This is a genomic window from Nocardia sp. NPDC051832 (genome assembly GCF_040681285.1).
Lineage (GTDB): Bacteria > Actinomycetota > Actinomycetes > Mycobacteriales > Mycobacteriaceae > Nocardia.
This window is the reverse complement of the sequence record NZ_JBFAYL010000001.1, coordinates 976,253-1,430,490: the sequence shown is the minus strand read 5'-3', so window position 1 is coordinate 1,430,490 and position 454,238 is coordinate 976,253. Positions and strand designations below refer to the sequence as shown.

Here is a 454,238-nt window from a genome sequence, read left to right as displayed (position 1 = left end):
CGAGCACGGCCTGCCGGACGCGTCCGCGCTGCTGCCCGGCATCAGCACCGACACCGCGGTGTACTGCTGCGGGCCGGTCCCGATGATCACCACGATCGCCGACGCGGTCCGCGAAATGTCCGGGGTGGAACTGCATTCCGAGCGTTTCTCGCCGCCGCCGATCGTGAACGGCCGGCCCTTCGAGATCGAATTCGCCTCCACCGGAGAGGTTGTCGAGGTTCCCGCGGACCAATCCGCGCTCGACGCCGTCCTGGCGCAGCGACCGGATCGTCCGTATTCCTGCCGCCAAGGCTTCTGCCGCACCTGCAAGGTACGGGTGCTGGCGGGCGAACCGGAGCATCGCGAGACCGTGCTCACCCCCGCCGAACACGACGCCGGAGCCATGCTGATCTGCGTATCACGCTGTGCCGGCGGCCGTTTGGTGCTCGACCTCTGAACCCCTGAGCTAGGAGAACTGTCGATGACGACGACCGATATCGACTCGATCGCGACGGAGCGGACTGTCCGCAGCGGCGAGTTCGACCTCGCTGTCTACGAATACGGCGACCCGGCCCACGAGACCATCGTGCTGGTGCACGGCTGGCCCGATACGCACCACCTGTGGGACTCCGTGGTTCCGTTGCTGGCCGGGCGTTTTCACGTGGTCGCCTACGACACCCGCGGGCACGGCGCCTCCACCCGCACCCAGCGCACCGCGGACTACCGCCTGGACGCGCTGGCGGCCGACTTCTACGCCGTCGCCGACGCGATCAGCCCGGACCGCCCGGTGCACGTGCTGGCCCACGACTGGGGTTCGGTGCAGGTCTGGGAAGCCGTCTGCGAACCGCAGGCCAAGGCCCGGGTCGCCTCGTTCACCTCGGTGTCCGGCCCGAACCTCGATCACATCGGAAAGTGGATGCGGGACCGGCTGTCCCGGCCCACCCCGCGCAATGTGTGGCAGCCGTTCACCCAGCTGATGTCCTCGGCGTACACCTTCTTCTTCATGACCCCGGGGCTGCCGCGCGCCGCGTTCAACCTGCTGGGCACCGAGCAGCGGTGGCAGCGGGTGGTGTCGCTGATGAACGAGACCGCGCCGTCGAATGTGAAGCTGGGCCCGACATTCCGGCGCGACAGCGTGGACGGTCTGCTCATCTACCGCGCGAACATCGTGCAGCGCATGCTCTCGCCGCGGGAACGCCACACCGAGGTGCCGGTGCAGCTGATCGTCGCCGGCCGCGACGTCGCGGTGCGTCCCGCCGGCTACGACGACGAACGTAAGTGGACCCAGCGACTATGGCGTCGTGACGTGCCTGCCGGGCACTGGATGCCGTTCTCGCACCCCGAACTGCTGGCCACCGCGACCACGGAACTGATCGACAGCCTCAACGGCGGATCCATCCCGCGCGGCTTGCGCCGGGCCGAAATCGGGCGCACCAGAAAGCCGTTCGAGGATCAGCTGCTGGTGATCACCGGCGGCGGCAGCGGCATCGGCCGGGAGACCGCGCTGGCCTTCGCCGGTCTCGGCGCCGAAATCGTGCTGTCGGACATCAATCTGGATGCCGCGAAGGAGACCGCCGAGCTGATCGCCGCTCAGCACGGTGTGGCGCACGCCTATCAGCTCGACGTCGGTGACGAGGCCGCGGTGCAGGCGCACGCGCAGGAGGTCATCGCCGCGCACGGCGTGCCCGACATCCTGATCAACAACGCCGGTATCGGCCAGGCGGGCGGATTCTTCGACACCCCGTCGGCGGAGTTCGACCGGGTCATGCGGATCAACCTCGGCGGAGTCGTCAACGGCTGCCGGGCATTCGGCGCCGCGATGGCCGAGCGCGGGCTCGGCGGGCACATCGTGAACCTGTCCAGCATGGCGGCCTACAGCCCGCAGCAGGGCTTCAGCGCGTACTCCACCAGCAAGTCGGCGGTCTATATGTTCTCCGACTGCCTGCGGGCCGAACTGAGCGGCCGCGGCATCTCCGTGCACACCGTCTGCCCCGGCATCGTGCACACCAATATCGTTGCCACCACCAAGTTCTCGGGTGTCAGCGCCGAGGAGGAGAAGCGCAAGCAGGAGCAGTACGACAAGCTCTACCGCGCGCGCCGCTACACCCCGGACAAGGTCGCCGCGCAGATCGTGCGGGCCGTCGAGAACAATCGCGACATCGTGCCGGTCACCCCCGAAGCGCGATTGCAGTTGCAGTTGAACCGATTCGCGCCTGCGGCGGTGCGGTTCTTCGCCGCCCGGGTCAAGTTGACCTAGGACTTCGCCCGGGCGAGTTCGGCCTCGATGGCCGCTACTCGCCCGGCGCCGATGCCCCACGGATGCTCGACTCCGACGTGGGAATCGAGATCCCACAGCACGCAGGTCTCCTCCGGTCGCGCCACCAGGGACCAGGCGACCACCGTGCGGCCCAGCTGTTCGGCCATCGAACCGGGCGAATTGCCTTGCCGCGCGGTCTTGACCGCGAAATTATCCCCGTCGGGAAAGTGGTGCAGGAACCGCCCGTAGGCGGCGTCGCAGAACGCCGCGTACCGCTGGGTGCACAGGATCAGCCCGTGCCATGCCTCGTCCACCGCGTGCGAGGGCATCCCGATCACCTGATCGTCGCGCATCGCCGCACCGCAGCACCGCAACCATTGCCGGAGCCCGGTTTCCACCAGTTCCCGCGGCTGCCACGGGCAGGTCTTGAAGATCGCCTCCGGCAGTTCCAGCGCGGCGACGGCCCGGTCGACCTCACGCAGATCGACACGGCGGGAGCGGTTTCGGTAACGGAGAATCACCACGATTCACTGTAAGCGGTTTGGGGAACACTCTGGGGAACAGAGATCGTTCGGCAGGTTGGGGAGGCCGTCATGGATCACGAGTGGGGATTCGCGTGGACCGTTAGCATTTCGCCATGACCATTATCGTGCTGCTGTTCATGCTGTTCGCCTTCCTCGCGATAATCGGCATTGTCACCGCGGTGATCGTCGCCATCGTCAAGTCGGCCAACCGGGCCAGTCAGCGGCCGCCGTACGGCCGTCGCCACGGTCACTCGCCGTGGGCGGCGGGCGGGGGCGGCGACTCGTACGACTGGGGCTCGGGCAGTGGCTGCAGTGGTGGGTCGAGCTGTTCGGGCGGAAGCAGCGGTTGTTCCGGCGGGAGCGGCAGTAGCTGCTCCGGGGGCAGCAGCAGCAGTTGCTCGGGCGGGAGCAGTAGCAGCTGTGGCGGGGGTAGCAGCAGTAGCTGTGGCGGGGGAAGTTCCTGAGTTAGCGAACGGCGTCGCACCGGCGGTGGCGCCGTAGAACGGGGGAAGTTCGATGAACGCTGTAGAGATCGTTTTGATGGTTGCCGTCAGCGTGGGATTCGGCGCCATGTTTTTGCTCGGCATGAAGTCCTTCGCGGAGTCCGTCTTCCCAGCACTGCGCAAGGGCCGGCCCAGAGAACGTGGCGGCTGGCGCAGCGGCCGTTTCGGATCCGGCGACGAAGGCGGTTCCGACAGCGGATCGGACTCCGGTGCCAGTGACGGTGGGGGTGCGGGCTCCAGTGGCTGCGGCGGCGGAGGCGGGGATGGTGGTGGCGGCAGCAGCTGAGACCCGGCGTCAGATCTGACCAACGGCTGCGAGGCCGCTGAACACGGTCTCCGCGGTGTCGTAGAGCGCTTGCATCGAGAGCTCGGCCGGGCCCGCGGTGATCGGGTCGGTCATCGCGATGCCCGAGGCCAGACTGGTGCCGCGGATGCCCTGGAACAAGACGTAGGTGGTTTGGTGCTCGCCGATCACCAGGTCGGCGGCGCTGCCCACGAAGTAGAGGTGGAAGAACTCGGCCAGCTTCGCGCCGTAGATGGTGCGCAGTTCGTCGGTGATACGGCTGGTGGTGCCGATCAGGGAGTCGCCGATGGCGAAGAAGTCGCGGGTATTGGCGACCGTGGTGTGCGTCTCGGCGATCGCGGCCGGGAAATCGATGAGCAGGTGCGCGTCGAGGCCGGTGCCGGCGACGCGGCCCGCCGAGACGGCGGGGTCGGCGGCCATGGCGTAGTAGCGCTGCCACTGCGGGGTGACCGGGCCGCCGGTGAGGTGGGCGTGCAGGTTCTCCAGATAGCGGTGGAAGAACGCGGCGCTGACGTCGCGGGCCCAGGCCGGGTCGTCGAAGTCGCCGGCGTCGAGCAGGGGGTTCGCATCGCGCAGAATGTTGCGGTAGAAAACCGCGAAGATACCGGCGCGGTCGTTGTGGTCTACGAAGATTTGCGTGATGCGCTCCATGCGCTGTTGACCGTCGTGCAGGTCCCGCAGGGTGGCGGGGTCGGAAAGCCGAATCAGCTCGGCCTGTTCCGCGCTGCTCGGCGGGGTGACGTCCGTCACTGCCGCGGGGGCTGCGGAGGCGAGGCCGGCGGTGCCGAGGGAGGCGGTGGTCAGTGCGGCGACAGCGGTCAGGGCAATGGCAAAGCGGGAAAGCTTACGCAAGAGTTCACTCCAGGAAAGTCTGCAAGATGTTTGCTAGAAGTATGCCGAACTATCGACATGAGATGGAAATCCGTTAGCAGAGTGACTTAATCCGTGGTGGCCGTCACTTGTTGGCCGAATTCTGAAATTGCTTAGAGTTTGCTTAATGAATTCGCGGAGGCTTCGGCCCGATCTGCCGATTTCGCTGTGAGCGCACATCGCGTCCAGCATTTGACCTCAACAATGGTTTGGGTTGAAGAGTGGGTGCTGTTCAAGACGCGAGACATGGCAGGAGAAGGCGATGCGGGTAGTGCAGGCAACGAAATTCGGCGGTCCCGAGGTGCTCGAGGTGCTCGAGACGCCGGATCCGGTTCCCGGGCCTGGCGAGGTGCTCGTCGATGTGGCCGCGGCCGACGTGATGTTCCTCGACACCCGGCTCCGAAGCGGTTGGGGCAAAGAGTTTTTCAAGGTCGAGCCGCCGTATGTGCCGGGCGGGGCGATCGCCGGCGTGGTCTCGGCGGTCGGGCCCGACGTCGACCGGTCCTGGCTCGGCAAGCGCGTCGGTACCCGGACCGTGGCCAGCGGCATCGGTGGCGGGCTCCCCATCGGCGGGTACGCCGAAAAGGCGTTGGCCGAAGCCGAAGCGCTGGTCGAGGTACCCGAGAAGGTAACCCTGACCCAGGCCGTCGCCCTGACCCACGACGGGCGGACCGGGCTAGCCGTCCTGGATCGGGTCGCCTTGCGGCCGGGGGAGTGGGTGCTGATCACCGCTGCCGCCGGCGGCTTGGGCACGCTGCTGACCCAATTCGCCCACGCCGCCGGAGCACGCGTCGTCGCCGCGGCCCGTGGTCGCGCCAAGCTGGACCTCGCCACCCGCCTCGGCGCCGACGCCGTCGTGGACTACTCCGAACCGGACTGGGCCGAGCAGGTGCGCGCCGCCACCGGTGGATCGGGAGTCGACGCCGTATTGGACGGCGCCGGAGGCGAATTGGGCGTGGCAGCCGCCTCGGCGCTGGCCGCGGGCGGCCGATTCCTCGGATATGGTTCCGCCGCAGGCGATTTCCCGGATCTCGACCGCGAAGCGCTCGCGCAGCGGGATATCGAAGTGATCGGCCTGTTCGACCTCACCGGGCCCGACACCGACTGGCAGGCGCTGGCCGAACGAGCCCTCGCCGCCGTGGCCGCGGGTGACGTGGAAGTCGTTATCGGACAAACATTTCCGCTCGAGCGAGCGGCCGACGCGCACGCCGCCATCGCCGATCGCACGGCCCTGGGACGCACCCTGCTGACCATCTGATGTGATCCATGTTTCACACTCTGCAGGCACCCTGGTTGAACGCTAGGGTGCCTGCGTGCAAACTCTGATCGTCGTGGGGGTCGTAGTCGGCGTCCTCGTACTCGTATTCGCAGTCGTCCAATTCGCCAGCAGACCCCCCAAGGTCCGAAGCTACTGGGACAGTAAAGAACCCGTGAACAGCAGGGACTGGGGCGACGACGACTGAAGCTCAGCTCACCGGAGTGAGCACAACCACGGCAATAGGCCGCTTCGTCCTCTTCTGATAATCGCTGTACCGACCCTGATTGACTTTGTCGACTATCGCCCACCGTCGTGCGTAGTCGGCATCATCGGGATAGGTGGCCCGCGCCACCGCCGCCACCCGCTTACGCCCCACCTGAATCTCGCACTCCGCCTTGGCTTTCACATTCGCCAGCCACCCCGGCGGCCGCGGCGAACCACCATTGGACGCCGTCACCAGATACTCCGCCCCATCCCGCCCATACGTCAGCGCCGAAGTCCGCACCTGCCCCGTCTTCCGCCCCGTCGTCCGCAGCAACAACGTCGGATTCCCGAACAGCACCCGATGCCCCACCATCCCACCACTGTTCTCGTAAACCCACTGATGCGCCCGCAGCACCTTCGCGAACAAATTCGCCATCCCGACCTCCACCTCGGCTCCGGTCTACCGCCCCACCCTAACGGCGCGCCCACCGCAAACTGGTGCTCGACGCGACTCGCCCGGTAACATGCCCACCGCTGTGGGTTGACCCCACAACTGGGGCGGTAGCTCAGTCGGTTAGAGCCGTGGACTCATAATCCATTGGTCGTGGGTTCGAGCCCCACCCGCCCCACAAACACCCTTCTACCAGCAGAAACCGGTGTATCGACAGCCGAGTTTGTCCAGAACAACGCTCGGTCAGTCGCATCCGATACCTGGCCGACTTCCTTGAACGCAAAGGGCTGTCGACCTCCGCGCCGGACATCACCCGTGACAACCTTGGCAGGGTCCGAGTCGGAGACTGCCGGTGACTGATCGCCCTGAGCCAACCGCGCTTCGCTAGCTGTGGCGTCTCATGCGATGCCACATTTAGAGCACAATCGCGCGATGCTCGGTGGATAAGTGCTGTTGGTGTACAGGTGCATACGAAGTCGACCGCGCATGTGGCTCGGCATGCCCACCGCATCAGCTGTCCCCGGGGCCGCAGCCGCCGGGACGTGTACTCGTTCGTCCACCAGAAGTCCTGCGCGGCAGAGGGCTCCGGTCGCCGACAGGCGACTGAAGCCGATGGTCGGCCAATCAAGGTACACAGGACGCAACCGCCGAAGGCCGAGAAAAGTTCAAAGAAAGTTCAAAAGTTTTCTCGGCAACACTGATAGCTTTTAGCTATGAATGTCAATGTGATAGCTTGATAGCGTTCTGGGATGAAAAGCTTCTGACCAGCCATTATGTCCCAACATTACGACCTTCAAGTGTGTATCGTTCGATACACACTTGAGTGACATGCATCACAATCACTGCTCGTGGCTAGTGGTGCGGTTGATTGTTACCGGATACCGTGGAGACGCGACATTCGTGTCACAAACCAGAAAGCCCGGGGGATCGCGAGTCCACACCGGGCTTCTGGCCTCAGCGAGCGGTTAGGTTGTGAGACTCCAGGCCGCCCGCGCAACTGCCGAAGCCAGTCGGGCGATCATCATTGCCCGGCTGGCTTCGTCGGCGTGTTCCTCGAAGAGAAACTTGCCGAGCTCCAGTCCGAACAGTCCGACCACGCTGCTGTCGACGACTGTGCTCCTCTGATCGGTCCACCACCGGTGGAACTTTCCGATCATCGAAGCGCTGTCCGACTCGTGATTGCTCACGCGTCCTCCTAGTTGCTTGCCGCCAAGCCGACGGCGGGCGAGGTCCCTTTCCGGACCCCCGGGGGATCCAGAAGAGCCGAGCCAGAACCAGGATTCGAGGGTGCGCGAAGTGATCGAACCGGACGTCTGAAGTTTAGTGCACGGTCCCGCACATAAGGACTTCTGTGTCGAACGCATGCCGGACATAGCGCAGGTCCGATTCGGTAAATGACCAGGTAGGCCAACAGGTTTGGGCTCGACAACCTCCAGAAGATTGTCGCGGGCGCACTTGTCAAGTAACTATCGGAAATTAGCCTAGGCGGCCGTGTAGTCGGAATCCGCAGATTACGCCACCCTGATCCAGGCCTGGGATTTCGTGCCTGGTACCGACTTCATCGACTTCATGGACCAGCGGCGTACGGGGAGTGTGGTGATGAGGGCGCCAAGCTTCGCCAGCTGCGTAACCACTCACTCGACTGGCCAAAACCCCTGACCCACACCGGGTCGGGGGTTTCGGCGGGTCGAGTGCGCCGTAGGTGACTCGCCCTATGCAAAATGATTGGCCACGGCTTGGCGACAAGCGAGAGCCCGGCCCAGATCGATCGACGGTGCAGTATCCCGCCCGAGCGCTCGGAGCAGCTCGATGCAGAGCTCGACCGACGGCTTGCCGAAACTCCTGACGATGAGAACCTCCGGCGGTACGCGGCGTTCCGCGAAGAATGTGGTGGGCGATTGCCCTGCGAGCCGATCCGACAGGAAAAGGCCGACCAGCAAGGCCTGGCAGCGCTGTACGAGGCTGCGGAGGTTCTGCAATTCCAAGTATTGAAGGAGGGGTAGAGCTAGTCGGCGACGCCGACTAGCTCTGGTGGGATTGCAGACCTGCGCTATCTCATGAGGCTGTTGCTGCCAGGCCGCTCGGCGACTCGTCGGTATCATGCATGAGACTGCGCGGCCGTTCAGGTTCGAGTCGACCTGAGCAGGATCCTGATGCGGTAATCAACTTCCTAGCCCTTGCGGAGTAGTCCGGTGACGCCGGCGAGGAGAATCGCGGTGAAGATCCAGGCGAGGATACGTAAGCCGGGGATGCTGAGGGTGAGGGCGGTAGGGGCGGTGGAGCTGATGGTCCAATCGGCCTTCGTCACTCCGGTCGCGGCGGGGACGACGCCGGCGAGGGCATAGTTGAACGCGTTGAAGCAGGGATAGTCGGGGTATCGGGTACAGGAATCGGCGGCTGTGATCGATTTCGGTGCGGGCGTGTGGGTTTCGTCGGCGTAAGTGGTTGCGGCCCTGTTGGCGGTGACCCGGTCGGTGGGGGTGAAGTGTTCGGTGTTGCCAGCGGTGATGAGGACCCCGAGCAGCAGTGCTCCCGCGAGCCACACGGCAGCCAGGAGGGGGTAATAGCCGTGTCCGGCGACAGCCATGTACACCCAGCGCAGCAGTTTCGTCGCGTAAGGAGCGTGTTTGGTGGTTTGGTTTGCGGCGGCGAATCGGAGTCGTCGAGCGTCGGCGGGTTGTCCATTGCGGTCGTAGACCGTCGCGAGTGCGTGCCAGGGTTGGGCGGTGAACCCGTGCTCGGCTGGAGTGGACTTCAGCCACTGCGCCGCGGCACGGCGGTCGCTTCGGATCAGTCCATGAATGTCGGTGACTTGCCAACCTGTGGCGATCAGCCGCCCGGGTGGCAAAGCCTCGGATGGTGCCCGCAGATCAGTGATCGTGGCCCGGGTCAGATCTATCGACCCGTCAACGTGGGCTGGCTGCAACCTCAGCGTTGTCAAGACGCTGGACTCAAGATCCAGGGCGGCACCGTTGAGGTTGATAAGTCTGGAACCAATCAGTGATAGCTCTCCCCCAATCTTCGCGCCAATTGCGTTGACTCTCCCGGTGGCGGTGAACCCATCATCGGCGAACAGGTCGCCGGAGATCGTCGCGGCGCTGAGGTTCAAGGCGTCGTCGGCAGGATTGGTGAATGTGGCACCGGTCAGTGAGACCATGCCACCGATCTTCGCGCCAGTGGCGTGGACTTTCCCGGTGGCGGTTAACCCATCATCGGCGAACAGGTCGCCGGAGATCGTCGCGGCGCTGAGGTTCAAGGCGTCGCCGTCGGGGTTGGTGAATGTGGCACCGGTCAGTGAGACCATGCCACCGATCTTCGCGGCAACGGCACGGACTTTCCCGGTAGCGGTGAATGCGCTCTCGGCGAACAGATTGCCGGTTATCGTCGTACTGTCGAGGCACAAGGCGTCGCCGTCGGGGTTGGTGAACGTGGCGCCGGTCAGCGAGACATCCCCTCCGATCTTCGCGCCAGTGGCGGTGACTTCACCGGTAGCGGTGAACCCATTGTTGGCGAGGAGGTCGCCGGTTATCGTCGCGCCGTCCAGGCTCAAAGCGTCGCTGTCGGGGTTGGTGAACGTGGCGCCAATCAGCGAGACATCCCCTCCGATCTTCGCGCCGATGGCATTGACTTCACCGGTGGCGGTGAAGCCATTGTTGGCGACTAGGTTGTGTCTCGAAGTGAGTGTTGGGGTGGGACCGCGTAGCGGTCCCACCCCAACAGCGTGTTCGACCGAAGTTGTTGCCCGCGTTGGCATATAGGTGAGGTCTCCGGTATTCGGATTAGCGACGAAGCATAATCTGAACAGCCGGAGACCTCGTGACCAGCGTAGCGGTGGCGGGGCGAGCGGACCTGACCGATGCCCAATGGGCTCGGTTGGAGCCGCTGTTGCCCTGCGCGAAAAAGGCGGGACGCCCGCCGAAATGGACGAAACGCCAGCTCATAGACGGGATCCGATGGCGCACCCGGGCAGGGGTGCCGTGGCGTGACGTTCCCGCCGAGTACGGGTCCTGGCAAGCGGCCTATGGACTGTTCCGACGCTGGCAGCGAGCCGGATCGTGGGCGGCGATCCTGACCTCGCTGCAGGCCCAAGCCGACGCCGCCGGGGTGATCGACTGGCAAGTCAGTGTCGACTCGACAACGGCGCGGGCCCACCCCCATGCCGCCGGGGCCCGCCGCGAGAGCGAACGCCAAACCGAACCCCCGGCCGGGCCGGGTCAATACGAGCCGGCCGATCACGGGTTGGGGCGTTCCCGGGGCGGATGGACCAGCAAGCTGCACTTGTCATGCGAGCAGGGCTGTCGGGTGTTGTCGGTGCTGGTCACCGCAGGCCAGGCCGGTGACAGTCCCCAGTTCCGGGCGGTATTGGAGGCCATCTCGGTGCCGAAACTCGGTGGCGGTCGGCCGCGGGCGCGACCGGAACGAGTGCTGGCGGACAAGGCATACTCCAGTCGCGTCAATCGGGAGTGGTTGCGGTGTCACGGGATTCGGGCAACGATCCCGGTTCCTGCCGATCAGGCCGCGCACCGGCGCCGTCGAGGCAAGGCCGGTGGCCGTCCACCGGCGTTCGATCCTGTCCTCTACCGTGACCGCAACGCTGTCGAGCGGGGGATCAACCAGCTCAAACAGCATCGGGCGGTCGCGACCAGGTTCGACAAACTCGCTGTCCGCTACCAGGCCACGATCCACATCGCGGTGATCAATCAATGGCTACGACACAGTTGATGGCGGGCCACCGGCCCGCCATCAACACTTCGAGACAGAGCCTAGTTGCCGGGCTTCGGCTCGCCGCTGGGGGCGGGGGCCGGGGTGTTCGCCTGCGGCGCCGGGTTGGTGGTGCCCGGGAGCGCGGAGCCCGCGCCCTTGAGCATCGGCGAATCCAGCTTGTTCACCTTCCACTTGCCGTCCGTGTGGACCAGATCGGCGACGATCGCGACGTACTGTCGATCGGGGTTGGCCTGGGTGAAGTTGGTGCGGTAGTTGGCCAGCGTGACCAGAACCTTGGCCTGGCTGGTGTCACCGGACTGGTAGCCGCACTCGACGTTGTCGGTCCAGGACTTCACCTGGGCCTGCACCATGGCATCGTTGAGCGCCTTGCTGGCGTCGTCGAATTCCTTGAGGAACTCGCCGGTGGCGCCCTCCTTGACCTTGTTGAAGTAGGCCGGCAGGTCCTTGGAGTAGTCGTAGGTCGACACGTCGCGGCCGAAGGCGCAGGCGGTCTTGGTGGCGGAATCGATGGCCGCCAGCTCGTCGCTCTTCTTGTTCGCCTGCATGTAGAACAGGGTCACCGCGGTGGCCGCCGCGACGAGCAGGATGCCCGCGGCGAAGGCCGCGATGATCGGCACGAGGTTCGACGAGCGAGCCCCGGAGCCGGCGGTGGACTCCGCGGCCGCCGCAACGGCGGCCTTGGGCTCGTCGGCGGCCTTCTTCTCGTCGGCGGCCTTCTTCGACAGCTCCGGCTTCGCCGGCACCGCGGCGGTCTCGGCCTTGACCGTCTGCTCGGCCTCGTCCTTGTCCGTGGCCTCGATCTTCGCGGTGACCTCGGCGTCTTTATTGGTGTCGGCGTCGTCCTTGGACATCGATACAACCTGCACTTTCCCGGCGCCCGAGGGCGCCGATCGGCTAGCGGCTCACCTGGGCGAACCGTACGCGTAGCTGCGAGTATGCCCCGTCCGGTGGGAGTGCCCTCGGACGGGGTTCGCTCACCGCACCGGCGGCAACGTCCGTTCGTTCGGATCGGCGTTCGGCGGTCGCTGCGCACCGTTGTTCGGCACGTCTGGACGCGGTGCGTTGGCCGCGCCCCGGACCTGCTGGCCCGGAGGCGGGTTCACGCAGTAGTTCCACTTGGGCATGGTGTTGTCCGACACGACCTCGTTACGGATCATCGGGGTGTCGTAGTAGCAGGTCGGCTGGAGCGGGAAGACCGCGAGGATGGTGTGGAATTCACCGTCGTGGGCGGGTACGCCGAGCGCGTCCAGACCCAACGCCAGGGACGGGAACAGCGCCCGCAGCGCCGGCGTGCGCAGCTGCGCGGCCTTGGTGATCGCCACGAAGTTGGCGGCCAGGCTGGTGATCGGATCGGCGGTCTTGTCCAGCACCGCGCCCAGGCTGGCGAACTGGCCGGGCGCCTGGTCCAGGATCGCCTGCAGTTCCGCGTTCGCGTTGTTGAACTGGTTGAACAGCACGCCGGAATTCGCGGTCAGGGTCGCCAGATCGGGCTGCGCGTGCGAGGTGGTCTCGCTGATGGTGCGCAGGTTCGAGATCAGGTTGGTGGTCTGCGGCAGCAGGTTGTCCAAGCCGTAGGAGGCCAGGCTGATGCCGTTGACCAGGCCGCGCAGCTGATCCGGGCCGCCGCTGAGCGCGATATCCAGCTCCGACAGGATGACCGCGAACTTGTCCGGGTCGACCTGCGAGATCAGGGCGGTGGTGTTGTCCAGCACCGACCAGACCGGGGTCGGGGTCTTGATCTTCTCGGCGTCGAAGTCGACCACCGAGCCGTCGCGCAGATACGGACCCGAGGCTCCGGCCGGCCGGAAATCGATGTACTGCTCACCCACGCCGGACAGCGCCTGCACCGAGATCTGCGTATCCTGCGGGATCCGGAAATCGGCGTCGATCTGAGCGGTCGCGGCGATGGCCTGACCACGGTTGGTCAACTCGATGGCGGTGACCTTGCCGACCCGGTAGCCACGCAGGGTGACGTCGTTGCCCGGCTGCAGACCGCCCGAGCGGTCCAGATTGACCGTGACCGAATAGGTCTCCTGCAACGGGTTGACCCGCATGATGCTGACCAGTAGGTAGGTGGCCCCGACAATCAGCACCAGAATCAATCCGGCGTTGGACAGAAACAGCTTGCTACGCAGCACGTTTCCGACTCTGCTCATCGCTGGCCCCCCTCGACCCGGCTCTGAATCACCTGCAGCACCTGAAGGAAGCTGCCGGTGAAGTCCGACAGATCGTTCAGGTCGAACATCCGGCTGTTGGCCGGATCGGTCAGCAGGCCGACGTCGAGGTTGGTCAGGGTGGCGTAGGTGGCCAGGCCCTTGCCCTTGAAGCTGGCGTCGGCCTTGGGCCGGATGGTGTGCAGCTGGTCGAGCGCGTAGCCGAACTTGTCGCCGGTCGCGCCCAGCGCGTCCATCAGGCTGCGCAGGTTCACCAGCAGATCGCCGAGCTGGTCGCCGGTGGTGTTGGAGAAGTCCCCGAGCGCGGCGCTGGTGGTCGCCACCTTGCTGAGCAGATCCCCGAGCGCCCGGTTGTTCTCCGCGACCGCGCCGATCATCTGCGGCAGGGTGTCGGCGACCTGGCCGAGCTCGTTGTGCCGGGTCTCGATGGTGGTGGCCAGGGTGCTGAAGTTCGCCAGCACGTTGTCGATGTGCTGGGTATTGGCGTTCAGGCTGCCGACGACACCGGTCATTTCCTTGATCAGGTGCGCGAGCTGATCGCCGCGGCCGCCGACGATGGAGTCCAGCTCCGAGGTCAGCCGGCTCAGGCTGGCGATGCCGCCGCCGTTGAACAGCATGGAGACCGAGATCAGCAGCTCTTCCACGGTGGCGCCGGCCGAGGTGGCATCCAGCGGCAGCGTGTCGCCGTCCCGCAGCATCTGCGCGCCGGGTTCGGTCTTCGGCTTGGAGACCGCGACGAACACGTCGCCGAGCGGCGTGGCCTGCCGCAGTTCCGCCGTACTGCCCTTGGGCAATTCGATGTCCTTGCGGATGGTCAGGTCGACGACGGCCTGGAAGTTCTTGGTCTTGATGTTGGAGACCACGCCGACATCGGAGCCGCCGATCTTCACCTTGGCCTGGTCGGGCAGGTTCAGCGCGTTCTCGAACACCGCTTGCACGGTGTAGGTGTCGTCGCCGGGACCCGGCTTCGGCAGCGGCAATTCCTCGACGGTGAATCCGCAGCCGGAGCTGACCCCGATCGCGGCCACCCCCGCCAGCGCCACAATCGCTTTACGAGCCTTAGTCATTCGGTTCGTCATTTCGTCAGTCCGAGCAGTGCGGCGGTCAGACCGTAGTCCGGCCCGAAATCCTGCATGTTGCCGGTGCGGCAGCCGTCGGCCCGCATCTGGATGCGCTCACAGAACACGCTCACGATCTCGCCGCTGAGCGCGGTGCCGATGACGCCGTGCAGCCGGATGAAGCCCTTCTCGCGATTCACCACGCGATCCATGTTCTGCAGCAGCATCGGTGCGGTGTCGACGATCTCGGTGAGGCCGTAGGCGTTGTCGCGCAGCTGCTGGGTGACCGTGGTCAAGCCGGTGAGCGTGCCCGACAGCTTGTCCTGGTACTGCACGAACACCGAGCTGGTGTTGGCCAGGAAGTCGTTGATCTGCTCCAGCGTCGCCTGCAGACCGGGCGCCTGCTCGGCGAGCAGCCCGGTCATCTGGGTCATCCGGTTGCTGAAATCCCGCACCGACTGGTCGTTCTCGGCGAGCATGGTGGTCAGCTCGTTGAGCTTGATGATGATGTTGGAGACCGCGTCCTTGTTGTCGACGCCGACCTTCAGCGCGCCGGACAGCGCGTTGAGGGTGTCCCGCATCTTCTCGCCGTTGCCGTTCACCATCGGGTAGAGCACGCGGCCGGACAACGCGCCGATGCCCTCCTGGCCCTCCTGCGGCTTGAGCGCCGCCGCGAACTGGTCGATGGTCTTGATCATCGTGTCCAGCTCGACCGGCGTCCGGGTGCGCTGCAACGGCAGATGCTCGCCGTCCTTCAGCGTGTCCCCGCCGGTGTAGACCGGGGTCAGCTCGATATGCCGGTCGGTGACGATCGACGGCGAGATGATCGCGGCGATCGCTTCTTTCGGGATCTTGGTGTCGTTGTCGATGGACATGTGCACCTCGACGAAGGTGCCCTTGGGGACGATCTTGTCGACCTTGCCCACCTGCAGTCCGAGCACGGTGATCGGGTTGCCCTCGTACATGCCGGCGATGTTCTCGAAGTCGGCGGTGATCGTCGTGGTGGTGCCGAGCGCGTCGTTCACCGAACTCGGCACCAGCGAGCAACTGCCGATGGCCAGGGCGGTCGCGCCCAGCACGGCCGCGCGGCTGATTTTCTGCTTGTTCAACCGGGTCCTCACGTTCATCACTGGCACCCTTCGATCACGGCGGCACGGCACAGCCAGTTGTCCGGGAACAGCCACGGCAAGCCGACTTCGGCGTAGTTGCCGTTGCTGCCCCAGGCATTGGCCAGGTAGCGCACCGAGGTCGGCGCGATGGACAGCAGGCGGTCCAAGTTGTCCTTGTTCTTCTGCAGGCCCTCGGCCACGGTGTTGAGCTGGTCCAGCGTCGGCCCGAGCTGGCCGTCATTCTCGGCGCCGAGCTCTTGCAGCTGCCGGGTCAGCATGGCCACGTTGTCGAGCAGCTGGCGCAGCAGACCCTGGCGTTCCATCACCCGGTTGGCGATCGCCTCACCCTGGGTGATGATCAGCAGCACGCTGTTCCGGTTGTCGGCGAGCAGCTGAGTGACCTTGTTCAGATCCTTCAGCAGGCCGTCGACCTCGGTCTTGCGGGCGTCCATGACCTTGGCCAGCGCACCCACCGAGTCCAGCGCCTGCGCCATCAGCTCCGGGTTGCTGAGTTCCTGGTTGATCAGGTTCAGCGACTCGTTGAGCTTGCGGGTGTCGAGCGCCTCGAACTTCGGCGTGCCGATCTGCACCACGTCCGCCAGGTTGTACGGAACGTCGGTGTTGGACTTCGGGATCCGCTTGCCGGGCAGCCCGGAGCCGTCGCCGGGTTCCAGGTCGACATAGCGGGCGCCGAGCAGCGTGGCCATCTTGATGGACGCGCGGGCGTCCGGGCCCAGCTTCAGATCGCTGTTGACGTTGAGCTCCAGCAGGACGTGATCGCCCTCGATCTTCGCCCCAGCCACGGTGCCGACCGGCACGCCGGCCACGTCCACCTTGTCGCCGACGCGGATGCCGGCGGCCTGGGCGAACTCCGCCTTCACCGTCTGGTCACCGACGCCGAGCAGCCGGAACACGCTGGACACCACCAGCATCACCACGACCACCCCGGCGCCGATGAGGCCGAGCCAGAAGTAGCGGTTGTTGTCGAACCTGCGCTTGAGTTTGGTCATCATGGCCTGCACACCGCCGAGTGAGTTTTGCCGCCGAGTCCGGTTCGCTCCAGGAAGCCGCGCGGGAACAGCACCCCGTACAGCGAGATATCCAGATGGCAGAGATAGGCATTGGCGAAGGTGCCTTCGGAGGTGAAGACACCCGCGTTGGCGAGGATGGCGGGGAGGTCGATCGCCGCCTGATCCAGCTGCGCGCCGGTGTTGATCAACAGGGTCAGCGTCGCGTGCGTGGAGTTCTGCGCCGCTTGGATCTTCGGCTGCACCTTGCCGATCATGTCGACCAGCGAGCTGGTCGCGTCCGCGATCGCCACCGTCGAGCCCTGCAGCGACTGGCCCTGTTCGTACAGCCCGCCGATCAGCGACCGGGTCTGGGTCACCAGGGTCTCCAGTTCGTCACCGCGCTTGGCCAGGCCCTGCATCACGCCGGACAGGTTCACGATCACGTCGGTGAGGATGGCGTCGCGGCGCTGGAAGTCCGAGGCCAAGGCCGCGGCCTGGGTGACGAACGCGCTCAACGAGACTCCGTCGCCCTGCAATGCCTGGATGAAGGTCTCCGAGAGCCGGTTGACCTGCTCGGGCTGCAGCACCTGGAACAGCGGCTGGAAACCGTTGAGCAGCGCCGACACGTCGAACGACGGTTCGGTGCGCTCCATCGGAATGGTCGCCTTGTTCTTCAGCGGCTGCGGCGACGAAGACTGACCCGGAGCCAGCGCGACGTAGCGCTGGCCGATCAAGTTCTGGTACCGGACCAGCGCTTTGGTGTCGTCGTAGACCGTCTGGTCGGCCTGCACGATGAAGGTCACCTTGGCGTTGTTCTTGGTGTCCAGCTCGATCTTCTCGATCTTGCCGACGCGCACGCCCGCCATCCGGACGTCGTCGCCCTCGCGCAGACCGAGCACGTCGGTGAAGATCGCCGAGTAGGTCCTGGTGTCGCCGGGCACGATGCGCGCCAGGGTGTTCCAGACGACCACGGTCACCAGGATCGAGACGATCGCGAAGAGACTGAAGCCGATCAGGGGTTTTTTAATACTCACCGGCTACCGCCACCTGGAGTCACTTGCAGGGTTCCGTTCCTCATGATCGTGCTGAGCAGCAACACTTCCGACGCCGTCGGCTTGCGGCCGAGCAGCTGCGTCATCGCGTCCTCGCCCTGGTAGGCGATCGGCGCCGCGGCCGGCTTGACCTCCGGCTGTTCGGCCGGAGCGGCCGGCGCCGCGGGCTGGCCGCCGCCGAGCAGACCCGGCAGCCACGGGAACAGGCCCTCCAGGGGCGTGCCCGAGAACGGCTGGGCCGGATCCACGGCGGTCGGCGCGGGCGCGCCCTCGGTGGTCAGGCCCGGGATCATCGGCAGGCCCGGCATCGGCAGCAGCGGCGGCAGGCCGATGGACGAATCCAGCCGGCGCGGCTTCATGTTCTCCGGCACCGGCGGCAGGATCGCCTCCGCCGGCGCGGTGGCGCAACTCGGTCCGGCCAGTTCGCCGTAGCGCGGGCAGTCCGCGACGGTCCACGGCTTGTACGGGGTGAGGGTGATCCCCAGGTTCCACACCATCTGCTGCTGGGTGCCCCAGTGGAAGACGGTGTTCAGCTTGGCCGTCGAGTTGCCCAGGTTCAGGATCGCCTGGGTGACGGCCTGCGGATCCGCGGCGAGTGCGCCGAACATGTCGCTGGTCCCGGCCGTGAGCTGCTTGCCCACATCGGGATTGCGTGCGAACAGATCGTTCACCTTGTCCACGGTGGTGCTGGTGCCGGTGATCAGCTCGACCAGCTGGGCGCGGCGATCAGCGATGGTGCGCGCGGTTTCCACCGAGCTGTTCACCACGTCGAGCAGTTCCGGCGCGGACTGGTTCAGGGCGCGGAACGAGGCCGCGAAATCACCCAGCATCACACCGAGATCCGGGATGGACTCGTCCACCGAGAGCAGCCAGCGATCCAGCCGCTCGACGGTGGAGCCGGGCATCCGGCCGCTGCCGTCCAGCGCCTGCGACAGCGTGCCGAGCACGCGGCCGAACTGCACCGGGTCGATCTTGTCGAGCACCTTCTCGACCGAGGTCAGCGTGTCCTGCAGTGCGATGGTGCCCTGGCTGCGGTCCTCCTGGATGACCGCGCCCTCGGCCAGGAACTGGTCGGAGGGACCGTTGAAGACCAGCTCGACCGAGGTGACGGCGAACAGGTTGGAGGGCACCACCCGGGCGGTGACATTGGCGGGAACGCCCTTGGCCAGATCGGGTTTCATCTCGATCTGGACTTTCTGCATTTCGCCCCGGGCCGCCACGTCGACGGCCTTGACCGCGCCCACCAGCACGCCGCGGAACTTCACGTCCGCCTTGGCCGGGAGTCCGTCACCGGTGGTGGTCAGCTCCGCGACCACGTTCACCTTCGGCACGAAATAGCCGCGATACCGGGCCATCAGGAAGCCCAGGATCAGTGCGAAGACGATGAGTCCCGCCACGCCCGCTACGAGCAACTGCCGCATCGTGGGCCCGCGCCCACTCGGATCAATGATCATCTCGCCCTACCCCGATATCCGGATTCCAGCGTCGGTACCCCAGATCGCCAGCGTCATGAACAGGTCCGCGAAGACGACCAGGATGATGCACATCTTGATCGCCCGGCCGGCCGCGACACCGACGCCTTCCGGGCCACCGGAGGCGAAGAAGCCGTAGTAGCACTGGATGAACGTGGTGATCGCGACGAAGAGAATCGCTTTCGCCAACGAGTAGATCACGTCGGTGGGTATCAGGAACTGATAGAAGTAGTGCGAGTACGTTCCGCTCGCGGTACCGCCGATCAGCTGCACGGTCAGCGAGCAGGAGATGTAGGCGACGGCCAGCCCCAGGCAGTACAGCGGGATGATCGCCACGATCGCGGCGAAGATCCGAGTACTCACCAGGTACGGCAGCGGCCGGATCGCGATGGATTCCAGCGCGTCGATCTCCTCGGAGATCCGCATGGCGCCCAGCTGCGCGGTGAACCGGCAGCCGGCCTGTGCGGCGAACGCCAGCGACGCCAGCAGCGGACCGAGTTCGCGAGTGGTCGCGAAGGCGGAGATGGCGCCGGTGATCGGGCTCAGACCGAGCAGGTTGAGCGAGGTATAGCCCTGGATCGCGACGGTCATACCGCCGAATCCGCTCAGGATCACCACGACGCCGATGGTGCCGCCACCGACGACGAGATTGCCGTTGCCCCAGGTGACGTCGGAGAGCAGCCGCCACACTTCCTTGGGGTAGTGCTTGAGCGCCAACGGGATCGAGCCGAGCGAGCGCAGGAAGAAGAAGACCTGGTGACCCAGGCGGGCGAGCAGGTCGACCGGGGCATTCCCGGCGCGCCTGAGTTGCTGAAGGGGCCGCAGCAGCGGCGGCACATAAGTTGAGGACACCGGCTCAGACCACCTGTGGGGGGAAGAGAACGCTATAGATCTGGGTGATGATGAGGTTCACTCCGAACAACATGATGGCGGACGAAACCACCGCCGAGTTCACCGAGTTGGCGACGCCGCCGGGGCCGCCGCGGGTGTTGAGCCCGGTGTCGCAGGCGATGATCGCCGCGAGCAGGCCGAAGATCAGCGACTTCAACAGGGCGACGAACAGGTCGATGGTGACCGCGAAGGAGGAGAAGGTGCCGATGTAGGAACCGGGAGTGCCGTTCTGGGCGAAGATGTTGAAGATGTAGCCGGTCAGGAAGCCGACGAAAACCACGAAGCCACACAGCAGAACGCTGACCAGCATGGCGGCGCCGAGCCGAGGGGCGACTAGGCGGCGCATCGGATCGACGCCCATGACCTTCATGGCGTCGATCTCTTCACGAATGGTGCGCGAGCCGAGGTCGGCGCAGATGGCCGATCCGACCGCGCCGGCGATCATGATCGAAGTGACCAGTGGCGCGCCCTGCTGGATGATGCCGAGGCCGTTGGCCGCGCCGATGAACGAGGTGGCGCCGACCTGACCTGCGACCGCGCCGACCTGGATCGAGACGATCACGCCGATCGGCACCGCTACCAACAGGGTTGGCGCCGCGGCGACATTCGCCATGAAGGCGCACTGGCGCACGAATTCGTTGAAGGGGAAGCGGCGCCGGAAGATCGCGATGAAAAGCTCCGCGACAGCGGCGATTCCCATGGTGATCTGGCGACCGAAGGTCTCCAGCGACTTCTTCGGATGGTCTTCCCAGTAACCCCTCGTCCAATCGACCGCATCACTGAACCGTGACCTCGGTGGGCTCTTGGTCGATTGCACTCGCTATCCCCTCTCGACGCCAGGTTGGACAACCCCGACGACTGTTTGCTTGACGCACCTTACTACGGAGTAGTGCAGAACACACCATGGTCATGTGATTGCAGTCATAGATTGATGTCACTGCGCGGACAAATGCCAGGGACACGCGTCCAGCATTTGGGAAGTACCCCAAAAAGCCCGAGCAAGTTCTAGAACCCGTTACAGTTCACCTGCGGCGTTACCGCCTGGTGGGGAGTATCTCCGGGCAATTACAAGGAAAACATTCATCTAAAAAAGCACTGTTTTCCAATGCCAATTGCACAATCCGATGTCGTACCCGAAATACAAAACTCGGGCCCGTTCAAACGGTTTCAATAGGGCCTCGCTATCAGCGACACCACCGCGCAGATGACGCGCCCGAGCCCGAATACTGACACGATGGGTGCGACAGATTGATATCGTGCGGGCTTCCGACGTCTGGAGGGACATGTTCAGCAAACTCGCCAAGGTGGCCAACGCCGCCTTCGCCGTAGCCCTGGGTGCGGCGCTGCTCGGGACGGGCGCTGGAGCCGCGCAAGCCGCGCCCGCCCCACCGGTCCTGGGTGGCGGCTCCGGGATCATCATCGACAATCAATTCGAATGCACTGTCACCACAGTCGGTTACGACAACGCGGGCCGGCTCGTCGGTCTCACCGCCGGTCACTGCGGCGACGCGGGTGCGCAGGTCTACGCCGAGTCCGATCGGGACGCGGGCGTGATCGGCAGATTTGTCTACTCCAACCACGATCTCGACTACGCGGTCATCCAGTTCACGCCGGGCAGCATCGTGCCGGTGAACCGGATCGGCGGCGTCACCATCACCAACATCGGTGCGCCTGCTCAGTTTCCGCAGATCGTCTGCAAGGAAGGCCGCACCACCGGCAACACCTGTGGCCTGGTCTGGGGCGACGTGTTCGACAGCAAGATCGAGACCTGGACCCAGATGTGCGTAGTGGAAGGCGATTCCGGCGCGCCGGTGGTCGTCGGTTCCACGCTGGTCGGCATGGTGAACGCCTATCTCGCGGTGGCCTGCTTCGGACCCGAGGTCGGCACCAATATGAACGTGATCATGGACGACATCAACGCCCGCGGCGGCGTCGGAGCTGGTTTCCGGCCTATCTAGGCTGATACCTCGACGATGGGCGGGCGCTCCGGCGCCCGCCCATCGTCGTTTCCGGGCAACGGATCTCAGGCTTGGGACAGCGATCGGCGCGGGGCGAGGGCCGGGCCCGCGATCGCGCACTGCGGGACACAGTCGATGCGATCCGGCTCCGGGGCCTTGCGCAGCGGCACCGGCGGTTTGCGTTCCGGACGCAGCAGCACCGCCGCGAGCAGCGCCCCGGTCACCAGTAGCCCCACGCAGATCCACATCGCGGTGGCGAAGCCGCGGTCGAACTCGGCTGGGTCGGCGAGGGATCCGGAGATGCCCGCCAGGCCGGGCAGCGCGGCCACCGCGAGCAGCTGCGCCGTCCGGGCGACGGCGTTGTTGACGCCGGAGGCCACCCCGGCCTCGCTGGCCGGTACCGCGCCCAGCACCGCGCCGGTGAGCGGCGCGACCAGGACCGCGAGCCCGAGCCCGAAGACGAGCACGCCGGGCAGCACATCGAGGAGATAGCCGGTGTCGGGACCGATGCGCAGCAACAGGATCAGGCCCGCGGCCGCCAGCAGCGGACCGAGCGTCATCGGGACGCGGGCGCCGTGCACCTGCGCCCAGCGCCCCGCCGGCGCCGACAGCACCAGCATGATCAGCGTGATCGGGACCGTCGCCACCCCCGACATCAGCGGCGAATAGCCCGCCACCAGTTGCAGTTCCAGTACCAGCAGGAAGAACACGCCGCCGAGCGCCGCGTACACCGCCAGGGTGACCAGGTTCGCCACAGTGAAGACCCGGGAGCGGAACAGCGCGGGCGGCACCAGCGGATGATCGCTGCGCAGCTCGATCACCACGAAGGCGGCGAGCAACAGCAGACCGCCGGCGATGAGCAGCGGGTTGACCTCGATCAGGCCGAAGGTGAGCGCGCCGAGCGCGAGCGCGACCACCACCGCCCCCGGAACATCCAGGCGCGCAACGGCGCTTGGGTCCCGGCTCTCGGGCACATGGCGCAGCGTCACCAGCACGACGACCAGCACCAGCGGCACATTGAGGAAGAAGATGGACCGCCAGCCCACCAGGTCGATCAGCCAGCCGCCCAGGAACGGGCCGAGCGCGCCCGCGACGCCGCCGAACCCGGACCACAATCCGATCGCGGCGCCCTGGTCCCGGTTGTCGATGGAGGAGGAGATCAGGGCCAGGCTGCCCGGGGTGAGCAGCGCGCCCGCGACGCCCTGCAGGACGCGCGCGGCGACGAGCATCTCGATGTTCACCGCCGCGCCGCACAGCACCGAGGCGAGCGCGAAACCGACGGCGCCCCAGAGGAAGACCTTGCGGCGGCCGAGCCGGTCGCCGAGCGAACCGCCGAGCAGGATGAACGCGGCCAGCGTCAGCGTGTACCCGTTCAAGGTCCACTGCAGGCCCGCCAGGCCGGAGTTCAGCTCCTCACCGATGCGCGGCAGTGCGATATTGACGACGGTCGCGTCCAGCGAGGCCACCGACGAACCGAGGATGGTGGCGAGCAGGATCCACCGGCCGGTGGCCGAGTGCAGACGGGGCAACTGCGCGAGGGTGCTCACCGGTCCACGGTAATCACCCGCACCCGTGCCAGGCTGCTACATGTCCGAGACACAGACCACGAATTTGCGTTCCTTGTAGGTGAATCCGGAGCCGGTGCCGCAGGCGGCCACCTCGGTGGTGTTCTGCTTGATGCTGACCACCTTCACGCCCTCGGCGGCGGTGGTGTCGGTGCAGTCGACGCGCTTGGGGTCCTCGCCGCCGACGTCCATGCAGTCGCCGACCACCCAGTCGATGTCCAGGCACAGGGCACCGGTCTGCACGCCGTTGCGCTTCTCGGCGTAGTAGCTGTCCCGATCGCTGACGCACTGCGAGGTGTTGGGCACCTTGCCGATGATCTTGTAATTAGAGTTCTTGCTGCCGCAGGCGACCTTCTCGATCTTCGGATCGTTGCTGGCGCCGCCGAGGCTGACGCAGTCGCCGACGGCCGCGTCGAAGTCGATGCTGCCGCCCTGGTCCGCGGTGGTCGGGCTGCCGGACTTGCTGGTGCTCGACCGGGGGCTCGAACTCGGTTTCGCGGTAGTGGTTTTCGCGGTGCTGGTCTCGACCGCGTCGATGGTGCCGTCGCCGGCCGGACGCGCCTGACCCGCGATGGTTTCCCCGCACGCGACCAGGGCGAACACGGCCACCACCGCGCCGATGCCCAGCGCGAGCCGCTCAAGTTGACCAGACACGTACAGTCCTCCCGAGCTGCCCGCCGAAATAACACGCCATGCTTACATAATCGCCGCCCGCGCGTCGACTCGTAACAAGCGCCCGGCGGCGCCGCCACGCCGGGCCGCGAGACCAGTAGAAACACGATTCTTTCAACTTTGCCCGCTAGGGTGGGGCGACCGGTGGGAAAGGGGCAGTCCGTGAAGCTGATCAGCGCGCTCGGCGTGGCGTCCGCTATGGTCGGCGGCTCATTCCTGCTGCCCGGTCCGGCCGCCACGGCCGCCGGGGTGCACTGCGCGTCCGAGAGCGGCATCGACATCACCGTCGTCGACGGGCGCACGGCCTGCCGGGCGGTCACCGACACCATCGGCCAGGCGCGCGCCGCCGGATTCGACGGTGTCGGCTACGCCAACGCGACCCTCGGCGCGATCGCGCTGGGGATCGGCGCGGCCGGCGGCGTGGGGGCAAGCGAAGGCGTGGGCGGGATACCGATCGCCATCGGGCTGGGCCCGGACGCCATCGCGCTCACCACACTCTCCGGCGAGAATCTGACCGGCGACACCTTCGGCGTCTCGATCGCGGTGAACGGATCGCGGGCTCAGGTCAGCACCGCCGAGAACACCGTGGTGTGCCTCGGGTCGGGCGCCTTCGCCTGGAACTCGGCCACCGGGGCGAGCTGCCTGGCTACGCCGTTCGGGCTGCGCGTCTAGATCACTGCCGCCATGACGTGATCTTCGTCACGAACCGGTTTGGTGTGCGGCAAAACCGTACGGACGGACGTGATTCGGCCCCATCCGGGACTCGCCGGGGTGACCGGCACCTTTACCGAATACCGGTGACGCCCAACAACTTCTGTGTCACAGGACACACCGGCCGGTCGGCCCGCATCAATCCCGGAAGGCGCTGGATTCCGGTCGCGCCCGGAAGGTAGGAAGGACGGACGGGGTCGGGTCGAGTTCTACCTATTTACTTGGAATGGATGAGGTACCTATGCATGCCGGTTCGCACAACAGGTCGCTGCCGAGATCACAATCCCGGCTCTCCCGTCGGCTCCGGCAGGGCGTCCTATTGTCTGCGGCCATCGCGGCGGCCGGCGCCCTGATCGTCGCCCCGGCTCAGGCCGAGCCGCTGATTCCCGGATTCCCCGGGCTGGGCTCCTCGGCCACCGATCCGGCCCCGAAGGTCACCTTCGCGCCGCCGAGCATCAATATCGCCGATGGCGAGACGGTGGGCGTGGCGCAGCCGATCATCATCACCTTCAAGGACCCGATCGCCGAGGGCGACCGCGCGGCCGTGGAGAAGGCCGTCAAGGTCACTTCGTCCAAGCCCGCGCCGGGCCACTTCACTTGGTGGAGCGACAAGCAGGTGCGTTTCCGGCCGAACGACTTCTGGCCGGACAACACCGACGTGACCGTGGCGGCGGGCGAGACCCACAGCGCGTTCCGGATCGGCGACGCGCTCGTCGCCACCGCCGACGACGCCACCCACACCATGACCATCACCCGCAACGGCGAGGTCGTGCAGACCATGCCGATCTCGATGGGCAAGCCCAAGCACGAGACCCCCAACGGCATCTACATCGTCGGCGAGCAGCTGCGGAAGATGACGATGGACTCCTCCACCTACGGTGTGCCGATCACCGATCCCGAGGGCTACAAGGTCGAGGTCGAGTACGCCACCCGGATCTCCAACAGCGGCATCTTCGTCCACGCCGCACCGTGGTCGGTGGCGCAGCAAGGCGTGTCGAACGCCAGCCACGGCTGCCTGAACGTGAGCACCGAGAACGGCCGCTGGTTCTTCGAGAACGCGAAGCGGGGCGACCCGGTGATCGTGCAGAACACCACCGGCGGAACCCTCAACGCGCGTGACGGTTTGGGCGACTGGAACTGACCGCGTCCTGACGCAACGCAAGGGCCACCGGCATCCGGTGGCCCTTCGTCGTTCCCGGGAACTAAACGATCAATTACTCGAATTCACTGACCGGTTTGTCTGGTCCTTGGTTCACTTGCGCGCATGCGCGGAGTGTTCAGCTCGACGCCCGATGGCGTTAACTCTTTATTTGCTGTGCGCCGCAAAGCTTCCGCGGTGCGATCCAGACCCGAGCGAGTTCTCCCGCAGCCCCGAGGTAAGGGGTGGCGCGGGCGGCCGTGGCAGGACTACGCGCTGTTCTTCGTCCTGGTAGCTCCGAACCTGGCGCTGCTCACGCTGTTCGTCTACCGGCCGCTGATCGACAACATCCGGCTCTCCTTCACCGACTTCAACATCTCCGATCAGTTCGTCACCTACATCGGCTTCGAGAACTACACCGAGTGGTTCGGCCGCGACGACTCCTGGCAGATCGTCTCCAACACCCTGATCTTCACCGTGGCCGCCGTGGTCGGCTCCATGGTGCTCGGCCTGGCGCTGGCGCTGCTGCTGGACCGGAAGCTGTTCGGCCGCAATGTGGTCCGCTCGGCGGTGTTCGCGCCGTTCGTCATCTCCGGCGCCGCCATCGGCGTCGCCTTCCAGTTCGTCTTCGATCCCAGCTTCGGGTTGATCCAGGACGTGCTGCACAAGCTGGGCGTGGACCAGGTGCCCGACTTCTACCAGGACCCAAGCTGGGCGCTGTTCATGGTGACGGTCACCTATATCTGGAAGAACCTGGGTTACGCCTTCGTCATCTATCTGGCCGCGCTGCAAGGGGTTCGGGCCGAGCTGATGGAGGCCGCCGAGATCGACGGGGCGAGCCGGTGGACGACCTTCACCAAAGTGCTGCTGCCGCAGCTGCGCCCGACGACCTTCTTCCTGTCCATCACGGTGCTGCTGAACTCGCTGCAGGTCTTCGACATCATCAACGTGATGACGCGCGGCGGGCCGCTCGGCACCAGCACCTCCACCATGGTCTACCAGGTGTATCAGGAGACGTTCGTGAACTTCCGCGCCGGCTACGGCGCCACCGTCGCCACCATCATGTTCCTGGTACTACTGCTGGTCACCCTCTTTCAGGTGCGCATCATGGATCGGGGTGAGCGGTGAAGACGACTGCCGTCGAAACGATGTCCTACCGTCGCAGGCAGCGGCTGGCGACGCTGCTCGGCTACGCCGCCATGGTGTGCGTGCTGATCATCGTCGGGGTGCCGCTGTTCTGGATCTTCATCACCTCGTTCAAGGAACGCCCGGACATCTACACCCAGCCCGCCGTCTATTGGCCGAGCACCTGGCGTCCGCAGAACTACAGCGACGCGACCACGACGCTGCCGTACTGGACCTTCCTCCGGAACTCGCTGATCGTCACCGGAATCATCGCGGCGGTGAAGTTCGTACTCGGGGTGCTCAGCGCGTACGGCCTGGTCTTCCTGCGCTTCCCCGGCAAGACGCTGGTCTTCCTGATCATCATCGCCGCGCTCATGGTGCCGAATCAGATCACCGTCATCTCCAACTACGCGCTGATCGCCCAGCTCGGCTGGCGAAACACCTTCCAGGGCATCATCGTTCCGCTCTGCGGCGTCGCCTTCGGCACCTTTCTCATGCGCAACCACTTCCTGTCGCTGCCCTCGGAAGTGATCGAGGCGGCGCGGATGGACGGCGCGGGCTGGTGGCGGCTGCTGACCCGGGTGGTGCTGCCCATGTCGGGTCCGACCATGGTGGCGTTCGCGGTGGTCACGCTCGTCAACGAATGGAACGAATACCTCTGGCCGTTCCTCATGGCCGACAGCACCGAGGTCGCCACGCTGCCGGTGGGTCTGACGCTGCTGCAGAACACCGAGAACACCTCCGTCACCAACTGGGGACCGGTCATGTCGGGGACGCTGCTGACCATGCTGCCGATTCTCATCGTGTTCCTGCTACTGCAACGCCACATGATCAAGGGCCTCACCTCTGGTGCGGTCAAGGGCTGAAATACAGGAGATCGCAATGCCCCCTTCACAATTCCCGAATCTGTCCAGACGTGGCTTCATCGGCCTGGCCGGCGCGGCCGCCGCCGGCCTGGCCCTGACCGCGTGCGCGGGCGGCGGTGGCGGCAAGCAGGGCGGGGACGGCAAGACCATCAACTGGTGGTCGAATCACCCGGGCACCTCGAAGGATTACGAGCTCGAGCTGATCAACCGCTTCCAGGCCAAGTTCCCGGATCTGAAGGTGAACCTGGTCGACGCGGGCAAGAACTACGAGGAGGTGTCGCAGAAGTTCAACGCGGCCCTGTCCGGCGGTGAACTGCCCGATGTCGTGGTGCTGTCGGATGTCTGGTGGTTCAACTACGCGCTCAACGGCACCATCGAGCCGCTGGACGGGCACTTCGGCGACGCCGGGGTGCAGCTGGACGACTACGTCGACGCGCTCGCGGCGGACTACCTGTTCAACGGCAAGCACTACGCGCTGCCCTACGCGCGCTCGACTCCGCTGTTCTATTACAACAAGGACGTCTGGTCGAAAGCCGGTCTGCCCGACCGCGGCCCGGACAGCTGGCAGGAATTCGACGAGTGGGGCCCCCGCATCCAGGCCATCGTCGGCGACGGCAAGCTGGCGCACGGCTGGGGTGACGCGAAGAACTACTTCGCCTGGACCTTCCAGGGCCCGAACTGGACTTTCGGCGGCGCGTACTCCGACAAGTGGACGTTGAAGTTCACCGATCCCAGCACCATCAAGGCCGGACAGTTCCTGCGAGACATGGTGCACACCAAGAAGTACGCGGGCGTGAAGCCGGCGATCGCGACAGACTTCGGCGCGGGCGTCATCGCCTCCACCATCGCCTCGACCGGCGACCTGCGGGGCATCGCGAAGAACTCCGAAGGCAAGCTGGAGTTCGGCACCGCGTTCCTGCCGCATCCCAACGGGCCCGGCGTGACGACCGGCGGCGCCGGCCTGGCGATTCCGGCGCGCATCTCCGATGAGCGAAAGGTGAACGCGCTCAAGTTCATCGAGTTCATCACCAACCCCGCGAACACGGCGTACTTCTCGCAGAACACCGGGTACATGCCGGTGCGGAAGTCGGCGGTCAACGATCCCAGCGAGCAGGAGTTCTTGACGAAGAACCCCAAGGCCAAGGTCGCCATCGACCAGCTGGCCCTGACCAAGTCACAGGACTACGCCCGCGTCTTCGTCCCCGGCGGCGACCAGATCATCGGCACCGGCCTGGAGCAGATCGCACTGCAGAACGCCGACCCGGCGACCGCGTTCGCCGGGGTGCAGAGCCAGCTGCAAGCGATCATCGACCGGCAGATCACCCCGAAACTGCCCAAGTAACAACGCGTTAGGAGACAGACAGCATGGCTACAGTGCACTTCGACGGGGTGACGCACCAATATCCCGGTGCGCCGAGCCTTGCTGTCGACAATCTCGAACTCGATATCGCCGACGGGGAGTTCATCGTCCTCGTCGGCCCCTCGGGGTGTGGCAAGTCCACCAGCCTGCGCATGCTCGCGGGGCTGGAATCGGTGGAGCAGGGACGTATCCTGATCGGCGGCAAAGACGTCACGGGTTTGCCCCCGCGGGCCCGTGACGTCGCCATGGTCTTCCAGTCCTACGCGCTCTACCCGAACATGACGGTCGCGGAGAACATGGGCTTCGCGCTGCGCAATATGGGAATGAGCAAGTCCGACACCAAGGTCCGGGTGCTGGAGGCCGCGAAGATGCTGGAGCTGGAACCGCTGCTGGAGCGCAAGCCCGCGAAGCTCTCCGGCGGCCAGCGGCAGCGCGTGGCGATGGGGCGCGCCATCGTGCGCCGGCCCCAGGTCTTCTGCATGGACGAGCCGCTGTCCAACCTGGACGCCAAACTCCGGGTCAGCACCCGCTCACAGATCGCAGCCCTGCAGAAGCGGCTGGGCACCACCACCGTCTATGTCACCCACGACCAGGTCGAGGCGATGACGATGGGGCATCGCGTCGCCGTGCTGCTCGACGGCAAACTCCAGCAGATCGCCGCGCCGCGCGAGCTCTACGACAATCCGCTGAACACCTTCGTCGCCGGATTCATCGGCTCCCCGGGCATGAACTTGCTCGAGGCGCCGGTCGAGGACGGCCGCGCCGTCCTCAACGACCTGCGGATCCCGGTGCCCAACAACAGTTCCCGGTCCCGCGTCATCGTCGGTATCCGCCCGGAATCCTGGGAGGTCACCACCGACCCCGACAACAGCCTGGCCGTCGACGCCGAGCTGCTCGAGGAGCTCGGCGCCGAATCCTTCGTCTACAGCCATCCGATCACCGCGGAGTGGTCCAGCCGCTCCGGCAAGGTGGTGGCCCGGGTCGACCGGCACTTCCAGATCGCCCTGGGCGATCGCCTGCGGCTGCGCCCCAAGCTGAACGAGATCTTCTTCTTCGACGCCGACACCGAGCAGCGCCTGCGCTGACTCAGTCCGCGGGCTTCAGCTTCGCGTGCATCAGGTAGACGTTGTAGCTGTCCCACGCCGAAACCGTGAAGTACAGGTCCTCGGTGGTGGACCAGGGATGGATGAAGCCGCCGTAGGTCTTCGGATAGTCGGCGGTCGAGACCAGCTGTGCCGCGTCGGTCCAAATACCCTGAGGCGTAGCGGAATTCCGGACGACGATCGAGCCCTTCCCCGGATCCAGATAGACCATCTGCCACTGCTTCGCGGCCGCGTCGTAACGCACCGAGATCTCGCTCGCCAGGCCGAGCACCACGGGAGAGGCGTCGTTCTCGGCGGCCGGCGCCCAGTTGCCGTCGACCCAGTACTGGTAGGCCGATTTGTTCAGGACGTCGGCCTTGGGCACCCGCGCCAGCGCGATCATGCCGACCCGCCCGTTGGGCGTGCCGAACATGTAGACGTAGTCGCCCTCCGGGACCATGGCCGCGACCTGGAACCGGCCGCGTCCGAACACGTTGTCCCACTTGGCGTGCTGGTCCTTGACCCAGGTGTTGCCGCCGTCGTCGGAGTAGGCGATGCCGCCGTAGTTGGTGGACCACAGGCCGGGGATGCGGCTCCAGCGGTTCACCGACATGTAGCTCATGTACTGGCGGTTGCCCAGGGCGAAGCCCGAGGTCGGGATGACCGTGGTCTCCCAGTTCTTGACCTTGCGGCTGGCCAGGAACTCCGCCGCGTGGCAGCGGCTGTCCTGCACGAAGGTGTCGATCTTCAGGCCGTCGGCGAGATCGCGGTCGGTGCTGAAGCCGAGCACGTTGCTGCGCCAGTCCGGGCCGCCCGCGCCGCCCGTGACCCAGCCGTCGCCGAAGGTGTCGCCGAAGACCACGGCGACCTCGCCCGGCTTGGTCTCCCACATCAGGCCGAGGTCGGTGCCGTCGACCTGCCAGCGCATGTCGGTGCGGTTGATCGAACCGCGGCCGGTCACCTGGTTGACCAGCTCCACCCGCTCGACCTGCGGCGCGGCGACGGCTTCGGCGACCGGGCCGGGTTCGATGGGATGCACCACCCGCGGCGGGACGGGTTGCGGGGCCGCGCCCGGCTCCTCGCGCTCGTACGGGATCGGGATCGGCTCGATCTCCGGTTTGATCTCCAGCCGGGGCAGCTCGAACTTGCCCGCACCGGAACCCGAGTTCGACCCGGTGTCCGGAGCCTCCGGTTCGGTCGATTCCTCCGGCTCGGGCGTGTCCCGGAGGTCCGGGCAGGGATTGCGGCACGGATCGGCGGGCAGCGGCGCCTGCCCGACCCGGGTGTTGTCCTGCGGCGGATCGGGCACCGGCACCGGGGTGAACTCGGGGACCGGCACCGGGATCTCGATCTTCGGCGGAATCTGGATTACCGGCGGTGGCGGCAGATTCGGATCCGGCTGGCGCAGCAGCGGATCGAAGCCGACCTCACCGCACAGGTTCACCGGTGGGGGCGCCCACGGATGGGAATTGGCCTGAGCGGGCAACGGCACGCAGAGCAGTCCGGTGAGAACGGCTCCGAAGACTACTGGAGCATCCAGCTTCTCCGGCAGCAAGCCCATATCTGTTGACTCCCTGTCGATTCGGATCGAACGCGGGAAGATCAACTTACCGGAGCGTGCGCCGACGCGCGGGAAGCCGGGCGGTCGGAATACATTCGATATGGAACCGAATTCCGCGAGGCTGCGTCCAACTGGATATGAGCGATATCGAATACGTCTTCGGGACGGGTGACGGCGAGGTCCATGTCTGGTCCTCACCGGCCGATCTGGAATTGGCCCGCACCGGCACGGTCGACGCGGTGCAGTTGGATTTCGACGGCGACGGCCTGCTCGACGACGCGCTGTGGGACACCCGCGGCACCGGTGTCGCCGACGTCGCCGCGCTCGACCTGAACGACGACGGCGTGCTCGACCACTTCTATACCGACCCCTCCGCCCTGGGCACCTGGGATCACCTGGTCACCGGCTTCGACTCGGCCAACGAGCCGCTGGAGTGGACCATCCGGCCCGAACCGGAGCCCGGCCCGAGCCCGGCGCCGGACAATATCGTGACCGCCGATCTCGCCCAGGTGCTCGCGGAATATCCGGCGCTGCCCCATGATTCGCCGCGCTCGCCGCGCGATTTCGAACTTCTGGATCAGGCCGAGGCCGCCTGGCGGAATGATTGACGAGCGCGCCGCGCATTGACGGCAATTGCCACAATTCCGGCGAAATACACAGCCGCACCGGCGAGTACGACCGGCAGCGATCGGCCGTCGGCCGGAATAACCAGCGCCGCAACGGCAATCGCCAGCACGAAGGCGATGTTGAAGACGGTGTCCTGTAGCGCGAAAACCTGCCCGCGCCGGGCGTCATCGATATCGATCTGCATCGTCGCGTCACCGGTCAGCTTGATCGTCTGCCCGGCCAGACCGAAGAGGAACGCACCCGCCAGCAGCAGGTGATGCGCGTGCTCGGCGATGGGCCCGCCCTGCGCCACCGCGATCGGCGTCACCAGCGTCAACTGCACCAGCGTCGCGGTCAGCAACCCGGCCACCACGGTGCGCGGCCGGCCGAGCCGCGGAATCACCAGGGGCGCCACGACCGCCGCCACCAGCATGCCCGCCGCGGCCGCCGCGATCGCGACGCCGAACCCGAGCAGCCCACTGTCCAATCCGGAACCGCCGGCCGCCGGCGCCTCACGCAAGACCAGCACCATGATCAAGGTGTTGGTGCCGAACACGATTCGATGCGCGCCGATCCCGATCATCGCGGTCGTCACCTGCGCCGACTGCCAGACCGCGACCGCCCCAGTCTTCAGCCCCGTCGCGATCGCGTGCAGCGCGCTCCTCCCGTGGCCCGCGGCCCCGTCCTCGGGGCCGAGCACCCGCGCCCGGAACCCGGTGGCGAGCACCGCGCCCAGCACCGACCCGGCGGCGCTCACCCCGACCGCCACCGCGGACGCGAAATCGCCCGCGCCGAGCAGGCCGATGATCGCCACCGATGCCGCCGCACCGATCCCGGCGCACGCCGAAGCCACCGTCGCCAGCACCGAGTTCATCGGCACCAGCCACTGCTGGGCCAGCACCCGCGGCAGCGCCGCCGACACCCCGGCCAGCACGAACCGGCTGATCCCGACCACGGCCAGCGCGCCGAGCAGCAAGGGCAGCTCGCCGACCCCGGCGAGCAGCCCGAGCGCGACCGCGCCGATCAGCACGGCCCGGAAGACATTGGCCACCAGCAGCACCGCGCGCCGGTCCCACCGGTCCAGCAGCGCGCCCGCATAGGGCCCGATCAGGGAATACGGCAGCAGCAGCACCGCGAAACCCGCGGCGATCGCGAGCGGATCGGTCTCCCGTTCCGGATTGAACAGAATCGCCCCCGACAGCGCCGCCTGGAACATCCCGTCCCCGAACTGCCCGGCGAACCGCACTATCGCCAGGCGCAGCACGCCCGGACTGTCGCGCAGCGCGGTACGCAACGGCACCGACTCGGACGGGGCGGGTGCGGTCGACATCGTGCTGATTGTGCCGGGTGGCCCAGCGGCGCGGCCGGTCAGGCCGGATGCGGCTGGTCCAGCGAATCGACCAGGGCACGGATGGTCTCGCGGGTATCGGGCGTAAAGGGCAGCACCTCGAGGGCGCCCGCGTCGATCCACGCGTGTGCGTCGTGTTCGCCGGGGGCGAGCTCGACCCGGCCGGGCTCCGTTTCGACGATGAAGGAGAACTTGCGGACCTTGGCCTTGGTGCGGGTGGCGTAGTCGACGGCGCCGAGGAACTCCAGGAAGCCGCGCACCCGCAGGCCGGTTTCCTCGTGTAACTCCCGTTCGACGCACTCGGTGAAGCTCTCCCCGGACTCGACGCCGCCGCCGGGTAGTTCGTACATCCCGCCGTAATAGGAGTCCGGCACCCGGCGCACGACCAGCAGTTTGCGGTCCCGGAAGACCGCGACTCCGACCACGAAGTCGGTGATGCCCTCGGCCCGCGCGGTGGCGCGGAGATCTCGCTCGATGCGCTCGAGCGCCTCTGGTCGCATCCTGGATCACCTCCGGTTCCATTGCCGCGCAGATATTTTGCGTACCCTACTGGGCTCGTTGCCGCGTTCCACAGCTCGGCCGTTACTCCTCACCTGGCGTTCACCCGAAAGTCGCTAGGTAAAATGCCGAGTGCAGGACAATTTACTCGGAATCCGGGGTACCCCGTCGGAGGTGCTCCCACCCTGAAACGCAGGTCGGAGAAGGAGGGACCAGTTCACATGTCCACGCTCACGACTCCCCATATCGACATCCACCGCGGCGGCGACCGCATGAAGACCCGGATCCCGTGGCTGGACTCGAAGCACTCCTTCTCCTTCGGCGAGCACTACGACCCGGACAACACACATCACGGGTTGCTGCTGGTCAACAATGACGATGTGGTGCTGCCCGGTCAGGGCTTCGAGACCCATCCGCACCGGGACATGGAGATCGTGACCTGGGTGCTCGACGGCAGCCTGGTGCACCAGGATTCGCTGGGCCACAGCGGCGTCATCTATCCGGGTCTGGCGCAGCGCATGAGCGCGGGCGCGGGGATCCTGCATTCGGAGAAGAACGACTCCTGGCGCCTCTCGGACGCTGCCGCGGCGCACGAGGACCCGGTGCATTTCGTGCAGATGTGGGTGGTGCCGGACGAACCCGGCCTGACTCCCGGGTATCAGCAGCTCGAGATCGACGACGAACTAGCCGGCGGCGGTCTGGTGACGGTGGCCTCCGGGCTGCCGCGGTATCGCGATCGCACCGCCATCGCCATCAACAGCAGCCATTCGGCGTTCCACGTGGCGCGGATGCCGGGCGCGGACGGCGCACCCCAGGTCATCGACCTACCCGACGCTCCCTATCTGCATGTGTTCCTCGCGCGCGGCGAGGTCGAGATGGAAGGCGTGGGCCCGCTCTACGAAGGCGACGCCGTGCGGCTCACCAGATCCGGCGGGCAGCGCCTCACCGCGCACGGGCCCGCGGAAGTGCTGATCTGGGAGATGCACGCGCGCCTCGGCGGGCAGTAGCCGCTCACTCCGTCGCGGGTTCCTTGATCCGGGCCGAGCAGGCGCGCGTCGCCGCGACCACGTCACCGAGCAGCGGGCGGAAGTCGCGCTGCGGCGGATCGATCCACAGCCGGTAACCGCCTTGCTCGTCAGCGGGGGAGGGCAGCACCAATCTGGTACCCGGCAGCGCGACCGACGCGCACACCCGGAACAGATCCGAGAACAGCGCCATATCCAGGTACGAACTGTCGGTCGGACCGGTCAGGAACGTCCACCGGCCTGAACGCGGATGCGCGATCACCGGTCCGGTGCTCGCCTGCCCGGGGGCCAGCAGCGTCCGCACCCGTTCGCCGAGCGTGGCCGGCATGACGACCGCGCCGACCGCGCCCACTTCCAACATGATTCGGCCCAGCGCCGGATCGACCACGCCGTATAGCCCGTGGTCCTTGCGATATCGGCGGCACCGGGCGAGGGCATCCTGGGTCGCCGCGAAAGCTTCAGGACTGCCGGGATCTTTGCGGGACGTACTCATACGAACCTCGCCTCGATGCATCGATGGATCGATATGACGGGGAGAGCTGACCAGCTTGGATGCGACAGTAGCCCGGCCAAACTGGGTTGACAATAGTCACACGCAGAGGAATCGCGCGGGCGTAGCATCGCCAGTCATGGCACCCGTTTCGCCTACCGTCGCGCGTTGGGAATTGGTGTTGCGGCTGCGGGAGTTGCGGGAGCAGCGCGGCTTCGATTCCGCGACCTTCGCCAAACGCGTCGGCTTCACCGCCGCCAACTGGTCGCACGTGGAGAAGGGCCGCCGCGTCCTCACCGTCAACACCATCGGCCCCGTGCTCGAGCTGCTCGAAGTCGACGCCGAGGAACGGGCCGAACTGCTCGCGCTGCTGGACGCCAGCAAGCAGCGCGGCTGGTGGGCCAAGGCGGCCGCGCTGCTCGGCCCGGAATTGCAACGCCTGTACGGCATGGAGTTCGGCGCGCAGTCCATCCGCAGCTACGACAGCCTCATCGTGCCCGGCCTGCTCCAGACCGAGGACTATGCCCGCGCCCTGATCAGCGCCGATGTGATGATCCGGCCGGTGCAGGTGGAGCAGTTGGTGGGGATCCGGATGCAGCGCCAGGAACGACTATTCGGGCCGGAGCCGGTCGAGCTGACCGCGGTGATCGGCGAAGCCGCCCTGCGCCAGCAGACCGGCGGGCAGCAGGTGCTGCGCGGGCAGTTGAGTCATCTGTCCGACCTGCTGGAGAAACACGAGCACATCGAGGTGCGGGTGATTCCGTTCGCCGCCACCGCCGGGGCGATCCTCGGCGGCTCCAGTTTCCACCTGATCGACTTCGCCGGCCAGCAGCTGCCGACCTTCGGCTGGGCCGAGAGCGCGGTCTTCGGCGGGGCCGTGGAAGATCCGGACCTGGTGCGCGATATCGGCTTCGCCTACGTCCGCGCGCTCGGCCAATCCCTTTCCCGTGACGAATCATTGGCGCTGATCAGAGCTTATGACAAAGTGTAAAATCCTGCGCATGGCCACCACCGCTAGCCCTCGGCCGCCCCACACCGGCTGGTTCACATCGTCTCGATCCAACAACGGCAATCAATGCGTCGAGGTTCGGTTCGATGGTGATGCGGTGCTCATCCGGGACAGCAAATACCGCCGCAACCCGGCCAACCGCCGTGCCGAAGAGCCCATCATCACTGTCACCGCGCGCCAATGGAATTCGTTCCTGCGGCTCCTCACCAGTGGGCGAGCACACGATCAGTTGCTCGTGCACATCTCCTCCGACGGCAGCGCGACGATGCGCTACCGCGACATCAGCCTCAGCTACACCCCGGACGAATGGACCGCCTTCCTCGCGGGCGCCCGCGCCGGGGAATTCGACCGCATCCTCCAGTCCAGTTAGATCCCTTACCCGGCCGCGCCCCGCGGCCGGGGTCTGACCTCGCCCGCCGCGCTACCGCCGCGGCGGCATACTGGAGACCGTGACTTCCGAACTGACGAGCCCCTCCGGTATCGATCTGTCTCACCTGAATGACGCCGTGCGGGTGCAGGACGACCTGTTCGCGCATGTCAACGGCAAATGGCTGGACACCTACGAGATTCCCGCCGACCGGTCGGTCGACGGCGCCTTCCGCGCGCTCTACGACCAGGCCGAGCTGGACGTGCAGGCAATCATCCAGAATGCCGCCGCGGAACAGGCCGAGGCGGGAACCGACGCCCGCAAGATCGGCGATCTGTACTCCAGCTTCATGGACACCGAGACCGTCACCGCGGCCGGGCTGGCCCCGATCGCCGACGAACTCGCCGCGGTCCAAGCGGCGGGCGAGCGCTCCGGCTTCGCGGCGCTGCTGGGTCGCCTGCAGCGCACCGGCGTCGGCGGCGCGGTCTCCTGCTACGTCGACACCGACGACAAGAACTCCAACCGCTATCTCGCGCACACCACCCAGGCCGGCATCGGCCTGCCCGACGAGTCCTACTACCGCCAGGACGACTTCGCCGAGATCCGCGCCAAGTACATCGCGCACATCGGGCGGATGTTCGCGCTCGCGGCCACCGACCCGCGGATCGGCGCGCTGCTGCCGCAAGATCTGGACGGCGTCGGCCAGCGGGTCTTCGAGCTGGAGCAGAAGCTCGCGGCCGGGCACTGGGACGTGGTGAAGCGCCGCGACGCCGAACTGAGCTACAACCTCACCACCTTCGCCGAGCTCACCGCGGCGAACCCCGAGTTCGACTGGGCGGCGTGGACTTCCGCGCTCGCCGACGGGGTGGACAAGTCCGGGCCCGAATTGTTCGCCGAGGTCGTGGTGCGCCAGCCCGAGTTCCTGCGGACCTTCGCCCAGACCTGGGAGTCGGAATCCCTGGACGACTGGAAAGCCTGGACCGCGTGGCGGATCATCCGCTCCCGCGCCGCCTACCTGACCGACGAGCTGGTCGAGGAGAGCTTCGACTTCAACGGCCGCACCCTGAGCGGCCAGCCGGAGAACCGGGAACGCTGGAAGCGCGGCGTGTCCCTGGTCGAGGCGCTGCTCGGCGAGGCGGTCGGCAAACTGTATGTGGCCCAGCACTTCCCGCCGGAAGCCAAGGCCCGGATGGTGGAGCTGGTGGCCAACCTGCAGGAGGCCTACCGGCGCAATATCTCGCAGCTGGACTGGATGGGCGCCGACACCCGGCAGGCCGCGCTGACCAAGCTGGAGAAGTTCACCCCGAAGATCGGCTACCCCGACAACTGGCGCGATTACTCCGCGGTCGAGATCGATCCGGCCGACCTGGTCGGCAACTATCGGCGCGGCTACGCCGCCGACCACGACCGTGATCTGAACAAGCTCGGCGGGCCGGTGGACCGTAGCGAGTGGTTCATGACCCCGCAGACGGTGAACGCCTACTACAACCCGGGCATGAACGAGATCGTCTTCCCGGCCGCCATCCTGCAGCCGCCGTTCTTCGATATGAACGCCGACGACGCCGCCAACTACGGCGGCATCGGCGCGGTCATCGGCCACGAGATCGGGCACGGATTCGACGATCAGGGCGCGAAGTACGACGGCGACGGCAACATGGTCGACTGGTGGACCGATGCCGACCGGGCCGAATTCGGTAAGCGGACAAAGGCGTTGATCGAGCAGTACAACGCCCTGTCGCCGCAGGAACTCACCAACGACCACACGGTCAACGGCGCGTTCACCGTCGGCGAGAACATCGGCGACCTGGGCGGCCTGTCGATCGCCCTGGAGGCCTACCGGATCTCGCTGGACGGCGCCGAGCCCCCGGTGCTCGACGGCCTCACCGGCCTGCAGCGCGTCTTCTACGGCTGGGCGCAGGTGTGGCGCACCAAGGCGCGCACTGAGGAGGCCATCCGCCGGCTCTCCATCGACCCGCACTCGCCGCCGGAGTTCCGCTGCAACGCGGTAGTCCGCAATGTGGACAGCTTCTACGAGGCTTTCGACGTCAAGCCGGGCGACGCTCTGTATATGGAACCCGCTCAACGGGTGCATATCTGGTAATCGCCGTAGGGTCGGCGGGGTATCGGAGGTACAGCGGACTCTCCGCTCTACCCGGTCGACCCTAGGGAGAGAAGCACATGGCGAGCGGATTGTTCTACAGCGGACCGGATCTCGGCACACTGCACCGCGAATACGCCGCCAACGGACGCCTGGACGACTCCGCTCAGCTCAACAGCTCGCACAGCATCGTCGTCGCGGCGCCCGTCGCCAAGGTCTGGCAACTTCTCGTGGACGTCGCCAACTGGTCCAGCTGGTACCCCGGCTTCCAGTTGAAGACGCTGACCGAGGTCACCCCCGGCGGTACCTTCGAGTGGACCCTCGGCAACGGCACCATCCAGTCCACCTTCGCCGTGGTCGCTCCCGGGCGCGAACTCACTTGGTCCGGAAAGGCCATGTGGCTCAAGGCTGTCGACCGCCATGTCCTCGAACCGGTCGATGCGAACACCACGCGCGTCACCGTCGCCGAATCCATGAGCGGCGTTCTCATCCCGCTGATCTACAGCACCGCCAAGATCCAGAAAGTCCAGGAGACCCGTCTGCAAGCGCTGAAGGCCGTCGCCGAAGGTTCCTGACCTCCTGGTCAGTGGGCCGGGCGGAAGCGAATGACTCGCCCCGGGCGGGCCTGCGCGAACGCGTCGACGTCGGCGGACACGACGACCGCGAGCACGGGGTAACCGCCGGTGATCGGGTGGTCGGCCAGGAAGACGACCGGCTGGCCACTCGGCGGCACCTGGATCGAGCCGAGCGCCATGCCCTCGGTCGGTAGCTCGCCGGCGGCCTTGCGGGCCAGAGGTGGACCGGTACGGCGATCGAGCCGGGCTCCCACGCGGTCGGTATCGGCGGAGACCGTCCATTCGCCGCGGAACAGGGCAGCCGGGTCGGTGAACCAGTCGTCGCGCGGCCCGAGCACGACGCGGACGTCGAGGGGGTCGGCCGTGGGCTGGGCCACCGGCGCCACGTCGACGATCGGCAGGGTGTCCGGCGCCGGGCCGATCGGCAGGCGGTCGCCGGGGCGCAGTGGTTCCGGGCCGATGCCGGACAGGGTGTCGCGGCTACGGGATCCGAGCACCGGGGCGAGGTCGATGCCGCCGCGGATCGCGATATAGCTGCGCAGGCCGGTGCCGGCGAGGCCGAGCCGAAGTGTCTGTCCCGCGCGCAGTTCCAGCACGCTGGCCGGGCCGACCGGGGTGCCGTCGACGGTGGCGGGAGCGGGGGCGCCGGTGACCGCCAGGGTGTGCTGGCGGTCGACCCGCAGCGTCAGCCCGCCGAGCAGCGCTTCGATCGCCGCGAAGTGCTCCGGGTTGCCGACGAGGCGGTTGGCCAGACGGATGGAGCCGCGGTCGGCCGCACCCGCCACGCCGACGCCGGAGCCGAACCAACCCGGCCGGCCCAGGTCTTGCACGGTGGCGAGGGGACCTACAGCGTCGAGGAGAATCATGTGTCCGCCTCGACGAAGCGCACGGTGGACCCGGGCTGGATCAGGGCCGGCGGATCGCGATCGACGTCCCACATGCGTAAGTCGGTGCGGCCGATGAGTTGCCAGCCGCCGGGCGTACTGCGCGGATATACGGCCGTGTAGCCGCCCGCGAGCGCTACCGCGCCGGCCGGGATGGCAGTCCGCGCCTGGTCCCGGCGGGGGACGGTGAGGCGATGCCCGGCGGATTCGAGGTAGCCGAAGCCTGGGGCGAAACCGACGAACCCGCAGCGCCAGGTCGTCCCGGTGTGGGCGGCCACCACTTCCGCGGTGCTCAGGTTCAGCAGGCGCGCGACATCGTCCAGGTCGGCCCCGTCATAGCGAACCGGAATCAGCAATGGCTCGGGAAAGTCGTTGTGCGACAGTGTTCCACGGGAAACATCTCGGGCGGCCTGCTGGAGCAGCTCGTCCAGGGCGTGGCGGACCGGCTCCGCCACGCTCGGCGAATTCAGGGTCACCAGAATGGTTTCCGCGGCGGGCAGGACGTCCTCCACGCCCGGCACCGCCCGGTTCCGCAGGGCAGCAGCCAGATCGGCGACCCCGCCCGCCGGCGTCACCAGCAAGGCGCGATCACCGGCGGCACGGATCACCTCGGTCATGCGAACGACTCCAGCGGCAGGCCCAGTTCCGTCAGCCGGGTACGGATCCGGCGCGCCATCTCGACAGCGGCGGGCGAGTCGCCGTGCACACAGATACTCGCGGAGTCGACGGCCACCGGGTCGCCGTCCACCGTGCTTGTCGCGCCGCTGGTGGCGATCGAAACCGCCTGCGCGACAGCCGCGTCCGCGGACAGCACCGCCCCGGCGAGCGTGCGGGGGGCCAGCGTGCCGTCGGGAAGATAGGCCCGGTCGGCGAACCCTTCGCCGACGAACCGCACCTTCGCCTCCGCCGCCGCCTGCTCCAGCAGCGTGCCCGCCGGACCGAGCAGCACCAGCTCCGGATCGTAGGTCGTCATCGCGGCTACGACAGCGTCGGCCAGCTCGCGGTCCTGGGCCGCCGAATGGTAGAGCGCACCATGCGGTTTCACGTATCGCACCCGGTCACCGGCGGCGCGCGCGAAAGCGTCCAGCGCACCGATTTGATAGAGCACCTCGTCGCTCAGTTCGGCGGGGGGCACCGCGATCGCACGCCTGCCGAAACCCGCCAGATCCCGATAGCCGACATGGGCGCCGATCCGCACCCCTTTGCCGACGGCCAGCGCACAGGTGCGGCGCATGATCGACGGGTCACCCGCATGGAACCCGCAGGCGATATTCGCGCTGGTGACGATGTCGAGCATGGCCGCGTCGTCACCCATCGCCCACGGCCCGAAGCCTTCGCCGAGGTCGCTGTTGAGGTCGAGGGGCTGGCGCATGACCCAATTTTCCCACGCCGCACCCCGCTACCGGAGAGCAACGCATCGACCTGGGCAGACGTCCGGAACATTCGCGCGGTCTGGGCGTTTCCGGGCCCCGCCGGTACGCTCGGTTCAATCATGGCCGCGTATTTCGATCCGAAGTCATGGTCACCACTCCGGGCGGTCGAAGCGGGCAGACGCCTGTTCGACCAGTCGTGGATCGACCAGTGGGTTTCGGTCACCACCTCCTGGGTCGACCCGGTGGCCGACCTGGGCGCGGGCACCGTCACCGCGCTCCTGCCCGACGTCCTGATGACCATGCTCAGCGAAGGCATCCTGAGCCGCTTCGGCGGCCAGGAGATCAGCGCCACCCTGCTCGGCCACGAGTTGCACGCCACCCTCCAGGTCCTCAAGGTGCGCCGCCGTGGCGCGCACTTCCAAACCAAAACCGTGCTGTCCCGGGTGCTCTGGGACAAACACTCGATCGAATCGGTCACCCTGATCGCGCACGGCGTCCGGCTGATCCCCGGCGTACCGACCAAGGTCCGGGCCCAGCACTTCGACCTGGACGGCACCGTCACCACCGAGGCGCTGGTCGGCTGGCTCAACGAGCGCGAGTTCGACTGGGAACTGAGCGTGCACGAAAGCGGCCTCATCCAGGCCAGACACCGGAAGAACAAACTCACCGCGCTGGTCGACGCCGCCGTCGAGAACAACCTGCTGACCGTGCGGATCGAGAAGGCCGCCTGGTGGGGCCTGCGACTACCGCGCAACCTGATCACCGCGCCCGCGGTCCTGATGGACGGCCTGCCGAATCACGCCCGCATCGTGCACGCCGCCCGGGACGGCGACCTGGTCCGCTTCCGCGTTGACCTACCGGAGCTGACCGGCTCGTTCGACCTCGCGCAGATCCGCTCGGCCATCGTCACCGGCACCACCCTGATCATCTTCTGACCCGGTTCAGCTCTGCGTCTTCCACCACTCCAGCAGCGCGGCCTCGGCCTCGTCCCGGCTCATCGGCCCGCGATCCAGGCGCAGTTCCTTCAGGTACGACCACGCCTTGCCGACCTGTGGCCCCGGGCGCAGCCCGAGCAGCTCCATGATCGCGTTGCCGTCCAGATCGGGCCGGACCTTGGCCAGGTCCTCCTCCTGCTGCAACCGCTCGATCCGGGTCTCCAGATCGTCGTAGGTCGCGCGCAGCGCGGCGGCCCGCCGCTTGTTCCGCGTGGTGCAGTCCGCGCGCACCAGCTTGTGCAGCCTGGGCAGCAGTTCGTCGGCGTCGGTGACGTAGCGGCGCACCGCCGAATCCGTCCACTGCCCCTTGCCGTAGCCGTGGAAGCGCAGATGCAGGAACACCAGCCGCGCCACGTCCTCGGTGAACTGCTTCGGATACTTCAACGCGCGCAACCGCTTGCGCACCATCTTCGCCCCAACCACCTCGTGGTGATGGAAGCTCACCCCGCCGCCGGGCTCGTTGCGCTTGGTGTCGGGCTTGCCGATGTCGTGCAACAGCGCCGCCCACCGCAGCACCAGGTCCGGGTCGCCCTCTTCCAGGTCGATCGCCTGCTGCAACACCGTCAGCGAATGCCAGTACACGTCCTTGTGCTGGTGGTGCTCGTCGATCTCCAGCTTCATCGCCGGCACTTCCGGCAGCACGCGCTGCGCCAGCCCGGTCTCGCACATGATGTTGATGCCGTCGATCGGATGCGCGCCCCCGATCAGCTTGTCCAGCTCGGTCCGCACCCGTTCGGCGGTGATCCGCTCGATCTGCTCGGCCATCGCGGTGATCGCGGTCCGCACCCGCGGGTGCAGTTCGAACCCGAGTTGCGCGACGAACCGCGCCCCGCGCAGCATCCGCAGCGGGTCGTCGTTGAACGAATCCTCGGGCGCCGCAGGCGTATCCAGCATTCCCGCGAGCAGCGCGTCCAGGCCGCCGAGCGGATCGACGAAGTCCAGCGACCCGTCGGCGCCGATCCGCACCGCCATCGCGTTCACGGTGAAATCCCGCCGCACCAGGTCGGCCTCGAGCGTGTCGCCGAAGGTCACCGCGGGATTGCGCGAAACCCGGTCGTAGCTGTCACTGCGGAACGTGGTGATCTCGAGTTGCTGTCCGGATTTGGACGCGCTCACCGTCCCGAACGCCAAGCCGCCGGTGTCCCACAGATGGTCGGCCCACCCGCGCATCAGCTCCTGCACCACATCGGGGCGCGCGTCGGTGGTGAAATCCAGATCGGTGCCGAGCCGTCCGAGCACCGCGTCCCGCACGCTGCCGCCGACCAGGTACAGCTGGTGGCCCCGCGCCGCGAACAGCTCTCCGAGCGGGGTCAGCACCTCCGACAAGCCCCCGAGTGTGACCGCGGCCGCGGCCAGTAATCGGGTACGTCGCTCTACTGCTGCATCCTCGGACTTGGGCGAAACCACGAAACGGCAGCTTACCGACCTTCCGCACCAGCTCCTAAGCGCGAGGATCACCGCCGCTGACTCAGGCTTTCCGGACCCCACAGTCTAAGCTTGCTGAGTGTCTCCGGCCGATCGTGCGAACAGTCGACGCCGCCAGCCTCGGCGCCGCGGTTCGGCCCCCAACGCTGCGCCGAAGCCGCGCATGCGCACCGTGCGGGAAACCTCCGCCGGTGGCCTGGTCGTCGACGGGCTCGACGGCCCGGGCGAAAAGCGCAGCGCCGCACTGATCGGGCGCACCGATCGCCGGGGCCGTTTGCTGTGGTCGCTACCCAAGGGCCATATCGAGGAGGGCGAAACGCCCGAGCAAACCGCGATTCGCGAAGTGGCCGAGGAGACCGGAATCAATGGTGTCGTGGTTGCCGAGCTGGGCAGTATTGATTACTGGTTCGTGACCGAGGGGCGCCGGGTACACAAGACCGTGCATCATTATCTGCTGCGGTCGGTCGGCGGTGAGCTGTCCGACGCCGATGTGGAAGTCACCCAGGTCGCCTGGGTTCCGTTGAGCGAGCTGCATTCCCGGCTCGCCTACGCGGACGAACGGCGACTGGCCGAGGTGGCGAACAAGCTGATCGACCGGATGGAGACCGGCAAGCGATGACGCAAGGACTGTGCCGGATCATTGTGGCGGTCCTGACCCTGATCGGTTCGATGCTCGCGGTGCCGGTGCTGGCCGGCGCGCAGCCCTCAGGGTCGAACAACGCGTCCACTCCGAAATTCCTGAAACTATCGCTGGATTCGGTGTCACCGTCGACGGTGACCACCTCCAGCGATCCGCGGCTGACGGTGTCGGGCACGGTCACCAATATCGGTGACCGGGTGGTCGACGACATCAGCGTGCGAATCCAGCGGGCCGCGGCGGTGACCACACCCAGCGACCTGCGGTACGCGCTGCGCCTGGACCAGATCAACTACGAGGTGACCGGCCCGTTCGAGGACGTGGCCGAGCGGCTCAGTCCTGGTCAGCGCAAACAGTTCACGCTGAGCATCGACCTGCGCGGCAGCGGCGCGGCGTCGCTCGGGCTGACGCAGGCCGGTGTCTATCCGCTGCTGCTGAATGTCAACGGGGAGCCGGCTTACGGCAGCCAGGCGCGGCTGGACGACGCCCGCTTCCTGCTGCCGGTGCTCGGCCTGCCGGCGACGCCCGAGGAGCCCGCCGCGCCGGCCCCGGCCGACGTGCCGGTGGCGACCACCCTGATCTGGCCGCTGGCCGACCGCCCGCGCCTGGTCGCGGGCATCCCCGGCGCGGTCGATGCCAAGGCCGAACTGACCGACGACGAACTCGCGGCCTCGCTCGCCAAAGGCGGACGGCTGGAACAACTGCTGGCCGCCTTGGAGACCGCGATCGGCAACAGCGGCAAGAACAATCCGGCCGCCGCGATCTGCGTCGCGATCGATCCCGATCTGCTGCTCACGGCGCAGGCCATGACCAAGGGCTACCGCGTGCTGGCCAGCCCGTCGGACCCGGACGGCCAGACCCGCGCGGGCGCCGGCAGCGAGGCCGCGCAGGCCTGGCTGGACCGGTTGCGCACGGTCGCGGCCTCGACCTGCACGGTGGCGCTGCCGTTCGCGCAGGTCGACGTGTCCGCACTGGCGGCGGTGAACGACCCGGACCTGTCCGCGCGCGCGTTGAACGCACCCGCCGAAATCGTCGATTCCGTACTCACCACCAAATCCGTGCGCGGCGTCAGCCTGCCCGATTCCGGCAGCATCGATACCGGTGCCGGAATGCTGTTGCGCAGCCACGGTTTCGGGACCGCGGTGCTGGCCGATACGGCGGCGGTCCCGGTCGGCACGGCCGGCGCGAGCGATCTGCCGCAGACCACCGCCACCTCGCGGACGGCGTTGCCGGAGCCCGCCGCACCCGAAATCGTCCGGGTGCCCGGCATCACCGCACCCCAGGACGACCGGGTGGCGGCCGAATCCAGCACGCCCGCAACACCGTCGAGCACGCCGGCCACCAGTACCCCGGCGGCCCCGGGAACCACCGCGGCGCCCACCCCGGCGACGCCGTCGGCCCCGCCCGCTGACCCCGCGCTGCACGTCGCGCCCTTCGACATCTGGTCGGCGACGGCGCTGGCCGCAGTCGGCTCCAATCCGCCGACTCCGTCCTATACCCCCAGCCGGGTCCGCTACGACGTCACCATCGATTCCCGTGCCGCCCGGCTACAGGACGCGCTCGGCGCGGTCTCCTGGACCGCGCTCAATCCCCTGGCGGGCCGCCCGCGTTCGCAGCTGCTGATGCCGCCGCAGCAGTGGGGCGCCAACAAGGACGAGGCGTCGGCGCTGCTCAAGCAGCTGGATCTGCTGATGCGCAACAACCTCGCGACCCCGCGCCCGTTCACCGAACTGCTGGCCGAACAGCCCGACCCGCAGCCATACGAACTGGACTATCTGGGCCAGGCCGCGCGCGACGCGGTGCCGAACCGTTTCGTGCCTCCGGTCCGGGACCAGGCCGCCCGCGTCACCGACCTGCTCGACGCGCTGGTCGAGATACCCGAATCCGAGCCGACGCCACGGGAATTCCTCACCCCGCTGCGCGACGACCTGATCCGGGTGCTCACGCTGTCGGATCGCCGCACCGGAAACTCGGCCCAGCCGGACACGTTCGCGCAGCGCCGCCAGGACCAGACCACCCGTGAGCTGGACAGTCTGTACAACTCGGTGACCGTGCTGCCGCCCGGCGGCGTCTACACCCTGGCCTCCGAACAGAGCCCGCTGCTGCTGGTGGCCCGCAACAACCTGCCGGTCACCATCCGCATCCGGTTCCGGATCGAAGCGCCCGCCGAGACGAATATCACCGATATCGGCGAACAGCAGCTGCCGCCCAACGGAACCCGCTCATTCCAGGTCCCGACCGAGATCGACGACAGCCGTAACCTGGTCGTTCCCATTTCCATTACCACACCCGACGGCATCCCCCTGGGTCATCCGACCTCGGTCTCCGTTCGCTCGAACGCCTACGGCCAAGCGTTGGCGATAATTACCGGATGCGCTGGATTGCTGTTGTTCCTCCTTGCCGGGCGCCGGTTGTGGCACCGGTTCCGGGGACAGCCCGATCCGGCCGACGAAGGGTTCGATCCGAGTACCCGGCGCCGCGTCAACCGCTACCTGCGGGCACGGAAACGGGTACTGCGTGAAGAGAGTTGAGCCGACCCTTCCACAGGTGTGCACAATGGGGGAGAGCTCGAGGGGTGTTTTGGTGAGTGCTGGCGAAACGCCGAAGCTCGAGCAAGCCGGATGCACAGGTCCGGCGCGGTACAGGAGGCATGATGAGCGACGATGATTTGTCCGCTCATCCCGCTCGACCAGAGGAAAGACCTGACGGGCCGCCCGCCCGCCGGGCCCCGGCCGCACCCTGGGAACGGCGACTACAGCCGCCCGAGCCGCGAGAAGAGCCGGGCATGACCCATCGCGATCCGTACGGTGCGCCGCGTCCGCAGCTGAACCGTCCCGTTCCGCCGCCGCCGGGCAGACCGGTGCCGCCGCCGCCCAATCGCCCCGGGCCCGATCCGCGTCAACCGGCGCCGCGACCGCATCCTGGGCAGCAGTCCTACCCGCCGCCGCCCGCCCCGCGGGACCGGCAGCAGCCGCCGCCCGGCCGGCCCAGACCACCGATGCCGCCCGGCCGCCCCCAACCCCCGCCTGGTCCGCCGCCTTCCGAGCAGCCCACCAGGCGGCTCGCCGCACCCCCGAACTACCCACCGCCACAGCCGAACCCCGCGCCCGCACGCCCGGCGCCGCAGCAGCAGCGCCGACCGGAACGACCGGACCAGGTGCGGCGCCCGCGTACCCAGGAGTGGCCGGTCGCCACCAAGGAGCCCGAACCCGAGGCCAAGGAGAGCGCCGGCGGGCGGCTGCTCCGCAATTCCGGTTCGATGGCGGTCGCGACGCTGGTCAGCCGCATCACCGGCTTCGGCAAGGTGCTGATGCTGGCGGCCGTGCTCGGCCCGGAGATCGCCTCCGCGTTCACCTCCGCGAGCCTGATCCCGAACATGATCGCCGAGCTGGTGCTCGGCGCGGTGCTCGGCGCGATCGTGGTCCCGACGCTGGTGCGCGCCGAACAAGAGGACGCCGACCGCGGCGCCGCCTTCACCCGGCGACTGATCACCGCCGCGTTCGCCGTGCTGCTGGCGGCCACCGTGCTGACCACGGCGCTCGCCCCGATTCTGGCGACCCATGTCTTCGTCGACGCCGACGGCAAGGTCGACACCGCGCTCACCACCGCGCTGACCTTCCTGCTGCTGCCGGCGATCCTGTTCTACGGCATGTCCGCGCTGCTCACGGCGATCCTCAATACCCGGGAGAACTTCAAGCCCGGAGCCTGGGCGCCGGTGCTGAACAACGTGGTGGTGCTCGCCGTGCTCGCGGCTTACGCGCTGACGCCCGGCGAGATCACGCTGAACCCGGTGCGGATGAGCGATCCGAAACTGTTGCTGCTGGGCGTCGGCGTCACCCTCGGCGTGGTCGTGCAGGCGATGAGCCTGCTGCCCGCGATCCGCCGCGAGGGCATCGATCTGCGCCCGCTGTGGGGGCTGGACGATCGGCTCCGCCAGTTCGGCACCATGGGCGCGGCGATCATCCTGTACGTGGCGATCAGCCAGGTCGGCATGATCTTCGCCAACCACGTGTCCTCCGAGGCGGACGCGGCCGGTCCGGCCATCTACTCCTACACCTGGCTGCTGCTGCAATTGCCCTACGGCGTCCTGGTCGTCACGCTGCTGACCGCGATCATGCCGCGGCTGAGCCGCAACGCCGCCGCCGACGACACCCCGGCCGTGGTCGACGATCTGTCCGTCGCCACTCGCCTGAGCATGATCGCGCTGCTGCCGGTGGTCACCTTCTTCACCTTGGCGGGCCCGCAGATCGGCGAGGCGCTGTTCGGGTACGCGCGCTTCTCCGGCGACGCCCAGCGGCTCGGCACGGCGCTGGCCTGGTCGGCGTTCACGCTGATCCCGTACTCGCTGGTGCTGATTCATCTGCGGGTGTTCTACGCCCGGCATCAAGCCTGGACCCCGACCTGGATCATCCTCGGCATCACCGGTGTGAAGATCGTGCTCTCGGCAGTGGCGCCGATGATCGCGCGCACCCCGGATCAGGTCGTGATCGTGCTCGGCGCGGTGAACGGCATCAGCTTCGCGGTCGGCGCCGGCATCGGCGGCTACCTGCTGCACCGCAGTCTCGGCGATCTGCGCATGGCCAATGTCGGGCGCACCATCACCCGCGTGGTGCTGGCCTCGATCGCGGGCGGCGCGGTCATGCTCATCGTCGACACCGTGCTCGGACTGGACCGCCTGTCGAACTCCTTCGGCGGACCGGGTTCGCTGATCCGGGTGGCGATCGACGGCATCGTGCTGCTCGCCGTGGCGTTCGGCCTGATGCGACTCGCCGGTGTTCCTGAAATCGTTGCAATTACGGTCGCGGTGTCCCGACGGCTCGGAATCACGCCGCCCGCACCGGATCTGGATCTGGACTCCCCGGTCGACGACGAATACGCCACCCAGGTGTTCCGCAGGCCGGATCCCTACGGCTACTCCGGATTCGACCCGTACATGGACGCACAAACCATGGTGCTACCCGTCATTCGGGACGTTGCGGTTGACCGCACCGGCAGGGGTGAGTTCCCGTACCCTGTTCGGCAGAGAAGCACAAGTGGCGAATTCGCCGGCACCTCGATAAATCAGGGCGAAGGAGGACCGAGGGTGAGCGACGACGCGTCGGTGGGCGGCGTCCCGTCCGCCGATCCATCTGCGACCACAGCCGGCGGTTTGGAGACCGACATCGAACACCCCACTCCGGATCCCGCGCCCGGGCGGCGCGACAGCGAAGGCCCCGCGCCTCGCGATCCGATGTATGACACCGGGATGATCCCGATCCCGCCGTTCCAGGCGCCGCCCCCCGGCGTCGATCCGGGTGCGCGCCGGGGACCACGCGGCCCCAAGCTGCTGGCGGGCGCCTCGGTGGCCGGCGGCCGCTACCGGCTGCTCGCCCCGCACGGCGGCTCCCGCGGGCTGAAGTTCTGGCAGGCCCTGGACATCAAGCTCGATCGCGAGGTCGCGCTGACCTTCGTCGACGCCGACCAGAAGGCCGGCGAGAACTCCGGGCACGACGGCCCGCAGGCCATCCTGTCCCGCACGCTGCGCCTGGGCCGCATCAGTTCGCCTGGCTTGGCCCGCGTGCTCGACGTGGTGCGCGGCAGCTCCGGCGGCATCGTGGTGGCGGAGTGGACGCCGGGTCGTTCGCTGCGCGAGATGGCCGAAACCGTGCCGTCCCCGATCGGCGCGGCTCGCGCCATCCGCGCGCTCGCCTCGGCCGCCGAACTGGCGCACCGCGGCGGCGGCTCGCTGTCCATCGATCACCCGGATCGGGTGCGCATCAGCGCCTCCGGTGACGCCGTGCTCGCCTTCCCCGGCACCCTGTCCGATTCCGACGCGCAATCCGACGTGCGCGGTCTCGGCGCCATGCTCTACGCGCTGATCACCGCGCGCTGGCCGATCCGGGCCGGCGGCATGACCGGCGCCGCGGCCACCGTCGGCGGTCTGCGCCTGGCCGATTTCGGGCCGGACGGCACCCCGGTGGAGCCGCGCCAGATCCGGCCCGAGGTGCCCTTCGAGATCTCCGCGGTCGCCGTGCGATCGCTGGAATCGAACAAGGGCGTGCGCACCGCCGCCACCGTCCAGCACGTGCTGGAGCAGGCGTCGGTCGTCGATCAGAAGACCGATTTCATCCCGGTGCTGAGATTGGGTCAGCGACAGAACGCGCAGGCCGCGGCCGTCGTCGACGAATCGCTGGCCGATCCGGAACTGCTTGCCCAGGAACGGGAACGCTCGCAGCGCATGATGTGGATCATGGTCGGCCTGGGCATCCTGGCCGCGCTGGTGGTCGGCATCGTCATCTGGTGGATGGTCAGCCTGTTCGCGCCGACCGCCTCCGACCAGCCGCTCAACGAGCAGCGCAATATCGGCCTGACCACCGAGGCAGCGCCCGCACCGACCTCGGGCAGTCCGGTGGCGCCGAGCGCCGTCGCGCCCGCCGGCGTGCCGGTGCCGGTCGCCAAGGTCGAGGTGTTCTCCCCGGAGGGCACCCCGGACAACGCGGGGACCGTGAGCGCGGTGCTGGACCACAATCCCGGCACCGTCTGGAAGACCGATCAGTACTTCCAGCAGTTCCCCGCCCTGAAGAAGGGCATCGGGCTGCTGGCCACGCTACCGAGCCCGGCGAAACTGACCAGCGTGTCGATCAATTCGCCGAGCCCGGGCACCTCGGTGGAGATCAGAACCTCGCCCACCGACTCGCCGACGCTGGATCAGACCCAGCTGATCGGCTCGGCCCGACTAGGGGACGGCGTCACCGAGATTCCGGTGCGCGCCGATCAACCCGCCCGCTATGTGCTCGTCTGGATCACCGGCCTCGGCAATTCCGGTGGTCAGTTCCAAACCGCGATCGCCGATCTCCGCTTCGACGCCGCCAGGTAAGAAGCGCCGCACGTGTCCATTCCGTGCCACCTCTGCGCGCACGTGTCCGATCCGTGCCGATTTCCGCGCCTGCCAAATCCGTAGTGCGCCAGCCCGTCCCAAGTACGCGACGTGGCCGTTCACCCGGTTATGATCACTACGCGCTCTCTGTGGGGAGCTTTTCCCGGGAGCGTCACGAGTCCTGGATGCCGCGGGAAATTGATGGTGACGGCCGGCCCGGCCGTCGCTGGTGAGCGCCGTCGGAGGGGTTTGGCTTTTGTCCGAAATGAGCGGGGGTTCCCACGGGGGATCTTCAGGTCCGGTCGCGTTCCGCGCCCGGCCGTTCGCACCGGACGAACTCTCCGATATCGAACTGCTGCGAGCCCATGCCCGCGGCGAGCGCCTCGCCTTCTCCGAACTCGTCCGCCGGCACAACGACCATCTCTGGCAGACCGCCCAGCGCACCTCCTACACCCGGGAAGATGCCGCCGACTCGCTCCAGGACGCGCTGCTGGCCGCGCATCGCACCGCGGGCTCGTTCCGCGGGGAATCCGAGGTACGCAGCTGGCTGCACCGCATCGTGGTCAACGCCTGCCTGGACCGCATCCGGCGCAACAAGGCCCGGCGCGCGCTCTCGCTGAGCCCCGAGAACATCCCGGAACCCCTCGACGACCGGGACGCCTTCGCCGAGATGGAGATGTCGATGGTGGTCGAACGAGCCCTGTTCGCACTGCCGCCGGACCAGCGCACGGCCCTGGTCGCGGTGGAAATGGAGGGGTATAGCGTGGCCGACGCGGCCGCGCTGCTGGGCGTTCCGGAGGGGACGATCAAGAGCCGCTGCGCCCGCGGTCGGCAACGTTTGCAAGAACGCCTGGAATTTCTGCGAGATCCACGGAACCGGAAGTAGCCGGGATGCGTCATTAATAGTGACGACCAACCCGGCGATGTAATTGACGGCAGTATTACGAGACCACTGGAGGTGCGATGGCGACTCGGTCCGATCCGCAGCCTCCGTTCTCGCCGGAGCTGCTCGCCGACCTGCACGCGGACAATCTGGCGCCCGAAGAGAGCGCCGCGCTGTGGCCGGTGGTCCGCGCCGATCCGGCCGCCCGCACCTACCTGAACTCGCTCGACGAGGTGAACGCCGCACTGCGCGCCCTGGCCGGCAGCGATCGGCCCGCCGAGCCCATGCCCGCCGACGTGGCCACCCGGATGGCGTCGTTCGTCGCCGATCTCGAACCCGCCGAGCTCGCCGAAGCGGAACGTCCCGATGCGCCGATCTCGCTGGCCGAGCGGCGTGGCAGGCGCCTGCGCTGGATCGCCGCGGCGGCCGCGAGTGTCGTGCTGCTCACCGGAGCGGGTTTCGCGATCCAGCTTTTCCGGGACGCCGGCACCACCCCGGGCACTCCGATCGCCCAGCCGCCGACTCCGACACCCGTCGAGGACGATGTGTTCCCCGCCTCGGTCGCCCTGGCCGCCCTGGGTCGCTTCGATGTGACCGGCGCGCTCGCCGGGCGGGACACCCTCGCGGCCTGCGTCGCCGCCAACGGCCTGGGCGAGCGCAAGATCCTCGGCTCGACGGACATGCAGTACAAGGGCGCCGAGGCCGTGCTGATCCTGCTGAGCGGCCCGGATGGCCGCAAGATCACCGCCCTGGTCGTCGGCACCGGCTGCTCGGCGGGCGATCCGCAGCTGAAGAACGTCACCGACATCGGCTAGGGCCGCGGGACGGGTAAATTCCCCCGGGAACAACGGACATTAGGCTGTTGTTGACCGAACCGTCCCACCTTTGTCTTCTCGGAAGGGCCCCATGACAACGCCAGTTCGCGACTTGATCATTGTCGGCTCCGGACCGGCCGGTTACACGGCCGCCGTGTACGCGGCCCGCGCCGAACTCCAGCCGCTGCTCTTCGAGGGCACCCAGTTCGGTGGCGCCCTGATGACCACCACCGAGGTGGAAAACTTCCCCGGCTTCCGCGAGGGCATCATGGGCCCCGACCTGATGGACGAAATGCGGGAGCAGGCAAAGCGTTTCGGCGCCGACGTGCGCTCCGAGGACGTGGACGCGATCGACCTGTCCGGCCCGATCAAGACCGTCACGGTCGGCGACGAGACCTACCAGGCCTACGCGATCATCCTTGCCATGGGTTCGGCGGCCCGCTACCTCGGCGTGCCGGGGGAGCAGGACCTGCTCGGCCGCGGCGTCAGCGCCTGCGCCACCTGCGACGGCTTCTTCTTCCGCGGCCAGGACATCGTGGTGGTCGGCGGCGGCGACTCGGCGATGGAGGAAGCGACCTTCCTCACCAAGTTCGCCAGCAAGGTCACCATCGTGCACCGCCGCGAGGAGTTCCGCGCCTCGCGGATCATGCTGGAGCGCGCCAAGGCCAACGAGAAGATCGAGTTCCGGCTCAACGCCGAGGTGGTTCAGGTCAACGGCACCGACAAGGTCACCTCGCTGACCCTGCGCGACACCAAGACCGGTGAAACCTCCGAGTTGGACGCGACCGGCCTGTTCGTGGCGATCGGCCACGACCCGCGCAGCGAGCTGGTCAAGGGCCAGGTGGAGCTGGACGCCGAGGGCTATGTGCAGGTGCAGCACCCCGGCACCGCCACCGCCGTGCCCGGTGTGTTCGCCGCGGGAGACCTGGTCGACCACACCTACCGCCAGGCCATCACCGCGGCCGGCACCGGCTGCCGCGCGGCCATCGACGCCGAGCGGTGGCTGGCCGAGCAGGGTGACATCACCAGCAACACGCTCGATCACGCCGGCAAGCCCGTCGCGGCCAACTGACCTCCTCTTTTACCCGATTCAAGGAGATACCCATGTCCGCTAACACGGTCACCGTGACCGACAAGGACTTTGCCGATACGGTGCTGCTCAGCGAGAAGCCCGTCCTGGTGGACTTCTGGGCCACCTGGTGCGGCCCCTGCAAGATGGTCGCCCCGGTGCTGGAGGAGATCGCCGGCTCGCACGGTGACAAGCTGACCGTCGCCAAGCTGGACGTGGACGCGAACCCGGAAGCCGCCCGCGACTACCAGGTGGTGTCGATCCCCACCATGCTGCTCTTCGAGAAGGGCAAGCCGGTCAAGCGGATCGTCGGCGCCAAGGGCAAGGCCGCGCTGCTGCGCGAGCTCGAAGGCGTCATCTGACGCTGGGCACCCCCTAACGAACCCCGCAGTCCGACTGCGGGGTTCGATCAGGTAATCTCCCCGTTTAATCCCCCAGGGCCCGGTGCTGTAATTCGCGGTGTCATTAGGACATCGCGGCCCCACGACGCGCCGTAGGATGCCCTGGACCCCGCGAATTGCTGAATTCCGGGTCAGGTCTGAGACAATCGACGCGAGCACAGCTCCGGTCGTGCGAAGGGTGTAGACCCTCGCATGAGTGGGTACCCGGGTTGACGGAAGGAAAGGGCTCTCACGCATGCACCGACTTCGTCACGGCGATACCGGTCCAGCCGTCGCAGAGGTTCGGAGCACACTGGCAAGTCTCGGATTCCTCCATGCGCACACGGCAGGCACCGATCCCGCCGACGCACGCGAGTACTGGAAAGACACCGAGGCCTCCTTCGATCACCAGCTCGATTCCGCGGTCCGTGCGTTCCAGCAGCATCGCGGTCTGCTCGTCGACGGAGTCGTAGGCCCCGCGACCTATCGCGCGCTCAAGGAAGCTTCGTACCGCCTCGGCGCCCGCACGCTCATCTATCAGCTGTCCGCGCCGCTGTACGGCGACGATGTCGCGACCCTGCAGCGTCGCCTGCAAGATCTCGGCTTCTATGTGCACCGCGTCGACGGCTATTTCGGCCCGCACACGCACGAGGGGCTCACCGCGTTCCAGCGCGAGATCGGGCTCTCCGCGGACGGCATCTGCGGTCCGGAGACCCTGCGTTCGCTGGAACTGCTCGGCGCGCGCGTCACCGGCGGCAATCCGCACCGGATCGCCGAGGAAGAGGTCGTGCACCGGGCCGGTCCACAGCTGACGGGCAAGCGGATCGTCATCGATCCGGGCCTGGGCGGTCCCGACAAGGGTCACCCCGTACCCACCGAGTACGGCGACGTGTACGAATCGGAGATCCTCTGGGATCTCGCCAGCCGGCTGGAAGGCCGGATGGCCGCCACCGGCATGGAGACCTTCCTGTCCCGGCCCTGGGGCGCCAATCCCACCGACGCCGAGCGCGCGGACACCTCCAACGCCTTCGACGCCGACCTGATGATCTCGCTGCGCTGCGCGACCAACCCGAGCCCCGCAGCCAACGGCGTGGCCGGCTTCCACTTCGGTAATTCGCACGGCTCGGTGTCGATGATCGGCCAGGTGCTGGCCGGCTTCATCCAGCGTGAGGTGGTGGCCCGAACCTCGTTGCAGGACTGCCGGACCCACTCGCGCACCTGGGATCTGCTGCGGCTCACCAAGATGCCGACGGTGCAGATCGATATCGGCTATCTGACAAACGATTACGACGCGTCGGTGCTGACCAACCCGCGCATGCGTGATGTCATCGCCGAGGCCATCCTGATCTCGGTGAAGCGGCTGTACCTGCTCGGCCAGGACGACCAGCCGACCGGCACGTACACCTTCGCCGAATTGCTCGCCGAAGAACTGGCCGCCGCCGAGCGGGGCTGATCGCCCCGAACTAGGCGGCGCCGATGCGGAACGGCACGGTGAGCTCCGCGGCCGCCAGCAGCTGATCCAGCGCGCGTTCCACGTCCTCTTTCCAGCCGTGATCGGAGTTCAACTCCAGGCGCAGGCGCGGGAACTTGTGGTGCGCCGCGACCACCTCGAAACCGGCGTCCTCCAGGAAGTCGGCGTCGATCATGCAGGTCTCCGGCGAGCAGTCGGCGGCCGGGTTCTCCCGCACGGGGGCGCCGATCCGCTCCATCAGCATCATCGAACCGACCGAACGATCGGACATGGCCTGGGTCGCCGGACCGTTGCGGATTCCGAACGCCTCCAGCGCCCGCACACCGCGGCGCACCAGATCGGCCACCACCGCCTGCAACATCCGGTGGGGTACATCGGAGTCGGTATAGCGGAATTCGGTCCGCAGCGTGGTCAGCAGGACCGCGTCCGGGCTGACGGGGGAGGTGGGGAACAGTGCGGCGCGCGGCACCACGCTCGGCGGCGAGTACAGCGCGCACCCGGCGACCTTCCCGTCCACCGCGGCGACTTGACCGCACGAGCCCCACTCCAGCAGGACCGTGGACAGCCACGCTTCCTTTTCGAAGACGGGGTCGCTGAAGGCCCGGGAGTCCGCGGCGACGGCGGGATCCATCTCCCAGAAAACACAGCGCCTGGCATGTGCCGGGAGCTTGTCGAGTTCTCCGAGGGAAAGTGCTGTGACGCTGGTCGACACCGCTCTGCTCAGCCTCCAGCCGTCCGATTCATCCATGCGTTCGCGCACGCCGCTTTGTTGCTATTGCTCGCCAGCAAGAATAAGCGATCAAAGAGAACCCGCCTCACTCCACACTCGCTGTGCTGTTGTCAGTGGCCCGGTCGGACCGATGAACCGCGCTCTGAATTACACCGTCACAGTGACGTTTCGGCGCTAGACACGGGTCTACCGGGTTTCCGGGGCGATTTTCGTCACTAATCGAGCTGTTGGGTCTGCATCATCCCGACGATGCGCTCGAGGTCTTCGACGGAACCGAACTCGACGACGATCTTGCCCTTGCGCTTGCCTAGGCTCACCGTGACCCGGGTGTCGAAGGATTCCGACAACCGCTCGGCGACATCCTGCAGACCCGGCATATGGATCGGCTTACGACGCGGCGCCGGGGGAGTGGCGCCGTTGTCCGGATCGCGATTCGCCAGTGTCACCGCTTCTTCGGTGGCACGCACCGATAGACCCTCGGCGACGATGCGCGCGGCCAGTACCTCCTGCGCGTCGGCGCCGGCCTCGAGCCCGAGCAGAGCGCGCGCGTGCCCGGCGGAGAGCACGCCCGCGGCGACCCGGCGTTGCACCGGGATCGGCAGCTTCAGCAATCGGATCATGTTGGTGACGACCGGCCGGGACCGGCCGATGCGCGACGCCAGTTCCTCATGGGTGACGTCGAATTCCTCCAGCAGCTGCTGATAGGCGGCCGCCTCTTCCAACGGATTCAGCTGCACCCGGTGGATGTTCTCCAGCAGCGCGTCACGCAGCATCGCCTCGTCGGCGGTCTCGCGGACGATCGCCGGGATGGTCTCCAGCCCCGCTTCCTGGCACGCCCGCCAGCGGCGCTCGCCCATGACGAGCTGGAAGCGATCGACGCCCGGCTCCAGGCGGCGCACCACGATCGGCTGCATGAGGCCGAACTCGCGAATGGAGTGCACCAGCTCCGCGAGCGCCTCCTCCTCGAAGACGTGGCGCGGCTGCTTCGGGTTCGGCTCGATCTGCGCCGGCGGGATCTCGCGATAGGTCGCGCCCGCCAGGTTCGGATCGGCGTCGTCCTCGGTGGGATCGGGCACCCGGTGCAGGTAGGCCGAAGCGGGCTGCGGGCCAATGGGATCGAGGCCGATCACCACATTGGCCGCGGCGCTGCCCATCCCCGGCGCGAGGCCGTGCGTGGCCCCCATACTCGCCGTATCGACCGCCGGTCCCGTGGGGATCAATGCGGCCAGGCCGCGTCCCAGCCCACCCTTCTTAGCCTGACTCATCGGCTTACCGATCCCTTCTCGTCCGCCACCACACTGCGCTTACCCACCCCGCCGGCTCCGCTGGCCGCCATCCCCGTTGGAGCATCTACGCTGCGCCGCCGGTGGCGGCCTTCGCCATCGCCCGCTGCGCCATCTCCCGACCCGCGTCGAGGTAACTCATCGCACCCCGGGAGCCTGGATCATAATCGAGCACCGTCATGCCGTATCCCGGTGCCTCCGAAACCTTTACGCTCCGGGGAATCACCGATCGCAATACCGCGTCACCGAAGTGGGCGCGAACCTCGTCGGCGACCTGGTCGGCCAGCTTGGTGCGGCCGTCGTACATCGTGAGAATCACGGTGGACACGTGCAGTTGCGGGTTCAGATGCGCCTGCACCAAACCGATATTGCGGAGCAGCTGCCCGACTCCCTCCAGCGCGTAGTACTCGCACTGGATCGGAATCAGCACCTCCTTCGCGGCGACGAGCGCGTTGACGGTGAGCAGACCGAGCGAGGGCGGGCAGTCGATCATCACGTAATCGATGTCGTAGCCGGCGATATTCGCCTGCTCGATGGCCGCCTTGAGCCGACCTTCGCGGGCCACCATGGAGACCAGCTCGATCTCGGCGCCGGCCAGATCGATGGTGGCGGGGATGCACAGCAGGCGCTCGTTGTGCGGGCTCTGCTGAATCGCTTCTTTCACCGAGACCTCGCCGATGAGGAGCTCGTAACTGGAGGGCACACCCGAGTGGTGCTCGATCCCGAGGGCGGTACTGGCATTGCCCTGTGGATCGAGATCGATCACGAGAACTGTCATCCCCTGATGCGCCAGGGCCGCGGCGAGATTCACCGTCGTTGTCGTCTTACCGACACCGCCCTTCTGATTGGCGATGGTGATGATGCGTTGCTCGTGCGGTTTCGGCACAGTCACCTTTCCTGGATGCAATATCTGGCTGGCGCGCTGGGCTTCGGCCGCGATCGGGGTCTCGCTAGGGGAGATATGCCCGAACGGTGTGCTCCCGAAGGCTTCTTGGTCGAGGTTGCTGGAGTCCAGCATCCCCGGCACGCGCGACGTTGTTTCCCGTGAAACATTTTTCGCCGGACCGCTCGACATAACAGCTCCTAACCGAGAACTTCAGATCACGCACCATCGGCCGAACGCCGACGCATGTGACTTCAAAAACAGCTGAGTCGGATCGAACATCGAGCGGAGTCATCCCGCATACCAATATTCCTCCGTGGCAACAACGCTCACGCCCGACGTGACATAGCTTGCCAGCACAGCGCGGGATTAGAAAGCTGAATCGCGGTACGGCGCAGAGGACAAGCGAATTGACCGGTGCCGCCGGTGCCGTTGAGCGAGAAATTGCGCATGTTTCACATGAAACAGCGCACTCCGGCGGTCGACATGGAGTGACGATGTTTCATGTGAAACATGCGGCGGGGGAGCGGATCCGCTCAGTCGCGAGATTTGTTGGCGCGCGCGGCCCGGCGACGCGGCGACCGCTCGGCCCGGGGGAGGAGTTCCGCACTGATCACCAGAGTCGGCGTGGAGACCAGTCCGGCGCCGCACTCGAGCACCTGGGCGTTGCTCGCGCCGGCATCCGCCAGCGCCGCACCGTCGCGCTCCAATTCCGCTGCGGCGCTGACGCCTTTCAGCGCGAGCATCCGCCCGTGGTCGCGGAGCAGGGGGAGGGACCACTGCGCTAGCTTCGCCAGCGGCGCCACCGCACGCGAGGTGACGATGTCCGCGCCGCCCGCTTCCTTCAGTACGCCGGACTGCTCGGCGCGCCCGCGCACCACGGTGATGTCGAGCCCGGCGGATTCGATGAACTCGCTCAGAAAGATGGTGCGCCGCAACAGCGGCTCCACCAATGTGATCCGGAGATCCGGACGCGCGATGCCGAGCGGAATGCCGGGCAGCCCAGCGCCGCTGCCGATGTCGACCACGGTGGCGCCCTCGGGGATCAACTCGCCGAGCACGGCACAGTTGAGGATGTGCCGGTCCCAAAGCCGCGGCACTTCACGTGGACCGATCAGCCCTCGCTCCACCCCGGCGCCGGCAAGCGCCGCACAGTACATCCGCGCGATATCCAACCTGTCGCCGAAAACCTTGACGGCTTCGGCGGGCGGCTCCAGTTCCACGTGAAACATCCTTCCGCGTTCGATAGGTCAACAGTATTGAACCGGCCACTGGCTACTGCATCCGGGACATGGAGAAGGCCCCTGGTCCGATGACCAGAGGCCCTGTCCAATACGTCAGGGTGACGAAACGTCCCGTCCCCCAAGCTCGCCCTGCACTCAGGCGGGAACGACCACCACATGGCGATTCGGCTCCACGCCCTCGCTCTCGCTCTCGACACCGTCGACGGCGGCGACCGCGTCATGCACAATCTTCCGCTCGAACGGAGTCATTGCCGCCAGCGCTTCGGGCGCACCGGATTCCAGCACCCGCTTCGCCGCGGCGGTGCCGAGCGCGCTCAGTTCCTCACGACGCTTGGCCCGCCAGCCGGCCACGTCCAGCATCAGCCGGCTACGCACACCAGTCGCCTGCTGCACCGCGAGCCGAGTCAGCTCCTGCAGCGCATCGAGCACCTCGCCGTTCCGGCCGACCAGCTTGGAAAGATCCCGGCCGCCGTCAATGCTCACCACAGCGCGATCGCCTTCGACGTCCAGGTCGATATCGCCGTCGAAATCCAGCACGTCGAGCAGCTGCTCGAGGTAGTCACCCGCGATTTCGCCCTCTTCGATCAGAGCTTCCTCGGAGTCACTCGCGACTTCAGCTGGTTCCGTCTCGGCGCTCACCATCGTCGTCGCCACTGTGGCGTCCCCTCCGTCGGTCTCAACAGTCATTTGGTTTTCCTTCATCTGCTCGCCGCGACCGCCTGGCCATCGCCGCCGGGTGGTACGCGATCAAGGGGTTGCTGCTCAGTGCTCAGCGCAAGCAGGCGATCAACGCCGCCGCTTCTGATTGGCCCGGCCGCGGTTCGGCCGCTTCTGCCCGCCACCGGAGCGGCGCTGCGCCGAACTCTTGGGCTTGGCGGCGCTGGTGCCGTTCGTCGAGACCGTGTCCACCACATCCTCGACCGCGTCCACCGCGTCGGCGTCGACCTTCTTCTTGACGTTCACCGGCTTCGCGCCCGGCTTCGGCGCGTTCTGCGCACGCTGCTCGAGCTTCTGCTGCTTCTTCGCTTCTTCTTCCTTCTCCATGCGGCCGAAGACGAGATGCTGCTGCCCGTAGGTCCAGATGTTGTTGGCCACCCAGTACAGCAGGATGGCGATCGGCAGGAACGGACCACCGACGAGCACGCCGAGCGGGAAGACCCACAGCGCGAGCTTGTTCATCATCGCGGCCTGCGGGTTGGCCGCGGCCTCCGCGCTCTGGCGGGCGACCGAGGCACGCGCGTTGAAATGCGTCGCCAGGCCGGCGATGACCATGAGCGGGATCGCGACGGCGGCGATGGCCACCCGGGACGGCAGCTGGCCGTCGATGGCGAACGCCTGCAGCTCGCTCACCGGGGTGGTGATGAACGCCGAGATGGGCGCGCCGAAGAGTCGGGCACTCAGGAAGGACTGCACGTCGGCGGCGTTGAAGACGTAGTTCGGGGTGTTCGCGTTGTCCTGGATGCTCATGCCGAGCTGACCGAAGCCGTGGCCGGTCCGGTTGAAGGACCGCAGCACGTGGAACAGACCGAGGAATACCGGCACCTGCGCCAGGATGGGCAGGCAGCCCATCAGCGGGTTGAAGCCGTGATCCTTCTGGAGCTTCTGCATCTCCAGTGCCATCTTCTGGCGGTCGTTCTTGTACTTCTTCTGCAGCTCCTTGATCTGGGGCTGCAACTCCTGCATCTGCTTGGTCGTCCGGACCTGCTTCACGAACGGCTTATAGAGCACGATGCGGAGCGTGAAGACGAGGAACACCACCGCCAGAGCCCAGGCGATGCCGCTGTCCTTACCAAGGCCGGGGATGGCCGCGAAGACTCGATGCCAGAACCAGAGGATCCAGGACACCGGGTAATAAATGAAGTCGAGCACGGCTCTATGCACTCCCGTCGTTCGGTTCGCCGATCACCGCGGACGGTGATCCTGTACAAGCGTGTGGCGCCGCTGTGGCAGTGTCGGCGGCGGCTGCCCCACCCCGGGCGCGTGTGCGGCGCTCCGGAACGGGGTCCCACCCACCAGGGTGCCAGGGCGCGCATTTGAGCAGTCGCACGACCGTCAGTCCGAGTCCGACGAACAGACCTCGGGTGCGCAAAGCGGTCACGGCGTACTCGCTGCAGGTTGGGGTGAAGCGGCACACCGGCATTCGGGTGGGGGAGACGTAGGTCCGGTACAGCTCGATCAAGAAGATCAACAAGCGAGCCGGCAGCCGCACGAGGCTTCTCACGACGACCGGGCCCCATCGAGTTTGCGCAACGCGCCCCGGAGCTGACGGAGAAGATCGTCCGAACTCGCGTCGGCGGCGCCGGGCAGCGCACGGATCACGATATCGGCCTCGGCGGGTAGATCGTGGATCACCTTGCCGCACATATGACGCAGGCGGCGGGCCACACGGTGTCGAATCACCGCGGAGCCCACCGCCTTGCTGACAATCAATCCGAATCGCGGACCGCCCACGCGGACCAGCGCATCCTCCGGAACTTTCGGTTCCGGTGATGCGGTGCCGTCTGGTGAACTTGTGCCCACGATTCCGTCATACCCGCGAACGTGCACGTGTACGACCAGATCTCGCCTCCCGATTCGCTGGCCGCGGCGCACCGTCCGGGAGAAGTCGGCACGATGATGCAACCGATACGGCTCAGGCAACACCCGAGCGTCCGAATGCGAGGATCAGGCAGTCAGGGTCTTGCGGCCCTTGCCGCGACGCGCGGAAACGATGGCGCGGCCCGCACGGGTCCGCATCCGGAGACGGAAGCCGTGGACGCGCGCCCGACGACGGTTGTTCGGCTGGAACGTCCGCTTGCCCTTGGCCACGGTCAACACTCCTCGAGTTGGTGGGCGCCAGGTGACGCCCGATAGCTGGTCGGTAATACGTATCTGCGCAATGCTGAGCCATACCAAGCAATGCAAGTCTGGTCATCATCGATGCGCGTCGGTCCTGGCGCACAGGGTCGGTTACGACCTCAACGCGGTCAGCACAGGACCGCCACCGCACCAAGGGGTGACTGTACGAGGGTACTTATCCGCCAGATGCGGGTCAAACTCAGCCCCCATGAAGCCGGTCATCGGACCAGCTCAGCCGCTGAACACAGGCTGTGGACTGCGGTGACGTTATCAACACCCCTAGGCGCAGGCATGTGCGCAGCGACCTGGCGATAGCTAGTCGATAGCTGAAGAACCGCAGGTGAGAGCGACACACCGGCCGAGCTGAAGCACATTTCACATGTCCCCAGGGTTTTCCACATCTGTGGATAATTGTGTGGAAACACCCCTCCGGTGGCATATTCGTAGGCCGACGGCTGCCGTTCGCCACTGCTCGGAACCGGAGGATCCTAACAGCGCTCGAGAGCTTGCGGGATCGCTGTATCGAAGATTCACGGTGGATAACTACTGGGGAGGACACTGCATGGACGACGAGCAGAACGTGTTGGCCACTGTGTGGCCCGAGGTGATCGCCGAGCTCACCACCGGCTCGCCCGACGGCGCCATCCCCCCGGTAACCAGAGCACAGCAGGCCTGGCTCAAGCTGGTCAAGCCGATCACCGTGGCGCAGGGCTTCGCCTTGCTCTCGGTGCCCTCGTCGCTGGCCCAGGAAGCCATCGAACGCGATCTGCGCGAACCGATCCTGCGCTCACTCGGCCGCCGCCTCGGCCCCCAGGTCGAAGGACTCGGCGTCCGGATCGCCGCGCCGCCCCAGTCGCCCAGTGACCGGTCCGCTGCCAATCCGCGGCACGCGCGGATGACCAGCCGGCCCGAACGCCGGGAACCGCGCCGGGCTCCGACGCCGGACTATCCGGCGCGCGGCGAGTACGGCCAGCCGCAGCGCTACGGTCCGGCCACCGACTATGCCGCCGCCACCGACTACGAACCGGCGCCCGAGTACCAGCAGGGCGGGGTCGACTACGCGCCGGCCGCGGAGTACCAGCCCGCACCGGGCTACGAACCCGACTACCAGCCACAACCGGAATACGAACCGGCGCCGGAGTACGGCCAGGTCGACGACTACTACTCGGGACAGGACTATCAGAGTCCGGTCCCGGCGAGCGTGCCCGCGCCCGAACCGCCCACCCGCCCGAACGGGCAGTCCGATCTTTTCGAGCGATCTGACAAGCAGCCGCAAGCCGGGCGCCGGGAGTCCGGCCCGCCCGGACAGGAGTCGTTGTTCACGCCCGAGCCCGCGCCGATGCGCGGGCCCGGCCGCGAGCAGCCCGGCCGGCCGGCACCGCACGACGAGCCTGAGCCCGCGCTCGCCGCGGCCCATCAACCGGTCCGGGAACATCCGGGGCGGGAGCACCAGGGACGCGAGCATCCGGGGCGGGAACATCAAGCCCGGGGACAACAGCCGGTGCGCGACAGCCGGCCCGCACACCCGGATCACGAGGACGACGACGAGCCCATCGTCAGCGCCCGCAACTCCTGGCCGACCTACTTCACCAAGACCCAGGAGACGCCGGCGCCGAGTTCCTCGGCCAGCCTGAACGCCAAGTACACCTTCGAGACCTTCGTCATCGGCGCGTCCAACCGGTTCGCGCACGCCGCCGCGGTCGCCATCGCGGAGGCGCCCGCGCGCGCCTACAACCCGCTGTTCGTCTGGGGCGCTTCGGGTTTGGGCAAGACGCATCTGCTGCACGCGGCCGGCCACTATGCCCAGCGGCTGTTTCCGGGCATGCGGGTGAAGTACGTCTCGACCGAGGAATTCACCAACGACTTCATCAACTCGCTGCGTGACGATCGGAAGGTGGCGTTCAAGCGGCGCTATCGCGAGACCGACATCCTGCTGGTCGACGACATCCAGTTCATCGAGGGCAAGGAAGGCATCCAGGAGGAGTTCTTCCACACCTTCAACACCTTGCACAACGCGAACAAGCAGATCGTGGTGTCCTCGGACCGCCCGCCCAAACAGCTTGCGACGCTGGAGGAGCGGCTGCGGACCAGGTTCGAGTGGGGCCTGATCACCGATGTGCAGCCGCCGGAGCTGGAGACCCGGATCGCGATCCTGCGCAAGAAGGCGCGCATGGACCGGCTCGATGTGCCGCACGACGTGATGGAGCTGATCGCCAGCCGGGTGGAGCGCAATATCCGGGAGCTGGAGGGCGCGCTGATCCGGGTCACCGCGTTCGCCTCGCTGAACGGCCAGCCACTGGATCTGCCGCTGGCCGAGGTGGTGTTGCGTGACCTGATGCCGGAGACCGCGGCGCTGGAGATCAACGCGGCCACGATCATGGCGGTGACCGCGGAGTACTTCAACACCACGCTGGAGGAGCTGACCGGTCCCGGCAAGGCCCGGCCGCTCGCCCAGGCCCGGCAGATCGCGATGTACCTATGCCGTGAGCTCACCGACCTGTCGCTGCCCAAGATCGGCCAAGCCTTCGGCCGGGACCACACCACGGTCATGTACGCGGAGAAGAAGGTGCGCAAGGAGATGACCGAACGCCGCCGCGTGTACGACCAGGTTCAAGAACTCACAGCCCGGATCAAACAACGCTCCCGATAGCTTTATCCACACCTGTGCACCGCCCTGACCAGGGGCGGTGCATTTTTTTGCCTGTGGATTCCTCGAGGAATTCCTGTTGAGTCCTCGAGGAATCCTCGAGGTTGTGCACCGGTTCGCACACAGCCTGTGGAGGCCGCCTGGGAGCCGCCGCTCACAGGCAGTTGTCCCCATTGCTAACACCCACAGCTACCCACAGGCACTGACCAGGCAGACCCTCGGTTAACCCCTGTGGATTCCTCGAGGAGTCCTTGGGGAGTCCTCGAGGAATCCTCGAGTTGTGCACCTGTTCCTGCACACGTGTGCACAAACGCCGAATTACGGTGGAACAACTCGAGGAGCACTCGAGGATGAATGCGGGACAACTTTCCGACGTCCACAGACACCCTCGGTTCATCCTCGAGTCATCCGCCGGCCATCCCCACGGCACCGCGGGCCACTACCTGCGAAAACAGGCGCAGTCCACAGATTCCACAGTGCCTACTACTACTTCAGTTCTTTCAATTAGAGAGATCTCTTCAAAACAGGGTGTGTGGAAAGTCGGTCGGGGAGAGTCACGCGCCGAGCCACTCGCCGAAGAGCGCATTGACAGCAGGAGCCAAGCATCAGGTACCGACAAGTTCGGCCGAGTCGCTGATCGCGTTACCCGGAACTCGGCGGCGCACACACATCCACAGCACTCACTGGTGGATGCACCGGAGGGTCGGACTAGGTGTACGCGGACTTCCCGAGTACGGTTTGTTGTCGGTCGCCTATGCCAGACTTTCGTAGGGCGGCCGATCCAGTACCCTCTGACGACGTTCGGCCGCGCACACGGCAGTATCGATTCCAAGACTGGGAGAGGACAGATCGGGCGATGGAAAGCATGAAGTTTCGGGTCGCCCGTGAGGATTTCGCGGAATCCGTTGCCTGGGTCGCACGCAGCCTCCCTTCCCGGCCTCCGGTGCCCGTCCTGGGCGGCGTGCTGCTGGTAGCCAACGAGGACGGCCTCACGGTCTCCGGCTTCGACTACGAGGTGTCCGCGCAGATGCGCGTCGCCGCCGAGGTCGCCGGTCCCGGTGAGGTTCTCGTTTCCGGCCGCCTGCTGGCCGACATCACCAAGGCGTTGTCCAACAAGCCGGTCGATGTCTCCGTGGACGGCACCCGCGTGCTGATCAGCTGCGGCAGCGCCAAGTTCTCGCTGCCCACCATGCCGGTCGAGGACTATCCCCAGCTTCCCGAAGTTCCGCAGCAGACCGGTGAACTCGGTGTGGATGTCTTCGCCGAGGCGGTCGGCCAGGTCGCCGTCGCCGCCGGCCGGGACGACACGCTGCCCATGCTCACCGGTATCCGGGTCGAGATCGAAGGCGCCAACGTGGTTCTCGCGGCCACCGACCGGTTCCGCCTCGCGGTGCGCCACATCGAGTGGAAGCCGGAGAAGTCCGATATCGAGACCTCGGTGCTGATTCCGGCCAAGACGCTCTCCGAAGCCGCCAAGACCCTCGGCGCCACCGACGCCCCCGTGCAGCTGTCCCTGGGCACAGGAGCGGGCTCGGATGGCCTGCTGGGCATCGTGAACGCGGGCCGCCGCACCACCACGCGCCTGCTCGACGCCGAATTCCCCAAGTTCCGCCAGTTGCTCCCCAAAGAGCACACTTCCATTGCCACGCTGTCGGTCTCGGCGCTGTCCGAAGCGATCAAGCGCGTCGCCCTGGTGGCCGAGCGCGGCGCCCAGGTGCGCCTGGAGTTCTCCACCGAGGGCCTGCTGCTGTCGGCGGGCGGCGACGACGCCGGCCGCGCCGAGGAGTGGCTGGACGCCGATTTCCGGGGCGAACCGCTGACCATCGCGTTCAACCCCGGGTACCTCGTCGACGGTCTCTCCGCGCTGCACTCGGATCGGGTCACCTTCGGGTTCACCACCCCGAGCCGTCCCGCGGTGCTGCTGCCCGCCAGCGAGGAGGAGCCCGAGATGCTCGATTCGGGTGCCTTCGTCGCGCTGGCCAGTCCCTACATCTACCTGTTGATGCCGGTCCGGCTGCCGGGCTGATCCCCAGGGGTGCAAACGTCTGTGCATAACCGGGTCGAACCCGGTCCACTCGCCGTGGGCCGGGTTCTTCCGCAGGTCAGAGTGGGATAACCGATGTTCATCCGGGCACTGTCGCTGCGTGATTTCCGGTCCTGGGAACAGGCCGAGCTGGAATTATCCCCAGGCCGCACGGTCTTCTTGGGATCCAATGGCAATGGCAAAACCAACCTGGTCGAGGCGATCGGCTACCTGGCCACCCTCGCCTCACATCGGGTCGCCGCCGACGCGCCGATGATCCGGATGGGCGCGACCAGGGCCCGGGTCGGGGCCACAGTGGTCAACACCGGCCGGGAATTGCGCATCGACGTCGAACTGAACGCGGGGGCGGCCAACAAGGCCCAGATCAACCGTTCGCCGGTGCGCCGGCCGCGCGAGATCCTCGGCATTCTGCAGACCGTCCTGTTCGCACCGGAGGATCTGTCGCTGGTGCGCGGCGATCCAGGGGAGCGGCGGCGCTTCCTCGACGAGTTGTGCACAGCCCGGCTGCCACGGCTGGCGGCCGTCCGCGCCGACTATGACCGGGTGCTGCGCCAGCGCTCGGCCTTGCTGAAAACCGCTGGACGGCAAGCGCGTTCGAAGTCCGACCTGAGCACTCTCGACGTCTGGGACGGCCACCTGGCGACCCATGCCGCGGTGTTGCTGGCCCAGCGCCTGCGTCTGGTGCACGATCTTTATCCCCATCTCGCACAGGCCTATTCATCGATCGCTCCCGAATCCCGGCCCGCGACAATCGGATACCGCAGCGGCTACCTGCCCCCGGAGTTGCTGGACCCGGCGCGGGCGCCGCAGCCGGGCGATGAGCTGGAGTTGGAAGCAATCATGCTGCGCGAGTTGGGGATTGCCCGGCCGAAAGAGCTGGACCGCGGCGTCTGCCTGGTCGGCCCGCACCGCGACGACCTGGAACTGCTGCTGGGCAGCGCACCGGCGAAAGGCTTTGCCAGCCACGGCGAATCCTGGTCCTTCGCGCTGGCCTTGCGGCTGGGCGCGTTCGAGCTGCTGCGTTCCGCCGGTACCGAGCCGGTCCTGCTCCTGGACGACGTCTTCGCCGAACTCGACCGCCGCCGTCGCACCGCGCTGGCCGCTGTCGCGGCCGGCGCCGAGCAGGTCCTGATCACCGCCGCGGTCCCCGAGGACGTCCCGGCCGAACTCGAGGCGATGCCGTTGCGGGTGGAAACCGCGGGGGAGGCGGATCGGCGTACCTCCCGAATCGTCACACCTGACGAATCGGGACAGCGCGATGTCGGTGATCTCCCGTAGAGTTCCGGGCGCGGATCAACGGTTTCACCAGCGCGAAGGAGTTATCCACAGCTTCTGTGGACAACTCGGTACGAATCGCCACCGCCTCGTTCCGGGGAGTTGGCGGCACGCACTGTGGATGTTGTGCAGAACACCCACCTGACCGGGGCGAACAGACGTTCGATCTTGTGCGCTCGAGCCGCTGACCACGGGATTTCCGCCCCCGGCGGGCTACCGCAGCGCCTGGGGACAACTCGACAAAACTGGGGACAAACCCGGAGCGGGAACGGAGCAGGTGATGACCGATCAGTCGGAACAACCCGGCGCCGGTGCACAACCACCCGGCGAACCGGAACTGCGCGGCGTCGACCTGGCCCGGCGCGCCCTGGAGGAAGCCCGGGCCGCGGCGCGGGCCAGCGGCAAATCGGTCGGCCAGGGCCGGGCCTCCCCGAAGCGGGCGCTGCGGCCCGGCGCGCGCCGGGGTCGTTCGGGGTGGTCCGGCCCGGGTCCGGACGCCCGTGATCCACAGCCCCTGTTCAAACTCGCGGGCTCGCTCGCGAAGAGCCGTGGCTGGTCGGCGAAGGTGGCCGAGGGCATGGTCTTCGGCCAGTGGTCGACGGTGGTGGGCGAGGACATCGCCGCGCACGCGAATCCGGTGGCGCTCAAGGACGGCGTGCTGTCCATCGCCGCCGAATCCACCGCCTGGGCAACTCAACTGCGCATGCTGCAGAGCCAGATCCTGGCCAAGATCGCGGCCGCGGTCGGGAACGGCATCGTCACCCAGCTGAAGATCACCGGCCCGGCGGCGCCGAGCTGGCGCAAGGGCGAACGCCACATCCGCGGTCGCGGCCCGCGCGACACCTATGGGTAGAGCACGCTATTTCTGGGCAAGTAACTAGTGCGCCCTAGGCGGTCGGAGAGGCGGATCAAACCGCCGGATGGCCGACGGGACACGTGTGGAGTCGATTTCTTTGAGCCACGGAGCCGTTAGGGGTGTGTTAGGTGCACTGTGGCTTGGGTCTACCAGTAGGATGGTGACGTAACTAGCGGCGAACCTTCGGCGCGTTCGGATCGGCACGCTCTCGGACCCCAGATTTCGACCAGTCCAGACTACGGGGTCTCATGTGGCCGGTCCGGCCGCTGTCCCGAGGATCAGCAAGTAAGGAGAGCTACCGACAAGTGGCTGCCAACGAATCGGGCTCGACCAAAGCAACATCCGGTGATTACGACGCTTCCTCCATTACGGTCCTCGAAGGGCTCGAGGCGGTTCGCAAGCGCCCCGGCATGTACATCGGCTCCACGGGTGAGCGCGGTCTACACCATCTGATCTGGGAAGTCGTCGACAACTCCGTCGACGAGGCGATGGCTGGTTACGCCTCGCGTGTCGATGTGAAGATCCTGGCCGACGGCGGCGTCGAGGTCGTCGACGACGGCCGCGGTATCCCCACCGGCATGCACGCGCAGGGCATCCCCACCATCGAGGTGGTCATGACCCAGCTGCACGCCGGCGGCAAGTTCGACTCCGACTCCTACGCGGTGTCCGGTGGTCTGCACGGCGTCGGTATCTCCGTGGTCAACGCCCTGTCGAGCCGGCTCGAGGCCGAGATCGACAATGCCGGTTTCCACTGGAGCCAGACCTACAAGGACGCCAAGCCCGGTCAGCTGATCAAGGGCGAGCCGACCAAGCGCACCGGTACCACCATCCGCTTCTGGGCGGATCCGGAGATCTTCGAGACCACCACCTACAACTTCGAGACGGTCTCGCGCCGGCTGCAGGAGATGGCGTTCCTGAACAAGGGACTCACCATCACCCTCACCGACGAGCGGGTCACCGACAACGATGTCACCGACGAGGTGGTCAGCGAGACGGCCGACGCTCCGAAGCACGCCGACGAGGCCGCCGAGGCCGCCGCCGCGCCGAAGGTGAAGACGCGTACCTACCACTACCCGGGCGGGCTCGAGGATTTCGTCAAGCACATCAACCGGACCAAGCAGGCCATCCACAACTCGATCGTCGCGTTCACCGGCAAGGGCACCGGCCACGAACTCGAGGTCGCGATGCAGTGGAACTCGGGCTACTCCGAGTCTGTGCACACCTTCGCCAACACCATCAACACGCACGAGGGCGGCACCCACGAAGAGGGCTTCCGCGCGGCGCTGACCACGGTGGTCAACAAGTACGCCAAGGACAAGAAGCTCATCAAGGACAAGGACGGCAACCTCACGGGTGACGACATCCGCGAGGGCCTGGCCGCCATCGTTAGCGTCAAGGTCGGCGAGCCGCAGTTCGAGGGCCAGACCAAGACCAAGCTCGGCAACACCGAGGTCAAGTCGTTCGTGCAGAAGGCCTGCAACGAGCACCTCACGCACTGGTTCGAGGCCAACCCGGCCGACGCGAAGACCATTGTGAACAAGGCGGTTTCGTCCGCTCAGGCCCGCGTCGCCGCGCGTAAGGCGCGCGAGCTGGTGCGCCGCAAGTCGGCCACCGATCTGGGCGGCCTGCCGGGCAAGCTTGCCGACTGCCGGTCCAAGGATCCGATCAAGTCCGAGATCTACATCGTGGAGGGCGACTCCGCCGGCGGCTCGGCCAAGTCCGGCCGAGACTCCATGTACCAGGCCATTCTCCCGCTGCGCGGCAAGATCATCAACGTCGAGAAGGCGCGCATCGACCGGGTTCTCAAGAACAACGAGGTCCAGTCGATCATCACCGCGTTCGGCACCGGCATCCACGACGAATTCGATATCGCCAAGCTGCGGTATCACAAGATCGTGCTGATGGCCGACGCCGACATCGACGGCCAGCACATCTCGACGCTGCTGCTCACGCTGCTGTTCCGCTTCATGCGCCCGCTGGTCGAGCACGGTCACGTCTACCTCGCGCAGCCGCCGCTGTACAAGCTCAAGTGGCAGCGCAGCGATCCCGAGTTCGCCTACTCCGACCGCGAGCGCGACGTGCTGCTCGAGGCCGGCCTGTCCGCCGGCAAGAAGATCAACAAGGACGACGGCGTGCAGCGCTACAAGGGTCTGGGCGAGATGAACGCCAAGGAGCTGTGGGAGACCACCATGGACCCCTCGGTCCGGGTGCTGCGCCAGGTCACCCTCGACGACGCCGCCGCGGCCGACGAACTGTTCTCCATCCTGATGGGTGAGGACGTCGAGGCGCGCCGCAGCTTCATCACCCGCAATGCCAAGGACGTTCGCTTCCTCGACGTTTAAGCCGTCCTGAAACAGCAGCTACCCAGCGCTTTCAGGCCTGGCTTGCAAAGGAGACCATCGCATGACTGAGACCACCTTGCCTCCGAACGGCGGGGCCGGTGACCGGATCGAACCGGTCGACATCCAGAACGAGATGCAGAACAGCTACATCGATTACGCGATGAGCGTGATCGTGGGCCGCGCGCTGCCGGAGGTGCGCGACGGCCTCAAGCCGGTGCACCGGCGCGTGCTGTATGCGATGTACGACAACGGCTACCGTCCCGATCGCGGCTACGTGAAGTCCGCCCGTCCGGTCGCCGAGACCATGGGTAACTACCACCCGCACGGCGACTCGTCGATCTACGACACCCTCGTGCGGATGGCGCAGCCCTGGTCGCTGCGCTACCCGCTGGTCGACGGCCAGGGCAACTTCGGTTCCCGCGGCAACGACGGCGCGGCCGCCATGCGATACACCGAGTGCCGCCTGACGCCGCTCGCCATGGAGATGCTGCGCGAAATCGACCACGAGACGGTCGATTTCCAGCCGAACTACGACGGCCGCTCCCAGGAACCGACGGTTCTCCCCAGCCGGGTGCCGAACCTGTTGATGAACGGCTCCAACGGCATCGCGGTCGGCATGGCCACCAACATTCCGCCGCACAATCTGAACGAGCTCGCCGAAGCCGTCTACTGGGCGCTGGAGAACTACGAGGCCGACGAGGAAACCACCCTCGAGGCCTGCATGGAGCGGGTCAAGGGCCCGGACTTCCCGACCTACGGCCTGATCGTCGGCGGCCAGGGCATCCAGGACGCCTACCGCACCGGTCGCGGCTCCATCCGCATGCGCGGCGTGGTCGAGATCGAAGAGGACAACCGCGGCCGCACCACCATCGTCATCACCGAGCTGCCGTTCCAGGTCAACACCGACAACTTCATCAACTCGATCGCCGAGCAGGTGAAAGACGGCAAGATCGCCGGCATTTCGGATATCCACGACGAGTCCTCCGACCGCGCGGGCATGCGCATCGTGGTGACGGTCAAGCGGGACGCCGTGGCCAAGGTGGTGCTGAACAACCTCTACAAGCACACCCAGCTGCAAACCAGCTTCGGTGCGAACATGCTGTCCATCGTCGACGGAGTGCCGCGCACGCTGCGCCTGGATCAGATGATCCGGCTCTACGTCGATCATCAGTTGGAAGTCATCGTCCGGCGCACCCGGTACCTGCTGCGCAAGGCCGAGGAGCGGGCCCACATCCTGCGCGGCCTGGTCAAGGCCCTGGACGCGCTCGACGAGGTCATCGCGCTGATCCGGCGCTCGGCCAACACCGACACCGCGCGCGTCGGCCTGATGCAGCTGCTGGACATCGACGAGATCCAGGCCACGGCCATTCTCGATATGCAGCTGCGCCGGCTGTCCGCCCTGGAGCGGCAGAAGATCGTCGACGAGTTGGAGAAGATCGAAGCCGAGATCGCCGATCTGAAGGACATTCTCGACAAGCCGGAACGCCAGCGCGCGATCGTGCGCGACGAGCTGCGCGAGATCGTCGAGAAGTTCGGCGACGAGCGGCGCACCCGGATCGTCGCGGCCGACGGCGACGTCGCCGACGAGGATCTGATCGCCCGCGAGGACGTGGTCGTCACCGTCACCGAGACCGGTTACGCCAAGCGCACCAAGACCGACCTCTACCGTTCGCAGAAGCGCGGCGGCAAGGGCGTGCAGGGCGCGGGTCTCAAGCAGGACGACATCGTCAAGCACTTCTTCATCACCAGCACGCACGACTGGCTGCTGTTCTTCACCAACAAGGGCCGGGTCTACCGGGCCAAGGCCTACGAGCTGCCCGAGGCGAGCCGGACCGCGCGCGGTCAGCACGTGGCGAACCTGCTGGCCTTCCAGCCGGATGAGAAGATCGCCCAGATCATCCGCATCCAGGGCTACGAGGACGCGCCGTACCTGGTGCTGGCCACGAAGAACGGCCTGGTCAAGAAGTCCAAGCTGACCGATTTCGACTCCAACCGCAGCGGCGGCATCGTCGCGGTGAACCTGCGCGACGAGGACGAATTGGTCGGCGCGGTGCTGTGTGCCGCCGAGGACGATCTGCTGCTCGTCTCGGCGCACGGCCAGTCGATTCGCTTCTCCGCCACCGACGAAGCGCTGCGCCCGATGGGCCGCGCCACCTCCGGTGTGCAGGGCATGCGCTTCAATGCCGACGATGAACTGTTGTCGCTCAATGTGGTTCGGCCCGATACCTACCTGCTGGTCGCGACCTCCGGCGGCTACTCCAAGCGCACCGCGATCGAGGAATACACCGCACAGGGCCGGGGCGGTAAAGGCGTATTGACTATCCAGTTCGACGCCAAGCGTGGCACTCTGGTCGGTGCGCTCATCGTCGACGACGAAGATGAGCTTTACGCGATCACCTCGGGCGGCGGCGTGATCCGCACGGCGGCGAAGCAGGTTCGTAAGGCTGGACGACAGACCAAGGGCGTGCGATTGATGAACCTCGCGGATGGGGATACGTTGCTTGCTATCGCGCGCAACGCCGACGAGCCCGATCAGGTCGCCGGCGATGACAGCACCGGTTCCGAGTAAATCCACCAGCGGCGGCAACGAACGGATCTAAGGATTCCCATTGACCACTCCGAATCAGCCGAATGACGAGCGGCAGCACACGAACGGTGTGACCGAACGGATCTCACCGTCCCCGATTCCGCCGCGGCCGATTTCCCGGCCGGTCACCTCGGGCGAAGGCGGGCAGTCGAACGAAAATCCGGATCAGCAAGGCGAATTCGCGTCCAAGGCGCCGGACCACAACCCCGGCGCCGAAGGGCGGGAACAGCATTCCGAGCCGGTCGAGCAGACCAGTGGCGGCCAATCGCCGTATCAGGAAGGCTGGTCGCAACTTCCGCAGCGGGAGCCGCAGTCCAATATTCCGCAGCGGGAACCGCAGTCCAACCTGTACCGCCCCGGCCAGGCGCCGGTCACCGGCCGGCCGGCCGGCGGCCTGAACGGCGGCGTCACCAACGCCCGCACCACCGCCGACCTCGCCGCCAAAGCCGCGCGCAAGGAAGCGGCGATGGTGAAATCCGTTGGTATCGACGGGCCTACGCGCAGCATCGCGCGCCCGGAACTCATCAAGGACATGCCCGACCTGTCCGAGATCCGGCATCCGCTGCCGCCGCAGGACACCCCCTCGATGCCGCAGTACCACCCGGTGTCGCCGGCGGCGCCCGTGGCGGTCGCGGCGGCGGCCGCCGGCGAACCGCTGCGCGCCACCGTCCAGGTCCGCCGCATCGACCCCTGGTCGACGCTGAAGATCTCGCTGGTGATCAGCGTGGCGCTGTTCTTCGTGTGGATGCTGGCGGTCGGCCTGCTCTACATCGTGCTCGAGGGCATGGGCGTCTGGGAACGGCTCAACAACACCTTCACCGACATGGTGTCCCAGGACAGCGGTTCGGTGGGCCTGATCGACGCGGGCACGGTCTTCGGCTATGCCGGCGTCATCGGGCTGATCAACGTGGTGCTGTTCACCGCGCTCGGCACGGTCGGCACCTTCATCTACAACCAGTGCTGCGACCTCGTCGGCGGTATCCAGGTCACCCTGGCCGACCCCGACTAGAAACGGTCTCGAACGGCCGGTGCCCGCCCTGTCCAAGGGCGCCGCACCGGCCGTTCGGCGTTTCCCGCCACGCCGACGAATAGCGCCTTGACCAGCCGTTTTGGTTGTACTGGGTGGTGTCGGGTAATCTTTGTCCTCGGCTCGGGTGCTACACCACAGAGTCGGTACGGGCCTATAGCTCAGGCGGTTAGAGCGCTTCGCTGATAACGAAGAGGTCGGAGGTTCAAGTCCTCCTAGGCCCACCCATTTCCTCCGATTCACGGCTCATACTCATCGCAGTGTGGGCCGTTTCTCGTTTCCCAGTACGCTGGGGTCATGAAACTTCTTCTCACCGTTGGTATTGCGGTCGCCGTCCTCATCGGAATCAGCAAGCTGCGCAAGCGTGACGACGCCGACCTGTGGCACGAAGTGACCAGCCGCTAACCGCTGCCCGCTACCTGGCAGTTCGCTCGCAATGGGCTTGTTTGACTAGGCAAACGCTCGACAGGTACCGTTTCGGGCGGTAAGGGGCCTTAGCTCAATTGGCAGAGCACTGCCTTTGCAAGGCAGGGGTTAGGGGTTCGATTCCCCTAGGCTCCACTCGATCGAATGGCTCGCGCTCGTTATGAGCGTGGGCCATTTTCTCGTTTCAGCGGGGGACGCGGCGGCCGTGCACTCGCTCCCAGGCGTCGATGGCGGCGTCCCACTGCTCGCCGGACAGGGTGGTGAGCGACAGGGGGAACAAGCCGTCCTCTTCCTTCTCGATATGGGGCCACAGCGTCGCCAGCGACGCTCGCACCTGTTCCCGGCCCTCCGGAGCCGTTAGATCCGCGGTGGTCAGTGCGACAGTCATATCGCGGTGTTCGGCCTCCAGCGCCTCGATATAGCTGGTGCATTCGGGGTCGTCGCGCATCACCGCGAACAGCCCCTGTTCCTCACCGGCCCAGTGTTCGCGCAGTTTTCGCTCGATCTCCACCAGATCCCTGCCGGCGGAGGCGATATCGCCGCGTTCGAGCGCACGCTCGATCTCGCCCGAGAGGTTGTAGACCGCCTCGTGCTCGGCGATGAACTCCTTGATCAACGGGATGTCGCGGCAGCCGCAGTACTGGCACACCTGGGTCAGGCCTCCTCGAGCGGACCGTGCCGGTCCAGGTGCAAGTAGGTGTAGCCGGTGACCACCAGGCAGACGATCGTCGCGGCGATCAGCATCGCCCAGCCGGGAACCACCAGGGCGATCAGACCGCCGAGCAGGGCGCCCAGCGCGAAACTGGCGTAGAGCAGGAAGTAGTCGAGCCATTCGGCGTATGTGCCGCCGGAGAGGTGGCGTTCGATGCCCTGGCCGAGTTTCACCACGGTGCCGGTGACGTAGCTGAGCGGGATGGAGACCTCGCCGTTCTTGACGAACGAGGTGTTCAGCGCCCCGACGCCGAAGGCGACGAACAGGATGGGGATGAAACCGATACGGCTGGTGTCGGACTCGTTCGAGAACAGGAACGCGTCCACGACCGAGGCGATGCCGAGACTGACGGTGGTGAGCAGCGTCGGGCCGTGCGGATGGTCGTGCCAGAAGTGCCGCCGGCACCAGGAGGCGACGACGACCCCGGACAGGAACGCCAGCAGCAGGGCGGTCGCCGCGACGGCCGCGTCGCGTTCGTCGTGGAAGTAGCCGAGCACGGCGCGCTCGGTGTTGCCGGTCATGAACGTGACGAAGTAGCCGGCGGTGTGCATGAAGGCGGCCGCGCCGATCAGACCGGCCAGCGCGGCCAGCACCCAGGAGATGCGGGCCTCGGAGTCGAACAGTTCCCGTTTACGCGCCGGATCCGGCTGCTTCACAGGTCGGGCTCCTCCCAGGGCATTGGACGATGTCCAAGTCTGGCCTACGGGAGGCGCGAACCCCGGCAGGGAACGCCGAGGGTTTCCAGCTATTTGCTCGAGCTCAGACCGTCGCCGCCTCGGCGAGATCGTAGGCGGTGCGGGCCGCCGAGATCTCGCGCTGATGGGTTTCGGTCCAACTGACCAGGGCCTGAATGGTTTCGTGCAGGCCGGCGCCGAGCGGCGTGAGTTCGTAGTCGACGCGCGGCGGCACCACCGGGAACACGGTGCGGCGCACCAATCCGTCCCGTTCCAGGTGCCGCAGCGTGCGGGTGAGCATGCGCTGACTGATGCCGTCGATCTCGCGGCGCAGTTCGGTGAAGCGCATGGTCCGCCCAGCGAGCAGGGCGATTGCGAGCAGCGACCACTTGTCGGCGATGCGGTCCAGGATCTGGCGGACCTCGCAGTCGGCGCGGGTGTCCCACTGCCGGGCCGTGAAGTCGTCGGTATCCCCGCAGTAACCAAGGGACTCGAAAGTGCCTTCTTCCATGGTTATAGATAGTGACGCATGATTGCCTCAGTTACAAGAAGTAACCGACATGCTATGGAAGAACCGTCTCGGGAGGCAGGCCATGAGTGGCAAAGTCGCGGAATTCGCGGAGCTGGAATCGGAGTTCGACGCTTACGTGGGACGCATCGTCTACTCCACGATGGTGACGGTGGACAGCAAGAACCGGCCGCGGACGCGCGTGCTGATCCCCATCTGGGAGAACGTGGATGGGAATCCGGTGGGGTGGCTGGCCACCTACAAGACACCGGTGAAGGCGGCGCATATCGCCCGGAATCCGCATGTCAGCTTCTCCTATTGGGATCGGCGCAACGACTCGGTGGCGATCGACGCCACCGCGGCCTGGGATGACGATATGGCGGTGCGGCAACGGGTTTGGGACCTGTACTCGCGGACCAGCCCGCCCGGCGCTGGGTATCCGCTGGGGCAGTTCTGGAGCTCGCCCGCGGACCCCAAGCTGCACATCATGCGTTTGGAGCCGTTCCGGATCCAAGTGATCCGGGGCCGGGATCTGCGCAGCCGTATCTGGCAGCAGGAGCGGGTCCGGGTGTAGCCGGCGGGATACCGTGCAGGAGTGAACGATGTGCTCGAGTACCTGCTGACCGCCCCGATCGACGCGGCCGCGCCCGCCGATCTCGAACAGGCGTGGGCTCGGCACGCGGCGGTCGCGGCGGCGTTCCGCTCGCCGGTGGACTGCGCCGTCGCGGGCGGTTTCGCCGCCGATCGGCTGGGTTTCGCGTTCCTGTCCGGATATCAGGAAGCGTTGCGCAAGCTGGTGCCGGAGCTGGTGGGCCCGGAGCTGATCGCGGTGTCGGCGACCGAGGAGGGCGGCGCGCATCCCGCGGCGATCCGGACCGAGGTCGTGCCCGCCGGGAATGGCTGGGTGGTCCGCGGTACCAAGACCTTTACGACGATGGGGGACCAGGCCCGGCAACTGGTGGTGATCGCCGGCACCGGGGAAGTGGTGGACGGCAGGCCGCGGCTGCGGGCCGCGCTGGTCGCGGCCGGACAGCCCGGAGTCACCGTGACGAATCGGCCGCCACTGCCGATGGCCCCGGAAATCCCGCACGCGACAGTGGTTTTCGAGGACGCTGCGGCGCGGCTGCTGCCGGGGGACGGGTACGCGGATTTCCTGAAGCCGTTCCGGACCGTCGAGGACGTGCACGTGCTCGCGGCGACGCTGGGGTGGCTGGTGCGCGTCGGCCGGGCGGCCGGCTGGCCGCGGCCGGTGCTACAGCGCTTGCTCGCGACGGTGGCGATGGTGCGCGGCTTGGACATGGACGCGCCCACGTCGCCGGGCGTGCACATCGCGCTCGGCGGGATCTTCGCGGAGTTCGATCGCCTGCTCGCGGAAGCGGAGCCGCTGTGGGAGCAGGTCGACGCGGTGACCAGGGAGCGCTGGGAACGGGATCGTCCGCTGCTGGCGACGGCGGGGCGGGTGCGGGCGCAGCGGCTGGCCACGGCCTGGCGGCGCGTCGGCTTCGGGGAGGAGATCGCCGGTTGAGGCCGGCATGAACCTGCCCTAGAAATGGGGAGCGGGCCTCGGCGAAGGGGGGGAGTTAGCCGAGGCCCGCGTAGGGTCGGCCCGGGGGGGAGGGGCCGACGAGAATGATCCTACGCGATGATTTGTGTTTGTGTGTGCGTGGGGAACGCCACTTTCGTAGATTTTTTGGGGTCGGGTTACCTGGTATCCAGAGGCGCGCGCCGCGGCGGGGCGGCCGGGTTGCGCGGCGCCGGTACGGTATCGGCTGATTGTTTGCCAAAACCGTTGTCTTTCAGGAAATTACAGGGCTGGAACCAGTGGTCAGCTGGAAGTCTGACGGTTTCAGCGAAACATGCAGACCGGTCGCTGCCTGTCCCGCACCGGGATTGGACCTGGCGTGTTCGTCCCGATTCTGTCGTATTTGTCGCGTGTCATCGGCGCTTCGGGCATGTCGACGGCGCGAACTTGTCGGACCCCGGTGCGAGGATCGCCACATGATTCGCTCGGTACCCGAGTACCGGCTCCCGCGGAAACGGGTAGCCGCCTACGCACGACCCCGGGGGGTGGCGCGCGCGAGGATCGAATCGGTCGCATCCCGTTCCGGTACCCCCGAGCACCGCCTGGACCGGGATGCGACCTTCGACATCTCCGGCCCGACCGGCGCACCAGACAAAACGGATGAAATTGTCGGTGCGCAGGGCAATACTGACTCCGGTATCGATCGGCCCACTTCGCGAAACTCACGAACCCCAGGAGAGTCATGCCCGACGCAATAGTCGCCGAGGGTCTGGTCAAGCGTTACGGCCAGTTGGTCGCCCTCGATGGACTCGATCTTTCGGTGCCGGAAGGCACCGTCACCGCACTGCTCGGCCCCAACGGCGCGGGCAAGACCACTTCGGTCCGCGTGTTCACCACCCTGCTCATCCCGGATGAAGGCAGCGCCACCGTCGCCGGCATCGATGTCCTGCGCAATCCGCAGGCGCTGCGCTCCCGGATCGGGGCGTCGGGCCAGTACGCCGCGGTGGATGAGTACCTCACCGGTTTCGAGAATCTCGAGATGGTCGGCCGGCTGTATCACATGGGCGTGCAGCCCAGTAAGGATCGGGCCCGCGAACTGCTGGACCGATTCCGGCTCAGTGACGCCGCCGATCGCCCGGTCAAGGGGTACTCCGGCGGTATGCGCCGCCGGCTCGACCTGGCCGGCGCCCTGGTCGCCAATCCGCCGGTGCTGTTTCTGGACGAGCCCACCACGGGACTAGATCCCCGGGCCCGGCTCGACCTGTGGGACGTCATCGAGGAACTGGTGGCGGGCGGCACCACGCTCCTGCTCACCACGCAGTACATGGACGAGGCCGATCGGCTGGCCGACTCCATCGCGGTCATCGACCACGGCAAGGTGATCGCGCGTGGCACCGCCGACGAACTCAAGACCCTGGTCGGCGGCGACCGCATCGAGCTCACCGTGGCCGATCCCGCGAAGCTGGGGATCGCCGAGCAGGTGCTGAAAGGCTTGGCGGACGGTGAGATTCACATCGAGCCCGGTCTCCGGCGGGTCACCGTGCCGGTCAGCAACGGGTCCCAGGCGCTGGTCGACGCGATCGGGCTGCTGGGGACCAACGAGGTCCAGATCAACGATGTCGGGCTACGGCGGCCGTCGCTCGACGATGTGTTCCTCACGCTGACCGGGCACGAGGCGGAGGACTACGTCAACGGCAGTGAACTCGGCGCCCAGCTCGAGTCGGCGGAAGGAACTGTCCGATGACCGACCTCCGCAAAGACGTCCCCGCCGCCCGCTCCGCCTTCGCCGCGCCGGAGCGGCTGAGTCCGGGGCAGCGCCTGTCGTATCTGATCCACGACAGCCTGACCATCGCCAAGCGCAATGTCATCAAGATCAAGCGCGTCCCCGACGTGCTGATCTTCTCGACCGCGTCGCCCATCATGTTCGTCCTGCTGTTCGCCTATGTCTTCGGCAATGCGATCGCGGTGCCGGGGATGGAGGGCGGTTATCGCGAGTTCCTGATCGCCGGTATCTTCGCCCAGACCGTGGTGTTCGGCGCTTCCTTCACCGGCGCGGGCTTGGCCGACGATATGCAGAAGGGCATCATCGACAGGTTCCGTTCGCTGCCGATGGCTCCGGCCGCGGTGCTGTTCGGGCGCACGATCAGCGATGTCGTCATCAATGTGGTGAGCCTGACGGTGATGTCGCTGACCGGCTACCTGGTCGGCTGGCGAATTCGCGGATCGATCATGGACGCGGTGCTCGCCTACATCCTGCTGCTGCTGTTCGCTTACGCGATCTCCTGGATCATGGCCGTGGTCGGCCTGCTGGTGCGCACGCCCGAGGTGTTCAACAACGCCAGCTTCATGGTCATGTTCCCGCTCACCTTCCTGGCCAACACCTTTGTGCCGCTGGAGAACCTGCCGAAGGTGCTGCGGATCTTCGCCGAATGGAACCCGGTCTCGGCGCTCACTCAGGCCACCCGCAATCTCTTCGGCAACACCGATCCGATGATGCCGCCGCCGTCCGACGCCTGGGCCATCCAGCACCCGGTCGTGACCTCACTGATCTGGGTGGTGGTCATTCTGCTGATCTTCGTGCCGCTGGCGCTGCGCCAGTACAAGCGGACTGTGAGCCGCTGAGCGCGGTGCTACGCCTCGCCGCGGCCGTCGACACTGACCGGCTGCGGAGAACCGTTGCGTGAGTAGCCGATCCGCGGTGGCTCCGGAGCCACCGCGGGCGGCTGCGGCCGCCGGCTGCGCAACAACCAGGCGACGGCTCCGGCCAGCGCCACGACAACCGCGGCAACGAGCCGGTTACGAGAACGTGCGGATACAAGCTGGCGCCCCAAGGTCATTCGACCACTCTGGCACAACCAGCGAAATCCCGCAGTAAGCCCAGGTCGTCCAATTGTGTGATGCGACGCGTCGGTAACCCACTTCGGTCGCCGACGGTCCGCCCGCGACTAGCATGGCGACGTGACCTCACCGATTCAGACTGCGAGCGCGACGCTGCATACCAACCACGGCGACATCAAGATCGCGCTATTCGGCAACCACGCGCCGAAGACAGTGCGGAACTTTCTCGGCCTCGCGGATGGTTCGGCGCAGTACACCACGCAGAACGCGAGTGGCGGCAGCACCGGACCGTTCTACGACGGCGCGGTCTTCCACCGGGTGATGGACGGATTCATGATTCAGGGTGGCGACCCGACCGGTACCGGTCGCGGCGGCCCGGGTTACGAATTCGGCGACGAGTTCCACCCGGAGCTGCGCTTCGACCGCGGCTACCTGCTGGCGATGGCGAACGCGGGGCCCGGCACCAACGGCTCGCAGTTCTTCGTCACCGTGAGCCCGCAGCCGCATCTGAATCGCAAGCACACCATCTTCGGTGAGGTCATCGATCCGGACTCCCGCAAGGTCGTCGACGCCATTGCGACCACACCGACCGATCGCAACGACCGCCCGAAGGAGCCGGTCGTGATTTCCAAGATCACGATCGAGTGATGCTATGAATCCGCAGCCGCCCGCACCGACGTGCGTCCGCCACCCTGATCGCCCTACCGGATTGGCGTGCACGCGCTGCGGGCGGCCGGCTTGTCCCGAATGTCTGCGCTCCGCCTCAGTCGGACAGCACTGTGTCGACTGTGTGCGCGAGGGGCAGCGCGGCACCCGTCAGGTCCGGACCGTCGCGGGCGCTGTCGCGGGCAAGAGCGCGGTGCCATATGTGACCTATGCGCTGATCGTGCTGAACGTGGCGATCTACGCCGTCACCGCGTGGCAGTCCCGGAATCTGGTGGACAACGCGCAGGGCGGGACGAACTTCTTCACCTCGCGACTGTTCTACGACTGGGTGCTGGTCCCCGCGCTGGTGTCGAACGGCGACTGGATCCGGGTGATCGGCTCGGGCTTCCTGCACTACGGACCGATCCACTTGGCGCTGAACATGTTCGCGCTGTGGATCATCGGCCGCAGCCTGGAGCCGCCGCTGGGCCGGCTGCGCTACCTCGCGATCTACCTGGTCTCGATGATCGCCGGCGCGGCGGCCTGCATGGTCTTCCAGGGCCCGCTGGAGGCGACGGCCGGCGCGTCGGGCGCCGTGTACGGCCTGTTCGGCGCGATCACGGTGCTGCTGCTCCGCCTGCGGCAGAACGCGAATCAGATGTTCATCCTGATCGGCATCAACCTGTTCATCAGCTTCTCGATCCCGCATCTGTCGATCGCGGGGCACCTCGGCGGGCTGGTCGCGGGCACGCTGGCCGCGTTCGGCCTGCTGTACTTGCCCGAGCGGCTGGGCGCGAAAACGCAGGAGGCGGCGCGCAGCATCGGGTGGGCGAGCATTGCCGCGATCGGATTGATCGCGCTGACGATCATCGCGGTCCGGGCGATCACGCTGACCTGAGGTCGCGAATCGCGTCGTCTTGCTTCACGTGAAACGTTGGCGACGCACCGGCGCGGGTGTCAGTCGAGGCTGGCGAGCCCGTGTTCGACGAGCGCGTCGAACACGTCCTCCGGGCCGGCGCCGAGATCCCAGCGACCGAAGATGAGCAGGCGTTCGGTGCCATTGTCGTCGACATCGATCTCGAGCATCGGATTCTTGCGGCCGAGGCGGCGGTAGCCCACGATGCGGACCCGGGTGATCTGGTCGCGGGTGTACTCGGCGGGGCCGATCAGGGAGCGCACCACCAGGCGAGGTTCGGGCCCGGGCATGATCGTGAGCCGCGGCCGCTGCCGGTAGCCGAGCAAGGCAAGCCCCAGCAGGCCGGTGGCGGCGAGTCCGATCAGCAGGCGACTGGCGCCGTCATTGCTGAGGACGGCCGCCCCGGTCAGGATGACGCCGCCGACCGTCACCGCGACCAGCATCGGGGTCGGTGTGGACCAGGTCAGGGTGGATTCGGTGGGCTGGGAAACCGAAGACTCCTCGAGTTGTCCCCACCTTTATCCACAGGTGGGGATGAATGACATGTCTGTTATCCGGTTAATTCCGGCAGACGCGCGCTCGAGCGGTCAGCGCCAGCGCATGGTCATGATCAGGCCGACCACCATGAGGCCGAAACCGATCAGGAAGTTCCAGGCGTTGAGGTCGTTCATCCAGGTGATCTTTTCGGCCGCCAGGTAGTACACCAGCAGCCAGATCAGGCCGGCCACCATGAAGCCCAGCATGATCGCCACGTACCAGACCGGCGACGGGCCGCCCTTGACCTTGACCGGGGTCCGGCTGGCGGGGTTGATCGTGTAGTCGGTCTTCTTACGGACCTTCGACTTCGGCATGACGTCCTCGTGTTCGGCGTGCAGGTCGGTACCGGGGGATTCGAACCGGGCGCAGCCAGGACCGATCGGGGCGCGGCTCAGACGCCCTCCGGTGTGCTTCTAGGCTATCCCACGTAACCTCGTCTCCATGCGCGTACTCGTCGTCGACAACTACGACAGCTTTGTCTTCAACCTGGTGCAGTACCTGGGCCAGCTCGGGGCCGAGGCTGTGGTGTGGCGCAACGACGACCCGCAACTCGCCGACCTGGCCGCCGTAGTCGCCGATTTCGACGGCATTCTGATCAGCCCCGGGCCCGGTTCGCCGGACCGCGCGGGGGCCAGCATCCCGCTGGTGCACGCCTGCGCGAAGTCCGTCACACCGCTGCTCGGCGTGTGTCTCGGCCATCAGGCGATCGGCGAGGCGTTCGGCGCCACCGTCAACCGCGCGCCGGAGCTGCTGCACGGTAAGACCTCGCTGGTGTTCCACAGCGGCAACGGCGTGTTGTCCGGCCTGCCCGACCCCTTCACCGCCACCCGCTACCACTCGCTGACGGTCCCCGAGGAAACCCTCCCGGCCGAGATCGAGGTCACCGGCCGCACCGAATCCGGCATCGTGATGGCCATGCGCCACCGCGACCTCCCCATCCACGGCGTCCAGTTCCACCCCGAATCCGTGCTCACCCAGGGCGGCCACCGCATGCTCGCGAACTGGCTCGAGGTGTGCGGCGAGCGTCCCGCCGAGGGCTTGGTCGAAATGCTCGAAGCGGAGGTCGCCGCGCTGGTGACGCAGTGACGCCGCACCCAACCACCCCACCGCCTGCCGCCCCGGTGCGCCCGCATGTGGTGCTCTCGGTAGCGGTCAGTCTCGACGGCTACATCGACGACGCGAGCCCGGACCGCCTGACGCTGTCGGGCACCGCGGATCTCGACCGCGTCGATCAGGTACGGGCCGAGTCCGACGCGATCCTGGTCGGCGCGGAAACCCTGCGCCGCGACAACCCCCGCCTCCTGGTGAACAGCGCGGAACGCCGCGCTGCCCGGATCGCCGCCGGCAAGCCGGAGTACCCGCTGAAGCTAACCGTCACGGCGAGCGGCGAATTGGATCCGGCCTGGCGCTTCTGGCACCACGGCGGCGGCAAGCTCGTCTACACGACGGATTCCGGCGCCGCGCGACTCGGCGATCGGCTGTCCGGCCTGGCCGAAGTCGTCAGCCTCGGCGCGGTAGTCGACTTCACCGCCCTGCTGGCCGATCTCGGCGGGCGCGGGGTCACCCAGCTGATGGTCGAGGGCGGCACCCGCGTCCACACCGAGTTCCTCGCCGCCGACCTGGCCGACGAACTGCACCTCGCCGTCGCTCCCATCCTGGTCGGTGACCCGAACGCACCGCGCTTCCTCGGCCCCGCCGCCTATCCCGGTGGGCCGCACCGCCGTTTGCGTCTTTCCGGTATGACGCAAGTGGGAGACGTCGCAGTCCTGCGCTATACCCGCTGAACCGCAGAGGACCGTACCAACGACGAGGAGAACCGCCGAGCATGAGCGCTGCACAGTCCGATCACCAGTTCATGCGCAGAGCGATCGAGCTCGCGCGGAAGTGTCCGCCGAGTGCGACGGCGTTCTCGGTCGGGGCGGTGGTCGTGGCGGACGGGGTGGAGATCGCAACAGGTTTCTCGCGGGAGACCGACGACAAAGTGCATGCTGAGGAATCGGCGTTGAACAAGCTTGGCGATGCCGACTCGCGGCTCGCGCGCGCGACGATCTACAGCACGCTGGAACCGTGTTCGCAGCGGGCGAGCGCCGGCCGCGCGCCGTGCACGGAACGGATTCTGCGCGCGGGGATTCCGCGGGTGGTCATCGCGTGGCGGGAGCCGACGACGTTTGTGACGAACTGTGTGGGGGTGGAGCACCTCCGGCAGCATGGCGTCGAGGTGATCGAGTTGCCCGAACTCGCGGACGAGGCGATGGCGATGAACCGGCACCTCGACCTGTCCTAGCTACGGGCGCCCGTAGATGGAGTTGACCCACTCGCCGAGCTGATTGTCGTCCAGGTGCTTGGCCAGGTCGGCTTCGCTGATCATGCCGACGAGCTTCTTGTCCTCGTCGATGACCGGCACGCGCTTGACGCGGTGGCCTTCCATTTCGTCGAGCACCGCTTCGACGTCGGCGTCGGCGGCGACCCAGCGCGGGGTGGCCTCGCAGAGGTCGGCGGCCTTGGTGGCGCCGGGGGACTTGCCCTGGGCGACGCATTTCACGACGATGTCGCGGTCGGTGATGATGCCGCGCATGCGTTCGTTGTCATCGGAGACGATCAGGCACCCGACGCCGAGTTCGGACATCAGCCGCGCGGCTTTGCCGACGGTGTCGTCCATGGAGATCCAGTGCGCGCCGGGACGCATGATGTCGCGGGCAGTGGTCATGGGGCTACCTCCTGGTTGCGGTGGACGCATTCGGATGAGCAGCCCCATTCTCCAGCTGATCACTGCGTGGAGTCTGAGTTTTCCAGAAAGTAGCTGTAAGCCGTGATCGGGAGCGTCACGGTGGGCCGAGAACGCCGACGGAGATGGTGATCGTGGCGGTCTTGGACAACGGAGCACCGGTTGCCGGAGATTGTCCCAGGATCCGTCCGACGCTGCCGGCGTCGAAGGTGCCCTGCGGCTGCTGGACGATCTGGCTGGTGCTGCCGGTCCAGCCCTTCGACCGCAGCACCTCCACGGCCTGGGACGGCGTCATGCCGACCACGCTGGGCATGGTGATCTCGCCGCTGGAGACCTGGACGGTCACCTTGGAGCCCTTGTCGGCCTGGGTGCCGCCGGCCGGGCTGGTCGAGAGCACCTCGCCCTTCGGCTTGGACGACGGCACCTCCTCGATGCTGACCGCGAAACCGGCGCTACCCTCGAGGTTCGGCTGGGCGACGCTGATGTCCTGGCCGACGACCGAGGGCACGCGCACCTTCTCCGGGCCGTCGCCGAGGATGACGATGATGGCCTTGTCCAAGTCGACCTTGGCGCCCTCGGCGGGCTCGGTCCCGATGACCTTGTCCTTCTCCTGCTGGCTGGACGCCTTGCGCTGCACGTTCGGATCCATGCGCAGGCCCTGGGAATTGAGGAACTGCTCGGCCTGCTCCTGGGTCATCCCGTTCAGCCGGGGCACCTGCACCTGCTGCGGTCCGGTGGAGACCACCAGGGTGACGGTGCTGCCCTTGTCGATGCGGGAACCACCCAGCGGCTGGGTGGCGATCACATTGCCCTGGGCGATCTTGCCGTCCGCCTTCTGCTCCACGGCGACATTGAAGCCGAGCTTCTGTAGCGAATCCTTGGCCTGGGACTGCGATTTGTTCGAAAGATCCGGTATCGCCACCTGATCCGGCCGACTGCCCGGCCCGATCAGCACCCAGAACAGGGCGAACGCGACGGCCAGCGCGGCCGCGGCGCCGACCGCGATCCAGGTGCGCCGGGGGCCGCCGGGATCGGTGGCCTCCTGCTCGGCGGTGTCGTCGCGGCGCTCGACCATGCGGTAGCCGCGCGAGGACGATTCGTCGGAGCCGAAGACGGTGGTGCGGTCTTCGTCGGTCATCACCATCGGCGCGCTGGGCTTCTGCCCGCCCAGCACCCGGATCAGGTCGGCGCGCATCTCGGCCGCGGTCTGATACCGGTTGGCGGGGTTCTTGCTCATCGCCTTGAGGATCACCGAGTCCAGCTCGCGCGGGACGCCGGCGTGCACGTGTGAGGGCAGCCGCGGATCTTCGCGGACATGCTGATAGGCCACCGCGACCGGCGAGTCACCGGTGAAAGGCGGTTCGCCGGTGAGGATTTCGAAGAGCACGCAGCCGACGGAGTACACGTCCGAGCGCGCGTCGACCGTCTCGCCGCGCGCCTGCTCGGGCGAAAGATACTGCGCGGTACCGATTACGGCCGCGGTCTGCGTCATCGGATTCGAACTGTCGGCGAGGGCGCGCGCGATGCCGAAGTCCATCACCTTCACCGCGCCCGCGCGGTTGATCATGATGTTGGCGGGCTTCATGTCGCGGTGCACGATCCCGGCCTTGTGGCTGAAATCCAGTGCCGCACAGACGTCGGCGACGACCTCCATCGCGCGGCGCGGCGGTAGCGGGCCCTTGCCGCGCACGATGTCGCGCAGGGTGTCGCCGTCGACGTACTCCATCACGATGTAGGGCAGCGGGCCGCCGTCCACCTCGGCCTCGCCGGTGTCGTACACCGCGACGATGGCCGGATGGTTCAGCGCGGCGGCGTTCTGCGCCTCGCGCTTGAAACGCAGATAGAACGTGGGGTCACGCGCGAGGTCCGCACGCAAGACCTTGATCGCGACATCGCGGCTCAGCCGCAGGTCCCGGGCCTTGTGCACCTCGGACATACCGCCGAATCCGATGATCTCGCCGAGCTCGTAGCGAGAACCGAGATTCTTCGGGGTCGTCATGGTTGTCCTTGTGAAGGAGTAGGCACGCTACGAGTGGACGAGGGGCCTCGAGCACCGGGACTATCCGGAAATGGTAAGTCGAGGGTGGGGAAGTACGGGGGCCGGGTAGTCGTCGTCTTGCCGGTCTTGGTGGTGCTCGGGACCGGTGTCGTCGTCGGCGGCTTGCTGGTCGTGGTCGGCGGTTCCGTGGTGGTCGTCGGCGGTTCCGTCGTCGTGGTCGGCGGCACCGTGGTGGTGATCGGCGGCTGGGTCGTGGTGACCGGCGGCGGGGGCGGCGCCGGCCGCGTGGTCGTGGTGACCGGCGGCTTGGTCGTGGTCGGCGGGACCAGCGTGGTGGTCACGACCGGACGATCCGGCTGCGGATTGGTATCGCCGCCGAACGCCAGCCAGGTGGCGGCGCCGCCGAGCAGCACCGCGCCGATGCCGAGGCCGATCAGCCACTTCTGGGTGTTGGTGAGACCGTCGGGCTTGGGCGGCGGGATGGCCGTGCTGCCCGGATTCATCGCCGTCTCCGGCGCGCCGTAAGTGCTTGCGGCGGCGCCCTTGTAGGGCACGGTCGGGCCGTCCTGCTGCGCCGACGGCAGGATCACCGTCGGGCCGGGCGGCAGCACCCGGGTGGCGCCCTCGGTGAACGGACCGGTTCCGGTTCCGGTGGCGGCGGCGCCCTTCGGCTCCGGCGCGCGATGACCCGCCCGCACCGCGGCCACCGCGTCGGCGAACTCGCCGCCGCTGGCGTAGCGCTGGTTCGGGTCCTTGCGCATGGTGATCTCGATGAGCTCATGCACGTTCGGCGGCAGATCCGCCGGCATCGGCGGCGGGTTCTCCCGCACATGCTTCATCGCGACGGTGATCGCGCCGTCGCCGCTGAACGGACGCTGGCCCGCCAGCGCCTCGTAGCCGACCACGCCGAGCGAGTACACGTCGCTGGCGGCGGTCGCGTCCTCGCCGACGGCCTGCTCGGGCGCGATGTACTGGGCGGTGCCCATCACCATGCCGGTCTTGGTGACCGGCGAGGCGTCCACGGCCTTGGCGATGCCGAAGTCGGTGATCTTCACCTGACCGGTCGGCGTCACGAGGATGTTGCCCGGCTTCACGTCCCGGTGCACCACGCCGGCGGCATGCGCCACCTCGAGCGCGCGCCCGGTCTGCTCCAGCATGTCCAGGCCCTGCATGACCGAGAGCCGGCCGAGCCGGTTCAGCACCGTGTTCAGCGGCTCGCCCTGCACCAATTCCATGACCAGGTAGGCGGTTTCACCCGCGGACGGGTCGTAGGTCTCGCCGTAGTCGTAGATCCCGGCGATGCCCGGGTGATTGAGCTGCGCGGTGGTTTTGGCTTCGGTGCGGAAGCGGTGCCGGAAGGTGGGATCGGCGGAGAACTCCGCCTTGAGCACCTTGACCGCCACCCGGCGATCCAGCCGGGTGTCGAGAGCCTCCCAGACCTGACCCATTCCGCCGGTGGCGATGAGCCGCTGCAGGCGGTAGCGGTCGGCGATCAGTGCGCCGTTGTTCAGCATCGGGGACTCCGTACATTCACTCGCACAGTCATATCGTTCAGCCCCCTCGCAGACCGGCGTCCAGCACGGCCCTCGCGATCGGCGCCGCCACGGAACCGCCGGTGGCGGCCAGCGCCCGGTCGCCACCGCTCTCCACGATCACCGCGATGGCGATGGTCGGGTTCTGCGCGGGGGCGAAGGCGATGTACCAGGCGTGGGGCGGCGTGTTGCGCGGATTCTCGCCGTGCTCGGCGGTTCCGGTCTTGGACGCGATGGTGTATCCGCGGTTCTGCTGACCGCCCGCGGTGTTCTGTTCCGAGGCGATCATCATGCTGGTCAGCTGGGAGGCGACCGGAGCGCTCACGGCCTGGCCGACCGAGACCGGCTTGGTCTTGGACAGCTCGCTCAGATCCGGCGCTTGCAGCGAATCGACCAGGTAGGGCTCCATCCGGACGCCGCCGTTGGCGACGGTGGCCGCGATGACGGCGTTCTCCAGCGGCGTCAAGGCCACGTCGCGCTGCCCGATGCTGCTCTGCGCCAGCGCCGCGTTGTCGGGAATGGAACCCACGGTGGACTCGGCGACCGGGATCGGGATGCCGCGGCTCGGGCCGACGCCGAACGCGGCGGCCGCGTCCTTGAGGTTGGACGCGCCGATCTTCTGGCTGAGCTCGGCGAAGGCGGTGTTGCAGGACAACCGGAACGCGTCGTACAGCGAGGCGGTGCTGCCGCTGCCGCAGTGCGAGCCGTTGTAGTTCTCCAGCGTGGTCCTGGTGCCGGGCAGTTCGATCTGGCTGGCGGCGGTGAACTGGTCGTCCGGAGTCGCGATGCCGTCCTGCAGCGCCGCCGCGGTGGTCACCACCTTGAACGTGGACCCGGGCGGATAGGTCTGGGAGACCGCGCGATTGAGCATCGGCTTGGACTTGTCCCGGCTCAGCTCCTCCCAGGACTGGGTGCCGCGCGCGCCGTCGTGCCCGGACAACAGGTTCGGGTCGTAGCTGGGCGTGGAGACCATGGTGAGGATCTTGCCGGTGCTGGGCTCGATCGCGACCACGGAGCCGGTGTAGCCCTTGGCGGTCAGCTGGTCGTAGGCCACTTTCTGCATCACCGGATTGAGCGTGGTGAGCACGTTCGCGCCGCGCGGGTCGCGACCGGAGACCATGTCGATGAGCCGGCGCCCGAACAGCTGGCTGTCGGAGCCGTTGAGCACCGAATCCTCGGCCTTCTCCAGGCCGTTGCTGCCGTACTGCATCGAGTAGAAGCCGGTGACCGGGGCGTAGGCGTCCGGGTCGGTCGGGTAGGTGCGCAGGTACTTGTAGCGGTCGTCGGTGGCGACCGAACTGGCCAGCACGGTGCCGCTGGCCGAGATCTGGCCGCGCTGACGCGAGTACTCGTCCAGCAGCACCCGCGAGTTGCGCGGATCGTGGCGCAGGCTGTCGGCCTTCCCGAACGGGCCGATGGACACCTGCACGTAGGTGGCGTTGATGATCAGCGCGACGATCATCAGCATTACCGCGACGGCGACCCGCCGTAGTGGAGTGTTCATTCCTGCGGCCTCGCATCCTTGCGGAACAGCTCGGTCGGGGCATCGGCGAGAGGGGCCGCGGGTTCCTTCTTCCGGGCCGGCGCCGGAGCGCGGGCCGCGTCGGAGATCTTGATCAGCAGGGCCAGCAGCAGATAGTTCGCCAGCAGCGAGGAACCGCCGTAGGACATGAACGGGGTGGTGAGGCCGGTCAGCGGAATCAGTTTGGTGACGCCGCCGACCACCACGAACAGCTGGATCGCCATGGTGAAGGCCAGCCCGGCGGCGAGCAGCTTGCCGAAGCTGTCCCGCACGGCCAGGGCGGTGCGCAGACCGCGCACGATGAACACCAGGAACAGCAGCAGCACGGCGGTGAGCCCGATCAGGCCGAGTTCCTCGCCGATGGTGGTGACGATGAAGTCGGTCTTGGCGAAGGGCACCTGGTTGGGCCGGCCGTTGCCCAGGCCGGTGCCGGCCAGCCCGCCGGTGGCCAGGCCGAACATCGACTGGGAGATCTGGTAGCCGGTGTTGTTGTAGTCCGAGAACGGATCCAGCCAGGTGTGCCCGCGCACCCGGACGTGACCGAAGGCGTTGTAGGCGAAGACGAATCCGATGGCGAGCAGACCGCCGCCGATGATCAGCCAGCCCACCCGCTCGGTCGCGATGTAGAGCATCACCAGCACGGTGGAGAAGATCAACAGCGAGGTGCCGAGATCCTTTTCCAGGACCAGTACGCCGATGCAGACGATCCACACCGCGAGGATCGGGCCCAGGTCGCGGGCCCGCGGGAACTCCATGCCCAGCATGTGCCGCCCGGCGGTGGTGAACAGATCGCGCTTGGCCACCAGCACCGAGGCGAAGAAGATGATCAGCAGGATCTTGGAGAACTCACCGGGCTGAACGCTGAAGCCGGGCAACCGGATCCAGATCTTGGCGCCGTTGGTCTCCGAGTACGCGCTGGGCAGCAGCGCCGGAATCATCAGGGCGACCAGGCCGATCAGGCCGAGGGTGTAGCTGTAGCGGGCCAGCGTGCGGTAATCGCGCAGGATTGCGAGCACCGCGATGAACCCGATGGTGCCGAGCGCGGTCCACATGATCTGGGGGCTGGCGTCAGGGGAGGGGATCGTCCACGAGTTGTAGCGGGCGTTCTCTGCCGCACCGAGATCCAGCCGATGGATCAGCACCAGCCCGATCCCGTTGAGCACCGCGACAATCGGCAGCAGCAGCGGGTCGGCGAACGGCGCGAACCGGCGCACCGCCAGGTGGGCCACCCCGAACAGGCCGAGGTAGGCCGCGCCGTACTTGGCGATGTCCCAGGTGATCGACTGCTCCTGGCTGGCTTCCACCAGGAACAGCGACACCGTCGTCAGCAGGGCCGCGAACGCCAGCAGCAGCAGTTCCACATTCCGCCGGGTGGACGGCGGCGGCGCGGGCGCGAAGCCGCCAGGCGGACTGGGGTAGGCCCCAGCGGACGGCGGTGCCGGTGCGGACATCAGTCCGTCACCCGGCAGTTCTCCCCCGGCGTCTGGGGGGTCGCCGACGTGGACGTCGGCGCGGTGGGTTCCACCTTCGTCGGTGTCTTGAGGTCGGTACCCCGGGTGTCCCCAGGAGGCGCTTCGGTCGTCGGCGGCGCCGGCGCGGTAGTGGTCGCGACCGGGTTCGGCGTGGTGGTCGGGGCGCCGGGCGGGACCGGCTCGTTCGAGGTGGACGGCACGACGCCGGGCTGCTGCACCGATTCCTTGGGCGCGCACACCGGCAGCAGCTGCTGGGAGGCCAGGCGCCGCATCTGGCTCTCGGCGTCGTTGAGCGAACCCGGCGGCAGACCCTGATTGACCTGGTTGCGTCCGGTCTGGGTGAGGTCCTCGACCTCGAGCGCCCGGCAGCCGGCGGGCAGCGTGGTGCCGGTCTTCAGGATGGTGAGCTCACCGGTCTTGCTCACGCAGCCGATGGTGTCGACCTCGTGAATCGAATAGCCGAGTATCGAACCCGGAAGTCCGCGCAGGATCACCACATTGCCGCCTTCAGCGGCCACGTAGTAGTTGTTGCGCACCATCTTGTAGCCGACCAGCAGGCCGACGCCGATCGCGAGCACCAGGCCCAGCGACAGCAGAATCCAGCGCAGCTTGTGCGATTTCCCCGGCGGCTCGGGTTCCGGACTGGCGGACGCCCGGCGGGGCGGGGCGGCCCGCGGGGGGCGCATCGCGGCGGCGCGGCCGGCCGCGGTATTCGGCGGGGGAGTGTCCTCGTCCTGACCGGAGGCGGCGCCCGCCACGATCGGATGACTCTGCCCGTAATCGAGATCGATGACATCGGCGACGACCACGGTGACGTTGTCCGGACCGCCGCTGCGCAACGCCAATTCGATGAGCCGGTCGGCGCATTCGTCGGTGCTGCCCTCGCGCAGGGTGTTCGCGATCGTCTCGTCGCTCACCACGTCGGAGAGACCGTCGGAGCAGAGCAGATAGCGGTCGCCCGCGCGGGCCTCCCGCATGATCAGCGTCGGCTCGATCTCGTTGCCGGTGAGCGCGCGCATGATCAGGGAGCGCTGTGGATGAGTGTGCGCCTGCTCCGGGGTGATCCGGCCCTCGTCCACCAGCGACTGGACGAACGTGTCATCTCTGGTGATCTGGGCCAGCTCGCCACCGCGCAGCAGATACGCGCGGGAGTCGCCGATATGGGCGAGGCCGAGTTTGCTGCCCGCGAACAGGATCGCGGTCAGGGTGGTGCCCATGCCGTCGAGCTCGGGCTCCTCCTCGACCTGATCGGCGATCGCGGCGTTGCCTTCGTGGATCGCGTGGTCGAGTTTGCCGAGCAGGTCGGTGCCGGGCTCGTCGTCGTCGAGATGGGCCAGTGCGGCGATCATCAACTGGGAGGCGACTTCACCGGCGGCATGGCCGCCCATGCCGTCGGCCAACGCGAGCAGACGGGCGCCCGCGTAGACGGAATCCTCGTTGTTGCCTCGCACGAGGCCGCGGTCGCTGCGCGCTGCGTAGCGGAGAACAAGTGTCACGATCGGAGCTCGATCACTGTCTTGCCGACACGAACCGGAGTGCCGAGCGGAACACGGACGGCGGTGGTGACTTTCCCGCGGTCGAGATAGGTGCCATTGGTGGAGCCGAGGTCTTCGACGTACCAGTCGTCACCGCGTGGAGAAAGTCGCGCATGCCTGGTGGAGGCGTAATCATCGGTGAGTACCAGCGTGGAATCATCCGCGCGCCCGATCAGCACCGGTTGGGTGCCGAGCGTGATGCGCGTGCCGGCGAGTGAACCTTGAGTCACCACAAGATATTTGGCGCCCTTCTGGCCGCGGCTGAAGGACGGCAGCACCGCGGAACCGCGTGCGGCCCTGGGCTGGATCCGAATGCCGGAGGCCGCGTAGATGTCGCTGCGCAAGGTCCGCAGAACCGCCCAGACGAACAACCACAACAGCAAGAGGAACCCCGCTCGGGTCAACTGCAGGATCAATCCCTGCACGGCGTTCCACCTCCTGTTCGACCGTGTATCTGTCGGTGCCGCCGCGTAGGTGCTGGTTCGCCCCCACCCGGCCTGCTGGTCTTGCCCGGCCCCATGACGGTGCCGCGCGTTGGCAGCATCATAGGGCCGTCAGTCGATTTCGATCACGATACGACCGCAGAACCGCTGTTGGCGATGTCGTGCACACGTCATGTCGTGACCTGGACGCGAGCTTACGGGATCAGACGATTCGGATCAGGATCTCGGAATGCCCGGCGCGGATGACATCACCGTCGGCCAGCTGCCAATCCTGCACCGGCGAGCCGTTGACCAGGGTTCCGTTGGTGGAGCCCAGATCCGAGAGCATCGCGGTCTGGCCGTCCCAGCGCACCTCGATGTGGCGGCGCGAGACGCCGGTGTCGGGCAGGCGGAAATGCGCGTCCTGGCCGCGGCCGATGATGTTGCTGCCCTCCCGTAGCTGGTAGGTGCGGCCGCTGCCGTCATCCAGCTGCAGAGTGGCCGAGTAACCCGAACCGGCCGGGGCCGCACCGGCATACGGCGCGGGGGCGGAGTAGCCGGGCTGGGCGCCGTAGCCGGCCTGTTGCGAGTAGGCCTGGCCGTAGCCGCCCTGCTCCTCGGCGTAACCCTGTTCGCCGTAACCGGGTTCGGCGTATCCCTGCTGGCCATAGCCCTGCTGCTGGCCGTATCCGGGCTGGCCGTAGCCCTGCTCCGCGTACCCCGGTTCGCCGTAGCCGGGCGCCTGCCCGTAGCCCTGCTGGCCGTAGCCAGGCTGCTGGTAACCGGCGCCGCCCTGGCCGTAGCCCGGCTCCTGGTACCCGGCCGGCGCCTGGCCGTAACCCTGTTCGCCATAACCTTGCTGGCCGTACCCGGCAGCGCCCTGGCCGTAGCCGGGTTCCTCGTAACCGCCGGGCGCCTGGTACCCACCGGGCGCCTGATAGCCGGCCTGGCCGCCCTGCTGCTGCTGGTAGTCGTAGCCGTTCTGGTAATCGCCGTAACCCTGCTGGCCCTCGGGCGCGCGGTAGTTGTCGGCGCCACCCTCGTAGGGTGCGCGGTACTCCTCGCGGTAGGCGCCGTTGGGCGGGTTGGGCCGCCCCGCCGGCGGCGGTGCGTACCCGCGATTGCGTGGATCGGACTCCGCGGGCTCACGGCTCGGGTCGTAGCCAGAGTTCTGCGTCATGGGGCCAGCTCCTGGTTGCGGGTTTGCAGGTCGTTGTGGCGAGGGTTCCGGGCGGTGAGCTGGTGTAGCTCCGCTGCCGGCGTCGGGATCAACCCGGCCGCGTGCCCTGAACTGTCCGGTGTGCAGCGTAGGTGATGCCTCGAACGCTACGTGTACTTCGCCGTAGGTCTGCCACCCCTGATCGCGGATGTAGTCCTGGAGATGTTTGGCGAACGCACGGGTCGTGAGTGTGTGGTCGGCGTCGAGTTTGCCGTGATCGGAGGAGTTGATGGTGATCACATAACTGTTCGGCGCCAGCAGATGTCCGCCGCCCACGTCCTCGATGTGCTCGGAGGCTTCGCGCTGCAGCGCCGCCTCCACCTCCTTGGGTACGACATTGCCACCGAAGGCGCGAGCGAAGACATCGTCGACGGTGCCGCGCAGGCGAGCTTCGAATCGCGAAACGATGCCCATCCCGGCCTCCCTTCGTCGAACGTCTTCCCCGAGTCATAGCCCATTTCATAACAACGACACGCGCGTATGGCGTGTCGTGTGTCGACCACGTTCATTGCATGATATCCACGATCGTCCACACCTGTAACTCCTGGAAGCCGTCGCGGGTTCCCATCGCCCCCAGGAGTCACCAACGGTATCGCTGAACAGGCGATTTCGTTTCCGAGACGCACCCGTGATAACTTCTTCTAGTCGCTCGGGCGAGTGGCGGAATGGCAGACGCGCTGGCTTCAGGTGCCAGTGTCCTTCGGGACGTGGGGGTTCAAGTCCCCCTTCGCCCACTTCACTCGATAAGAGGCCCATGCTCACACAGAGCGTGGGCCTTTTCTCGTTTCGTCATTGTTGTGGGGGCGGAGCCCCCACAACCCGCCCCGGAGGGGCTGCGCCCCCCGGACCCCCCTTCCTCGGGGCGCGGGTCTCGAAAGTGGCTCAGTTGGTCGTCGATTTGGGGGTTGGGGGGCCTGTCGGGCGTGGCGGCGGAGGTGGGAGGGTGATTTCGGTCTCTATTGCTTCCGTGCGAGAACCTGTTCTAGTTTGGGGCATGCGCAGATATGAGGGCCGTCGAGTGCTGGTGACCGGAGCGGGATCGGGTATCGGACAGGGCATCGCCCTGCGCCTGCTCGACGAGGGGGCGCAGCTGATCGCCGCCGATATCGACGAGGCCGGCTTGCAGACCACCGCGGACAAAGCCGGCGACGGCGCCGAGCGGCTGCGGACCGTTCAGGTGAACATCGCGGACCCGGCCTCGGCCGCCGCGGGCGTCGCGGCCGGACTCGAATTCCTCGGCGGGCTGGACGTTCTGGTGAACGCGGCTGGCATCCTCAAGCCCGCCCGCACGCACGAGATGCCGCTGGACGCCTGGAATCAGATCATCACCATCAACCTGACCGGCACCTTCCTGATGACCCAGGCCGCGCTGCCCGCGCTGCTGGATTCCGGGCACGGCGTCGTCGTCAACCTGTCCTCCACCGCGGCCACCAACGCCGCCCCGTATCTCGCGGCGTACGCGGCGTCCAAGGGCGGCGTCAACGCCTTCACCCACGCCATCGCGCTGGAATACGCCAAGCAGGGTCTGCGCGCGGTGAACATCCTGCCCGCCGGCATCACCTCCGGCATCACCACCAAGTCGATCCTGGATCAGCCCGAGGGCGCCGATTGGAAGCTCTTCGCCCGCTTGACCGGCTGGCTCAACGAGGGCGCGCTCGGCAGCCCCGACGACATCGCGGGCGTGGTCGCCATGGTCGCCTCCGACGACGGCCGCTACATGACCGGGTGCGAGATCCGCGTCGACGGCGGAGCGGCTATGTAGCTCACTTCGGTGTGGCGATCAGCAGATGCGAGGGAACAGGGCGGCCCGGGAGCTGCCGGTGTTCGACGGTGCAGCCCGCGCGTTCCAGCGCGGCGCTCACCTCGGCGACCGGGCGCAGCGTGAATCCGTAGGGGGTGAACGGCATTTTCGCCATCGCGTCCGGGTCGCCGATGCCGATCACCAGCTTGCCCCCGGAGCGCACGGCGCGGGCCAGTTCCTGGCAGGCGGCGTCCAGATCCGGCACGAAATAGATGGTGTTGACGGTGATGGCGGCGTCCAGGCTGTCGTCGTCGAACGGCAGCGCGGTCAGCGATCCTTCGCTGAGCCGCAGGCGGTCCGCGCCGATGTCGCGCGCGAATGCCGAACGCGCCCGGGCCAGCATGTCCGGGGAGATCTCGACGCCGTGCACGGTCGCGCCGTCGCGGGCGAGCAGGAGTTCCAGGCCGACCCCGCCGCCGAAACCGATGTCGGCGACGGTAGTGCCGGTGGCCGCGTCGGCCGCGGCTTCGATCAGGCCTTTGTTGCCGCGGTTCAGGATGAAGGCCACACCCTTACCCAGCACACCGTGCGGGTTGCCGAGTTGACCGGCAAGGGTGGACAGGACTTTCGCGCGCACACCAGGCATGTGGTCCATCGTAGGGAGCCGGGGACGTGAACGGCTTGGACGAATTGAACGGTGCCGGTTCAAATACTGTTGCCGCAGGCGCCGATCCGCTTGGATCGGCACGGACGTGCTCGACTCGACTTCGAAAGCTGACCCGTATGCGTTCGCCGATTGTTCTCCTCGCCGCCTGTGCGCTGGCGCTCGCGCCGGCCGGTTCGGCGCAGGCCGCCGAGTGGGGGCCGCTGGCGCCGCCGAACCCGCATCTCGGGCCGGTGGGTACGTCGACGATGCACGGCGACGCGGGCTCGTCGGACGCGACTCCGCTGGCCGGGCCGGGAGCGGGCCAGGTTTCGGTGGGCGCGTATCCGCTGGCTTCGGCCTGCCCGACGCTGCTGCAAGGGGCCGATGGCTTGGTGGTGGCGCTGTGCACCGCGATCGTCGGACAGAAACCGACGGTGCATCTGCTCGATCCCGCGAGCAACAGTCCGATCGGCACTTCGCTGGCCGCGCTCGAATTGGCGAAAGGCAGTCTGCTCGGCGGGGTTTACGCGTACCTGGACAACAGCGATCGTCTGGTGGCCGTGGACGGCGACCGAAAACTGCTGCGCATAGGACATTCCCGGGAATCCGGGCGCTGGCGCCTGACCGTGGACAATTCCACGGATCTCGCCGGCGTGATTCCGGTGGGCGACAACGTGACCGGTCTGGTGCCCGATTGGTCGGGGAATGTCTGGTTCGCGACCGGTAAAGGTGTAGTCGGTCTGGTGACTCCCACGGGTGTGGCAGCAACCCTCGGGCTGCCCGCGGGTGAGCAAGTGGCAAACAGTATTTCGGCCGCGCCGAGCGGGCGGATCGCGGTGGCGACCACGCACGCGCTCTACGAGTTGCGCACCGACCCGAGCGGGCGGCCCGAAATCCTTTGGCGCGCCGCTTATGCGCGCGGCTCGGCGCGCAAGCCGGGCCAGCTCAGCTGGGGGACCGGTTCGACGCCTACCTATTTCGGGCCCGAAACCGGTGCGGAGTATCTGACGATCGTCGACAACGCCGACGATCAGGTGCGCGCACTGGTGTACCGCTCCGGCGGCGGCGAGCTGGTGTGCTCGCAGCCGGTTCTCACCAAGGGCGGTGCGGGTAGCGAGAATTCGCCGATCGGGATCGGGCGGTCGCTGTTCGTGGCGAGCACCTACGGCTACCCGTATCCCGCGGTGCCGGCGGACGCGGGGCCGGCGGTGCCCGCGAGCGCGCCGTTCACCGGCGGGATGACCCGGGTCGACGTGGACGAAAACGGTTGCCGCACGGTCTGGGAGAACACGGTGCGCAGCGCCGCGGTTCCCCACCTGTCCACAGCCGACGGCAATCTCTACACAGTGAGCCGGGTGGGGCTGAATATCACCACGCCCCTGGACGGTTACGCCTTCACGGTGCTGGATCCCGAGACCGGCGCGGTGCGGTCGAATCGGCCGCTGCCGGGCACGATCGTCGACGATCCGCTGCAGATGTCACCGCTGATCAGCACCGGCGGCCGCGTGCTGCAAGGCACGATCACCGGAATCCTGCGTATCAGCTGAGCTTTCGCGCGCGGCCTGTGGATATCTGCGGCTGCCCTGTGGAATTCGGCTCTCCGAAGCGGGAAAGCGCTGGTAGAGCGCCGGTACCGGGTTCGGCGTACGGACCGCCGGTGAGATGCCGGATTTCCCGGCCGCATAAGCGCTGTGGCGGGTCCGGTTTGCGCCGTTCGCCGGGTGTACGCGAGCCTGTGGATAGCTGGGGTCAAATTGTGGATAACCGTCGGCCGTGACCCGCGTTTGTGCTGGCTGTGGCGGCGCGGTTCAGGCCGGGGCAGGAAAACCGCTGTGCCGCACAGGCTGTGTACACGGTGTTGGCGCAACTGCGCCGCGCTCCCGTTAGCGCGCTGGTCGCGGCCGGTTTCGGCGCTCGGTCGGTAGATCAGCGCAACTGTGCACAGTGCGGGCCCGGTCTGTGGATCGCGGGTCGTCCGGTGTCATATTCGGCATGGCTTATGGGTTGTCCACAGGTGAGTTGTCTCGGTGCTGGCCATGGTGTTCACGGAGCTGCTCACCGGCCCGAATCCGGCCGCTGACCGAACTCTGGGTTATGGCCACTGGCTCGCCCCGGAAACTCGGCTGAGGCGAAGATCACACCGGCTGCCGGAGTTGCGGCTGTGCTGCTGTTCGCCGTGGATCGCGCCGCACCGGCCGCTAGGTTTCTGTAACTGGTTATCGGTGGGATGAGCATGTCTGGAGTATGTCCAGGGGTCAAACCCTAGGCGCGCATGTTGCAAATTGCCCAATAAACAAACCTTAAGTCGCTTTCTCATCTTGCTAAATCCAGCAATCCGAACGGCAACCCGGAAGTCGCAGGTAGACAGCCTTCGCGTGAAGGCCGAGCCCTCCTGGCAGGTGGATGGCAAATCGATCTAGCAACGGCTGTCGCGTTTGGATGTACTGGCGTTATCGATATTCGTAACCAGTAAAGCGACCTGCTCAGGGCCCTTCCGGGCGTTGTGCGCGGGGCAGCCACGGGATAGCTGGAGGTGTGAAAAACGCTGCCGTCAACGGGGTTTGCTGGAGAGCTGCTAAATACGCTTGACATCCGTGCGGGGGGTTGCGTAGGGGTAACGATTGTGTAGAGTTAACGCCAACGCTGACCGCAGCTGAGCTGGACTCGCTGCGGTCAGCGGAACTCAAATGGGGGGTTCCGAGACTACGCCGTGATCCGGCGTTGCTGCCGCGCTTTCGTCCCCGTATCGCTCAGCGTGTGCTCGGCGTTGTCTGCCAAGGGTTGTCGAGGCTCTCCGGCACCGGGTTGCTGTCCTCCGCGAGCGCGGCGCGCCGGCCCAGGCCGAACACATACACCAGAAACAGGGCCTCCGCGAGGAACCCGATGCCGATTCGCATCGAGCCCGGCAGCCCGCTCGGCGTCACGAAACCTTCCAGCAGACCGGACACGAACAGCACCGCCACCAGGCCCAGCGCGATCGTCGCCGTCGCCCGGCCCTGCCTGGCCACCGCCTCCAACCGGCTCAGCCGGCCCGGATCGATCAACGTCCAGCCCAGCTTCAGCCCCGCGCCGCCGGCCACGAAAACCGCGGTCAGCTCCAGCATCCCGTGCGGCAGGATGTAGCCGAAGAACGCGTCCAGCCGCCCCGCCTCGGCCATCAGGCCCGCGGTGACACCGACATTCACCGCGTTCATCACGAGCATGTAGACCACGGGCAGGATCAGCACGCCGGTGAACAGGCAGATGGCGCTCACCCACGCGTTGTTCGTCCAGACCTGCGCGGCGAACGCGTCATTCGGATGCTCGGTGTAATAGGTCTCGAACTTGCCGCCGGGCGCGGTGATCGCGGTGTTGTCCGCCGGGATGCCGAACAGCTCGCGCGCCGCGCCCGACCCGCGCACCCATTCCGCGATCCCGGCGGTCAGCAGGACGAACAGCGCGCCCGCGGTCGCCCACCAGACCCAGGTCCGGTAGACCGCGGCCGGGAACACGTGCGTCCAGAACCGGCCGAACTCGGACCACGGATCGGACTTGGTGCTCAGCACTTTGCCGCGCGCGCGAGTCAGCACCGCGCTGAGCCCGGCGATCAGCTCCGGCTCCGGACTGTGCGACTGGAGCCGGGCCAGCTGCTGTGAGGTGCGCCGGTACAGCGCGACCAGTTCCTCCGCTTCCGCGCCGGTGAGCTTCCCCCGCCGGGATAGCTGATCCAGGCGGTCCCAGGACCGCCGGTGCATGACGCTGTAGGCGTCCACGTCCATTTCGGTTGCCTCCCATACCGCCGATGGGAAGAATGCTAGTCACATGGCTGAATTCACCACCGGGGAAGCGGTCTCGCTAGAGCTACCGATCGCCCGGATCCCCACCAGGGCCACCGCGTTCCTCGTCGACGTGCTGGTTCAGTTGATGCTGGGCTTCGTCGCGCTGATCATCGTCGCCCTCACCCTCGAGGCGCTGGACCCCGGCGACGCCTGGGAAGCCGCGATCCTGCTGCTCACGGTCGTCGCGATACTGGTCGGCTACCCGGTCGCCTGCGAAACCCTCAGCCGCGGCCGGTCGCTCGGCAAGCTTGCGGTCGGTCTGCGCGTGGTCCGCACCGACGGCGGTCCCATCGATTTCCGGCACGCCCTCACCCGCGGTCTGGCCGGCGCCATCGTCGACTTCTGGATCTTCGGCGGGTTCGGCGCGATCGCGGTCATCACCTCGATCTGCTCGCCGAACGCGCGCCGCGTCGGCGATGTCCTCGCGGGCACCGTGGTCGTCCACGCCCAGCAGCCGCTGCCCCGCCCGGCGCTGGCCCTGCCCCCGCCGTGGCTGGCGGGCTGGGTCGGTCAGCTCGACCTCACCGGTATCCCCGAGGACCTCGCCCTCGCGATCCGGCAATATCTGACCCGCCTGCGCACCCTCACCCCCGCGGCGCAATCCGGCCTCGGCCAGCAGCTCGTGTCTGCCGTCTGCACCCGTCTCCAGGTCACCGCGCCCGCGAACTATCCGCCGGTCCAGATTCTCGGCGCGATCATCGCCGAACGTCAGCGTCGGGCCCTCACCCCGGCAGGCCCCAGCCTGGTGCGCACCGGCTAGCTCGCGACATAGAACTCGAGCTGCCAGGACTGCGATCGCCGAGCCTGATCGCTTGTCGCCGAGACCCACGGCGGGTAGAGGCGGAATCCGCGCTTTCCCCCAATGCCATTGCGCGACACAATGTCTCGCTGCACCAGCGCGGCCAGCGGGAATACGAAGTACCCATGATTCGCGCTGTCGCCGACGCTGATGACGAAGTATCGAACCTGATCCTCGACGTCGAACGGCCGAATCGGACCGTCAGTCGAGCGCTGCCAGATCGTGACGAACTGTCCCGGCTTCTTGGGCGTCGTTTTCGCGATCCGAAACCGAATCGGCGCGCCGTCGACGGAGAACGCAAATCCGCCGTACTGCGCACTCTCGGGTTCCGCAGTCGGAGCGGTGCAGATTCGCCCGTCCCACAGCAGTTCCCGAGCCAGCAAGAGTTCTTCCGGGAGCTCGGTAGACCAGCCCGTCACGACGACATTCTATCGGCCACCCGGCCTGAGCCGATCCGGCTAGCCGGTGAACGGCGGGATGAACTCGCAGGGGACCGGGCGTGGGTGGGCTGGGTCGAGGGCGTTGAGGGCGAAGGCGGCGGCGCGGGGGCTGCCGGCGATGCCCGCGTGCTCGGAGAAGTCGGATTCGCAGCCGTCCTGGACGGTGATGTTGGTGGCGTTCGGGCCCGGAACGAGGCCGACGGTGTACGGCATGACGGCTTCGTCGTAGCGGGTGGCGATATTGGTGTAGGTGACGGTCGAGTCGTAGACGCCGTCGGCGTTCAAGGCGGCCAGGAAGGCGGAGCCGCCGAGCATGGCGGGGCAGGCTTGGCACACGCCCAGGGTGAGCATGGAGTCGACGGCGACGGCGGGTGCGCCCAGGGCGCGGCCGAAGGCGCGGATGAGGTCGGTGCCGTCTTCCCAGATGCCGAGCCAGGGCGGGGCGATGCCGACGAACTTGTCGACCTTGCCGGAGCCGCCCAGGCGCTTGATGTAGTAATTGCCGACGAAGTTGCCCTGGGAGTGGGCGACGATGTCGACCCGTTCGGCACCCGTGGCGGCCCGGACGCGATCGATGAAAGCGCCGACCTGGGCGGCGCTTTCGGGGATCGGGCTCATGCCGCCGAGCTGGTTGAGCGGCCAGGGCACGGCGAGCGCGCCGTAGGTGAGGGAGTAGACGCAGTAGCCCTCGTTGGCGAGCAGCGGCGCGTAGGCGCCCCAGTTGGTCTGGCCGCCCCCGGCCGTACCGTGCACCAGCACAACGGGATTGGGGTGCGCGGCGGAGGGACGGCAGGACCAGTCGTTGGCCCCGGGCAGTGACCCGTTCGGATTGGTCAGCTCGTGCGGGATGCCGGCGAAGAAGTTGTAATCCACCGGCAGTTCGGCCTGGGCGGGTGCGCTCGCCGCGGTCCACAGCGCGGCCAGCGCCGCGATGATCAGCAGTGATTTCGGTGAGCGTCGGAACAGCGCGCGCATCAGGGGGCCTCCAGTCAGGTCTGCCCCGAGAATCTAACTGGAACCGGTTCTAAATATGCGGGAAATCGCCAACTGGGACAGTGGGGTTCACAGGGAGCCGGACTGCTTCAGTTCGAGGTACTCGTCGGCGAGCGCTTCGGGCAGCCGGTCCGGGGGAGCGGACACCACGGCGATACCCATGCGCCGCAGGGATTCCTGCACCAGCGCACGCTCGGCCAGGATGGATTCGGCTGCCGCCGCGGTGTAGAGGTCGTCGAGACGGTCGCGCCGGACGGCGGCCGCGGCGATGTCCGGGTCGGTGACCGAGACAATCAGGACCCGATGCCGTACGGCCAGTACCGGCAGCACCGGAAGCAGGTTCTCCTCGACCGCCGCGCCGTCCAGCGTGGTGAACCAGACGACCAGGCTGCGCCGGCGCGCCCGCTGGATCACGGCGCGCACCAGACCGGGGGCATCGGTGTCGACCAGGGCGGGCGTCACACCGGCCAGCGCGTGCATCAGCTTGAGCTGCAAGCGATTTCCGCCGATGCCGCGCACCTCGGCGCGGACCTGCCGGTCGTAGGCGAGCAGATCGACCGAATCACCGGCGGCTCCGGCGATCCCGCCGAGCAGCAGGGCGGCCTCGATGCTCGCGTCCAGCCTGGTGCCCTCGCCGACCCGGCCCGCGCTGATCCGGCCGGTGTCCAGCAACATCATGACGTGCCGGTTGCGTTCCGGCCGCCAGGTCCGCACCAGCACGTCGGTCGCGCGCGCGGTCACCCGCCAATCGATGGACCGCACGTCGTCACCGGCGACATACTCACGGAAGGAATCGAATTCGGTGCCCTGCCCGCGGGTGTTGGCGACATTGCGGCCCTCCAGATGCTGCAACCGCTTCACCTTCGAGCGCATCAGCCGTTCACTGCGGAACGGCGGCAGCGCCCGCACCCGCGCGGGTACCGTGCGGCGAGTCTGCCGGCCCGCCAACCCGAGTGGACCGAGCAGCCGCAGCGTCACCGGGCCCGCGACGCGGTCACCGCGATAGGTGGGCGTGAGGGTGGTGCGCAGCCGCACCATCGTGTTGGGCGCCAAGTGGATTCGGTGCGCGCGGTTGCGGGTGCGGGCGCTGTCGGGCCAGTCGTCCCACAGATAGCCACGCACGGTGCGGTTCCCGGTGTTGGTGACCACGAGTTCCACCTCGGCGCTGCGATCCAAGCGCACCACGGTGAGCGGTTCGCGCGTCAGCGTCACCTCGCGCGCTCGCGCCACCCACCCCATATCGATCAACAGCAGCCAGCCCAGGATCGAGGTCACGAAGATGATCCCGCCCCAGCCGTGCAATAGGGCGGCGACCAGCACCGCACCCAGCGCCGCGACGGCCGCCAGCCGTCCGGTGACGACCACGGCTACACCGGAACCGGGACCGACAGCAGCAGCGACGAGAGCACGCCCTCGGTCGTCACGCCGTCCAGTTCGGCTTCCGGCTTCAGCTGCAGCCGGTGCCGGAGTACCGCGGTAGCCACGTATTTCACGTCGTCCGGGGTGGTGAACGCGCGGCCGTTCAACCAGGCGAAGGCGCGCGCGGCCGCCATCAGCGCGGTCGCGCCGCGGGTGGAGGCGCCGTGCTGCACGGCGGGGGAGTTGCGGGTGGCCCGGCACAGATCCACCGTGTACGCCAGCACTTCGGGGCTGATCGTCACCTGCGCGACCGCCGCCCGCCCGGCGCTGATGTGCGCGGGCCCGGCCACCGGGCGCAGCCCGGCCGCGGTCAGGTCGCGCGGATCGAAGCCGGCGGCGTGGCGCTGCAGAATGCGGAATTCGTCGTCCCGGCCGGGCAATTGGATGTCGACCTTGAACAGGAACCGGTCCAGCTGCGCCTCCGGCAGCGGATAGGTGCCCTCCTGCTCGATCGGGTTCTGGGTGGCGATCACCACGAACGGGTCGGGCAGCAGCCGCGGCTTGCCGTCCACCGAAACCTGGCGCTCCTCCATCGATTCCAGCAGCGCCGACTGCGTTTTCGGGGGCGTGCGGTTGATCTCGTCGGCGAGCAGCAGATTGGTGAAGACCGGACCGTGCCGGAAGGTGAACTCGGCCGAATGCGGGTCGTAGATCTGGGAACCGGTGACATCGCCCGGCATCAGGTCGGGGGTGAACTGCACCCGGGAGTGCTCCAGATCCAAGGCCGTCGCCAGCGCCCGCACCAGCAGGGTCTTCGCGACACCGGGCACACCCTCGAGCAGCACGTGCCCGCGGCACAGCAGCGCGAGCACCAGATACATGACGGCCTGATCGTTGCCGACGACCGCCTTGCCGATCTCGGTCCGCAGCGCGGCGAAGGCCTGCACGGCCTCCGCGGCGGTGGGGGTGTGGGTGGTGTCGGTCTGGGTCATCGGTCCCCTCCTCTGGGTCCGGCGGCGGCGCCGGCCGGTGTGCTGTTCGGCGTATCGGACTCGATCAGGTCGAGCACCGCGGCGACGATACGCAGCGTGTCGGTGTCGGGCACGGGCCCGTAGAGCGCGGTGCCGACCACGTGCTGATCGGTGCCGGTCCGTGCGCTGACGGCGGCGACGATCTGCTCTGGTCGCGCGTCCGCGGGGACGCCCAGGACGGGCCGGACCCGGCGCAGGGTGGCGGCGCGCAGTTTCGCCGCGACGTATTCGTGGTCGCCGGAGCGGCGGTACAGCGCGGACTGGCCGGCCAGCAGCTCGTTCGCGGCGACCTCCACCGGGCGCGGTTCGCGTACCAGCGCGCCGCGGCGGCGGGCCCGCCACCAGGCCAGCGCGGCCCCGGCGATCAGGAACTGCAGACCGCCGAACGCCAGCCACGAGGGCAGGCGGGTGAAGATCGAATCCTCGCCGGAGCAGAAGAGCCAGCAGGTGTCGTCGTCCTTGGGCCGCTTCGGTGGTGGCGGCAGGTCGGGCTGTTGCGGCGGTTTCGGCGCGGGCGGGGTGCCGAGCGCGTTGAGCGCGCCCCACAGGACCAAGCCCAGCGCGATCGAAGCCAATACGCCCGCCCAGAATTTCGGGTTCCGCAGCAGCGCGGGCACCGCGGGTAGGTCGCCGCGCTTGCGTGCGTCGACCTCGACCGGATCGGTTTCCTTCGGGCCGTTCTTGGGCGGCGGGGCGGCTTGGGAGTACCGGTCGGCCGAATCCAGCCGCCGGTATTCGTCCGCGGTGGCGCGGCGGCCGCCGTAGACGACCTCGTCGAAACTGTGTGCCGCGGGCTGGATCTCGGTGATCACCTCGACCGGGAGCGCGCCCGAGACGTCCTGGGCCGTTTCGTCCGCGGTGCGCGAACGCCGGACCTCGAGCACGCCGCCCTGCTCCAGGCCGCGCACCATCGCTCGGAAGCGTTCGCGCAGCGCGCGGTCGTAGTCGTGGTTCGCGGCGGCGGCGTCGGCCGCGCCGCGATGCTGGGCGGCCGGGCCCAGCGGCGCGATCTCGGGGGCGGGCGTTTCGTCCGGCGGCCGCCAGAACTCGAGCTCGGGGGAATCGTGGTGCGCGGATTCGTTCATCGGACCTGCTCCGGGATGCGGATGTCGAGACCTTCGCGGCGGCAGCGCACGTCGAGGTAGGCGACCACCCGGGTCGCCGACTCCACCATCTCGCCGAAGGCCAGGAACAGCAGCGTCACCGAGGTGACCAGCGTGACCACCGTCCACATCCGGGTTCCGGAGAAGTCGGTGATGAACAGCGCCAGGCCGAGCAGCGGCAGCATCAGCAGGAGCAACAGCCCGCGATGGGCCAGCCACACACCGGTGAGCGACCATTCCTTACCGGCGACAAGCAGTTTGGTGCGCCCGGCGGCCGTGGCCCGATCGGCCCGCTCGGCGAAGATCACCGGCACGCCGACATACTGCCGGGCGCGCCACCGGCCGATGAAGGGCAGACCGAACAGCGCGAGCAGCACCAGCAAGCTCCATCCGAGCGCGGGGACGGCGTCGAGCAGTAATGCGAAAGCCAGGAAGGTGGCGGTCCAGATCAGCGTGTAGGGCAGTTCGAACAGCACCATCGGCTGCCCGGATGACCCCATGCGGTCCAGCGCGGCCCGCCATGTGATCCGCCGCCCGGCGACATCGGCCAGCCCCAGCGCGACGGTCGCCCCGCGGAGCAGGAAGCGCAGCGCCCACGCGGCAAGCACAGTGGACAGGACCGCGGCCCACCGAATGCCGTCGTCAGAGCCCTCGGTGAGCGTCGAAACACCCACGGTGACGGCCATGACGAAGACCTCGGCCAGCACCAGACCCGCCGCCCCGAGCCGGACCAGCGCCCCGATATTGGCCTGGACCAGTGCGAACGGTACGTCGAGCAGTTCACGGAAGGTCAACGGGCGCACCGGCACCGTCGGTCCTACTGACCCTGGTGCCGGATCGTCTTCCGCCCCGACGGCACCGGCCGGGTCGGCTGGTAACACGCGGCCGAGTCTAGAGCGTCCGCGCGGCTCCCGTCACCTCGGTAAACGGTGGACTTCCTGCTCAGCCCACGTCCGCGGACCGGCCGGTGGCAGCTGAGACGTTCAGGCGGACGGCTGCTTGAGCAGGCGCGAGACGACCCGGCGGTACAGATCCGGCGCCACCGGGGGCAACCCCAGCAGGGCGCGCAGGTACAGGCCGTCGCCCACCAGCCCGACGATCTGCGCGTGGATCGGGTCCTGGATCTCGCTGTCCAAACCGGCCTGCCACTTGGCCATCACCGCGTCGAAGGCGCGGTCGGCCGCCGCCACATCGCCGTCCTGTGGACCGTCGAGGGTGCGCATGGCGGCCAGCATCGAGCGCTGCACCGCGATCTCGAGGGCATCGTCGGCGTTGTCCGGGTGCGGGGCTTGCAGATACCACTCGGCGACCGATTTGCCCTGGGCCACGGCGGTTTCCAATTGCTGGTCGGCGCGCTCGGCGAGGCGGAGGACCAGGCCCGCCAGCAGGGCGTCCTTGGATTTGAAGTGGTAGAGCAGCCCGCCCTTGGAGACGCCCGCCGCGGCCGCGACGCTTTCCAGGGTCACCTGGGCCAGGCCCTTTTCCAGCAGCAGTGTTTCCAGCGCGTCGAGGATGCGGTTGCGGGTGCTGGACGGGTCACGAGTCGTCACGGCAGTTGACTGTACCGTCTGGACGGTAAATCTGATACTGTACCGGCTGGACGGTTCACCTCCGGAAGCAGAAGGAACATGACCACCAAACCCACCGCCGCACCCGGCCCGAGCACAACCGCTCCGGCCCGGGCCACCGCCCGCACCTGGGCCGGCCTCGGCGTCCTCGCACTCGCGCTGCTGCTGATCGCGGTAGACGCCACCGTGCTCGACCTCGCGGTCCCCGCCATCAGCGCCGACCTCGCACCCACCACCCCGCAGCTGCTGTGGATCATCGACGTCTACTCGTTCGTGCTGGCCGGTCTGCTGATCACCATGGGCACCCTCGGCGACCGCATCGGGCGCCGGCTGCTGCTGCTCGTCGGCGCCGCCGGCTTCGGCCTGGCCTCGGCCCTGGCCGCCTGGGCGATCAACCCCGAAATGCTCATTGCCGCACGCGTTCTGCAAGGTGTCGCCGGCGCGACGCTGATGCCCGCGACCCTGGGCCTGATCCGCAGCATGTTCGCCGACCCCCGGCAGCGCACCATCGCCATCTCGGTCTGGGGCGCGATGGCCGGTTCCGGTTCCGCGCTCGGCCCGCTGCTCGGCGGCTGGCTGCTCGAGCACTACTGGTGGGGCTCGGTATTCCTGGTGAACCTGCCGGTGATGGGCCTGCTGATCGTGCTCGCCCCGTTCCTGGTGCCGGAGTCGCGCGATCCGAACCCGGGCCGCTTCGACCTGGCCAGTGCCGGATTGTCGATGCTGGCGCTGATCCCGATCGTCTACGCGGTCAAGGAGACCGCGGCACACGGCTTCAGCTGGCTTGCGGTCCTGGCCGCCGTCGTCGGCGTGGTCGCCGGTGTGGTCTTCCTACGGCGGCAGGGCCGACTGGCCGACCCGCTGCTCGACCTGGATCTGTTCCGGCGCCCGACCTTCCGCGCCGCGACGCTGACCAACCTGCTCTCGGTCTTCGCGCTCGCCGGTGTGCTGTTCTTCGGCTCCCAGTATTTGCAGCTGGTCCTCGGCCGCTCACCGCTGGAGGCGGGTCTGCTGCTGGTGCCGGGCACCATCGGCAGCATCGCGGGTTCGCTCGGCGCGGCCTGGCTGGTCCGCTTCTGGCGTCCGGTGCACGTGCTGTGCGGCGCGCTGCTGGTGGCCGCCGCGGGCGCGATGCTGTTCTGGCTGCTGCGTTCGGATCCGTCGGCCGCGGTGACACCGTTCGTCCTCGGCTTCACCCTGATCGGCGTGGGCGCCGGTGTGGCGCTGACGGTGTCGGCCGACATGATCATCAGCTCGGCCCCCGCCGAACGGGCGGGCAACGCCGCCGCCATTTCGGAGACGGCACTGGAAGCCGGTGTGGCCCTGGGTGTCGCGGTCCTCGGCAGCGTCGTCATGGGCGTGTTCCGGCACGGCCTGGACGTGTCCTCGGTCCCGGCCGCGCACTCGGGGGCCGCGCACGAGTCGCTGGGCGGCGCGGTCGAAACCGCCCGTGCACTACCGGAATCCATAGCGACCGAGCTGCTCGAGTCGGCCCGCTCCGCCTTTGTCTCGGGTGTGCACTGGGCGGCGACCGGCACGACTGTGATCCTGCTGCTTACTGCCGTGATGGTCTACCGGGCGGCCCGAGCCAAGCAGCCGCAGGAGGTCGAACCGTCGGCGGATGCCGAGCGGTTATAGGCACGCTTTCTGCTGGGCCGCAACTGTTCCGACGCGGCTTTGCAGGTGCGCTCGGGGTTCCAGCCGCGGGATCCGGGTGGGTTCAGTTGGCGGGTGGGAGTTCGCGCGGGCCACGGCGGCCGAGGAGCGGACGCTTTTTCGGAGCGGACAGCTCGTCGGAACGGTCGGCGGCCGAAACCTGAGGGCGCTGCGCCGGGGTTTCCGGCAGTGCCGAATAGTGCGGCTGCTGGCTGTAATCCGCGTCGACGACGGTGGCGGCGACGTGGTGGGCCTGCTGGGGAGTGCCTGGCGGGAGTTGGTAGCCGGTTGGGGTGGCGCTCATGGCCGGGGCGTGTGAATCCTGGCTGTCCACCGTGACTTTGCGGGTGCGGCGCAGGGTGAAGGTGATCTCCTCGACCTCTTCGAAGGCCTGGCGGGCGGTGCGCATCGGGTGGGTCGCGGTGTCGAAGGCGTTCGCGACGAAGGACGGCACCAAGGGCCGGATGAAGCGGGCGGCGGTGTCGGAGAACGGAACCTGGCCGATGATCGGCAGTTCCAGGCCGCCGAACTTGGGGGCGGCCGGCTGGTGCGGCACGAGTTCGCCGGTGCGGGCGAGCGGCTGGGCGGAGACGGTGGCGGGCAGGTGGGTAGACACGGTGCTGTCCTTTCCGGCCGGAAGTTCGGCGGGTCGCGGTGCTTGCCCGAGGCGCTCGGGTTCGTTGATGCCGATCTCCAGGCCGCCGATGGCGGCGATGATGCGGGTGCGCTGGCGTTCCCGGTCGATGGCGGTGTCGGCTTCGGCGGCCAGGCGGGCGGCGGTGAGTTGCTGTTCGGCGCGCAGGTTCTCGGCCTGCACGCGCACCTCCGCCTGTTTGACGGCGATCGCGGCGTCGGCGGCGCGCTCGGCCTCGTCCTGAACCGTGCGGAAGGCATTCTGCCGATCGAAGGAGGTGCTACCGCGCCACCAGCGCAGGAGCAACGGCAGCAGGGCGAGCAGCGTGAACGCCAGGAGGGTGAGCAGCCACAACACTAGGGGGACGGCAGGAGGCGGAGCTTGCGGAGCCGACGGGGTGGGTGAGGATGGCGCGGCCGCGCTGCCGAAGGCGTGGTCGTGCACGGCGAGCCAGCGTGCGCCCAGGCCGCGATCGGCGTCGGTGAATGCCGTGGAGCGGGCCGTGGCGGCGTCTTTCTCCGCCGCGGCGATCCGTTGATCGGCGGCGGTGATCCGGTCCTGCGCGGTGGCCAGCTGCCGCCGCGCGTCGCCGAGCATCTCGTTGGCGGTACGGGTCTCGGGTCCGTTGCCGGGGACGCCGGTGATCCTGGTTTGCGGGCATTGCGGAGTCGGATTGAACTCGCAGCGCGCGATGATCAACAGCCGATCGATGTCGGCCTGCGCCTGGGTGATCGCCTGGTCCAGGGCGGCGCGGTCGGCCCGCGCGCTGTCGAGTTCGGAGCGGGCGGAGACCACCAGGGGCGCTGACTCGACGCCGCGCTGCGCCTTCTCGTCCAGCAAGCGGTCGACGGTGCCGCCGAAGAGCACGGTGCTCGCCAGCTCCGCGATCAGCACGCCCGCCAGCACGGCGACCCCGATCCGGGCGAGCTGCCCACTCCGATCGGGTTCGCCGCCGGGCCGCACCGTGGCCAGCGCCCGGCCGACCGCCCCGGCCAGCAGGGCCACCACGAGCGCGATCGGTACCACGGCGACCAGCGACCATCCGGCAGCGGCGAGCGCGAGCGTCGCGACCGCGCCCGCGACCACCGCGAACAGCGCGACGACAGCGCCGGTGACGGCGTAATTGGAGCGTTCGTGTCGATAGACATCCGGCCGATCGGGGTCAGCCCACCGCAGACCCCCGCCGAGCCAGGTGAACAAGCCAATGACGGTCATGGGATCTCACATCCTCTTATGGCGTCAGGCGAAACTGTCACAGATTCGTTGTGACAGCGTGACAGGCAGGCGGCCGACACACCGAGCGCGCGGCAATGGTTGTGGGCAGCCTCACAATGGGCCGGGGAACCGCCGCTCCGGCAGGCGATTTCGCTTCCCGGGCCACTCTGGCGGTAGTAAATCCAGTGTTGCGGCCGGGCCGCCGGAAGAGTGCCGGACACTGTGGGGAATCCCACTCATTTCGATAGCTGAGAATGTGCTGTCAGCCACAGAAGATGAAAGAGCCCGAACGGTCGGATCTGTCTCCGATGCTCGTCATACCTTCTGTCGGAAATGTCTCAGGGGCCGCCGCAGCGAGGTAGCCGCCACTGCTGGGTTTGTCGATCGAGAGCGCGGGGAAATCCACTGCGATGCAGGTCGGAAGGTGGATCCACGCGGATCCACAAGCTGGCGAACGTCAAGTTTCCGCTGGTTGACACCCCGGAGCCGGGGATCGATCGGTCCGGATCCGCTGCTTTACACTGGACAACGCGCACGAGTTGGAGGACCGCATGAAGAAGCCCAGCTAGACCTGGTTATTAGTCAAACCTAAGTTGGTTGGGCCCCGGACCTGACTTATCGTTTGCTCTTACGCCGAACACAAACTGGTCGGCTGTATCGCCCGCACGGTTCACCCAGCCGGTGCCCCAGCGTAGCGGGCGACACCCGCAAGGAAGTTAGGAACTAGTAAGAGTTCCGTTACTTCCGAGCACCCCCACACCAATGCGGGTGGACAACTGGAGACGTGACTGCACGCCGGACCATCAGCGCGGCTGGATTCGGAACGTACGGGCGCAGTCTTGACGTAGGCGTTCGATCGGAAAGGCCATTTCTTCTTCGAAGGCCGACTTTTCTTGAAGGCAGAGGCATGACGCAACTTCCTGGCCACAGGTCCCCCGGACCCATCGGGCTTTATGACCCGGCGAACGAGCACGACGCCTGCGGCGTCGCGTTCGTCGTCGACATGCACGGCCGCCGCAGCCGCGACATCGTCGACAAGGCTATTACGGCTCTGTTGAACCTGGAGCACCGTGGTGCTGCCGGCGCCGAACCGAACTCCGGTGACGGTGCGGGCATCCTGCTGCAGGTACCGGACCGATTCTTCCGCGCGATCGTCGAGTTCGATCTGCCGGCGGAAGGTGCCTACGCCACGGGTATCGCCTTCCTGCCGCAAGCCCGTCGAGAAGCCGCGCGCGCCGCCTACGGCGTGGAGAAGATCGTCAAGGAAGAGGGCCTGGAGGTCCTCGGCTGGCGTGAGGTCCCGATCGACGAGTCCTCGCTCGGCGCGCTGGCCCGCGACGCCATGCCGACCTTCCGTCAGATCTTCATCGCCTCGCCCAAGGATTCCGCCGAGCAGCTGGCCGGCGTCGACCTGGAGCGGCGCGCCTACGTCATCCGCAAGCGGGTCGAGCACGAGCTCGGCAAGTCCGGCGCGGGCGAGGGCTCCACCGGCAAGGAGTCGGTGTACTTCCCGAGCCTGTCCGGCGAGACCTTCGTCTACAAGGGCATGTTCACCACGCCGCAGCTGCGGGCCTTCTACCTGGACCTGCAGGACGACCGCGTCGAGTCGGCGCTGGGCATCGTGCACTCCCGGTTCTCCACCAACACCTTCCCCTCGTGGCCGCTGGCGCACCCGTTCCGCCGGGTCGCGCACAACGGTGAGATCAACACCGTCACCGGCAACGAGAACTGGATGCGCGCCCGCGAGGCGCTGCTGAACTCCGACGTGTTCGGCACCGACTCGGCCGGCAAGAACCGCCTGGAGAAGATCTTCCCGGTCTGCACCCCCGGCGCGTCGGACACCGCGCGTTTCGACGAGGTGCTGGAACTGCTGCACCTCGGCGGCCGCAGCCTGCCGCACGCCGTGCTGATGATGATCCCCGAGGCGTGGGAACGCAGCGAGAACATGGACCCGCAGCGTCGCGCGTTCTACGAGTACCACTCCTACCTGATGGAGCCGTGGGACGGCCCGGCCTCGGTCTGCTTCTCCGACGGCACCGTCGTCGGCGCGGTGCTGGACCGCAACGGCCTGCGCCCCGGCCGCATCTGGGTGACCGAGGACGGCCTGGTCGTGCTCGCCTCCGAGGTCGGCGTGCTCGATATCGAGCCGTCCAAGGTGGTGCAGAAGTTCCGACTACAGCCCGGCAAGATGTTCCTGGTCGACACCTCCCAGGGCCGCATCATCAGCGACGACGAGTTCAAGTCGCAGCTGGCCGCCGAGCAGCCGTACCAGGAATGGCTGGACGCGGGCGTCACCAAGCTCAGCGATCTGCCGGACCGCCCGCACGTGCACATGTCGCACGACCGGGTGCTGATCCGTCAGCAGATCTTCGGATACACCACCGAGGAGCTGAACCTGCTGATCTCGCCGATGGCGAAGAGCGGCATGGAAGCGCTCGGCTCCATGGGCACCGACACCCCGATCGCGGTGCTGTCGGCGCGGCCGCGATTGCTGTTCGACTACTTCTCGCAGTTGTTCGCGCAGGTCACCAACCCGCCGCTGGACGCTATCCGCGAAGAGGTCGTCACCAGCCTGAAGCGGGCCATCGGCCCGGAGGCCGACCTGCTGCACCCGGGCCCGGAGTCCTGTCAGCAGATCGCGCTCGAGGGACCGATTCTCGACAACGACGAGCTGGCCAAGCTCGTGCACATCAACGACGACGGCTCCAAGCCCGAGCTGCGCTCGGTCGTGGTGCGCGGCCTGTACCCGGTGAAGAAGGGTGGCAAGGGCCTGCGCAAGGCGCTGGAGGCCATCAACACCCAGGTGTCGGCGGCCATCGACGGCGGCGCGCGGATCATCGTGCTCTCCGACCGCGAGTCCAACGAGAAGCTGGCGCCGATTCCGTCGCTGCTGCTCACCGCGTCGGTGCATCACCATCTGGTGCGTGAGCGCACCCGCACCAAGGTCGGTCTGGTCGTGGAGGCCGGCGACGCCCGCGAGGTGCACCACATGGCCATGCTGGTCGGCTTCGGCGCGGCCGCGATCAACCCGTACATGGCCTTCGAGACCATCGAGGACCTGCTCGAGCGCGGCGCGCTGGCGATGCCGGGCAGCACCGGCGATCAGGACGCCGACTTCCGCAAGGCGGTCGCGAACTACAACAAGGCGGCCGGCAAGGGCGTGCTGAAGGTGATGTCCAAGATGGGCATCTCCACCGTGGCCTCCTACAACGGCGCCAAGCTGTTCCAGGTCATCGGCCTGTCGCAGGAGCTGGTGGACGAGTACTTCACCGGCCTGAGCTCGCCGCTGCAGGGCATCGGCCTGGACGAGATCGCCGACGACGTCGCGGCTCGGCACCGGGTGGCGTTCCTGGAGAACCGCAACGAGCGCGCACACCGCGAGCTCGAGGTCGGCGGCGAATACCAGTGGCGGCGCGAGGGTGAGTACCACCTGTTCAACCCGGACACCGTGTTCAAGCTGCAGCACGCGACCCGCACCGGTCAGTACTCGATCTTCAAGGACTACACCAAGCTGGTCGACGACCAGTCCGAACGCCTGGCCTCGCTGCGCGGTCTGTTCAAGTTCAAGACCAAGCTGCGCTCGCCGATCCCGATCGACGAGGTCGAGCCCGCTTCGGAGATCGTGAAGCGGTTCTCCACCGGCGCGATGAGCTACGGCTCCATCTCGGCGGAGGCGCACGAGACCCTCGCGATCGCGATGAACCGGCTCGGCGGCCGCTCGAACTCCGGTGAGGGCGGCGAGCATCCGGCCCGCTTCGAGGTCGAGGAGAACGGCGACTGGCGCCGGTCCGCGATCAAGCAGGTGGCCTCCGGCCGCTTCGGCGTGACCTCGCACTACCTGTCGAACTGCACCGACATCCAGATCAAGATGGCCCAGGGCGCCAAGCCGGGCGAGGGCGGCCAGCTGCCCGCGCACAAGGTGTACCCGTGGGTCGCCGAGGTGCGGCACTCGACGCCGGGCGTGGGTCTGATCTCCCCGCCGCCGCACCACGACATCTACTCGATCGAGGATCTGGCGCAGCTGATCCACGATCTGAAGAACGCGAACCCGCAGGCGCGGATTCACGTGAAACTTGTCGCTGAGCCGGGCGTCGGCACCGTCGCCGCGGGCGTCTCCAAGGCGCACGCCGACGTGGTGCTGATCTCGGGCCACGACGGTGGCACCGGCGCTTCGCCGCTCACCTCGCTCAAGCACGCGGGCGGTCCCTGGGAGCTCGGCCTGGCCGAGACCCAGCAGACGCTGCTGCTCAACGGTCTGCGCGACCGGATCGTGGTGCAGGTCGACGGTCAGATGAAGACCGGCCGCGACGTCATGATCGCCGCGCTGCTCGGCGCCGAGGAGTACGGTTTCGCGACCGCTCCGCTGGTCGTCTCGGGCTGCATCATGATGCGCGTCTGCCATCTCGACACCTGCCCCGTGGGTGTCGCGACGCAGAACCCGCTGCTGCGCGAACGCTTCACCGGCAAGCCGGAATTCGTCGAGAACTTCTTCATGTTCATCGCCGAAGAGGTCCGGGAACTGCTGGCGTCGCTGGGCTTCCGCACGCTGGACGAGGCCATCGGCCGGGTCGACATGCTCGACACCGCCAAGGCCAAGCAGCACTGGAAGGCCAGCAAGCTGGACCTGTCGCCGATCCTCGACGATGTCGAGACGGCGTTCATGTACCAGGATCGCCGCTGCACCAAGACCCAGGACCACGGCCTGGACAAGGCGCTGGATCAGCAGCTGATCACCCAGGCCCGCGAGGCCCTGGAGCGCGGTACCCGGGTCAAGTTCGAAACCAAGATCACGAACGTGAACCGCACCGTCGGCACCATGCTCGGCCACGAGGTGACGAAGAACTTCGGTGGCGTCGGCCTGCCCGACGACACCATCGACATCACCTTCACCGGCTCCGCGGGCAACAGCTTCGGCGCCTTCGTGCCGGCCGGCATCACGCTGCGGGTGCAGGGCGACGCGAACGACTATGTGGGCAAGGGCCTTTCCGGCGGCCACCTGGTCGTGCGCCCCGCGCTCAACGCCCCGGCCAACTTCAAGGCGGAGCAGAACATCATCGCGGGCAACGTGATCCTGTTCGGCGCCACCAGCGGCAAGGCCTTCCTGTCGGGTGTGGTCGGCGAGCGCTTCGCGGTCCGTAACTCCGGCGCCACCGCGGTCGTCGAGGGTGTGGGCGACCACGCGCTCGAGTACATGACCGGCGGCAAGGTGGTCATCCTCGGTGAGACCGGCCGCAACTTCGGCGCCGGTATGTCCGGCGGCGAGGCCTACGTCTACAGCCCCAACGGCACCTTCCCGGACCGGGTCAACCCGGAACAGGCCGCGGCTCTGGAGATGCTGGACGACGAAGATCGCACCTGGCTGCACGACATCATCACCGAGCACCGGGCGCAGACCGGTTCGGCGGTGGCCGAACGCATTCTGAACGACTGGTCGCAGCAGGCGGCCAACTTCGTGAAGGTCATGCCGCGCGAATACAAGAAGGTTCTGCTCGCGATCTCCGAGGCCGAGAAGAACGGCGCGGACGTGAACGAGGCGATTATGGAGGCGGCTCGTGGCTGACCCACAAGGATTTCTGAAGCACACCTCGCGGGAAACGCCGAAGCGCCGTCCGGTGCCGCTGCGCCTGATGGACTGGAAAGAGGTCTACGAGGAGGATTTCTCCAAGGAGACCCTCAAGACCCAGGCCAGCCGCTGCATGGACTGCGGTATCCCGTTCTGTCACAACGGTTGTCCGCTCGGGAACCTGATTCCCGAATGGAACGACCTGGTCTACAAGGGCCAGTGGCGCGAGGGCATCGACCGGCTGCACGCGACCAACAACTTCCCGGAATTCACCGGGCGGCTGTGCCCCGCGCCGTGTGAGGCGTCCTGTGTCCTGGGCATCAACCAGGACGCGGTGACCATCAAGCAGGTCGAGGTCGAGCTCATCGAGAACGCCTTCGACGAGGGCTGGGTGACCCCGGTCTACCCGACCCGCCTCACCGGCAAGAAGGTCGCGATCGTCGGCTCCGGCCCGGCCGGCCTGGCCGCCGCGCAGCAGCTGACCCGCGCCGGTCACACCGTGACCGTGTTCGAGCGCGCCGACCGCATCGGCGGCCTGATGCGCTACGGCATCCCGGAATTCAAGATGGAGAAGCGCTTCATCGACCGCCGGCTCGCGCAGATGGAGGCCGAGGGCACCATCTTCAAGGCCGGTGTGAACGTGGGCGTCGACATCACCGCCGAGCAGCTGCGCGAGCAGTTCGACGCGGTCGTGCTCGCCGGTGGCGCCACCCTCGCCCGTGATCTGCCGATCCCGGGCCGTGAGCTGGACGGCATCCATCAGGCGATGGAGTTCCTGCCGTGGGCCAACCGCGTGCAGCTCGGCGACGAGGTCACCGACGCCGATGGCCTGCCGCCGATCCACGCGCGCGGCAAGAAGGTCGTCATCATCGGCGGCGGCGACACCGGCGCGGACTGCCTGGGCACCTCGCACCGGCAGGGCGCGGAGAGCATCCACCAGTTCGAGATCATGCCGCGTCCGCCGGAGGAGCGGGCCGGATCCACCCCGTGGCCGACCTACCCGCTGATGTACCGGGTGTCCTCGGCGCACGAGGAGGGCGGCGAGCGCGTGTTCTCCGTCAACACCGAGCGTTTCGTCGGTGCGGACGGCAAGGTCACCGGGCTGCAGGCGCACGAGGTGAAGATGGCCAACGGCCGCTTCGAGAAGGTCGAAGGCACCGACTTCACCCTCGATGCCGATCTGGTGCTGCTCGCCATGGGCTTCACCGGTCCGGAGAAGCCGGGTCTGCTCGAGGATCTCGGCGTCGGTTACGACCAGCGCGGCAACGTGCAGCGGGACAAGAACTGGGCCACCAACATTCCCGGCGTCTTCGTCGCCGGCGATATGGGCCGCGGCCAGTCGCTGATCGTGTGGGCCATCGCCGAGGGCCGCGCCGCGGCCGCCGCGGTGGACAACTTCCTGGAAGGTGAGACCGCGCTTCCGTCGCCGGTCACCCCGACCATGGTCGCGCAGCGCTGACCTGAATCGAATCGCCAAGAGCGCCCGCGGACTCCGGTCCGCGGGCGCTTTTGCTTGTCCGAAACGGCTCTGCTGGAGTGATCTTCGTCGGAAATCGGACATGCTGGTCCGGTTTGCGTGGCGCGAGCGGCGATTGGGCTTTAGTGTGATCAGCGGCGTGCTGCGGATCTTTGGGATGTGAGAGTTTCCGCAGCGCTATACCACCGGGTTAACTATGCGGTTACTCGGCGTGCACTAGTGAGTCATCCGCCGAGTTCAACATTGTTAGCGGCAACTTGTCGGGGAGCGCCCTTCGCGAGAGGGCAGGTTTGAACTGGAGCAGTATGCAACTGAAGAAGGTTGTCGCGGCACTCGGTGCTTCCGTGACGATTGCCTCCGGCTTGATGGTTGGCAGCGGTGCCGCCGCGGCGGCCCCTGGGTGCCCGAGCCTGTACGTCGTGGCTATCCCCGGCACGTGGGAAACCGGACACGACAAGACTCCTGGACCCGGCATGCTGGCCGGTGTCACCAGAGGACTGCCGTCCAACACCGAGGTCGACTACGTGACCTACGCGGCGACCGCCTTCCCGTGGGAGGGCGAGGTCTACGGCAACTCCAAGAAGGAAGCCGTCAGCAACGCGCGCGGACTCATCGGCGCGATGGCCGCTCGCTGCGGCGCCACGAAGATCGCGCTCGTCGGCTACAGCCAGGGCGCGGACGCCGCGGGTGATCTGGCCTCCGAGCTCGGCACCGGGCTCGGTGTCGTCCCGGCCGACCGGGTCGCCGGCGTCGGCCTGATCTCCGACCCGCGCCGCTCGCCGACCGACATTCAGGTCGGTCCGTTCGCGGCCGGCGCCGGTGCGGGCGGCCCCCGGGTCGGCGGCTTCGGCTGGCTCTCCGACCGCACCCGGACCATCTGCGCGGTCGACGACCTGTACTGCGCGACGGCCACCGACGACTTCGTCACCCGGTTCGCGGGCTGGCTGGCGCAGAGCTCGGATGCCAATCCGGCCAACATCTGGCGCTACCAGCTCGAGGCCGGCGCGATCATCAACGATCTGATGGCGCACGGCGGCATCCCGACGCTGCAAGGCCAGCTGACGGATTCGGCGAACCAGGAACGTGCCAAGAACCTGGAAGAGTTCTACAAGTCGCAGTCGCACACGCTGTACGGCAGCTACGGCGTCGGTGGCGGGCAGACCGCTATCTCCTGGATGCGCAACTGGATCGCCGGCATGTCCTGATCAGCACAGTCGCAGTGCACTGAGTTGAACTGCGAAGGGCCCGCCCCCAATTGGGGGCGGGCCCTTCGTCGTTATTCGTCAGCTGCTGCCGGCGGAGCCGGTGGAGGGGCGCTGGTGCAGGTGCAGGGTTGGGCCCTGTTCGGGGCCTTCGCGGTATTCGACGCGAGGGCCGCCGGGGTAGGGGAGGGCGGGGACGGCTTGGCCGTGGCCGGGGCCCGGGATGATGATGGTTTGGCGGGGGTCCGGGCGGGGGCCGGGGCGGGCGGGTTCCCAGCCGTCGGTGATTTCGGTGCCTTCGGGGAGGGCCTCGTTGGTGACGGTGGTGGTTTCGAATTCCACCGGGCCGTCGGTCGGGGACTGGGCGTTGGCAGTGACGGCGAGGGCGCCGAGCGGGACGGTGACCAGGGCGGCGGCCACTACGGTCCGGGCGGCGCGGCGGCGGAAAGTCGTCTTGCTGTTGAGCACGTCGGTTCCTTTCTCAGGGGGATGAGGCGCCTTGCGGCGGCTCACTGGAACCCATCAAAGGTCCGGTCGCTGGGATGGCGGTGCGACGAAGCTGGCAATCAGCTGGGAAAGATCACTTCAGATTGCGCGGCAACAAGTCCCAGACATGCCCGTTTTCGTTGACGGTGGCGGCCGTGCGGCGGCCGGTGCGGGAGAACAGGATTCGGGTGATCGAGCAGTAGTCGATCGGGAAGGTCAGGGGGCGGGCCAGGCCCAGGACCTCCTGCAGCAGCACGTTGATCACGCCGCCGTGGGCGAAGGCGACGACCGTGTCGGCGGGGTCGGTGGTCGCGGCGATCTCGGTGACGGTGTCGCGGACTCGCTGGATGAAGGCGGGGCCGTCGATCTGTTCGGGCAGGTGGCCTGCCTTGATCCGCTCGTAGGTGGCCTGGAATTCGGTCTTCGCGTCCTCGATCGGGATGTAGGCCGGGAGGTCGCGGTCGTATTCGGCGAGGTCGTCGACGATATCGACGGGCAGGCCGAGTTTGGTCGCGAGCGGGGCCGCGGTGTCGCGGGCTCGGCGCTGCGGGCTGCTCAGGATGCGGCTGACCCGGTGCTGGCTCAGGGCGGCGGGCACCCGTTCGGCCTGCTCCTGCCCGATCGGCGACAGCTCCGGATCGGCGGGACCGGTCGCGTTGACGACGCGGAGCGGCTGGGCGTGGCGGACGAGAATCAACTGCACACCCCCACTCTGCCGCAAGCGGGCAAACAGGACCGGCCCGGGTCGCGCTGTGCGATCCGGGCCGGTTCCAGAAGCCGGGGGACTAGTTCCGCTTGCTGCGCTTGTAGAGCAGGTAGCCGCCGACCGCGATCGCGACAACCACGAGCAGGCAGATGATGCCGAAGATCAGACCGCCGCCGCCCTTGCCCTTCTTCTTCTTGGCAGCCAGCTCCATGGCCTGGGTGTAGGTGTCGGACGCCAGCAGGGTGTCCGGGTTGGCCCACACCGCATGGTCCAGCAGGCTCGCATTGGTCAGCAGGTCAAGGTACATAAGTCCATCCCCATCTCGAAGGTGAAACGGCCTCCTCCCGGGGCCGAGTTTCCCACACTAGACGGTGCTTTCGTCCGATGTGTGTAGTTCTCCGATGCAAAATCTCACTCTGAAATCTACGCGCACTCGTTAACGCTTACCGGGGTTTGACCAATGGGAACGGCAGCGTTTCGCGAATACTGCGCCCGGTGATGAGCATGACGATTCGATCCACACCCATCCCCAGCCCGCCGGTCGGCGGCATCGCGTGCTCGAGCGCTTGCAGGAAATCCTCATCCAATTCCATCGCCTCGGGATCGCCGTTGGCCGCGAGCATCGACTGTTCGGTGAGGCGGCGGCGCTGCTCCACCGGATCGGTGAGCTCGCTGTAGGCGGTGCCCAATTCGACGCCCCACGCCACCAGATCCCAGCGTTCGGTGACACCGGGGATGCTGCGGTGCGCGCGGGTCAGCGGCGACATCGAAGTCGGGAAGTCGATGTAGAACGTGGGTTCCTCGGTGCGCGATTCCACCAGGTGCTCATACATTTCCAGGACGACCTGGCCGGCGTCCCAGCCGTGCTGATAGGGCACCTCGGCCTTGTCGCAGAGTTCGCGCAGCTCCGTCAGCGTGGTCTCCGGGGAGATCTCGGCGCCGATCGCCTCCGACACCGCGCCGTGCACGGTCTGCACCGTCCAGTCGCCGGAGATGTCGACCTCCTCGAAGCTGCCCTCTTCCGCGCCCGGCCGCAGCGCGACCATCTTCCCGTTGGCCGCGACCGCCGCATGCTGGATCAGCTGCCGGCAGGTGTCCATCATCCGCCGGTAATCGCTGTGCGCCTCATAGGCTTCCAGGATCGTGAACTCGGGATTGTGGCTGAAATCCACGCCTTCGTTGCGGAAGGTGCGGCCCAGTTCGAAGACCTTCTCCATGCCGCCCACACACAGCCGCTTCAAGTACAGCTCGGGTGCGATCCGCAGGTAGAGGTCCAGGTCGTAGGCGTTGATGTGGGTGAGGAACGGCGTCGCGTTGGCGCCGCCGTGCACCTGCTGCAGGATCGGGGTCTCCACCTCGAGATAGCCGAGACCGTTCAGCGAATCCCGCAGCGACCGCACCACCGCGCTGCGCTTGGCCAGGATCTCCCGGGTCTCCGGGTTGATCGCCATATCGACGTAGCGCTGGCGCACCCGCGCTTCCGGATCGGCGAGGCCTTTCCACTTGTCCGGCAACGGATGCAGGCACTTGCCGTTCATGCGCCAGTCCGCGGCGAGCAGGGATAGCTCGCCACGGCGGCTGGTGCCGATCTGGCCGCTGACCTCGATCAGGTCGCCGAGATCGAAGAATTCGGTGAATTCGGCGCTGCGTTCGGCGCCGACCCGGTCCCGGTCGATGACCAGCTGGATGTCGTCGGACCAGTCCCGGACCACCGCGAAGATGACGCCGCCGTAGTCGCGGATCCGCAGCAGCCGGCCGCAGACTCGGACGGTGGTGCCGCGTGGCGACCGCCGGGCCGCGGCCACCGTGTGGGTCGGCGGGTAGGCGGTCGGATAGGCGTCGATGCCCGCGGCGTTGAGCCGGTCCAGCTTGTCCATGCGCACCCGGACCTGTTCGGGGCGGCGCGGGAACTGTTCCTCCGCTTCGAGTTCCGGCAGTTCGGGCGGGCTGCCGTCGGCGTGCAGACCGGTCATGGTCGCGGGGGCCGCGCTGTGCAGACCGGTGTGCACGATGGTTTCCGGGTCGCGCCCGAAACGCGGCAGGAAGCCTTCGGCCAGCGCGCTGGCGATGGCGACGCGCGGCAGGTGCCGGCGCTCCTCGAACAGGAAGAACCGCGGCACCCAATGCGGCTGATACTTCACGTTCGAGCGGTACAGCGCCTCCAGCTGCCACCAGCGCGAGAAGAACATCAGCACGCCGCGCCACATCCGCAGCACGGGTCCGGCGCCGATCCGCGCGCCCTCCTCGAAGACCGACCGGAACACCGCGAAGTTCAGCGACACCTTGGTGATGCCGTGCTGCTCAGAGCTCAGCGCGAGCTGCGAGATCATCAACTCCATGACGCCGTTGGGCCCGTGCGGATCCCGGCGCATCAGCTCCAGCGACGCGCCGGTCCGGCCCCAGGGCACCAGCGACAGCATGCCGACCACGTCATCGTGACTGTTCACCGCTTCCACCAGCAGGCAGTCGCCGTCCAGTGGGTCGCCGAGGCGGCCGAGCGCCATGGAGAACCCGCGCTCGGTTTCGGTGTCGCGCCAGGCCTCCGCGCGGGCGATCACCTGCGGGAATTCCTCGGCCGGGAGATCGCGGTGCCGCCGGATCCGCACCGTCACACCGTGTTTGCGCAACCGGTTCGCGGCTTGGCGGACCTGCTTGAGCTCGGGTCCGGCCAGCGAGAAACTGCGGGTGTCGAGGATGGCCTCGTCGCCGAGCCGCAGCGCCGAGAGCCCGGCCCGGCGGTAGGCGGTGGCGCCCATCTCGCTGGCGCCCATCACCGCGGGCGCCCAGCCGAATTTGTCGGCCTGCTGCAACCAGGCATCGATCGCCTGCGGCCAGGCCTCCCGGATGCCGATCGGGTCGCCGCTGGCCAGGCAGACGCCGAGCTCGACGCGATAGGTGATCGCGGCCTTGCCGCTGGGCGCGAACACCACCGCCTTGTCGCGGCGGGTGGCGAAGTAGCCGAGCGAGTCCTCGACATCGGAGCGTTCCAGCAGCCCGCGGATCGCCGACTCGTCGGTGCCGGTCATCGCGTTGTCCGCGCGCTGCGAGCGCAGCAGCACGATCACCGCGGCCAGCAACGCGATCGCGCCGAACAGGCCGAGCAGGAAGTTCACGAATTGGTGCGGGCGGCCGTCGAAGTGCTCGTTGTCCACCAGCACCGCGGCCGTCACCCGGTAGACCGCCCAGCCGGGCCGCTGCCAGCCCGCCGGCAAAGTACCCGGGAACAGTTCCACCAGACCCCAGCCGAGCAGGCAGCCCGCCGCGAGCCCACCGGCGAGCACCCCCAGCGCTTTCCAGCCCGCGCCGGAGCGCACCCGGGTGTAGAACTCCCGCCACGCCGCCAGCAGCACGCCCAGCACGATGACGTGCACGACCAGCGCCACCAGCGCGTGCATGCTGCCGCTGTCGGCGAAGTCGAGCGCGTTGGCGACCGACCACAGCACCGAATACCCGATGAGCAGCCACCAGGCGATGCGTTTGCGGCTGGCCACCGCGCCGGCCAGCAACCCGACGATGAGCGCCCACATCAGGTTCGTGTCGGGCGCGTCGATGTAGTAGTCGTCGATGTAGTGCCGGGGCGCGTGCGTCAGATAGCGGAAGCCGGGGGACAGACTCCACAGAAAACAGATGACCGCGAACACGCCGAGGGTCGTCGCCGCGATGTGCGGGACGTCGGTCAGGCGTCCATGGCCGCGATGCGGGACAGGAGGGTTCGATCTCTCGGGCGGGTGTTCGGTGGTGCGGTGCTCGGCTTGCGTGGAAGTCACCGAACCAGTGTGTATGGTCCGGCGACTCTCGGCCGCCATCACCACCCGGGATGTCGGCTCTCGGCGCGTCGTTATCGCGTGTCAGTCGGCGCCGTGGGGGTGGGCGTTCCGGTCGGTTCGCTCGCAGGGTAAGCATGTAGGCATGTCAGATCCAGTCGATGTGCCGATCGATGACGAGGTCATTCGGCTCGGGCAGTTCCTGAAACTGGCCAACCTGATCGATTCCGGATCCGAGGCCAAGACCGTGATCGCCAACGGGCTGGTCCGGGTGAACGACGAGGTGGAACTACGCCGCGGGCGGCAGTTGCACGCCGGCGACGTCGTCACCCTTGCCGGTCACAAGGCCCGGGTGTCGGCCTAGGCCTCGGTGCGGACCACGACGCCGTCGTGGTCGCTGTAGAGCATGTCGCCCGGCGTGAAGGTGACGCCGCCGAACTCGACCGGCACGTCCTTTTCCCCGCTGCCGGTCTGGGTGCTCTTGCGCGGGTTGGTGCCCAGCGCCTTGACGCCGATGTCGAGGGTGCGCAGAATCGCCGAATCCCGCACGGCGCCATGGACGATGACACCGGCCCAGCCGTTGTCGACGCCGCGCCCGGCGATGATGTCGCCGACGAGCGCGGTGTGCACGCTGGCGCCGCCGTCGACCACGAGGACGCCGCCGTTACCCGGCTCGCTCAGCGTCTGCTTGACGAGCAGGTTGTCCTGGAAGCAGCGGATGGTGGTGATCCGGCCGGAAAACGCGGCGCGCCCGCCGAACTGAATGAACTGGGTATCGCAGCTGCGAATGTCCGGGCCGATCTCGTCGGCTAGGTCCGCGGTGGCAACAACATTCGATTCGGTCATGGGGTCAGCTTAAGCCTGTGACCTGCATCGCACTCCTAGCGACCGTGCCTGCGTTCGTAGTCGAGCCGGTCGGATTCGTTGCGGGCGCGGGCGTCGGCGTCGGCGAGCTCCGGATCGAGTCCGTGCTTGATCAGGCGATGCCGCCGGTAGACGTAGAGCAGTGCGATCGTGAAATAGACCAGCGGCAGATACAGCAGCGCCATCATGCCCAGGCCCACCCACTTCGGGCCGGGAACCAGCAGGAAGACGCACAGCACCGGAACGATCGGCAGCAGGAACCGCGTCAGATAACGACGGGTCGCGCCGGGTCCGGTGAGATCGTCGAGCACCCAGTCGGACATGGACGGCGGGAGCGTGCGCCCGCAGATGTAGCCGATCCGCTGGGTGAAAGTCGGTGTGGTCCGCTCGGTCATGCGTTCAGCATCCCACTCGGTGGATTCGGCCCGGCCGGACGTCGTTGGGCGGCCGGTCCATGGTTGTCAGTGCGCGTCGGGCTGCTGGGCGCGGGTCGCGTGGAACTCGGTGATCTGCTTGATCAGGTTCTCGGTGGTGTGCTTGACCGCGATCTTCACGAACGGCTCGATGGTGCGGCCCAGCGCCTTACCCGCCAGACCGCCGGGCACCCGGTAGTCGACGACGGCGTCGACGATGCACTCCCCGGCGCTCTTGGCGTGGAACCGGAAGGTGGAGTGGATCTCGAAACCCTTGATCGTGGTGATGCCGATGGCGGCGTTCTCTTCCCACTTGTTCACCTCGACCCGCGACTTCAGCGAGGCGGGTCCGAGTTTCACGTGTCCGTCGAACGCGGCGCCGACCCCCTCGACCTGCTCGCCGACCGGCGTGAAGGACTGGATGCCGTAGAGAAACTTGGTCAGATTGCGGTAGTCGTTCATGTAGGCGAACGCGGATTCGGCCGATGCCGCACAGGTTTCGATGATCTTGACTTCGGTCATGCGGGCCACTGTAACGGGTTCTATAGCGGGTCGCTCTTCAGGCCGTGACGGCCAATGTGGCCGCCAAACCGAAGACGAATGCCATCACTACGACCTCGAGAACGGCCCGGCGCAGCGAGGCGTCCGCGGTCATCCGATGGTCGGCGGCCCGGCGTACCCAGGTGCGCCGCCACCACCAGCCCAGGGCCAGCAAGCCCAGCAGCACAACGGCTTTGGCGAGCAGGATGCGTCCGTAGCCGGTGCTCACCAGCGGGGTCAGGCCGTCGACGCGGACCAATCCGTTGATCAGGCCGGTGATCCCGACGGCGCCGGCCAGCGGCAGCGCGACCGTCGAATAGCGGGGCAGGACCGCGGCCCACTCGCCGCGGGCGCGCACCACGAGCGCGAGCGCGACGAGCAGACCGAACCAGGCCGCCGCCGCGAGCGCGTGCACCGCGGCCAGCACCGAACCGAACGGCTGCTGCGACATGTGCCCGGTGATCGGCCGCAAAGCCAAGGCGACAGCGGCGAATACCAGCACCAGATCGGTCGACGCCGAGTCCGGCCGCCGGAACGCCAGCGCCGCGTACCCGGCGATCACCGCCGTGCCGAGCAGCACCGCGATCCCGATCTGCCCGCCGCTGATCTCGGTGAGAAAGGAGCCGAACTGCTGCGCGCTCAGTCGCTGGACCGGCACGCCGACCACCTCGGCCGCGTCGAACACCAGCACGGCCGCCTCGGTGAGGCACCAGATCCCGGCCAGCGCCGCCAGCGGCCGCCACGGCGGATTCAGTCGTTCGTGCAGGCGCGGCAGCGCGGCCAGGCCGAGCACGGTCGCGCCGAGGCAGTCGGCGAGCATCCGCACGGCCGCCTCCGCGGTCGCCGAGCCCTGTCCGGTCAGTGCCCACGCGAGCGCGACGCCGAGCAGCCCGGCCGGGACGAGCAACAGCAATGCCCTCGCCTCCCGGCCGGCGCCGGCTCTACTCACCGCGGCATCCATCGGCGGCACGGACAGGTCGCTCCGTGATTACGCCGCGCTACCGCCGCCGGGCCCAGCGTATTCACCGCCGCGCTTTACCTTTGCCGCCGAACAGCGCGAAGGCCAGGCCGCCGCCGAACAGGACGACCGCACCGGCGATGAAGACCCACAACGGAATTCCGCCGTCCTCCTGCTCGCCGTCGGCTTTCGCCGCGGCGTTCGCGCGCGGTCCCGGGGCGCCGGCCCCGGCCTTGGTCAGCGTGAAAGTCCTGGTGCCGCTGACCGGATGGCCGTCGGCGGAGGTGATCCGGTAGGCGACGGTGTATTCGCCGGCTGGACCTAGCTCGCCGACGTCCACGCTGACGGTGTTCCCCTCGACCACCGGGTTGCCCTTGGACCACAGGTTGCGGTCCGGCGGGCCGACCACGGTCAGCGATGGGAAGTTCGGCTGCAGTTCTTCGTTGAAGGTGATGGACACCTTGCCGGGGCTGGCGTCGATGCTGGCGCCGTCGGCGGGCACGCTGGCGACCGGCGCGGAGTGTGCCGCCGCCGGGCCCGCGCCGGCGACGCTGAACCCGAGCAGCAGCAGACCCGCGCCGAGCGCGCCGAGCACCCGGGTCGTCATGGCGCGCTTCACGACTTGCGTCCGCGGAGGACGTTGCCGAGGCCGAGCGCGACGGCGAGGATGCCGAGCGCGAGTCCGGCGCCGCCGAGCCAGCGCGCGGTGTCGTCGGTGGACTTCGGCGCGCTCGCGTCGGCGCTCGCGACCTTGTGGCCGTTCTCGGCGTCGTCCTTGCCGGCCGCCAAAGTCAGTGTGGGCGCGGGGTGTTCGGGCTCGGTGCCGTCGGACTTCGCCGGCTGGTCCCAGGCCACGACCTTGCCGTCGCTGTAGGTCTGCTTGGCCGGGAAGCTCACTGTCGCCTCCTTGGGCAGCGGGCCGACCGAGAGCACGAAGCGCTGGAACTGGCCCGGCGCGACACCCGGATTACCGGGGTCCGCGGTCCAGGTCACCGAGACGGCTTCCTTCTTGTCGTTCTTCTCGACCTTGGAGGTCCAACCCGGAATCGGCTCGGTGCGAGCGCTTTTCAGGTTCGGCAGGGTGACGGTGAGCGCGGTGGTCGAGGCGGTGTCGGACTCGGTCGGCACCCGGAAGGTCGCGACCGAGTACTTCCCCTGCTGGGCGCCGGGGGCGTCCACGGTGACGTGTGCGGCGGCGGTGCCGCCCGCGAGCAGAACCAGGCCGACGGCGGGCACGACCGCGCCGCAGGCACGCAGAACAGAACTACGCATGATGAAAAGCTTTCTCTCCGAAGGAAATAGCGAACAGGTACGGCGGTCAGGCCGGTACCGGCGGCGCGCGCGGGCCGATCGCGCCATTCGGATGAAAGCGATAGGAGGCGGGGCCGGGTGTGGTCCAGCCCGTGGCAGCGGCTGGGGGGCGAGGTTCGTGCGGCCGGGTCAGGGCAGCTCGAACAGCGCCTGAGGCAACAAGATAGAGTCGCCGCGCCAGCAGAACGAGTGCCGCGCAGAGCAGTGACGCGATGGCGTGCGCGGCCAGCATCCAGCCACCGGGCAGCTGTGCCCGGACCGGTTCGTGATCGTGTGCGTTGAAGGTGGAAAGCAGGCTGTGGCTTGCGAATTGCCCGGCCGCCAGCAGGGCCAGGATGCCGCACCGGCTCTGCCCCGAACGTGTTGCGGCAGCGGCGCTTCCAGTGAGCGCGGCCGCCAGCAGCACCAGTGCGCCCTCGGCCGAGCCCGGGAAGCCGCCACCCGCCGCGCCATGCGCGGCGACGGCGAGCGCGGCGACCAACGCGCCGACGAGCGCGCCGACCATGGCCCGGCCCGCTCCGTCGCCCAGGGCGCGCGGTGGCACCCGCCCTGCGGTTCCGGGCAACCGGACGACGGCAGCCGAGCGCACCAAACCGGTGCGCGCGGAAGCCGTCGTAGCCATCGGACCCTCAGCTGACGCCGAGGCGGGCGAGCACTTCGGTCTCGATGGTGGTGAGCTCGTGCGCGATCGAGGTGTGCACGGCGCGACGGCGCGCGGGCGGCATCTGCTCGGCGGTGCGGACGGCGGCGCTGAGGCTGTCCAGCCGATCGCGGGTGGCCAGGGAGAACTCGCCCTGATCGGTGATCTTCGCCAGGGCCGCTTCGGTATTGGCGATGCGGGCGTGCAGCTTCCCGCCGTGGCCGCTGAAATCGCCGAGCTGCTCGATGCCGATACCGAGCTGCTGGGCGCGGCGGGCGTCGAGCTGCGCGCGCACCATGGTGGCGGCGCGGTAGGCGAGCGGGGCGAGCACCGGCACCAGAATCCGGGCCACGCCAAGGTATTTGCGGACCTGGGCGGCGCTGAACGGATCACGCTCGGCCTTGGCCGCCAGCTTGTTGGCGGCCTTCTCCTCGGCCTGGAACGCGGCGATCTGCGCCTTGGCGACATCGCGCTGGGTGCGGGCTTCCGCGCGCTTGGCCTTGCGGGTGATCTTGGCCCCGTATTTGGCCTCCAAGGCGGCCTTGTGCTTGAGGGCTTTCGCCTCGGCCCGGCGGCTCGGCCGCCGCTTGCGCTTCGTGAACAACCCCATCGAAGGCCCTCCGTCATGCTGGTTCGCCACGGCGGATCGACGTGCACAAACGCCCGTCCGCCCATGTCACACGGTTTGCCAGTACCCTATCGGTTCCCCGGGCTTCGCTGCCATCGGGTGAACTCGCGCATGTCGGCCAGTGGGAGACATGTCGGGGGTAGGGACCATACTTGCCTACGTGTATTCGGGCATCGATGACCGCGACGGTCGCCATAACGACGCTTCGGCCGGGGATCGACCGGTCGGCGTCGATGCGTCCGCCAATGGTGTTCCGGTCCCTTTCATCGATGCGCGATCGCTGATCGGCTGCCGTCATCGGCTGCATCTGGATGCCGCCTTTCCGCGTGAGCTGACCGGCGTGGTGGAGGATCCGGGCGTGCGCCAGCGCCGCGAAGCCGCCGCCGCGCACCGCAACCGGGTGCGCGACGCTTTGATCACCGCGGATCCGGACAGCTGGCTCGTCATCGATCCCACCCTGACCGCCCAGGCGCGCGCCGAAGCCACCATGGCGGCGTGCGAGGCTGCGACACAGCACATTTGGGGCGCCCTGCTACCGCAGGAACCGGATACCGGCAGACGCGGCGGGTCCGAGATCCTGATGCGCGATCTGGACCGCGGCGGCTATATCCCGATCATCGTGGTCAACCACAAGGTCACCGATCCGCGCCGCCCCGAGCCCGCCGACTTCCACCCCACCACCTCCGACCCGTACGAGTGGAATCCGAAACCGGATCCGACCCGCAAGCTGCGCCAGCAGCCGCGCGATCAGCAGCGCCTCGCGCATCTGTACCGCATGCTGCAACGGCACGGCCTGGCCAGCCCGGCGCTGGTCGGCGGCGTCATCGGCTATCACCTGGACCGGATCCTGGTGCACGATCTCGGCCCGCTGCTCGACGACTACGACCACCGCTACGCCGACCGCATCGCGGTGGTGCGCGGGGAGCTGCCGACGATTCCGTCGAAGGTCCCCGAGTGCCGCCAGTGCCCGTGGTGGAATCGCGCCGCCCCCGGGTTGAGCAGCTGCGCCGACTGGCTGGCCGAGCATCGCGACGTCAGCCTGGTCGCGCCGGGGTCGCGCGCGGAGGTGCTGCGCGGGCACGGCGTGGAAACCATCGACGATCTGGCCGGCTGGACCGGCGAGGATCCCGACGACTGGCAGCACGGCCCGTTCGACGAGGCGGTGGTCACCGCCCGCGCCTGGATCGCGAACGCGCCGCTGGTGCGCCGCGTCGATCGGGTGTGGGTCAAGCGCGCCGACGTCGAGGTGGACGTCGACCTGGAGAGCTACCAGGAGTACGGCGCCTATCTGTGGGGCACGCTGCTGGACGGGGTGTATCGCCCGTTCGTCAGCTGGGATCCGCTGCCCACCGAAGACGAGGGCCGCTCCTTCGCCGAGTTCTGGACCTGGCTCATGCAGGTGCGCGCCGAGGCCGCGCTGGCCGGGAAAACCTTTGCCGCCTACTGCTATTCGCGCACCGCCGAGGACAAGTGGCTCTACGAGTCGGCGCGCCGGTTCGCGGGCCGGCCGGGTGTGCCGACGGTCGATCAGATCCGGGCGTTCGTGGACGGCCCGGAGTGGGTGGACATGTTCCAGGCTGTCTCCGACCAGTTCATCTGCCCGGCCGGCAAGGGCTTGAAGAAGATCGCCCCGGTGGCGGGTTTCGCCTGGCGCGATCCCGAAGCCGGCGGCGAGGCGTCGATGAGCTGGTACCGCCTGGCGGTCGGCTACGACGGCGAGCCGGACATGTCCCAGCGCACCCGCTTGCTCGAATACAACGAGGACGATGTGCGCGCCACCATGGTGCTGCGCGAATGGATGTGCCCGAAGCGACCTTCCGCGCACAGCGCCGACGTGGAAGTTCCGGGCCTGGAGGATTTCACGGTCCGCGTCGGGCCTTGAGTCGAGGACGCTAATATCTCCGGCGTGACAGAGCACGTCGAACAACTCGAGTTCCAGGCCGAGGCCCATCAGCTCCTGGAGCTGATGATCCACTCGATCTACTCCAACAAAGACTCGTTCCTGCGGGAGCTGATCTCGAACGCTTCCGACGCCCTGGACAAGCTGCGGCTGGAGTCCTACAAGGACAAGGATCTGCATGTCGACACCTCCGACCTGCACATCGAGCTGGAGGTGGATTCCGACCAGCGGATCCTGACGGTCCGGGACAACGGCATCGGCATGTCCCGCGCCGAGGTCGTCGACCTGATCGGCACCCTGGCCAAGTCCGGCACCGCGGAACTGCGCAGGCAGCTGAACGAAGCCAAGTCCGAGGCGGCCGCCGAGGAACTGATCGGCCAGTTCGGTATCGGCTTCTATTCGACCTTCATGGTCGCCGACAAGGTCGTCCTGACCACCCGCAAGGCGGGCGAAACCGAGGGCACCCGCTGGGAATCCGCCGCGGGCAGCTCCACCTACACCATCGAGACCGTCGCGGACGCGCCCCAGGGCACCGCGGTCGCCCTGCACCTCAAGCCGGCCGACGAGGACGATCACCTCTTCGACTACACGCTGGAGTGGAAGCTCCGCGAGATCGTCAAGAAGTACTCCGACTTCATCGCCTGGCCGATCCGGATGTCGGTGGAGCGCACCGTCACCGAGGGTGAAGGCGAGGAGAAGACCGAGAAGACGGTCACCGAGGAGCAGACCCTCAACTCCATGAAGGCGCTGTGGACCCGCCCCAAGAGCGAGGTCAGCGACGAGGAGTACAAGGAGTTCTACCGCCACGTCAGCCACGGCTGGGACGATCCGCTGGAGATCATCCCGCTCAAGGCCGAGGGCACCTTCGAATATCAGGCGCTGCTGTTCATTCCGTCGCACGCGCCGTTCGACCTGTTCACCCGCGAGCACAAGCGCGGCGTGCAGCTCTACGTCAAGCGGGTGTTCATCATGGACAACTGCGAAGAGCTGATGCCGGAGTACCTGCGCTTCATCAAGGGCGTGGTGGACGCACAGGACCTCTCGCTCAACGTCTCCCGCGAGATCCTGCAGCAGGACCGCCAGATCCAGATGATCCGCAAGCGCCTGGTCAAGAAGGTGCTCTCGACGGTCAAGGAGCTCCAGGGCGCGGAGGACCAGGAAAAGTACCAGACCTTCTGGAAGGAGTTCGGCCGCGTCCTCAAGGAGGGCCTGCTGTCGGACTTCGACAACCGGGAAACCCTGCTGCAGGTGAGCTCGTTCGCCTCGACGAATTCCGAGACCGAGCTGACCACGCTGGCGCAGTACCTGGAGCGGATGCCCGAGGGCCAGGACCAGATCTACTTCATGACCGGCGAGAGCCGTCAGCAGATCGAATCCTCGCCGCACATCGAGGCGTTCAAGGCCAAGGGCCGTGAGGTGCTGATCCTGACCGACCCGGTCGACGAGATGTGGGTCAGCTCGGTCACCGAGTTCGAGGGCAAGCCGTTCCAGTCCATCGCCAAGGGCGAGGTCGATCTGGAATCGGAGGAGGAGAAGAAGGCCTCCGAGGCGCTGCGCGAACAGCAGGACAAGGACTACGCCGACGTGCTGACCTGGCTCGGCAAGGCGCTGGACGAGAGCGTCAAGGAGGTGCGCCTGACCAACCGGCTCACCACCTCGCCGGCCTGCCTGGTCGGGGACAACTTCGACTTCACGCCGATGCTGGAGCGGATGTACCGGGCCTCGGGCCAGCTGGTGCCGGAGTCCAAGCGGATTCTGGAGCTGAACCCGACGCATCCGCTGGTGAACGGGCTCAAGGAGGCGTACTTCGCGCGGAAGGAAGACGCCGACGAGGGCAAGGTGCCGGAGCTGACCGAGACCGCCGAGCTGCTCTTCGGCACCGCGGTGCTGGCCGAGGGCGGCGAGTTGAAGGACCCGGCGCGTTTCGCGCACATCCTCACCGACCGGTTGACCCGCACGCTCTGAAAAGTTCTGGTTACGAATGGCCACCCCCGCGGGGGTGGCCATTCGTCGTAGCGGGGGTTTCGGCCGGGGTATTCCCTGGTACAGGAGTTGGCCGAGTGCACGGGAATCACACGGCTGGCACTCATTGGTACTTGTGTGCCAGGTGATGCCTAGTTCATTCTCTGACTCCAGGAGTTGGCGGAAAGCCGGTGCCAGAGGAACGGAGGCATCATGCGGACCAGTGGACCGATCGGCATCACGCCGTTTCAAGCGCGGGGATCTTTGCGGGGGTTCGTCATATCCGGGCGCTGGCCCGACACGACCAAGGAATGGGCGCAGGTGCTGGTGCTCGCCGTCCGGGTCGCGACGCTACCCGGCCTGCTGCACACCTCGACCGTCTTCGGCGTCCGGGAGGAACTGCCCGACGATCCCGCGCCCGACATGGTCGGCCTGGTGCTGGCCGAGGGGCCGGTGCTCGGGGAGCAGGCCGTGCTGCCCGGGAGGTTTGCCGAACATGTGCCACCGGCCCTGTTGATGCTCCATCCGCCCTCGGAAACCCGGCCCTCACTGCCGGAGTGCGCGGGCGCTGCCTCGGGCTGCGTGTTGCTGCCGGGCGTGCCGCATCTGGGGCTGGAGCATCGCGCGGCGTGGGTCGAGGCGGAGTCGGACGGGACCATCACTTCCCTGGTCAGCCGGGTCGGACTGGACCCGATCAGCGATCCCGACACCGCGGTTCTGGCTATGCTGCTGGCCGCGTGAGCGTGCCCTCGCGGCGCGGTAAGGGTACCCGAAATTTCCTGCGTCGCGGCCCAAACTTATTGTGCGCATTGCGATTTCGGTGACAGCAACTTGGCAACCGGACGGCATCCGGGTAGAGTCGGCAGCAGCGAAGGGGAGTAGCCCCCAATCACGCAGTCGACATACTGATCCACCGCTCAGATCGAGCCCGGGTCCGGTTGCGTGAACCGGTGACACACCGGTGGGCGAGACCTTCGGCCTGAACAACCATTCGTTGTCGGCCGGAGGCGTCCCCGTCTCCAGGCCGGCAGGCCGGAGACCTGGGAGCAACCACAATCATGATCGCCACGATATTGCTGAGTATCGGCATCGTCTTCTTGGCCGAGTTGGGCGACAAATCCCAGCTCATGGCCCTGACGTTCGCCCTGCGCTACCGGTGGTGGGTCGTCCTCGGCGGCATCGCGACCGCCACCGCACTGGTCCACGTCCTCTCGGTCGCGGTCGGGCACTTCCTCGGCGCTGCGCTGCCCACCACCGCCATCGCCCTGGTCGCAGCCCTGATGTTCCTCGGCGTCGGTCTCTGGACGCTCCGCGAGAACCTCGACGAATCCGCCGGCGACGAGCCGAACCCGCCGCGCTCCAGCAAGGCCCCCTACTTCGTCGTTCTGTCGGCCTTCCTCTTGGCCGAACTCGGCGACCGCACCATGTTCGCCACCGCCGCCCTGGCCACCGACAACAACTGGTTCGCCGTCTGGCTCGGCTCCACCCTCGGCATGGTCGCCGCCGACGCGCTCGCCATCGCGGTCGGCATCGTCATCGGCAAGCACCTCCCGGAACGGGCCATCGGTCTCGCCGCCGGCCTCCTGTTCCTCTACTTCGGCGCCGCCACCTTGCTCGCCGCCGTCCTCCCGGACCTCGGCCTGCTCCTCGGCGCCGCTTTCGCGCTCATCGCCCCAGCCATCGCGGGCGCGGTGCTCCTGAGCCGCCGGGCGCGCCGTCGTCCGGTCATCGACCGCGAGGACACAGCACTATCCGCGACAACACCCCGCCGATCGCAAGTGTGAGGTCGCCGTCCCGGTGTGGCGTCAGGGTAGGTCGCTTTGGGGGTCGGTGATGGCGGATCCGTAGAGGTCACCGCTACGGCGGACCAGCTCCAAGAGCGGTTCGCGCAGCGCGATCAGCCCTTCCAGATCGTCCGCCGCGATGCGGGTGGTGACCATGGCGCTGACGCCGGCGGCCAGAGTTTGGCAGGCGAAGCGCTGGGCTTCGGTATGGGCGCCGAGGACCTCGGCCATCAAGGCGACGAAGGATTCCTGCAACAGGGCGCGCCGGGCCACCGCCTTCGAGCCGGCGGCATACACCTCGACCAGGAACAGGCGGGCGTAGGCGGGTTCGGCGACCAGGCCCTCCAGGTAAGCGCCGAGAATCCGGCTCATCCGGTCCGGTTCGGCGGGCGCGGCGCCGTTCGGCGGAGCGGGGGGCTGGGCCGCGTGCGAGATGCGGGTCAGCAGGCCGCCGACGGCGCGTTCGTAGGCCGCTTCGAAGCAGTCCTCCTTGGAACGGAACTGCTCGTAGAAGGTCTCCCGGGACACTCCCGCGCGTTTGAGGATCACCGCGACCGAGGTGCCGACGTACCCGTTTTCCGCCATGGCTTCGGCCATCGCCTGCAGGATGCGTTCGCGCTGGGAGGCGATCACCTGCTCCCGCGGCAGGCCGTGGCGGCCGCGGGGTAGCTGGCGGGCGGCGGGCTGGGTCATTCGGCGGCTCCGGGATCGGGGTACGGGCAGGCTGCGGCTCCATTGAAACAGCTGCCTGTGGTGTGGTTCGCCGGTGCGTGCTGTGGGGTTACGCCGCGCCGCCGGATTTCACCCGGCGCGGCCGCCGGGGCTGATCGGTGGTGAAGGGCGCGTCTTCGGTGCGGGCGATCTCCAGCGCGGTCGCGACGCCGCCGCGCAGCGCGATATCGATGAGCCGCTGCGCGATCGCGCGCATCGGCAGCGCCACCGCCACCCACCACGGCGAGACCACCTGGCGCTTGCGGCGGGCGATGGCGCGTTCGATGCCGTCGATCGCCGGGCCGAGCGGCGCTACCCCGGACACCGTGGAGCGGCCGAGGATGGCGCGGGCCGCGGCGGTGCCGAAGCCGCGGGTGGTCATCTCGGTGTCGAGTTCGGCGAAGTAGGCGATGCCGACCTTGGCCCCGGTGTGCCGGATCTCGTGGCGCAAGGTGTTGCCGAGCGCCTCCACACCCGCCTTGGACGCGCTGTAGGCCCCGGCCAGCGGCAGATTCACCGCCGCCGCGAGCGAGGAAACGATCAGCACGTATCCACTCTCGTGCAGCACGTGCGGCCCGGCGGCCCGCAGCGTGTAATAGACGCCGAGGGTATTCACCGTGAGCGTCTCCTCCATCACCGCCGGATCACCCCCGAGCAACGGAAGTTGTTTGGCCACACCGGCATTGGCGATCACCACATCGAGCCCGCCGAGCTCGGAAACCAGCGTGTCCACCACCCGCTGCACCTGCGCCGGATCCCCGATATCGCAGTACCGCCAGGGCGCCTCCCCGCAATCCCGAGCCACTTCCGCCAGCAGATCCGGCTCGATCCCGAGCAGCGCCACCGCCGCCCCGCGCGCGTGCAGCTGACGCGCCAGCGCCGCTCCGATCCCGCGTGCCGCTCCGGTGATCAAGACTTTCCGGCCGCGAACCCCCGGGCCGGTGAACAGCTTCATGCGGGCGACGATACCACCGATGAACAGGTCTGTTCGTGAATAATTCGGCGTCACTTACCGGACAAAGAGCTGTCCTACCGGGGTGAGAAGGAGGGGTGCTAGGTCTCTCAAAGCGCAGGCGCTAGGGTGCAATTGACGAAAGGCCAACTGGCTGTCACGAACGAGAGGACCATCGTGGAGATTTCGGGTTCCGCCGCCATTGTCACCGGAGGCGCATCCGGCCTCGGCGCCGCCACCGCCAAGCGTTTCGCCGATGCGGGCGCCACCGTCTTCGGCCTGGACGTGCCGCAGTCGATCGAGCGCGCGGGCGACAACGTGCCGAAGGGTGTCACCCTCATCGCCGCCGACGTCACCAGCCACGACGAGGTCTCCGCAGCCGTCGCGCAGGTCGTCGAGTCCGGCGCGCCGCTGCGCGTGGTGGTCAACTGCGCCGGTGTCGGCTGGGCCGGGCGCATCCTGTCCAAGAACGGCCCGCACGACCTGGAGCTGTTCCGCACCGTCATCACCGTGAACCTGCTCGGCACCTTCAACGTCATGCGCCTGGCCGCCGACGCCATCGCCAAGACCGACACGGTCGACGAGTACGGCCAGCGCGGCGTCATCATCAACACCGCCTCCGTCGCGGCGTTCGAGGGCCAGATCGGCCAGATCGCCTACTCCGCCTCCAAGGGCGGCGTGCACGGCATGACCGTGCCGGCCGCGCGTGACCTGGCCCAGTTCGGCATTCGCGTGAACACCATCGCCCCCGGCATCATCGACACCCCGATGCTGGCCGGCGTCACCGAGGAGTACCGCAAGGGCCTCGAGGCCGGCGTGCCGTTCCCGTCCCGCCTGGGCCGCCCGGACGAGTACGCGCAGCTCGCGCAGTACATCACCGAGCACGACTACCTGAACGGCGAGACCATCCGCATGGACGGCGCGCTCCGCATGGCCCCGCGCTAGACGGGACAAAGCCTCCCTGCGGTCGGCTTTCGTCCCGACTATCGCGGTTTTCCAGTGGCACCGGGGGCGCTTCGCTTCCCCGGTGCCGCGCTGCTTCGGGCTTGCCTCGCTGCGCTCGGCGTTCACCCTGAGGTTTACGGAGAGCCTGGCTGCGCGTGACTCGATAAGGGTTGCGCGCAGTTTGTGTTCTAGGGGGTGGGTTTGTGCCCGATTCCGAGGAACGCGGTGGTTGCCAGGGGTGTTTTGGGGCGGTAGTGGGCAGCTAGGTGGGCCTTCATGAGTGCGGAACGCTCGGCCCATAACTCCTCGCCGAGGGAGCGGCGTAGCAGGACCAGGGGCGCGCTGCTGCGGGCCATCTTGTCCCACATCTCCTCCGAGCTGTCCCAGGCCAGTTCGGTGGTGTGGCGTTGGATGGTGACGCCCGCGAAGCCGGCTGCGCGCATTTCGGTGGCGAAGACCTCGGGGTTTTCCAGGCTCAGGTAGTTCGGTTGTGGCTCTTGGATAGTGGGGTCGGCGGCGGACATCGCGCCGAACATCATGCGCATCAGCGGTGATTCGATGACGGGGGCCCAGCTCGAGATCACCGCGACGCCGCCGGGGCGGAGCACGCGGAGCAGTTCGGCGAAGCCCTTGGTTCGGTCGGGGAAGAACATCAGGCCGAACATGGAGAAGCCCGCGTCGAAACCGTTGTCCGGGAACGGCAGCGCTTGACCGTCGCCCACGTGGGTTTCGATATTGGCGTGCCCGGCGGCAGCGGCGGCCTGGTTCAGCAGTTCGAGCATGTGCTCGGCGAAATCGAGGGCGGTGACCCGCGCGGCCTGACCTGCCGCGAGCAGGCTCAGCGTGCCCGGGCCGGCGGCCACGTCGAGGACCTGTGAATCCTGGGACAGCCCAGCCAATTCCAGGGCGCGCGCGGAGAACGGCTCCATGATCGCCAGCGCCTCTTCGGCGTAACCATCGGCGACGAGGTCCCACGGCTCGGCGGCGGCCAGGGGGTTTCCGGACATGTCTTCCTCCACGATCTACCCAACCGCCTCAGGCTACGCGGCTACCCCCCTCGACAACCACCACCTCATGCGAATATTGCTGTGCCCAAACGTGTCTGAAGTCACGCTCGGCGCAGGTCCGGTCGCCCCGCGACAGCCCGCAACCAGCGCGCACCGCGACCCGCGCTGAGCACCGCGGCCTCCACGACGGCCTTGGTCACGAAGTGCCCCACCGCGGTCGCCACGAACATCGCCGCGATCAGGATCGGCGCCCAGGACCAGGTCAGCGCCAGCAGCACGCGTTCGAAGGTATCGGCGGGCTGCACCACCGGCTCCCAGCTGTTGAGCCGGGTCCAGCGGCCGAGGAAAACGCCCACCGCGCAGAGGAAGTGCAGCGTCAGGTTGACCGGCACCCGCCAGGACGGCAATCCGACGCGGTCGAGATACCTCCCCAGTTGATCCAGCGCCAGGTAGTAGGCGAGGAACCCGGATCCGATGAACGCCAAGTAGACCGGCAGCACCGTGGTGACCACCGGCCCGTCGCCCACGAATTCGATGTCGTAGCGCAGGTGCACCAGATCCGTCACCACATACGGCGCGTTCGGCAGGAACAACACGAACAGCACGATGCCCGCCCACCACAGCGGTGAGCGCGGGAAATGCCTGTTCGCAGCAGGTTTGAAGCGGAAGATCAGTAGCGCGAGGAACACGGGAATCCACGCCAGAATCGTGTTCCAGGTCATCCAGAAGAAGTCCCGCCGAACAATATCCACCATGTTCGGCCCCACCCGTTCGAGCACATCCATGCCAATCAGGATGGGCGAGAGATCTTGGAACCGGCCGGGTCATCGGCCAAAGGCCACCAGATCTTCACTACTTCTCCACAGAACGCGGCAAGCCCGCGAACCACGGGGGTTCGCGGGCTCGAAAGCACGGGTCGGACTCAGCCGAAGATGAGGCCCTTGCCCTGGGCGACGGCGCGGGCGAAGCGATCCTGCACCTCGGCCCAGTTGACGACGTTCCAGAACGCCTTCACGTAGTCCGCCTTGACGTTCTTGTACTGCAGGTAGAAGGCGTGCTCCCACATGTCCAGGCCGAGCAGCGGGATGATGCCGAGCGGCACGTTGCCCTGCTGGTCGGTGAGCTGGAAGGTGAGCAGCTTGCCCGAGAGGGTGTCGTAGCCCAGCCACGCCCAGCCCGAGCCCTGCAGGCCGTTGGCGGCCGCGGAGAACTGCGCGACGAACTTGTCGAACGAGCCGAACTGATCGACGATGGCGGCCTCGAGCTCGCCGACCGGCTTGTCGCCGCCGTCCTTGGACAGCGTCTTCCACCAGATCGAGTGGTTGACGTGGCCGCCGAGGTGGAAGGCCAGGTTCTTCTCGTTCAGGAAGATGGCGGCGTGATCGCCGGATTCCCGCGCGGCTTCCAGCTTCTCCAGCGCGGCGTTCGCGCCCGCGACGTAGGCGGCGTGGTGCTTGGAGTGGTGGAGTTCGTTGATCTGCCCGGAGATGAACGGCTCCAGGGCGCTGTAGTCGTAATCAAGTTCTGGCAGCGTGTAAACAGCCACGATGTCCCTTCCTAATGTCGGGCCGTGTGTGCCCGTTGTCGAGCAACACCCAACCACCATTCGTACACCCGCTAGGTAGCAACCTGGCTCGGTCCCCCCTCATTCCCCTGGGAAGCTACCGAAGGTTTCGTGGTGGCGGGTACCCGCTGCGCGCCAGAAAACCCCTCTTTTTCGCGGATAGGAAACGACCGCGCACCCTGCTGGGTGCGCGGTCGTGGGAGTGGGTGCCCGGTCGGGTCTAGAGCTGCGGCACGATGCCGGGACGGATGGTCCGCGGATCGCCGGCGTCGTGGGCCTTCCACCAGTTCTTACCGCCCGCGATGAACTCCTCCAGCGGGATCTGTCTCCCGGTCGAGTCGTGGATGGTCATGTTGTCGAACCAGACGCGAATGTCGAGTTCGCGCGGATCGATGCCCTCCTCCTGGGAGAACTCCAGAACGTGCGCGGAGATGTGCTCGTCGAAGGTGGTGTCGAAGCTGAGCAACTCGCGCCACAGTGCCCAGCCGCTGTCGTCGAGATCGATGAACTCCCAGCCGTGCAGCCGGCCGCCGCCGAAGCTGTGGATCGCGTCGTCGAGGCCGTCGAGTTGCAGCGGTAGCACCTGCGGTTCCACGTCGTCCCAGCGCTGCACGCGCAGGGACGCCGCGACTCGGCTGACCCCGGTGAAGGTCAGCTGCACGGGAAAGTCTTCGCTGGCCTGCCCTGTGGCAGGAAGCGTCAGCACCCCGAGTTGCAGGCGCAGCTCACGCGCCTTGGTGTCGACGTCCAGGCCGAGGCATGTCGCCTCGGACAGAGCGGTGTTGAGTCCGGTGGTGTCCAATCCGTCGAGTAGCCCCCTGCTCACGTTCATGCATAAAGGCTACCGATACGACCTTGTGGAACCTCGTATTTCACATTTTCGCCACCGTTTCCCGTTCCGATGGAACCGAACGGACGGTTGTGCCGTCCAAGTAGTTGTCGGGTTCCGCGCGGTTCCCGCGCCCACCGGCGGATGGCCGCTCCGGGACTTCAGGAGGGGAGTTCCGGATCGGTCGTTCGGAGGCGGCTGTGGTTCGGCAAGTCTGAACCTGTGGATGAGGTTGTGGATTATGTGGATAACTTTCACCCGATAGGGTCGCCGGGGGAAGAACATACCGGCGGTAGCCCGGCCGCCATGGCAGGATCGGAAATGTGACAAGCCCCGAAGTCCCGTCGGTGCCGGTGGCAGACGTGCCCGCCGCATTCGACGACCCCGTGCCCGGCGAGCCGGGGCCCATCCTGCTCGACGTGCGTGAGGACGACGAATGGGAACTCGGGCACGCGCCGGGCGCGATCCACATTCCGATGGTCGACGTGCCGGCCCGGATCGACGAACTGGAGTTCGACGTCGACCTGTACGTCATCTGCCGGCAGGGCGGCCGCTCCATCGAGGTAGCCAAATATCTCGCGCACGTCGGGTTCGACGCCATCCAGGTGAACGGTGGCATGGTGGCCTGGCAGCAACAGGGCCGCCCGCTGGTGGGCGAGGGCGACCACCAGGCAAAGATCTACTGAATGCCGATAGGGAGTAAGTCATGAGCGTGGTGCAACCATGTGCGCGCTGCGGCGCGCGCTGGGCCGTGCAGACGACCCCGATGCACTGGTGCCCGCGGTGCCGCGGCGTGCTCCTCTCACCCGCACCCATCGACGCGCCCGCCGAGCGCCGCAACTACCGCTGGATCGCCCGTCGCCCTGATCAGCGCCACCGTCGCCCGGGCGGTAACCGGCCCGGAACCAGCTCCGCCACACCGAGGTACACCCAGATCCCGCGCTGGGGTCTGATCGACCCCGCGCCCGCTGCCGCCGACGCGCCGCGGTCCCGGTGGCAGCGGTGGACCGAACGGGTGGAGCCGCTGCTCCTCGTCACCGCCGCGCTGTTCGCGCTCGCCGCGGCCGCGGAGCTGGGCCGCTACGGGATCCTGCTGCGCAACCGCACCCGCTTGATCGACCCGCTGCTGCTGCGCGCCTCGGACGCGCTCGTCATCGGATCCGCCGTGCTGGCCCTGGTTTTCGCGCTGCTCGCCGCGGTAGCGCTGGTCGGCTGGCTGATCGAAACCCGGGCGGCCGCGTTCGCGCGGGCCGGCCGGCGCGACCCGCGCTCGGTGCGCGCGCTCGCGCTGGGCTGCGTGCTTCCCGGCGTCAACCTGCTGTGGCCCGGCGTGTTCCTCACCGAGCTGGCCGCGCAGCGCGCCAACCCGCGTGCCCTGCGCGCGATCCGGATCTGGTGGTGCGCTTGGATTCTCGGTGGCGCCATGGCGGTGGCCGCGCTGCTGTGGCGGACCGCGGATTCGTTACAGGCGCAGGCCGACGGCGTGCTGTTCATGGTCTACACCGACCTGGTCGCGGCCGGCGTCGCGGTGCTCACGCTGTGGGTGGTGCGCCTGCTGGCGGGCCGGGATCTGCTGGGCCGCAGCACACTCGCCCGGCGCTGGGTGGTCGCCACCGAGGCGGCCGTACCCGTCATCGAGCCGGTGCATCCGGGCGCGGGCAAGGCCGAGAACGAGGACCAGGAGGTTATGGCCAAGTGAGCCAGGGCAATCGCGCACCGTTCGTCGTGGCGCATCGGGGGGCCTCGGCGGCGCGACCCGAGCACACACTCGCCGCGTACGAACTCGCGCTGCAGGAAGGCGCGGATGGCGTGGAATGCGATATCCGGCTCACCCGCGACGGTCAGCTGGTCTGCGTGCACGACCGCACCGTCGATCGCACCTCCGACGGCACCGGCCTGGTCAGCGAGATGACCCTGGACGAGCTGAAGGAACTCGACTTCGGCGCCCCGGGCGCACCGGCCGCCGTGCTCACCCTCGCCGAGCTGATCGAGCTCGTGCTCGACTGGCGCAGCCGCCCGACCAAGCTGTTCATCGAGACCAAGCACCCGGTGCGCTACGGCGCCCTGGTGGAGAACAAACTGCTGGCCGAACTCCAGCGTTTCGGCATCGCGACCCCGGCCTCGGCCGACCATTCCCGCGCTGTCGTCATGTCTTTCGCGGCCACCGCGGTCTGGCGCATCCGCCGGGCCGCCCCGCTGCTGCCGACCGTCCTGCTCGGCGAATCCTCGCGCTACCTCGGCGGCGGCGCGGCCACCACGGTCGGCGCCACCGCGGTCGGCCCCTCGGTGAAAACCCTGCGCGAGCACCCCGAACTCGTCGACAAGGCGGCCGCGGCGGGCCGTGCCACCTACTGCTGGACCGTCGATGATCCCGAGGATGTCCAACTGTGCGCCGACCTCGGCGTCAGCTGGGTCGCCACCAACCATCCCGGCCGGACGAAGGCTTTGCTCAGCGGTGTCGAGTGACCCTGTAGTTTGACCCTTCGTGGGTAAGAGCAAGCGCAATCAACCTAAGCCCGGAGGGAACCGGGCCCAGCGCCTCGCCGAGCGGAAGGCGGCGCTGGAGCAGGCGGCGCAGGCCGTGACGCGTCCGTTCGAGGGGCTGGCCGCCGAATGTGATCTGGTGGCGCTGCGGGAGTTCGTGCCGTCGGCGACCGCGACATTGAAGCTGGCGCCCGGCGTGGCCGCGGAGCGCTCGGTCGTGCTGGCCACGGTGTTGCCGGGCGCGGTGGCCGCGCTGGTGCGGGCCGGGGAGCAGGAGACCGGTTTCGTCGGCACCCAGGTGCAGATCCAGGGTGCCGATCCGAGCGCCGATATCGCCGCCGCGATCCTGTGGACCCAGTCCGCCGAGGCGGGCGAATCGCTGACCGCCGCCGAGGCGATCGAGGGTGGTCCGCGCCTGGCCGATGTCATCGATCCCGGTGCGGACCTGGAACTTACGGTGCACCAGGACTTCGACTGGTGGGTGCCCGAGGGCGTCACGCCGGACGCACAGGTCGCCGCGACCATCGAGCAGGCCAAGCAGGCGATCATGCCGTCGGCGCGGCTGGACCTCGGCCCGGATGCCATCGGCGCGGCCTGGTGGGTCGACGCCGGGGAGAAGGCGCACATCCGCTGGGTGCGGCCCGAGGACGAGGACAGCCTGATGCTGGCCTTGGCCCGGCTGCACGCCCGGGGCGAGCTGCACCTGGGCGAGGGTTCGCGCTTCGCGGGTTCGTTCCGCACGCACGGCCTGCTGGTGCCGGTGTTCGACCTGGACCCGGAGTCGCATCCGACCGAATGGGAGACGCCTGCCAAGGAGTTCGGCGTACGGCTGGCCGCGGCGCTGGCCAATGACGCGCCGATGACCTCGGAGGAGCGTCGTTCGCGCGACGGGCTGCGTTCGCGCCAGGTCACGCTGCGCTGAAGCCGGTCGTGACCGACCCAAAATTTGCCGGAAGAATTTTGTGAAAAACGCTTCTTTCAGACTTCCGCTCGGTTAGGTTTCTCCCCATCACCGAAAGCTGGTGGTGGTGAGGACCATCCTCACCGAAAGATGAGGAAAGAAGGCAACATCATGGACACTGGATCCGCTTCCGGCATTATCGCTCTGCTCACCAAGCTGCTCAGCTCGCTGAGCGCCAAGGCCTGAGACAAACTTTGAATACAAGTCAGGCCCAGCTCGTCGCGAAGAGCTGGGCCTGACTTGTATCGAAGGCTGTATTAAATCGACCCGCCGGCGGCCGAGGGCGCACCGGAAGCATCCGAGGCGCCGCTCATTTCGCGGGCGATGAAATCTTCCAGATCGAACAGGTTCGAGCCGGCCCGCTCCGCGACGTTGAGCAGCGTGTGCATCGCGGCGACCTCCTCGACCTGCTCCTTGAGGAACCACTGCATGAACTGCTCGCCCAGGTAATCGCCCTCTTCGCGGGCGGTGCTCGCGAGCTGGATGATCTGGTCGGTGACCGTCTTCTCCTGCTTGAGGGCAAGCTGGATCGGCTCGATCGCATTCTTGAAAGTGGACTTGGCGGCGTCGACTCCGGTCAGATCCACACTGAGGTCGCGATCCAGGAAGTACTGCGCGATCATCATGGCGTGATTACGCTCTTCCACCGCCTGGGCGTAGAAGCGCTTCGCCAGCTGCGGCAGGTCCGCGTTATCGAACCACACCGCGATCGCAATGTACTGATGCTCGGCATTGAATTCATGCCGAATCTGGTCGTGAAGCAGTTTGTGGAATTTGCTGCGCGGGGTCTCTGGGTGGCTGGACATGATGGACACATTAACGCTGGTCAGAGCGCGTGTCATCCAAGTGCATCCTTATTGAGCACAGCCTTATTGAGGTCAGCCATTCCTAATTAATTGTTCGCCGCGCCCGCCATTTTCGGGGCGGTCCGATCGTGCCGCACCGGAGTATTCAGCTCGCGTGCGACGAACTCCTCGACGTCGAACAGATCGCCCGCGCCGCGCTCCAGCACGGTCACCAGCGTGTTCATCCTGGCGAGGTTGTCGACCTGCTCTTTGAGGAACCACTGGACGAACCGCTCGCCGAGATAGTCGTTCGTCGCGCGCGCCGCCCCCGCCAGTTCGGTGATCTGGTCGGTCTGCGTGTTCTCGGCGCGTTGCAGGAACAGCAGCGCCGCGCGCGGAGATTCGAAATCGGGCTGGACATCGCCGAGATTGCCGACCCGCACCGCCAACTCCCGATCCAGCAGGTACTGGATCATCCGCAGCGCGTGCGCCCGGTACAGCTCGGAGCGTTGATAGCAATATTTCGCCAGCTGGGGCAGGCGGTTCGCATCGAAGTAGACCGCGGCGGCGAGACACTGCTGGGCAGCGGTGAAGCCGTGCCGGATCTGATCGCGCAGTAGGACGGGGAAAGTCTCGGTACCGGCCATGTCTTCGACGTTACCGCGTGAGCAGCGCCTCCGGCACGGGTTGATCCGAAGCCAGCGCCTGGAAGAACTGGCTCGCCTTCGTCTTGTCCCAGAGCAGGACATTGCCACTGCCGGTGTCGTCGAAGCCGCCGATCGGCACCGTGGTCGTCACCGTGTCGCCGCGCAACGCCCAGCCCAGGCGCGCCACATGCCACAGGTGATCGCCCTCGTCCACCTTCAGCGATTTCGCGGTATCACTGGCCAGGGGCCACAGCCGGAACGGATTGACCAGGGTCGACCAGCTGGTCGCCTTCTTCAGCAGCGCGGACATGAACAGGCGCTGATTGTTCATCCGGTCGATGTCGGCGAGCGCGGTCGCGCGCGAGCGCACGAAGCCCAGCGCCTCCGGACCGTTGAGTTCCTGGCAGCCGGCTTCCAGATTGATGCCGGCGAGCGGGTCGTCCAGGGCGGTCGGGACGCAGACGTCGATGCCGCCGAGCGCGTCGACGACGCCCGCGAATCCGGCGAATCCGATCTGCGCGTAATGGTCGATGTGCAGGCCGGTCGCGATCTCCACGGTCTGCACGAGCAGTTGCGCGCCACCGAGGGTGAAGGCGGCGTTGAGTTTGTCGCGCCCGTACCCCGGGATCGAGACGTAGGAGTCGCGCGGCAGGCTGACCATGGTGGTGCTGCCCGACTTCGGCACGTGGATCAGCATGATCGTGTCGGTGCGTTCGCCGCCGACCTCGCCGCCGGTCGCGAGCTCGCTCTCCTGCTCCGGGGTCAGGCCCGTGCGGGAATCCGAGCCGACCAGCAGCCAGTTGGTGCCCGGCGTATCGCCCACGCGGTCTTCATAGTTCGCGAGGGCGTCGATGCGCTGGAGTTTGCCGTCGAGATGGACGACACCGGCGACCGAACCGACGATCAGCACCAGCAGGAAGATCAGGAACCAGCGGAACGGGCGGCGCTTGCGGCGCGCGCGTGGCGGCCGCGGATCGCGTTCCCGGCGCGACGGCGGCGCGGCCGGTGGGGGCGGCGGCGGTGCCTGGCGGCGCTGTTTCGGCGCGGGCTCGTGGTAGGGCTGCGGTTGCTGGGTGGGTGCGTGGGTCCGCCGCGGCGGGGGCGGCGGCGCTTGCTGCCGCCGCATCTGCGAGTAGGCCTGCGGCGGTTGGTAGGCGGTGCCGTCGCGCCGCAGCACCTCGGTCGGCTTCAGATGCTGCGAACCCGCTGACCCGGGAACGTAATTGGGCGGCGGCATCCGGCGTGGGCGCGCGTCGCGCTGGTGGTCGTCGCCGTTCATCACTCTGACTTTACTGATCGAAGGGGTGCGCGCTGGGGGAAGCGGCTTGCGAAAGGCATATAGCCGTCCTCTATCGATACCGCCGGAGCCGCATTCCGTTACGGCAGCCAGCTCACCTGACCGTGCAGGAATGTGTACCCGATATAGGCGACCGTGTCGATGGTGGCGTGCGCGAGGACCAGCGGCCACAACCTGTTGGTGCGCTGCCAGAATCGGGCGAAGATCACACCCATGACCAGATTGCCGACTCCGCCACCGAGACCCTGATACAGGTGATAGCTACCGCGTAGCAGCGCCGAGGCGAGCAGCGATCGATTGTCCGTCCAGCCCAGTTGCCGCAACCGGGTCAGCAGGTACCCGACCACGAGAATCTCCTCGGCCGCGGAGTTCGCACAGGCCGCCAGCACCAGCACCGGCAACCGCCACCAGTGCTCGCCCAGCGACGCCGGCACGATCGTCACGCTCATCCCGAGCGCGTGCGCGGTCAAATACAGCCCCAGCCCGGGGATTCCGATCAGCGCCGCCAGCCCCAGCCCCGGCAGCACGTCCTGCCGCCACCGCACCCGCCGCGCCAGCCCGATCATCTTCGGCCCGATCCCGCTGCGCCACAACAGATACAACCCGAGCGCCGCCCACCCCAGCAGCCGCAGCACGCTGAGCAACTGAAACAGCAGATCCAGCACCGATTGCGCCGACCGCGACGGATTCAGCTTCATCGTCTGCCCGCCCACCCCGCCGGGCGACAGCGCGCTCTCCACCAGCGACAGCGCCGCGCTCATCCCGCTGAGCCCGAAGGTGACGACCAGCACCACCACTATTTCGACGCGGATCCCGAGTCGCTCCCGGTCCGTCAACTCGGTCTCCCCGGACCCCGCACCACGCATACCCCGAATCTATTGCCTCCCCCTCGGATCTGCGGGCAGGGTGATCGGAGTGCGTCAGATGCGGCGGATTCCGTTGAGGAAGGGGCAGCCGGCGAGCGTGCGCACGGCGCGGCTGAGGGATTCGATGTCGTCGGCGGGTGCGGTGAAGGGGAGGCGGAAGTCGTGGTCGCCGTCGTGGCCCTCGATGCGCAGGGTGAGGCCGTAGCGGTCGATCGCCAGCGGGTGCACCGCGCCGGTGCGCAGGCGCGGCGGCAGGTGGCGGGCGAGCTGGGCGATGATGTCGGCGTGGTCCTCGTCGAGGTGCTGTAGCCACGCGGATTCCATGCCGCAGAACGGATCCGGCTGAGCCAGGCGGAGCTGGTCGACGCAGACCGATTCGGCGCCGGTCGAATCCGCCATCACGGCGGACTCCAGCACCAGGCGCAGCAGAGTCGCGGTGTGCCCGACGTCCAGCAGCTCCGGATGCGGGTGCTCCTTGGCGACTTCGGTGGCCAGCGCCCGTTGCGCCTGCCTCGGCACCGAGCGCACCGACCCGCGCAGCCACACCAGCGAGCGCACCGGCTCGCGCAGCGGCAGCGGCGCGTGATCGGTCAATTCCAGCACCGCCGCCGACCCGCCGGCCCGCGCGTTCCCGACCAGCACCGCGGCCACCGAGGCGGACGGCACCGCGATCACCACGTCACCGCATTCCCGCAGGTAATGCACGGTGGTCGGCGTCGGGTCGACGCCGGGCAGTGCGAGGACGGCCTGCTCGGCATGAGCACACGCGCTCCGCACCCGCTCAGCGGTCGTCGGCGCGATAGTCGAAGTCGGCATGCAAACCTCCGAAGAAGACGGCGGTGGAATTAGGTAAACCTAAGCTAAGTCACGGAGATCACTTCCGCAACCTCTATGTCGCGATTCGTCCGGAAGGGGTTGTTACGGTTGGCAGGTGGATGGGAACAGCGCGAGTGAGCCGGTGCTGGTGGCGCTGACGGCGCCCGCCCGGCGGAGCCTGGTCGAAGGGCTGGTGCAAGGCCGTTACCAGGGCTCGGCGCCGCGCGTCGACGTCGATGTCCCCGACGCGGAGCTCGCGGACTTCCTGGCGGGAGCGGCGCACGCCGACGGCGGGTTCGTAGCGCGCACGGCCAGTGGCGAGCGGGCCGTGGCCGTGGTCGCGGCGACCGTCGCGGCACTGTGCGGTGAAGACATCAGAGCCGCGCTCGCACAGCCGGATATCGCGTTTCTGACCGGTCTGAAGCCGCCCGCGGTCGAGGCGGCCCGCGGCGTACTGCTGGCCGTCGAAACCGACGCCGTGGCCGAGGTGACCCGCGCGCTCGGGATTCTTGCCCCGAATTAGCCCGCGATCCCCGAGGCTGCCCTTCGGACGCAAGTAATGTCGTAGGCGTGCCGCGTATCGCGTACTTCGGTCCCTCCGGAACATTCACCGAGATGGCTTTGGCCAAGCTCGAATCCTCTGGCGCCTTCGCGGGGGCGGTCGAGCGAGTCGCCGCGCCCAGCCAAGGGGCGGCGCTGGAGCTGATCCGGGCCGGGCAGGTCGACGGCGCCGTCGTGCCGATCGAGAGCTCGGTGGAGGGTTCGATTTCGGCGACGCTGGATTCGCTGGCGATCGGGCCGCGGCTGCAAATCATCGCGGAGACCGAACTAGAGGTCTCTTTCACGATTCTGGGCAAACCCGGAACGCGGCTGGCCGAGGTGCGCACGCTGGCCGCCTATCCGGTGGCCGCCGCGCAGGTGCGGGAGTGGGTCGCGCGGGAACTGCCCGCGGCACAGCCCTACACCTCGGCCTCGAACGCCGCCGCCGCCGAAGACGTCGCGGCCGGGCACGCGGACGCGGCGGTGTCGACGGCGCTGGCCGGCGAGCGGCTCGGACTGGCAGTGCTCGCCGGCGGCGTGGCCGATCACGACCAGGCGATCACCCGGTTCGTGCTGGTCACCCCACCCTGCGTGGCGCCCGCCGCGACCGGCGCCGATCGCACCTCGATCGTGCTGGATCTGGCCAACGAGCCCGGGTCACTGATGCGCGCGTTCGCCGAATTCGCGACCCGCGGCATCGACCTGACCCGAATCGAATCCCGCCCCACCCGAACGAGTTTCGGAACCTACCGGTTCTATCTCGATTGCGTCGGGCACATCGACGACACCGCGGTCGCGGAGGCGCTCAAGGCGCTGCACCGCACCGCGGGAATCCGATTCCTCGGTTCCTGGCCGGCGACCTCGGCCACCGGAGCCCCGCCCCCGTCCGACGAGGACGCGGCGGAGTGGTTGACGCAGTTGCGGAAAGGGGTGGCCGACCGATGAGCAGATTGATCCTGGTCCGGCACGGCGAGACCGAAGGCAATGTCGCCAAGATCCTCGATACCCGGGTGCCGGGCTTACCGCTCACCGAACGTGGTGCGGCACAGGCGAAAACGTTCGGTGAGAGCCTATCCGCGCCGCCCCGGGCCCTGTTCTGCTCGGCGGCCCTGCGGGCGCGGCAGACCGCGAGCTATATCGAAGCGGCCACCGGTGTCCCCGCGCAGGTGCTCGAGGGGGTGCACGAAGTCCAGGTCGGTGATCTGGAGGGCCGCAACGACTCGCAGTCGCACGATATCTTCCTCGACGTCTATCACGCCTGGCACGACGGTGATCTCTCGCTGCGCGTCCCAGGCGGTGAATCCGGCCACGAGGTGCTCGAACGCATCGTCCCGGTCATCGAGGATCTGCGCGCCAAGTATCTGACCGCCGACGCCTCCGGCGACATCCTGCTGGTAAACCACGGCGCCGCAATGCGTTTGATCGGCCGCACGCTGGCGGGCGTGGCGCCGCCCTTCACCACCAACAATCACTTGGACAACACCGAGACCATCGAGTTGGTTCCGGCCGCCGACGGCGGCTGGGATTGCGCCCGCTGGGGCCGCTTCACGCCGCCGTTCAGTTACAAGGCCGCACCTACGCAAGACGATCCCATGGGGTAGAACGCAATTCACCCCGCCGCGGTGGCCGCGACGGGGTGAAAGCTGGTGCTGCTACTGAAGTTTCGCCGTGGGCGGGAAATCCTCCCGCTCCGGCAGCGAGCTCATCAAGTCCAGCAGTGCTTGGCGCAGACGAGCAGTGGTGCCGCTGCTGATCGAGGACCACTTGGTGCCGTCGTCCGCGAGACTGGCGGTCACGATGAACCGCCCGTTGCGGGTGTTGAAGACGGCGATGTGGTTGTCGGAGATATCGCGGGTGCCGTCGCCGTACACCACCGCCGAAATCTGGGCGTGCGAATGGATTTCGACGACCGCCGAGGCGAGCGTCTGCGCGTCCCGGTTCGGATTGCACAGCTTGGTCAACCGGTTGGCGGTGGCCGTCGCATCGCCGGTATCGCCGAAAATCTCTGCGAGCTGCTCGGTTTGGGCGTTCATGCCGCTCAGCTCGAGCGGTTCGGCGGTGCCGAGCGCCGCGACGATCGGGCCGGGCAGATCGTCCTCGACCGCGGAGATGACGTAGGACTCCGGCCCGCGCAGGGCGAGGACCGCCAGATCATCGCCCTTGGCCAGGCAGAGCCGGCTGATCGCGCCTTCCACGACCAGGCGCAGCGAAAGCACCCAGTGCGGCCGGTACAGCGTGCGCAGCCGGTCTTCCAGTTCGGGATGGACCGCCCGGTCGACCACGAGATCGCGGTCGACGAGCGACTGGGCGGCCACGTCCATCGCCGCATCGTGAGCCAGCTGGTCGTCGTAGCGCCCCACGGCTTGGAGCACCACGGGCATCTCGTCGAGCTCCAGCTTCTCCAGGAGAAACTGCATCTCGTCGAGCGACAACACGACGCTCCCGAGCACCGACGGGCCGCGGCCCGCTCCCAGAATGGTCACCTATTCTGCCCGGTGTTGGCGCCGATCACACCGTCGGCGATGAAGCGACCATCGGTGAACTGGTCGTCCTGCAGTTCGACGGCGGACTTGCGCTCCTGCTCCTCGTCCTCGTCGCTGGTGTTGCGGGTGGGGGTCAGCGGGCTGTTCAGGGTGGACGCCGGGCGCGTGGCCGTGGTTTCCATCCGGACGCCGCTGCCGGGGGACATCGAGCCGAAGCCGGAGCCGCTGACCGTCGCCGGGGTGCCCCAGCCCGAGGGCAGCTGGACCGTGCTGGCGCCGACGGTCGACGCGACGGTGATCGCGGCGGCGGGCGCGGTGACAGCGGCGGCGGGTGCGACCATGGCGGCGCCGGCTCCGGCCGGAGCGGTGACCGCCGAGACGGCCGCACCGGCCAGGTTGGCGCCGGTGCCGACAGCGGTGCTCGCCACCGAGCCCGCGACATTGGCGATCTGGGTGGCCGCGCCGCCCGCGTTCTGCAGCGCGCTCGACACGGCGCTGAGCACCATGCCGACCGGATTGCCCGCGCCCGCGCCTTCGGCGATGTGCGGCGGGTCGGAGAACTCACCCGGCGTCGACACCTGGGCGGTGGTCGCGGCCTCGTAGGTCTCCATGGTCAGCGCGGCCCGCAGGTCCATCGCGGCCTTGGCGGCCTCGAGCGCCTCGGCGTCGCCACGCAGCGCGCCACCGGTGGTGTGCGAGGCCGCCCGCGCGGTGTTGAGCGCCACGATCTCGGGCAGGCTGGGCATGGCGATCGACGCCACGGTGTAGGCGGTGGCGTTGGCGGCGGTCTTGGCGCTCATGGCCGCGGCCAGCACGCCCTGCTGTTCGGCCCAGCCGGTGAAGCCGGCGAGCTTGCCCATCGCGTTCATGCCGTTGATGCCCTGCATCCCGACGCCGAGCTCGGCGACCACCCGGGCGACGGTCGCGGTGGCCTCCACCCAGACGCCGGTGAGGGCGCCCCAGGCGGTGGAGGCGGCCGAGATCGGGACGGCGTGCGCGCCCGCGTTGAGCGCGATGGAATTGGCTTCGGCCATACGAGGCAGCCAGAACACCCCGGTGATTCCTGCGGTCATGCTTACTTCTCCCCTGTAATCAGTTCTAGTGAATCCGTGGCCTAGACGATGGTGTTCATGACGGCGCTCATGATGCTCGCCTTGGCCGAGTCTTCGGAGATGTGCGCGGCCAGCTGGGCTCGCAGCACGTTGGCGGCGTGATGCAGCTCGACAACGCCTTGCGCGACCACCCGGTCGTGGCTGCTCGCCGCCTTGTTGAAGTGGTTCGCGGCGAGCAAGGACACTTCCTCGGCGCCGGAGGGGAGAACATGCGTCGCGGGCGCGGTGAGCGCACCGGCGGCGGCAAGCCGGTCGGCGAGCAGATCCAGCTCGGCGGCGGCAAGGAGGACAGCTTCGGGTGTGATGTTTACCAGGCCAACCATGACTCGACTCCTTCTAGTGGCGGCAATTGGGCGGAACCACGAGAATTCCCCCTTCGAGTGATAGGACGCGATAGCGCTGCGATCGGTTCCATCGAATCCCCTACTTCTTTCGACGATCTTGCCCAGCTCTTAATGAACCTGCAAGCTCGAACAAGATTATCCCCATCCCAGCTCATGCAGCCGGTCTTCGTCAATGCCGAAATAGTGTGCGATCTCATGGATCACGGTGATGACGACCTCCTCGACGACCTGGTCCTCATCAGCGCAGATGTCGAGAATCGCGTCCTGATAGATGGTCACGGTGTCGGGTAGGACGCCGCCGTACTGACTATCCATCCGGTCGGTGAGCGCGATCCCGTGATAGAGGCCCAGCAATTGTGGATCCTCCGGATTGCGAGGTTCGATCAGAATCACCACATTGTCGATCGCGCGGGCCAGTTCCGCCGGGATCTGATCGAGCGCATCGCCGACCAGTTGCTCGAACCGGTCGTCGGACATGGAGACCGCCATCGACTCGGTCCTACCGGGGTTGCGGCTGCGGCGGCAGCGGCGCGGCGCCGGGCAGCGGAGCCGGCGTCGAACGCCCCGTGTTCGGTGGCGGCACCGGAGCCTGGCCGTTGATCAGGATCTCGCCGCGGGCCGAACCCTGGATCGGCGCGAAGCCCTCGCGGTCGGTGCCCTTGCCGATCATGCAGTCCAGCTTCCGGCTGCCGGCCAGCCAGCTGCGCGCGTCGATGTAGTCGAAGAACAGCGTCAGCGTCTTGTTGCGAATGGCTTCGTGGGAGCCGAGATAGTCGGTGGAGGTACGCGAGCACTCCTCCTCGACGAACTTGTCCTGCTCCTCCTTGGCCGGGGGCGGACCCTGGAAACGTGCGGCGAGATCGACGGTCGAGACGATCTCCACCGCGTGCGACTGCGCGCAGTCGACCGGATCGGTGGGCAGGTTCTGGTTGATGCCCAGGCAGGTGCCCGGCTCGAAGACCTTCGACTGATCGTGCTCGACCGCGCTGCCCGTCGAGGCCAGCGGCGTGCCGGTGCTGCCGGAGAACTGGACTCCGCAGCGCAGCGTGCGATCGCCGTGCTTCCAGCCGTCGGGGCTCGGGTACATCAACCCGACGACGTAGCGTCCGCGCGGATCGAACTTCCCCTTCATGTACTGCTGCACCGCGGGCACGCAGTGCTCTTCCTTGAGCTCGGTCAGGCGCAGCGAGTCCGGGAACCGGGATCCGGAGCCGAATTCGACGCCCGGGTATTTGCTCATGTCGATGTCGGCGGCGACCTCGAACAGATGCTTGCCCGAGCAGGCGATCTTCACCAGGTCGGAGCGGTCGGCCTTGGTCCAGCTCAGGCAGTCGCCGGCGGAGGCGGTGCCGAATTCCTTGTCCAGCACGGTCTCCGCGGGGGCGGCCGGGTTGTGCGCCTCCAGGCCGTTCTTGTTGTCGAAGCCGGTGATGAACACGCCCACCAGGGCCGCGACGACGGCGCCGACCGCGACGGTGAGCAGCACCCAGCGCAGCGACGACGCCGGCAACTGCACCTTGCCGCCGTCGAGCACCTTGCGGTCGATGATCAGCTGATCCCGAAGAGTTTCGGCACGCGACGACGCGCCCGAAGAGTGCTCGGGGTCGGGGTACCGGGAGTGGTCATCATCTTCAGACATCGCGATCCATCATTGCAGTGTCGGCAGCGCGGTGCCACGACCCGGCACAACCACAGGGGTGTCGACAGGATCTACCCGCGCAGGGCCGACAGGAAGATGCCGGGCAGGCGGGCAGGGTTGGCGCCGGCGTAGAACTCGGTCAGTTTCCGTCCGGTCGTGGCCGCGGTGCTGTTGCCGACGAACCACGGCGGCTTCGGGGAGAGCGAGAACTCGCCGTGCAGCAGCGTGCGCGGCGCGGGCCGGAACGGCCCGTGCACGATGGTGCGTTCGACGTCGTCGAGCAGGAAAGCGTTGTGCACCACGCCGATTCCGCTCTGCACGTCCTCGACGGTGTGGCCGGGGAAGGCGCCCCAGGAGGCGCGGGGGGCCAGGAACGCGAGCCCGGTCCAGGCGTTGACGGCGATCGCGCCGTAGCGCAGCCGTTCCAGGGCGCGGTCGAAGGCGATGCCGAGTCGCCGGATCGTCGTCGGATGCGCGAGCACGTTGGCGCCGAGCGTGCCCACCAGCTCGGCGTTGGCGAAATCGACGGCGCGAGCGAGGAATTCGCCGCCGGAGTACGGCAGTTCGACGACGCCGAGCACCGGCGCGAAGTATTCGGTACGCAGCAGCGGAGTCTCGGTGCTGGGCAGTTCGACCAGCACCCGGCCCTGGCCGAGCCGCTCGGCGTCCGGGTAGGACTCCAGCGCCCCGGCGACGCGGCGGTCGCTGCCGGGGTAGTACGGCGTGCGCTGTGGCGCGAGCTCGAGCGCGGCCCGGAGCTCGTTGAGGAACTTGTGCTTGAGCGGCCACTCGGCACTGAGCACCACCGTCTGCGCCGCGACGCAGTTGTAGCCGCCGTTGTGCAGCCGCTGGGTCGCGACATGCTCGGCCTGGAATTGCAGGTCGGCGTCGGACCAGTCGCCCGGAACCACAATGGTGGGGGAGACGCCGCCGAGTTCGCTGGTGATCGGCTTGTCCAGCTGCTTCTTCTTGCGCTTGCCCGCCCCCCAGACAATGGCGTCGTGGGTCTGGGTGCTCCCGGTCATGTGCACGTGGGCGACGTCGCTGTGCCGGACCAGGTAGCTACCCGCCTCCGCGCCGCCGAGCAGGATGCGCAGCACGCCGAGTTCCAGCAGCGGCGCGAAGATCATCTCGAAGACCGTGTACAGCGGATCGGTGAGCGGGTTCAGTTTCAGCGCGACGACCCGGTTGTGCGCGTACAGCTCGTAGAGCGTGTCCAGCACCGGGATGGAGGTGATGTTGCCCGCGCCGAGCACCGCGCCGATGCCGTTGGTGGTGGTCGGGTCGAGCTGTGCCAGGCCGGCCCGGCGGCGCGCGGTGTCCGCGTCCACGCCCGGGCGCAACCACACCTCGCCGCGAAAACCGCTGAGCAGCAGGCGATCGTAACGATCGTGCGGCAGGATCGGCACCGCGACCCGATCGCCCGGCGCGCTGCCGAGGGTGACCCCGTCGAGCGGGCTGCGTCCGGCCGCCAGCTTGGTCAGGGATTCCGAGAGCGCCGCGGTGGCCTGCAACAGGGTCAGCGGCCCGGACATCCATTCCTCGCCGACCAGCGGCGATGCCGCGTCCAGGTCCTTGATCTCGCGGGCGGCCCGCACCCAGTCCTCGGCGAAGCGGCCGGTGCGCTGATGGATCTCGTCGAGCAGTTCCCGGCGCCGCCGCAGCGAGGTCTGGGCCCAGACTTTCTCGCCGGCGGCCAGATCCGCGAGTGCGTTGTCGATGGTCGATTCGTCGAAAGTCGTACCCACAGGCCAACTATGCGCGCGACGCATGATCAACTGGCCGGAACCGGGCATATCGGCCTTATCGCGCCAATTTGTTGGCGCGCGGCGTGAGCTCAGGGCCCGGAGGCGGTAGCGCAGCGTGACCATGGAGGGACCAGCGAGCGCCGCGAATCGGGCACAGCATATCCAGGTGAAACCGGGCCGAGCCGCCGACTAGGCTGATTGTCCATGATCGACCTCCGACTCCTGCGGGAAGACCCCGAAGCGGTCCGCGCCTCGCAGCGCGCCCGCGGTGAAGACCCGGCCCTCGTCGACGCCCTGCTGGAAGCCGACGTGGCGCGCCGCTCCGCCATCGCGACCGCCGACAACCTGCGCGCCGAGCACAAGGCGATGGGCAAGGTGATCGGCAAGGCGTCCAAGGAGGAGCGGCCGGCGCTGCTCGAGCGGGCGACGGAGATGTCGGTCAAGGTCAAGGAGGCCGAGGCCGCGCAGACCGCCGCGGAGGCGGAGCTCGACGCCGCGCACCGCGCCATCTCCAACGTGGTGCAGGACGGCGCGCCCGCCGGCGGCGAGGACGACTACATCGTGCTCGAAACCGTCGGCGCCCCTACCGTCTTCGACTTCGAGCCGAAGGACCACCTGGAACTCGGCGAGTCGCTGGGCCTGATCGACATGGAACGCGGCGCCAAGGTGTCGGGTTCGCGCTTCTACTTCCTCACCGGCTACGGCGCGCTGCTGCAGCTGGGCATGTTGCAGCTGGCGGCGCAGAAGGCGGTGGCCAACGGGTTCACCATGATGATTCCGCCGGTGCTGGTGCGCCCGGAGATCATGGCGGGCACCGGCTTCCTCGGCCAGCACGCCGACGAGGTCTACCACCTGCCGGATCAGGATCTGTACCTGGTCGGCACGTCGGAGGTGCCGCTGGCCGGGTACCACTCGGACGAGATCCTGGATCTGAGCGAGGGCCCGAAGCGGTACGCGGGCTGGTCGTCGTGCTTCCGCAGCGAAGCAGGCAGCTACGGCAAGGACACCCGCGGCATCATCCGCGTGCACCAGTTCGACAAGGTGGAGATGTTCGTCTACACCACGCCCGAGGAAGCCGACGCCGAACATCAGCGGCTGCTCGCCTGGGAGCGGGAGATGCTCGCGGCCGTCGAGGTGCCTTACCGCATAATCGACACCGCGGCGGGCGATCTGGGTAGTTCGGCGGCGCGCAAGTTCGACTGTGAGGCTTGGGTTCCCACGCAGCAGACCTACCGGGAGCTGTCCTCGACATCGAACTGCACCACCTTCCAGGCTCGTCGCCTGGCCGTGCGCTACCGCGACGAAAACGGAAAACCGCAGATCGCAGCCACTTTGAACGGCACACTGGCGACCACCCGGTGGATCGTGGCGATCCTGGAGAACCACCAGCAGGCCGACGGTTCGGTGCGCGTGCCGGCCGCCCTGGTCCCGTTCGTCGGCACCGAGGTGCTGGGTCCGCCGAAAGTTGCCGGCAGGTAAATAGCCAACGGTTCGCGGGGGTCGATTCCCCTGTTGTGGCAACCGCCGAGAATCATTGCCTTTACGCTATTCCCCGTGCGAGGAATCGGGGCGCGCGGCGATACCCGAACCCGGGTGCGGGCGGCATCGGCGCTGGCGACAGCAATGGTTATGGCTCGAACCACCGGGGCGTTCTACGTCATGGGTGGTGTGCTGGGCTTGGTGATCACTGCCATCGCCCCGGGTTCGGAAGGTAATCGACCGCTGGTGGGCACAGCGGCAGCGATCGCGCTGCTGCTGGGTCTGACGTTGCTGGCGTGGGGTCCGCGATTACCCCACGGGATCCACCATGTCTACGTCGGGATCGCGACGGTGCTGGTGACCATCGCGGTGCATTCGTTCCCGAATACCGTGGGCGCGATCAGCCTCGCGGCCTTCTATGTATTCGTCGCGTGTGACGCGGCGCTGTTCTTCCGGTGGTCCCAGGCCGCCGCGCACATCGCGTTCGCCGTGGTGATGTGCCTGTGGGTGCTGCCGACGCGGGATCTGCCGTGGTGGTCCGGGCTGATCCCGGCGGGCGTCACCTTCGGCGTCGGCGTCGTGGTGGGCATTCTGACCAGGATGGCGTCCGAGGCCGATATCGACGTGCTCACCGGGCTGCACAATCGCCGCGGTTTCGATCGCCGGTTGAACTCGGCCATCGAGCTGGCCACCCGCACCGGACAAGGGCTTTCGCTGGTGCTTGTCGATCTCGACCGGTTCCAGAAGATCAACGATCACCTCGGCCATCGCGCCGGTGACGCGGTGCTGCAACGGGTCGCCGACACCTGGTCCGGGCTGCTGCAGCCCGAACAGGTGCTCGCCCGCTACGGCGGCGACGCGTTCGCGCTGTTGTTGCCGAACACCACCGAGCAGGCCGCGATCCTGCTCACCGAGCAACTGCGCGCCGCGGTCACGACCGGGTGCTCCGCGGGCGTGACCTCCTGGCAGCCGGGCGAATCGGGCTCGCTGCTGGTCTCCCGCGCCGACGTCGGGCTCTACCGGGCCAAGCAGGCCGGACGGAACCGGACCGTGCTGGAATCGTCGCGGCAGCTGCCGCTGGCGGTGGAACTGCGCGAGGCCATCGACCGCGGCGCCCTCGACGTGCACTACCAGCCGATCGTCAGCCTCAGCGAAGGCGGCGGCAAAGCGGTCGGCGTGGAGGCGCTGCTGCGCTGGTCCTCCAACGCCCAGCCCGATGTCACCACCGAGGGTCTGATCCGGGTCGCCGAGGAGTACGACCTCATCGCCGACCTCGACGAACTGGTGCTGCGCCGGGCCTGCGCCGACGCCGCCCGGCTGCAGGAAACCTTCGCCCAGCTGGATCTGACCTTGAACGTCAACGTCAGCGGGCTGGAACTGGCCGAAACCGGCTACGCCGACCGGGTTTCCGGGATCCTCGCCGGCAGCGGCTGGCCCGCCGAGCAACTCGTGCTCGAGGTCACCGAGAGTGAACTGGCCGCGGAGTCCCAGACGGCGATCGCCAACCTGCACACCCTCCGGGAACGCGGCGTGCGCATCGCCATCGACGATTTCGGTACCGGCTACTCCTCGTTGAGCCGGCTGGCCACCCTGCCCAGCGACATCCTCAAGGTCGACCAGTCCTTCGTCGCCGCAATCCGTTCCGACTCACCCGCACCGCCGCTGCTCGGCGTCATCGCCGCGCTGAGTTCGGCGCTGGATCTGCAAGTCATCGCGGAGGGCGTCGAAACCGAGTACCAGGCGGCGGTGCTCACCGAGCTCGGCTTCGCGCTGGCCCAGGGCTATCACTACAGCGATTCGCATCCGGTCGCGGAACTGATCAGCGACCTCAACGAGGGGCAGGGCCGCGTCGGGCCCATGACAGACGACGACCCCATGCCCTCCGCCAACGGCTGGTTGCCGCTCGGCTGAGCACGGGGTCGTGTCGAAGCGCTGGTGGCGCTGCTCAGTACTGGCTCGACATACCGGCGTAGCTGGCCAGCAGTTCTTCGCTCTCGCGCGAGAACTTCCAGGTGCCGCCGACGTTCTTCCAGGTCACCGGAATCGGGTAGCTCTGGCCGGCGAAGCGGCTGTTCAGGGTCGCGTTCAGCACGTCACCGTCGACGGTGACCGGACCCGAGACATCCCAGCTGTAGCCGGGAAGCTTGGTGATGACCTCGCGAACGGATGCGATCTTGCTGGCGTCACCGGACTCGAGCTCGGCGGCCGAGCCGTTGAGCGCGGCCTGCAGCTTGCCCTGCAGCTGGGCCGGCGAGGGTGCGGCGGGCGCGGCGACCGCGACCGGAGCGGTGACGACGACGGCGGCGCTGACCGGAAGAATGAGGGCGGCGGCCGCCAACGAGGCTGCGGCGAACGAGCGAATCATGGGTACATCTCCTTGTGCTAGGTAAGCCTAAGCTTAAGACGCACCCTAACACCCGGACCGTCTCAGGCGCGCCGGTCAACCGCCGCCCATGCGGCCAACGCCACAACGCCGGACACCACCGCGACCGAGGGCCAGGCCCCGATCTTCTTCGCCAGCGGATGCGAAGCGCCCATGGCGCCCACCGCGACACCGGTGAGCGCGGCGGCCCCGCCGGCGCCCGCGGTCCGGTACCACTGCGGGACGGCGGCCAAGGTTCCCGCCGCGAATACCGCGCCGCCCAGCTGCCGCTTCTTCTTCGCCTGCGCGAGCGCGAAACCGCCGGTGAGCCCGCCGGCGGCGAGCAGAGACGTGGGAACCCGAGCCATTTTTACCTCCACCTGACAATGATCGACTGCCCTTCGACAGTAGCTCGCGCCGCGTCGTGGCCGCCGCCGGCGACAAACTGGTTGACGGCGGGCATGGCGTGGGGTGAAGTTGAGGACATGCGCATGCTCATCTATGGCTGTTGACCTTTCAGCTCTATGTCGGCCCTGCTCGGGCGTCTGACTGCGACTCGGAGTGTGTTCGCGGGTCGCGGCTTTCCGGCGGGCCGGCGATTCGCCGGGACTGATCCCGATTACGGAGTTCGCGGGCTCACGCTGCGCGCGGTGCTGTTCACTGGTTCCGGCGATCTGATCCCGCTCTACGCGCTCTACGCCCTGCTGTTCGCCGACCACGGCCTGAGCACGGCGCAGATCTCCTCGCTGCTGGCGATCTGGTCGCTGACGGCGTTCGTGCTCGAAGTGCCCTCGGGCGCATGGGCCGACACCGTGTCGCGCCGCGCACTGCTCATCCTCAGTTCGATTCTGCTGGTCGGCGGTTTCACCGCCTGGACCGTCGCACCGTCCTACCTCGGCTTCGCGATCGGCTTCGTATTGTGGGGCACCGCGGGCGCTCTGGAGTCCGGCACCTTCGAAGCCCTGATCTACGACGACCTGGTCGCCCGCGGCGAACGCGGCGCCTACCCCCGAATCATGGGCTACACCCGCGCCGCCTCGGAGATTGCCGTCGTCGTCGCCATCATGGCCGCCGCCCCGCTCTATGCCTGGGGCGGCTACGCCCTGGTCGCCTGGTCCAGCGTCGCGGTCGCGGCGCTGCACGCCGTGATCGCCCTCTCGATGCCGCGTGCGCCGATGGCGGTATCAGCCGGCGCTGTCGACGAACTGGAAGATGGTCCCGAGGTTCAACTCGAAAAGGCGGTCATCCCAGCGGCTGCCGATCGGCCGCCGGATACGAGTTCCGCTGCCGAACAGCCGAACTCGGTCGATCTCGATGGTGTCGGTGCGACGCTGAGGAGGACGCCTGCGGGTGCTGGGGCCGCCGAGATAGCGCCCACTTCCACAGCGGTGCAGTTGGACTCGGCTCGGTCGAATGGCTATGTCGCCGGATCGACTGATGCCGTTGAGCCGACGGCTTTCGGCAGGTATCTGATGATGCTGCGTACCGGTATCGGTGAGGCGATCCGGGTGCGGCGGGTGCGCTACGGCGTTTTGCTCGGGTCGCTGCTGTACGGAATCACCGCCTTCGACGAGTATTTCGGGCTGCTCGCTCAGTCGGCGGGTGCGGCGACGGCGGTGGTGGCGGTGCTGGTGGGCGTCACGGTGCTGGGATCGACGGCCGGTGCGCTGCTGGCCGGGCGGACCGAGGGGATGTCCGCGCGGACCATGGCGGTGGCCTTGGTGATCGCCGCGGTGTTGTTCATTGCCGGTTCGCTGGTGGCCGGGCTCGGGGCGGACCATCCGCAGTCCGTCTATCTGCTGGCCGGTTTCGGTTTCGCCGCGATCGGTGCGGCCTACGGTGTCGTCTACAACAGCACCGTGATCGCCGAGGCTCGGCTCCAGGACTCGATCGAAGGGCCCGCGCGAGCGACCGTCACGTCGGTGGCCGGTCTGCTGGCGGAGCTTGTTGCCCTTGCGATCTTCGGGTTCGTCGCCCTGGCCACGCTCTGGTTGTCGATGGCGACGACCCTCGCCCTGCTCGGTGTCGTCATCCTCGCCATCGCCCTGGTCACCCCGGCCTGGTTGCCGCGAAAGGACTGACGCCAATTCTGGCATGGAGCGTTGCCAGATATCCGATTGTGTGAGACCGTCGGTATCAGATGCACTCGGCGATGGGGCCGGGTGCGGACCGTTCGAGCCGATGGGTGCAATGCAATGGCGCATGACAACCGGAACTTCCTGCCGACTCCGCCGCTGTTCACGGAGTTCCCGTTCAAGTACGCGGTGCCGGTGTTCTCGCCCGGCGATCTGCGCTGCACCGCGGAGCAGCGGGATTCGTTCCGGAAGTTCGCACAGGTCGGTGACCCGCTGGCCGATGACGTGGTCGCCATGATCAAGCGGCTACCCGTCGGCGAGGGCCGGCGGATGTTCGAGTGCGCGGTGGAGCGCGGGATCGACGCCGTGCCGGACGCGCCCGCCGAGTTGCGCGCCTTCTTCGAGCAGGTGGAATCGGAGCCGTACTGGCTGGATCGGGCCAAGATCGAGCGCGGTGCTCGCGTGGTCGGCCGCACCAGCGTGTGGGGCGGCATCGCGATGGGCATGTTCGCGCTGATGGGCGGCTATCTCGCCTCGCGCGCCGACAAAACCCTGGTCGGCACCGGCGATTTGGATGCGATGGCGCCGCGACGGCTGGCCGAGACCACGCAGTGGTGGCTCGACGTCACCACGCCCGGTCAACTCGACCGCCAGGCTGTCGGCTACAAGAGCGTGCTGCGAGTGCGGTTGATGCACGCGCTGGTGCGCTCCGGCATGAACCACCGTCCGGACTGGGATTACGACGCCTGGGACCAGCCGATCAACCAGGTACTCACCGTCGGCACCCTCACCCTGTTCTCCATGGCGAACCTCGTCGGCGCCCAAGCCCTCGGCCTGCGCTTCTCGGCCGCCGAGAAGGAATCCGTCTTCCACCTGTGGCGCTACGTCGGTTTCCTGCTCGGCATCGACCAGGAGATCCTGCCCACCAACGAAACCGACACCTGGCGCGCCTTCTGGATCCTCGCCGACACCGAATTCATCCCCGACGACGATTCCCGCCGCCTGGCCCAGGCCCTGCTCCCCGCGGCGGGCGGCCTCTTCGTCGGCACCCACACCGCCGCCCAGCGCACCTTCCGCCGTGCGGTCACCCACTACATGGCCGCCTACAGTCGAATAGTCCTGGGCCCCAGCAACTCCGACTTCCTCGGCCTCCCCGACCGCCCCCTCTTCAAATCCGCCGTCCTGGCCACCGCAGTCCTCAACGGCGCCCTCGAAATCCCCCGCCAGCTGATCCCCGGCGCCACCCGCCTCCAAGAAAACCTCGGCGCCCGAATCCGCACCCGCCTGGTTCGCGGCTCCATCGCCCGCAACGGCGGCGACCGCACCTACGCCCGCCACGACACCTACGCCCGCCCCGCCCTCCGCGCGGGCTGAACCCCCGAGACCGTCAAGACGCCACAGCCAGACCTCTGTCGGGTCGGTGCTGCGTGGTTCCAGCAGGAACTGGCGGACGGTGTGTGAGGTTGGGGTGGGGGCGGCGGTAGCGTGCGGGGGTGGATGGGCGCGCGCGGTTGGGGGTGGTGTTCGGGTTCTGTATCGGGGTTGGGGTGGCGGTGCAGAGTCGGGTCAATGGGGCGTTGGGGGTGCGGCTGCATGATGGGATCGCTGCTGCGGCTGTGAGTTTCGGGGTGGGGCTGGTGGTTCTGGGGGTCGTGTTCGGGGTTAGTGGGCGGTTGCGGGCGGGGGTCGGGCGGTTGCGGCGGGGGGTGGCCGCGGGGGTGGTCCGGCCTTGGCAGTTGGCTGGGGGGTTGTGTGGGGCGTTGTTTGTTGCTTGTCAGGGGCTGACGGTGGGGGCGATCGGGGTTACCGCGTTTACGGTGGCGGCGGTGGCGGGGCAGTTGGTGAGCAGTTTGGTGGTGGATCGGCTGGGGGTGGCGCCCAGTGGGCGTACTCCGGTTACTGCCATGCGGATTGGTGGTGCTGGGCTGGCGGTGGGTGCGGTGTTGCTGGCGGGGTTGAATCGGTCCGGCGGGTCGGGGGGTGGGCTCGCGCTGCCGGATTCGATGCAGGTTGTTCCTTCGATGCTGCTTGTCGTGCTTCCTGCGCTGGCGGGGGTCGGGTTGGCTTGGCAGCAGGCCGTGAATGGGCGGGTCGGGGCGGTTGGCGGGCCGTTTTCGGCTGCCTTGGTGAATTTCGGTGTGGGGCTGGTCGCGTTGCTCGTGATCGAATCGGTGGTGCTGATCGGTATCGGCAGGCCTGCTGAATTCCCCACGCAGCCATGGCTTTACCTCGGCGGACTGATCGGCGTCGCTTTCATCGCGCTGGCTGCGCTGACCGTGCGCTGGATCAGCGTTCTGCTGTTCGGCCTCACCTCGGTGGCGGGTCAGCTCACTGCCGCGCTGGCTCTCGATCTGCTGACGCCCACCGGTGCGAAGATATCGCCGCTCTCGGTGCTCGGCTGTTTGTTGACGCTGGTGGCCGTCGTCGTCGCGGCCCGCCGCGGGGATCAGCGGGCGGGCGCGATCACACGCTGAGAACGGGCCGGCCGCCCGACAGTCAAACCGTACGGTCAGGCGGCGATATGGTCGAAAATTGTTCTCGCCATTCATATTTCACCGACGCGCGGTGTATGGGATGGTGCGGTCATGGCCGAGTACGGGGTGTGGGTCGTGCGGTTAGGGCTGGCTGTGGTGTTCGGGCTGGCGGCTTGGGGGAAACTGGCGGATCGGGTGGGCGCGCGGCAGGCGGTGGTTGATTTCGGAGTGCCGGTCCGGTGGGGGCCCGCGGTGGCGTGGGGGTTGCCGGTGGTGGAGGCGGGATTGGCGGTGGGCCTGCTGGTCCAGTGGACGGCCGCGGCGGCCGCTGTCCTCGCGATGCTGGTGCTGGGTGTGTTCACCGCGGCGATGGCAAGGCTACTGGCGCAAGGGAAGCGGCCCGCATGCTCGTGTTTCGGCGCGTCGAGCACCGCGCCGATCGGCCGGCGGACGCTGGTGCGTAATGCGGTGTTGCTGCTTCTCTCGTTGCTCGCAGCGGCGGGGTCGATGGTATCTCCGGACGCTCCGGGCCGACTGCCGACCGACCACGCCGTCGGAATGGCAGTGGTCGCGGTACTGATCGCGGTGCTGGTGTGGATGACCGGCCAGGTTCAAGCCCTTCGGCGGCGACTGGATGAGCAGGCTTTGTCCACGCTGGGAGCGGAGGGCCTGCCGGCGGGCGCGGTGGCCCCGGAGTTCGAACTGCTGGGGACCGCCGGCGATCGAGTGAGCCTCGCGGAGTTGCTGACTCAGGGACGGCAGGTGCTGCTGGTGTTCGTCCATCCGGGCTGTGAGATGTGCGCGGCCCTGGCCCGGGAGTTGCCGCGCTGGCAGAACCGGACCGCCCAGGCCTTGCGCATCGCGGTGGTGGGCAACGGCGATCCGGACGAGCACGCGGAGTGGGGCCGGGCGCAGGGGCTCGGCGAGATACCGGTGCTGGTGCAGCAGGGCAACGAGGCCGCGCTGCGATATCGAGTGCGGGGCACGCCCTCGGCGGTGCTGATCGACGCGCAGGGCCGGGTGGCGGCGCCGGTGGCGCGGGGTGCGATGGCGGCCCGGGAATTGATCATGCGAGCGAAAACGGCTGTCCGGCAATGAATGCCGCGGAGAACGGGCCGCTGGTCGAGACCGCTGAACTATGAACTCCAGTCCGCCCGGTTTGTCTGATTAATACGGGGCGGTACTCTAATTCTTCTGCCGCACAATCGATTTCGGCAAATATAGCCGATTGTCCGTCGATACCATCGAAGAGCAAGGATCTACCCGCCGACCAGCAACGAGGTGAAAGATAATGGCGGACTTCGCGTTTACCGACTACTCCGGCAAAGAATTCGTTATCCGGCTGACCAACGAGCAACGCATCTCCGAGGCGCGCCGCATCCTCTCCGGCGAGGAAACCATGTCGATCCACGTCATGGGCCGTATCCGGAAGACTCAGGTCGAGTACAACCCGGGCTGGAGCTTCCATCTGGACCCCGACACCATCACCTTCTTCACGATGGCCATCGAGGTCTGCGATTCCAGCATCACTTATACCGAGGATCATCTCGACGAGGCGTGCGGCGCCTTCCTGCCGGGCTGCTTCTGGTGTCCGTGGTCTTCGCGACTGACCCGCGAACTCACGGCCTGACAAAACAAACAAGGGCCGGTCCGGCGCCGCACCGGCCCCCGGTACTCAGAGTTTGCGGCTGCGCAGCTCGTGACCCTTGGAGGTCTTGCAGCGCCCCGACTCCAGATCCCACTGCCAGCCGTGCAGGTTGCAGGTGAGGGTAGTTCCTTCCACCACACCGAACTTCGACAGATCCGCCTTCAGGTGCGGGCAGCGGCGCTGCACCTCGTAACCACCGAGTTCGGTGGACGCGGTGTCGTCGTGCGCCTCGGAGAACCAGCCGTCGGCATAGGCGATGCGCTCATCGGTGAGACATTTGAAGAACGTGTACAGGAATTCGTTGTATCCGCCGATCCGCCACGCCTGGAATCGGGTGGACAGGAAGATGGTGTTCACCCAGTCCGGTTCGTTGTCGCGCAGCACGGTGCGCACCAGGTCGGGCGCGATGCGGAAACCGTAGCGGTACTTGCCTTCACCCTCGATCGGCGCGCGCACGACCCGCTTCGGGAAGTCCAGCACCACGGTCTCCTCGCCGAGCACCAGCCCGACGGGGTAGCCGATGCCGTCGCAGATCAGGTCCGACTGCGCCATGATCGGTTCGAACAGCGCCTTGAGCGGTTCCAGGAACGGTTCGGAACCCGTTGCCCAGGAAGCTTTTTCGGCAACCAGCACGGGCGCGAGCCGCTGCGCCATAGCCGCGATGTAGTCGGCTTTGTGGTCGTAGATCGCCGCCGGATCGGTCGGATGCGTCAGCCCCGACAGATCTTTGCCGTGCACCTCGGCGACCGATCCCGGGATCATCAGGATCCCGCCGGGGTTCCCGTGGATCTGCATCTGCTCCAGGAACGTCATCTGATCCGGGAAGATATTGCCCTCGTCGCCGCGATCGTCGTTGAGGTAGCGCAGTTCGTCGTCGAGGAACACCGGGGGACCGGCCGAGGGCACCACCCAGGTCGCGCCGACCTGCTCGATGTAGCTGCGCGCCCGGTCCATACCGCGCTGCCGCTTCTGCTTGCCGAAGTTGGACTTGGTGCGCGACGGGATGTCGTAGACCATCGGGTACCAGATCGCGCCGGAGTATTGCAGCAGGTGCACGTCGATGTGGCCGAACGCGTCGTGCACCACGTCCATGTCGACGGGACGGGCGTCGTTCATGTTGAAACAGGTGGTCTCGCCGTCGGAGACGATCAGGCCGGAGTCGCCGATCGGCCCGTCGGCGGGTGCGCGCAACGCCACGATCATGATGTCGAGCGTCGCGTCCGCGGGGACGCCCGCGCGCCACGGCAGGCCGATCAGCGAGTGCTTGGTCGAATCATTGGTCTCGAAGAACCGGTGGAAGCCGAGCTTCACCAGTTCCCGGCGCAGGTCCGGCACCGGATAGTCCGGCAGCAGCACGGTCGCGTCCTTATTGACCTTCTCGGCCAGCAGTTTCGCGTCGAAGTGGTCGCGGTGCAGATGCGAGACGTAGAGGAAGTCGCAATTGCCCAGATCGTCCCAGTCCAGCTGGGTGTTGTCGGGGAACGGGAACCACGAACCGAAATACGCGGGGTTGACCCAGGGATCGCAAAGGATCGTCCCGGCCGCGGTGCGGATGTGGAATCCGGCGTGTCCGACGCTGGTGATCTGCACGAGCTGCTCCTCCTACCGTTACCAGTCACCCAGGGTACGGCTAGCCCGAAACATCCCCGATGCAGTACCCCTCCGCCTGTTCGACCAGGGTAAATGTACGCGTCTGGGTGACGCCCGAGGAATTGGTGACCGGCACGGTCACGGCGATGTAGTCCCCGCGCACGCGCTCGGAACTGATCTGCTGATCAGCGAACTTGATGCTGCCGGTGAGGCGGCCGGGGTTGTTGAACAAGGGTGCGGGGACGGGTTTGCCGGTGCCGTTGGGGTCCCAGGTGGCCGGGCTCGCCGGGCAGACCAGCGGGTAGTCGCCTTCTTTGTCGGCGGGGTCGACGGGTGTGCCGACGAATCGCGAGAGGTAGCGGCGGACCGTGTGCCGGGCGTCGGCGTCGTCATATCCGGCCTGGGTACCCGCCGGGAAGACACGCGGGCAGGCGTAGCCGGAGGTGACCGCGTCCCGTTCCGCGGTGACGGTCACTTCGGTGCCCTTCCAGGTCACGGTGTTCTTGGTGGCGGTGCCCGGCTCGGCCAGCGCCGCCAGGATGGCCGCCTCGTCGGCGTACATGGCCTGCGCGCTCCGCGGTGGGATGATCCAGCACTTGTCCTGCAGCTCGGCAAGGGTTTTCGAGCCCAGGTCCGCGGCCCAGCGCTGCAACGCGGGCGCGGCCTCGGGCACGCCGGGCACCACGCCGACCGGCGGCGCGTCCGCGGGCGGCGGAGCCAGGGTGGAGGTCGCCGGCGTGGGGATCGCCGCCGGGGGAGTGGTGCGAGCCGGAGCGGCAACGGGACTGGGTTCGTCGCCGGGGATTCCGGCGACGGAATCGCAGCCGGTGAGCAGAAGCGCCGCCGCCAGGCCGCTCAGCAGCACCCGCCGCTCGCGTGGTGCTTTCCGTACGCAGACAGGCGATTTCGGCCGAGCGCGTTCCACTTCGACGATCCTCTTCCTTCACTCGGAATTGCGGTGCTCACTTTGCCGTATGGGTTGCCGCCGCGCTACCGCTGCCCGACCCGCAGACCTCGCCTCTGCCGCATCCGCGGTGGTGCGACTACGCTAGCGGACTTGTGGAACCCGTCTACCGGACGATCATCGGGCTGGCCCGTACCGTCTTCTTCGTCGAAGGTCTGAAGTTCACCGTCAAGGGCGCGGAGAACATTCCCGCCTCGGGTGGCGCCGTGCTCGCGGTCAACCACACCGGCTACATGGACTTCACCTATGCCGGCCTGCCCGCGCGCACCCCCAAGCGCTACATCCGGTTCATGGCCAAGAAGGAAGTGTTCGACAACTCGATCTCCGGCCCGATCATGCGGGCGCTGAAGCACATTCCGGTGGACCGGGGCGCCGGCGCCGACTCCTACCAGGCCGCCGTCGACTACCTGAAGCGCGGTGAACTCGTCGGCGTCTACCCCGAGGCGACGATCAGCCGCAGCTTCGAGATCAAGGAATTCAAGTCCGGCGCGGCCCGCATGGCCCTCGAATCCGGGGTGCCGATCATCCCGATCGTCATCTGGGGCGCGCAGCGGGTCTGGACCAAGGGTTTCCCGAAGCGCCTGGGCCGCACCAACACTCCGATCTCCATCGCCGTCGGCAAGCCGATCCAGCCCTACGAACCGGCCGCCGACCTGACCGCCGAACTCCGCTCCACCATGCAGGCCATGCTCCTGGACCTGCAGCAGGACTACGTCCATGAACCCGGCGCCTACTGGGTCCCCGCCCGCCTCGGCGGCAGCGCCCCCACCCTCGAGGAAGCCGACGCCCTCGACGCCGCCGAGATCGCCGCCCGCCGGAAGTCAGCCGAATAAGCGGGACATGACCGAGGCGAACTCCGAGTAGCGCCCTCGCTCATGTCCCACCTGACTAGGAGGCCCAGGGGCCGATGCCGCCGACCTTGTCGATGCGGATGCGGGTGAGGAGGCCGGGAGGGGCGTCCTTGGGCGGGAAGTCGACGTTCGGGCTGGCGAGGGTTTGGGCCAGTTCCGTGAGGAGTTCGGGGGCGCCGCCTTCGACGACTCGGGCGGTGCCCTTGATGGCCAGGTAGGGGCGCATCAGTTCGCCGGGTTCCTGGGCCAGGATCGTCACCGCGACCCGGCTGTCCCGTCGGACATTGCGGACCTTGAGGTATTCGCCCAGGTGCGCGGTCACCAGCTCATCGCCGTCGGGCGTCTCCTGCAAGGCCACCCACACGACAGAGACCTGCGGGCTCCCATCGGCGTTGACCGTCACCAGCGTGGCGTCGGCCCCCGCGCCGATCAGTTCACGTGCGGAATCATCAAGTCGCATGCGTACTAGCAACACTCGCGAGCAGGATTCATTCCTGCGGGCTGCCACGGGCACACCGCGGACGAGCCAGGGTGTGGCCTCGGTCAGCCAGGGGCCTGGCAGGGGGTCGGGGCAGGGCGGTGGCCCTGGATGAACTTGGCTGGTGGCACGCCCATGAGGGTGCGGAAGTCGGCGGTCATGTGGGACTGGTCGTAGTAGCCCGAATTCGCGGCGATCTGAGCCCAAGGAGTGTCCCCAGCGTGCGCGAGGACGGTCCGGACCCGGCCGATGCGCGCGAAGTGCTTCGGGGAGACACCGACCCCCGAGGTGAAAAGGTTGCGGAGCTGGCGCTCGCTGACGGACAGGTCGGTGGCCAGCGTGTGGACCGGAGTCGATGCGGTGCTGAGGGATTCGACCGCGGCGTGCAGCAGGCTGCGGTGCGCGCGGCCGGTGGCGTCGTCGGAGACGCGCTGTGGGAGGACGGATTCCAGAAACGGGAAGACTTCCGCCGGGGCGAGTGCGGACAGTTCGGCGACGAGATCCGCGGCGATGCCCGGGAGGTCTTCAAGGCGGTACATCCGGTTGGCCAGGTCGACGGCGGGAACGCCGAGGAGTTGGCGAGTGGCTCCCGGAGCCAGGCGCAGACGCACGCAGCCCGCGGGTTTGTCGGTGACGGAGTACCGGGCCCGGGTCTGCGGTCCGAGAACCATCGCATGCCGGTAGCCGGACTGTTCGGTGGGCAGCACGATCGTCGTCGCGGTCTGCGGGACATGGGTGAACGGCGCCGACACGTCCGTGACGGTCGGGATAAACCCGAGCTCGGTGATCCACGGCCGCAACGATTCCGGTGCCCGCATCGTCGACTCGACAAGGTCGGTGGTCAGCACCTGCCGAGGCGTGATGCCTGCGGTGACGAGCACGTCGTCCCGGGCCGGCGGCGTCGGGCCGGTCTCCGGCGCGAGAAGTTGCTGCGTGCTCACCGGACCCACTGTAGAGAATTTCCGCTGTGCCGACCGTGCCGAATTCTCCTATAGGTGAGGGGGTGGGTGGCGGCAGGCTCGGATTCATGATTCTGGTTACCGGTGCCACGGGCACTATCGGCAGTGAGATCGTTCGGCAGTTGGCGGAGCGGGAGGTGAAAGTTCGCGCGGTGACGCGGGATCCGGGGCGGGCACAGGCGCCCGAGGGTGTCGAGGTGGTGCGCGGTGATTACACCGACGGCGCGTCGATGGCGGCCGCGATGGCGGGAGCGGAGGCGGTGTTCCTGGTGGGCGTGCTCGGCCCCGAGGACGCCGAGACCGATCGGGCGCTGGTCGACACCGCGCGGCAGGCGGGGGTGCGACGGCTCGTGAAACTGTCCGCGATCGGGACCGGGGAGCCGGGGCTCGGCGACTTCAGCACCTGGCATCTGCCCGGCGAGAACGCCGTCCGCGACAGCGGTTTGGAATGGACCATCCTGCGCCCCACCTCATTCGCCACCAACACCCTGAGCTGGGCCGACGCCGTTCGCTCCGGCCAGCCGGTGCCCAACCTCACCGGCACCGGAACCCAGGGCGTCATCGATCCACGCGACATCGCCGCGGTAGCGGTGGAAGCCCTTGTCTCCGCAAAGCATTCGGACAACCTGTACACCCTCACCGGTCCCGAACTGCTCAGCGGGCCGGACCAGGCCGCCATCCTCGCCGAGATCCTCGGCCGCCCGGTCGATGTCGCCGACATCCCGCATTCCGTTGCCGCCGAACACATGCGGGCCGCAGGAATGTCCCCGCAGTACGTCGAGGGCGCGCTCGCGGGCCAGGCCTACGTCCGCTCCGGTGACAACGCCGTACTCACCGACGATGTCGAGACGGTTCTCGGCCGCCGGCCCTATACCTACGCCGATTGGGTCGCGGCCAACGTCGCCGCTTTCACTCCGGACCGGGAATGACCGTGCGCAACGGGTGAGCTGACGGAGGTAAGTATCAGGCGGGCGGGCCCTGTTCGGCGGGCGGCGGCGGGGTGATCTGCTGCATGCCGACGGTGAATCCGATGATTGCTCCCGCGACGAATCCGACTATCAAGGTGATCGGCATGAGCAGGCCGAGGGTGAACATGCCGAGCACCAGTCCGACGAGCATGCCGGCGATGGCGCCGACCACGAGTCCGATGGCAGGGGCGCTCGGCCCGGTGATCTGGGGTGCGTTGACGTTCGCGGCGACCGGATCCGCGGTCAGTGTGCGGCCGTCGTTGCTGATCTTCGGCTGCCAGGAAACCTTTTCGCCCTGGACGTCGAGGGTCAGCGGCGCGCTCGCGACGACGGCTCCGGAGCTGTTGGTGACGGTGAGCTTTTCGTCGGTGAGGGTGAAGATCCCATTGGCGAGCGTGGTCACGATCGGGCCGCGGCCGTCCTGCAAAATCGTGTAGTCGATGCCGTCGTCGGTGAGTGCGAGGGCTACCGGAGTCGCACTGATTTCGCTTGCCGCCGTAGCAGGTTCGGCGTATGCGGTGCCTCCGGTGATCGCCACCGCGGAGATTGCCAGCAAGGCTGTGGCGGCGAACTTCTTGATTCTCATGAAACCGATCCCCTGTGTGAAGACGAAGCGCAGTGCCTCGTGAGCGCGACGTTAACACCCCTAAACGACATCGGGCGAAACTTGCCTGGATTCCCGCTCCGCCGGGCACCGATACGCTGTTCCGATGATCAAGGTGGTGGTGTTCGACGTCGGCGAGACGCTCATCGATGAGACGCGGATCTGGTCACGGTGGGCCGACCGGCTCGGCGTGCCGCGGTTCGCGCTGCTCGGGGTGATCGGCGGGATGGCGGCGACAGGCCGCCCGCTCACCGACGCGTTCGAGCTGGTCTCGCCGGGTATCGATGTGGCGGCGGAGCAGATCGCCTGGGCCGCGGACGAACCCGGCAGCCTGCGGGTCAACTTCGACGCCGATGACCTGTACCCGGATGTGCGCCGGGCGCTGGCCGAGCTGCGCAGCCGCGGACTGCGGCTGATCATCGCGGGAAATCAGCCGCCGCAGGCGAAGTCGGCGCTGGAGCGGATGGACCTCCCGGTGGACGGCATCTACACCTCCGACGAATGGGATCTGCACAAGCCGGACGCCAAGTTCTTCTTGAAGGTCGCCGAGGTAGCGGGCGTACGACCGGAGCAGATCTGCTACGTCGGCGATCGCATCGACAACGACATCCTGCCCGCGCACGCCGCGGGCATGAAACCGGTCTTGATCCGCCGCGGCCCCTGGGGCTATCTGCATGCCGAACTGCCGCAGGCCACCCGCTACGGCACGGTCGTCGACAACCTCGACGCCCTGCCGGACCTGCTCGCTCCCGCCCCCTGAGCCCAGGCTGTTGACCAGCGGATTTCAATATTCGCCGGGTACCGGCTAAAGTTCTTGTTCGCACGATGGTGCCGGTTTCCGGCGCTGGCGGGCGTGCGGATGTAGCGCAGTGGTAGCGCATCACCTTGCCAAGGTGAGGGTCGCGAGTTCGAATCTCGTCATCCGCTCTCAGGGTCGAATTCCTGGACCGTCAGGTCCGTTCATTCCAGACGTCCGCGACATACGATCGCGCGATGACGCTACGTTGCTGGAAGATTGCCGCGGCTCTGGCCGTGGCCGGCACGCTGGTCGCCGGTTGCGCGGGAGACGACAAGTCCGAGAACAAGGTCGATGTCGGCGTGCTGATCATCACCATGTTCGATCCGGAGCATCGGGCCTGGCTGGCCCGGGAGTCGCTGCCGATCAGCGTGAAACTGCCGACCGTGGACAAGCCGGTGCAGTGCAATGCCGACGGGCTGTGCGTCATCCAGACCGGACAGGGGAAATCCAACGCCGCCGCCACCATGATGGCCGCGCTGAACAGCCCGAAGTTCGACTTCTCGCGCGCCTACTTCCTGACCACCGGCATCGCCGGCACCCCGCCCGATCAGGGCACCCTCGGCTCGGCGGCCTGGGCCCGCTGGGTCGTCGACTTCGATCTGGGCAACCACCTCGACCCCGCCGAGGCCCCGGAGGTCCCCTTCGGCTTCCGCCCGGTCGAGAAGTACGACACCGCCGCCTACCACCTCGACGACGCCCTGGTGGACACCGCGTTCCGCCTCACCGAACGGATCCGGCTGGCCGACAGCGAAGCCGCGGCCGCCGAACGCGCCCAGTATCCAGGGCAAGCCGGCCGCGTCCCGTCGGTCATGAAGTGCGACACCATCACCGGCGACGACTACTTCTCCGGCAAACGGCTCTCCGACACCGCCGGCTACATCATGGGCGTGCGTACCCAAGGCGAAGGCACCTACTGCACCACCCAAATGGAAGACAGCGCCACCGCGACGGCCCTGTCCCGCCATGGCTACCTCAACCGCTACCTCTCCCTGCGCACCGTCAGCAATTTCGATCAGCCGCATCCCGGCCAAACCGTCGTCGAACATCTCGACGCCAAGAGCGACGGCTTCCGTCTGGCCCTGGACAACCTCTACACCCTCGGGCGTCCAGTGGCCGGCCATCTGCTGCAGAACCGGCCACCGAGCCGCTGAAACCGAGCAAGGGCGGGACGGCTGAATGCCGTCCCGCCCTTGCTCGTTCGCGGTTATGCCGCGGTGGAGCGGAAGCCGCGCAGGCGCAGGCTGTTGGTGACGACGAAGACCGAACTGAAGGCCATCGCGGCACCGGCGAGCATCGGGTTCAGCAGGCCCGCCATCGCCAGCGGGATCATGGCGATGTTGTAAGCGAACGCCCAGAACAGGTTGCCCTTGATGGTGCCGAGGGTCTTGCGGGACAGGCGAATCGCGTCCGCCGCCGCCCGCAGGTCACCGCGAACCAGGGTGAGGTCGCTGGCCTCGATGGCGACATCGGTGCCGGTGCCCATGGCCAGGCCGAGATCGGCTTGCGCCAGGGCGGCCGCGTCGTTGACGCCGTCGCCGACCATCGCGACGACCTTGCCTTCGGCTTGCAGCCGCTTGACGGTGTCGACCTTGTCCTGCGGCATGACCTCCGCGATGACCTCGTCGATACCGACCTCGTCCGCGATGGCGCGGGCCGCGGCGGCGTTGTCGCCGGTCAGCATGATCGGGGTCAAGCCGAGCGCCTTCAGCTGCGAAATCGCTTCGGCGGACGTCGGTTTCACCGCGTCGGCGACCACCAGCACACCGCGGGCCCGGCCGTCCCAGCCGACGGCGACGGCGGTCTTGCCCTCGGCTTCGGCGGTGTGGACGGCGCGTTCCAGGTCGGCGTCCAGGTGCTGGGACCAGTCGGCCAGCAGCCGGACCCGGCCGACGAGCACCGCGTGCCCGTCCACCATGCCTTGCACGCCGAGACCTTCGATATTCGTGAAGTCCTGCACCGGCTTCAGCGTGCCGACCTTGTCGCGAGCACCCCTGGCGATGGCCTGGGCGATGGGGTGTTCCGAGGAATCCTCCAGTGCGCCCGCCAGTTCCAGCACCTCGGCGGCGTCTTCGCCGTCGGCGGCGACGACATCGAGCAGCGTCATCTTGCCCGTGGTGACCGTGCCGGTCTTGTCCAGCACGATGGTGTCCACGCGCCGCGTGGATTCCAGCACCTCGGGCCCCTTGATCAGGATGCCGAGCTGCGCGCCGCGCCCGGTGCCGACCATCAGCGCGGTCGGCGTGGCCAGGCCCAGGGCGCACGGGCAGGCGATGATCAGCACCGCGACCGCGGCGGTGAAGGCCGCGGCGACGGAACCGCCGGTGCCGAGCCAGAATCCGAGCGTGGCCACCGCCAGGGCGATCACGATCGGCACGAAGATCCCGGAGATCTTGTCGGCCAGGCGCTGGGCCTGCGCCTTGCCGGTCTGCGCGTCCTCGACCAGCCGGGCCATCTGCGCCAGCTGGGTGTCGGAGCCGATCCTGGTGGCGCGCACCACGATCCGGCCGCCGACATTGACGGTCGCACCGACCACGGTGTCCTCGGGTGCGACCTCGACCGGCACCGATTCGCCGGTCAGCATGGACGCGTCGACCGCCGAGGAACCCTCGACCACCACGCCATCCGTCGCGATCTTCTCACCGGGCCGAACCACGAACCGATCACCGACGGCCAACTGCTCCACCGAAATCCGCTGCTCGGACCCGTCGCGCAGCACCGAGACCTCCTTGGCGCCGAGTTCGAGCAGCGCGCGCAGCGCGGCGCCGGCACGGCGCTTGGACCGGGCCTCGAAGTACCGTCCGGCCAGAATGAACGTGGTCACGCCGGCGGCGGCTTCGAGGTAGATATTGCCGGTGCCGTCCATCCGGGAGATGGTGAGCTCGAACGGGTGCTTCATGCCGGGCGTGCCGGCGGTACCCCAGAACAGCGCGTACAGCGACCACGCGAACGCGGCCAGCGTGCCCATCGACACCAGGGTGTCCATGGTGGCGGCGCCGTGCCGCAGGTTGGTCCAGGCGGCCTGGTGGAACGGCAGCGCGCCCCACACCACCACCGGCGCGGCCAGGGTCAGCGAGAGCCACTGCCAGTTGGTGAATTGCAGCGCCGGGATCATCGCCATGGCGATCACCGGGACGGTGAGGACCAGCGAAACCAGCAGCCGGGTCCGCAAGGAAGCGGTCGGGTCGGGTTCGGCGACGGCGGCTTCCGGCTCCGAAACCGGGGGAGCGGGCAGGGCCGCGGTGTATCCGGTCTGTTCGACGGTAGCGATCAAATCCTCGGGCGATACATCGCCGGTGAAATGCACGCGCGCTTTTTCGGTCGCGTAATTCACCGTCGCGGTGACGCCGTCGAGTTTGTTGAGTTTCTTCTCGATGCGGTTGGCGCACGACGCGCAGGTCATCCCGCCGATCACCAATTCGACCTGCCCGGCGGACGGTTGTGTCACGGTGGTCATCGTAGGTTCCTTTCTGGGAAAAGCGGTTCAGCGGGGGTGCGGCCGAAGCTGTTCATTCGAGGTCAGTGCCCGTGGCCGGGCGCTGCCGGTTCGGGGTTGGGTGCGGGCGCCGGATCGGTGCTCTGGCCGACGCTGACGGTGAATTCGGCGGTGCGCACGACGCCTTCGTGCTGGAAGTCCAGGAACAGGCGGTAGTCGCCGGCGCTCGGGGCGTTGACGAAGAATGTGATGCCGGGACCCGCCGGGGTGACGCCGTCGCCCGGCGCACCTTCCGGATGGACGTGCAGGTAGGCGAGGTCGGCGGCGCGCAGCGCGACCAGGTGGCCGTAGGCGCCGAGGTAGGGCTGTAGGTCGGTGACCGGTTGTCCGTTGCGGGCGACCGCGAGGGTGACCTTCGAGGCGGCGCCGGGGGTGATCGTGCCGTTCAGCGTGACGCTGTAGTCACCGACGGTCGCGGTGCCGGCCGGGGCGGGTAGCGGCCGGGCGTCGTAGTTGCCCGCGACCCGCAGATCGCTGCCGAGGGTCAGGTTCGCGCCGCCCTCGGGGGTGAAGTCGGCGAAGACCCGGTAGTCGCCCGCGCGGCTGAGGTCCAGCGGGACGCTCCAGGTTCCGGTGCCGTCGAGCACCGGGTGGACGTGCTGGAAGGCGGCCATATCGCGACGGACCACGATCAGGTGCAGATCCTTGTCGTGGGCGCGGGTGTACCGGGTGACCGGGCGGCCCGCGCTGTCGAGGATCCGGAACCGTACGGGGGTATTCGCCGCGGCGGGCGCCTGGGGGCTGTCCAGGCGCAGGGTGTAGCCGGATTCGGTGACCATCAGCCCACCGGGCAGGTCCGCGCCCGGGGCGGGAGCGCCATGGGCGTTCGCGTCGTGGGTCTCGGGTGTGGCCGGTTCCGGGCCGAGCAGGGCCCCCGCGCCGATCGCGATCCCGAAGACCGCGGCCAGGCCGAGGGTGAAACCGGCGAATTTGGTGGTGGTGTTCATCGGATTGCTCCGTCGTAGTCGGTGGGGACCGCGGTGGCCCGGTCGAGCCGGGCCACCACGGTCCGGCGGGTCAAGCGGTTACCTGGTATCCGGCCTTGGTGACGGCCGCGGTGAGGGCTTCGCGGGTGACCGGGCCGGAGCTGTCGACGGTCACCAGTCCGCTGGCCAGGTCGATGTCGACAGAGGTGACCCCGTCGATCCGGCCGACCTCGGTGCGGACCGAGTTGGCGCAGCCGCCGCAGGTCATGCCGGTGACGGTGACGGTGGCGGTGCTGGCTGCGGTGCTCATGATGCTCTCCTCCGGTCTGTCGACGAACCTTCGCCGTCGCTCTGACGATTACCATACCCCCCTAGGGTATTTTGTCAACGGTTCGATTTCCGCGCAGCAAAAAAGGCGCCCCCACGTGCGTGGGGACGCCTTCGGTCGAGTTCGCGTCAGGTGCTCGGCTGGGCGTGCAGGTTGCGAGCGGTGGGCGAGGTCGCGGTGGCCGCCGGATCCGGATAAGTGCCGAAGAGGCGATCGGCGGTGCCGGAGCTGGTCACCGTGAACCAGTAGTGCTCGTTCTTGTAGTGGTGATGCCGGTGGTTCTTCCACACCGCCTTGTACAGAGCGGTTTTCGGCTTGTAATCGGTGTGGATGAGGTAGTGCGTCCACTCGTAGCCGAGCCCGATCACGGTGATGGTGAGCAAGAACGTCAGGCCGAGCCCCAGGCGCGGGAACGCCAACGCGGTCAGCGCGAGCAGCGCCACGATCACCACCACCAGCGATCGCGTGGGGATGAAGATCAGCGGGATATTGCGCGGATCCACATGATGCTCACGATGCTTCCGGGCCAGCTCACTGTCCAGCTGGAACGGGCCCAGACGCTTCGGCCGCCAGTGCAGCACCAGCACGTGGATCACCCATTCGAAGGCGGGGAACGCGGCGAGCATCAGCACGGGCAGCAGTGCGTCGGTGAGCTGCCAGTCGCCCACCGCGATGCGCAGCGTCAGCGCCGCTACCAGCGCCGTACCGATCATCCACGGCGAGGGATGCCGGGTGAACTCGCGGAACGCGGCACCCAGGGAAAGCCCCCGGCGCAGTGCCGGCTTCGGCTTCTGGGTCGAATCAGGCTGGGCTGGAACAGAATCGCTCATGGTGCTTCCTCGATGGCAGGTGATCACGCGCCGCCGAGGGCGCTGATCAGGGCATTGGTCGCCGGTTCGAGCAGGGCCCGAGCCTGTTTGGCGGCCTGTTTCGGCCGGCCCGCCACGATGGCGGCGGCCAGGTCGCGGTAGCCCGCGGTGTTGTCCACCTCGGCGGACATGATCGGGGCGAGTGCCGCGAGCGCGGGCTCGTAGGCCGCGCGCAGCATGTTGAACATCAGGCCGAACACGATGGAGTCGGCAGTGTCGACCACGTGATCCCAATACGCCAGCGCGTGCCGCTGCTTGGCGATCGGATCCGCTTCGGCGGCAAGGGCTTCGATGAGCCGATCGAATTCCGCGCGCACCTGGTCCGGATCGGTGGAGCCGGCCGTTTCGGGCGGCCTGCGAGCGACCGCTTCGGCGGCGAGCTCGGCGATCTTGGGCCCATTGTGCAGCCGCGCCTCCAGAATGCTGCGCGCCACCGTGGGCTCGAGCACGCCGGACCGCACCAGCAGCCGCGGCAGCACCTCCAGCCCGGCCCCGCGCCGATAGTCCAGCACCGTGGTCGCGTCGCCCTGCCGCACCGCGACCAGCCCGGCCGCGGCCAGCCGCTGCAACGCCTCCCGCACCGCCGGCCGCGACACCCCGAGCGCCTCGGCCAGCTGCCGTTCACTCGGCAGCGTGGCGCCCGGGGCGAGTTCACCACTGAGCACGTCCGCGGCGATCTGCTCGAACACATCCGCCGACACCGACCGCTTGACCACAGGTTGCAACGCCATGCCCCTACTGTGCGCCCTGATGGTCAGTTGGTCAAGTGGTAAGACCAATTCTGGTCGACCAGCCACCTCGCCGCCGAGCGTGGCAGACTCGACACCGGGAGGAGGGAGTGGGACATGACAGAACGCAACGGGGAGCAGCGGTGGACGGCGCACGCCCTGCCCATCCGCACCGGCAAAGTGCTACTGCTGCACCGCAACCCGACCTTGCCGCTGGGCGGATTATGGGACATTCCAGGCGGCTCGGTGGAGCCCGGTGAAAGCCCCGCCGACGCGGCCCGCCGCGAAGTCGCCGAGGAAACCGGACTGGACGTCCTGGTCACCGACGAGCTGACCCATTTCGTCAACCCGGACACCGCGGGCCGCGACATCGACTTCCACACGGTCACCTTCGGCTGCTTCGAGAACGAGATCAGCCGCGCGGTGCACCTACCGGACGACGAGCACGACGAATTCGAATGGATGACCTACGCGGAAGCCACGCACGTGCCACTGGTCTGGCACGTGCGCAAAACCCTCGACCACGCAGACGCCCTCGGCCTGCTGTCCTGAGCTAGCTGGGATCGGAGCCGCGGATCGCGGACAGCCAGAGCGCGGCGGCGAACGCGACGCAGAACGCGCCGGTGAAAGCCGGAAGTCCGCCGTCGTCGAGATACACCCAGAGCAAGGCGGCGAAGGGCGCCGCCACCGCCGATTGGGCATCGAGCACCAGGCGGCGCGCGAGCCGGGTGGAAGTGACTGCGAGGGTGGCGGATTCGGGATCGATCCGCGAGGGATTGTCGATTAGACGACCTGGGGGCTCCGCGGTGCGAGCGCGGCCCGAAGGGTAGACACGCAGGTCGCCGACACGGATCAGGTGATCGCCCACCATCGCCGTGCCCTCGGTCCAGGACAACAGCGCTGGATCGAAATAGACCGGAAGCCAATAGGTATCGGTGGATTTCCCGCTCCCGGCCGCTGACGGGGCTGGGGATGGCTGTGGAGAAATCGAGGACGCCGCGGAAACGGCGAGTTCCAGCCACGAGCGGCTGAGCAGCCGATGTTCCTGGCGGACGCGTTTGACGACGGCGTTAGACGGAACCGGCACTCCGGCCGCCAGCGCACCACGCGCCCTACCGAGCTGAAATGCCGTGTAGCCCAAGATGACCAGCGCCACAGTGGCGAGCACGGCAGCCTGGCTCGCAGTGGCGAATGGCGCCCAAGCGGTACACACCGCGAGGGCGCCGATCGTCACGCCGACCGGGTAGGTCAGCGGGTGGCTCGAACTCACTTCACGAAGCCGACTTTGGTGTAGTCGGTATCGGCCAGACCGAACGCGCCGAAGTTGGCCACGTTGTCACGGACCGCGACATTTCCGGCCGACTGCGCGATCGGCAGTGAATGCCCCATTTCGAAGATCATCGTGTCGGCCTTGTTGGCGAGCTCGATCGCCTTCTCCGGGTCGAGCTCGGAGATCACTTCCTCGATCAGCGCGTTCAGCTCCGGTGAACCGATCCGGCCTTTGTTGCTCAGCACGTTGTTCGGGTCGTAGGAGTAGATCTGCGGCAAAGCGCCGAGCGGAAAAGCGCTGCGCTGCCAGCTGAATTGCACGATATCGAAGTTGCCGGGATCGACCACGTCGGTGAACAGTTCACCGCCGTAGGTTTCGATTTCCAGTTTGACTCCGACCTGCGCCAGGTTCTGCTGGGCGATCTGCGCGGTCTGGATCCAGGTGTCCTGCCGGTACATCACATCGCGCAAAACCAGCTGACGCCCGTCCTTTTCACGGAACTGGCCGTTGAGCTTCCAGCCGAGTTCGTCGAGCATGCGCGCGGCGGCGGCCGGGTCGTAGGCGACGACAGCCGCGTTGTCCTGGTAGCCCTTCTGGCCGTTCAGATAGATGTGGTTGTTGAGCGGCTTGGGATCCGCCACGATGCCGTTCTGAATCGCGGAGACGATGCTCTGCCGGTCGATCGCCTTCGAGATCGCCAAGCGCAGTCGCGGATCCGACAGGATCGCTCCGGGCGCGCCATTGAAGGTGAAGTGCGAGTTGTACGGCCGGGAAGCACGGCGCACCACCAGCCCCGGAGTGCTGGTCACCGCCGTGACCTCTTCGAGGCCGGACAGGTCGAAGGCGTCGAGCTCGTTGTTCTGGAGTGCGCCCAGATAGGCGGCGCGATCGAGCACGCTGTAGGTGACGGTATCCAGTTTCGGGGTCTCACCCCACCATTTCGGATTGCGGCTCAGCACGATCCGCTGCTTCGATCGATCCAAATCGGTGATGATGAACGGGCCGGCCGACTTGACCGGGGCCGACTTGGCCAGATTGTCGAAGGCCTCCGGCGTCGCGGTCAGTTCCTTGGGCACCAACTGGCTGAAAAGGCCGCGCCATTCCGCGTAGTGCTGAGCGAAGGTGACGATCGCTTGCCGATCGTCCGCGCCGCGCTCGACCTTGTCCAGGCGGCTATAGCCCTGGCTGGCGGAGATCTTGTACGCGGTGTTGCGACCGCTCAGCGCTTCCGCCTGCGAGCGCATGTCTTCCCAGGTGATCGGGCTGCCGTCGGACCACACGGCTTTGGGGTTGATGGTGTAGACGATCCGCTGGGGATCGGTGCCCGTCAGCTGGATATCGCTGAAGAAATCGTTGTCGGTGGATATCTCGCCGGTGACATCGGAGGTGGCGGGACCGGGCAGCGTCCAGGCTTGGATGTTCGAGACATCGCCGTCGGAATCGATGTGGTGGGGATTGAAGGTAGCGGGGAACGCACCCGTGGGCAGGCGCAGGTTTCCACCGTCCCGCATCTCCTCGCGGCTCTTCGGATTGATGTCGTTCGTCTTGCCGATGGAGCTGGTCCCGGCTGTGACGCCGCCGCTGTCGTCACCGCATGCGGCCAGGATCAACGAAAAGGCGGCCACCGGCGCCGCGATGAGCCGCAGCCGCCGCGAATACTTGGTGCTCATTTCACAAATCCGATCTTCGTGTAGTCGTACGACGCCAGCCCGTGCGAACCCATATTCGCCACTTCCGCGCGTACCCCGAATGCTCCCGGGTCCTGGGTCAGGGGGAGCGAGAAGCCTTCCTCGAACACTTTCCGGTCGATCTCGTTGGCCAGTTCGATGGCCTTCTTCGGATCCAGTTCGGCAAGAGCCCGATCGATGAGCGCGTTCAGCTCCGGGGAACCGATGCGCCCGTAGTTGCCCTGCAGATCATTGGGGTCGTAGTAGTAGATCTGCCGGACGCCGCCCAGCGCGAAAGCGTCACCCTGCCAAATGAACTGCGCGACATCGAAATCGCCCTTCTGGATGACATCCGGGAAGAAGCCCACCGCGGGCTTGGTGTCGATGATCAGTTTCACGCCGATCGCCGCCAGGTTCTGCTGGATGATCTGAGCCAGTTGCACCCAGAGCGGATTGTTGTACATGACGTCTCGAATGATCAGCTGCCGCCCGTCCTTCTCACGGACGTCCCCGTTGAGTTTCCAGCCGAGCGCGTCCAGTTCCTTGGCGGCCGCGGCGGGGTCGAAGCCGAGACTGTTGTCCTTGTAGCCTTCCTGGCCCTCCAGGAAGATGTGATTGTTCAACGGCTTCGGGTGCTCGACCAAACCGGCCTGTGTCGCGGTGGCGATGGTCTGCCGGTCGATAGCTTTGGAGATCGCCACGCGCACCGCTCGGTCGGCCAGGATGGATCCGGGCGCCCCGTTGAAAGTCAGATGTCGCCAGCGGTTTCCGGGCGCCCGGCGGATAACCAGCCCGGGGGTATTACCGACCGTCTTCACATCTTCGATGGAGGCGAGCCGGGCCAGGTCGATCTCGTTGTTCTGCAACGCACCCAGCCAGGCCGACTGGTCGAGCACGCTGAAGGTGATGGTTTCGAGCTTGACCGGTTCACCCCACCATTTCGGATTGCGCTCCAGCACGATCCGGCTCTGCCCCCGGTCGATGGTGCGCAGCTGGAACGGTCCAGCGGTGGGCCCCATCGAGGAGACCAGGCTGTTGTTGAACGAATCCGGGTCCGCGGTCACCGATTTCGGGAACAGCGAGGCGTTTCCGGAGAACTGCCCGCGCCATTCGCCATAGGGCTGGGAGAAGGTGAGAATCGCCTGCCGATCGTCGACGCCGCGTTCCACCTTCTCCACGAATTCGAAACCGTTGGTGATGGCGATCAGGAACCGCTTGTCCCTGCCGCTGAGCGCGTTGGCCTGGGACTGGATGTCTTCCCAGGTGATCGGCTTCCCGTCGGACCAGAAGGCCTTCGGGTTGATGGTGTAGGTGACCCGCTGCGGATTGGTGCCGATCAGTGCGATATCGGTGAAGTAGTCCCGGTTGATGCTGAGGTTGCCGGCGCCGTCGACATGGAACGAGCGCGGCATCATCGGCCGTTGGATATCGGCGTACTCACCGTTGTTGCCGTCGTTCGACAGCGAGTTCCAGTTCTCCGGGATATTCGTCGTCGGCAGCCGCAGGTTCCCGCCCTCGCGTACCTCGTCGCGCGGTTTCGGGTTGATGTCGCTGCTGGTTCCCACGGCATCCGACAATCCCTGTGTCGAAGGATCGTCACCGGATCCGCATCCGGTCGCGATCAGCCCCACAGCGACTACCACTGCGGCACAACGCATTCGGCTCAAGCGAATCCGCATCGCGCACTCCTGACTTTCGTTCGACTACCGGCCGGCGACCGGGATGGGTACCGCATCGATCAGTTTGCGGGTGTACTCATGTTGCGGCGCGGCGAAGATCTGTTCGGCGGCCCCGGATTCGACGATCTTGCCGCGGTACATGACGGCGATGTCGTGAGCGAGGTTGCGGACCACCGAAAGGTCGTGGGACACGAACAGATAGGAGAGGCCGCGTTCGGTCTGCAAGTCGCGCAGCAGGTTCAGAATGCCGGCCTGGATGGAGACGTCGAGCGAGGACACCGGCTCGTCGAGAACCAGCAGACCGGGATCGAGCGCGAGGGCGCGGGCGATGCTGATCCGCTGTTTCTGGCCGCCGGAGAAGTCGGCGGGATAGCGGTCGGCGTGTTCGGGCTGCAATCCGACCTGTTCGAGCAGTTGCGGTACGCGCCTCGCTATTTCGGTGCGAGACCGGCCATCGATGCGCAGTGGCTCGGCGAGCGCGTCGAAGACCGGCAGGCGCGGGTCCAGCGATGCGGTGGGGTCTTGGAAGACGATTTGCATCTGCCTGCGGATCTCCCGCTTCTGTGCCTTCGTCATCGCGCTGACGTCACGGCCGAGGATTTCAATGGTGCCGGCCTCGGGCCGTGCGAGATCCAGGATCTGGGTGAGGGTGGTGGATTTCCCGGAACCGGATTCACCGACCAGGGCCAGGGTGCGGCCCGCGTGCACGTCGAAGCTGATGCCATCGACCGCGCGGACCTCGCCGGTGCGGCGCCGGAACACCACGCCGGAGGTGAGGGGGAAGGTCTTGACCAGGTCGGTCACCCGCAGCACCACCTGCGGTCGCACTTGGGCTTCTGCTTCTGGCTCGGTGATTTCCTGCCGGTAGGCGGTGAAGAGGTCGGTGGTACCGATCTCGGCGGTGCGGATACAGGCGGCCGTATGCCCGGGACCGATCGGCTCCAAAGCGGGTTCCGCCGACCGGCATTCGTCGATGACTACGGGACAGCGGGGTGCGAAGGAACAGCCCTGTGGCAGTGCGTGCACGGCCGGCGGAGTCCCGAGGATCGGGATCAGCGCAGTGCGGGGCGGGCCGTCGATGCGTGGGATGGAGCCGAGCAAGCCTACGGTGTAGGGCATTCGTGGCGTGTTGAATAGCTCATTCGCGGCGGCGGTTTCGACGATCTTGCCGGCGTACATCACCGCGACCCGGTCGGCGATGGTGGCCGCGATCCCCATGTCGTGGGTGATCATGACGACCCCGGCGCCGGTGATATCGCGCGCCTTGCGCAGCAGGTTGAGGATCTGGGCTTGCACGGTCACGTCGAGTGCGGTGGTGGGTTCGTCGCAGATGATCAGCTCGGGATCGTTGGCGATGGCCATGGCGATCACCACGCGCTGGCGCATACCGCCGGAGAACTCGTGCGGAAACGCCCTGGCCCGCGTCCGCGCATCATCGATGCCGACGAGTTCGAGCAGCTCGACTGCCTTCGCCGCGGCTTCCTGCTTGCTCATCTTTCCGTGCGCGAGAAGGGCTTCGGCGATTTGCTCGCCAACCCGGTACACCGGAGTCAGGGCCGAGAGCGGGTCCTGGAAGACCATGCTCACCGAACTGCCGCGCAGTCGCGACAGCTGGCGATCGCCGAGCCCGAGCAGTTCGCGTCCGCGCAACCGGATCGATCCACGTACCCGCGCCTGTTCCGGCAGTAGCCCGATCACCGCGAGCGAGGACACCGACTTCCCGGACCCGGATTCCCCGACGATGGCGAGAACCTCGCCGTCCGACACGGTGTAGTCGACCCCGCGGACCGCGTCGACGCGGCCCTCCTCGCTCGGGAACGACACGCGCAGGTCGGCGACCTCCAGCAATGGCTCGGCCGAATTCTTCTCCAGCGCAACCGGGTTCATGCCGCCGCCTTCTTCCGTGCCCGTGCGCGCTTGGCGCTGGGATCGAAGGCGTCGCGCAATCCGTCGCCGACGAGGTTCGCGCACAACACCGTGAGGACCAGGAATCCGCCCGCGAACATGAACAGCCAGGGGTGTGTCAGCGCCGATTTGGTACCCGCTGCGATCAGCGACCCCAACGATACGTCCGGCGGCTGCACACCAAAGCCCAGGAAGCTCAACCCGGTTTCGGCCATGATGGCGGCGCCGACCGCGAGCGTGGTGTCGATGATCAGGATCGAGGCGATGTTGGGCACGATATGGCTGACGATCACCGACCGGGTCGGAGCGCCCATATAGCGTGCCGCCCGGACGAATTCGCGATCCCGCAGACTCAACGTCAGCCCGCGCACGATGCGCGCGCTGATCATCCAGCCGAACGCGGCGAGCAGGACGATCAAGATCAGGATCGAGCCGCTGCCCTTGGTGCGCGGGGCGAAGATCGCGATGATGATGAAGCTGGGGATCACCAGCAAGAGGTCGACGAGCCACATGATCGCCCGGTCGGTCCAGCCGCCGAGCAATCCCGCCACCGCCCCCGCCGTGGCGGCGATGGTGGTGGAGATCAGGGCGACGAACAGGCCGATGGTCAGCGACTTTTGCAGGCCGCGCAGGGTCTGAGCCAGGACGTCCTGGCCGATCAAGGTGGTGCCGAACGGATGTTTCGGACTGGGCGGCTTCAGGAACGCCGTCGGATCCATCTGCTGGTAGTCGTAGGCCAGGAACGGCGGCAGCGCATAGCTGATCACGAAGAGCGTGATCAGGATGACGCCGCCTGCCACTGCGGGCTTGTTACGTAAGAACCTCCGCAACACCAGCTTTCGACGCCCGGCTGCGGCCGGGGGTGCGCCTTGGACGATGAGTTCGGTTTCGGTCATGCCACACGCACCCGGGGATCGAGAATCGCCAGCACCACATCGGACAGCAGCCCGGAGATGAGTACCACCAGTCCAGCGAAGGCGGTCACGGTGACCACCACATACAGATCCTGGGCATTGATCGAATCGACGAGCCATTCGCCGACGCCGTGCCAGCCGAAGATCTTCTCGGTAAACGTCGCGCCGGTGATCAACCCACCCAGGCTATAGGCGAACAGGGTCGCCATCGGGATGAGCGCGGTCCGGAGCCCGTGCTTGTAGAGGGCCTTCCCCCGGGAGAGGCCCTTGGCTCGCGCGGTCCGGATGAAATCGCTTTGCAGCACGTCGAGCATCGCATTGCGCTGATATCGGCTGTATCCGGCCATCGCGCCCATCGCCAGCGCCATCGTCGGCAGCAGCAGATGCTGCACCCGGTCGACCAGCTGTGGCCAGAATCCGGAGATGTTGCTGGCCGATGTTTCCCCGGTATAGAGGAATATCTGCTGGCCGGTCAGTGAGTTCACTTCCAGCGCGCCATATTTCAGCAAGGTGGCGAGCAGGAAGATCGGTGTGCTCAATAACAGCAGCGAGAACACGGTAGTGAAATAGTCGCTGAACTTGTATTGCCGGATCGCCCCGGCGGCGCCGATCAGTACCCCGAGCACCGTGCCCAGGACCGCGCCGATGATCAACAGTCGCAAGCTCACTCCGACCCGGCGGCCCAGCTCTTCGCTCACCGGCTGACCGGCCAGGGTCTTTCCGAAATCGCCATGGGGGATGCCTTTGAGCCAGGTTACGTATCGCGCTGGGATCGGTTCGTCGAGATGCAGCTCCTTGGCTTTCGCGTCGATCACATACTGTGGTGGCCGGGGACTGGCCTGCTCGTATCGATCCAGCGGCCGAAAGGTCAACGAAGCCAAAGCGAATGTCAGGAACGACGCCAGCAGCAACAGCACGACGTAATTGAGAGCGCGTCGCAGCAAGAAGCCGGTCATCAGTCCTCACGGTCTTTCACCTGGGGGGTCAGTGGCACTGATCATAAGGAGAAGGGTCCGGTTCGCGCAGGCGAGAGGAACTCAGGCATGTCGCGGGGGTCGGGGTGCGCGCCTATCCTGGCTGCACGAGCGCGGTCGCGTTCAGCAGATATGAGGGGGGACTGTGAGTTATCCGCAAAATCCCGGTGGGTATCAGCCCTATGGGCCCACGCAGGGCTGGGAGCCGGCGCCTGGGGGCGGCACCGCGATCGCCGCCGGGGTGCTGGCCGCGCTGGGCGCTGTGGCGCAGTTGCTGGCCGGGGGCGCGGTGCTGTGGCTCGCCTTCGCCACCTCGGAATTGCTCGGCGATGACGAGGAGTTTGCTGCCTTTATCCTGGTGGGCGCCGGGATTTCGCTGCTCACGGCGGTGTTGCTGGGGGTCGGGTCGGTCACGCTGTTCCTGCGGAAAGCGATCGGGCGGATCCTGATCGCCGTCGCCTGCGGGATCCACATCCTGGCGCAGATCGCGAGCATGGTCATCACTGCGGCCGTCGTCAGCGGGTTCAGCGACGACGATCTGGTCAGCACCGGTATCGGCGGTGTGATCGGAATCGTGTTCCCGATCGCCACCCTGATCCTGGTGTTGTTGCCGCCGACGGCCCGTTGGCTGGCCTACCGGCCCAGCGAGGTGGCGTATCCGCCGTACGGTCCGGCCTACCCGCCTGCCGGTTTTCCGCCGCAGAATCCCTTCGCCCCCAATCAGTTCGGTGGTTTCGCGCCGCCGCAGGACCAGTTCGGGGCGGGCCCGACGCAGGTCATGCCCCCGGCCGGTCAGCCCGTCGACGCGGGGCCGACGCAACGCGTCGACGGCTTCGGTGCCGCGCCGACGCAGGTGGTCGCGGGGAGCAACGGCGCGAGCCCGCCGGTTCAGTCGCCGCCGGCGGATCCCTTCGGCAAACCCGACGACGACATCTGGCGTCGCCCGAGCTGAGTGGCGCACGTCATACCCCTGTGGCGATCGCGACCGCGCCGAGACGGTTTTCCGGCAGGATGGAATAGGTGACCCGCCTGCACCTGCCCAAGCCCAAGATGGTGGCCTCCGATGTGGACGGCACGCTGATCGATCATGACGAGCGTGTGACCGCGCGGACCAAGGCCGTGGTCGACGCCCTGATCGCCGACGGTGTGCCCTTCGTCCTCGCCACCGGCAGGCCGCCACGCTGGATCGATCCCGTGGTCGACGGGCTGGGCTATGCCCCGCTCTGCGTCTGCGGCAACGGCGCGGTGATTTACGACAGCGCCACCGACAGCGTGCTCAGCAGCCGCACCCTCGACGTGGACACCCTGTCCTGGATCGCCGACCTGGCCGAGTCCGCGCTACCCGGCTGCGGGCTGGCCGCCGAGCGAGTCGGCGCCAGCGCGCACGACGCGGTCACTCCGCAGTTCGTCAGCTCACCGCAGTACGAACACGCCTGGCTGAATCCGGACGACACCATGGTGGCCCGGCACGAAGTGATCGACTCCCCCGCCATCAAAATGCTGATCCGCCACCGTGACATGCGCAGCGGTGATATGCGGACCAAGCTGGCCCCGCTGATCGGCGACCGCGCCGACATCACCTACTCCACCGATCACGGCCTGATCGAGCTGTCCGCGCCCGGCGTCACCAAGGCCTCCGGCCTGGCCCTCGTCGCGCAGCGCCTCGGTGTCGAGCACTCCGCCATCATCGCCTTCGGCGACATGCCCAATGACGTCCCGATGCTGGCCATGGCCGGGCACGGCGTCGCCATGGCCAACGCGCATCCCGAGGCGATCGCCGCCGCGGACGAGGTCACCGGCACCAACGTCAACGACGGCGTCGCCCAGGTGCTCGAGCGCTGGTGGTCCTGAGACGACGCTGACGGTGCGCCGTTATCAGCACACCGTCAGCGTGGTGCAGCGTCACTCGACGTAAAGGTCCGGTTCCGTCGGGAATTCGGGCTGGACCCACTCCTCGGGCGCCGTGTCCGCCGGGGCGGTGATATCGGCGGGCGGCGCAGCGCCCGGCGCGGATTCCGCAGCGGGAGGAGATACTGCGGCCGGAGCCGGAGCCGGGGCTTCGGCCGGAGCCGCGACGTCGACCGGCGCGGCCGCGTCCGGAACGGCGCCTGCCGCGTACGGGTCGGCGTTGATTTCCTTCCACACCGTCGTGACGATGCCGTTCAGCTCGTTGACGATCAGCGAACCATTCTGGAAATCCGAGCGCAGACCGTTCAGCACCGGATAGACATTGCTGACCGGGAAACCGAGCATGCCGTCGTCGCCGCCCAGCTCGATGAACCGGTCCAGGATGCTGCCCGCGACCTCGAAGACCTGGCCGTTCGGCGGGTTGTAGACGTAGCCGTTGACGAACTTCGCGTACTGACCGCCGCGGGCGGCGGGCATCGGCTCGGAGCGGGGCGCGCCGAGCGGGCCGTTCGCGCCGCCCTTGGCCGCCCAGTACTTGGCGATGACGTTGTCGTTGAGCATGCCGAGCAGCCGATCGGTCAGTGCCGCAAGCTTTTCCACGTCCTCTTCGGTCTCCTGGGGCGCGGCCGGCTTGGGCGCGCCCTTGGTGGTCGGCGCGGTGTTGGCTTTGCGCTGGTTCTGCTGGGCGGCGCGCGGGGCCGGGCCGGGTGCGTCGGCGGCGATCGCGCGGATCCGATCCATCATCGCGTAGGCGGCGTCACCCGGGCAGGTGGTGTTGCCGACGTCGCGGTGCGCGAAAACGATGGGCAGATCGATGGTTCCGCCCTGCGGGATCGGGGTGAACTCGGTGCCCTCGGACTCCATCACCGTGGATCCCTTGGGGTCCAGGCCCGCGACTTTGGCGCGCCAGCCGACGAATCGGCCGACCGCGTCGATCGCCGCGTCCGAGGGCGGCTCCGACACGTGATTGCCCATCAGCGCCACACCGGCGGTGTTCTCGTTGAATCCGCCCGCGTGCGCGCCCTGCACCGGCTTGGTCAGCCCGCCGGCGCGGCCCTCGAAGATCTGGCCGTACTTGTCGACCAGGGCGTTGTAGCCGATGTCGCACCAGCCCAGCGTTTTCGCGTGATAGGCGTAGATGGCCCGGACGATGCCGGCGGACTCGGACTTGTCGTAGTCGTTGCGGCCCGCGGTGTGGTGCACGGTGATGCCGCCGAGGAAATCGTCATAGGTGGGGTCTTCGCAGCGGATCGACTCGTCGGCGCCCCAGCCGGCGCGGCTGATGACGTTCGGGCCGCCGCCGGGCAGGTCCGCGGCCACCTCGGTGAGGGCACTGTCGATGGCGCCGCGGCCCGGATCGATCAGCACCGCGGTCAGCGGGGTCAGCACGTCGACGCCGAAAACCTCGTTCTTGGTGGGGAATTGGAGTTCGCCGGGCGCTTCCGGGGTGGCGACCGGAGCGGGGACGGCGGGGTCGGTCCGCACCGCGTCCTTGCGCGTCACCAGGATCTGCACGGCCTTGGTAGCGCCGACGTAGATGGGTTCGGTGCCACTGGTCCGGCTCGCCCCGCCGCGATCGTTGCGGTGGGTGTCGACGGGTTCGGTCTCGTACCAGGGTCCCCAGCTGCCGTCGGGCTGCTTGGCCCGGACCATCGCCTTGGTGCCCGCGAGATCCTTGGCGGTGAGGGCGACCACGCTGAACGGGGTGTCGCGGGACAGTTCCTTCACCTGCGCACCCAGCTGCTCCAGCACCTCCGGCGGGACCGCGCCGGGGGTGAGAGCCGGTGTGTCCGGGCTGGTTTCGGGCCCGAAGACCGGACCGTTGGGCTTCACGATGGCCGGATCGTTCGTGAGATGAGGTGCGCCAGGGCCGGTTTGGGGAATCGGCTGTGCGGTGACCGGTGCCGGGTCCGCGACGAAGCGCGGTGCGCTGGGCGCGGGTGACTGCGCATTCGGCGCGCTATCGCTGGATTGGGCGGTCCCGGTCTGGCGATCGTTGCCCGTTATTTCGGAAAACATGCCGAGCAGCGCTTCGACGGAATTCTGGTCGAAGGCCATGGGTGCGTCGCCGGTCTGGGCGGGGGCGGGCGGCGGGCTGGTCGGAGCCGCGCTCTGGCCGGGGATGGTGGCGGTGCTGCCAGGAGTCTGGCCACTCGCGGGGGGTGTCTGACCGGGAACCGCGGCGGAGGGGCCGGGCGTCGGACCGGTCGAGGTGGGGCTCTGAGCTGGGGCGGGACGGCCGTTGGCGGAGGGCGCCGGGGCCGGGGTGGTGGTGCCGGGTACCGAGTACTGCCCGGGGTCGTTCTGTCCGGAATCCAATCTGGGCATCGGGATTTCTCTGGGTAGCTCGACTCCGGCCGGGAGCGGCAGGCCCTCGGGTACCGGGATGGTCGCCGGTAGCGGCAATCTCCGTAGGTCGGATAGGTGTAGGTCCGGTAGTTCCAGGCCGGTGAGCTCTCGCATCGGCACGGTGATGTCGGGGATCGAGTTGAGCACGACCTCGGCCAGTTGCGCGGGCACGGCGGCGAATTCGCTGTCGTTGGCGGTGCGATAACCGGTGGAATCGGCCAGGTGCAGCGCCATGAGCGGGGCCGCGACCGCGAGGGTGGTGACAACCGGGAGCACGTAGGAGCGTTTCGGTCTGTGGTACGGCACGAGCATCTCCATTCAGGTTCGAACCGGCAATCACATGTGCTTGCTTCTTGATGCATCACCGATCACACTAAGCAACTACTGTCACATGTCTAAAGTTCTAGTTGAGGATTGCTCGAATGTAACTTCCTTGATCTGCCCGGAAGCAGCGACATGCCGACGGCTACCGAACCGATGCGGTTGGCGGAAACCGGTGGGAGTGAACGAATGCGACGCAGTCAACGCCCTCTAGGAACCCGAATCCGCCGCCCTCGCGGCCTGTGGAAGATGTCCCGCCGACGCCGGATCCGCCCCTCCGCACTGACCGGAACATGGCGTCCGCTGCTGGTCACCGGCTGCGCGGCCGCACTGGTCGGAACCATTCTGAACTGCGTAGATCTGCCTGCCGCGTATAGACAGCTGGCCGGGCCAGGACACGGCCGCGGCATGAGTCAGCACGGCGCCTTCGAGAACGCGGTACAGGGGTGGGCCGCCGAGCGCATTCTCGAGCACTACTACCCGGGCGCGACGCTGGGCGTCATCCCGCCGACCACCCTCGCGGTGCGGCTGATGACCCAGGACGACTCCACCCTCGACACTTACGCCGACGCCGGACTGCGAGTTGCCGGACGGGTGCTCGGCCCCGGCGAAGTCGCGCATCTGACCGCGCTGCCCGAGGGCGGCGCGAATGTCGTCGTGACCGTCGGATGTGACGGAGAAGTGCTGTGGCAGACCGAAACCGAGGATCCGTGGGTCTATCCGCTCGACCCCGAACCGGGCCGGCCCGCGGCCGAACACCTCATGCTGTGCAATGGCACCGGATATCGCGGCGCGCTGGGCCTGGCCACCGAGGACGGCGTGGCGCGCACGGTCAACCGGGTGGACGTCGAGGACTATCTGCTCGGCGTCGTCCCCGCCGAAATGCAGGCGAACTGGGCCGACAAGGGCGCGCGCGAGGCGTTGCGCGCGCAGGCCATCGCCGCGCGGTCCTACGCGCTCGCCGAATCTCGCTACCCCTACGCCCAGACCTGCGACACCACCGCCTGCCAGGTCTATGCCGGCACCGTCATCGAAGACCCGCGCGCCACCGAGGCCGTCCACGCCACCGCGGGCACGGTGCTGCTGCGCGATGGGCGGATCCTGCGTTCGGAATACTCCTCGGCCCCCGACGGCGGCGGACCCGCCGACATCCAGACCTTCGACGTCGGCCCGACCCCCGCCGAGCTCGGTATCGGGCACATTCCGGAACCGATGGTCGACGCGGCGGGCATGCTGTCGCCGATCGATCAGGAGTACCGGCGGCTGGGCGGCGATTCCGGCTCTCTCGGCGCGGCCCTCGGCCCGGAACTGCCGATGCCGCGCGGCGTCGGCAACTACCGCGTGTTCACCAACGGCGTCATCGCCGAGACGCCGTCCCTGGGCGCGCAGGTCGTCGACTTCAGCACGCTCGAACAGCTGGTCCCCGGCGCTATCGCCCTCGAATCCGGGCCCGTCGGCGGTACCGTGCCGCCGCGCACCGCCGCCACGCCCACGCCGCGCGGGACGCCGAATGTGCCTATCCCATCCGGGGATTCGGCAGCGCAGCCCGCCGAGCCGGAACCCGTTGCGCCGCTGGCGGATCAGGACGCCGTGGCCGAGTCCGCTCCCGTCGAGCCGTCACTCGGATCAACCGGTGATCCGGAACCGATTGTCCCGGAGGGTGTTTCCGCTTCAGGTGAGTAGCCCGGGCAGAACCGGCCAGGCGCGAGTCAGTCCAGGGTGGTGTCGCCCAGGGATTCGGCCAGATCGCGCAGCAGATTGGCCAGCTGGGCTCGATTGCCGGCGCCGAGCGACTCGAGCAGGCGCTGCTCGTTGGCCATGTGCAGCGGCAGCACCTTGTCGACGAGCGCGCGGCCTTCGGGGGTGAGCTGCACGCGGATCGCGCGGCGGTCCCCGGGGCAGGCGGCGCGCCGCACCAGGCCGCGGGCGGTGAGGCGGTCGACGCGATTGGTGATCGCGCCGGAGGTGCGCATCGCGGCACGGTTCAGCGCGCCCGCGGTCAGGCCGCTGTCGTCGCCGGAACGGCGCAGCGTGGCGAGCACGTCGAACTCCCAGAACTCCAGGTCGTGCCCGGCGAAGAATTTCTTGAGCTCGATGTCCAGCAGCGTCGCGAGCCGGGTGATCCGGCCGATCACCGCCATCGGGCTGACGTCCACGTCCGGGCGCTCGCGTTCCCACTGCGCGGCGATGAGGTCGATCGCGTCGGTCATCGGCGGCTCCTCTCGGTCTTAAAAATCTTAACGTTCATCTACTTGACGATGAGACACCAGAGCGAGTAGATATTTCAACGTTGAGATTATCAATGAGGAGCGAACATCATGACAACCCCCGCAGCGCGCATCGGCTCACCCGCCGGCACCCTCGCGCTCACCGCCCTCACCCCGATCGTCTGGGGTTCCACCTACGCGGTCACCACGGAGTTCCTGCCGCCGGACCGCCCGCTGTTCACCGCCCTCATGCGCGCCCTGCCCGCCGGCCTGATCTTGCTGGCCTTCACCCGAACGCTGCCGCACGGCGCGTGGATCGGCCGCGCCGCGGTACTCGGGGTGCTCAATATCGGAGCGTTCTTCCCGCTGCTGTTCCTGGCCGCCTACCGGCTGCCCGGCGGCGTCGCCGGCGTGCTCGGCGCGGTGGCGCCGATGTTCGCGCTCGGCTTCGCGACACTGGTTCTCGCCGAAAAGATCACCACGCGTAAGGCACTCGCGGCGATAGTGGGCGTCGCGGGCGTGTCGCTGGTGGTGCTGCAAAGCACGGCGCAACTCGACGCGGTCGGCGTAGTGGCCGGACTCGCGGGCGCCGCGTCGATGGCGCTGGGCACCATCTTCACCAAGCGCTGGGGGCGTCCCGAGGGCGTCAGCCTGCTCGGCATGACCGGCTGGCAGCTCACTGCGGGCGGCCTGTTCATCGCCCCGCTCGCGCTGTTCATCGAAGGCGCGCCGCCCGCGCTGGACGGTGCGGCCATCGGTGGCTACCTGTACCTCGGCGTCATCGGCACGGCCGTCGCCTACTGGCTGTGGCTGCGCGGAATCTCGAAGGTGGCCGCCACCTCGGTCGCGTTCCTCGGCCTGCTGTCGCCGGTGTCGGCCGCGGTGATCGGGTGGGTCGCGCTGGGGCAGGCGCTGACCCCGGTGCAGGTGTTCGGCATGGCCGTGGCGCTCGGCGGCACCCTGCTCGGACAGACCACCGCGCGGATCCGGATCGCCGGGCCGGTTACGTCGCCACGCCCGGCGGGCATGCTGGTAGGAGCGGTTTCAGCCAAATAGCGTTAATGCCTTGACCTTGACGTTACGTCAACTTGCAGACTGGTTTCACCGACGAGAAACAGGAAGGAGAACAGGTCATGAGTACGGCATTCCGCACCGGCGAATGGTCCATCCACGATCTGGCGAAGGCGGCCGGGACCACCAGCCGCACGCTACGCCACTACGGCCAGCTCGGGCTGTTACGGCCCAGCCGGACCGGCGCCAACGGGTACCGCTACTACGACCAAGATTCTCTCCTGCGGTTGCAGCGTATCCTGCTGCTGCGAGAACTCGGCCTCGGCCTTCCGGCCATCGCTGAAGTACTCGCCGGAGAGCAGGATACGGCCACTGCCCTGCGCACGCACCTGAAATTGCTACGGCAGGAACAGGGCCGGATCCGGCGCCAGATCGACTCGGTATTGACCACGCTCCACAAGACGGAAAGAGGCGAAAAGCTCGTGGCTACTGAAGTTTTCGACGGGTTCGATCACACCCAGTACGATCACACCCAGTACAAGGATGAGGTGATCGAGCGCTGGGGCGAAGAGGCCTACGCCGACAGCGACAAGTGGTGGAGTTCGCTGGACGACGCGGGCAAGCAGGCGTTCATGCAAGAGGCACAGGACATCTCCGCTGCCTACGGCAATGCTTCCAGCTCCGGGCTGGCCCCGGACAGCGCCGAGGTCCTGGCCATCTCCGCCCGGCACCGCGCCTGGATGAGCAACGGCCGGGGCGGCAAGCACTTCCCGCTGGAGGAGTTCGCCTGCATCGGCGAAATGTATGTCTCCGACGACCGTTTCCGCGCCAACTACGACGTTCATGGCGCCGGCACCGCGGAATTCGTCCGTGATGCCATGAAGGCCTACGCCCAGTCCCAGGCGGACTGACGTAGCTGATCTACCGAGGCGCCCGCACACCCAGTGCGGGCGCCTTTGTGCTGCCCAAGGATTCGTTATGCGGGGGGTCGGGCCCGGCCGGTAGGGTTCGCGGAAACACTGCGTCAGAGGGGGAGGACCCGATGAGTTATCCGTATGGGCCGCAAGGGACACCGGGCGGCGGGTATCAGCCGAATCCGTATGGGCCGCAGCCCGGCGGCTACCCGCAGCATCCCTACCCGCAGCCCGGGCCGTACGGCGCGCCCGGCGGTTACCCGGGGATGGAAACCGGCGGCACCGCCAAGGCGGCCGGTGGGCTGGCTCTACTGCTCGCCGCGCTCGGCCTGATCGGCGCCGTCATGTCCTTCAGCGCCATCAGCAGACTGGAAGACGCGACCAAGAGCCTGAGCAAGTACACCGGAAGTTCGGCCGGGGCCGACACCGGATTCCTCTACTTCCTGGCGATCGTCGGCCTGCTGATCGCGGTCCTGTGGGCGCTCGGCGGCGCGCTGATGCTGATGCGCAAGCAAGCGGGCCGGGTGATCCTGCTCGCCGTGGCCGGCATCGGCGGCCTGCTGAACCTGGTGGGCGGGATCAACGCCGCCAAGTACGGCGTCAACTCCGCGACCAGCTGGATCGGCCTGCTGATCGCGGCGCTGATCATCGGCCTCTGCCTCGCCTCCTCGACGACCCGCTGGCTCGCGACCGCCCCCGGTCGCGCGATGCCCGGGCCCTATGGCGCGCCGGCCGGTCCGTACGGCCAGCCCGCCGCCCCCTACGGCCAGGCGCCCTACGGTCAGCCGGTCGCGCCGCCCGCGAATCCCTATGGGCAGCAGCACTATCCGCCACGGTACTGATCGGCGATCACTAGGGGGAGCTCGATGAACTATCCGTATGGCCCAGGGGGTTACGGGTATCCGCCGCCGATCAGTGGCGCGACGGCGAAAACCGCCGCCGGGCTGGCCTGCTTCATCGGGGCCTACACCGGGTTCGCGAGCATATTCGGCTTGGGCGCGATGGGGATGCGGGGCAACGTCGTCTCCCTGGTTTTCGCGATCGTCCTCGCCGCCATCGCGGCGACGTGGGTGCTCGGTGCGGTCATGGTGTTCCAGCGCAAACCGGCCGGCCGGATGATTCTGCTCGGCATCTCCGGGGTGACCGTGGTGCTCAGCTTGGTCGGCATCGTCTCCGTCGGCATCGCGTCCGGGATCAGCCTGTTGTTCGCGGGCGCGGTCTTCGGATGCGCCATCGCGCCGTCCACCGCGCGCTGGTTCGAAGCCGGGCCCGCGCCATACGGCGCACCGCCCTACGGTCAGCCGGACCCGTACGGCCACATGCCTTATGGCCAGCAGCCTTTCGGCCAAACCCCGGGTTATGGCCAAGCGCCCTACGGTCAGCCCGACCCCTACGCCCAGCCCGGGTTCGGACAGCCGAACCCGTTCGGCCAGCCGGATCCGTACGCCCAGGCCAGGTTCGGTCAACCCGCCCCCTACGGTCAGCCTGGGCCGGGTCAGCCGGATCCGTACGCCCCGGCTGGGTTCGGGCAGCCGAGCCCATACAGCCAGCCGGGATCCGGTCAGCCGGATCCGAATGGCCAGCCGCCTTTTGGGCAGCCCGACCCGTATGGGCAGCCGGCGATGTACGGTCAGCCGAATCAGCCGCAGCAGGGCGTTGGCGCGCAGGGGAGTGCGTCGCAGACGTTCACGCTGCGACCGGTGGGGATGTATCGCGAGATGTACGCGAGCAAGCCGGAGCTGCCGTCGTTGCGGGAACAGAGTGCGGGGCAGCAGCTCTCGGATTGGGAGGCGGTGCTGGAGTATATGCGGTCGGCGCCGGCGGTTTTCGATGTGCTCGACGTGGTGGCGGATGTGTTCGATCCGGCCACGCAGATCTCGAGCGCGTCGTCGTTGCATTCGGATGGGCAGTGGATCTGGCGGGTGGATTCGATCCACTACCTGAGCAAGTACCACTTCCCGGTGCCGGAGGAGTTCTTGCGGCACGTGCGCGCCGCGGGTTACCAGCCGCCCAGTGCGGCGCCGTCCTCCGAGGAGTTCGACGCCGCCGTGCTCACCTACTTCTGATCTCCTCGAGCTCGAGCTCGGTTTCGCCGCCTGACCTAGGCCGCGCACATGGATTGCAGGACTCCGCGGATGATCGGCGCACCGTAGGTCGTCGGCGCGAAGGCCAGGGTCTGCACGATGGACAGCGGCGTGGTGACCGCGGACGCCACGCCGGTGAAGCCGAGCGCCATGTTCCCGAGGGATAGCAGCAGACTGGTCACGTCGAGGGACAGAATCGCCAGGTCGAAGGCATTCTCGACCTGAATCTCCGACAGCGGCACTGTGTTCAGCGCTTTGCCCTCGTAGACGCTGAAGCCGAGGTTGGCCAGCAGGGTGATCGGGCCGTAGTCGGCGGCGCCGACCAGCGGGCCGAGTTCCTCGGTGCGGCGCAGCAGCAGGAGTTCGGTGACGCGGTTGCCGGCGAGGAAGGCCTGCAGGCTGTCGGCGCCGGCGTTCATGGCGGCCCGGTCCAGCGGCAGATCGGTGGCGTTCAGGTACGCGCGGGTGCGCTCGATCAGCTCGCGGGTGCGGAGGTCGGCCAGCGGAGTGCAGGATTCGTTCGCGTTCACCAGCGAATTGGCGAGGTCCACCAAAGGCGCCGGAAGGTCGACTTTTTCGAACACCGGTGCCCCCAGATCGAGCGGCGCGTACGCACTGGGCGCGGCGCACTGAGCGGCGATGTGGTTCTGCAACGCGCGAGTCATCGACTTCACCCCATTGAAGAGGGCGCCGGTGATCGGTTTGAGCAGAATGCCAACCGAGGGCACCAGGCTGGCGGTGAGCTGGGCCGGAATCTTCACGATCCGGGTAGCCAGCACGAAAATCTCGAGGGCGTCGTTCACCGTCAGTTGCGACACCGACAGCGTGCTGTGGATGCGCCCGGTGCGGACCGCGTCCAGGCCGTTGACCACGTAGGTGACGATCGGGTCGTCCAGGAAATCGGGCCGGGCGCCGACCACGGCCGGGTCGACGGGGAGCCCGTCGCGATGCACCCGGATCGCGGCGATGCGCTCGCGAAAGTCGCTGACCTGCTGGTCGAACGCGGTCAGCTGGGTGGCGGGCACCTGCCCGCGCAGCGCCGTGGCCGCGGCCGTGACCACGGCGTCGAAGCTGGGCGCGCCGGTCTCGCAACCGTCGCTGATCGGGGTCGCGGCCAGGGTGCCGGTGGTTTCGGCGTGCGCGGGTGCGGCGGGAACGAGTGTCGCGGTGCCGAGCACACAGGTCAGGGTAAGCGCCCCGAGCAGCGGGGCGAGGAGGCGGGGGATCCGCATGGGGCGAGCTCCGGTTGTCTTGCTGCACAAAAACTGGACGGTTGTTCAGCTCGGTGCCCATGTAATAGCGGCGCTGTTTCCAGCACCTCCCGGTTTCGGCGAACTCTGCGGGAAATTCCGATTGCCACCCCGGGAAATCTGCCGCGAAGTCGCGCCCGTGCTGACTGCACCGAGCCGGGTTGCGCACTTCCGATACTCTGGGCTCCCGTGACCGTCGCATCGTCCTCCGGTAACTCCGCAAATTCCGCTTTCGACCTGATCGTCGTAGGTTCGGGCTTCTTCGGCCTGACCGTCGCCGAACGCGCAGCCACCCAACTCGGCAAACGCGTGCTGGTCCTCGATCGCCGTCACCACCTGGGTGGCAACGCGTATTCGGAGCCGGAACCCGAGACCGGGATCGAGGTGCACGTCTACGGTGCGCACCTGTTCCACACCTCGAACAAACGGGTCTGGGATTACGTCACCCAGTTCACCGAGTTCACCGACTACAACCACCGCGTCTTCGCGATGCACAAGGGTCAGGCCTACCAGTTCCCGATGGGCCTGGGCCTGATCTCCCAGTTCTTCGGCCGCTACTTCACCCCGGACGAGGCCAAGCAGCTGATCGCGGAGCAGGCCGCCGAGGTCGAGACCAAGGACGCGCAGAACCTCGAGGAAAAGGCCATCTCGCTGATCGGCCGCCCGCTCTACGAAGCGTTCGTGCGTGATTACACCGCCAAGCAGTGGCAGACCGACCCCAGGGAACTGCCCGCGGGAAACATCACCCGCCTGCCGGTCCGCTACAACTTCAACAACCGGTACTTCAGCGACACCTACGAGGGCCTTCCGAAGGAGGGCTACACGAAGTGGCTGTCCAACATGGCCGCCTCCGATCTCATCGAGGTGCGCGTCAACACCGACTGGTTCGACGTGCGTGACGAACTGCGCGCCCAGAACCCGGACGCACCCGTCGTCTACACCGGCCCGCTGGACCGCTACTTCGACTACGCCGAAGGCGAACTGGGCTGGCGCACCATCGATTTCGAGACCGAAGTGCTGGAAACCGGTGACTACCAGGGCACCTCGGTGATGAACTACAACGACGCGGACGTGCCGTACACCCGCATCATCGAGCCGCGTCACTTCCACCCGGAGCGCGAGTACCCGCAGGACAAGACGGTCATCATGCGCGAGTACTCCCGCTTCGCGCAGACCGGCGACGAGCCGTACTACCCGATCAACACCCCCGAGGACCGCGCCAAGCTGCTCGCCTACCGCGAGCGCGCCAAGGCCGAAACCGCTTCGGCCAAGGTGCTTTTCGGTGGCCGCCTGGGCACCTACCAGTACCTGGACATGCACATGGCGATCGGCTCGGCGCTGAACATGTTCGACAACGTGCTGCGCCCGCACCTGGAATCCGGTGCGGCGCTCGAGGACAACGCATGAGTGCCCCGCAGATGATCGACGAAGTGACCCAGACCCGCGCGATCTCGCTGCTGCAGCGCATCATCCTGCCGCGCCCGGGTGAGCCGCTCGACGTGCGCACCCTCTACCTGGAGGAATCGGTCACCAACGCGCGCCGCGCGCACGCCTCCACCCGCACCGAACTGTCCATCGGCGCGGAGTCCGAGGTCTCCTTCTGCACCTACTTCAACGCGCTGCCCGCCAGCTACTGGCGGCGCTGGAGCATTCTGAAGTCGGTGGTGCTACGGCTGGAACTGGCCGGGCACGGCCGCGTCGACCTGTACCGCTCCAAGGCGGATGGTTCGCGAATCCACGTGCAGGGCAACGAGTTCGCGGTCGCGCCGGGCGCCGATTCCACCACCGTGGAGTTCGAGGCCGAGCTGACTCCGTTCGAGGACGGCGGTTGGCTCTGGTTCGACATCACCACCGACACGGCGGTCACGCTGCTGTCCGGCGGCTGGTACGCCCCCAGCGAAGCGCCGGGCGCGGGCACCATCGCCTGTGGCATGCCGACCTTCAACCGGCCCACCGATCTGGTGAAAACCCTTGCCGCCCTGGGCTCGGACCCGCTGGTGCTGGAGCACGTCAGCAAGGTCATCGTGGCCGACCAGGGCAACCGCAAGGTGGTCGACGAGCCCGGATTCACCGAGGCCGCCGCCACTTTGGGCGATCGCCTGATCATCCGCAACCAGCCCAACCTCGGCGGTTCCGGCGGCTACAGCCGGGTCATGTACGAGGCGCTGAAAACGACGGACGCCGAATACATCGTCTACATGGACGACGACATCGAGATCGAACCCGATTCGATCCTGCGCGCGCTGGCCTTCTCCCGGTTCGCCAAGTCCCCGATGCTGGTCGGCGGGCAGATGCTGAACCTGCAGGAGCGCTCGCACCTGCACTCCATGGGCGAGGTCGTCGACCGCGGCGTCTTCATGTGGTCCTCGGCGCCCAATGTCGAGTACGACCACGACTTCTCGAAGTACCCGCTCAAGGATCGCGACAACTCCAAGCTGCTGCACCGGCGCATCGACGTCGACTTCAACGGCTGGTGGACCTGTGTCATCCCGCGCCGGGTGGCCGAGGAGATCGGGCAGCCGCTGCCGCTGTTCCTGAAGTGGGACGACGTCGAATACGGCTTGCGCGCACGCGATCACGGATACCCGACGGTCACGCTGCCCGGCGCGGCGGTCTGGCACATGGCGTGGAGCGACAAGGACGACGCCATCGACTGGCAGGCCTACTTCCACCTGCGCAATCGCCTGGTGGTGGCTTCGCTGCAGCTGCCGGGCAACGGCCGCGGCATGGTCGTCAACACCGTCAAGGCGACGCTGAAGCACCTGCTGTGCCTGGAGTATTCGACGGTCGCGATCCAGAACCTGGCGATCAAGGACTTCCTGGCCGGGCCGGAGCGGCTGTTCCAGCTGCTGCCCAGCGCGCTGGGCGCGGTGCACGAGCTGCGCAAGCAGTTCCCGGACGCGGTGATCCTGCCGTCCTCCACCGAGCTGCCGCTGGCCAGCCATCTCGGCGTCGGCGCGGTCGGGGAGCCGGCGAACCCGATCGCCAAGGTGGTCCGGCTGGCCAAGGGCGTGCTGCACAACGTCAAGCCCGCGCACACCGAACACCACCAGACCCCGCAGCTGAACGTGCCCACGCTGGACGCGCGCTGGTTCCTGCTGTCCCAGGTCGACGGCGTCACCGTCACGACCGCCGACGGCCGCGGCGTGGTCTACCGCAAGCGGGATCCGCGCCAGGCCCTCGGCCTGTTCAAGGAGGCCCTGCGCCTGCGCAAGGAACTGGCCGCCCGGTTCCCGGAAATGCAGAAGCGCTATCGTGCCGCGCATCCGGAACTGACCAGCACCGCCGCGTGGGAGCGGGCCTTCGGGCTCGAGAACGGGAGCGATCAGAAGTGAACGCCGTGCATGGGACCTTCTCCGCGGAGGAGCTGCCCGAGGAGTTTCGCGTCGAAGACGGTGCCGCCGAGGCGAACCGACCGCCCGAGGTCGCGATCCTGAACGCGGTGCAGTCCAGCATCGGCGCCAACCCGGCGGTGGTTTCCGCTGCCCGCGCGATGTCGCACTTCGGTGAGCATGCGCTGGGCTGGGTCGGCATCGCCGCGGCCGGCTGGCTGGTCGACAAGCCGCGCCGCCGGCAGTGGGCCGGGGTCGCGGTCGGTGCGGTCGGCGCGCACGCCGCCTCCATCGTGATCAAGCGGGTGGTCCGCCGCCCGCGCCCGAATCATCCGTCCGTGCAGGTCAACGTGGGAACGCCGAGCAAGCTGAGCTTCCCGTCCTCGCACGCCACCTCCACCACAGCGGCTGCCGTGTTGCTCGGCAGGCTGACCGGGCTACCCTTGCCTGCGGTGATCGTTCCGCCGATGCTGCTCTCCCGGGTCGTTCTCGGAGTGCACTATCCCTCCGATGTGCTCGCCGGATCCGCACTCGGTGCCGCGTCCGCCGCTGTAGTGCTTGCCGCCGAAAAGAGACTCGATAAGTCGTGACCACTGCCGAGGAAAAGACTGAGATGAGCGAAGAGCCGACCAGCACGGACCTAGCCGAAGCGGTCGTCAAGGGTCCGCCGAAGACATTGGCCGGCGGGGTGATCAAGGCGATGCGCCCACGTCAGTGGGTGAAGAACGTCCTGGTGCTGGCCGCGCCGCTGGCCGCGGGCCCCGACGTAGTGGGCGATGCCGGCGTGCTCGGCAGCGTCGCGATCGCGTTCGTCGTGTTCTGCATGGCGGCTTCGGGCATCTATCTGGTCAACGACTCGATGGACGTGGACGCCGACCGCGCGCACCCGACCAAGCGCTACCGCCCGATCGCCGCCGGCGTGGTGCCGGTGAATCTGGCCTACGCGCTGGCCATGGTGCTGCTGATCGGCTCGATCCTGCTCTCGTTCGTGGCGTCCTGGCATCTGGCCGTCGTGATGTCGGTGTACATCGGGATCCAGCTGGCCTACTGCTTCGGCCTGAAGCACCAGGCGGTGCTCGACGTCTGCATCGTGTCCTCGGGCTTCCTGCTGCGCGCGGTGGCCGGCGGCGCGGCGGCGGGCATCGATCTGTCGCAGTGGTTCTTACTGGTCATGGCCTTCGGTTCGCTGTTCATGGCGGCGGGCAAGCGGTACGCCGAACTGCAGATCGCGCTGGCAACCGGCGCCAAGATCCGCAAGTCGCTGCAGTACTACACCCCCACTTATCTGCGTTTCGTCTGGACCCTCTCGGCGACCGCTCTGGTGATCTTCTATGGTCTGTGGGCGTTCCAGCAGGGCGAGAAGAATGAGACCATCTGGTACGCGATTTCGATGGTGCCGTTCACCATCGCAGTCCTGCGTTATGCGGTCGACGTCGACGGCGGCGAGGCCGGTGAGCCCGAAGAAATCGCACTAGGGGACCGTGTCCTGCAGGTCCTCGCAATCGCTTTGATCGGAGCGGTAGGTGTCGCTGTCTATCTCACCTGACGAGATGCTGGTCGCGGAAGTGGATCGGATCGAAGACGAGGCGGAGCGTGAAGAGCGCTCCGCCTCGCGGTTCGCTGTGCTATCGCGCGCCACCTTCGTCGGTGGGATCGTGCTCACCGCCGTGCTTTTCGCGGTCGGCGGCTGGAATCGGCGCTGGATCGCCGACGACGGCCTGATCGTGCTGCGCACCATCCGCAACCTGCTCGCGGGCAACGGACCGGTGTTCAACGCGGGCGAACGCGTGGAAGCCAACACCAGCACGGCGTGGACCTACCTGGTGTGGTTCTTCAGCTGGCTGACGCAGGCGCGGCTGGAGTACGTGGTCCTCGGCATCGCGCTGACGATGTCGGTGCTGGCCGTCGTCTTCGCGATGCTCGGCTCCGCGCGGCTGTGGGGCGGCAGCAAGTCGGCACTGCTGTTGCCGGCCGGGGTGCTGGTCTATGTCGCGCTGCCGCCGGCGCGCGACTACGCCACCTCCGGTCTGGAGAGCGGTCTGGTCATCGGCTGGATCGGCTTGCTGTGGTGGCTGATGATGCGCTGGGCGCAGGCCGGGCGGGTGCGGCTGCCCGCGCTGTTCGTTCTGGTGTTCGTGGCCGGGCTGGCGCCGCTGATCCGCCCGGAGATGACCCTGGTCGGCGCGGCGGCCCTGGTGATGATCTTCCTGGCGCCGATGCCGGAGTCGCGAATCCGGCCGTTCCTGGTGCGCGGCTTGATCATTGCCATCGCCGGGCTGGTGCCGCTGGGCTACCAGATCTGGCGGATGGGCTACTACGGCCTGCCCTATCCGAACACCGCCGTCGCCAAGGACGCGGGCGGCGCGAAGTGGGGCCAGGGCTTCACCTACCTGTGGGATTTCGCCGGTCCGTACTACCTGTACATCCCGGTGCTGGTGCTGCTCGTCGTCGGCGTGCTCGCGGCCCGGTCCCGCCGCGAGCCGAAGGCGGGGGAGCGCGAGCGCTGGACCGTGCGGCGGTTCCGTGAATGGCTGCGCTCGCCGGGCGCGGTGGTGACCATGGTGATCGCCGCCGGGCTGCTGCTCACCGTCTACGCGCTGCGCGTCGGCGGCGACTTCATGCACGGGCGGATGCTGCTGCCGCAGCTGTTCCTGCTGCTGCTGCCGGTCGCCGTCATCCCGATCCGGCTGCCCGAAGCAGGCCGCCGGGTCAGCTGGGCGCTGGCCGGCATCCTGATCGCGTGGATCGGCACCCTGGGCTGGGCGCTGTTCGCCGCCGGGACCACCGCCATCAAGACCGGTACCGTGATCCGGCCTTCCGGCATCGTCGACGAGCGCATCTACTACGTGCTCAACACCGGCCACGATCACCCGATCCGGGCCGAGGACTACCTCGACTACCCGCGCATCCGGGCCATGGTCGAGAACATCGCCGAAACCCCCAACGGCGGCGTGCTGCTGAACTCGCCGTCGTTCATGTTCTGGTACGTCGCGCCGCCGCCGCTGCCGATTCCCGAGGGCGGCGCCGGGCACACGGTGTTCTTCCTGAACCTGGGCATGACGAGCATGAACGTCCCGCTGGACGTGCGCGTCATCGATCCGATGGGCCTGGCCTACCCGCTGGCCGCGCACACCGAGCGGCTCGTCGACGGCCGTATCGGCCATGACAAGGCCCTGTACCCGGACTGGGTCATCGTCGAGTCCGGCATGGTCGATGTGAAGCCGTGGATGCCCTGGTACCTGGACGACAAGTGGGTCGCGCAGGCGCGCACCGCGATGTCCTGCCCGGCGACCGAGGCGATGCTGATCTCCTACCGGGATCCGCTCACCTGGGAGCGCTGGAAGCACAACCTGCTGCACTCGCTGACCTTCGCGAAGTACCGGATGGATCGGGTGCCGAAATACGAGATCGAGCGTTGTGGATTGGTCAACCCCTATCCCGATCCGCCGCGATAGCCGTTATGCATGAGGGCACGTCACAAAGGTTGCTAAACGTGGCGTGCGCCTCAATCATTTCTTTTTGATAACGCAAAGGCATCGATGGCGCGATAGGGTCGATGAAAGTGCGCCCGTCGGGGGCGTCCACTCTGCGTGGGCAGATTCCGGCGGGGCTGATCGTCGAAGGCGGCCATAGTCGGCCGCGATGAGGGAAAGGCCCCGAATAGATATGCGACCTCTCAGAGTCCGGAGAGCCGGCAGCTGGCTGAAGAAGTCGGTGCTGGTTTCGCTGGCAGTGGTGCTCCCGCTGAGTGCGTCGGTCGGGGCCGCGGCGCCGGCCCAGGCCGCGTTCAACCCGGCGGCCTTCGACTTCTGGGTCGACTCCAGCATGGGCCCGATCAAGTCGCGCGTCATCCGCGCCGCGGACGGCAACACCAACCGCGTGGTCTACGTGCTCGACGGCATGCGCGCCCGCGGCGACCTCAGCGGCTGGGAGATCGAGACCAACATTCCGGCCGCCCTGGCCAACGCCAACATCAACGTCGTGATGCCGGTCGGCGGCCCGTCCAGCTTCTACGCGGACTGGAACGGCCCGAGCACCTTCATGGGCATCGCCACCGGCTCCGGCCCGTCCGGTTCCTCCTCGGGCTCCTCGATGACCGGCTCCTCGGGCTGGCAGGAGACCCTGGGCAAGGCCAACACCTACAAGTGGGAAACCTTCCTCACCCAGAACCTGAAGAACGCGCTGCGGGACCGCCTGGGCTTCAGCCCGGTGCGCAACGGCGTGTTCGGGCTGTCGATGGGCGGTTCCGCGGCGCTGACCCTGGCCGCCTACCACCCGGACCAGTTCAATTACGCCGGTTCGTACTCCGGCTACCTGAACATCTCCGCGCCGGGCATGCGTGAGGCGCTGCGCGTCGCCATGATCAGCGCCGGCGGCTACAACATCGACGCGATGGCGCCGCCGTGGGGCCCGGCCTGGTTGCGGATGGACCCGTTCGTGTTCGCGCCGCAGCTGCGCAACAACAACACTCGCCTGTGGGTGGCCGCGGGTAGCGCGCTGCCGCAGGCCGGCGACATCAACAACCCGATGGACGTCATCCAGGGCATGCCGCTGGAAGCGCTGGCGCTGGTCAACACTCGCGCCTTCCAGGTGCGCATGGCGACGCTGGGCTACCAGAACGTGGTCTACAGCTTCCCGGCCACCGGTATCCACAACTGGGCCAACTGGGAGGCCGAGGCCAACCGGATGATCCCGGATATGTCGGCCCACATCGGCTGAGCCGAACCGTAGTTCCGAAACCGCCCGGTGCGTTCGCGCACCGGGCGGTTTCGTCATTTCGGGCACATCCGCGACACGGCCGGCAACGAATCGCAAGGGCCATATAGGCACGGTGCTTGTAGCGCGGGTCAACTTCCAGCAACATGTAGTCATTCTTGGCGTGAGCTACTCAGACTTGCTGGCTGATCGTCTGAAATGAGAGGTCGAGTCGAATGCGAATTGCCCGCTGGATACGGAAGCCGAGATGCTCAGCAACCTCAGGCGCCCGGCTCGAGCCCGTAGTACTGGCTTTAGTTGCCGCCCTGCTGTTCCCGCTCGGCGCCGTCGCCACCAGCAGCGCCCCGGCCGCGAGAGCCGGCTTCGATCCGGCGGCCTTCGACTTCTGGGTGGACTCCCCGGTGATGGGCCCGATCAAATCGCGAGTACTGCGCGCCCGGGACGGTAATACCCAGCGCGTCGTCTACGCCCTCGACGGCATGCGCGCCCCGGAAACTCTGAGCGGCTGGGAAATCGAAACCAGCGTTCCCGCGATACTCGCGGATTGGAATATCAACGTCGTGATGCCGGTCGGCGGCATGTCCAGCTTCTACGCCGACTGGAACGCGCCGAGCTCGTTCTTCGGCCAGCCGCCCACGGGCAGCTCGGACTCCGGATCCGGTGGCTTCAACGTCATTTCCGGTGGTCCAGGTAAGAGTTATCGGTACGACTGGGAAACCTTCCTCACCCGCGACCTGCGCAACGCGCTGAGCGAGCGGCTGGGATTCAACCCCTATCGCAATGGCGTCTTCGGCCTGTCGATGGGCGGTTCCGCGGCCCTGACACTGGCCGCCTATCACCCGGACCAATTCAGTTTCGCCGGCGCGATGTCCGGCTTCCTCAACATTTCCGCGCCGGGCATGCGGGAGGCGATCCGGGTCGGAATGATCGACGCCGGCGGTTACAACGTGGATTCGATGGCCCCGCCCTGGGGGCCCAGCTGGCTGCGCATGGACCCATTCGTGTTCGCGCCCAATCTGGTTCAGAACGGCACCCGGCTGTGGATCGCGGCGGGCAGTGGCTGGCCGATGGACGGCGATATCCGGACGGCGATGGACGTCATCCAGGGCATGCCGCTGGAGTGGCTCGCCTACATCAACACCAAGGCGTTTCAGGTTCGAATGGACACCCTGGGGGGCGGTAACACCGTGTATTCCTTCCCCCCGGTCGGGATCCATAACTGGCACAACTGGATCGAGGAGGCGGCGCGGATGGTGCCGGACCTTTCGGCGAATATCGGCTGACCACCCGGCCATAGCAAGATCGGATAGCCCCGCCCGGCGCACCCGCGCCGGGCGGTTCGCTTTCTTTACGAAATGCGGCTCGGCATAACAAAATCCGGCCCAGGGGACGACATCACGTCGCCGACGCGGTATCGTCACCGCACGATCACAGTTTGTGCTCTGCGAGTGCAAGTGTGTGACCAGATCGTTGTAGCGCCGCCGTTGTGCCGAGAGGTCGGGCTCAGGCACGAATGTGGCGTGCGTCTCGAGTGATGCCACAACAGCAGAAAGAGAGCAGAATTCATGCGTTTCGGCAGGGCCGCCGCGCCGAAGAGTACTCAGCCGGGCCGGCGAAGCGAACCTAGCGGTTGGCGTAATCGAATTCTGGCCGTCGGCGCCGCCACCTTGGCGCTGCCGATCGCCGCTGGTGTGGCTGCTCCGACCGCTGTTGCTGCGCCCATCCAGACTCCGGCGCTGCGCGCGCCGGCGGGTGGCTACGAAGACCTGATGGTCCCCTCGGCGATGGGCCCGATCAAGGTGCAGGTCCAGTGGGCCTCGCGTGGCGGTAGCGCCGCGCTGTACCTGCTCGACGGCCTGCGCGCCCGCAGCGACCGCAACGCCTGGTCCTTCGAGACCAACGCGATGGAGCAGTTCAAGAACGACAACATCACCCTGGTGATGCCGGTCGGCGGCGAGTCCAGCTTCTACACCGACTGGGTCTCCCCGAGTAACACCAACGGCCAGAAGACCACCTACAAGTGGGAGACGTTCCTATCCAAGGAGCTCCCCAACTTCCTGGCCAACTATGGCGTTTCCAAGACCAACAACGCGGTCGCCGGTCTGTCCATGGGTGGTTCCGCCGCGCTGGCTCTGGCCGCCTACCACCGCGACCAGTTCAAGTACGCCGCGTCCTACTCCGGCTACCTGAACATCTCCGCGCCGGGCATGCGTGAGGCGATCCGCATCGCGATGCTCGACGCCGGCAAGTTCAACGTCGACTCGATGGCCGCGCCGTGGAGCCCGGCTTGGCTGCGCATGGACCCGTTCGTGTTCGCGCCGCAGCTGAAGGGCCTGCCGATGTACATCTCGGCGGCGAGCGGCCTGCCCGGCCAGTTCGACCGGCCGAACGGCCCGGTGGGTCTGTTCAACACCGGCAACGCGATGGCGCTGGAAGCGCTCTCGCTGGTGAACACCCGCGCGTTCCAGGCTCGGCTGAAGACGCTGAACATCCCGGCGTTCTTCGACTTCCCGGCCAGCGGCACGCACTCCTGGAAGTACTGGGAAGGCCAGCTCTTCAACTCCCGCAAGGGAATCCTGGACGCCACCGGCGCCTGGTGATCCCGAGCTGACCGACGCCGCCGCTTCGCGAGAAGCGGCGGCGTCGTTTTGTTTGGGGCAGGACACATCTGGATATAGGGGCTCGCTATCAGCGCGTCGTCCCCGGATCTCGGTCCGGTCCGGGGTACAAAACACCTATGACAGGGGCTGAGAGCGGTAGCAGACGGGGGCGAAACGGTCGACGTGCTGGTCATCAGGGACGCGGTCGTCTGGCGCTGATCGCCACCGCGCTGGTCCTACCTCTGGCCGTCGGGATCGCGCCCGCGGGAGCCGATCCCGTTGTCTTCGAGCCCGCGCCGATTCCGCCGCCCGCTCTCGGGACCGAGCCACAGCCCGCGCCGCCGCCGAATCCGGAACCGGCCCCCGCGCCCGCCCAGGCCGCGGTCCCCGCGCCGGAAGCCCCGCCCGCGCCGCAAAGTCCCCCGCCGTCCGAAGCTGCCGCTCCGGCGCCGGAATTCGCACCGCCCTCGGCGCCGCCGCCCGTCTACGGACCCGCCGTGCCTTCGACTCCGGCCCCCGCGGCGGCCGTGCCGAATCCCGCGCCCGGTCTTCCGCTGGAGCCCGCGCCCGCCCCACCCCCGGCGGCCGCCGAGGCACCCGCTCTCGCGCCGGCCCCCGTGCCCGTCGCCGCGCCGCGCGCCGGCGACCCCCGGGTGCAGAAGACGGTCTGGCTCGGCGACCGCCGCGTCGCGGTGTGGGTCGAATCCGCGGCCATGGCCACCCCGATCCAGGTGCAGCTGCTGCTGCCGCGCGACTGGAATACCAAGCCGGACGCCAAGTTCCCGACCTTGTTCCTGCTCGACGGCCTGCGGGCGACCGACGACGAGAGCGGCTGGACCAAGGACGCGGGCGCCGAGGAGTTCTTCGCCGACAAGAACGTCACCGTGGTGCTGCCGATCGGCGGCCAGTCCAGCTTCTATTCGGACTGGGTGGCCCCGAACAACGGCAAGAACTACAAGTGGGAGACCTTCCTGACCAAGGAGCTGCCGCCGCTGCTGGAGAAGGAGTGGCGGGCCACGGATGTGCGTGGTCTTGCGGGCCTGTCCATGGGCGGTACCGCGGCCATGTTCCTGTCCGGCCGCAATCCCGGCTTCGCGAAATACGCGGCGTCGTATTCCGGCTTCCTGACCACGACCACGCTCGGCATGCCACAGGCGATCATGTACGCGCTGCGCGACGCGGGCGGGTTCGACGCGAACGCCATGTGGGGTCCGCCGACCAGCGAGGAGTGGGAGAAGCACGACCCGTACGCGCTGGCCGACAAGCTGAAGGGCACCAGCCTCTACATCTCCAGCGGTTCGGGCACCTCCGGCCCGTTCGATCAGCCGGGCGGCATTCCGGGCGTGAGCACGAACTACGCGGGCATGGGCCTGGAGATCCTGTCCCGGCTCACCTCGCAGAACTTCGTCACCAAGCTGGGCAAGCTGCAGATCCCGGCGCAGGTGAATTACCGCGCCTCCGGCACACATTCGTGGGCGTACTGGGATTTCGAGCTGCGGCAGTCCTGGCAGCAGGCCGCCGCCGCGCTCGGTGTGGACGCGGGCACGATCGAGTGCGCTCCGGGCGGCGCGATGGCGCAGCTGACCCAGTCCGCACCGTGGCTGGGCACCTGCACGACCGCCGAGTACCAGGTGCCCGGCGGCACCGCGCAGGACTTCCAGGGCGGCCGGGTGTTCAACTCGGCGCAGGGCGGCACGCACGCGGTCGGCGGCATGATCGGCGGCGGCTATCAGGCGGCGAACGGTCCGGCGGGTCCGCTCGGTCTGCCGATCGGCGGGGAACGCGGACTGCCGGACGGCCGCGGCCGGGTGCAGGATTTCGAGCACGGCTCGTTGTATTGGACCCCGCAGACCGGTGCGCAGATGGTGCGCGGGGCGATCCTGACCGAGTGGGCCAAGCAGGGCTATGAGCGCGGCCCGGCCGGGTATCCGCTGGCGCCGGAAGAGAAGACGCCCAGTCGCGACGGCGCGGTGCAGGCCTTCGAAGGCGGCCCGATCTACTACAGCCCGAAGACCGGGGTGTTCCGGGTGCAGGGCCAGATCCTCGACAAGTACAAGGTGATGGGCTACGAGAACGGCTGGCTCGGATTCCCGGCGAGCGAAGAGCAGCCGCTGAAGGATTTCGGCCGCTACAGCCGGTTCGAGGGCGGCTATATCTATTGGAGTCCGCTCTCGGGTGCGTGGGCGGTGCGCACCGGTCCGGTGTTCGAGGCCTGGCGGTCGGTCGGGTTCGAGAACGGGCGACTCGGTTTCCCGACCGGGGACGAGGTCGAGATTCCCGGCGGTGTGCAGCAGAACTTCCAGCTCGGACGGATCATCGTCAAGAACGGCAAGGTCGAGATTCAAGGTCTGTAAGCCGGGGTAATCGACGAGCGGCCGCCATGTGCTTCGGGCGGCCGCTTGCTTCGCCCGCTAGCCTGGTTGGCGACCGCGCCCCAGCGAACAGATCGAGGATACGAATTCATGCATCGGACCCGTGGAAAGGTTCTCGGCGTAGCCGTGGCCATCGCCGCCTCCGGCCTGCTCGCCGCGTGCGGCGGCAACGACTCGACCGCATCGAGCACGCCGACGCTGACCTCCACCACGACGGCGGCCGCCGCGCCGTCCTCGGCCGCACCGTCGGAAGCCCCGTCGAGCACCGAGCCCAGCAGCGCGGCCCCGGCCCCGAGCAGCGAGCTGGAGCGCCCGCAGCCGGTGCCCAACGAGCCGGCCCCGGCCGACACCTCGAAGCTGACCGACAAGGACAAGAAGTTCCTGGACGGGCTGAAGTCCGAGGGCATCGTGCCGTCCACCCCGGATATCGCGCTGAGCATCGGCACCTACGTCTGCCAGGGCGTCGCCGCCGGCGCCACCGAGGCCGACATGACCACTTTCGTGAACGCGATGGCCGGGTCCGACCCGTCCTTCGACTCGAGCAAGATGTCGGTCGAGGACGCGGGCAAGAAGTACATCAGCACGGCTAAGTCGACGTACTGCCAGTGAGCGCGCGCCGAGGTGCCAGCACCCGCCGGTCCCGACCGGTGGGGTGTTTGATCTTCCTCGCAGTAGTCGCTCTGCTGGTGGCGATCGTCCTGCTGATCTGGTCGATCGCCGCCGGCTGGTGGAAGCCGCCGGGCCCCACCCCGGGCCCGGAGGAGCCGCCGACCTCACAGCCGGAGAGCTGCCCGGACGTGCAGTTCCTCTCGATTCCGGGCACCTGGGAATCCAACAGCAACGACGACCCGTACAACCCGACGGCGAATCCGGTCTCGTTGATGCTCAACATCTCCAAGCCGATGCAGGAGCAGTTCCCGGGCAGCCGGCTCGACGTCTACACCGTCCCCTACGTCGCGCAGTTCTCCAATCCCGTGGCGTTCCCGCCGGACGGCCAGACCTCCTACAACCTCAGCCGCGCCGAAGGCGAGAAGCGCACCCTCGACTTCATGGTGCAGCGGCAGAAGGAATGCCCGCTGACCAGCTATGTCCTCGCGGGGTTCTCGCAGGGCGCGGTGATCGCCGGCGATGTCGCGGCACGGATCGGCGAGGGCAAGGGCCCGGTCGCGGCCGACCGTGTGCTCGGCGTCATGCTGCTCGCCGACGGCCGCCGCGAACCCGGCCCGGGTCAAGCGACCTTGATCGGCACGAATCCGCCCGGGATCGGCGCGGAGGTGACGCTGAAGGGCCTGAAGGTTCCGGGCATCACCATGACCGGCGCCCGTCCCGGCTTCGGCAAGCTCGCCGACCGCACCTTCACCATCTGCGCGCCCGGCGACATGATCTGCGATTCGCCCAAGCAGGCGCTGAACCCGGCGAACTTCATCCCGAGCGTGCTCACGCTGGTGCGGGCGGCGGGCAATCCGATCCACAGTCTGTACAACGGCTACGTCGTCGATCCGGCCACCGGGGCCACCGCGACGCAGTGGACTGTCAACTGGGCTACCGGGTTGGTGAACAACGCTCCGCACCCGCCACATTCGTGAGGGGCAATCGTGAATATGCACAGTCCACGGGCGTCGGTCGTGGTGTCCGGCTCTGTGCGGGTGTGACATTCGCAATGCGATTCGTCGGCACGTTGTAAAGTGCGCTGAAGTTCGTAGACGCCGTCTAAATGCCAGGAGCCATCGTTCATGACACAAGCCGCCGCACCGGCCGGTGAGTTGACCGCGCTCGGTACGCCGCTGCGTCCGTTCCGCTTCGCGGCGGCGGGCGAGGGGAACAAGCAAGAGGGTGGGGCCCGGAAGTTCATCCAGACGGCGCAACAGGCCGAGGAATACGGCTACGACACTTTCGTCGTGCCGGATCACCTGGGTGATCAGATCGGCCCGATCGCCGCGCTGGGCGCGCTGAGCCAGGCCACCGAGAAGATCCGGCTCGGAACTTCGGTGCTGGCCAACGGTTTCCGCCATCCGGTGGTGCTCGCCAAGGACCTCGCCACCATCGACGTGCTGTCCAAGGGCCGCCTCGAGGTGGGCCTGGGCGCGGGCTGGAAGCAGGATGAATACCTCGCGGCCGGGCTGGTCTACGACACCCCCGGCGTTCGCCTGGCCAAACTCGATGAGGCACTGACCATTCTGGACGTGCTGCTGCGCGGCCAGGAGTGCACCTTCGAAGGCAAGTACTACCAGGTCGACGGCATCAAGGGCACTCCGCGTCCGCGGCAGGGCCCGCGCCCGCCGATCTGCACCGGCGGCGGCGGACCGAAGATGCTGCGCCTGGCCGCCAAGCACGCCGACATCATCTCGGTCGTGCCGGTCACCACCAAGCAGGGCAAGGGCCTGCTCTCGGGCATCACGATGGAGAAGACCATCGAGAAGGTCGAGCTGATCAAGGAGGCCGCCGGAGATCGGTTCAACGAGATCGAATTGAACTGGGCCATCACGGCCATCGTCATCACCGACGATCGGGAGAAGACCGCGGAGATGGCGCTGACCGCCATCGAACGGGGTCTGCATCCGGATCTGGAGGTGGACGTCAAACTGTCCGTCGAGGAGATCCTGAACTCGCCCTATGTGGCGATCGGATCGTTCGAGGAAATCGCCGAGCAGATCAAGCGTGTGCGGCAACTCACGTCTATGTCGTACGTCGGGGTCTTCCCCACCCAGATGGACGCGTTCGCTGGCGTTATCCCCCTGCTGAGGGACGAGTGAACGGCTCTCCTCTGTAACATAACCCTGGTTTGAGTACATCTAGCCGTATGTGGTCACCGCGCAGACCACACCAAGATCTTGCAGGCTGGCTCATGCATGTAGAGCGACCCGCGGGCGATAGCGAGTCGGGGCCTCACAGGTAAACAGCGGCGATAGCCGTCTTGTTGCGTGTGCCTCGGAGGAGAAGAAGGAATGGAAGAGACTTTCGACGACTACCTGGACGAAACCGGGAACATCATTATTCCCGAGGGTCGGACCCTGGTCGAACACGTCGAGAAGCACACCCGAAATGACGCGAACACGCTTGCGTACCGCTACATCGACTACTCGCGGGAACGCGACGGTGAAGTGCATGAGCTGACGTGGCAGGAGTTCGGTGTTCGGCTGCGCGCGGTGGCCGCTCGACTGCAGCAGGTCACCAAGCCCGGTGACCGGGTCGCCATTCTGGCGCCGCAGGGCTTGGACTACGTGATCTCCTTCTTCGCCGCGATTTACGCGGGCTGCATCTCGGTGCCGCTGTTCGATCCGGATGAGCCGGGCCACACCGACCGCCTGCACGCCGTCCTCGGTGACTGCACGCCGTCGGCCATCCTGACCGCGAGCTCCTCCGCGGCCGGGGTGCGTCAGTTCTTCCGCGCCCTGCCCGCCGCGCAGCGTCCGCGCATCATCGCGGTGGACGCGATTCCGGACAGCGTCGGCGAGAGCTGGGTGCGCCCGGACAGCAAGGTCGACGACATCGCCTACCTGCAGTACACCTCGGGTTCCACCCGGGTCCCGGCCGGTGTGGAGATCACGCACCGCGCGGTCGGCACCAACCTGCTGCAGATGGTCAAGGCGCTGAACCTGGACTGGAGCTCGCGCGGCGTCACCTGGCTGCCGCTGTTCCACGACATGGGCCTGCTGACGGTGATCCTGCCCGCGGTGGGCGGCAAGTACATCACCATCATGTCGCCGAGCGCGTTCGTGCGCCGCCCGTACCGCTGGATCAAAGAGCTCGCCGCCGTCTCCGATGGCGCCGGAACCTTCGCCGCCGCACCGAATTTCGCGTTCGAGCACGCCGCCGCGCGTGGTCTGCCGAAGCCGGGCGAGTCGCTGGATCTATCCAATGTGCTCGGCCTGATCAACGGCTCCGAGCCGGTGACCGTCTCCTCGATGAAGAAGTTCAACGAGGCGTTCGCTCCTTACGGCCTACCCAAGACCGCGATCAAGCCCTGCTACGGCATGGCCGAGGCCACCCTGTTCGTCTCGGCGACCAAGGCCGAGGACGAGGCCCGGGTCGTCTACGTCGATCGCAACGAGCTCAACGCGGGCCACATGGTCAAGGTCGCCCACGACGCCGAGAACGCCATCGCCCAGGTCAGCTGTGGTTATGTCGGGCTATCCCAGTGGGCCGCGATCGTCGATCCGGCCACGGTGGAAGCCGACGGCGGCCACGAAATGCCCGACAGCCAGGTCGGTGAGATCTGGTTGCACGGCAACAACATGGGCATCGGTTACTGGGATCGCCCGGACGAAACCGCCGCCACCTTCCAGAACAAGATCAGCAAGCGGAACCCCGAGGGCAGCCACGCCGAGGGCACCGACTCCGACGCCAACTGGATGCGCACCGGAGACTACGGCGTCTACCTCGACGGCGAGCTCTACATCACCGGCCGGGTCAAGGACCTGGTGATCGTCGACGGACGCAACCACTACCCGCAGGACCTCGAGTTCTCGGCGCAGGAAGCCTCCACCGCGCTGCGCCCCGGTTTCGTCGCCGCGTTCTCGGTGCCCGCCAACCAGCTGCCCGCCGAGGTTTTCGAGCAGGGCAGCCATTCGGGCCTGAAGTTCGACGCCGACGACGCCTCCGAGCAACTGGTGATCGTGGGCGAGCGCGGCCCCGGCGCCGGCAAAGCCGATCCGCTGCCGATCGCCGACGCGGTCCGCGCGGCGGTGTCGCAGCGCCACGGTGTCACCGTGCGCGACGTCCTGCTGGTTCCCGCGGGTTCCATCCCGCGGACCTCCAGCGGCAAGATCGCCCGGCGCGCCTGCAAGGCGGCATATCTGGAGGGCACGCTCCGGGGCGGCTACACCCAGCAGGCGTTCCCCGACGCACCGGACCCCGAGTAACCCGCGGAGCAAGCGCCCGAAGCGGCGGAGCCCGGCCGCCGATCGACGACGCTCGGCACCGGCTGCACCCGCGGGCGCTTCGGGGGACCGCAGTCGGCGCACCCGGCGAGGCGGGTAAGTAATGTGCTTGGCAAGTCGCTCGTAATCACGCCCGGGCGACAGCGCGCGGGGTACCAACCACCGAGCGTCAATTCGCGGCGCGCCCGGTACGCAGACAGGTAGCTTGAGGAATTGATGGCTGACAACGAGGGCACACCCACCCAGACGACCGATGCCGCCGAGAGCCCGGCGGCGCCGGCGACCGCCGCTCCTCCCAAGGATGCGGTGAATCCCGACATCTCGGTGGCCGAACTGCGAGAGTGGTTGCGGCGCTGGGTATCCGACGCGACCGGTCAACCGCTGGAGAACATCACGGTGGACCGGCCGATGGAGGAATTCGGGCTGGCCTCGCGAGACGCGCTCGCGCTCGGTGGTGATATCGAGGAGCTGACCGGCGTCATGCTCCAGCCCACCATCATCTATCAGCATCCGACCATCGGCTCGCTGGCCGAGGTGGTCGTCAACGGCGTGCCGGAGTTGCCCGAGGAGTCGGCCGACGACGCGTTCTACGCGGGCTACACCCCGGGCGAAGCGCACGACATCGCCATTGTCGGTCTGTCCACCCGCCTGCCGGGCGCCGGCACCACCCCGGAGTCGACCTGGGAGTTCCTGATCGGCCGCGGCGACGGCATCCGCGAGCTGCCCGAAGGGCGCTGGGAAGAGTTCACCGCGGACCCGGTCGTCAAGCAGATCATCGAGGAGTCCAACACCCTCGGCGGCTACCTCGATCAGGACGTGATCAAGGGCTTCGACGCGGAGTTCTTCGCGATGTCGCCGGTCGAGGTGGAGCGGGTCGACCCGCAGCAGCGCCTGATGATGGAGCTGACCTGGGAGGCCCTGGAGCACGCCCGGATTCCGGCGAGCGACCTCAAGGGCGAAGCCGTCGGCGTGTTCGTCGGCTCGTCCACCAGTGACTTCCAGCTGATCGCCGCGCTCGGGCTCGGCGACATCGATCCGAACGTGCCGATCTCGGCGGAGGCCTACGCCCTGCTGGGCGCGTCCACCGGCATCATCGCCAACCGCGTCTCCTACTTCTTCGACTTCCGCGGGCCGTCGGTCACCGTCGACACCGCCTGCTCCTCGACCATCGTCGCGGTGCACCAGGCCGTGCGCGCGCTGCGTGACGGCGACGCCGACCTGGCCCTGGCCGGCGGCGTGAACATGATCCTGGCCCCGGTCGCGACGCTCGGTTTCGAAAAGAACGGCGCGGTCGCGAAGGACGGTCACATCAAGGCGTTCTCGTCCGACGCCGACGGCATGGTGCGCTCCGAGGGCGCGGGCCTGGTGGTGCTCAAGCGCCTGGCCGACGCCGAACGCGACGGCGACGACATCCTCGCCGTGATCAAGGGTTCCGCGGTCAACAGCGACGGCCGCTCCAACGGCCTGTTCGCGCCGAACCCGGAGGCGCAGGCCGACGTGCTGCGCCGCGCCTACCGCGACGCGGGCATCAAGCCGTCCACCGTGGACTACATCGAGGCGCACGGCACCGGCACCCCGATCGGCGACCCGATCGAGGCCGAGGCGCTGGGCCGGGTGATCGGCCGCGGCCGGGACGCCGACAAGCCGGCGCTGCTGGGTTCGGCCAAGACCAACTTCGGTCACCTGGAGTCCGGCGCCGGTGCGGCCAGCCTGGCCAAGGTCGTGATGTCGTTCCAGCACAACGTCATTCCGCCGAACCTGGGATACGCGGGCCCGAGCCCGTTCATCCCGTTCGAGCAGGCGCGCCTGAAGGTCGTCGACGAGCCGACCGAGTACCCGCGCTACAGCGGCACCGCCACCGTCGGTATCTCCGGCTTCGGTTTCGGCGGCACCAACGCGCACCTCGTGCTGCAGGAGTACAAGCCGGCTCCGGTCGTGCCCGTCGCCGAGCGCGACGAGGAGATCGATGCCGAGGTCTCCAGCACCGATGTGGTGGCTGAGGCCACCGCGATCGCCGCCGACGCCGTGCCGGAGCCGGAATGGTCGGATCGGTCCGAGCCGCTGCCGGTCATCCTCGCGGTGTCGGGTTACCTGCCCTCGCGTCGCCGCCGGGCCGCGCAGGAACTGGCCGACTGGCTCGAAGACGCGGGCAAGGACGTGCCGCTGGAGGACGTGGCCCGGTCCCTCGCCAAGCGCAGCCACTGGCGTTCGCGCGGCGTGGTGATCGCCAAGAACCATGAGGAAGCGGTCGCCGGTCTGCGCGCGGTCGCCGCCGGCAAGCCGGGCAACGGCGTGTTCACCGTCGACGCGCCCGCCGCCCGGGGCCCGCTGTGGGTGATGGCCGGTTTCGGCGCGCAGCACCGCAAGATGGGCAAGCAGCTTTACACGGAGAACCGCATCTTCCGCGAGACCGTCGACAAGATCGACGAACTCGTCGTCGACGAGGCGGGTTACTCGGTCCGCGAGATGATCCTCGACGATGCCCAGGACTGGGATATCGGCACCGGTCAGGTCGGTACCTTCACCATCCAGGCGGGCCTGGCCGCGATCCTGCGCGCGCACGGCGCGGAGCCGGACGGCGTGGTCGGCCACTCCCAGGGTGAGGTCGCCGGCGCCTACATCTCCGGCGGTCTGCCGCTGGAAGACGCTGTGCGCGTGATCGTTTCGCGCGGTCGGCTGATGGCCGAGGGCGAGCAGATGATCACCGACGACCAGGTGCGCAATATGGCGCTGGTCGAGCTCAGCGCCGAGGACGTCGAGGCGATGCTGCCGGACTTCCCGGAGATCGAGCTCGCGGTCTTCGCCGCACCGACCAACACCGTGATCGGCGGTCCGCCGGATCAGGTGCACGCGATCGTCGCCAAGGTGGAGGAGCAGGGCAAGTTCGCGCGCGTACTGCAGACCCGCGGCGCGGGCCACACCTCGCAGATGGATGTGCTGCTCGGCGAGCTGGCCGCGGAGCTGGCCGGTATCGAGCCCACGTCGCTGAAGGTCGATCTGTACTCGACCGCGCACAAGGGCGCTGTCTACAAGGCCGGTCACGAGCCGGTGCACAACGAGGACTACTGGGTCACCAACATGCGTGGCTCGGTGTATTTCACCAACGCGATTCGCGCGGCGGTGGACTCCGGCATCACCACATTCCTCGAACTCGCCCCGAATTCCGTTGCGCTCATGCAGGTCATGGGCACCACGTTCGCGGCGGGCGTGCACAATGCCGCGCTGATTCCGACGCTCAAGCGTAAGGAAGACGAGTCCGCGGCCGTGATCTCGGCGCTGGCCCAGCTCTACGTCAACGGTCACGCGGTGGACCTGTCGTCGCTGCTGGCCCCCGGCCCGTACGCCGACATTCCGCGAACCACGTTCGTGCGCAAGGAGTTCTGGCCCAAGGGCAAGGCGCTCGCGGGCGGCGGCGGCAACGCCAAGGTTCCGGGCGCGCATGTGTCGCTGCCCGACGGCCGGCACGTGTGGGAGGTGCAGGCCGCGGCCGTCACCGATCTCGCCGCGCTGGTGAACGCGGCTGCCGCGCAGGTGCTTTCGGAGGTCCAGGCCGGTGCGTCGTACGCGTACGCGCCCGTTCCGATGACCGGCACGCTGACCACGACGCTGACCCCGTACCCGGGCGGTGCGGCCGCGCAGGTGCACGCCAAGGACGGCAACTCCTTCAAGCTGCTCTTCGACGGCGTCGTCACCTCGGGCGCGCCGCTGCCGGAACCTGTTGCGGTGCAGCCGGTTCCGGCCGCCGCGACGCCGGCCGCCGAGGTCGCGGTGGTGGAAAGCTTCGGGGACCGCTGGGATCCGAACGGCAGCCAGCAGCTCGAAGAGCGGCTCGCGCTGATCGTCGCCGAATCCATGGGCTACTCGGTGGAGGACCTCCCGATGGAGATCCCGCTGATGGAGCTCGGCCTGGACTCGCTGATGGCGATGCGCATCAAGAACCGCGTCGAATACGAATTCGATATCCCGCAGCTCCAGATCCAGGCCGTGCGCGACGCCAACCTGACCGAGGTCGGCAAGGTGCTGCGCTACGCCATCGAGCACCGTGACGAGGTGGCCGCGATCGCCGACCGGCAGGCCGCCGGTGAAGACGTGAGCATCGACGCCGACTTCGTGAACCAGGCGCGCGCCGCGATGGAGGCGGGCGAGGACCCGGCCGCCATCGCGAAAGCGGCTGCGGCGGAGGCGAAGCAGGACGCGACCGAGTCCGCGGCAGCGGCGAAGCAGGACGCAATCGAGTCCACGGCCGTAGCGAAGAAAGAGGCGATCGAGTCGGCGGCGGGCGCACTGGTCGCAGACGCCGCGGTGACGACCGACTCGGCTCCGGTGGCTGAGGAGCCCGTGCTCGGCGGCGTCGCCTACGAGGCCGAGAACGAGGACGACGTGCCGCCGCGCGACGCGGCCGAGCGTCTGGTTTACGGCACCTGGGCTCTCGTCACCGGCAAGTCCGCCGGCGGCATCTTCAATACCCTCCCGATTCTCGAGGAGGAGGTCGCCGAGAAGCTGGCGCAGCGCCTCACCGAGCGGGTCGGCGCGGAGGTCAGTGTCGACGACGTGCTCGACTGCGAGACCATCGAGCAGCTCGCCGATATCGTGCGCGAGTTGCAGGACAGCGGCGCGGACGTGGACGGCTTCATCCGGCCGCTGCGGGCCCGTGTCGAGGGCTCGAAAGCCGTGCCGGTCTTCGTGTTCCATCCCGCCGGCGGCAACACACTGGTCTATGAACCGTTGCTGAAGCGGCTGCCCGCCGACACCCCGATGTACGGCTTCGAGCGGGTCGACGGCTCGATCGAGGAGCGCGCCCGCCAGTACCTGCCGGAGCTGCGCAAGCTCCAGGCCGACGGCCCGTACGTGCTGTACGGCTGGTCGCTGGGCGCGGTGCTGGCCCTGCAGGTCGGTCAGCTGCTCCGGGAAGAGGGCGCCGACGTGCGCACCATCGGCCTGATCGATCTGGCCATCCCGGTCGAGAACGAAGACAACAGCCCCGAGGAGCGGGTGCGCCGGTTGGAGCGCTACCAGGCCTTCGCCAAGAAGACCTACAACGTTCCGCACGAACTGGATCGCGATCAGATCGAGGAACTGGCCGCGGCCAGCGACGAGGATCAGATGAAGATGATCATGGATCTGGTCAAGCTGAGCGGCGCGAAGATCCCGGGCGGCGTGCTCGAGCACCAGCGCACCTCGTGGATCGAGCAGCGCGCGCTGCAGCAGGCGCAGCCCAGCCGCTACGACGGCCACGTCGTGCTCTACCTCGCCGACCGCTACCACGACGGCGCGATCGAGCTGGAGCCCCGCTACGGCAACCGCCGCCCGAACGGCGGCTGGGACGAGCACATCCCGAATCTGGAGATCGTGCACATCCCCGGTGACCACCTGCAGATCGTCGACGAACCGCGCATTGGCAAGATTGGTACCGACCTCGCCGCGAAACTCGCGGAGATCGAGGCGAAGGGAGTTCAGTGACCACGACGGCCGAGAAGCTCGCGGACCTGCGCAAGCGCTTGGAGCTGGCGCAGGAGCCGACGGGTGAAGCGGGGGTAGCCAAGCGGGCGAAGAAGGGGATCCCCTCCGCCCGCGATCGGATCAACATGCTGTTGGATCCGGGCTCCTTCGTGGAAATCGGTGCGCTCGTGCGCAACCCGAACGACAAGAACGCCCTGTACTCCGACGGCGTGGTCACCGGCCACGGCCTGGTGGACGGGCGTCCGGTCGCGGTTTTCTCCCACGATCAGACGGTGTACGGCGGTTCGGTCGGCGAGATGTTCGGCCGCAAGATCGTCGCCACCATGGAGTTCGCCGCCAAGATCGGGTGCCCGCTGGTGGGTATCAACGACTCCGGCGGCGCCCGCGTGCAGGAGGCGGTCACCTCCTTGCACTGGTACGGCCAGCTGGCCAACGCGATGGAGCCGCTGTCCGGGTACATCCCGATGATCTCGCTGATCCTGGGCAACTGCGCCGGCGGCGCGGTGTACCAGCCGATCTGCACCGATGTCGTGGTCGCCACCGAGGACGCCCACATGTTCGTGACCGGCCCGAAGGTGATTCGGGAGGTCACGGGCGAGGATGTGAGCATCGAGGAACTCGGCGGCGCGCGCAGCCAGGCCAGCTACGGCAATATCCATCACGTGGCCGTCGATGAGAAGGCCGCGTTCGAATGGGTGCGGGATTACCTGAGCTATCTGCCGTCGAGCTGCGTGGAGCTGCCGCCGATCGTGAATCCCGGTCTGGAGCCGGAGATCACCGACTCCGACCTCTCGCTGAACTCGCTCGTCCCGGATTCCGACAACGCCGGCTACGACATGCACGAGGTGCTGCTGCGCATCTTCGACGACGGCGGCTTCCACGAAGTCGGCGGGCAGGTCGCGCAGAACATCATCACCGGTTTCTCCCGGGTGGACGGCCGTCCGGTCGGGGTGGTCGCCAACCAACCCATGCATTACGCGGGCGCGCTGGACGCGGCGGCCTCGGACAAGGCGGCGCATTTCATCCGGATGTGCGACGCGTTCGAGATCCCGCTGGTCCTGGTGGTGGACACTCCTGGCTTCATGCCGGGCGTGGAGCAGGAGAAGATCGGCGTCATCAAGCGCGGCGGCCGGTTCCTGTTCGCCTACCGGGCGGCCACGGTGCCGAAGGTGACCGTGGTGGTGCGCAAGGCCTACGGCGGCGGCTGGGCCGTAATGGGTTCCAAGGCGCTGGGTTCGGACGTGTACCTGGCCTGGCCGACCGCCCGGATCGCCGTGATGGGCGCCGAGAGCGCGGTCAGCCTGATGGGCGGCAAGCAGATCGAGGCGATGCCCGAAGATCAGCGTGCGGGCATGCGCAAGCAGATGATCGACTTCTACAACGCCACCGTGGCCACCCCGTGGCTGGCGGCCGAACGCGGCTACCTCGACGCGGTCATCGAACCGTCGGCGACCCGGCTGGAACTGCGCAAGGCCCTGAAGATGTTGCAGGGCAAGAAGGTTGTGAGTTACCCACGTAAACACCACCTGATCCCGATGTAGCACGGAATCTGAATCGGGCCGTATTCCCCTGGGAGACGGCCCGATTCGCGTATCTCCGGAAGATCAGGCGATGCTGGCGGATTCGATGACGACGTCGTCGGCCGGGACATCCTGGTGCCCGCCCGCGGAGCCGGTGGCGACGGCCGAGATCTTGTCGACCACCTCGCTGCCCTCGACGACCTTGCCGAAGACGGTGTAGCCCCAGCCCGACGGGGTCGGCGCCGAGTGGTTCAGGAAGTCGTTGTCGGAGGTGTTGATGAAGAACTGCGCGGTGGCCGAGTGCGGGTCGTTGGTGCGGGCCATCGCGACGGTGTACTTGGTGTTCTTCAGGCCGTTGGTGGCCTCGTTCTGGATGGGCGCCTGGGTGCCCTTCTGGCGCATGCCGGGTTCGAAGCCGCCGCCCTGAATCATGAAGTTCGGGATGACGCGGTGGAAGATGGTGTTGTTGTAGTGGCCGGAATTCACGTAGCTCACGAAGTTCTGCACCGTGTTCGGCGCCTGGGCATCGTCCAGCTCCAGCACGATGGGACCGTAATTCGTCACGAGATTCACCTTGGTCATACCCCCACCCTGCCAAATACCCCGTTCCCGGTCAGCCACTCGGGTCCTTTTTCGGTGTTCCAGCTATTGGTCGAGGGGGCTTTCGAGCACCACTCCAGCTAGCATTGCCAACCGTGTCAGACGCCGCCACAGCTGTACTCGAACGCCCGGCCCCCGCTCCGGCCGTCGCCCCTAGCGATTTCCGGACCGCGCGCACGATCGCGCTGATCACGGGCTTGATAGGCGCGTTGCTGGCGCTGGCCACACCGTTTCTTCCGGTCACTCAGACCACGGCGACGCTGACCTGGCCGCAATCCGGCACGCTCGGCAATGTCACCGCGCCGTTGATGTCGCAGGTGCCGATCGAGCTGAAGGCCACGATTCCGTGTTCGGCCGTGGAATCGCTGCCCGCGCAGGGCGGCATGCTGCTGGCGACCGCGCCGCCGCAGGGCGACCAGGCGGCGCTGGAGGCGATGTTCGTGCGCGTCTCCGCCGACTCCGTCGATGTGGTCGACCGCAACGCGGTGGTGGCGTCCGCGCCGCGGTCGGACATGGGGCAGTGTTCCTCGATCCTGATCTCCTCCAACAGCGACCGGACCCGTGCCGAGTTCGCGGGTCTGACCCGGGAGGTGGAGAAGCAGGTCGAAGGCGCGGATTCGGTCATCGTGCGGGAGCCGCTCATCGGTGATCTGCTCGGCGATCATCGCCCGCAGATCGTCGGTGTGTTCTCGGATCTGCGCGGTGCGGCGCCCGCGGGTCTGTCCTTCGAATCGACCATCGATACCCGTTTCACCACCAGCCCCAGCGTGACCAAGCTGGTCGCGATGATCGCGGCGGTGCTGCTGACCCTGATCGCGCTCGGTGCGCTGGCCAAGCTGGACACCAGCGACGGCCGCGGGCATCGGCGCTTCTTCCCGGCGCGGTGGCTGAAGCCGACCTGGGCCGACGGCGCGGTGGTCGGCACGCTGCTGGTGTGGCACTTCATCGGCGCCAACACCTCCGACGACGGCTACATCCTGAGCATGGTGCGGGTCGCGCCGCACGCCGGCTACATGGCCAACTACTTCCGCTGGTACGGCGTCCCGGAGGCGCCGTTCGGCTGGTACTACTACGTGATCCAGGCGTTCGCGGAGATCTCCACCGCAAGCCCGTGGGTCCGGGTGCCCGCGCTGATCTGCGCGATCCTGTGCTGGATGGTGATCAGCCGCGAGGTCGTGCCCCGCCTCGGCCGCGGTGTGCGCAACAGCAAGGTGGCGCTGTGGACCGGCGGCCTGGTGTTCCTCGCGTTCTGGCTGCCCTACGACAACGGTCTGCGCTCGGAGCCCATCGTCGCGCTGGGCGCGCTGCTGACCTGGGTTTCGATCGAGCGCGCCATCGCCACCGGGCGGATGTTGCCCGCGGCGGCCGCGGTGCTCATCGCCGCCTTCACCTTGGCGGCGGCGCCGACCGGTCTGATGTGTGTGGCGGCGCTGCTCGCCGGGATCCGCCCGCTGATCCGGATCGTGGTGCGCAGGCGCCGCGACTTCATGAAACTCGGCGCCTCGCCCTGGTGGGGTTCGACCCTGCCCTTACTCGCGCCGGTCGCGGCGGCGGGCGTGCTGGTGCTGACCGTGGTCTACAGCGACCAGACCTTCTCGGCCATCCAGGAAGCCAACCGGGTGCGGCAGGCGACCGGCCCGAACCTGGCCTGGTACGAGGACTACCTGCGCTACTACTACCTGTTCGTGGAGACGGTGGACGGCTCGCTGCCGCGCCGGTTCGCGTTCCTGACCATGCTGCTGTGCCTGTTCACCACCATGCTGGTGCTGCTGCGCCGGCGTCAGGTGGCGGGCATCGCGAGCGGGCCGACCTGGCGGTTGATGGGCATCGTCTTCGGCACCATCTTCTTCATGATGTTCAACCCGACGAAGTGGACGCACCACTTCGGCGCGTACGCGGGCATCGCGGGCTCGCTGGCCGCGGTCACCGCGGTCGCGGTGTCGGCCACCGCGCTGCGGCATCGCAAGAACCGGGCCATCTTCCTGGCCGGGCTGCTGTTCGTGCTCGCGGTGTCGTTCTCCGGCATCAACGGCTACTGGTACGTCTCCAGCTTCGGCGTGCCGTGGTTCGACAAGCGGATCTCGTTGCAGGGCTACCAGGGCAACACCCTGATGCTGGTGCTGTTCGGTGTGGCGCTGGCGCTGGTCGCCTGGCACGCACTGCGGGAGGGCTATGCCAAGCCGGAGAGTTCGCCGAAGTCCGAGCGCGGCCGGCGGATCCGGAAGTTCGCCGCGATTCCGCTGACCATCGTCGCCGCCGGAATGGTGGCGCTGGAGGTGCTTTCGCTGGTCAAGGGCGCTTACGCGCAGTACCCCGCGTATTCGCTGGCGCGTTCGAACTATGACGCGATCAGCGGCAACGCCTGCGGCCTGGCCAATGACGTACTGGTGGAAGCGGATCCGAACGCGGGCCGGTTGCAGCCGATCATCGACCCGGCGACTCCGCTCGCGGGCGACGACCCGCTGGCCGGTGTGGCGCCGGTCGGCTTCGACCCGAACGGCGTGCCGGACGACCTGTCCGCCGACAGCGTCGAGGTGAAGCCGGGCACCGGCAACACCTCCACCCAGTCGGTCGGCGCGGCATTCGCCGAGGGCGAGAGCGCGGGTACCGGCGGCGGTAAGGGCGCGGTCGGCGTGAACGGGTCCACCGTCGCGCTGCCGTTCGGCCTGAACCCGGCGACCACCCCGATCATGGGCAGCTACCAGCCCGGCGTGCAGCAGCCCGCGAGGCTGACCTCGAGCTGGTACGAACTCGGACCGCGGTCGGCGGACAAGCCGCTGGTGGTGATCTCCGCCGCGGGCCGCATCCTGTCCTTCGACGACACCGGCGACATGAACTACGGCCAGACGCTGGTCGTCGAATACGGCAAGCGCCTGCCCGACGGTTCGGTGGGCAAGCTCGGCGACTACCTGCCGCGCGATATCGGCCCGTTCCCGTCCTGGCGCAACCTGCGGGTGCCGCTGTCGGAGCTGCCGGCCGAGGTGGACGCGGTGCGCATCGTCGCCAACGACCCGATCCTGATCGGTGACCAGTGGCTGGCCTTCACGCCGCCGCGCATGCCGAAGCTGGAGTCGCTGAACAACTTCCTGGGTTCCGAGCAGCCGATCCTGGAGGACTGGGCGGTCGGCCTGCAGTTCCCGTGCCAGCAGCCGTTCCTGCACAAGAACGGCGTGGCGCAGGTGCCGAAGTTCCGCATCCTGCCGGATCGGCCGCTGGCCATCAGCTCCACCAACACCTGGCAGGCGCAGGAGTTCGGCGGCCCACTCGGCTTCAGCCAGATGCTGGCGAAGTCGACGACCCTGCCGACCTATCTGAAGGACGACTGGGCTCGGGACTGGGGTTCGCTGGAACGTTACGACCAGTACCTGCCCGCCACCGCGGCGCAGCTGAAAACCGGCACCGAAACCCGCTGGGGTTTCTGGTCGCCCGGGATGATGCGGGTCTTCTAGCCCGCCGGTTACACGAACAGCAGGCCCGCTGAGCAACTCTCAGCGGGCCTGCTGCTGTGCGTAGTGATTTATACCTTCAACATGCGCCGGCCGAGCTCGCGGCGCAGCACCTCTTGCGAGGGCAGCCGCCCGAGAACCCGCAGTACTTCCGGACGCAACTCCGATTGCTCCTCGTCGGTGAGCAGATCGACGAGATCGCGCAGACCCATGTCATCGAACGCCGCTGTCATACTGCACACATTACGTCCCGGACGCGTCCTCGTCTCTATTTCGACTCATCGGTTACGAAGGTGTCATCGCTACGAAACGGTCAGTCCCCCAAGTGCTTTCATGATCTTGGCGTGGGTACTCCGGCGTAACCGGGTCGGAATATTGACAAAAAGTAAACGCCGCCCCGGCGGGGCGGCCGTCTACTGTCAGATATGTCCAGAAAGTGATAGCACGGCCGGTAGCGTGCCGGTAGCTCTTTCCTCGATCCGGCCCGGAGATCAGGGGATCCGGATGGGGGCGTCCTCGGCCAGTCCCCAGCGCCGCACCACCGTGGCGCCGATGGTCGCCGGAGCGGCGGCCGGGTCGTAGGGCGTGAACCGCTCCAGCGCGCCCCAGTCCCGGCCCCAATCCTGGTCGAGATAGGTGGGGATGGTCTCCGCCTGCAACAGCAGACTGGTCCAGCCCAGCGGGCCGCCGCCGATATCGTCCTGCCAGGCGTTGGAGGCGTCCGAGCCGACCCGGTCGGGCAGGATGCGCCACTTCGGCACCTCGGCGACGCCGTCGTGGTGATCGAAGGGCCGCTGGCAGGGGAAGGCCAGGCCGACGTGCCAGTCCAGCAGCACCGGATCCGTGGATCCCACCACGGAATTCAGGGAGGCCAGGCGGGGCAGCCGCGGCGGGGTGACGGCCAGCCACTGCTTCGGGGTGATGTCGTTGTCGACGGCGACCAGGCGCACCGCGTTCACGCCCGCGGGCAGCTGTTCCAGCGGGACGCGCAGGTTCCGCCAGGACGGGGCCGGCCCGATATCCATCGGGTCGATGGAACCGACATCGGTGAACCGGCCGTCAGCCGTGCGGGTGCCGTACTCCAGGTGCAGTTCCTGGCCATAGGTGACGACGCCGTCTTGGTCCACCGACCGGATGCGGCCCGCCGCGGTAATGGCGAGCACCTGGTAGGCGGGGTCGTTGCGCACGCTGTCGGTGAGATCCAGGCGGTACCACTGCGAGGTCAGCTTGGCCTGCTCCTGCGCGCCATCGCTGTAACTACCCATGATCGGCGTGCGCGCCGGGTCCAGGCCGAACGGCAAAGCGACGGTGCTGCCGTTGATTCCGGTCTGCTCGGTGGTGCCGCCGCCGGTGCCCGCGCCGGTGGTGTTGCTGGTCTTGTTCTCGTCCTTGCTGATCGAGTTGGCGCCGCCGGAGACGGTTTCCTCCTGATCGGCGGTGAGGTCGGACGCCACCCCGTTCGGGGTGAAACCCGTGGATTCCGCGGACAATCCGTCGGCGGGCGAGCCGTCATAGGGTTGCAGCAGCGAGTCCGGTGTGTCGGTCTCGACCAGTACCGAGTTGGCCAGCGCGCACGGATCACCTTGCAGCGTCTCGATATTGGACTTGCCGATGGAGTAAGCCGGGTACTGCGTGACCGCCGCCTTGGCCAGCGACGCCACCTCGAACACCACCAGCAGCGCTGCCGCGATGGTCAGCGGCGCGGAGGCGAACCGATCGAAGCGCCTGGCGGGGAAAGCCTTCTGGTAGGGCGCGCGGTAGTGCTCCCAGATCGCCCACAGCAGCGCGAGCCCGGCGAGGCCGAGGAACAGCGTGGAGATGCCCTTGCCCGCCACCAGCGGTGCTTTGTCCCACCACGGCACGCCGTAACTGGAGACGTACCACCAGCCGTTGGACCCGGTGAAGGTGATGGCCAGCAGGAACAGCACCGCCGCCGCGAACAGGGCCCGGTTGCGCCGGAATCGAATGCCCTCGCTGCCCACCGCGACCGCCGCCAGCGCGGCCAGCGAACCGGCCAGACCGGCGTACACGCCGAAGTGGTGCGTCCACTTGGTCGGCGTGAACATCATCAGCAGCAGGGACGCGAACACGATCCCGAGGATGCGAACCGACGGGCCGCGCGCGGTCCCGGGGATCCGGCCCTTACGGAGCACCTGCAGCACGCACACCAGCAACGCCAGCAACATGATCAGCACGCCGAACCGGCGGGCCAGCGAACCGTCGGGGGAGAGCATCAGCAGGGAGTCCCAGCGGGTGCGCTCGTCGAACCAGGCGACATTCGGTCCGATGATGGTGCGTACCCGCGTCGCCTCCATGACGGTTGCCAGCGTCTGATCGGCGAAAACCGCTGCCAGAACCAGGCTTCCGGCGGCCAGGCCGGGCGCGATCAGGGCGGCGTACCGGAAGAAGGTGGTGAGCCGGGAGCTGCTCGACGGATCGGCGGAGTCCGCCGCATACACCTTCGGCTTGCTCGAAACCTCGGCCGCATCGGCGGATTCCGGACTGGGCTCGGCGCTACCGGCTTCCGAGCCGATCGCGTCGCCCGCCGCGGGCACATCGGCGTGCGCGTCGTCGGCTCGCGCAGTGGAAGTCACTGTGCCGGAACCGGTCGCCGGCGCATAGGCGTCGGCGGCGATCTGCTGTGGCCGCTTGCCGTGGGCGCGCTTGACGATGATCTCGAGTACCGGGCGCGAGCCCGCGATCAACGCGGCCACACAGATGAGGCCGGTCGGCCCGGCTGCGAGCGAGAACGCGGCGATCAGGACGCCGATCGCGGCGGGCAGCAGTCGGCCGGTGGCGATCGCGCGCTCGATGGAGCACCAGGTGAGCAGCGCGCCGGCGGCGATCAGCGGCTCGGGACGCAGGCCGTTGTCGTAGGGGAGCCAGAACGCGAGGAAGACCAGCCCCGCGGTCCACAGCGCGATCTTGTGCCGTCGTACCCGGGCGCCGAGGCGGGGCAGCACCTCGCGTGAGATCACCAGCCAGCACGCGATGCCGGCGAGCAGCGTGGGCAGGCGGATCCAGGGGCTCGCGGCGGAGACCTTCGTCATCCAGGCCAGCACTTCGTAGGACCAGCCGAACGGTGCTTCGGGGACGCCGAGCCAGCGGTAGTAGTTGGCCATGTAACCCGAGTGCTCCGAGGCCCGGGCCATGTTCAGGATGTAGCCGTCGTCGGAGGTGTTCGCGCCGAGGAAATGCCACACCAGCAGCGTGCCGAGCACCACGACGTCGGCGGCGGTGACCCGCCACCAGTGCGCCGGGAGGAAGCGGCGAGCCCGGCGACCGTCGGAATTGTCGAGCAGATGCAAGGCGATCAGCGCGATCAGGGTGAAGATCGCGGCCGCGATCATCGCGGCCAGCTTCACCGCGCTCGGTGTGGAGGTGAAGCGCGAGTCGATGTCGGCGTGCAGGTGCGCGCCGGTCAGCTGGGCCTGGTCGAGTTCGGTGAACACCCCGACCACCTGCGGGCGGATGTCCCGGGTGACGGTGTTCTGGAACGGGGTGCCGTCTTCGCGCTGCGCGCCGAGGAACTCGACGGAGGTGCGGGCGTCGGTCGCGTCGATCTTGATCGAACCGCAGCCCGCGATCTCCGCGACCGGCGCGGACAGCAGGGGCACGTCGCGCTGCAACACCGCCAGGGTGCCGCCGGTGATCGAGACCACCAGGCCCTTGGAGGTGGCCTTTCCGGAACCGACCGGAATCGTCGACAACAACGTCCGGGTCGCGCCCTCGGCGGGCGCGGGGCCCTGGAGCGCCGAACACGGCAACTCGGCCTGCAACCGCAGCGGCACATACGACACCAGCGGCGCTTCCACGCTGGTGCTGTTGCCCGCCTGCGGCCAGTCCAGGGTCGCCCGGTCCTGCTCGACCGGTAAGACCGGCGTCAGCAGCGCCAGCACGAATCCGAGTAGCCCGGAGACGAGGGCGATCAGGCGGTAACGGTTGAACGCTGAAGTCGATCGGTCCGCTCGCACGAGGGTTCATGCTAACCACCGTGTTCGTGGAACCAACTCCGCCGACTATTTCAGTCCTGTTGCGGCGTCACCGCTGGACGGTGACCAGGGTGAAAGGACCGATATCGGTGGTGGTGAACGCCGGATCCGAGAACAGTGTCTTCGGGAAAGCGACCTGGTAGCGCTCGACGTTCGGGTCGTTCGGGTAGACGTCGCGAGCCAGGCGCAGGGTGTAGGTGTCGCCGCTGCGGCGGAACAGGAACGCGTCCGGCGCCCGCCACGGGCTCTTCGACAGTGCGCTCAGCAGCGCGTCCGAGGACTTCAGCGCGCTCCACTCCTTGATCAGCGCGGCGCGACCGGCGAAGTCCGCCAACGGGTTCGCGTAGTGCGAGGTCAGCGCCTGGAATCCGAAGTAGGGGTAGAAGGCCAGGAAGCTGGTGTCGGCGGTCAGCACGACCGACTGATCACGCGGCCGCCCGGTCTGCGCCAGCAGGGCCGCGTCGACCTCGCGGTAGTGCGCCACCGCCGAAGGGTGCCGCTTGTCCGCCCGCACCCCGTCACCGTCGGTATCGGTGTAGGCCGTGTTGATTTCGGGTGTGAGCACATGCGGAATGTCCTGCGCGAATGCCAGTGCGCCGAGCACCGCGAGCGTCGCCGCGACCGGCTTCAACAGCGCCGGCTCGTTGAACGCCTGGTACAGCGCCCGCGCGCCTTCCACGAATCCGAAGGCGCCCGCCGCAGCCAGCAGCACCTTCAGCGGCGCGTCCAACCGGAACGAGAGCAGCGTGGTGCCCGCCGCGGTCGCCAGCATCGACAACAGCGTCCACAGGTAGACCGCCACCACCCCGATGCCCAGCGCCTGCGCCCGCCGCGACGATCCGGCCCGCAGCACCAGCCAGATCGTCCCGATCAGGCACAGGCCGCCCTGCAATGTGAATTCGACCATGGGCAACGGCAATTCGGCCCCGGACTCCGGCAGATAGTGCAGCGCCGTCCCGGAACTCGGCAGCTTCGTGGTGAGCGTCTGCCAGAGGTAGGGCAGCCATACGATCGCCGCGATCAGCCCGGCGATCACCGCGATCGCGAGCAGCCGCGCCAGCGGCGGTATCGCGGCTTTCCAGGCCGGACTCGTCGCGCCGGCAACGGTATTCGCGCCCCGCGGGTTGTTGAGCGCGCGCTGTGCCCGCACCGCCACCCAGGCCGCGGTTACGCCCATCAACGCGACCGCGAATGCCGCGAGCAGGAAGTGCAGTGTGTAGAAAGTCGCGGCCAGCCCCAGGAAAAGCCCGGTTCCGACCACCGCGCCCCAGCCGCCCGCGGTCCGCTCGGCACCCGCCGCCACCGGCCGATGCAACGCGCCCCACGCCAGCACCAGCGCGGGCGCAAGCAGCATCACGATCACCGCGCTGTAGGCCTCCGGCGCCGCCCAGGTGATCGTCACCGCGGTAGTCGCCGCGGTCACCGCGACCGCCCAATCGGACCGAATCAGCTTGGACCACAACACGAGCGACAACACCGCCGCCACCGCGAGCGACCCGATCGCATAGGGCTTGAAGGCTTCCCACCCATCCATGCCGAGCACGTTCGCGACCCGCCCACCGGCCCAGAACCATCCGGCCGGATAGAACGGCGGCAGGTCCACATAGGTCATATCCCGTAGCGCCGCACTGTCGGTGAGCCTGGTCAGGTACTCGGTCCGGAACTCCTGATCAACCGAGACCCCGAACAGATACAACTTCGTCGCCGCGAGCGGCATCCCGAGCGTCACCGTCACGAACGTCGAAATCCCGGCCCAGGACAGCACGTTCGCCACCCACGGCCATTTCCGCACCCGCAGCAACCAGATCGCCGCGACAATCAGCACCGCCGCCCCGACCTGCCCCACCGTGGTCAACGCCCGAGTCACATTGGAGGAGTTGAACGCCGGCCACTGCACCATCGAAAACGCGAAAAGACCCACCCCCGCGACCACCACGGCAACAACCGCCGCCAGCACCGCTTCCCCCAGCCCCGCCCCGACCTGCCGAACCGCCGCCCCTGCTCGTCCAGGTGCCGCCGTCACGCCGGTCTCGGTAACGGTGCCGCTCATAGCCCCTCCGGTTCCCTCTGTCGTCCTATCAGCCCGAAAAGCCGTCGTCAGCCTAGTGCCCCTCGATCACCACCCGCAGTCCCGCCACGTCCCCGCCCCACCGCATCCGCGCATCCCACACCCACAGCCCGCCAAGCGTCCGCATGCCTGCCATCCGTTTGGGCCTTGCTGTTCCGCCATCCGGCGCACGGGGCCGTGCGGGTGGTCCCGGGCATGAGCAAGGCCCCGAACGATGTTCCGTTCGGGGCCTTGCTGTTCGGCGAGCGGCGGCGGTCCGGGCCGGGACCCCATCAAGCGCTGAGGGCCGCGGTGATCTTGCCGGCGATCTGTGTGGCGGTCGGGCTGGGCTCGATCTCGGCGGTGGCCGCCTCGATCGCGGTGCGGATCGTGCCGCGGAAGTTCTCGGCCTCGGCCGGATCCAGTTGGCCGAGCAGGTGCATGGATTCGGTCAGGGCCGGCAACACCTGGTCAGCGAGCTCGGCGACGGTTTTGCCGTCGAGCTTGATGTCCTTCGACTTGGCGGCGAGGACGTGGCCGACCGTTCCGGTCGCCGAGTAGAGGGCGGCGGTGCCCGCGGTCGCGGCTTTGTGCGGCGCACCGCTGGCGGCAGCCAGCAGGGAGACCGCGCCGTAGGCGGCGGTGCGCAGGGTGGCCTTGTTCTGGTCGGTCAGGGTGACGGACATGGTGTTCTCCTTGAAATCGGTGGTGTTGCCGGGTTTTTGGCGGGGGCGGAATGCGGTCAGCGTGAGCGCGCCGCGGTAGCGGGGACGGTTAGTTCTGGTCATCGGCGGCGGACTCGCGCACGGCTGCGGCGACGGCTTTGAAGTCCTTGCGCAGGATGTGGGAGTGGTTCGACGGCACCTGGGCGTGGATGGTCAGGTTCGGGTTCGCGGCCAGGACCGGGTCCAGTGAGGCGCGGGCGGCGGCCATTTCTTCCTCGCTGCCGCCCAGGTTGGAACCCGAGGCCAGCACGTAGCGCAGGGGCCGCGTGATCTGGTTCAGGGTGGGGGCCATGTCGGCGCAGATCTGGTTGATTTCGATGCCGACCTCGGCGTGCTGCTCGACCGACATCTTCGCGGCGAGGCCGAAGGGACGCACGATCGGGAACAGGAACCGCATCTTGTGGAACAGCTTGCGGATCTGCTCGCGGCCTTCTTCTCCGGTCAGCCCGTAGGGCATGGCCCCGTCGACGGCGACGACGCCGATGGTGCGGTCGGGGTTGCGTTCGGCCCAGTGCGCGGCCAGGGTCGCGCCGTAGGACCAGCCGACCACGATCGCCCGCTGCACGCCGGCCGCGGCCAGCACCGCGTCCACATCGCGCAGGCAGGCTTCGAAGGAGTAGTCGGCGGAGGTCTGGGACTTGCCGCGGGCCCGCTTGTCGTAGGTGATGTGGCGGTAGCCGTCACCCAGCTCGTTGATCAGCTTCTGCCACGGCTTGGTGTTGGCGTAGGCGCCGTTGATGTAGAGCACCGGGATCCCGGCGCCACCGGTGTCGGTCACCGACAGTGCGGTGTCTTCCACCGGCACCATCCCGGCCCAGGCGGAGGCGGTCGCAGCGGTCTGGTTCGCGGTCGTGGTGGTCATTTTCTTCTCCTTGCATCAGGGTTTCGATCTCCGAGGCTCCCGTTGTTTGGGAATCTCTGAATAATGAAGACAGTACGTTGCGTTCATAAAACTGTCAACACGCAATGCGAGATTAAATTTGCAGCTCAGGAACATGATCTGTCGAACATTGCAATGACAATGTTGGTAAACGCAAAGCCTCCGAACCCAGCATGTCTTTGCAATGAGATGCGTTTTGCCGCATACTGGTCAGCGGAAGCGGGCGCTGAGCTCCGCTTATCTCGAGAGATAAGGACCGATCCGATGCCCGGAGGCAGGCTCACCAACGAGGACCGCAGGCAGATCGCCGCGGGGTTGTCCGAAGGCCTCGGCTACGCCGAAATCGGCCGGCGTCTGGACCGCCCGGCCTCGACGATCATGCGCGAGGTCACCCGTAATGGCGGGCCCGGCGACTATCGCGCCGACCGGGCGCAGCAGGACACCGGCGTGCGCGCCCGCCGCCAGAAGCGGGCCCAGCCGCCTGAGCCGGAACTTCCCGACGTGGGATACGGACGTGATCCCCGGGCGGTGCAGGACATCGCCGACGCGTGGGCCGCGCAGCTGGTCGGTCAGGGCCTGCCCCGGATGGAGGCCAGGGTCCTGGCCTGCCTGCACATCACCGATTCCGGCGCGCTCACCGCGAGCGAACTCGTGCAGCGCCTCCGGGTCAGCCCGGCCTCGATCTCGCACGCCGTCGCATGGCTGGAACAGCAGGGCATGCTCGCGCGCGAGCGCGTGCCCGGCGGCCGCCGCGAACGCTATGTCCTCGATGAGGAGATCTGGCTCCGAAACTTGCTCGCCTCGCTGGAGTTGCAGCAGGCCCTGGCCGCCGAATCGCAGCGTGCCGCCGCGGTGCTCGGGCTGGATACCCCCGCGGGCATGCGTTTCGAGGATTCCGCCGCACTGCTCATCCATATGAACGCCGCCCTGCAGCGGGCGACGGAGGAATGGCGGGAGCGGCTCGCCGCTCGTAGAACTACTTGACAGAGTGTTGTGTTTTTACAACACTATGTTGTGTGAGCCCAGTCAGAAGGGGAGAAACCCTCCCGATCTACAACCGCATCGCTGTGCTGCGGGCCGAGCACCGGATGAGCCGCGCGGCGCTGGCCGAGGCGGTGAACGTGAACACGCAGACCATCGGCGCACTGGAGCGGGGCGACCACTATCCGAGCCTCGATCTCGCCATGCGGATCTGCGATGTCTTCGCGTTGCCGATCGAGGCGGTCTTCGCCCGGGCCGAGTTCACGCCACTGTCGGCCGAGATCTATACGAAAGGACGGCCATGACTACCACGACCAACGGCCTGCTCGACCGCTATCAGGATTACCGGCTCCGCCGCTGGCTGGTCCAGGAGGAGCGCCTGTCCGGCATGTTCCCGCGCTGGCGCACCCGGCGCCGCCGGCGCGCGCTGGTGCTCACGGTGGCGGTCGCGATCACCGTCATGTTCATCGCCGGCGTGCTGTGCGCCTTCAATCTGCGCGAGGCGGCACTGGCCATGCTGCCCGCGGCCCTGATCTTCATTCCGGCCTGGGGCCTGCTGCGGATCGTCTCGCAGGTCCAGGACAGCGCTCCGGCGGCCACGCTCGACGAACTCGAGATCGCGCAGCGCAATACCGCGCGGTCCATCGGCTTGTCGATCACCCAGTTCCTGGCGCTGCCGCCGGTGCTGTACCTGATCTTCGTTTCGTCGCTGTTCCCCGACACCAGCATCTTCCAGTCCGCCTACGCGGGCGGTGTCATGGTGCTCGCGACGCTGCTCGCCGGTGGCTGCGCCCCGGGCATGATCCTGGGCTGGAATCGTCTCGATCCGGATCCCGAATCCTGACCTGCCGTCGAAAACCGAACGGCCCGCACACCTTCGAGGTGTACGGGCCGTTTCGGCGTTTACGTCAGAGCGGCAGCTTGCGGAAGACCGGTCGCGGGATGTGCCGGATGACCGACATCAGGTAGCGCACCGGGCCGGGCGCCCAGATCAGTTCCTTGCCCTTCTCGGAAGCCGAAACCGCCAGCGCGGCAACCTCTTCCTTGTCCACCGTGAAGGGCGCTTCCTTCGCGCCGGTGGCCTTCCAGTGCTCCAGCGTGGTGGTGGTGCGCACCTGGCCGGGCCGGATGACCAGCACGCGCGGACCGTGCGGGCGCAGCGCCTCGCCCAGGCCCAGGTAGAACCCGTCCAGGCCGGCTTTGGTGGAGCCGTAGACGAAGTTGGAGCGGCGCACCCGCTCGCCCGCCACCGAGGACATGGCGATGATGCGGCCGTAGCCCTGCGTCTTCATCTTCTCGCCGATCAGCACACCGACGGAAACCGCGGCGGTGTAGTTGATTCCGGCGATCTGCACGGCCTTGCGCTGGTTCTGCCAGAGTTCCTCGGCATCGCCGAGCAGGCCGAAGGCGACGATGGCGACATCGACGTCACCGCTGTCCCAGGCCGCGTCGATGACCTTGGGGTGGCCGTCGGTGTCGAGCGCGTCGAAGTCGATGATGCCGACCTTGCTGGCGCCGGCCGCGTACAGCTGCTCCGAAGCCTGCTCCCGCAGTGGATCATTGGGCAGCATGCCCAGGATGATGTGCGCGGGCCCCTTCTTCAGGTATTCCGCGCAGATCGCCAGGCCGATCTCGGAGGACCCGCCGAGCAGCAGAATCGTCTGCGGGTTACCAACGGCATTGATCACTGCAGCTCCAGCCTTCTCGCCATATCGGACATGAAAACGCCTGTCGGGTCCACGGTGCGGCGGACCTTGATCCACTCGTCGATCCGCGGGTACATCTTGTGGAAGGTCTCGGCGGTGGTGCGCGAATCCTTCGCGGTGTAGAGCCGCCCGCCGAATTCCGTGACGCGCCGGTCCAATTCGGTGACCAGCTCGTTCAGGCTGGGCTTGATCGGGAAGTCCACGCAGATGTTCCAGCCCGGCATCGGGAAGCTCAACGGCGCCTGATTACCCGGACCGAACAACTTGAACACATTCAGCGCCGAATAGTGCCCGGACGCCTGGATGTCGATGATGATCCGCTTGAACTCGTCGATCGCCTCGGTCGGCACCACGAACTGGTACTGCAGGAAGCCGTTCGAGCCGTAGCCGCGGTTCCACTCCGAGATCATGTCGAGCGGGTGGTAGAACTGCGTCAGATTCTGCACCTTGCCGGTGTAGTTCCCGCCCATGGCGTAGTACGCCTCACCGATGGCCGACAGCGTCAGCTTGTTCATGGTGAAGTTCGGGAAGATGTCCGGCACCGTCATCAGGTGCGGTGCGTCGAACTTCAGCGGCTTCTTCTGCAGGCGCTTGGGCAGCTCGTCGAGCTTGGCCAGGCGGCCCCGGGTGATGGTGGCGCGACCCAGCTTCGGCAGCGGGCTGATCACGTCGAACCACGCGCTGGAGTAGGTGTAGTTCGCCTCGCTGCCGTCACTGTGCGCGGCGATGGTCTCGTCGAGGGTGGCGGTCTTCACACCATCGTTGAGGAAGTAGGCGGTCTCCGTCGGCGCCATCTCGATGGTGGCCCGCAGGATGATGCCGGTCAGGCCGTTGCCGCCGACCGTCGCCCAGAACAGCTTGGCGTTGCGCTTGGGCGTGATGTGGTGCACCGAACCGTCCGCGGTGAGCAGATCGATCGAGCGCACGTGGTTGCCGAAGCTGCCCTCGCTGTGGTGGTTCTTGCCGTGGATATCGGAGGCGATGGCGCCGCCGATCGTCACCTGGCGAGTGCCGGGCAGGACCGGGACCCACAGCCCGAACGGCAGCGCCGCCTTCATCAACTGATCCAGGCTGACGCCACCGTCCACATCGACGATGCGCGTGTCGCGGTCGATGCGGTGGATGTTGTTCAGCGCGGTCATGTCGACGACGAGGCCGCCCGCGTTCTGGGCGTGGTCACCGTAGGAGCGGCCGAGGCCGCGCGCGATGACTCCGCGGCGCAGATGCGCGGGCTTGCTGTCGTTGTCCTCGGCCACCATGGCGACTGCCTTGGCGATCACTTCCGGATCGCTGGTGGTGAGCACTTCGGACGAGGTCGGTGCGGTGCGACCCCAACCGGTCAGCGACTTGGTCCGCGTCGGCAACGTGAAGGTCGCGGCAGCGGAAACGCTGTCGTTTTCACTGGCGACGGGACCGCTGTCGGTGGTCGGTGCGGGGGTCGGAGCTTTCGTGGACATCGGCATAGAGGCTACAGGTTCGGCACCGTTAGGCTCAGCGAGTGCAAGCCGAACCACACCTCCCGCTGCCTGCCGAGCTGCCGCTGGTAGACGAGCCGGGCGGGACCGATGTCGACCTGAAGACTCAGATCATCCGGTTCACCGTCACGGGCGGGCTGTCGGCGATCGTGGACTTCGGGTTGTACGCACTGCTGTTCACCGTGGTCGGCCTGCCGCGCGAGCTCGCCAAGTCGGCCAGCTTCGTCGCGGGTACGACAACGGCGTACTTGATCAATCGCCGCTGGACCTTCAAGGCCGAGCCGAGCCGGGTCCGTTTCCTCGCGGTGATCGCGCTCTACGCGTGCACCTTCGCCGTGCAGGTCGGCCTGAACGGCGTGATGTATTCCACGCTGCCGGACCAATGGTGGCGGCTGCCGCTGGCCTTCCTCGTCGCGCAGGGCACGGCCACCGTCATCAACTTCGTGGTGCAGCGCCTGGTGATCTTCAAGATCCACTAGGCCAGGCGGGCGCCGGCGAGATCTCGTTCGGCCGCGCCCGATTTCGCGCCGAAGTAGTCGCCGCCCTTGGCGCGCACGTTGTCGGTGCCCCACTCGCGTTGTTCCCGGGGCGCGGGCGCGAGATGCGGAATGTGCTTGCGGCAGTGGATGTATGCCTCTTCGACATCCACCACCACCCAGTGTTCGGCGACCCGGCCCTTGAGATTCGGCGGTAGGTCGGCGACGCAGCGGCGCAGCGCGGCGTCCTCGACGATGCGGGCCGAACCGTTGATGTGCAAACCGATGAGGTCGCGGACGAAATCGATTAGCAGGATGCCTACGTGGGGATTCTCCAGGATGTTGCCGAGGCTGGCCATTACGCCGTTTCCCCGATATTCCGGATAGGCAATCGTGCGGTCATCGATGACGTGCAGGAATCCGGGCGGGCCGGCACGGAAACTGGTATCGCATTCGCCGTGTTTGTCGGCGGTGGCGAGGAACGCCATATCCATCCGGGCGACGAATTCGATCATCACCGGGTTGAGCCGGTCCAGGACCTGGTCGGCGTAGAAGCGATCGGCTCTGTCCTGCGTACCGTACCTGTCCTGCAGTTCGTGCTCACCGTCACTGCCGCAACGTGTTTCGGGCATGGGTGCCCCCTAGGGTTGCCGGAGCTGTCGAGATGTTACAGCCGCGTGCACCGCGGCTCCCCGATGAGCGCGCAGGCACACCAAATCTGATCCAGTCTAGTGGAAACCGTACGGGCTAATACCCGAAATCAACATTGCAAAAGCACCGAATGCTTAGTTAGCGCAAGCGTTTCCGAAGATTAGCTACATTCCGACCGGACGTTTTGTCAGACCTTTGCGAGGTCCGCGCGCAATTTCAGCAGGTTCGCCTTTTCGGCCACCAGTCGATCGATGCCGGCGTCCAGCTGGCGGCAGCGCTCGTCGAGCTGGGCCAGTACGGCTGCGCGGTCCTCGCCGGTCGCGTTCTGCGGTGCGGCGCAGAGGATGTGGATCAGCTCGGTGGCTTCGGTCAGGCTGAGACCGGAGCCGAGCAGGCAGCGGATGTCCCGCACGATCTGCACGTCCTCGGCGGTGTAGTAGCGATAGCCGTTGGGATGACGCCGCGGCGTCAGCGCGCCCGCGTTCTCGTAGTGCCGCAGCATCCGCGGGGTCGCGCCGGTGGCCTGGCTCAGCTCGCTGATCCGCATGTTCGGCTCGCTCCTTGACATTGACGTTAATGTCATACTTTAGCTTGGCAGCATGACGAACGAACAGCACCGCCCGAACGTCCTGCTCGTGGTCGCCCACCCCGACCACGATTCCGCCTCCTGGGCCCTCACCCGCGCTGTCGAAGAAGGCATCCGGTCCGACGGCAGTACGGCGGTCACCGTGCACGATCTGACGGCGACGGGCTTCGACCCGGTCTTCACCGCCGCCGACCTCGCCGTGCACCGGCTGCGCGGCGAGGTGCCCGCGGACGTCGCCCGGGAGCACCGGCTGGTCGAATCCGCCGATGTCGTCGTCGTGCTGTTCCCGGTCTACTGGTGGTCGCTGCCCGCGCTCGCCAAGGGCTGGATCGACCGGGTGTTCAGCCGCGGCTGGGCCTACGAGAACAGTGCCACCGAGACCGGCAGCGCCATCGATGAATTGCACTTCGTGGGATTGGCGGGCGTGCAGGAGCGGACCTACGACCGCCGCGGGTACAAGGAGTCGATGACCACCCAGCTGCGGCACGGCATCGCCGGCTACTCGGCCGTCGCGAACTCCTCCCTGACACTGCTCTACGGCACCGAGACCACCGACGCCGCGGCCCATCAGGACCTGGCCGCCCAGGCTTTCAAGCTCGGCGCGGACCTGGCGCAGCGCGCCCAGGCGGCCTTCGACCGGAGTTAGGTGGCGATCAAGGTCACCGGGACCCCGTTGAAGACCGCGTTCCCCGAGGGCGCGTCCACGATCGAATCATCCGTCAGCACATTGGCGTTCACGCCGGCGTGCGCCCGCGCTACGGTCTGCGCGCTGTCCTGGTGACCCCAGCCGTGCGGCAGGCTCACCACGCCGGGCATGATCGCCTCGGTCGGCTCCAGCGGCACCGTCAGGGTGCCCGCCGCGGACTTCACGACCGCGTGATCGCCCAGCCCGAGCTTTTCCACATCCTGGGGATGAATGTGCAAGGTGCACTTGTTCGATCCGCTGACCAGCGGCGCGACATTGTGCATCCAGCTGTTGTTGGAACGCAGCTGCCGCCGCCCGATCAGCACGAAATCCGGTGCGGGCTCCCCGATTCGGGCCCGCATCCGCTCCACCTCGTCGAGCAGCGGCGCGGGCGCCAGCTCCACCCGCTTGGACGCGGTGATCAGCACGCCGGGCAGCCGTGGCCGCAGCGGCCCGAGGTCGATGCCGTGCGGATTGTCCAGCAGGGCTTGCAGATTAAGCGTGCCACCGTTCCATTCGCCGTACGGCCCGACGCGCAGCATGAGGTCCAGGCGCTGCTCGGTACTGGTCGCGCCCTGCAACTCCGGGCGGCGATCGGTGAGCCCGGCCTTCTGCAGCGTGCCCGAGATGATCAGCTCGTCCACCAGTCCGACGACATCGCCGGTGTGCGGCTGCCCGGTCAGCGCCGCGCCCAGCCGCGCCAGCACCGCGGCCTCGGACGGGCGGTCTTCCAGCGGCACCAGCGGCGGCGAGTACCGGGCGTAATTGCGTACCGCGAACTGCAGCAGCGCGAAGTCGTAGTGCGGTGACTGCACCGGGCGCGGCGGCGGCAGGATGACATCGGCGTGCCGGGTCGTCTCATTGACGTACCGGTCCACGCTCACCATGAAATCCAGCTGCGCGAACGCCGCGTCCAGCCGGGCGCCGCTCGGCGCGGACAGCACCGGATTGCCCGCGACGGTGACCACCGCGCGCACCTGGCCCTTTCCGGGCGTGAGGATTTCGTCGGCGAGGGTGGCGACGGGCAGCTCGCCCATCGCCTCCGGCAGCCCGCGCACCCGGCTGGCCCAGCGCCCGATCCGGAACGGCTTGGTGCGGGGGATCCCGCCCGCCGCGGCCTCGGGGAACATCGCGCCGCCGGGCGAGTCGAGATTGCCGGTGAGTACGTTGATCGCGTCCACCAGCCACTGTGTGACGGTGCCGAATTCGGCCGTGCAGGTGCCGATGCGCGCGTACACGGCGGCGGTCGGCGCGGCGGCGAGCTCGCGCGCCAGCCGGACGATGGTCTCCGCGGGCACTCCGGTCCGTGTCGCGACCGCCTCCGGAGTGAATTTCAGGGCGGCCGTGCGTAATTCGTCCAGCCCGTGCACCTCGACCGACACCGCGGTCAACTCCTCGGCGAACAGCGTGTGCACGATCCCGAACAGCAGGTACGCGTCACTGCCCGGCCGGACGAACAGATGCTCGTCGGCCAGCTTCGCGGTCCGGGTGGCCCGCGGATCCACCACCACGAACTTTCCGCCGCGCCGGCGCAGCGCCTTCAACCGGCCCGGGAAATCCGGTGCCGTGCACAGCGATCCGTTCGATTCGAGCGGATTCGCTCCTAACATCAGCAGGTAGTCGGTGCGGTCCAGGTCCGGCACCGGGATGCGTAGCGGGTCACCGAACATCAGGCCGCTGGCCACTTGCTTCGGCATCTGATCGGCGGTGCTCGCGGAAAACAGGTTCTTGGTGCCCAGCGCCCGGATCAGCACCGGCACGTACAGCGCACCCGCCACGGTGTGCGCGTTCGGGTTGCCCAAATACAGTGCGGCCGACTGGTTCCCGTGCTCGGCGGCGAGCGCGGGGAAGCGTTCGGCGATGTAGTCGAAGGCCTCGTCCCAGGTGGCCGTGCGCCAGGTATCGGTGGCGCGGTCCCGGATCAACGGCTCGGTGACCCGGTCCGGGTCCTCGTCGAGCGCGCCGAAGCTGGCGCCTTTGGGACAGATGAAGCCCTGGCTGAACGGATCCAGCTTGTCTCCGCGCACCGAGGTCACGTGGTCGTCGGAGTCGAGCTGCAACTCCAGGCCGCACACCGCCTCGCACAGCGGGCAGGTTCGCAACAGGTTCCGAGACGTGATCTGGCTCATACAATCCAGGAAACCACAACGACCGGTATCCGCGCGTGGCGGTTACCGGTCGTTCCGCGTCCGGTTTCCAAGGACCGGCCGCCCCTGCAGGGGGGAATCGTGGGGGAACGCAGTATTCAGGTGGAGCGGATCAGCAGGCGACGCTGGTGACGTCGGCGCCGGCCCGGCGCCGGGCGAGCACCGAACGCACCGCCGCGCCGATCGCGACGACCGGCGGCAGCCAGCGGGCCTCGTGCGGGGCGACGCCCCAGCAGGCCGAGCCGGCGGAGAGCTGAGTCGGCGGCATCGGGATGCCCGCGCCGTCGGCGTAGATGACCGCGCCGGCCTCGCGTAGCGCGTCGAGTGCCATCGCGGCCTTGCGGACACCGGTGACCAGGTGGATCTCGCGCCGCTCGCCGCCCGGGATCTCGATCACGGGGCCGGAGAGGTTGTTGGCGCGCAGGAAGCGGCGAACCTCGCCCGCGAGCTCGCCGGTCACCTCGATGCCGGAAACGTCGGCATCGGTGATCAGGCAGATCCCGTTGGCCGTTTCGGCAACCGTCCACCCGCGCTGGCTGTAGTCCTGCGCTGCGGCAGTCATGTCGGCCGCCGAGACGGAAGTCGGAAACGTGGTGCGCACTGTCTTTCTCCATTCCCCGATAGATCTGGGTCCTGCTGCGTTCATGGGTCGTATCGACACCAGGTAGCTCCAGCGTTACGGATTGATCGGAAACTTCTTTACGAGTGTCGGATTCGTCTCACCGGTGCGGATTCGCTATTAATCCCCGGTTGGCCGCTATAGCGGTTTACGTGCAGGATCGCGCCATGACGGATAACACCGAGGGAATCCCCGTGGACCCCGCGGAGTACGAGACCGAATCCCGATGGATCACTTGGAAAGACCGTTTCGCCAAACCCCGTGAGGTTCGGGAAGAACCGGCCGCGGAACCGTTCGAAAGTCCGCGGGCATTCCGGGAGTGGAGCGTCGACGCGGCGCGCGGCCTGCTCGACGTGCAGTTCCACCGCCCCGCTACCCGCACCCTCCTTCCGCTGGCGTACATGCTCGGTCTGGCCGGCGCGGTCGCCGTCCCGGTCGTGCTGATCGTGCTGATGTGGCAGGTCTCCGCGGTACTGGGGGTGCTGACCGTGCTGATCGGCATCCCGCTGGGACTCACCATCGCGGCAGTCGTGCGACTGCTGCTCGAATTCCTGGTCAACGCCTCCCGGCTGGCGACCCGCGTGGAGCACATCAGCGAGCTGGCCGACGATCTGTTCCAAGCGCTCTCCGATGTCGCCGAACCGGTGAACCAGCTGTCCGAGGACGTGCGCGCGGTGCAGTTCTGGCGGTTTCGGAGAAAGGGCCCCAAGAAGTAGCTAACCAGGCTAAATTCCCCAATCAACCTTACCGTTAACCGCATTGGCGCGAATGTGACAGTGGCGTATCTGAGCTGTACGTCGTACGCTATGTCAGATTTGCTGTGAAACAATGCTGTTCGGGTGTCCGGGTCACGACGACGGATGCTGGTAGGGAAGCGTCGTACCGGTGACAGTGGAGGTGTCGCCGGGTAGTCGACGCGCGGCCACGTGCCGTATCAGTACGAGGGGGAAGCATGGCTGTACCGCCCAGAACGACAGGCTCCACCACCGGATCGACCATGCCGCGGCGCCAGCTCGGCCGCCAGCTGCGTGAGTTGCGGACCCGGGCCCGGATGACCACCCGGATGGCCGCCCAGCAATTGGAATGGTCCGAAGCCAAGATTTGGCGCATCGAAACCGGCCAGACCTCCTTGCGCAGCCTCGATGTCGAGGCCATGTGCAAGATCTACGGCGCACCCGAGGAACTCGTCGCACCGCTGGCCGCGCTGGCCCGGGAGACGAAGGCACGCGGCTGGTGGACCAGCTTCAGTGATGTCATCCCGGAGGGATTCGACGTCTACATCGGGCTCGAGGAAGCGGCCCGGGTGCTGACCTCCTACGAGAACGAACTCGTGCCCGGACTGCTCCAGACCGAGAGCTACGCCCGCGCGCTGATCGCGGCCGCGCGGCCCGGCATGTCCGCGGCCGAGGTCGATCGGCGCGTGCAGCTGCGGCTGGCCCGCCAGCAGCTGATCCTGCGCAGCGAGTCGCCGGTGCAGCTGGACGTGGTGATCAGCGAGGCTGTGCTGTGGCGTCGCATCGGCGGCCCGGACGCGACCGCGGCCCAGCTCGATCATCTGCGTCAGGTGTGCGACCTGCCGAATATCCGGGTGCAGGTGGTGCAGTCGGAGTCGGAATACCACGACGGCATGGAGACCGGCCGTTTCGTCATGCTGGAGTTCCCCGAGGGTGCGATGGGGGAGCAGCCGGAACCGCCGGTGGTCTACATCGAAGCCTTCACCGGCCCGGTCTATTTGGACAAGACGCCCGAAATCGATCGCTACCGTGCGGCTTTCGCCAGCATCAAGGCAGCGTCGGTGGACGCGCGCGCGATCATCGAGGACGCGCGCGCCAGCCTGGTGTAGCGCTCAGATATCGCAGCCCTTGCGCTTTTCCCACGTGCTCGCGAGGATTTCGCGATGGGTGGGCAGCGCCCGCTGGTAGACCTCGCGGCCCTTGTCGGTGAGGCAGACGAAGATGGCGCGGCGGTCGTCGACGCACATCCGCCGCGACACCAGTCCGTCGCGTTCCAGGCGCGCCACCGTCCGCGACAGCGCGCTCTGGCTCAGGTAGATGTCCTCGGCGAGATCGCTCATCCGGTAGTCGCCGCTGTTCGCGTCGATCAAACGGTCCAGCGTCTCGAACTCGCTGACCCCGATCCGGTGCTCGCCCTGCAGCGCTTTCTCCAGCGCGCAACTCACCGCCGCGTGACGATCGAGCAGCTCACGCCACTCGCCCACCAGCCCGGAGGCGGCGCTGCCCCGGACTGTCTCGGTTGGAGACGGCTTCGACATGACCACATCTTAGTGAGTGCGGCAGATATATGCAAACACATTAGATGTGTTGACAATTAATGTGCGTGCATGCAATCGTTTCGATCATGACTTCACCAGCAACGCTCTCGGCCGCCGCGGAGGCGACCGACCCGACCAAGTGGTCCGCCCGGCTCTGGGGCATGCTGATCACCCTCTGCATCGTGCTCTTCCTCGACGGCCTCGATGTTTCGATGATCGGAGTCGCGCTCCCCTCCATCGGTGCCGAACTCGATCTGTCCACCTCGACCCTGCAGTGGCTGGTCTCCGGCTACGTCCTCGGCTACGGCGGCCTGCTGCTGCTCGGCGGCCGTACCGCCGACCTGCTCGGACGCCGCAATGTCTTCCTGATCGCCCTGGCGGTCTTCGCGATCGCCTCGCTGGCAGGCGCTTTCGTCAGCGACGGCACCCTGCTGATCATCACCCGCTTCATCAAGGGACTGGCCGCCGCGTTCACCGCGCCGACCGGTCTGTCGATCATCACCACGAACTTCCGTGAGGGACCGGCCCGCAACAAGGCGCTGTCCATCTACACCGTGTTCGGTGCGGGCGGCTACTCCATGGGCCTGCTCTTCGGTGGCCTGATGACCGGCCTCGGCTGGCGCTGGACCTTCCTGCTCCCGGTCCCGGTCGCCGTCGCCGCCCTGGTCGCCGCCTGGTACCTGGTGCCCAAGGACAAGCCCGCCGAAGAAGGCGGACACGACATCCTGGGCGCGGTGCTGTCCACCGGCGCCATGCTGCTGTTGGTCTACACCGTGGTCACCGCTCCCGAAGTGGGCTGGGCCTCGGCGCGCACCCTCGGCTCGTTCGTGATCGCCGCCGCGCTGTTCGCCGGGTTCATCGCGGTGGAGAAGCGCGTGAAGTACCCGCTGATCCGGCTCGGCATCCTGAAGAAGGCCAGCCTGGTCCGGGCCAGTCTCGCCATCATCGCGGTCGCCGGCTCCTACTTCAGCTGGCAGTTCATCACCACCATGTACCTGCAGGAAACCCTCGGCTGGTCGCCGCTGAAGCTGGCCCTCGCGCTGCTGCCGGTCGGTCTGCTGGTGGTCTCCTCGGCCTTCGTCTCCGACAAGCTGGTCGATCGCTTCGGCACCGGCCCGATCATCGCGGTCACCCTGGTGGTCATGGCGCTGGGCTACCTGGCCTACCTGCGCCTGGACATCGCGCCGAACTACCTGACCATGCTGCTGCCCGCGCTGGTGCTGATCGGCATCGGCTGGGTCGGCTTCCCGGCCATCAACATCCAGGCCACCAGCGGCATCGAGGACGACGAGCAGGGCCTGGCGGCCGGCGTGCTGCAGACCGCCATGCAGGTCGGCGCGGCCATCATCCTGGCCGTGACCACCGCGATCATCACCAGCGGCGTGCACACCGACCGGAGCCCGGCCGCGATGCTGGACACCTACCGTCCGGGTCTGCAGTTCGCCGCCGGTGTGGCGATCGTCGGCGCCCTGGTCGCGCTGACGGTGTACCTGCCCAAGCGGCGCAAGACCGCGGCGCGACAGGATTCGGCCGCGGCCGAGCTGAAGCCCGCACTGGAGCCGGTCGGCTGAGTGACCGGTGCATGAGAGGAAGGCCCCGCGCATACGCGCGGGGCCTTCGTTTCGGCTCAGGTCCTGATCAGGAAAAAGGCGGGGCGGCAGAGTCTTTGGGGGAGCGGACGTAGGACAGCGCCTGCCCGTCCCGGCCCAGTTTCGGCCAGTCGATGCCGAGCCGGGGGTCGAAAGCGTCTATGTCCCGGTCGAATTCGGGGGTGTACTCCAGCGAGCACAGGTAGGTGACCGTGGACTGGTCTTCCAGCGACAGGATCGCGTGACCCAGCCCCTCGGAGAGGAACATCGAGCGGCGGTGCACGTCGTCGAGGAGCACGCTGTCCCACTGGCCGTAGGTGGGCGAGCCGGGACGCAGATCGACGACCACGTCGAAGAAGGCCCCGCGCACGCAGGTCACGTACTTGGCCTGGCCCGGCGGATCCTCGGTGTAGTGGATGCCGCGCAGCACGCCGGCCGCCGACACCGAGGTGTTGACCTGGCACAGATCGAAGGTCCGCCCGGTCGCCTTCTCGAACTCCGAGGCCTTGAACGTCTCGGCGAAGGTGCCGCGATCGTCGCCGTGCAGGCGCGGGGTCAGCACCCACGCGCCGGGCACCGCGAGTTCCCGAAACTCCATCGTCACCAATCCTTATGCTTCATTCCCTGATCCAGCCCCTGCGCGAGCAGGTCGAGCAGGTACCTGCCGTAGCCCGAGCGGACCAGAGGTTCGGCCTGCGCGCACAGCTGCTCGTCGTCGATATACCCCATCCGCCAGGCCACCTCCTCCGGCACGCCGATTTTCAGGCCCTGGCGTTCTTCGATGGTGCGCACGTAGTTGGCGGCGTCCAGCAGCGAGTCGAAGGTGCCGGTGTCCAGCCAGGCCGTGCCGCGGGCCAGTACGTCCACTCGAAGCCGGCCGGCGTCCAGGTAGGCGCGGTTGATGTCGGTGATCTCGTATTCGCCGCGCGCGGAGGGGCGCAGCGTCTTGGCGATCTCCACGACGTCGTTGTCATAGAAATACAGCCCCGGGATCGCGTAGTTGGAGCGGGGTTTCTTCGGCTTCTCCTCGATCGACACCGCGCGGCCTTCGTCGAACTCGATGACGCCGTAGGCGGTGGGATCGGAGACCCAGTAGGCGAAGACCGCGCCGCCGTCGAGGCCGGTGAAGCGGTTCAGGCTGGTGCCGAGGCCCGGGCCGTGGAAGATGTTGTCGCCGAGCACGAGTGCGGCGCTGTCGGTGCCGATGTGGTCGGCGCCGAGCACGAAGGCCCGCGCCAGCCCGTCCGGTTCCGGCTGCACCACGTAGTCCAGCGAGATGCCGAACTGGGAGCCGTCGCCGAGCAGGCGGCGGAACGCGTCCGCCTCCTCGGGTGTGGTGATCACCAGCACGTCCCGGATGCCCGCGAGCATCAGCGTGGACAGCGGGTAGTAGACCATCGGTTTGTCGTAGACCGGGACCAGCTGCTTGCTCACCCCGCGCGTGATCGGGTGCAACCGGGAGCCGGTGCCGCCCGCCAAGATGATTCCGCGCATGCCGAGGAGTCTGCCAGTTTCGCTACGAGGCGTCGCACTCGACGTCGGTGCGGTTCCGACACGCCTACGAATCCATCACGGGGGTTTAGATTCTCGGCGATTCGGGCGAATCTTGTCGCATAGGTCACATTCACGTGGTCTCCTGAGTTCGAGCGTTGTGAAACAACGCCGTGTGAGATGTCAGCGCCGATGTCTCGCCTGTCCCGGTGGGTGACCCCCGCCGTCCGTCGGGCACGGCGCGCCAGTGGGAAGCAGGTGCGCGATGACCGCGATCGGTGTCGGCGAAGTAATGAATCCGGATGGACCCAGCCCGGCGGCCCGCCTGCTCCTGGCGACCTGCACCTCGGTGGTGCGTCCAGCACTGCGTGTCGCACCGATCACCCGGGCGACCATCCCGATCGGCGCTTTCGCCATCGACAATCTGGCCAGACTGCGGCCCGGCCCACGCGGCGTGGACCGGGAGCAGGTGACGCTGAGGGGTTTCCGGATGGAGATTCTGCGCCCGGCCGGTGGCTCCAAGTCGCTGCGCAACGGCGCGATGCTCTACATGCACGGCGGCGGCTTCGCGGTCTGCGGCCTGAGCACCCACCGTCCGGTCGCCGCCAGCCTGGCCCGCCGGACCGGCCTGCCTGTGGTCAACGTGGACTATCGGCAGTTGCCCGGCCGCAGCATCACCCAGTCGGTACAGGACTGCCTCACCGCCTACCGCTGGCTGCTGCGCAAGGGCGTCGACCCGTCCCGGATCACCTTCGCCGGTGACTCCGCGGGCGGCTATCTCACCTTCGCCACCGCACTCGCCGCCATCGAAGCCGGTCTGCCCAGGCCCGCCGGCCTGATCGGATTGAGTCCGCTGCTCGACCTCGACTACGCGGCCAAGCGCGAGTACATGAACGTCGCCCGCGACCCCTACCTCCCGCTGTCCGCGCTGGCGGCGGTGGTCCGCATCGGCGCCGAGATCGACGGCCGGCTGGATCCGATGCTCTCCCCGGTGAACGGGGCGCTGGCCAGCTTGCCGCCGGTGCTGCTCATCGCCGCCGAGGACGAAGTCCTGCGCTACGACTGCGAACTCATGGCCGAGCGGCTCACCGCGGCGGGCGTGCCGAACACCGTCGAACTGTGGCGGGGCCAGGTGCACGCCTTCATGAGCATCGCGCCCGGGTTGCCCGAGGGGCGTAAAGCGCTCGGCCGCGTCGCCCGCTTCGTCCGCGCCTGCACCGAGGTGACCGAGGAAGCCCGCACCGCCTGATTGGGCTCGGACGGCCTCGACTCCGGTCGGCCGGACGAGCATGAACCCCCGCTCCCTGGTCTGGAGCGGGGGTTCTTTTTCTGCCGATAGTTTTTGCGCATCGTGTTATCGGCAGGTTAAGAAATTCTCCGGCACGTTGCGGCAAACAAACTGTCATCAAATAGACAGTGTTGGTTAATCATTCGTTCATCAAGATCGAGTGACAGTGCGTAACAAACAAAACCCCGCCCGGCGAACCGGACGGGGGTTTTGTTTCGAACTGCTTACCGACTACTTGGCAGGCGGGGTGAAGGGGGCGTTGATGGTGGCGAAGTACTGGATCACCGCACCGATCGCGACCGGAGCGGTCACGAAGATCTGACCGCCGATGGCGCCCAGGGCGCCCATGGCGGCCGCGCCGCCGAGGCAGCCGGCGAGGGCGGCCGGGATGAACGGGCCGAACAGGCCGACGATGGTGCCGCCGACGACTACGCCGCCCAGAACACCGCCGAGGACGCAGCCGACCGCCGCGCCGCCGAGGCCGCCGACCAGGGTGCCGATGGTGGCGCCCATGGAGATGGTGGAGGTCATGCGGCTCCAGGCGGCCTGCTCACGCTCGTACTCGGTCTTCCACGGCGCCTTGTCCTCGAAGGGCAGGGCGACCGGCTTGTAGACCGCCTTGCTGATGTCGAGCTGCGGGGTCAGGGTCGCCTTGTGCTGGGAAACCTCAGCGGCGATGGGGAATTCGAACTCGTCGACCTTGAACTTCAGCGGGGTGCCCGCGACGACGGTGCCGTCGGCCGCCTTGATCTTGAGGGCGTCGTCCTCGACCACCAGCGAGCCGGAGTCGATGGTGATGATCGACTGGGTGTCGGTGCGGTCGGCGGTGAAGTTGATCGGCGCGGCAGCCGGGGCGGCGGGGGCCGCGTTGACGGTGCCCGCGGTGACGCCCAGCGCGGCGATCAGCAGGGCCGAGGTAGCGGCAAACTTCGTGAAACGCATGTGAATTTGGTCCTCATCAGGTGCTTGTAGCGGTTGATTGGTGACCGGTGACTGAGTTCGCAAACTATCAGTAACCCGGTCGGGCCGGGGAAAGCCCCGCGCGGTTACACACCCCGGGCGGGGCTTTCTGGCTCGATGTTCGGTTGTTGATTCAGTTGTACGAATTCAGTTGTGAGCTCGGGGAATTACTTCGCCGGCGGCACGAAAGGCGCGTTGACGGTGGCGAAGTACTGGATCGCCGCACCGATCGCGACCGGGGCCGTGATGAAGATCTGGCCCGCGATGGTGCCCAGGGCGCCCATGGCGGCCGCACCGGCCAGGCAGCCCGCGAGGGCGGCCGGAATGAACGGACCGAACAGGCCGACGATGGTGCCGCCGACAACCGCGCCGCCCAGGACGCCGCCCAGGACGCAGCCGACAGCCGCGCCGCCCAGGCCGCCGACCAGCGTGGCGATGGTGGCGCCCATGCTGATGGTGTCCTTCAGGCGGTTGAACGCGGCCAGCTCGCGGTCGTACTCGTTCTTCCAGGGAGCCTTGTCCTCGAAGGGCAGGGCGACCGGCTTGTAGACGGCCTTCTCCATGGACAGCTGCGGGGTCAGGGTCGCCTTGCGATCCGTGATCTCAGCGGCGATGGGGAATTCGAACTCGTCGACCTTGAACTTCAGCGGGGTGCCCGCGACGGTGGTGCCGTCGGCCGCCTTGATCTTGAGGGCGTCGTCCTCGATCACCAGCGCGCCGGAATCGATGGAGATGATGGACTGGGTGTCGGTGGACTGGGCGGTGAAGTTGATCGCCTCGGGGGCGGCCTCGGCCGGAGCCGCGTTGACGGTGCCTGCGGTGACGCCCATGGCGGCGATCAGCAGCGCCGACGTAGCGGCGAATTTCCTCATCAGCATTTGGTTTTGAACCTCGATGTAGAGCGTTCGGAGGGGACTAACTGATCGAAATCTAGACCAGCTAACGGGTGGTGAACCGTTTGTGACCTTTAATTCAAATTTTGTTCACCAGTCGGACTCGCGCGTCGGTGGGCCCCTGGAAATATGCACTCTCAGCACGCTTTTCGAATTGCGGCGGCATTTCCATTCGGCATTAACCGAGCTCTAGTGTGACGAACGCCACTCAGGTTGCTCTCAGGTGCCGATCCCGGGTCCGCGGCGGTGGTTTCGCGCCTCCGGCGACCCGGCCCGGGGCGCCGACGTAAGGTTCATGACGTGCGATTGCTCGTAACCGGCGGAGCCGGATTCATCGGTGCGAATTTCGTCCAGCAGACCGTGGCCCAGCGCCCCGGCACCACGGTGACGGTGCTGGACGCGCTCACCTATGCGGGCAACAAGGCCTCCCTGGACCCCGTCGCGGACCGCATCGACTTCGTGCACGGCGACATCGCCGACCTGGACCTGGTCGACGAGCTGGTCAGCGGCGTGGACGCGGTGGTGCACTTCGCCGCCGAGTCGCACAACGACAACTCGCTCACCGAGCCGTGGCCGTTCATCCAGACCAATATCGTCGGCACCTACGCACTGCTCCAGGCGGTGCGCCGCTACGACGTGCGCTACCACCATGTCTCCACCGACGAGGTCTACGGCGATCTCACCCCGGACGAGCCCCGCTTCACCGAGCGCACCCCTTACAACCCGTCCAGCCCGTACTCCGCCTCCAAGGCGTCGAGCGATCTGCTGGTGCGCGCCTGGACCCGGTCCTTCGGGGTCCGCGCCACACTGTCCAACTGCTCCAACAACTACGGGCCGTACCAGCACGTGGAGAAGTTCATCCCGCGCCAGATCACCAATCTCATCGACGGCGTCCGCCCGCGTCTCTACGGCGCCGGCCACCAGATCCGGGACTGGATCCACGTCGAGGACCACAATCGCGCGGTCTGGGACATCCTGGACCGCGGCCGCCTCGGCCAGACCTACCTCATCGGCGCCGACGGCGAACTCGACAACAAAACCGTCGTCCAGCTGATCCTCGAGGAATTCGGCCGCGCCCCCGACGATTTCGACCACGTCACCGACCGTCCCGGCCACGACCAGCGCTACGCCATCGACTCCACCCTGCTCCGCGACGAACTCGGCTGGACCCCCCGCTACGCCGACTTCCGTGCGGGCATCAAGGCCACCGTCCAGTGGTACCGCGACAACGAGGACTGGTGGCGTCCCGAAAAGGCCGCCACCGAACGCGCTTACGCCGCCGCAGGAGAGCGCACCCTCGACGCCACCGCTGAATAGCGACCCGTCCCAGATCGGGCCGGTGAAATGACGATGCCCTGCACTCGGCTGAGTGCAGGGCATCTTCGGTCGGTAGTCCGCGGGTCAGTCCGGATCGATCCCGTAGAGCCGGGCCCAGTTCGCGCGGCTCGTGAGTTCCGGTACGGCCGCGCGGTATTCCTCGGTCAGGCGGGGGAGGTCTTTGCGCAGGCGGCGTAGCACGCGGATGGTGCGCTTGAGCAGTTGGCGCGCACGCTCCTTGTCGCGCTGCCGGATTCGCACGCCGGATTGCGAGGCGTCGGTGACGACGACGTGGTCGAACAGCGAGACGTGCCACCAGTGCGCGTCCTCGCGGGTGACGCCGACCAGACCGCGCTGGGTGCGCCCGGTCCACTGGTTGATGGCGCGCTTGATCAGCACCAGCGTGACGCGGCTGGGTTCGCCACCGGCCCTGCGTAATTGGACGTCGGCGGCGCGCACCGGCGGGGTCGCGGCGGCGTGCTTGATCGTCTCCGGGTAGTCGCCGCGGCTCTTGCGAGCCTGGGCGAGCGCGTCGATTCCGCCGTCGCGCAACACCTTCGGGCCCTGGAGGAAATCCTCGATGCCCTGCAACGTGGTGTGCGCCAGGCCGTATTGCATCCCGACCAGGTACTCGGCGATATTGCGGAAGAACTGCCGGGTGATCTTCTTGCCGTCCAGGTCGGCGTGCATGGCGCCGACGATCAGCGAGTTGCGCGTGCTGAAGTAGCGCGCCCAGTCGTCGAAGTCCTTCCAGTAGAAGTCGGCGTGCCATACCGCGGCGTTCGGCAGGGTGACGGTGACGAAACCGTTCTCCCGGGCGCGCACGCCGTATTCGACGTCGTCCCACTGGAAGAAGATCGGCACCGGCAGCCCGATCTTGGCCACCACCTCGGCCGGGATCAGGCAGGTCCACCAGGCGTTGTAGCCGGCGTCGACGCGGCGCTCCTGATTCTTCTTCAGCATGGAGGTGTTGCGCAGCGCCTTGGGCACCTTCTGGCCGTGCTTGAGCTCGTGCAGATGCACCTCCTCGGCGCCGACATTGAGGTAGTCGGGGTTGAGCAGGAACAGCATCTGCGCGCCGACCAGCGTCGGTTCCACCGTCATGTTGGCGAAAGCGTTGAGCCGCAACACCGTTTCGGGTTCGCACAGGATGTCGTCGTCCATCAGGATGACGTCGGCGTGCTCGTTCACCGCGGACACTTCGTAGAGGCCGCGGGTGAAGCCGCCCGCGCCACCGAGATTCGGCTGCTGGATGTAGCGCAGCTTGTCGCCGAAGACGGGCAGCGTCTCCTGGAAGCGCGGCCGGTCCCGCACCAGATCGGTGCCCTGGTCGACCACGTAGACCGCGTCGATGGCGTCCAGCACGGGCGCGTCCGAGGCCAGTGCCGCAACGGTTTCCGCGCAGTCGGCGGCGCGATTGAAGGTGCAGATCGCGATGGCGACCGGGCGGATCCGCTCCGGCGCGTCCGCGGTCCAGGTGAGCTCGGAGATGCCCAGCGGGCCGCCCACCGCATCGAATTCCAGCCACAGCGCGCCACCGTCGACGTACTGATCCAGCGGTGCGCTCAACGTCAGCGCGCCGCTCTCGGCGACATCGGCGGATCCGATGATGCGGCGGTGCCCGGCGATATCGGAGGCGACGATCCGGACCAGCGCCTTACCGGTCACCTCCAGCACCATGGTGGCCCGGACCTCGGTGACGACGGTCCAGCGCTGCCAGTAGGCGGCGGCGAACCGGCCGAAGTAGGTATTGGTGTGCGCGGTCGCGCCCTTTTCCAGGCGCAGCGCCAGCCGTTCCCGGTGCGAACGGCCCTTGACCACCGCGTACAACTCGTCGCTGATCTTCGCTGACGGCCCGGTGAAGATGCCGCGCTGCAGCACGAGCCGATCGGGCGCCCGATGGTCGACCCGCAAAGCGGAGGGTGCTGTCCCGGCCTCGGTAGCCGACTGCTCCATGAAGTCCTCGAAATCTTGATTGTGCCGACGGGATGCCGTTCGCGGCGGGGGTGAGGATATCAATCTGTACCCTCCATCGCCCGTCAGGCTTGCGGTTTGGATCCGGTGAAGACGAACTTGTTATAGGCCCAATAGCGGAAGCCGACCGCCACCGCCTGGCCGATGAAGGTGCCGGAGATGTTGTCCGACAGCGGTGTCGACAGGTCCAGCACATAGCGGGAGAAACCGAGGCAGCCCAGCTGCAGCGCGATCGCGATCACGTTGAACAGTGCGTACAGCAGGTATTCGCGGCCCGGATTGTCGGTCTGCTGATCGGAGAAGGTCCACCACTTGTTGCCGAAATAGGTGACGACCGTGGCGACCAGGATCGCGATGATCTTCGCGGCCAGCGGCTGGTCGTACAGCACGCCCTCCCCGCCCCAGAACACCAGCAGGTTGTAGGTGCCCGCGTCGACCAGGAATCCGATGCCGCCGACGATCAGGAAGGCACTGCCCTTGCGAAGCGCCGAAACCAGCTTGGCGGCCAGGTTCGGTCCCGGTTCGGCAGCTGCCACGGCCTCGACTGTAGCGACCAGCGGCGGATCCGGGACTGACACGGGCTGCTCGGGGTAAGACACTGAGTTACGGTACCTGAACGCGAGTGCGCACCAGAACGTCCGGCCCTGTACCCTCCCGGTGTTCCCTAGCACCGCAAATCGAACACAGAGGATTTACCCGGGTGGACTCCACTGAGCTTCGTATCGCCGCAGTCGTCCCCTGCCACAACGAAGAGGCATCGGTCGCCAAGGTCGTCGCCGATCTACAGGCCGCCGTGCCGGGAATCGTCGTCTACGTCTACGACAACCTCAGCACCGACAAGACGGCCGAACAGGCCCGCGCGGCCGGTGCGATCGTGCGGTTCGAAAACACCAAAGGCAAGGGCAACGTGGTGCGCCGCGCCTTCGCCGACATCGACGCCGACATCTATCTGATGATCGACGGCGACGACACCTACGAGGCGTCGGCCGCGCCGCTGATGATCAAGACGCTGCTCGACGGCCCCTACGATCACGTGCTCGGCGTGCGCCGGGAGGATGCGGGCGCCTCGGCCTACCGGGCCGGCCACGAGATGGGCAACAAGGTGCTCAACGGCGTGGTCGGAAAGGTGTTCGGCGAGAACGTCGAAGACATGCTGAGCGGGTTCCGGGTGTTCTCCCGCCGCTTCGTGAAGAGCTTCCCCGCGGTGTCGCGCGAGTTCGAGATCGAGACCGAGTTGACGGTGCATTCGTTGCACCTGCGCGTGCCGAAGACCGCGGTACCGGTCGGGTTCCGCGACCGGCCGGCCGGCAGCGAATCCAAACTCCGCACGTACCACGACGGATTCAAGATCCTCGGGTTGATCCTCGGCCTGGCCCGGCACGAGCGCCCGGTCGCGTTCTACGGCCTGGTCGGCACGCTGAGCTGGCTGGTCTCGATCGCCCTGGCGATTCCGATCGTGATCGAGTTCTACTCGACCCACGAGGTGCCGCGTTTCCCGACGCTGTTCCTCGCCTTCACCTTGCTGCTGCTCGGCAGCCTGGCCTGGACCGCGGGCCTGGTGCTCGACGGCATCCGCCGCTCCCGGCACGAGGCTTCGCGTTTGATCTACCTGCTGCATGCCGCGCCGGGCGTGGCCGAGCACGGCGGTGACGCGGAGCCCGGCCGGTGACCACCTCCGCTGATCGCACCGAATCGAACGAGGCCGGTGTCGCGACGAATGGTGCTGCCGCCGAGACGGATTCGGCCGACGCGGAGCGGGTGCGGACGATGGTCGGCACCATGGTGGGTGCCGAGGAGACCGGCCGGGCGCGCCGGATAGCGGGCTCGATCGTGCACCGGTTCGGTGCCGCGACAGTCGTTTTCGCGGTGCTCGCGACGATTTTCGGCGCGGCGTTCGCGGTCAGCACGCCGCCGTTCTGGGGCCACGACGAAATCACCCAGTTCGGGCGGGCCTATCAGGTCGCGCACGGCGGATTCCTGCCCGAAGAGATCCCCGACACTCGCGGTGTCTCCTACGGCGGCCAGGTGCCCACCAGCATCACCGAGCTGATGGGTTACGCGCTGAAGGACTACACCAGCAATCCGCAAGAGCCGGACCCGATGGTGTACGACCCGGCCGACTACGACCGGTTCAAGCGGGCCGCGGTCTCCGCGGACCAGGAGCCGGTGTGGTTCACCAACACCGCCGCGTACTCGCCGGTGCCGTATATCCCCGCCGCCGCGGGCATCCGGATCGCCGAACTGCTGGACCTGAAGGTCGGCGGCATGATCATGGCGACTCGGCTCGCCGGTCTGGCCGTGTATCTCGCGCTGGTCGGGTTCGCGTTGTGGGCGCTGCGCCGGCACCGGGTGCAGTGGCTGGTGTTCGCGGTCGCGCTGCTGCCGATCGCCGTCTTCCAGGCCGGCACCGTCACGGCCGACACCATGACCAACGCGCTCGCCATCATGGTGTCGGCGCTGCTGGTGAAGGCGCTGTTCCTCGGTGATCGGCTGGGCCGCACCGAAACCGCCGCCATCCTGGCCGCCGCCATCCTGCTGCCGCTGAGCAAGCCGACCTATGTGCTGCTGGCGATGCTGCTGGTGCTGATCCCGGTGCGGCGCTTCGCGTTCGGCTCCGCCGAGCCCCGCCGCTGGCAGCGGTTCGTGCCCTGGGCGTTCGCGGGCGTGGGCGCGATCTGTTTCGCGCTCTGGACCAAGATCGCCGGGCCGACCACCAAGGGTATGGGCCTGATGCGCCCCGAGCACCAGTGGAATTCGGTGCGCCCCGCCGATCAGCTCTCCGGAATCCTCGGCGACCCACTGGCTTTCATCGACGTGTTCGGTGACAGCATCGTCTACCGCGACCAGCGCTGGTTCATCCAGTTCTTCGGTGAACTCGGCTTCGCCTACATCGACGTGCCCGCGCTGTCCATCGTCGCCTGCCTGCTCGCGCTCGCGGTGGCGATCGGCATCGCGGACCGGATGACCGCCTCGACCCGCTGGCGCACCTGGACGGTCGCGCTGATCGTCGCCGCGAGCGTCGCGATGATCTACGTGACGCTGTACATGTCCTTCACCCCGGTCGGCTACTACATCATCGACGGTGTGCAGGGCCGGTACTTCGTGCCGCTGGCCATCATCGCCTTCGGCGTACTGCTGCGCTGGATGCCGTTGCGCCTCACCGACACCGAGGGCAGGACGCCCACCCTCGGCCCGGCCGTCACCATCGCCGCCGCCAGCACGATCGGCCTGATCGCGGCGCTGGCCAAGTACCACTCGATCGTCTGGGGCTGAGCGCCCCGGACGATCGGTGCGGCCTCAGAGGAACAGGTCGGTGGTCAGTTCGCCGTCGCCCGGGGTCACCCGGTACTGCTCCAGGTCCGTGATGCCGTGCGCCGCGAGCACATCGTCATCGATGAAGAAGTTTCCGGAGGTCTTCTCCGCGGGCGAGGTGAGCACCAGGTACGCGGCGTCGGCGTAGATCGCGGGGGTGCGTGAGGTGGAGATCATCTCGTCACCGCCGAGCAGGTTCCGCACGGCGGCGGTGGCGATGGTGGTGCGTGGCCACAGCGAGTTCACGCCGATGCCGTCGCCCTTCAGTTCCTCGGCCAAACCCAGTGTCGTCAGCGACATTCCGTACTTGGCGATGGTGTAGCCCAGCGCCATTCCGGCCCACTTCGGATCCAAGTTCAGCGGCGGCGACAGAGTCAGGATGTGCGGGTTGCGCCCGGCCTGCGCGGACGCGCGCAGATGCGGGATGCACAGTTTCGACAGCAGGAAGCTGCCGCGGCAGTTGATGTCCTGCATCAGGTCGTACTTCTTCATCGGCAGGACCTCGGTGGGGGACAGGTCGATCGCCGACGCGTTGTTCACCACCAAATCGATGCCGCCGAAGCGTGCCACGGTCTGCCGCACCGCCTCGGCGACCGATTCCTCCAGCCGCACATCGCCGACGAACGGCAGCACCTGCCCGCCGGCCTCCTCGATCTCCGCGGCCGCGGTATGAATGGTGCCCGGCAGCTTCGGATGCGGCTGGTCGGTCTTCGCGATCAACGTGACATTCGCCCCGTCGGCCGCCGCCTTCTTGGCGATCTCCAGCCCGATGCCCCGGCTTCCCCCCGACATGATCAACGTCTTGCCCGCCAACGGCTTGCCCGATTCCACCATGACCCGCTCCTGTCTGTATGTACTTCGCACACTAAGCGTAAACCCCGGCGCTATGCAACCAGTTGCATATGCGGCGCGGGCGCAAAAAGCGGGACACCGGGAAGATCCGGTGCCCCGCTAGCGGCGCTGCCGTCTGGCTAGATGGCGGCGAGCATCATGAAGTTCAGCAGGATGAGCACGGCGGCCACGGCCCAGGAGATGTAAATGAAGATCAGGCCGGGCGTCTTCTGCGGGACCTGGCCCAGGACGCCGTCCAGGAAGATGATGGCGGGTGGCCGGTAGTAATACCGGACGCCCTGCCCGTCGGCGATCATTACCTGATCTTGGGCCGGGCCCATGTCGAACAGCCACGGCGTGCACACCTTCAGGTGATACTGCCCCGGCCCCACGGGGATGTGGTTCTCACCCCACTGCGTATTCGGCACCTGCTGGCCGTTGATCAGAATCTTCGGCTTGGTGATCGCCAGCAAGAACAGCGGCCATTCGTAATCGGCCTGCACGGTGATCCCGGGCGGCGCCGGGGCGGCCATCGGCGCACCATACGGCGCCTGCTGCCCGTACTGCGGTGCGGGCTGCCCGTACTGCGGCTGACCATACGGATCGGATTGGCCGTACGGCTGCTGGGCTGGTTGCCCATACCCGGGCTGCGCCGGTTGCCCGTAAGGCTGTGCGCCATAGGGTTGTCCGGCCGCGGGCTGCCCATAAGGCTGCGGAGCGCCGTACGGATTCCCCGCAGGCGCTGGTTGCTGACCATACGCAGGCTGCTGCTGCCCGGGCCACTGCCCACCTTGCGCCTGATCCTTAGGCGGGAATCCGCCGGGGTAACTCATCCAAACCCTCCCGAGAGCACGGTTATTCGCGCCGAACCCTACCGTGGTTCTGGGAATAACTGGCGGTACCCCGCAGCGAAACGGCTGCGGGGTACCGGATCAGGTGATCAGCGGCGTGAACCGCGTTCGCGGTAGATACGCCGCTGTTGTTTCACGATCGATTTCCACTCGCGCGCGCGTTCGGCTTGCAGGCGCTTGTCAGTGCGGGATTCCATCCAGGCGTTCTCGCGGACGAGTTTGCGGTAGCTGTCGAAGCGGCGCTGGGTGAGGGCTCCGGTTTCGAGGGCTTCCCGCACGGCGCAGCCGGGCTCGGTCTGGTGCGAGCAGTCGAGGAAACGGCAGCTCGCGGCGAAGGATTCGATGTCGCTGAAGGTTTTCTCGATGCCTTCGGCGGCGTCGTAGAGGCCGATGCCGCGCAAGCCCGGAGTGTCGATCAGGGTGCCGCCGCCCGGGAGCGGGCGGAGCTCGCGGTGCACGGTGGTGTGCCTGCCCTTCTTGTCGACCGAGCGAACGTCGTTGGTGGCGAACACTTCCGCGCCGAGCAGCGCGTTGGCCAGCGTGGATTTGCCCGCACCGGAGGGCCCGATCAAGGCGACAGTGCCGTCGAGCATGGCCGCCAGCACGTCCACGCCCGCGCCGGTATTGGCGGAGATCGCGAGGACGACCGCGCCGGGCGCGGCGGCCTGTACTTCATCGACCGGAATATCCTCCGCCGCATCGGCTTTGGTGAGTACCACGATGGGCTGGGCGTTGCTTTCCCAGGCCAGGGTGAGCATCCGTTCGATCCGGTTCAGGTCGACGTCGCCGTCGGCGGCCGAGCAGATGAGCACGGTGTCGACATTGGCGGCCAGCACCTGGCCTTCGGAGCGCCCGGACACCGAGGACCGCATGATCGCGGAGCGACGCGGCAGCAGCTGCCGCACGTTGAGCTCGGCGTCCACGGTCACCCAGTCGCCGGTGCACAATCCGCTGATCTCGGAATCCGAGCGCGGGCAGCGCGCCCGGGCGATCCCGGTCGGTGTCGCCACGTCGCATTCGCTGCGATCCATCCGGATGACGCGCGCGGGCACCCGGCCATCGGCGATGAGCGGGGCGTATTCGTCGGCTACGGCTTCGGTCCAGCCGAAAGGAACATGAAAGTTAGGGTCGTTCTCGACCATGATGGAAGGAATCCTTCGTCGGGTACTGAACCCGAGTCAGGGTTCAGTGCAGGGAGGTGGAGGGGGAGATCGGCACAGCGGGCAAACTCACCGCAGGCACGACAATCCGCGCGGTTGTAATCACGATCTCCACCTCCTCAACTCTCTCGACGTTGCAGTTCCCGACCACTGTGGCACAGCCCCGAAAGGGCGCGCAACCTATTTATCCGGCTTGCCGAACTGCTCGTGCCGGCCGAGGCTGCGCAGGTGGAACCATTCCTTCAGCCCGGCCGGATCCCGGCGGGTGACCAGGAAGAACCAGGAGAACCGCACCCACTCCTGCGGCAGCAGCTTGCGCATACCGGGCTGCGCCATCAGATACCCGCGATTGCGGTAGGTGAAGTACCGCTTCACCGGATCGTCCGGGTACTGGGTGTGCATCCGCCCGCCCAGAATCGGCTTGAACTCGGCCGCGCCGTTGGGATGCAGGTACGCCGTCTGCAGGCAGGTGCCGAACGGCAGGCCCGACCGCACCAGCCGCCGGTGCACCTCGACCTCGTCACCGCGCACGAACAGCCGCAGATCCGGCACCCCGATCTGATCGACCGCCTTCGCCGCGATCAGCGCACCGTTGAACAGCGACGCGATCCCGGGCAGGAAATCCTCGTCGCCGAGCTCGGACCGCAGCCGCCGCCACACCACGCCGCGGCGCAGCGGGAACGCAAGCCGATCCGGTTCGTCGATATCGCAGACCACCGGCGAGACCTCGGCCAGCCCGTGCCGGCGTGCGCAATCCAGCAGCACCGCAAGCACTTCCGGCCCCTCGGGCCGGCCGTCGTCGTCGGCCAGCCAGACCCAGTCCGCGCCGAGGGTCAGCGCGTGTAGAATGCCGAGCGCGAAACCGCCCGCCCCGCCGAGATTGTGCGCCGAACCCAGGTAGGTCGCTTCGATCGGCTGCTGGGCCACCAGCTCGGCGACCTCGGGCTCGTTCGCGTTGTCCACCACGATCAGGTGATCCACCGGACGGGACTGCGAGGTAAGGACTTTCAGCGATTCGGTGAGCAGTTCGCGGCGCTTGTGCGTGACCACCACCGCCACGATCCGGGCGTCCGCGCTGGTCGAGGGCTGCTCGAACGGTGCGTCCGGCCTGGTCGGGTCGCTCGGCCCGCTCAGCTCACTCATGCCTGATTACGCTCCAGTTCTCGCTCTGCCTGCGGGCCCGCCGCGCGTTCGGCTTCCATTTCCCGCAGCACCGTTGCCACGTGATTTCCCGCTTCAGGCCCCTCGTACGCGCGCACCACTTCTTCGATACCGCCGCGCTTGCGGATCTGCCCGTGATCGATCCACAGCGCGGAATCGCAGAGCTGGGCGAGGAATTCGTTGGAATGGCTGGCGAACACCAGGATGCCAGACCGGGCCACGAGTTCCTGCAGGCGCAGTCGCGCCTTCTTCATGAATTCGGCGTCGACCGCGCCGATACCCTCGTCCAGCAACAGGATTTCGGGATCGATGGAGGTCACCACGCCCATCGCCAGGCGCACGCGCATACCGGTGGAATAGGTGCGCAGCGGCATCGACAGGTATTCGCCGAGCTCGGTGAAATCGGCGATCTCATCGATCTTCGACAGCATCTGCTTCCGGGTCTGCCCGAGGAAGAGCCCGCGGATGATGATGTTCTCGAAGCCGGAGATCTCCGGATCCATGCCGACGCCGAGGTCGAACACCGGCGCCACCCGGCCGCGGATGCGCGCACTGCCCCGGGAGGGTTCGTAGATGCCCGAAAGCAGGCGCAGCAGGGTCGATTTGCCCGCGCCGTTGTGCCCGACCAGGCCGATTTTGTCGCCTTCCTTCAACGACAGATTGATATCCCGCAAGGCTTCGACGACCACCACGTCGGACTGATTGCGTCCGATGGCCCCGCCCGCCTTGCCGAGGAACGCCTTCTTCAACGACCGCGATTTTGCGTCGAAGATCGGGAATTCCACCCACGCCTGGTGGGTTTCGATGCTCACATTCGAAGTCACCGGGGGCTCCTTTTATACCCAGTAGGGCACGCGCGAACGGTACCGCTTCATGGCGAAGATCGCGACGATCCAGCCGATCAGGGTGATCGCCCCGACGATCGCCCAGTGGTCCCATCCCGACGGCTCGCCGAGCAGGGGGGCTCGCACAATTTCGAGGTAGTGGAAAGTAGGCACGAGCTCGACGATCTTGGCACGGTCGGAACCGCCGCCGCCCACCGTCTCCAAGGTCTTGGTGGTCCACATCACCGGCGTCAGCACGAACAGCATCAGCGTGGTGCTGGACAGAATGGGCGCGATATCGCGGTAGCGGGTGCTGAAGATGCCGAACACGATCGACACCCACGCGGCATTCAGGAACAGCAGCACGATCGCCGGAATGACGAGCAGTACCGACCAATCCAGATTCTTCCAGATACTGAACGCGGCCAGCAGCACGATATAGATGACCATGTTGTGCGCGAAGAACAGGAATTGCCGCCACACCAGCCGGTAGACGTGCACGCTCAACGCCGAGGGCAGCTGTTTGATCAGGCCCTCATTGGCGATGAACACCTCCGACCCCTCGATCAGGCTGGCCTGGATCACATTCCAGACGATCAGGCCGACCGTCACATACGGCAGGTATTCGGTCAGCGGCTGATTCAGCAGCGTCGCATAGAGAATGCCCATCGCCGTGGCCTGCAAGCCGGTGGCGATGGTGATCCAGAACGGGCCGAGCACCGAGCGGCGGTAGCGCTGCTTGATGTCCTGCCAGCCCAGCGACAACCACAGCTCGCGCTGGTTGAAACCGTCGCGGAAGTCTTTGAACGCCCGCTGAAACGTTTGCGAATCCGACACGATCGGCTCCGCGGGCAGGGTGTCGTTCAATGTCTCAGCCGCGGCGAGGGGTTCGTCGGAGCTCACTGGGACCTCCAAGGTGCTGTCTGCGGACACGGTGCTCGACACTACCCTTGCGAATCTGACCGAGAACGGCCGGAACCACGGTGACCGGATCGTCCGGAACGGGGCTAGAGGTACTGCCCGGACCCGCCTGTGACGTGGTCCGGCCGGCCGGTCCGGGATTCGCCCGCGTGGATGCCGGGCGGCAGCGCACCCTGGCGCATCTGCTCCAGCTGGGCGCGGGCCGCCATCTGCTGGGCGAACAGCGCGGTCTGGATTCCGTGGAACAGGCCTTCGAGCCAGCCGACCAGCTGGGCCTGGGCGATGCGGAGTTCGGCGTCGGTCGGTACCGCGTCATCGGTGAAGGGCAGCGTCAGCCGCTCCAGCTCTTCGCGGAGTTCCGGGGCCAGGCCCTGCTCGAGTTCGCGCACCGAGGACCGGTGGATTTCGCGCAGCCGGGTCCGGCTGGCGTCGTCCAGCGGCGCCACCCGCACCTCTTCGAGCAGCTGTTTGATCATGGTGCCGATGCGCATCACCTTCGCGGGCTGTTCCACCATGTCGGCCAGCGATTCCCCGGCGTCCGGGTCGTCCGCGGCGGCGGCCTCGTCGTCGGAAACCACCTGGGCGTTGAGCGGCGTGCCCGCGTCGGCCGGGATCACCAGGTGCCGCCCGTCGGGTCCGACCACAACGATGGAATCGGGTGCCTCATCCGAATGCGTCATGACCCCCATCATGTCATCCGTTCCTGAGCCTTGCCGGTCCGTGTTTACTGGGGCGCAGGGCGTCCTAAACTGTTCGGGTCGTCGTGTGGTTCGGATTTTGCTGAAAGTCGGTTGCCATGCATTCACCCCGGTCGCTGCGGTGCCATCCGCCAGTCAGGTGGAACACGGTTACGCAGCCTCGCCCGCTGCCCTTAGAGTGGCCAACATGACTTACGACGTCGCGAGGGTTCGGGGCCTGATACCGTCCCTGGGCGACGGCTGGATCCACTTCGATCCGCAGGCGGGCATGCTGGTTCCGGATTCGGTATCGCGTGCCGTCTCAACGGGTTTCCGCACGTCGGCCTTCTCGCACATCGGTCGTAACGGCGCCGCCGTGCGCAGCGCCGCCATCCTGGACGCGGCGCGCGAAGCGGTCGCCGATCTGGTCGGCGGCGACCCGGCCGGCGTGGTCCTCGGGCCTGATCGCGCGGTGCTGCTGGCCTGGCTGGCGGAGTCGCTCAGCTCCCGGCTCGGCCTCGGCACCGGCATCGTGCTGTCCCGGCTGGACGACGAGGCCAATGTCGCGCCGTGGCTGCGCATCGCGAACCGCTATGGCGCGCACGTGCGCTGGGCCGAGGTCGAGATCGAAACCTGCGAGATGCCGTCCTGGCAGTTCGAGGAGTTGATCGGGCCCACCGCCCGGCTGGTGGCCTTGACCGCCGCCTCGCCGATCGTCGGTTCCGCGCCCGCGGTGCGGGTCGCGGCGGATCGGGTGCACGAAGTAGGTGGCCTGCTGGTAGCCGACGCGGTCGGCGCGGCCCCGTACGCGCTCATCGACATCGATGAACTCAACGCCGACGTGATCGCGCTCAGCGCCCCCGCGTGGGGCGGGCCGCAGATCGGCGCGCTGGTCTTCCGCGACCCTGCCTTCCTGGACCGGATTCCGTCGATGTCGTTGAATCCGTACGCGAAAGGCGCCGAACGCCTGGAGGTCGGCGGCCACCAGTACGCGCTGCTGGCCGGTCTCACCACCTCCATCGATTTCCTGGCCGGCCTGGACGAACGCGCCGCCGGCACGCGGCGCGAGCGCCTGGAGATGTCGATCACCTCGTTGCAGGACTACCACGATCAGCTCTTCGAGCACCTGATGGACGTGCTCGACAAGGTGCCCAATCTGACTGTCATCGGCCGGGCTTCCACGCGGATTCCGACGGTGTCGTTCACGCTCGCGGGCATGCAGGCGGAGAAGGTCGCGGCCAAGCTCGCGGACGCCCGCATCGGCACGCTGAGCGGTGTGCACGGCGGTAGCCGGTTGCTCGACGCGCTCGGCGTCAACGACGAGGGCGGGGCCGTGACCATCGGATTGGCGCCGTACACAACGAAGTTCGAGATCGATCAGCTGGGCCGCGCGCTCACCGCCCTGGACTGATCACCCGACTCGCAGTGTCACCTTCCCGAAGGTGCCCGAGTCGTCCAGCATCCGGTGCGCCTCGGCGGCCGCGCTGATCGGCAGTTCCGCGTGGATCACCGGAACCACTTTCCCGTCGGCCAGCAACGGCCAGACCTCCCGCTTGACCTCGGCGATCACCTCGGCCTTGCTGTTGCGTCCGGTGGCGGGCCGTTTGCGCAGGTTGGTGGCGTGAATGGTGCCCCATTTGCCTAGCAGCGCGGCGAGATTCAGCTCGGCTTGCACACCGCCCTGCATGCCAATCACGACCAGACGGCCGTAATCGGCCAGCGCTTCCACATTGCGAGCCAGATAAGCCGCGCCCATGTTGTCGAAGATGATGTCGGCCCCGGGTCCGCCCGCGCCGGACTCCTGGCCACGGATCACCTCGACGAAATCCTGTTCCCGGTAGTTGATCAGCACGCTCGCGCCGAGTTCGGCGCACTGCTTCAACTTCGCGTCCGACCCGGCCGTCACCGCCACCCGCGCGCCGCGCCGCGCCGCGACCTGAATGGCGTGCGTGCCGATCCCGCTGCCGCCGCCGTGGATCAGCAGGAGCTGCCCGGCATGCAGCCCGGCGGTCATCACCAGGTTCGACCACACGGTGGCCGCAACCTCCGGCAGCCCGGCTGCCGCGGCCAGGTCCATCCCGTCGGGCACCGGCAGCAGCTGACCCGCCGGCGCGACGACCCGCTCGGCATACCCACCACCGGACAGCAGCGCGCACACCCGATCACCGGCCTGCCAATCCCGCACGCCCGCACCGACTTCGGCGATGACCCCGGAAACCTCGAGGCCCATGAGCTCGCTGGCCCCCGGCGGCGGCGCGTAGAACCCTTGCCGCTGTAGCAGATCCGCCCGGTTCACCCCCGCCGCGGCGACATCGATCAGCACCTCGCCGGGTCCGAGGACCGGATCGGGCACCTCGGCCCACTCCATGACCTCCGGCCCACCGAACCCGTTCAGCCTGATTCCGCGCATGCCCCCATCCTGCCTCAGCTTGGACCAGCCCCGCCCCGGCCACGCGCTGTCGTCAGTTGGGACTCAGCATGGGAGGGTGAGCCTCGCATGGCGGGACTACTGGGGGCGGACGCCCTGGTGACGGCGTGGATTGGGCTGGGCGGCAGCCAATCTGGCGGGCGGGGCGCGCCGAGCGGGCGGAGGGACTAGCGTTCGGGCCGTGAGCAGCTTTATCGACTTCCAGAACGAGATCTACCTGGCGGGACTGGGTGGCGCGGTGCCCGAACTGCCGATGACGGCGGCGGGATTGGAACAGCGGGCGCGGGAGGTGCTCGGCGCGGCCGAGTTCGCCTACGTCGCGGGCAGCGCGTCTTCGGAGCGGACCGCCGCGGCGAACCGGTCCGCGTTCGACCGGCACCGGATCGTGCCCCGGATGCTGCGCGGCACCACCGGGCCCGGCGCGCGCGATCTGTCGGTGGAGGTGCTCGGGACCAAGCTGGCCGCGCCGGTGCTGACCGCCCCGATCGGCGTGCTGGAGTTGATGCACGACAAGGGCGAAGTGGTCGTCGCCGACGTCACCAAGGAACTCGGCGTCGGCACGGTGCTGTCCACCGCGGCGTCCTCCACCATCGAGGAGGTCGGGGCCGCCGCGGGCGCCTGGTGGTACCAGCTGTATTGGCCCAACGATGACGAGCTGGCCCGCTCCTTCGTCGAACGCGCGGAGCGCGCGGGCGCGAAAGCCATTGTGGTCACCGTCGATACCCCGAGCCTGGGCTGGCGGCCGCGCGATCTCGAACTGGCGCACCTGCCGTTCCTGCACGGCAAGGGCATCGCGAACTACTTATCCGACCCGGTGTTCCGGGCGAAACTGCCCAAGCCGCCGGAGGAGAGCCCGGAGGCGATGCAGATCGCCGTCCTCACCTGGATCGGGCTGTTCGGCAACCACACGCTGCGGCCCGCCGACCTGGCGCACCTGCGCGAATGGACGGATCTGCCGATCGCGGTGAAGGGCATCCAGCACCCCGACGACGCCCGCAAGGTGGTGGACGCGGGCGCCGACGCGGTGATCGTCAGCAACCACGGCGGCCGCCAGGTGGACGGCGCGATCGGCGCCCTGGACGCGCTGCCCGCCATCGTCGCCACCATCGGCGAACGCGCCGACGTGCTCTTCGATTCCGGCATCCGCACCGGCTCCGACATGCTGGTGGCGCTGGCCCTCGGCGCGAAGGCCGTGCTCTACGGCCGCCCCTGGGCCTACGGTCTCGGCATCGGCGGCCGGGCCGGCGCCCGGCACGCGCTGCGCCTGCTGCTCGCCGACTTCGATTCCGCCCTCGGCCTGGCCGGTTGCGCGTCGCCGGCCGGACTGGATCGTTCGCTGATCGCGTCCGCTCGCTGAAAGTTGTTGCAGACTGGGAGGGGTGCACCCCGAAGTCGAGCCGCACTGGCTCACGCCACCACAGCAGCGGGCTTGGCGGGCCTATATGCAGGGTCATCAACGCCTGATGACCGCGCTCAACCGCCAGCTGCAACGCGACGCGGAACTCACCATCCCCGAGTACCGTATCCTCGTCCTGCTCTCCGAAGCTCCCGGCCGCTCCTTACGCATGAGCGAACTCGCCGACGGTGTCCTGTCCTCCCGCAGTCGCCTCACCCACCAGGTGCACCGCATGGAGCAGCAGGGCATGGTGGTCCGCCACACCTGCCTGGAGGACGGCCGCGGCGTCCGCGCCGAACTCACCGACGAGGGCCTGCGCCGCCTCGAATCCGCCGCTCCGGCGCACGTCGAAGCCGTTCGCCGCGACTTCATCGACCTGCTCACCCCGGACCAGCTCGATGTCATCGCCGAGGTCTTCGCCCGCGTGGACCAGGTAATCGGAAAGCGTGCCGGCTGACCCGTGCGCTAGCATCAGGGCCCTGGAGACGTGGCAGAGCGGCCGAATGCACTCGCCTTGAAAGCGAGCGTCGCGAGAGCGACCGGGGGTTCAAATCCCTCCGTCTCCGCCAGCTGGGGGTAGTTGGACGAAGGGGGCCCGATGACCGAACCCGAAACGTTCGAGACGTTGCGGCCCCTGCTGTTCACCATCGCCTACGAGATCCTGGGCAGTGCCGCCGATGCCGAGGATGTGTTGCAGGACAGCTACTTTCGCTGGCGCGACGCGACCGGGGTACGGCATCCGCGGGCCTATCTGGTGCAGATCGTCACGCGCCAGGCGATCAATCATCTACGTTCGGTGCGGCGCCGCCGCGAGGAGTATGTCGGCACCTGGTTGCCCGAACCGATCCGCACCAGCGCCGACGCCGGCCACGACGTGCTGCTGGCGGAGTCGGTGTCGATGGCCATGTTGCTGGTACTGGAAACGCTCGGCCCCACCGAGCGAGCGGTATTCGTGCTGGCGGAGGTGTTCGGCCACAGTCACCGCGAAATCGCGGACATGATCGACAAGACCGAACCCGCGGTTCGTCAGATCGCGCACCGGGCCCGGGGGCGGGTGGCGGGCCGCCACCGTCGCTTCCAGCCGGACGCCGATACCAGTCAGGCCGTGATCGATCGCTTCCTGCGGGCTGTGGATACGGGGGAGGTCGGCGCCCTGATGGACGTGCTCGCACCCGATGTCGTCCAGATCTCCGACGGCGGCGGCCGGGTGACCGCGGCCCGCCGCCCGATCACCGGCGCCGAGCCGGTTGCCCGATTCCTGCTCAAGCTGGCCCGCACTTGGATGACCGGGATGACTGTCGAATTCGGCACCTTCAACGCCCATCCCGCGCTGCTCGTCCGATCCGGGGCGGGCGACCTCGACACCGTCTTGCTGGTCGAGCTGACCGGCGAGCTCATCACCGGCCTGTACGCGATCCGCAATCCCGACAAACTGCGGTCCGCCGACACCGTGCGCCGGCTGGAAATCGCTCCGCACCCGCGGTGAGCCCTGGCTGTGACTGAGGCCACAGCCAGATCCCGTCACCTTGATCGTCCGGCCGGTGTCTCCGAGAGTGCCAGGCAATTCCGCCGAACGAATAAGGAGCTGACCCCGATGAAGGTCATCATCGTCTGCAAATCGGTCTCGCACGGCAACACCCTGCGCGTCGCGGAGGCCATGAGCCAGGTGCTCGGAGCTCGGGTCGTCGCGCCAGAGGACGTCGATCCGGCCGAGCTCGCCGCCTGCGATCTCGTCGGTTTCGGGTCCGGGATCTTCCACATGGATTTCCACCCGGACCTGCGCCGATTCATCGCCGCGTTGCCTGCCGGGCAACGCGGAAAGGCATTCGTGTTCCGCACCAGCGGATTCCCGGAACCGCCCTTCCTCCGCTATGTCCGCGCGCTGACGCGCGCCGTCGAAGGAAAGGGCTTCGAGGTGGTCGACACCTTCGGCTGCCGCGGATTGGACACCTGGCTGCCGCTGCGTCTGGTCGGCGGCGTCAGCAAGGGCCACCCCGACACCACCGACTTCGCGGCGGCACAGGTGTTCGCGGCGGATCTGCGGGCCAAGATCACCGCCGCGACCTGACCGGTCAGCCCCGGCGGACGAAGTTCGGCCGGATCGACTCGTCCGGCGGGTCGAAGTAGCGATGGAAGGTCGGGGTCAGGCCGGCGGAGATCGGCGGGTTGACCCAGGACCAGTCGGTGGGGCAGCTGCGGCCGGCGGCTTGCTCGCGGGCGACGTGGTCGCAGAACTGTTTGGCCACGGTGTGGTGGTCGACGACGTAGACCCCGGACTTGCGGTAGCTGTGCAGGACCGCGCGGTTGAGTTCGATCAGGGCCTGGTCCCGCCAGAGGGTGCGGGCGCTGGAGGTGTCCAGGCCCATCATGTCCGCGATCAGCGGCAGCATGTTGTAGCGGTTGGTGTCGGACAGATTGCGGGCGCCGATCTCGGTGCCGACGTACCAGCCGTTGAACGGCGCGCACGGGTAGGTGACGCCGCCGATCTCCAGGTCCATGTTCGAAACCGCCGGTACCGCGTGCCATTTCAGGCCGAGTCCGGCGAACCAGTCGAAGTCGGGATGCTCTAGTTCGACCTCGCGCGCGAGGTCCGGGGGCACATCGAACCAGCGGATCGGCTCGTCCGGTGTGCTGATCAGCACCGGCAGGATGTCGAACGGCGTGCCCGCTCCGCGCCAGCCGAGTTTCCGCGCGAATTCGGTGATCGCGACGTGGGCGGCGTCGCCGGTGACGCTGCCGTCGCCGTTGCTGTATCCGGCGTAGCGGATGAGCTGCGGTGAGACGATCCGGAATTCGCGGCCGTCGGGCCGGCGCGGCGGGCCGACGGTGATCATGGATTGGACGGCGCCACCGTTGGTGGCCAGCCGTAGATGCTCCCAGCAGGCCTCGGCCAGCTCCCGGGCCGAGCGTACGTGCCGGGCGTCGATCAATTTCAGTGCGCGCCAATGCTTCCGGCCGACGCAGCGGGCGTGGTTGCGCCAGGCGAGTTTGGCGCCGATCAGGATTTCCTCGGCGGTGTGCTCGTAGACCGCCTCGTGTTCCAGTTCCCGCAGGGCGACCCGGCGGCGATGGCTGGGCAGGTGCGCCAGTTCGGGTTGTCGGAAGAATTCGTCGCACTCGCGCAGCCGCCGTACTTGCTCCGGGCCGAAAGCGCCTGCGTCGGTGATGTTCTGGAACTGTCGAACGGGCAACATTTGGTTCACGTTTTCTCCGGTCGGGCATCAGGTACTGCGAGAACAGACAAGACATCGAACGTGGAGCGTGGATCGAGCACCGGCGCCGGCAAAAAGTTCGCGCAGAGTATGCGCGAGGAGCGCCGGGCGGCATCGGCGGAGCGCGGCCGGACCGGGCTGCCGGTGATGCCGTGAAGTAGCCAACTCTCCTGGTGAGGGGGAGAAGGCCCGTAGAAAAGCGTACGACCGGTGTGCTGACCGTGTGCCCGAATTCGGCGTAATCCCAGATGGATTGGCGTGCGCTGTCAGTCAAGCGACCGAGTCGGAGTTTGCCAGGCTCGGCGGGCAGCCGCGCTGTCATAAGTCTGTCGTACCGTTTAGCCACTGGTTCTAGAGGTTGTGAGGTCTTGTGCGCAGCATCATCGGGATGGCGGCGGCCGTCATCGCACTCCATATCATCGGCTGGGGCACCCTGCTCCTGTTCGTGGTGCCGGGCAACCACCTGGTCGGCGGCGCGGTCTTCGGCGTCGGCCTCGGCGTCACCGCCTACACCCTGGGCATGCGGCACGCCTTCGACGCCGACCACATCGCCGCCATCGACAACACCACCCGGAAACTGGTCGCCGAGAACGGCAAGCGGAAGGTGCAGACCGTCGGCTTCTGGTTCGCCCTCGGTCACTCCAGCGTGGTGTTCATCCTGGTCGCGCTGCTCGCCTTCGGCGTGCGCGCGCTCGCCGCCAACCTGGAGGACGAGGATTCCTCGCTACAGCGCTGGACCGGCCTGTGGGGCACCAGCGTCTCCGGCGCCTTCCTGATCGCGATCGGCCTGCTGAACCTGGCCTCGCTGCTGGGCATCTGGCGGGTCTTCCGCGGCATGCGCCGCGGCGAATTCGACGAGGCCGCCCTGGAACGCGAACTCGACCACCGCGGCCTGCTCAACCGCATCCTGCATCCGGTGGTCCGTCTGGTGCGCAAGCCCCGGCACATGTACCCCGTCGGCCTGCTCTTCGGCCTCGGCTTCGACACCGTCACCGAGGTCGGCCTGCTGGTCATCGCCGGCGGCGCGGCGGCCACCGGCCTGCCCTGGTACGCGATTCTCGTTCTGCCCGTGCTGTTCTCGGCCGGCATGACCCTGTTCGACTCGCTCGACGGCTCCTTCATGAGCTACGCCTACGACTGGGCCTTCGCCAAACCGGTCCGCAAGATCTACTACAACCTGGTGATCACCGGCCTCTCGGTCGCGGTGGCACTGCTCATCGGCGGCCAGGAGATCATCTCGATCTTCGTGGAGAAGCTCGGCATCGAAGGCGGGCCGGTGGCCTGGATCGGCAACCTGGATCTGGGCGCCCTGGGCTACATCATCGTCGGCTTGTTCGTCCTCACCTGGGCGGTGGCGATCGCGGTCTGGCGGCTGTTCGGCGTCGAACGCCGGTGGCAGGAAAACCTCGACGCGCCCGCATAACTCGCCGCGAGAACCGCTGGCGCGGGGGGAGAACCGTACATTTCTGGCAGGATGGGGTTATGCGGTCTCGGCTGTCCGTCGTCGTCGTCACCGTCGCGCTGCTCGCGGGCGCGGCGGCGATCGGGACGCCGCCGACCTTCGCCGAACCGCCGGCCAAGCCCAACAGCGGCTCCTCCGACAAACCGGATCCGGCCGAGCCCACCAACCCGACGCCGGACAGACCTTTCATCGAACGTGTCGTCCGCGACGGGGAACGCAAGCGCCGGGTGTTCGTCTCCTCGCCCGCCATGCACCGCACCGTCGAAGTGCAGGTTCTGCTGCCGCGCAACACCTCTCGCTCCAGACCCGTGGTCTACATGCTCGACGGCCGCAGCGCGAAGTCCGACAGCAACAACTGGACCGTGCTCGGTGGCGCCGAGGAATTCTTCGAGGACAAAGACGTCACCGTGGTGCTCACCGTCGGCGGCCCGGCCAGCTACTACACCGACTGGCGCCGCGAAGATCCGGTGCTCGGCCTGAACAGATGGGAAACCTTCCTGACCGACGAGTTGCCCCCGTTGATCGACGCCCGTTTCGACGGCAACGGCCGCAACGCCGTCATGGGGGTCTCGATGGGCGCCGAAGCCGCCTTGATGCTGGCGGTCCGGCAGCCGGAGCTGTACGCCGCGGTCGCCGGGCACAGCGGTTGCTACGAAATGGGCAGCGATGCCGGGCAAGCCCAGGCCCGCGCCGTAATCGCCACCTATAACGGCAAGGCCGACAACATGTTCGGCACCGAGGACGATCCGCAGTGGCAGGCCCACGACGTGCTCTCGCAAGCGGAAGCGCTGCGCGGCAAGGCGATCTACCTCTCCGCCGGCAACGGCTTCCCCGGCAAGTACGACGTGCCCGGCAACCCGGAGCTGTTCAGCGCGATCGGCTTCGGCGGCCCGCTGGAGGCCGGCGCCTTCGCCTGTACCCGCGCCCTCGCCGATCGCCTTGCCGCCCTGCACATTCCGGCAGCGGTGAACTTGCGCTCGACCGGCACGCACTCTTGGCCGTACTGGATAGACGAACTCGCCGCCTCCTGGCCGGCCATCGCGGCCGGGCTCAGATGAAGCGTGCGGCGACTTCCGGATCGGTGGCGAAACGCAGGAACAGATCGTTCTCGTGCGGGTCGCCGACGGTGACGCGCACCCCGTCCGAAGCGTAGGGCCGCACCAGCACCCCCGCGTCCGCGCTCGCCTCGGCGAACGCCCCGCTGCGCTCGCGCAGCGGCAGCCAGACGAAGTTCGTTTCACTCGGCGGCACGTCGTAGCCGGCCGCCAGCATCGCGTCCCGGACCCGCTCCCGCTCGACGATCAGCGCGTCGGTGCGGTCCAGCAGCTCGCCGCGCGCCTCCAGCGAGGCGATCGCCGCCGCCTGCGCCACCCGGTTCACGCTGAATGGGATATGCACCTTCATCAGCGCGGTGATCACCTCGGGATCGCCGACCGCGTAGCCGACCCGCAGGCCGGCCAAGCCGTAGGCCTTGGAAAACGTGCGCAGCACAATGACATTCGGGCGGCCGCGGCCGAGTTCGACGCCGTCCGGGCACTGTCCGGTCCCGGCCATCCGCAGGTATTCGTAGTAGGCCTCGTCCAGCACGATCAGCACATCCGACGGGACGGCATCCAGGAAGCGCACCAGCGCGTCCCGGCCCACCGCGGTGCCGGTCGGATTGTTCGGGTTGCAGACGAACACCAGCTTCGTCCGCGGCGTCACCGCCGCCGCCAGCGCGTCCAGATCGTGCACGTGGTCCGAGGTCAGCGGCACCTGGACGGCGCTCGCGTGGCCGACCTGGGTGACGATCGGATACGCCTCGAACGAGCGCCACGCGAACAGCACCTCGTCCTGTGGCGAACTACAGGTGATCTGCACCAGCTCCTGCAGCAGCGCGACGCTGCCGCAGCCGACGGCGACCTGCTCCACTGCGACGCCCAGGAAATCCGCCAGCGCCGCGCGCAGTTCGGTGGCCTGGTTGTCCGGATAGCGGTGCGCCAGCTCGGCGGCCGCGCCGATCGCCTTCGCGGCGGCCGGCAGCGGGGGCAGCGTGGTCTCGTTGCTGGCGAGCTTGACCGCGCCGGGATAGCTGCGGCCGGGGGTGTACGCCGGAATAGAGGAAAGGTCCGGCCGGATCTGCGCGCTCACCCCTACACCCTAAACGGGACCGCCTGAGGTGAAGGTCTCATTCCGAGCTCAGCGCCGCCGTCAACCCGGTCATCCGTACCGGAAAAATTGCGGTTAGAACGCGCTCACATGCAACTTCTCGCCAAGATCAGGCCGCCGCCCTACTCTGGATTCCATGTCGGGCACCTTTGACGATATTGCCCCCCTACGCCGAGCCACCGCCCTGGCGGAGCGTTCCGACGCCGACGCCCACGTGCCGATCATGGTGATAGAGCCGGACGGGCATGCCCGTGGCGCCATCGTCGTCCTGCACGAATCCCGGGAGTTCACCGCGCCGTTGCTGGAGCTCATGCAGGCGCTCTCGCTCGACGGCTGGACCGTGGTCGCACCCAACCTCTTCCACCGCGCCAACGGTGATCCTTCTCACGAAGTCTTCGGCGATGAGCTCTTCGACGACTTCGACGCCTGCCACGACTGGCTCACCGCGCACGGCGTCTTCCCCGACTGCATCGGCGTTCTCGGGTTCGACCACGCCGGCACCGCCGCGTTCCTGGTCGCCACCAATCGCCCGGTCGGCGCGGCCGTCAGCGTCGCCGCCCCCGGCATCATCGAACCCCTCACCGAAGACTGCGACGCCCTGGTCCAAGCCGCCCCCGGCCTGCAAGCGCCCTGGCTCGGGCTCTACGGCGCCGACGACCCGCACACCCCGCCCGCGCACATCGACGAACTTCGCGACGCCACCGCCCGCGCCGCCGTCGCCTCCCTCATCGTCAGCTACCCCGGCCTGCACCACCGCGCCGATCACGCCGGCCGCGAAGCCGACGAAGACGACGCCGATTTCATCGCTTCCCAAACCCGCATTTTCGACTGGTTCGACAGCAACTTACGGTAGATAACCAGGCGTTTTGTGCTCTGTACGGTGCCTACTGTAATCTTCATGCTCGGCGGTTCGAAAGGACCGGTGCCCTCGAAGAGAAGGCTCCAGGAGGCGTGCCAGAGCGGCCGAATGGGACTCACTGCTAATGAGTTGTCCCTTCACGGGGACCGGAGGTTCAAATCCTCTCGCCTCCGCCAAGCCCGGTTCGCCGGGTAAGAACAACTGAATAACTATGCGCCCGTAGCTCAACGGATAGAGCACTTGACTACGGATCAAGAGGTTAGGGGTTCGAATCCCTTCGGGCGCACGCAATTTGGGTGGCCCCTGCTCCTGGAGCAGGGGCCACTCTGCATTGCGTGCCAATTTGTGGGGGCGGAGCCCCCACACCCCGCCCGGCGGGGCTTCGCCCCCCGGACCCCCCTCCTCGGCGTTAGGGTCGGGGGTGTGAACAGCGCTGAGACTGCCGCTCCTGTTGACGTTATCGATCAAGTGGCCGAGGGGACTGTTCGGCTGCTCGAGGGCATCAGGGGGATGAGTGAGAAGGAGGTGGGGGAGCCTTCGTTGCTGCCCGGGTGGACGCGGGGGCATGTGCTGGCGCATATCGCGCGTAATGCCGACAGTTTGGTGAATTTGCTGACGTGGGCGCGGACCGGGGTGGTAACTCCGCAGTACGCAAGCGTTTCCGTGCGGGATCAGGACATCGAGGACGGTGCGCCGCGTGGGCTGGCGGAGCAGCTGGCCGATGTCGACGCCACCGCCGCGAAGTGGCTGGAGCTGGCGCGTACCGCTCCGGAGCAGTCCTGGACCGCTACCGTGCGTAATCGGCAGGGTGGGGAGATGCCTGGGTCCTTCATTCCGTGGATGCGGTTGCGGGAGGTCGAGATTCATCATGTGGATCTCGGGATCGGGTATCAGCCTGCCGACTGGCCCGAATCGTTCGTCACCCGGCTGCTGCCGGAAGCAGCAATCGATCTTACGAAGGTTGCCGCTAAATCCGAGACTCCCACAACGGCTTTCGCGGTCAGCGCGACCGATACCGGCTTCACCGCGACCATCGGTGCGGGCGAACCCGATCGCACGGTCTCCGGCCCGGCGAATGTGTTGCTCGCTTGGCTCCTCGGCCGCTCCGTCGGCGCCGACCTCAGCGGACAGTTGCCCGTTCTCCCCGCCTGGAAATGAGCGCTGTGGACGCGCCCGGAGAGGGGACAGTCCTACTCTTCCAACTCTGAGCGACAATCACCGACCAGAACCGAGATTGTCGCTCAGAGTTGGAAGGTGACTACTCGGCGATGACGGCGTCGGCTTCGATCTCCACCAACAGCGCCGGGGTGATCAGGGCCTGGATCTCGTACATCGATGCGGCGGGGCGAATCTCGCCGAAGAACTCGCGGTGCGCTTCGGCAACCTCGGGCCAGCGCGAGATGTCGGTGACGAAGATGCGAGTGCGGATGACGTCGGACAAGCTCGCACCGGCTTTGTCGAGGGCGGTGGCGATGCGGCGCAAAGCCTCTCGCGCTTGTTCAGCCATGTCGTCGCCCCCGACCGCGGTGCCGCCGGGGGCCGCGGCGGTGCTGCCGCTGACCGCGATGTGGTTGCCGATCCGGACGGCGCGGGAGTAGCCGACGACGTCTTCGAATTCCGATTCCGAGGAGATGTTCACACGAGCGTTCACCGGGACAGCATGGCATCGCGGGCTTCGCGGAGCACGGCAATTCCGAGGGTGCCCAGCCACAGCGACATCGCGCCGACCTGGATGCGCTGGGCGATGCCGAGGGCGTAGTCGCCGGAAAGGTTGTCGGCGACCAGCATCCAGACGGTGGCGAGCGCGCCGATGAGCAGGAAGGCGAGGCCGAGTTCGCGCAGGACGCGCCAATGCGGGCGGTAGCGGAAGGCAGCAAGGCTGAAGGCGAAGACGGCCACCGCGATCGAGGTGACGGCGAGGGTGCTGGTCATGGCGTGCGGCTGGTGCAGCTGCGGGAACAGCGCGCTGTGGTCGCCGCAGGGCGGTGCGCCCGGGGAGCCGCAGTCGGACAGGGGTAGCAGGACGTCGGCGATGGTCGCGGCGCCGAAACAGAGCAGGGCGACCCAGCCGATCGTGGTCAGGCGGCGTCTGGGGAAGATCCACAGCCCGGCCAGGGCGGTGGGGATGAGCAGGGCGGCGGTGACCTTGTCGCCGGTGGCGAAGACCCAGCGGTAGGGCTTGCCTTCGGCGTCCAGTTCGCTCAGGAACGAGTTGACCGGGTCGGCGTGGACGGGCAGCACGAACTCCAGCACCCAGGACGAATAGCAGAGCCCGGCGAGCGCCAAGGCCACCGCCATGCACCACGGGACGACCCTTTGACGTCGCCAAGCAACCTCTCGGCTATCGGTCACGGGGTCCATTCTCTGCCATCCGGGCGCATTCGCACCTCATTGCCATCGCGACCTCAGAGTCCTGCCAGGTTCGGGGCGGATTCTGGAATCGAGTACATGCGGGAAGAGGAGTTCCAATGAACGGTCTGATGACAGCTTTCGCAGGGTTCGCGCTCATGGTGGCCATGGTGGTGTCCGGATATCTGGCCACGCACGCCCCGACCGGCATCGTGCAGCGCCGGCACCGGTAACTCAGCGCCGTACCGCGGCTTGCACCCGGTCGGCCGCCGTCACCGGGTCCTCGTGCTCCCAGATGCGGATAACCTGCCAGTCCGCCGCGATCAGCGCGGCATCGGTCGCCCGGTCCCGGGCCACATTGCCGGCCAGTTTGGCCGCCCACCATTCGGCATTGTTCTTCGGATCGGTCGCGTGTTGCGGGCATCTGTGCCAGAAACACCCGTCGACATAGACCGCGACACGTAACCGCGGAAATACCACGTCGGCCCTCCGGCGCTGCCCGGGTAGCGGTGCGCGATCGACGAAATAGCGCAGACCGCGCCGATGCAGTTCCTTACGTAATGCCAGCTCCGGCGCGGTGCCGCTGCGCCGCTGGCGGGACATGCGGGCACTGGTCGCCGCGTCGGTTCGGGGCCGGGCACTGGTCATCGAATACCAAGTTACTCAGGCCTGCATGCGCGCCAGATGGCTGTGCACGTCATCGAGGAAGCCGGGCGGGAATCTCAGATTGCCCAGGGTGGTGCGGCGTAGGAATCCCGCGGTGGCGCGGGCGGAGAGCAAGCGCGAATCGGCGAGGAAATTCTTGAGATCCTCGTAGGGTTCCTGGACCGGCCAGGTGGATACCGGCATACGTTGAGCAACCGCTCCGGCGCGACCCCACGCGGCTGTCGGCCAGGCCTCACCGTCGGCCAACGGCGTCCCTCTCGGAAACTCGCCTGCCGGGTCCGCCAGCCGCGCTCCGATCCACTCCGCCATCCGCACGCTCACCGCGTTGCCGACCAGCTTCCAGCGATGCCCGGCCCGCACGCCCGGCACCTCGGTCGCGGGGGCCGTCCATCCGGAATCGAAGCCCTGCAAGCGTTCCGCGTCGACGATCCCCGGTGTGACCAGCTCGCCGGAGGGCAGCCGCACCGCGGGCGGGCTCGCGATGCCCAGCGCCGACCCGCCCTTGAGCGTCGGCACCGCGTTCACCGCCCACCCCAGCCCGCGCACCCCTTCGGTCCAGTAGAAACCGCACGGATCCCGTTGCGGGTCACCGACTTCCATCGGACCGGCATCGGCGCCGAAGAGCACTGGGCGCGGATCCTCGGTGCGCGAGGCCAGCATCAGCACGCGCTGGCGGCGTTGCGGCAGCCCGAACGCGCGCGCGTCGACCACCCGGTACGCCCAGGTGTAGCCGAGTTCCTCCAGTACGCCGGTGATGTGGCGCATCGCCGCCCCACGGCCCAGTTGCAGCATGAACGGGACGTTTTCGATGAGCAGCCAGCGCGGACCGCGTTTGCGGCGCACCAGCCGGAACACCTCGTCGACCAAGCCGGAGCGGGACCCGGTGATGCCCGCGGTGCGCCCGGCCTGGGACAGGTCCTGGCACGGGAAACCGGCCGCCACCAGTTCGGTGCCCGCCGGGATCGCGCGCAACCGGGTGACGTCGGCGTGCAGCTCGACGCCGGGAAAGTGTGCGGCGAGCACGCCTTGGGCGCCGCGATCGATCTCGCACAGCAGCTCGCTGTGCCAGCCGTGCCGTGCGAGGCCGAGTTCCAGCCCGCCGATCCCGGCGAACAGCCCGACCATCCGCCCGCCCGTCACTGTCCACCTTTCAGCTGCAAGCTCTCGTTACCGCAGTGCGCAGTGCACGTTACTCGAGACGTCACAGCGCTGCGCGGCAGTGTGCGCCGCCGACCGCTCATTTAGTACGCCAGTACCAGGTTGCGTGTCTTGCTGCGGATTAGCTCGACCTGCCCGATAATTCGATTCGGCCCGAGCCGTTCTAGGCTTGCGGCGCTTTGCCGATCTTCCCGCGCAGTTCCCCGGTTCAACCCGTGATGCCAGGAGAGCGAGCCCCATGCAGAAACCGTCCACCCAGCGTGGCAACTTCCCCGATGTCGTCGTGACCAGCCTGGCCGCGACCACCTCCATAGCCGGCGATGTCGATTCGACCTGGAAGGGCCTGCTCAACGGTGAGAGCGGGATCGACGTGCTGGAAGACTCCTTCATCGACCAGTTCGGACTGCCGGTCCGGATCGGCGGGCACCTGAAGGTCTCGCCGTCGGCCGACCTCACTCCGGGCGAAGCCCGACGGCTGGCTTACTGCGAGCAAATGGCCACGGTGCTCGGCCGTGAGGTGTGGCGCAACGCGGGCAGCCCCGAGGTGGACAAGACCAGGCTCGGCGTCTCGATCGGCACCGGCCTCGGCGGCGCCGAGGCGATCATCGATCAGCGCGACAAGATGCAGAACGGCGGCTACCGCAAGGTTTCCCCGCTGACCGTGCAGTGGATCATGCCCAACGGACCGGCTTCCTGCGTCAGCCTGGAGCTGGGCGCCGGTGCGGGCGTGTGCACTCCGGTCTCGGCCTGCTCCTCGGGCTCGGAAGCGATCGCCAACGCCTGGAAGATGATCGTGATGGGTGACGCCGACATGGTGGTCACCGGCGGCGTGGAGGGTTCCATCCAGGCGGTGCCGATCGCCGCGTTCACCATGATGCGCGCGATGAGCACCCGCAACGACGATCCCAAGGCGGCCTCGCGGCCCTTCGACATGGACCGCGACGGGTTCGTCTTCGGCGAGGCCGGCGCGATGATGGTGATCGAGACCGAGGAGCACGCCAAGGCGCGCGGCGCGACGATCCACGCCCGGATCCTCGGCGCGGGCGTCACCTCCGACGGATTCCATTTGGTCGCACCGGATCCCGAGGGTTCCGGCGCCGCCCGCGCGATCACCCGCGCGCTGCAGACCGCGGGCCTCACCGCCCGCGACGTGGACCACATCAACGCCCACGCCACCGCCACCCCGATCGGCGACACCGCCGAGGCGAACGCGATCAGCAAAGCCATCGGCAACCACGCGTCGGTGTACGCGCCCAAGTCGGCGCTGGGACATTCGATCGGCGCGGTGGGGGCGCTGGAGTCGGTGCTGACCGTGCTCAGCGTCCGCGACAGCGTCGTCCCGCCCACCCTGAACCTGGAGAACCAGGACCCCGACGTCGATCTCGACATCGTCAAGGGTCAGGCCCGCCCCGGGCGCATCGACTACGCGGTGAACAACTCCTTCGGGTTCGGCGGCCACAACGTGGCCATCGCCTTCGGGCGGTACTAGGGAGAAGCCGAGTTATATCCAGGCGGAATGACTATGGGCGCATAACCTGCTAACCTTCCCGGCGCTCCATGGTCGATCTGTGTTCGGTGTCACGGCACTCCCGGTGCGTGCGTTGGATGAAGGATAAAAGCGATGATCGGCGAGACCTTTGACGACTATCTGGACGAACAGGGCAATATCAAGATCCTCGGGGACAAAACCCTGATCGACTTCGTCGACAAGCACAGCGCGGAGAACGGCGACGCCCTCGCCTACCGCTACATCGATTACTCGCGCGAGCGTGACGGCGAGTACCAGGACCTCACCTGGTGCGAGTTCGGTGTCCGGTTGCGTGCGGTAGCCGCACGGCTGCAACAGGTTTCGCAGCCGGGCGACCGGGTCGCGGTGCTCGCGCCGCAGGGACTGGACTATGTGGTGTCGATATTCGCCGCGGTCTACGCGGGCAATATCGCTGTGCCGCTGTTCGATCCGGAGGAACAGGGTCACACCGACCGGCTACACGCCGTGCTCGGCGACTGCACCCCGGCCGCGATCCTGACGGTCTCCACCTCGGCGGCCGGTGTGCGAAACTTCTTCCGGCACTTGCCCGCCGCGCAACGGCCGCGCATCATCGCCGTCGACGCGATTCCCGACAGCGTCGGTGAGACCTGGGTGCGCCCGGACATCAACATCGACAATGTCGCCTACCTGCAGTACACCTCCGGGTCCACCCGGACGCCCGCCGGCGTGGAGATCACCCACCGCGCGGTCGGCACCAACCTGCTGCAGATGATCGATGCCATTGGCGTGAAAGAGAACTCGCGCGGGGTCACCTGGCTGCCGCTGTTCCACGACATGGGGCTGCTGTGCGTCATCCTGCCGACCATCGGCGGCGGGTTCATCACCATCATGTCGCCGAGCGCGTTCGTGCGGCGGCCCTACCGCTGGATCAAGGAGCTGGCCGCGGTCTCCGACGGCGCCGGAACCTTCGCCGCCGCACCGAATTTCGCGTTCGAGCACGCCGCGGCCCGGGGGCGTCCGAAGGCGGGGGAGGAGCTCGATCTCTCCAACGTCATCGGTTTGATCAACGGCAGCGAGCCGGTCTCGGTGTCCTCGATGAAGAAGTTCAACGAGGCGTTCATGCCCTACGGGCTGCCGAAGACCGCGATCAAGCCCTGCTACGGCATGGCCGAGGCGACGCTGTTCGTCTCCGCGACCAAGGCCGAGGACGAGGCCAAGGTCGTCTACGTCGACCGCGGCGAGTTGAACGCGGGCCGCATGGTCGAGACGGATCCCGAGGCCGACAACGCGATCGCGCAGGTTTCCTGCGGTTACGTCGCGCTCTCGCAGTGGGCCGTCATCGTCGATCCGGACACCGGCGCCGAACGCGCCGAGGGTGAGGTCGGCGAGATCTGGCTGCACGGCGAGAACATGGGCATCGGTTACTGGGGGCGTCCGGAGGAGAGCGAAGCCACCTTCCGCAACAAACTCCAGTCCCGCCAGCCCGAGAGTCACGCCAAAGGCACCGACCCCGAAGCGCATTGGATGCGCACCGGCGATTTCGGCGCCTACGTCGACGGTGAGCTCTACATCACCGGCCGCGTCAAGGATCTCGTCATCGTCGACGGCCGCAACCACTACCCGCAGGACCTCGAATACTCTGCCCAAGAGTCGAGTTCGGCGCTGCGCCCCGGCTTCATCGCCGCCTTCTCCGTCCCCGCCAACCAGCTGCCCGCCCTCGTCTTCGACCAGGGCAGCCACTCCGGCCTGAAGTTCGACGCCGACGACACCTCCGAACAACTCGTCATCGTCGCCGAACGCGGCAGCGGCGCAGCCAAACTCGACCCCCAACCAGTAGCCGACACCGTCCGCGCCGCGATCTCCCAACGCCACGGCGTCACCGTCCGCGACGTCCTGCTCGTCCCCGCCGGCTCCATCCCCCGCACCTCCAGCGGCAAGATCGCCCGCCGCGCCTGCCGCACCGCCTACCTCGAAGGCACCCTCCGCGGCGGCTACCAGCAACAAGCCTTCCCGGACGCGGTAGACCGCGAGCCGGAAAGCGCGGGGGTCTCCTGAACCGACGCTGAAACAGAACTATCGAAGGCGGTACCTCCCAGGCGGTTCTTTATGCCCGACGGAAGATGGCTGTCCGAGCCTCACATGCCGGTTTGGATGGCCGACCAGTTGGAAGCCTTCGCTGCTTGGGAGGAACGGCAATGAGCGACAAACTGCCGCAGACAACTGCAGATCTGAAGAACTGGATGGACAACCTCACCTACGACTTCGACGCGCCGGTGCCCGAGCTGCCGCCGCCGGGGGCGGAGGGTGTCCTTGTGAAACGGTCGGTCAAGTGGTCAGCAGATCTGGATCAGCGGCTCAAGGCTGCCGCCGACGCCAAGGGCATGTCCCAATCCGAACTGACGCTTGACGAATCCGCTGGGCGGCCGAGCTGCCCGGAGCGGTTGACGTAAAAATGCCTCCGACCTGAGGGAATCAGGGCGGAGGCATTCTTGGCGGTGGCGGAGGGATTTGAACCCTCGGACGGGGGTTACCCGTCACACGCTTTCGAGGCGTGCTCCTTAGGCCGCTCGGACACGCCACCGCCGACAACCATACCGGAGCGGGGGTGGATCGCTAAATCGCCTGGTCAGCGTTGGCGGGAGAAGAAGGACGCGAGGAGGGCGGCGCAGTCGGGTTCGAGGATGCCGCCGCGGACTTGGGGGCGGTGGTTGAGGCGGCGGTCGCGGACTACGTCCCAGAGGGAGCCGACGGCGCCGGTTTTGGGTTCCCAGGCGCCGAAGAGGACGCGGTCGACGCGGGCCAGGACAAGGGCGCCGGCGCACATGGTGCAGGGCTCGAGGGTGACGGCGAGGGTGCAGCCCTCGAGGCGCCAGCCGCCGCCGTGCACGGTGGCGGCTCGACGGAGCGCGAGGACCTCGGCGTGCGCGGTCGGATCACCGAGGGCTTCGCGGGCGTTGGCGGCGCGGGACAGTTCGCGGCCGGACGCGTCGAAGACGACGGCGCCGACCGGGACGTCACGGGGATCGGCGGTAGCGGCCGCGGCGAGCGCGGCGCGCACCATCTCCGCGTCCGAGATCACCGTGGCAGTTTGTCCAGGACCGCCGATAGTTCATCGGCGAAACCGAGACGCTGGGCGATCATGCCGAGCTGCTCGTCCGGGTACAGGTCGGTGTCGGCGAGGATGACGCTCAGCACCGGCTCCGGCAGACCCAGATCGGCGAGCACGCCCAGATCGCCCTCTTCCCAGGGCTCGACATCGTCGAGTTCGTCTGGGTCGATATCGGGGATCTCGACGTTCAAGACCTCGAGCACATCGGCGGCGATGTCGTAGTCGATCGCGGCGGTCGCGTCCGAAACCAGCATCCGGGTGCCACTGGGGGCCGGCCGCAGCACGATGAAGAACTCGTCATCCACGTCCAGAAGCCCGAACACCGCACCTGAGCTGCGCAAAGCCTTCAATTCGGTTTCCGCTGTGGACAAATTGGTGAGGGCCGCCTGGCTCAATGGGCTACACCGCCATTTGCCTTCTTCACGGACCACCGCCACGGCGAACCCCTCGACGGCGTCATAGTCTTCCGACGCCGCACTGTTCGTGCCCGAGCGCTGTGCTGCCATGGTCGCAACGGTAGTCTGCCTGACCCGAAATGTTGAAGTCGTATGCCAATCTGTTCCGATGACGCCTGACCCGAAGGCCCCCGTTTGCGTGCTCGGAACCGGTTTGATCGGTGGATCCCTGGTCCGTGCCGCCACCGCCGCGGGTTATAAGGCTTGGGGCTACAACCGCTCAGAGGACGGCGCCCAGGCCGCGCGGGCCGACGGGTTCGACGTGACCTCCGATCTGGTGGCCGCACTGACCCGGGCCGCCGAGTCCGACGCGCTGCTCGTGGTCGCCGTGCCGATGCCCGCCGTCGATCACCTGCTGAGCGCGATCGCCACCTACGCTCCGGGTTGCCCGCTGACCGATGTGGTGAGCGTGAAGGGGCCGGTGCTGGCGGCGGTGCGCAAGCACGGCCTGGCGGCGCGCTACGTCGGCGGGCATCCGATGGCGGGAACCTCCGAATCGGGTTGGGCGGCAACCTTCCCCGAGCTGTTCCGGGACGCGGTGTGGGCGGTCGGCGTCGACGAGGGCACACATGTGGAGCCGTGGACCAGGGTGGTCAGGTTGGCTTTGGACTGTGGGTCCGTGGTGGTGCCGGTAGTGGCCGAAGAACACGATCGCGCGGTCGCGCGGATTTCGCACCTGCCGCACGTGCTCGCCGAAGCGCTGGCCGTCAGCGGCGCGAGCGGTGGACCGCTGGCCCTGGGGCTCGCGGCGGGTTCGTTCCGCGACGGCACCCGCGTCGCCGGAACCGCGCCCGACCTGGTGCGCGCCATCTGCGAGCCGAACGCCGGGGCGCTGCTCGAAGTGCTGGAGGACACCCTCACCGTACTGACCGCGGCCCGAGACAGCCTGCGCGACAACGGTTCTCTCGCCGACCTGGTGGAAGCCGGCCACGACGGCCGACGGGCCTACGAAACCGCCGACCGCCGGGAAATCACCGATATCCGCCCCGGCGACCACAATTGGCTCGAGGCGCTCCGCGCGGCCGGCCATCGCGGGGGCATCCTCACCAAACTCCCCTGACCACCACCCATTGCGGGTCAGATGCGTTCGGCGAGGCCCGGGTAGTCGAGGACGAAACCGTCGGCATCGACGGTGACGGTGGCGCTGGACACAGGAGACAGCACGTTGATGCCGTGCGGACCGCTGCTGTAGGTCAGGCTCGCTTCCTGCACCAGCAGATCCGGCAGTCGCACATAGACGACCGGGACCTGCACGTCCTGCACCGCGTTCTGCAATCCGAAGCGCCGGATCGGCAGGGTGTTGAAGAACGGGCTCAGCACCACGTCGACGTCCAGCGCACCGGCGAAGGTGGAGCGCACATGGCTGCCGCCCGCGTCGACCAGCCAGTAGTTCTCCTCGTCGCGGGCGAGCGAGGCATGCCGCTCCCCGGCCGGGGTGGTGGTGCGCAGCGATAGCCGTTTGGTGACGCCGCTCTCGTCGGTGACCAGGTCGTAGGAGGCGCTGAAGGCGGGATGTTCGTCGCAGGCGCCGCCGATCATGCGCCCGGCGGCGCGGATGCGATTGCCGTTGAGGGTGACGCGCACCGACTCCATCCGCGTCGCGTTGTGCGCGCGCCACGTGAGCATCGCCGGCCAGCGGGAAGCGGTGCCGGAGCCAGGGGCTGGGTTGGTCACCTATCTACCGTAAGCGACAAACCAGAAGAGCCTGCATCACACCAGCGACTCCGCACCGCCCCCGGCGGTCACGGACCATGCGCCCGCGCCCGGCCAACCCCGCAGCCGGCCGCGGCACGCATGGACCGCCCCTTTCACACCAGCGATTCGCGCCAGGCCGCGTGCAGGCCCGCGAACCGGCCGCTGCCGGTGATCAGTTCGGCGGGCGCGCCGTCCTCGACGATGCGCCCGTGTTCGAGCACCAGCACACGATCCGCGATCGCGACCGTCGAGAGCCGGTGCGCGATGATCACCGCGGTGCGCCCGTGCAGCACGGTTTCCAGTGCCCGCTGGACCAGCCGCTCGCTCGGAATATCCAAGCTCGAGGTGGCCTCGTCCAGGACGATCACCGCGGGATCGGCCAGGAACACCCGGGCGAACGCGACCAGCTGCCGCTGCCCCGCCGACAAGCGGCCACCGCGCTTCTTCACATCGGTGTCGAAGCCCTGTGGAAGCTTGTGGACGAAGTCGTACAACCCGACCGCGCGGGCCGCCGCGTGCACCTCGGCGTCGGTCGCGTCCGGTCGGCCGAGCCGGATGTTGTCGGCCACCGAACCGGAGAACAGGTACGCCTCCTGGGTCACCATGACGACGTTGCGCCGCAGGTCGTCATCCGCCACGTCCCGTAGATCGACACCATCCAGGGTGATGGCCCCGCCGGACGGGTCGTAGAACCGGGTGAGCAGCTTGGCCAGCGTCGACTTGCCCGCGCCGGTCGCGCCCACCAGGGCGACAACCTGCCCGGGTGGCAACTCCAGGCTGAACTCGGGCAGTACCGGCGTGGAACCGGGCAGGTCGGCGTCGAACTGCTCGGCGGCACTGCCGGCTTCATCGGCGGGCCGCTTGACCAGGTCTATGTCGGGGCCGTCCGGCAGGTCCGCGGGTTTCGATCCGGCGGCGTAGCCGAACCAGACCTTGTCCATCCGGACCGCGCCGGTCGCCTTTCCGAGCGGCACCGGCGTTTTCGGCTCCGGCACCGACGGCTCCTCTTCGAGCACACCGGAGATCTTCTCCAGCGCCGCCGCGGCGGACTGATACGCGTTGAAGACCTGTGCGAGTTCGTCGAGCGGACCGTAGAACTCGGTGAGGTACAACAGGTATGCCGCGAGCACGCCGACCGCGAGGTTGCCCTCGATGACCATCCAGGCGCCCACCACGATGATGATCACCGTGGTCAGGTTGCCGAGCAGCCTGGTCAGGCCGGCGTAGTCGCCCATGCCGCGCATCGCGGACACCGTCGCCTGGCGGTAGGCGGCGTCCTCGGCGGCCAGCACCGATTCGTTGCGCTGTTCGCGGCGGAACGCCTGGACCGCGCGCATGCCGCCCATCGATTCCACGAACTGCACAACGACTTTCGCGATGGCGCCGCGGGTCTTGCGGTAGCCGGCGCGCTGCCGGCGCTGCGCCCAGCGGGTGACCAGCAGCAGCGGGACGAACCCGGCGAGCACGATCGCGGCCAGCGTGAGATCCAGGTAGACCAGGATGACCGCGATGGTCACCACCGACAGGATCGCGCTGATCGCCTGGTTGAGCGCGCTCTCCAGCAGTTCCTGCAAGGTCTCGATGTCGCCGGTGAGCCGGGACACCACCTTGCCGGAGGTGTACTTCTCGTGGAACGCCACGCTGAGCCGCTGCATGTGCGCGAACGAGCGCACGCGCAGATCGAAAAGCACGCTCTGGCTGAGCTTTCCGGAGACCCGCAGGAACACGAAGGTGGTGACCATGCTGAGCGCGACCGTGCCGAGATATCCCGCCACGGTCCAGGTCAGCGGCGCCCAGTTGCCTTTGCCGCCCTGCGTGATCGCGGTATCCAGGCCGTAGGCGATGAACAGCGGACCGGCCACCTTCGCCGCGTTGTCCACCACGATGAGGACCAGCGCGAGAATCGCCTGGCGGCGGTAGGGCCGGACCAGGTCGAGCAACAGCCGCCGGGAACGCTCGGCCAGCACCAGGTTTCCGGTCGCGGTGACCTCTTTGTCCTCGCTGGCGATGCCACGCCAATCCGCGACCTCATCGCGTCGGTGCGATTCCTCCGGCGCCGCCGCGTCTTTCGACTCGATCGTTTCGGTGCTCATTGCTCACCTCCCATCAGTTCTCGGTAGACACTGCTGCTGCGCAGCAATTGGTCGTGGGTGCCCTCGGCGACGATGCGCCCGCCGGCCAGCACCGCGACCCGATCGGCCAGCGCCGCCGTCGAAGGCCGGTGTGCGACAAGCAGCGTCGTCGCGTCCGCGAGCACGCTGCGCAGCCGTTCCTGCACCCGCTCCTCGGTCTCCACGTCGAGCGCCGAGAGCGGATCGTCGAGCACCATGACCCGGCCGCCCTGGCCGGTGCCGGCCAGCACGGCCCGCGCCAGCGCGAGCCGCTGCCGCTGCCCGCCGGACAGGCTCATGCCCTGCTCGCCGATCCGGGTGTCCAGACCCCAGGGCAGGTTGTCCACGAACTCGGTGGCCTGTGCGACGTCGAGGGCGCGCCGCACGTCCTGGTCGGTGGCCGCCGGGTTGCCGAGCGCGACGTTCTCCCGCACGCTCGCCGAGAACAGCACCGGCTCCTCGAACGCCACCGACACCAGCGACCGCAGGTCCGAGACCCGCATCGCGGCGATGTCGATGCCGTCGATGCTGATCACGCCGCCGGAGACGTCGTAGAGCCGCGGAATCAGGTTGAGCAGCGCGGTCTTTCCGCTGCCCGTGGCGCCGACCAGCGCGACCGTCTCGCCGGGGCGCACGGTGAGCGAGATGTTCTCGAGCACGTCCCCGCTCCCCGCGTCCGACTCGCGCGGGAAACCGAATCGCACACCGTCCAAACGCAATTCACCACGCACCTGGGCGGGCAACCGCACCGGTTCGGCCGGATCGGTGATATCGATCGGGGTATCGATGATCTCCCAGTACCGGTCCGCCGCCGTCCGCGCGTCGTTCCACTCGGCCAGCAGGAAGCCGGTCCAGATGATCGGCCACTGCAGGAAGTTGGCGAGGGTGATGCAGGCGACCAGGGTGCCGAGCGTCATCGATCCGTTCGCCACCGCGTACGCGCCGTAACCGAGCGCGAACGCGATGGCCAGCTGCGGCACCGCCACCATGGCCGACCACAGGTTCGCGTCCAGGCGCACCTTGAGCAGCTCGGTCTTCTGCAGTTCCCGCGACTGTGCGGTGAACCGGGTGCCGAAGAACGCGCCGCGCCCGAAGGCTTTGAGCACGCGCACGCCCTGCGCCGATTCCTCGGCCGTGGTGGCCAAGTCGCCCGACTGATCCTGGGAGCGCCGCGAGGCCACCGCGTACTTGCGTTCGAAGCGGACGCAGAACCAGGTCAGCGGGATCGCGATGAGCGCGAACAGCAGCCCGATCTGCCAGCTCAGCACGATCAGCACCACCATGCCGACCGGAATCAGCACCAGGTGGATCAGCAGGAACGGCCCGATGAACGCGATGAACTTGCGCAGCGTCGCCATGTCGTCGACCGCGCGCGAGAGCAGCTGGCCCGACTCCCAGGCGTCGTGCCGCCCGATTGCCAGTGCCTGCAGCTTGCGAAAGATCTTGGCGCGCATGGTGATTTCCACCTGGGTCGCCGGCTTGGAGACCAGCCAGCGCCGGCCCCAGACACCCAGCGCCTCCAGTAGCCCGAGCGCCAGCACCAGCGCCACCGGCCACAGCAGGCCGGCGAAGTCGCCCCGGGCAAGCGGCCCGTCGATGATCCGGGCGATCACGACCGGAATGACCACGGCGGTCAGGGCGCTCAGCAGTGCCAGCCCGGTGGCCGCGAGCAGGGTGTTCCGGTGCGGGCGCACGTACGGCCCGAATCTGCGCAGCGAGAACAGGCGGCCCGGCGGCGTGGTCGCCGTAGGCCGCGGAAGTCTGTCGCCTTCCGATTCGGCGGCAGGTATCTCCAGTGCTACTGACAAAGCTCCCCCTCGGGTTGGTGGTTTGCGGTGTCAAGAACGCGACGCCCGTGATGTTCCCACTGGGGTCCGACATCTCAGGGTGTCAAAGCGACGCGTTCCTGGCCACTGAATTTCCAGCCAACAACCTGAAGTAATGTTGAAGTCAAGTCCGTCGTCGCGGAATAGACTCCGCGCCATGCTGATCGTCGCCGGACATCTCCGCGTCACCGACCGTGAAAAATACCTCGACCAGTGCAAAGCGGTCGTCGAACAGGCTCGCGCCACCCCGGGCTGTCTCGACTTCAGCCTCGGCGCCGACCTGCTCGACCCGGACCGCGTCAACATCCTGGAGCGCTGGTCCACCCGCGCGGCCCTCGACGCCTTCCGCGGCGCGGGCACCGCCGGCGACCTCGACGCCCAGATCCTTTCCGCCGACGTCGCGGAGTTCACCTGCGACAGCGAAGCCGCCCTGTAGTCGCTATTGACAGACCGGCCACCCACGGTCATACACTCTCGGCAGATCTGTATGACCAAAGGTGGTTGATCGTGGTGGTTGGTAGGCGAGCCGTCGTACTCGGTGGCAGCGTCGCGGGCTTGTGCGCCGCGGGCGCGGTCGCGCCGTACTTCGACGAAGTGCTTGTGCTGGAACGGGATTCGCTACCCGCCGGGGCGGATCACCGGCGCGGTGTGCCGCAGAGCAAGCACCCGCACTTCCTGCTGAACTCGGGGCGGCGGGCCATCGAGACGTTGTTCCCCGGATTCGAGCAGACGCTGCTCGCGGCGGGCGGCCGGCTACTGAACGCCTCGCTGAACACCGCCTACTGCGAGGCGGAGGGGTGGGCGCCGCGCAAGCGCGGATCGATGACGATGATCTACGGCTCGCGGATCATGATCGAGCGGGTGCTGCGCGACCAGGTCGCCGCGCTCGGCAACGTGACGATCCGGGAACAGGTGGGAGTCCGGGGGATTCAGGCCGTCGACGGCGGTACCGCGAACGGCCGGGTCACCGGTGTGCGCGTGCAGGGCACCAGCCGCACCGAGGAGATCATCGAGACCGACCTGGTGATCGACGCGATGGGCCGCGGCTCGGCGGCCACCAGCTGGCTGACGGCCGCGGGCTGGACCGAACCGCCGGTGCGGTCACTCGACGCCAAGGTCGCCTACACCTCGATGTGGCTGCAACTGCCCGAGGAACGACCGGCGAGCTGGTGGTGGGAGCACATGGCGATCATGCCCAGCCAGGACAAGGGCGCGCACCCGGTCGAGCACGAATTCCTGGTCAATTTCTTCCCGATCGAGGGCGACCGCGCGATCGCGTGCATGGGCGCCTGGGGCCACGAATTGCCCAAGGACGTCGACGATTTCGTCGACGCCGCGCGAAAGATCCGGACGCCCGCCTTCGCCGCGGCGATGGATCTGTGCGAACAGATCTCCGAGGTGCATCACACCCGATCCACCGGAAACAAGTGGCGCCGTTTCGATTTGATGCAGCACCCGCCGCTCGGCCTGGCCGTGATCGGTGATTCCATCTGCGCCTTCAACCCCTTCTACGGCCAGGGCATGAGCTCGGCGGCGCGTTCCGCGGTCATCCTGGCCGAACGGCTGCACGCCTCGGCGACGCTCGATCGCGGGTTCGCCACCACCTTCCTGGCCGCGCAGCGTAAGTCGCTGGAAGTGCCGTGGATGCTGGCGATGGCCCGGGATCAGGGCTACGAGCACGCGACCGGCACCGAGGTCGTCGCGCCGTGGCGGCGGCGGATCTCGGCGGCGACGGTCTGGCCGGTGTTCAACCTGATCTCCACCGCCGGCCGCGAAGATCCGGCCGTCGAAGACCACTTCGCCCGCGTGTTCAACCTCGACGAGTCGATGACCGAGATGATCCGCAACCCGCGCTTCCTCGCCGGTCTGCTCCGGCACAAGGTCAAAATGCTGCTGGGCCGGGCGAAACTGCCGCGCGCCTTCGATATTCGGCAGGACCCGCCGGGCACCGACTACACCGAGGGGCGTCCGGCCGCCGCGCGCCAGACCGGGGTGGCGGCATGAGCGCGACCTGCGATCCGGTAGCCGAACGGATCACCGGGGATCTCGGCTTCTCCTGCCATGACGTGAATCCCGTTGTCACCCTGCGTAACCCGGCGGAGCTGGCGAACTGGACGCTGCCGGTGCTGGAACTCCTGATCATCGCGGGCGCGATCTTCGCGCTGGTGCACGCCATCCGCCGGTTGCGCCGCGACGGCGATCCGGCCAATCTCGCGCTGTGGTTCGCCTCGCTGGTGTACCTGTTCGTCATCGAACCGCCGCTGTACTTCCCGGAGTGGTTCGGATTGCAGGAAGAAGTCGGATTCTTCTTCGCGCACAACGTGTTCACGGTGCAGTTCATGTACGACCGGCTGCCGCTCTACATCATCGCCATCTATCCCGCGCTCAGCCAGCTGGCCTATGAGCTGGTCCGCACCCTCGGGGTCTTCCAGCGCAAGCGCGGCGCCCTGATCGGCGCGGTCTGCGTCGCCTTCGTCTGCCAGGTGTTCTACGAGATCTTCGATCAGCTGGGACCGCAGCTGAAGTGGTGGGCCTGGAACCTGGACAACGATCTGAACCAGCCACTGCTGGCCTCGGTCCCGCTGAACAGCGTCATGCTGTTCGCGTCGGTGTCCTTCGGCACCCTGACCTATCTGATCGTGAAGCTGGTCGAGCAGCCGAACCGGCGTCGGCGACTCGGGGCCTTCGCGCTGCTCTGGCGGGTGCTGGTGGCGGGCGCGCTGGTGCCGATCAGCATGTCGATCGCGGGCATTCCGGCGTCGATCTTCGGCGGCGAGACGCCCAACCGCACCGCGCAGGGCATCGTGCTCGCCCTCGAGATCGCCGCCCTCTGGATCGCCGGCGCGATCCTGCTGTACCGGCAGTGGCGGCGGGGGAGCGCCGAAGCGCTCACCCCCTACGTGCGCATTTATCCGGTCGTGTACCTGGTGGTGTTCGCGGTGCTCTGGGCCGCGGCGCTGCCCGAATTCCTCGACGCGACGGACGGCCGGACGCCGGGCGGCACCTACATCGGCAACGCGCCCTATACGGCCGCCTGCTTCGTGGTTGCCCTCGCCTGTCTCGCCGCGGTGTACTTCCGTCGCGCGTCCACTGAGCGGCCGGAGAAAGTTCCGGCCGGTAGCACCGTGTGATAATCCTGCGGTGCGAACCCGCGGCTGGGATGGTGATCTACCCCGAGACGAGACCGAGGCCCGGGCCCGGATCGTCGCCGCGGCCACCCGCTGTGTCGATCAGCTCGGCCCGGCCAAGGTCAATATCGCGGCGGTCGCGGCCGAGCTGGGCATCACCCGTCAAACGGTGTACCGCTACTTCCCGAGCCTGCCGGAATTGCTCTTGGCCGTCGCCGAGGCCGGAGCGGAGCAGTTTCTCGATCGGATGCAGGCCTTCGTCGCGCACATCAGCACGCCGGTGGAGGCCGCCACCGAATCGATCGTGTTCACCCTCAGCACGATCCGCAGCGAGCCCTACCTCGGACTGCTGCTGCAGACCGGGGAGAACGTGACCTTCAGCCGCGGCGCCACCTCGGCCCGCGCCACCTCCTACGGCGCGCAGATGCTGGCCCGCATGCCCGTCGACTGGCCGGCGTTCGGCATCCGCGACGACGAGCTGCCCGACCTCGCCGAGATCATCATGCGGCTGACGTTCTCCTTCCTGCAGTACCCCGCCGACCCGCCACATTCCGACGCGGAACTGCGGACTCTCATCCGGCGCTGGCTCGGCCCGGCTTTGCGCGGATAAAGCGTGTCGCGGTGGGTATATCGCCCACCGGATAGGAGCGGGAAGGAGCGGCGCGCCGATGCGCCGCCGACGGCCGCTAGAGAAAGATGCGCGAGAGTTACATGAGAATCGGAAGTGTCATAGTTCTGATCTGGCTGCTGATCGGTGTGATTGCCTCAGCTCAGCGAAATTATTTCGACAGTGGGCCGGTCAACTGCGCCGGGTTCGGCACGATCGTCGTCACGGTGATCGCGGGGCCGCTCAACTACATGGGCGTCAACCCCAAGGTCGACGATTGCAATGTGCCCCAACCCAGTCCGTAAGCAAGTCCTGCGGATCGCGCCCGGCTACCGTTATCGGTAGCCGGGCGTTTGCTATCTGCCGATAAGCACCGGTCAGTCACTGGTCCGCGCGTACCGTTGAGGGCGAAGGGATGCGATAACCATGCGCGAACGTGCTGCTTATGGGCGACCGGATCGTGAGCACGGCCTGCCCTCCCGGATAGCAAGCGTCCTGATCATGGCCTGGCTGGCCATCGGACTGTTTGCCGCAGTTCAGCGCGGCTATTTCACGAACGGTCCGATCACCTGTGGCGGGTTCGCCACGATCGCCCTCACCGCCGCCGCCGGCCCGCTCAACTACACGGGAGTGAACCCGAAGGTCGGGCAGTGCACGTTGCCGCAGCCTAGTGAGTGACAGCTTGCCGTTGCAGCTCACGGAGTTTGCTGCCCTCGATATCGATGTTCAGCACGATCCGATCCAGCCACTTCGGCATCCACCAGGCCCACTTGCCCAGCAGTACCAGCAGCGACGGAATCAGCACCATGCGGACCAGGAACGCGTCCAGCAGCACGCCGACCGCCAGTGCGAAGCCCATCGACTTTGCCGTGGCGTCGGTCTCCAGCAGGAACGAGCCGAAGACCGAGATCATGATGATCGCGGCCGCGGTGACCACGCGGGCGCCGTGGTGGTAGCCGTTGATCACCGCCTCGGTCGGCGACTTCCCGTGCACGTACTCCTCGCGCATCCGCGTCATCAGGAACACCTGGTAGTCCATGGCGAGACCGAACACCAAACCGATCAACATGATCGGCAGGAAGCTGACGATCGCGTGCGGATCCTTGATCAGGCCGAACTTGCCGTCCTGGAAGATCAGCACGGTCGCGCCGAAGGTGGCCGCCATCGACAGCAGGAAGCCCAGCGCCGCCGTCAACGGCACCAGCACCGAGCGGAACACGCCGATCAGCAGCAGGAACGCCGCACCGGCCACGATCGCCAGGTAGGGCACGATCTTGCTGAGCAGCACGTGGTCGATATCGGCATAGATCGCGGTGGTGCCGGTGATGCCGTACTCCATGCCGTACTCGGATTTCAGCTGCGCCTCGGCGTCGCGGGCTTCCGCGACCAGGTCCTTGGTCGCCTTGGCGTTGGGCCCGTCGTCGGGCACGCCCTCGATCAGCGCGCCGCTGCCGTCCTCGCTCATCGTCGGCTCGGTCACGTAATCCATGTCCGGGTAGGACGCGAGCTTGTCGTGCAACGCGGTGAGCGCGGCTTCGCGGCGCTCGGCGGGCACATTGCTCAGGTCTACCGCCACTTGGAGAACGCCGTTGCTGCCCGCTCCGAAGCCTTCGGTGCGCAGGTCGTAGGCCTTACGGACGGTGGAGGTCTTGGGCATGCTGTCCTCGCCGGGCAGGCCGAGATTCAGGCCCGCGGCGGGCGCGGCGAGCAGACCCAGGATCAGCACGCTGAGCCCGAGCGTCACCCAGGGCGCCCGGGCGATCAGCCGGGCGACGCGGGTGCCGACGCTGACGACGCTGTCGTCCTCCGGATCGTCCTGGGCGATGAAGGGCAGCTTCGGCTTGAACAGGAACCGCCCGAACGCGCCGAGCAGCGCCGGCATCAGCGTGATCGCGGTGAGCACCGCGAACGCCGCCGCGACCGCGCCGCCCAGACCCATGAAGGTCAGGAACCGGACCCCGACGATGCTGAGTCCGACCAGCGCGATGATCACCGTGAGACCGGCGAACACCACCGCCGACCCGGCCGTGCCGAGCGCGGTGCCCGAAGCCTCCTCCGGCGAATCCTGTACGGCCAGTTCGTGTTTGTAGCGCGAGACGATGAACAGCGCGTAGTCGATGGACAGCGCGATGCCGATCATCGAGGCCAGGAAGGTGGTGAAGCTGGGCACCGACAGCACCGAGGTGCCGAGGAAGATCAGCGAGGTGGCGGCGCCGAGGCCGATGATGGCGGTGATGATCGGCACGAACGCGGCCACGATCGCGCCGAACGCGATGATCATGACCAGGAACGCGACACCCATACCGATCATCTCGGACTTGCCGCTCGGCATCTCCTGTTCCATCGCGATGCTGCCGCTCATCTCGACCGTCAGCCCGGCGGCCCGTGCCGCGTCACCCGCGGCGTAGGCGGCCTCGCGGTCCTCGGCGGTGACCTTGGCGAAGTCGGTGATGGTGAACGGGACACTGAAGAAGGCGACCGTGTCCGGGGCGGTCTTGTTCAGCACGTTCAGCGGCGCGCCGCTGCACTTGGCCGGATCGGCGTCGGGGACCAGGCAGCCCAGCTTCTCGGTCGCGGCGATCGGATCGACGATCGGCTTGGCGTGGTCGACGATGCTCAGCGCCTCGACCTTGCCGATCAGCTCCTCGAGCGCGGCCTGGTTGGCGGGGTCGGTGAGCTTCTGGCCCGCGGGCGCGCCGACCACATAGGTGCCGGTGACGGCGTCGAACTTGAAACCTTCGGACATGCCCGGGAAGTGCTTGTCGAGGATATTGGTGGCCCGCTCCGAGGGCAGGTTGGGCATGCTGAAGTCGTCGGTCATCGGTTTCTTCAGCCCGCTGCCGAGCGCGCCGAGAACCACGAACAGCAGCAGCCAGACCGGTAGCACCAGCCATTTGCGTCTGAAGGCGAACTTTCCCCACCGATATAGCAGTACGGACACGGGTTCTCCTCGCGGTGATCGGATCGAGCTTGACCGAGCCTTGACCGAGCTGAAGAACTGAACCTGTTGCTGAGTCTGCTGTGCACCGCGCACAAGATCAAGAACTGACGGCACGTAGTTATGAAGGGGAAACGCACTCGGCCCCGCACCTCACTGAGGTGCAGGGCCGAGCGTCGGTTTCCGGCGGGATCAGCTCACGCCGACCGGCTCCTTCTTCAGTTCGACGGACTTCTGCTGCAGGCCCTGCAGCTTGGCGCCTTCCACATCGATATCCGGCAGGATCCGGTCCAGCCACTTCGGGATCCACCAGGACCACTTACCCATCAGCACCAGCAGCGACGGGATCAGCACCATGCGGACGAGGAACGCGTCGAACAGCACGCCCGCCGCGAGCGCGAAGCCCATCGACTTCGCCGTCGCGTCCGGCATCAGCAGGAAGCCGCCGAACACCGAGATCATGATGACCGCGGCCGCGGTGACCACCCGAGCGCCGTGGTGGTAGCCGCTGATCATGGCGTCCTTGGCGGACTTGCCGTGCACGAATTCCTCGCGCATGCGGGTCACCAGGAACACCTGGTAATCCATGGCCAGACCGAAGACCAAGCCGATCAGCATGATCGGCAGGAAGCTGATGATCGGCTGCGGATCCGCGATCAACCCGAACGCGCCCTCCTGGAAGATGAGCACGGTCGCGCCGAAGGTGGCCGCCATGGACAGCAGGAACCCGAGCGCCGCGGTGAGCGGTACCAGGATCGAGCGGAACACCAGGATCAGCAGCAAGAACGCGGCGCCGGCCACGATGGCCAGGTACGGCACGATCTTGCCGAGCAGCACGTTGTCGACGTCGGCGTAGATCGCGGTTACACCGGTGACGCCGTACTCCATGCCGTACTCGGACTGGAACGCGCCCTCGGCGTCCCGGGCATGCTTGACCAGGTCCTTGGTGACCTGCTCGTTCGGGCCCGTTTTCGGCACGCCGTTGAACATCGCGCCCGCGCCGTCGGCGCTGGACATGGTCGCGGTGAGGTAGTCCATGTCCGGGTAGGACGCGATCTTCTCCCGCAACGCGGTGAGCGCCGGTTCCCGTTGCGCGGCGGGGACATCGCTGAGGTCGACCGCGATCATCAGCAGGCCGTTGCTGCCTTCGCCGAAGCCCTCGGTGCGGATGTCGTACGCCTTGCGGACGGTGGTGTCCTTGGACATGCTGCCCTCGCCCGGCAGACCGAGATTCATCCCGGCCGCGGGTGCGGCCAGCGCGCCGAGCACGACGACGCTCAAAATGAAGGTGACCAGCGGCATCTTGCCGATGACGCGAGCGAACCGGGTGCCGTTGGTGACCGAGCTGTCGTCCTCCGGGTCGTGCTTGGCGACGAAGGGCACCTTCGGTTTGAACAGGAACCGTCCGAAGGCGCCCATGAGCGCCGGCAGGAAGGTGATCGCGGTGAGCACCGCGAAGGCGGCGGCGATCGCGCCACCGAGACCCATGAACGTCAGGAACTGCACGCCGACGATGCTCAGCCCGGTCAGCGCGATGATGACGGTGAGGCCGGCGAACACGACCGCCGAGCCCGCGGTGCCCAGGGCGATGCCCGCGGCTTCCTCGGGCGAATCCTGCACGACCAGTTCGTGTTTGTAGCGGGAGACGATGAACAGCGCGTAGTCGATGGACAGCGCGATGCCGATCATCGTCGCCAGAATCGGCGTGAAGGTGGGGATGGTCAGGAACGAGGTGCCGAGCAGGATGGTCGAGGTCGCCAGGCCCAGGCCGACGATCGCGGTGATCAGCGGCACGAACGCGGCGATCAGCGCGCCGAACGCGATGATCATGACGAGGAAGGCGACGCCGAAGCCGATCGCCTCCGACGAGGCGCTGGGCTGCTCCTGCTCGAGCGGCAGCGAGCCGCTCATCTCGACGGTGAGCCCGGCGTTGCGGGCCGCGTCGGCGACGTTGTAGGCGAGCTTCCGGTCCTCCGGGGTGACGTCGGCGATCGTCGACATCTTGAACGGAACCTCGAGCACCGCGACCGTGTCGGGCTGCGTGCCCAGCACATTCAACGGCGCACCGGCGCAGTAGGACTTGGCGTCGGGGCTGGAGCGGTCGACAGCCACACAGTCGATCTTCTGCTCCGGGCCGATCGGCATGTTCTCGGCCACCGTGATCGGGTTGACCAGCGGCTTGCTCTCATTGCCGGAATCGACGATCGGCAGCTCGCGCAGCTTGGCGATCAGGTCGTCGACGGCGGTCTTGTTGGCCGGATCGGTGAGCTTCTGGCCCTCCGGCGCCTTGATCACATAGGTGCCGAGGACGGCATCCATGCTGAACTGCGCCGACATGCCGGGAAAGTGCTTGTCCAGGATCTCGGTGGCCCGCTCGGACGGCAGGTTCGGCATCGAGAAGTCGTCGTTCATCGGCTTGCTGATGGCGCCTGCGACGCCGCCCACCACGATCAGGAGGACCAGCCAGACGGGAAGCACGATCCATTTCCGGCGGAAAGCGAACTTTCCCCATCTATAGAGAAATACGGACACGAGTGATACTCCTAAGCGAAAGACTCTGGGACGTGCTGAGTTCCGGGGCGCGTAGACAGCACTCGCGGGGGCCCCTGCATGGCCCTCGCCTCCATTGACGCTTTCTGCCTACCGTGCGGTAGGTAGACTACCGAGAGGCTAAGCGGAGGGACAACCTCTATTTTCAGTGGCAAGGTTAGCGCGGCGTAATAGGTAGGACGGGACAACGATGGGCACTCCGGCGGCGGCAGAATCCGTTTCCGCAGGTAGCGGGACCAAGGCGGCAATTCGGGACGCCGCGGTGAAGCTTTTCGGCAGCAAAGGATTCGAGCAGACCAGCCTGCGCGAGGTCGCCGATGCGGTAGGAATCACAAAGGCCTCGCTGTACTATCACTACCCCTCGAAGCTGGATCTGCTGATCGCGATCGTGAATCCGATCGTCGAGCACATGCGCGCCGTGGCCGAGGACATCAAGACCGTGCCGCACAGCGCCGAGGGCGTGCGGACCGTGCTGCGCACCTACATCGGCGGCTTGCTGCACAACCGCGACGCCGGCGCCCTGTGCGTGCGCGACACCGTCGCCATCCTCAACGCCATGGCCGGCCGCTACCCGGACATGTTCGAATTCAGTCGGCAGCTGGGGGATTGGCTGGCCGGCCCGGACCCCACCCCGGAACAGAAGCTGCGGGCCAGCGCCGCGCTGCAAGTGCTGGAGGTGGCGTTGTTCTCCATCGAGGTCGCACCCGAAGCCGACGAGGCGCTCATCGAAACCACGCTGCTGGACGCGTCCACCTGTGTACTGACCGCCTGCGGCACGCGCTAGCCCAGTAGATTTCCTAGCGAACACCGGAGCATCGAGCAGGGAGCAGGCAGTGCACATCACCGCGAAGGTCGACTACGCGGTGCGAACCCTGCTCGAAATCGCTCGCGCCCCCCAACCCACCGCGCTCAAGGCCGACGCCATCGCCACCGCGCAGCAGATCCCGCCGAAGGTGCTCGAAACCGTGCTCGGCGAACTGCGCCGGGCCGGCCTGGTGATCAGCCGGCGCGGACCCGATGGCGGATACTGGCTGGCCCGGCCCGCCGCCGACATCTCCATCGCCGATGTGATCCGCGCGGTCGAGGGCCCGCTGGCCTCGGTGCGCGGCGAACGGCCCGAGGACGTGCGCTACGACGGCGTGGCCGAACCGCTGCGGCAGGTCTGGGTCGCGGTGCGGGTGAATCTGCGCGCGGTGCTGGAGAACGTCTCGATCGGCGAGATCGCCGAGGACCAGCTGCCGGAATTCGTCGGGGCGCTGATCGCCGATCCCGGCGCCTGGGCCCGGCGGGAGCCGCACGTCCAGCCCAGCTGACCGCTCCGGATTCATGCCCGCCGCGAAACCTCGCGACGGGGGTCCGCACCAGCCGGTAGCCTGCCTAACATCATGTTGATCCGACTGCTCCGCACCTATCTCGCCCCGTATCGCGCCCAGCTGGCCGGGGTCGTTGTGCTTCAGCTGATCTCGGTCATCGCGATGCTGTACCTGCCCAGCCTGAACGCCGACCTGATCGACAACGGCGTCACCAAGGGCGATATCGGCTACATCTGGAACACCGGCCTGTGGATGCTCGCGGTGACCGGCGTGCAGATCGTCGCCTCCGCCTGCTCGGTGTATCTGGGCGCGCAGGCCGCGATGGCCGCGGGCCGCGATATGCGCGGGGCGCTGCTGCATCGGGTCGGCACCTTCTCCGCGCGCGAGGTCGGCCTGTTCGGCGCGCCGTCGCTGATCACCCGCAATACCAATGACATTCAGCAGGTGCAGCTGCTCATCGTGATGTCGGCGACCATCCTGGTGATGGCGCCGATCATGTGCTTCGGCGGCATTTTCATGGCGCTGCGCGAAGACTTCGGGCTGTCCTGGCTGCTGCTGATCGCGGTGCCCGCGCTGGGCATATCGATGGGCCTGATCGTGGCCCGCATGGTGCCCGGCTTCCGGGACATGCAGCATCGCATCGACGAGGTGAACCGGGTGCTGCGCGAGCAGATCACCGGTATCCGCGTGGTCCGCGCGTTCGTCCGGGAACGGCAGGAGACCTGGCGTTTCGGCCTCGCGAACTCGGATCTGACCGATACCTCGCTGCGGGTCGGGCGCCTGATGGCGCTCATGTTCCCGGCGGTGATGCTGATCTCGAACGTGACCGCGGTCGCGGTGATCTGGTTCGGCGGGCATCTCATCGAGGACGGGACGATGCAGATCGGCTCGCTGACGGCGATGCTGTCCTACATCATGCAGATCCTGATGGCGGTCATGATGGCCTCGTTCCTGGCCATGATGGCGCCGCGCGCCGCGGTCTCGGCGGACCGGATCGGTGCGGTGCTCGACACCGAGACCTCGGTGGTGCCGCCGAAGTTCCCGCAGCCCTTCACCGCCGACCCGGCCGCGGTCGATGTGTCCTACGCCGAATTCGCCTACCCCGGCGCGGAGAAGCCGGTGCTGAAGGCGATCAAGTTCGAGGTGCGGCCGGGCACGACCACCGCGATCGTCGGATCCACCGGTGCGGGTAAGACCACGCTGCTCAATCTGATTCCGCGGCTCATCGATGTCACCGACGGCGCGGTGTACGTCGGCGGCGCCGATGTGCGTCATGTCGATCTGGAGCTGCTGCGCGAGCAGATCGGCCTGGTGCCGCAGAAGGCGTACCTGTTCTCCGGGACGGTCGCGAGCAACCTGCGCTACGGCAAACCCGACGCCACCGACGAAGAACTCTGGCGCGCACTGGAAATCGCGCAGGCCGAGGATTTCGTGCGGGACATGCCGAAAGGCCTGGACACCCCGGTCGCCCAGGGCGGCACCACCGTCTCCGGCGGTCAGCGTCAGCGGCTGGCGATCGCGCGGGCGCTGGTCCGGCAACCGCGGATCTACCTGTTCGACGATTCGTTCTCCGCGCTCGACGTCGCCACCGACGCCCGCCTTCGCGACGCCCTGAAGCCAGTGACCAGGGATGCTTCGGTAATCATTGTCGCGCAACGGATTTCCACCATCCGCGACGCGGACCAGATCGTAGTGCTGGAGGACGGGGCGATGGCCGGGATCGGCACGCACGAGCAATTGCTGCGCGACTGTCCCGAATACCAGGAGATCGTCGAATCCCAGCTCAGCGCGGAGGAGGTGCGATGAGGCCCGGAGTCAATCCCGGTGCGCCGGACGCGAAGCCGAAGTCCTTCGGTCCGTCGCTGAAACGGCTGATGCGCCGGCTCACTCCGGAACGCTTCTATGTCGGGCTGATCATCGCGCTCGTCGTCGTCTCGGTGGTGCTGAACACCCTGGGCCCGTACCTGCTCGGCAAGGCGACGAACCTGGTGTTCGACGGCGCGGTCGGCAAGCAGCTGCCCGCGGGCGCCAGCAAAGAAGAGGTGATCGCGCAGCTCCGGGCCAAGGGCGACAACACCTTCGCCGACATGCTCGGCGCCATGGACGTCACGCCCGGCGTCGGCGTCGACTTCGGCGCCGTCGGCCGCGTCCTGATGCTGGTGCTCGTGCTCTACATCGGCGCCTCGGTGTTCGGCTGGCTGCAGGCGTTCCTGCTCAATATCGTCATCAACCGCACGGTGAAGCGCCTGCGCAGCGATATCGAGGAGAAGATCCACCGGCTGCCGCTGCGCTACTTCGACACCTCGCCGCGCGGCGACCTGCTGAGCCGGGTCACCAACGACGTCGACAATGTCTCGACCAGCCTCCAGCAGACCATGAGCCAGCTGCTCACCTCGCTGTTCACGGTGATCGGCATCCTGATCATGATGTTCTGGATCTCGCCGCTGCTGGCGGTGATCGCGCTGCTCACCGTGCCCGCCGCGATCATCATCACCGCGCAGATCGCGAAACGGTCCAAGCCGCACTTCGTGAACCAGTGGAAGTACACCGGTCTGGTCAACGCGCAGGTCGAAGAGGCCTACACCGGGCATGAGGTGGTCACCGCGTTCGGCCGCAGCCGCGAGGTCGGCGAGGAATTCGACAAGCGCAACCAGGAACTCTACGAGTCGAGCTTCAAGGCGCAGTTCATCTCCGGCCTGATCATGCCGTCCATCATGTTCCTCGGGAACGTGAACTTCGTGCTGGTCGCGCTGGTCGGCGGCCTGCGGGTGGCGACCGGCAACCTCTCGCTCGGCGAGGTGCAGGCGTTCATCCAGTACTCCCGGCAGTTCAGCCAGCCGCTGACCCAGATCGGCGCGATGGCCAACCTGCTGCAATCCGGTGTGGCCTCGGCCGAGCGGATCTTCGAGATCCTCGACGCCGAGGAGCAGTCCGCTGACCCGGTCATGGACAGCACCCGCCCGCTGGATCGCGGCCGCGTCGAATTCGAAGGCATCTCCTTCCGATACGACCCGGAAAAGCCCATCATCGAACGACTTTCGCTGGTCGCCGAGCCCGGGCACGTGGTCGCCATCGTCGGCCCGACCGGTGCGGGCAAGACCACGCTGGTGAATCTGCTGATGCGGTTCTACGAACTCGACTCCGGCGCCATCACCATCGACGGCGTCGACATCACCGAGCTCACTCGCGACAATCTGCGCTCCCGCATCGGCATGGTGTTGCAGGACACCTGGCTGTTCAAGGGCACGATCCGGGAGAACATCGCCTACGGCAACCCGAACGCGTCCGAAACCGAGATCATCGAGGCCGCCCGCGCGGCCTATGTCGACCGGTTCGTGCACGCGCTGCCCGACGGCTACGACACCGTCATCGACGAAGAGGGCTCCGGGGTCAGCGCGGGTGAGAAGCAGCTCATCACCATCGCCCGCGCGTTCCTGGCCAAGCCGTCCATCCTGATCTTGGACGAGGCGACCAGCTCGGTCGACACCCGCACCGAACTCCTGGTGCAGCACGCGACCGCGGCCTTGCGCCGCGACCGGACCAGCTTCGTCATCGCGCACCGCCTCTCCACCATTCGCGACGCCGACCTGATCGTCGTCATGGAGGCGGGCCGCATCGTCGAACACGGCAACCACGAACGCCTGCTTCAGGAACGCGGCGCCTACTACCGCCTCTACAACTCGCAATTCGCCGCCGCCCTGACCGACGGCGCCGGCACTCTCGACGACCCCGAAACGGACGCGGTCTCCCTGGGCAAGAGCTGAGCGCGGCGCGGGATTGCCACCTGGGAGGATGTATCCCGTGTCTGACCCCGAACAGTTCTCCTTCCGCATCGATGCCCGGCTCGACGGCGGGCGGCACGGCCGTGCGGGGGTGATCAGCACACCGCACGGCGAGGTCGCGACGCCGGCCTTCATTCCGGTGGGCACCAAGGCGACGGTGAAGGCGGTGCTGCCCGAGACCATGCAGCAGCTCGGGTCGCAGGCGCTGCTCGCCAACGCCTACCACCTGTACCTGCAGCCCGGCCCGGACATCGTGGACGAGGCGGGCGGGCTCGGGAAGTTCATGAACTGGGACGGGCCCACCTTCACCGACAGCGGCGGCTTCCAGGTGATGTCGCTGGGTGTCGGCTTCAAGAAGGTGCTGGCCATGGAGGCCGTCGGCGTGCAGAACGACGACGTGATCGCCAAGGGCAAGGAACGCCTGGCCACCGTCGACGACGACGGCGTCACCTTCCGCTCGCACCTGGACGGTTCCAAGCACCGCTTCACTCCCGAAGTGTCCATGGGCATCCAGCATCAGCTGGGCGCGGACATCATGTTCGCCTTCGACGAGCTCACCACCCTGCTGAATACCCGTGGCTACCAGGAGAAGTCGCTGGAGCGCACCCGGCTCTGGGCCAAGCGCTGCCTGGACGAGCACGAGAAACTGACCGCCGAGCGGGCGCACCGCCCGTACCAGGCGCTGTTCGGCGTGATCCAGGGCGCGCAATACGAGGACCTGCGGCGTTCGGCCTGCCGCGGGTTGGAGGAACTGCGCGGCAGCGGCGGCAGCGGTTTCGACGGGTACGGCATCGGCGGCGCGCTGGAGAAGCACAACCTCGGCACCATCGTGGGCTGGTGCTGCGACGAACTGCCCGAGGGCAAGCCGCGGCACATGCTCGGGATCAGCGAGCCGGAGGACATCTTCACCGCGGTCGAGAACGGCGCGGACACCTTCGACTGCGTGAACCCGTCCCGGGTCGCCCGCAACGCCGCGATCTACGTGGCCGAGGGCCGGTTCAATATCAACACCGCCCGGTTCCGCCGCGATTTCACCCCGATCGACGACACCTGCGACTGCTACACCTGCGCCCACTACAGTCGCGCCTACATCCATCACCTGTTCAAGGCGAAGGAGATGCTGGCCGCGACGCTGTGCACCATCCACAACGAGCGCTACACCGTGCGCCTGGTGGACCGCATCCGCGAGTCGATCCTGGGCGGCTACTTCGACGAGTTCAAGGCCGAGACCCTGGGCATCTGGAAGGGCCGGATCACGACGCCGTCGTAGGCTCGGCCAGTGCGGCGTGTGCAGTCAATTCGAGCTCGATGAACGCCCCGATCATGGCCCGCCACACCGCTTCCGCCACTTCCGGGGCCAGCCCGGCCGTGGCCGCGCGTTCCCGGGCCGAGGCCACTACGCGCGCCACCCGATCGGGGGCGCGCACCGCCTGCTGATCGGTTTTGAAGGTGGCGGCCGTCTCGACCAGCGCCTGACGCTCGGCGAGCAGGCGAATCAGATCACCGTCGAGAGCGTCGATACGAGCACGGACTTCGTCGAGCGATTGCGGAACGGACACGACCGCATACCTTAGCCCCCGCCGGTCCGGCGGGGGCGGCGCTTCAGACGTGCAGCGGATCGGAATCCTTCGGCGCGTAGGTGGGTTCGCGCTTCTTCAGGAAACCGATGACCTGGTAGGTGACCGGCATGACCAGCAGCTCGACCAGCGTCTTCCAGAGGAAGCCGACGATCAGGTAGTTGAGGAACTGCTGCCAGGTCTCGATGCCGATGACGCCGGCGGCGATCGAGCAGAAGATCAGGGTGTCGGCGAATTCACCGACCACGGTGGAGCCGATGAGCCGGGCCCACAGGTGCTTTTCCTTGGTCCGCTCCTTGATCAGCACCAAGGTCGCCGAATTCAGCAGCTGACCCACGAAGTAGCCGAGCAGACCGGCGAGCACGAGCCGCCAGCTGGTGCCGAGCACCGTCCGGAACGCTTCCTGGTGTTCGTAGAAACCGGCGGCGGGCAGGTGGACCGCGATGGTGAAGCAGGCCACCATCAGCACCAGTGCGCCGAAGCCGTAGTAGATGGCGCGGCGGGTGGCGCGGAACCCGTACACCTCGCTGAGCACGTCACCCAGGACGTAGGCCAGCGGGAAGAGGAAGAAGGCGCCGTCGGTGCCGATGGGCAGGATCTGGAACGGGCCGACCGAGAGCGATTCGCCGCCGAAGAACTCCACGCCCTTGCTGGCGCAGACGTTGGAAATAATCAGTGTTGCCGTGAACAGCGCCACGATGGGTGTGTAGTACCCCCGCGCAACCTGGGCGAATGCCGCATGGGTCGGCGCGGGGTGTCCAGACCGGTCGTGTGCTGGGTTTGTCTGTAAGTCACTCACAAGGTTTATACAACCAGGTCTCACATACCCTGTATCCATGACGAAGCCCGGCGATTCCGACGAATGGTGGAAGCAGTACGGCGGTGAAGGCGTGTCAGCTGACTCCGGTGCGCAGCCTTCGACTCCGCAGTACCCGACTTCCGAGCCGTCCGGGTACCCCTCGACGCCGCAATATCCGGAGCAGCCGGCGCCGCAGCCACCGTCCTACCCGCAGTACCAGCAGCCCCCGGCGCAGCCGTATCAGTCCGGGCCGCAACAGTTTCCGCAGGCTCCGGGCCCGGCGTACCCGACTCCGCCCGGATACCAGCCCTACGGTTACGCGCCGCCGGCGAACCAGACCAACGGCTTGGCGATCGCCGCGCTGGTCTCCTCGCTGGTCGGCTTCTGCAGTTGCGGCATCGGTTCGCTGGCCGGCATCACGCTGGGCGTGATGGCGCTGAATCAGCTGAAGGAGAACCCGTACCAGGACGGTCGCGGGATGGCCCAGTCCGGTATCTGGGTCGGCGTCGCGGGCATCATCGTCACCATCCTTTACTGGGCCCTGGTCATTTTCAGCGGGGCTTGATCAGGCTTTGACGACCTGGGTGCCGCCGGCGAACTTGTCGTGCCAGCCCTGCTTGTTCGGGTCCTGCGAGGTAGTGATCATCATGTAGACGATCAGCGCGAGCGAGGCGATCTGCCCGATGCACGGAATCACGTAGACCAGCGTGTACAGGTTGCGCTTGAGCGACTGCTCCGCGGTGACCTTGGGCGCGCCGTTCGGTCCGAGCACCCGCAGGCCCAGCAGCTTCTTGCCCAGGGTGGTGCCCTGCTGGGTCTCCATCAGCACGAAATACAGGGTCAGCGCGATGGCGCCGAGCACGCTGACGCCGACGAAGAAGCCGGTGCCGCTGCCGTAGATCACCCGCATGATGACGTTCACCGGGATGAGCACGATCAGCGTGTCGATGACGCGGGCGCCGACCCGGACGCCGAGGTCGGCCGGGGTACCGAAACCGGCATAGGTATAGCCCTGCCCGTACGGCTGACCGTATCCCTGCTGCTGCGCGTACGGATCCTGCCCGTATTGCTGCTGCGCGTAGGGATCTTGGCTGTACTGCGGCTGGCCGTAAGGATCCTGCCCGTACTGCGGCTGCTGATACTGCGGCGTCTCGTACTGCGGTTGCCCGTACTGCGGTGGCTGCCCGTACGGATCACCCTGCGGATACTGCTGGCCGCCTTGCGGGTCCGGCTGCTGCCCGCCCTGCGGATTCTGGTTGGGGTCGTACCCACCGCTAGTCATAGGTTGTCCTCTGTGTCGGATTTGCGGTCCTCACGGGTCCTGCGTGGTCACGCTGCGCTTCCGCCTCCGGACCCGTACGTTACGGACCTGCCTCGGGTTGCAACAACCCGTTCTCGTTCACGATCCATGGCTCGCGCGGCAGTCGCGCGGGGTCGAACTGATCCAGGAGCTGGGCCGGTGAGCTCGCAATATATCCGAGCGAACCGGCCAGCAGGCCGAACACTTGCTCGGGCGTGTTGCCGAGGGCGACGCGATCGGCGAGGGTGACGGCGCCGTCGCGTTTGGCCAGCCGCTGGCCGGCGGTGTTGAGCGCGAGCGGGACGTGCGCGTAACGGGGGACCGGCAGCCCGAGCAGGGTGGCGAGATATGCCTGACGCGGGGTGGAGGACAGCAGATCGTCGCCGCGCACCACCTGATCGATGCCCTGGGCGGCGTCGTCGACCACGACGGCCAGGTTGTAGGCGGGCATGCCGTCGCCGCGCCGCAGCACCAGGTCGTCGACCGCGCCGCGGTAGGGGCCGTGTAACTCGTCGAGGATCTCGAAGTCGGTGACCTCGGCCCGCAGGCGCAGGGCGGCGGGGCGGCCGTCGGCGAGGTGCCGGGCCCGGGCCTCGGCGGTGAGGGTGCGGCAGGTGCCCGGGTAGGCGCCCATCGGTCCGTGCGGCGCGGTCGCGGCCTGCTGGATTTCCCTTCGGGTGCAGAAGCATTCGTAGGTGCGGCCGGCGGCGGTGAGTTGTTCGATGGCCGCGGTATAGCGCGGCAGGCGCTCGGATTGCCGGATCACCGGGCCGTCCCAGTCCAGGCCGATCGCGGCCAGATCGTCGAGCTGGCGTTCGGCCGCGCCGGGGCGGACCCGGTCCAGGTCTTCGACGCGCAGCAAGAACCGGCGGCCGGTGCCGCGGGCGAACAGCCAGGCCAGCACCGCGGTGCGGAGGTTGCCCAGATGCAGATCGCCGGAGGGGCTCGGCGCGTACCGGCCCGCGCTGGACTGCGGGGCGGGGTCGGCGGGCACGAAGATCATTTTGCCAGGCGCGGCTTCAGATCCTCCGGGCCGATCGGAGTGCCCGCGTCGAGTGCGGCGAGCAGGGTCCGGGCGTGCGCGATGAGCCCGTCGCGGTCGATTCCATACGGCGCCGTGCAAGATTCGCTGCGCTGAACTCGCTCCGCATTCGCATTCTGGTAGTCGCCCTGATTGTCTTCGCAATTGTCATTATTCGGACCAATGTTCGATTCCCCGCTATCTACCGGCGCGTAGCTGAGCAGTCGCGTCACCGCACGCTCCAGTAGCGTGCGCGCACCCTTGGGGTTTTCCCGCTGGATGTGCGTGATTCCGACCGCGTATTGCGCCAGCGCCTGCCACAGCATCCTCTCGGCGAACGGTCCGTTCTTCCATGCGGCCTCTAATACCTCGTGCGCGTTGAATGCCAAGCCGTCATCCAGCAGTTGCTGCGCCAGGATTAGAGTTTGCTGGGGCGGGAGATCTAGATCATCCGGAATTCGCGGGACGCCGACGCTGCCGAGCGGTAGCGGGCGACCGAATCGGTCACGGGGACGGGGGTTGCGGGCACGACCTGCCTCGTCGCGGGGGCGTTCGACCATGCAGCCATCATCCATGACGCAGTGCTCGCGCGGTACCCGGGTTGATCTAGAAAAGTGATGAGTGACGTATCACGAGGTAATCACGACGACCAAAAGTTAGCCGAGGAACGGCCTGTGGAAGAAATGTGGATCACTGGCAAAGTTATAGCAACATCCCATCTTCGCAACGTTGGCAGAAATGATGTTTCACCGAGCAAGATATCGGCAAATTAAGTGGATACCTGCTACTGTTTCAAGCGCGGGGACAACCCCGGGGGTGTAATTCACCTCGAACTACAGTGCGAAAACGACGCACCGTGAATGTTGCGCGCTGCTAACGGGCGCGCACGGGGATTCGGCGGTCTCGCCGGGTTCCGGTGCTAGTTGGAAACGGTCCGAAGAATTTTCCTTCGTTTCGACATAGCAAAGGAGCTAGTGCCGTGGAGCTCGAGTTGACGGGTGCTGTGTGGCATAAGAGTACATACAGCGGCCCCGATGGGAACTGTGTGGAAGTGGCGATGGTGGGCGACGGCAATGTCGCAGTTCGGGACACCAAAGATGACGGATGTGGCCCGGTGTTGGCGTTCACCCCGGGCGAATGGGACGCGTTCCTCAGTGGCGTGTCCGCTGGGGAATTCGGACAAGCCTGAAACCCAGGCGATTCCCCGAAATAGTCAGCACGGGGCCCCGAGCAGCACAGGCTCGGGGCCTTGGTGTGTTCAATCTCGGTGCCCGTTGCCCGACGCTTCCTGCTCTTGCACCCGGCGTAGTACCGCCAGCTGCTTGCGTTCCTCTTCATGGTCGGACGCCAGGTTGCGTTCGGATTCTTGCCAAGGATCGGCCCGGAAGAAGCTGCCGGTGCCCGGCTTGCCCGCGGCGCCCAGCTGGTTCATCTTCTTCGGCACCGGTGCGCCCTGATACTCCAGCGGAATCGGATGCCCGTGCTCGTCGACCGGGCCCAGCGGCTGGTGTAGTTCGATGTACTCGCCATGCGGCAGCCGCCGGATCACGCCGGTCTCGATACCGTGTTCGAGCACTGCCCGGTCACTGCGTTGCAGGCCGAGGCAGATCCGGTAGGCGATGAAGTACGCCAGCGGCGGGAGCAGCAGCACGCCGATGCGGCCGGCCCAGGTCGTCGCGTTCAACGAGATATCGAACTTGAACGCGATCACGTCGTTGACGCAGGTCAGGGTGAGTACCACGTAAAAGGTGATGACCATGGCGCCGATCGCGGTGCGCACCGGGACGTCCCGCGGACGTTGCAGAAGATTGTGCGGCGCCAGGTCTTTGGTGAGCCGCTTCTCGATCCACGGGTAGGCGATCAGCAGGGTGAAGACCAGGCCCATCATCATCGCGCCCCAGAACGACCCGGGCACCGTGTGGCCGAAGATATACAGCTCCCACGGCGGGATGAGCCGCATCATGCCGTCGGTCCACATCATGTAGAAGTCGGGCGCGGTGCCCGCCGAGATCATCGACGGGTTGTACGGACCCATGTTCCAGACCGGATTGATCTGCAGCAGGCCGCCCATGATCGCGACGATGCCGAGCGTGAAGGCGAAGAACGCACCCTGATCCAGCGAGAACACCGGCACGATCCGCGCGCCGATCACGTTCTTCTCCGACCGGCCCGGACCCGGGTACTGCGTGTGCTTCTGATACCAGACCAGGGCGATGTGCGCCGCGATCAGCGCCAGCATGATGCCCGGGATGAGCAGGACGTGCGCGATGAACAGGCGCGGAATGATGATGGTGCCGGGGTAGTCGCCGCCGAAGATCAGCCAGTGCATCCAGGTGCCGGCCACCGGGATGCCCAGCGTGATCGAGGAGAACGCCGCCCGCAGGCCGGTGCCCGAGAGCAGATCGTCGGGCAGGGAGTAGCCGAAGTAGCCCTCGAACATGGCCAGGATCAGCAGGATCGAGCCGATCACCCAGTTCGCCTCGCGCGGCTTGCGGAACGCGCCGGTGAAGAAGACGCGGAACAGGTGCACGATGATCGAGGCCGCGAAAAGCAAAGCGGCCCAGTGGTGTACCTGCCGCACGAACAGACCGCCGCGTACCTCGAAGGAGAGGTTCAGTGAGGTCTCGTAGGCGCGGGACATGGTGACCCCGCGTAGCGGCTGGTATGCGCCGTCGTAGACGACCTCGCTCATCGACGGGTCGAAATACAAGGTCAGATACACCCCGGACAGCAACAGGATGATGAAGGTGTACAGCGCGATCTCGCCGAGCAGGAACGACCAGTGCGTCGGAAACACCTTGTTGATCGACCGCTTCAGGAACGCGGCCGCCTGATATCGCTGGTCCGCTTCGTCTGCCTGCGCACTTGCTTTGCGAGCTACCGGAGTAGTCATGGCCTGCACCCCGCCCCTGGGTGAGAGGAATGGTTCTACTACAGACGGTAGCAGCGGGTGGGCAGGGAATCGATGGGTTTGCGAAATCTGCTGTACATCAAGATCATTCGCTGCGCGGGTCCGGTGGTGCGAGCTGCGGCAACGGGTGCCGATATGGTCGTTCGCACAGTGTTTCCCCGCAGAGGAGTAGCCCGTATGGCCGGCCGCATGGCTCCACAGGACGCCACCATGTACTGGCTGGCCGAGCGGACGCGCAACGACCTGTTCCTGGTGTACAGCTTTGCCGACCGAGGGGTGCCGACCGCCGAACTGCGGGCGCGGGTGCAGCGGCGCAGTGCCTTGATTCCGGATCTGCGGGTGCGGTTGCGCGCGGTGCCGCGCGATCTCGACTATCCGTCCTGGGTGCCGTGTGCATTCTCGGCGAGCCAGTTCATCGAACACGATCTGCCCCAAGCGGATTGGCGCGGGCTGCAGACGGCGATCGGGGAGTTGCTCGGCACCGGAGTGGATGCGGCGGATCGGCCGTGGCGGATTCATCTGTTTCGTGGCGTTACGGGGCCGCCCATGCGGGCCGAGGCCGAGGAACTCGCAACGGTCGTGGTGCTGCAGATGTCGCACGCGCTGGCGGACGGGAAGCGAGCTGCGGAGATCGCGCGATCGCTGTTCGGCGAGGACGAACCGCCGCGCCCCGGCCGTTCCTCGTTCAGCCGAAAACCTCTGCTGGGCGTACGGCTCCGCGCTGCGCAGCCGACAGCAGGCGTTGGGCAGCCGACGGCAGGCGTTGGGCAGCCGACGGCAGGCGTTGGGCTCGGGACGGCGAGCGCGGTGCTGTGGATGGCAAGCGAAGGGTTGCGGACGGCAAACGCGGGGTTGCGGATGGCAGCGGGGATCGTTCGCGCTCCAGTGCAGGTGCTGCAGACGCTGGTGCGCGGCTATCAGGCCTACCGCGCGCAGCAGATTTTGGCCGAGCTCACTGAATCCGGCCGACTACCCGCTCCCGGGCCGAGTTTCATCCCCAGCGCGGTGAATCAGCCAGGTGCTCAGCCGAATTCCGTGCATCAGGCCAGAATGCTGGTGTTCGACGCCGCCGATCTGCGAATCCCCGACCGAACCGTGACCGTGCTCGTCCTGACCGCCGTGTCGCTGGCGCTCCCCAACTACCTCACAACCCTGGGGAAGCCTGTGGATGAATCCGGCGCCCAGGTCCCGATGGCCAGGTCCGGAAAAGCGCGGGCTCGCAACAACTATCGCAGCCTCGGCGTCGACCTGCATATCGACGAACCCGACCTCCGCCGCCGCGCCGCCCGAATCGCCGTGACCCTAGCCGACCGCCGCACCCGCGCCGAGCATCCTTTACTGTCGGCCCAGGACCGCGTCACCGAGGTAACTCCGGCCGCCTTCCTGCGCCGCGACCTCGCCCGCTACCCCCTGGACACGGTCCCCGACACCATCTCCGGCCACACCGTCGTCTCCAGCGTCCACCGCGGCCCCGCCGACCTATCCTTCGGCGGCCCAGTCCGTTTCACCGCGGGCTTCCCGGCCATCGGCTCGGTCATGCACCTCACCCACGGCGTCCACGGCCTCGGCGACACCGTCACGATCTCCCTGCACGCCGACACCGGCGCGGTGCCGGACATCGACACCTACGCCGGGTTTCTCGATGCGGCGCTGCGCGAAGTTCGTGCGGCCCACCAGCAGTAGCCTGGCACGCGCAGAGTGTCGAGTCATGCACAGCCCACCAGTTGGTGTGGGGGCGAAGTTGTGCACAGCCCGCCACTAGCGCGGGGACGAAGCTGTGCACAGCCCACCAGATGCGTGGGGTCGAAGTTGTGCACAGCCCAGCGCTAGCGCGGGCCCGAGCAGCGCGCGGAGTTGTCCACAGCCCGCCGCCGAAGCGCGGTGCGGCGGAAGCGATTCGCCGCATCGCGCCTGGCGTATCTCCGCCGAGCGTTCGAGGCCGCGTCGATTTCTGTGGCTTTGGGTGCATCGCCACCCGTCGGGTCGAACGGTCGAGTGCCTCAGTCCGTGAGGCCGATGCGCCGGGCCGCGGCGAGAGGGTCGGCGTAGATCGCGCTCAAAGACGTTGCTACGGCGGCGAATTCCTGGACCTTGCCGCCGAAACCGCTGATCCGGATGTCGGTGGGGGGCAGAGTTGTGCTCTGGCGGAAGGAGTTGGCGACGTGGGCGACGCCTGGGCGGTAGCCGGTGAAGGCTTGGCCGCCGAGGATGACCCGGTCGGGGTTGAACATGTCACGGACCAGGGCGACGGTGTCGCCGAGGATGGTGGCGCGTTCGCGCAGCAGTTCCTGTGCCGGGGCCGAGCCCGCCTCCGCCGTCCGGTACAGGTCGGCGACGGTGGTGCCCGCGGTGCCGTTGTGCGCCGGGATGATTCCGAGGCCGACCGCCCGCGCGTGCAGCGCGCGGTCACCCACGGTCACTTCCAAGCAGCCGCGCCGGCCGCAGGTGCACTGCACCTGGGAGCCGGTGGGCAAGTGCGCGATGGAACCGGGTCCGCTGCTGGGCGTGTGCACGCGGCCGTCCAGAGTGACCGCGATACCGGCCATTTCACGCACATAGAAGTAGAGGCTGCTGCCGCGTTCCTGGCCGGTGCGCGGTTCCGGGGTGGGGAGCAGCAGTTCGGCGGCGGCCATGGCCTCGACGTGCGGGGCCACCGACACCGGAAGTTCCAGCACGTCACCCAGGACGGCGCCGAGCGCGGCGCCCTGCCAGCCGAGTTTCGGATGGTCGACCAGGCCGGTGGCCGGATCGACGCGGCCACCGACGGCGGCGCCGGCCCAGAGTGGTTTTCGCCGGTGCCAGCGCTGTAAGAAGGCCTTCGCGCTGCGCGCCACGGTGGTGGTCGCGAAGTCCTGGCCGGTCTGCGGGGTGGCGATGGCGAGGCCGCCGAGGATGCGGCCGCGCAGGTCGGCGACCACGATCTTGGTCGCGGCGGCGCCGATGTGGATGCCGAGGGTGAGGTAGGAGTCGTTGTCGACCTCGAAGGGCACCCGGGGCCGGCCCACGGCGCCCGATGTGGCCAGGTCGGGGCGCTCACGCAGCAGGCCGGCGGCGAGCAGCGCCGAGACCTGACGGTTCACCGTCGCGATGCTGGAACCCGTTGCGCGAGCGGCGTTGTCGCGCGAGACCGGGCCGCTGGTCGCGGACCGCAGCACGGCCGCGGCCGGATTGTCGCCGATCCGGAATTCCGGTGCGACGACGGGGCGCTGAACGCGGGGACGACCGGTGCCGGCAACCCGGGAACCGGGCCGCTCGAGGGTAGTGAGAGCCATGTGAAGAGTCCAAGCTTTGAGTCCCAGCCACAGGCGGGACATGTCTACAGGGTCGGCGGCGAGGCGGCCGGTTCGAACGAACTCAGCCGCGACAGCGGGAACAACACAGCTCCCGCGTCAGCGGCAGCCGCAACCCCAGCGCGGCAGTCACATAGGTGACCCGCAACGCGGTGGCAGGACTGGTAGACACTCAACGAAGTTAACATCGAACCGGACCTCCGACCAAGCCCCAGCCGCCGGAGGTGCCGTGCGACACACTTATTCACGCAGGTCAGCGCCCATGAACTAGTTCCGTTTGGTCGCGTCGCGGGCACCGCCTTATCGAAGATCCGAAGGCACGGCCGGGAGTAAACCGGCAAGGCGCACAACGAGATCGAGTACCTCGCGGGGCTGTGGCCGCGGTGCGCTCATCGGCTCGCGGCGGGTACTCCGGCCGGAAGCTCGGCCGGTGTGTGCCGCAGATGCGCGGTCAGCAGCCAGGCCGACAGCGCCCAGAGCAGCCCGATCGCGCCGAGAACCAGCAGATCGTCAGGCTGCGGCACGCGGATCGCGGCGCCACCGAGAAACAGCGCGGCGACAGCCAGCAACGCCAGCGCGATCGCGCGGTGGAACCGGCCCGCCTCCGAATGCGGCCACGGATCCAGCGTGCGCGACACCTCCCGCCCGGTCGCGGACGCGGTGCAGTCGTGGCGCTCCGGACAGGCCTTGCACACGGCCATCTCGGTGCGATACCGCACCACCCGGGCCTCGGTGTCGACGCTGTGCGGCCACATCGGCTGACCCGTCGGGCATACCCAGAGATCCTCCTCCGGGTGATAGCGAAAGCCTCCCGGCCGCTGCTCCCGGCTCGCCCGCACCGGCCGGCCGAGCAGATCCAGCCCGAGCGCCACCATGACGAGCCCGACGGCATAACCCCCCATGAGAACGGTCTCCACGGCGGGATCCACTCCGAGTTCCTCCTGTTGCCCTGAACCAGCCGATCGGGAAATTCGCGCACAAGAATTCGTTCGCGTGCATCATCACGGACAGTCAGCCCATATCGATCGCGACACACGGCAAAGCCCCGCCCAGCGTGCAGTCGCTGGGCGGGGCTGGCTCCTGGCTGGGTCTACTTGGCCGGCGCGGGGGCCACGAAGGGCTGGTTGATGGTGGCGAAGTACTGGATCGCCGCGCCGATCGCGACCGGAGCGGTCACGAAGATCTGGCCGGCGACGGTGCCGAGGGCGCCGACGATGGCGATGCCGCCGAGGCAGCCGGCGAGGGCGGCCGGGATGAACGGACCGAACAGGCCCACGACGGTGCCGCCGACCACGACGCCGCCCAGGACGCCGCCAAGGACGCAGCCGACCGCCGCGCCGCCGAGGCCGCCGACCAGGGTGCCGACGGTCGCGCCCATGGAGATGGTGGAGGTCAGGCGGGACCAGGCGGCCTGCTCACGCTCGTATTCGGTCTTCCAGGGCGCTTTGTCCTCGAAGGGCAGGGCGACCGGCTTGTAGACGGCCTTGCTCGCGTCGAGCTGCGGGGTCAGCGTCGCGGTGCGGCCGGTGATCTCGGCGGCGATCGGCAGCTCGAAATCGTCGAGCTTGAACTTCAGCGGGGTGCCCGCCACGACGCTGCCGTCGGCCGCCTTGATCTTCAGCGCGTCGTCCTCGACCACGATCGAACCCGCGTCGGTGGTCACGATCGCGGACGTCTCGGTCTGCTGGGCCCGGAAATTGATCACCCCACCGTCGGCCTCGGGCGCCGCGCCGGAGCTGCCCGCGGCAACTCCGGTGGCCACCGTCACCAATGCGGCCACGACGGCCAGCTTCCTCATCCTCATGTACTGCGATCCCTCATCTAGGTGGTGCTTGTCGAGGGCCAAGCTTCGACTAGCAAACCACTGGTGACCAGGGAAAAACGCAGGACGATTCTTACTTACCTGCGGCTTTGGCGGCGGCCTTGGCTTCCTTCTTGAAGGCGCGCACCTCGAGCAGCGACTCCTGATCGACGATGTCGGCGGCCGAGCGGCGCGAGTTCTGCTCGGCGTACGCACCCGCCGCCTTCTCCCAGCCCTTCGGTCGCACGCCGAGCTGTTTGCCCAACAGCGCCAGGAAGATTCGCGCCTTCTGATCGCCGTACCCGGGCAGGTCCTTGAGCCGGCGCAGCACCTCTTTGCCGTCCGGGTCGCCCTCGGTCCAGATCGCCGCGGTGTTGCCGTCGTAGTGCTCGAGCACGTACCGCGCCAGGTCCAGGGTGCGGCGGGCCATCGAGCGCCCGTAGCGATGGATCGCGGGCGGCGTCGAGCACAGTTCCTCGAAGGCCTCCGGATCGGCGGCGGCGATCTTGTGGATGTCGAACCCGTCCATCCGGTCGGCGATCTTCTTCGGGCCGCGGAAGGCGTGTTCGAGCGGGTACTGCTGGTCCAGCAGCATGCCGGTGAGCAGTGCGAAAGGATCGTCGGAAAGCAGGCGATCCGCTTCGGGTTCCTGAGCGAGACACAGCTTGACGGTCATGCGATCGATCATCCCACTCCGGCCTGGCAGATGATCCAAGTGCGGTACATCACAGCTGGGCGTATGCTCCGGCCCATGCCTCAGACGACGTCCTCATCCTCGGACCGACTCAGCGATACCTACGCACCCCGTCCGGATCGTTTCGACCGCGCCGGCCAGGACCAACTGGTCGACGTGCGTGACCTGCAAGCGGCACTGCCCGGCATCCACCGGCTGCGGAACTGGGCGCACGACGCGCTCGCGCTGCGGCCCGGGGAGCGCGCGGTCGATATCGGCTCCGGCACCGGATCCGAAGTGCTGGCGTTCGCGAACGCGGTCGGCCCGACCGGCACCGCGATCGGCGTCGAACCCGATCCGCACCTGCTCGCCTCCGCCGAACGCCGCGCCAAGGACGCGGATTCGCGCGCCAAGTTCCACACCGGCGATGCCTACGGCCTGCCCTTCGGCGCGGACAGCTTCGACGCCGCCCTGTGCGAGCGGGTCTTCCAGCATCTGACCGCGCCCGCCCGGGCCGCCACCGAGATCGCCCGGGTGCTGCGCCCCGGCGGCCGCGCGGTGGTCGTCGATGTCGACTGGGGCACCGCGATCGTGCACCCCGGCGATCTGGACACGGTGCGCGGCGTGGTCGACACCCTGGTCGCCGCGACCACGAACCCGTTCTCCGGTCGCCGGCTGCCGGGTCTGCTCACCAAGGCGGGCCTGGTCATCGACGAGATCGGTTCGCACGCACTGATTCAGGACCGCACCGTCGGCGCGGGCTCGCTGGTGCACCGGATCTCGGCGATGGCGGTGGCCCGCGGCTCGATCAGCGAGGCGCAGCGCGATCAACTGCTCGCCGATCTGGCGCGCGGCGCCGAGAGCGGCGATATCCACCTGTCGGTGACGATGTTCGCGGTACTGGCGCACAAGCCGGAGTGATGCCACGAAAACGGCGGGTGTCCTCGGACACCCGCCGTTTTCGTTGTCGTCTTACTTGTCGAGCAGCTTTTCGGTCGCGGCCAGCAGCACGCAGGTGGCCAGCCCGTCCATCGCCTTCTCCAGCTCCGGCAACTGCGGGAAGCTCGGCGCGATCCGGATGTTCTTGTCCTCCGGATCATTCCGGTACGGGAAGGCCGAACCGGCGGCGGTCAGCGCGATACCCGCGTCCTTGGCCAGTGCGATCACCCGGGCCGCGGTGCCCTCGAGCACGTCGAGGCTGATGAAGTAGCCGCCCTTGGGCTCGGTCCAGGACGCCACCTTGGACGCGCCGAGACGCTCCTCCAGGATTTTCAGCACCAGCTTGAATTTCGGCTCCAGGATCTCCCGGTGCTTCTGCATGTGCGCGCGCACGCCGTCGGCGTCGCCGAAGAACCGCAGGTGGCGCAGCTGGTTGATCTTGTCCGGGCCGATGCTCTTCTTGCCGGCATGCGCGAGGTACCAGTCCAGGTTCGCGGAGGACGCGCCCAGGAAGCTGACGCCCGCGCCCGCGAAGGTGATCTTCGAGGTGGAGGCGAATACCAAGGGCCGGTTCGGGTTTCCGGCCGCGGCGGCCAGGCCGAGCACGTCGATCACCGGTTCCGCGGCGTCGGTGAGCGGGTGCACCGCGTACGCGTTGTCCCAGAACAGGCGGAAGTCCGGCGCCGCGGCGGGCATCGAAACCAGTTCCCGCACAACGTCTTCGGAGAAGGTCAGGCCGGTCGGGTTGGAGTAGTTCGGCACCGCCCACATGCCCTTGATCTGCGGGTCGGCGGCCAGCAGCGCGGCGATGGCCTGGGTGTCGGGGCCGTTGTGGTTCATCGGGATCGGGATCATCTCGAAGCCGAGCGCCTCGGTGATCGCGAAATGCCGGTCGTAGCCGGGGGCGGGACAGAGCCACTTGACGGTCGCTTCGGCGGCCCAGCGGCGTTCGGAGTCGTTGGTGCCGTACAGCATCGCGAAGACGATGCTGTCGTGCATGAGCTCGAGGCTGGCGTTGTTGCCGGCCAGCAGGTTCGACACCGGGATGCCGAGCAGTTCACCGAAGATGGTGCGCAGTTCGGGCAGACCGTGCAGGCCGCCGTAGTTGCGGCAGTCGGTGCCGCCGCCGTCCTTGAAATCGCCCGAGCCGGGCAGCGAGAGCAGGCCGGTGGAGAGGTCGAGTTGTTCCGGCGACGGTTTTCCCCGGGTCAGATCCAGCGTGAGCTTCTCGGTCTTGAGCGTCGCGTAATTCGCGGTCTGGGTCTCGTGTTCGGACACGAGCTCCTCGTGGCTCATCAAACCGATCTGCGTTTGCCGGGGCATCCTGTGCAGCCTTTCGAAGCAGCGAAGGGGCATGTATTGGTGGTCCTGGACTTGCCGGTCCTGGACTTGCCAGGGGGACCGCGGACTCACGTTACCCGGGAGCTGCTCCGAAGTGGAGGGGAATTTAAGGGGACCCCGCGCACCCGGCAGAGCCCGTTGACCCTTGCTGCCTTCCGGCCCTGGGGGAGTTCACAGGATGCGCGCCGCGCGGGATCCGTTGACGAGTGTAGCGGACGATGGGGGCGCGATATCGGGTGCCCTGAAATCGGGCATTGTGGCTACGATCGGTCGCAACATCGGAGGGGCTTTCCCAAAAGAGGTACGAGGGGATCGGTCGCGTGACTGAGAAGAATCCACCCAACGGCGATTCGACAGCGGAGGGTGCGAGCCAGGCCGACCCGACCGCGCACTGGTGGGAACAGCCGACCGCGGCGGCCGCGGGGGCGCCCGACCCGGCGCGCTCCGATCCGACCATGATCGGCAGTCCCACAACGCCTTTCGCGGGTTACGACCAGTACACCCCGCCGCCGCAGCCCTACGCCGCGCCGCAACCGCCGCCGCAGCAGCCGTATAACCCGCCGCCGCAGCAGTATTCCGGTCCGCAGGGCTTTCCGCAGCAGCCGCCGCCGTATCAGCGGCCCAAGTCGAGCAAGACGCCGTGGTTCATCGCCGGCGGCGTCGCCCTGGTCCTGGTGCTCGGCCTGTTCGCCGGCTGTGCCGCGCTGGTGAGCACCGCCACGGATTCGCTGGACAACGGCGGCGGCAATGCCGAGGGTAAGTACGCGATGGACACGATCACCAACGCGTGCAGCCTGATCGACACCAGCTCGATCAGCAAGTGGGCCAAGAACCAGGAGGGGGCCCCGGAGCACACCGAGACCCAGCCCAAGAGCTACACCGGCGGCGAGCTCGAATGCAGCGCCAAGTACAAGGAATCCAGCCCGAGCAGCAAGTACCACAACAACACGGCGTCGATAAAGCTCGAGGTGTCCTTCCTCGGCGACGGCTCCTTCTCGAAGCACGACTACGACTCCTGGAAGCAGTACGACACCGGCACCACCGGCACCGGCCGCTCCTCCGGCGACGTCACCGGCCTCGGCGAGCAGGGCTACTGGCATTCCGAGGTCCGCGACTACTCCAGCTCCGCCGTGACCGATTACACAGTCGCGGTGCAGGACAGCAACGTCTCGGTCAAGGTCGAGATCAGCATCGACCGCGCCGACGGCGACTCCTTCAGCAAGGAGGAAGTCGCCACCGTAGCCAAGGAACAGGTCCGCAAAGCCCTCGCGGGCCTCAAGAAGTAGCCCTCTGACAGGCGCATTTGGTACTGACCGGGGTCAACCCGGTAAGCTGCTCGACGGAGGATTCGCCTAGTGGCCTATGGCGCTCGCCTGGAACGCGGGTTGGGTTAACAGCCCTCAGGGGTTCAAATCCCCTATCCTCCGCCACACGGCAGGGCAGGACACATTTCAGTGTCCTGCCCTGCCGTCGTTGTATACCCCGTCCTGATCGCTTGATCAGGGCCTTTTCCGTGCTTTACGGTTGCCCCGCGATATCTGAGTTCTTGTTCTGCCCGGTTGATCTCATCGATACCGAAAGGCGTTCATGACAACGGATTTGACCCAATTGCAGCTTTTGTCGGAGCTGGAACCGGTGGTGGCGCAAAACCTCGATCGGCATCTCGCCACCGTGAAGGATTGGCACCCGCACGACTACATCCCCTGGGACGAGGGCCGCAACTTCGCGGCCATGGGTGGCGAGGACTGGGCGCCGGAGCAATCGCGGCTGTCCGAGGTGGCGAAGGTCGCGATGATCACCAACCTGCTCACCGAGGACAACCTGCCCTCCTATCACCGCACCATCGAGGAGAACTTCTCCCAGGACGGGGCTTGGGGCACCTGGGTGGGGCGCTGGACCGCCGAGGAGAACCGGCACGGCATCGTGATGCGGGACTACCTGGTCGTCACCCGCGGCGTGGACCCGGTCGCGCTGGAGCGGGATCGCATGGTGCACATGACCCGGGGCGTGCACGCGCCCGAGAACTTCAGCGGCGTGCTGGACCAGGTCGCCTATGTGACGTTCCAGGAGCTGGCGACCCGGGTCAGTCACCGGAGCACCGGCCGCGTCTGCGGCGACCCGGTGTGCGATCGCATGCTGGCCCGCATCGCGCAGGACGAGAACATGCACATGATCTTCTACCGCAACCTCGCCGCCGCGGCCTTCGACCTGGCGCCGGATCAGGCGATGGAATCGGTGACGAAGGTGGTGCTCAATTTCGCCATGCCGGGCCACGGCATGCCGAACTGGCGGCGCAACGGCGTGCTGATGGTCAAGCACGGCATCTACGACCTGCGCCAGCATCTCGACGACGTGGTGCTGCCGGTGCTCAAGATCTGGAACATCTTCGACCGCACCGATTTCACGGCCCGCGGCGAAGCGGCTCGTGAGGAGCTGCTCGACTATCTGGCGAAGCTGCAGAAGGACGTGGTCCGGTTCGAAGAGCAGCGGGATCGCCTGTTGGCCCGCGAGGCCGCGCACGCCGAGGCCGCGCCCGCCGCGGTGTAGGCGGAGTCGGGCGCCGGGGAATGTCTCCGGCGCTCCACTTCAGCTGCCCTGCTTGCCGAACAGGCCTTCCATGGCCGTGATGAAGTAGGGGAAATGGCCCGCGAAGCGAAGCAGGTCGCGATCGTGCTCGAAGCTGCCGAACCAGTAGATCCCGGGCTGCGAGTCGGCCGCCGGATTGAGGTCGCGGAAGGTGCGGACCCAGTGGTCGGCGCGCCCGGCGACCACGGCGAAGGGCAGCGCGCGCGAGAACACCGTCTCCTGATCGGCGGGCGGAATCTGTTCCGGGCGAATGGCATCCAGACCGCGCTGCAACGCCCGCACCTGCCCGGCCAGTTCCCGTCCGAGCGCGGTCCGCGCGGGCAGGTACTTGGGCAGCAGCACGGTGGCCACACCGGCCAGCAGGATCGCCACTCCGACCAGGGCGTGCCCGGCGGTGAGCGCGAGCGCCAGGGTCGCCACGGCGCCCGCGGCGATCAGCGCGCCGCCGACCCAGGTGAACGGCCCGGGGCGGCCGCGATCGACGATCGCGTCCCGGTCCACGGCGTCGGCGATGATGGCCTTGCGGATCGCGGCGGCCGGCACCCGGTCCGGCGCGCGCAGCTCGCTGACCGTCACCGATTCCGTACCGTCCGGCAAAAGTGCGGCGTAGACGGCCTTTTCGTAGTCGCGCAGCTGATCGTCGGGGGTGTTCACCCGGCTGATCCGCCAATCGGCCGAATCGGCGCCGACCGGCGTTATCCACAGGTAGCGGCGCACCGCGAGATCGACCACAGTGGCGGCGATATCGATCGGGTCGGCGTACTCGTCGACGACCAGGCCCGCCTCGCCCGGCAGCAGTCCGCCGGGCGAGGTGAACTGCACCTGGTCGCTGTCACGACGGAGCGGATCGATCACCTCCGTACCCGCTGTGGCGGCGGCGTTCTCGCGCCGGGCGCGGGCGGCGTACCCGGCCAGCCCGGCCAGCGCGAGCAACAGCGCGGCCGCGGCGAGCAGCACCGGTCCGGTGAGGGCGAAGGGGTGCCGCTGATCGGCCGCGGTCGCGACGGTGCCCGGCGGCAGCTGAACCGTGAGGTCGATGGCATCGCCCTTGCGCAGGCCGGTCTGCTCCAGATACAGCGTGCCGTCGAACTCGACCTTGACGTCGGCGCACGGCCGGGTACCGCCGGGCGGGCCGAGTTTGCAGTCCACGATGCCCATTTCGAAGCTGGGGCTGATCATGGCGATGCTGATCGAGGCGATGTCGTGGTTCACCACGCCGAGCCAGCGCAGTTCCTGCGTGGTCGGCTCGTCGGTGACCATGTTGTGGATCGTGTAGGTGTACTTCGACTCGCCCGGGTCGGCGTCGATGGTGAACTGATCGTTGGCGATCTTCGCGGTACCCGTGCCGGTGGTGGTGACGTCTTTGACCTGGAAGGTGCGCACCACGTCGTCCTTCAACTGCAGGCGCAGCGGCAGTGACATGGTGAAATCACCGCCCTCCGGGACCGTGATCGTCTCCTCGACGCGCAGCACGCCGTCGCGGGTGAGGGTCAGGTCGGCCACGATGGTCGCGCCGGGCGCCGCGGGCTGGCTGTGCGCCAGGGGCGCGGTCGCGATCATCCCCAGGCCGGTGAGCACTAGCGCCCCGGCTCGGAGCCCCCGAAAAGTCAGCATGGACGCCCACTTTAGACAGGTTGCTATTCTGCGTCAGCGGAGCGTGACCACGAAACTGAGACGAGGGGGTACGGGGGAGTGAACCAGCCACCGTACGGCCAGGGGCCGATTCCACCTGGTGGGCAACGGTTTCCGGCGCCCGGATATCGTCCGCAGCAGCCTGGCTACCAGCCGCCCGAGGAGGAGGTCCCGACGCGGCGCATCGATCGTCCGCAGCCCGCCGGCCCGCCGCCGGGTTACGGCAATCCGCCAGGTCAGGGCTACCGGCCCGGGCCGGGTTACGGCGCACCGCAGGGCTTTCCCGCGGTGCGGCCGAATCTGCCGCCGCCGCAACGTCCGCCGATTCCGCCGCCGATGCCCTACGGGCCGTCCGGTGGTGCGCCGCGCCCGCCGCGCAAGAGCGGCCGGGGCGGTGTGTTCGCCCTGTTGCTCGCGGTGATCATCCTGGTGACAGGTGGTCTGGTGCTGGTGGCGGTGCGCAGCGGCGACGACACCGAGCCGACCGCCGCGTCCGAGGGCCAGGGCGCCGGCGAGGCCGGAACCAACGCGCTGCTCACCGACCAGAACGCCACGCTGCTCCCGGCCAAGTGCGCGTACACGCCGTGGAGTACCGAGGTCGGCGCCGCCCGCACGTTCTTCGAAACCGCCGCCTCCTGCCTGGAGGACGCCTGGAAGCCGCTGCTGGAACAGGAGAATCTGCCCTTCGAAGCGCCGACGCTGAACGTCAGCGCCAGCACCGAGGGCATCACCACGCCCTGCACCGGCACCACCACCAGCTTCGCCGCCTTCTACTGTCCGGCGAACAAGACCATCTACATGCCGATCAGCCAGCTGCAGACCGAGATCTTCAAGAACAACTGGGTGGTCTACCTGTCGGTGTTCGCCCACGAGTACGGCCACCATGTGCAGGCCATGTCCGGAATCCTGCGCCGCGCCAACGCCGAACGCGTCGACGCGGGCGTCCGCAGCGCCCGCGGCCTGGAACTCTCGCGCCGCGTCGAACTCCAGGCCCAATGCTTCAACGGCATGTACCTGGGCGCCTCCAACAAGGGCGGCACCCTGTCGAACGCTCAGATGAACGTGGCCAAGCGCGACGCCAACGGCCGCGGCGACGGCCCTACCGACGCCCGCGACCATGGCACCGCCGAGAACAGCGGCAATTGGTTCGAACTCGGCGTCGACAAGAACCGCACCTTCCACTGCAACACCTTCACCGCACCGGCCGACGCGGTCGGCTGAGCCGCTACCGCACGCGGTCGTAGACCAGGGCGACCTCGCCCAGCTCGCCGACCTCCTGCTGGGTCAGTGTCCACTGCGAGCCCGGCAGACCGTCGTCGAACAGGCGCTCGCCGCCACCGGCGATTTCCGGGCAGACCAGGAGGTAGAGCCGGTCGATCAGGTCCGCCGCGAGCAGCGGCTTGATGACGCTCGGGCTGGTGTTGACGAGAATGTCGCCCGCTCCGGTGGCTTTCAGTTCGGTAATGACGTCGGCGGCTGGGGCGTCGACCACGCGGGCACGATCCCACGGCGCTTCGGTCAAAGTGCGTGACAGGACCACCTTTTCCGCATCGATCAGCCACTTCGCATAGCCGCGGTCACGGGCGTCGGCGTTCTCGTCGGCGGCGACCGTCTGCCAATACCCCAGAAATCCCTCGGCATTGAGCCGTCCGAGCACTGCCGTCGTCTTGCCCCCGTAGATGTCGGTGAGGTGGTTCCGCGCGGTCTCGGTGGTCGCGTAACGGACGATCTTCGCGAGATCTGTGGCGCCACCGGGGCCGTGGTAGCGGCCGTCGAGGGTGAGGGCGATGTTCGCGGTCACTTTGCGTGCTGAGGTGTCGGTCATGATCGTGCTTCTTTCTCTGCGGTGCGGGTGGTGAGGTTGTCGAGCACTTGGCCCCAGCCGGTTTCGATTCCGGCGATGTAGGGGACGGCTTCGACGGTGGTTTCGGTGATCTCCAGGCTCAGTTGCAGCCGGGTGCCCGCTGGTTCGGCGGCGAGGTGCAGGTCGTAGTGGCCGGTGAACGAGGCCGCGCCTGTCGTGTCCAGCACCGAAAGGTCGAATTCGAGGTGCTGGGGCGCCTGCGCGGCGCGGACCCGGCCTTCGGAGCGGTAGCGCCGCCCCTCGGCGTCGCGGTAGTCCAGGACGGCGCGACCGCCCGGCTTCGGCTCCAGAACGCAATCGGTGACGGTCATTCCCGGTGGGGCCCACCAGGACACCAGCTGGTCCGGGTCGGCCCAGAGCTGCCAGACGACCTCCAGCGGCGCGGCCAGCAGCCGCTCGAATGCGAAGCGGCGGCCGTCTGCCCACCGGTCCCGGTCCGCGACAAGGGTTTCCGCTTCGATGGTGGAGCGGTAGCGGGCGACGACATCGCGCTCGTCGCGGTGTGCGTCGGTGGTTTCGGCCAGCTGGCACAGTCGCTGACCGAGCGTCCGCAGCGGCGACGCTTCGAGGGCGTAGACGCGCCGTTGCCCGAGCGGGAAGACGGCGACCAGCCCGGCCCGGGCGAGAGTTTGCAGATGCTTGGTGGTCTGCGGCTGCCGCAAGCCGGTCAAGTCGGCCAGTTCGCCGACCGATCGGGGTCGCTCGGCGAGCAGTTCGACGATGCGCCACCGTGCGGTGTCTCCGAGTGCTGAGGCGATCTGTTCCACGGCTCAAAGTATTCACCACAGAGAATATTCAAGTCAAGGAATATTTTCCGAGCAGCCTGGAAACGGCGAACGCCCACCACCCGTGCGGGTGGTGGGCGTTCTGTCGTCCGAGGTCAGTGCGTGTTGCCGAAGACCTTCTTGCCCGGCGAATGACCGTGCACGCCTTCGGCGTACGCGGTTTCGGCGTGCAGCGCGAAGTCGATGCCCGAGGTCTCGTCTTCCTTGGTGATGCGGAAGCCGATGGTCTTGTCGATGATCTTGCCGAGCACGAAGCTGACGGTGAAGGCGAAGGCGGCGACCGCGAGGATGCCGACGACCTGCTTGCCGAGTTGAGCCAGGCCGCCGCCGTAGAACAGGCCCTCGACGCCGCCGGTCATGATCTGGTTGGCGAGCAGGCCGATCAGCAGGGTGCCGACCACGCCGCCGACGAAGTGCACGCCGACCACGTCGAGCGAATCGTCATAGCCCGCCTTGAATTTCCAGCCCACCGCGAACGAACACACGACACCGGCCACCAGGCCGACGACGAGCGCGCCCAGGGTGTTCACCGACCCGCAGGACGGGGTGATGGCGACCAGGCCGGCCACCACGCCCGACGCCGCGCCGAAGGTGGTCGGGCGGCCGTCGCGGATCTGCTCCACCGCCAGCCAGCCGAGCATGCCCAGGCAGCCCGCGACCAGCGTGTTCAGGAAGACCGCCGCGGCGGTGCCGTTGGCCGACAGCGCCGAGCCCGCGTTGAACCCGAACCAGCCGAACCACAGCAGGCCCGCGCCGAGCAGCACGAACGGCAGGTTGTGCGGGCGCATCGCGTCGACCTTGAAGCCGATGCGCGGGCCGAGCACGATGGCCAGCGCCAGCGCCGAAGCGCCGGAGGCGATCTCGACCACCAGGCCGCCCGCGTAGTCGAGCGCGCCGAACTTCAGCAGCCAGCCGTCCGGACCCCACACCCAGTGCGCGATCGGCACGTACACCGCCAGCGTCCACAGCGGCACGAACGCCATCCAGCCGGCGAACTTCGCCCGGTCCGCGATCGCGCCGGACACCAGCGCGGCGGTCAGGATGGCGAAGGTCAGCTGGAAGGTGACGAACAGCAATTCCGGCACCGTGCCCTTCACGGTGTTCGGGTCGATGCCCGCCAGCGCGAAGTGGTCCAGGTTGCCGATCAGACCACCGCCCGCGTCCTCGCTGAAGGCCAGCGTGTAGCCGGCCAGCAGCCAGACCACCGTCACCAGCGGAATCGAGATGAAGCTCATCATCAGCATGTTGAGTACGCCGGTGGAGCGCACCATTCCGCCGTAGAAGATGGCCAGGGCGGGCGTCATCAGCAACACCAGGGCGGTGCTGATGAGCAGCCACGCGGTGGCCGCTGGATCGATTGAGGACACGGAAACTCCCTTCACGCGGAATGCGTTGCAAGGAAATTACCTAATACTCACCGTGCGACCCACGTCACGTTCGGATGTTTCGCCAGTGGTCGCGGCGATTTGTGCGGTGTACGGCGGGAGTCAGCCGCGCGCTTTGCGCGCCAGGGTGCGCAGGCCGCGTTTGCCGGGAATCGGCAGGTCCTCCTCGATCGCGATCCATTCCGCGGTCGTCAGCCACAACTCCTGGATGCGGGCGTCGGCGGTGTCGTGGAACAGCCGCCGGCCGCGGTCGTCGCGCAATTCGCGGGCCAGCGTGGACCAGCGCGGCGGGCGGCCGTGCTCGTTCTGGTAGTCCACCAGGAACCCGGTCACCATCGTGCCGATGGTGTTGACCGGTCGCAGCGACACCCGGTTGCCGTACTTCGCGGCGTGGAATCTGCGTGCGGCGCACAGCGATTGGGGGTTGGCGTTGGAGGCGATCCAGCCGGCCCGCTGGGCTCGCTCGATCAGCCACAGATGTTTCACCGCGGTGGGCGCGATCTCGCCGATCCGATCGGCGATCAGCGCCATGACCGGTTCGGAGCACAGCACGTCGCGGCGGGTGGGCCCGGTGCCGTGCGCGGTCCAGTGCTCGTGCGCGAGCCGGGCCAGCACCTTGCCGAAGTCGTCGATGCTGCGCTGCGCGCGTCGGCCCAGCTTTTCGATGCGCTCGGCCTCGCGGCGCATCTCGTTCTGCGCGGTGAGGGTGCGGATCGCGGCCATGGTGGGCACCTGGCCGCGTTCCAGGAGTTCGAGGATGGCGGCGGCGGTGGCGGGGTCGGCCGCGGCGGCGACCGGTAGTGAATCGCGCTTGAGTGCGAAGTCCTGTGGGCTGATGGCTCGGCTGAGCAGGTCGACGGCGGTGCGGTTTCCGGCGAAGTCGGTGCTGGAGAGCCAGGCCGCGGCGATGTCATCACAGGTCGGCACGGGGGAGATTCCTCCGGGGACGATTCGGTGAATCGGGAAGAGCGCGATTCCAGGTTGTGCCCCGGCCGGGATGAGGGACCGGCCGGGGCCACCAACCTGATGAAGGTTTGGCTACCGAAGTTGCCGAATGCCACGGTAGCCAGCGGATTGCGTGATGTCATTCGTGGTGATGGTTTCGTTACTTACGATTTTTCCGGCAGAAGCAGGGCGTGAGTTCGGATAATTGCAGTTCGGGCGGGGGAGTTGCCGGTGTATCTGCGGAGGCAACAGCCTCGGACCTTGTGATTGCTGACACGTAGCTATATCTCGGATTGATCAAGGGGGTTGAAGAAGGTGCCGTGCTGGTAGTGATCTGCGTCACATTCGAGGGCGTTTTCGCAGGCGCGCCTTGCCGCTTTCGGGGACTCTCCGGCGAGTGTGCTTTTTGTCGGTGGTCGCCGGTAACCTCTGGCCGTGGCTCTGTACCGGAAGTACCGACCGGCAACGTTCGCTGAGGTAGTGGGTCAGGAGCACGTCACCGACCCGATCAGCACCGCTCTAGACACTGGGCGGATCAGTCATGCCTATCTGTTCTCCGGTCCCCGCGGCTGCGGCAAGACCTCCTCGGCCCGCATCCTCGCGCGCTCGCTGAACTGTGTGGAGGGTCCGACCTCCACGCCGTGCGGCGTCTGCCCGTCGTGTGTGGCGCTGGGGCCCGGCGGCCCGGGCAACCTCGATGTCATCGAGCTCGACGCGGCCAGTCACGGCGGCGTCGACGACACTCGCGAGCTGCGCGACCGCGCCTTCTACGCGCCCGCCGAATCCCGCTACCGCGTCTTCATCGTCGACGAGGCGCACATGGTCACCACCGCGGGCTTCAACGCGCTGCTCAAGATCGTCGAGGAGCCGCCCGCCCACCTGATCTTCATCTTCGCCACCACCGAGCCGGACAAGGTGCTGCCCACCATCCGCTCGCGCACCCACCACTACCCGTTCCGCCTGCTGCCCCCCGCCACCATGCGCGGCCTGCTCGGCAAGATCTGCGACCAAGAGCACGTCGCGGTCGAGGAAGCCGTGTACCCGTTGGTGATTCGCGCGGGCGGCGGTTCCCCGCGCGACAGCCTCAGCGTGCTCGACCAGCTGCTGGCCGGCGCGGGCCCCGAGGGCGTCACCTACACCCGCGCGGTCTCCCTGCTCGGCGTCACCGACGTCGCCCTGATCGACGACGCCGTCGAAGCCCTGGCCGTCGACGACGGCGCGGCCCTGTTCGGCACCGTCGACCGCGTCATGGAAGCCGGCCACGACCCCCGCCGCTTCGCCGTCGACCTGCTGGAGCGCTTCCGCGACCTGATCCTCATGCGCGCGGTCCCCGACGCCGTCGAGCGCAATCTCGTCACCGGCCCCGGCGACGTCCTGGAGCGCATGGGCGACCAGGCCCAGCGCATCGGCGCCGCCACCCTGGCCCGCTACGCGGAACTCCTGCACGAGGGCCTCGGCGAAATGCGCGGCGCCACCGCCCCCCGCCTGCTCCTCGAAATCGTCTGCGCCCGCATGCTCTTGCCCTCGGTCTCCGACGCCGAATCGGCGACCCTGCAACGCCTGGAACGCCTCGAACGCGGCGGCGTCCCCACCGGCGCGCCCGCCTCGGCCGCGGCAACCCCAGCCTCCAGCGCCCACCCCGAATCCGCCCAGAGCCGCCCCGCCGCCGCCGAACCAGGCCGCAGGCGCGGCGCCGAGGCGCTCGCCGCACTGCGCGCCAAACAGGAAGGGGCAGCGCAGAACCCCGCCGCGGGCAACGCCACGCCATCCGGCCAACAGGTTCCAGCCCCGCAAACCTCCACACCCGCCTCCCACGCTCCGGCTACGGCCGCCGAGAATCCGACCCAGAGCCCGGCTACGCACGTTGCAGCTGCCGCCCAGCCGGTGTCGAACCCAGCCACGCAGGGTGCCGCATCCGTACAGGCTGTGCAGGGTGGCACGCCAGGCCAGGCTGCGCAGAGTGCCGAATCACGTCAGACCGCGTCGAGTCACGCCGCACAAGACCTGGCGCCGGGTCACGCTGCAGGTGCCACGCCGGGCCAGGCCCCGCAGGGCGCCGCCGCCGATCAGACGGTGTCAGGTCAGGCCGCGCAGAACCCGGCTTCGGGTCAGCCTGCAGGTGCCGCGTTGGGACAGGCCGCGCAAGGTATTGCCTCGGGTCAGGCCGCGCAGGGTGCTGTGTCGGATCAGACCGCGCAAGGTATCGCGCCGGGCCGGGCTGCGCAGGGTGTTGCGTCGGATCAGACCGCGGGTCTTGCGTCGGGTCAGGCTTCGCAGGGCGTCGCCTCGGGTCAGGCTTCGCAGGGTGTCGCGCTGGGTCAGGCCGCGCCGGGTGTCGGCTCCGGTCAGGTTGCGGAGGGTGTCGCGCTGGGTCAGGCCGCGCCGGGTGTCGCGTCGAGTCAGGCCGCGCAAGGTGTCGCGCCGGGGCAGGCTGCCGCGCAGGTTTTCGGCTCCGGTCAGGTTGCCGAGGGTCCGGTGTCGGGGCAGGCCGCGGTGGCTCCCGGGTCAGGGGCTGCTCAGGATTTGGCTTCAGGCCTGGGTGGGCAGGCTCCGGCGGCGCAGGGTTCGGGCGCTGGCGCGTACGAGGAGGCTTCGGGCCGGGGTGCACAGGCTTCCACAGAGGTTGTGCATAACGCAGGCCCCGGGGTCGCGCCCGCGGAGTCCGGTGGCGTGGCTGGGGTCGCCGCGGCGTCGAGCTCTGGCGGGCCGGATGCATCGGGTTCCAGGCAGGCGCAGGAACCGCGGCGTGCCGGGGCCGGTGAGTCGTTCCAAGGCTCTGTTGACGCCGCGCGGCAGCACGGCGGCGAGGGGTCGGGCGTCGAGCACGCTTCGCGAGTAGGCGCTTCCGAGGCCGCGCCGATGGTGCGGCCTGCGGCGGAACATGAAGCGGCGCAGGTGAACTCGGTGTCGCGGCCGCAGGCGATCGGTGATTCACCGGCTGTGGGTGAGGTTGCGGCCGAGTCGGTGGCCGGGGCGGGGGCTCCGGGCCAGGCGGGTGCTGGTGCGCCGGGGGCGGACGAGTTGTTGCGGTCGGTGGAGGCTGCGTGGGCGGATATCCGGGCGAAGGTGCGGGAGTTCGGGGCCGCGGTGCAGGCGTTGCTGTCGGGTGCCTCGGTGGCGCGGATCGAGGGTGACGTCATCGTGTTCGCGCATCAGCACGCGCCGTTGGCGAAGCGGTTGTCGGAGCCGCGGAATATCGAGGCGGTGCGGTCGGCGGTGCGGGCGGTGCTCGGGCGGGATCACGACATTCGCTGGGAGGCGGGGGCCGCGGTGGCGCGGCCGCAGGCGGCGCAGGCCGCGGCCAAGGCGGCGCGGGCCGCCGCGCAGCCGGGGCAGGCGGCGCGCGGGGCGGGGACGGCCGGCGGGGCGGCGACTCCGCCCCGGTTTTCCCGGCCCAGCCAGGCCAAGAACGCTCCGGCGGGCGGAGCTCCGGCGCAGCGTTCGGGGGCGGAGGTCAGGCCGTACCCGGCCGACGACGATATCCCGCCCCCGGACTTCCCGGATCTACCGGACGACCCGGGCCCTTTTGATTCCCCGCCCGCCGAGCCGGGCGGGGAACCGATCAACAGCGCGGTGCCCGGCGACCTGACCCCGGAGGAAGAGCAGGAGCTGCTCGCCGAGGCGGCCAAGCCCGTCGCCCCGGAGGATCGGCGCGATCCGGACGAGGTCGCTCTGGAATTGCTCCGCGCCGAATTGGGCGCCACTCGCATCGACGGCTGACAGCGGGCGGGTGCGGGCGCGTCCGCCGACCGGCGCGCCCGCGACGGCGATCGCTCCCGAATTGCTCCCAGGTGAGCCGTGGGCCACATCGCCGCATGGTTGACAAGCACCGGCGCGGGGACGTTAAGTTAACCGGAGTTCGCACAGCGCGTACTATGAACGGGTGGCCGTCGACTCTGGTATGCCGAGGCTCTATCGTGAGCAGTTGCGTGCCCGGATTTGTACAGCGTTATGCGGCACGAACGCCGAGCCTGGAGCGTTTTACCAAGCGCAGGGCCCGGCAAGCGTCGCCCAATTGAATACAGACGGTCGGTCGTAGCGCCGGTCGGTGCACAGAGCGCTCGGACGGGTGAACTCCCGGCCGCCGCACCCCAAGGAAGGAAACACTCCACATGACCACAGAGGCCTACATTTACGAGGCCATCCGCACCCCGCGCGGACGCGGCAAGAAGAACGGTTCGCTGCACTCGGTCAAGCCGATCGACCTGACCGTGGGTCTGATCCAGGAGCTGCGGAACCGTTTCCCCAACCTCGACGAGGACCAGATCTCGGACCTCATCCTCGGTGTGGTGAGCCCGGTCGGCGATCAGGGCATGGACATCGCCCGCACCGCCGTGACCGTGGCCGGCCTGCCCGACACCGTCGGCGGCTTCCAGCTGAACCGTTTCTGTGCCTCCGGCCTCGAGGCCGTCAACCTGGCCGCGCAGAAGGTGCGCTCGGGCTTCGACGACCTGGTCATCGCCGGCGGCGTCGAGTCCATGTCCCGCGTGGCCATGGGCTCCGACGGTGGCGCCTGGGCCCTGGACCCGGCCACCAACTACGACACCTACTTCGTCCCGCAGGGCGTCTCTGCCGACCTGATCGCGACCATCGAGGGCTTCTCCCGCGATGACGTCGACGCCTACGCCGTGCGCTCGCAGGAGCTGGCCGCCGCGGCCACCACCGGCGGCTACTTCGCCAAGTCGATCGTGCCGGTCAAGGACCAGAACGGCCTGATCGTGCTGGACAACGACGAGCACATGCGTCCCGGCACCACCGCCGCGGACCTGGGCAAGCTGAATCCGTCCTTCGCCATGGTCGGCGAGATGGGCGGCTTCGACGCGGTGGCGCTGCAGAAGTACCACTTCGTGGAGAAGATCAACCACGTGCACCACGGCGGCAACAGCTCGGGCATCGTCGACGGCGCCGCGCTGGTGCTGATCGGTTCCGAGGAGGCCGGTAAGGCTTCGGGCCTGACCCCGCGTGCCCGCGTCGTCGCGACCGCCACCTCCGGCGCCGACTCCACGATCATGCTGACCGGCCCGACCCCGGCCGCGAAGAAGGCCCTGGCCAAGGCCGGCCTGTCCATCGAGGACATGGACCTGGTCGAGATCAACGAGGCCTTCGCCTCCGTCGTGCTGAAGTTCCAGAAGGACCTCAACGTCCCGGACGAGAAGCTCAACGTCAACGGCGGCGCCATCGCGATGGGCCACCCGCTGGGCGCCACCGGCGCGATGATCACCGGCACCATGGTCGACGAGCTGGAGCGCCGCAACGGCCGCTACGCGCTGATCACCCTGTGCATCGGCGGCGGCATGGGCGTCGCGACCATCATCGAGCGCGTCTAATCCCCAACCGACGCAGACTTTCACAAGGAGAAACACAGCTGTGACCGAAAACAACATGATCGGTTGGGAGCAGGATTCGGACGGCATCGTCGTTTTGACGATGGACGACCCGAACCAGGGCGCCAACACGATGAACGAGCTCTACAAGAACTCGATGAGCGCGACCGTCGATCGCCTCGAGGCCGAGAAGGACAGCATCACCGGTGTCGTCCTGACCTCCGCGAAGAAGACCTTCTTCGCCGGCGGCGACCTGAAGAACATGATGAAGGTCGGCCCGGAAGACGGCCAGGGCCTGATGGACGAGCTCGCCAACATCAAGGGCGCGCTGCGTCGCCTGGAGCAGCTGGGCAAGCCGGTCGTCTCCGCCATCAACGGCGCGGCGCTCGGTGGCGGCCTGGAGATCACGCTGGCCACGCACTACCGCATCGCGGCCGACGTGCGCGGCCTGAAGATCGGCCTGCCCGAGGTCAAGCTGGGCCTGCTGCCCGCCGGCGGCGGTGTCACCCGCACCGTGCGCATGTTCGGCCTGCAGAACGCGCTGATGCAGATCCTGCTGCAGGGCAACGAGTTCAACGCCACCAAGGCCAAGGAAGTCGGCCTGGTCAACGAGGTCGTCGGCTCCATCGAAGAGCTGGTGCCCGCGGCCAAGGCGTGGATCAAGGCCAACCCGGACAAGGGCGTGCAGCCCTGGGACGTCAAGGGCTACAAGATCCCCGGCGGCACCCCGTCCACCCCGGCCTTCGCGGCGAACCTGCCCGCGTTCCCGGCCAACCTGCGCAAGCAGATCAAGGGCGCGAACATGCCGGCCCCGCGGGCCATCATGTCCGCCGCGGTCGAGGGCGCGCAGGTCGATTTCGACAACGCGTCGGTGATCGAGTCGCGCTACTTCGTGCACCTGCTGACCGGCCCGGTCGCGAAGAACATGATCCAGGCGTTTTTCTTCGACCTGCAGTCGATCAACAACGGCGGCTCCCGTCCGAAGGATGTCCCGAAGAAGGACATCAAGAAGATCGGCGTGCTCGGCGCGGGCATGATGGGCGCGGGCATCGCCTACGTCTCGGCCAAGGCCGGCTACCAGGTCGTGCTGAAGGACGTCACCATCGAGGCGGCCGAGCGCGGCAAGAACTACTCCGAGAAGATCGAGGCCAAGGCCCTCTCGCGTGGCAAGACCACCGAGGAGAAGTCCAAGGCGCTGCTCGACCTGATCACCCCGTCCGCCGATGCCGCCGACTTCGCCGGCGTCGACTTCGTGATCGAGGCCGTCTTCGAGAACACCGAGCTCAAGCACAAGGTGTTCCAGGAGATCGAGGACATCGTGGACGCGGACGCCCTGCTGGGCTCCAACACCTCCACCCTGCCGATCACCGGTCTCGCGGCCGGCGTGAAGCGCCAGGAAGACTTCATCGGCATCCACTTCTTCTCGCCGGTCGACAAGATGCCGCTGGTGGAGATCATCCGCGGTGAGAAGACCTCCGACGAGGCGCTGGCCCGGGTGTTCGACTACACCCTGGCGATCAAGAAGACCCCGATCGTCGTCAACGACAGCCGTGGCTTCTTCACCTCGCGCGTCATCGGCACCTTCGTCAACGAGGCGATCGCCATGCTCACCGAGGGCATCGACCCCTCGACCATCGAGCAGGCCGGTCTGCAGGCGGGCTACCCGGCCGCGCCGCTGCAGCTCTCGGATGAGCTGAACATGAAGCTCATGCTGAAGATCGCCAAGGAGACCGAGGAAGCGATCGCCAAGGGCGACGCGACCATGGGCCGCAAGCGCCACCCGGCGATCGACGTGATCGAGTACCTGGTCGGCGAGGGTCGTCCGGGCCGCCTGGAGAAGGCCGGCTTCTACGAGTACGACGAGGCGGGCAAGCGCACCGGTCTGTGGCCGGGCCTGCGCGAGCACTTCAAGACCGTCGCCGGTTTCGGTGTGCCGATCCAGGACCTGATCGACCGCATGCTGTTCATCGAGGCGATCGAGACCCAGAAGTGCTTCGACGAGGGTGTGCTGACCACCACCGCCGACGCCAACATCGGCTCGATCTTCGGTATCGGCTACCCGGCCTGGACCGGTGGCGTGCACCAGTTCATCGTCGGTTACCCCGGCGGCCAGGCGGGCTTCGTGGCCCGGGCCGACGAGCTGGCCGCGAAGTACGGCGAGCGTTTCCAGGTGCCGGCCTCGCTGCGCGCGTAAGCCTGCAATAGCACCAACGGCGGAGCCCGCCACCACTTCTTGTGGTGGCGGGCTTTGTCGTTTCCGGAGTCCGCGCACTTGCTGTGGAATTGCGGTGCCTGCGTCATGAGATCGTCATGTTTGTCGGCGATTTCGAATGGGTATAGGGCTACGCGCCAGAATTGGCTGGTCACAACGTTTTTGCTAATTACCGGTCAGTAAGTCGAATGAGACTTGTGGCATCTCAACAGTATTCGGCCAGTTACCGGAATTTCTTGACGCCTCAATGGTGAACGCATATGGTTCACAATGCGCTTTATAACAGGACAGTAACGCCGGCCCCTTGCTGTTCATCCATACTGATGAGGGAGAACAAGAGTGGGTATTCGTGCCCTTTCTACCGCCGCTGCCGCCCTGGGCGTCGCGCTCGCGGTCATGCCGGCGGGAACCGCGTCCGCGCACGGCTATCTGTCCGGCCCGGCCAGTCGTCAGGCGCAGTGCGCCGCGGGCAGCGTGTCCTGCGGACCGGTTTCCTATGAGCCGCAGAGCGTGGAAGGCCCCAAGGGGCAGAAGAATTGCAGCGCCGGACTGGCGAACTTCGCGGAGCTCGACGACGACAGCAAGCCGTGGGCGGTGCACGACGTCGGCGGCAACGTCGACTTCACCTGGACGCTGACCGCGCTGCATCGCACCGCCAGCTACGAGTACTACATCGGCGACAAGCGCGTCGGGTTCGTCGACGAGGGCAACGAGGTGCCGGACTCGAAGACGCAGACCCACAAGCTCGACCTGAGCGGATTCAGCGGCAAGCAGAAGTTGCTGGCCATCTGGAACATCGGCGACACCGGCAACGCCTTCTACTCCTGTGTCGACCTGAATGTCGGCGGCGGCGATTCGACGCCGACCACCGGGCCGACCACGACCGCTCCGGCGCCCACCACCGGCGCGCCCGCGCCGACCACGAGTGCGCCGGCGACGACGACCGCCCCGCCCAGCACTCCGGTGACCACCCAGCCGAATCCGGCGGGCACGGTCTGGGAGCCGCACGCTTCCTTCCAGGTCGGTGACGAGGTCATCTATCAGGGCAAGAAGTACAAGTGCCTGCAGGCGCACACCGCGCACGATCCGAACTGGACGCCGGCGAACACTCCGGCCTTGTGGCAGCCCAGCTGATCTGCGGCTGATCCGAACCTGAGCCCGCTCCCACGTTGTGGGGGCGGGCTTTTCGATTGCTGTGAGGTGCCTATGAGCGGCCAGGTATCGATGTCCGATCCGATCTGCCTATCGCTACTCGAAGTAAATCCGGCTGGTCGCAATGTTTTTGGCCGTATCTACAGATCGCCTGGTTGAGATCTGCGACACGCAAACAGTTTTCGCCTAGTTACCAAAACTTCTTGACGCTTCAATGGTGAAAGCATATGGTTCACAACGCGTTTGATAACAGGACAGTAACGCCGGCCCCTTGCTGTTCATCGATCCATCCACATTGATGAGGAGAACAAGAGTGGGTATTCGTGCCCTGTCTACCTTCGGCGTCGCCCTGGGCGCAGCGCCGTTTCTGATCGCGGTCCTGCCGGCCGGGACCGCCGCCGCGCACGGTTACGTGTCGGGTCCGGCCAGCCGCCAGGCCCAATGCGCCGCCCGCACCGTCTCGTGCGGTCCGGTGCAATACGAGCCCCAGAGCGTGGAAGGCCCCAAGGGCCAGCGCAATTGCAGCGCCGGACTGGCGAATTTCCGCGAGCTCGACGACGACGGCAAACCGTGGACGGTCCACAATGTCCGCGGCACGGTCGATTTCACCTGGACACTGACCGCGCTGCACCGCACCGCGAGCTATGAGTACTACATCGGCGGCACCCGGGTGGGTTACGCCGACCTGGGCAACGCGGTTCCATCGTCCAGCACCCAGACCCACACGGTCGACCTATCCGGGTTCGGCGGCAAGCAGAAGTTGCTGGCCATCTGGAACATCGGCGACACCGGCAACGCCTTCTACGCCTGCGTCGACCTGAACATCGGCGGCAGCTCCACGCCGACGAGCACGCCGCGACCCACCACCTCGGCGCCCACGACGACGCCCAGGCCCACCAGTCCGACCACGACACCCAGGCCCACCGACCCGACCACGACACCCAGGCCCACGACGACCACACGGCCCACGACCACCACCCGGCCGGACCCGGGCGGTTCCGCATGGCGTCCGCACGCCACCTATCAAGTGGGTGACCAGGTGACCTACCAGGGCGCGAAATACCGGTGCTTGCAGGCACACACCGTGCACGACCCGAATTGGACCCCGTCCAGTACACCCGCATTGTGGCAGCGGATCTGATCTCCCGCTGACCTGAACGGAAGCCCGCCCCACGTCTGCGGGGGCGGGCTTTCCGCCGCGCGGCACCGATCCCCGCCGGTGCCGCCACTGCCCAGGCGCTACGGCTTCGAAACCTCACCCGTACGCCCGCGCAGCGCGCTACGTTGGAGTTAGCGCAGACAATACGGGCACCCCGGGGCGCCTGCGGTGAGTCCGATGTCGGTGCGTACAGGATCGCCGATGTCGCCGATTCGACGTGAGTTCGAGGTGGGCACATGAATCCACAGACGCGTTCGGGCGCGGGGGAACCCGAGGCGGAGGCCGCCGACCCGGAACCCCGCAGGCATACCGATACCCAGCGCATGCAGCCGATCGCCGTCGCCGACGAATTGGCGGCGATGGGTTTGTCGGGGGCGGTGGAGATCGGGCGGGGCGGATTCGGTGTGGTCTACCGGTGCCTGCAGGTCGCGCTGGAACGAGTGGTCGCCGTCAAGGTCCTCTCCTCCGAGATCGATGACGAGAGCCGGGAGCGGTTCCTGCGCGAGGAGCAGGCCATGGGCCGGCTGTCCGGGCACCCGAACATCGTCGACATCCTGCAGGTCGACGTCACCGCGAGCGGTATGCCGATCATCGTGATGCCGTACTGCACCCACGGTTCCTTCGAACAGCTGATCCGGGACCAGGGCCCGCTGACCTGGTCGGACTCGATGCGCGCGGGTGTGAAACTGGCGGGCGCCATCGAGAGCGCACACCGGGCGGGGATTCTGCATCGCGACGTGAAACCGGCCAACGTCCTGCTCAGCGCCTATGGCGAACCGCAGCTCACCGATTTCGGGATCGCCCGGATCCCCGGCGGTTTCCGCACTTCCAGCAGCCTGATCACGGGCTCGCCGGCGTTCACCGCGCCGGAGGTGCTCAAGGGCGACGAACCGACCGTTCGCTCCGATGTCTACAGCCTCGGCGCGACTTTGTTCGCCTTGCTCACCGGGCACGCGGCCTTCGAACGGCAGGCGGGGGAGAAGGTGGTCGCGCAGTTCCTGCGGATCACCACCCAGCCCGTGCCCGACCTGCGCGACCAGGACATTCCCGCCGATGTGGCGGCGGCTATCGAGGCCGCCATGTCCGGTGATCCGCTGGAGCGTCCGGAGTCGGCCTACGCCTTCGGCGAGCTGTTGCGCGGAGTGCAGCAGGCGCACGGGGTGATGCCCGACGAGATGGCGCTGCTGGACCCCGCGGCCCTGCCCGACGAGATCGACCTCGCGACCGGCGAACCCTCGGCGAGCCTGCCGGAATCGACGGTGACGCGGCCCGCGTTCACCCGCCGCAGCTGGCCGTTGACCTTGCGGCCCATGGTGTCGCAGCACCCGACCGGCGCCGCCGCCCCGACGCTGCCGCCGACCGCGGCGACCAAATTCCGGCCGCCGACCCCGGCGCGGGAACCGATGCTGCGGCCGCGGCTGCTGGACACCCTGCGCGCGGGCGGCCGCCGCCGGCTCGCGGTGATCCACGCGCCCGCCGGCTTCGGCAAGTCGACGGTGGCCGCCCAGTGGCGCGCCGAACTGGCCGCGGGCGGCGTCCCGGTCGCCTGGCTCGGCGTGGGCCGCGACGACGACAACGAGGTCTGGTTCCTGGCGCATCTGATCGAGGCGATCCGCCGGGTCCGCCCCGATCTCGGCATGGGCCTGGATCGGGTGCTGGAGGAACGCCCCGCCGACGCCGTCGCCTACGTGATCGCCACCCTGATCGACGAGATCCACAGCAGCGGCGAAACCATCGTGGTGATCGTCGACGACTGGCATCGCCTCGACGATCCGGGTGCGCACCGTGTGATGGAGTCGTTGCTGGACAACGGATGTCACCATCTGCGGTTCGTGGTGACCAGCCGGGAGCAGTCCGGGTTGCCGACCAGCCGGATGCGGGTGCACGACGAGCTGGTCGAGATCGGCTCCGCGGCGTTGCGCCTGACCCTCGACGAAACCCGGGAAGTCCTGGTGGAGCGCCACGACTTCGACCTCAGCGACAGCCAGCTCGAGCAGATCCAGACCGCCACCGACGGCTGGCCCGCCGCCATTCAGCTGGTCAGCCTGGCGTTGCGCGGCAACGCCGGCGCCGATCAGCTGATCGGGACGCTGTGCGAGGGGACGCACGGAATCCGGGAGTACCTGGCGGAGAACGTGCTCAATACGCTCGAGCCGCGCATGCTCGACTTCCTCACCGCCATCTCGATCTCCGAGAAGGTCTGCGGCGCACTGGCTTCCGCGCTGTCCGAGGACAGCGAGGGCGAGCTGCTGCTGGTCCAGGCCGAGCAGCGGGAACTGTTCCTGCAGCGGATCGAGCACGATCCGGAGTGGTTCCGGATGCAGCCGCTGTTCGCCGAGCACCTGCGCGGGCGGCTGGAGCAATCCGATCCGGCGAAGCTGAAGGCGTTGCACCGCAAGGCCTCCCGATGGTTCGCCGAGCACCAGCAGCTCCGGAAATCGGTCGATCACGCGCTCGCGGCGACCGACCTGAAGCTGGCGCTGGACCTGCTCGAGCACGGCGGCATGGACTTGATCGACGGCTCCCGGCTGGCGACCCTGCTCGGCACCGTCTCGAAACTCCCGGCGCAGCAGGTGTCTTCGCGGTCCAAGCTGCTGATGGCGGTGGCGCGGGCGAATGTGAATTTGCAGCAGTCCGGCGCGGCGCGGACCGCGCTGGGACGATTATCCAGCCTGCTGGCGCGCGGGTCGGCGACCGACGCGGATGTGGCGCGGCAGCGCTGCGAAGCCGCCGTGCTCGCCGCGGCCGATCAGATCGCGGGCGATCACACCGAGGGCGTGCTGGACCGGATCGCGGATTGCCTGGAACGTCCGGACGAACTGCCGGCCTGGACGGTGTCCACGGCCGCGAACCTGACCGGGTTCGTGCGGCTCACCCACTTCGATTTCGACGGCGCCCGGGAGATCCAGCAGTGGGCCGAGCCGTATCACGCGCAGTCCAAGGACCCGCTCGGCGCGGTCTTCGGGTTGTGTTCGCAGGGCGCGGCGGCCTACGAACAACTCGATATCCCCACTGCCATGGACCGTTTCCAGCAGGCGTGGGACACCGCGCGGGAGAAGGCGGGCCCGCGCTCGCACGCGGTGCGGGTGGCGGCGGCGCTGCTCGGCGAATTGAACTATCGCCGTGGGGATCTGGACGCGGCGGACCGGCTGCTCGACGAGAGCCACGAGCTGGTCACCCGGGTCGGCCCGGTGGACTTCCTGATCTCCACCTTCGTCATCGGCGCGCGGGTGAAGGCGGTCCGCGGTGACTTGTACACCGCCGCAGCGCGTTTGGACGAGGGCGCGCGCATCGCCGCCGACGGCAGACTGCCCCGGCTGGCCGCGCACATCCAGGCCGAACGGCTGCGGCTCGGACTCCCCACGGCCGAGCCGGACGGCGACGGCGTACAGCAACCGGATCGGCTGGGCGCGTTCCATCGCTCGCACCGGCTGCGCGGCGCGGCGGCCCTGACCGCGGAGGCGGAGGAGATCGCCGCTATCCGGGGCCTGCTGGCCCAGCGTCAGCTGCGCACCGACGACACCGCGGTCCGCCGGGCCCGCGCCCTGCACGGCCGCATGGACGAGCAAGCGCGCCCCCGGGCGGAATTGGATACCGCATTGTTGCTCGCCGAATGCCTGGCCGCCTCCGGCTGGGTCGGCGAAGCGACCGGCCTGCTGTTGCCGGCCGCCGCGACCTGCGCCGACCTCGGCTGGACCCGGCCCCTGCTGGACGCGGGGCCGGGTGTCGTCGCCATTCTGCGGGTGCTGCGCACCGAGATGCGGCAGGGGCCGAACCAGTCCGAGGAGGTCACCCTCCCGGCGCTGTTCCTGGCCGAACTGCTGGACTGAGCGCTACGCCTGCCACCACGGGCGCAGCGGGAGACCCGATTCGCCGTTCGGCCCGAGCTTCACGCCCAGGACCTGGTGCAGCTGGATCACGTTGCGCTGGAATCCGAGCCGGCAGCCGGCCATGTACAGGCCCCACACCTTCGCGGTGCCCTCGCCGACCTCGGCGACGCAGGCGTCCCAGTTCTCGACCAGGTTCTTGCACCATTCGTGCAGCGTGAGCGCGTAGTGCTCGCGCAGGTTCTCCTCGTGCAGCACCTCGAGGCCGATGTTCTGGATCTCGGAGATGATGCGCCCGGAGCCGATCAGCTCACCGTCCGGGAACACGTACCGGTCGATGAAATCGCCCGCCTTGGTGGTGCGGGAATTGTCGGGGCGGGTGATGCAGTGGTTCAGGAACAAGCCGCCCTCGCGCAGCTTGCTCTTGATGAAGTCGAAGTAGAACGGGTAGTTGTGCACGCCGATGTGCTCGGTGAGCCCGATCGAGGAGACCGCGTCGAACTCGGATTCGGCGATATCGCGGTAATCGGAGTGCCGCACCTCGGCCAGCTCGGACAGGCCCTCCTCGGCGATCTTCTGCTGCGCCCACTCCGCCTGCTCCGCGGAGAGCGTCGCGCCGATCACCTTGACGCCGCGCTTGGCGGCGTAGCGGACCATGCCGCCCCAGCCGCAGCCGATGTCCAGCAGCCGATCGCCTGCCTTCAGCCGCAGTTTGTCGAAGACCAGGCGGTACTTGTTCTCCTGCGCCTGTTCGAGGGTCCAGCTCTCGTCCTCGTAGCACGCGCAGGTGTAGGTCATCGACGGGCCGAGGACATACTCGTAGAAAGTGTTGGAGACGTCGTAATGGTGGTGGATCGCCTCGGCGTCCCGAGTCTTGGAGTGCCGCAGGCCTTCCAACGCGATCCGGCGCCAGCGCGGCAGGGTTTCCTGCGGCGGCGGAGCGATGGGTTTGAGTCGTTCCCACCCCAGCGAACGCGCGATGGTGACCAGCGACAGCGCCGACGGGCGATGGAACTTCAACCCGTCCAGCGCTTTGAGGATCTCGTACGGGTCGCCCGGGTGCACGCCGTTGGCGATCATGTCGCCGGAGATGTAGGCGCGGGCCATGCCGAGGTCGCCGGGCGCGGTGGCCAGATAGTTGATGCCGCGCGCGGTCTTGACCTCGAGGGAGAACCGCGAATCCGCGGGGCCGGTCGAACTTCCGTCGTAGGCGGTGAGCTTGATCGGCATGGGGCCCTCGAGCAAGGTCTCGAAGATCTCCGCGATACTCAGTTTGGTTCCCAGGTCCGCCAGGACGTCGGAACGGTCCTTGAATGTCGTCATTTGCGTTGCACCGCCTTCGAATACAAATCCAGCAGCCGCTGGTCTGGGTCGTAGCGTTTCTTCAGTTCGGTGTAGTGCTCGCCGCCGTACAGGGCCGCGAATTCATCTTTGTCGTAATAGGCATCCGAGTACAGCGACTTATGTCCGTCGAACTCGGTGACCTTCTTTTCGATGGCTCGGTTCGCGGCGCCCGCCGGCCGGCCGGGCACCGTGGGAACGGCGGACCAGAATCCGGCATTGACGTAGGTCCGGTTCGGTTCCAGCGGGTAGAGCGGCCACGGCCGGGTCGTGCTGCCCTCCGGGGCCGCATCGCGTAACCGCAAGGGGCACAGCCAGAGTGGCTCGATCGGAATGTCTCTCAGGAACCATTCCACGAAGTCGGCGGTGCGCTCGACCGGTACCTCGATGTCCTGCACCACCCGCTCGCGCGGCGGGTTCCCTTGGCGCGCTTCCATTTTGTCGCCGATGTGGTACTTGTGATCGAGCGCGATGAGTTTCCAGTAGAAACTGCTGCGCCGGTACCGCTTCGGCCAGAATTTGCGGATCTTCGGATTCTGCGTGCCGAAGGCCCGGGAACACCAGAACCAGTCGGTGTCCCAGCGCCACAGGTAGTCGTGAATGGTGAGGCGGTCGTGCTTGGGGCCCGGTCCGTCGTGCTGGATCGAGCGGTAGAAGATGTCCATGCCGGTGTAGTCGCTGACCGGGCCGGGTTCGTCGGTCTGGCGGCCCAGCGTCAGATAGCTCTCCTCGGCGGTGAACACCACGCCGTCCAGATAGTCGACGCGCTCACCGTCGTGGGACTTCTCGACGACGATCCGCGCCAGTGTCGCCTCCAGCTCGCGCAGGTCGCGAAAACGCAAGTGGCGCAACGCCACGAAGGGCTGCACGGCCTCCAGCTCGATCTTCAGCCGGACCGTGTAGCCGAGGGTGCCGTAGGAGTTGGGGAAGCCGCGGAACAGGTCCGCGTGCTCGTTGTCCGGGGTGGCGGTGAGAATCTCGCCGGCGCCGGTCAGCACGTCCATCTCCAGCACCGATTCGTGCGGCAGGCCGTTGCGGAACGAGGTGGACTCGATCCCGAGGCCGGTGACCGCGCCGCCGAGGGTGATGGTCTTCAGCTGCGGTACCACCAGCGGCGCCAAACCGTAGGGCAGCGTGGCGGCAACCAGCTCCTCGTAGGTGGTCATGCCCGCGACATCGGCGGTCCGGTCCTCCGGATGCACCTGGATGACCTTGGCGAGACCGGAAACGTCCAGGCCCGGCGCGGGGTTCTTGGCCCGGGCCCGGAACAGGTTCGATGTTTTCTTGGCCAGCCGCACGTTGGCGTCGGAAGGAATGGCTCGGTAGCTGGCCAGCAGCCGATCCACACCCGCCTGATGCGCGGCGAAACCCGATTCGTTCAGACTCACTGCCACCCTTCGACGCTAGTACGCACGACGGCCGGACAGCCACGGAAAACTGCCGACGGGCAAGAAATGTCACGCATATGTTGCACCGGGAATGTTTTCGCCTACCCACCGGTTCACGGGGGCCCGCCCTGGACGCCGGGTAGGGACCGGGACAGGGCAGGATAGGCCGCGCAGACACCGAAGACCGGACAAGGGAGCTCATTGTGGGACAGGTCAGCGCCAGCAGTTCGATCGCCGTGGCGGCGGATCCGCAGCGCGTGCTCGATGCCATCGCGGACTACCAGACGGTGCGGCCGCGGATTTTGACTTCGAAGTACACCGACTACAAGGTGGTCGAGGGTGGGACGGGGACGGGGACCGTGGCGGAATGGAAGTTCCAGGCGCGGGAGAGCAAGCCGCCGCGTGCGGTGCGGGCCGCGGTGACGGTGTCGGATTCCATGGTGACCGAGCGTGATGCCAACTCCTCGATGGTGAACACCTGGACCGTCACCCCGGACGGCACCGGATCCCAGGTCACACTGCGTACCACCTGGAACGGTGCGGGCGGTGTCGCGGGCATCTTCGAGGGGATCTTCGCGCCGCTGGGCCTGAAGAAGGTGCACGCCGAGACCCTGGAGAACCTCGCGCGCGAAATCGGCTGATTCTCGTGGTCCCGGCGTGCCGGGGCCCTCAGCTTTCGGCGCCGATATCGAACAGGTTGCCTTCCGGGTCGGCCAGCGTGGTCCACTGCTGGCCGGACTCGTCGAAATCGGCGATGTGCTTGGCACCCAGGCCGATCGCGCGTTGCACCTGGTCCTGCCAGTCCGGAGCCAGCAGGTCCAGGTGCACGACGTTCTTCCCCGGATTCTTGTCCGGGACCTGGATGAAACTCAGTTTGAGGGCGTCGCCGGTCACGCTGACGGTGGCGAATTGCGGGCTGGCGTCCAGGTCGACGCCGGTGCCGAGCAGTTCCGCGTAGAACTCGGCGAGCTTGGCTGCGTCGGTGACATCGAAGGTGATGTATCCGAGTTTGACGGTCATGGTGTGTCTCCTTTGTTCAGAGCCGGCCGATGGGCCAGCAGACTTCGGTGCGGTAGGCGGTCGGGTCAGCGGTGTCCTTGGGTGCGACGAGGTACAGCTCCCGGACGGGTTCGGTCAGCGCCTCGTCGTGTTCGGCGACGTAGCTGCCAAGGGCGCCGTAGGTGCGGTCGAAATCGTCGAAGGCGCCGCTGTGCAGCGCGATGGCGAAGCGGCGGGCGGGCAGTTCGATGAGCTGGATACCGGGCGGCAGCTCGAGTCGCGTGTCCGGCGGTACGGGCAGGAACACGACCACTTCGCCCTGGTCCTCGGCGAAGAACTCCATGGCGTAGGTGGCCCCGGAGACCCCGTTGCTCTCGATGCCCGCGGCGGCCAGCGCCTGATACAGCGCGGCGAACGATTCCTCGCACCAGTCGCCGATGTTCTCGCGGCCGACGTGGTCGGCGATCGCCAGCGCGGAAAACGCAGGGACGGAACGGTATTCGACGCTGATCGGCGCGGACGGGGTGAGCAGGGAACGCAGCGAGGCCACCACGTCGCGGGTGCGCTGCAACTGCGCCTCCATGCGCTCGAGGTGGGCCCGCAGCGCGGCGTCGCGGGAACTGGTATCCGCGGCGTCGAGCACCGCTTTGATCTCCGGCAGCGGCATCTCCAGCTGGCGTAGCCGCCGGATCAGATGCGCCTGCCCCACCTGCGCGGTCGAGTAGCGGCGGTACCCCGATCCGGCGTCCACCGCCACGGGCTCCAGCAGTTCGATGTCGTGGTAGTAGCGCAGTGTTTTCACGCTGAGATAGGTGAGCCTCGAGAACTCCCCGATCGAAACCGTCGCTGTCATGAGTCCCAGCGAACACCCTCCAGCCAGGGGAGAGTCAAGGAACGGGGTCAGTACAGGACGAACGCCAGCAGCAGCACGGTTTGCAGCGCCCCGCGCCACCAGGAGTATCCGTACCAAACGCCGGGCGTGACCTCGCGAATCTCGTCGTATACCGGCGGCGTCGGGGACGGGTCGTAGTTCAGCGCCCAGGCCTCGCGGCCGTCGGTGAACGCGGGCGCGCGATAGACATCGGCCCGCCAGGCCTCGACACCCGAGCCGGTGACGCGATTCATCAGCCATCCGCCGTCGGGCCCGGTATAGAAGGTCTTGCCGATCCACACGCCCGCGGCCGCCCCGCTCCCCGCCGCCGGCCGCACCACCCAGCCGTTCTTCACGCCCTGCGGCACCGCACCCGCCGCGGCGGCGCGGAAGATCAGGTCCTGCTGTTCGGCCGTGCACAGGAAACGCAGCGCGTGCACGGTCGCGGTCTTGTCCGCCGGGTCGAGTACGCAGCCCGCGCCGTAATCCACGGCCGGAAGCACCTCGGTTTCACCCGAATCCGCCGCGGCCACGCCGCTCGACAGCGGAAGAACAACGGAAAACACCAGCGCCCCAAGCGAAAGTACCCGGGTTGATCTCATAGCCGACTCCGAAACACCGCACCGAACACCGAACTGCTTGCAGGGTATGCCCGCCGGAGGGGTTCTCAACCGCGAACAACCGAAGGACTAGGCTCGGCGGCAGACAATTCCCTCGACGCGAAGGACAAGCCGTGCAACCCGGTGGTCAGTTCGATATGCAGCAGTTACTCGCCCAGGCGCAGCAGATGCAGCAGGCGGTGATGGAGGCGCAGGCCGAGATCGCGGCGTCCGAGGTCGAGGGGCAGGCCGGCGGCGGCCTGGTCAAGGCCACCATCAAGGCCACCGGCGAGGTGGTCGCGCTCACCATCGACCCGAAGGTCGTCGACCCCGAGGATGTCGAGGGGCTGCAGGATCTGGTGATCGGCGCGATCAACGCCGCCATGTCCAACGCGCAGGAGCTGGCCTCGGAGAAGCTCGGCCCGCTGGCCGGCGGTATGGGCGGCGGCGGCATTCCCGGCCTCCCCGGATTCTGAGGTAACCGTTGTACGAGGGTCCGGTCCAGGATCTGATCGACGAACTGGGCAAACTGCCCGGCGTCGGGCCGAAGAGCGCGCAGCGCATCGCCTTTCACCTGCTGTCGGTGGAGCCACCCGATATCGATCGGCTCACCGCCGCGTTGCAGAAGGTACGCGACGGCGTGCAGTTCTGCGTGGTGTGCGGCACCGTCTCCGATAACGAGCTGTGCCGCATCTGCGCCGACCCGCGCCGCGACCGCACCATGATCTGCGTGGTCGAGGAGCCCAAGGACGTGCAGGCCATCGAGCGCACCCGGGAGTTCCGCGGGCGCTATCACGTGCTCGGCGGCGCGCTGGATCCGCTCAGCGGCGTCGGGCCGGACCAGCTGCGGATCCGGGAACTGCTGGGCCGCATCGGCAATCAGGAGGACGGCGTCGACGTCAGCGAGGTGATCATCGCGACCGACCCGAATACCGAGGGCGAGGCGACGGCCACCTATCTGGTGCGCATGCTCCGCGATTTTCCGGGGCTCAGCGTGACGCGTCTGGCCTCGGGCCTGCCGATGGGCGGCGATCTGGAGTTCGCCGACGAGCTCACCCTGGGCCGGGCCCTGTCCGGTCGCCGCGCGCTCTGACCGAACACAGTGGCACACAACCTTTTCGGGGGTTGCGCTCTGACCTGAGCGCGTTACTGTGCGGGGGATGAGCATCGAATTCCTGCTGACCACGCTCGTCATCTGCGCGACCCCGGGCACCGGCGTGCTGTTCACGCTGGCGGCGGGCCTGTCCCGGGGCACCCGCGCCAGCGTGATCGCCGCGTTCGGCTGCACCCTGGGCACGGTCCCGCACATGCTCGCCGCCATCACCGGCCTGGCCGCGGTGCTCAATGCCAGCGCCGTCGCCTTTCAGACCTTGAAGTACCTCGGCGTCCTCTACCTGCTGTACATGGCGTGGAACACCTTCCGCGACAAGGGTGCGCTCGCGGTGCCGGAGGCCGCGACCGGCCAGGCCCCGTCGGCGCGCAAGGTGATCACCTCCGCGATTCTGCTGAATATCCTGAACCCGAAGCTGACGATCTTCTTCTTCGCCTTCCTGCCCCAGTTCGTGCCGAGCGGTTCGCCCAACGGCCTGGTCCGCATGCTGGAGCTGTCCGGCATCTTCATGCTGGCTACGTTCCTGGTGTTCGCCGTGTACGGCGCCTGCGCGGCCGCGGTCCGCAACCACGTCATCACCCGGCCGGTGGTGGTCACCTGGATGCGGCGGGTGTTCGGCGCGTCCTTCATCGCCCTGGCCGGGCGGCTGGCGGTGCAGAACCAGTAGGTCAGAACTCGACGCGGGTCCAGGTCGCGGTGTTCGGCGCGCCGGTGGCCCAGCCCCAGATCAACTCGGCGGCCCGGGCCGGGTCGGCGGTGTCGTGCCGGAAGTGCCGGGCGGCGGATCCGTCCCGGTACTCGACGATGTAGCCGTCGTCGGCGCGGTAGGTCTGGATGTACTGCTCCGGGCCGCGTTCGGCGATCAGGAACGGGGCGGGCTCGGCCAGCTCCGGAATCCACTGTGCCAGAAGGCTTTCGGTCAGGTAGGGGAACTCGCCCGCCCCGCCGTGCGTCACGGCGAGGTCGACTCGGCCCGCCGGATCGATCAGCCAGGCCAGCTGTGGGTCGTAGACCGCGTAACCGCGCGGTGTGGCCAGCTCGAACAGCAGATTCCGTACGAAGCCGATGGCGTCGTACGGGCAGGACACATGCAGCACCGTGCCCGTCCGCGCCCCGCCCACGGATTCGGCGCCGAGGAAGGTGTCCGACTCGGGCAGCTCGGCATTGCGCTTGTTCAGTTCCGCCGCGATCTCCGCGACTACGGCGGCCTCGCCCACGCCCTGCTGCATACCGAGGTAATCGTCGACATCAGCGATGGTCGCGGCCCCGGACGGGAGCAGGAGTAGGTCGTAGTTCACTCGGCCAGGCTACGGGAGGCGTAGCCGTGCGATACCCGGCCTACGGGATTCTGACGGTGCGGGGCGAGGTAGCGGAAGGGGTGCAGGGGCAGCCGCCGGAGAGGCTGGCGCAGTCGATGACGAAGGTGTGGCGGCTGTGATCGGGATCGGCGCAGGCGTCGTCGGTGCATTCGGGACGGTGGGAAAGGTGAATGATCAAGGTGCCGTGGCAATGGTCGATCGCGGATTCGCAGGAATGGCAAGGCGATAGTCGCATTGTGACCTCCTGGGCGAGATCGGGTGTTTCTACGGGTCTATCACCAGCGGCCCGGCAGGGGTGGGACATCAGGTGCGTGTCGGGGAGAAAGACGCAGTTCAGGGGGCTTTCGGCGGGTCGTAGTTGAAGCCGAAGGCGCGAGCGCCGGTTTCGGTGCTGGGGCGGTGGCTGGTGCCGGGTTCGAAGAACAAATACGAGCCGGGGCCGTAGGTTTCGCCGCCGTCGCGCACCGTGCCCTCCAGGACGTAATAGGCCTCGCCGCAGGTGGCGTGCACGTCGATTTCCGGCCATTCGGCGCCGGGTGCGAGGTCGATGACCCAGGGGCGAATGCCGGTGGTGCCGGGCAACTCCCGGACCTGAATGCCGGGCCCGACATCGGACGCGGTGAGCTCATCGATATGGGTGGCGAGCGTGGGTCCGGTGATTTCGGCGGCCATACCGTGATCTTGGCCGAAGACCGCTCGGAAAGATAGTGAGCCGTTGCTCAGATGCGCGGCTCGGCGAGTACCGAGCCGCGCACCCGGCCGAGTAGATCAGCCGACGCCATTGATCCCGACGCCGTTGAGGACGGGAATCTTCTCCTCCATGGGCGGTTCGGGCTGCTGCCATTGCGTTTGCGCCAGCGTTTCGAGGACGCAGACCAGCAGCAGTTTCCGGCCGCGCTGGCCCGGTGTGGGCTCGGCTTCGGCGCGGCCGTCGCCGCCGGGGAGCTGTGAGCGAATTCCTTTGCGCGGGTCGGGTTCCGACAGCAACCAGAACAGTTCCGGGCCGATCAGGATCTGCTGGCCGCCGGATTCGTTGAACCAGCGACTGGACCATTCGATCAGCAACTCCGTGAACAATTCTCCGCTTCGCGTGCTCTCGGTGAATTGGTGCAGCGCGGCGGAGCGATCGTCGCTGCATTGAATTACCGAAGCCAGCCGCCGTGCGACTTCACGGAACTGATCGTATCCCTGGTCCTGCCAGACGGTATGCGCCATCATGCTTCTCCATCGAAGTGTGTGAGCGTGGCTGAATGGGGTGAAACGACAAGCGTGTCCACGGGTGCGTTACCGGGGTGCGCCGGCCATCGTAACGAGCTTGTGCGCAGTGGGATTGGTGCCCGCCGCCGGGTTCACCGGCTGCGCGGCCGCCGCCAGCGGACTGATCATTTGCAGGCTCGGCGCGACCGCCGCGGCCAGCGCCGCGTGTTCGGCTTCGAATGCCTCGTCGAACCTTATTCCACCGGTGTCGGTTTCCGTCCAGGCGGCCAGTCGCGGATCGGTCGGCATTTCCGGCGCCGCGGTTTCGGTCGCCGTATCGCTCGCGGCCGCATCCTCTTTCGCTTCGCGGCTGCGTGACCACAGCATCAGCGTGAGGTGCACCGCAAAAAGCATCGTCAACGGCATGCCGGCGTATATCGCCACCGCCACCATGCCGCCGCCGATCTCGCGGGCGTATTGGATATTGCCGGCCACCGACACCAGGGTGGATAGCGCGAACAGGATTGTGGCGTACCACCATCCGAGGCTGCTCTTGCGGAACGACGCGGTGGCCACAATGGAGCCGACCATCAAACCGTCGATCGCCAAGGGCACGTTCGACGCCAGCCGTGGTTCCACGAGATTGTGGACCGCGAGATTGTGTAGCGCAGCGAAAGACATCTCGAATGCCTTGTACGCCACGACCGCTGAAACAACGGCCGAGGCGTGCAGTGGCCGCACGCGGAAAGACCAGACCCGGTCGAACAACCGCTGACGACCCGGCTGTATGAGTTGCTCACCGTTCGCGGTTGCTCGCTCCTGTGTGATTGTCGTCATAAATGACGAGCGTAATCCGCGTCAATTCACAATGTTTTACCGGGTACTGGGAATTTCGAGATCTCGCCGTCAAGCGCGCAATCGTTCGCGGCGAAGTTGCTCGACTTCCGGCAAGCGCAACGGTTCCAGGTCTTGTACACCCAATGCGCGCGCCAGCAGCAAATCCGCCAATTCCGGATTACGGGCCAGGGCCGGACCGTGCATATAGGTGCCGATCACCGAACCCTGCACCACGCCTTCCCAGCCGTCACCGACGCCATTGCCGACGCCGCGGGTCACGCGGGCCAGCCCAGTCGCATCGGCGCCGAGTGTGGTGCCGCCGCGATGATTCTCGAAACCGGTGAGCGCCGCGGTGAGACCGGCCAGCTGCGGTGTGGTGGTCACCTCGCCGATGGCCCGGTCGGCCTGGGGCGCGGTGGTGACGTCGATCATGCCGACGCCCTCGACGCGCTCGCCGCTGGAGGTCTCGTACCAGTGCCCGAGCACCTGGATGGCGGCGCAGATCGCCAGTACCGGAGCGCCTTTCGCGGCCGCCTGCTGCAGGCCCGGGTAGCGCTGCAGATGCCGGGTGGCCAGGCGCTGCGCGGAATCCTCGGCGCCGCCGAGGGTGTAGATGTCCAGCGAGTCGGGAACCGGGTCGGCCAGCGTGATTTCGACGATCTCGGCTTGGTAGCCGCGCATGCGCAGCCGCTGCCGCAGCACCAGCGCGTTGCCGCCGTCGCCGTAGGTGCCCATCACATCCGGCAGCACCAGGCCGATCCGCACGGTCGAGTCTTTGGCTGTCCCAGCACTCATTTGCGCGCCTCCAGATCGCGGTTCAGGTCGCGGAACGCGGTGTAGTTGGCCAGCACCTCGACGTGCCCGGCGGGGCAGGAAGCGATGGCGCGCAACGGATCCGGCACCGTGGTGTGCTCGACGCCGGCGTAGGTCAGGCGGACCGCGAGATCGGTGGCGCGCTCGCCGGCGGCCACCACCTGCACGCCCTCGAAGTGCTCGAAGCGCACGTCCCAGAGCCAGGACAGATCCTCGCCGTCGGGCACCTGCCCGTTCACCGCGATCACCAGGCCCGCCGAGGTGGGCTCGATCATGGACAGGGCTTCCTGCCATCCGGCCGGATTCTTGGCCAGCAACAGGCGGGCGTCGTGCGCGCCGACCCGCACGGTGCGGTAGCGGCCCGCGATCTCGCGCACGGTGCCGGTGGCCTCGGCGGCTTTCGCCGGCTCGGCGCCGAGCGCGACGGCGGCGGCGACGGCCTGGGCGGCGTTGCCGCGGTTCGCGCGGCCGGGCAGCGCCAGCGTCAGCGGCAGGCGGATACCGTCGGGGCCCAGCAGGTCCTCGCCGTCCAGCCACCAATCCGGTTGTGGCCGTTGGAAATCAGCGCCGGTACTGCGCCAGTTCTCGCCCTCCCAGAGGATCGGCTCGCCGCTGCGCGGGCAGCTGGTGGCGTCCATGGCCCAGCCGCTGCCCGCCGCCACCCACACGACGTTCGGGTGGTCGTAGGCGATGGAGGTGATCAGCACGTCGTCGCAGTTGGCGATGACCACGGTGCCGGGGTGGCGGGCCAGGCCCGCGCGCAGCTTGCGCTCGATCATGTTGATCTCGCCGACCCGGTCCAGCTGGTCCCGGCTGAGATTCAGCAGCACGACCGCGGCCGGGTCCAGCGCATCGGTGACGTGCGGCAGATGCAGTTCGTCGACCTCGATCGCGGCCAGCGGCACCCCCTGGTGCACGCTCAGTGCCGCGACGATGCCCGCGTCCATGTTCGCCCCGTCGGCCTGGGTGGCGACCTGGCCCAGCGTGCCCAGCGCCGCGGTCGTCATCCGGGTGGTGGTGGACTTGCCGTTGGTGCCGGTGACCAGGACCGTCCGCCGGCCCCGGCCGAGCTGCTCCATGATCGTCGGATCGATTTTCAGCGCGATCAAACCGCCGATCATCGAACCCTTGCCGCGCCCGGCCTTCTGCGATGCCCACGACGCGGCCGCCGCAGCTCGCAGGGCGATTCGCCCACGCACCGTTATGTCTGCCACGGGGGCGAGTCTAGGAGGTGCCGGATTCCGCCGCCGTGGCGCGGCGGTTCAACCCTGGTAGAGCCTGGGCTCGTAATTCTCCGGGCGGTAGTAGTGCTCGAGTTCCGCGACGGATTCGGTGACCTCGGGCTGCAACTCCTTCACCAGCTGAGCGGGCGAGGGCAGGGTGCTGACCGGCCACTTCTCCGGCTCCCAGAGATTGCTGCGCATAAAGGCTTTGGCGCAGTGGAAGAAGATCTGCTCGATATCGACCTCGATGGCAAGGATCGGCCGATGGCCGCGCACCACCATGTCGTCGAAATAGGGGGCGTCGCGCACCAGGCGGGCGCGGCCGTTGACGCGCAGGGTCTCCCGGCGGCCGGGCACCAGGAAGATCAGGCCGACATGGGGATTGGCGAGAATATTGTGATAGCCGTCGGCGCGGCGGTTGCCCGGGCGCTCCGGAATGGCGAGGGTGTGCTCGTCGAGCACTCGCACGAAACCGGCCGGGTCGCCCTTGGGGGAGGCGTCGCACCGGCCGTCGGCGTCGCTGGTGGCCAGGATCAGGAACGGGGAAGTGGCGATCCAGTCGCGGTCCCTGGGGTGCAGGGCGACGCGTTCCTTGGTGACCGCGCGGGGGATCGGGTCCCCGAGCAGGCGGCGCAGGTCCGCCGGGTCGGTGATCTCGTCAGTGCCGGTGATCTCGCCCATAGGTCATTCAAACACTTTTCCTCATAGGGGCGTATCGAATAAGTTCGGTTGACCGGTCGCGTAGCGGTCCGCGTCCAGCAGCCGTAGCGGCTCCAATTCCGCCGCCCGGTACATCGTGTACTTGCGGCAGCGCGGCGCGTTCGAACCCGCGACCTCCAGCAGGGCGTTGACGGCGGCGCGCGCGGATTCGTTGGCGCCCTCCATGGTCGCCAGGTCCACGTTTGTGCGCACGTAATCGCCTGCCAGGAAGAGATTTTCGAGGGCGCCGTGCGGTTCCGGGCGGCACTCCCAGGAGCCCGCGGTGTTGATCAGCAGCGGGTCGGCGTTGCTGTTGCGGCCGCCCTGCCAGCTGATGCCCGGATCCAGGAACCAGGAATGCAGCGCGTCATCGCGCACGGCGTCGCCGACGTGCGCGCGCATCTGCGCCCACACCTCGCGGGCGATTTCCTGATGCGTGCATTCCTTGGCGGTCTTCCCGTACAGCACGCCGGGGGTGTTCCAATCGGAGATATCCACCGACAGGCAGTCCTGCACCGTGCCGTCGCCGAATTCGGTGAGTTTCGAGGTCCACAATTGGTTCTGGCTGATCGAGGTCAGCGACCACGGCGCGTCCACATAGGCGGTGTGGCCGCGTGAGATAGTCGAGGGCGTGCGCAGATAGAACTGGATGCCCGCCATCCAGTCGACGAAAAGCCGGTCCATCGCGGCCAATTCGGGCCGCACGGCGAGCACGTCCGGTGACCAGAGGGTGCGCGCCTGCTCGGCCGGCAGGGCCACCACGAAATAGTCGGCGTCGATGGTGCGCTGCACGCCGTTGTCGACGATTCGGGCCGCGGTGATGCGGCGATCCCGCACGTCCAGCCCGCGTACCTCCGCGCCCATGGCGAAGCGCACGCCGAGCTCGGACAGCCGGTGGGTCCACGGATCGATCCAGGCCGCGTTGGTGGGACCGTTCAGCACCCGGTCCAGCGCGCCGTCGTTGCCGACCTCGAACGGGTTGCCCAGGAACTGTTCACCCATGTTGCCGATGGTGCGCACGCTCGCGATGTCCTCCTTCGCGGCGACCATGATGCTGGTCAGCGCGCGGGAGATCAGGGCGCGGAATTCGTGCGAACGCCGATGTCCGCCGACATAGTCGAACCAGGACATGTGTTCCCACTGCCCGAGTCTTCGGGCGTCGGAGCTGGTGTTGTACACCAGCAGCCGGTTGGCGAAGTACAACCCTTCGGCCGCAGGCATTTTCAGCGCCGTCGCGAGCGCGGCGCCCACCGTTTCCTGGAAAGCCTGCGGGGTGGGCTCGATCTTGGCGCGGCGGCCCAGCGGAAACCGGAAGTCGTCGCCGTCGCGGCGGGCGAAACGCGCTTCGGAGACCGTGATCAGATTGTTCCAGACGCCATTCGCGTTGCCCGCGAACGGAATCCGGCGCATGGTGTCCGGAATATGCTGGTAGAAACCAGGAAAGAAGCGGAAACCGTGCTCGCCGGGCAGATCCGGCCGCCCGCCGGACCCGGTACCGGGCACCGGGATGCTGCGGGCCTTCCCGCCCAGCGCCCGCCGTTCGTAGACGGTGACCTGGAATCCGCGCTCGGCCAGCTCATGCGCCGCCGTCAAACCGGCCACACCGCCGCCGAGCACCGCGACCCTGGGTCCCCCGGGATTCGCCCCCGCACGCCCGGCCCCGATCCCGCCGGTAGCTGTAGCAAACCCCACTGCCGCCGCCCCGCGCAGCATCGAGCGCCGCGAAACGGTCCATCGCTGTTCTGCCATGAGCTTCTTTGCTGCCTAGCCTCGCCGCGCCACTTCGTCCCCCCGCCGCACCACTGTAAAGCGGCGTTTCCGAAGCTCCGGGACCCACCCTCCCCGCTCCGCCGCACCCGGCCGCACAGCGCTCCGGCCGTTCCAGGTGTACGGCAGCCGACCCTACCGGGACTTCCGCTGCCAGCGAGCCAATTCCCGGCATCCCGAACGCGGCCCGCCGCGCGACACGCGCACCCCAACCACGTAATTCCCGGGCCCCGAACCAAAGCCGCCGCGCGACGGGGATACGGGCTATTTGTCGCCGGGGCCTTTCCAGCGCTGGGCGGCGGAGCCGTCGCAGGGGCGCAGGGCGGTGGCTTCGCCGAGGGCGGTGAGGCAGCGTTGGGTGGCCTTGTTGGTGATGGGGCCGTTGGGGGCGCGGTTCCATTCCTGGGCGGGGGAGCCGTCGCAGGTGTCGGCTTCCACTTCGGATGAGCCGGCGGCGGTCAGGCAGGTGAAGTCGGAGCGCAGGGTTTCATCGGCGGCCGCGACCCAGGCTTGGTTGCGTTTCTTCTCGCAGCGCTGGACGCGGATCTCGTGGGTGGCGGAGCTGGCGGTCAGGCACGATCCGGCGGGGGTGGTCAAGCGCGCGCCGGCCGAGTTGCCAATCGCGAGGCGATGGATGCTGGCCTGCCCGTGGTCGTCCGAGCCGACGGTGACCTCCACCTGTTTCGGGCAGGCGCCCCCGATCTCGGTGCTGGCGACGGTGCCGGTGACCGCGCCCGCGTTGGCGCGCGGCACCTCGAATCGGGCGGCCGAGTACGGCTCGTCGAAGCAGGTGGCGGCGCGGGTGTTCCAGTCCCAGTATTCGACCCAGCTCACCATGTCGGTGGGCTGGATGGTCGCGCCTGAGCCGACTTTGATGCTGCCGATGGTCAAGGTCTCGCGGTCGGTGGTGTCCTCGACCTGCGCCTGGTACCAGCCGTCGCCGTCGGGGCGGACATGGAAGAGGTAGCGGTGGCCGGGCTCGAACCGTTTGTCGATGCGGCAGCTGCGGCCGGGTGAACCGTCGGTGTCGCTGAGGCAGTGCGCGCCGTTGTCGCCGGGCCGGGCGTCCTCGGCGCCCCAGAGCGAATAGACGAACATGCCGCCGCCGTCGACGTTCGCCTGCATGCCGACGTACCCGCCGTGCGTGGTGAACCCGAACTGGTTGGACCAGAACACATTTCCGAGCCCGGGATCGGTGCTGACCGTAATGCCGAAGGTGACGTCGGTCAGTGGTTTGTCGCCCATGCGATAGAGGGCGTAACTCCCCGGCGTCGAACCGTGCTCCCCGGTCGGCGGCTCCCCGATCTTCTGTGGCGGCTGCTCTGACTGCGCGAACCGGACGACCTCCGGCGGCGTCGGGTTGTCCTGCCCCGGTTCGGCTTCCGCGCATCCGAACAGGGCCGTGACCAGGACCAAGGTCGCGGCGCCTGCGGTGGCGCGGTGCGCCGGAATCCGATCGAGCATCACGCTGCCTTCCGAGTCGGGAGAACGGGCGGTCGCGTGATGCTAATCCGCTATGACCGTTTCGCCCGGGTGCCCCGCTGACCGGAAGGGCAGCGGGGCCGAAAGATCAGGCTTTCGCGAGGACCGGGCTCGCTTCGACATCCGCGGCCGGCGTCGGGTCGAGCGCGGCCGCTTCGGGCGCCGCGGCTTTCGTACGCGCCCCGGCCGTGGTCGCGGTGAACGCGCCGACGATGACGATCAGCCCGCCGATCACCTCCCACGCCGAGGGCGTCTCGCCCAGCACGGCCCAGGCCGCCGCCATGCCGACCACCGGCACCAGCAGCGTCAGGGGAGCGACGGTGCCCGCGGGGTAGCGGCTCATCAGATAGGTCCACATGCCCGAGCCGACGACGGTGGCCAGCACCGCGATGTACGCGACGGCGATCAGCGCGTGCCACCAGCCCACGCTGGAGAAGTCCGTCAGCGCGTGCAGCCCGGCGGTCGGTCCTTCGGCGACGGCGGACAGCGCGAACAGCGGAATCGGCGGCACCACGGCCATCCACAGCGTCAGGTGCATGGTGTTCACCCCGCCCACGGCGGCGGCTTTGCGGGAACCCAGATTGCCGAACGCCCAGCCCAGACCGCCGGCCAGGGTCAGTAGCAGCGGCAGCAGCGCGGCCGACTGCGCCCGGTCGACGCCGATCACGACCATGCCCGCCACCGCGACCCCGAGGCCCGCCAGCTGGATCGGCCGCAGCCGTTCCCGCAGGAAGATCGCGCCGAGCACCACGGTGAACGGCGCCGAGGACTGCAACACCAGCGAGGCCAGCCCGGTCGGCATGCCCGCCCGCATGGCGCTGAACAGGAACGCGAACTGCAGTGTGCCGAACCCGAAGCCGTACAGCAGCAGCCACTTCAGCGGCACCTGCGGGCGCGGCACGAACAGCACCACCGGGATCGCGAGCACCGCGAAACGCAGGCCCGCGAAGAAGAACGGCGGGAAGTGGTCCAGGCCCACTCGGATGGCGATGAAGTTCACGCCCCAGAGCAGGACGACGGAGAGGCCGATCAGGCGGTCGCGGTTGGTCACGCCCCAATCGTCTGGTTCGAGAACCTTCAGAACAATCGAATTAATATGGACTATCAATGTAGTAATGCTTCACAACCCAGGTGGGAAGCATAAGAGGAAACTGAGAGTGAGGTCTGTCATGTCGCAGATGTCGGTGGATCGCCTACGGGTGCTGCGCGAATTCGCCGACCGCGGCACCATCGGTGGCGTCGCCGAGGCGCTGTCGATGACCCCGTCGGCGGTCTCGCAACAGCTGAAGGTGCTGGCCAAGGAGGCCGGGGTGCCCCTGCTGGAACCCGACGGCCGCCGGATCCGGCTCACCGACGCGGGCCACGCGCTGGTCGTGCGGGCCGACGAGGTGCTGGCCGCGATGGACCGTGCCGTCGCCGAGATGTCGCACTACCGGGCCTCGCCGCGCGGCCGGGTGCGCGTCGCCCTGTTCCCGTCCGGCGCCGCGCTGCTGCTCCCGCACGTCTTGCCCGCGCTCGCCGACAGCGGCGTCGAGGTGATGGCGGCCGACGAGGACGCGCCGCCGAGTGAGGTCTCCCGCTTGCTCGCCGACTACGACGTGGTCCTCACCCACCGCGACGAACGCGCTCCCGCCCTCGCCGGTCCCCGCGTCGCCACCCGGCTGCTCATGCGCGAACCCACCGATGTTCTGGTCGCGCCGGATCATCCGCTCGCACACCGCACCGAGGTGACGCCCGCGGAACTGTCCGACGAGACCTGGATCAGCGTCCGCGGCGGGTTCCCCGTCGATGACGTACTCCGCTCGATCGCCACGCTGACCGGCGTACAACCCCGGATCGCCCAGCGCCTCAACGACTTCCGCGTCATCGAAACCCTGGTGCTCTCTGGCTACGGCATCGCCCTGATGCCCCGCTTCGCCGTCGCGCACCCCGACCTGGTCATGCTCCCGCTGTCCGGCGTCCGCGCCGCCCGCCTGTACGAGCTAGCCACCCGTCCGCACGCCGACAAACGCCCCGCCATCGCCACCGTCCTCGCCGCCTTCGAACACGCCGCGGCGAAGATCACCGCCGATTGACCCCGGAGCTCGCGCCGTCGGCACACACCAAGCGCGGCCCGGCAGTGGATTGCCGGGCCGCGCTGCGGTTCTCGTGGATCAGTGCCGTCCCATGGGCGGCGGACCCGGGCGGTACTGCGAGCCGATGTAGCCGAAGTCGTCGGCGACCATCGCGGCCAGTTCCAGCAGGGCCCGGCGGGTCGGCTTGCTGACCAGTTCCAGGTCGATTTCCGCGCCCTCGGCGAGATGGTCGTCGAACGGGACGACCTGCACGGCGCGGGTGCGGTCCAGGAACAGCTTGCGCAGCTGGTCCAGGTCGACGGTGGAGGCGCCGCGGCGGGAAGCGTTGACCACCACCACGGTGCGCTCGACGAGCTTGCCGTAGCCGTGGTGATCGAGCCAGTCCAGGGTGGCCGAGGCCGAACGGGCGCCGTCGATGGCGGGGGAGGTGACCAGCACCAGCGAGCTCGCCATATCCAGCACGCCGGACATGGCCGAGTGCATCAGGCCGGTACCGCAGTCGGTCAGGATGATGTTGTAGAACGACTGCAGGATGCCGATCGCCTTGCGGTAATCGGCCTCGCTGAAGGCCTCGGAGACGGCCGGATCCTGTTCGGAGGCCAGCACTTCCAAGCGGCTCGGGGCCTGCGAGGTATGCGCCCGCACATCCGAGTACCGGGAGATGTGGTCGTCTTCGAGCAGGTTGCGCACGGTGGAGCGGGTCTGCCGCGGCACCCGGTGCGCGAGCGTGCCGAGGTCGGGGTTGGCGTCGATGGCGATGACGCGATCACCGCGCAGCGAGGAGAAGGTGGAGCCGAGACCGACCGTGGTGGTGGTCTTTCCGACGCCGCCCTTGAGCGAGAGGATCGCGATCCGGTAGTCGCCGCGCACCGGCTGGTTCACCCGTTCGACGAGGTCGCGGTGCACCACGTCGGCCGCGGACTCACCCGGGTTGATCACGCCACCGGAGACCTTGTGCACCGCGCGCCGCCAGCCGCCGCGTGGCGCCTTGCGGGCCCGCTTGAGCAGGTTGAGGTCGTTGACCGAATGTCCGGGCTGACCCGGCTGCGTCATGTGCTGCGGCTGGAACGGCTGATTCTGTCCGGGCGGCGGCCCGCCCTGCCAGGGCTGGCCGGGGCCGCCCGAAAACCCGCCGGGGCCTTCGGGACCGGCGAAGCCGCCCGGCCCCTGCGGGTTGAACCCGCCCGGACCGTCGGGAGCCGAGAACCCGCCCGGACCGGGGGGTTGCTGCTGCTGGAACATCTGCTGTTGCTGCGGCGGCGGCCCGCCCTGCCAGGGCTGGCCGGGACCGTTCGGATCGCCCATGCCCGGCGGGGGCTGCGGCGGCTGGAACGAGGGCTGCTGCATCGGCGGGGGCGGCGGGGGCGCCCAGCTGTAGATCGGCCCGTCCGCAGGTTCCTGCGGCGCACTGCCTTCCGGCGGCCCGCTCTCCTGCGGCACCCGGCGGACCAGGCCGTCGGGCCCGATCTCCTGGCGGTAGTCGTCGCCGTAGCGCGGACCCTGATGGGTTTCCGGAACCTGCTGCGGGGCGGGCTGATACGGATTGGGCGGCGCGAACTGCCCGGTGTGGAACTGCGGCTGCTCCGGCGGTGCGAAACCTTCGGGCGGTGGCGGCGGTGCGAAACCCTCCGGCGGCCCGTAGCTTTGCGGCGCCCCGCCCCCGTAGACCTGGGTCTGGTCGGACGGCCCGGCCGCGAATCCGGCGAACTGCCCGGCTTCCGGCTGTGCCGCGAGTTCGGGCTCGGCCTCGGCGTGCTCGGCGGACGGATCGACCGCCGGTTCGGTGCTGTTCCCCTCGGACGCGGTGTCGGCGGCCGGCTCGGAGATCTCCTCCGGCGCCGCGTGCGACTCGCTGGTCTCGTCGGCCATGTCTGTGGCAGGCCCAGCCGCCGGACTCTGCAGCCAGGGCGGAGAGGTCGGGTTGTGGTCGTTGTTGGTCACAGTTCCCCCATCTGCTCGGGAATCGAGCAGAGAGCTCGGCGCTTGAGTGCGAATCCACGCTAGCACGCGGTTCATTCGGCCGCGCCGAGGTATTGACGGTGGTATATGCAGTAAAGAAAGGCCTGGAAGCCCCGAACCCCCAGGCCTTTACAGTCCCTTAAGAGGCGCGGTTCACCGCGGACACCACGGCTCGCAGCGACGCTGTGGTGATCGAGGTGGCGATGCCGACGCCCCACACCACCTTGTCCCCGATCGCGCACTCCACGTAGGCCGCGGCCTGCGCGTCGTCACCCGCGGACATGGCGTGCTCGGAGTAATCCAGCACCCGCACCTCGTAGCCGACCGTGGAGATGGCGTCGACGAACGCGGCGAGCGGGCCGTTGCCGGCGCCGGTGATCTCCTGCTCGACACCGTCGACCTTCACCACGGCGGCAATGGAATCCACCCCGCCGTCGGTCTCGGACGCGGTGACCTTCTGCCGGATCCGCTCCAGCGGCCGGATCGGCGACAGGTACTCGTCGGAGAAGACGTCCCACATCTCCTTCGGCGTGACCTCGCCGCCCTCGCCGTCGGTGATCTTCTGGATCGCCTGGGAGAACTCGATCTGCAGCCGGCGCGGCAGCACCAGGCCGTGATCGGTCTTCATGATGTAGGCGACGCCGCCCTTGCCGGACTGCGAGTTGACCCGGATGACGGCCTCGTAGGTGCGGCCCACGTCCTTCGGGTCGATCGGCAGGTACGGGACCTCCCAGGTGATGTCGTCGACATCGGAATCCGCGGCGTCCGCCGCCGCTTTCATGGCGTCCAGGCCCTTGTTGATGGCGTCCTGGTGCGAACCGGAGAACGCGGTGTAGACCAGGTCGCCGCCGTACGGGTGGCGCTCGTGCACCGGCAGCTGGTTGCAGTATTCGACGGTGCGGCGGATCTCGTCGATATCGGAGAAGTTGATCTGCGGATCGATGCCGCGGGAGAACAGGTTCATGCCCAGGGTGACCAGGCAGACGTTGCCGGTGCGCTCGCCGTTGCCGAACAGGCAGCCCTCGATGCGGTCGGCGCCGGCCTGGTAGCCCAGTTCGGCGGCGGCCACCGCGGTGCCGCGGTCGTTGTGCGGGTGCAGCGACAGCACGATGGACTCGCGGCGGGCCAGGTTGCGGCTCATCCACTCGATCGAATCGGCGTAGACGTTCGGGGTCGCCATCTCGACGGTGGCGGGCAGGTTGATGATCATCGGCTTGGCCGGGGTCGGCGCGATGATCTCGGTGACCGCGTCGCAGACATCCTTGGCGTAGTCCAGCTCGGTGCCGGTGTAGGACTCCGGGCTGTACTCGTAGCGCCAGTCGGTGTCCGGGTACTTCTTCTCGATCTCCAGGCACAGCTTCGCGGCGTCGGTGGCGATCTTCTTCACGGCCTCGCGATCGGCGCGGAAGACGACCTTGCGCTGCAGGATCGAGGTGGAGTTGTAGAAGTGCACGATGACATTCGGTGCACCTTGGCATGCCAGGAAAGTACGTTCGATCAGTTCCGCGCGGCACTGGGTCAGCACCTGGATGGTGACGTCGGCCGGGATGGCCCCGTCCTCGATGATCTCGCGCACGAAGTCGAAATCGGTCTGGCTGGCGGCGGGGAAGCCGACCTCGATCTCCTTGTAGCCCATCCGCACCAGCAGGTCGAACATGCGGCGCTTGCGGGCCGGGCTCATCGGGTCGATCAGGGCCTGGTTGCCGTCGCGCAGGTCGACCGCGCACCAGGCGGGCGCCTTGTCGATGATCTTGTCCGGCCAGGTGCGGTCGGGCACCGTGATGTTCTCGACTTCTTCGGCGAAGGGCCGGTACCGGAAGGCCGGCATCGAGGAGTTCTTCTGGGTGTTCCAGGCCGGCTGGTCGGCGGGGGCGGGCTTGGACGGCGCGGTGATGGTGCGCGAGGAGCCCGATACGAAGGCGTCAGCGGAAGACATGCGATTTCTCCAGGGTGTGGTGGATCCCGTTATGGGGTCGACCGACGCGGCGAAACCCCGCGACGGGGGGCCGGTCTGATCAGACCCCGTCGCGGCGGTCGAGAAGAAGCGTCCGCTGCATGATGATCACGAGTTTACCGTGCCGTGACACGGTCCGGAAAGGGCGGTCCCGGTTGCTGCCCGGAAGCGGGCCACGGGCTAGCGTCGCTGACGAAACGAACGCTTGTACGGGGCCCGGCCCCGACGGGACGTGAGGAACGTCAAATGACCTGGCTAGAAATGCTCGCCGTCTTCGGCGCGGGAATCGCCGCGGGCTGCATCAACACCATTGTCGGTTCGGGGACCCTGATCACCTTCCCCGTGCTACTCGCTCTGGGTTTGCCACCGGTGACCGCGAACGTCTCCAACACGATCGGCCTGGTGCCCGGCGGCATCAGCGGCGCCATCGGTTACCGGAAGGAATTGGCGGGCCAGGGCGCCCGGCTGCTGAAACTCGGATCCGCCTCGCTGATCGGCGGCATCACCGGCGCGATCCTGCTGCTGCGATTGCCCGCGGACGCGTTCAAGGCGATCGTGCCCGTGCTGATCATCGCCGCCCTGGTCCTGGTGATGGTGCAGCCGCGCCTGGCGCGCTGGGTCAAACAGCGGCGGGAGACCAACAACATCGCCCCGCCCGCGCACGGCGGCCCGATCCTGCTGGCCGGCATCTTCGCGGCGGGCGTCTACGGCGGCTACTTCGGCGCGGCGCAGGGCGTACTGCTGATGGGCCTGCTCGGCGTCTTCGTGCACGAGGACATCCAGCGGCTCAACGGCGTGAAGAACGTGCTCGGCCTGATTGTGAACGCGGTGTCCGCGGCGATCTTCGTGGTGATCGCCACCGTCGACTGGCGGGCCGCGGCGCTGATCGCGGTCGGCTCGATCATCGGCGGCCAGCTCGGCGCGACCGTGGGCCGGAAGATGCCCGCGAACGTGCTGCGCGGCGTCATCGTGGTGGTCGGCGTCATCGCGGTCGTCCGACTGCTGATGTCCTGAACAGGGAGGTTCGGAAATGGCATTGGAAATGCGAAGAGTCTGCGAGCGCTGCGAGACCGGCGTCACCGCGGACGGCGTCGCCTGGATCTGCAGCTACGAGTGCACCTTCTGCGCGGACTGCGCCGAGGCGATGGCACGCGTCTGCCCGAACTGCGGCGGCGAGCTGGTGCGGCGGCCGACCCGCGTCGCGAAGTAGGTCTCGGGGTGCGTTCGGGAGGATTTCGTCATTAAGGATGACGACGGCGAAGGTCGGTGGGGCACACCATGATCCGTATGCGTGTAAGCAAGCTGATCGCTCTGGGTGTGCTCGCCGTCGTGCTGCCCGTACTGAGCGGCTGTGATCGGCAGGCACAGGATTCGGCGGTGTCCGAGCTGGTCGCTCAGGCCGACGCCGCGCCGGCGCCGACGCTGGATTGGGCGCCCTGCGCCGATGCCGAGCTGCGCCGCTTCCAGTGCGCGGTGGCCAAGGTCCCGCGGGACTACACCCAGCCGCACGGGCCGGCCATCGAGCTGGCGGTGGTGCGTCAGCTCGCCACCGATCCCGGGCGGCGGATCGGCACGCTGTTCGCCGCGGTGGGCGGGCCGGGGGGCTCGGGACTGGACTGGGCGCGCAAGGGCGAGCTGTTCTCCGGTGAGATCAGCCGCCGGTTCGATGTGGTGACCTTCGACCAGCGCGGAGTCGGGCGCAGTGCGCAGGTGCGGTGCTTCGCCGATGCCCAAGAGCAGGATCGGTTCTGGTTGGCCGCCACCATGCCGCCGGTGAATCCGGAGCAGGAGGCGGCCGCCGAGCGCGCCAGCCGCGCGCTGGCGGCGGGCTGCGCGGCACACAGCGGCGAGCTGCTGCCTCATTTGACCACCGTGGACGTCGCCCGGGACATCGATCTGCTGCGCCGCGCGCTCGGCGAGGACAAGATCTCCTACGAGGGCGGCTCCTACGCGAGTTATCTGGGCCAGGTCTACGGCGCGCTCTTCGGCGATCGGGTCCGGGCGCTGCTGCTCGGTTCGATGATCGATCCGGAGGTCTACACCGAGGACACCCGCGGGCAGGTCACCGACACCGCCGTGGGCACCGCGGAGGTGTTCGACGAATTCTTGCGCCTGTGCGCCGAGGCGGGCCGGTTGCGCTGCAGCTTCGCCGGCGGCTCCGAGCGGATCGAAGAACGCCGCGGCCAGGGGAGCGCGCCACCGTCCGGGGTCGGTGGCACCAGTGCGCCGGCGACCGGCAACCCGGCCACCCTCAGCCCGGCGCTGGAGGCGAAAAAGGTGCTCCAACAGCGTGTTTCCACGCTGATGGAGCGGCTGGTCCAGGGTCCGATCACGGTCGGGGAGCGGGAACGCGCGCTGCCGGTGCACCATACCGAGGTCATGCAGGCCCGCTCGCTGCTGCTCTACGACCCCGAGGAGGGCTGGCCCGCACTAGCGCAGCTGCTCACCGAATTGGAGCGAGGCGCGGCCGGTAACTCCGAAACGGTACGGGCGATACTCGCCGCCGGCGGCGTCGACTGGGATTTCCTCGACTCCTACACCGCGATCACCTGCGCGGACAACAACAGCCTGCGGCAACCCGAGCAGTGGCCTGCGATCGCTCGCGAATTCACCGGCGCCGCAACGGCGTACGGCCCGTTCTGGCTGTACCAGCATCAGCCGTGCGCGGCCTGGCCCGCGCCGGCCGCCGGCTACCCCCAGCGCTACACCGGCCCCTGGACTTTGAGCTCCGACAAGCCGGCTCTGCTGTTCAACAACCGCTACGACCCGGTCACACCGCTGGTCTTCGCCCAGCGCGCCCAGCAGGAGATGGTGAACGCCCGCCTCGTCGTGGTCACCGACGGATACGGCCACAACACCGGCGGCGACTGCGTCGGCCGCCTGCGCGAGCGCTACCTCGTCGACCTGCAGCTCCCGGCGCCCGGCGCGACCTGTGCGGTGGAGACCCAGCCCTTCCTCGACTGACGGCGCGGGGTCTGCCCAAAATTGGCGGGCCGAGCTGTTGGGGCAGGCCAGGTTTCCAGGTAATCTGCGCTCGGCCATGCGTGATGAGGGAGGTGGCCTGGTGCGTAGACGTGCGCTGTTCAAGGCGGCGGGTGTTGCCGCGGTACTGGGTGCCGCCGGGCCGACGCTGAGTGCGGGCACGGCGCAGGCCGCCAACCCGGCCGGGCCCGGGCAGTTCCGGCAGTGGGTGCCGGAAATCTTTGCGCCCCTCGCGGATCCGCCGGAGCACACGCAGGCCATCGTGATCGGGTCGGGCTTCGGCGCGGCCGTCACCGCGCTGCGACTAGCCCAGGCCGGCATCGTCAATACCGTGCTGGAGCGCGGTTCGCGCTGGCCAAACGATCCCTGGCGGGAGATCTTCACCGGCGACGATCTGCCCGACGGCCGCGGTTTCTGGCATCGCACCAGCTTCACCGGCGTCACCAAGGTCCCGATGACGTTCACCAAATTCGGTGGCGTGCTGGACTGCACGAACTACCCGGGCATCGATGTCTGGCGCGCGGCCGCGGTGGGCGGCGGGTCGGTGATCTTCACCGGCGCCATGGTCGCCCCGGAGAAGCGCTTCTTCGATCACGTCTTCGGCGGCGTCGTGGACTACGGCGAACTGGACCGCGTCTACTATCCGCGGGTGCGGGAGATGTTGCGGCTCAGCCCGATTCCCGCCGATCTCTACCACTCCTCGCCGTTCACGCACTCCCGCGCCTGGGACGATCAGGTGCGCAAGGCCGGCTTCCAGCCGCAGGCCAACGACTCCCTCTTCAACTGGGACGTGCTGCGCGCCGAATTGTCCGGCGGCGCCCGGCCTTCGGCGACCGCCGCGCGCAGCAACCTGGGCAATTCCAACGGCGCGAAGTTCGACCTGAACCAGAACTATCTGAGATACGCCCAGGAGACCGGGAACACCGGCGTCTACCCCGGCCACCGCGTCGACGCCATCGCGCAGGAGGGCTCCGGTCGCTTCGTCGTCACCGTCAGCAAGCTGGCGCCCACCGGCGAGGTCCTCGGCGCCCGCACCCTCACCTGCGACAAACTCTTCCTGGGCGCGGGCTCGGTCGGCACCTCCGAACTGCTGGTCCGGGCCCAGGCCACCGGCACGCTGCCGAACCTGAACGAGCACGTCGGCGACGGCTGGGGCACCAACGGCGACGTCGTACTCGCCCGCGGCGCAAGCCAGCTGGCCGGTCTCGGGCAAGGTGTGCCGAGCGCCAGCCGCGTCTTCGACGAATCCGGGCTGCCGGTCACCCTGGAGAACTGGTACATCCCCGGGATCCCGTTCGAGACCGGCGCGCTGGCCTCGCTCGGCATGGTCCTGGACTCCGCCCGGACCCGCTTCGGCTACAACCGGGCCGGCGACTCCGTCGGCTTGACCTGGTCCACCCGCAACCGCGACGAAGTGGTGGGCGTGGCCCGCGCGGTCGACCACCGGATCGCCGAAAAGGCCGGGGCCATGGTCGAATACGGCGCGCTCGGCTACGACGCCAACGCCCTGTTCACCGCCCACCCGCTCGGCGGCGCGGTGCTGGGCCGGGCCACCGACGGCTACGGCCGCGTGCATGGTCATCCTGGTCTCTACGTGATGGACGGCGCGGCGATCCCCGGCAGCACCGGCACGGTCAACCCGTCGCTCACGATCACCGCGCTCGCCGAACGCAACATCGAAGCGATCCTGCGCGCCGGTCGCTGATTCGGTTACGAGACGGGGGACCTTGCGGCGATTACGCTCTGCGTGACCGTTCGGCGTTGAAAGGGACCCCTGCTGTGGGCGCTCGTGTTGTTTATCCACGTAAGCCGTTGCCGCTGTGGGCGGATCTGCTGATGCTGGCGCTGGCGGTCGTTTCGGTGGCGCTGCTGGTGTGGATAACTTTCTGGTCGGTCGACGAGAACACCCGCCGGACGATCGTTTTCGCCGACTACGCGATCTGCGCGGTCTTCGCGATCGAGTTCCTGTGGCGGTGGGGCCGGGCGGGCTGGCGGTGGACCTTCCCGTTCGTCTACTGGTACGACGTGCTGGGCCTGATCCCGGTGACCAGCCCCTGGCTTCGCGCTTTCCGTCTGGTGCGGATCGTGGTGGTCGTGGCCCGGCTGGTGCGGGCCGCGGACCGGGCCTTCGCCGAACCGGTCGTGACGGCGGTCGTGAACCGCTTCCTGCCGACCATTATCGAGCTGACCCGGCGGCCGATGACGATCGCGGTGATGGACGAGGTGGCCCACGTCCTGCGCACCGGTCACTACACCCGCAATATCGCGGCGGCGCTCGAGGAGAACCGCGCGGAAATGGACGCGATGATCGTCGAATTGATCAAGAGCGATCCACAGGCGGGCAAGGTCCGCTACATCCCGTTCCACGACGAGATTCTGCGGCTGATCGCCGACACGGTGTTCCGCATCCTGTTCGGTGTGCTCGCCGATCCGCGCACCGATGAACTGGTCTCCGACGCCATCCGCGAGAACGTCGACCAGATCCGCGACGCGGTGCACGCCGGCGTGCGGGTGGCGCCGTCCGCCTACGGCCCGACCGCGCCGGAACACACGGTCGCGCACATCCTCCGGAACAGCTGACTCAGGCGCCGTGCGCGTGCCGGATCTGCGCCCGCGGTTGCGCGTTGCGGACCGTCTCCCAGCCGACCAGGACGATCAGCACGAAGCAGAGCAGCCCCAGCGACGCGAGCGCGGGCAGGGCGGTGGCCGGCGCGATCAGCGCGAGCAGCACGCCCACCGCGACCACGTTGGACAGCGTGACATGCCCGGTCGCAGCGTATTTGAAGCCGACAAGTCCGGCCAGGTACAGCACGACGCCGCCGTAGAGCGCGAACAGCGGAATGCCGTAGAGCGCGTCGGTGAGCGAATGGTGTGAGGCGTCGCTGACGTAGGACAGCACCTTCTTCAGTCCGAGCGAGAGCCCGATGATGCCGACGATCATCGGGAAGTGCCAGTAGGTGTAGCCGTCGCGCGCGATCCGGACCTGTCGTTCGCCCTCGGCGCGAGCGAGCGCGTGCTCGGCCGACAGCGCCGCCACGTCGAAGTAGCTCCACCACAGCAGTCCGGACACCGCGAGCCCGAGCATCGAGCCCACCGTGATCGGCCAGGAGATCGGCTGCCCGCTCACCCCGATGCCGATCGAGACGATGGATTCGCCCAGGGCCACGATGATGATCAAGCCGTAGCGTTCGGAGAAGTGCCGCGCCGAGCGCACCCGCCACTCCAGCCCGGCGAGCCGGGTCCACAGCATGTCGCCGGCGATGGCAGCGATCCACAGGCAGATCTGCACGGTGCCGGTGGTCATCGCCGCGATGATCAGCAGGGTGGTGCCGATCGCGATGGACCCGATTCCCCACTTGGTCACCTGCGCGCGCAGGGTCGGATCGTCGCCGGTTCCCATGATGTACACGGCCAGGTGGACCACCCGGACCACCAGGTAGGCGAGCGCGAAGATGAGCGGGCCGCTCCAGCCGCCGGGCATGTCCTGGAACGCCTCGGGGATGGTGAGCGCGGCGATGAACCCGCCGCCCATGGCCACGAACATCGCGATCCGGGTCAGCCCTTCGTCGGCGCGCACGGTATTGGCCAGCCACGAGTAGGCGATCCAGACCCACCACATGACCGCGAGCACCAGCACCGCCCGCAGCATGTTCTGGGCGCTGGTGGGTTTCGCGGCGATGGCGGTGACCATGGTGAAGGCGAAAACCAGGACCAGGTCGAAGAACAATTCCAGCTGGGTTACCGAGCTGCCTTCGGCCATCGGCTGGAACCGAACGCGCTTGCTACCGATCATGGCGCCTATCGTCGCACTCCGGCGTGCTTCGTGCGGCCCGGAGATGTTGCGGCCGGGGCGATTTCGCTCACGGCGTCACGGCTACCCCTGGTCGGTGTAGACCGGATCCAGATAGGACCCGTAGGTCTCGGCCTCGGGGTAGCTCTCGGCGAACTCGATGAAGTTCTCCACGATGGTTTCGTGCCAGCGCTGCTGGGTGCGCTTCATCAGCAGCCCGGGCAGCGGGATCTTGGTCTGTAGTTCCGAGTGGTACCAGACCTGGGTTTCCCCGTCGCTCTCCGCGACCTCGAACCAGCCGCCGCCGCGGATCCCGCGCGCGCTGTCGACGATCTGCCAGGTGACCCGGTCCTCGGTCCAGTGCCATTCCAGGGCCTGCAGGTCGGAGCTGCCGTGGACATCGGCGGTCACGTAGATCTTGGTCGGCCGATTGTTCTTGTCGCGCGTGGCGATGCGCGCGTCCTGGTACGAGGACCATTCTGGAAGCATTTCGACGGCCGCCAGAGCCTCGAAGACATGCGCCGGTGTCGCATCGACGGTGAAGTGAATATCTATTTTCGTGCGCATGCCAAACCTCCACCCCCCACTTACCAACTCGGCCGATTGTGCACAGGCGTTCACCGAACGTCAACCAAGCGGTCTCTTCCAGGGGGCTCCGCTATCCAGCGGCAAAATCCGAAGCGCTACGGCGCGAAGCGCTTCGCGTCGGCGACACCGTTTTCGCTAACGCTCAGTTCTTCTCGGCGCGCGACCGCGGGGGCCGGTCAGTCGACGGCGGGTTCGACGACCGCGTCCGGGCCCGGGTAGACCAGCGATTCGTGCCCGTCGGGATACCGCACGACATAGGGCGGGGCGCCTTCCGGGCCGCGGACCTCGATGATCTCGCCCTGTCGATCCCCTCGCCCCACCACGTGCCCGTGCACGATGAGCCGGTCTCCGACGTTCGCCTGCATCGCCCAATTATCGAAGGGCGCGCGGTGGCGGCGCAGGCGTTTGGGCGCATTCAGGCCGGAATGAGCCGGTTCACGGCCTCCTCGATCAGGTGCTGGCTCTCTTCCTCGGTGAAGATCTCCGGCAGCGTCAGCCGGTCCACGATCAGCCAGTTCAGCGCCAAATAGAGCAGGAGAACCGACTCCTTGTCGCCGGGCAGCCCGGATTCGAGATGGTTGCGCACATTGAAATCGATATCGGCGCGAACCCGGGCGTTGAGAACCTTGCGCAGCTCCGGCCGGCGGGTGGCCTCCAGGCGCAGTTCGAGCAGCGCGAGATAACCGGTGCGGAAGGCCTCGATCCGCCCGACCGTCTCGCGCATCAGGGCGACGATGTTCTCGCGCGTCTTCGGCCCATCCGCCAGCTGGGCCATGGTCGCCTCGCTGGGCTGGAGCCGCTCATAGAACCGCGCGCCCGCCTGGGTCAGCAGATCGTCGCGGTTGGCGAAGTAGTTGGAGGCCGTGCCCGCGGGGACGGCGGCCGCTTTGTCCACCGCGCGAAACGTCAGTCCGCGGGCTCCGTCGCTGGCCAGGACCTCGATGGCCGCATCGACCAAGGCTTGCCGTCGTTCCGGGTTAGTGCGCATCTTGACACCACTCCATTCGTAGTACTACATTTCTAATCACTTCGGACAGAGTACAACAGATGAGGCGGTTCACCATGCGAAAGCTTGTCTACTACGTCGCGGTGTCGCTCGACGGCTACATCGCCGGTCCGAACGGCGAGTTCGACTTCTATCCCTTCGACGCCGAGCAGATGGCCGAGCTGAACGCCGAATACCCGGAGTTCGTCCCCAGCCACCTCCGCTCCCACGTGGGGATGGCTGTGGATGAACCGAACCGGCACTTCGACACGATCATCGCCGGGCGCGGCACCTGGGAGCCGGGGCTGGCGGACGGCGTCACCAGCCCGTACGCCCATATGCGGCAGTACGTGGTGTCGACCTCGCTGCGGCTCGACGACCCGAAGGTCGAGATCGTCGCCGGCGATCCGGTCGCCCTGGTGCGGCGGCTCAAGAAAGAAGAAGGTCTCGACATCTATCTCTGCGGTGGCGGCAATCTCGCGGCGCAGCTGCTCGGCGAGATCGACGAGATGATCATCAAGAGCTATCCGGTGGTGGCGGGCGGCGGCATCTCCGCGTTCGCGGGGGAGTTCTCGCCGACCCTGTTCACCCCGGCCAAGCGCAAGGAATACGGCAACGGCGCCCTGGTCACCTGGTTCACCCGCGCCTGACCGCCCCTCCCGGACCGCAGCACCCTCGAACGAAAGCAGGATCCCCATGCGAAAGCTCATCTACTTCGTCGGCATGTCCCTCGACGGCTACATCGCCGGCCCGAACGACGACATCTCCTTCATGGACGGGGGCGCGGACTTCTGGGCGTGGCTGGCCGCCAACTACCCCGAGACGCTGCCCGCCCACGTGTGGCCGCACTTCGGCATCGAGCCGGGCACCGCGCCCGCGCACTTCGACACCCTGGTCATGGGCCGCGGCACCTACGATCCGGCCCTGAACGTCGGTATCGCCAGCCCGTACCCGCACATGAAGACCCAGTACATCGTGTCCGCGACCCTGGAGCGCATCGACGCGCCCGGCGTCGAGCTCGTCAAGAACGACCCGGTCGGCTTGGTCCAGCGCCTCAAGAAAGAGGACGGCAAGGACATCTGGCTCGCCGGCGGCGGCAAGTTCGCCGCGCAGCTCATCGACGAGATCGACGAGCTCGTCATCAAGAGCTACCCGTGCATCGTGGGCGAGGGCACCCGCGCGTTCACCGGGAAGTTCAATCCGACCCAGTTCGAACTGGACCGCCGCCAGGGCTTCGAGAACGGCGCCCAGGTCAGCTGGTTCCGGCGCAAGCAGGTCTAGCCGCCGAGGAAGGACAGGCGCACCTGGCGGTCCGGGTTGTCGACATTGAGGTCGACCAGCGCGATGGACTGCCAGGTGCCCAGCGCCAGTTCCCCGCCGAGCACCGGCACGCTGGCGTAGGGCGGGATCAGCGCGGGCAGCACGTGCGAGCGTCCGTGCCCGCGCGAGCCGTGCGCGTGCCGCCAGCGCTCATCGGCGGGCAGCAGGTCGCGCAGGGCGGCGAGCAGGTCGTCGTCGCTGCCCGCGCCGAGTTCGATGATCGCGATGCCGGCGGTCGCGTGCGGCACGAAAACATGCAGCAGACCGTCCCCGCCCGCCTGCTGCGCGAAGGCCGCGCACTGGGGTGTGATGTTCTGCACGACTTCTCGATTGCCGGTCCGTACCTCGATCAGTGAGCTCTGCATGAGTCCATCATTCCGCTGTCTACGCGGCGAATCGGTGCACCGTGCCCAGGACGCGCGAGAGTATGTGCGACTGTGCGGATTTCCACAGGTGTGGGAGGTAGCGGGAGATCCCGTGCACCCCGGCCGGTACTCTTGGTGGCTGTTACCTGCTGTTAGTCGATTGTGGAGGACCTTCTCGTGGCTCTCGTGGTTCAGAAGTACGGAGGATCCTCGGTGGCGACCGCCGAGCGCATCCGGCGCGTCGCTGAACGGATCGTAGAGACGAAGAAGCAGGGCCACGACGTGGTGGTCGTCTGCTCGGCGATGGGTGACACCACCGACGAACTGCTCGATCTCGCCCAGCAGGTGGCGGTCACGCCGCCGCAGCGCGAGATGGACATGCTGCTCACCTCCGGTGAGCGCATCTCCAATGCGCTTGTCGCCATGGCCATTCACTCGCTCGGCGCCGAGGCGCGGTCGTTCACCGGCTCGCAGGCCGGCGTCATCACCACCGGCGCGCACGGCAACGCCAAGATCATCGACGTCACCCCGGGCCGCCTGCGGGAAGCGCTGAACGAGGGCACCATCGTGCTCGTCGCCGGCTTCCAGGGCGTGTCCCAGGACACCAAGGACGTCACCACGCTCGGCCGCGGTGGCTCCGACACCACCGCCGTCGCGCTCGCCGCGGCGCTGGAAGCCGATGTCTGCGAGATCTACACCGATGTGGACGGCGTGTTCACCGCCGACCCGCGCATCGTCTCCGACGCCCAGAAACTCGAGCAGGTCTCCTACGAGGAGATGCTGGAGATGGCCGCGTGCGGTTCGAAAGTCTTGATGTTGCGCTGCGTCGAGTACGCGCGCCGCTACAACGTGCCCGTGCATGTGCGCTCGTCCTACACCGACAAGCTGGGCACCTACGTTTACGGATCGATGGAGGACATCCCCTTGGAGCAAGCAATCCTCACCGGCGTCGCGCACGACCGCAGCGAGGCCAAGGTGACAGTGGTCGGTCTGCCGGACGTTCCGGGCTACGCCGCCAAGGTGTTCCGCGCCGTCGCCGACGCCGAGATCAACATCGACATGGTGCTGCAGAACATCTCCAAGGTCGAGACCGGCAAGACCGACATCACCTTCACCCTCCCGAAGAGCGACCTCACCTCCGCCGTCGAAATGCTCACCAAGCAGCAGGACGAGATCGGCTTCTCGCAGATCATCTTCGACGACCACATCGGCAAGGTGTCCCTGGTCGGCGCGGGCATGAAGAGCCACCCGGGCGTCACCGCCAAGTTCTGTGAGGCGCTGGCCGCGGCCGGCATCAACATCGACCTCATCTCCACCTCCGAGATCCGCATCTCGGTGCTGGTCAAGGACACCGAGCTGGACGAGGCCGTGCAGGTGCTGCACAAGGCCTTCGATCTCGGCGGTGACGAGGTCGCCGTCGTGCACGCGGGAACGGGGCGATAGGGCATGGGAATTCGTGTAGGCGTCGTGGGCGCGACCGGTCAGGTCGGCGCCGTCATGCGGAAACTGCTGGAGGAGCGCAACTTCCCGGCCGACGAGGTGCGGTTCTTCGCGTCCGCGCGCTCGGCCGGTAAGACGCTGCCGTTCCGCGGCCAGGACATCGTCGTCGAGGACACCGAGACCGCCGATCCGTCCGGCCTGGACATCGCGCTGTTCTCCGCGGGCGCCACCATGTCCCGCGTGCAGGCCCCGCGCTTCGCCGCGGCCGGCGTCACCGTCATCGACAACTCCTCGGCCTGGCGCAAGGATCCCGAGGTCCCGCTGGTCGTTTCCGAGGTCAACCCGGAAGCCACCCGCAACCTGATCAAGGGCATCATCGCCAACCCGAACTGCACCACCATGGCCGCCATGCCGGTGCTCAAGCCGCTGCATGAGGAGGCCGGGCTCCAGCGCCTGATCGTCTCCAGCTATCAGGCGGTCTCCGGTTCCGGTCTGGCCGGCGTCGAGGAACTCGCCTCGCAGGTGCGCGCCGTGATCGGCGACGCCGAGAAGCTGGTGCACGACGGCGGCGCCGTGCAGTTCCCCGCCCCGAACAAGTACGTCGCGCCGATCGCGTTCGACGTGATCCCGCTCGCGGGCGCGCTGGTCGACGACGGGTCCTTCGAGACCGACGAAGATCAGAAGCTGCGCAACGAGAGCCGCAAGATTCTCGGCCTGCCCGAGCTGCTGGTGAGCGGCACCTGCGTGCGGGTTCCGGTCTTCACCGGCCACTCGCTGTCGATCAACGCCGAGTTCGCCAACCCGTTGTCGGTGCAGCGCGCGAAGGAGATCCTCGCGAACGCCGCCGGTGTGCGGCTGGTCGACGTGCCGACTCCGCTGCAGGCCGCTGGCGCCGACGAGTCGCTGGTCGGCCGGATCCGCCAGGATCCGGGTGTGCCGGACGGTCGGGGGCTGGCCCTGTTCGTCTCGGGGGACAACCTCCGAAAGGGCGCCGCGCTCAACACGATTCAGATCGCCGAGGTGCTGCTCAGCGAGCGCTGATCCAGTTCTCCGGAACGGGCCGTCCGAGTATTTCGGGCGGCCCGTTCCGCGTTCGGCGGCCGGAAAATCAGTGGACGCGAACCGCTTCGGCATCGAATCATGGAGGACATGGTTCAAGATCTGGAGCAAATCGAGCGGGATCGGGAAGCCTACGAACAAGCCCGCAGGGAAATGGAAGCCTCGTTGAACGCGGCCGGGCCGCTGCTCACCGATCGCTACTGGTGGAGCGGCAACGCGGCCGTCCGGCGCAACTGAGCAGCTGCGGCTACAGCCGCTCCAAGGCGGCGATCGAGGCGAGGAACAACTCGACGTTGTCGTGCACGAATTTGTCGCGCGGATAGGGCAGCGACTGCTGAATCCACGCCGTAATGGTTTCACCGAAGGCGCCGACGAGGAACCGCGCGGTCAGCTCGACCGCGGCGGCGTCGGCGCCCGAGGTCATTTCGCGTAGTACCGCGGCGAAGGCGAGCGAGATGTCCTCGGAGCGGGCCAGGCGGCGCCGCGCGACCGCCGGATGCCCATAGGCCTTGGTGGACAACAGCTTTCCCTTGGCGGGTGCGGCGAGGAAGAAATCCACCATGGCCTCGACGACCGCGCCGACCTGGTCGCGCCGGCCCGCACCCGCCGCCGCGACCGCGCCGTCCACCGCGGAAGTCAGTTGCTGCACCGCGAGTTCGAACGCCGCACCCACCAGATCGTCGAGATCCTGAAAGCTCTCGTAGACGAACCGGGTCGACAGCCCCGCCTCCTTGGCGACGGTGCGGACCGTCAAGCCCGCCGGACCCTCCACCGCCATCACCGCGAAGGCGGCCTCGAGCAGTTGTTCGCGGCGTACCGCCCGCCGCTCATCGGCCGATACCCCGCCGTACGCCCGCGCCTCCTTGCTCACCCCGATATCTTGACACAAATGTTTCCCGAATCTAGCGTCATTCAGGAGACAACTGATTCCTGATTGAGGAGCGGGCTATGGCCGGACTCGCCGATGCGTCCGATCGCACGAACCACCCGGGGCTGACCAGTGGATCGCTGACCGCCCGCTGGGCCGCGGACTGGCGGCTGATCATGCTCGCGCCCAGCGCACTGCTGCTGCAGGTCGCGCACCCGGTGATCGGATCGGGCGTGGCCGAGCATTCGATCTTCAAGACCGACCCGATCGGGCGCTTCGACCGGTCCTACTGGCCGACGCTCGCGCTCGCCTTCTACGGCGACGACACCGCCGCCTACGGTCGCGATATCAAGGCGATGCACAAGCCGATCGGCGGCACCGACCACGCGGGCCGGAAGTATCACGCGTGGGAGCCCGAGGCCTACTTCTTCGTCCTGGCCACCGGCTACTTCGCCAGCGAGATCGCCGCCACGCGGTTCGGCCCCGGCCTCACGGCAGCGCAACGCGTCGAGCTCTACGCCGGCTGGCGGCAGATGGCCCTGTTCGCGGGCTTGCCGGAACGTGCTGTGCCCCAGGATCTCCCGAGCTTCCGCGTCTGGTTCGACACGGTCCTCGACGAGCGCCTCGAACGTCACCCGAGTGTCGGCGACGTGCTCGCCACCATGTCGAAACCTCCGGTGCCGCAGCCGATCCCGGCGTGGCTGTGGAAGCCGGTGATGTGGCGGATCGTCGGACCACTGGCCTGCTGGGTGAACACCGGCGTGTTGCCGGAGGGCGCGCGAACACGTCTCGGCCTGAACTGGACCGACCGCGACGAACGCCGGCTGGACCAGTTCGCCGCCGTGGTCCGCGGCGTCGACAAGGTGCTGCCGCGGCCGCTCCGCGAGATCACCCGAGTGGTGGCGCTGCGCCGCAAGGAGCAGATCATGGCCAACGTCCGCCGGGCCGCGGCGGCGGCATGAGCCCGGAGTCGCTGCCACTGTGCAGTCCGATGCCGGACGGCCCGCTGCCACCCCATGTCGATGGCTGCTTCGGTTGCGGCCCGCGCAATCCCGCGTCCGTCGGCATGGCACTGGAATTGCGGGGTGACCGGGTGGTCGCAAGGTTCACTTTCGACGAACGGCACCAGGGCGCACCGGGTTTGGCGCACGGCGGTGTCGTCGCGGCGGTGCTCGACGAAGCCGCCGGGACGGTGCCGACCACCATGTGTGTGCCCGCGGTGACCGCGAAACTGGAGGTGAACTACGCCAGACCGGCACGGCTGTATCGGCCGATGACGGTGTCGGCGGTGCTGGCGCGGCGCGAGGGCGAACGGAAACTGCACATCAACGCCCGGATCGAAGACGACGGGCAGCTGGTCGCGGAGGGTAACGCGCTGTTCGTCGTCGTGACGCCGGATCATTTCTTCGCGCACGGTGCGAAGGAAGGCGAAATACCCTTCTTCGGCGTCTGAGTCAGCGGATGCCGGGGGTGCGTGGATCGGGGCCGAGGCAGACCAGGACCGCACAACCGGGCGCGGTGTCGGAAAACGGCGGGGCCAGTGGGTAGTTCAGGCAGGCGAAGACGTTGCAGCCCGGATAGGCGGAGGGGCCGATGCCGAAGACCGCGAGCAGGATGCCGGTGTCGAAGTAGCGGCTCGGGTCGATGCGGATCGGGGGTTCCAGGTAGGGGCCCGGGTCGGCGGTGCCGGGAAAGGCGGCCAGTAGTTTCCGGAAGAATTCGTGCGGCAGTTCCTCGAAGTTCTGCAGAATGCCCTGCAGGCCGTAATTGGTGACGTTGCCGAAGGCGCCGGTCCACATCACCGTGAGATCCAGGCTGGGAATGAAGAAGACGTTCTGCAATCCGAGCCCGGACATCGCGTAGGCGTCCGCGGGCAGGAAATCCGGAATCTCCGCGCAGCCGGCGCCGAGCCAGAACAGATAGCCGTAGCAGCGGTTGGCGGGGGAGGGCGACAGCGCCTTCGCCAGATACTCCTTCGACAGAATCTGCTGTGCACCCCAGCGTCCCTCGTTGTGCACCAGCAGGCCGATCTTCGCGAAATCGTTGGGCGGGATCATCAGATGCGCGTAGCCGTAAGTGTGCCCGGCGCGATCCCGGGCCCAGTAGTAATCTCCCGGCGGAATACCCAGCGGATCGAAGAGTTCGCGCTGCGCGAATTGCTGTAGCGGCTCGCCGACCGCCATTTCGATGACATAGGACAGCAGGTCGACATTGCGCTGGCTGTAGCTGAATGCCGCGCCCGGCGGATTGTCCAGCGGCACCCCGAGCGCCTGCACGGCGCTGTTCGGATCGACCGGGATCACCCCGGTAATTCCCTCGGTGAATACGCCGACTCTCATCCCGGAGGTCTCAGTGAGCAGATTCTGCACGGTGATCGACCGGCGTAGCTCATCGCCGAGGCCCTCGGGCAGATAGCGGCCGATCGGCGCTTCGATATCGAGTCTGCCCTGATCCCAGGCGATCCCCGCGAGCATCGCGACGACGCTCTTGGTGGAGCTCCAGATATTCCACGCGACATTGCCGCTCTGCGCGTTCGTCGGCCCTTCGCCGATCAGGCAGTTGTGCCGGAAGATCTGCACATTGAAGCGATTTCTACCGCTCGCGAATGCCAGCGCTTCGCGAATGGGCGCGGAATCCATCCCGACCTCTTCGGGTGTGGCTCTTTCGAGGTCGCGTCCGGAGGTCACCGCGCAGTGCGTTTCGGCGGGCGCCGCTTGCGCGCTCGGCACGAAGACACTGCCCAGCACCAGCGAAATCGCCGCGAACCCAGTCCGGAATCCACCGAAGCGCCCCATAGGGATTGAGGCTAACGGGTGTGGCCCCCGCTGCGGAGGATTACTCCGTCGTTCCGGCGCGCTTGCGCACGAAATACCAGGCCGCCCCGGCGGCGAGCACCGCCAGCCCGGCGAGCACGGAAACCAGCGGCAGGCAGAAGCCGACGGCCACGCATCCGGCCGCGCCCGCGATCGGCACCCAGCGTGCCGGACGACCTTCCGCGTCGCTCAAGGTGCCTGCCGAGACATTGGCGACCAGGTAGTAGGCCAGCACCGTGAACGACGAAAAGCCGATAGCCGCACGCAGATCGAAGCTCGCGGCCAGCACGGCGACCACCGCGCCGACCACGAGCTCGGCCCGATGCGGCACGCCGAAGCGCGGGTGTACCGCCGCCAGCCCGCCCGGCAGCCAGCGGTCCCGCGCCATCGCCAGCACGATCCGCGAGACCCCGAGAATCAGCGCGAGCAGCGACCCGGTAGCGGCCAGCACCGCACCCACCCGCACCACCGGCGCCAATTCCGGTGCGCCCGCGGCGGAGACGACCCGGGCCAGCGGGTCGGTGCCGGCGGCCAGTCCGGCGGATCCGAGCGCGCTCAGCGCCGCCACCGCCACCAGCGCGTAGATCGCGAGCGCCAGCCCGAGCCCGATCATGATGGCGCGCGGGATGGTTCGCGCCGGGTCGCGCACCTCCTCGCCGAGCGTCGCGATCCGCGCGTACCCGGCGAACGCGAAGAACAGCAGTCCCGCCGCTTCCAGCACGCCGCGCGGCCCGATCCGATCGGGCAGCGGCATTGCCGCCGAATGGTTTCCGAAGACCCCGACCCCGACCACCGCGATCAGCACCGCCAGCACCACGGCGACGATGACCCGGGTAGCCAGCGCCGACTTCTGCACGCCGGTGTAGTTGACGGCGGTGATCGCCACCACGGCGGCGACCGCCACCGCCCGCGACTGCTCCGGCCACGCGTAATTCCCGACCGTCAACGCCATCGCCGCACACGACGCCGTCTTCCCGGCGATGAATCCCCAGCCCGCCAGGTAGCCCCAGAACTCCCCGAGCCGTTCCCGCCCATACACATACGTCCCGCCGGACACCGGGTACAGCGCGGCCAGCCGCGCCGTGGACATCGCGTTGCAGTACGCGAGCACCGCGGCGATCCCGAGCGCGAGCAACAGCCACGACCCGGCGCCACCCGCGGCCGGGGCCAAGGCCGCGAAAATCCCCGCGCCCACCATCGACCCGAGCCCGATCACCACCGAGTCCGTGAGGCCGAGCCGTCGTCGCAATGCCCCGCCGTGTGCAGCCACAGCCATATCCTGCTGGCCGGACCGGTTCCGCGCGAGTCGACGCACGCGCTGGCCGGAAACGCGAGAACGCCGCCAGGCGGGGGGCACCTGACGGCGTTCGTCGTTATCCGAAGCCGGCGTCCCACAAGCGCCTCTCGGCGGGTGGTCGCTCGTAGCGACGATGGGGTGGGGCCCGGGGCTGTCCGGACGCCGGCAAAGAGCTACAACGAGGGCTCGGCGGGAACTATTCCGCGGCCCGATTGTGGCCCGTCTCACCGGGTGTGACCAGCGGAAACGATTTGGTATCGGAATCCGGCAGATCTCGTACCGATCGGTCTGCAAATTTAGGATCGCGGAGGTCGGCAAACCGAGACGAGGTGGTCTGGTGAGCGAGCGAACCATGTACCAGCGCGAGCGTTCGGCGGCCGGCGCGCGCCTCGCCCGGGCCATCCACCTGGAACAACTCGGCCGATATCAGGACGCGCGCACGCTCCTGGGCGAGGAACTGGCCAGCGATCCGGACAACGCGACCGCCGCCGCGTACCTGGCCGACGCGTGCCTGTCGCTGGGCGACTTCCGTGCCGCCGCGGACGCCGCCGACGCGGCGCTACGGGTGCGGCCGGATTCCGAGTTCGGGTTGCGCGCCCGGGCACTGGCCCGCAACGCCCTGGGCGAGGAGGGCGCCGCCGTGGCCGCGGCCCGCCGCGCCGTCGAGCTCGGGCCGGATTCGGCGGCGAATTACCGGGTGCTCGCGACCGTCACCAGAGCCGATCCGGAGGTGGCGATGCCCGCCGTCGAACGCGCGCTCGAACTGACACCGGAGAACGCGAACCTGCACTGGTTGCGCGGCTCGATCCTGCTCCAGCAGAGCAAGGCCGGCCTGCGCACCTCCAGCCAGGCGGCCGCCGCGTTCGGCCGGGCCCTGGACATCGATCCGGCCCACCCGGCCGCCGCACACGATCTGGCGATCGTGCGGCTGCGGTCGGGACGGCTGGGCGCGGCGGCCGGTGGCCTGCTGCGCGTCGGCGAACTCGACCCGGCCGCGATGGGCCCGCTGGTCCGGCGCAATATCGGACTCGTGGTGCATCGCGCCCTGGTCCGCGTGCACCTGTTGATGTTCCTGGTCGTCGGCGCGGTGCTGCTGTGCGGCTCCGCGCCCGAGACGGCGAATTCGCGGACGCTCGATATCGTGACCGGGCCCGGCCGGGTGATCGGTCTCACCGGACTGGCGGTGGTGCTGGCCGTGGTGCTCTTCGGTCTGCGCTCGGTACCGCGCCGGCAGTGGCCGAGTGTCTGGTCGGCCCTGCGGACCGACGTCGTCTCGATCGCGCGGGTGCTGCTGCTCTGCGTGATCTTCCTGCTCGTGCTGCTCGGGATCGGCACCGGCTCGGCCGATCCGATCGGCATCGCTATGCCCTGCGTCGTCTTCGGCGCGCTGGCGCTGCAAATCCTGCGCTGGATCATCCGATCTGTGAAGGAGACACACCATGCCCCGGCCTGAGGACGACCCGGTTCTGCTGGAAATGCTTGCCGCACTGGACCGTAGCCCCGACGTGTTCGCGCTGCGGGTGCGCGTGATCGAGCTGCTGGTCGAGCGCGGCCTGTTCACCGAGGCCCTGGCGCAATGCGGCGCGGCGCTCACCCAGGAACCCGGGAACGCCCAGGTTCTCGGGCTGTTGCGGCAGTGCACGATCGCCCTGGCCAGCAGCTCGGCTGGCGCGCTCCCGGGCGCCGCCGGGAAATCCGAAGCGCTCGACGAATACGACTTCTGGGCCGCCGCCGAAGAACAGGTCGGCGACATCATCGCCCCCGCGTTCCTCGATGCCGGTCCGGCCGAATTCGTCACCGACCGGGACGCGGGCACCGTGCGGAAGTCCGCGGTCACCCTGGCCGATGTCGGCGGCATGGACGAGGTGAAACGCCAGCTCGACCTGGCGCTGCTCGGCCCGCTCCGAAACCCCGCGCTGGCACAGGCTTTCGGCACCTCCGCGCGCGGCGGCCTGCTGCTGTACGGGCCGCCCGGCTGCGGCAAGACCTTCCTGGCCGCGGCGGTGGCCGGGGAACTCGGCGCGAACTTCTATCCGGTCGAGATCGCCGACATCCTCGACATCTACACCGGCGCCAGCGAACGCAACCTGCACAGCGTCTTCGAAGTAGCGCGCCGCAACGCCCCCTGTGTGCTGTTCCTCGACGAACTCGACGCGCTCGGCCACAAGCGCAGCCAGATGTCCGGCTCGGCGACCATGCGCACGGTCGTGAATCAGCTGCTCACCGAACTGGATTCGGCGACGAACAGCAACGACGGCGTCTACGTCCTCGGCGCCACCAACCATCCGTGGGACGTCGACGTCGCGCTGCGGCGGCCCGGCCGGTTCGACCGGATGATCCTGGTCGGCTTGCCCGATGCCGCCGCCCGCGGCTCGATCCTGCACTACCACCTGCGCGACCGCCCGGTCGCCGGCATCGATCTCGCCGCCCTGGCGCAGCGCACCGACGGCTTCTCCGGCGCCGACCTGGCCCATCTGTGCACCTCGGCGACCCAGCTGGCGATGGCCGACGCCATTCGCACCGGCGAGGTCCGCCCGGTCACCATGCACGACCTGGAGGCGGTGCGCGGCGATATCAAACCCAGTGCCGCCGCCTGGTTCGAATCCGCCAGGAACGTGGTCGAATTCGCCAACGGCGACGGCACCTACGACGAGCTGGCCCGCTATATGCGCGGCCGCAAACTGCGCTAGGCCGGATGCGGTCCGGGCGCGGGCCGCGGCTCACAGAACATCACGCACTCCCCGGGCGCGGTGGTCTTCGTGATTACCGGTGCACCGGCCTCGCCGAATTCCACGCCGTGCACGTAGGCCAGCACCGCGATGGCGAGCATGATCACGCCGGTGATCGCGTAGACCACCCGCACGGCGTAATCCTCGCGCAGCGGGATCGAGATGACCAGTGGCCCGAGCATGAGGATCACCGGCCCGCTCCGCTCGTCTCGGTCAGGCGGCGTGCGACTTCGGCTGCGGCGCGGGATATTTCGCGGCAACCGGTGCAGGCCCGCAGCGCGAGCACGCACATCACGTCGAGCAGCGTGACCCCGAGCTCGGCCGCGCGCAGCTGCGCGACCTCCCGATCCAGCGGCTGTGCGGGTGAAAGCTGCTCCAGCAGAATCATTTCCGCCAGCACGATGCCGGACAGTGCCTGTTCGCGCGTGAATCGGAGGCTGGTGGGCAGGTAGGACAGCACCCACCCGCCGCGCCCGGATTCGGGTAGATCGACCCGGAACGCCACCTCCAAAGCCACGTCGCTCGTGATGAGCCACTCCATTTCGGCGATCGCCATCGCGTGCCCCCCTTTCTGTTCGCCGCCGACGAGGGTGCAGTCGTCGACTGATCTCATGGTGGCAAGTTCGGGGCGGCTCGGGCGATCCCAGCAAACACCGAGATTTCGCGGCTAACAGCAGCGCCTTGACCTGCGGAAATACCGCTGGTACTCAGGAAATATCACAACCGTCGTCCCGAATTTCCGGTCCCGGGACCCGGTTCGGCGAAAGGGCACTGCCATGCGCACTGGTGACGGCGGCCGCGGCGGTTACGGCGCCGAGGATCGCAGGCGAGTGCGGGAGACCATGCTCGGCCTCGGATTGGCCGGCCACGAACTGCTGGAACCGCTGGTCGCCGAGTTCCGGCAGAGCGGCTGCCGCCCCCGGCTGGCGTGGCGGCACGCCAATGAACTCACCCAGTCCGCGGTGGCCGAGCGCTACAACGAGATCGTCGGCGGGCACGCGATGAAGGCCAGCCGGATCTCGGAATACGAGGCCTGGCCGCAGGGGCGCAGCGCGGTCCGGCCGACCGTGAGCGTCCTGAAAACCCTTGCGGCCATTTACCGTACGACCTGGGACGAGCTGATCGACGTCACCGACATCGGCGCCATGCCGGAATCGGAGCGGCACGAGCTGCGCAACGCGTGGGCCAAGCGCGCCGAGAGCCGGCTGACCATCTCGGCCGGCGGTGACCTGCCCGCCGAGGTACCGCACTTCACCGGGCGCGAGGCGGCGAAATGGGCGCTGCACGACCGGGTTATCGGGCATCTGCACGGCCGCCTGTCCGCCGTGCACGTCATCGACGGCCCGCCCGGCATCGGCAAAACAGTGCTGGCCCGCTACGCGCTCGCGGCCTTCGCCCGGCATTTCCCGGACGGCCCGCTCTGGTTCGATCTGCACGGCCACACCGTGGGCCGTGAGCCGCGCGAACCCGACGAGGTGCTGGCCCGGCTGCTGGTGGAGATCGGGGTGCCGCCGGAGAGCATCGAGGTCGATCCGGGCGCCCGGCCCGCGCAGTGGCGCAACGCCATGAAGGCGCGCCGGATGCTGCTCGTGTTCGACAACGTGCTCGACAGCGATCAGGTGAAACCGCTGCTCCCGCAGGCGGACGGGTGTTTCGTGCTGATCACCAGCCGGGCCAAGCTCACCGGCCTGGCCGGCTCGTCGCCGCTGCACCTGGACCCGCTCTCGGCCGCGGAAGCCGAGCGCCTGCTGGTCCGGCTGGCGGATCTGCGGCCGGGTTACGACGCCGCGGCGGTGCGCCAGATCCTGGAGACCTCGGGCGGCGTGCCGATGGCGATCCGGCTGATCGCCGGTCAGATCGCGCACCACGGTGAGGAGCTGCTGGCCGACAGCGCGCTCGAGTTCGCGACGCTCACCCAGCGGCTGAAGCAGTCGCCGGCTCAGTATGTGCTGGGCGAATCAGCGGCGCAGGACATCATGGAATGGTTCAGCGCCGAGGGCGAGTCGATGCTGGCGGCCTATGAGGTGTCCTACCGGCGGCTGCGGGATCCGGCGCAGCGCCGGGCCTTGCGGCTGCTGGGCTGGTATCCGGGCCCGGAGATCTCCGCCGACACCATCATCATGGCGGTCGCGGTCAACGGCGCCGAAGCGAAAGTATTGCTGCGCAAGCTGTTCGAGGCCGGATTCCTGGAGTACTCGCGCACCCGGCGCACCGGCGGCCGACGCTACCGCATGCACGATCTGACCAGGCTCTTCGCCAGACTCCATGCCGAACAAGAGGATTCGCCCTCCGATCACGCCGCCGTGCTGGGCCGGTTGATCGGCGGCAATCTGGCCATCGCCCGGCGGATGAGCACCCCGAAGCAGCCGGGTCCCGGGATCGGCGCCCGGCACGCCTATCCGGAGGACGCGGCGGCCTCGGCCGAATTCGCGCAGGCCGAGGATTGGCTGCTGGCGGAACGGGAGAACCTGCTCGCCTGCATCGACGCGGCGCCGTTCACCGCCGAGACCGCGGAACTGGCCCGGCGGCTCGCGCCCGCGCTGTGGGGACTGAGCTACTGGGCCGACGCGCACTGGCTCTACGACAAGGCCTTGCAGGTCGCCCGCCGGATCTCCGATCGGCACACCGAGACCGGCGTGCTGCTGGAGCTGGGCCGGATCGATCAGATCGGCGGCCTGTACAAACCGGCCCGGACCGCCTTCCTGCGGGCCTTCGATATCGCCGTCGAGCAGCTGGACACGCACCGGCAGGCCGAGGCGCTGTGCGAACTCGGACAGACCGCCTGGCTGACCGGCGACCACGGCGGTGCGGAATGGTTCTACGACAAGGCATTACGCATCGCCTGCGACGTCGGCTATCGCGAGGCCGAATGCGACGCCCGCAACGGCCTGGGGCACGTCGAGCGCCTGGCCTGCCACTACGACGTGGCGCAACAGCATTTCCGGACCGCGGCCGAGATCGCCGACGCGATCGGCGACCGGGTGCGCGCGGCGTCGGTGCTGTGGGGGCACGGCGAGGTGGTGCGGCGGATGGGCGACACCGACACCGCGCGCCGCGACTACACCGACGCGCTGCGGATCGCCCGGCAGTTCAATCACCCACGGACCCAAGGGGATGCGCTGCGCGGGCTCGGACACGTGGCGCGCTATGTGGGCGACTGGGAGGCCGCGCGGCGCTACTACAACGACGCGCTGGAGCTGGCGGTGCGAATCCGGGACCGGCACGGGGAGGCCTGGGCGCTGTGGGGCTTGGGCAACGTGGAGCGCAACACGTCGGAATTCGCCCTGGCGCGACAGCGTTTCGGCGCCGCCCACGACATCGCCGTCGAACTGAATCTGACCCTCGGGCAGGTCGACATCCTGCGCGGCATCGGCCATATCGAACTGGAGCTGGGCAACCACGACGAGGCCCGCCGCCGCTATCAGGACTCGCTGCGGGCGGCGGAGCGGATCAACGACCGGCACGGCCGGGCGGACGGTTTGCGCAGCCTGGGGGAGGTGCATGCGGCCACGGGCGGTATCGCCGAGGCGCGGGCGTGCCTGACCGAGGCGATGGAGTTGTTCGAGGCCATCGGGGTGCCGCTGGTCGCGGAGGTCCGGGCCGAGCTGCATCGACTTGATGAACTCTAATTCTTGACTAACTCCAGAAAAGCGTCCACGATGGGTTCATGCACACCATCGGCACCGACCCACGCGAGTGGCTGCGGCACGCGGGCCTGCGGGTCACCGCGCCGCGGCTGGCCGTGCTGCGTGCCGTAGCGGACCGGCCGCATTCCGATGCCGACACGGTGGCGGTCACCGTGCGGGCAGCGCTCGGGTCGGTGTCCACGCAGGCCGTCTACGACGTGCTCCGGGCTTGCGTGAACGCCGGGATCCTGCGCCGGATCGAGCCCGCGGGCTCGTCCGCGCTGTATGAGACCCGTACCGGTGACAACCATCACCACCTGGTGTGCAGGAGCTGCGGCACGGTCGCCGATGTCGATTGTGCGGTGGGGTCAGCCCCCTGCCTGACCCCAGCCGACGCCCACGGCTTCGTTGTCGACGAAGCCGAGGTCGTCTTCTGGGGCGCTTGCCCAACCTGTCAACGTTCACGAGCCGAGGAGGCTTTCGCATGATCAAGCCGACAACCACGAACACCGGCACCCCGGTCCCCAGCGACGATGAGTCCCTCACCGCGGGCACGCAGGGCCCGATCCTGCTGCACGACCATTACCTGATCGAGAAGCTCGCGCACTTCAACCGCGAGCGGGTGCCGGAGCGCGTGGTGCACGCCAAGGGCTCGGGCGCCTACGGCGAGCTGGTCGTCACCAACGATGTCAGCCGCTTCACCAAGGCCAAGCTGTTCCAGCCCGGCGCGCGCTCGGAGTCGCTGGTCCGCTTCTCCACCGTGGCGGGCGAGCAGGGCAGCCCCGACACCTGGCGCGATCCGCGCGGTTTCGCGGTGAAGTTCTACACCGAAGACGGCAACTACGACATCGTCGGCAACAACACCCCGGTGTTCTTCATCAAGGACCCGATCAAGTTCCCCGACTTCATCCACTCGCAGAAGCGTCTGCCGGGCAGCGGCCTGCGCGACCACACCATGCAGTGGGATTTCTGGACCCTGCGCCCGGAGACCGCGCACCAGGTGACCTGGCTGATGGGTGACCGCGGCATCCCGAAGACCTACCGCCACATGGACGGTTTCGGTTCGCACACCTACCAGTGGATCAACGCCGAAGGCGAGCGCTTCTGGGTGAAGTACCACTTCAAGACCGATCAGGGCATCGAGTTCCTGACCCAGGCCGAGGCCGACACCCTGGCCGGTTCCAGCCCCGATCACCACCGCAAGGACCTCTACGAGGCGATCGAGCGCGGCGACTTCCCGAGCTGGACGCTGAAGGTGCAGGTCATGCCGGTCGCCGAGGCGGAGTCCTACCGCTTCAACCCGTTCGACCTGACCAAGGTGTGGTCGCAGCGGGATTACCCGCTGATCGAGGTGGGCCGCTGGACGCTGAACCGCAACCCCGGCAACTTCCACGTCGATATCGAGCAGGCCGCGTTTGCGCCGTCGAATCTCGTTCCGGGCATCGGCTTCTCGCCGGACAAGATGCTGCTCGGCCGCGTCTTCGCCTACGCCGACGCGCACCGCTACCGGATCGGCGTCAACCACCACGAGCTGCCGCCGAACCGGGCCAAGGCCGCGGAGGTGAACTCCTACTCCAAGGAGGGCGCCATGCGGTTCGGCTACAACGATCCGAGCGTCCCGGTCTACGCCCCGAACTCCTTCGGCGGCCCGCACGCCCAGCCGCACCGGGCCCCCGACGGCGGCGCCTGGGACTTCGACCCCACCATGCTGCGCGCCGGCTACATCCAGCACCGCGAGGACAACGACTTCGCCCAGGCCGGGACCCTGGTCCGCGAGGTGTTCTCCGACGAGGAGCGCGACCGCCTGGTCGCCAACGTTTCGGGCCACATCCTCGGCGGCGTCCAGGAGCCGATCCTGTCCCGCGTCTTCCAGTACTGGAAGAACGTCGACGCCGACCTCGGCAAGCGCATCGAGGTAGCGGTCCGCGAGGGCCTCGAGGGCTGACCCTCGGCAACGCCAACTGAATACTGAACCCCCCCAGGTCGGGGAGGTGCGTGTCCACCCAGGTCGCACCTCCCCGACTTTTGTCTACCCAGGGGGCGGGTGGTCAATCATGGGATTACGCCCGGCGGGCGCGGAGACCGGCGACGCCGATGGCGAGGGCGGACACGATTTCGAAGAGGGCCGCGAACCAGGAGAATCCGGTGACCTTCGCGGCGGCCGGCGGGTTGATGAAGCTGTCGCTGAACGGTCCGAACCAGTCCGGCAAGAGATGGACCAGGGTGAAGCCGGCCGCACTGGCGAAACCGATGAGCAGGGCGGCGGTGGGGGCCCAGCGGTGCGCGGTGAACACCAGCGCGATGGTGACCACGGCCGCGAGCATCTGGATAGCGCCCAGGGCCATGACGGTCGAGGAGATCGTGTCCATGCCCCGGCGTAAATGGTCGTAACCGTGTACTACCAGCGCGACCGCGAATATCGCAGTGGCCCAGCGTAATTGGGTTGCTGTGTCGATCCGGGCGGCGGTGGTGCGCGTCATGGACGACTCCAATCGGACGAACGAGAGCTATCTACGACCAAGTGTAGTAGACAAGTCGCCGTTCGCGCGGAAATCGCGCGTTTCTAGAGCAGTCCCCACCAATAGAGCAGGCAGGCGAGCACCCAGACCACCACGGTTTCCATCGCATCCCCAATCCTCGTTCGTGCACCGAATTCCATTCTCCGGCATCGGCCGTCGCAGCGTGGGCGATTTGTCCTCTACCTGCATATTCACTCGTACAAGTTCTTCTTAAGGCCCCGCTAAGAGGGCGGTTGCAAAGTTGTCTCAACGCCGGAGAACAGCCACCAACCAAACCGGGGTGGGGGATCCGGGACCCGGCCTGTCTACGAGGGGTGGCAGGCCGAGTCGCGGAGGTAGAACCAACCGGGCCGGTCCACGAGGGGTGACCGGCCCGGTCGGTTTTTACCGGGCAGTACTCAGTGGCTCTTCCGGGAGCTGATCGGCGCCGCGCCGCTGCCGAAGGTAACCATTCGGGGTGCGCCGACGATCCCACCCACGGGTATGGGCGGGCCGATCACGAGGGGTGACCGGCCCGCCCAGCGGTTCAGCAGTGTCAGACCGTGTGCGGGGAGTAGTCCGGCAGGGCGTAGTCCTCGGTGGAGCTCATCATCTTGATCATCAAGGGGCGGAACAGTTTCGAGGTCATCAGCCGGGTGACGGCGTGGCCGGCCTTGATGCCCAGGCGGCTCTTGGGCGTCATCGCCTTGAGGCCGCCCGGGGGCAGCTCGTGCGACTTCTCGATGAAGGGGCGCAGCAGCTCTTCGTAGCGCACCAGGGCCTGCGCCAGATCGCCGGTGTGCGCGGCGATTTCACCGGCCAGCAGGTACCCGCCGGTGAGCGCCATCGCGGTGCCCTGGCCGGTGAGCGGCGAGCCGCAGTAGCCGGAATCGCCCAGCAGCACGACCCGCCCCTTGGACCAGGACGGCATATCGATCCGGGCCACCTCGTCGAAGTAGAAGTCGTCGGCCTCGGCCATCGCGGCCACGATCGTGCCGGCCTCCCAGCCGCCGCCTGCCAGCTTCTCGCGGATCAGCTGCTGCTGCGCTTCGACATTGCGGCGCAGCGACGGATCCGCGTCCGTGCGGATGGTGATGATCGCCTTGCAGGTCGCGGGATCGAAATCGGGCCGCAGGCCGATGTTGACCGCGCCGACCAGCGAGTGCATGGAGAACCAATTCGGTTCCAGGCCCGCGGGAGTCGGCATGGTGAAGAACGACATGTAGCCGCCGAGATAGGTGCTGAAGTCCGCCTCGGGACCGAAGACCAGGCGCCGGGTGGCCGAGTGCAGGCCGTCCGCCCCGATGACCAGATCGAATCGCTCGGTGGCGCCGGAGGTGAAGGTGACGTCCACGCCGTCCGCGTCCTGCTCGATCGCGGTGATCCACTCGCCGTAGCGGTAGTCGGCCCCGCCCGCGGCCGCGAGCTGGTCCAGCAGCACCTGGTTCAGGTCGCCGCGGGTGATCTCGATTTCGGCCACGGCGCCCTTGCCGTCGAAGGCCGCCATGTCCATCCGCAGGATTTCGCCGCCCTGGTCGTCGAGGTAGATCAGGCCGCGCTCGTCCATCTGACGTTCGCGGATGCCGGGCATCAGGCCCATCCGCTCGGCGACCTCGCCGCTGGCGCCGCGCAGGTCGACCGACTGCCCGCCGGGCCGGGGAGCGGTGGCCCGCTCCACCACGGTGGCCCGGATGCCGGCCCGGAGTAGTTGCAGCGCAACGGCATTGCCGCCGATTCCGCCACCGGAGACGAGGATGCGGGGCTGGGTGGTGGAGCGGTCGGCGTTCATGGTCTGTCCTCTGCGTTAGAGCGAATGTCTTAGACATATGTCTAACAGACGCCTTACACGTTTGTCTAGTACAAATGTGTAAGACGCTTGTTCGTCGAGGTCAGCGGGTTCAGTTGCGGTTCTGCAAGAAGGCCTTCCAGCCGCCGTACGAGGTGATGTCGGTAGCCGCCTGCGCGGCGTCGTAGGTGCACGCGAAGCCGATGACCGACCGCCCGTCCGACAGTTCGATGCTGGTCAGCGCCATCGGCGCGGGGAGTGCGGCCAGGAAGCCGCCCAGACCGGCGGGCGAGACCCGGAACAGCTCGCCGAGAATCGGCGCGCCCAGGCCCGCGCCGTGCCGGACCAGGCCCGGCTTGGGCGGCACGGTGTCCAAGGCGGTGAGGCGGTAGGCGTCGGTGGTGCGGATCTCTCCGGCGAAACGAGCGCCGATCTCTTCCAGCTGCCAGTGCAGCGGCTGTCCGCGCAGATGCGCGCCGAACACCGCCAGGTCCACACCGTGGTCGAGCAGGGCGGGGGCTTCGGAGCCCGTGATGCGGGCGGCGATATCGACCGCGACCTGATCGGCGAACGCGGGCACCACGACCATCACGCCGAACGGCGCTCCGTCGGCGGTGGGTGCGCCGGGGACGGCGACCGCCGCCATGTCCAGCAGGTTGCAGAAGTTGGTGTAGGCGCCCATCCGGCGATTGATGCCGATCGGATCCGCTTGCACCGCGGCGATACTCGGATGCTCGGTGGTGGTCGGCAGCAGCAGTCCGTCGAAACCGTCGAGCAGCTCCCGCGCGGCCGCCCGCGCCCGGGCCAGCGCGTCCAGGTCCGCGACGAAGCCAGGGCCGGTGGTTTCCCCCGCCGCGGCGATGATGGCCGCCACCGTCGGGTCGGCCCCGGCCGGCCGGGACGCCAGGAAGCCGCCGACGGCGGCATAGCGTTCGGCCACGATCGCGCCGTCGTAGAGCAGGCGCGCGGCGTCGAGCAGGCCGGAAATATCGACGATCTCCGTGGTGATGCCCGAATCGGCGAGGGCGGCAACGGTTCTGGTGAACGCCTCGCGATAGGCCGGAGTCAGGTCGGTGAGCTCCTCGGCCCGCGGAATCGCGAGCCGCGGGGCCGCGGGCGCGGCCAGCCGGACATCGGCCGGCCAGGAGCGGCTGCGGGGATCCCGGGCCTCCGGGCCCGCCATCACCGCGGCGGCCGCCACCGCGCGGTCCAGGTCGGCGGCGAAGACCGTGACGGCGTCATAGTCCGCGCAGGCCGGCACGACACCGTGTGTGGGGATGATCCCCAGCGAGGCCTTGATCCCGGCGATGCCGTGCAAGGCCGCCGGCACCCGGCCGGAACCCGCTGTGTCCGTGCCGATCCCGATATCGGCGATACCGAGTGCCACGGCGACCGCGGACCCCGAACTGGAACCACCGGAGATCAGTTCGGGATTCCGGGCGTGCCGGACCGCGCCGTAGGGGCTGCGGGTGCCGACCAGGCCGGTGGCGAATTGATCCAGGTTGGTCTTGCCCAGCACCAGCGCACCGGCCGCCACCAAACGCTCGATCGCCGCCGCGGTTTCGCCCGGGAGGTAGGCGAATTCCGGGCAGGCCGCGGTGGTCGGCAGGCCCGCGACGTCGATATTGTCCTTGACCGCCACCAAGATTCCGGCGAGCGGCAGGACGGCCCCCTCGGCCAGCCTGGCCTCGATCGCGGCCGCCTCCGCGGCGACCTCCGCCTCGGCCCGCAAGGTGATCCACACCTCGGGTCGATCCACCTCCGCGAGGCGCCGATACGCGGCGGCGACCCGCTCGGTGCAGGACTGTGGAGTTGCGGTGCTGCCGAGAATGCCCGAGGTCATGACTGGCCTTTCGAAGTGCTGAAGCGGTATGGCGGGGGAGTGGCGGCGGATACGGTCAAGCGACTCCGATCACGGCGAGCGGGGTGCCGGGGGACACCTTCGCGCCGGGGGTGGCGAAAACCTTCAACACGGTGCCCGCGTCCGGACTGTGCACCGGCAGTTCCAGTTTCATGGCTTCGAGGATGGCGACCGGAGCGCCGGCGTCCAACTGCTGCCCCTCCGAGATCTCCACCCGCCAGACATTGCCGATCATCGGCGCGGTCACCACTGTGGCGTCCGCGGGCAGACCGGCCAGCGGGTCGCCGGCGGGCTCGGCGGGCAGGTCGACGGTGGCGGCCCGCTCGAATTCGCCTGCGGCATACCAGGCTTGCTTCTCCACCTCGAAGGCCGCGGCCTGCTTGGTCTCGAACTCGGCGATCGCGTCGGCGTGCTCGTCGAGCATCCGCAGATGGTCGGCGAGGGCGAAGGTGCCCGGCCGCACGTCGGCTTCGAACCGCCCGGCCCGGGCGGCGGCCCGGTGCTCACGCAGTTCCGCGGGACTCACCGGCTCCCAGACGATCCGGTCGAAGAACCGGAACAGCCACGGCGTGCCCGGCTCGAACGGCGCGGACTGGCGATAGCTGGACCAGATCGGCACCGTCCGCCCGATCAGCTGGTAGCCGCCCGGCGATTCCATGCCGTAGACGCACAGGTACTTGCCCCCGATGCCGACCGCGTCCGACGGCGTCCAGGTGCGCGCGGGGTTGTACTTGGTGGTGACCAGGCGATGCCGCGGATCCAGCGGAACCGCCAGCGGCGCACCGAGATACACGTCGCCGAGGCCCAGCACCAGGTACTCCGCGTCGAAGACGGTCTCGCGCACCTGCTCGACGCTGTCGAGCCCGTTGATGCGCCTGATGAATTCGGTGTTCGACGGCAGCCAGGGCGCGGTGTCGCGGACACCGCTGCGGTACCGGTCGATCGCCTCGGCGATGGACGGGTCGTCGAAGGACAGCGGCAGCCGGATGGTGCGGCTGGGCACCTCGAGCTCGCCGGTGGCGGGCAGCTCGGCCTCCAGCTCGGTGAGCAGGCCGAGCAGGCGGTGCTGCGCGAGCACGTCGGGATCGAAGTGGATGTGCAGCGAACGGACGCCGGGCGTGAGATCGATGAGGCCCGGCAGCCCGGTGGCGGCCAGCGCCTCGGCCAGGGCGTGCACCCGCATGCGCAGCCCGAGATCCAGCACCATATCGCCGTATTCGACGAGGATGTTGTCGTCGCCGCCCCGCAGGTAGGCCACGCTGGGGCGGTCCGGGGCGGCCTCGACCGCGCCGAGCACGCCTCGATCCCGCAGTGCTGCAGGAAGATTCGGGATAGCCGGTGCACCGGCGAGCAGACTCTGCGCGGCAGCGAGGTCGTCAGGAACCAGGCCCGAGCGCGGCACCTCCGCCCGGCCCCGTTCGGCGTCGGAACGGCGCAGGGCGGCGGCGTCCGCATCGTCGATCGGCACGAACCGGATGGTGTCGCCGGGACGTAACTGACCCAGTTTCCAGCGCTGCGCCGACACCACGGTCAGCGGGCAGGCGAAGCCGCCCAGACTCGGGCCGTCCGGGCCGAGCAGGATCGGGGTGTCACCGGAGACATTCAGCGTGCCCACGCTGTACGGGTTGTCGTGCAGGTTGGACGGATGCAGTCCGGCGTCGCCCCCGTCGGTGCGTGACCAGACCGGCTTGGGGCCCTCCAGCCGGATGCCGGTGCGATTGGCGTGACTGCCGACCTTCCAAGGATGCGAATAGAACTGGATCATGTCGGCGTCGGTGAAATACGCGGGGGCGGTCTGCGGGCCCTCGCCGACCGCCACCTCCCACTCGTGCCCGAACTCCGGTTGCTCGTCGATCGCGATGGCGCGGGGCGTGCCGAGGCCGTCGCGATCGGAGACCACGCTCAGCACGTCGGCCGTAGCGACCGCCTGACCGGTGACGCCGCCGAAGCCGCCGAGGGTGAAGGTGGACGCGCTGCCCTGATACAGCGGCGCGTCGATGCCGCCCCGCACCGCCAGGTAGGTGCGCAGTCCGGTGTCGGTGGGCGTGCCGATATCGAGCACGGACTCCGCCGGGACCGTGATCGGTTCCCACATCGGCGCCGGCTGCCCGTCCACGCTGACCGGGACCGCCGCACCCGTCACGCACACCACGCTGGTCGCGGCGAACCGGAGCCGCGGCCCTTGCAGCGTGCATTCCAGCCCGGGTACGCCCACGGGGTTGCCGACCGCGGTATTGGCCAGGGTGAAGGACAGATCGTCCATCGGGCCCGACGGCGGAATGCCGACCTGCCACAGTCCGATTCGGCCGGGATGGTCCTGGATGGTGGTCATGGTGCCGCCCCGCAGCACGTCGATGCGCTGTCCCGCCGGGCGGATCTCGGCCAAGGTGCCGGTGGTGTGCTCGGCGGCGAGCACGCGCGGGTCGCGGGCGGCCGCGGCCAGCAGCTCCAGATTGGTTCGCACGCCGTAGATCCGGGTCTCGGACAGCGCCGCGGCCAGTTCCTCGAACGCCGCGTCGCGGGTGGCGCCGGAGGTGATGACCTTCGCCAGCATCGGGTCGTAGTACGGGCTGACCTCGGTGCCGGTCCGCACCCAGGAGTCCACCCGGGCCCGGGCCGGGAACTCGGCGGCGGTGATCAGGCCCGCGCTGGGCCGGTAGTCCTGACCCGGATCCTCGGCGTAAACCCTTGCCTCCGCGGCGAATCCGGTGAGCGCGGGTCCGCTGTCGGGCAGTGCGTCCAGCATCGCGGAATCCCCGCCGGCCAGCCGCAGCATCCACTCGACCAGATCGACGCCGGTGACGGCCTCGGTCACCGGATGCTCGACCTGGAGCCGGGTATTCATCTCCAGGAACGAGGCCGCGCCCCGATCCACGTCGTAGACGAACTCCACCGTCCCCGCCGACCGGTACCGCACCGACCCGGCCAGCTTGCGCGCGGCGGTCAGCAATTCCTCGGTCAGCGCGTCGTCCAGACCGGGTGCCGGGGCCTCTTCGATCACCTTCTGATTGCGCCGTTGCAGTGAACAGTCCCGGGTGCCCAGGCTGAGCACCCGGCCGCGCCCGTCGCCGAACAGCTGGACTTCGATATGCCGGGCGCGCGCCACGAAGCGCTCCAGGAACACCCCGGTGGAGGAGAAATTGGTGGCCGCGAGCCGCTGCACGCGCTGATAGGCCGCGCGCAGCTGCCCGGCGTCGAAGCAGGCCTGCATACCGATACCGCCACCGCCGCCGACCGCCTTGAGCATCACCGGGAATCCGATGCGCTCCGCTTCGACCACGGCGTGGTCGGCGGACTCCAGCAGGCCGCTGCCCGGAATCAGCGGTACGCCGACGGCGCGGGCCGCCTCCCGGGCGGTGTGCTTGTCGCCGAAGATGCGGAGCTGATCCGGCGTCGGACCGGCGAACGCGATCCCGGCCGCCGCCACGTCGGTCGCGAATTCGGTGTTTTCCGAAAGGAATCCGTAGCCCGGGTGGATCGCGCCCGCGCCGGTCGCCAGCGCGGCCTCGATCACCCGGTCGGCGCGCAGATACGACTCCGCGGCCGGAGCCGGGCCGAGAAGTACCGCGGTATCGGCCATTTCGACGTGCGGCGCGCTCGCGTCGGCCTCGGAGTAGACCGCGACCGTCCGCAATCCCAGCGCACGCGCGGTCCGGATCACCCGGCAGGCGATCTCGCCGCGATTGGCGACGAGCAAAGTATCGAACTGCATGATCACTCCTAATCAGTGGCCAGAGACATGGCCGCGATCGCGCGGGTCACCCGCTCGAGGACGACGTCGAGCGACTCCCCGATATGGCTGTGCAGCAGCCGGTGCGCCAGCGGAAGATCCTGTGCCAGAACGGCGTCCAGGATGCCCAGGTGTTCGGTGATGGTGGTCTCGATGCGGTTGTTGACCATGAAGTCGTACATCCGGACGTGCCGGATCCGGGAGTTCACCGCCTGGAGCGCCCGCACCAGCTCGGCGTTGCCCGCCGCGGTGAGCAGGGTGACGTGAAACTCCTCGTCGCGCACCACGAATCCGGGTTCCTGCTTCGGCGGATCCGCGTGCAGGGCCAGCCAGGCGGCACGCTCGGCGCGCAGCAGGTCGTGGTCGTGGATGACCGACGGATTGTCGATCGCACGCTGAATTCCGCCCAGCTCCAGAGTGATTCGCAGTTCGTAGAGATCGCGAACCAGCGGCAGGCTGGGCCGGACCGGACTGAACCCGTACTCCTCGCGGCGCAGCAACCCGTCCGAGCAGAGCACGGTCAGCGCTTCCCGGATCGGCGTGCGCGAAATCCCGAAGCGCGCGGACAATTTCGGCTCGGTCAGCCGTTCCCCGAACTTGATGTCACCGTTCATCAATTCGCTGCGCAGCGTCGTGTAGACGACGTCGCGCAGCGGCCGCCCCGCGGCCTCGGCCGGTGTGGCCACCCGTGTCGACATGCGTGTATACGCTATGGACCGCGCGTTTCCACGAGATCACGTCAAGTTAGCAAGCCGTAAGAGTCTGCTCACCGCGGCGGGAAACGGGGGTGCGTCAGCAACGCTTGCCAGGTGCGCGTCCACGGAAACATCGGAATGTGTTCCGCCCCTTCACCGGGCTCGTACGGTTCATCGATATCCGACCCGCCGACCACGATCACGCCCCAGTCCGCCAGCCGCCCGATCGCCTCCTGGACCGCCGGAAACTCCAGCAGCGCCCGATTCGAGAACGGCACCGCCACCACCGGTAGCCCTTTGCCCACCGCCTCCACCAGCAACCCGAGCGGCAACGTATCCGAGATCCCCGCGGCCCATTTGGCCAGTGAGTTCGCGGTGATCGGCGCGACGATCACCGCGTCCGCGGGCGGCAGCAGGTCCGGTGACCCCGGCTCCTTGTACTCACTGCGCACCGGATACCCGCTTTTGCGTTCCAGTTTCTCGACATCGATGAACTTCCGGCCGGCCGGCGAGGCGATCACACAAACCTCCCACCCGTCCGCCTGCGCGATATCGACGAGGTTGCCGATATCCCGCGCCGCGGTGGCCCCGGTCGCGATCGCGTAGAGGACAGGACGCCCGTGCTCGTTCATCAGTCCATGGTGACCCCGGAGTTCCGGTCCCGGCCACCGTATCGACCTCAGTCGATGCCGAAAGGCGCCGCGTAGCGGATCTTTCCGCTCGGCAACGGCCGATCGGCGGTCAGCGTCAGCGCCATCAATGCCTCATCCGGCACCTCGAAACTCACACTGATCCCGAACTCCGAAGCCCGCTCGAACCCGAACCGCGGGTAGTACTCCGGATGCCCGAGCACCACCACCGCATGCTCACCACTTTCCGCCGCCGCCGCGAGCACCGCCCGAATGGCCGCCGAACCCGCCCCCGTCCGCTGATACTCCGGCAACACCGAACACGGCGCGAGACACAACGCGGGCGTTTCCCCGACATAGCACCGCGTCAGCAGCGCATGCCCCACCGGCGTCCCATCACCCAGCGTGCTCACGATCGACAACCCGTCGATCCACGCCACGTCTTTGCGCAGCGCATCCACCAGGTCCGCTTCCTCGGCCGTATCGAAGGCGGCAAGCACGATCTCCCGAACCGCGGAAACATCCGCCGCCGTCTCGACCCGGGTAGCCCACTCACGAACTGTCATCCGTACAACCTAGGACAAGCACCAGCTGATCGGCCTCAGCTTTTCCGCCGGTGGGTCGGACCCAAACTAGGGCGTAAACAGCTCAGCTCTGAGCTTCGGGTAGGGGTCGGTGATCTGGCGCGGAACATCTTCCCGCAGCGCCATTTTCAGCTCCAGAAGGTTCGACCCCGCGACGTAGTGCCGGCTGCTGGTCGCGCCCCGAGCAGCGAGCAGGCCCAAATCCGACAACGCCTTCAGATCGCGGGTGGCGGTGCGCTCGTCGATCTCGGCCCGAGACGAGTACCCGTGCCGCCGAATACGGAAACCGATCAACGCGTCGTAGAGCGCATCTGCCACGCGATCGGGCAGTTTGTGCGCGGCGACGACCTGATCGAGCCGCGCCCACGCCGCCGCGGTGCGCCGCATGCGCCCCTCGACGGTCTGGGCCTGAATATCGTGCGCCCGCAGCGTGAACTTCACCCACAATCGGGCGTCGTGGGCGGGCGACCATCGTCCGGAACCCGAACGCGCCAGCACCCGGTAGTAGTCCTCGGTGTTCGCGCCCAGCCACTCCTCGATACTGCAGAACGGGGGTTCGGCGATGCCGCCGCGCGACACCATCAACGTTTGCAGGGCCCGCGCCATCCGCCCGTTCCCATCCCGGAACGGATGAATCATCACCAGATTCAGGTGCGCCATGGCACCGGCGACGATCGGTTCGATGTCGCCGGTGAGGGATTCGGCCAGCTCCGTCATCAGCTTCGGAACCATTTCCGAGCCCGGCCCCTCGTAGACCGTGTCCCCGCTGGCGTCGTCCCGCACGTAGATCGGTCCGGTCCGGTACTGCCCCGGGCTCTTCTGTAGATCGTGTCCCAACATCATGAAATGCAGTGCCTTGATGGTGGATTCGTCGATCGCCGTGCCGCCCTGCGCGACGGTCAGCACATAACCGAGCGCCTGCCGGTAGCCGCGTATCTCGGCGAAGGTGCGCTGGTCGGCGGTGAGAGCCTCCTCGTAGTCGACGGCGGCGGCTGCGTCGTCGGTCTTGACGACGTATCCCTCGATGCTGTTCGATCCGCGAATAGCGCGGGCCATCAATCTCCGTCGCAACAACCCGGGCCAGCGTTCGGACACCTGCATCGCCGAGGCCAGCGCGTCTCGCCGCTGATAGATGCCGCTGAGGATTGCTTGATCTGTGGAATCGAGCTCGGGTGTCACATAGAGCATGTCGTGCGCCTCCTGTCTCGATGTCGTCGATCTCGAGACATGCTCGGCATCGCTGTCTCTGGCCTTCAGGCGTCAGGACGCTCGGGCGCGGTCTACTGGTAGCCCCGTTTCAGCAGGAACTTCGCTCCTGAGGCGTAGCCGCTGGGGGTGAGGAGTTCGAAGCTGAAGGCGTCGGCGAGGCGGTCGGTGATATTGAAGGCGGCGCAGACAGCCAGGGCGTCTTCGATGTGTGCCCGGGTCACGCCGGTGGCGAGGACTTTTCGCATGTCGTCCGCGGTGGTCGTGCCTTCGCGGGTGAGTTTGCCGAGCAGGTGCAGGGTGGCGCGGAGGCCGTCTTCGATAGGGGCCGAGGTGAGGTCCGTGAGGACGGCTTGGACCTTCTTCTCGTCTTGGTAGGCCTGGGCGGCGGTCGCGGTGTGCGCGCCGATGCAGAAGGCGGTGTTGTTGACCTTCGAGACGTAGGCCGCCATCAGTTCGCGGTCGGCGACCGACCAGGGGGAGGGGCCGCGCATCGCCTCGTGGGTGAATTTCTTGGCGCGGTCACCGTAGAAGTCGGGGCGGTAGAAGACGAGTTTGGCGGCGTCGGGGATCGGCTGCCGGGAGAACAGGCGGATCAGCGCGAAGAGGGCTTTGGTTCCGGGGCGGTAGCCGGTGTTGAGGATGTCGGGGCGCATCAGCCGGTCGCCTCGTCCAAGGCGGCCAGGCCGGCGTCGTACTGCCGGGCCGATTGGCCCACCGCGGCGGCGATCACCAGCTCGAAAAGCTGATCTTCGCTGAAGCCGGCGGCAGCCGCGGCGGCGAAGTCATCGTCGGTGATCTCCGTCGGCTTGGTGGCCACCTTGTCGATCAGCGGTTGCAGCGCGGGCGGGACGCCGGTGTTGTCGAAGGCGCTGCGGCGCTCGTCGGCGGCGGACCGGCCTGGCCCGTGCCGGACCCGGTCGACCAGCTCGCGGAAGGTGACCCGTTTGTTGTCCTCCTGTGGCACAGCAGATTCCACGTGCCCAACGATAGTGCCGTTAGCTCGGAGTGGAAGCAGAAAGGCCCTGACCGTTGAAAACGGTCAGGGCCTTTCATGTGTCTCAACCAACACGTCGGGGTGACAGGATTTGAACCTGCGACCTCTTCGTCCCGAACGCTGCTCCCACGTTCCAGCGTGGGCTACGCAGTACCGCTGAGCTGGCCAGAAGTGCCGTCGAAGATCATCCAGTCACGGGCTGTGCTGTCGCTCTCGCTGCTTTTCTGCTGCCTCGCCGCGATGCTCGTGCCCAGTTCGCGGACTACTCTCTCCGCTTCCTCATACTAAGCCGTCCTGTGCTGAGGGAGGGCTAGTCAAGGGTGCCGTAGGCATCACGCAGTGACGCGCAGCGCCCTTTTACTCGCCCGGGGCGAAGTCAGATCATCGGCGGATGAGGAGGCGGGGATACCACTGATAAGCGGCATGTTAGTGCGTTAGCGGCCTGTACTGTTTCCGCCCGGCCAGTGCCTGTCTCCACTGCCCCGGTGGGGCTCACCGTTGAGCTCGGGCATGGCGCCTCGCAGTCCGTCGGGTGGGCGTACGACCGAAGCTGGTTGTTCGGGGCACCTTTTCGAAGCGATCATGTCAAGATGACTTGCAGCCCAGGACAGTTCGCGGACGCCGACTGTCCATCGGATCGGAGCCGGGCTTGCGAGGGACTCAAGAACGGTGCCTTGGCAAGCCCGAACGCACTGGGCGACAGAACCGATAGCTCGTTTCATTTGATTGTCAACCGTTTTCGTGTGGGTTCCGATTCGATCCGCACATAGGGCATTCGAAACAGAAAGGTCACTGCGATGGAGCTCAAGACAGAGTTCGAGATCACTCCGGCCCCTCTGCTCACGGCATCTCAGTTCGTCTTCAACCGCTCGGATACCACAAGTAGCCGGACCTTGATGTTCCACGAGCGCGTGGAACAGACGGTGGCGTGGAAGCGGATCGAGACCGTCACGCAAGCCGTCGAGGCGACTCTGGGGGAGTATCAGATCAGCTTCCGTGTCGATGGTGAAATGGAAGTCGCAATACCGGTGGGGCCGATCGCGCTCACCTTGGGTACCGGTGACGAGGGAACGGAAAAGACGAGAGTCTACGTGCGGCTCATGCCTCCTGTCCATATTCCGCCCAAGAGCAAGCTCACCGCGACCATGACCGTCTATGGAGGTCAGACTCGGGTAGGCCTCGCTGAGGAGTGGTCGGCTTGGAAGATCACTCTCGAGTGCCCGCTGTACGCCGAGGTGGACTTCGTGGCCGAGCCGCTCGCCGGGGAAACTGGAGAAACCCGGACATGGAAGTCGGACATTGTGGCACTTGCCGATGGTCCTCATTTCTCACACCCTTAGCTCCGACCGCAGCGGCCAGCGCTTCCGCGCCGAGCTACGGCCATGGTTGGCTAAGCGCTGGAAGCGGTTGCCTCACATAGGTATTCGATCGCACTGTTGTCGAGTTCCAGAGCGGAATAACGCCACCCTCAAAGAACAAGTAGGTCACGCGAAACCGTGACCTACACAACCCGATTGAGCCCCGCCCGGCGATCGGCGGGGCTCAATCGTTCTGCCCGGCGTCTCGATCCGTGACGTCATCGGCATTACAGGTCGTCGCCGAAGCGGAACCACGGCCAGTCGACCGGGCAGAGTGCTGGCCGCTTCGTGCTCAGCTGCGGGAGGTAAGTCGGGTACGGCTGCCCAAGCTCCCACACTTCTCGGTTCATGCAGAGGCGACCAAACATGTCCTGGAGTGGAAGTTGCGGGCGTAAGCGCGGTTACCGACGTGCCGACGCGGCCGCCTGCCGCAGCGAAGCGGAGGCCGGCGGTTGCGCGGCGCGGCGCGGCGGTAGCCGCGCTGGCGGCGCGCAGCGCCGCTCTTGATCCTGTATGGCGGAATTCGGCAATCACCGAGTTAGCCGGTGGTTGCGCAGAAGGCCAACAACGGCGTCAGGAATCCCGAACCTGAACGCGAGATCGCTCCGTGTTCGCTGGAAGGGCCGGAATGTGCTGGGTTCCAACGGTTTCGGTCGGTGAGCTGGCGTATGGTGATGGCACCTCTTCCCGCGGGGCGGTGGACATTGGTCCAGACATCGCGCCCAGGGAGGAGGTGGTGGGGAATGGCGAAACATCGCCGGAAAAAGCAAGAGGCTCCGGTCGACTACGGCATCATCTTTGCGGGAGTTGCCGTAATCGCCGGAGCACTCGTCTTGGTCCGCTGGTTGCGAGCTAAGTAACCCACCAGATGGGGCGTCGTGTCAACGACGGCGTCCCATCGCCCAGCATCACTTGCGTGACCGCTCAATTGTACCAACTGTGCACACCGTCCACACCTGGCTGGAACGTGCAGTTGTCCGGGTCGCGCCCTAGTCTTCGCGCGTCGAATCCAGCACCCACTGCATGTACCCGGCGTGCGCATCCACCACGGGCACCGCTAGTACCTGTGGCGTCTCGTCGGCGTGCTCGGCGTTCGCTCGCTCGATGATCGCCGACACGAGCGACCGCCGAGTGTGCAGAACCACCAGGTTCTCGGTGTCATCGTGAATCTGGCCGTCCCAGCGGTAGATCGAGCGAATGCCGGGGATGATGTTTCCGCACGCCGCCAGTCGGTCTGCGACCAATCGCTTCGTGAACTCGGCCAACCACACCGGGTCGGACGCGGTGACGGACACGTCTACTAATTCGGTCTCTTGGGCCATGCCCGCAAGTTTCCATCAGTCGCAACCAGTTCCGCTATCACCTGCTCGACCTGATCACGCTCGCGAGCGATCGCACCCCACCCGCGGATTACCAAACCCGCCTGACTGAGCCCGACCCACGAACCGACCATATACGAACCATGCGGGTGCAAGGCGAAGTACAAGGTGCCCTTGGACCGCACGGCGCCGTCGGTTGCGACGTACCAGCCCATCAACGATTCGCCGTCCCACAATCGCATCTGGCCGCGCCATTCATAGCTGCCCTCTTGGACGCTGCGGGCGCGTGACCCATCCAGCGCCAGCACTGCACCATCCTGTGCGACAGAGAGCGGGTGGACATCGATCCGTTCAACGTCGTCCAGCCAGGTTTGCCAAGCGGCCCACCAGTGACCGGTCAAATCCAGACCTTGCGTCGCAACGCCGGCCAACTCAGTCAGGGAAATATCCAGCGCGGCTGCCAATGCAGCGGCGTTCGACAGCGACGGCTCAGATTTGCCGTTTTCGTATCGGTCAATCGTCCTCTTGTCGACTCCGATCGCCGCGCCCAACTCTTCCTTACTGAGGCCCTTTTCCTCTCGGGACCTACGGATCACGTCGGCTGTCCTGCTCACCGGTTCATCCTCTCTCGTCTGCTCAAACCTGCGCAAAGGCTGGCATGTGGTCGTAGCATCGATGACAGATCTGTCATTCAGCGACAATCATGTCACCTTCCGGAGGGGGCGAACACCCATGAAGAAGCGAGCAGTGCTCTACCTGCTGAAGGATTTGTCCGGCAAGAACCAAGAACGCCACGAGCGCGAGATGGCGAATCTGGCCCGCGAATGGGGCTTCGACGTTGCGCGGCGGTTGGCAATCCCTCGAACCTCGACGACTCCCTTGATGGGCCTGGTTAAGTCCATGTACAAGGTCGAGGCAGCTGCGGTTTTCGTGCCGAATCTCGCACATCTGATGCGCGGGGAACGCGCCGTGACTGAGCGGTGCCTGCTCGTCGACACGTCCACACGTGCGACGTACCGGAAGTACCACAAATGGCCGAATACGCTTGGAAGCAAAGGATACTCACGCGATTTCGACTTCGTCTTCGACGATGCCGAGAAGGAGGAGGCTTGGCTCGCCGCCTGTCGACTGACCCGCATAGAGCCGCAGTAGCGGCCGCGGCTCAGTCGTTGGACTCAAGTCTCCTGAGGATCAACTGCGCAGCGCCAGTCGGCTGGACCTGGTCGGTGTTGACCACGAGATCGGGATTGCGAAGGCGCGGGGTAGCGTCCCACGCGGCCATTCGGGCAGCAGTGTCACCGGTGGCACGCTGAGCGCTCCTGGCCTGCGCGGTTTCTCGCGAACAGGTCAGTTCAACCACCGTCCAGCTGGCTTCTGGCACGGCTTCGCGAATGGCATCGACGACTTCGGGTTGTCCGGCATGGACTACTGGGATCGATCCAGCTTCGAGCGTGAGCACAAGAGTGGGGCGGTCGATCACGTATCGAGCTCCGTAACGTGAGTTCTCCCAAGCGATTTGGCCACTGGCGGCTAGGTCGTTGAGGAAGCCTTCGGTGACCATTCGATAGCCCACAGTCCGCCCCGGCCCCGCCTTGAACCGCTCGTAGAGCTGGAACCGTGAGTCGGCGGCAGTGAGAGTCGCCGTCACGGTGTCCTTGCCCGAGGCCGGCGGACCATAAAGGAGAAGACCGTGGTTCATGACTTCGGGTCCGCAGTGACGGCGGCCTGCCGGGCCAGATTCTCAGCCAGGCGGCGAGCCTGCATGTGTAGCGGCTTGCTGTCTGGGTCGTTGTCGATCACGACATGCGGCAGCAGAGGCCGAAATTCCAAATCGATTTGGCGGGAGTGTTCATCCCAGTTCGCGAGCTTCCAGCGATCGCGGGCTGCGCCACGTCGTCGCAGGTACATGTGCATGGTTTCCAAGGTGCAGCGGACCCAGACGAACGTAACGTCGGCCTGGTCCTCGTTGAACCTGGCTTCAACATTCTCCAGCCAGTTCTGATCGTTGAACTCTCGCAGGTATGGGGCGCTGCCGATGCAGGAATTGCCGCACTGGACGTTGTCGCGGATGACTGCATCCAGGGCTTCGTACTCGCGCGGCCGAATCCGGGTGAGGTAGATGTCGGACTCGCGATCATCGAACGTGGATCCGAGATCCTCAAGCGCGGGCTCGATGATTGGTCGGGCGATTGTGTCCTTATCCAGGAGAGCCCAGCCGGTCATGCGGGCAAGTACGCGGGAGAACTCGGACTTCCCACTGCCGGGCCAGCCTCCGACCAGGACGACTTGCGGCCTCGCTGGACGTTCGGGATCGGCTGTCAGCAGACGCTGGCGTACGTCGGCGGGCGTGGTGACCACACGTCCCGAGCGCGCCTTGCTAGTGACGAATCCATCTTCGACCAGCAGCTTTACGGCCTCGCTGATGGTGAAGACGCTCACCTCCCACTGAGCCGCTAGTTCCCTCGTCGAGGGCAATCGCTCGCCATCACGCAGGCGACCGGCCTCGATGTCGTTCCGGATGCCTTGGGCTACCCGCCGATGCATCGACATCCGCGGTTGCTGCGACTCGGACACGAGGTCTCCTTCGATAACAGTTGGCTAACGGAGCATAACAGTTAGCAGGGTTGATGCCACGTCCCCGGCCTGTTGATCTCCGTTAGCTGCACTTTCACTCGAAATAACAGTTGTTATGATTCATAACAACTGATAGGTTCGTGATATTCCGCACAGCGAGTGTGGGAGTCATCACCGAACAAGGAGACATCGACATGGCAATCCCCAAGGGCTACGGCTTTCCGATCGAGTTCAACACCGCATTCCCGGAGCGGCTGCTGTTGATGAGCCCCATCGGGCCAGCGATCAAGTACAACTCCGACCGCAACGCGGCCCCCGAGCAGAAGTACGACATCGACCCCAAGACCGGTGAGGGCACGGGCCTGCCGCTGTGGACCGCGACCGTCAGCGACCCCCAGGGCAAAGGCCGACGGGCGTCGTTCGAGATCACCTTCGTCGCCCGGCAGCAGCCGGTCCCCGCTGGCCAGCAGCTCTCGGACTCGATCTGGTTCATCGAGCTGGAGGGTTTGACCGCCCACCCGAAGGTTTCGGGTCAGGGCGAGTTCAAGTACCTGGACTACGTCTACCGCGCGACCGGCATCAAGGGTGACAACTCCGGTGCCAAGCAGCCGCCGAGCGATCCGGGTGCGTCGCGTCCGGCTAAGGCGGCCTGATCATGGGCACGAACGCAGCCACCAGGGCCATGTTCGCCGCACGGGTCTTCGCGGTGCTCACCATCGTCGTAGTCGGCGTAGCGGCGTTCGTGCTCAGCTTCACCACGTTGCGGGATCTCGCTGTGCTGGCGCACATTCCGGAGCAGTGGGCGTGGTGTCTGCCGGTCGTGATCGACGGCACCATCATTCAGGCCACTCTCGGGGTGCTGGTGCTGGCGGCTTCCCCGGAGCGTCGCTGGTTCATGTGGGTGCTGGGAGTCGGGGCGGTGGTCTCCATCGCCGGTAACAGCCTTCACGCTGTTGCCGCCGGTCGTGAGCTGCCGTGGTGGGTGGCTGCGCTGGTGGCGGCTATCGCCCCGATCTCCCTGCTCGTCGACACACACGGCCTGGCCGTGCTCGTCCGTGCGGCACAACCTGTTTCGGCGCCAGAGCCGGTCGCGGTGCCGGTGGCCGACGAGTTGGCCGGCCGACCCGAGCAACTTCCCGAACCTGCCCCACTTCCTGAGCCCGAACCCGTGCGTGTGCCTGAGCCGGTGCGTGCGCCCGCGGCTCCAATCGTTCCCTCGACTCGCCCGGTGATCCCGGTGCGCCCCATTCATCCCCCGCGACCAGTGCAAGAAGCGCTGCCGATCGCGGTCTCCTAGAAGGAGCTCGACATGAACACTCTTGTGACGACTGATGTATCGGTCGACGTAGACCCGACAGCCGAATACCAGCCCGCGCACGGCTACATCTACGGCCTGAATAACCAGTATCAGGGGTGGATGGATGCCTACATCCTGGTCCGCTGCGGCCGTGATGTGCGGATGGCACTCGACATTGGGCACGCCCGTGCTCTGGCCGCTCAACTCACTGCCGAGCTGGCCAACCACGACATCGCGACCGCCGACTACAGCGTCGACCTGGTCAAGGCGGTGGCGTGATGCGCGCCGTCGTTCTCCGCAACCCGGCTATGGCGGGTGTGCTGGTCTTCGCCGCCGTAGGGGTGGTCCCGGCCACGCTGATTCTCACGGCGGACCGCGAACCTGCCGTCGTTGTCGCTCCGATGGCTACCGCGGCTCCGATCTCGGAGTGCGTGATGTTCTGCCAGAACGGCCAAGGCGGTCAGGCGAGTCCGAAACCGCAGGCAGGTTGCGTGATGTTCTGCAACGACAAGCAGGCACCACGCGCCGAAACCCCTGAGCAAAAATGCTGGCTGCTGTGCTCGAACAACGGTCACAAGCCGAAATCGGTTGCGGGAGAGGGTGATCGGTGATGGCGCTGTTCTCGATCGTCGCTGTGCTGGTTGCTTGGATCGGTTTGGGCTGGTGGCTGCGCCATCTCGGTGCGGGACCTCGACCGGTCACCGCTGCCGGGATCGCCGCCGATGCTCCGCCGGAATTGCGTGCGGCGGTGTTCATCTTCGCTGACGCCGGCCAAACCACCCTGATGTTCCACATCCTCGGGCTCGGCTCAGCGGAGAAGGGTTTCCCGAAGCTCGACTCCATCGCCTACACCGAGCACGGCCTCGAGGTCGACATCCTCATGCTCGGTGGCCAGTCGCTCAAGGACTGGTCCAACGACGAAACCCTCGCCCAGCTCGCCACCTATCTCCAGGTGCCGAAGGTGACAGCGGAGTCACCTGAGCCCAGCTGGGTCCGTCTCCAAGTGCGGGTGTATGACACCCTCGCCGCTGCGGCAGTGCCGCCGGAAGTGGTCCCCGATGACGTGGACTTGGAGGCGGTCCCGGTCGGGATCACCGAAAACGGTGCGGCGTGGCTGCTGCGGATCCTCTACGCGCACATCCTGCTCGCTGGTGCCACCGGTTCCGGTAAGGGCTCGGTGCTGTGGTCGATCCTCTACCGGCTCGGCCCGGTCATCAAAACCGGTCTGGTGGATGTGTGGCTGGCAGATCCCAAGGGCGGCGCGGAATTCGGGCGTGGGGAGGGCAAGCTGTTCACCCGCTTCGCCACGACCAGCGACACCATCCTCGCGATGCTGGAAGAGGCCGTCGAAGAGATGGACGAACGCTTGGCTCGCATGCGTGCGGCCGGCCTCCGCAAGCTGGTTCCGACTCTGGACGAACCGGTGATCCTGATCATCATCGACGAGGCGGCCTCGCTGTCGTCGTATGCGACCCGTGACGAACAGGAGCGGTTCCGCCAAGCCTCCGGCAAGCTGCTGTCCAAGGGCCGCGCCGCTGCGATCACGGTCATCGCCGCCTTGCAGGATCCGTCCAAGGAGACGATGCCCAACCGGCAGTTGTTCCCGGTCCGGATCGGGTTGCGGCTGGACGAACCCACCCAAAACACGATGGTGCATGGTCAGGGTGCCAAGGATCGTGGTGCGCGCTGCCACGAGATCTCCGAACACACTCCCGGTGTCGGCTATGTCGGCGAGGACGGCGCCACAGGTTTCGTGCGGGTCCGGGCCTTCTGGGTCGCCGACACCGATATCGACTGGCTGGTCGAAACCTACTCACCTTCCGCGACAGTGGATTTGGCTCCACAGGCCGACTACTCCGGTTTCGATCCCGATGACCTGGGTGATGGGCCGGTGGCGGCATGAAACGCGGAATCGTCACCGAACGCCACGTGGTCATCTACTGCGACACCTGCGGAGACCTGTTCTCCGAGAACGAGAACGAAGGCATCTGCTTCGCCTCGGTCTCCCAAGCCATCGAATACCTGGCCACCCGCTCCGCCGGTGTCGGCTGGCTCTACGACGGTGACCTGATTCGCTGCGACGGCTGCCTCGCCTCGGCCTACTGCCTCGAGCACGGCCACACCTTCCCGAAGTCCTGGCAGTCCACCGAGACACCGCTAGGCACCCTCACCACCCGCATCCGCACCTGTGACCGGTGCGGCACTCCCGAACGAGAGGCCCAGCCATGACCATCCGCACCTCCCGCACTTCGTCCCGCCCGGTCGACCGCGAGGACATCGACGCCGTCGTACATCTGCGCTCGGTCGGTCGCTGCCGCTACGAACGCCGCGGCTTCGACCCGCTCTCGGTCGCGCTGCATCTGCTGGCCGATACCGGGGATCTGCCCGGCTGGGATTCGGCCGGCCTCGACGACGAGGAGTTCGACGAGTGGGACTGGGCGGCATGACCGTCGGTAAGCCGGTGCTGTGGGGCGTGCTGATCGGACGGTCGGTACGCCCCCTGCCCAAGGCCCGCAACGTCACCGACGCCAACCTCCACGCCACCAGCATCACCATCACCAAGGGCGTGAAAACCACTGTGGTGTACCGGCATTCAGAGCGCGAGATGTGGCGCAAGTGGAGCAATGAAGAAACCGTCCCCACCCAGCTCGGATTCGACCTGTTCGACAAGGAGGCCCAGTGATGGCCACGAAAAACACTGCCCGGCAAACAAATCCGGTTGACCAGCTCTTCGATTTCGTTTCCGAAATGCTGCTGGAACTGCTCTGGCAGCTCGGCAAAGGCGTGGGCTTGCTGGTGTGGTGGGCGGTGTTGTTCCCCATGATTTCGCTGCCGGTCGCTGGTGCGGTTGCGGCGGGTTGGTTCCACGGTGAGGTGTGGGTGTTCGTGGTGGTCGGGGTGTCCATCGCGGGGATGGTGCTGTGGCGCCTGTGGAGTCCGCAGACCTTCGAGCGGTGGCTCACCGGACGCATCCGGTTCCGTGCACTGCGCTGGTGGCGCTACACCCGCCGCTGGGACACGCTGCTGACCGCCTGCAACCTGACCATGCCCGGCAGCAACGACACGATCCTCGTACCGCGGATCAAGGACACCCAGATCGGCGAGACCATCGACCGCCTGGCGGTGAAGATGCTCGACGGCCAATGTCCCGACGACTACGACAACCGCCTCACCAAGCTGGCTCACGCGTTCGGCGCGCTGGAATGCCGCTCGAGCATCGTCGGCCCCGGGGTCATGGAACTCGCGTTCCGCCATGGAGATTCTCTCGCGGTACCGGTCGCGGTTCCCCCACATCTGGGCCTACGAGGAAAGGACGCTGCCTGATGAACGACAACGCCATCGACCTCGACGCCGATGCCACGGTCCCCGCGGTGCGTGAGACCGCAACTGCTCGCCGCGCGATGCCGGACCTGCACGAGATCGCCCAAACCGCCGCCGACAACTTCGAGGTCTGCCGCCGGCCGATCCCGATGCGCATCGAAGACCCGATCACCGGCAAGGTCACCTACGAGGGCGCGCCGTGCAAGTCGACGATGGAATCGGTGTGCCCGGCCTGCGCCAAAGCCAACCGACTGCTGCGGATCGCTCAATGCCGCGAAGGCTGGCACGCCGACACCGAACCCATCGCCCCACACGCCGACCCGACCAGTTTGCAAAAGGAACTGGTCACCGCCCGGTCCGATCTCGCCGACCAGTACCACCAGGCGGTCACCGACGCCGATGAGGAGCTGGCCGAGGGCATTCAGGAGTTGGTGCGCGAACTCGATGCCGAGCTTCGGGAAACCGGGCTGCGTGGTCGCCTCCCGGCCTTGGACGCTACCGGGAAGGATCGGCGTCGACGCTCCACCCGCCGCCGCCAGGACGTCCCGGACCTCCCGCGGCTACCGGTCGCGAAAACCACGATCGGCAAGCAGTTCGCCGAGTTGTACCGGCCCTCGATGTTCGTCACGCTCACCATGCCCAGCTACGGCTACATCAACGGCGACGGCGCCACCGACAGCGACGGCAAGGTGTGCTCGGACGGCTCTCCGGTCGATCCCGGCTTCTACGACTACCGCCGCGCTGCCCGCGACATCGTGTTCTTCTCCAAGCTCGTCGACCGCTGGATTCAGAACCTGCGCCGCGCGGTCGGCTGGGACGTGCAGTACTTCGCCACTGTGGAACCGCAGAAACGCGGAGCCCCGCACCTGCACATCCTCCTGCGTGGCGCGGTGTCGCGCGAAATCCTCAAGCAGGTCACCGCGGCGACCTACCACCAGGTGTGGTGGCCCAACTTCGACCCTGAGGACCGCGTCTACGGCGGTGAGCATCAGCCGGTCTGGGACGACCACCTGGGCACGTTCATCGATCCGGAAACCAAAGAGTCGCTGACCTATTGGGATGACGCGCTCGATGTCCTGGACACGGTCGATGATCTGGAACCGGCGCATGTGGTGCGGTTCGGTGCGCGCATGGATCGTCAGCAGATCCTCGGTGTCGTCGGCGGAACCCAGAAGGCCGGCCGAACCATCGGCTACATCACCAAGTACCTCACCAAGTCCATCGCCGAAGTCGTCGAACCCCAATCCGACCGCGCCGCCGACCACCACGACCGCCTCCACAAGGCGCTCCAGAACGTCCCCTGCTCGCCCCGCTGCGCGGTGTGGCTGGAATACGGCATCGTCCCCCAGGGCGCCAGCGACAAAACCATCCCCGGCCGCTGCAAGGGCAAAGCACACCGCCGAGACACCCTCGGCCTGCCCGGCCGCCGAGTCCTGGTCTCGCGCAAATGGTCCGGCAAAACCCTCGTCGATCACAAGGCTGACCGCGCCGAGTTTGTTCGGCAACTGCTCGCCGACGCCGGTATCGAAAAGCCCGACACCTCGCACCTGCGAGTGACACCGGTCGAACCAGGCGACAAGTCCCGGCCCCTGCGCGAGCACCTGATCATGGGCGCGATCGCCAAACGGACCACCTGGCGCGCGGAGTACCTGCGAGCACGCATGGCAGCAGAACCACCAGGCCAGCAAGAAACTTCGGCAATTCAAACGGCAGCGTGAGAAAGGACGAGCTGATGCAACTGATCAATGGTGATCGACTGCGGCGGGCCGAACAGGCCACATACACAGTCGACGAAGTAGCAGCCCTGCTGCACCTATCCCGAGGCAACGCCTACCAGGCGGTTCAGGACGGAGTGATCCCGGCAAAGCGGATTGGCCGCCGCTGGGTGATCTCTCGCAAGACCTTCCACGAATGGCTGGAAGCTCCCGACAACATGAAGGAAGCGGTGTAGCGCAATGGGTTTCATCGATCAGCTCGACTCGGGCAAGTGGAAGGCGTTTTGGCGCGAGCCGTCCGGTTCCCAGCGCTCCAAGACCTTCGCCACGAAGAAGGAGGCCAAGACCTTCCTAGCGCAGGTGGAGGTGTCCAAGTCCACCGGAATCTACGTCTCGCCACATGCCGGGCGCATGCTGTTCGGCGACCACGCAGAGCAGTGGATGAAGACGTGGAACGTTGACCGCACCACCGAAGCGCGGGACGAATCCATCATGAAGACGCATGTGCTTCCGCAGTGGAAGGGCTGGCAGCTCGGCAAGATCGACCACTTGTCGGTGCAGAAGTGGATTACCGAGCTGTGCGACCGCCGGTCCCGGGCGACCGTCGTCGAATGCAAGCGCATGATGTCCGGCGTGATGCGTTCGGCGGTGAAGAACCGCATCATCGGAGCCGACCCCACTATCGGCGTCCGAATCCCGAAGCGCCGAATCCGCGATACCGACGAACAGGTCTTCACCCGCGAAGAAGTTCGGCAACAACTTCTTCCGGCAATCCGCCCGGAGCACCACCGAACCCTCGTTGCCACGGCGGCCTTCACGGGAATGCGCTGGGGTGAGGCCATTGGGTTGTGCCGGGACGCTGTCGACCTCGACCGCGGAATCGTACGAGTGATCCGAACGGTGACCGAGGTGGCCGGCCACTGCGAGTTCAAGCCGTTCCCCAAGACGCAAGCAGGGCGCCGCGAAATCCCGATCCCGAAATGGCTTGGCGCACAACTGGATGACCACATTCGCGAGCACGGGACCGGGCACAACGGGCTGATCTTCACCAACGAGGCGGGCGGTGCCCTGCGCAGAACCTTGTTCAGGTCCCGGGTCTGGCGTCCCTCGCTCGTTCGGGCCGGTCTCCTCGGTGAGGTCTGGGAAGAGCCTGACCACGGTGGGTTCGAAGCGAACTGGATGGACGAAGACGGAGATGTCTTTTCGGAAGTCTTCGCCAAGTACGACCAGGCGGTGAAGCATGTCGCCCGGTACGAGCACGGCGGTCTGACTTTCCATGATCTCCGGCACAGCTACGGAACCTGGCTCGCCGATGATGGCATCCCGCCGCATCGGCTCGCGAAGATCATGGGACACGAGAACGTCACCACCACCATGCAGCTGTATGTGCACCGGACCGATGATCACGACACTGTCCGTGGCTCACTCGGCGACGAGGACGACGACGACTCGGACGGCGTGCTGGTGAGCTGATTTCAGGCTGATGCTGCCTTTTCGCTGCCTCCGGGGCTCACCGAGCCGACATCCGGACATGGGAGAGCAGAAAGGCCCTGACCATTCCTGCTGGTCAGGGCCTTTCTTGTGTCTCAACCAACACGTCGGGGTGACAGGATTTGAACCTGCGACCTCTTCGTCCCGAACGAAGCGCGCTACCAAGCTGCGCCACACCCCGTGAAGCGAACCTGGAGTAGCTTACAACAGGGCGGCGGTAGGAGTTAAATCCGCTGGTCAGGGCGCTAGTCTGGGCGCTTGGTCAGGTGTTGTGCGGGCGGACGCTGGCGAAGATTCGCTTGGCGGTGTCGGGGTCGACGGCCTTGGGGACGCCGATGTCGGCGGCGATCACCATGACGAAACTGCCCTGCTCGGCGGGGGTGGCGAAGGTGTAGACGGAGTATTCGGCGGCGCAGCCGGGGTTCGGGTTGTTGATGCGCCCCCGGGTCTCCACGAAGACGCCGTTCTGGCTGCCGTCATAGGAGGCCAGCGGTTGCGGCGCGCCGGGATTCGCGCCGCCGGAATAGGCTTGGGCGGCTTTCGCGCCGAGTTCGAGTGCCGCGCTGGTGGTATCGGCGGCATCGGATCCGGTGAGCAACGCGATGGTGCGGGTCGAGCCGGGGCAGTAATCCTTACCCTCCGACGCCATCCCCTTGCCCATCACCGTGTTCGGCGGTGCCCCGAACTTGCCGGTGACATCCGGCGCCGCCACGGTCCAATCGGCGGGCACGTCGTAGGCCGCGCCGCTGTCCGGGGCGAGCACCACCTGATAGCCGGGCACCAGCGGCTTCTGGTTGTTCGGCTCCGCCGTCGGCGCCGCGGCCTTCGATTTCGCGGCCGGACCGGGTTTCGTGGAGAGCGCGCTCACCATGCCCGGCGCGTCCCCGATACCCGGATCCTCGGATTCGCCGTGCGTGACCACCGCCAGGGCGCCGCCGACGAGAACCAGTGCCGCCACCGCGATCCCGATCCAGGCTTTGCCGCCGCCTGGTTTCGGCGCGGGTGTGCCGTGCATCACCGGACCGGGCCGGACCGGCGATCCCCAGTTGCCCGGCTGCGGATCGAAATGCTGAAAGGTGGTCTGCCACTGCATGTCCGGGCCGGGCTGCGGCCACTGCCCGGACTGCTCCGCGGCGCCCGAATACTCGAATACTGGCTGCTGGGGATACCCCACCCCGGTGCCGCCCACGCCTTCGTGGCGCGGGTCGTCGAATCCTCTGCCGCTCAAAGTTGTCCCCTGCGTTGACTTCTCGTCTCGGCAGGGGACCCTAGCAAGCTGCGGCCGGTACGGCTAACTCAGCGTGCGACAGCCTCGGAGGCCGACAGCCCGCGATCGGATTCGCTGAGCGGTCGCTTCGGCGGCGCCGCCACCAGAGTCAGCAGCGTGGCCTCCGGCCGGCAGCAGAACCGGTACGGCGCCCACGGCGAGGTGCCGACGCCCGCGGACACGTGCAACTGGGTGTGCTCGCCCCACTTCGAGGGGCCCTTCACCCGGGACTTGTCGATGCCGCAATTGGTAACCAGCGCGCCGTAACCCGGCAGCACCAGCTGCCCGCCGTGCGTGTGCCCGGCCAGCACCAGGTCGTACCCGTCCTCGGCGAACCGGTCGAGCACCCGCGGCTCGGGGGAGTGCGTGAGCCCGATCCGCAACTCGGCGAGCGGATTCGGCGCCCCGGAGACGGTGTCGTAGCGATCGCGTTGCAGGTGCGGGTCGTCGACGCCGGCGGTGGCGATGCGCACTCCCGCGACCTCGAGATCGCGGCGCACATGCGTCAGATCGAGCCAGCCGCGTTCGGTGAACGCCGCGCGCAGATCCTGCCAGGGCAGCGGCGCGCCGTAGACCCGGCGATGATCCTTCTTGAAGTACTTGAGCGGGTTCTTCGGCACCGGCGCGAAGTAGTCGTTGCTGCCGAAGACGAAAAGACCCGGGCGGGAAAGCAATCCGCCCATGGCCTGCACCACCGCGGGCACCGCCTTCAGGTGCGACAGGTTGTCGCCGGTGTTGACGACCAGATCCGGTTCCAGCCGGTCCAGCTCCCGCAGCCACTGCTGCTTGAGCTTCTGACCGGGCATCATGTGCAGGTCGCTGAGGTGCAGCACCCGCAGGCTCGACGATCCCGGCGGCAGCACCGGCATGGTGGCCTCACGCAGCACGAACGCGTTTCGCTCGATCAGCGAGGCGTAACCGATTCCAGCTACCGCGGCCCCGGCGGCTCCCAGCGCGGTTCGGCGGACAGCGGAGGTCGAAATCACGGGCATTTGCCCAGCATAGGTGAGGCACCTGCGAACCGCCGAGTGTGTTCAGGCACAGGGGTGTGTTCCCCGCGGTTGTGTCGAAATGTAGTGGGCGGCGCGCGGCGCAGCGGCTACCGTGAGGCGCATGTCGGAACTCAAAGCGAGGTTGCGGACGGATATGACCGCCGCGATGAAAGCCAAGGACACGCTGCGCTTGGGCACTTTGCGCATGCTGCTGTCCGCGATCCAGAACGCCGAGGTCGCGGGTTCGGAGGCGCGCGAACTCTCCGACGCCGACGTCATCGTCGTGCTGCAGAAAGAAGCGAAGAAGCGCAACGAGTCGGCCGAGATCTACACCCAGAACGGCCGCGGTGAACTGGCCGCCAACGAGCACGCCGAGGCCCGGATCATCGACGAGTACCTGCCCTCGCAGCTCACCGAGGCCGAGGTCGCCGACCTGGCCGACACCGCGATCGCTCAGGTCGCGGAGCAGAACGGGGAGCGCCCGGGCATGCGCCAGATGGGCCAGGTCATGAAGATCGCGACGGCGCTCGCGGAAGGCAAGGCCGACGGCTCCCGGATCTCGGCGGCCGTCAAAGCCCGGCTCTGACACCGCCCGCAACGAAAAACCGCCGACCCGGACACGTTCCGGGTCGGCGGTTTTCTGCTGTGGCTACCTGGGCCACCAGGGCGGCAGCGGCAGCCCCGGCGGCAAGGCCGGCGGCGGTGGCGCCGGTCCCGGCGCCGGTGTCGGCGCGCGCTGCGTCCCGTCACTGATGTAGATCGTCACCACCGAACCCGGGATCGCCGACCCGTTCGGCGCGGAATTCATCACCGCGCCCTTGGGCAGCGGCCCGGCGCCGTTCACGACGGTCACCTGGAATCCGGCGGCGGTCAGCGCGGCGGTCGCCTCGCCCTGCGACAGCCCGTTCACATCGGGGACCTGCGCGTTGTTCGAGCCGCGCACGTATTTGTCGTCCAGCGGCGGCAGCCCCGGCGGCGGGAACCGGTCCTGCACGCCCTTGATCGAGTTGAACCAGGTGCGGGCCGGTTCGTTACCGCCGAACAGGTTGCCGCTGCCGCAGTTGCGCAGCGGGAACGAGCAGATCTCGCCGGGCGTCGGGCTGTCGCCGTAGATGTAGGTGGCGCCGGCCAGGGAGTTGGTGAAGCCGACGAAGGCCGAGGAGCGGTGGCTTTCGGTGGTGCCCGTCTTGGCGGCGACCGGTGCGTTCCAGCCGGTCGAGCCGGCCGCGGCGGAGGCGGTGCCGCCCGGGTCGTGGTCCTTGCCCATCGCGTTGGCCAGCGTGTTGGCCAGACCGGGTTCGACCACCTGCTCGCAGGCCTGCTGGGTCAGCGGCACCGTCTTGCCGGTCCGGTCGACCACCTCGCGGATCGGGTTCGGCGGGCACCACTTGCCGCCGGACGCCAGCGTCGCCATCACATTGGACAGCTCCAGCGGGTTGATCGCGACCGGGCCCAGGGTGAACGAGCCCAGGTTCTGGTTCTTCACCATGTCGGCCAGGCTCTGGTTGCCGAAGCCGGAGGTGCCGGGCTCGGTGTAGGAGCGCATGCCGAGCCGCACGGCCATGTCGACAGTCGGGGTCACGCCGACGGCCTGGATCAGCTTGACGAACGTGGTGTTCGGTGAGGTGGCGAGCGCTTCGGTCACCGACATCGGCGACTTGTACTTGCCCGCGTTCTCCACGCAGTAGGTCTCCGGCGGGCAGCCGCGCGCACCGCCGTTACCCATGCCCTTGGCGTCGAACCGGCCGGGCACGTCGAGCTGGGCGTTGATGCCCATGCCCTTCTCCATCGCCGCCGCGGTGGTGAAGAGCTTGAACACCGAGCCCGCGCCGTCACCGACCATCGAGAACGGCTGTGGCTGCATGGTTTCGTTGGCGTCGCGGTTGAGGCCGTAGGTGCGGCTGGAGGCCATCGCGACCACCGGATGCGAATCCTGGCCCGGCGCGATCACCGACATCACCTGCGCGATGTCGTCGAGGTTCGGGTTGGCGGTCTCGTTGATCGCCCGCTTCACCGAATCTTGCACGGCCGGATCCAGGGTGGTCTTGATCAGGTAGCCGCCCTTGTCGATCTGGTCCCGGCTGATCCCGGCGTTGGCCAGGTACTGCACCGCGTAGTCACAGAAGAACCCGCGATCGTTGGCGGCGATGCAGCCGCGCGGCAGGCCCTTGGGCTCGGGCAGCACGCCGAGCGGTTCCAGCTTGGCCTTGCGGAACTCGTCGGCCCGGCTCGGGATGTTCTGGATCATGGTGTCCAGCACGGTGTTCCGGCGGGCCAGCACGCCCTCTTTGTTGGTGTAGGGGTTCAGCTTGGAGCTGGACTGCACCATGCCGGCCAGCATCGCGGACTGCGCCACGTTGAGCTGCGCGGCGTCGACGCCGAAGTAGGTCTTGGCGGCGTCCTGGATGCCGTAGGAGGAGTTGCCGAAGGGCACCAGATTCAGATACCGGGTGAGGATCTCGTCCTTGGTGAGCTCGCGGTCCAGCGTCAGCGCCATCCGGATCTCCCGGATCTTGCGGGCCGGGGTGGTCTCGATGGCGGCGCGGCGTTCGGCGTCGGTCTTGGCCACGACGAGCAACTGGAAGTTCTTCACATACTGCTGGTCCAGGGTGGACGCGCCCTGCTGTACCTCGCCGCTGCTGGTGTTGGTCAGGAACGCGCGCAGCGTGCCCTGCCAGTCCACGCCGTCGTGGTCGGCGAAGCGCCGATCTTCGATGGAGACGATCGCCAACTTCATGTCGTTGGAGATCTTGTCGCTGGGGACTTCGAATCTGCGCTGCTCGTAGAGCCAGGCGATCGGCGCTCCGGTCGTGTCCACCATCGTCGAGACGGCGGGCACGGTGCCCTCCACCAGTTCGGCGGACACGTTGTCCACGGCGTCGGCGGCGCGGTTGGAGACGAACCCGAAACCGCCTGCGAGAGGGAACAACAACCCGGCGACCAGCACTGCGGCCAACGCGCAGCTGCCTGCCAACTTCGCGAGAGCCAGGGGGATGGAAGAAGGCGAAGCCGACGGGGTGGGTGAATTCGGCGTGATCGGCACGAACTCCAGCCTACGGGTAACCCCGCCCGGTCTCTTCGGTGTGTTTGCGACTTCTTCCGAACCTGCGGTTCGCACCCCCGTTGGGCGTGTCGTCGCGCGGGTTGCCGCGTGTCGCGAGATGGCCGACAGCGTGCCGACTCGACCGCCCGGTTCTCTATCACGTTTGCAGGGACGGTCGTACCAAAAAATCTCGAGACGGTCTTGCGCTAGGCCCATACCTTTACCTAGATTGAGAACCCAGTGTGATAGAGCTAACACTCAAAGTGGAATGTGGTGCAGTTCGCAGCGGGGTTTGGGTTGCTGCGATGCTGGACGCGATTCTGGAGCGCCGTGACCCGGTGTTCGGACTGCAAAGGGGCACACCAAATGCATATGACAACCCCCATCGCTCGATTGGACGTAGAGCAGGCCGAAGCGCGAATCGCCTGGGTAGCCCAGGCCCGATGCAAGGAAGTAGATCCCGATCAGCTGTTCGTCCGCGGTGCGGCGCAGCGCAAAGCCGCGACCATCTGCCGGCACTGCCCGGTGCTGATGCAGTGTGGCGCCGACGCTCTCGACAATCGGGTCGAGTTCGGTGTGTGGGGCGGCATGACCGAGCGGCAGCGCCGTGCGCTGCTGAAACAGCACCCGGAGGTGACGTCCTGGGCGGACTTCTTCCAAGCCCAGCGGCAGCATCAAATAGCGATGTAGCGCCGAAGACACGAAAACCGAGCCCGCGTTGCGGGCTCGGTTTCGTTTTGTCCCATAGCAATTCGATCTGATAATCGAACGTTTTAGCGATCAAGCGGAGACCGGCTGCACCCCGGTCAGCTGATCACCGACGGCCCGCAAGGCCGCCAGATCCGAGACTTCGAACGGCAGCGCGGTCACCGTGGCGATCGGTACTCGCGGGTGCGCGCCGGTGAATCGCTGCAGCAGATGCTGCTCGCGCTTGGCGGTCGCGGCCCGTTGGGCGTGGATGCGCAGCACCGACGCGGTCAGCGGGTCCGCCTCGGCCAACTGGTCGGCGGCGGTCAGCGCGTGATCGCCGCGCAGCGTGCTCAGCGCCGGATGCGTCCGATTCAGCACCAGCCCGGCCAGCGGCATCTGCTCCGTCGAGAGCCGGTCCACGAAGAACGACGCCTCCCGCAGCGCGTCCGGTTCGGCCGCGGCGACCACCAGGAAGTGGGTGCCGGGCTTGGACAGCATCGCGTAGGTGCGGTCGGCCCGATCCTGGAAACCACCGAACAGCGACTCCAGCGACTGCAAGAAGTTCGACGCGTCCTTGAGCATCTGCCCGCCGATGACGGTCGAGACACCGCGCATGGCCAGGCTCATCGCGCCGGTGACGAACCGGCCGACACCGCGGCCGGGCGCCATGATCAGCCGGATCATCTTGCCGTTGAGGAAATTACCCAGCCGCTTGGGCGCGTCCAGGAAGTCGAGCGCGTTGCGCGAGGGCGGGGTGTCGACCACGATCAGGTCCCACTCGCGCCGCCCGGCCAGCTGGCCGAGCTTCTCCATCGCCATGTACTCCTGCGTGCCGCCGAAGGACGAGGCCACGGTCTGATAGATCGGGTTGGCGAAGATCTGCTCGGCCTTCTCCGGGCTGGTGTGCTCGAGCACCATGTCGTCGAAGGTGCGCCGCATGTTCAGCATCATGGCGTGCAGCTCGCCCTTGAACTCCGGCCCGAGCTCCACCCGCTGGGGGGTGTTGTCCAGGTCGGCGACGCCGAGTGACTGGGCCAGCCGGCGCGCCGGGTCGATGGTCAGGACGACGACCTTGCGGCCCATCTCGGCGGCGCGCAGCGCGATGGCCGCGGCGGTGGTGGTCTTGCCGACGCCGCCGGAACCGCAGCACACCACGACCCGTGCGGTCCGATCCTCGATGATCTTCGAAATATCCAGCGGGACCATTACTTGACCCCCTGCTTGCTCAAATGTTCGGCCAGCTCATAGAGGCCGCCCAGATCCATCCCGTCGTCCAGCGCGGGCAGATACAGCTGTGGCACGTCGACCTTCTTCAATTCGGCGGCGCTCGCGTCCTGCGCCTGCAAGGTCGCCGAATGCTCGACGGCCTCGGTGATCAGGCCCTCGAAATCGCTGTCCGACAGGGTGATTCCGGCCTTCGCCAGGCCGGCGGCGATGGCGTCGCGATCGATCTCGCCGGTGGCGGCGCGAGCCCGCACCTCGGCGGGCAACTGGCCCTCGGTCGCGCGGTTCACGATGACCGTGCCGATGTGCAGGTCGTTGGCGGTGAGCTCGGCGACCGCGTCGGCGGTCTCCTGCACCGGCAGCGCTTCCAGCAGGGTCACCAGGTGGATCATCGTCTGATCCGAATGCAGCAGCTTGGACACGCCCTCGGCCTGCGAGGCGATCGGGCCGCCCTTGGCGATCTCCTTCATCGCCTGGGTGACGTCGAGGAAGCTGGCGATGCGGCCGGTCGGCGGCGCGTCCACCACGATCTCGTCGTAGACCTGCTTGCCCGCCTTGTCCACGCGGACAACGCATTCCTTGATCTTGCCGGTCACGATGACATCGCGCAGACCGGGCGCGATGGTGGTGACGAACTCGATCGCGCCCATCCGGCGCATGGCCCGGCCCGCGAAGCCCAGGTTGTAGAACATGTCCAGGTATTCGAGGAAGGCATGCTCGATGTCGAGCGCCAGCGCGACCACCTCGCCGCCGCCGTCGGCGGTGGCGATCCTGGTCTCGGTGGGCGGCAGTGGGGGCAGGTCGAACAGCTGGGCAATCGACTGCCGGCTCTCCACCTCGACCAGCAGCACGCGGCGCCCGCCGGCGGCCAGCGCGAGCGCCAGCGCGGCGGCGACGGTGGACTTCCCGGTGCCGCCCTTGCCGGAAACGTAATGCAAGCGCGCCCTTTCGGCGCGCTCGGGCCAACCCGTCGCGAGACCCGGATCCGCCCCTGTATCACCCTTCGGCTCCACCGAATTGGGCACTGCTGTTGGTACTCCCACGCTCGCGAGCCTATAACTCGTTTCGACTTCACGCCCGAGGGATCCGCTACAGGCGCGGCGTTTCGGCAGTTCTGTATCAGACAGTGAGACGTAGGTAACCGCCGCTGCGTGATCGGCATGAGGGCACGCGCACGTCACGCGCCGATGCCCGCCCCATACACTCGGCTCATGAGTGACTTGACCGTGTGGGAGTACGCCACCGTTCCGCTTCTGACGCACGCGACCAAGCAGATCCTCGACCAGTGGGGCGCCGACGGCTGGGAGCTGGTCTCGGTGCTGCCCGGCCCGACCGGTGAGCAGCACGTCGCCTACCTCAAGCGCCCGAAGCAGTAAGCCATGACCGCCCCGGCCACGCAGTGGCAAGCCAACCTGGACAAGCTCGGCCTCACACTGCCCGAAGTGGCAGCCCCGGTCGCGGCCTACATCCCGGCGGTGCAGAGCGGTTCGCTGGTCTACACCTCGGGCCAGATCCCCTTCGTCAAAGGCGAACTCCCGTGGATCGGCAAGGCCGGCGCGGAGATCAGCCTCGACGAAGCGGCCAAGGCCGCCGAAGCCTGCGCGCTGAACGCCCTCGCCGCGATCCACGCCCTGGTCGGCCTGGACAACGTGGTGCGGATCGTGAAGGTGACCGGATTCGTCGCCTCCGCCCCCGGATTCACCGATCAGCCGCTGGTGATCAACGGCGCCTCGGAGTTCTTCGGCGCGGTCTTCGGCGACGCGGGTGTGCACGCGCGCGCCGCGGTCGGTGTGGCCGAACTGCCCAAGGGCGTCCCGGTCGAGGTAGAGGTCATCGCCGAGGTGCGCTAGAAACAAGGTGGCGGGCAACGAGTCCCGCGCAACCACGTCCGAGGGAACGCGATGACGTTGACACATCCCGCGTACGGGCAGCTGCGGCAGGTCACCCCGACCGCCGCGGTGCTGCTCGCGGAGAATCCCGGCCAGATGACGCTCGAGGGAACCAATACCTGGCTCCTGCGCGCGCCCGACTGCCCGGAGTACGTGGTCGTCGATCCGGGCCCGAAGGACAAGGCGCACAGCGAGGCGATCGCGCGCTGCACCGACGGCAACATCGCACTGACTGTCATCACCCATCGGCACCACGATCACACCGGTGGGATCGACCGGCTGGTCAAGCTGACCGGCACGCCGGTGCGCGCGGTCGACCGCGAATTCCTGCGCGGCTCGGACACTCCGCTGGCCGATGGGGAAGTGCTGGCCGCGGCCGGGCTGCGCATCGGTGTGCTGGCAACGCCTGGGCACACCGGTGATTCGGTGAGTTTCGTGCTCGACGACGCGGTGCTCACGGGCGACACCATCCTCGGCAGCGGCACCACCGTGCTCGATTCCACCGACGGCACGCTCGCCGATTACCTCGCCTCGATGGACCGGCTACTCGCGGCCGGCGCGGGTAAGGCGCTGCTGCCGGCGCACGGGCCCGATCATCCCGATCTGGAGCCGGTCGCCCGGTACTACATCAAGCACCGGCTGGAACGACTCGACCAGGTGCGTGCCGCGCTGCGCGAACTCGGGCCGGACGCGGGCGCGATGGCGGTGGTCCGCAAGGTCTACGCCGACGTCGACAAGCGGCTCTGGCTCGCGGCCCGCAGTTCGGTGCAGGCCCAGCTGGAATACCTGCGCACCCACGACTGAATACACCGAAGCCCGCCGGTCCGTCGGAACGGATCGGCGGGCTTCGCGGTATGGAATTCGCTACCGGGCCTCAGCGCGCGCGGCGCGCCAGCCGCTCGGAGTCGGAGATGAGGACGCTCTTGCCCTCGAGCCGTAGCCAGCCGCGGTGCGCGAAGTCGGCCAGGGCCTTGTTCACGGTCTCGCGAGAGGCGCCGACCAGCTGCGCGATCTCTTCCTGGGTCAGGTCGTGGGTGACCCGCAGCGCGCCGGCCTCCTGCGTGCCGAAGCGCTGAGCGAGCTGCAACAGCGCCTTGGCGACCCGACCGGGGACGTCGGTGAAGATGAGGTCGGCCAGGTTGTTGTTGGTGCGGCGCAAACGCCGGGCAAGCACGCGGAGCAGCTGCTCGGCGATCTCCGGGCGCTGGTCGATCCAAGCCTTGAGGGCGTCCCGGTCCATGGTGACGGCGCGGACCTCGGTGACCGTGGTGGCGGTCGAGGTACGCGGGCCCGGGTCGAAGATGGAGAGCTCGCCGAACATGTCGGATGGGCCCATGATGGTCAGCAGGTTCTCACGCCCGTCGGGGGACCGGCGGCCGATCTTCACCTTGCCGGACGTGATGATGTACAGCCGATCGCCGGGCTCACCCTCATTGAAGATGACGTGGCCGCGTGGAAAATCCACGGGCTGCAGCTGCTTGGCGAGTGCGGCCACCGCGGTGGGCTCAACGCCTTGGAAGATGCCTGCTCTGGCGAGGGCCTCGTCCACGAATGTGCTCCTTATGGGAAATGGCTCTGTCCTGGACCGATGCGATCGGCCAACAGCGCAGTCTACGCGGCTTTACTGAACGGTAGTGACAGACACCACGTAAAGAGTGCATTGCGTTGGGCACTGCCCTGCATTTATAGCGGACGATTAAGCGTTTATGGGACAGCCCGAGCCATCAACTGGCGCGGGCGACGTCCAATTCTTCACTGCGGGTCCGGCGCTTGCGCATCCGGGCCACCGCAGCGGGCAGTCCGAGCTTGGTCAGCTCTGTGACCTCGGCGTTGCTTGCTTTGTCCAGGTACTGCTGAACCTCCGGGTCGGGTTCCAGAAGTTTGCGGAGCCGATTCTCGACCCGCTCCATCACCAGTGCGAACAGCATCAACGCCACTGGGAAGAGCACCACAGCGAGTCCTTGCATACCGGGAAGTAAACACGGTCAAGGTCTCAGATGGAACACGGGAGCAGAACTGACCGGGCACCGTCGCTCGCCGGTTCCGTATGGTGGACGCGTGCGTGTCACCCCCTCCACAGCCGCCGTCAACGGTTCGTCACCGGATGCCGAGGCGACCGATGCGCAACCCTTATCGCCCGCCGCTCCGAAGCGGAAAACCCGCTCGCGACAAGCGGAAACCCAGCTGGGTCTGGTGCGCCGGGCGCGCCGGATGAACCGCACTCTCGCGGCGGCTTTCCCGGACGCGCATTGTGAGCTGGACTTCACCACGCCGCTCGAATTGGCGGTCGCGACAATCCTTTCCGCGCAGTGCACCGATGAGCGGGTGAATCTGACGACGCCGGCGCTGTTCGCGAAGTATCGCGACGCCCGCGGCTATGCCGAGGCGAACCGCGCGGAGCTGGAGGAATACATCCGGCCGACGGGTTTCTTCCGGAACAAGACCAGTTCCCTGATCGGACTCGGACAGGCGCTGCTGGAGCGTCACGAGGGTGAGTTACCTCACACTCTCGATGAATTGGTGAAGTTGCCCGGCATTGGCCGCAAGACCGCCAACGTCATTCTCGGCAACGCGTTCGGAGTCCCGGGCATCACCGTCGACACCCATTTCGGGCGACTGGTGCGGCGCTGGGGCTGGACCACGGAGGAAGATCCGGTGAAGGTCGAGCACCTCATCGGCGCGCTGATCGAGCGCAAGGACTGGACGATGCTCTCGCACCGGGTGATCTTCCACGGCCGCCGCGTGTGTCACGCCCGCAAGCCCGCCTGCGGCGCCTGCGTGCTGGCGAACGACTGCCCGTCCTTCGGCGCCGGGCCGACCGAGCCCGACGCCGCCGCCAAGCTGGTGAAGGGGCCCGAACGCGAGCATCTGCTCCAGATGGTCGGCCTGTGACCCGGTTTCCGGTCGCACTGCGCTGGGCGTTGGCGGGATTGATCACGGTGGTGGCGCTGGCCGTCGCGCTGTGGCCGCGCGAGGATGCCGCGACCGAGCCCGAGCATCAGGTGCGGCAGAGCGCGCAGGTTTCCGACGCGCTGCGCGCGGCGGCGGGGCTGGCGCCCTGCCCCCGGCCCGCGCCGGGAGCCACCGCTACCGGTCCGCTCGCCGGTCTGACCCTCGACTGCCTGGCCGACGGCAAACCCGTCGACCTGGCCGCGGCGCTCGCGGGCAAACCCGCGCTGGTGAACCTGTGGGCCTACTGGTGCGGGCCCTGTCGGCAGGAGCTGCCAGATCTGCAGCAGTACGCACAGCGCGCCGGGAACGCGATTACCGTGCTGACTGTGCACAGCGATCCCGAAGCGGCCACAGCGTTGTCGTTGCTGACAGACCTGCACGTCACGCTGCCCGGTGTGCTCGACCCGAAGTCCCAGGTGCGGGCGGCCGCCGGCGCCCCTGCGGTGCTGCCGGTCTCGGTGCTGGTACGCGCGGACGGCTCCATCGCCGAGGTGGTGGTGCGCCGTTTCACCAGCGTCGACGACATCGCCGATACTGTCGCCGCTGCGCTCGGAGTTCGTACATGATCGCTGCGGAGTCCGGGGCGGGCATGAGATGGTTTACAGCGCAAGATATCTCGCAGCTACTGCTGCGGATGCGAACATCGGCGGCGGAGGTTGGGTTGCGCAGAAGCATCGGAGTCGGCAGATGAACCTCGAGCCGCAGAACGCCCCGGCGTGGCTGCGCCCCGCGGTCGAATCCGCGGATGCCGACGCCACCGACACCCTGTCCCTGGCGCGCGCCATGCGCCGGGCCATGACCGTGATCAAGGAGCCGCGGCAGGCGGCGGTCCTGGTGTTGTTCAGCGGTGCGGCCGCGGGCAGTGCCCGCGAGCTGCCCGGCAACGCCGACGTCCTGCTGACCCAGCGGGCTTCGACCATGCGCCAGCACCGCGGCCAGGTCGCGTTCCCCGGCGGCGCGGTCGACCCGGGCGACCAGGGTCCGGTCGACACCGCCTTGCGTGAGGCCTGTGAAGAGACCGGCGTCCGGCGCGAGGACGTGGTTCCGCTGGCCGTCATGCCGAAACTGTTCGTCCCGCCCTCGCGCTTCGATGTGACCCCGGTGCTGGGTTACTGGCGCAATCCGGCCGAGGTCCGGGTGGTGAACGAGGGCGAGACCGAGCGGGTGGTGCGGGTGCCGCTGTCGGAACTGCTCGATCCCGCCAATCGGTTCATGGTGCGCCGCACGGGTTATCAGAGCCCCGCCTTCCAGGTCGACGGAATGCTGGTCTGGGGCCTGACCGGCGGCATCCTGCACGGCATCTTCAAAAACGCCGGCTGGGAACTCGATTGGGACCAGAATGACGTGCGTGATCTCGAAGAAGCGCTGGCCGCATTGGGGATGACGTTATGACGTCTTCGGTGTGGCTCGACATCGCCGTCGTGCTGCTCGCGCTGCTCGCCGCCTCCTCGGGCTGGCGGCAGGGCGCGGTGGCCTCGGCGCTGGCGTTCCTCGGTGTGGTGCTCGGCGCGGTCGCCGGCATCCTGATCGCCCCGCACATCCTCAAACACGTGGACGAGGGCCGCACCCGGATGCTCACCGGCGTGCTGCTGATCGTGCTGCTGGTGATCGTCGGCGAGGTCGCCGGCATGGTGCTGGGCCGGGCCGCGCGCGGCGGCATGCGGCATCCGTTCACCCGCAGCGTGGACAGCGTCACCGGCGCGGTGCTGCAGGCGGTCGCGGTGCTGGTCACCGCATGGCTGCTGGCGCTGCCGCTGGCCACCTCCTCCCAGCCCGCGATCGCCACGGCGATCAACGGTTCCCGGGTGCTGGCCGACGTCAACCAGGTCGCGCCGAACTGGCTGCGCAAAGTGCCGAACGAATTCTCCAAGCTGCTCAATACTTCCGGGCTGCCGGATGTCATCGGGCCGTTCGGCCGTGCGCCCACCGCGCCGGTCGCGGCGCCGGACCCGAGCGTGCTGGCCAGCCCGGTCGCGGCCGCGCTGCAGCAGAGCGTGCTGCGCATTCGCGGTATCGCGCCGAGTTGTCAGCGGGCGCTGGAAGGTTCGGGCTTCGTGATCGCGCCCGAGCGGATGATCACCAACGCCCACGTCGTCGCCGGCACCACCAGTGTCTCGGTGGACACCCCGCGCGGGCCGCTGGACGCGACCGTCGTGCTGTTCGATCCGTCCCGCGATGTCGCGGTGCTGAAGGTGCCCGGGCTGACCGCGCCCAAGGTGGAGCCCGCGCCCGAGCCGGCGCAGTCGGGGGAGAGCGCGATCGTGCTCGGCTACCCGGGCGGCGGACCGTACACGGCCAGCGCGGCCCGCGTCCGCGAGACGCTGGAGCTGACCGGCCCGACGATCTACCGCAACGGCACTGTCGAGCGCGAGGTCTACACCGTGCGCGGTCTGGTCCGCGCGGGTAATTCCGGTGGGCCGCTGGTGGACACCGAAGGTCAGGTGCTCGGCATCGTCTTCGGCGCCGCCGTGACCGACGAGGACACCGGATATGTGCTGACGCTCAACGAGATCCAGCCGGACCTCAGCGCCGCGGAGGCCGCGAACACCCCGATCAACACCGGGGCCTGCGTCCTCAGCTGAGCGCGGGCAGAAACCGGGCGAGCTCGGAGGTGACCGCCTCCGGGTTCTCCTGGTGCGCGAAATGCGCGGCATCGGGAATGCCGACCAGCCGCGCGCCGGGCGACCACTGGTGCCCGCGCTGGAAGGTGCGCGGCAGGACATAGTTGTCGAGCTCGCCGCGCAACGCGAGCACCGGCACCTCGACCGGCACCCGCATGGTCGCCATGAACCGGCGGCCGTCCGGCCGCCACTGGCTGCGGAAGGCCCAGCGCTGATACTCCAGCGCGCAGTGCGCGGCGCCCGGAATCTGGATGGCCGAGCGCATCCGGCGCGCGGTATCGACGAATTCGGTCGTGCCGGACCAGTTTCCACCGACCCGCTGGCGGAGCAGCCGCTCCACCTCGAACCCACCGGCGGTGGTCAGCAGGTGTTCCGGGTAGCGGGGGAGCTGGTAGCGCAGGAAGTTCGGCAGCCAGGCCTTGCGCTGTTTGCCGTCACCCAGCACCGCGCTCTTCAACGCCGCCGGATGCGGCGAACTGACCAGCGCGATGGACCGCACCAGGCGCGGATGCAGGACGGCGGTGGTCCAGCAGACCAGCCCGCCGTCGGCATGCCCGACCAGGGTCGCGTCGGTGTGGCCGAGCGCGCGGATGAGGCCCGCGATATCGCCCGCCAAGGTCCAGCCGTCGTAGCCGCGCGGCGGTTTGTCGGTGTCGCCGTAGCCGCGCAGGTCCACCGCGACCACCCGGTAGCCGAGGTCGGCCAGCCCGGTCAGCTGATGCCGCCAGGACCACCAGAAGTCCGCGAATCCGTGCAGCAACACCACCAGCGGCGCGTCTACCCGTTCCTCGGTGACCGCCGCCTCGACGACGTGGAAGCGAATGCCGTTGGCATGCACGTCCCGATGCGTCCACGGCCCGTCGTAACGGACGCTGGACGGATCCGGAAAGTTGTTCGACGACACGCCGAGGAAGCCTAGTGGGCCAAAAGGGGTGCTGTGCGCCGAGACCCGGTCACTTCTCGAGTGAGTAATGGGTTTGCTGCGCGCCGGCGCCGAATCCGCTGGGCAGCACATCCTTGGCGTGCTTGAGCGAGTCGATGGTCTTCTCCGGCGCGCGCAGCTTCTTGACCCGCAGATACCCGAGGAAAGCGAGCACCGCGGTGGTGGCGATCATCAGCAGGAACACGATCAGGAACGCGGCCCAGCGCGCCAGCCACACATCGAGCAGCTCGCCGAGGAAGAAGAAAAAGAAGAAGCTGCTGAACAGCAGCACGGTCAGCGCGAGGATGAAGAAGACGCTGCCCTGCAGGCCCTTCTTGATCTCACCGGTGACCTCGGCCTTGGCCAGCGCCACCTCGGCGCGCACCAGGGTCGACATCTGCTCGGTGGCGTCGCGGACCAGGGTGCCGAAGCTCGCCGATCCGGGGGGATTGGCGTCGGTCAGGGGAATTGAGGACAGTGAGCGGTCGCGCGCGCCGTCGTTCCCGTTGCCCTGTGCGAAACTCACTTCGTCGACCCTTCTTCCATGTCCTGAGATCCCACAGCCCGGCCAAGCCTGCGGTGTGTGCTTTCTGCGTCGCGCCGCGCCTGATGGACACGCCCACGCCGCAACAGTAGCGCCGAACCGGCGAGCGATGCCGCCATTGAGGTCACCAACACCGCGGCCTTCGCCAATTCGACGGAGTCGCCTTCCAACGCGAGCTCTGTCACAAGCAGGCTAACGGTGAACCCGATCGCGCCGAGCACCGACAGGGCGAACATGTCGCGATAACCGAGATCCGCCGGGCGTTTCGCGATGCCGAACCGGATTGCGAGCCAGCTGATCCCGAAGATGCCGAGGGTTTTGCCGAGCAACAGGCCGAGAATGATGGCCAGCGCGAGCCGGTCGGTGAACAGCTGCCCGAACACCTTGCCGTCCAACGGAACTCCGGAGGCGAACAGCGCGAACAGCGGCACGCACAGCCCGGCCGAGATCGGCTGCACCAGATGTTCGAGCCGGGTCGCGGGCGCCTCGTCCTCGCCGGGATCGGGCCGTACCCGGGTCAGCAGGCCGAGCGCGACACCGGCGAGGGTCGGATGGATACCGGCCTCGTGCAGGGCATACCAGCACACCAGCGCCAGGGGAACATAAACGAGCGGTGTCCGGATCCGCCGGTGCTGGGCCAGCCACCACGCCGCGCAGGCGGCGGCCGCGCCGAGCAGCCACAGCAGCGACACCGAGACGGTGAACAGCACCGCGATCAGGATGATCGCGATCAGGTCGTCGACCACCGCGAGACTGAGCAGAAACACCCGCGCACTGGTCGGGATCCGCGAGCCGGTCATGGCGAGCACGGCCAGGGCGAACGCGATATCGGTGGCGACCGGAATGGCCCAGCCCTTGTCCATGCCGGGGACGCCGAAGCCGACGGCGAGCGCGATCAGCGCGGGCAGGACCACGCCACCGGCGGCGGCGATGATCGGCAGGGCCGCGCTGCGCAGGTCGGCGAGCTCGCCGACCACGAGTTCGCGTTTGACCTCGAGGCCCGCGACGAAGAAGAAGATGGCGAGCAGGCCGTCTTTGGTCCACTCGGCGACGGTGAGTTCGAGGTGCAGCGGCTTGATCGGCAGCACGGTGTCGGCGATCGCGGTGTAGCTGTGGCCCCAGGGGGAGTTAACCCACAGCAGCGCCACGGCCGCAGCGATGAGGAGAACTGCGCCGCCGACGGTCTCGGTCCGTAGGTAGCGGGTGAGCTCCGAGCGCACTTGGGTGATCACGGGAAACCTTCCGGCAGGGTGGGCGAAGCCGCGAACGCGCACCCCTGTCGAATCGGTTCAGGCACACCCGTCCGCACGCCGACCAGACTTCCCGGCACACCTTACGCAATCCTAACGTGCGTGGTGGCCGGGGCGACACCTCGCTGCGCTCGGCTTTCGCCCCGGCCACCTTCCGGCTCATTGGCATCGGAGGCGCTTCGCTTCTCCGATGCCGCGCTGCTACCGGTGCGCGCCTGCCGTCGCTTCGCTCGGCTGGACGTGCGGATCTGCCTCCTCTGCGTAGCTGCCATCTGTGCGTTTGTGCCGCGCATGCGTGGCTGCCGTCCGTGCGCGGGTGGGCTCGGACGGCAGCGCGCTGGGTTACGCCTGTTTGGCTCGGATCGCTTCGAAGACGTTGGGGTCGACCAGGGTCGAGGTGTCGCCCAGTTCACGGCCCTCGGCGACGTCGCGGAGCAGGCGGCGCATGATCTTGCCACTGCGGGTTTTGGGCAGTTCCGGGACGACGTGGATCTCGCGGGGGCGGGCGATGGGGCTGATCTCGCGGGAGACCTCTGCCTTGAGTTCGTCGACGAGTGCGGTGCCGGTGTCCTTCGCCTCCGCCGTGAGGATCACGAAGGCGACGATGCCTTGGCCGGTGGTGGCGTCGGTGGCGCCGACGACTGCGGCTTCGGCGACACCGGAGTGGCCGACCAGGGCGGATTCGACTTCGGCGGTGGAGATGCGGTGGCCGGAGACGTTCATGACGTCGTCGACCCGGCCGAGCACCCAGAGGTCGCCGTCGGCGTCGAGCTTCGCGCCGTCGCCGGCGAAGTACCAGCCTTGTGCGGCGTAGCGCTCCCAGTAGGTGGCGCGGTAGCGGTCCATGTCGCCCCAGATGCCGCGCAGCATGGACGGCCAGGGCTGGTCCAGGACCAGGTAGCCGTTGGCCTCGGTTTCGCCGAGTTGCACCGGCTTGCCTTCTTCGTCCACGACTGTCGCCGAGATGCCGGGCAGGGGGGTCATGGCCGCGCCCGGTTTGGCGGCGGTGACGCCGGGGAGCGGGGAGATCATGATGGCTCCGGTTTCGGTCTGCCACCAGGTGTCCACGATGGGGGTCTTGTCGCCGCCGATGACTTCGCGGTACCAGCGCCAGGCTTCGGGGTTGATCGGTTCGCCCACGCTGCCGAGCAGACGCAGCGAGGAGAGGTCGTGGGCGGCGGGAATCTCCTTGCCCCACTTCATGAACGTCCGGACCAGGGTGGGCGCGGTGTAGTAGATGCTGACGCCGTACTTCTCGACGATGTTCCAATGGCGGTGCTCGTCGGGGAAGTTGGGCGTGCCCTCGTAGACGACCTGCGTCGCCCGGTTCGACAGCGGTCCGTAGACGATGTAGGTGTGTCCGGTGACCCAGCCGATGTCGGCGGTGCACCAGTAGACGTCTTGTCCGGCTTTGTGGTCGAAGACGTTGTGGTGGGTGTAGGAGGCTTGGGTGAGGTAGCCGCCGGTGGTGTGCAGGATGCCCTTGGGCTTTCCGGTGGTGCCGGAGGTGTAGAGGATGAACAGCGGGTGCTCGGCGTCGAAGGCCTGCGCCTCGTGTTCGGGGGAGGACTGCGCGACGGTCTCGTGCCACCACAGGTCCCGGCCGTCGGTCCAGGGCACCTCGATCTCGGTGCGGCGCACCACCAGAACGTGCTCGACGCTGTGCGGCACATCGCCGTTCGCGTAGAGCGCCTCGTCCACGGCCTCCTTCAGCGGCGCCGCCTTGCCGCGGCGCCACTGGCCGTCGGTGGTGATGATCAGCCGGGCCTGCGCGTCGTCGACGCGCTGCCGCAGTGCGGTGGGGGAGAAGCCCGCGAACACCACCGAGTGCGTCAGGCCCAGCCGGGCGCACGCCAGCATGGCGACGATGGCCTCCGGGATCATGGGCATGTAGATCGCGACGCGGTCTCCGGCCTCGAGCCCGAGTTCGGTCAAATAGTTTGCCGCCCTGGAGACTTCGGCGAGCAGCTCGTTGTAGGTGAGGTCGCGGGAATCGCCCGGCTCACCTTCCCAGTGGATGGCGACCTGGCCGCCGTGCCCGGCCAGCACGTGCCGGTCCACGCAGTTGTAGGCGACGTTGAGTTTGCCGTCGACGAACCACTTGGCCACCGGGGCGTCGGTCCAGTCCAGCACCTGCGACCACCGCTGGTGCCAGTGCAGCCGGTCGGCCTGCGCGGCCCAGAACTTGTCGCGGTCGGCCGTGGCCTGGGTGTAGAGGTCGGCATCCGCATTGGCCGTGGCGGCGAACTCCGGCGACGGCGGGTACGAATCCTGATGATCGGCAGTGGTTTCGGTCATCTCTTCTCTTCTTTCCACGTAACCTGAGCGCACGATTCGATGCGGCCGAGGTCGACAGTAGCCAACGCCGCCTCGCGCCGTGCCGAGTGTGTCCACCAGGTTTCAAACGATCACAGCCCGGGAAACTCGGCTGTGAGGTGAGCCGACCCGCCGTGCCGCGAAAGTCCTCTGGTGGAGGCATAGTTCCGGCGGATGGGCCGTATTCGCGCGATCTTTTCTGTGTAACCAGCAATCCACCGGATTTGTAAATTGTGGAACGAACCTTTGTCGATCCCAGGACAGGACTGTCCAGGATGGTTAACCTCCGATGCATCCTGGGTGGATCGGCCGGGGTGCGTCGGTGCTGGACCGTGCGTGTGCCGCCGTTCCCCTCGCACCGAGATCGGGAGTTGCGTTGAGATTCAACAGAGCAATCGCGCTGACCGCGGCAGCACTGGTGGCCACAAGCCTCGGGTTGACCGCTTGTTCTTCGTCGGACGACAGTGCCGACGCCGGCATCGTGACAGTCAACGGCGGTGAGCCGCAGAACCCCTTGGTGCCTTCAAATACCAACGAGAACATGGGGGGTCGAGTCGTCGACCGGCTCTACGCCGGGCTGAAGTACTACGACGCCAACGGCAAAGCCACCAATGAGATGGCCGAGAAGATCGAGACCACCGATCGCCAGAACTACAAGATCACGATCAAGCCGGACTGGAAGTTCACCGACGGCACCACGGTGAAGGCGAAGAACTTCGTCGACGCTTGGAACTACGGCGCCCTCGGCACCAACGCTCAGCTGCAGAGCTACGTCTACGCCTCGATCGCCGGCTTCGACGAGGTGTCGTCCGATCCGCCGAAAGCGCAGACCATGAAGGGCCTCAAGGTCATCGACGACAAGACCTTCACCGTCGAACTCACCCAGCCCTCCATCGACTTCGAGCTGAGCCTGGGTTACGCGCCCTACTACCCGCTGCCCGATGTCGCGTTCAAGGACATGAAGGCCTTCGGTGAGGCGCCGGTCGGCAACGGCCCGTACAAGTTCAAGACCTGGGAACACAACGTCAAGATCGACCTGGACAAGAACCCGGACTACAAGGGCGGCCGTCCGGCCAAGAACAACGGTCTGCGGTTCGTGCACTACCAGTCCTTCGACACCGCCTACGCCGACCTCCAGGGCGGCAACCTGGACGCGCTCGACACCATTCCGTCCAGCGCGCTGTCGACCTACAAGAACGACCTCGGTGACCGCGCGATCAGCAAGCCGACCGCGCAGAACCAGCACATCGGCATCCAGAGCAGTGTCGCGCACTTCGGCGGCGAAGAAGGCGTGCTGCGCCGCAAGGCCATTTCGATGGCCATCAACCGGGAGCAGATCTGCGACAAGATCTTCCACGGCACCCGCAAGCCCGCGCTCGACTTCACCGCGAGCACCCTGCCCGGCTTCAACGGCAACCTGCCCGGCGTCGAGTCGTTGAAGTACAACCCGGAAGAGGCCAAGAAGGTGTGGGCCCAGGCCAACGCCATCTCGCCCTGGTCGGGCCAGTACCAGTTCTCCTACAACTCCGACGGCGGCCACCAGGAATGGGCCGAGGCCGTGATCAACAGCGTCAAGAACACCCTCGGCATCGATGCCGTCGCCACCCCGTACCCGACCTTCAAGCAGATCCGTGACGAGGTCAACGCCAAGACCATCGGCAAGGCGTTCCGCTACGGCTGGCAGGGCGACTACCCGACCATGCTGCAGTTCCTCACCTCGCAGTACTTCAGCTTCTCCGACACCAACAACGTCGACTACAACAACCCGGAGTTCGACCGGTTGCTCAAGGCCGCGCTCGCCGCGCCGAGCGAGGAAGCGTCCTACAAGCTGGTCGGCGAGGCACAGGCCCTGCTGATCAAGGACGCGGCCGACATTCCGCTCTGGGATTACATCGCCGCCGCGGGAGTTTCGGACCGGGTCAAGGGCGAGCTCGCCTGGAGTGGCCTGTTCGACTTCGAGAACCTCGAACTGAAGTAACCGCCGCGCTGGAGCCGCACCGCCACTATGGGGTGCGGCTCTCGGCCTTTTCCGGAGGAATACAGCTATGGCTTGGTATGTCCTGCGGCGTCTGCTCCAGATGATCCCCGTCTTCCTCGGGGCGACGTTGCTGATCTATGCGATGGTGTTCTTGATCCCGGGCGATCCGATCAAGGCGCTGGCCGGTGAGAAACCACTGACACCGGGTGTCGAGGCCGCCCTGCGGGCGCGCTACAACCTCGACAAACCCTTCCTGATGCAATACCTGTACTACCTGAAGGGCATCGTCACCTTCGATTTCGGAACGGCCTTCTCCGGCCGGCCGGTGCGTGACGAGCTGGCCCGGGCCTTCCCCATCACCATCAAGCTGGCTTTGATGGCGGTCGCCATCGAGGGCATCTTCGGCATCATCTTCGGCCTGGTCTCGGGTCTGCGTAAGGGCAAACTGTTCGACTCGACCATGCTGGTCATCAGTCTGGTGATCATCGCGGTGCCGGTGTTCGTCGTCGGCTTCCTGGCGCAGTTCCTGCTCGGCGTGAAATGGGGAATCGCGCCGGTGACGGTCACCGGCAAGGCCAGCTACGGCGAACTGCTCGTCCCGGCCTTCGTGCTCGGGTCGCTGTCGTTCGCCTATGTGCTGCGGCTGACCCGGAACTCGGTGGCGGAGAACATGACCGCCGACTACGTGCGGACCGCGACCGCCAAGGGCCTGAGCCGGCCGCGGGTCATCACCGTGCATATTCTGCGCAACTCGATGATTCCGGTGATCACCTTTCTGGGCGCCGATCTGGGCGCGCTGATGGGCGGCGCGATCGTCACCGAGGGCATCTTCAACATCCCCGGTGTCGGCGGCACGCTCTATCAGGCCGTCGTGCGCGGTGAACCTCCGACGGTGGTCTCCTTCGTCACCGTGCTCATCGTGATCTTCCTGATCTCGAATCTGTTGATCGACTTGGTCTATGCCGCACTCGACCCGAGGATCCGCTATGCCTGACCTCGACAAGCACAGCGCCGCCGCCCGGCCCGGGCAGGAGTACTACGTCGCGCCGCCCGACGAGGTGGAGGTGCTCGCCACCGACAAGGTCGTCGAGACCGGCGCCCCGACCAGCATCTGGACCGAAGCGTGGCGGCAGCTGCGGCGCAACCCGATCTTCGTGGTCGCCATGCTGATGATCATCTTCGTGATGATCGTGGTGTTCTTCCCTTCGCTGTTCACCAGCCAGGATCCGCAGTACTGCGACGGTGCGTTCAGCATGTCGCCACGCAGTTCCGGGCATCCGTTCGGCTTCGACAAGCAGGGCTGCGACATCTACGCCCGCACCGTCTACGGCGCCCGGGCTTCGGTCCAGGCCGGCGTCGGTTCGGCGATGCTGTTCCTGCTGATCGGCGGCACCCTCGGCGCGTTGGCCGGCTTCTACGGCGGCCTGCTCGATTCCATCGTCTCCCGGGTGGGCGAGGTCTTCTACGCGATCCCGCTGATGCTGGCCGCGATCGTGCTGATGCAGCTGCTGGATCAGCGCACGATCTTCACCGTCATCGCCATCCTGGCGTTGTTCACCTGGCCGCAGGCGGCACGGATCGCCCGCAGCGCGGTGATCGAGGCCAGGAACAGCGAATATGTCACGGCGGCAAAGGCGTTGGGGGTTTCCAGATTCCGGACCCTGCTCCGGCACGTGGTGCCCAACGCGGCCGGTCCGCTGATCGTGGTGACCACGATCTGGCTCGGCGTCTTCATCGTCACCGAGGCGACGCTGTCCTTCCTCGGTGTCGGCCTGCCGCGCACGATCGTGTCCTGGGGCTCCGATATCGCCCAAGCGCGCATCGAGATTCGCACCTCGCCGATCCTGTTCTATCCCGCGACCGCGCTCGCGTTGACCGTGCTGAGCTTCATCATGCTCGGTGACGCCGTGCGCGACGCACTCGATCCGAAAGCCAGGAAGAGGTGACCGCGGCGATGGAGCCACTGCTCGACATCAAGGACCTCAACGTCTGTTTCACCTCCGAGGGCAAGCAGATCCCCGCCGTGCGCGGGGTCAGCCTGGCGGTGTACCCGGGGCAGACGGTGGCGATCGTCGGCGAGTCCGGTTCCGGCAAATCGACGACCGCGCACGCGATCATCGATCTGCTGCCCGGCAGCGGCAAAGTCACCTCCGGGCAGATCACGTTCGACGGCAAGGACCTCACCGCCGCCTCGTCGAAAGACATTGTGGCCGTGCGTGGTACGGGTATCGGACTGGTGCCGCAGGACCCTATGTCGAACCTGAACCCGGTCTGGAAGATCGGGTTCCAGATCAAGGAAACCCTGGAGGCCAACGGGATCGCGAAAGGCAAGGAGGCCACCAAGCGGGCCGCCGAACTGCTCGAGGAAGCGGGCATGTCCGACGCCGAGCGCCGGCTGAACCAGTACCCGCACGAGTTCTCCGGCGGTATGCGCCAGCGCGCGCTCATCGCCATCGGACTGTCCTGCCGGCCCAAGCTGCTGATCGCCGACGAGCCGACCTCCGCGCTCGACGTCACCGTGCAGCGGCAGATCCTGGACCATCTCGACGGACTGACCAGCGAACTCGGTACCGCGGTGCTGCTGATCACGCACGATCTCGGCCTCGCCGCCGAACGCGCCGAGCACTTGGTGGTGATGTATCGCGGCCGGGTGGTGGAGTCCGGTCCGGCATTGCAGATCCTGCGTAACCCGCAGCACCTGTACACCAAGAAGCTGGTCAACTCGGCGCCTTCGCTGGCCTCGCAACGGCTTTCGGCGGTCCGCAAGCGCGCCGAGATCCGCGAGCAGGCGGTGGAGGTGGCCGAGCAGGTGGCCGAACAGGTGCTGGCCGAGACTGTGGCATCGAAGGACGCGGCGGTCGCCGCGGTCACCGACGACGTGGTGATCGCGGAAAACCTCACCAAGGTGTTCAAGATCCGGGGCAGCACGCCGTGGAAGTCGACCGACTTCACCGCCGTCGACCAGGTGTCCTTCCGGCTCAAGCGCGGCACGACCACCGCGATCGTCGGCGAATCCGGTTCGGGCAAGTCCACCGTCACCCAGATGGTGCTCGGCCTGCTCGAACCCACCTCGGGTTCGGTCACCTTCGACGGTCGCGAGGTCGCCAAGCTGAACAGCAAGGAGGCTTTCGCGTTCCGGCGCCGGGTACAGCCGATCTTCCAGGACCCCTACGGATCCCTGGACCCGATGTACTCGATCTACCGGACCATCGAGGAGCCGCTGCGCACCCACAAGATCGGTACGGCCAAGGAACGCGAGGCCACCGTCCGCGACCTGCTGGACAAGGTGTCGCTGCCGGCCACGGTGATGCGCCGCTATCCGAACGAGCTGTCCGGTGGACAGCGTCAGCGCGTCGCCATCGCGCGGGCGCTGGCGCTCAGCCCGGAGGTCGTGATCTGTGACGAGGCGGTCTCGGCCCTGGACGTGCTGGTGCAGGCCCAGATCCTGAACCTGCTCAACGATCTCCAGGCAGAACTGGGCCTGTCCTACCTGTTCGTCACCCACGATCTGGCCGTGGTTCGCCAGATCGCGGACGACGTGCTGGTCATGCAGAAGGGCGCGGTCGTCGAATCCGCCTCCACGGCAGAGGTATTCGACAATCCGCAAACCGAATACACCCGGCGGCTGCTGGACGCGATCCCCGGACGGGAGCTGCTCACCACTTGAGTCGAGGGGTTCGATGCGGCACCGGGGGCACTTCGCTCCCGGTGCCGCACTGCTTCGAGCTTGCCTCGCTGCGCCCGGCGCTCACCCTGAGGTGCTGGGATTGCGGTTCGCCCTGGCGGCGTCGGAATTGACGCGGGGTCTGTTATGTCGTGTGGGTTAGAAGATCTGAGATCACGGTATCCCAGGTGTGGGGTGGGAAGACTTCGTGGCCGGTGTGGGGGAGTGGGCGGAATTGGGCGTTCGGGATCTCCCTGGCCAGGATTCGGCCGTGGTCGAGCGGGAACAAGGGGTCCTCGTCGCCGTGGTATACGAGCGTTGGTACGGCGATGTCGCCCAGCCGGTTTCGCCACGGCGCACCCGCGTCCAGCAGGTACGGGTTGGTGAGCTGGGCGGCGATGTTCGCTGCGCGGTGTACCACCTTTGCCGCTGATTCTTGTTGTGCCGCAAGGTCGAATGGGCGCGAGGCGGCGGCGAAGGGGCGCAGGGACTCGGCGAGGTAGTCGGTGACCGCCGCCAGGTCCGTCCAGTCCGGTTCCGGTGCGGCTCCTTCGAAGAATTGGGCCAGCTCCGCGGACATCGCCGGGAGATCCGCGTATTGGTGCCCCGGGCCGCCGGGCGTGCCGGAGGCGACCGTGAGCGAGGCGACCAGTTGCGGATGGTCGAGCGCGACGAGCTGTGCCACGGCGGAACCCTGCGACATTCCGACCAAATGAACGCGCTCGAGCCCGAGCGCGATGATCAAACCGGCCGCGTCGGCGACCAGATCTGCCAGACCGTAGGGCGGTGCGCCCACCGGGAAGGTGGTAGATCGGCCTGCGTCTCGGCTGTCGTAGCGCACGACGTAGCGGCCACCCGCCGCGAGTCGGGCTACGAACTCGGCGTCCCAGGCCAGCATCGACTCGCCCGCGCCGTGGATCAGCAGGACTGCTTGATCGGCCGGGTTGCCGAAAGCCTCAGTGCACAGGTCGATTCCGTTGACGGCGATGGTTCGTGCGGTGCTGCCCATGAGCTCCAACTCCTCAGTTCGTTACATGTAACGCAGAATCTAGCCGAAGATTCGTTACATGTAAATAGAATCCGCTAAGCTGGGGTGCATGGTCGAGTCATTGCAGGCGTGGACCGCCTACCGCCGGCTGCGCGAACTGGTGGACGCGGAGGTCGCGCGCGAGCTGGAGCGCAGCGCGGGGCTGTCGATGCCCGATTACGAGATCCTCGCGACACTGGTCGAGCTCACCTCGCCCGACGACTGCATTCGCGTGCGTGGCCTGGCCGAACGGATGCTCTGGCCGCACAGCCGGTTGTCCCGGCAGCTCGGGCGAATGGAGCAGCGCGGGCTGATCGCCCGCGAAGCGTGCGAACGCGACGGCCGCGGTGACGATGTGGTACTCACCGACGCGGGCCGCCAGGCGCACGCGGACGCCGCTCCGGGGCATCACGCCGTCATCCGGGCGCGCTTCACCGATCTGCTCTCCGAGCGGCAGTTGCAGAGCCTGATCGCGATCGAACGGCAGATCGCCGCGGGGCACGTCGCGGCGCCCCGCTAGCCTCGTATCTCGTGACCGACCCGCTACAGCCACTCGTCGACCTGCCCGGTGTCCGCGACGCCGCCGATCGCGCGCGCGACGCGCTCGCGGCCGTGCACCGGCACAAGGCGAACCGGCGGGGCTGGCCGACCACGGCCGCCGAGGCCGCGGTGCGGGCGGCGCGGTCGTCCGCGGCGATCGACGGCGGCAGCACCGGCCTGCCGTCGGTGGACGGGGTGGTCGAGGATCCGATCCTGGCGGGCTCGCTGCGGGTCGGCCAAGCTCTCGACGCGGACGCGCTCCGCAATCTCGCGGGGACCTGGCAGCGCGCTCCGCTCCAGGCGCTGGCGCGGCTGCATCTGCTGGCCGCCGCCGACCTGGTGTCGGACGAGACCTTGCTCGGCCGCCCGCGCACCGCGCCCGGTGTCGCCGAACGCCTGGATCTGCTGGCGCAGACCGTGCAGGCGACGCGAGCGCCCGCGCCGGTCATCGCGGCCGTCGTGCACGGTGAACTGCTTGCCTTGCAGCCGTTCGGAACCGCCGATGGGGTGGTCGCGCGTGCGGCCTCGCGTCTGGTCACTGTGTCCAGCGGGCTTGACCCGCACAGTCTCGGCGTGCCCGAAGTGTTCTGGTTGCGCCGCCGCCAGGCCTACCTGGATGCCGCGGCCGCGTTCAGCACCGGGGATGCGGATGCGGTGGGCGGCTGGGTGATTCTGTGCTGCGCGGCGCTGGAGGACGGGGCGCGGGAAGCGGCCTCGATCGCCGATTCGGCAGTGGGCTAGACGGCCCGGCACATCAAAGCGGGCGGCGTAGCCGCTTGTGCGACTTCACCGCCCGCGAAGCACGGACTACCCGGTTACCAAGCGTGCTGTGTGGGTTGTGTTCGGCGGCCTCGGCGAGGAATCGGACTCCTACGGTTCATCCCCGCAACCTGTGCGAGGCTCTCGCCGTAACAAACCGAATCTCGCAGGCCCACAACGCTTCTGCCCTTGTCGCGGCGCGCTCCGCGTGGGTGCCTGGTGTCCGTGCTGGGAAGGGTGGGATGGGAGACTGAATCTTCTCTTCCGATTCCGCCCAGGCCTTCCGTCCTTCCTTAGCTACCTTTTTACCACTGTGACCGGCGCCACTCAAGGGCTGGAAGGGCTGGAGATTACCGGCGTGTCCATCGGCGTTTCGTGGTTAAATGCCTGGTCGCCCCGGAGCCGGGGTGTGGCCAGCAAACGCTTCCGCTAGCACTCGGCTGCACCGTCTAACAGCACTGTGCCGCCCGGGGTGCCAAGCCAGTTAAGGATCAGCGGCGCTTGCGCAGCAGCCGGTAGGAGATCGCGCCGGCCACCACCGCACTCACTCCGACGGCCGCCGTGGCGGCAAGGGTGGTCGACGACGGGGCCTGGAATCTGGCCCACAGCGACACCGGATTGGAGAAGGTGAGCACCGGCCAGTTCCGCGCCACCGCCTCCCGGCGCAGGTTCCGATCCGGGTTCACCGCCGTCGGATGGCCGACCGCCTGCAGCATCGGCAGATCGGTCACCGAGTCGGAATAGGCGTAGCACCGCGACAGGTCGTAACCCTCACTGGCGGCGAGCTTTTCGATCGCCTGGACCTTGCCCTCCCCGTAGCAGTAGAAGTCGACCTCGCCGGTGTACTTGCCGTCCGCCACGGCCATCCGGGTGGCGGCGGTGTGCGAGGCGCCCAGCACTTCCGCGATCGGGGCGACGATCTCCGCGCCCGAGGCCGACACGATCACCACGTCGTGGCCCCGAATCTTGTGGTCCGCAATAAGATCCGCGGCCTCGGCGTAGATCAGCGGATCGACGAGCTCGTGAAGTGTCTCCGCCACAATGGATTTCACCTGCTCGACGTCCCAGCCCGCGCACATCTTGGTGAGGTGCTCGCGCATCCGCTCCATCTGATCGTGGTCGGCGCCGGAGAGCAGGAACATGAAGTGGGCGTAGCTGCTCTCCAGGACCGCGCGGCGGTTGAGCAGGCCCTGAGCGAAGAAGGGCTTACTGAAGACGAAGGTGCTCGACTTGGCGATCACCGTCTTGTCGAGATCGAAGAAAGCGGCCACGCGTTGATCACCGTCGTCTGTCACTCGTTCAGAATAGGGCCGCCGCGGCCGGACTTGGGGAACGACGGTCCGCCGGTGCGCGAACGAGCGCGGGTCGTGCAACGATCGATCGTCTCCGCGCACCTGGTGGCGCGAGGTTTGCCCGGAAGACGCCGGGCCGCTGACGAGCACAAATTTCTCGAACCACGGACTTGCGTTCTTGCCAGGGCTTGGGTGTAGTATTGCTGACACCTGGACATAGTCCAGGCGCGTTCAGCCCGACCCCCCGGGGCTGAACCCGACGGCCCCAGCCTCCTCCCCCCCCGGCTGGGGCCGTCCTCTATTTTCAGGACGGCCCTGCTCTGCGCAGGGCGAAAAGAAAAGTTATCCACACCCCGCGAGTTATCCACATTCGGTATAACGGGTCTTCCGCTCACCTGCGCGGTGCACGACGCTCACCGCATGGAACTCGAAGCAGCGCAGGTGATCGCGGCTCCACCGGCCCTCGTGCTCATTCACGACGGCCGCCTCCGTGACGAAGTCCGCCGCATCGCCGCCGCCGCGGAACGCGGCCTGGACGAACGCGGGCTTCCCATCGGCCGGCACAGCTGGGCCGCGGCGCCGCTCGTCATCCTCGACACCGCTGCCAGCGCCGCCTGTGCGGAAGCCGGATATCTGCGCCGGATCGGCGTCGTCCTGGTCACCGACGGTGCGCCCGGACTGCCCGATTGGCAGGCCGCCGCGGCGGTCGGCGCCGACCTCGTCATCGCGCTGCCGGGTGCCGCCGAACGGCTTATCGAGAAGTTTGCTGAGCACGCCGAGTACCGCCATGGCGACGGTGTGGTTATCGCTGTCGCCGGTGCGGGCGGCGGCGCCGGCGCCTCCACCCTGGCCGCCGCCACCGCGCTGCGTTCGGCCGCACGACGGTTCCGTTCCGACACCGTCCTGGTCGACGCCGCACCCCTCGGCGGTGGTCTCGACCTGCTGCTCGGCCTCGAGAACAGCACCGGCCCGCGCTGGTCCGACCTGGTCGTCGAAGACGGCCGCATCTCCGCCGCCGCCCTGCACGCCGCCCTCCCCGCCGCCGCCCCCGGCCTGTCCGTCCTGTCCTGTGGGCGTGGTGGTGCCGGTCGATTGCCCACCGAAATAACCCCCGCCGCCATCCATGCCGTAATCGAAGCCGGAAGGGCCGCAGGCGATCTCGTGATCTGCGACCTCCCCACCGGTCCCGCCCCGCACACCGAATCCATCCTCGACTCCGCCGACCTGGTCGTCCTCGTCGTCCCCGCCCGCCTCCGCGCCCTAGCCGCCGCCGAATCCGTAACCACCTACATAGCCGCCCGAAACCCTAACCAGGGCTTGATAGTTCGCGGCCCCGCCCCAGGCGGCCTAACCGCCCCCGAAATAGCCGAAGTTCTCGACCTCCCCCTCCTCGCCGCCGTCCGCCCCCAACCCGGCCTCGCCACCCGCCTGGAACGCGGCGGACTGACCCTGCCCCGCCGCGGCCCCC

General features: G+C 67.6%; 417 protein-coding genes, 11 tRNA genes, 1 other RNA gene and 1 pseudogene (2 of these 430 running past the window's edge). 209 read left to right on the top strand and 221 right to left on the bottom strand.

Annotated elements, in window-relative coordinates; all coding sequences use genetic code 11:
- Together AB0M14_RS06360 and AB0M14_RS06355 are read left to right on the top strand one after the other, a co-directional pair.
- On the top strand, positions 1-436 hold the final stretch of the coding sequence (locus tag AB0M14_RS06360; protein ID WP_364989447.1) for a PDR/VanB family oxidoreductase. It extends 671 nt beyond the left edge of the window; the window shows 436 of its 1,107 coding nt (coding positions 672-1,107); the start codon falls outside the window, past its left edge; the stop codon is at positions 434-436.
- Positions 437-460: 24 nt separating this feature from the next.
- Positions 461-2,236 (top strand): SDR family oxidoreductase, encoded by a 1,776-nt coding sequence (locus AB0M14_RS06355; RefSeq protein WP_364989444.1) that lies wholly within the window; start codon positions 461-463, stop codon positions 2,234-2,236.
- Here AB0M14_RS06355 and AB0M14_RS06350 read toward each other — a convergent pair.
- Positions 2,233-2,760 (bottom strand): hypothetical protein, encoded by a 528-nt coding sequence (locus tag AB0M14_RS06350; protein ID WP_364989442.1) that lies wholly within the window; start codon positions 2,758-2,760, stop codon positions 2,233-2,235. The genes AB0M14_RS06355 and AB0M14_RS06350 overlap by 4 nt on opposite strands.
- A 516-nt stretch (positions 2,761-3,276) precedes the next feature.
- Between AB0M14_RS06350 and AB0M14_RS06345 the strand changes: the two genes are divergently transcribed.
- Positions 3,277-3,549 carry a hypothetical protein gene (locus AB0M14_RS06345; RefSeq protein WP_364989440.1) on the top strand — a complete coding sequence of 91 codons (273 nt, stop codon included), beginning with the start codon at positions 3,277-3,279 and terminating at the stop codon, positions 3,547-3,549.
- Between the two features lie 9 nt (positions 3,550-3,558).
- Here AB0M14_RS06345 and AB0M14_RS06340 read toward each other — a convergent pair whose 3' ends face one another.
- A complete protein-coding gene (locus AB0M14_RS06340) occupies positions 3,559-4,419 on the bottom strand; it encodes a DUF5995 family protein (protein WP_364989437.1) in 861 nt (286 codons plus the stop codon).
- 280 nt (positions 4,420-4,699) lie between these two features.
- On the opposite strand from AB0M14_RS06340, the gene AB0M14_RS06335 reads away from it, so the two are divergent.
- On the top strand, positions 4,700-5,695 hold the full coding sequence (locus AB0M14_RS06335; RefSeq protein WP_364989435.1) for a zinc-binding dehydrogenase: 996 nt from the start codon (positions 4,700-4,702) through the stop codon (positions 5,693-5,695).
- A 208-nt stretch (positions 5,696-5,903) separates the two neighbouring features.
- On the opposite strand, the gene AB0M14_RS06330 is transcribed toward AB0M14_RS06335, so the two are convergent.
- Positions 5,904-6,335 (bottom strand): nitroreductase family deazaflavin-dependent oxidoreductase, encoded by a 432-nt coding sequence (locus tag AB0M14_RS06330; protein WP_364989433.1) that lies wholly within the window; start codon positions 6,333-6,335, stop codon positions 5,904-5,906.
- A 119-nt stretch (positions 6,336-6,454) separates the two neighbouring features.
- On the opposite strand from AB0M14_RS06330, the gene AB0M14_RS06325 reads away from it, so the two are divergent.
- Positions 6,455-6,528: transfer RNA gene (locus AB0M14_RS06325), tRNA-Ile, on the top strand.
- Positions 6,529-7,315: 787 nt separating this feature from the next.
- On the opposite strand, the gene AB0M14_RS06320 is transcribed toward AB0M14_RS06325, so the two are convergent.
- The 3 genes from AB0M14_RS06320 to AB0M14_RS06310 all read right to left on the bottom strand — a co-directional run bounded on the left by AB0M14_RS06320 (position 7,316) and on the right by AB0M14_RS06310 (position 10,062).
- The gene (locus tag AB0M14_RS06320; protein WP_364989430.1) at positions 7,316-7,537 is read right to left on the bottom strand and encodes a hypothetical protein; all 222 of its coding nucleotides are present in this window, start codon (positions 7,535-7,537) and stop codon (positions 7,316-7,318) included.
- Between the two features lie 525 nt (positions 7,538-8,062).
- The gene (locus AB0M14_RS06315; RefSeq protein WP_364989428.1) at positions 8,063-8,335 is read right to left on the bottom strand and encodes a hypothetical protein; all 273 of its coding nucleotides are present in this window, start codon (positions 8,333-8,335) and stop codon (positions 8,063-8,065) included.
- A 185-nt stretch (positions 8,336-8,520) separates the two neighbouring features.
- Complete coding sequence (locus AB0M14_RS06310) at positions 8,521-10,062, bottom strand: hypothetical protein (protein WP_364989426.1); 1,542 nt, start codon at positions 10,060-10,062, stop codon at positions 8,521-8,523.
- 104 nt (positions 10,063-10,166) lie between these two features.
- Here AB0M14_RS06310 and AB0M14_RS06305 point away from each other — a divergent pair, with 104 nt between their 5' ends.
- On the top strand, positions 10,167-11,072 hold the full coding sequence (locus AB0M14_RS06305; protein ID WP_364989423.1) for an IS5 family transposase: 906 nt from the start codon (positions 10,167-10,169) through the stop codon (positions 11,070-11,072).
- Positions 11,073-11,113: 41 nt separating this feature from the next.
- Here the strand turns inward: AB0M14_RS06305 and AB0M14_RS06300 are convergent, their stop codons facing one another.
- The 9 genes from AB0M14_RS06300 to AB0M14_RS06260 form a co-directional block, all read right to left on the bottom strand.
- Positions 11,114-11,926 (bottom strand): hypothetical protein, encoded by an 813-nt coding sequence (locus AB0M14_RS06300; RefSeq protein ID WP_364989421.1) that lies wholly within the window; start codon positions 11,924-11,926, stop codon positions 11,114-11,116.
- Between the two features lie 123 nt (positions 11,927-12,049).
- On the bottom strand, positions 12,050-13,231 hold the full coding sequence (locus AB0M14_RS06295; protein WP_364989419.1) for an MlaD family protein: 1,182 nt from the start codon (positions 13,229-13,231) through the stop codon (positions 12,050-12,052).
- Positions 13,228-14,316, bottom strand: coding sequence for an MCE family protein (locus AB0M14_RS06290; RefSeq protein WP_364989417.1), 1,089 nt, complete (start codon positions 14,314-14,316; stop codon positions 13,228-13,230). The genes AB0M14_RS06295 and AB0M14_RS06290 overlap by 4 nt, the downstream gene beginning before the upstream one ends.
- Positions 14,317-14,324: 8 nt before the next feature.
- On the bottom strand, positions 14,325-15,434 hold the full coding sequence (locus AB0M14_RS06285) for an MlaD family protein (RefSeq protein WP_364989414.1): 1,110 nt from the start codon (positions 15,432-15,434) through the stop codon (positions 14,325-14,327).
- Positions 15,434-16,426 carry an MCE family protein gene (locus AB0M14_RS06280; RefSeq protein ID WP_364991347.1) on the bottom strand — a complete coding sequence of 331 codons (993 nt, stop codon included), beginning with the start codon at positions 16,424-16,426 and terminating at the stop codon, positions 15,434-15,436. Before AB0M14_RS06280 ends, AB0M14_RS06285 begins: the two co-directional genes overlap by 1 nt.
- Positions 16,426-17,460, bottom strand: a complete 1,035-nt coding sequence (locus tag AB0M14_RS06275) for an MCE family protein (protein WP_364989412.1) — start codon at positions 17,458-17,460, stop codon at positions 16,426-16,428. The genes AB0M14_RS06280 and AB0M14_RS06275 overlap by 1 nt, the downstream gene beginning before the upstream one ends.
- Positions 17,457-18,932, bottom strand: a complete 1,476-nt coding sequence (locus AB0M14_RS06270) for an MCE family protein (RefSeq protein ID WP_364989410.1) — start codon at positions 18,930-18,932, stop codon at positions 17,457-17,459. Before AB0M14_RS06270 ends, AB0M14_RS06275 begins: the two co-directional genes overlap by 4 nt.
- 6 nt (positions 18,933-18,938) lie before the next feature.
- Positions 18,939-19,802 carry an ABC transporter permease gene (locus AB0M14_RS06265; RefSeq protein WP_364989407.1) on the bottom strand — a complete coding sequence of 288 codons (864 nt, stop codon included), beginning with the start codon at positions 19,800-19,802 and terminating at the stop codon, positions 18,939-18,941.
- A gap of 4 nt (positions 19,803-19,806) precedes the next feature.
- Entirely contained in the window at positions 19,807-20,658 is an 852-nt protein-coding gene (locus AB0M14_RS06260) for an ABC transporter permease (RefSeq protein WP_364989405.1), read from the bottom strand.
- A 466-nt stretch (positions 20,659-21,124) separates the two neighbouring features.
- On the opposite strand from AB0M14_RS06260, the gene AB0M14_RS06255 reads away from it, so the two are divergent.
- Positions 21,125-21,799 (top strand): S1 family peptidase, encoded by a 675-nt coding sequence (locus tag AB0M14_RS06255; protein WP_364989403.1) that lies wholly within the window; start codon positions 21,125-21,127, stop codon positions 21,797-21,799.
- Positions 21,800-21,864: 65 nt separating this feature from the next.
- On the opposite strand, the gene AB0M14_RS06250 is transcribed toward AB0M14_RS06255, so the two are convergent.
- The gene (locus AB0M14_RS06250) at positions 21,865-23,346 is read right to left on the bottom strand and encodes an MFS transporter (protein ID WP_364989400.1); all 1,482 of its coding nucleotides are present in this window, start codon (positions 23,344-23,346) and stop codon (positions 21,865-21,867) included.
- 36 nt (positions 23,347-23,382) lie between these two features.
- On the bottom strand, positions 23,383-24,018 hold the full coding sequence (locus AB0M14_RS06245; RefSeq protein ID WP_364989398.1) for a hypothetical protein: 636 nt from the start codon (positions 24,016-24,018) through the stop codon (positions 23,383-23,385).
- Positions 24,019-24,198: 180 nt separating this feature from the next.
- Here AB0M14_RS06245 and AB0M14_RS06240 point away from each other — a divergent pair, with 180 nt between their 5' ends.
- The 6 genes from AB0M14_RS06240 to ugpC all read left to right on the top strand — a co-directional run bounded on the left by AB0M14_RS06240 (position 24,199) and on the right by ugpC (position 30,321).
- Entirely contained in the window at positions 24,199-24,708 is a 510-nt protein-coding gene (locus AB0M14_RS06240; protein ID WP_364989396.1) for a DUF6764 family protein, read from the top strand.
- A 265-nt stretch (positions 24,709-24,973) separates the two neighbouring features.
- Entirely contained in the window at positions 24,974-25,888 is a 915-nt protein-coding gene (locus AB0M14_RS06235) for a L,D-transpeptidase (RefSeq protein ID WP_364989393.1), read from the top strand.
- 195 nt (positions 25,889-26,083) lie between these two features.
- Positions 26,084-27,013: a sugar ABC transporter permease gene (locus tag AB0M14_RS06230; RefSeq protein WP_364989391.1), complete on the top strand. Its 930-nt coding sequence runs from the start codon at positions 26,084-26,086 to the stop codon at positions 27,011-27,013.
- Positions 27,014-27,033: 20 nt separating this feature from the next.
- Positions 27,034-27,876 (top strand): carbohydrate ABC transporter permease, encoded by an 843-nt coding sequence (locus tag AB0M14_RS06225; RefSeq protein WP_364991344.1) that lies wholly within the window; start codon positions 27,034-27,036, stop codon positions 27,874-27,876.
- Between the two features lie 16 nt (positions 27,877-27,892).
- The gene (locus AB0M14_RS06220) at positions 27,893-29,218 is read left to right on the top strand and encodes an ABC transporter substrate-binding protein (RefSeq protein ID WP_364989389.1); all 1,326 of its coding nucleotides are present in this window, start codon (positions 27,893-27,895) and stop codon (positions 29,216-29,218) included.
- Positions 29,219-29,241: 23 nt separating this feature from the next.
- Complete coding sequence (gene ugpC / locus AB0M14_RS06215) at positions 29,242-30,321, top strand: sn-glycerol-3-phosphate ABC transporter ATP-binding protein UgpC (RefSeq protein WP_364989387.1); 1,080 nt, start codon at positions 29,242-29,244, stop codon at positions 30,319-30,321.
- A 1-nt stretch (position 30,322) separates the two neighbouring features.
- Here the strand turns inward: ugpC and AB0M14_RS06210 are convergent, their stop codons facing one another.
- A complete protein-coding gene (locus AB0M14_RS06210) occupies positions 30,323-31,879 on the bottom strand; it encodes a DUF4185 domain-containing protein (RefSeq protein WP_364989385.1) in 1,557 nt (518 codons plus the stop codon).
- A gap of 137 nt (positions 31,880-32,016) precedes the next feature.
- On the opposite strand from AB0M14_RS06210, the gene AB0M14_RS06205 reads away from it, so the two are divergent.
- The gene (locus AB0M14_RS06205) at positions 32,017-32,487 is read left to right on the top strand and encodes a hypothetical protein (RefSeq protein ID WP_364989382.1); all 471 of its coding nucleotides are present in this window, start codon (positions 32,017-32,019) and stop codon (positions 32,485-32,487) included.
- On the opposite strand, the gene AB0M14_RS06200 is transcribed toward AB0M14_RS06205, so the two are convergent.
- Together AB0M14_RS06200 and AB0M14_RS06195 are read right to left on the bottom strand one after the other, a co-directional pair.
- A complete protein-coding gene (locus AB0M14_RS06200; RefSeq protein ID WP_364989380.1) occupies positions 32,457-33,815 on the bottom strand; it encodes an MFS transporter in 1,359 nt (452 codons plus the stop codon). The two genes, AB0M14_RS06205 and AB0M14_RS06200, sit on opposite strands and share 31 nt — an antisense overlap.
- Positions 33,816-33,853: 38 nt before the next feature.
- The gene (locus AB0M14_RS06195; protein WP_364989378.1) at positions 33,854-34,333 is read right to left on the bottom strand and encodes an NUDIX domain-containing protein; all 480 of its coding nucleotides are present in this window, start codon (positions 34,331-34,333) and stop codon (positions 33,854-33,856) included.
- A gap of 219 nt (positions 34,334-34,552) precedes the next feature.
- On the opposite strand from AB0M14_RS06195, the gene AB0M14_RS06190 reads away from it, so the two are divergent.
- Positions 34,553-35,338, top strand: a complete 786-nt coding sequence (locus AB0M14_RS06190) for a pirin family protein (RefSeq protein WP_364989376.1) — start codon at positions 34,553-34,555, stop codon at positions 35,336-35,338.
- Positions 35,339-35,342: 4 nt separating this feature from the next.
- On the opposite strand, the gene AB0M14_RS06185 is transcribed toward AB0M14_RS06190, so the two are convergent.
- Complete coding sequence (locus AB0M14_RS06185; RefSeq protein ID WP_364989374.1) at positions 35,343-35,849, bottom strand: hypothetical protein; 507 nt, start codon at positions 35,847-35,849, stop codon at positions 35,343-35,345.
- A 136-nt stretch (positions 35,850-35,985) separates the two neighbouring features.
- On the opposite strand from AB0M14_RS06185, the gene AB0M14_RS06180 reads away from it, so the two are divergent.
- The 4 genes from AB0M14_RS06180 to AB0M14_RS06165 all read left to right on the top strand — a co-directional run bounded on the left by AB0M14_RS06180 (position 35,986) and on the right by AB0M14_RS06165 (position 39,895).
- Complete coding sequence (locus tag AB0M14_RS06180) at positions 35,986-36,837, top strand: helix-turn-helix transcriptional regulator (protein ID WP_364989371.1); 852 nt, start codon at positions 35,986-35,988, stop codon at positions 36,835-36,837.
- A 10-nt stretch (positions 36,838-36,847) separates the two neighbouring features.
- The gene (locus AB0M14_RS06175) at positions 36,848-37,225 is read left to right on the top strand and encodes a DUF397 domain-containing protein (protein WP_364989369.1); all 378 of its coding nucleotides are present in this window, start codon (positions 36,848-36,850) and stop codon (positions 37,223-37,225) included.
- Positions 37,226-37,304: 79 nt separating this feature from the next.
- The gene (locus tag AB0M14_RS06170) at positions 37,305-39,323 is read left to right on the top strand and encodes a M13 family metallopeptidase (protein WP_364989366.1); all 2,019 of its coding nucleotides are present in this window, start codon (positions 37,305-37,307) and stop codon (positions 39,321-39,323) included.
- Positions 39,324-39,400: 77 nt separating this feature from the next.
- Positions 39,401-39,895, top strand: a complete 495-nt coding sequence (locus AB0M14_RS06165; protein ID WP_364989364.1) for an SRPBCC domain-containing protein — start codon at positions 39,401-39,403, stop codon at positions 39,893-39,895.
- A gap of 8 nt (positions 39,896-39,903) precedes the next feature.
- Here the strand turns inward: AB0M14_RS06165 and AB0M14_RS06160 are convergent, their stop codons facing one another.
- From AB0M14_RS06160 to AB0M14_RS06150, 3 genes are read right to left on the bottom strand one after another with little or no spacing between them, the layout of a single operon-like run.
- The gene (locus AB0M14_RS06160) at positions 39,904-40,761 is read right to left on the bottom strand and encodes a biotin-dependent carboxyltransferase family protein (RefSeq protein ID WP_364989362.1); all 858 of its coding nucleotides are present in this window, start codon (positions 40,759-40,761) and stop codon (positions 39,904-39,906) included.
- A complete protein-coding gene (locus AB0M14_RS06155; protein ID WP_364989360.1) occupies positions 40,758-41,396 on the bottom strand; it encodes an allophanate hydrolase subunit 1 in 639 nt (212 codons plus the stop codon). The genes AB0M14_RS06160 and AB0M14_RS06155 overlap by 4 nt, the downstream gene beginning before the upstream one ends.
- Positions 41,393-42,151, bottom strand: a complete 759-nt coding sequence (locus tag AB0M14_RS06150) for a 5-oxoprolinase subunit PxpA (RefSeq protein WP_364989358.1) — start codon at positions 42,149-42,151, stop codon at positions 41,393-41,395. The genes AB0M14_RS06155 and AB0M14_RS06150 overlap by 4 nt, the downstream gene beginning before the upstream one ends.
- Positions 42,152-42,271: 120 nt before the next feature.
- Between AB0M14_RS06150 and AB0M14_RS06145 the strand changes: the two genes are divergently transcribed.
- Complete coding sequence (locus AB0M14_RS06145; RefSeq protein ID WP_364989356.1) at positions 42,272-43,087, top strand: hypothetical protein; 816 nt, start codon at positions 42,272-42,274, stop codon at positions 43,085-43,087.
- A gap of 6 nt (positions 43,088-43,093) precedes the next feature.
- On the opposite strand, the gene AB0M14_RS06140 is transcribed toward AB0M14_RS06145, so the two are convergent.
- Entirely contained in the window at positions 43,094-44,554 is a 1,461-nt protein-coding gene (locus AB0M14_RS06140; RefSeq protein WP_364989354.1) for a CCA tRNA nucleotidyltransferase, read from the bottom strand.
- Between the two features lie 97 nt (positions 44,555-44,651).
- On the opposite strand from AB0M14_RS06140, the gene AB0M14_RS06135 reads away from it, so the two are divergent.
- The 8 genes from AB0M14_RS06135 to AB0M14_RS06100 all read left to right on the top strand — a co-directional run bounded on the left by AB0M14_RS06135 (position 44,652) and on the right by AB0M14_RS06100 (position 56,665).
- The gene (locus AB0M14_RS06135) at positions 44,652-45,191 is read left to right on the top strand and encodes an NUDIX hydrolase (RefSeq protein WP_194816608.1); all 540 of its coding nucleotides are present in this window, start codon (positions 44,652-44,654) and stop codon (positions 45,189-45,191) included.
- Complete coding sequence (locus AB0M14_RS06130) at positions 45,188-47,740, top strand: DUF6049 family protein (RefSeq protein ID WP_364989351.1); 2,553 nt, start codon at positions 45,188-45,190, stop codon at positions 47,738-47,740. Before AB0M14_RS06135 ends, AB0M14_RS06130 begins: the two co-directional genes overlap by 4 nt.
- A gap of 122 nt (positions 47,741-47,862) precedes the next feature.
- On the top strand, positions 47,863-52,065 hold the full coding sequence (locus AB0M14_RS06125; RefSeq protein WP_364989349.1) for a murein biosynthesis integral membrane protein MurJ: 4,203 nt from the start codon (positions 47,863-47,865) through the stop codon (positions 52,063-52,065).
- Between the two features lie 265 nt (positions 52,066-52,330).
- Positions 52,331-52,951: an RNA polymerase sigma factor SigM gene (sigM, locus tag AB0M14_RS06120; RefSeq protein WP_364989346.1), complete on the top strand. Its 621-nt coding sequence runs from the start codon at positions 52,331-52,333 to the stop codon at positions 52,949-52,951.
- Between the two features lie 77 nt (positions 52,952-53,028).
- Positions 53,029-53,763 (top strand): hypothetical protein, encoded by a 735-nt coding sequence (locus AB0M14_RS06115; protein ID WP_364989344.1) that lies wholly within the window; start codon positions 53,029-53,031, stop codon positions 53,761-53,763.
- Between the two features lie 91 nt (positions 53,764-53,854).
- Positions 53,855-54,835: a thioredoxin-disulfide reductase gene (trxB, locus tag AB0M14_RS06110; RefSeq protein WP_364989342.1), complete on the top strand. Its 981-nt coding sequence runs from the start codon at positions 53,855-53,857 to the stop codon at positions 54,833-54,835.
- A 32-nt stretch (positions 54,836-54,867) separates the two neighbouring features.
- Entirely contained in the window at positions 54,868-55,194 is a 327-nt protein-coding gene (gene trxA / locus AB0M14_RS06105) for a thioredoxin (RefSeq protein WP_364989339.1), read from the top strand.
- Between the two features lie 274 nt (positions 55,195-55,468).
- Positions 55,469-56,665: an N-acetylmuramoyl-L-alanine amidase gene (locus AB0M14_RS06100; protein WP_364989336.1), complete on the top strand. Its 1,197-nt coding sequence runs from the start codon at positions 55,469-55,471 to the stop codon at positions 56,663-56,665.
- Between the two features lie 10 nt (positions 56,666-56,675).
- Here the strand turns inward: AB0M14_RS06100 and AB0M14_RS06095 are convergent, their stop codons facing one another.
- From AB0M14_RS06095 to rpmH, 9 genes are all read right to left on the bottom strand, one after another.
- On the bottom strand, positions 56,676-57,395 hold the full coding sequence (locus AB0M14_RS06095; protein WP_364989334.1) for a GNAT family N-acetyltransferase: 720 nt from the start codon (positions 57,393-57,395) through the stop codon (positions 56,676-56,678).
- A 233-nt stretch (positions 57,396-57,628) separates the two neighbouring features.
- Positions 57,629-58,678, bottom strand: a complete 1,050-nt coding sequence (locus tag AB0M14_RS06090) for a ParB/RepB/Spo0J family partition protein (protein ID WP_364989332.1) — start codon at positions 58,676-58,678, stop codon at positions 57,629-57,631.
- Positions 58,679-58,763: 85 nt separating this feature from the next.
- Entirely contained in the window at positions 58,764-59,771 is a 1,008-nt protein-coding gene (locus AB0M14_RS06085) for a ParA family protein (RefSeq protein ID WP_281070357.1), read from the bottom strand.
- Between the two features lie 344 nt (positions 59,772-60,115).
- Entirely contained in the window at positions 60,116-60,811 is a 696-nt protein-coding gene (rsmG, locus tag AB0M14_RS06080; protein WP_364989330.1) for a 16S rRNA (guanine(527)-N(7))-methyltransferase RsmG, read from the bottom strand.
- Positions 60,812-60,958: 147 nt separating this feature from the next.
- Complete coding sequence (locus AB0M14_RS06075) at positions 60,959-61,465, bottom strand: protein jag (RefSeq protein WP_364991341.1); 507 nt, start codon at positions 61,463-61,465, stop codon at positions 60,959-60,961.
- 144 nt (positions 61,466-61,609) lie between these two features.
- Complete coding sequence (gene yidC / locus AB0M14_RS06070; RefSeq protein WP_364989328.1) at positions 61,610-62,692, bottom strand: membrane protein insertase YidC; 1,083 nt, start codon at positions 62,690-62,692, stop codon at positions 61,610-61,612.
- 4 nt (positions 62,693-62,696) lie between these two features.
- Complete coding sequence (gene yidD / locus AB0M14_RS06065; RefSeq protein ID WP_364989325.1) at positions 62,697-63,044, bottom strand: membrane protein insertion efficiency factor YidD; 348 nt, start codon at positions 63,042-63,044, stop codon at positions 62,697-62,699.
- Entirely contained in the window at positions 63,041-63,466 is a 426-nt protein-coding gene (gene rnpA / locus AB0M14_RS06060) for a ribonuclease P protein component (protein ID WP_364989323.1), read from the bottom strand. Before rnpA ends, yidD begins: the two co-directional genes overlap by 4 nt.
- 21 nt (positions 63,467-63,487) lie before the next feature.
- Positions 63,488-63,631 carry a 50S ribosomal protein L34 gene (rpmH, locus tag AB0M14_RS06055; RefSeq protein WP_209885332.1) on the bottom strand — a complete coding sequence of 48 codons (144 nt, stop codon included), beginning with the start codon at positions 63,629-63,631 and terminating at the stop codon, positions 63,488-63,490.
- 592 nt (positions 63,632-64,223) lie between these two features.
- On the opposite strand from rpmH, the gene dnaA reads away from it, so the two are divergent.
- The 10 genes from dnaA (at position 64,224) to AB0M14_RS06005 (ending at position 77,000) form a co-directional block, all read left to right on the top strand.
- Positions 64,224-66,311, top strand: coding sequence for a chromosomal replication initiator protein DnaA (gene dnaA, locus AB0M14_RS06050; RefSeq protein ID WP_364989321.1), 2,088 nt, complete (start codon positions 64,224-64,226; stop codon positions 66,309-66,311).
- Positions 66,312-67,173: 862 nt separating this feature from the next.
- Positions 67,174-68,334, top strand: a complete 1,161-nt coding sequence (gene dnaN, locus AB0M14_RS06045) for a DNA polymerase III subunit beta (RefSeq protein ID WP_364989319.1) — start codon at positions 67,174-67,176, stop codon at positions 68,332-68,334.
- 93 nt (positions 68,335-68,427) lie between these two features.
- Positions 68,428-69,630, top strand: coding sequence for a DNA replication/repair protein RecF (recF, locus tag AB0M14_RS06040; protein ID WP_364989317.1), 1,203 nt, complete (start codon positions 68,428-68,430; stop codon positions 69,628-69,630).
- A gap of 277 nt (positions 69,631-69,907) precedes the next feature.
- Positions 69,908-70,480, top strand: a complete 573-nt coding sequence (locus tag AB0M14_RS06035; protein ID WP_364989316.1) for a DUF721 family protein — start codon at positions 69,908-69,910, stop codon at positions 70,478-70,480.
- Between the two features lie 308 nt (positions 70,481-70,788).
- A complete protein-coding gene (gene gyrB, locus AB0M14_RS06030) occupies positions 70,789-72,825 on the top strand; it encodes a DNA topoisomerase (ATP-hydrolyzing) subunit B (RefSeq protein ID WP_364989314.1) in 2,037 nt (678 codons plus the stop codon).
- Between the two features lie 61 nt (positions 72,826-72,886).
- Positions 72,887-75,394 carry a DNA gyrase subunit A gene (gene gyrA / locus AB0M14_RS06025; protein ID WP_364989312.1) on the top strand — a complete coding sequence of 836 codons (2,508 nt, stop codon included), beginning with the start codon at positions 72,887-72,889 and terminating at the stop codon, positions 75,392-75,394.
- 40 nt (positions 75,395-75,434) lie between these two features.
- On the top strand, positions 75,435-76,421 hold the full coding sequence (locus AB0M14_RS06020) for a DUF3566 domain-containing protein (RefSeq protein ID WP_364989310.1): 987 nt from the start codon (positions 75,435-75,437) through the stop codon (positions 76,419-76,421).
- A 168-nt stretch (positions 76,422-76,589) separates the two neighbouring features.
- Positions 76,590-76,663: transfer RNA gene (locus AB0M14_RS06015), tRNA-Ile, on the top strand.
- Positions 76,664-76,736: 73 nt separating this feature from the next.
- Positions 76,737-76,844 carry a DLW-39 family protein gene (locus AB0M14_RS06010; RefSeq protein WP_364989308.1) on the top strand — a complete coding sequence of 36 codons (108 nt, stop codon included), beginning with the start codon at positions 76,737-76,739 and terminating at the stop codon, positions 76,842-76,844.
- 83 nt (positions 76,845-76,927) lie between these two features.
- Positions 76,928-77,000, top strand: a tRNA-Ala gene (locus AB0M14_RS06005).
- A 49-nt stretch (positions 77,001-77,049) separates the two neighbouring features.
- Here the strand turns inward: AB0M14_RS06005 and AB0M14_RS06000 are convergent.
- The 3 genes from AB0M14_RS06000 to AB0M14_RS05990 form a co-directional block, all read right to left on the bottom strand.
- A complete protein-coding gene (locus tag AB0M14_RS06000; RefSeq protein WP_364989306.1) occupies positions 77,050-77,514 on the bottom strand; it encodes a hemerythrin domain-containing protein in 465 nt (154 codons plus the stop codon).
- Positions 77,515-77,519: 5 nt separating this feature from the next.
- Positions 77,520-78,233, bottom strand: coding sequence for a YoaK family protein (locus AB0M14_RS05995; RefSeq protein ID WP_364989304.1), 714 nt, complete (start codon positions 78,231-78,233; stop codon positions 77,520-77,522).
- 103 nt (positions 78,234-78,336) lie between these two features.
- A complete protein-coding gene (locus AB0M14_RS05990) occupies positions 78,337-78,762 on the bottom strand; it encodes a helix-turn-helix domain-containing protein (RefSeq protein ID WP_364989302.1) in 426 nt (141 codons plus the stop codon).
- Between the two features lie 82 nt (positions 78,763-78,844).
- On the opposite strand from AB0M14_RS05990, the gene AB0M14_RS05985 reads away from it, so the two are divergent.
- The 4 genes from AB0M14_RS05985 (at position 78,845) to AB0M14_RS05970 (ending at position 82,903) form a co-directional block, all read left to right on the top strand.
- The gene (locus AB0M14_RS05985; RefSeq protein ID WP_364989300.1) at positions 78,845-79,333 is read left to right on the top strand and encodes a pyridoxamine 5'-phosphate oxidase family protein; all 489 of its coding nucleotides are present in this window, start codon (positions 78,845-78,847) and stop codon (positions 79,331-79,333) included.
- A gap of 21 nt (positions 79,334-79,354) precedes the next feature.
- The gene (locus AB0M14_RS05980) at positions 79,355-80,284 is read left to right on the top strand and encodes an acyl-CoA dehydrogenase family protein (protein ID WP_364989298.1); all 930 of its coding nucleotides are present in this window, start codon (positions 79,355-79,357) and stop codon (positions 80,282-80,284) included.
- A gap of 739 nt (positions 80,285-81,023) precedes the next feature.
- Positions 81,024-82,025: an ATP-binding cassette domain-containing protein gene (locus AB0M14_RS05975; RefSeq protein WP_364989295.1), complete on the top strand. Its 1,002-nt coding sequence runs from the start codon at positions 81,024-81,026 to the stop codon at positions 82,023-82,025.
- Positions 82,022-82,903, top strand: a complete 882-nt coding sequence (locus tag AB0M14_RS05970) for an ABC transporter permease (RefSeq protein ID WP_364989293.1) — start codon at positions 82,022-82,024, stop codon at positions 82,901-82,903. Before AB0M14_RS05975 ends, AB0M14_RS05970 begins: the two co-directional genes overlap by 4 nt.
- Before the next feature lie 8 nt (positions 82,904-82,911).
- On the opposite strand, the gene AB0M14_RS05965 is transcribed toward AB0M14_RS05970, so the two are convergent.
- Positions 82,912-83,118 (bottom strand): hypothetical protein, encoded by a 207-nt coding sequence (locus AB0M14_RS05965; RefSeq protein WP_364989291.1) that lies wholly within the window; start codon positions 83,116-83,118, stop codon positions 82,912-82,914.
- A 121-nt stretch (positions 83,119-83,239) separates the two neighbouring features.
- On the opposite strand from AB0M14_RS05965, the gene AB0M14_RS05960 reads away from it, so the two are divergent.
- Together AB0M14_RS05960 and AB0M14_RS05955 are read left to right on the top strand one after the other, a co-directional pair.
- Entirely contained in the window at positions 83,240-83,767 is a 528-nt protein-coding gene (locus tag AB0M14_RS05960) for a peptidylprolyl isomerase (protein ID WP_364989289.1), read from the top strand.
- 4 nt (positions 83,768-83,771) lie between these two features.
- The gene (locus AB0M14_RS05955) at positions 83,772-84,662 is read left to right on the top strand and encodes a rhomboid family intramembrane serine protease (RefSeq protein WP_364989286.1); all 891 of its coding nucleotides are present in this window, start codon (positions 83,772-83,774) and stop codon (positions 84,660-84,662) included.
- A 59-nt stretch (positions 84,663-84,721) separates the two neighbouring features.
- Here the strand turns inward: AB0M14_RS05955 and AB0M14_RS05950 are convergent, their stop codons facing one another.
- Positions 84,722-85,123, bottom strand: coding sequence for a PH domain-containing protein (locus AB0M14_RS05950; protein ID WP_364989284.1), 402 nt, complete (start codon positions 85,121-85,123; stop codon positions 84,722-84,724).
- A 144-nt stretch (positions 85,124-85,267) separates the two neighbouring features.
- Positions 85,268-85,531, bottom strand: a complete 264-nt coding sequence (gene crgA / locus AB0M14_RS05945) for a cell division protein CrgA (RefSeq protein ID WP_364989281.1) — start codon at positions 85,529-85,531, stop codon at positions 85,268-85,270.
- 127 nt (positions 85,532-85,658) lie between these two features.
- On the opposite strand from crgA, the gene AB0M14_RS05940 reads away from it, so the two are divergent.
- Genes AB0M14_RS05940 through AB0M14_RS05930 form a run of 3 tightly spaced genes read left to right on the top strand, consistent with a single transcriptional unit; the run spans position 85,659 to position 87,501 of the window.
- Positions 85,659-86,303: an aminodeoxychorismate/anthranilate synthase component II gene (locus tag AB0M14_RS05940; protein WP_364989279.1), complete on the top strand. Its 645-nt coding sequence runs from the start codon at positions 85,659-85,661 to the stop codon at positions 86,301-86,303.
- Complete coding sequence (locus tag AB0M14_RS05935) at positions 86,300-87,001, top strand: dihydrofolate reductase family protein (protein WP_364989276.1); 702 nt, start codon at positions 86,300-86,302, stop codon at positions 86,999-87,001. Before AB0M14_RS05940 ends, AB0M14_RS05935 begins: the two co-directional genes overlap by 4 nt.
- 41 nt (positions 87,002-87,042) lie before the next feature.
- Complete coding sequence (locus AB0M14_RS05930) at positions 87,043-87,501, top strand: deaminase (RefSeq protein ID WP_364989274.1); 459 nt, start codon at positions 87,043-87,045, stop codon at positions 87,499-87,501.
- Here the strand turns inward: AB0M14_RS05930 and AB0M14_RS05925 are convergent, their stop codons facing one another.
- The 8 genes from AB0M14_RS05925 to AB0M14_RS05890 form a co-directional block, all read right to left on the bottom strand.
- A complete protein-coding gene (locus AB0M14_RS05925) occupies positions 87,502-87,924 on the bottom strand; it encodes a CBS domain-containing protein (protein ID WP_364989271.1) in 423 nt (140 codons plus the stop codon). It abuts the gene before it with no gap.
- A 115-nt stretch (positions 87,925-88,039) separates the two neighbouring features.
- Positions 88,040-89,941, bottom strand: coding sequence for a Stk1 family PASTA domain-containing Ser/Thr kinase (gene pknB / locus AB0M14_RS05920; RefSeq protein ID WP_364989269.1), 1,902 nt, complete (start codon positions 89,939-89,941; stop codon positions 88,040-88,042).
- The gene (locus AB0M14_RS05915; protein WP_364989267.1) at positions 89,938-91,455 is read right to left on the bottom strand and encodes a protein kinase; all 1,518 of its coding nucleotides are present in this window, start codon (positions 91,453-91,455) and stop codon (positions 89,938-89,940) included. Before AB0M14_RS05915 ends, pknB begins: the two co-directional genes overlap by 4 nt.
- 37 nt (positions 91,456-91,492) lie before the next feature.
- Positions 91,493-92,977 (bottom strand): penicillin-binding protein 2, encoded by a 1,485-nt coding sequence (locus tag AB0M14_RS05910; RefSeq protein ID WP_364989264.1) that lies wholly within the window; start codon positions 92,975-92,977, stop codon positions 91,493-91,495.
- Positions 92,974-94,446: an FtsW/RodA/SpoVE family cell cycle protein gene (locus AB0M14_RS05905; RefSeq protein ID WP_364989262.1), complete on the bottom strand. Its 1,473-nt coding sequence runs from the start codon at positions 94,444-94,446 to the stop codon at positions 92,974-92,976. The genes AB0M14_RS05910 and AB0M14_RS05905 overlap by 4 nt, the downstream gene beginning before the upstream one ends.
- A complete protein-coding gene (locus AB0M14_RS05900) occupies positions 94,446-95,963 on the bottom strand; it encodes a PP2C family serine/threonine-protein phosphatase (RefSeq protein WP_364989259.1) in 1,518 nt (505 codons plus the stop codon). Before AB0M14_RS05900 ends, AB0M14_RS05905 begins: the two co-directional genes overlap by 1 nt.
- Positions 95,960-96,427, bottom strand: a complete 468-nt coding sequence (locus AB0M14_RS05895) for an FHA domain-containing protein (RefSeq protein ID WP_194816648.1) — start codon at positions 96,425-96,427, stop codon at positions 95,960-95,962. Before AB0M14_RS05895 ends, AB0M14_RS05900 begins: the two co-directional genes overlap by 4 nt.
- A 220-nt stretch (positions 96,428-96,647) precedes the next feature.
- A complete protein-coding gene (locus AB0M14_RS05890) occupies positions 96,648-98,057 on the bottom strand; it encodes a DUF3662 and FHA domain-containing protein (RefSeq protein WP_364989256.1) in 1,410 nt (469 codons plus the stop codon).
- 237 nt (positions 98,058-98,294) lie between these two features.
- Between AB0M14_RS05890 and AB0M14_RS05885 the strand changes: the two genes are divergently transcribed.
- A tRNA-Leu gene (locus AB0M14_RS05885) sits at positions 98,295-98,377 on the top strand.
- A gap of 260 nt (positions 98,378-98,637) precedes the next feature.
- Positions 98,638-99,405, top strand: coding sequence for an SDR family oxidoreductase (locus AB0M14_RS05880; RefSeq protein ID WP_364989253.1), 768 nt, complete (start codon positions 98,638-98,640; stop codon positions 99,403-99,405).
- 1 nt (position 99,406) lies between these two features.
- On the opposite strand, the gene AB0M14_RS05875 is transcribed toward AB0M14_RS05880, so the two are convergent.
- The gene (locus AB0M14_RS05875; protein ID WP_364989251.1) at positions 99,407-100,030 is read right to left on the bottom strand and encodes a class I SAM-dependent methyltransferase; all 624 of its coding nucleotides are present in this window, start codon (positions 100,028-100,030) and stop codon (positions 99,407-99,409) included.
- Between the two features lie 137 nt (positions 100,031-100,167).
- On the opposite strand from AB0M14_RS05875, the gene AB0M14_RS05870 reads away from it, so the two are divergent.
- Positions 100,168-101,577, top strand: a complete 1,410-nt coding sequence (locus tag AB0M14_RS05870) for a hypothetical protein (protein ID WP_364989248.1) — start codon at positions 100,168-100,170, stop codon at positions 101,575-101,577.
- Between the two features lie 1,203 nt (positions 101,578-102,780).
- Here the strand turns inward: AB0M14_RS05870 and AB0M14_RS05865 are convergent.
- Positions 102,781-103,788: a stage II sporulation protein M gene (locus AB0M14_RS05865; RefSeq protein ID WP_364989246.1), complete on the bottom strand. Its 1,008-nt coding sequence runs from the start codon at positions 103,786-103,788 to the stop codon at positions 102,781-102,783.
- Positions 103,789-103,831: 43 nt separating this feature from the next.
- Here AB0M14_RS05865 and AB0M14_RS05860 point away from each other — a divergent pair, with 43 nt between their 5' ends.
- Positions 103,832-104,608 (top strand): RDD family protein, encoded by a 777-nt coding sequence (locus AB0M14_RS05860; protein ID WP_364989243.1) that lies wholly within the window; start codon positions 103,832-103,834, stop codon positions 104,606-104,608.
- Here AB0M14_RS05860 and AB0M14_RS05855 read toward each other — a convergent pair.
- The 7 genes from AB0M14_RS05855 to AB0M14_RS05825 form a co-directional block, all read right to left on the bottom strand.
- A complete protein-coding gene (locus AB0M14_RS05855) occupies positions 104,605-105,066 on the bottom strand; it encodes a MepB family protein (protein ID WP_364989241.1) in 462 nt (153 codons plus the stop codon). The genes AB0M14_RS05860 and AB0M14_RS05855 overlap by 4 nt on opposite strands.
- 39 nt (positions 105,067-105,105) lie before the next feature.
- On the bottom strand, positions 105,106-106,062 hold the full coding sequence (locus AB0M14_RS05850; protein ID WP_364989238.1) for a lipase: 957 nt from the start codon (positions 106,060-106,062) through the stop codon (positions 105,106-105,108).
- 87 nt (positions 106,063-106,149) lie between these two features.
- On the bottom strand, positions 106,150-107,445 hold the full coding sequence (locus tag AB0M14_RS05845; protein ID WP_364989236.1) for a DUF58 domain-containing protein: 1,296 nt from the start codon (positions 107,443-107,445) through the stop codon (positions 106,150-106,152).
- A 2-nt stretch (positions 107,446-107,447) separates the two neighbouring features.
- Positions 107,448-108,431: a MoxR family ATPase gene (locus AB0M14_RS05840; RefSeq protein ID WP_364989234.1), complete on the bottom strand. Its 984-nt coding sequence runs from the start codon at positions 108,429-108,431 to the stop codon at positions 107,448-107,450.
- Positions 108,428-109,555 (bottom strand): DUF4129 domain-containing protein, encoded by a 1,128-nt coding sequence (locus AB0M14_RS05835; RefSeq protein WP_364989232.1) that lies wholly within the window; start codon positions 109,553-109,555, stop codon positions 108,428-108,430. The genes AB0M14_RS05840 and AB0M14_RS05835 overlap by 4 nt, the downstream gene beginning before the upstream one ends.
- Positions 109,552-110,382 (bottom strand): hypothetical protein, encoded by an 831-nt coding sequence (locus tag AB0M14_RS05830; RefSeq protein ID WP_364989230.1) that lies wholly within the window; start codon positions 110,380-110,382, stop codon positions 109,552-109,554. The genes AB0M14_RS05835 and AB0M14_RS05830 overlap by 4 nt, the downstream gene beginning before the upstream one ends.
- 174 nt (positions 110,383-110,556) lie before the next feature.
- Positions 110,557-111,123 (bottom strand): TetR/AcrR family transcriptional regulator, encoded by a 567-nt coding sequence (locus AB0M14_RS05825; RefSeq protein ID WP_364989227.1) that lies wholly within the window; start codon positions 111,121-111,123, stop codon positions 110,557-110,559.
- A 78-nt stretch (positions 111,124-111,201) separates the two neighbouring features.
- Here AB0M14_RS05825 and AB0M14_RS05820 point away from each other — a divergent pair, with 78 nt between their 5' ends.
- Positions 111,202-112,779: an MFS transporter gene (locus tag AB0M14_RS05820; protein WP_364989226.1), complete on the top strand. Its 1,578-nt coding sequence runs from the start codon at positions 111,202-111,204 to the stop codon at positions 112,777-112,779.
- 82 nt (positions 112,780-112,861) lie between these two features.
- Here the strand turns inward: AB0M14_RS05820 and AB0M14_RS05815 are convergent, their stop codons facing one another.
- On the bottom strand, positions 112,862-114,646 hold the full coding sequence (locus AB0M14_RS05815) for a DUF4407 domain-containing protein (protein WP_364989224.1): 1,785 nt from the start codon (positions 114,644-114,646) through the stop codon (positions 112,862-112,864).
- Between the two features lie 907 nt (positions 114,647-115,553).
- Here AB0M14_RS05815 and gltB point away from each other — a divergent pair.
- The 3 genes from gltB (at position 115,554) to AB0M14_RS05800 (ending at position 122,891) form a co-directional block, all read left to right on the top strand.
- A complete protein-coding gene (gene gltB, locus AB0M14_RS05810; RefSeq protein WP_364989222.1) occupies positions 115,554-120,206 on the top strand; it encodes a glutamate synthase large subunit in 4,653 nt (1,550 codons plus the stop codon).
- Positions 120,199-121,668, top strand: coding sequence for a glutamate synthase subunit beta (locus AB0M14_RS05805; RefSeq protein WP_364989220.1), 1,470 nt, complete (start codon positions 120,199-120,201; stop codon positions 121,666-121,668). Before gltB ends, AB0M14_RS05805 begins: the two co-directional genes overlap by 8 nt.
- A 323-nt stretch (positions 121,669-121,991) precedes the next feature.
- Positions 121,992-122,891: a cutinase family protein gene (locus AB0M14_RS05800; protein ID WP_364989218.1), complete on the top strand. Its 900-nt coding sequence runs from the start codon at positions 121,992-121,994 to the stop codon at positions 122,889-122,891.
- Between the two features lie 78 nt (positions 122,892-122,969).
- Here AB0M14_RS05800 and AB0M14_RS05795 read toward each other — a convergent pair whose 3' ends face one another.
- The 4 genes from AB0M14_RS05795 to lysX all read right to left on the bottom strand — a co-directional run bounded on the left by AB0M14_RS05795 (position 122,970) and on the right by lysX (position 127,847).
- A complete protein-coding gene (locus AB0M14_RS05795; RefSeq protein ID WP_364989216.1) occupies positions 122,970-123,356 on the bottom strand; it encodes a hypothetical protein in 387 nt (128 codons plus the stop codon).
- Between the two features lie 112 nt (positions 123,357-123,468).
- Positions 123,469-124,077: a histidine phosphatase family protein gene (locus AB0M14_RS05790; RefSeq protein ID WP_364989214.1), complete on the bottom strand. Its 609-nt coding sequence runs from the start codon at positions 124,075-124,077 to the stop codon at positions 123,469-123,471.
- Positions 124,078-124,159: 82 nt separating this feature from the next.
- Positions 124,160-124,387 carry a hypothetical protein gene (locus AB0M14_RS05785; protein ID WP_364989212.1) on the bottom strand — a complete coding sequence of 76 codons (228 nt, stop codon included), beginning with the start codon at positions 124,385-124,387 and terminating at the stop codon, positions 124,160-124,162.
- Between the two features lie 136 nt (positions 124,388-124,523).
- On the bottom strand, positions 124,524-127,847 hold the full coding sequence (gene lysX, locus AB0M14_RS05780; RefSeq protein ID WP_364989209.1) for a bifunctional lysylphosphatidylglycerol synthetase/lysine--tRNA ligase LysX: 3,324 nt from the start codon (positions 127,845-127,847) through the stop codon (positions 124,524-124,526).
- A gap of 142 nt (positions 127,848-127,989) precedes the next feature.
- Between lysX and AB0M14_RS05775 the strand changes: the two genes are divergently transcribed.
- The gene (locus tag AB0M14_RS05775; RefSeq protein ID WP_364989206.1) at positions 127,990-128,208 is read left to right on the top strand and encodes an RNA-binding S4 domain-containing protein; all 219 of its coding nucleotides are present in this window, start codon (positions 127,990-127,992) and stop codon (positions 128,206-128,208) included.
- On the opposite strand, the gene rraA is transcribed toward AB0M14_RS05775, so the two are convergent.
- The 8 genes from rraA to AB0M14_RS05735 form a co-directional block, all read right to left on the bottom strand.
- Positions 128,205-128,690 carry a ribonuclease E activity regulator RraA gene (rraA, locus tag AB0M14_RS05770; RefSeq protein ID WP_364989204.1) on the bottom strand — a complete coding sequence of 162 codons (486 nt, stop codon included), beginning with the start codon at positions 128,688-128,690 and terminating at the stop codon, positions 128,205-128,207. The genes AB0M14_RS05775 and rraA overlap by 4 nt on opposite strands.
- Before the next feature lie 35 nt (positions 128,691-128,725).
- The gene (locus AB0M14_RS05765) at positions 128,726-129,103 is read right to left on the bottom strand and encodes a DUF5313 family protein (protein WP_364989201.1); all 378 of its coding nucleotides are present in this window, start codon (positions 129,101-129,103) and stop codon (positions 128,726-128,728) included.
- Positions 129,104-129,169: 66 nt separating this feature from the next.
- Positions 129,170-129,643 (bottom strand): SRPBCC family protein, encoded by a 474-nt coding sequence (locus AB0M14_RS05760; protein WP_364989199.1) that lies wholly within the window; start codon positions 129,641-129,643, stop codon positions 129,170-129,172.
- A 37-nt stretch (positions 129,644-129,680) separates the two neighbouring features.
- Positions 129,681-130,622 (bottom strand): CopD family protein, encoded by a 942-nt coding sequence (locus tag AB0M14_RS05755; protein WP_364991339.1) that lies wholly within the window; start codon positions 130,620-130,622, stop codon positions 129,681-129,683.
- Between the two features lie 61 nt (positions 130,623-130,683).
- Positions 130,684-131,226, bottom strand: coding sequence for a copper resistance CopC family protein (locus AB0M14_RS05750; protein ID WP_364989197.1), 543 nt, complete (start codon positions 131,224-131,226; stop codon positions 130,684-130,686).
- A gap of 8 nt (positions 131,227-131,234) precedes the next feature.
- Entirely contained in the window at positions 131,235-131,891 is a 657-nt protein-coding gene (locus AB0M14_RS05745; protein WP_364989195.1) for a YcnI family protein, read from the bottom strand.
- A 46-nt stretch (positions 131,892-131,937) separates the two neighbouring features.
- A complete protein-coding gene (locus AB0M14_RS05740; RefSeq protein ID WP_364989192.1) occupies positions 131,938-132,552 on the bottom strand; it encodes a hypothetical protein in 615 nt (204 codons plus the stop codon).
- 7 nt (positions 132,553-132,559) lie between these two features.
- The gene (locus AB0M14_RS05735; protein ID WP_364989190.1) at positions 132,560-133,180 is read right to left on the bottom strand and encodes a DUF6474 family protein; all 621 of its coding nucleotides are present in this window, start codon (positions 133,178-133,180) and stop codon (positions 132,560-132,562) included.
- 178 nt (positions 133,181-133,358) lie between these two features.
- Between AB0M14_RS05735 and AB0M14_RS05730 the strand changes: the two genes are divergently transcribed.
- The 4 genes from AB0M14_RS05730 (at position 133,359) to AB0M14_RS05715 (ending at position 138,844) form a co-directional block, all read left to right on the top strand.
- The gene (locus tag AB0M14_RS05730) at positions 133,359-135,080 is read left to right on the top strand and encodes a TM0106 family RecB-like putative nuclease (RefSeq protein ID WP_364989188.1); all 1,722 of its coding nucleotides are present in this window, start codon (positions 133,359-133,361) and stop codon (positions 135,078-135,080) included.
- A gap of 24 nt (positions 135,081-135,104) precedes the next feature.
- Positions 135,105-137,063: a molecular chaperone HtpG gene (htpG, locus tag AB0M14_RS05725; RefSeq protein WP_364989186.1), complete on the top strand. Its 1,959-nt coding sequence runs from the start codon at positions 135,105-135,107 to the stop codon at positions 137,061-137,063.
- A 210-nt stretch (positions 137,064-137,273) separates the two neighbouring features.
- Positions 137,274-137,801, top strand: coding sequence for a peptidase (locus tag AB0M14_RS05720; RefSeq protein ID WP_364989184.1), 528 nt, complete (start codon positions 137,274-137,276; stop codon positions 137,799-137,801).
- A 317-nt stretch (positions 137,802-138,118) separates the two neighbouring features.
- Positions 138,119-138,844: a TMEM165/GDT1 family protein gene (locus AB0M14_RS05715; protein WP_364989181.1), complete on the top strand. Its 726-nt coding sequence runs from the start codon at positions 138,119-138,121 to the stop codon at positions 138,842-138,844.
- Between the two features lie 21 nt (positions 138,845-138,865).
- Here the strand turns inward: AB0M14_RS05715 and AB0M14_RS05710 are convergent, their stop codons facing one another.
- Together AB0M14_RS05710 and AB0M14_RS05705 are read right to left on the bottom strand one after the other, a co-directional pair.
- Positions 138,866-139,537, bottom strand: coding sequence for a TetR/AcrR family transcriptional regulator (locus AB0M14_RS05710; protein WP_364989179.1), 672 nt, complete (start codon positions 139,535-139,537; stop codon positions 138,866-138,868).
- A gap of 88 nt (positions 139,538-139,625) precedes the next feature.
- Positions 139,626-140,510, bottom strand: a complete 885-nt coding sequence (locus tag AB0M14_RS05705; protein WP_364989177.1) for an SDR family NAD(P)-dependent oxidoreductase — start codon at positions 140,508-140,510, stop codon at positions 139,626-139,628.
- Positions 140,511-140,684: 174 nt separating this feature from the next.
- Between AB0M14_RS05705 and AB0M14_RS05700 the strand changes: the two genes are divergently transcribed.
- Positions 140,685-141,452: an SDR family NAD(P)-dependent oxidoreductase gene (locus tag AB0M14_RS05700; protein WP_364989175.1), complete on the top strand. Its 768-nt coding sequence runs from the start codon at positions 140,685-140,687 to the stop codon at positions 141,450-141,452.
- 188 nt (positions 141,453-141,640) lie between these two features.
- Here AB0M14_RS05700 and AB0M14_RS05695 read toward each other — a convergent pair whose 3' ends face one another.
- The 4 genes from AB0M14_RS05695 to AB0M14_RS05680 all read right to left on the bottom strand — a co-directional run bounded on the left by AB0M14_RS05695 (position 141,641) and on the right by AB0M14_RS05680 (position 144,855).
- On the bottom strand, positions 141,641-142,459 hold the full coding sequence (locus tag AB0M14_RS05695; RefSeq protein ID WP_364989172.1) for a methyltransferase domain-containing protein: 819 nt from the start codon (positions 142,457-142,459) through the stop codon (positions 141,641-141,643).
- A 101-nt stretch (positions 142,460-142,560) separates the two neighbouring features.
- Positions 142,561-143,244 carry a DUF1361 domain-containing protein gene (locus AB0M14_RS05690; RefSeq protein ID WP_364989170.1) on the bottom strand — a complete coding sequence of 228 codons (684 nt, stop codon included), beginning with the start codon at positions 143,242-143,244 and terminating at the stop codon, positions 142,561-142,563.
- Between the two features lie 137 nt (positions 143,245-143,381).
- Positions 143,382-144,005: a superoxide dismutase gene (locus tag AB0M14_RS05685; protein WP_364989168.1), complete on the bottom strand. Its 624-nt coding sequence runs from the start codon at positions 144,003-144,005 to the stop codon at positions 143,382-143,384.
- A gap of 238 nt (positions 144,006-144,243) precedes the next feature.
- Positions 144,244-144,855, bottom strand: a complete 612-nt coding sequence (locus AB0M14_RS05680; RefSeq protein ID WP_364989166.1) for a hypothetical protein — start codon at positions 144,853-144,855, stop codon at positions 144,244-144,246.
- 320 nt (positions 144,856-145,175) lie between these two features.
- Between AB0M14_RS05680 and AB0M14_RS05675 the strand changes: the two genes are divergently transcribed.
- Genes AB0M14_RS05675 through AB0M14_RS05660 form a run of 4 tightly spaced genes read left to right on the top strand, consistent with a single transcriptional unit; the run spans position 145,176 to position 148,258 of the window.
- On the top strand, positions 145,176-145,538 hold the full coding sequence (locus tag AB0M14_RS05675; protein ID WP_364989163.1) for a rhodanese-like domain-containing protein: 363 nt from the start codon (positions 145,176-145,178) through the stop codon (positions 145,536-145,538).
- Positions 145,539-145,558: 20 nt separating this feature from the next.
- The gene (locus AB0M14_RS05670; RefSeq protein ID WP_364989161.1) at positions 145,559-146,551 is read left to right on the top strand and encodes a DUF4328 domain-containing protein; all 993 of its coding nucleotides are present in this window, start codon (positions 145,559-145,561) and stop codon (positions 146,549-146,551) included.
- Positions 146,548-147,318, top strand: coding sequence for a glycerophosphodiester phosphodiesterase (locus AB0M14_RS05665; RefSeq protein ID WP_364989159.1), 771 nt, complete (start codon positions 146,548-146,550; stop codon positions 147,316-147,318). The genes AB0M14_RS05670 and AB0M14_RS05665 overlap by 4 nt, the downstream gene beginning before the upstream one ends.
- A 19-nt stretch (positions 147,319-147,337) precedes the next feature.
- Positions 147,338-148,258, top strand: a complete 921-nt coding sequence (locus AB0M14_RS05660; RefSeq protein WP_364989157.1) for a DUF5926 family protein — start codon at positions 147,338-147,340, stop codon at positions 148,256-148,258.
- A gap of 296 nt (positions 148,259-148,554) precedes the next feature.
- Here the strand turns inward: AB0M14_RS05660 and AB0M14_RS05655 are convergent, their stop codons facing one another.
- From AB0M14_RS05655 to AB0M14_RS05635, 5 genes are all read right to left on the bottom strand, one after another.
- A complete protein-coding gene (locus tag AB0M14_RS05655) occupies positions 148,555-149,103 on the bottom strand; it encodes a ferritin (protein WP_364991336.1) in 549 nt (182 codons plus the stop codon).
- Between the two features lie 86 nt (positions 149,104-149,189).
- Positions 149,190-149,729, bottom strand: a complete 540-nt coding sequence (locus tag AB0M14_RS05650) for a ferritin-like domain-containing protein (RefSeq protein WP_364989155.1) — start codon at positions 149,727-149,729, stop codon at positions 149,190-149,192.
- 10 nt (positions 149,730-149,739) lie between these two features.
- Positions 149,740-151,008 carry an LCP family protein gene (locus AB0M14_RS05645; RefSeq protein ID WP_364989153.1) on the bottom strand — a complete coding sequence of 423 codons (1,269 nt, stop codon included), beginning with the start codon at positions 151,006-151,008 and terminating at the stop codon, positions 149,740-149,742.
- 98 nt (positions 151,009-151,106) lie between these two features.
- Positions 151,107-151,892 carry a CPBP family intramembrane glutamic endopeptidase gene (locus AB0M14_RS05640; RefSeq protein ID WP_364989151.1) on the bottom strand — a complete coding sequence of 262 codons (786 nt, stop codon included), beginning with the start codon at positions 151,890-151,892 and terminating at the stop codon, positions 151,107-151,109.
- Between the two features lie 54 nt (positions 151,893-151,946).
- Positions 151,947-152,708, bottom strand: a complete 762-nt coding sequence (locus AB0M14_RS05635) for a DUF2470 domain-containing protein (RefSeq protein WP_364989149.1) — start codon at positions 152,706-152,708, stop codon at positions 151,947-151,949.
- A 115-nt stretch (positions 152,709-152,823) separates the two neighbouring features.
- Between AB0M14_RS05635 and AB0M14_RS05630 the strand changes: the two genes are divergently transcribed.
- The 3 genes from AB0M14_RS05630 to AB0M14_RS05620 are packed head-to-tail and all read left to right on the top strand — an operon-like array spanning position 152,824 to position 154,849.
- Positions 152,824-153,231 (top strand): hypothetical protein, encoded by a 408-nt coding sequence (locus tag AB0M14_RS05630; RefSeq protein ID WP_364989147.1) that lies wholly within the window; start codon positions 152,824-152,826, stop codon positions 153,229-153,231.
- 47 nt (positions 153,232-153,278) lie between these two features.
- Positions 153,279-154,193 carry a prephenate dehydratase gene (gene pheA, locus AB0M14_RS05625; protein WP_364989144.1) on the top strand — a complete coding sequence of 305 codons (915 nt, stop codon included), beginning with the start codon at positions 153,279-153,281 and terminating at the stop codon, positions 154,191-154,193.
- Entirely contained in the window at positions 154,190-154,849 is a 660-nt protein-coding gene (locus AB0M14_RS05620; RefSeq protein ID WP_364989142.1) for a histidine phosphatase family protein, read from the top strand. The genes pheA and AB0M14_RS05620 overlap by 4 nt, the downstream gene beginning before the upstream one ends.
- 51 nt (positions 154,850-154,900) lie before the next feature.
- Here AB0M14_RS05620 and AB0M14_RS05615 read toward each other — a convergent pair whose 3' ends face one another.
- The 6 genes from AB0M14_RS05615 to AB0M14_RS05590 form a co-directional block, all read right to left on the bottom strand.
- Positions 154,901-155,731 (bottom strand): ESX secretion-associated protein EspG, encoded by an 831-nt coding sequence (locus tag AB0M14_RS05615; RefSeq protein WP_364989140.1) that lies wholly within the window; start codon positions 155,729-155,731, stop codon positions 154,901-154,903.
- A complete protein-coding gene (locus AB0M14_RS05610; protein ID WP_364989138.1) occupies positions 155,728-156,804 on the bottom strand; it encodes a PPE domain-containing protein in 1,077 nt (358 codons plus the stop codon). The genes AB0M14_RS05615 and AB0M14_RS05610 overlap by 4 nt, the downstream gene beginning before the upstream one ends.
- Before the next feature lie 41 nt (positions 156,805-156,845).
- On the bottom strand, positions 156,846-157,166 hold the full coding sequence (locus AB0M14_RS05605; RefSeq protein ID WP_364989136.1) for a PE family protein: 321 nt from the start codon (positions 157,164-157,166) through the stop codon (positions 156,846-156,848).
- 156 nt (positions 157,167-157,322) lie between these two features.
- Positions 157,323-157,676 carry a metallopeptidase family protein gene (locus AB0M14_RS05600; protein ID WP_364989134.1) on the bottom strand — a complete coding sequence of 118 codons (354 nt, stop codon included), beginning with the start codon at positions 157,674-157,676 and terminating at the stop codon, positions 157,323-157,325.
- A 10-nt stretch (positions 157,677-157,686) separates the two neighbouring features.
- Positions 157,687-158,826 (bottom strand): septum formation family protein, encoded by a 1,140-nt coding sequence (locus tag AB0M14_RS05595; RefSeq protein ID WP_364989132.1) that lies wholly within the window; start codon positions 158,824-158,826, stop codon positions 157,687-157,689.
- 71 nt (positions 158,827-158,897) lie between these two features.
- Complete coding sequence (locus tag AB0M14_RS05590; RefSeq protein WP_364989130.1) at positions 158,898-160,598, bottom strand: aldehyde dehydrogenase family protein; 1,701 nt, start codon at positions 160,596-160,598, stop codon at positions 158,898-158,900.
- A 180-nt stretch (positions 160,599-160,778) separates the two neighbouring features.
- Between AB0M14_RS05590 and serS the strand changes: the two genes are divergently transcribed.
- Both serS and AB0M14_RS05580 read left to right on the top strand, forming a co-directional pair.
- Positions 160,779-162,053 carry a serine--tRNA ligase gene (gene serS / locus AB0M14_RS05585; RefSeq protein ID WP_364989128.1) on the top strand — a complete coding sequence of 425 codons (1,275 nt, stop codon included), beginning with the start codon at positions 160,779-160,781 and terminating at the stop codon, positions 162,051-162,053.
- 75 nt (positions 162,054-162,128) lie between these two features.
- Positions 162,129-163,964: a bifunctional diguanylate cyclase/phosphodiesterase gene (locus AB0M14_RS05580; protein WP_364989125.1), complete on the top strand. Its 1,836-nt coding sequence runs from the start codon at positions 162,129-162,131 to the stop codon at positions 163,962-163,964.
- Between the two features lie 34 nt (positions 163,965-163,998).
- On the opposite strand, the gene AB0M14_RS05575 is transcribed toward AB0M14_RS05580, so the two are convergent.
- The gene (locus tag AB0M14_RS05575; RefSeq protein ID WP_364989123.1) at positions 163,999-164,418 is read right to left on the bottom strand and encodes a hypothetical protein; all 420 of its coding nucleotides are present in this window, start codon (positions 164,416-164,418) and stop codon (positions 163,999-164,001) included.
- 62 nt (positions 164,419-164,480) lie between these two features.
- The gene (locus tag AB0M14_RS05570) at positions 164,481-164,783 is read right to left on the bottom strand and encodes a hypothetical protein (RefSeq protein ID WP_364989121.1); all 303 of its coding nucleotides are present in this window, start codon (positions 164,781-164,783) and stop codon (positions 164,481-164,483) included.
- A 282-nt stretch (positions 164,784-165,065) separates the two neighbouring features.
- Between AB0M14_RS05570 and AB0M14_RS05565 the strand changes: the two genes are divergently transcribed.
- The 5 genes from AB0M14_RS05565 to AB0M14_RS05545 all read left to right on the top strand — a co-directional run bounded on the left by AB0M14_RS05565 (position 165,066) and on the right by AB0M14_RS05545 (position 170,594).
- Positions 165,066-166,496 (top strand): MFS transporter, encoded by a 1,431-nt coding sequence (locus AB0M14_RS05565; RefSeq protein ID WP_364989119.1) that lies wholly within the window; start codon positions 165,066-165,068, stop codon positions 166,494-166,496.
- A 114-nt stretch (positions 166,497-166,610) separates the two neighbouring features.
- Positions 166,611-167,864, top strand: coding sequence for an oxygenase MpaB family protein (locus tag AB0M14_RS05560; protein ID WP_364989117.1), 1,254 nt, complete (start codon positions 166,611-166,613; stop codon positions 167,862-167,864).
- A 119-nt stretch (positions 167,865-167,983) separates the two neighbouring features.
- Complete coding sequence (locus AB0M14_RS05555; protein WP_364989115.1) at positions 167,984-168,964, top strand: DMT family transporter; 981 nt, start codon at positions 167,984-167,986, stop codon at positions 168,962-168,964.
- 111 nt (positions 168,965-169,075) lie between these two features.
- Complete coding sequence (locus AB0M14_RS05550) at positions 169,076-170,062, top strand: MauE/DoxX family redox-associated membrane protein (RefSeq protein WP_364989112.1); 987 nt, start codon at positions 169,076-169,078, stop codon at positions 170,060-170,062.
- Between the two features lie 193 nt (positions 170,063-170,255).
- Positions 170,256-170,594 carry a calmodulin gene (locus AB0M14_RS05545; protein WP_364989110.1) on the top strand — a complete coding sequence of 113 codons (339 nt, stop codon included), beginning with the start codon at positions 170,256-170,258 and terminating at the stop codon, positions 170,592-170,594.
- Between the two features lie 45 nt (positions 170,595-170,639).
- Here the strand turns inward: AB0M14_RS05545 and AB0M14_RS05540 are convergent, their stop codons facing one another.
- A complete protein-coding gene (locus tag AB0M14_RS05540; RefSeq protein ID WP_364989108.1) occupies positions 170,640-172,202 on the bottom strand; it encodes an MBL fold metallo-hydrolase in 1,563 nt (520 codons plus the stop codon).
- A gap of 40 nt (positions 172,203-172,242) precedes the next feature.
- A complete protein-coding gene (locus AB0M14_RS05535; protein WP_364989106.1) occupies positions 172,243-173,127 on the bottom strand; it encodes a hypothetical protein in 885 nt (294 codons plus the stop codon).
- Between the two features lie 134 nt (positions 173,128-173,261).
- On the opposite strand from AB0M14_RS05535, the gene AB0M14_RS05530 reads away from it, so the two are divergent.
- Positions 173,262-173,999: a lysophospholipid acyltransferase family protein gene (locus AB0M14_RS05530; protein ID WP_364989104.1), complete on the top strand. Its 738-nt coding sequence runs from the start codon at positions 173,262-173,264 to the stop codon at positions 173,997-173,999.
- Positions 174,000-174,054: 55 nt separating this feature from the next.
- Here AB0M14_RS05530 and AB0M14_RS05525 read toward each other — a convergent pair whose 3' ends face one another.
- Positions 174,055-174,477, bottom strand: a complete 423-nt coding sequence (locus AB0M14_RS05525) for a TIGR03618 family F420-dependent PPOX class oxidoreductase (protein WP_364989101.1) — start codon at positions 174,475-174,477, stop codon at positions 174,055-174,057.
- Between the two features lie 83 nt (positions 174,478-174,560).
- Entirely contained in the window at positions 174,561-175,436 is an 876-nt protein-coding gene (locus tag AB0M14_RS05520) for a helix-turn-helix domain-containing protein (protein WP_364989099.1), read from the bottom strand.
- Positions 175,437-175,522: 86 nt separating this feature from the next.
- Between AB0M14_RS05520 and AB0M14_RS05515 the strand changes: the two genes are divergently transcribed.
- On the top strand, positions 175,523-176,383 hold the full coding sequence (locus AB0M14_RS05515; RefSeq protein ID WP_364989096.1) for an NAD(P)H-binding protein: 861 nt from the start codon (positions 175,523-175,525) through the stop codon (positions 176,381-176,383).
- A gap of 34 nt (positions 176,384-176,417) precedes the next feature.
- Here AB0M14_RS05515 and AB0M14_RS05510 read toward each other — a convergent pair whose 3' ends face one another.
- Positions 176,418-177,008, bottom strand: coding sequence for a hypothetical protein (locus AB0M14_RS05510; RefSeq protein ID WP_364989094.1), 591 nt, complete (start codon positions 177,006-177,008; stop codon positions 176,418-176,420).
- Positions 177,009-177,132: 124 nt separating this feature from the next.
- Here AB0M14_RS05510 and AB0M14_RS05505 point away from each other — a divergent pair, with 124 nt between their 5' ends.
- From AB0M14_RS05505 to AB0M14_RS05495, 3 genes are all read left to right on the top strand, one after another.
- Entirely contained in the window at positions 177,133-177,786 is a 654-nt protein-coding gene (locus tag AB0M14_RS05505) for an HAD family hydrolase (RefSeq protein WP_364989093.1), read from the top strand.
- A 95-nt stretch (positions 177,787-177,881) separates the two neighbouring features.
- A tRNA-Gly gene (locus tag AB0M14_RS05500) sits at positions 177,882-177,953 on the top strand.
- A 66-nt stretch (positions 177,954-178,019) separates the two neighbouring features.
- On the top strand, positions 178,020-178,976 hold the full coding sequence (locus AB0M14_RS05495) for a purine nucleoside permease (protein WP_364989091.1): 957 nt from the start codon (positions 178,020-178,022) through the stop codon (positions 178,974-178,976).
- A 53-nt stretch (positions 178,977-179,029) separates the two neighbouring features.
- Here AB0M14_RS05495 and AB0M14_RS05490 read toward each other — a convergent pair whose 3' ends face one another.
- From AB0M14_RS05490 to AB0M14_RS05470, 5 genes are all read right to left on the bottom strand, one after another.
- The gene (locus tag AB0M14_RS05490; protein ID WP_364989089.1) at positions 179,030-181,279 is read right to left on the bottom strand and encodes a heavy metal translocating P-type ATPase; all 2,250 of its coding nucleotides are present in this window, start codon (positions 181,277-181,279) and stop codon (positions 179,030-179,032) included.
- Positions 181,280-181,341: 62 nt separating this feature from the next.
- Entirely contained in the window at positions 181,342-182,265 is a 924-nt protein-coding gene (locus AB0M14_RS05485) for a hypothetical protein (protein WP_364989087.1), read from the bottom strand.
- Between the two features lie 70 nt (positions 182,266-182,335).
- Positions 182,336-182,554: a heavy metal-associated domain-containing protein gene (locus tag AB0M14_RS05480; protein ID WP_364989084.1), complete on the bottom strand. Its 219-nt coding sequence runs from the start codon at positions 182,552-182,554 to the stop codon at positions 182,336-182,338.
- Between the two features lie 146 nt (positions 182,555-182,700).
- On the bottom strand, positions 182,701-183,402 hold the full coding sequence (locus AB0M14_RS05475; RefSeq protein WP_364989082.1) for a sterol desaturase family protein: 702 nt from the start codon (positions 183,400-183,402) through the stop codon (positions 182,701-182,703).
- 23 nt (positions 183,403-183,425) lie between these two features.
- On the bottom strand, positions 183,426-184,172 hold the full coding sequence (locus AB0M14_RS05470; RefSeq protein WP_364989079.1) for a GntR family transcriptional regulator: 747 nt from the start codon (positions 184,170-184,172) through the stop codon (positions 183,426-183,428).
- Positions 184,173-184,286: 114 nt separating this feature from the next.
- Between AB0M14_RS05470 and AB0M14_RS05465 the strand changes: the two genes are divergently transcribed.
- Entirely contained in the window at positions 184,287-184,721 is a 435-nt protein-coding gene (locus tag AB0M14_RS05465; RefSeq protein WP_364989077.1) for an NUDIX hydrolase, read from the top strand.
- Position 184,722: 1 nt separating this feature from the next.
- On the opposite strand, the gene AB0M14_RS05460 is transcribed toward AB0M14_RS05465, so the two are convergent.
- From AB0M14_RS05460 to AB0M14_RS05435, 6 genes are read right to left on the bottom strand one after another with little or no spacing between them, the layout of a single operon-like run.
- A complete protein-coding gene (locus AB0M14_RS05460; protein WP_364989074.1) occupies positions 184,723-185,439 on the bottom strand; it encodes a hypothetical protein in 717 nt (238 codons plus the stop codon).
- On the bottom strand, positions 185,436-187,109 hold the full coding sequence (locus AB0M14_RS05455; RefSeq protein WP_364989072.1) for an ABC transporter family substrate-binding protein: 1,674 nt from the start codon (positions 187,107-187,109) through the stop codon (positions 185,436-185,438). Before AB0M14_RS05455 ends, AB0M14_RS05460 begins: the two co-directional genes overlap by 4 nt.
- A complete protein-coding gene (locus tag AB0M14_RS05450; protein WP_364989069.1) occupies positions 187,106-188,785 on the bottom strand; it encodes an ABC transporter family substrate-binding protein in 1,680 nt (559 codons plus the stop codon). The genes AB0M14_RS05455 and AB0M14_RS05450 overlap by 4 nt, the downstream gene beginning before the upstream one ends.
- Positions 188,786-188,809: 24 nt before the next feature.
- Entirely contained in the window at positions 188,810-190,672 is a 1,863-nt protein-coding gene (locus AB0M14_RS05445) for an ABC transporter ATP-binding protein (protein ID WP_364989067.1), read from the bottom strand.
- Complete coding sequence (locus tag AB0M14_RS05440) at positions 190,669-191,586, bottom strand: ABC transporter permease (protein ID WP_364989065.1); 918 nt, start codon at positions 191,584-191,586, stop codon at positions 190,669-190,671. Before AB0M14_RS05440 ends, AB0M14_RS05445 begins: the two co-directional genes overlap by 4 nt.
- Positions 191,583-192,560 (bottom strand): ABC transporter permease, encoded by a 978-nt coding sequence (locus AB0M14_RS05435; RefSeq protein WP_364989063.1) that lies wholly within the window; start codon positions 192,558-192,560, stop codon positions 191,583-191,585. Before AB0M14_RS05435 ends, AB0M14_RS05440 begins: the two co-directional genes overlap by 4 nt.
- Before the next feature lie 163 nt (positions 192,561-192,723).
- On the opposite strand from AB0M14_RS05435, the gene AB0M14_RS05430 reads away from it, so the two are divergent.
- The gene (locus AB0M14_RS05430; protein WP_364989061.1) at positions 192,724-193,530 is read left to right on the top strand and encodes a hypothetical protein; all 807 of its coding nucleotides are present in this window, start codon (positions 192,724-192,726) and stop codon (positions 193,528-193,530) included.
- A gap of 77 nt (positions 193,531-193,607) precedes the next feature.
- Positions 193,608-194,429 carry an HAD family hydrolase gene (locus tag AB0M14_RS05425; RefSeq protein ID WP_364991333.1) on the top strand — a complete coding sequence of 274 codons (822 nt, stop codon included), beginning with the start codon at positions 193,608-193,610 and terminating at the stop codon, positions 194,427-194,429.
- 51 nt (positions 194,430-194,480) lie between these two features.
- On the opposite strand, the gene AB0M14_RS05420 is transcribed toward AB0M14_RS05425, so the two are convergent.
- Positions 194,481-197,147 (bottom strand): N-acetylmuramoyl-L-alanine amidase, encoded by a 2,667-nt coding sequence (locus AB0M14_RS05420; protein ID WP_364989059.1) that lies wholly within the window; start codon positions 197,145-197,147, stop codon positions 194,481-194,483.
- 258 nt (positions 197,148-197,405) lie between these two features.
- On the opposite strand from AB0M14_RS05420, the gene AB0M14_RS05415 reads away from it, so the two are divergent.
- Positions 197,406-198,839, top strand: coding sequence for a SpoIID/LytB domain-containing protein (locus AB0M14_RS05415; RefSeq protein WP_364989056.1), 1,434 nt, complete (start codon positions 197,406-197,408; stop codon positions 198,837-198,839).
- 26 nt (positions 198,840-198,865) lie between these two features.
- Here AB0M14_RS05415 and AB0M14_RS05410 read toward each other — a convergent pair whose 3' ends face one another.
- Positions 198,866-199,366 carry a MarR family transcriptional regulator gene (locus AB0M14_RS05410; RefSeq protein ID WP_364989054.1) on the bottom strand — a complete coding sequence of 167 codons (501 nt, stop codon included), beginning with the start codon at positions 199,364-199,366 and terminating at the stop codon, positions 198,866-198,868.
- A 108-nt stretch (positions 199,367-199,474) separates the two neighbouring features.
- Here AB0M14_RS05410 and AB0M14_RS05405 point away from each other — a divergent pair, with 108 nt between their 5' ends.
- The 4 genes from AB0M14_RS05405 to AB0M14_RS05390 all read left to right on the top strand — a co-directional run bounded on the left by AB0M14_RS05405 (position 199,475) and on the right by AB0M14_RS05390 (position 203,354).
- Positions 199,475-200,419 (top strand): EamA family transporter, encoded by a 945-nt coding sequence (locus AB0M14_RS05405; protein WP_364989051.1) that lies wholly within the window; start codon positions 199,475-199,477, stop codon positions 200,417-200,419.
- A gap of 77 nt (positions 200,420-200,496) precedes the next feature.
- Positions 200,497-201,285: a TipAS antibiotic-recognition domain-containing protein gene (locus tag AB0M14_RS05400; RefSeq protein WP_364989049.1), complete on the top strand. Its 789-nt coding sequence runs from the start codon at positions 200,497-200,499 to the stop codon at positions 201,283-201,285.
- Between the two features lie 131 nt (positions 201,286-201,416).
- Positions 201,417-202,130: a hypothetical protein gene (locus AB0M14_RS05395; protein WP_364989047.1), complete on the top strand. Its 714-nt coding sequence runs from the start codon at positions 201,417-201,419 to the stop codon at positions 202,128-202,130.
- A gap of 24 nt (positions 202,131-202,154) precedes the next feature.
- Positions 202,155-203,354 carry a hypothetical protein gene (locus AB0M14_RS05390; protein ID WP_364989045.1) on the top strand — a complete coding sequence of 400 codons (1,200 nt, stop codon included), beginning with the start codon at positions 202,155-202,157 and terminating at the stop codon, positions 203,352-203,354.
- A 35-nt stretch (positions 203,355-203,389) separates the two neighbouring features.
- On the opposite strand, the gene AB0M14_RS05385 is transcribed toward AB0M14_RS05390, so the two are convergent.
- Positions 203,390-204,604, bottom strand: coding sequence for a hypothetical protein (locus tag AB0M14_RS05385; protein WP_364989043.1), 1,215 nt, complete (start codon positions 204,602-204,604; stop codon positions 203,390-203,392).
- Between the two features lie 207 nt (positions 204,605-204,811).
- Between AB0M14_RS05385 and glf the strand changes: the two genes are divergently transcribed.
- The 15 genes from glf to AB0M14_RS05310 all read left to right on the top strand — a co-directional run bounded on the left by glf (position 204,812) and on the right by AB0M14_RS05310 (position 229,523).
- Positions 204,812-206,029, top strand: a complete 1,218-nt coding sequence (gene glf, locus AB0M14_RS05380; RefSeq protein WP_364989040.1) for a UDP-galactopyranose mutase — start codon at positions 204,812-204,814, stop codon at positions 206,027-206,029.
- The gene (locus AB0M14_RS05375; protein ID WP_364989038.1) at positions 206,026-207,957 is read left to right on the top strand and encodes a glycosyltransferase; all 1,932 of its coding nucleotides are present in this window, start codon (positions 206,026-206,028) and stop codon (positions 207,955-207,957) included. Before glf ends, AB0M14_RS05375 begins: the two co-directional genes overlap by 4 nt.
- A gap of 32 nt (positions 207,958-207,989) precedes the next feature.
- A complete protein-coding gene (locus tag AB0M14_RS05370) occupies positions 207,990-208,544 on the top strand; it encodes a phosphatase PAP2 family protein (RefSeq protein ID WP_364991329.1) in 555 nt (184 codons plus the stop codon).
- A gap of 23 nt (positions 208,545-208,567) precedes the next feature.
- A complete protein-coding gene (locus tag AB0M14_RS05365; RefSeq protein ID WP_364989035.1) occupies positions 208,568-209,500 on the top strand; it encodes a decaprenyl-phosphate phosphoribosyltransferase in 933 nt (310 codons plus the stop codon).
- Between the two features lie 4 nt (positions 209,501-209,504).
- Positions 209,505-211,409, top strand: a complete 1,905-nt coding sequence (gene zomB / locus AB0M14_RS05360) for a flagellar motor control protein ZomB (RefSeq protein WP_364991326.1) — start codon at positions 209,505-209,507, stop codon at positions 211,407-211,409.
- 211 nt (positions 211,410-211,620) lie between these two features.
- Positions 211,621-212,673: an alpha/beta hydrolase family protein gene (locus tag AB0M14_RS05355; protein ID WP_364989033.1), complete on the top strand. Its 1,053-nt coding sequence runs from the start codon at positions 211,621-211,623 to the stop codon at positions 212,671-212,673.
- Between the two features lie 212 nt (positions 212,674-212,885).
- Positions 212,886-213,953 (top strand): alpha/beta hydrolase family protein, encoded by a 1,068-nt coding sequence (locus AB0M14_RS05350; protein ID WP_364989031.1) that lies wholly within the window; start codon positions 212,886-212,888, stop codon positions 213,951-213,953.
- A 282-nt stretch (positions 213,954-214,235) separates the two neighbouring features.
- Positions 214,236-215,270, top strand: a complete 1,035-nt coding sequence (locus tag AB0M14_RS05345) for an alpha/beta hydrolase family protein (protein WP_364989029.1) — start codon at positions 214,236-214,238, stop codon at positions 215,268-215,270.
- A 137-nt stretch (positions 215,271-215,407) separates the two neighbouring features.
- Positions 215,408-217,624 carry an alpha/beta hydrolase-fold protein gene (locus AB0M14_RS05340; protein WP_364989026.1) on the top strand — a complete coding sequence of 739 codons (2,217 nt, stop codon included), beginning with the start codon at positions 215,408-215,410 and terminating at the stop codon, positions 217,622-217,624.
- Between the two features lie 108 nt (positions 217,625-217,732).
- On the top strand, positions 217,733-218,251 hold the full coding sequence (locus AB0M14_RS05335; RefSeq protein WP_364989024.1) for a DUF732 domain-containing protein: 519 nt from the start codon (positions 217,733-217,735) through the stop codon (positions 218,249-218,251).
- Positions 218,252-218,289: 38 nt separating this feature from the next.
- Positions 218,290-219,228: a cutinase family protein gene (locus AB0M14_RS05330; protein WP_364991323.1), complete on the top strand. Its 939-nt coding sequence runs from the start codon at positions 218,290-218,292 to the stop codon at positions 219,226-219,228.
- Between the two features lie 147 nt (positions 219,229-219,375).
- Complete coding sequence (locus AB0M14_RS05325; protein WP_364989022.1) at positions 219,376-220,395, top strand: LLM class F420-dependent oxidoreductase; 1,020 nt, start codon at positions 219,376-219,378, stop codon at positions 220,393-220,395.
- A gap of 192 nt (positions 220,396-220,587) precedes the next feature.
- Positions 220,588-222,504, top strand: coding sequence for a long-chain-fatty-acid--AMP ligase FadD32 (gene fadD32, locus AB0M14_RS05320; protein ID WP_364989021.1), 1,917 nt, complete (start codon positions 220,588-220,590; stop codon positions 222,502-222,504).
- 234 nt (positions 222,505-222,738) lie between these two features.
- On the top strand, positions 222,739-227,982 hold the full coding sequence (pks13, locus tag AB0M14_RS05315; RefSeq protein ID WP_364989019.1) for a polyketide synthase Pks13: 5,244 nt from the start codon (positions 222,739-222,741) through the stop codon (positions 227,980-227,982).
- Positions 227,979-229,523, top strand: coding sequence for an acyl-CoA carboxylase subunit beta (locus tag AB0M14_RS05310; protein ID WP_364989016.1), 1,545 nt, complete (start codon positions 227,979-227,981; stop codon positions 229,521-229,523). Before pks13 ends, AB0M14_RS05310 begins: the two co-directional genes overlap by 4 nt.
- 63 nt (positions 229,524-229,586) lie before the next feature.
- Here the strand turns inward: AB0M14_RS05310 and AB0M14_RS05305 are convergent, their stop codons facing one another.
- A complete protein-coding gene (locus AB0M14_RS05305) occupies positions 229,587-230,084 on the bottom strand; it encodes a peptidylprolyl isomerase (protein ID WP_364989014.1) in 498 nt (165 codons plus the stop codon).
- Between the two features lie 113 nt (positions 230,085-230,197).
- Here AB0M14_RS05305 and AB0M14_RS05300 point away from each other — a divergent pair, with 113 nt between their 5' ends.
- Positions 230,198-233,551: an arabinosyltransferase domain-containing protein gene (locus AB0M14_RS05300; RefSeq protein ID WP_364989012.1), complete on the top strand. Its 3,354-nt coding sequence runs from the start codon at positions 230,198-230,200 to the stop codon at positions 233,549-233,551.
- 68 nt (positions 233,552-233,619) lie between these two features.
- Here AB0M14_RS05300 and AB0M14_RS05295 read toward each other — a convergent pair whose 3' ends face one another.
- The 5 genes from AB0M14_RS05295 to AB0M14_RS05275 all read right to left on the bottom strand — a co-directional run bounded on the left by AB0M14_RS05295 (position 233,620) and on the right by AB0M14_RS05275 (position 241,174).
- On the bottom strand, positions 233,620-233,781 hold the full coding sequence (locus AB0M14_RS05295; protein WP_194816755.1) for a hypothetical protein: 162 nt from the start codon (positions 233,779-233,781) through the stop codon (positions 233,620-233,622).
- Between the two features lie 258 nt (positions 233,782-234,039).
- Positions 234,040-237,522, bottom strand: coding sequence for an arabinosyltransferase domain-containing protein (locus AB0M14_RS05290; protein WP_364989009.1), 3,483 nt, complete (start codon positions 237,520-237,522; stop codon positions 234,040-234,042).
- Positions 237,523-237,589: 67 nt separating this feature from the next.
- Positions 237,590-239,590, bottom strand: a complete 2,001-nt coding sequence (locus AB0M14_RS05285) for a galactan 5-O-arabinofuranosyltransferase (protein WP_364989007.1) — start codon at positions 239,588-239,590, stop codon at positions 237,590-237,592.
- Between the two features lie 290 nt (positions 239,591-239,880).
- The gene (locus tag AB0M14_RS05280) at positions 239,881-240,375 is read right to left on the bottom strand and encodes a hypothetical protein (protein WP_364989005.1); all 495 of its coding nucleotides are present in this window, start codon (positions 240,373-240,375) and stop codon (positions 239,881-239,883) included.
- Positions 240,362-241,174 carry an alpha/beta hydrolase gene (locus AB0M14_RS05275; RefSeq protein ID WP_364989003.1) on the bottom strand — a complete coding sequence of 271 codons (813 nt, stop codon included), beginning with the start codon at positions 241,172-241,174 and terminating at the stop codon, positions 240,362-240,364. Before AB0M14_RS05275 ends, AB0M14_RS05280 begins: the two co-directional genes overlap by 14 nt.
- Before the next feature lie 282 nt (positions 241,175-241,456).
- On the opposite strand from AB0M14_RS05275, the gene AB0M14_RS05270 reads away from it, so the two are divergent.
- From AB0M14_RS05270 to AB0M14_RS05260, 3 genes are read left to right on the top strand one after another with little or no spacing between them, the layout of a single operon-like run.
- The gene (locus AB0M14_RS05270; protein ID WP_364989001.1) at positions 241,457-242,176 is read left to right on the top strand and encodes a helix-turn-helix domain-containing protein; all 720 of its coding nucleotides are present in this window, start codon (positions 241,457-241,459) and stop codon (positions 242,174-242,176) included.
- 32 nt (positions 242,177-242,208) lie between these two features.
- Positions 242,209-242,478, top strand: a complete 270-nt coding sequence (locus AB0M14_RS05265; protein ID WP_364988999.1) for a helix-turn-helix transcriptional regulator — start codon at positions 242,209-242,211, stop codon at positions 242,476-242,478.
- Complete coding sequence (locus AB0M14_RS05260) at positions 242,475-243,017, top strand: hypothetical protein (RefSeq protein WP_364988996.1); 543 nt, start codon at positions 242,475-242,477, stop codon at positions 243,015-243,017. The genes AB0M14_RS05265 and AB0M14_RS05260 overlap by 4 nt, the downstream gene beginning before the upstream one ends.
- Before the next feature lie 64 nt (positions 243,018-243,081).
- On the opposite strand, the gene AB0M14_RS05255 is transcribed toward AB0M14_RS05260, so the two are convergent.
- A complete protein-coding gene (locus AB0M14_RS05255; protein ID WP_364988994.1) occupies positions 243,082-243,861 on the bottom strand; it encodes a decaprenylphospho-beta-D-erythro-pentofuranosid-2-ulose 2-reductase in 780 nt (259 codons plus the stop codon).
- Positions 243,858-245,342, bottom strand: a complete 1,485-nt coding sequence (locus tag AB0M14_RS05250; RefSeq protein WP_364988991.1) for an FAD-binding oxidoreductase — start codon at positions 245,340-245,342, stop codon at positions 243,858-243,860. The genes AB0M14_RS05255 and AB0M14_RS05250 overlap by 4 nt, the downstream gene beginning before the upstream one ends.
- 35 nt (positions 245,343-245,377) lie before the next feature.
- Between AB0M14_RS05250 and AB0M14_RS05245 the strand changes: the two genes are divergently transcribed.
- Positions 245,378-245,833 carry a GtrA family protein gene (locus tag AB0M14_RS05245; RefSeq protein ID WP_364988989.1) on the top strand — a complete coding sequence of 152 codons (456 nt, stop codon included), beginning with the start codon at positions 245,378-245,380 and terminating at the stop codon, positions 245,831-245,833.
- Here the strand turns inward: AB0M14_RS05245 and AB0M14_RS05240 are convergent.
- Both AB0M14_RS05240 and AB0M14_RS05235 read right to left on the bottom strand, forming a co-directional pair.
- Positions 245,830-246,462, bottom strand: coding sequence for a pyridoxamine 5'-phosphate oxidase family protein (locus AB0M14_RS05240; RefSeq protein ID WP_364988986.1), 633 nt, complete (start codon positions 246,460-246,462; stop codon positions 245,830-245,832). The two genes, AB0M14_RS05245 and AB0M14_RS05240, sit on opposite strands and share 4 nt — an antisense overlap.
- A 206-nt stretch (positions 246,463-246,668) precedes the next feature.
- Positions 246,669-247,028, bottom strand: a complete 360-nt coding sequence (locus AB0M14_RS05235; RefSeq protein ID WP_364988984.1) for a MerR family transcriptional regulator — start codon at positions 247,026-247,028, stop codon at positions 246,669-246,671.
- Positions 247,029-247,080: 52 nt separating this feature from the next.
- Between AB0M14_RS05235 and AB0M14_RS05230 the strand changes: the two genes are divergently transcribed.
- Positions 247,081-247,713 (top strand): NAD(P)H-dependent oxidoreductase, encoded by a 633-nt coding sequence (locus AB0M14_RS05230; RefSeq protein WP_364988981.1) that lies wholly within the window; start codon positions 247,081-247,083, stop codon positions 247,711-247,713.
- Here the strand turns inward: AB0M14_RS05230 and AB0M14_RS05225 are convergent.
- The gene (locus AB0M14_RS05225; RefSeq protein ID WP_364988979.1) at positions 247,710-249,881 is read right to left on the bottom strand and encodes a molybdopterin-dependent oxidoreductase; all 2,172 of its coding nucleotides are present in this window, start codon (positions 249,879-249,881) and stop codon (positions 247,710-247,712) included. The two genes, AB0M14_RS05230 and AB0M14_RS05225, sit on opposite strands and share 4 nt — an antisense overlap.
- A 130-nt stretch (positions 249,882-250,011) precedes the next feature.
- Positions 250,012-250,461 (bottom strand): hypothetical protein, encoded by a 450-nt coding sequence (locus AB0M14_RS05220; RefSeq protein ID WP_364988977.1) that lies wholly within the window; start codon positions 250,459-250,461, stop codon positions 250,012-250,014.
- Positions 250,462-250,685: 224 nt separating this feature from the next.
- Between AB0M14_RS05220 and AB0M14_RS05215 the strand changes: the two genes are divergently transcribed.
- Both AB0M14_RS05215 and AB0M14_RS05210 read left to right on the top strand, forming a co-directional pair.
- Entirely contained in the window at positions 250,686-251,234 is a 549-nt protein-coding gene (locus AB0M14_RS05215) for a DUF4282 domain-containing protein (protein WP_364988975.1), read from the top strand.
- A 236-nt stretch (positions 251,235-251,470) separates the two neighbouring features.
- Positions 251,471-252,361: a helix-turn-helix transcriptional regulator gene (locus tag AB0M14_RS05210; RefSeq protein WP_364988973.1), complete on the top strand. Its 891-nt coding sequence runs from the start codon at positions 251,471-251,473 to the stop codon at positions 252,359-252,361.
- A gap of 3 nt (positions 252,362-252,364) precedes the next feature.
- Here AB0M14_RS05210 and AB0M14_RS05205 read toward each other — a convergent pair whose 3' ends face one another.
- Positions 252,365-252,790, bottom strand: coding sequence for a MarR family transcriptional regulator (locus AB0M14_RS05205; RefSeq protein ID WP_364988971.1), 426 nt, complete (start codon positions 252,788-252,790; stop codon positions 252,365-252,367).
- Positions 252,791-252,876: 86 nt separating this feature from the next.
- Here AB0M14_RS05205 and AB0M14_RS05200 point away from each other — a divergent pair, with 86 nt between their 5' ends.
- The gene (locus tag AB0M14_RS05200) at positions 252,877-254,361 is read left to right on the top strand and encodes an MFS transporter (RefSeq protein WP_364988969.1); all 1,485 of its coding nucleotides are present in this window, start codon (positions 252,877-252,879) and stop codon (positions 254,359-254,361) included.
- A gap of 67 nt (positions 254,362-254,428) precedes the next feature.
- Here the strand turns inward: AB0M14_RS05200 and rfbC are convergent, their stop codons facing one another.
- Together rfbC and rfbA are read right to left on the bottom strand one after the other, a co-directional pair.
- Entirely contained in the window at positions 254,429-254,977 is a 549-nt protein-coding gene (rfbC, locus tag AB0M14_RS05195) for a dTDP-4-dehydrorhamnose 3,5-epimerase (protein ID WP_364988967.1), read from the bottom strand.
- A 2-nt stretch (positions 254,978-254,979) separates the two neighbouring features.
- The gene (gene rfbA, locus AB0M14_RS05190; RefSeq protein ID WP_364988964.1) at positions 254,980-255,873 is read right to left on the bottom strand and encodes a glucose-1-phosphate thymidylyltransferase RfbA; all 894 of its coding nucleotides are present in this window, start codon (positions 255,871-255,873) and stop codon (positions 254,980-254,982) included.
- 262 nt (positions 255,874-256,135) lie between these two features.
- Between rfbA and AB0M14_RS05185 the strand changes: the two genes are divergently transcribed.
- On the top strand, positions 256,136-257,119 hold the full coding sequence (locus AB0M14_RS05185) for an alpha/beta hydrolase (protein WP_364988962.1): 984 nt from the start codon (positions 256,136-256,138) through the stop codon (positions 257,117-257,119).
- Positions 257,120-257,389: 270 nt separating this feature from the next.
- Here AB0M14_RS05185 and AB0M14_RS05180 read toward each other — a convergent pair whose 3' ends face one another.
- Both AB0M14_RS05180 and AB0M14_RS05175 read right to left on the bottom strand, forming a co-directional pair.
- Positions 257,390-258,100 (bottom strand): hypothetical protein, encoded by a 711-nt coding sequence (locus AB0M14_RS05180; RefSeq protein ID WP_364988959.1) that lies wholly within the window; start codon positions 258,098-258,100, stop codon positions 257,390-257,392.
- A gap of 185 nt (positions 258,101-258,285) precedes the next feature.
- Positions 258,286-258,996, bottom strand: coding sequence for a hypothetical protein (locus AB0M14_RS05175; RefSeq protein WP_364988957.1), 711 nt, complete (start codon positions 258,994-258,996; stop codon positions 258,286-258,288).
- Positions 258,997-259,311: 315 nt separating this feature from the next.
- On the opposite strand from AB0M14_RS05175, the gene rfbB reads away from it, so the two are divergent.
- Positions 259,312-260,328: a dTDP-glucose 4,6-dehydratase gene (rfbB, locus tag AB0M14_RS05170; protein ID WP_364988955.1), complete on the top strand. Its 1,017-nt coding sequence runs from the start codon at positions 259,312-259,314 to the stop codon at positions 260,326-260,328.
- Between the two features lie 84 nt (positions 260,329-260,412).
- On the opposite strand, the gene AB0M14_RS05165 is transcribed toward rfbB, so the two are convergent.
- On the bottom strand, positions 260,413-262,284 hold the full coding sequence (locus tag AB0M14_RS05165) for a glycosyltransferase (protein WP_364988952.1): 1,872 nt from the start codon (positions 262,282-262,284) through the stop codon (positions 260,413-260,415).
- A gap of 83 nt (positions 262,285-262,367) precedes the next feature.
- Positions 262,368-262,838 (bottom strand): GtrA family protein, encoded by a 471-nt coding sequence (locus AB0M14_RS05160; protein ID WP_364988950.1) that lies wholly within the window; start codon positions 262,836-262,838, stop codon positions 262,368-262,370.
- A gap of 164 nt (positions 262,839-263,002) precedes the next feature.
- Between AB0M14_RS05160 and AB0M14_RS05155 the strand changes: the two genes are divergently transcribed.
- Together AB0M14_RS05155 and AB0M14_RS05150 are read left to right on the top strand one after the other, a co-directional pair.
- On the top strand, positions 263,003-263,971 hold the full coding sequence (locus tag AB0M14_RS05155) for a glycosyltransferase (RefSeq protein WP_364988947.1): 969 nt from the start codon (positions 263,003-263,005) through the stop codon (positions 263,969-263,971).
- Entirely contained in the window at positions 263,968-265,575 is a 1,608-nt protein-coding gene (locus AB0M14_RS05150) for a DUF2142 domain-containing protein (protein WP_364988945.1), read from the top strand. Before AB0M14_RS05155 ends, AB0M14_RS05150 begins: the two co-directional genes overlap by 4 nt.
- 24 nt (positions 265,576-265,599) lie before the next feature.
- Here the strand turns inward: AB0M14_RS05150 and AB0M14_RS05145 are convergent, their stop codons facing one another.
- The 7 genes from AB0M14_RS05145 to AB0M14_RS05115 form a co-directional block, all read right to left on the bottom strand.
- Complete coding sequence (locus AB0M14_RS05145) at positions 265,600-266,448, bottom strand: NAD(P)-dependent oxidoreductase (protein WP_364988943.1); 849 nt, start codon at positions 266,446-266,448, stop codon at positions 265,600-265,602.
- Positions 266,449-266,585: 137 nt separating this feature from the next.
- A complete protein-coding gene (locus tag AB0M14_RS05140) occupies positions 266,586-267,278 on the bottom strand; it encodes a hypothetical protein (protein WP_364988941.1) in 693 nt (230 codons plus the stop codon).
- A 107-nt stretch (positions 267,279-267,385) separates the two neighbouring features.
- Positions 267,386-268,438: a ribosome small subunit-dependent GTPase A gene (gene rsgA, locus AB0M14_RS05135; RefSeq protein WP_364988939.1), complete on the bottom strand. Its 1,053-nt coding sequence runs from the start codon at positions 268,436-268,438 to the stop codon at positions 267,386-267,388.
- Positions 268,439-268,636: 198 nt separating this feature from the next.
- On the bottom strand, positions 268,637-269,599 hold the full coding sequence (locus tag AB0M14_RS05130) for a glycosyltransferase family 2 protein (protein WP_364988937.1): 963 nt from the start codon (positions 269,597-269,599) through the stop codon (positions 268,637-268,639).
- On the bottom strand, positions 269,596-270,441 hold the full coding sequence (locus AB0M14_RS05125) for an ABC transporter ATP-binding protein (RefSeq protein WP_364988935.1): 846 nt from the start codon (positions 270,439-270,441) through the stop codon (positions 269,596-269,598). Before AB0M14_RS05125 ends, AB0M14_RS05130 begins: the two co-directional genes overlap by 4 nt.
- Positions 270,442-270,453: 12 nt before the next feature.
- A complete protein-coding gene (locus AB0M14_RS05120) occupies positions 270,454-271,308 on the bottom strand; it encodes an ABC transporter permease (protein WP_364991320.1) in 855 nt (284 codons plus the stop codon).
- 140 nt (positions 271,309-271,448) lie between these two features.
- Complete coding sequence (locus tag AB0M14_RS05115; protein ID WP_364988933.1) at positions 271,449-272,042, bottom strand: bacterial proteasome activator family protein; 594 nt, start codon at positions 272,040-272,042, stop codon at positions 271,449-271,451.
- A 205-nt stretch (positions 272,043-272,247) separates the two neighbouring features.
- On the opposite strand from AB0M14_RS05115, the gene AB0M14_RS05110 reads away from it, so the two are divergent.
- The gene (locus tag AB0M14_RS05110) at positions 272,248-273,450 is read left to right on the top strand and encodes a cysteine desulfurase-like protein (protein WP_364988931.1); all 1,203 of its coding nucleotides are present in this window, start codon (positions 272,248-272,250) and stop codon (positions 273,448-273,450) included.
- Here AB0M14_RS05110 and AB0M14_RS05105 read toward each other — a convergent pair whose 3' ends face one another.
- Positions 273,451-274,449, bottom strand: coding sequence for an NAD(P)H-quinone oxidoreductase (locus AB0M14_RS05105; protein WP_364988929.1), 999 nt, complete (start codon positions 274,447-274,449; stop codon positions 273,451-273,453). It lies immediately after the preceding gene.
- A gap of 199 nt (positions 274,450-274,648) precedes the next feature.
- Here AB0M14_RS05105 and AB0M14_RS05100 point away from each other — a divergent pair, with 199 nt between their 5' ends.
- The 5 genes from AB0M14_RS05100 (at position 274,649) to AB0M14_RS05080 (ending at position 277,931) form a co-directional block, all read left to right on the top strand.
- Positions 274,649-275,824, top strand: coding sequence for a lactate 2-monooxygenase (locus tag AB0M14_RS05100; protein ID WP_364988926.1), 1,176 nt, complete (start codon positions 274,649-274,651; stop codon positions 275,822-275,824).
- Positions 275,825-275,909: 85 nt separating this feature from the next.
- Positions 275,910-276,320, top strand: a complete 411-nt coding sequence (locus AB0M14_RS05095; RefSeq protein WP_364991317.1) for a MarR family transcriptional regulator — start codon at positions 275,910-275,912, stop codon at positions 276,318-276,320.
- Positions 276,321-276,344: 24 nt separating this feature from the next.
- A tRNA-Ser gene (locus AB0M14_RS05090) sits at positions 276,345-276,432 on the top strand.
- Between the two features lie 29 nt (positions 276,433-276,461).
- Positions 276,462-277,349 (top strand): RNA polymerase sigma-70 factor, encoded by an 888-nt coding sequence (locus AB0M14_RS05085; RefSeq protein ID WP_364988924.1) that lies wholly within the window; start codon positions 276,462-276,464, stop codon positions 277,347-277,349.
- A 108-nt stretch (positions 277,350-277,457) separates the two neighbouring features.
- The gene (locus AB0M14_RS05080) at positions 277,458-277,931 is read left to right on the top strand and encodes a flavodoxin family protein (protein ID WP_364988922.1); all 474 of its coding nucleotides are present in this window, start codon (positions 277,458-277,460) and stop codon (positions 277,929-277,931) included.
- 4 nt (positions 277,932-277,935) lie between these two features.
- Here the strand turns inward: AB0M14_RS05080 and AB0M14_RS05075 are convergent, their stop codons facing one another.
- Positions 277,936-279,057, bottom strand: a complete 1,122-nt coding sequence (locus AB0M14_RS05075) for a nitric oxide synthase oxygenase (RefSeq protein ID WP_364988919.1) — start codon at positions 279,055-279,057, stop codon at positions 277,936-277,938.
- Between the two features lie 406 nt (positions 279,058-279,463).
- Between AB0M14_RS05075 and AB0M14_RS05070 the strand changes: the two genes are divergently transcribed.
- Both AB0M14_RS05070 and AB0M14_RS05065 read left to right on the top strand, forming a co-directional pair.
- Positions 279,464-280,498, top strand: a complete 1,035-nt coding sequence (locus AB0M14_RS05070) for a HoxN/HupN/NixA family nickel/cobalt transporter (RefSeq protein WP_364991314.1) — start codon at positions 279,464-279,466, stop codon at positions 280,496-280,498.
- Between the two features lie 59 nt (positions 280,499-280,557).
- Positions 280,558-281,595, top strand: coding sequence for an alpha/beta hydrolase family protein (locus AB0M14_RS05065; RefSeq protein ID WP_364988917.1), 1,038 nt, complete (start codon positions 280,558-280,560; stop codon positions 281,593-281,595).
- Here the strand turns inward: AB0M14_RS05065 and hisC are convergent.
- On the bottom strand, positions 281,588-282,667 hold the full coding sequence (hisC, locus tag AB0M14_RS05060) for a histidinol-phosphate transaminase (protein ID WP_364988915.1): 1,080 nt from the start codon (positions 282,665-282,667) through the stop codon (positions 281,588-281,590). The two genes, AB0M14_RS05065 and hisC, sit on opposite strands and share 8 nt — an antisense overlap.
- Before the next feature lie 154 nt (positions 282,668-282,821).
- On the opposite strand from hisC, the gene AB0M14_RS05055 reads away from it, so the two are divergent.
- From AB0M14_RS05055 to AB0M14_RS05040, 4 genes are all read left to right on the top strand, one after another.
- Positions 282,822-283,538, top strand: coding sequence for a dienelactone hydrolase family protein (locus AB0M14_RS05055; protein WP_364988912.1), 717 nt, complete (start codon positions 282,822-282,824; stop codon positions 283,536-283,538).
- Between the two features lie 92 nt (positions 283,539-283,630).
- A tRNA-Ser gene (locus AB0M14_RS05050) sits at positions 283,631-283,720 on the top strand.
- A gap of 37 nt (positions 283,721-283,757) precedes the next feature.
- A tRNA-Arg gene (locus AB0M14_RS05045) sits at positions 283,758-283,830 on the top strand.
- Between the two features lie 59 nt (positions 283,831-283,889).
- Complete coding sequence (locus tag AB0M14_RS05040) at positions 283,890-284,702, top strand: maleylpyruvate isomerase family mycothiol-dependent enzyme (protein WP_364988910.1); 813 nt, start codon at positions 283,890-283,892, stop codon at positions 284,700-284,702.
- Positions 284,703-284,802: 100 nt separating this feature from the next.
- On the opposite strand, the gene AB0M14_RS05035 is transcribed toward AB0M14_RS05040, so the two are convergent.
- The 4 genes from AB0M14_RS05035 to dcm form a co-directional block, all read right to left on the bottom strand.
- Positions 284,803-285,195, bottom strand: coding sequence for a RidA family protein (locus tag AB0M14_RS05035; protein ID WP_364988908.1), 393 nt, complete (start codon positions 285,193-285,195; stop codon positions 284,803-284,805).
- Entirely contained in the window at positions 285,192-285,896 is a 705-nt protein-coding gene (locus AB0M14_RS05030) for a DUF998 domain-containing protein (RefSeq protein ID WP_364988906.1), read from the bottom strand. Before AB0M14_RS05030 ends, AB0M14_RS05035 begins: the two co-directional genes overlap by 4 nt.
- Before the next feature lie 231 nt (positions 285,897-286,127).
- On the bottom strand, positions 286,128-286,541 hold the full coding sequence (locus AB0M14_RS05025; RefSeq protein WP_364988904.1) for a very short patch repair endonuclease: 414 nt from the start codon (positions 286,539-286,541) through the stop codon (positions 286,128-286,130).
- A 15-nt stretch (positions 286,542-286,556) separates the two neighbouring features.
- Positions 286,557-287,684, bottom strand: coding sequence for a DNA (cytosine-5-)-methyltransferase (dcm, locus tag AB0M14_RS05020; protein ID WP_364991311.1), 1,128 nt, complete (start codon positions 287,682-287,684; stop codon positions 286,557-286,559).
- Positions 287,685-287,955: 271 nt separating this feature from the next.
- Here dcm and AB0M14_RS05015 point away from each other — a divergent pair, with 271 nt between their 5' ends.
- The 3 genes from AB0M14_RS05015 (at position 287,956) to AB0M14_RS05005 (ending at position 291,656) form a co-directional block, all read left to right on the top strand.
- The gene (locus tag AB0M14_RS05015) at positions 287,956-289,206 is read left to right on the top strand and encodes a KasA/KasB family beta-ketoacyl-ACP synthase (RefSeq protein WP_364988902.1); all 1,251 of its coding nucleotides are present in this window, start codon (positions 287,956-287,958) and stop codon (positions 289,204-289,206) included.
- Between the two features lie 135 nt (positions 289,207-289,341).
- Positions 289,342-291,261: a long-chain-fatty-acid--AMP ligase FadD32 gene (gene fadD32 / locus AB0M14_RS05010; protein ID WP_364991308.1), complete on the top strand. Its 1,920-nt coding sequence runs from the start codon at positions 289,342-289,344 to the stop codon at positions 291,259-291,261.
- Positions 291,262-291,401: 140 nt separating this feature from the next.
- Positions 291,402-291,656, top strand: coding sequence for a hypothetical protein (locus AB0M14_RS05005; protein ID WP_364988900.1), 255 nt, complete (start codon positions 291,402-291,404; stop codon positions 291,654-291,656).
- A gap of 40 nt (positions 291,657-291,696) precedes the next feature.
- Here the strand turns inward: AB0M14_RS05005 and AB0M14_RS05000 are convergent.
- From AB0M14_RS05000 to AB0M14_RS04990, 3 genes are all read right to left on the bottom strand, one after another.
- A tRNA-Ser gene (locus tag AB0M14_RS05000) sits at positions 291,697-291,787 on the bottom strand.
- Between the two features lie 45 nt (positions 291,788-291,832).
- On the bottom strand, positions 291,833-292,285 hold the full coding sequence (locus AB0M14_RS04995) for a nucleoside deaminase (protein ID WP_364988898.1): 453 nt from the start codon (positions 292,283-292,285) through the stop codon (positions 291,833-291,835).
- Positions 292,282-292,821, bottom strand: coding sequence for a tRNA adenosine deaminase-associated protein (locus AB0M14_RS04990; protein WP_364988896.1), 540 nt, complete (start codon positions 292,819-292,821; stop codon positions 292,282-292,284). Before AB0M14_RS04990 ends, AB0M14_RS04995 begins: the two co-directional genes overlap by 4 nt.
- A gap of 58 nt (positions 292,822-292,879) precedes the next feature.
- Here AB0M14_RS04990 and AB0M14_RS04985 point away from each other — a divergent pair, with 58 nt between their 5' ends.
- Positions 292,880-293,830 carry a prephenate dehydrogenase gene (locus AB0M14_RS04985; protein ID WP_364988894.1) on the top strand — a complete coding sequence of 317 codons (951 nt, stop codon included), beginning with the start codon at positions 292,880-292,882 and terminating at the stop codon, positions 293,828-293,830.
- Between the two features lie 17 nt (positions 293,831-293,847).
- Here AB0M14_RS04985 and AB0M14_RS04980 read toward each other — a convergent pair whose 3' ends face one another.
- The 3 genes from AB0M14_RS04980 to AB0M14_RS04970 form a co-directional block, all read right to left on the bottom strand.
- Complete coding sequence (locus tag AB0M14_RS04980; protein WP_356972226.1) at positions 293,848-294,396, bottom strand: putative glycolipid-binding domain-containing protein; 549 nt, start codon at positions 294,394-294,396, stop codon at positions 293,848-293,850.
- Positions 294,397-294,578: 182 nt separating this feature from the next.
- Positions 294,579-296,558, bottom strand: coding sequence for an ABC transporter ATP-binding protein (locus AB0M14_RS04975; protein WP_364988892.1), 1,980 nt, complete (start codon positions 296,556-296,558; stop codon positions 294,579-294,581).
- The gene (locus AB0M14_RS04970; RefSeq protein WP_364988890.1) at positions 296,555-298,384 is read right to left on the bottom strand and encodes an ABC transporter ATP-binding protein; all 1,830 of its coding nucleotides are present in this window, start codon (positions 298,382-298,384) and stop codon (positions 296,555-296,557) included. Before AB0M14_RS04970 ends, AB0M14_RS04975 begins: the two co-directional genes overlap by 4 nt.
- 175 nt (positions 298,385-298,559) lie before the next feature.
- Between AB0M14_RS04970 and AB0M14_RS04965 the strand changes: the two genes are divergently transcribed.
- From AB0M14_RS04965 to AB0M14_RS04940, 6 genes are all read left to right on the top strand, one after another.
- On the top strand, positions 298,560-298,838 hold the full coding sequence (locus AB0M14_RS04965; protein ID WP_364988888.1) for an antibiotic biosynthesis monooxygenase family protein: 279 nt from the start codon (positions 298,560-298,562) through the stop codon (positions 298,836-298,838).
- 71 nt (positions 298,839-298,909) lie between these two features.
- Positions 298,910-300,406: a hypothetical protein gene (locus AB0M14_RS04960; protein WP_364988886.1), complete on the top strand. Its 1,497-nt coding sequence runs from the start codon at positions 298,910-298,912 to the stop codon at positions 300,404-300,406.
- On the top strand, positions 300,403-301,533 hold the full coding sequence (locus AB0M14_RS04955; RefSeq protein ID WP_364988884.1) for a hypothetical protein: 1,131 nt from the start codon (positions 300,403-300,405) through the stop codon (positions 301,531-301,533). Before AB0M14_RS04960 ends, AB0M14_RS04955 begins: the two co-directional genes overlap by 4 nt.
- Before the next feature lie 10 nt (positions 301,534-301,543).
- Positions 301,544-302,140: a TetR/AcrR family transcriptional regulator gene (locus AB0M14_RS04950; RefSeq protein ID WP_364988882.1), complete on the top strand. Its 597-nt coding sequence runs from the start codon at positions 301,544-301,546 to the stop codon at positions 302,138-302,140.
- Positions 302,141-302,241: 101 nt separating this feature from the next.
- The gene (locus tag AB0M14_RS04945; protein WP_364988880.1) at positions 302,242-302,442 is read left to right on the top strand and encodes a hypothetical protein; all 201 of its coding nucleotides are present in this window, start codon (positions 302,242-302,244) and stop codon (positions 302,440-302,442) included.
- A 121-nt stretch (positions 302,443-302,563) separates the two neighbouring features.
- Positions 302,564-302,815, top strand: a complete 252-nt coding sequence (locus AB0M14_RS04940; RefSeq protein ID WP_364991436.1) for a hypothetical protein — start codon at positions 302,564-302,566, stop codon at positions 302,813-302,815.
- Here AB0M14_RS04940 and AB0M14_RS04935 read toward each other — a convergent pair.
- Both AB0M14_RS04935 and AB0M14_RS04930 read right to left on the bottom strand, forming a co-directional pair.
- On the bottom strand, positions 302,805-305,078 hold the full coding sequence (locus tag AB0M14_RS04935; protein WP_364988877.1) for an MMPL family transporter: 2,274 nt from the start codon (positions 305,076-305,078) through the stop codon (positions 302,805-302,807). The two genes, AB0M14_RS04940 and AB0M14_RS04935, sit on opposite strands and share 11 nt — an antisense overlap.
- 189 nt (positions 305,079-305,267) lie before the next feature.
- Entirely contained in the window at positions 305,268-307,607 is a 2,340-nt protein-coding gene (locus tag AB0M14_RS04930; RefSeq protein ID WP_364988875.1) for an MMPL family transporter, read from the bottom strand.
- A 208-nt stretch (positions 307,608-307,815) separates the two neighbouring features.
- On the opposite strand from AB0M14_RS04930, the gene AB0M14_RS04925 reads away from it, so the two are divergent.
- From AB0M14_RS04925 to tgt, 5 genes are all read left to right on the top strand, one after another.
- A complete protein-coding gene (locus AB0M14_RS04925; protein WP_364988873.1) occupies positions 307,816-308,409 on the top strand; it encodes a TetR/AcrR family transcriptional regulator in 594 nt (197 codons plus the stop codon).
- A gap of 49 nt (positions 308,410-308,458) precedes the next feature.
- Positions 308,459-308,938, top strand: coding sequence for an Rrf2 family transcriptional regulator (locus tag AB0M14_RS04920; RefSeq protein WP_364988871.1), 480 nt, complete (start codon positions 308,459-308,461; stop codon positions 308,936-308,938).
- A gap of 72 nt (positions 308,939-309,010) precedes the next feature.
- The gene (locus AB0M14_RS04915) at positions 309,011-310,744 is read left to right on the top strand and encodes an ABC transporter ATP-binding protein (RefSeq protein WP_364988869.1); all 1,734 of its coding nucleotides are present in this window, start codon (positions 309,011-309,013) and stop codon (positions 310,742-310,744) included.
- Positions 310,741-312,702, top strand: a complete 1,962-nt coding sequence (locus tag AB0M14_RS04910) for an ABC transporter ATP-binding protein (protein WP_364988867.1) — start codon at positions 310,741-310,743, stop codon at positions 312,700-312,702. The genes AB0M14_RS04915 and AB0M14_RS04910 overlap by 4 nt, the downstream gene beginning before the upstream one ends.
- A 28-nt stretch (positions 312,703-312,730) precedes the next feature.
- Positions 312,731-313,990 (top strand): tRNA guanosine(34) transglycosylase Tgt, encoded by a 1,260-nt coding sequence (gene tgt / locus AB0M14_RS04905; RefSeq protein WP_364988864.1) that lies wholly within the window; start codon positions 312,731-312,733, stop codon positions 313,988-313,990.
- Here the strand turns inward: tgt and AB0M14_RS04900 are convergent.
- On the bottom strand, positions 313,974-314,279 hold the full coding sequence (locus AB0M14_RS04900; protein WP_364988862.1) for a chorismate mutase: 306 nt from the start codon (positions 314,277-314,279) through the stop codon (positions 313,974-313,976). The genes tgt and AB0M14_RS04900 overlap by 17 nt on opposite strands.
- Before the next feature lie 43 nt (positions 314,280-314,322).
- On the bottom strand, positions 314,323-315,096 hold the full coding sequence (locus AB0M14_RS04895) for a queuosine precursor transporter (RefSeq protein ID WP_364988859.1): 774 nt from the start codon (positions 315,094-315,096) through the stop codon (positions 314,323-314,325).
- Between the two features lie 37 nt (positions 315,097-315,133).
- On the opposite strand from AB0M14_RS04895, the gene AB0M14_RS04890 reads away from it, so the two are divergent.
- Entirely contained in the window at positions 315,134-315,661 is a 528-nt protein-coding gene (locus AB0M14_RS04890; protein ID WP_364988857.1) for a DUF4190 domain-containing protein, read from the top strand.
- Here the strand turns inward: AB0M14_RS04890 and AB0M14_RS04885 are convergent, their stop codons facing one another.
- The 3 genes from AB0M14_RS04885 to AB0M14_RS04875 form a co-directional block, all read right to left on the bottom strand.
- Positions 315,662-316,378, bottom strand: coding sequence for an RDD family protein (locus AB0M14_RS04885; protein WP_364988855.1), 717 nt, complete (start codon positions 316,376-316,378; stop codon positions 315,662-315,664).
- Between the two features lie 79 nt (positions 316,379-316,457).
- Positions 316,458-317,399 (bottom strand): tRNA glutamyl-Q(34) synthetase GluQRS, encoded by a 942-nt coding sequence (gluQRS, locus tag AB0M14_RS04880; RefSeq protein ID WP_364988853.1) that lies wholly within the window; start codon positions 317,397-317,399, stop codon positions 316,458-316,460.
- Complete coding sequence (locus AB0M14_RS04875; protein WP_364988851.1) at positions 317,396-317,977, bottom strand: DUF309 domain-containing protein; 582 nt, start codon at positions 317,975-317,977, stop codon at positions 317,396-317,398. Before AB0M14_RS04875 ends, gluQRS begins: the two co-directional genes overlap by 4 nt.
- Positions 317,978-318,333: 356 nt before the next feature.
- On the opposite strand from AB0M14_RS04875, the gene AB0M14_RS04870 reads away from it, so the two are divergent.
- Positions 318,334-318,606, top strand: a complete 273-nt coding sequence (locus tag AB0M14_RS04870) for a DUF397 domain-containing protein (protein ID WP_364988849.1) — start codon at positions 318,334-318,336, stop codon at positions 318,604-318,606.
- Between the two features lie 69 nt (positions 318,607-318,675).
- On the opposite strand, the gene AB0M14_RS04865 is transcribed toward AB0M14_RS04870, so the two are convergent.
- Positions 318,676-320,310: a cytochrome bc complex cytochrome b subunit gene (locus AB0M14_RS04865; protein WP_364988847.1), complete on the bottom strand. Its 1,635-nt coding sequence runs from the start codon at positions 320,308-320,310 to the stop codon at positions 318,676-318,678.
- Positions 320,311-320,505: 195 nt separating this feature from the next.
- Here AB0M14_RS04865 and AB0M14_RS04860 point away from each other — a divergent pair, with 195 nt between their 5' ends.
- On the top strand, positions 320,506-322,011 hold the full coding sequence (locus AB0M14_RS04860) for a wax ester/triacylglycerol synthase domain-containing protein (protein WP_364988845.1): 1,506 nt from the start codon (positions 320,506-320,508) through the stop codon (positions 322,009-322,011).
- Positions 322,012-322,328: 317 nt separating this feature from the next.
- Here the strand turns inward: AB0M14_RS04860 and AB0M14_RS04855 are convergent, their stop codons facing one another.
- From AB0M14_RS04855 to AB0M14_RS04840, 4 genes are all read right to left on the bottom strand, one after another.
- Positions 322,329-323,600 (bottom strand): ROK family protein, encoded by a 1,272-nt coding sequence (locus tag AB0M14_RS04855; RefSeq protein ID WP_364988842.1) that lies wholly within the window; start codon positions 323,598-323,600, stop codon positions 322,329-322,331.
- Between the two features lie 407 nt (positions 323,601-324,007).
- Positions 324,008-324,547: a hypothetical protein gene (locus tag AB0M14_RS04850; protein WP_364988840.1), complete on the bottom strand. Its 540-nt coding sequence runs from the start codon at positions 324,545-324,547 to the stop codon at positions 324,008-324,010.
- Between the two features lie 161 nt (positions 324,548-324,708).
- On the bottom strand, positions 324,709-325,422 hold the full coding sequence (locus AB0M14_RS04845) for a hypothetical protein (RefSeq protein ID WP_364988838.1): 714 nt from the start codon (positions 325,420-325,422) through the stop codon (positions 324,709-324,711).
- A 91-nt stretch (positions 325,423-325,513) separates the two neighbouring features.
- Positions 325,514-326,095, bottom strand: coding sequence for an HhH-GPD-type base excision DNA repair protein (locus AB0M14_RS04840; protein ID WP_364988836.1), 582 nt, complete (start codon positions 326,093-326,095; stop codon positions 325,514-325,516).
- A 75-nt stretch (positions 326,096-326,170) separates the two neighbouring features.
- Here AB0M14_RS04840 and AB0M14_RS04835 point away from each other — a divergent pair, with 75 nt between their 5' ends.
- Positions 326,171-327,013, top strand: a complete 843-nt coding sequence (locus AB0M14_RS04835; protein ID WP_364988834.1) for a methyltransferase domain-containing protein — start codon at positions 326,171-326,173, stop codon at positions 327,011-327,013.
- A gap of 51 nt (positions 327,014-327,064) precedes the next feature.
- Here the strand turns inward: AB0M14_RS04835 and AB0M14_RS04830 are convergent, their stop codons facing one another.
- Together AB0M14_RS04830 and ffs are read right to left on the bottom strand one after the other, a co-directional pair.
- Positions 327,065-328,354 carry an aminotransferase class I/II-fold pyridoxal phosphate-dependent enzyme gene (locus AB0M14_RS04830; RefSeq protein ID WP_364988832.1) on the bottom strand — a complete coding sequence of 430 codons (1,290 nt, stop codon included), beginning with the start codon at positions 328,352-328,354 and terminating at the stop codon, positions 327,065-327,067.
- Between the two features lie 124 nt (positions 328,355-328,478).
- Positions 328,479-328,573, bottom strand: an RNA gene (gene ffs, locus AB0M14_RS04825) — signal recognition particle sRNA small type.
- Positions 328,574-328,692: 119 nt separating this feature from the next.
- On the opposite strand from ffs, the gene AB0M14_RS04820 reads away from it, so the two are divergent.
- The 3 genes from AB0M14_RS04820 to AB0M14_RS04810 all read left to right on the top strand — a co-directional run bounded on the left by AB0M14_RS04820 (position 328,693) and on the right by AB0M14_RS04810 (position 330,919).
- Positions 328,693-329,658, top strand: a complete 966-nt coding sequence (locus tag AB0M14_RS04820; protein WP_364988829.1) for a hypothetical protein — start codon at positions 328,693-328,695, stop codon at positions 329,656-329,658.
- Positions 329,659-329,713: 55 nt separating this feature from the next.
- Positions 329,714-329,802, top strand: a tRNA-Ser gene (locus tag AB0M14_RS04815).
- A 157-nt stretch (positions 329,803-329,959) separates the two neighbouring features.
- Positions 329,960-330,919 carry an acyl-ACP desaturase gene (locus tag AB0M14_RS04810; protein WP_364988827.1) on the top strand — a complete coding sequence of 320 codons (960 nt, stop codon included), beginning with the start codon at positions 329,960-329,962 and terminating at the stop codon, positions 330,917-330,919.
- Positions 330,920-330,958: 39 nt separating this feature from the next.
- Here the strand turns inward: AB0M14_RS04810 and AB0M14_RS04805 are convergent, their stop codons facing one another.
- The gene (locus AB0M14_RS04805) at positions 330,959-332,572 is read right to left on the bottom strand and encodes a DUF2207 domain-containing protein (RefSeq protein WP_364988824.1); all 1,614 of its coding nucleotides are present in this window, start codon (positions 332,570-332,572) and stop codon (positions 330,959-330,961) included.
- A 78-nt stretch (positions 332,573-332,650) separates the two neighbouring features.
- Here AB0M14_RS04805 and AB0M14_RS04800 point away from each other — a divergent pair, with 78 nt between their 5' ends.
- Complete coding sequence (locus AB0M14_RS04800) at positions 332,651-333,811, top strand: neutral zinc metallopeptidase (RefSeq protein ID WP_364988823.1); 1,161 nt, start codon at positions 332,651-332,653, stop codon at positions 333,809-333,811.
- 4 nt (positions 333,812-333,815) lie between these two features.
- Here AB0M14_RS04800 and AB0M14_RS04795 read toward each other — a convergent pair whose 3' ends face one another.
- The 4 genes from AB0M14_RS04795 to AB0M14_RS04780 form a co-directional block, all read right to left on the bottom strand.
- Positions 333,816-334,415 carry a dihydrofolate reductase family protein gene (locus AB0M14_RS04795; protein WP_364988821.1) on the bottom strand — a complete coding sequence of 200 codons (600 nt, stop codon included), beginning with the start codon at positions 334,413-334,415 and terminating at the stop codon, positions 333,816-333,818.
- Entirely contained in the window at positions 334,412-335,221 is an 810-nt protein-coding gene (locus AB0M14_RS04790; protein ID WP_364988818.1) for a metalloregulator ArsR/SmtB family transcription factor, read from the bottom strand. The genes AB0M14_RS04795 and AB0M14_RS04790 overlap by 4 nt, the downstream gene beginning before the upstream one ends.
- A 113-nt stretch (positions 335,222-335,334) precedes the next feature.
- Positions 335,335-336,606 carry an ammonium transporter gene (locus AB0M14_RS04785; protein WP_364988816.1) on the bottom strand — a complete coding sequence of 424 codons (1,272 nt, stop codon included), beginning with the start codon at positions 336,604-336,606 and terminating at the stop codon, positions 335,335-335,337.
- Between the two features lie 120 nt (positions 336,607-336,726).
- Entirely contained in the window at positions 336,727-337,551 is an 825-nt protein-coding gene (locus tag AB0M14_RS04780) for a hypothetical protein (RefSeq protein ID WP_364988814.1), read from the bottom strand.
- A 453-nt stretch (positions 337,552-338,004) separates the two neighbouring features.
- Between AB0M14_RS04780 and AB0M14_RS04775 the strand changes: the two are divergent.
- From AB0M14_RS04775 to AB0M14_RS04750, 6 genes and pseudogenes are all read left to right on the top strand, one after another.
- Positions 338,005-340,089: pseudogene (locus AB0M14_RS04775) on the top strand (DNA polymerase III subunit gamma and tau); the annotation flags it as partial.
- Positions 340,090-341,681: 1,592 nt separating this feature from the next.
- The gene (locus tag AB0M14_RS04770) at positions 341,682-342,896 is read left to right on the top strand and encodes an acetyl-CoA C-acetyltransferase (protein WP_364988812.1); all 1,215 of its coding nucleotides are present in this window, start codon (positions 341,682-341,684) and stop codon (positions 342,894-342,896) included.
- Between the two features lie 40 nt (positions 342,897-342,936).
- A complete protein-coding gene (locus AB0M14_RS04765) occupies positions 342,937-345,087 on the top strand; it encodes a 3-hydroxyacyl-CoA dehydrogenase NAD-binding domain-containing protein (RefSeq protein ID WP_364988810.1) in 2,151 nt (716 codons plus the stop codon).
- A 357-nt stretch (positions 345,088-345,444) separates the two neighbouring features.
- Positions 345,445-346,239 (top strand): lytic polysaccharide monooxygenase, encoded by a 795-nt coding sequence (locus AB0M14_RS04760; protein WP_364988808.1) that lies wholly within the window; start codon positions 345,445-345,447, stop codon positions 346,237-346,239.
- Between the two features lie 331 nt (positions 346,240-346,570).
- Positions 346,571-347,398: a lytic polysaccharide monooxygenase gene (locus AB0M14_RS04755; RefSeq protein WP_364988806.1), complete on the top strand. Its 828-nt coding sequence runs from the start codon at positions 346,571-346,573 to the stop codon at positions 347,396-347,398.
- A gap of 254 nt (positions 347,399-347,652) precedes the next feature.
- The gene (locus AB0M14_RS04750; protein ID WP_364988804.1) at positions 347,653-351,246 is read left to right on the top strand and encodes a protein kinase; all 3,594 of its coding nucleotides are present in this window, start codon (positions 347,653-347,655) and stop codon (positions 351,244-351,246) included.
- 3 nt (positions 351,247-351,249) lie between these two features.
- On the opposite strand, the gene AB0M14_RS04745 is transcribed toward AB0M14_RS04750, so the two are convergent.
- Both AB0M14_RS04745 and AB0M14_RS04740 read right to left on the bottom strand, forming a co-directional pair.
- On the bottom strand, positions 351,250-352,566 hold the full coding sequence (locus AB0M14_RS04745; protein ID WP_364988801.1) for a class I SAM-dependent methyltransferase: 1,317 nt from the start codon (positions 352,564-352,566) through the stop codon (positions 351,250-351,252).
- Positions 352,563-353,978 (bottom strand): FAD-binding oxidoreductase, encoded by a 1,416-nt coding sequence (locus AB0M14_RS04740; protein WP_364988799.1) that lies wholly within the window; start codon positions 353,976-353,978, stop codon positions 352,563-352,565. Before AB0M14_RS04740 ends, AB0M14_RS04745 begins: the two co-directional genes overlap by 4 nt.
- Before the next feature lie 197 nt (positions 353,979-354,175).
- Here AB0M14_RS04740 and AB0M14_RS04735 point away from each other — a divergent pair, with 197 nt between their 5' ends.
- A complete protein-coding gene (locus AB0M14_RS04735; protein WP_364988796.1) occupies positions 354,176-354,613 on the top strand; it encodes an SRPBCC family protein in 438 nt (145 codons plus the stop codon).
- Between the two features lie 28 nt (positions 354,614-354,641).
- On the opposite strand, the gene AB0M14_RS04730 is transcribed toward AB0M14_RS04735, so the two are convergent.
- The 3 genes from AB0M14_RS04730 to AB0M14_RS04720 are packed head-to-tail and all read right to left on the bottom strand — an operon-like array spanning position 354,642 to position 356,444.
- A complete protein-coding gene (locus AB0M14_RS04730; RefSeq protein WP_364988794.1) occupies positions 354,642-354,992 on the bottom strand; it encodes a VOC family protein in 351 nt (116 codons plus the stop codon).
- A 16-nt stretch (positions 354,993-355,008) separates the two neighbouring features.
- The gene (locus tag AB0M14_RS04725) at positions 355,009-355,824 is read right to left on the bottom strand and encodes a MerR family transcriptional regulator (RefSeq protein WP_364988792.1); all 816 of its coding nucleotides are present in this window, start codon (positions 355,822-355,824) and stop codon (positions 355,009-355,011) included.
- A 47-nt stretch (positions 355,825-355,871) separates the two neighbouring features.
- Positions 355,872-356,444, bottom strand: a complete 573-nt coding sequence (locus AB0M14_RS04720; protein ID WP_364988790.1) for a hypothetical protein — start codon at positions 356,442-356,444, stop codon at positions 355,872-355,874.
- 131 nt (positions 356,445-356,575) lie between these two features.
- Between AB0M14_RS04720 and AB0M14_RS04715 the strand changes: the two genes are divergently transcribed.
- The 3 genes from AB0M14_RS04715 (at position 356,576) to AB0M14_RS04705 (ending at position 358,219) form a co-directional block, all read left to right on the top strand.
- The gene (locus AB0M14_RS04715; RefSeq protein ID WP_364988788.1) at positions 356,576-356,917 is read left to right on the top strand and encodes a YbaB/EbfC family nucleoid-associated protein; all 342 of its coding nucleotides are present in this window, start codon (positions 356,576-356,578) and stop codon (positions 356,915-356,917) included.
- An 8-nt stretch (positions 356,918-356,925) separates the two neighbouring features.
- Positions 356,926-357,534 carry a recombination mediator RecR gene (gene recR, locus AB0M14_RS04710; RefSeq protein ID WP_364988786.1) on the top strand — a complete coding sequence of 203 codons (609 nt, stop codon included), beginning with the start codon at positions 356,926-356,928 and terminating at the stop codon, positions 357,532-357,534.
- A gap of 67 nt (positions 357,535-357,601) precedes the next feature.
- A complete protein-coding gene (locus tag AB0M14_RS04705; protein WP_364988783.1) occupies positions 357,602-358,219 on the top strand; it encodes a LysE family translocator in 618 nt (205 codons plus the stop codon).
- 1 nt (position 358,220) lies between these two features.
- On the opposite strand, the gene AB0M14_RS04700 is transcribed toward AB0M14_RS04705, so the two are convergent.
- The 10 genes from AB0M14_RS04700 to AB0M14_RS04655 all read right to left on the bottom strand — a co-directional run bounded on the left by AB0M14_RS04700 (position 358,221) and on the right by AB0M14_RS04655 (position 367,940).
- The gene (locus tag AB0M14_RS04700) at positions 358,221-358,850 is read right to left on the bottom strand and encodes a hypothetical protein (protein ID WP_364988781.1); all 630 of its coding nucleotides are present in this window, start codon (positions 358,848-358,850) and stop codon (positions 358,221-358,223) included.
- Positions 358,851-359,204: 354 nt separating this feature from the next.
- Positions 359,205-359,543 (bottom strand): cupin domain-containing protein, encoded by a 339-nt coding sequence (locus AB0M14_RS04695; RefSeq protein WP_364988779.1) that lies wholly within the window; start codon positions 359,541-359,543, stop codon positions 359,205-359,207.
- Between the two features lie 96 nt (positions 359,544-359,639).
- Positions 359,640-360,089, bottom strand: coding sequence for a hypothetical protein (locus AB0M14_RS04690; RefSeq protein WP_364988777.1), 450 nt, complete (start codon positions 360,087-360,089; stop codon positions 359,640-359,642).
- A gap of 66 nt (positions 360,090-360,155) precedes the next feature.
- Positions 360,156-360,905 carry a DUF2637 domain-containing protein gene (locus tag AB0M14_RS04685; RefSeq protein ID WP_364988775.1) on the bottom strand — a complete coding sequence of 250 codons (750 nt, stop codon included), beginning with the start codon at positions 360,903-360,905 and terminating at the stop codon, positions 360,156-360,158.
- A 69-nt stretch (positions 360,906-360,974) separates the two neighbouring features.
- Positions 360,975-361,700 carry a glutamine amidotransferase gene (locus AB0M14_RS04680; RefSeq protein ID WP_364988773.1) on the bottom strand — a complete coding sequence of 242 codons (726 nt, stop codon included), beginning with the start codon at positions 361,698-361,700 and terminating at the stop codon, positions 360,975-360,977.
- The gene (locus tag AB0M14_RS04675; protein ID WP_364988771.1) at positions 361,697-362,932 is read right to left on the bottom strand and encodes a MurT ligase domain-containing protein; all 1,236 of its coding nucleotides are present in this window, start codon (positions 362,930-362,932) and stop codon (positions 361,697-361,699) included. The genes AB0M14_RS04680 and AB0M14_RS04675 overlap by 4 nt, the downstream gene beginning before the upstream one ends.
- Positions 362,933-362,980: 48 nt before the next feature.
- Positions 362,981-363,622 (bottom strand): pyridoxamine 5'-phosphate oxidase family protein, encoded by a 642-nt coding sequence (locus AB0M14_RS04670; RefSeq protein WP_364988769.1) that lies wholly within the window; start codon positions 363,620-363,622, stop codon positions 362,981-362,983.
- Between the two features lie 21 nt (positions 363,623-363,643).
- Positions 363,644-365,389, bottom strand: coding sequence for an FAD-dependent oxidoreductase (locus AB0M14_RS04665; protein ID WP_364988766.1), 1,746 nt, complete (start codon positions 365,387-365,389; stop codon positions 363,644-363,646).
- 282 nt (positions 365,390-365,671) lie between these two features.
- The gene (locus AB0M14_RS04660; RefSeq protein ID WP_364988764.1) at positions 365,672-366,871 is read right to left on the bottom strand and encodes an RICIN domain-containing protein; all 1,200 of its coding nucleotides are present in this window, start codon (positions 366,869-366,871) and stop codon (positions 365,672-365,674) included.
- Positions 366,872-366,977: 106 nt separating this feature from the next.
- Positions 366,978-367,940 (bottom strand): EamA family transporter, encoded by a 963-nt coding sequence (locus AB0M14_RS04655; RefSeq protein ID WP_364988762.1) that lies wholly within the window; start codon positions 367,938-367,940, stop codon positions 366,978-366,980.
- A gap of 127 nt (positions 367,941-368,067) precedes the next feature.
- Between AB0M14_RS04655 and AB0M14_RS04650 the strand changes: the two genes are divergently transcribed.
- Complete coding sequence (locus AB0M14_RS04650) at positions 368,068-368,964, top strand: LysR family transcriptional regulator (protein WP_364991305.1); 897 nt, start codon at positions 368,068-368,070, stop codon at positions 368,962-368,964.
- Between the two features lie 78 nt (positions 368,965-369,042).
- Here AB0M14_RS04650 and AB0M14_RS04645 read toward each other — a convergent pair whose 3' ends face one another.
- The gene (locus AB0M14_RS04645) at positions 369,043-370,833 is read right to left on the bottom strand and encodes a MinD/ParA family protein (protein ID WP_364991302.1); all 1,791 of its coding nucleotides are present in this window, start codon (positions 370,831-370,833) and stop codon (positions 369,043-369,045) included.
- Positions 370,834-371,062: 229 nt separating this feature from the next.
- Positions 371,063-372,859 carry a 2-isopropylmalate synthase gene (leuA, locus tag AB0M14_RS04640; protein WP_364988759.1) on the bottom strand — a complete coding sequence of 599 codons (1,797 nt, stop codon included), beginning with the start codon at positions 372,857-372,859 and terminating at the stop codon, positions 371,063-371,065.
- 264 nt (positions 372,860-373,123) lie between these two features.
- Between leuA and AB0M14_RS04635 the strand changes: the two genes are divergently transcribed.
- The 5 genes from AB0M14_RS04635 to AB0M14_RS04615 all read left to right on the top strand — a co-directional run bounded on the left by AB0M14_RS04635 (position 373,124) and on the right by AB0M14_RS04615 (position 378,439).
- Complete coding sequence (locus AB0M14_RS04635; RefSeq protein WP_364988757.1) at positions 373,124-373,891, top strand: sulfite exporter TauE/SafE family protein; 768 nt, start codon at positions 373,124-373,126, stop codon at positions 373,889-373,891.
- Positions 373,892-373,907: 16 nt separating this feature from the next.
- Positions 373,908-374,087: a DUF1272 domain-containing protein gene (locus AB0M14_RS04630; RefSeq protein WP_364988755.1), complete on the top strand. Its 180-nt coding sequence runs from the start codon at positions 373,908-373,910 to the stop codon at positions 374,085-374,087.
- 77 nt (positions 374,088-374,164) lie between these two features.
- Entirely contained in the window at positions 374,165-375,841 is a 1,677-nt protein-coding gene (locus AB0M14_RS04625) for an alpha/beta fold hydrolase (RefSeq protein WP_364988753.1), read from the top strand.
- A 100-nt stretch (positions 375,842-375,941) separates the two neighbouring features.
- A complete protein-coding gene (locus tag AB0M14_RS04620) occupies positions 375,942-377,564 on the top strand; it encodes a GMC oxidoreductase (RefSeq protein WP_364988751.1) in 1,623 nt (540 codons plus the stop codon).
- Between the two features lie 74 nt (positions 377,565-377,638).
- Positions 377,639-378,439: an ion transporter gene (locus AB0M14_RS04615; RefSeq protein ID WP_364988749.1), complete on the top strand. Its 801-nt coding sequence runs from the start codon at positions 377,639-377,641 to the stop codon at positions 378,437-378,439.
- A gap of 1 nt (position 378,440) precedes the next feature.
- Here the strand turns inward: AB0M14_RS04615 and AB0M14_RS04610 are convergent, their stop codons facing one another.
- From AB0M14_RS04610 to AB0M14_RS04595, 4 genes are all read right to left on the bottom strand, one after another.
- On the bottom strand, positions 378,441-379,652 hold the full coding sequence (locus AB0M14_RS04610) for a low temperature requirement protein A (RefSeq protein WP_364988747.1): 1,212 nt from the start codon (positions 379,650-379,652) through the stop codon (positions 378,441-378,443).
- Positions 379,653-379,733: 81 nt separating this feature from the next.
- The gene (locus AB0M14_RS04605; protein WP_364988745.1) at positions 379,734-380,216 is read right to left on the bottom strand and encodes an SRPBCC family protein; all 483 of its coding nucleotides are present in this window, start codon (positions 380,214-380,216) and stop codon (positions 379,734-379,736) included.
- Positions 380,217-380,413: 197 nt separating this feature from the next.
- Positions 380,414-380,602, bottom strand: a complete 189-nt coding sequence (locus tag AB0M14_RS04600; protein ID WP_364988744.1) for a DUF1918 domain-containing protein — start codon at positions 380,600-380,602, stop codon at positions 380,414-380,416.
- A gap of 50 nt (positions 380,603-380,652) precedes the next feature.
- Entirely contained in the window at positions 380,653-381,225 is a 573-nt protein-coding gene (locus AB0M14_RS04595; protein WP_364988742.1) for a TetR family transcriptional regulator, read from the bottom strand.
- Between the two features lie 74 nt (positions 381,226-381,299).
- Here AB0M14_RS04595 and AB0M14_RS04590 point away from each other — a divergent pair, with 74 nt between their 5' ends.
- Together AB0M14_RS04590 and AB0M14_RS04585 are read left to right on the top strand one after the other, a co-directional pair.
- Complete coding sequence (locus tag AB0M14_RS04590; RefSeq protein ID WP_364988740.1) at positions 381,300-381,872, top strand: dihydrofolate reductase family protein; 573 nt, start codon at positions 381,300-381,302, stop codon at positions 381,870-381,872.
- A gap of 46 nt (positions 381,873-381,918) precedes the next feature.
- Positions 381,919-382,503, top strand: coding sequence for a dihydrofolate reductase family protein (locus AB0M14_RS04585; RefSeq protein ID WP_364988738.1), 585 nt, complete (start codon positions 381,919-381,921; stop codon positions 382,501-382,503).
- On the opposite strand, the gene AB0M14_RS04580 is transcribed toward AB0M14_RS04585, so the two are convergent.
- A complete protein-coding gene (locus AB0M14_RS04580) occupies positions 382,500-382,907 on the bottom strand; it encodes a YjbQ family protein (protein WP_364988736.1) in 408 nt (135 codons plus the stop codon). The genes AB0M14_RS04585 and AB0M14_RS04580 overlap by 4 nt on opposite strands.
- Positions 382,908-383,084: 177 nt before the next feature.
- On the opposite strand from AB0M14_RS04580, the gene AB0M14_RS04575 reads away from it, so the two are divergent.
- The 3 genes from AB0M14_RS04575 (at position 383,085) to AB0M14_RS04565 (ending at position 385,643) form a co-directional block, all read left to right on the top strand.
- Positions 383,085-384,350 (top strand): aspartate kinase, encoded by a 1,266-nt coding sequence (locus AB0M14_RS04575; protein ID WP_364988734.1) that lies wholly within the window; start codon positions 383,085-383,087, stop codon positions 384,348-384,350.
- Positions 384,351-384,353: 3 nt separating this feature from the next.
- Entirely contained in the window at positions 384,354-385,388 is a 1,035-nt protein-coding gene (locus AB0M14_RS04570) for an aspartate-semialdehyde dehydrogenase (protein ID WP_364988731.1), read from the top strand.
- Positions 385,389-385,496: 108 nt separating this feature from the next.
- Positions 385,497-385,643 carry a hypothetical protein gene (locus tag AB0M14_RS04565; protein ID WP_364988730.1) on the top strand — a complete coding sequence of 49 codons (147 nt, stop codon included), beginning with the start codon at positions 385,497-385,499 and terminating at the stop codon, positions 385,641-385,643.
- Positions 385,644-385,653: 10 nt separating this feature from the next.
- On the opposite strand, the gene AB0M14_RS04560 is transcribed toward AB0M14_RS04565, so the two are convergent.
- Positions 385,654-386,277 carry a TetR/AcrR family transcriptional regulator gene (locus AB0M14_RS04560; RefSeq protein ID WP_364988728.1) on the bottom strand — a complete coding sequence of 208 codons (624 nt, stop codon included), beginning with the start codon at positions 386,275-386,277 and terminating at the stop codon, positions 385,654-385,656.
- Between the two features lie 77 nt (positions 386,278-386,354).
- Between AB0M14_RS04560 and AB0M14_RS04555 the strand changes: the two genes are divergently transcribed.
- Positions 386,355-387,236, top strand: a complete 882-nt coding sequence (locus AB0M14_RS04555; protein WP_364988727.1) for an oxygenase MpaB family protein — start codon at positions 386,355-386,357, stop codon at positions 387,234-387,236.
- Positions 387,233-387,727, top strand: coding sequence for a PaaI family thioesterase (locus tag AB0M14_RS04550; RefSeq protein WP_364988725.1), 495 nt, complete (start codon positions 387,233-387,235; stop codon positions 387,725-387,727). Before AB0M14_RS04555 ends, AB0M14_RS04550 begins: the two co-directional genes overlap by 4 nt.
- Position 387,728: 1 nt before the next feature.
- On the opposite strand, the gene AB0M14_RS04545 is transcribed toward AB0M14_RS04550, so the two are convergent.
- Together AB0M14_RS04545 and AB0M14_RS04540 are read right to left on the bottom strand one after the other, a co-directional pair.
- Positions 387,729-389,069 carry a serine hydrolase gene (locus AB0M14_RS04545; RefSeq protein ID WP_364988724.1) on the bottom strand — a complete coding sequence of 447 codons (1,341 nt, stop codon included), beginning with the start codon at positions 389,067-389,069 and terminating at the stop codon, positions 387,729-387,731.
- 40 nt (positions 389,070-389,109) lie between these two features.
- Positions 389,110-390,357 (bottom strand): APC family permease, encoded by a 1,248-nt coding sequence (locus AB0M14_RS04540; protein ID WP_364988722.1) that lies wholly within the window; start codon positions 390,355-390,357, stop codon positions 389,110-389,112.
- A 364-nt stretch (positions 390,358-390,721) separates the two neighbouring features.
- Between AB0M14_RS04540 and AB0M14_RS04535 the strand changes: the two genes are divergently transcribed.
- Together AB0M14_RS04535 and AB0M14_RS04530 are read left to right on the top strand one after the other, a co-directional pair.
- Positions 390,722-391,837, top strand: a complete 1,116-nt coding sequence (locus tag AB0M14_RS04535; RefSeq protein ID WP_364988720.1) for a tetratricopeptide repeat protein — start codon at positions 390,722-390,724, stop codon at positions 391,835-391,837.
- Complete coding sequence (locus tag AB0M14_RS04530) at positions 391,824-393,074, top strand: ATP-binding protein (RefSeq protein WP_364988718.1); 1,251 nt, start codon at positions 391,824-391,826, stop codon at positions 393,072-393,074. The genes AB0M14_RS04535 and AB0M14_RS04530 overlap by 14 nt, the downstream gene beginning before the upstream one ends.
- Here AB0M14_RS04530 and AB0M14_RS04525 read toward each other — a convergent pair.
- On the bottom strand, positions 393,071-393,304 hold the full coding sequence (locus tag AB0M14_RS04525) for a hypothetical protein (protein ID WP_364988716.1): 234 nt from the start codon (positions 393,302-393,304) through the stop codon (positions 393,071-393,073). The genes AB0M14_RS04530 and AB0M14_RS04525 overlap by 4 nt on opposite strands.
- Entirely contained in the window at positions 393,301-393,726 is a 426-nt protein-coding gene (locus tag AB0M14_RS04520) for a hypothetical protein (protein ID WP_364988714.1), read from the bottom strand. Before AB0M14_RS04520 ends, AB0M14_RS04525 begins: the two co-directional genes overlap by 4 nt.
- Positions 393,727-393,889: 163 nt before the next feature.
- Between AB0M14_RS04520 and AB0M14_RS04515 the strand changes: the two genes are divergently transcribed.
- From AB0M14_RS04515 to AB0M14_RS04505, 3 genes are read left to right on the top strand one after another with little or no spacing between them, the layout of a single operon-like run.
- Complete coding sequence (locus AB0M14_RS04515) at positions 393,890-396,742, top strand: tetratricopeptide repeat protein (RefSeq protein WP_364988712.1); 2,853 nt, start codon at positions 393,890-393,892, stop codon at positions 396,740-396,742.
- 38 nt (positions 396,743-396,780) lie between these two features.
- A complete protein-coding gene (locus AB0M14_RS04510; RefSeq protein WP_364988710.1) occupies positions 396,781-397,227 on the top strand; it encodes a Fur family transcriptional regulator in 447 nt (148 codons plus the stop codon).
- The gene (locus AB0M14_RS04505; protein WP_364988708.1) at positions 397,224-398,684 is read left to right on the top strand and encodes a catalase; all 1,461 of its coding nucleotides are present in this window, start codon (positions 397,224-397,226) and stop codon (positions 398,682-398,684) included. The genes AB0M14_RS04510 and AB0M14_RS04505 overlap by 4 nt, the downstream gene beginning before the upstream one ends.
- Positions 398,685-398,799: 115 nt before the next feature.
- Here the strand turns inward: AB0M14_RS04505 and AB0M14_RS04500 are convergent, their stop codons facing one another.
- The 10 genes from AB0M14_RS04500 to AB0M14_RS04455 all read right to left on the bottom strand — a co-directional run bounded on the left by AB0M14_RS04500 (position 398,800) and on the right by AB0M14_RS04455 (position 410,707).
- Complete coding sequence (locus AB0M14_RS04500; protein ID WP_364988706.1) at positions 398,800-399,219, bottom strand: hypothetical protein; 420 nt, start codon at positions 399,217-399,219, stop codon at positions 398,800-398,802.
- 574 nt (positions 399,220-399,793) lie between these two features.
- Positions 399,794-401,026 carry an FAD-dependent monooxygenase gene (locus AB0M14_RS04495; protein ID WP_364988704.1) on the bottom strand — a complete coding sequence of 411 codons (1,233 nt, stop codon included), beginning with the start codon at positions 401,024-401,026 and terminating at the stop codon, positions 399,794-399,796.
- Between the two features lie 109 nt (positions 401,027-401,135).
- Positions 401,136-402,866 (bottom strand): allophanate hydrolase, encoded by a 1,731-nt coding sequence (gene atzF / locus AB0M14_RS04490; protein ID WP_364988702.1) that lies wholly within the window; start codon positions 402,864-402,866, stop codon positions 401,136-401,138.
- A gap of 55 nt (positions 402,867-402,921) precedes the next feature.
- Entirely contained in the window at positions 402,922-406,596 is a 3,675-nt protein-coding gene (uca, locus tag AB0M14_RS04485) for an urea carboxylase (protein WP_364988700.1), read from the bottom strand.
- 8 nt (positions 406,597-406,604) lie between these two features.
- The gene (locus tag AB0M14_RS04480; protein ID WP_364988698.1) at positions 406,605-407,312 is read right to left on the bottom strand and encodes a GntR family transcriptional regulator; all 708 of its coding nucleotides are present in this window, start codon (positions 407,310-407,312) and stop codon (positions 406,605-406,607) included.
- A 68-nt stretch (positions 407,313-407,380) separates the two neighbouring features.
- The gene (locus AB0M14_RS04475; RefSeq protein ID WP_364988696.1) at positions 407,381-407,941 is read right to left on the bottom strand and encodes a flavoprotein; all 561 of its coding nucleotides are present in this window, start codon (positions 407,939-407,941) and stop codon (positions 407,381-407,383) included.
- A 47-nt stretch (positions 407,942-407,988) separates the two neighbouring features.
- Positions 407,989-408,504, bottom strand: coding sequence for an N-acetyltransferase (locus AB0M14_RS04470; protein WP_364988694.1), 516 nt, complete (start codon positions 408,502-408,504; stop codon positions 407,989-407,991).
- A gap of 66 nt (positions 408,505-408,570) precedes the next feature.
- Positions 408,571-409,710: a Fic family protein gene (locus AB0M14_RS04465; RefSeq protein ID WP_364988692.1), complete on the bottom strand. Its 1,140-nt coding sequence runs from the start codon at positions 409,708-409,710 to the stop codon at positions 408,571-408,573.
- A 92-nt stretch (positions 409,711-409,802) separates the two neighbouring features.
- Complete coding sequence (locus tag AB0M14_RS04460; protein ID WP_364988690.1) at positions 409,803-410,384, bottom strand: carboxymuconolactone decarboxylase family protein; 582 nt, start codon at positions 410,382-410,384, stop codon at positions 409,803-409,805.
- Positions 410,384-410,707 carry a hypothetical protein gene (locus AB0M14_RS04455; protein ID WP_364988689.1) on the bottom strand — a complete coding sequence of 108 codons (324 nt, stop codon included), beginning with the start codon at positions 410,705-410,707 and terminating at the stop codon, positions 410,384-410,386. The genes AB0M14_RS04460 and AB0M14_RS04455 overlap by 1 nt, the downstream gene beginning before the upstream one ends.
- A gap of 815 nt (positions 410,708-411,522) precedes the next feature.
- Here AB0M14_RS04455 and AB0M14_RS04450 point away from each other — a divergent pair.
- A complete protein-coding gene (locus AB0M14_RS04450) occupies positions 411,523-412,065 on the top strand; it encodes a hypothetical protein (protein ID WP_364988688.1) in 543 nt (180 codons plus the stop codon).
- Positions 412,066-413,072: 1,007 nt separating this feature from the next.
- Here the strand turns inward: AB0M14_RS04450 and cutA are convergent.
- Positions 413,073-413,405, bottom strand: coding sequence for a divalent-cation tolerance protein CutA (cutA, locus tag AB0M14_RS04445; protein ID WP_364988686.1), 333 nt, complete (start codon positions 413,403-413,405; stop codon positions 413,073-413,075).
- On the bottom strand, positions 413,384-414,016 hold the full coding sequence (locus tag AB0M14_RS04440) for a helix-turn-helix transcriptional regulator (protein WP_364988684.1): 633 nt from the start codon (positions 414,014-414,016) through the stop codon (positions 413,384-413,386). The genes cutA and AB0M14_RS04440 overlap by 22 nt, the downstream gene beginning before the upstream one ends.
- Before the next feature lie 118 nt (positions 414,017-414,134).
- Between AB0M14_RS04440 and AB0M14_RS04435 the strand changes: the two genes are divergently transcribed.
- Positions 414,135-414,554 carry a hypothetical protein gene (locus AB0M14_RS04435; protein WP_364988682.1) on the top strand — a complete coding sequence of 140 codons (420 nt, stop codon included), beginning with the start codon at positions 414,135-414,137 and terminating at the stop codon, positions 414,552-414,554.
- A gap of 10 nt (positions 414,555-414,564) precedes the next feature.
- Here AB0M14_RS04435 and AB0M14_RS04430 read toward each other — a convergent pair whose 3' ends face one another.
- Positions 414,565-415,101 (bottom strand): kinase, encoded by a 537-nt coding sequence (locus AB0M14_RS04430; RefSeq protein WP_364988680.1) that lies wholly within the window; start codon positions 415,099-415,101, stop codon positions 414,565-414,567.
- Entirely contained in the window at positions 415,098-415,976 is an 879-nt protein-coding gene (locus AB0M14_RS04425) for a GntR family transcriptional regulator (RefSeq protein WP_364988677.1), read from the bottom strand. Before AB0M14_RS04425 ends, AB0M14_RS04430 begins: the two co-directional genes overlap by 4 nt.
- Before the next feature lie 194 nt (positions 415,977-416,170).
- Here AB0M14_RS04425 and AB0M14_RS04420 point away from each other — a divergent pair, with 194 nt between their 5' ends.
- Genes AB0M14_RS04420 through AB0M14_RS04365 form a run of 12 tightly spaced genes read left to right on the top strand, consistent with a single transcriptional unit; the run spans position 416,171 to position 423,782 of the window.
- Positions 416,171-416,629, top strand: coding sequence for a hypothetical protein (locus tag AB0M14_RS04420; protein ID WP_364988675.1), 459 nt, complete (start codon positions 416,171-416,173; stop codon positions 416,627-416,629).
- Between the two features lie 2 nt (positions 416,630-416,631).
- A complete protein-coding gene (locus tag AB0M14_RS04415; RefSeq protein WP_364988673.1) occupies positions 416,632-417,273 on the top strand; it encodes a DUF2637 domain-containing protein in 642 nt (213 codons plus the stop codon).
- 12 nt (positions 417,274-417,285) lie between these two features.
- Positions 417,286-417,552 (top strand): hypothetical protein, encoded by a 267-nt coding sequence (locus tag AB0M14_RS04410; RefSeq protein WP_364988671.1) that lies wholly within the window; start codon positions 417,286-417,288, stop codon positions 417,550-417,552.
- Positions 417,553-417,590: 38 nt separating this feature from the next.
- Complete coding sequence (locus tag AB0M14_RS04405) at positions 417,591-417,884, top strand: hypothetical protein (protein ID WP_364988669.1); 294 nt, start codon at positions 417,591-417,593, stop codon at positions 417,882-417,884.
- Positions 417,884-419,176 (top strand): FtsK/SpoIIIE domain-containing protein, encoded by a 1,293-nt coding sequence (locus AB0M14_RS04400; protein ID WP_364988666.1) that lies wholly within the window; start codon positions 417,884-417,886, stop codon positions 419,174-419,176. Before AB0M14_RS04405 ends, AB0M14_RS04400 begins: the two co-directional genes overlap by 1 nt.
- Complete coding sequence (locus tag AB0M14_RS04395) at positions 419,173-419,502, top strand: hypothetical protein (RefSeq protein ID WP_364988664.1); 330 nt, start codon at positions 419,173-419,175, stop codon at positions 419,500-419,502. The genes AB0M14_RS04400 and AB0M14_RS04395 overlap by 4 nt, the downstream gene beginning before the upstream one ends.
- Positions 419,499-419,720 carry a hypothetical protein gene (locus AB0M14_RS04390; RefSeq protein WP_364988662.1) on the top strand — a complete coding sequence of 74 codons (222 nt, stop codon included), beginning with the start codon at positions 419,499-419,501 and terminating at the stop codon, positions 419,718-419,720. The genes AB0M14_RS04395 and AB0M14_RS04390 overlap by 4 nt, the downstream gene beginning before the upstream one ends.
- Positions 419,717-419,956, top strand: coding sequence for a hypothetical protein (locus tag AB0M14_RS04385; protein WP_364988660.1), 240 nt, complete (start codon positions 419,717-419,719; stop codon positions 419,954-419,956). Before AB0M14_RS04390 ends, AB0M14_RS04385 begins: the two co-directional genes overlap by 4 nt.
- Entirely contained in the window at positions 419,956-420,597 is a 642-nt protein-coding gene (locus AB0M14_RS04380; protein WP_364988658.1) for a hypothetical protein, read from the top strand. Before AB0M14_RS04385 ends, AB0M14_RS04380 begins: the two co-directional genes overlap by 1 nt.
- Positions 420,597-422,312: a replication initiator gene (locus tag AB0M14_RS04375; protein WP_364988656.1), complete on the top strand. Its 1,716-nt coding sequence runs from the start codon at positions 420,597-420,599 to the stop codon at positions 422,310-422,312. The genes AB0M14_RS04380 and AB0M14_RS04375 overlap by 1 nt, the downstream gene beginning before the upstream one ends.
- Positions 422,313-422,326: 14 nt before the next feature.
- Entirely contained in the window at positions 422,327-422,545 is a 219-nt protein-coding gene (locus tag AB0M14_RS04370; RefSeq protein ID WP_364988653.1) for a helix-turn-helix domain-containing protein, read from the top strand.
- A gap of 4 nt (positions 422,546-422,549) precedes the next feature.
- Positions 422,550-423,782, top strand: a complete 1,233-nt coding sequence (locus AB0M14_RS04365; RefSeq protein ID WP_364988651.1) for a tyrosine-type recombinase/integrase — start codon at positions 422,550-422,552, stop codon at positions 423,780-423,782.
- Between the two features lie 125 nt (positions 423,783-423,907).
- Here AB0M14_RS04365 and AB0M14_RS04360 read toward each other — a convergent pair.
- The 3 genes from AB0M14_RS04360 to AB0M14_RS04350 form a co-directional block, all read right to left on the bottom strand.
- Positions 423,908-423,981 (bottom strand) — tRNA-Pro (locus AB0M14_RS04360).
- Positions 423,982-424,062: 81 nt separating this feature from the next.
- A complete protein-coding gene (locus AB0M14_RS04355; RefSeq protein ID WP_364988648.1) occupies positions 424,063-425,028 on the bottom strand; it encodes a hypothetical protein in 966 nt (321 codons plus the stop codon).
- A gap of 68 nt (positions 425,029-425,096) precedes the next feature.
- The gene (locus tag AB0M14_RS04350) at positions 425,097-426,059 is read right to left on the bottom strand and encodes a metallophosphoesterase (protein ID WP_364988646.1); all 963 of its coding nucleotides are present in this window, start codon (positions 426,057-426,059) and stop codon (positions 425,097-425,099) included.
- 121 nt (positions 426,060-426,180) lie between these two features.
- Between AB0M14_RS04350 and AB0M14_RS04345 the strand changes: the two genes are divergently transcribed.
- Positions 426,181-426,645: a GatB/YqeY domain-containing protein gene (locus tag AB0M14_RS04345; RefSeq protein WP_364988644.1), complete on the top strand. Its 465-nt coding sequence runs from the start codon at positions 426,181-426,183 to the stop codon at positions 426,643-426,645.
- A 63-nt stretch (positions 426,646-426,708) separates the two neighbouring features.
- On the opposite strand, the gene AB0M14_RS04340 is transcribed toward AB0M14_RS04345, so the two are convergent.
- Positions 426,709-429,054, bottom strand: coding sequence for a transglycosylase domain-containing protein (locus tag AB0M14_RS04340; protein ID WP_364991300.1), 2,346 nt, complete (start codon positions 429,052-429,054; stop codon positions 426,709-426,711).
- A 414-nt stretch (positions 429,055-429,468) separates the two neighbouring features.
- Here AB0M14_RS04340 and AB0M14_RS04335 point away from each other — a divergent pair, with 414 nt between their 5' ends.
- Positions 429,469-429,792, top strand: a complete 324-nt coding sequence (locus AB0M14_RS04335; protein ID WP_054816825.1) for a WhiB family transcriptional regulator — start codon at positions 429,469-429,471, stop codon at positions 429,790-429,792.
- 90 nt (positions 429,793-429,882) lie between these two features.
- Here AB0M14_RS04335 and AB0M14_RS04330 read toward each other — a convergent pair whose 3' ends face one another.
- Positions 429,883-430,998 carry an ArsA family ATPase gene (locus AB0M14_RS04330; RefSeq protein WP_364988642.1) on the bottom strand — a complete coding sequence of 372 codons (1,116 nt, stop codon included), beginning with the start codon at positions 430,996-430,998 and terminating at the stop codon, positions 429,883-429,885.
- The gene (locus AB0M14_RS04325) at positions 430,998-432,029 is read right to left on the bottom strand and encodes an ArsA-related P-loop ATPase (protein WP_364991298.1); all 1,032 of its coding nucleotides are present in this window, start codon (positions 432,027-432,029) and stop codon (positions 430,998-431,000) included. Before AB0M14_RS04325 ends, AB0M14_RS04330 begins: the two co-directional genes overlap by 1 nt.
- Before the next feature lie 198 nt (positions 432,030-432,227).
- Between AB0M14_RS04325 and AB0M14_RS04320 the strand changes: the two genes are divergently transcribed.
- From AB0M14_RS04320 to AB0M14_RS04310, 3 genes are read left to right on the top strand one after another with little or no spacing between them, the layout of a single operon-like run.
- Positions 432,228-432,392, top strand: a complete 165-nt coding sequence (locus tag AB0M14_RS04320) for a DUF4177 domain-containing protein (protein WP_194816913.1) — start codon at positions 432,228-432,230, stop codon at positions 432,390-432,392.
- A 3-nt stretch (positions 432,393-432,395) separates the two neighbouring features.
- Positions 432,396-432,866 carry a RidA family protein gene (locus AB0M14_RS04315; RefSeq protein ID WP_364988640.1) on the top strand — a complete coding sequence of 157 codons (471 nt, stop codon included), beginning with the start codon at positions 432,396-432,398 and terminating at the stop codon, positions 432,864-432,866.
- Between the two features lie 51 nt (positions 432,867-432,917).
- Positions 432,918-433,709, top strand: a complete 792-nt coding sequence (locus AB0M14_RS04310; protein ID WP_364988638.1) for an MBL fold metallo-hydrolase — start codon at positions 432,918-432,920, stop codon at positions 433,707-433,709.
- A 70-nt stretch (positions 433,710-433,779) separates the two neighbouring features.
- On the opposite strand, the gene AB0M14_RS04305 is transcribed toward AB0M14_RS04310, so the two are convergent.
- Positions 433,780-434,454, bottom strand: coding sequence for a Crp/Fnr family transcriptional regulator (locus AB0M14_RS04305; RefSeq protein WP_019044571.1), 675 nt, complete (start codon positions 434,452-434,454; stop codon positions 433,780-433,782).
- Between the two features lie 175 nt (positions 434,455-434,629).
- Complete coding sequence (locus tag AB0M14_RS04300) at positions 434,630-434,872, bottom strand: hypothetical protein (protein WP_364988635.1); 243 nt, start codon at positions 434,870-434,872, stop codon at positions 434,630-434,632.
- A gap of 91 nt (positions 434,873-434,963) precedes the next feature.
- Between AB0M14_RS04300 and nth the strand changes: the two genes are divergently transcribed.
- From nth to AB0M14_RS04280, 4 genes are all read left to right on the top strand, one after another.
- On the top strand, positions 434,964-435,797 hold the full coding sequence (nth, locus tag AB0M14_RS04295; protein WP_364988633.1) for an endonuclease III: 834 nt from the start codon (positions 434,964-434,966) through the stop codon (positions 435,795-435,797).
- Positions 435,794-436,423: a TlpA disulfide reductase family protein gene (locus AB0M14_RS04290; RefSeq protein WP_364988631.1), complete on the top strand. Its 630-nt coding sequence runs from the start codon at positions 435,794-435,796 to the stop codon at positions 436,421-436,423. Before nth ends, AB0M14_RS04290 begins: the two co-directional genes overlap by 4 nt.
- Before the next feature lie 121 nt (positions 436,424-436,544).
- Positions 436,545-437,249: a CoA pyrophosphatase gene (locus AB0M14_RS04285; protein ID WP_364988629.1), complete on the top strand. Its 705-nt coding sequence runs from the start codon at positions 436,545-436,547 to the stop codon at positions 437,247-437,249.
- Positions 437,246-438,439 carry a MarP family serine protease gene (locus tag AB0M14_RS04280; protein WP_364988627.1) on the top strand — a complete coding sequence of 398 codons (1,194 nt, stop codon included), beginning with the start codon at positions 437,246-437,248 and terminating at the stop codon, positions 438,437-438,439. Before AB0M14_RS04285 ends, AB0M14_RS04280 begins: the two co-directional genes overlap by 4 nt.
- On the opposite strand, the gene AB0M14_RS04275 is transcribed toward AB0M14_RS04280, so the two are convergent.
- From AB0M14_RS04275 to acs, 4 genes are all read right to left on the bottom strand, one after another.
- A complete protein-coding gene (locus AB0M14_RS04275; protein ID WP_364988624.1) occupies positions 438,432-439,382 on the bottom strand; it encodes an alpha/beta hydrolase in 951 nt (316 codons plus the stop codon). The two genes, AB0M14_RS04280 and AB0M14_RS04275, sit on opposite strands and share 8 nt — an antisense overlap.
- 49 nt (positions 439,383-439,431) lie before the next feature.
- Positions 439,432-439,926, bottom strand: coding sequence for a phage holin family protein (locus AB0M14_RS04270; protein WP_364988622.1), 495 nt, complete (start codon positions 439,924-439,926; stop codon positions 439,432-439,434).
- Positions 439,923-441,173 (bottom strand): Na+/H+ antiporter NhaA, encoded by a 1,251-nt coding sequence (nhaA, locus tag AB0M14_RS04265; protein ID WP_364991295.1) that lies wholly within the window; start codon positions 441,171-441,173, stop codon positions 439,923-439,925. Before nhaA ends, AB0M14_RS04270 begins: the two co-directional genes overlap by 4 nt.
- Positions 441,174-441,536: 363 nt before the next feature.
- Complete coding sequence (gene acs, locus AB0M14_RS04260; protein WP_364988620.1) at positions 441,537-443,492, bottom strand: acetate--CoA ligase; 1,956 nt, start codon at positions 443,490-443,492, stop codon at positions 441,537-441,539.
- Positions 443,493-444,051: 559 nt separating this feature from the next.
- Here acs and AB0M14_RS04255 point away from each other — a divergent pair.
- The 4 genes from AB0M14_RS04255 to AB0M14_RS04240 all read left to right on the top strand — a co-directional run bounded on the left by AB0M14_RS04255 (position 444,052) and on the right by AB0M14_RS04240 (position 449,155).
- Entirely contained in the window at positions 444,052-445,488 is a 1,437-nt protein-coding gene (locus AB0M14_RS04255; protein ID WP_364988617.1) for an ABC transporter substrate-binding protein, read from the top strand.
- 67 nt (positions 445,489-445,555) lie between these two features.
- Complete coding sequence (locus AB0M14_RS04250; protein ID WP_364988615.1) at positions 445,556-446,482, top strand: ABC transporter permease; 927 nt, start codon at positions 445,556-445,558, stop codon at positions 446,480-446,482.
- On the top strand, positions 446,475-447,434 hold the full coding sequence (locus AB0M14_RS04245; RefSeq protein WP_364988612.1) for an ABC transporter permease: 960 nt from the start codon (positions 446,475-446,477) through the stop codon (positions 447,432-447,434). The genes AB0M14_RS04250 and AB0M14_RS04245 overlap by 8 nt, the downstream gene beginning before the upstream one ends.
- A gap of 8 nt (positions 447,435-447,442) precedes the next feature.
- Positions 447,443-449,155 carry an ABC transporter ATP-binding protein gene (locus AB0M14_RS04240; RefSeq protein ID WP_364988610.1) on the top strand — a complete coding sequence of 571 codons (1,713 nt, stop codon included), beginning with the start codon at positions 447,443-447,445 and terminating at the stop codon, positions 449,153-449,155.
- A gap of 142 nt (positions 449,156-449,297) precedes the next feature.
- On the opposite strand, the gene AB0M14_RS04235 is transcribed toward AB0M14_RS04240, so the two are convergent.
- Positions 449,298-450,161, bottom strand: coding sequence for an alpha/beta hydrolase (locus AB0M14_RS04235; protein WP_364988608.1), 864 nt, complete (start codon positions 450,159-450,161; stop codon positions 449,298-449,300).
- An 88-nt stretch (positions 450,162-450,249) separates the two neighbouring features.
- Between AB0M14_RS04235 and AB0M14_RS04230 the strand changes: the two genes are divergently transcribed.
- Positions 450,250-450,699, top strand: a complete 450-nt coding sequence (locus AB0M14_RS04230) for a MarR family transcriptional regulator (protein ID WP_364988607.1) — start codon at positions 450,250-450,252, stop codon at positions 450,697-450,699.
- Between the two features lie 11 nt (positions 450,700-450,710).
- The gene (locus AB0M14_RS04225; RefSeq protein WP_364988605.1) at positions 450,711-451,460 is read left to right on the top strand and encodes an oxidoreductase; all 750 of its coding nucleotides are present in this window, start codon (positions 450,711-450,713) and stop codon (positions 451,458-451,460) included.
- Positions 451,461-451,969: 509 nt separating this feature from the next.
- Here AB0M14_RS04225 and AB0M14_RS04220 read toward each other — a convergent pair.
- Entirely contained in the window at positions 451,970-452,773 is an 804-nt protein-coding gene (locus tag AB0M14_RS04220; RefSeq protein WP_364988603.1) for an HAD-IB family hydrolase, read from the bottom strand.
- Positions 452,774-453,190: 417 nt separating this feature from the next.
- On the opposite strand from AB0M14_RS04220, the gene ssd reads away from it, so the two are divergent.
- Positions 453,191-454,238, top strand: the 5' portion of a protein-coding gene (gene ssd, locus AB0M14_RS04215; protein ID WP_364988601.1) for a septum site-determining protein Ssd. 65 nt of this gene lie beyond the right edge of the window; only the first 1,048 of its 1,113 coding nucleotides appear in the window; its start codon is at positions 453,191-453,193; its stop codon lies beyond the right edge, outside the window.

What these genes read in the sequence shown, in the direction of transcription:
- AB0M14_RS06355 (WP_364989444.1), top strand. Translation starts at nt 461, where the DNA reads ATGACGACGACCGATATCGACTCGATCGCGACGGAGCGGACTGTCCGC.
- AB0M14_RS06345 (WP_364989440.1), top strand. Translation starts at nt 3,277, where the DNA reads ATGAACGCTGTAGAGATCGTTTTGATGGTTGCCGTCAGCGTGGGATTC.
- AB0M14_RS06335 (WP_364989435.1), top strand. Translation starts at nt 4,700, where the DNA reads ATGCGGGTAGTGCAGGCAACGAAATTCGGCGGTCCCGAGGTGCTCGAG.
- AB0M14_RS06330 (WP_364989433.1), bottom strand. Translation starts at nt 6,335, where the DNA reads ATGGCGAATTTGTTCGCGAAGGTGCTGCGGGCGCATCAGTGGGTTTAC.
- AB0M14_RS06300 (WP_364989421.1), bottom strand. Translation starts at nt 11,926, where the DNA reads ATGTCCAAGGACGACGCCGACACCAATAAAGACGCCGAGGTCACCGCG.
- AB0M14_RS06295 (WP_364989419.1), bottom strand. Translation starts at nt 13,231, where the DNA reads ATGAGCAGAGTCGGAAACGTGCTGCGTAGCAAGCTGTTTCTGTCCAAC.
- AB0M14_RS06290 (WP_364989417.1), bottom strand. Translation starts at nt 14,316, where the DNA reads ATGACTAAGGCTCGTAAAGCGATTGTGGCGCTGGCGGGGGTGGCCGCG.
- AB0M14_RS06285 (WP_364989414.1), bottom strand. Translation starts at nt 15,434, where the DNA reads ATGAACGTGAGGACCCGGTTGAACAAGCAGAAAATCAGCCGCGCGGCC.
- AB0M14_RS06280 (WP_364991347.1), bottom strand. Translation starts at nt 16,426, where the DNA reads ATGACCAAACTCAAGCGCAGGTTCGACAACAACCGCTACTTCTGGCTC.
- AB0M14_RS06270 (WP_364989410.1), bottom strand. Translation starts at nt 18,932, where the DNA reads ATGATCATTGATCCGAGTGGGCGCGGGCCCACGATGCGGCAGTTGCTC.
- AB0M14_RS06255 (WP_364989403.1), top strand. Translation starts at nt 21,125, where the DNA reads ATGTTCAGCAAACTCGCCAAGGTGGCCAACGCCGCCTTCGCCGTAGCC.
- AB0M14_RS06235 (WP_364989393.1), top strand. Translation starts at nt 24,974, where the DNA reads ATGGATGAGGTACCTATGCATGCCGGTTCGCACAACAGGTCGCTGCCG.
- AB0M14_RS06225 (WP_364991344.1), top strand. Translation starts at nt 27,034, where the DNA reads ATGTCCTACCGTCGCAGGCAGCGGCTGGCGACGCTGCTCGGCTACGCC.
- AB0M14_RS06220 (WP_364989389.1), top strand. Translation starts at nt 27,893, where the DNA reads ATGCCCCCTTCACAATTCCCGAATCTGTCCAGACGTGGCTTCATCGGC.
- ugpC (WP_364989387.1), top strand. Translation starts at nt 29,242, where the DNA reads ATGGCTACAGTGCACTTCGACGGGGTGACGCACCAATATCCCGGTGCG.
- AB0M14_RS06210 (WP_364989385.1), bottom strand. Translation starts at nt 31,879, where the DNA reads ATGGGCTTGCTGCCGGAGAAGCTGGATGCTCCAGTAGTCTTCGGAGCC.
- AB0M14_RS06205 (WP_364989382.1), top strand. Translation starts at nt 32,017, where the DNA reads ATGAGCGATATCGAATACGTCTTCGGGACGGGTGACGGCGAGGTCCAT.
- AB0M14_RS06200 (WP_364989380.1), bottom strand. Translation starts at nt 33,815, where the DNA reads ATGTCGACCGCACCCGCCCCGTCCGAGTCGGTGCCGTTGCGTACCGCG.
- AB0M14_RS06195 (WP_364989378.1), bottom strand. Translation starts at nt 34,333, where the DNA reads ATGCGACCAGAGGCGCTCGAGCGCATCGAGCGAGATCTCCGCGCCACC.
- AB0M14_RS06190 (WP_364989376.1), top strand. Translation starts at nt 34,553, where the DNA reads ATGTCCACGCTCACGACTCCCCATATCGACATCCACCGCGGCGGCGAC.
- AB0M14_RS06185 (WP_364989374.1), bottom strand. Translation starts at nt 35,849, where the DNA reads ATGAGTACGTCCCGCAAAGATCCCGGCAGTCCTGAAGCTTTCGCGGCG.
- AB0M14_RS06180 (WP_364989371.1), top strand. Translation starts at nt 35,986, where the DNA reads ATGGCACCCGTTTCGCCTACCGTCGCGCGTTGGGAATTGGTGTTGCGG.
- AB0M14_RS06175 (WP_364989369.1), top strand. Translation starts at nt 36,848, where the DNA reads ATGGCCACCACCGCTAGCCCTCGGCCGCCCCACACCGGCTGGTTCACA.
- AB0M14_RS06165 (WP_364989364.1), top strand. Translation starts at nt 39,401, where the DNA reads ATGGCGAGCGGATTGTTCTACAGCGGACCGGATCTCGGCACACTGCAC.
- AB0M14_RS06160 (WP_364989362.1), bottom strand. Translation starts at nt 40,761, where the DNA reads ATGATTCTCCTCGACGCTGTAGGTCCCCTCGCCACCGTGCAAGACCTG.
- AB0M14_RS06155 (WP_364989360.1), bottom strand. Translation starts at nt 41,396, where the DNA reads ATGACCGAGGTGATCCGTGCCGCCGGTGATCGCGCCTTGCTGGTGACG.
- AB0M14_RS06150 (WP_364989358.1), bottom strand. Translation starts at nt 42,151, where the DNA reads ATGCGCCAGCCCCTCGACCTCAACAGCGACCTCGGCGAAGGCTTCGGG.
- AB0M14_RS06145 (WP_364989356.1), top strand. Translation starts at nt 42,272, where the DNA reads ATGGCCGCGTATTTCGATCCGAAGTCATGGTCACCACTCCGGGCGGTC.
- AB0M14_RS06130 (WP_364989351.1), top strand. Translation starts at nt 45,188, where the DNA reads ATGACGCAAGGACTGTGCCGGATCATTGTGGCGGTCCTGACCCTGATC.
- AB0M14_RS06125 (WP_364989349.1), top strand. Translation starts at nt 47,863, where the DNA reads ATGAGCGACGATGATTTGTCCGCTCATCCCGCTCGACCAGAGGAAAGA.
- sigM (WP_364989346.1), top strand. Translation starts at nt 52,331, where the DNA reads ATGAGCGGGGGTTCCCACGGGGGATCTTCAGGTCCGGTCGCGTTCCGC.
- AB0M14_RS06115 (WP_364989344.1), top strand. Translation starts at nt 53,029, where the DNA reads ATGGCGACTCGGTCCGATCCGCAGCCTCCGTTCTCGCCGGAGCTGCTC.
- trxB (WP_364989342.1), top strand. Translation starts at nt 53,855, where the DNA reads ATGACAACGCCAGTTCGCGACTTGATCATTGTCGGCTCCGGACCGGCC.
- trxA (WP_364989339.1), top strand. Translation starts at nt 54,868, where the DNA reads ATGTCCGCTAACACGGTCACCGTGACCGACAAGGACTTTGCCGATACG.
- AB0M14_RS06100 (WP_364989336.1), top strand. Translation starts at nt 55,469, where the DNA reads ATGCACCGACTTCGTCACGGCGATACCGGTCCAGCCGTCGCAGAGGTT.
- AB0M14_RS06090 (WP_364989332.1), bottom strand. Translation starts at nt 58,678, where the DNA reads ATGAGTCAGGCTAAGAAGGGTGGGCTGGGACGCGGCCTGGCCGCATTG.
- AB0M14_RS06085 (WP_281070357.1), bottom strand. Translation starts at nt 59,771, where the DNA reads ATGTCGAGCGGTCCGGCGAAAAATGTTTCACGGGAAACAACGTCGCGC.
- rsmG (WP_364989330.1), bottom strand. Translation starts at nt 60,811, where the DNA reads ATGTTTCACGTGGAACTGGAGCCGCCCGCCGAAGCCGTCAAGGTTTTC.
- AB0M14_RS06075 (WP_364991341.1), bottom strand. Translation starts at nt 61,465, where the DNA reads ATGGTGAGCGCCGAGACGGAACCAGCTGAAGTCGCGAGTGACTCCGAG.
- dnaA (WP_364989321.1), top strand. Translation starts at nt 64,224, where the DNA reads ATGGACGACGAGCAGAACGTGTTGGCCACTGTGTGGCCCGAGGTGATC.
- dnaN (WP_364989319.1), top strand. Translation starts at nt 67,174, where the DNA reads ATGAAGTTTCGGGTCGCCCGTGAGGATTTCGCGGAATCCGTTGCCTGG.
- recF (WP_364989317.1), top strand. Translation starts at nt 68,428, where the DNA reads ATGTTCATCCGGGCACTGTCGCTGCGTGATTTCCGGTCCTGGGAACAG.
- AB0M14_RS06035 (WP_364989316.1), top strand. Translation starts at nt 69,908, where the DNA reads ATGACCGATCAGTCGGAACAACCCGGCGCCGGTGCACAACCACCCGGC.
- gyrA (WP_364989312.1), top strand. Translation starts at nt 72,887, where the DNA reads ATGACTGAGACCACCTTGCCTCCGAACGGCGGGGCCGGTGACCGGATC.
- AB0M14_RS06010 (WP_364989308.1), top strand. Translation starts at nt 76,737, where the DNA reads ATGAAACTTCTTCTCACCGTTGGTATTGCGGTCGCCGTCCTCATCGGA.
- AB0M14_RS05990 (WP_364989302.1), bottom strand. Translation starts at nt 78,762, where the DNA reads ATGGAAGAAGGCACTTTCGAGTCCCTTGGTTACTGCGGGGATACCGAC.
- AB0M14_RS05985 (WP_364989300.1), top strand. Translation starts at nt 78,845, where the DNA reads ATGAGTGGCAAAGTCGCGGAATTCGCGGAGCTGGAATCGGAGTTCGAC.
- AB0M14_RS05975 (WP_364989295.1), top strand. Translation starts at nt 81,024, where the DNA reads ATGCCCGACGCAATAGTCGCCGAGGGTCTGGTCAAGCGTTACGGCCAG.
- AB0M14_RS05970 (WP_364989293.1), top strand. Translation starts at nt 82,022, where the DNA reads ATGACCGACCTCCGCAAAGACGTCCCCGCCGCCCGCTCCGCCTTCGCC.
- AB0M14_RS05965 (WP_364989291.1), bottom strand. Translation starts at nt 83,118, where the DNA reads ATGACCTTGGGGCGCCAGCTTGTATCCGCACGTTCTCGTAACCGGCTC.
- AB0M14_RS05955 (WP_364989286.1), top strand. Translation starts at nt 83,772, where the DNA reads ATGAATCCGCAGCCGCCCGCACCGACGTGCGTCCGCCACCCTGATCGC.
- AB0M14_RS05950 (WP_364989284.1), bottom strand. Translation starts at nt 85,123, where the DNA reads ATGCTGGTCGCGGTGACGGTCGGCGGCGTCATCCTGACCGGGGCGGCC.
- crgA (WP_364989281.1), bottom strand. Translation starts at nt 85,531, where the DNA reads ATGCCGAAGTCGAAGGTCCGTAAGAAGACCGACTACACGATCAACCCC.
- AB0M14_RS05940 (WP_364989279.1), top strand. Translation starts at nt 85,659, where the DNA reads ATGCGCGTACTCGTCGTCGACAACTACGACAGCTTTGTCTTCAACCTG.
- AB0M14_RS05930 (WP_364989274.1), top strand. Translation starts at nt 87,043, where the DNA reads ATGAGCGCTGCACAGTCCGATCACCAGTTCATGCGCAGAGCGATCGAG.
- AB0M14_RS05925 (WP_364989271.1), bottom strand. Translation starts at nt 87,924, where the DNA reads ATGACCACTGCCCGCGACATCATGCGTCCCGGCGCGCACTGGATCTCC.
- pknB (WP_364989269.1), bottom strand. Translation starts at nt 89,941, where the DNA reads ATGACGACCCCGAAGAATCTCGGTTCTCGCTACGAGCTCGGCGAGATC.
- AB0M14_RS05915 (WP_364989267.1), bottom strand. Translation starts at nt 91,455, where the DNA reads ATGCTGAACAACGGCGCACTGATCGCCGACCGCTACCGCCTGCAGCGG.
- AB0M14_RS05910 (WP_364989264.1), bottom strand. Translation starts at nt 92,977, where the DNA reads ATGAACACTCCACTACGGCGGGTCGCCGTCGCGGTAATGCTGATGATC.
- AB0M14_RS05905 (WP_364989262.1), bottom strand. Translation starts at nt 94,446, where the DNA reads ATGTCCGCACCGGCACCGCCGTCCGCTGGGGCCTACCCCAGTCCGCCT.
- AB0M14_RS05890 (WP_364989256.1), bottom strand. Translation starts at nt 98,057, where the DNA reads ATGGGCATCGTTTCGCGATTCGAAGCTCGCCTGCGCGGCACCGTCGAC.
- AB0M14_RS05880 (WP_364989253.1), top strand. Translation starts at nt 98,638, where the DNA reads ATGCGCAGATATGAGGGCCGTCGAGTGCTGGTGACCGGAGCGGGATCG.
- AB0M14_RS05875 (WP_364989251.1), bottom strand. Translation starts at nt 100,030, where the DNA reads ATGCCTGGTGTGCGCGCGAAAGTCCTGTCCACCCTTGCCGGTCAACTC.
- AB0M14_RS05870 (WP_364989248.1), top strand. Translation starts at nt 100,168, where the DNA reads ATGCGTTCGCCGATTGTTCTCCTCGCCGCCTGTGCGCTGGCGCTCGCG.
- AB0M14_RS05865 (WP_364989246.1), bottom strand. Translation starts at nt 103,788, where the DNA reads ATGGACGTGGACGCCTACAGCGTCATGCACCGGCGGTCCTGGGACCGC.
- AB0M14_RS05860 (WP_364989243.1), top strand. Translation starts at nt 103,832, where the DNA reads ATGGCTGAATTCACCACCGGGGAAGCGGTCTCGCTAGAGCTACCGATC.
- AB0M14_RS05850 (WP_364989238.1), bottom strand. Translation starts at nt 106,062, where the DNA reads ATGCGCGCGCTGTTCCGACGCTCACCGAAATCACTGCTGATCATCGCG.
- AB0M14_RS05840 (WP_364989234.1), bottom strand. Translation starts at nt 108,431, where the DNA reads ATGACCCAGACCGACACCACCCACACCCCCACCGCCGCGGAGGCCGTG.
- AB0M14_RS05835 (WP_364989232.1), bottom strand. Translation starts at nt 109,555, where the DNA reads ATGAACGAATCCGCGCACCACGATTCCCCCGAGCTCGAGTTCTGGCGG.
- AB0M14_RS05820 (WP_364989226.1), top strand. Translation starts at nt 111,202, where the DNA reads ATGACCACCAAACCCACCGCCGCACCCGGCCCGAGCACAACCGCTCCG.
- AB0M14_RS05815 (WP_364989224.1), bottom strand. Translation starts at nt 114,646, where the DNA reads ATGACCGTCATTGGCTTGTTCACCTGGCTCGGCGGGGGTCTGCGGTGG.
- gltB (WP_364989222.1), top strand. Translation starts at nt 115,554, where the DNA reads ATGACGCAACTTCCTGGCCACAGGTCCCCCGGACCCATCGGGCTTTAT.
- AB0M14_RS05800 (WP_364989218.1), top strand. Translation starts at nt 121,992, where the DNA reads ATGCAACTGAAGAAGGTTGTCGCGGCACTCGGTGCTTCCGTGACGATT.
- AB0M14_RS05785 (WP_364989212.1), bottom strand. Translation starts at nt 124,387, where the DNA reads ATGTACCTTGACCTGCTGACCAATGCGAGCCTGCTGGACCATGCGGTG.
- AB0M14_RS05775 (WP_364989206.1), top strand. Translation starts at nt 127,990, where the DNA reads ATGTCAGATCCAGTCGATGTGCCGATCGATGACGAGGTCATTCGGCTC.
- rraA (WP_364989204.1), bottom strand. Translation starts at nt 128,690, where the DNA reads ATGACCGAATCGAATGTTGTTGCCACCGCGGACCTAGCCGACGAGATC.
- AB0M14_RS05765 (WP_364989201.1), bottom strand. Translation starts at nt 129,103, where the DNA reads ATGACCGAGCGGACCACACCGACTTTCACCCAGCGGATCGGCTACATC.
- AB0M14_RS05760 (WP_364989199.1), bottom strand. Translation starts at nt 129,643, where the DNA reads ATGACCGAAGTCAAGATCATCGAAACCTGTGCGGCATCGGCCGAATCC.
- AB0M14_RS05755 (WP_364991339.1), bottom strand. Translation starts at nt 130,622, where the DNA reads ATGGATGCCGCGGTGAGTAGAGCCGGCGCCGGCCGGGAGGCGAGGGCA.
- AB0M14_RS05750 (WP_364989197.1), bottom strand. Translation starts at nt 131,226, where the DNA reads ATGACGACCCGGGTGCTCGGCGCGCTCGGCGCGGGTCTGCTGCTGCTC.
- AB0M14_RS05745 (WP_364989195.1), bottom strand. Translation starts at nt 131,891, where the DNA reads ATGCGTAGTTCTGTTCTGCGTGCCTGCGGCGCGGTCGTGCCCGCCGTC.
- AB0M14_RS05740 (WP_364989192.1), bottom strand. Translation starts at nt 132,552, where the DNA reads ATGGCTACGACGGCTTCCGCGCGCACCGGTTTGGTGCGCTCGGCTGCC.
- AB0M14_RS05735 (WP_364989190.1), bottom strand. Translation starts at nt 133,180, where the DNA reads ATGGGGTTGTTCACGAAGCGCAAGCGGCGGCCGAGCCGCCGGGCCGAG.
- AB0M14_RS05720 (WP_364989184.1), top strand. Translation starts at nt 137,274, where the DNA reads ATGCGGACCAGTGGACCGATCGGCATCACGCCGTTTCAAGCGCGGGGA.
- AB0M14_RS05715 (WP_364989181.1), top strand. Translation starts at nt 138,119, where the DNA reads ATGATCGCCACGATATTGCTGAGTATCGGCATCGTCTTCTTGGCCGAG.
- AB0M14_RS05710 (WP_364989179.1), bottom strand. Translation starts at nt 139,537, where the DNA reads ATGACCCAGCCCGCCGCCCGCCAGCTACCCCGCGGCCGCCACGGCCTG.
- AB0M14_RS05705 (WP_364989177.1), bottom strand. Translation starts at nt 140,510, where the DNA reads ATGAAGCTGTTCACCGGCCCGGGGGTTCGCGGCCGGAAAGTCTTGATC.
- AB0M14_RS05695 (WP_364989172.1), bottom strand. Translation starts at nt 142,459, where the DNA reads ATGTCCGGAAACCCCCTGGCCGCCGCCGAGCCGTGGGACCTCGTCGCC.
- AB0M14_RS05690 (WP_364989170.1), bottom strand. Translation starts at nt 143,244, where the DNA reads ATGGATGTGCTCGAACGGGTGGGGCCGAACATGGTGGATATTGTTCGG.
- AB0M14_RS05680 (WP_364989166.1), bottom strand. Translation starts at nt 144,855, where the DNA reads ATGAACGTGAGCAGGGGGCTACTCGACGGATTGGACACCACCGGACTC.
- AB0M14_RS05670 (WP_364989161.1), top strand. Translation starts at nt 145,559, where the DNA reads ATGAGCGTGGTGCAACCATGTGCGCGCTGCGGCGCGCGCTGGGCCGTG.
- AB0M14_RS05655 (WP_364991336.1), bottom strand. Translation starts at nt 149,103, where the DNA reads ATGTCCAGCCACCCAGAGACCCCGCGCAGCAAATTCCACAAACTGCTT.
- AB0M14_RS05650 (WP_364989155.1), bottom strand. Translation starts at nt 149,729, where the DNA reads ATGGCCGGTACCGAGACTTTCCCCGTCCTACTGCGCGATCAGATCCGG.
- AB0M14_RS05645 (WP_364989153.1), bottom strand. Translation starts at nt 151,008, where the DNA reads ATGAACGGCGACGACCACCAGCGCGACGCGCGCCCACGCCGGATGCCG.
- AB0M14_RS05640 (WP_364989151.1), bottom strand. Translation starts at nt 151,892, where the DNA reads ATGCGTGGTGCGGGGTCCGGGGAGACCGAGTTGACGGACCGGGAGCGA.
- AB0M14_RS05635 (WP_364989149.1), bottom strand. Translation starts at nt 152,708, where the DNA reads ATGCCGACTTCGACTATCGCGCCGACGACCGCTGAGCGGGTGCGGAGC.
- AB0M14_RS05620 (WP_364989142.1), top strand. Translation starts at nt 154,190, where the DNA reads ATGAGCAGATTGATCCTGGTCCGGCACGGCGAGACCGAAGGCAATGTC.
- AB0M14_RS05610 (WP_364989138.1), bottom strand. Translation starts at nt 156,804, where the DNA reads ATGACCGCAGGAATCACCGGGGTGTTCTGGCTGCCTCGTATGGCCGAA.
- AB0M14_RS05605 (WP_364989136.1), bottom strand. Translation starts at nt 157,166, where the DNA reads ATGGTTGGCCTGGTAAACATCACACCCGAAGCTGTCCTCCTTGCCGCC.
- AB0M14_RS05600 (WP_364989134.1), bottom strand. Translation starts at nt 157,676, where the DNA reads ATGGCGGTCTCCATGTCCGACGACCGGTTCGAGCAACTGGTCGGCGAT.
- AB0M14_RS05595 (WP_364989132.1), bottom strand. Translation starts at nt 158,826, where the DNA reads ATGTCTGAAGATGATGACCACTCCCGGTACCCCGACCCCGAGCACTCT.
- AB0M14_RS05590 (WP_364989130.1), bottom strand. Translation starts at nt 160,598, where the DNA reads ATGCGTCGCGCGCATAGTTGGCCTGTGGGTACGACTTTCGACGAATCG.
- serS (WP_364989128.1), top strand. Translation starts at nt 160,779, where the DNA reads ATGATCGACCTCCGACTCCTGCGGGAAGACCCCGAAGCGGTCCGCGCC.
- AB0M14_RS05575 (WP_364989123.1), bottom strand. Translation starts at nt 164,418, where the DNA reads ATGATTCGCTCGTTCGCCGCAGCCTCGTTGGCGGCCGCCGCCCTCATT.
- AB0M14_RS05570 (WP_364989121.1), bottom strand. Translation starts at nt 164,783, where the DNA reads ATGGCTCGGGTTCCCACGTCTCTGCTCGCCGCCGGCGGGCTCACCGGC.
- AB0M14_RS05560 (WP_364989117.1), top strand. Translation starts at nt 166,611, where the DNA reads ATGGCGCATGACAACCGGAACTTCCTGCCGACTCCGCCGCTGTTCACG.
- AB0M14_RS05550 (WP_364989112.1), top strand. Translation starts at nt 169,076, where the DNA reads ATGGCCGAGTACGGGGTGTGGGTCGTGCGGTTAGGGCTGGCTGTGGTG.
- AB0M14_RS05545 (WP_364989110.1), top strand. Translation starts at nt 170,256, where the DNA reads ATGGCGGACTTCGCGTTTACCGACTACTCCGGCAAAGAATTCGTTATC.
- AB0M14_RS05525 (WP_364989101.1), bottom strand. Translation starts at nt 174,477, where the DNA reads ATGCGACTTGATGATTCCGCACGTGAACTGATCGGCGCGGGGGCCGAC.
- AB0M14_RS05515 (WP_364989096.1), top strand. Translation starts at nt 175,523, where the DNA reads ATGATTCTGGTTACCGGTGCCACGGGCACTATCGGCAGTGAGATCGTT.
- AB0M14_RS05510 (WP_364989094.1), bottom strand. Translation starts at nt 177,008, where the DNA reads ATGAGAATCAAGAAGTTCGCCGCCACAGCCTTGCTGGCAATCTCCGCG.
- AB0M14_RS05505 (WP_364989093.1), top strand. Translation starts at nt 177,133, where the DNA reads ATGATCAAGGTGGTGGTGTTCGACGTCGGCGAGACGCTCATCGATGAG.
- AB0M14_RS05495 (WP_364989091.1), top strand. Translation starts at nt 178,020, where the DNA reads ATGACGCTACGTTGCTGGAAGATTGCCGCGGCTCTGGCCGTGGCCGGC.
- AB0M14_RS05490 (WP_364989089.1), bottom strand. Translation starts at nt 181,279, where the DNA reads ATGACCACCGTGACACAACCGTCCGCCGGGCAGGTCGAATTGGTGATC.
- AB0M14_RS05485 (WP_364989087.1), bottom strand. Translation starts at nt 182,265, where the DNA reads ATGAACACCACCACCAAATTCGCCGGTTTCACCCTCGGCCTGGCCGCG.
- AB0M14_RS05480 (WP_364989084.1), bottom strand. Translation starts at nt 182,554, where the DNA reads ATGAGCACCGCAGCCAGCACCGCCACCGTCACCGTCACCGGCATGACC.
- AB0M14_RS05475 (WP_364989082.1), bottom strand. Translation starts at nt 183,402, where the DNA reads ATGAGCGATTCTGTTCCAGCCCAGCCTGATTCGACCCAGAAGCCGAAG.
- AB0M14_RS05470 (WP_364989079.1), bottom strand. Translation starts at nt 184,172, where the DNA reads ATGGCGTTGCAACCTGTGGTCAAGCGGTCGGTGTCGGCGGATGTGTTC.
- AB0M14_RS05465 (WP_364989077.1), top strand. Translation starts at nt 184,287, where the DNA reads ATGACAGAACGCAACGGGGAGCAGCGGTGGACGGCGCACGCCCTGCCC.
- AB0M14_RS05455 (WP_364989072.1), bottom strand. Translation starts at nt 187,109, where the DNA reads ATGAGCACCAAGTATTCGCGGCGGCTGCGGCTCATCGCGGCGCCGGTG.
- AB0M14_RS05450 (WP_364989069.1), bottom strand. Translation starts at nt 188,785, where the DNA reads ATGCGGATTCGCTTGAGCCGAATGCGTTGTGCCGCAGTGGTAGTCGCT.
- AB0M14_RS05445 (WP_364989067.1), bottom strand. Translation starts at nt 190,672, where the DNA reads ATGAACCCGGTTGCGCTGGAGAAGAATTCGGCCGAGCCATTGCTGGAG.
- AB0M14_RS05440 (WP_364989065.1), bottom strand. Translation starts at nt 191,586, where the DNA reads ATGACCGAAACCGAACTCATCGTCCAAGGCGCACCCCCGGCCGCAGCC.
- AB0M14_RS05435 (WP_364989063.1), bottom strand. Translation starts at nt 192,560, where the DNA reads ATGACCGGCTTCTTGCTGCGACGCGCTCTCAATTACGTCGTGCTGTTG.
- AB0M14_RS05420 (WP_364989059.1), bottom strand. Translation starts at nt 197,147, where the DNA reads ATGCTCGTGCCGTACCACAGACCGAAACGCTCCTACGTGCTCCCGGTT.
- AB0M14_RS05415 (WP_364989056.1), top strand. Translation starts at nt 197,406, where the DNA reads ATGTCCCGCCGACGCCGGATCCGCCCCTCCGCACTGACCGGAACATGG.
- AB0M14_RS05410 (WP_364989054.1), bottom strand. Translation starts at nt 199,366, where the DNA reads ATGACCGACGCGATCGACCTCATCGCCGCGCAGTGGGAACGCGAGCGC.
- AB0M14_RS05405 (WP_364989051.1), top strand. Translation starts at nt 199,475, where the DNA reads ATGACAACCCCCGCAGCGCGCATCGGCTCACCCGCCGGCACCCTCGCG.
- AB0M14_RS05400 (WP_364989049.1), top strand. Translation starts at nt 200,497, where the DNA reads ATGAGTACGGCATTCCGCACCGGCGAATGGTCCATCCACGATCTGGCG.
- AB0M14_RS05395 (WP_364989047.1), top strand. Translation starts at nt 201,417, where the DNA reads ATGAGTTATCCGTATGGGCCGCAAGGGACACCGGGCGGCGGGTATCAG.
- AB0M14_RS05390 (WP_364989045.1), top strand. Translation starts at nt 202,155, where the DNA reads ATGAACTATCCGTATGGCCCAGGGGGTTACGGGTATCCGCCGCCGATC.
- AB0M14_RS05385 (WP_364989043.1), bottom strand. Translation starts at nt 204,604, where the DNA reads ATGCGGATCCCCCGCCTCCTCGCCCCGCTGCTCGGGGCGCTTACCCTG.
- AB0M14_RS05375 (WP_364989038.1), top strand. Translation starts at nt 206,026, where the DNA reads ATGAGTGCCCCGCAGATGATCGACGAAGTGACCCAGACCCGCGCGATC.
- AB0M14_RS05365 (WP_364989035.1), top strand. Translation starts at nt 208,568, where the DNA reads ATGAGCGAAGAGCCGACCAGCACGGACCTAGCCGAAGCGGTCGTCAAG.
- zomB (WP_364991326.1), top strand. Translation starts at nt 209,505, where the DNA reads ATGCTGGTCGCGGAAGTGGATCGGATCGAAGACGAGGCGGAGCGTGAA.
- AB0M14_RS05355 (WP_364989033.1), top strand. Translation starts at nt 211,621, where the DNA reads ATGCGACCTCTCAGAGTCCGGAGAGCCGGCAGCTGGCTGAAGAAGTCG.
- AB0M14_RS05350 (WP_364989031.1), top strand. Translation starts at nt 212,886, where the DNA reads ATGCGAATTGCCCGCTGGATACGGAAGCCGAGATGCTCAGCAACCTCA.
- AB0M14_RS05345 (WP_364989029.1), top strand. Translation starts at nt 214,236, where the DNA reads ATGCGTTTCGGCAGGGCCGCCGCGCCGAAGAGTACTCAGCCGGGCCGG.
- AB0M14_RS05340 (WP_364989026.1), top strand. Translation starts at nt 215,408, where the DNA reads ATGACAGGGGCTGAGAGCGGTAGCAGACGGGGGCGAAACGGTCGACGT.
- AB0M14_RS05335 (WP_364989024.1), top strand. Translation starts at nt 217,733, where the DNA reads ATGCATCGGACCCGTGGAAAGGTTCTCGGCGTAGCCGTGGCCATCGCC.
- AB0M14_RS05325 (WP_364989022.1), top strand. Translation starts at nt 219,376, where the DNA reads ATGACACAAGCCGCCGCACCGGCCGGTGAGTTGACCGCGCTCGGTACG.
- fadD32 (WP_364989021.1), top strand. Translation starts at nt 220,588, where the DNA reads ATGGAAGAGACTTTCGACGACTACCTGGACGAAACCGGGAACATCATT.
- pks13 (WP_364989019.1), top strand. Translation starts at nt 222,739, where the DNA reads ATGGCTGACAACGAGGGCACACCCACCCAGACGACCGATGCCGCCGAG.
- AB0M14_RS05305 (WP_364989014.1), bottom strand. Translation starts at nt 230,084, where the DNA reads ATGACCAAGGTGAATCTCGTGACGAATTACGGTCCCATCGTGCTGGAG.
- AB0M14_RS05295 (WP_194816755.1), bottom strand. Translation starts at nt 233,781, where the DNA reads ATGACAGCGGCGTTCGATGACATGGGTCTGCGCGATCTCGTCGATCTG.
- AB0M14_RS05285 (WP_364989007.1), bottom strand. Translation starts at nt 239,590, where the DNA reads ATGAGCGGCACCGTTACCGAGACCGGCGTGACGGCGGCACCTGGACGA.
- AB0M14_RS05280 (WP_364989005.1), bottom strand. Translation starts at nt 240,375, where the DNA reads ATGACCAGAACTAACCGTCCCCGCTACCGCGGCGCGCTCACGCTGACC.
- AB0M14_RS05275 (WP_364989003.1), bottom strand. Translation starts at nt 241,174, where the DNA reads ATGACCACCACGACCGCGAACCAGACCGCTGCGACCGCCTCCGCCTGG.
- AB0M14_RS05270 (WP_364989001.1), top strand. Translation starts at nt 241,457, where the DNA reads ATGCCCGGAGGCAGGCTCACCAACGAGGACCGCAGGCAGATCGCCGCG.
- AB0M14_RS05260 (WP_364988996.1), top strand. Translation starts at nt 242,475, where the DNA reads ATGACTACCACGACCAACGGCCTGCTCGACCGCTATCAGGATTACCGG.
- AB0M14_RS05250 (WP_364988991.1), bottom strand. Translation starts at nt 245,342, where the DNA reads ATGCCGATGTCCACGAAAGCTCCGACCCCCGCACCGACCACCGACAGC.
- AB0M14_RS05240 (WP_364988986.1), bottom strand. Translation starts at nt 246,462, where the DNA reads ATGCCCGAAACACGTTGCGGCAGTGACGGTGAGCACGAACTGCAGGAC.
- AB0M14_RS05235 (WP_364988984.1), bottom strand. Translation starts at nt 247,028, where the DNA reads ATGCGGATCAGCGAGCTGAGCCAGGCCACCGGCGCGACCCCGCGGATG.
- AB0M14_RS05230 (WP_364988981.1), top strand. Translation starts at nt 247,081, where the DNA reads ATGACGAACGAACAGCACCGCCCGAACGTCCTGCTCGTGGTCGCCCAC.
- AB0M14_RS05225 (WP_364988979.1), bottom strand. Translation starts at nt 249,881, where the DNA reads ATGAGCCAGATCACGTCTCGGAACCTGTTGCGAACCTGCCCGCTGTGC.
- AB0M14_RS05220 (WP_364988977.1), bottom strand. Translation starts at nt 250,461, where the DNA reads ATGACTGCCGCAGCGCAGGACTACAGCCAGCGCGGGTGGACGGTTGCC.
- AB0M14_RS05215 (WP_364988975.1), top strand. Translation starts at nt 250,686, where the DNA reads ATGACGGATAACACCGAGGGAATCCCCGTGGACCCCGCGGAGTACGAG.
- AB0M14_RS05210 (WP_364988973.1), top strand. Translation starts at nt 251,471, where the DNA reads ATGGCTGTACCGCCCAGAACGACAGGCTCCACCACCGGATCGACCATG.
- AB0M14_RS05205 (WP_364988971.1), bottom strand. Translation starts at nt 252,790, where the DNA reads ATGTCGAAGCCGTCTCCAACCGAGACAGTCCGGGGCAGCGCCGCCTCC.
- AB0M14_RS05200 (WP_364988969.1), top strand. Translation starts at nt 252,877, where the DNA reads ATGACTTCACCAGCAACGCTCTCGGCCGCCGCGGAGGCGACCGACCCG.
- rfbC (WP_364988967.1), bottom strand. Translation starts at nt 254,977, where the DNA reads ATGGAGTTTCGGGAACTCGCGGTGCCCGGCGCGTGGGTGCTGACCCCG.
- rfbA (WP_364988964.1), bottom strand. Translation starts at nt 255,873, where the DNA reads ATGCGCGGAATCATCTTGGCGGGCGGCACCGGCTCCCGGTTGCACCCG.
- AB0M14_RS05185 (WP_364988962.1), top strand. Translation starts at nt 256,136, where the DNA reads ATGACCGCGATCGGTGTCGGCGAAGTAATGAATCCGGATGGACCCAGC.
- AB0M14_RS05180 (WP_364988959.1), bottom strand. Translation starts at nt 258,100, where the DNA reads ATGCGTTTCACGAAGTTTGCCGCTACCTCGGCCCTGCTGATCGCCGCG.
- AB0M14_RS05175 (WP_364988957.1), bottom strand. Translation starts at nt 258,996, where the DNA reads ATGCTGATGAGGAAATTCGCCGCTACGTCGGCGCTGCTGATCGCCGCC.
- AB0M14_RS05165 (WP_364988952.1), bottom strand. Translation starts at nt 262,284, where the DNA reads ATGGAGCAGTCGGCTACCGAGGCCGGGACAGCACCCTCCGCTTTGCGG.
- AB0M14_RS05145 (WP_364988943.1), bottom strand. Translation starts at nt 266,448, where the DNA reads ATGGTGGAATCGGGCAAGCCGTTGGCGGGCAAGACGTTGATCATGTCG.
- AB0M14_RS05140 (WP_364988941.1), bottom strand. Translation starts at nt 267,278, where the DNA reads ATGAGTTACCCCGGCGGATTCCCGCCTAAGGATCAGGCGCAAGGTGGG.
- rsgA (WP_364988939.1), bottom strand. Translation starts at nt 268,438, where the DNA reads ATGGTCGAGAACGACCCTAACTTTCATGTTCCTTTCGGCTGGACCGAA.
- AB0M14_RS05130 (WP_364988937.1), bottom strand. Translation starts at nt 269,599, where the DNA reads ATGAGTGAGCTGAGCGGGCCGAGCGACCCGACCAGGCCGGACGCACCG.
- AB0M14_RS05115 (WP_364988933.1), bottom strand. Translation starts at nt 272,042, where the DNA reads ATGACGCATTCGGATGAGGCACCCGATTCCATCGTTGTGGTCGGACCC.
- AB0M14_RS05110 (WP_364988931.1), top strand. Translation starts at nt 272,248, where the DNA reads ATGACTTACGACGTCGCGAGGGTTCGGGGCCTGATACCGTCCCTGGGC.
- AB0M14_RS05105 (WP_364988929.1), bottom strand. Translation starts at nt 274,449, where the DNA reads ATGCGCGGAATCAGGCTGAACGGGTTCGGTGGGCCGGAGGTCATGGAG.
- AB0M14_RS05095 (WP_364991317.1), top strand. Translation starts at nt 275,910, where the DNA reads ATGCAGGGTCATCAACGCCTGATGACCGCGCTCAACCGCCAGCTGCAA.
- AB0M14_RS05085 (WP_364988924.1), top strand. Translation starts at nt 276,462, where the DNA reads ATGACCGAACCCGAAACGTTCGAGACGTTGCGGCCCCTGCTGTTCACC.
- AB0M14_RS05080 (WP_364988922.1), top strand. Translation starts at nt 277,458, where the DNA reads ATGAAGGTCATCATCGTCTGCAAATCGGTCTCGCACGGCAACACCCTG.
- AB0M14_RS05075 (WP_364988919.1), bottom strand. Translation starts at nt 279,057, where the DNA reads ATGTTGCCCGTTCGACAGTTCCAGAACATCACCGACGCAGGCGCTTTC.
- AB0M14_RS05070 (WP_364991314.1), top strand. Translation starts at nt 279,464, where the DNA reads ATGGCGGCGGCCGTCATCGCACTCCATATCATCGGCTGGGGCACCCTG.
- AB0M14_RS05065 (WP_364988917.1), top strand. Translation starts at nt 280,558, where the DNA reads ATGCGGTCTCGGCTGTCCGTCGTCGTCGTCACCGTCGCGCTGCTCGCG.
- AB0M14_RS05055 (WP_364988912.1), top strand. Translation starts at nt 282,822, where the DNA reads ATGTCGGGCACCTTTGACGATATTGCCCCCCTACGCCGAGCCACCGCC.
- AB0M14_RS05025 (WP_364988904.1), bottom strand. Translation starts at nt 286,541, where the DNA reads ATGACCAGTGCCCGGCCCCGAACCGACGCGGCGACCAGTGCCCGCATG.
- dcm (WP_364991311.1), bottom strand. Translation starts at nt 287,684, where the DNA reads ATGGTCGGGCTGTTCGCCGGGATCGGCGGGCTGGAACTCGGCCTCGCA.
- AB0M14_RS05015 (WP_364988902.1), top strand. Translation starts at nt 287,956, where the DNA reads ATGCAGAAACCGTCCACCCAGCGTGGCAACTTCCCCGATGTCGTCGTG.
- AB0M14_RS05005 (WP_364988900.1), top strand. Translation starts at nt 291,402, where the DNA reads ATGAGCGACAAACTGCCGCAGACAACTGCAGATCTGAAGAACTGGATG.
- AB0M14_RS04990 (WP_364988896.1), bottom strand. Translation starts at nt 292,821, where the DNA reads ATGGCAGCACAGCGCTCGGGCACGAACAGTGCGGCGTCGGAAGACTAT.
- AB0M14_RS04985 (WP_364988894.1), top strand. Translation starts at nt 292,880, where the DNA reads ATGACGCCTGACCCGAAGGCCCCCGTTTGCGTGCTCGGAACCGGTTTG.
- AB0M14_RS04980 (WP_356972226.1), bottom strand. Translation starts at nt 294,396, where the DNA reads ATGCTCACGTGGCGCGCGCACAACGCGACGCGGATGGAGTCGGTGCGC.
- AB0M14_RS04975 (WP_364988892.1), bottom strand. Translation starts at nt 296,558, where the DNA reads ATGAGCACCGAAACGATCGAGTCGAAAGACGCGGCGGCGCCGGAGGAA.
- AB0M14_RS04965 (WP_364988888.1), top strand. Translation starts at nt 298,560, where the DNA reads ATGCTGATCGTCGCCGGACATCTCCGCGTCACCGACCGTGAAAAATAC.
- AB0M14_RS04955 (WP_364988884.1), top strand. Translation starts at nt 300,403, where the DNA reads ATGAGCGCGACCTGCGATCCGGTAGCCGAACGGATCACCGGGGATCTC.
- AB0M14_RS04945 (WP_364988880.1), top strand. Translation starts at nt 302,242, where the DNA reads ATGAGAATCGGAAGTGTCATAGTTCTGATCTGGCTGCTGATCGGTGTG.
- AB0M14_RS04940 (WP_364991436.1), top strand. Translation starts at nt 302,564, where the DNA reads ATGCGCGAACGTGCTGCTTATGGGCGACCGGATCGTGAGCACGGCCTG.
- AB0M14_RS04925 (WP_364988873.1), top strand. Translation starts at nt 307,816, where the DNA reads ATGGGCACTCCGGCGGCGGCAGAATCCGTTTCCGCAGGTAGCGGGACC.
- AB0M14_RS04915 (WP_364988869.1), top strand. Translation starts at nt 309,011, where the DNA reads ATGTTGATCCGACTGCTCCGCACCTATCTCGCCCCGTATCGCGCCCAG.
- AB0M14_RS04910 (WP_364988867.1), top strand. Translation starts at nt 310,741, where the DNA reads ATGAGGCCCGGAGTCAATCCCGGTGCGCCGGACGCGAAGCCGAAGTCC.
- tgt (WP_364988864.1), top strand. Translation starts at nt 312,731, where the DNA reads ATGTATCCCGTGTCTGACCCCGAACAGTTCTCCTTCCGCATCGATGCC.
- AB0M14_RS04890 (WP_364988857.1), top strand. Translation starts at nt 315,134, where the DNA reads ATGACGAAGCCCGGCGATTCCGACGAATGGTGGAAGCAGTACGGCGGT.
- AB0M14_RS04885 (WP_364988855.1), bottom strand. Translation starts at nt 316,378, where the DNA reads ATGACTAGCGGTGGGTACGACCCCAACCAGAATCCGCAGGGCGGGCAG.
- gluQRS (WP_364988853.1), bottom strand. Translation starts at nt 317,399, where the DNA reads ATGATCTTCGTGCCCGCCGACCCCGCCCCGCAGTCCAGCGCGGGCCGG.
- AB0M14_RS04875 (WP_364988851.1), bottom strand. Translation starts at nt 317,977, where the DNA reads ATGGTCGAACGCCCCCGCGACGAGGCAGGTCGTGCCCGCAACCCCCGT.
- AB0M14_RS04865 (WP_364988847.1), bottom strand. Translation starts at nt 320,310, where the DNA reads ATGACTACTCCGGTAGCTCGCAAAGCAAGTGCGCAGGCAGACGAAGCG.
- AB0M14_RS04860 (WP_364988845.1), top strand. Translation starts at nt 320,506, where the DNA reads ATGGCCGGCCGCATGGCTCCACAGGACGCCACCATGTACTGGCTGGCC.
- AB0M14_RS04855 (WP_364988842.1), bottom strand. Translation starts at nt 323,600, where the DNA reads ATGGCTCTCACTACCCTCGAGCGGCCCGGTTCCCGGGTTGCCGGCACC.
- AB0M14_RS04845 (WP_364988838.1), bottom strand. Translation starts at nt 325,422, where the DNA reads ATGAGGATGAGGAAGCTGGCCGTCGTGGCCGCATTGGTGACGGTGGCC.
- AB0M14_RS04840 (WP_364988836.1), bottom strand. Translation starts at nt 326,095, where the DNA reads ATGACCGTCAAGCTGTGTCTCGCTCAGGAACCCGAAGCGGATCGCCTG.
- AB0M14_RS04835 (WP_364988834.1), top strand. Translation starts at nt 326,171, where the DNA reads ATGCCTCAGACGACGTCCTCATCCTCGGACCGACTCAGCGATACCTAC.
- AB0M14_RS04830 (WP_364988832.1), bottom strand. Translation starts at nt 328,354, where the DNA reads ATGCCCCGGCAAACGCAGATCGGTTTGATGAGCCACGAGGAGCTCGTG.
- AB0M14_RS04810 (WP_364988827.1), top strand. Translation starts at nt 329,960, where the DNA reads ATGACAACGGATTTGACCCAATTGCAGCTTTTGTCGGAGCTGGAACCG.
- AB0M14_RS04805 (WP_364988824.1), bottom strand. Translation starts at nt 332,572, where the DNA reads ATGCTGACTTTTCGGGGGCTCCGAGCCGGGGCGCTAGTGCTCACCGGC.
- AB0M14_RS04795 (WP_364988821.1), bottom strand. Translation starts at nt 334,415, where the DNA reads ATGACCGACACCTCAGCACGCAAAGTGACCGCGAACATCGCCCTCACC.
- AB0M14_RS04770 (WP_364988812.1), top strand. Translation starts at nt 341,682, where the DNA reads ATGACCACAGAGGCCTACATTTACGAGGCCATCCGCACCCCGCGCGGA.
- AB0M14_RS04750 (WP_364988804.1), top strand. Translation starts at nt 347,653, where the DNA reads ATGAATCCACAGACGCGTTCGGGCGCGGGGGAACCCGAGGCGGAGGCC.
- AB0M14_RS04745 (WP_364988801.1), bottom strand. Translation starts at nt 352,566, where the DNA reads ATGACGACATTCAAGGACCGTTCCGACGTCCTGGCGGACCTGGGAACC.
- AB0M14_RS04730 (WP_364988794.1), bottom strand. Translation starts at nt 354,992, where the DNA reads ATGACCGTCAAACTCGGATACATCACCTTCGATGTCACCGACGCAGCC.
- AB0M14_RS04725 (WP_364988792.1), bottom strand. Translation starts at nt 355,824, where the DNA reads ATGACAGCGACGGTTTCGATCGGGGAGTTCTCGAGGCTCACCTATCTC.
- AB0M14_RS04720 (WP_364988790.1), bottom strand. Translation starts at nt 356,444, where the DNA reads ATGAGATCAACCCGGGTACTTTCGCTTGGGGCGCTGGTGTTTTCCGTT.
- AB0M14_RS04705 (WP_364988783.1), top strand. Translation starts at nt 357,602, where the DNA reads ATGAGCATCGAATTCCTGCTGACCACGCTCGTCATCTGCGCGACCCCG.
- AB0M14_RS04695 (WP_364988779.1), bottom strand. Translation starts at nt 359,543, where the DNA reads ATGGCCGCCGAAATCACCGGACCCACGCTCGCCACCCATATCGATGAG.
- AB0M14_RS04690 (WP_364988777.1), bottom strand. Translation starts at nt 360,089, where the DNA reads ATGATGGCGCATACCGTCTGGCAGGACCAGGGATACGATCAGTTCCGT.
- AB0M14_RS04685 (WP_364988775.1), bottom strand. Translation starts at nt 360,905, where the DNA reads ATGACGACAATCACACAGGAGCGAGCAACCGCGAACGGTGAGCAACTC.
- AB0M14_RS04680 (WP_364988773.1), bottom strand. Translation starts at nt 361,700, where the DNA reads ATGAGTGCTGGGACAGCCAAAGACTCGACCGTGCGGATCGGCCTGGTG.
- AB0M14_RS04670 (WP_364988769.1), bottom strand. Translation starts at nt 363,622, where the DNA reads ATGGGCGAGATCACCGGCACTGACGAGATCACCGACCCGGCGGACCTG.
- AB0M14_RS04665 (WP_364988766.1), bottom strand. Translation starts at nt 365,389, where the DNA reads ATGGCAGAACAGCGATGGACCGTTTCGCGGCGCTCGATGCTGCGCGGG.
- AB0M14_RS04660 (WP_364988764.1), bottom strand. Translation starts at nt 366,871, where the DNA reads ATGCTCGATCGGATTCCGGCGCACCGCGCCACCGCAGGCGCCGCGACC.
- AB0M14_RS04650 (WP_364991305.1), top strand. Translation starts at nt 368,068, where the DNA reads ATGTCGGTGGATCGCCTACGGGTGCTGCGCGAATTCGCCGACCGCGGC.
- AB0M14_RS04645 (WP_364991302.1), bottom strand. Translation starts at nt 370,833, where the DNA reads ATGGCCGACGAGACCAGCGAGTCGCACGCGGCGCCGGAGGAGATCTCC.
- leuA (WP_364988759.1), bottom strand. Translation starts at nt 372,859, where the DNA reads ATGTCTTCCGCTGACGCCTTCGTATCGGGCTCCTCGCGCACCATCACC.
- AB0M14_RS04635 (WP_364988757.1), top strand. Translation starts at nt 373,124, where the DNA reads ATGACCTGGCTAGAAATGCTCGCCGTCTTCGGCGCGGGAATCGCCGCG.
- AB0M14_RS04630 (WP_364988755.1), top strand. Translation starts at nt 373,908, where the DNA reads ATGGCATTGGAAATGCGAAGAGTCTGCGAGCGCTGCGAGACCGGCGTC.
- AB0M14_RS04625 (WP_364988753.1), top strand. Translation starts at nt 374,165, where the DNA reads ATGCGTGTAAGCAAGCTGATCGCTCTGGGTGTGCTCGCCGTCGTGCTG.
- AB0M14_RS04610 (WP_364988747.1), bottom strand. Translation starts at nt 379,652, where the DNA reads ATGATCGGTAGCAAGCGCGTTCGGTTCCAGCCGATGGCCGAAGGCAGC.
- AB0M14_RS04605 (WP_364988745.1), bottom strand. Translation starts at nt 380,216, where the DNA reads ATGCGCACGAAAATAGATATTCACTTCACCGTCGATGCGACACCGGCG.
- AB0M14_RS04600 (WP_364988744.1), bottom strand. Translation starts at nt 380,602, where the DNA reads ATGCAGGCGAACGTCGGAGACCGGCTCATCGTGCACGGGCACGTGGTG.
- AB0M14_RS04595 (WP_364988742.1), bottom strand. Translation starts at nt 381,225, where the DNA reads ATGCGCACTAACCCGGAACGACGGCAAGCCTTGGTCGATGCGGCCATC.
- AB0M14_RS04590 (WP_364988740.1), top strand. Translation starts at nt 381,300, where the DNA reads ATGCGAAAGCTTGTCTACTACGTCGCGGTGTCGCTCGACGGCTACATC.
- AB0M14_RS04585 (WP_364988738.1), top strand. Translation starts at nt 381,919, where the DNA reads ATGCGAAAGCTCATCTACTTCGTCGGCATGTCCCTCGACGGCTACATC.
- AB0M14_RS04580 (WP_364988736.1), bottom strand. Translation starts at nt 382,907, where the DNA reads ATGCAGAGCTCACTGATCGAGGTACGGACCGGCAATCGAGAAGTCGTG.
- AB0M14_RS04570 (WP_364988731.1), top strand. Translation starts at nt 384,354, where the DNA reads ATGGGAATTCGTGTAGGCGTCGTGGGCGCGACCGGTCAGGTCGGCGCC.
- AB0M14_RS04565 (WP_364988730.1), top strand. Translation starts at nt 385,497, where the DNA reads ATGGTTCAAGATCTGGAGCAAATCGAGCGGGATCGGGAAGCCTACGAA.
- AB0M14_RS04555 (WP_364988727.1), top strand. Translation starts at nt 386,355, where the DNA reads ATGGCCGGACTCGCCGATGCGTCCGATCGCACGAACCACCCGGGGCTG.
- AB0M14_RS04550 (WP_364988725.1), top strand. Translation starts at nt 387,233, where the DNA reads ATGAGCCCGGAGTCGCTGCCACTGTGCAGTCCGATGCCGGACGGCCCG.
- AB0M14_RS04545 (WP_364988724.1), bottom strand. Translation starts at nt 389,069, where the DNA reads ATGGGGCGCTTCGGTGGATTCCGGACTGGGTTCGCGGCGATTTCGCTG.
- AB0M14_RS04530 (WP_364988718.1), top strand. Translation starts at nt 391,824, where the DNA reads ATGCCCCGGCCTGAGGACGACCCGGTTCTGCTGGAAATGCTTGCCGCA.
- AB0M14_RS04520 (WP_364988714.1), bottom strand. Translation starts at nt 393,726, where the DNA reads ATGAGATCAGTCGACGACTGCACCCTCGTCGGCGGCGAACAGAAAGGG.
- AB0M14_RS04515 (WP_364988712.1), top strand. Translation starts at nt 393,890, where the DNA reads ATGCGCACTGGTGACGGCGGCCGCGGCGGTTACGGCGCCGAGGATCGC.
- AB0M14_RS04510 (WP_364988710.1), top strand. Translation starts at nt 396,781, where the DNA reads ATGCACACCATCGGCACCGACCCACGCGAGTGGCTGCGGCACGCGGGC.
- AB0M14_RS04505 (WP_364988708.1), top strand. Translation starts at nt 397,224, where the DNA reads ATGATCAAGCCGACAACCACGAACACCGGCACCCCGGTCCCCAGCGAC.
- AB0M14_RS04500 (WP_364988706.1), bottom strand. Translation starts at nt 399,219, where the DNA reads ATGACGCGCACCACCGCCGCCCGGATCGACACAGCAACCCAATTACGC.
- AB0M14_RS04495 (WP_364988704.1), bottom strand. Translation starts at nt 401,026, where the DNA reads ATGAACGCCGACCGCTCCACCACCCAGCCCCGCATCCTCGTCTCCGGT.
- atzF (WP_364988702.1), bottom strand. Translation starts at nt 402,866, where the DNA reads ATGACCTCGGGCATTCTCGGCAGCACCGCAACTCCACAGTCCTGCACC.
- uca (WP_364988700.1), bottom strand. Translation starts at nt 406,596, where the DNA reads ATGCAGTTCGATACTTTGCTCGTCGCCAATCGCGGCGAGATCGCCTGC.
- AB0M14_RS04480 (WP_364988698.1), bottom strand. Translation starts at nt 407,312, where the DNA reads ATGTCGACACGGGTGGCCACACCGGCCGAGGCCGCGGGGCGGCCGCTG.
- AB0M14_RS04475 (WP_364988696.1), bottom strand. Translation starts at nt 407,941, where the DNA reads ATGAACGAGCACGGGCGTCCTGTCCTCTACGCGATCGCGACCGGGGCC.
- AB0M14_RS04470 (WP_364988694.1), bottom strand. Translation starts at nt 408,504, where the DNA reads ATGACAGTTCGTGAGTGGGCTACCCGGGTCGAGACGGCGGCGGATGTT.
- AB0M14_RS04465 (WP_364988692.1), bottom strand. Translation starts at nt 409,710, where the DNA reads ATGCTCTATGTGACACCCGAGCTCGATTCCACAGATCAAGCAATCCTC.
- AB0M14_RS04460 (WP_364988690.1), bottom strand. Translation starts at nt 410,384, where the DNA reads ATGCGCCCCGACATCCTCAACACCGGCTACCGCCCCGGAACCAAAGCC.
- AB0M14_RS04450 (WP_364988688.1), top strand. Translation starts at nt 411,523, where the DNA reads ATGGAGCTCAAGACAGAGTTCGAGATCACTCCGGCCCCTCTGCTCACG.
- cutA (WP_364988686.1), bottom strand. Translation starts at nt 413,405, where the DNA reads ATGGCCCAAGAGACCGAATTAGTAGACGTGTCCGTCACCGCGTCCGAC.
- AB0M14_RS04435 (WP_364988682.1), top strand. Translation starts at nt 414,135, where the DNA reads ATGAAGAAGCGAGCAGTGCTCTACCTGCTGAAGGATTTGTCCGGCAAG.
- AB0M14_RS04430 (WP_364988680.1), bottom strand. Translation starts at nt 415,101, where the DNA reads ATGAACCACGGTCTTCTCCTTTATGGTCCGCCGGCCTCGGGCAAGGAC.
- AB0M14_RS04420 (WP_364988675.1), top strand. Translation starts at nt 416,171, where the DNA reads ATGGCAATCCCCAAGGGCTACGGCTTTCCGATCGAGTTCAACACCGCA.
- AB0M14_RS04415 (WP_364988673.1), top strand. Translation starts at nt 416,632, where the DNA reads ATGGGCACGAACGCAGCCACCAGGGCCATGTTCGCCGCACGGGTCTTC.
- AB0M14_RS04410 (WP_364988671.1), top strand. Translation starts at nt 417,286, where the DNA reads ATGAACACTCTTGTGACGACTGATGTATCGGTCGACGTAGACCCGACA.
- AB0M14_RS04400 (WP_364988666.1), top strand. Translation starts at nt 417,884, where the DNA reads ATGGCGCTGTTCTCGATCGTCGCTGTGCTGGTTGCTTGGATCGGTTTG.
- AB0M14_RS04395 (WP_364988664.1), top strand. Translation starts at nt 419,173, where the DNA reads ATGAAACGCGGAATCGTCACCGAACGCCACGTGGTCATCTACTGCGAC.
- AB0M14_RS04390 (WP_364988662.1), top strand. Translation starts at nt 419,499, where the DNA reads ATGACCATCCGCACCTCCCGCACTTCGTCCCGCCCGGTCGACCGCGAG.
- AB0M14_RS04385 (WP_364988660.1), top strand. Translation starts at nt 419,717, where the DNA reads ATGACCGTCGGTAAGCCGGTGCTGTGGGGCGTGCTGATCGGACGGTCG.
- AB0M14_RS04380 (WP_364988658.1), top strand. Translation starts at nt 419,956, where the DNA reads ATGGCCACGAAAAACACTGCCCGGCAAACAAATCCGGTTGACCAGCTC.
- AB0M14_RS04375 (WP_364988656.1), top strand. Translation starts at nt 420,597, where the DNA reads ATGAACGACAACGCCATCGACCTCGACGCCGATGCCACGGTCCCCGCG.
- AB0M14_RS04370 (WP_364988653.1), top strand. Translation starts at nt 422,327, where the DNA reads ATGCAACTGATCAATGGTGATCGACTGCGGCGGGCCGAACAGGCCACA.
- AB0M14_RS04365 (WP_364988651.1), top strand. Translation starts at nt 422,550, where the DNA reads ATGGGTTTCATCGATCAGCTCGACTCGGGCAAGTGGAAGGCGTTTTGG.
- AB0M14_RS04350 (WP_364988646.1), bottom strand. Translation starts at nt 426,059, where the DNA reads ATGCCCGTGATTTCGACCTCCGCTGTCCGCCGAACCGCGCTGGGAGCC.
- AB0M14_RS04345 (WP_364988644.1), top strand. Translation starts at nt 426,181, where the DNA reads ATGTCGGAACTCAAAGCGAGGTTGCGGACGGATATGACCGCCGCGATG.
- AB0M14_RS04335 (WP_054816825.1), top strand. Translation starts at nt 429,469, where the DNA reads ATGCATATGACAACCCCCATCGCTCGATTGGACGTAGAGCAGGCCGAA.
- AB0M14_RS04330 (WP_364988642.1), bottom strand. Translation starts at nt 430,998, where the DNA reads ATGGTCCCGCTGGATATTTCGAAGATCATCGAGGATCGGACCGCACGG.
- AB0M14_RS04320 (WP_194816913.1), top strand. Translation starts at nt 432,228, where the DNA reads ATGAGTGACTTGACCGTGTGGGAGTACGCCACCGTTCCGCTTCTGACG.
- AB0M14_RS04315 (WP_364988640.1), top strand. Translation starts at nt 432,396, where the DNA reads ATGACCGCCCCGGCCACGCAGTGGCAAGCCAACCTGGACAAGCTCGGC.
- AB0M14_RS04310 (WP_364988638.1), top strand. Translation starts at nt 432,918, where the DNA reads ATGACGTTGACACATCCCGCGTACGGGCAGCTGCGGCAGGTCACCCCG.
- AB0M14_RS04300 (WP_364988635.1), bottom strand. Translation starts at nt 434,872, where the DNA reads ATGCAAGGACTCGCTGTGGTGCTCTTCCCAGTGGCGTTGATGCTGTTC.
- AB0M14_RS04285 (WP_364988629.1), top strand. Translation starts at nt 436,545, where the DNA reads ATGAACCTCGAGCCGCAGAACGCCCCGGCGTGGCTGCGCCCCGCGGTC.
- AB0M14_RS04280 (WP_364988627.1), top strand. Translation starts at nt 437,246, where the DNA reads ATGACGTCTTCGGTGTGGCTCGACATCGCCGTCGTGCTGCTCGCGCTG.
- acs (WP_364988620.1), bottom strand. Translation starts at nt 443,492, where the DNA reads ATGACCGAAACCACTGCCGATCATCAGGATTCGTACCCGCCGTCGCCG.
- AB0M14_RS04255 (WP_364988617.1), top strand. Translation starts at nt 444,052, where the DNA reads ATGGGGGGTCGAGTCGTCGACCGGCTCTACGCCGGGCTGAAGTACTAC.
- AB0M14_RS04250 (WP_364988615.1), top strand. Translation starts at nt 445,556, where the DNA reads ATGGCTTGGTATGTCCTGCGGCGTCTGCTCCAGATGATCCCCGTCTTC.
- AB0M14_RS04245 (WP_364988612.1), top strand. Translation starts at nt 446,475, where the DNA reads ATGCCTGACCTCGACAAGCACAGCGCCGCCGCCCGGCCCGGGCAGGAG.
- AB0M14_RS04240 (WP_364988610.1), top strand. Translation starts at nt 447,443, where the DNA reads ATGGAGCCACTGCTCGACATCAAGGACCTCAACGTCTGTTTCACCTCC.
- AB0M14_RS04235 (WP_364988608.1), bottom strand. Translation starts at nt 450,161, where the DNA reads ATGGGCAGCACCGCACGAACCATCGCCGTCAACGGAATCGACCTGTGC.
- AB0M14_RS04230 (WP_364988607.1), top strand. Translation starts at nt 450,250, where the DNA reads ATGGTCGAGTCATTGCAGGCGTGGACCGCCTACCGCCGGCTGCGCGAA.